General features: G+C 65.1%; 315 protein-coding genes, 4 tRNA genes, 1 other RNA gene, 1 pseudogene and 3 riboswitches. Of the genes and pseudogenes, 171 read left to right on the top strand and 150 right to left on the bottom strand.

The genetic code is table 11. The features are described 5' to 3' along the window. Positions 1-65 precede the first annotated feature (65 nt). The 5 genes from RBR52_RS01605 to RBR52_RS01585 form a co-directional block, all read right to left on the bottom strand. Positions 66-266, bottom strand: a complete 201-nt coding sequence (locus RBR52_RS01605; RefSeq protein WP_320375425.1) for a hypothetical protein — start codon at positions 264-266, stop codon at positions 66-68. Positions 267-346: 80 nt separating this feature from the next. Then, positions 347-958 carry a recombination mediator RecR gene (recR, locus tag RBR52_RS01600; RefSeq protein WP_320375424.1) on the bottom strand — a complete coding sequence of 204 codons (612 nt, stop codon included), beginning with the start codon at positions 956-958 and terminating at the stop codon, positions 347-349. Positions 959-974: 16 nt separating this feature from the next. Beyond that, the gene (locus RBR52_RS01595; RefSeq protein ID WP_320375423.1) at positions 975-1304 is read right to left on the bottom strand and encodes a YbaB/EbfC family nucleoid-associated protein; all 330 of its coding nucleotides are present in this window, start codon (positions 1302-1304) and stop codon (positions 975-977) included. 59 nt (positions 1305-1363) lie between these two features. Then, complete coding sequence (gene dnaX / locus RBR52_RS01590) at positions 1364-3265, bottom strand: DNA polymerase III subunit gamma/tau (protein WP_320375422.1); 1902 nt, start codon at positions 3263-3265, stop codon at positions 1364-1366. Positions 3266-3706: 441 nt separating this feature from the next. After that, complete coding sequence (locus RBR52_RS01585; protein WP_320375421.1) at positions 3707-4246, bottom strand: Uma2 family endonuclease; 540 nt, start codon at positions 4244-4246, stop codon at positions 3707-3709. A gap of 432 nt (positions 4247-4678) precedes the next feature. Between RBR52_RS01585 and RBR52_RS01580 the strand changes: the two genes are divergently transcribed. Together RBR52_RS01580 and RBR52_RS01575 are read left to right on the top strand one after the other, a co-directional pair. After that, positions 4679-5272: a phage virion morphogenesis protein gene (locus RBR52_RS01580; RefSeq protein WP_320375420.1), complete on the top strand. Its 594-nt coding sequence runs from the start codon at positions 4679-4681 to the stop codon at positions 5270-5272. Continuing rightward, positions 5269-6378: a hypothetical protein gene (locus tag RBR52_RS01575; protein ID WP_320375419.1), complete on the top strand. Its 1110-nt coding sequence runs from the start codon at positions 5269-5271 to the stop codon at positions 6376-6378. Before RBR52_RS01580 ends, RBR52_RS01575 begins: the two co-directional genes overlap by 4 nt. Positions 6379-6917: 539 nt before the next feature. On the opposite strand, the gene RBR52_RS01570 is transcribed toward RBR52_RS01575, so the two are convergent. After that, positions 6918-7598, bottom strand: a complete 681-nt coding sequence (locus RBR52_RS01570; protein ID WP_320375418.1) for a 7-cyano-7-deazaguanine/7-aminomethyl-7-deazaguanine transporter — start codon at positions 7596-7598, stop codon at positions 6918-6920. 79 nt (positions 7599-7677) lie between these two features. Next, entirely contained in the window at positions 7678-8286 is a 609-nt protein-coding gene (locus tag RBR52_RS01565) for a hypothetical protein (protein WP_320375417.1), read from the bottom strand. Positions 8287-8319: 33 nt separating this feature from the next. Between RBR52_RS01565 and RBR52_RS01560 the strand changes: the two genes are divergently transcribed. Together RBR52_RS01560 and RBR52_RS01555 are read left to right on the top strand one after the other, a co-directional pair. Further along, a complete protein-coding gene (locus tag RBR52_RS01560; protein WP_320375416.1) occupies positions 8320-8490 on the top strand; it encodes a hypothetical protein in 171 nt (56 codons plus the stop codon). Then, on the top strand, positions 8465-11335 hold the full coding sequence (locus RBR52_RS01555) for a valine--tRNA ligase (RefSeq protein ID WP_320375415.1): 2871 nt from the start codon (positions 8465-8467) through the stop codon (positions 11333-11335). Before RBR52_RS01560 ends, RBR52_RS01555 begins: the two co-directional genes overlap by 26 nt. A gap of 148 nt (positions 11336-11483) precedes the next feature. On the opposite strand, the gene RBR52_RS01550 is transcribed toward RBR52_RS01555, so the two are convergent. Then, a complete protein-coding gene (locus tag RBR52_RS01550) occupies positions 11484-12263 on the bottom strand; it encodes a GntR family transcriptional regulator (protein ID WP_320375414.1) in 780 nt (259 codons plus the stop codon). After that, the gene (locus tag RBR52_RS01545; protein ID WP_320375413.1) at positions 12260-13957 is read right to left on the bottom strand and encodes a sigma 54-interacting transcriptional regulator; all 1698 of its coding nucleotides are present in this window, start codon (positions 13955-13957) and stop codon (positions 12260-12262) included. The genes RBR52_RS01550 and RBR52_RS01545 overlap by 4 nt, the downstream gene beginning before the upstream one ends. Positions 13958-14245: 288 nt before the next feature. Between RBR52_RS01545 and RBR52_RS01540 the strand changes: the two genes are divergently transcribed. The 24 genes from RBR52_RS01540 (at position 14246) to RBR52_RS01425 (ending at position 33767) form a co-directional block, all read left to right on the top strand. Continuing rightward, the gene (locus tag RBR52_RS01540) at positions 14246-14482 is read left to right on the top strand and encodes a phenol hydroxylase subunit (protein WP_320375412.1); all 237 of its coding nucleotides are present in this window, start codon (positions 14246-14248) and stop codon (positions 14480-14482) included. 57 nt (positions 14483-14539) lie between these two features. Then, on the top strand, positions 14540-15535 hold the full coding sequence (locus RBR52_RS01535; protein ID WP_320375411.1) for a phenol hydroxylase: 996 nt from the start codon (positions 14540-14542) through the stop codon (positions 15533-15535). A 17-nt stretch (positions 15536-15552) separates the two neighbouring features. After that, positions 15553-15825: an MmoB/DmpM family protein gene (locus tag RBR52_RS01530; RefSeq protein ID WP_320375410.1), complete on the top strand. Its 273-nt coding sequence runs from the start codon at positions 15553-15555 to the stop codon at positions 15823-15825. 71 nt (positions 15826-15896) lie between these two features. Then, positions 15897-17447, top strand: coding sequence for an aromatic/alkene/methane monooxygenase hydroxylase/oxygenase subunit alpha (locus RBR52_RS01525; RefSeq protein ID WP_320375409.1), 1551 nt, complete (start codon positions 15897-15899; stop codon positions 17445-17447). Positions 17448-17462: 15 nt separating this feature from the next. Further along, positions 17463-17819: a phenol hydroxylase subunit P4 gene (locus RBR52_RS01520; RefSeq protein WP_320375408.1), complete on the top strand. Its 357-nt coding sequence runs from the start codon at positions 17463-17465 to the stop codon at positions 17817-17819. A gap of 19 nt (positions 17820-17838) precedes the next feature. Further along, positions 17839-18903 (top strand): 2Fe-2S iron-sulfur cluster binding domain-containing protein, encoded by a 1065-nt coding sequence (locus RBR52_RS01515; RefSeq protein WP_320375407.1) that lies wholly within the window; start codon positions 17839-17841, stop codon positions 18901-18903. Between the two features lie 28 nt (positions 18904-18931). Continuing rightward, positions 18932-19273 (top strand): 2Fe-2S iron-sulfur cluster-binding protein, encoded by a 342-nt coding sequence (locus RBR52_RS01510; RefSeq protein ID WP_320375406.1) that lies wholly within the window; start codon positions 18932-18934, stop codon positions 19271-19273. A 26-nt stretch (positions 19274-19299) separates the two neighbouring features. After that, complete coding sequence (locus RBR52_RS01505) at positions 19300-20244, top strand: catechol 2,3-dioxygenase (protein WP_320375405.1); 945 nt, start codon at positions 19300-19302, stop codon at positions 20242-20244. A gap of 21 nt (positions 20245-20265) precedes the next feature. Then, positions 20266-20718, top strand: coding sequence for a heme-binding protein (locus RBR52_RS01500; protein WP_320375404.1), 453 nt, complete (start codon positions 20266-20268; stop codon positions 20716-20718). 62 nt (positions 20719-20780) lie between these two features. Then, positions 20781-22292, top strand: a complete 1512-nt coding sequence (locus tag RBR52_RS01495; protein WP_320375403.1) for a 2-hydroxymuconic semialdehyde dehydrogenase — start codon at positions 20781-20783, stop codon at positions 22290-22292. An 11-nt stretch (positions 22293-22303) separates the two neighbouring features. After that, a complete protein-coding gene (locus RBR52_RS01490) occupies positions 22304-23176 on the top strand; it encodes an alpha/beta fold hydrolase (RefSeq protein WP_320375402.1) in 873 nt (290 codons plus the stop codon). A gap of 17 nt (positions 23177-23193) precedes the next feature. Then, positions 23194-23976 carry a 2-oxopent-4-enoate hydratase gene (gene dmpE / locus RBR52_RS01485; protein ID WP_320375401.1) on the top strand — a complete coding sequence of 261 codons (783 nt, stop codon included), beginning with the start codon at positions 23194-23196 and terminating at the stop codon, positions 23974-23976. 19 nt (positions 23977-23995) lie between these two features. Next, complete coding sequence (locus tag RBR52_RS01480) at positions 23996-24790, top strand: SDR family oxidoreductase (RefSeq protein WP_320375400.1); 795 nt, start codon at positions 23996-23998, stop codon at positions 24788-24790. A 38-nt stretch (positions 24791-24828) separates the two neighbouring features. Continuing rightward, a complete protein-coding gene (locus RBR52_RS01475; protein ID WP_320375399.1) occupies positions 24829-25752 on the top strand; it encodes an acetaldehyde dehydrogenase (acetylating) in 924 nt (307 codons plus the stop codon). A 27-nt stretch (positions 25753-25779) separates the two neighbouring features. Next, on the top strand, positions 25780-26832 hold the full coding sequence (gene dmpG / locus RBR52_RS01470) for a 4-hydroxy-2-oxovalerate aldolase (RefSeq protein ID WP_320375398.1): 1053 nt from the start codon (positions 25780-25782) through the stop codon (positions 26830-26832). A 16-nt stretch (positions 26833-26848) separates the two neighbouring features. Continuing rightward, entirely contained in the window at positions 26849-27637 is a 789-nt protein-coding gene (dmpH, locus tag RBR52_RS01465) for a 2-oxo-3-hexenedioate decarboxylase (RefSeq protein WP_320375397.1), read from the top strand. Then, the gene (locus tag RBR52_RS01460) at positions 27585-27857 is read left to right on the top strand and encodes a 2-hydroxymuconate tautomerase (protein WP_320375396.1); all 273 of its coding nucleotides are present in this window, start codon (positions 27585-27587) and stop codon (positions 27855-27857) included. Before dmpH ends, RBR52_RS01460 begins: the two co-directional genes overlap by 53 nt. Before the next feature lie 101 nt (positions 27858-27958). Further along, positions 27959-29458 (top strand): aromatic/alkene/methane monooxygenase hydroxylase/oxygenase subunit alpha, encoded by a 1500-nt coding sequence (locus RBR52_RS01455; RefSeq protein ID WP_320375395.1) that lies wholly within the window; start codon positions 27959-27961, stop codon positions 29456-29458. A 99-nt stretch (positions 29459-29557) separates the two neighbouring features. Further along, entirely contained in the window at positions 29558-29830 is a 273-nt protein-coding gene (locus RBR52_RS01450; RefSeq protein WP_320375394.1) for a toluene-4-monooxygenase system B family protein, read from the top strand. A gap of 17 nt (positions 29831-29847) precedes the next feature. Then, the gene (locus RBR52_RS01445) at positions 29848-30183 is read left to right on the top strand and encodes a Rieske 2Fe-2S domain-containing protein (protein ID WP_320375438.1); all 336 of its coding nucleotides are present in this window, start codon (positions 29848-29850) and stop codon (positions 30181-30183) included. Positions 30184-30216: 33 nt separating this feature from the next. Continuing rightward, positions 30217-30525: an MmoB/DmpM family protein gene (locus RBR52_RS01440; RefSeq protein ID WP_320375393.1), complete on the top strand. Its 309-nt coding sequence runs from the start codon at positions 30217-30219 to the stop codon at positions 30523-30525. 47 nt (positions 30526-30572) lie between these two features. Then, positions 30573-31559 carry an aromatic/alkene monooxygenase hydroxylase subunit beta gene (locus RBR52_RS01435; protein WP_320375392.1) on the top strand — a complete coding sequence of 329 codons (987 nt, stop codon included), beginning with the start codon at positions 30573-30575 and terminating at the stop codon, positions 31557-31559. A gap of 113 nt (positions 31560-31672) precedes the next feature. Next, a complete protein-coding gene (locus RBR52_RS01430; protein ID WP_320375437.1) occupies positions 31673-32683 on the top strand; it encodes a 2Fe-2S iron-sulfur cluster-binding protein in 1011 nt (336 codons plus the stop codon). Positions 32684-32705: 22 nt separating this feature from the next. Then, positions 32706-33767, top strand: coding sequence for an alcohol dehydrogenase (locus RBR52_RS01425; protein WP_320375391.1), 1062 nt, complete (start codon positions 32706-32708; stop codon positions 33765-33767). 112 nt (positions 33768-33879) lie between these two features. Here the strand turns inward: RBR52_RS01425 and RBR52_RS01420 are convergent, their stop codons facing one another. The 8 genes from RBR52_RS01420 to gyrA all read right to left on the bottom strand — a co-directional run bounded on the left by RBR52_RS01420 (position 33880) and on the right by gyrA (position 45016). After that, on the bottom strand, positions 33880-34212 hold the full coding sequence (locus tag RBR52_RS01420) for an integration host factor subunit beta (protein ID WP_320375390.1): 333 nt from the start codon (positions 34210-34212) through the stop codon (positions 33880-33882). 108 nt (positions 34213-34320) lie between these two features. After that, positions 34321-36036 carry a 30S ribosomal protein S1 gene (rpsA, locus tag RBR52_RS01415; RefSeq protein WP_320375389.1) on the bottom strand — a complete coding sequence of 572 codons (1716 nt, stop codon included), beginning with the start codon at positions 36034-36036 and terminating at the stop codon, positions 34321-34323. 73 nt (positions 36037-36109) lie between these two features. Then, a complete protein-coding gene (locus tag RBR52_RS01410) occupies positions 36110-38095 on the bottom strand; it encodes a bifunctional 3-phosphoshikimate 1-carboxyvinyltransferase/cytidylate kinase (protein WP_320375388.1) in 1986 nt (661 codons plus the stop codon). Next, positions 38088-39002, bottom strand: coding sequence for a prephenate dehydrogenase (locus tag RBR52_RS01405; RefSeq protein ID WP_320375387.1), 915 nt, complete (start codon positions 39000-39002; stop codon positions 38088-38090). Before RBR52_RS01405 ends, RBR52_RS01410 begins: the two co-directional genes overlap by 8 nt. A 4-nt stretch (positions 39003-39006) precedes the next feature. Next, positions 39007-40137, bottom strand: a complete 1131-nt coding sequence (gene hisC, locus RBR52_RS01400; protein WP_320375386.1) for a histidinol-phosphate transaminase — start codon at positions 40135-40137, stop codon at positions 39007-39009. Between the two features lie 73 nt (positions 40138-40210). Further along, on the bottom strand, positions 40211-41308 hold the full coding sequence (pheA, locus tag RBR52_RS01395) for a prephenate dehydratase (protein WP_320375385.1): 1098 nt from the start codon (positions 41306-41308) through the stop codon (positions 40211-40213). 6 nt (positions 41309-41314) lie between these two features. Further along, on the bottom strand, positions 41315-42418 hold the full coding sequence (gene serC / locus RBR52_RS01390; RefSeq protein ID WP_320375384.1) for a 3-phosphoserine/phosphohydroxythreonine transaminase: 1104 nt from the start codon (positions 42416-42418) through the stop codon (positions 41315-41317). 6 nt (positions 42419-42424) lie between these two features. Continuing rightward, complete coding sequence (gene gyrA / locus RBR52_RS01385) at positions 42425-45016, bottom strand: DNA gyrase subunit A (protein WP_320375383.1); 2592 nt, start codon at positions 45014-45016, stop codon at positions 42425-42427. Positions 45017-45474: 458 nt separating this feature from the next. Here gyrA and ompA point away from each other — a divergent pair, with 458 nt between their 5' ends. The 3 genes from ompA (at position 45475) to RBR52_RS01370 (ending at position 48849) form a co-directional block, all read left to right on the top strand. After that, a complete protein-coding gene (ompA, locus tag RBR52_RS01380; RefSeq protein ID WP_320375382.1) occupies positions 45475-46155 on the top strand; it encodes an outer membrane protein OmpA in 681 nt (226 codons plus the stop codon). A gap of 159 nt (positions 46156-46314) precedes the next feature. Then, positions 46315-47673: an aspartate aminotransferase family protein gene (locus tag RBR52_RS01375; protein WP_413818276.1), complete on the top strand. Its 1359-nt coding sequence runs from the start codon at positions 46315-46317 to the stop codon at positions 47671-47673. A gap of 303 nt (positions 47674-47976) precedes the next feature. Further along, complete coding sequence (locus RBR52_RS01370; RefSeq protein ID WP_320375381.1) at positions 47977-48849, top strand: cytochrome c oxidase assembly protein; 873 nt, start codon at positions 47977-47979, stop codon at positions 48847-48849. A 25-nt stretch (positions 48850-48874) separates the two neighbouring features. Here RBR52_RS01370 and rnr read toward each other — a convergent pair whose 3' ends face one another. Further along, positions 48875-51193 (bottom strand): ribonuclease R, encoded by a 2319-nt coding sequence (gene rnr, locus RBR52_RS01365; protein WP_320375380.1) that lies wholly within the window; start codon positions 51191-51193, stop codon positions 48875-48877. Positions 51194-51366: 173 nt separating this feature from the next. On the opposite strand from rnr, the gene RBR52_RS01360 reads away from it, so the two are divergent. The 4 genes from RBR52_RS01360 to RBR52_RS01345 all read left to right on the top strand — a co-directional run bounded on the left by RBR52_RS01360 (position 51367) and on the right by RBR52_RS01345 (position 54628). Then, a tRNA-Leu gene (locus RBR52_RS01360) sits at positions 51367-51451 on the top strand. A gap of 374 nt (positions 51452-51825) precedes the next feature. Beyond that, positions 51826-52050 carry a hypothetical protein gene (locus tag RBR52_RS01355; RefSeq protein WP_320375379.1) on the top strand — a complete coding sequence of 75 codons (225 nt, stop codon included), beginning with the start codon at positions 51826-51828 and terminating at the stop codon, positions 52048-52050. A gap of 47 nt (positions 52051-52097) precedes the next feature. Continuing rightward, positions 52098-53633 (top strand): AAA family ATPase, encoded by a 1536-nt coding sequence (locus RBR52_RS01350; protein ID WP_320375378.1) that lies wholly within the window; start codon positions 52098-52100, stop codon positions 53631-53633. Next, on the top strand, positions 53630-54628 hold the full coding sequence (locus RBR52_RS01345) for a hypothetical protein (RefSeq protein ID WP_320375377.1): 999 nt from the start codon (positions 53630-53632) through the stop codon (positions 54626-54628). Before RBR52_RS01350 ends, RBR52_RS01345 begins: the two co-directional genes overlap by 4 nt. A 186-nt stretch (positions 54629-54814) precedes the next feature. Here the strand turns inward: RBR52_RS01345 and RBR52_RS01340 are convergent, their stop codons facing one another. The 5 genes from RBR52_RS01340 to ispD form a co-directional block, all read right to left on the bottom strand. Next, entirely contained in the window at positions 54815-56029 is a 1215-nt protein-coding gene (locus RBR52_RS01340; RefSeq protein ID WP_320375376.1) for a DUF1501 domain-containing protein, read from the bottom strand. Between the two features lie 10 nt (positions 56030-56039). Beyond that, a complete protein-coding gene (locus RBR52_RS01335; protein ID WP_320375375.1) occupies positions 56040-57731 on the bottom strand; it encodes a DUF1800 domain-containing protein in 1692 nt (563 codons plus the stop codon). Positions 57732-57866: 135 nt separating this feature from the next. Then, positions 57867-58331, bottom strand: coding sequence for a DUF192 domain-containing protein (locus tag RBR52_RS01330; RefSeq protein ID WP_320375374.1), 465 nt, complete (start codon positions 58329-58331; stop codon positions 57867-57869). A gap of 77 nt (positions 58332-58408) precedes the next feature. Next, positions 58409-58960 (bottom strand): 2-C-methyl-D-erythritol 2,4-cyclodiphosphate synthase, encoded by a 552-nt coding sequence (gene ispF, locus RBR52_RS01325; RefSeq protein ID WP_320375373.1) that lies wholly within the window; start codon positions 58958-58960, stop codon positions 58409-58411. 2 nt (positions 58961-58962) lie between these two features. After that, a complete protein-coding gene (ispD, locus tag RBR52_RS01320) occupies positions 58963-59646 on the bottom strand; it encodes a 2-C-methyl-D-erythritol 4-phosphate cytidylyltransferase (protein ID WP_320375372.1) in 684 nt (227 codons plus the stop codon). A gap of 91 nt (positions 59647-59737) precedes the next feature. On the opposite strand from ispD, the gene mfd reads away from it, so the two are divergent. Then, a complete protein-coding gene (gene mfd, locus RBR52_RS01315; RefSeq protein ID WP_320375371.1) occupies positions 59738-63235 on the top strand; it encodes a transcription-repair coupling factor in 3498 nt (1165 codons plus the stop codon). A gap of 43 nt (positions 63236-63278) precedes the next feature. Continuing rightward, positions 63279-64145 carry a phosphoserine phosphatase SerB gene (gene serB, locus RBR52_RS01310; RefSeq protein ID WP_320375370.1) on the top strand — a complete coding sequence of 289 codons (867 nt, stop codon included), beginning with the start codon at positions 63279-63281 and terminating at the stop codon, positions 64143-64145. A gap of 18 nt (positions 64146-64163) precedes the next feature. Here the strand turns inward: serB and RBR52_RS01305 are convergent, their stop codons facing one another. Continuing rightward, complete coding sequence (locus tag RBR52_RS01305) at positions 64164-64709, bottom strand: glycine zipper 2TM domain-containing protein (RefSeq protein ID WP_320375369.1); 546 nt, start codon at positions 64707-64709, stop codon at positions 64164-64166. A gap of 154 nt (positions 64710-64863) precedes the next feature. Here RBR52_RS01305 and RBR52_RS15400 point away from each other — a divergent pair. The 7 genes and pseudogenes from RBR52_RS15400 to cas2 form a co-directional block, all read left to right on the top strand. Continuing rightward, positions 64864-65424, top strand: a pseudogene (locus RBR52_RS15400) (CRISPR-associated endonuclease Cas3''); the annotation flags it as partial. A 97-nt stretch (positions 65425-65521) separates the two neighbouring features. Beyond that, a complete protein-coding gene (gene cas7c / locus RBR52_RS01295; RefSeq protein ID WP_320375367.1) occupies positions 65522-66442 on the top strand; it encodes a type I-C CRISPR-associated protein Cas7/Csd2 in 921 nt (306 codons plus the stop codon). 26 nt (positions 66443-66468) lie between these two features. After that, positions 66469-66675, top strand: coding sequence for a hypothetical protein (locus tag RBR52_RS01290; protein WP_320375366.1), 207 nt, complete (start codon positions 66469-66471; stop codon positions 66673-66675). Continuing rightward, complete coding sequence (locus tag RBR52_RS01285; protein WP_320375365.1) at positions 66672-66914, top strand: type II toxin-antitoxin system HicA family toxin; 243 nt, start codon at positions 66672-66674, stop codon at positions 66912-66914. Before RBR52_RS01290 ends, RBR52_RS01285 begins: the two co-directional genes overlap by 4 nt. A gap of 12 nt (positions 66915-66926) precedes the next feature. After that, complete coding sequence (gene cas4, locus RBR52_RS01280) at positions 66927-67550, top strand: CRISPR-associated protein Cas4 (RefSeq protein WP_320375364.1); 624 nt, start codon at positions 66927-66929, stop codon at positions 67548-67550. Continuing rightward, positions 67550-68584: a type I-C CRISPR-associated endonuclease Cas1c gene (cas1c, locus tag RBR52_RS01275; protein ID WP_320375363.1), complete on the top strand. Its 1035-nt coding sequence runs from the start codon at positions 67550-67552 to the stop codon at positions 68582-68584. Before cas4 ends, cas1c begins: the two co-directional genes overlap by 1 nt. Before the next feature lie 15 nt (positions 68585-68599). Continuing rightward, positions 68600-68890 carry a CRISPR-associated endonuclease Cas2 gene (gene cas2 / locus RBR52_RS01270; protein WP_320375362.1) on the top strand — a complete coding sequence of 97 codons (291 nt, stop codon included), beginning with the start codon at positions 68600-68602 and terminating at the stop codon, positions 68888-68890. Positions 68891-69397: 507 nt separating this feature from the next. Here cas2 and RBR52_RS01265 read toward each other — a convergent pair. After that, the gene (locus tag RBR52_RS01265) at positions 69398-70642 is read right to left on the bottom strand and encodes a cystathionine beta-lyase (RefSeq protein WP_320375361.1); all 1245 of its coding nucleotides are present in this window, start codon (positions 70640-70642) and stop codon (positions 69398-69400) included. 326 nt (positions 70643-70968) lie between these two features. Between RBR52_RS01265 and RBR52_RS01260 the strand changes: the two genes are divergently transcribed. The 4 genes from RBR52_RS01260 to RBR52_RS01245 all read left to right on the top strand — a co-directional run bounded on the left by RBR52_RS01260 (position 70969) and on the right by RBR52_RS01245 (position 74889). Then, on the top strand, positions 70969-72306 hold the full coding sequence (locus RBR52_RS01260; protein WP_320375360.1) for a hemolysin family protein: 1338 nt from the start codon (positions 70969-70971) through the stop codon (positions 72304-72306). Between the two features lie 39 nt (positions 72307-72345). Next, on the top strand, positions 72346-73245 hold the full coding sequence (locus tag RBR52_RS01255; protein WP_320375359.1) for an AEC family transporter: 900 nt from the start codon (positions 72346-72348) through the stop codon (positions 73243-73245). Positions 73246-73452: 207 nt separating this feature from the next. After that, entirely contained in the window at positions 73453-73944 is a 492-nt protein-coding gene (locus RBR52_RS01250) for a phosphoglycerate mutase family protein (RefSeq protein ID WP_320375358.1), read from the top strand. Between the two features lie 105 nt (positions 73945-74049). Further along, positions 74050-74889: a GNAT family N-acetyltransferase gene (locus RBR52_RS01245; RefSeq protein ID WP_320375357.1), complete on the top strand. Its 840-nt coding sequence runs from the start codon at positions 74050-74052 to the stop codon at positions 74887-74889. 32 nt (positions 74890-74921) lie between these two features. Here the strand turns inward: RBR52_RS01245 and fumC are convergent, their stop codons facing one another. Then, entirely contained in the window at positions 74922-76355 is a 1434-nt protein-coding gene (gene fumC / locus RBR52_RS01240; protein ID WP_320375356.1) for a class II fumarate hydratase, read from the bottom strand. Between the two features lie 176 nt (positions 76356-76531). Further along, positions 76532-76601, top strand: a riboswitch (Fluoride riboswitch). Between the two features lie 42 nt (positions 76602-76643). Between fumC and RBR52_RS01235 the strand changes: the two genes are divergently transcribed. The 9 genes from RBR52_RS01235 (at position 76644) to RBR52_RS01195 (ending at position 85893) form a co-directional block, all read left to right on the top strand. After that, positions 76644-77588, top strand: coding sequence for a respiratory chain complex I subunit 1 family protein (locus RBR52_RS01235; protein ID WP_320375355.1), 945 nt, complete (start codon positions 76644-76646; stop codon positions 77586-77588). A 10-nt stretch (positions 77589-77598) separates the two neighbouring features. Next, positions 77599-78279: a hydrogenase gene (locus RBR52_RS01230; protein WP_320375354.1), complete on the top strand. Its 681-nt coding sequence runs from the start codon at positions 77599-77601 to the stop codon at positions 78277-78279. Between the two features lie 4 nt (positions 78280-78283). Then, positions 78284-79741 (top strand): proton-conducting transporter membrane subunit, encoded by a 1458-nt coding sequence (locus RBR52_RS01225; RefSeq protein ID WP_320375353.1) that lies wholly within the window; start codon positions 78284-78286, stop codon positions 79739-79741. Positions 79742-79984: 243 nt separating this feature from the next. Then, the gene (locus RBR52_RS01220) at positions 79985-81505 is read left to right on the top strand and encodes an NADH-quinone oxidoreductase subunit C (RefSeq protein WP_320375352.1); all 1521 of its coding nucleotides are present in this window, start codon (positions 79985-79987) and stop codon (positions 81503-81505) included. A gap of 14 nt (positions 81506-81519) precedes the next feature. Further along, positions 81520-82617 (top strand): 4Fe-4S dicluster domain-containing protein, encoded by a 1098-nt coding sequence (locus tag RBR52_RS01215; protein WP_320375351.1) that lies wholly within the window; start codon positions 81520-81522, stop codon positions 82615-82617. Next, entirely contained in the window at positions 82604-84607 is a 2004-nt protein-coding gene (locus RBR52_RS01210; RefSeq protein ID WP_320375350.1) for a proton-conducting transporter membrane subunit, read from the top strand. The genes RBR52_RS01215 and RBR52_RS01210 overlap by 14 nt, the downstream gene beginning before the upstream one ends. Before the next feature lie 90 nt (positions 84608-84697). Next, positions 84698-85081 (top strand): CrcB family protein, encoded by a 384-nt coding sequence (locus RBR52_RS01205; RefSeq protein ID WP_320375349.1) that lies wholly within the window; start codon positions 84698-84700, stop codon positions 85079-85081. Further along, positions 85078-85404 (top strand): DUF190 domain-containing protein, encoded by a 327-nt coding sequence (locus RBR52_RS01200; RefSeq protein ID WP_320375348.1) that lies wholly within the window; start codon positions 85078-85080, stop codon positions 85402-85404. The genes RBR52_RS01205 and RBR52_RS01200 overlap by 4 nt, the downstream gene beginning before the upstream one ends. A gap of 33 nt (positions 85405-85437) precedes the next feature. Continuing rightward, positions 85438-85893, top strand: coding sequence for a zinc ribbon domain-containing protein (locus RBR52_RS01195; RefSeq protein ID WP_320375347.1), 456 nt, complete (start codon positions 85438-85440; stop codon positions 85891-85893). On the opposite strand, the gene RBR52_RS01190 is transcribed toward RBR52_RS01195, so the two are convergent. From RBR52_RS01190 to ppx, 7 genes are all read right to left on the bottom strand, one after another. Then, positions 85860-87374: a MutS-related protein gene (locus RBR52_RS01190; RefSeq protein WP_320375346.1), complete on the bottom strand. Its 1515-nt coding sequence runs from the start codon at positions 87372-87374 to the stop codon at positions 85860-85862. The two genes, RBR52_RS01195 and RBR52_RS01190, sit on opposite strands and share 34 nt — an antisense overlap. After that, positions 87371-88987 (bottom strand): MutS-related protein, encoded by a 1617-nt coding sequence (locus tag RBR52_RS01185; protein WP_320375345.1) that lies wholly within the window; start codon positions 88985-88987, stop codon positions 87371-87373. The genes RBR52_RS01190 and RBR52_RS01185 overlap by 4 nt, the downstream gene beginning before the upstream one ends. 13 nt (positions 88988-89000) lie before the next feature. Next, positions 89001-90371, bottom strand: a complete 1371-nt coding sequence (locus RBR52_RS01180) for a class I SAM-dependent methyltransferase (RefSeq protein ID WP_320375344.1) — start codon at positions 90369-90371, stop codon at positions 89001-89003. Positions 90372-90383: 12 nt separating this feature from the next. After that, positions 90384-90518, bottom strand: a complete 135-nt coding sequence (locus RBR52_RS01175) for a hypothetical protein (RefSeq protein ID WP_320375343.1) — start codon at positions 90516-90518, stop codon at positions 90384-90386. A gap of 53 nt (positions 90519-90571) precedes the next feature. Further along, positions 90572-90651: riboswitch (Fluoride riboswitch) on the bottom strand. Between the two features lie 90 nt (positions 90652-90741). After that, the gene (locus RBR52_RS01170; protein WP_320375342.1) at positions 90742-91122 is read right to left on the bottom strand and encodes an HIT family protein; all 381 of its coding nucleotides are present in this window, start codon (positions 91120-91122) and stop codon (positions 90742-90744) included. After that, positions 91119-91736: a histidine phosphatase family protein gene (locus RBR52_RS01165; protein WP_320375341.1), complete on the bottom strand. Its 618-nt coding sequence runs from the start codon at positions 91734-91736 to the stop codon at positions 91119-91121. Before RBR52_RS01165 ends, RBR52_RS01170 begins: the two co-directional genes overlap by 4 nt. A gap of 52 nt (positions 91737-91788) precedes the next feature. After that, positions 91789-93324, bottom strand: a complete 1536-nt coding sequence (ppx, locus tag RBR52_RS01160; protein WP_320375340.1) for an exopolyphosphatase — start codon at positions 93322-93324, stop codon at positions 91789-91791. Positions 93325-93457: 133 nt separating this feature from the next. Here ppx and ppk1 point away from each other — a divergent pair, with 133 nt between their 5' ends. Continuing rightward, positions 93458-95548, top strand: coding sequence for a polyphosphate kinase 1 (gene ppk1, locus RBR52_RS01155; protein ID WP_320375339.1), 2091 nt, complete (start codon positions 93458-93460; stop codon positions 95546-95548). Positions 95549-95568: 20 nt separating this feature from the next. Here the strand turns inward: ppk1 and phoR are convergent, their stop codons facing one another. From phoR to RBR52_RS01085, 14 genes are all read right to left on the bottom strand, one after another. Beyond that, positions 95569-96927, bottom strand: a complete 1359-nt coding sequence (gene phoR / locus RBR52_RS01150; RefSeq protein WP_320375435.1) for a phosphate regulon sensor histidine kinase PhoR — start codon at positions 96925-96927, stop codon at positions 95569-95571. Between the two features lie 98 nt (positions 96928-97025). After that, positions 97026-97754: a phosphate regulon transcriptional regulator PhoB gene (phoB, locus tag RBR52_RS01145; protein ID WP_320375434.1), complete on the bottom strand. Its 729-nt coding sequence runs from the start codon at positions 97752-97754 to the stop codon at positions 97026-97028. A gap of 64 nt (positions 97755-97818) precedes the next feature. Further along, positions 97819-98526, bottom strand: coding sequence for a phosphate signaling complex protein PhoU (phoU, locus tag RBR52_RS01140; protein ID WP_320375338.1), 708 nt, complete (start codon positions 98524-98526; stop codon positions 97819-97821). A gap of 77 nt (positions 98527-98603) precedes the next feature. Continuing rightward, positions 98604-99386: a phosphate ABC transporter ATP-binding protein PstB gene (gene pstB / locus RBR52_RS01135; RefSeq protein ID WP_320375337.1), complete on the bottom strand. Its 783-nt coding sequence runs from the start codon at positions 99384-99386 to the stop codon at positions 98604-98606. Between the two features lie 10 nt (positions 99387-99396). Then, entirely contained in the window at positions 99397-100275 is an 879-nt protein-coding gene (gene pstA / locus RBR52_RS01130) for a phosphate ABC transporter permease PstA (RefSeq protein ID WP_320375336.1), read from the bottom strand. Continuing rightward, entirely contained in the window at positions 100272-101255 is a 984-nt protein-coding gene (pstC, locus tag RBR52_RS01125; RefSeq protein WP_320375335.1) for a phosphate ABC transporter permease subunit PstC, read from the bottom strand. The genes pstA (RBR52_RS01130) and pstC (RBR52_RS01125) overlap by 4 nt, the downstream gene beginning before the upstream one ends. A gap of 149 nt (positions 101256-101404) precedes the next feature. Next, the gene (gene pstS, locus RBR52_RS01120) at positions 101405-102436 is read right to left on the bottom strand and encodes a phosphate ABC transporter substrate-binding protein PstS (RefSeq protein ID WP_320375334.1); all 1032 of its coding nucleotides are present in this window, start codon (positions 102434-102436) and stop codon (positions 101405-101407) included. 158 nt (positions 102437-102594) lie between these two features. Further along, on the bottom strand, positions 102595-103491 hold the full coding sequence (gene pstA / locus RBR52_RS01115; RefSeq protein ID WP_320375333.1) for a phosphate ABC transporter permease PstA: 897 nt from the start codon (positions 103489-103491) through the stop codon (positions 102595-102597). Beyond that, entirely contained in the window at positions 103442-104398 is a 957-nt protein-coding gene (gene pstC, locus RBR52_RS01110; protein ID WP_320375332.1) for a phosphate ABC transporter permease subunit PstC, read from the bottom strand. The genes pstA (RBR52_RS01115) and pstC (RBR52_RS01110) overlap by 50 nt, the downstream gene beginning before the upstream one ends. 89 nt (positions 104399-104487) lie before the next feature. Then, a complete protein-coding gene (gene pstS, locus RBR52_RS01105; protein ID WP_320375331.1) occupies positions 104488-105564 on the bottom strand; it encodes a phosphate ABC transporter substrate-binding protein PstS in 1077 nt (358 codons plus the stop codon). Positions 105565-105726: 162 nt separating this feature from the next. Next, positions 105727-107052, bottom strand: a complete 1326-nt coding sequence (gene glmM / locus RBR52_RS01100; protein ID WP_320375330.1) for a phosphoglucosamine mutase — start codon at positions 107050-107052, stop codon at positions 105727-105729. Positions 107053-107099: 47 nt separating this feature from the next. Beyond that, positions 107100-107927 carry a dihydropteroate synthase gene (gene folP / locus RBR52_RS01095; RefSeq protein ID WP_320375329.1) on the bottom strand — a complete coding sequence of 276 codons (828 nt, stop codon included), beginning with the start codon at positions 107925-107927 and terminating at the stop codon, positions 107100-107102. 109 nt (positions 107928-108036) lie between these two features. Then, positions 108037-109944 (bottom strand): ATP-dependent zinc metalloprotease FtsH, encoded by a 1908-nt coding sequence (gene ftsH / locus RBR52_RS01090; RefSeq protein WP_320375328.1) that lies wholly within the window; start codon positions 109942-109944, stop codon positions 108037-108039. A 266-nt stretch (positions 109945-110210) separates the two neighbouring features. Next, on the bottom strand, positions 110211-110861 hold the full coding sequence (locus tag RBR52_RS01085) for an RlmE family RNA methyltransferase (protein ID WP_320375327.1): 651 nt from the start codon (positions 110859-110861) through the stop codon (positions 110211-110213). An 88-nt stretch (positions 110862-110949) separates the two neighbouring features. Here RBR52_RS01085 and RBR52_RS01080 point away from each other — a divergent pair, with 88 nt between their 5' ends. Further along, positions 110950-111441, top strand: a complete 492-nt coding sequence (locus tag RBR52_RS01080) for a YhbY family RNA-binding protein (RefSeq protein ID WP_320375326.1) — start codon at positions 110950-110952, stop codon at positions 111439-111441. Positions 111442-111459: 18 nt separating this feature from the next. Here RBR52_RS01080 and RBR52_RS01075 read toward each other — a convergent pair whose 3' ends face one another. From RBR52_RS01075 to carA, 5 genes are all read right to left on the bottom strand, one after another. Then, positions 111460-111885, bottom strand: coding sequence for a DUF4149 domain-containing protein (locus tag RBR52_RS01075; RefSeq protein WP_320375325.1), 426 nt, complete (start codon positions 111883-111885; stop codon positions 111460-111462). A 79-nt stretch (positions 111886-111964) separates the two neighbouring features. Then, positions 111965-112438, bottom strand: a complete 474-nt coding sequence (gene greA / locus RBR52_RS01070; protein WP_320375324.1) for a transcription elongation factor GreA — start codon at positions 112436-112438, stop codon at positions 111965-111967. Positions 112439-112514: 76 nt separating this feature from the next. Next, complete coding sequence (gene carB / locus RBR52_RS01065) at positions 112515-115739, bottom strand: carbamoyl-phosphate synthase large subunit (RefSeq protein WP_320375323.1); 3225 nt, start codon at positions 115737-115739, stop codon at positions 112515-112517. A 48-nt stretch (positions 115740-115787) separates the two neighbouring features. Then, complete coding sequence (leuE, locus tag RBR52_RS01060; RefSeq protein WP_320375322.1) at positions 115788-116471, bottom strand: leucine efflux protein LeuE; 684 nt, start codon at positions 116469-116471, stop codon at positions 115788-115790. Positions 116472-116485: 14 nt separating this feature from the next. Next, positions 116486-117637 carry a glutamine-hydrolyzing carbamoyl-phosphate synthase small subunit gene (gene carA / locus RBR52_RS01055; RefSeq protein ID WP_320375321.1) on the bottom strand — a complete coding sequence of 384 codons (1152 nt, stop codon included), beginning with the start codon at positions 117635-117637 and terminating at the stop codon, positions 116486-116488. A 228-nt stretch (positions 117638-117865) separates the two neighbouring features. Between carA and RBR52_RS01050 the strand changes: the two genes are divergently transcribed. Further along, on the top strand, positions 117866-118672 hold the full coding sequence (locus tag RBR52_RS01050; protein ID WP_320375320.1) for a TonB family protein: 807 nt from the start codon (positions 117866-117868) through the stop codon (positions 118670-118672). A 7-nt stretch (positions 118673-118679) separates the two neighbouring features. Here RBR52_RS01050 and RBR52_RS01045 read toward each other — a convergent pair whose 3' ends face one another. Beyond that, complete coding sequence (locus tag RBR52_RS01045) at positions 118680-120311, bottom strand: isovaleryl-CoA dehydrogenase (protein ID WP_320375319.1); 1632 nt, start codon at positions 120309-120311, stop codon at positions 118680-118682. 132 nt (positions 120312-120443) lie between these two features. Here RBR52_RS01045 and RBR52_RS01040 point away from each other — a divergent pair, with 132 nt between their 5' ends. The 12 genes from RBR52_RS01040 to RBR52_RS00985 all read left to right on the top strand — a co-directional run bounded on the left by RBR52_RS01040 (position 120444) and on the right by RBR52_RS00985 (position 132514). Beyond that, positions 120444-122255 carry a glycosyltransferase family 39 protein gene (locus tag RBR52_RS01040; RefSeq protein WP_320375318.1) on the top strand — a complete coding sequence of 604 codons (1812 nt, stop codon included), beginning with the start codon at positions 120444-120446 and terminating at the stop codon, positions 122253-122255. Then, a complete protein-coding gene (locus tag RBR52_RS01035; protein ID WP_320375317.1) occupies positions 122252-122623 on the top strand; it encodes an SMR family transporter in 372 nt (123 codons plus the stop codon). The genes RBR52_RS01040 and RBR52_RS01035 overlap by 4 nt, the downstream gene beginning before the upstream one ends. A 4-nt stretch (positions 122624-122627) precedes the next feature. Continuing rightward, positions 122628-123770 carry a DegT/DnrJ/EryC1/StrS family aminotransferase gene (locus RBR52_RS01030; RefSeq protein WP_413818277.1) on the top strand — a complete coding sequence of 381 codons (1143 nt, stop codon included), beginning with the start codon at positions 122628-122630 and terminating at the stop codon, positions 123768-123770. After that, positions 123767-124780: a glycosyltransferase gene (locus tag RBR52_RS01025; RefSeq protein WP_320375315.1), complete on the top strand. Its 1014-nt coding sequence runs from the start codon at positions 123767-123769 to the stop codon at positions 124778-124780. The genes RBR52_RS01030 and RBR52_RS01025 overlap by 4 nt, the downstream gene beginning before the upstream one ends. Then, positions 124777-125703 (top strand): formyltransferase, encoded by a 927-nt coding sequence (locus RBR52_RS01020; protein ID WP_320375314.1) that lies wholly within the window; start codon positions 124777-124779, stop codon positions 125701-125703. The genes RBR52_RS01025 and RBR52_RS01020 overlap by 4 nt, the downstream gene beginning before the upstream one ends. Further along, positions 125700-126755 carry a bifunctional UDP-4-keto-pentose/UDP-xylose synthase gene (locus RBR52_RS01015; RefSeq protein ID WP_320375313.1) on the top strand — a complete coding sequence of 352 codons (1056 nt, stop codon included), beginning with the start codon at positions 125700-125702 and terminating at the stop codon, positions 126753-126755. Before RBR52_RS01020 ends, RBR52_RS01015 begins: the two co-directional genes overlap by 4 nt. Positions 126756-126819: 64 nt before the next feature. Beyond that, positions 126820-126918: signal recognition particle sRNA small type (gene ffs / locus RBR52_RS01010), an RNA gene on the top strand. Between the two features lie 152 nt (positions 126919-127070). Next, positions 127071-127400 (top strand): thioredoxin TrxA, encoded by a 330-nt coding sequence (trxA, locus tag RBR52_RS01005; protein WP_320375312.1) that lies wholly within the window; start codon positions 127071-127073, stop codon positions 127398-127400. Positions 127401-127652: 252 nt separating this feature from the next. Then, the gene (gene rho / locus RBR52_RS01000; protein ID WP_320375311.1) at positions 127653-128915 is read left to right on the top strand and encodes a transcription termination factor Rho; all 1263 of its coding nucleotides are present in this window, start codon (positions 127653-127655) and stop codon (positions 128913-128915) included. A gap of 111 nt (positions 128916-129026) precedes the next feature. After that, on the top strand, positions 129027-129287 hold the full coding sequence (locus RBR52_RS00995; RefSeq protein ID WP_320375310.1) for a type B 50S ribosomal protein L31: 261 nt from the start codon (positions 129027-129029) through the stop codon (positions 129285-129287). Positions 129288-129450: 163 nt separating this feature from the next. Beyond that, complete coding sequence (locus RBR52_RS00990; protein ID WP_320375309.1) at positions 129451-131154, top strand: hypothetical protein; 1704 nt, start codon at positions 129451-129453, stop codon at positions 131152-131154. A 7-nt stretch (positions 131155-131161) separates the two neighbouring features. Next, a complete protein-coding gene (locus RBR52_RS00985; RefSeq protein ID WP_320375308.1) occupies positions 131162-132514 on the top strand; it encodes an MATE family efflux transporter in 1353 nt (450 codons plus the stop codon). Between the two features lie 79 nt (positions 132515-132593). Here the strand turns inward: RBR52_RS00985 and RBR52_RS00980 are convergent, their stop codons facing one another. The 7 genes from RBR52_RS00980 to dapC form a co-directional block, all read right to left on the bottom strand. Beyond that, on the bottom strand, positions 132594-132986 hold the full coding sequence (locus RBR52_RS00980) for a DUF6858 family protein (protein ID WP_320375307.1): 393 nt from the start codon (positions 132984-132986) through the stop codon (positions 132594-132596). Positions 132987-133106: 120 nt separating this feature from the next. Then, entirely contained in the window at positions 133107-135056 is a 1950-nt protein-coding gene (locus tag RBR52_RS00975; RefSeq protein ID WP_320375306.1) for an ABC-F family ATP-binding cassette domain-containing protein, read from the bottom strand. Next, positions 135053-135988 (bottom strand): 50S ribosomal protein L3 N(5)-glutamine methyltransferase, encoded by a 936-nt coding sequence (gene prmB / locus RBR52_RS00970; protein WP_320375305.1) that lies wholly within the window; start codon positions 135986-135988, stop codon positions 135053-135055. Before prmB ends, RBR52_RS00975 begins: the two co-directional genes overlap by 4 nt. After that, positions 135985-137133, bottom strand: a complete 1149-nt coding sequence (dapE, locus tag RBR52_RS00965) for a succinyl-diaminopimelate desuccinylase (protein ID WP_320375304.1) — start codon at positions 137131-137133, stop codon at positions 135985-135987. Before dapE ends, prmB begins: the two co-directional genes overlap by 4 nt. A gap of 30 nt (positions 137134-137163) precedes the next feature. Next, positions 137164-138315, bottom strand: a complete 1152-nt coding sequence (locus RBR52_RS00960) for a PilT/PilU family type 4a pilus ATPase (RefSeq protein WP_320375303.1) — start codon at positions 138313-138315, stop codon at positions 137164-137166. Positions 138316-138365: 50 nt separating this feature from the next. Continuing rightward, positions 138366-139187: a 2,3,4,5-tetrahydropyridine-2,6-dicarboxylate N-succinyltransferase gene (dapD, locus tag RBR52_RS00955; protein WP_320375302.1), complete on the bottom strand. Its 822-nt coding sequence runs from the start codon at positions 139185-139187 to the stop codon at positions 138366-138368. Further along, a complete protein-coding gene (gene dapC, locus RBR52_RS00950) occupies positions 139184-140395 on the bottom strand; it encodes a succinyldiaminopimelate transaminase (RefSeq protein WP_320375301.1) in 1212 nt (403 codons plus the stop codon). The genes dapD and dapC overlap by 4 nt, the downstream gene beginning before the upstream one ends. 236 nt (positions 140396-140631) lie before the next feature. Between dapC and RBR52_RS00945 the strand changes: the two genes are divergently transcribed. The 3 genes from RBR52_RS00945 to RBR52_RS00935 are packed head-to-tail and all read left to right on the top strand — an operon-like array spanning position 140632 to position 141920. Further along, on the top strand, positions 140632-141192 hold the full coding sequence (locus RBR52_RS00945; RefSeq protein WP_320375300.1) for an RNA polymerase sigma factor: 561 nt from the start codon (positions 140632-140634) through the stop codon (positions 141190-141192). 22 nt (positions 141193-141214) lie between these two features. Further along, on the top strand, positions 141215-141640 hold the full coding sequence (locus tag RBR52_RS00940; RefSeq protein ID WP_320375299.1) for an anti-sigma factor family protein: 426 nt from the start codon (positions 141215-141217) through the stop codon (positions 141638-141640). Beyond that, entirely contained in the window at positions 141624-141920 is a 297-nt protein-coding gene (locus RBR52_RS00935) for a DUF3106 domain-containing protein (RefSeq protein ID WP_320375298.1), read from the top strand. The genes RBR52_RS00940 and RBR52_RS00935 overlap by 17 nt, the downstream gene beginning before the upstream one ends. A 32-nt stretch (positions 141921-141952) precedes the next feature. Here the strand turns inward: RBR52_RS00935 and RBR52_RS00930 are convergent, their stop codons facing one another. Genes RBR52_RS00930 through guaB form a run of 6 tightly spaced genes read right to left on the bottom strand, consistent with a single transcriptional unit; the run spans position 141953 to position 149386 of the window. Further along, complete coding sequence (locus RBR52_RS00930) at positions 141953-142903, bottom strand: LD-carboxypeptidase (protein ID WP_320375297.1); 951 nt, start codon at positions 142901-142903, stop codon at positions 141953-141955. Positions 142904-142908: 5 nt separating this feature from the next. Further along, positions 142909-143472 (bottom strand): tRNA adenosine(34) deaminase TadA, encoded by a 564-nt coding sequence (gene tadA / locus RBR52_RS00925; RefSeq protein ID WP_320375296.1) that lies wholly within the window; start codon positions 143470-143472, stop codon positions 142909-142911. Positions 143473-143508: 36 nt separating this feature from the next. Beyond that, complete coding sequence (locus tag RBR52_RS00920) at positions 143509-143727, bottom strand: hypothetical protein (RefSeq protein ID WP_320375295.1); 219 nt, start codon at positions 143725-143727, stop codon at positions 143509-143511. A 17-nt stretch (positions 143728-143744) separates the two neighbouring features. After that, a complete protein-coding gene (locus RBR52_RS00915) occupies positions 143745-146216 on the bottom strand; it encodes a DEAD/DEAH box helicase (RefSeq protein ID WP_320375294.1) in 2472 nt (823 codons plus the stop codon). 37 nt (positions 146217-146253) lie between these two features. After that, entirely contained in the window at positions 146254-147870 is a 1617-nt protein-coding gene (guaA, locus tag RBR52_RS00910) for a glutamine-hydrolyzing GMP synthase (RefSeq protein ID WP_320375293.1), read from the bottom strand. Positions 147871-147910: 40 nt separating this feature from the next. Continuing rightward, positions 147911-149386 (bottom strand): IMP dehydrogenase, encoded by a 1476-nt coding sequence (gene guaB, locus RBR52_RS00905; RefSeq protein ID WP_320375292.1) that lies wholly within the window; start codon positions 149384-149386, stop codon positions 147911-147913. 126 nt (positions 149387-149512) lie between these two features. Here guaB and RBR52_RS00900 point away from each other — a divergent pair, with 126 nt between their 5' ends. Further along, positions 149513-150022 carry a DUF4124 domain-containing protein gene (locus RBR52_RS00900; protein WP_320375291.1) on the top strand — a complete coding sequence of 170 codons (510 nt, stop codon included), beginning with the start codon at positions 149513-149515 and terminating at the stop codon, positions 150020-150022. Between the two features lie 31 nt (positions 150023-150053). Here the strand turns inward: RBR52_RS00900 and RBR52_RS00895 are convergent, their stop codons facing one another. The 22 genes from RBR52_RS00895 to RBR52_RS00790 all read right to left on the bottom strand — a co-directional run bounded on the left by RBR52_RS00895 (position 150054) and on the right by RBR52_RS00790 (position 172789). Next, positions 150054-150575, bottom strand: a complete 522-nt coding sequence (locus tag RBR52_RS00895; RefSeq protein ID WP_320375290.1) for a phosphoribosyltransferase — start codon at positions 150573-150575, stop codon at positions 150054-150056. 63 nt (positions 150576-150638) lie between these two features. After that, positions 150639-151961 carry an adenylosuccinate synthase gene (locus RBR52_RS00890; RefSeq protein ID WP_320375289.1) on the bottom strand — a complete coding sequence of 441 codons (1323 nt, stop codon included), beginning with the start codon at positions 151959-151961 and terminating at the stop codon, positions 150639-150641. 59 nt (positions 151962-152020) lie between these two features. Continuing rightward, positions 152021-153172 carry an ATP phosphoribosyltransferase regulatory subunit gene (locus RBR52_RS00885; RefSeq protein WP_320375288.1) on the bottom strand — a complete coding sequence of 384 codons (1152 nt, stop codon included), beginning with the start codon at positions 153170-153172 and terminating at the stop codon, positions 152021-152023. Positions 153173-153221: 49 nt separating this feature from the next. Next, a complete protein-coding gene (locus RBR52_RS00880; RefSeq protein ID WP_413818275.1) occupies positions 153222-153395 on the bottom strand; it encodes a DUF2065 domain-containing protein in 174 nt (57 codons plus the stop codon). Positions 153396-153464: 69 nt separating this feature from the next. Beyond that, positions 153465-154355, bottom strand: coding sequence for a protease modulator HflC (gene hflC, locus RBR52_RS00875; protein ID WP_320375286.1), 891 nt, complete (start codon positions 154353-154355; stop codon positions 153465-153467). Between the two features lie 10 nt (positions 154356-154365). Next, positions 154366-155682 carry an FtsH protease activity modulator HflK gene (gene hflK / locus RBR52_RS00870; protein ID WP_320375433.1) on the bottom strand — a complete coding sequence of 439 codons (1317 nt, stop codon included), beginning with the start codon at positions 155680-155682 and terminating at the stop codon, positions 154366-154368. A 104-nt stretch (positions 155683-155786) separates the two neighbouring features. Then, positions 155787-156980: a GTPase HflX gene (hflX, locus tag RBR52_RS00865; RefSeq protein WP_320375285.1), complete on the bottom strand. Its 1194-nt coding sequence runs from the start codon at positions 156978-156980 to the stop codon at positions 155787-155789. Then, positions 156955-157200, bottom strand: a complete 246-nt coding sequence (gene hfq, locus RBR52_RS00860) for an RNA chaperone Hfq (protein ID WP_013123378.1) — start codon at positions 157198-157200, stop codon at positions 156955-156957. Before hfq ends, hflX begins: the two co-directional genes overlap by 26 nt. A 105-nt stretch (positions 157201-157305) precedes the next feature. Continuing rightward, positions 157306-158700 carry a ribosome biogenesis GTPase Der gene (gene der / locus RBR52_RS00855; protein ID WP_320375284.1) on the bottom strand — a complete coding sequence of 465 codons (1395 nt, stop codon included), beginning with the start codon at positions 158698-158700 and terminating at the stop codon, positions 157306-157308. Positions 158701-158707: 7 nt separating this feature from the next. Then, entirely contained in the window at positions 158708-159877 is a 1170-nt protein-coding gene (bamB, locus tag RBR52_RS00850; protein ID WP_320375283.1) for an outer membrane protein assembly factor BamB, read from the bottom strand. Further along, positions 159874-160512, bottom strand: a complete 639-nt coding sequence (locus RBR52_RS00845; RefSeq protein WP_320375282.1) for a tetratricopeptide repeat protein — start codon at positions 160510-160512, stop codon at positions 159874-159876. The genes bamB and RBR52_RS00845 overlap by 4 nt, the downstream gene beginning before the upstream one ends. 42 nt (positions 160513-160554) lie before the next feature. Next, entirely contained in the window at positions 160555-161910 is a 1356-nt protein-coding gene (gene hisS, locus RBR52_RS00840) for a histidine--tRNA ligase (protein ID WP_320375281.1), read from the bottom strand. A gap of 126 nt (positions 161911-162036) precedes the next feature. Then, complete coding sequence (gene ispG, locus RBR52_RS00835) at positions 162037-163329, bottom strand: flavodoxin-dependent (E)-4-hydroxy-3-methylbut-2-enyl-diphosphate synthase (RefSeq protein WP_320375280.1); 1293 nt, start codon at positions 163327-163329, stop codon at positions 162037-162039. Between the two features lie 13 nt (positions 163330-163342). Further along, entirely contained in the window at positions 163343-164272 is a 930-nt protein-coding gene (locus RBR52_RS00830; RefSeq protein ID WP_320375279.1) for a helix-turn-helix domain-containing protein, read from the bottom strand. 6 nt (positions 164273-164278) lie between these two features. Beyond that, a complete protein-coding gene (pilW, locus tag RBR52_RS00825; RefSeq protein ID WP_320375278.1) occupies positions 164279-165142 on the bottom strand; it encodes a type IV pilus biogenesis/stability protein PilW in 864 nt (287 codons plus the stop codon). Between the two features lie 29 nt (positions 165143-165171). Next, complete coding sequence (gene rlmN / locus RBR52_RS00820) at positions 165172-166314, bottom strand: 23S rRNA (adenine(2503)-C(2))-methyltransferase RlmN (protein ID WP_320375277.1); 1143 nt, start codon at positions 166312-166314, stop codon at positions 165172-165174. 21 nt (positions 166315-166335) lie between these two features. Next, positions 166336-166761, bottom strand: coding sequence for a nucleoside-diphosphate kinase (ndk, locus tag RBR52_RS00815; protein ID WP_320375276.1), 426 nt, complete (start codon positions 166759-166761; stop codon positions 166336-166338). 95 nt (positions 166762-166856) lie between these two features. Then, the gene (rluB, locus tag RBR52_RS00810) at positions 166857-168500 is read right to left on the bottom strand and encodes a 23S rRNA pseudouridine(2605) synthase RluB (protein ID WP_320375275.1); all 1644 of its coding nucleotides are present in this window, start codon (positions 168498-168500) and stop codon (positions 166857-166859) included. Then, positions 168497-169318: an SMC-Scp complex subunit ScpB gene (gene scpB / locus RBR52_RS00805; protein WP_320375274.1), complete on the bottom strand. Its 822-nt coding sequence runs from the start codon at positions 169316-169318 to the stop codon at positions 168497-168499. The genes rluB and scpB overlap by 4 nt, the downstream gene beginning before the upstream one ends. Positions 169319-169467: 149 nt before the next feature. Next, a complete protein-coding gene (locus tag RBR52_RS00800) occupies positions 169468-170529 on the bottom strand; it encodes a 2Fe-2S iron-sulfur cluster-binding protein (protein ID WP_320375273.1) in 1062 nt (353 codons plus the stop codon). Positions 170530-170705: 176 nt separating this feature from the next. Continuing rightward, the gene (locus RBR52_RS00795; RefSeq protein WP_320375272.1) at positions 170706-171044 is read right to left on the bottom strand and encodes a P-II family nitrogen regulator; all 339 of its coding nucleotides are present in this window, start codon (positions 171042-171044) and stop codon (positions 170706-170708) included. Positions 171045-171106: 62 nt separating this feature from the next. Continuing rightward, positions 171107-172789, bottom strand: coding sequence for an NAD+ synthase (locus RBR52_RS00790; protein ID WP_320375271.1), 1683 nt, complete (start codon positions 172787-172789; stop codon positions 171107-171109). Here RBR52_RS00790 and RBR52_RS00785 point away from each other — a divergent pair. Then, positions 172788-173960, top strand: coding sequence for a GNAT family N-acetyltransferase (locus RBR52_RS00785; protein WP_320375270.1), 1173 nt, complete (start codon positions 172788-172790; stop codon positions 173958-173960). The two genes, RBR52_RS00790 and RBR52_RS00785, sit on opposite strands and share 2 nt — an antisense overlap. A gap of 12 nt (positions 173961-173972) precedes the next feature. Here RBR52_RS00785 and RBR52_RS00780 read toward each other — a convergent pair whose 3' ends face one another. Next, entirely contained in the window at positions 173973-174461 is a 489-nt protein-coding gene (locus RBR52_RS00780; protein WP_320375269.1) for a low molecular weight protein-tyrosine-phosphatase, read from the bottom strand. A gap of 174 nt (positions 174462-174635) precedes the next feature. Here RBR52_RS00780 and RBR52_RS00775 point away from each other — a divergent pair, with 174 nt between their 5' ends. From RBR52_RS00775 to RBR52_RS00740, 8 genes are all read left to right on the top strand, one after another. After that, on the top strand, positions 174636-174827 hold the full coding sequence (locus tag RBR52_RS00775) for a hypothetical protein (protein ID WP_320375268.1): 192 nt from the start codon (positions 174636-174638) through the stop codon (positions 174825-174827). Between the two features lie 375 nt (positions 174828-175202). Next, positions 175203-175733: a nucleotide exchange factor GrpE gene (gene grpE / locus RBR52_RS00770; protein WP_320375267.1), complete on the top strand. Its 531-nt coding sequence runs from the start codon at positions 175203-175205 to the stop codon at positions 175731-175733. 98 nt (positions 175734-175831) lie between these two features. After that, on the top strand, positions 175832-177805 hold the full coding sequence (dnaK, locus tag RBR52_RS00765; protein WP_320375432.1) for a molecular chaperone DnaK: 1974 nt from the start codon (positions 175832-175834) through the stop codon (positions 177803-177805). A gap of 95 nt (positions 177806-177900) precedes the next feature. Beyond that, the gene (gene dnaJ / locus RBR52_RS00760; RefSeq protein ID WP_320375266.1) at positions 177901-179046 is read left to right on the top strand and encodes a molecular chaperone DnaJ; all 1146 of its coding nucleotides are present in this window, start codon (positions 177901-177903) and stop codon (positions 179044-179046) included. A gap of 69 nt (positions 179047-179115) precedes the next feature. Then, a protein-coding gene (gene prfB / locus RBR52_RS00755; protein WP_320375265.1) for a peptide chain release factor 2 occupies positions 179116-180220 on the top strand; the annotation gives its coding sequence in 2 pieces (ribosomal slippage) (positions 179116-179196 and positions 179198-180220; 1104 coding nt in all). Positions 180221-180267: 47 nt separating this feature from the next. Continuing rightward, positions 180268-182940 carry an aminopeptidase N gene (gene pepN / locus RBR52_RS00750; protein WP_320375264.1) on the top strand — a complete coding sequence of 891 codons (2673 nt, stop codon included), beginning with the start codon at positions 180268-180270 and terminating at the stop codon, positions 182938-182940. A gap of 32 nt (positions 182941-182972) precedes the next feature. Next, positions 182973-183983, top strand: coding sequence for a class 1 fructose-bisphosphatase (locus RBR52_RS00745; protein WP_320375263.1), 1011 nt, complete (start codon positions 182973-182975; stop codon positions 183981-183983). A gap of 42 nt (positions 183984-184025) precedes the next feature. Continuing rightward, a tRNA-Thr gene (locus tag RBR52_RS00740) sits at positions 184026-184101 on the top strand. A gap of 149 nt (positions 184102-184250) precedes the next feature. Here RBR52_RS00740 and RBR52_RS00735 read toward each other — a convergent pair. From RBR52_RS00735 to RBR52_RS00680, 12 genes are all read right to left on the bottom strand, one after another. Further along, complete coding sequence (locus RBR52_RS00735; RefSeq protein WP_320375262.1) at positions 184251-184583, bottom strand: DUF86 domain-containing protein; 333 nt, start codon at positions 184581-184583, stop codon at positions 184251-184253. A gap of 115 nt (positions 184584-184698) precedes the next feature. Further along, entirely contained in the window at positions 184699-184989 is a 291-nt protein-coding gene (locus tag RBR52_RS00730) for a nucleotidyltransferase family protein (protein WP_320375261.1), read from the bottom strand. Between the two features lie 8 nt (positions 184990-184997). After that, positions 184998-185135 (bottom strand): hypothetical protein, encoded by a 138-nt coding sequence (locus tag RBR52_RS00725; RefSeq protein ID WP_320375259.1) that lies wholly within the window; start codon positions 185133-185135, stop codon positions 184998-185000. Between the two features lie 436 nt (positions 185136-185571). Further along, positions 185572-185985, bottom strand: coding sequence for a hypothetical protein (locus RBR52_RS00720; protein WP_320375258.1), 414 nt, complete (start codon positions 185983-185985; stop codon positions 185572-185574). Beyond that, positions 185972-189082 carry an EAL domain-containing protein gene (locus RBR52_RS00715; protein ID WP_320375257.1) on the bottom strand — a complete coding sequence of 1037 codons (3111 nt, stop codon included), beginning with the start codon at positions 189080-189082 and terminating at the stop codon, positions 185972-185974. The genes RBR52_RS00720 and RBR52_RS00715 overlap by 14 nt, the downstream gene beginning before the upstream one ends. 37 nt (positions 189083-189119) lie before the next feature. After that, entirely contained in the window at positions 189120-189899 is a 780-nt protein-coding gene (locus RBR52_RS00710; protein ID WP_320375256.1) for an MBL fold metallo-hydrolase, read from the bottom strand. Between the two features lie 92 nt (positions 189900-189991). After that, a complete protein-coding gene (locus tag RBR52_RS00705) occupies positions 189992-191623 on the bottom strand; it encodes an STAS domain-containing protein (RefSeq protein ID WP_320375255.1) in 1632 nt (543 codons plus the stop codon). Then, entirely contained in the window at positions 191623-192018 is a 396-nt protein-coding gene (locus RBR52_RS00700) for an FHA domain-containing protein (protein ID WP_320375254.1), read from the bottom strand. The genes RBR52_RS00705 and RBR52_RS00700 overlap by 1 nt, the downstream gene beginning before the upstream one ends. A gap of 3 nt (positions 192019-192021) precedes the next feature. Continuing rightward, positions 192022-192492 carry a pilin gene (locus RBR52_RS00695; RefSeq protein ID WP_413818274.1) on the bottom strand — a complete coding sequence of 157 codons (471 nt, stop codon included), beginning with the start codon at positions 192490-192492 and terminating at the stop codon, positions 192022-192024. Positions 192493-192893: 401 nt separating this feature from the next. Further along, entirely contained in the window at positions 192894-195017 is a 2124-nt protein-coding gene (locus tag RBR52_RS00690; RefSeq protein WP_320375253.1) for a putative bifunctional diguanylate cyclase/phosphodiesterase, read from the bottom strand. Beyond that, positions 195014-195550 carry a CZB domain-containing protein gene (locus RBR52_RS00685; protein WP_320375252.1) on the bottom strand — a complete coding sequence of 179 codons (537 nt, stop codon included), beginning with the start codon at positions 195548-195550 and terminating at the stop codon, positions 195014-195016. Before RBR52_RS00685 ends, RBR52_RS00690 begins: the two co-directional genes overlap by 4 nt. 596 nt (positions 195551-196146) lie before the next feature. Continuing rightward, positions 196147-198417, bottom strand: a complete 2271-nt coding sequence (locus RBR52_RS00680) for a UvrD-helicase domain-containing protein (protein ID WP_320375251.1) — start codon at positions 198415-198417, stop codon at positions 196147-196149. A gap of 34 nt (positions 198418-198451) precedes the next feature. Continuing rightward, positions 198452-198615: riboswitch (FMN riboswitch) on the top strand. A 377-nt stretch (positions 198616-198992) separates the two neighbouring features. Between RBR52_RS00680 and RBR52_RS00675 the strand changes: the two genes are divergently transcribed. Together RBR52_RS00675 and RBR52_RS00670 are read left to right on the top strand one after the other, a co-directional pair. After that, complete coding sequence (locus tag RBR52_RS00675; RefSeq protein ID WP_320375250.1) at positions 198993-199970, top strand: GMP reductase; 978 nt, start codon at positions 198993-198995, stop codon at positions 199968-199970. A 52-nt stretch (positions 199971-200022) separates the two neighbouring features. Continuing rightward, positions 200023-201237 carry a YbfB/YjiJ family MFS transporter gene (locus RBR52_RS00670; RefSeq protein ID WP_320375249.1) on the top strand — a complete coding sequence of 405 codons (1215 nt, stop codon included), beginning with the start codon at positions 200023-200025 and terminating at the stop codon, positions 201235-201237. On the opposite strand, the gene rfaD is transcribed toward RBR52_RS00670, so the two are convergent. From rfaD to RBR52_RS00650, 4 genes are read right to left on the bottom strand one after another with little or no spacing between them, the layout of a single operon-like run. Then, positions 201238-202230, bottom strand: coding sequence for an ADP-glyceromanno-heptose 6-epimerase (gene rfaD / locus RBR52_RS00665; RefSeq protein ID WP_320375248.1), 993 nt, complete (start codon positions 202228-202230; stop codon positions 201238-201240). Then, the gene (rfaE1, locus tag RBR52_RS00660; RefSeq protein WP_320375247.1) at positions 202227-203156 is read right to left on the bottom strand and encodes a D-glycero-beta-D-manno-heptose-7-phosphate kinase; all 930 of its coding nucleotides are present in this window, start codon (positions 203154-203156) and stop codon (positions 202227-202229) included. Before rfaE1 ends, rfaD begins: the two co-directional genes overlap by 4 nt. Further along, positions 203153-204325: a lipopolysaccharide assembly protein LapB gene (lapB, locus tag RBR52_RS00655; RefSeq protein WP_320375246.1), complete on the bottom strand. Its 1173-nt coding sequence runs from the start codon at positions 204323-204325 to the stop codon at positions 203153-203155. Before lapB ends, rfaE1 begins: the two co-directional genes overlap by 4 nt. Then, entirely contained in the window at positions 204315-204635 is a 321-nt protein-coding gene (locus tag RBR52_RS00650; RefSeq protein WP_320375245.1) for a LapA family protein, read from the bottom strand. Before RBR52_RS00650 ends, lapB begins: the two co-directional genes overlap by 11 nt. Before the next feature lie 287 nt (positions 204636-204922). Between RBR52_RS00650 and RBR52_RS00645 the strand changes: the two genes are divergently transcribed. Continuing rightward, the gene (locus tag RBR52_RS00645) at positions 204923-206443 is read left to right on the top strand and encodes an AMP nucleosidase (RefSeq protein ID WP_320375244.1); all 1521 of its coding nucleotides are present in this window, start codon (positions 204923-204925) and stop codon (positions 206441-206443) included. A 5-nt stretch (positions 206444-206448) separates the two neighbouring features. On the opposite strand, the gene purM is transcribed toward RBR52_RS00645, so the two are convergent. Continuing rightward, positions 206449-207492, bottom strand: coding sequence for a phosphoribosylformylglycinamidine cyclo-ligase (purM, locus tag RBR52_RS00640; protein ID WP_320375243.1), 1044 nt, complete (start codon positions 207490-207492; stop codon positions 206449-206451). Between the two features lie 162 nt (positions 207493-207654). On the opposite strand from purM, the gene RBR52_RS00635 reads away from it, so the two are divergent. Genes RBR52_RS00635 through folK form a run of 5 tightly spaced genes read left to right on the top strand, consistent with a single transcriptional unit; the run spans position 207655 to position 212162 of the window. Continuing rightward, complete coding sequence (locus RBR52_RS00635) at positions 207655-208713, top strand: AI-2E family transporter (protein WP_320375242.1); 1059 nt, start codon at positions 207655-207657, stop codon at positions 208711-208713. Positions 208714-208716: 3 nt separating this feature from the next. After that, entirely contained in the window at positions 208717-209469 is a 753-nt protein-coding gene (hda, locus tag RBR52_RS00630; RefSeq protein WP_320375241.1) for a DnaA regulatory inactivator Hda, read from the top strand. A 28-nt stretch (positions 209470-209497) separates the two neighbouring features. Next, a complete protein-coding gene (locus RBR52_RS00625; RefSeq protein WP_320375240.1) occupies positions 209498-210169 on the top strand; it encodes an HAD family hydrolase in 672 nt (223 codons plus the stop codon). A gap of 46 nt (positions 210170-210215) precedes the next feature. Beyond that, positions 210216-211649: a polynucleotide adenylyltransferase PcnB gene (gene pcnB, locus RBR52_RS00620; RefSeq protein ID WP_320375239.1), complete on the top strand. Its 1434-nt coding sequence runs from the start codon at positions 210216-210218 to the stop codon at positions 211647-211649. A gap of 6 nt (positions 211650-211655) precedes the next feature. Next, entirely contained in the window at positions 211656-212162 is a 507-nt protein-coding gene (gene folK / locus RBR52_RS00615) for a 2-amino-4-hydroxy-6-hydroxymethyldihydropteridine diphosphokinase (protein WP_320375238.1), read from the top strand. A 17-nt stretch (positions 212163-212179) separates the two neighbouring features. Here folK and RBR52_RS00610 read toward each other — a convergent pair whose 3' ends face one another. Then, positions 212180-212608, bottom strand: coding sequence for a TM2 domain-containing protein (locus tag RBR52_RS00610; protein WP_320375237.1), 429 nt, complete (start codon positions 212606-212608; stop codon positions 212180-212182). A 7-nt stretch (positions 212609-212615) separates the two neighbouring features. After that, on the bottom strand, positions 212616-213143 hold the full coding sequence (locus tag RBR52_RS00605; protein WP_320375236.1) for an N-acetyltransferase family protein: 528 nt from the start codon (positions 213141-213143) through the stop codon (positions 212616-212618). 277 nt (positions 213144-213420) lie between these two features. Between RBR52_RS00605 and rpsP the strand changes: the two genes are divergently transcribed. The 6 genes from rpsP (at position 213421) to RBR52_RS00575 (ending at position 217455) form a co-directional block, all read left to right on the top strand. Then, the gene (gene rpsP, locus RBR52_RS00600) at positions 213421-213693 is read left to right on the top strand and encodes a 30S ribosomal protein S16 (RefSeq protein WP_320375235.1); all 273 of its coding nucleotides are present in this window, start codon (positions 213421-213423) and stop codon (positions 213691-213693) included. Positions 213694-213784: 91 nt separating this feature from the next. Further along, entirely contained in the window at positions 213785-214327 is a 543-nt protein-coding gene (rimM, locus tag RBR52_RS00595; protein ID WP_320375234.1) for a ribosome maturation factor RimM, read from the top strand. 22 nt (positions 214328-214349) lie between these two features. Continuing rightward, the gene (gene trmD / locus RBR52_RS00590; protein WP_320375430.1) at positions 214350-215114 is read left to right on the top strand and encodes a tRNA (guanosine(37)-N1)-methyltransferase TrmD; all 765 of its coding nucleotides are present in this window, start codon (positions 214350-214352) and stop codon (positions 215112-215114) included. 110 nt (positions 215115-215224) lie between these two features. Further along, positions 215225-215656 carry a 50S ribosomal protein L19 gene (rplS, locus tag RBR52_RS00585; protein ID WP_320375233.1) on the top strand — a complete coding sequence of 144 codons (432 nt, stop codon included), beginning with the start codon at positions 215225-215227 and terminating at the stop codon, positions 215654-215656. Positions 215657-215748: 92 nt separating this feature from the next. Beyond that, positions 215749-216462 (top strand): CoA pyrophosphatase, encoded by a 714-nt coding sequence (locus RBR52_RS00580; RefSeq protein WP_320375232.1) that lies wholly within the window; start codon positions 215749-215751, stop codon positions 216460-216462. 9 nt (positions 216463-216471) lie between these two features. After that, complete coding sequence (locus tag RBR52_RS00575) at positions 216472-217455, top strand: CobD/CbiB family protein (protein WP_320375231.1); 984 nt, start codon at positions 216472-216474, stop codon at positions 217453-217455. 24 nt (positions 217456-217479) lie between these two features. On the opposite strand, the gene htpG is transcribed toward RBR52_RS00575, so the two are convergent. Both htpG and RBR52_RS00565 read right to left on the bottom strand, forming a co-directional pair. Then, positions 217480-219462 (bottom strand): molecular chaperone HtpG, encoded by a 1983-nt coding sequence (gene htpG / locus RBR52_RS00570; protein ID WP_320375230.1) that lies wholly within the window; start codon positions 219460-219462, stop codon positions 217480-217482. Between the two features lie 60 nt (positions 219463-219522). Further along, entirely contained in the window at positions 219523-220431 is a 909-nt protein-coding gene (locus RBR52_RS00565) for a TatD family hydrolase (protein ID WP_413818273.1), read from the bottom strand. Positions 220432-220618: 187 nt separating this feature from the next. Between RBR52_RS00565 and RBR52_RS00560 the strand changes: the two genes are divergently transcribed. The 10 genes from RBR52_RS00560 (at position 220619) to maiA (ending at position 236101) form a co-directional block, all read left to right on the top strand. Then, positions 220619-223537 carry a bifunctional glycoside hydrolase 114/ polysaccharide deacetylase family protein gene (locus RBR52_RS00560; protein ID WP_320375228.1) on the top strand — a complete coding sequence of 973 codons (2919 nt, stop codon included), beginning with the start codon at positions 220619-220621 and terminating at the stop codon, positions 223535-223537. A gap of 31 nt (positions 223538-223568) precedes the next feature. Then, positions 223569-227324 (top strand): tetratricopeptide repeat protein, encoded by a 3756-nt coding sequence (locus tag RBR52_RS00555; RefSeq protein WP_320375227.1) that lies wholly within the window; start codon positions 223569-223571, stop codon positions 227322-227324. A gap of 37 nt (positions 227325-227361) precedes the next feature. Next, entirely contained in the window at positions 227362-227946 is a 585-nt protein-coding gene (locus tag RBR52_RS00550) for a penicillin-binding protein activator LpoB (protein WP_320375226.1), read from the top strand. 22 nt (positions 227947-227968) lie between these two features. Further along, positions 227969-229444 carry a hypothetical protein gene (locus tag RBR52_RS00545; protein WP_320375225.1) on the top strand — a complete coding sequence of 492 codons (1476 nt, stop codon included), beginning with the start codon at positions 227969-227971 and terminating at the stop codon, positions 229442-229444. After that, positions 229441-230589 carry a hypothetical protein gene (locus RBR52_RS00540; protein ID WP_320375224.1) on the top strand — a complete coding sequence of 383 codons (1149 nt, stop codon included), beginning with the start codon at positions 229441-229443 and terminating at the stop codon, positions 230587-230589. Before RBR52_RS00545 ends, RBR52_RS00540 begins: the two co-directional genes overlap by 4 nt. A gap of 17 nt (positions 230590-230606) precedes the next feature. Further along, complete coding sequence (gene pelF / locus RBR52_RS00535; RefSeq protein WP_320375223.1) at positions 230607-232460, top strand: GT4 family glycosyltransferase PelF; 1854 nt, start codon at positions 230607-230609, stop codon at positions 232458-232460. Positions 232461-232462: 2 nt separating this feature from the next. Next, positions 232463-233833: an exopolysaccharide Pel transporter PelG gene (pelG, locus tag RBR52_RS00530; protein WP_320375222.1), complete on the top strand. Its 1371-nt coding sequence runs from the start codon at positions 232463-232465 to the stop codon at positions 233831-233833. Between the two features lie 71 nt (positions 233834-233904). Further along, a complete protein-coding gene (locus RBR52_RS00525; RefSeq protein WP_320375221.1) occupies positions 233905-234450 on the top strand; it encodes a VOC family protein in 546 nt (181 codons plus the stop codon). After that, positions 234447-235460, top strand: a complete 1014-nt coding sequence (locus RBR52_RS00520; protein ID WP_320375220.1) for a fumarylacetoacetate hydrolase family protein — start codon at positions 234447-234449, stop codon at positions 235458-235460. Before RBR52_RS00525 ends, RBR52_RS00520 begins: the two co-directional genes overlap by 4 nt. Continuing rightward, the gene (gene maiA / locus RBR52_RS00515; RefSeq protein ID WP_320375219.1) at positions 235457-236101 is read left to right on the top strand and encodes a maleylacetoacetate isomerase; all 645 of its coding nucleotides are present in this window, start codon (positions 235457-235459) and stop codon (positions 236099-236101) included. Before RBR52_RS00520 ends, maiA begins: the two co-directional genes overlap by 4 nt. Before the next feature lie 31 nt (positions 236102-236132). On the opposite strand, the gene phhA is transcribed toward maiA, so the two are convergent. Together phhA and hppD are read right to left on the bottom strand one after the other, a co-directional pair. Next, positions 236133-236984, bottom strand: coding sequence for a phenylalanine 4-monooxygenase (gene phhA / locus RBR52_RS00510; protein ID WP_320375218.1), 852 nt, complete (start codon positions 236982-236984; stop codon positions 236133-236135). A gap of 15 nt (positions 236985-236999) precedes the next feature. Beyond that, entirely contained in the window at positions 237000-238106 is a 1107-nt protein-coding gene (hppD, locus tag RBR52_RS00505) for a 4-hydroxyphenylpyruvate dioxygenase (RefSeq protein ID WP_320375217.1), read from the bottom strand. Positions 238107-238282: 176 nt separating this feature from the next. Here hppD and kynB point away from each other — a divergent pair, with 176 nt between their 5' ends. The 5 genes from kynB (at position 238283) to RBR52_RS00480 (ending at position 242175) form a co-directional block, all read left to right on the top strand. Continuing rightward, the gene (gene kynB / locus RBR52_RS00500) at positions 238283-238906 is read left to right on the top strand and encodes an arylformamidase (RefSeq protein ID WP_320375216.1); all 624 of its coding nucleotides are present in this window, start codon (positions 238283-238285) and stop codon (positions 238904-238906) included. Positions 238907-238916: 10 nt separating this feature from the next. Further along, on the top strand, positions 238917-240200 hold the full coding sequence (gene kynU, locus RBR52_RS00495) for a kynureninase (RefSeq protein WP_320375215.1): 1284 nt from the start codon (positions 238917-238919) through the stop codon (positions 240198-240200). Further along, positions 240197-241054, top strand: coding sequence for a tryptophan 2,3-dioxygenase (kynA, locus tag RBR52_RS00490; RefSeq protein WP_320375214.1), 858 nt, complete (start codon positions 240197-240199; stop codon positions 241052-241054). The genes kynU and kynA overlap by 4 nt, the downstream gene beginning before the upstream one ends. 11 nt (positions 241055-241065) lie before the next feature. Then, positions 241066-241554 carry an Lrp/AsnC family transcriptional regulator gene (locus tag RBR52_RS00485; protein WP_320375213.1) on the top strand — a complete coding sequence of 163 codons (489 nt, stop codon included), beginning with the start codon at positions 241066-241068 and terminating at the stop codon, positions 241552-241554. A 78-nt stretch (positions 241555-241632) separates the two neighbouring features. Continuing rightward, positions 241633-242175, top strand: a complete 543-nt coding sequence (locus tag RBR52_RS00480; RefSeq protein WP_320375212.1) for an NUDIX hydrolase — start codon at positions 241633-241635, stop codon at positions 242173-242175. Here RBR52_RS00480 and RBR52_RS00475 read toward each other — a convergent pair whose 3' ends face one another. After that, a complete protein-coding gene (locus RBR52_RS00475) occupies positions 242176-242919 on the bottom strand; it encodes a sulfite exporter TauE/SafE family protein (RefSeq protein ID WP_320375211.1) in 744 nt (247 codons plus the stop codon). 58 nt (positions 242920-242977) lie between these two features. Between RBR52_RS00475 and RBR52_RS00470 the strand changes: the two genes are divergently transcribed. Beyond that, positions 242978-243715 carry a helix-turn-helix domain-containing protein gene (locus RBR52_RS00470; protein WP_320375210.1) on the top strand — a complete coding sequence of 246 codons (738 nt, stop codon included), beginning with the start codon at positions 242978-242980 and terminating at the stop codon, positions 243713-243715. A gap of 51 nt (positions 243716-243766) precedes the next feature. Here RBR52_RS00470 and RBR52_RS00465 read toward each other — a convergent pair whose 3' ends face one another. The 9 genes from RBR52_RS00465 to hrpA all read right to left on the bottom strand — a co-directional run bounded on the left by RBR52_RS00465 (position 243767) and on the right by hrpA (position 255973). After that, complete coding sequence (locus RBR52_RS00465) at positions 243767-244246, bottom strand: FixH family protein (protein ID WP_320375209.1); 480 nt, start codon at positions 244244-244246, stop codon at positions 243767-243769. Positions 244247-244269: 23 nt separating this feature from the next. Then, on the bottom strand, positions 244270-245688 hold the full coding sequence (gene ccoG / locus RBR52_RS00460; protein ID WP_320375429.1) for a cytochrome c oxidase accessory protein CcoG: 1419 nt from the start codon (positions 245686-245688) through the stop codon (positions 244270-244272). A gap of 122 nt (positions 245689-245810) precedes the next feature. Further along, entirely contained in the window at positions 245811-246755 is a 945-nt protein-coding gene (gene ccoP / locus RBR52_RS00455; RefSeq protein WP_320375208.1) for a cytochrome-c oxidase, cbb3-type subunit III, read from the bottom strand. Next, positions 246752-246946, bottom strand: a complete 195-nt coding sequence (locus RBR52_RS00450) for a cbb3-type cytochrome c oxidase subunit 3 (protein ID WP_320375207.1) — start codon at positions 246944-246946, stop codon at positions 246752-246754. Before RBR52_RS00450 ends, ccoP begins: the two co-directional genes overlap by 4 nt. A gap of 9 nt (positions 246947-246955) precedes the next feature. Then, entirely contained in the window at positions 246956-247597 is a 642-nt protein-coding gene (ccoO, locus tag RBR52_RS00445) for a cytochrome-c oxidase, cbb3-type subunit II (RefSeq protein ID WP_320375206.1), read from the bottom strand. A 19-nt stretch (positions 247598-247616) separates the two neighbouring features. Further along, on the bottom strand, positions 247617-249059 hold the full coding sequence (gene ccoN / locus RBR52_RS00440) for a cytochrome-c oxidase, cbb3-type subunit I (RefSeq protein ID WP_320375205.1): 1443 nt from the start codon (positions 249057-249059) through the stop codon (positions 247617-247619). Between the two features lie 167 nt (positions 249060-249226). Beyond that, on the bottom strand, positions 249227-249445 hold the full coding sequence (gene ccoS / locus RBR52_RS00435) for a cbb3-type cytochrome oxidase assembly protein CcoS (protein ID WP_320375204.1): 219 nt from the start codon (positions 249443-249445) through the stop codon (positions 249227-249229). Between the two features lies 1 nt (position 249446). Then, positions 249447-251948, bottom strand: coding sequence for a heavy metal translocating P-type ATPase (locus tag RBR52_RS00430; protein WP_320375203.1), 2502 nt, complete (start codon positions 251946-251948; stop codon positions 249447-249449). 83 nt (positions 251949-252031) lie between these two features. Then, entirely contained in the window at positions 252032-255973 is a 3942-nt protein-coding gene (hrpA, locus tag RBR52_RS00425) for an ATP-dependent RNA helicase HrpA (protein WP_320375202.1), read from the bottom strand. 52 nt (positions 255974-256025) lie between these two features. Here hrpA and argA point away from each other — a divergent pair, with 52 nt between their 5' ends. The 3 genes from argA to RBR52_RS00410 all read left to right on the top strand — a co-directional run bounded on the left by argA (position 256026) and on the right by RBR52_RS00410 (position 259327). Beyond that, complete coding sequence (gene argA / locus RBR52_RS00420) at positions 256026-257351, top strand: amino-acid N-acetyltransferase (protein ID WP_320375201.1); 1326 nt, start codon at positions 256026-256028, stop codon at positions 257349-257351. 62 nt (positions 257352-257413) lie between these two features. Further along, the gene (locus tag RBR52_RS00415; RefSeq protein WP_320375200.1) at positions 257414-257686 is read left to right on the top strand and encodes an oxidative damage protection protein; all 273 of its coding nucleotides are present in this window, start codon (positions 257414-257416) and stop codon (positions 257684-257686) included. Positions 257687-258040: 354 nt separating this feature from the next. Beyond that, complete coding sequence (locus tag RBR52_RS00410; protein WP_320375199.1) at positions 258041-259327, top strand: OmpP1/FadL family transporter; 1287 nt, start codon at positions 258041-258043, stop codon at positions 259325-259327. Positions 259328-259455: 128 nt separating this feature from the next. Here RBR52_RS00410 and fdx read toward each other — a convergent pair whose 3' ends face one another. The 7 genes from fdx to iscR form a co-directional block, all read right to left on the bottom strand. Continuing rightward, positions 259456-259794, bottom strand: a complete 339-nt coding sequence (gene fdx / locus RBR52_RS00405) for an ISC system 2Fe-2S type ferredoxin (protein WP_320375198.1) — start codon at positions 259792-259794, stop codon at positions 259456-259458. Positions 259795-259815: 21 nt separating this feature from the next. Next, positions 259816-261711, bottom strand: a complete 1896-nt coding sequence (gene hscA / locus RBR52_RS00400) for a Fe-S protein assembly chaperone HscA (RefSeq protein WP_320375197.1) — start codon at positions 261709-261711, stop codon at positions 259816-259818. 76 nt (positions 261712-261787) lie between these two features. Beyond that, positions 261788-262327, bottom strand: a complete 540-nt coding sequence (gene hscB, locus RBR52_RS00395) for a Fe-S protein assembly co-chaperone HscB (protein WP_320375196.1) — start codon at positions 262325-262327, stop codon at positions 261788-261790. A 93-nt stretch (positions 262328-262420) separates the two neighbouring features. Beyond that, on the bottom strand, positions 262421-262744 hold the full coding sequence (gene iscA / locus RBR52_RS00390; RefSeq protein ID WP_320375195.1) for an iron-sulfur cluster assembly protein IscA: 324 nt from the start codon (positions 262742-262744) through the stop codon (positions 262421-262423). Between the two features lie 21 nt (positions 262745-262765). Beyond that, entirely contained in the window at positions 262766-263194 is a 429-nt protein-coding gene (gene iscU / locus RBR52_RS00385) for a Fe-S cluster assembly scaffold IscU (protein ID WP_320375194.1), read from the bottom strand. Positions 263195-263298: 104 nt separating this feature from the next. Then, a complete protein-coding gene (locus RBR52_RS00380; protein WP_320375193.1) occupies positions 263299-264519 on the bottom strand; it encodes an IscS subfamily cysteine desulfurase in 1221 nt (406 codons plus the stop codon). 97 nt (positions 264520-264616) lie between these two features. Continuing rightward, a complete protein-coding gene (gene iscR, locus RBR52_RS00375; protein ID WP_320375192.1) occupies positions 264617-265153 on the bottom strand; it encodes a Fe-S cluster assembly transcriptional regulator IscR in 537 nt (178 codons plus the stop codon). 278 nt (positions 265154-265431) lie between these two features. Between iscR and RBR52_RS00370 the strand changes: the two genes are divergently transcribed. From RBR52_RS00370 to RBR52_RS00355, 4 genes are all read left to right on the top strand, one after another. Continuing rightward, positions 265432-266325 carry a LysR family transcriptional regulator gene (locus RBR52_RS00370; RefSeq protein WP_320375191.1) on the top strand — a complete coding sequence of 298 codons (894 nt, stop codon included), beginning with the start codon at positions 265432-265434 and terminating at the stop codon, positions 266323-266325. Between the two features lie 18 nt (positions 266326-266343). Continuing rightward, the gene (selD, locus tag RBR52_RS00365) at positions 266344-267411 is read left to right on the top strand and encodes a selenide, water dikinase SelD (RefSeq protein ID WP_320375190.1); all 1068 of its coding nucleotides are present in this window, start codon (positions 266344-266346) and stop codon (positions 267409-267411) included. 323 nt (positions 267412-267734) lie between these two features. Continuing rightward, positions 267735-268334 carry a TRAP transporter small permease subunit gene (locus RBR52_RS00360; protein WP_320375189.1) on the top strand — a complete coding sequence of 200 codons (600 nt, stop codon included), beginning with the start codon at positions 267735-267737 and terminating at the stop codon, positions 268332-268334. After that, on the top strand, positions 268335-270110 hold the full coding sequence (locus tag RBR52_RS00355; RefSeq protein ID WP_320375188.1) for a TRAP transporter large permease subunit: 1776 nt from the start codon (positions 268335-268337) through the stop codon (positions 270108-270110). It begins immediately after the preceding gene. Positions 270111-270129: 19 nt separating this feature from the next. Here the strand turns inward: RBR52_RS00355 and RBR52_RS00350 are convergent, their stop codons facing one another. Then, on the bottom strand, positions 270130-270747 hold the full coding sequence (locus RBR52_RS00350) for an SCO family protein (protein WP_320375187.1): 618 nt from the start codon (positions 270745-270747) through the stop codon (positions 270130-270132). A gap of 150 nt (positions 270748-270897) precedes the next feature. On the opposite strand from RBR52_RS00350, the gene RBR52_RS00345 reads away from it, so the two are divergent. Beyond that, a complete protein-coding gene (locus RBR52_RS00345) occupies positions 270898-271149 on the top strand; it encodes a hypothetical protein (protein WP_320375186.1) in 252 nt (83 codons plus the stop codon). 18 nt (positions 271150-271167) lie between these two features. Here the strand turns inward: RBR52_RS00345 and RBR52_RS00340 are convergent, their stop codons facing one another. Both RBR52_RS00340 and RBR52_RS00335 read right to left on the bottom strand, forming a co-directional pair. After that, entirely contained in the window at positions 271168-271791 is a 624-nt protein-coding gene (locus RBR52_RS00340) for an SCO family protein (protein WP_320375185.1), read from the bottom strand. A 162-nt stretch (positions 271792-271953) separates the two neighbouring features. Then, positions 271954-272181, bottom strand: coding sequence for a hypothetical protein (locus RBR52_RS00335; RefSeq protein ID WP_320375184.1), 228 nt, complete (start codon positions 272179-272181; stop codon positions 271954-271956). 18 nt (positions 272182-272199) lie between these two features. Here RBR52_RS00335 and RBR52_RS00330 point away from each other — a divergent pair, with 18 nt between their 5' ends. Continuing rightward, positions 272200-272994, top strand: coding sequence for a hypothetical protein (locus RBR52_RS00330; protein WP_320375183.1), 795 nt, complete (start codon positions 272200-272202; stop codon positions 272992-272994). 29 nt (positions 272995-273023) lie between these two features. Here the strand turns inward: RBR52_RS00330 and clpB are convergent, their stop codons facing one another. The 3 genes from clpB to RBR52_RS00315 form a co-directional block, all read right to left on the bottom strand. Further along, entirely contained in the window at positions 273024-275606 is a 2583-nt protein-coding gene (gene clpB, locus RBR52_RS00325; protein WP_320375182.1) for an ATP-dependent chaperone ClpB, read from the bottom strand. Between the two features lie 102 nt (positions 275607-275708). After that, a complete protein-coding gene (locus RBR52_RS00320; RefSeq protein WP_320375181.1) occupies positions 275709-278111 on the bottom strand; it encodes a Tex family protein in 2403 nt (800 codons plus the stop codon). 64 nt (positions 278112-278175) lie between these two features. Beyond that, a complete protein-coding gene (locus tag RBR52_RS00315) occupies positions 278176-279042 on the bottom strand; it encodes an MBL fold metallo-hydrolase (protein ID WP_320375180.1) in 867 nt (288 codons plus the stop codon). A 92-nt stretch (positions 279043-279134) separates the two neighbouring features. On the opposite strand from RBR52_RS00315, the gene RBR52_RS00310 reads away from it, so the two are divergent. The 16 genes from RBR52_RS00310 to RBR52_RS00235 all read left to right on the top strand — a co-directional run bounded on the left by RBR52_RS00310 (position 279135) and on the right by RBR52_RS00235 (position 291531). Then, the gene (locus RBR52_RS00310; RefSeq protein WP_320375179.1) at positions 279135-279479 is read left to right on the top strand and encodes a metalloregulator ArsR/SmtB family transcription factor; all 345 of its coding nucleotides are present in this window, start codon (positions 279135-279137) and stop codon (positions 279477-279479) included. A 113-nt stretch (positions 279480-279592) separates the two neighbouring features. Further along, the gene (locus RBR52_RS00305; RefSeq protein WP_320375178.1) at positions 279593-280042 is read left to right on the top strand and encodes a YeeE/YedE family protein; all 450 of its coding nucleotides are present in this window, start codon (positions 279593-279595) and stop codon (positions 280040-280042) included. A 3-nt stretch (positions 280043-280045) separates the two neighbouring features. Continuing rightward, positions 280046-280513, top strand: a complete 468-nt coding sequence (locus RBR52_RS00300; RefSeq protein ID WP_320375177.1) for a DUF6691 family protein — start codon at positions 280046-280048, stop codon at positions 280511-280513. Positions 280514-280665: 152 nt separating this feature from the next. Then, on the top strand, positions 280666-280989 hold the full coding sequence (gene fdxA / locus RBR52_RS00295; RefSeq protein WP_320375176.1) for a ferredoxin FdxA: 324 nt from the start codon (positions 280666-280668) through the stop codon (positions 280987-280989). An 87-nt stretch (positions 280990-281076) separates the two neighbouring features. Further along, positions 281077-282174: an NAD(P)/FAD-dependent oxidoreductase gene (locus tag RBR52_RS00290; protein ID WP_320375175.1), complete on the top strand. Its 1098-nt coding sequence runs from the start codon at positions 281077-281079 to the stop codon at positions 282172-282174. Positions 282175-282246: 72 nt separating this feature from the next. Further along, a tRNA-Asn gene (locus RBR52_RS00285) sits at positions 282247-282322 on the top strand. An 80-nt stretch (positions 282323-282402) separates the two neighbouring features. Continuing rightward, a complete protein-coding gene (locus RBR52_RS00280) occupies positions 282403-283356 on the top strand; it encodes a site-specific integrase (protein WP_320375174.1) in 954 nt (317 codons plus the stop codon). Beyond that, positions 283356-284102: a hypothetical protein gene (locus tag RBR52_RS00275; RefSeq protein ID WP_320375173.1), complete on the top strand. Its 747-nt coding sequence runs from the start codon at positions 283356-283358 to the stop codon at positions 284100-284102. Before RBR52_RS00280 ends, RBR52_RS00275 begins: the two co-directional genes overlap by 1 nt. 93 nt (positions 284103-284195) lie before the next feature. Beyond that, positions 284196-285128: a hypothetical protein gene (locus RBR52_RS00270; protein ID WP_320375172.1), complete on the top strand. Its 933-nt coding sequence runs from the start codon at positions 284196-284198 to the stop codon at positions 285126-285128. A 97-nt stretch (positions 285129-285225) separates the two neighbouring features. Further along, entirely contained in the window at positions 285226-285486 is a 261-nt protein-coding gene (locus RBR52_RS00265) for a hypothetical protein (protein ID WP_320375171.1), read from the top strand. A gap of 26 nt (positions 285487-285512) precedes the next feature. Next, positions 285513-285830, top strand: a complete 318-nt coding sequence (locus tag RBR52_RS00260; RefSeq protein WP_320375170.1) for a hypothetical protein — start codon at positions 285513-285515, stop codon at positions 285828-285830. Beyond that, positions 285817-286653 carry a toprim domain-containing protein gene (locus RBR52_RS00255; RefSeq protein ID WP_320375169.1) on the top strand — a complete coding sequence of 279 codons (837 nt, stop codon included), beginning with the start codon at positions 285817-285819 and terminating at the stop codon, positions 286651-286653. The genes RBR52_RS00260 and RBR52_RS00255 overlap by 14 nt, the downstream gene beginning before the upstream one ends. Further along, positions 286646-288289: a hypothetical protein gene (locus RBR52_RS00250; RefSeq protein WP_320375168.1), complete on the top strand. Its 1644-nt coding sequence runs from the start codon at positions 286646-286648 to the stop codon at positions 288287-288289. The genes RBR52_RS00255 and RBR52_RS00250 overlap by 8 nt, the downstream gene beginning before the upstream one ends. A 201-nt stretch (positions 288290-288490) precedes the next feature. Beyond that, positions 288491-289123 carry a hypothetical protein gene (locus tag RBR52_RS00245; RefSeq protein ID WP_320375167.1) on the top strand — a complete coding sequence of 211 codons (633 nt, stop codon included), beginning with the start codon at positions 288491-288493 and terminating at the stop codon, positions 289121-289123. Continuing rightward, a complete protein-coding gene (locus RBR52_RS00240) occupies positions 289107-289403 on the top strand; it encodes a hypothetical protein (RefSeq protein WP_320375166.1) in 297 nt (98 codons plus the stop codon). The genes RBR52_RS00245 and RBR52_RS00240 overlap by 17 nt, the downstream gene beginning before the upstream one ends. A 247-nt stretch (positions 289404-289650) precedes the next feature. Beyond that, complete coding sequence (locus tag RBR52_RS00235) at positions 289651-291531, top strand: phage major capsid protein (RefSeq protein ID WP_320375165.1); 1881 nt, start codon at positions 289651-289653, stop codon at positions 291529-291531. Positions 291532-292037: 506 nt separating this feature from the next. On the opposite strand, the gene cysE is transcribed toward RBR52_RS00235, so the two are convergent. Both cysE and RBR52_RS00225 read right to left on the bottom strand, forming a co-directional pair. Further along, positions 292038-292805, bottom strand: a complete 768-nt coding sequence (gene cysE / locus RBR52_RS00230) for a serine O-acetyltransferase (protein ID WP_320375164.1) — start codon at positions 292803-292805, stop codon at positions 292038-292040. Positions 292806-292882: 77 nt separating this feature from the next. Next, positions 292883-293665 carry an RNA methyltransferase gene (locus tag RBR52_RS00225; protein WP_320375163.1) on the bottom strand — a complete coding sequence of 261 codons (783 nt, stop codon included), beginning with the start codon at positions 293663-293665 and terminating at the stop codon, positions 292883-292885. A 62-nt stretch (positions 293666-293727) separates the two neighbouring features. On the opposite strand from RBR52_RS00225, the gene RBR52_RS00220 reads away from it, so the two are divergent. Together RBR52_RS00220 and phaP are read left to right on the top strand one after the other, a co-directional pair. Continuing rightward, a complete protein-coding gene (locus tag RBR52_RS00220) occupies positions 293728-294750 on the top strand; it encodes an inositol monophosphatase family protein (protein WP_320375428.1) in 1023 nt (340 codons plus the stop codon). A 248-nt stretch (positions 294751-294998) separates the two neighbouring features. Further along, positions 294999-295571, top strand: coding sequence for a TIGR01841 family phasin (phaP, locus tag RBR52_RS00215; protein WP_320375162.1), 573 nt, complete (start codon positions 294999-295001; stop codon positions 295569-295571). Between the two features lie 254 nt (positions 295572-295825). Here phaP and RBR52_RS00210 read toward each other — a convergent pair whose 3' ends face one another. Then, positions 295826-296830, bottom strand: coding sequence for a 2-dehydropantoate 2-reductase (locus RBR52_RS00210; RefSeq protein WP_320375161.1), 1005 nt, complete (start codon positions 296828-296830; stop codon positions 295826-295828). A gap of 78 nt (positions 296831-296908) precedes the next feature. Between RBR52_RS00210 and RBR52_RS00205 the strand changes: the two genes are divergently transcribed. From RBR52_RS00205 to waaC, 5 genes are all read left to right on the top strand, one after another. Next, positions 296909-299002 (top strand): FUSC family protein, encoded by a 2094-nt coding sequence (locus RBR52_RS00205; protein WP_320375160.1) that lies wholly within the window; start codon positions 296909-296911, stop codon positions 299000-299002. A gap of 70 nt (positions 299003-299072) precedes the next feature. Further along, positions 299073-301217: a methionine--tRNA ligase gene (gene metG / locus RBR52_RS00200; protein WP_320375159.1), complete on the top strand. Its 2145-nt coding sequence runs from the start codon at positions 299073-299075 to the stop codon at positions 301215-301217. Positions 301218-301267: 50 nt separating this feature from the next. Beyond that, positions 301268-301780, top strand: a complete 513-nt coding sequence (locus RBR52_RS00195) for a TIGR00645 family protein (protein ID WP_320375158.1) — start codon at positions 301268-301270, stop codon at positions 301778-301780. Between the two features lie 34 nt (positions 301781-301814). Further along, the gene (locus tag RBR52_RS00190; protein ID WP_320375157.1) at positions 301815-302714 is read left to right on the top strand and encodes a Kdo hydroxylase family protein; all 900 of its coding nucleotides are present in this window, start codon (positions 301815-301817) and stop codon (positions 302712-302714) included. Continuing rightward, positions 302711-303727: a lipopolysaccharide heptosyltransferase I gene (waaC, locus tag RBR52_RS00185; protein WP_320375156.1), complete on the top strand. Its 1017-nt coding sequence runs from the start codon at positions 302711-302713 to the stop codon at positions 303725-303727. Before RBR52_RS00190 ends, waaC begins: the two co-directional genes overlap by 4 nt. Positions 303728-303770: 43 nt before the next feature. Here the strand turns inward: waaC and RBR52_RS00180 are convergent, their stop codons facing one another. Next, entirely contained in the window at positions 303771-304631 is an 861-nt protein-coding gene (locus tag RBR52_RS00180; RefSeq protein WP_413818272.1) for a DMT family transporter, read from the bottom strand. A gap of 77 nt (positions 304632-304708) precedes the next feature. On the opposite strand from RBR52_RS00180, the gene RBR52_RS00175 reads away from it, so the two are divergent. The 10 genes from RBR52_RS00175 (at position 304709) to RBR52_RS00130 (ending at position 314961) form a co-directional block, all read left to right on the top strand. After that, positions 304709-305389, top strand: coding sequence for a winged helix-turn-helix domain-containing protein (locus RBR52_RS00175; RefSeq protein ID WP_320375155.1), 681 nt, complete (start codon positions 304709-304711; stop codon positions 305387-305389). Between the two features lie 153 nt (positions 305390-305542). Further along, positions 305543-307900 (top strand): TonB-dependent receptor, encoded by a 2358-nt coding sequence (locus RBR52_RS00170; RefSeq protein WP_320375154.1) that lies wholly within the window; start codon positions 305543-305545, stop codon positions 307898-307900. A gap of 84 nt (positions 307901-307984) precedes the next feature. Next, complete coding sequence (locus tag RBR52_RS00165) at positions 307985-308701, top strand: MotA/TolQ/ExbB proton channel family protein (RefSeq protein ID WP_320375153.1); 717 nt, start codon at positions 307985-307987, stop codon at positions 308699-308701. A gap of 93 nt (positions 308702-308794) precedes the next feature. After that, complete coding sequence (locus RBR52_RS00160; protein ID WP_320375152.1) at positions 308795-309202, top strand: biopolymer transporter ExbD; 408 nt, start codon at positions 308795-308797, stop codon at positions 309200-309202. Further along, complete coding sequence (locus RBR52_RS00155) at positions 309199-309951, top strand: energy transducer TonB (protein WP_320375151.1); 753 nt, start codon at positions 309199-309201, stop codon at positions 309949-309951. The genes RBR52_RS00160 and RBR52_RS00155 overlap by 4 nt, the downstream gene beginning before the upstream one ends. Beyond that, positions 309951-310982, top strand: a complete 1032-nt coding sequence (locus RBR52_RS00150) for an ABC transporter substrate-binding protein (RefSeq protein ID WP_320375150.1) — start codon at positions 309951-309953, stop codon at positions 310980-310982. The genes RBR52_RS00155 and RBR52_RS00150 overlap by 1 nt, the downstream gene beginning before the upstream one ends. A 277-nt stretch (positions 310983-311259) precedes the next feature. Further along, on the top strand, positions 311260-312972 hold the full coding sequence (locus RBR52_RS00145; RefSeq protein ID WP_320375149.1) for an ABC transporter permease: 1713 nt from the start codon (positions 311260-311262) through the stop codon (positions 312970-312972). Next, positions 312969-314063, top strand: a complete 1095-nt coding sequence (locus tag RBR52_RS00140; RefSeq protein WP_320375148.1) for an ABC transporter ATP-binding protein — start codon at positions 312969-312971, stop codon at positions 314061-314063. The genes RBR52_RS00145 and RBR52_RS00140 overlap by 4 nt, the downstream gene beginning before the upstream one ends. After that, complete coding sequence (locus tag RBR52_RS00135; RefSeq protein ID WP_320375147.1) at positions 314060-314803, top strand: High-affinity Fe2+/Pb2+ permease; 744 nt, start codon at positions 314060-314062, stop codon at positions 314801-314803. Before RBR52_RS00140 ends, RBR52_RS00135 begins: the two co-directional genes overlap by 4 nt. Beyond that, positions 314800-314961, top strand: coding sequence for a hypothetical protein (locus RBR52_RS00130; protein WP_320375146.1), 162 nt, complete (start codon positions 314800-314802; stop codon positions 314959-314961). The genes RBR52_RS00135 and RBR52_RS00130 overlap by 4 nt, the downstream gene beginning before the upstream one ends. Positions 314962-314989: 28 nt before the next feature. On the opposite strand, the gene RBR52_RS00125 is transcribed toward RBR52_RS00130, so the two are convergent. Further along, the gene (locus tag RBR52_RS00125) at positions 314990-315430 is read right to left on the bottom strand and encodes a hypothetical protein (RefSeq protein ID WP_320375145.1); all 441 of its coding nucleotides are present in this window, start codon (positions 315428-315430) and stop codon (positions 314990-314992) included. Positions 315431-315524: 94 nt separating this feature from the next. Here RBR52_RS00125 and RBR52_RS00120 point away from each other — a divergent pair, with 94 nt between their 5' ends. From RBR52_RS00120 to RBR52_RS00110, 3 genes are all read left to right on the top strand, one after another. Next, positions 315525-318212, top strand: coding sequence for a bifunctional YncE family protein/alkaline phosphatase family protein (locus RBR52_RS00120; RefSeq protein ID WP_320375144.1), 2688 nt, complete (start codon positions 315525-315527; stop codon positions 318210-318212). Positions 318213-318363: 151 nt separating this feature from the next. Beyond that, complete coding sequence (locus RBR52_RS00115) at positions 318364-320613, top strand: TonB-dependent receptor (RefSeq protein ID WP_320375143.1); 2250 nt, start codon at positions 318364-318366, stop codon at positions 320611-320613. Then, entirely contained in the window at positions 320613-322025 is a 1413-nt protein-coding gene (locus RBR52_RS00110) for an alkaline phosphatase D family protein (protein ID WP_320375142.1), read from the top strand. Before RBR52_RS00115 ends, RBR52_RS00110 begins: the two co-directional genes overlap by 1 nt. 7 nt (positions 322026-322032) lie before the next feature. On the opposite strand, the gene RBR52_RS00105 is transcribed toward RBR52_RS00110, so the two are convergent. Further along, on the bottom strand, positions 322033-323235 hold the full coding sequence (locus tag RBR52_RS00105; protein ID WP_320375141.1) for an ammonium transporter: 1203 nt from the start codon (positions 323233-323235) through the stop codon (positions 322033-322035). 229 nt (positions 323236-323464) lie between these two features. On the opposite strand from RBR52_RS00105, the gene RBR52_RS00100 reads away from it, so the two are divergent. The 8 genes from RBR52_RS00100 to RBR52_RS00065 all read left to right on the top strand — a co-directional run bounded on the left by RBR52_RS00100 (position 323465) and on the right by RBR52_RS00065 (position 330582). Then, entirely contained in the window at positions 323465-323662 is a 198-nt protein-coding gene (locus RBR52_RS00100; RefSeq protein WP_320375140.1) for a DUF3460 family protein, read from the top strand. A gap of 55 nt (positions 323663-323717) precedes the next feature. Beyond that, positions 323718-324566 (top strand): ScpA family protein, encoded by an 849-nt coding sequence (locus RBR52_RS00095; RefSeq protein ID WP_320375139.1) that lies wholly within the window; start codon positions 323718-323720, stop codon positions 324564-324566. Between the two features lie 77 nt (positions 324567-324643). Beyond that, positions 324644-325504: a 3-methyl-2-oxobutanoate hydroxymethyltransferase gene (panB, locus tag RBR52_RS00090; protein ID WP_320375138.1), complete on the top strand. Its 861-nt coding sequence runs from the start codon at positions 324644-324646 to the stop codon at positions 325502-325504. 17 nt (positions 325505-325521) lie between these two features. Continuing rightward, positions 325522-326367, top strand: a complete 846-nt coding sequence (panC, locus tag RBR52_RS00085) for a pantoate--beta-alanine ligase (RefSeq protein ID WP_320375137.1) — start codon at positions 325522-325524, stop codon at positions 326365-326367. 16 nt (positions 326368-326383) lie between these two features. After that, entirely contained in the window at positions 326384-327952 is a 1569-nt protein-coding gene (gene nadB, locus RBR52_RS00080) for an L-aspartate oxidase (RefSeq protein WP_320375136.1), read from the top strand. 7 nt (positions 327953-327959) lie between these two features. Further along, positions 327960-328796, top strand: coding sequence for an inositol monophosphatase family protein (locus RBR52_RS00075; RefSeq protein WP_320375135.1), 837 nt, complete (start codon positions 327960-327962; stop codon positions 328794-328796). A 248-nt stretch (positions 328797-329044) separates the two neighbouring features. Then, a complete protein-coding gene (locus tag RBR52_RS00070) occupies positions 329045-329677 on the top strand; it encodes a DUF5343 domain-containing protein (RefSeq protein WP_320375134.1) in 633 nt (210 codons plus the stop codon). A 599-nt stretch (positions 329678-330276) separates the two neighbouring features. Further along, on the top strand, positions 330277-330582 hold the full coding sequence (locus RBR52_RS00065; RefSeq protein WP_320375133.1) for a hypothetical protein: 306 nt from the start codon (positions 330277-330279) through the stop codon (positions 330580-330582). 12 nt (positions 330583-330594) lie between these two features. Here RBR52_RS00065 and RBR52_RS00060 read toward each other — a convergent pair whose 3' ends face one another. From RBR52_RS00060 to RBR52_RS00045, 4 genes are read right to left on the bottom strand one after another with little or no spacing between them, the layout of a single operon-like run. Next, positions 330595-331428, bottom strand: a complete 834-nt coding sequence (locus tag RBR52_RS00060) for a DUF4197 domain-containing protein (RefSeq protein WP_320375132.1) — start codon at positions 331426-331428, stop codon at positions 330595-330597. A 19-nt stretch (positions 331429-331447) separates the two neighbouring features. Beyond that, positions 331448-333283, bottom strand: coding sequence for a GspE/PulE family protein (locus tag RBR52_RS00055; RefSeq protein WP_320375131.1), 1836 nt, complete (start codon positions 333281-333283; stop codon positions 331448-331450). A 36-nt stretch (positions 333284-333319) separates the two neighbouring features. Further along, positions 333320-334105, bottom strand: a complete 786-nt coding sequence (locus RBR52_RS00050) for a spermidine synthase (RefSeq protein WP_320375130.1) — start codon at positions 334103-334105, stop codon at positions 333320-333322. Position 334106: 1 nt separating this feature from the next. After that, positions 334107-334646, bottom strand: a complete 540-nt coding sequence (locus RBR52_RS00045; protein WP_320375129.1) for a DNA-deoxyinosine glycosylase — start codon at positions 334644-334646, stop codon at positions 334107-334109. A 59-nt stretch (positions 334647-334705) separates the two neighbouring features. On the opposite strand from RBR52_RS00045, the gene RBR52_RS00040 reads away from it, so the two are divergent. The 3 genes from RBR52_RS00040 (at position 334706) to RBR52_RS00030 (ending at position 336135) form a co-directional block, all read left to right on the top strand. After that, a tRNA-Gly gene (locus tag RBR52_RS00040) sits at positions 334706-334779 on the top strand. 46 nt (positions 334780-334825) lie between these two features. Then, positions 334826-335524, top strand: a complete 699-nt coding sequence (locus RBR52_RS00035; RefSeq protein WP_320375426.1) for a tyrosine-type recombinase/integrase — start codon at positions 334826-334828, stop codon at positions 335522-335524. A gap of 35 nt (positions 335525-335559) precedes the next feature. Then, on the top strand, positions 335560-336135 hold the full coding sequence (locus tag RBR52_RS00030) for a site-specific integrase (RefSeq protein ID WP_320375128.1): 576 nt from the start codon (positions 335560-335562) through the stop codon (positions 336133-336135). A 176-nt stretch (positions 336136-336311) separates the two neighbouring features. Here RBR52_RS00030 and RBR52_RS00025 read toward each other — a convergent pair whose 3' ends face one another. The 5 genes from RBR52_RS00025 to RBR52_RS00005 form a co-directional block, all read right to left on the bottom strand. Then, positions 336312-336671, bottom strand: a complete 360-nt coding sequence (locus tag RBR52_RS00025) for an STIV orfB116 family protein (protein ID WP_320375127.1) — start codon at positions 336669-336671, stop codon at positions 336312-336314. Between the two features lie 118 nt (positions 336672-336789). Continuing rightward, on the bottom strand, positions 336790-337113 hold the full coding sequence (locus RBR52_RS00020; protein ID WP_320375126.1) for a hypothetical protein: 324 nt from the start codon (positions 337111-337113) through the stop codon (positions 336790-336792). A gap of 50 nt (positions 337114-337163) precedes the next feature. Beyond that, positions 337164-337751: a hypothetical protein gene (locus RBR52_RS00015; RefSeq protein ID WP_320375125.1), complete on the bottom strand. Its 588-nt coding sequence runs from the start codon at positions 337749-337751 to the stop codon at positions 337164-337166. A gap of 99 nt (positions 337752-337850) precedes the next feature. After that, a complete protein-coding gene (locus tag RBR52_RS00010; protein WP_320375124.1) occupies positions 337851-338027 on the bottom strand; it encodes a hypothetical protein in 177 nt (58 codons plus the stop codon). A gap of 98 nt (positions 338028-338125) precedes the next feature. Further along, positions 338126-338341: a hypothetical protein gene (locus tag RBR52_RS00005; RefSeq protein WP_320375123.1), complete on the bottom strand. Its 216-nt coding sequence runs from the start codon at positions 338339-338341 to the stop codon at positions 338126-338128. Positions 338342-338509 lie beyond the last annotated feature (168 nt).

The following is a 338509-nucleotide window of genomic DNA, read 5'->3' as shown; positions in this document are numbered from 1 at the left end:
CACCCCCAATCGTCCACGATGACGCTGAAACAGCGTCCACGATCAGACTGAAACGCCGTCCACGATCACGCTGAAATCCCGTCCACGATCAGCCTGAAATGCCGTCCACGATGGGCTGAAATACGCACCGGACCAATGGCGCCTGCGAAAACTTCCAGTGTGCCCGCCGCATTGGGCATGGCGAAGGCGGCATCACCCGTCCATGGAAACAGACCCATGCCCAGCGCCAGGGCACCAGCCGATTGAATGAAATGTCGTCGCTGCATGAGAGTTCAGGGAAAGTGCTCCGCGTCGTTTGTGCGGCTGGATTTCAAGCTTAAGCCAGCAGGCTTTGATATGCAGGCAATCAAGTACCGCGCCGGTCAAGCAGCGCGCGGGCGATCGTGCCCAGATCGACGTATTCGAGCTCGGCCCCGGCAGGCACGCCACGCGCCAGCCGGGTGACACGCAGGCCGCGCGGGCGCAGGGTTTCGGCAATGACGTGCGCCGTGGCCTCGCCCTCGTTGGTGAAGTTGGTCGCCAGAATGACCTCTTCCACCAGACCGTCGAGCGCGCGGGAAATCAAGCGGTCGAGGCCGATTTCCTTCGGCCCCAGCCCGTCGAGCGGACTGATGCGGCCCATGAGCACGAAGTACAGGCCGCGGTAGGTCAGCGTCTGCTCCACCGCGGCGAGGTCGGCGGGACTTTCGACCACGCAGAGCTGGCGGGCATCGCGCCGCGTATCGGCGCAGATGCTGCACACCGCGTCTTCGGTGAGCGTGTTGCAGCGGGCGCAGCGCTGCACCGCGCCCAAGGCCGCGTCGAGCGCGCGGGCGATGTGCTGCGCGGCCTCGCGATCGTGTTCGAGCAGGTGATAGGCCATGCGCGACGCCGACTTCGGGCCGACGCCAGGCAGATGCCGCAAGGCGTCGATCAAGGCATCGAGCGCGGGCACATGGCCGGGCGCGGCCTCATGCATGTCGTGAGATCAGCGATCAGAACGGCAGCTTCATGCCGGGCGGCAGCGGCATGCCCGCCGTCACCGCGCCCATTTTTTCCTGCGAAGTCGCTTCGGCCTTGCGCACCGCATCGTTGAACGCCGCAGCCACGAGGTCTTCGAGCATGTCGCGGTCTTCGGCCACCAGGCTGGGGTCGATGCTCACGCGCTTGACGCCGAACTTGCAGGTCATCGTCACCTTCACCAGGCCCGCGCCCGACTGGCCTTCGACCTCGACGTTCGCGAGCTCGTCCTGCACGCGCTTGAGGTTGTCTTGCATCATCTGCGCCTGTTTCATCAGGCCGGAGAGTTGTCCTTTGTTGAACATGGGGTGTCCTTCGATCAGAAAAGTGAATCGCCGCGCTTGCGGCACCGCCGTATTGTCGGTCAGGCCGAGGCGGGCTGTGCTGAAGGGGGCATGGGTTTGAGGCTGCCGGGCACGATTTGCGCGCCCAGGTCGTGCATAAGCTGCTGCACCAGCGGGTCGCTGCGAATCGCGGCTTCGGCATCGGCCTGCGCCTGCGCCTTGGCCCGGGCTTCGCGCTGCATCACGCTGTCGGTCACTTCGCCGACTTCGGTGCGCAGCACGATGCCTTGCCCCAAGGCCAGACGCACCGCGGCCTGCAGCTTGTCGAGCGCCCCGGCGCGGGTGAGTTGTTCGTTGGGCAGGCGAAGCAGCCAGTGCTCACCCTCTATCGCAGCCAGCTCGCTTTGCTGCGCCAGCGCGCGGGGCAGACCGGCGGGCAGTTCCAGCCGCTGCACCAGCGCGGGCCAGTCGGTGTCGGGGGTGATGTGAAGGGGCGGTTCGAGGACGGCGGGACGGGACGATGCGGCGGGCCGCGGCGCCGGCGTGGATGGGGAGGGGTCGCAGGCCAATGGCGCCATCGATTCAGGCACGGCTTGCGCCGAATACCCCGTCGCAGGTTTTTCTTGGACGGCGGGCATGCGGGCCGCGGATTCCAGCGGGACGCTCAAGGTCGCCGCGGTGCGCGGCATGGCCTTGGCTGAGGTCTGCGCCGTGGGCGCGGGCCTGGCGGCCGATGTGGCGGCTTGCACCACGGGCGGTGCCGCCGTCGCTTGCTCGTCCCGCGCAGCCATCAGGGAAGCAGTAGGCTGCGACCCCTGCGCGTCAGGCGCTGCGCTGGCCGCCCCCGGCAGCGGGAACCCGCCTTGCGGCACGCCGCCCGCCATGACCGGAGCGAAGGCCAGCAGGCGCAGCAGGGTCATGGTGAAGCCGGTGCGGTCGTCCGGGGCGAGTGACAGCTCGTTGCGGCCATGCAGCACGGTGGTGTAGGCCAGTTGCACCAGTTCCGGGCTGAGCTGCCCGGCCAGGGCGGACAGCGCCTCGTGCTGCGGATCGTCGGCTTCGGCGGCCTGCGGCACGAGTTGCAGCAGGGCAATGGTCTGCAGCAGGGCCGCCAGCTCTTCCAGCGCCATGCCAAAAGACAGGCCGCGCGCTTCCAGCGCATCGGCCTGATGGATCATCGCCATGCCATCCTGCGCCGCCAGCGCCTGCAGAATGTGCAACAGATCGCTGCGATCGACCGTGCCCAGCATCTGCTGTACCGCCGCCGTCTCCACCCGCCCGGCGCAGTAGGCCAGCGCCTGATCGGTGAGCGAGAGGGCGTCGCGCATCGAACCGTGCGCCGCGCGGGCGATGAGGCGCAGCGCGGCGTCGTCCGCAGGCACGTTCTCGGCCTGCAGCACCTGCTGCAGATGACCGACGATGGCGCCGGGCATCATCGGCTTGAGGTTGAACTGCAGGCAGCGCGACAACACCGTGACCGGCACTTTCTGCGGGTCGGTGGTGGCGAGCACGAACTTCACATAATCGGGCGGCTCCTCCAGCGTCTTCAGCATGGCGTTGAAGGCGTGGTTGGACAGCATGTGCACTTCGTCGATCATGTAGACCTTGAAGCGGCCGACCGTGGGTTTGTAGACCGCCTGCTCCAGCAGCGTGGTCATGTCTTCGACGCCGCGGTTGGAGGCGGCGTCGAGTTCGATGTAATCGACAAAGCGTCCGGCATCGATTTCGGTGCACGCCGGGCACACGCCGCAGGGCTGACTGGTCACCCCGCCCTGACCATCCGGCCCGGTGCAATTGAGCGCCTTGGCCAGAATGCGCGATACCGTCGTCTTGCCCACCCCGCGCGTGCCGGTGAACAGATAGGCGTGGTGCAGACGGTCGTGGTCGAGCGCATGGGTGAGCGCCCGCACCACGTGGTCTTGCCCCATGAGCGAAGCAAAGGTTTTGGGGCGCCATTTGCGCGCCAGCGCGACGGAAGTCATGGGACGATTCTAGGAGCCTGTCGGGCTTGGGGCGCGGAAAGCGAAAAAGGGCGGTGTGGATACCATGTGGCGGCGGGTTTGCCGCCCCATAGCCGAAGCTATGGGGCAAAAAGACGCTGCCGCAGGACGCCGCACCGCCCTTTTGCAGCCCGCGATCCTCAAGTCCGACAGACTCCTAGGAGCCTGTCGGACTTGGGGCGTCGATAGCGAAAAACGGCTCCGGCGAGGACAGTTTTTGCCGATTTCGCCGGGCAATAGTTCGACTATTGTCCAAGACCAGCCCGCAGGGCGCAGGACGCCACGAAGTGGCGGTCCCGAGCGCAGCGAGGGATGGGCCAGAGGCCCACAAAACGGTGAAAAATGGACCGGCGAAGCCGTTTTGCAGCCGACGTTCCTCAAGTCCGACAGACTCCGCCCGCAAAGCCAAGCCCTGCCGCCCCGCTACAGCCGCACCCAGAGCTGGCTGCAATCGAGTTGCAGGGCGCAGGGGCCCAGATCGATGCGGTGGCGCTCCGCGTGAAAATCGCCCGACTTCACATAGCGCCCCTCGTGCAGGTGATAGGCCTTGACCTTGCGCTGCTGCGGATACAGCAGCAGGTAATGCCCCACCCCTTCCTCGGCATACAGGGCGAACTTGGTGTGCTCGTCGCGCCGGGCGCTCTCGGGCGACACCACCTCGGCGATCAGACTGGGCGCGCGGGTGAGGCGCTCGCCCTGCGGGGCGAAGCAGATCACCAGCACGTCCGGGCGCACCACGGTGTCTTCGCCGAATTCCACATCGGTCTCGAACAGCGCCTGACACTCAGGACAACCGCGCAACTGCTCGCCCAACATCAACGCCAAGGCAAAGCTCACGGACTGGTGAGAAACCGCTGGCGACGGCGCCATCGCCAGCGGCTGGCCGTCGATCAGTTCCCAGTCGCCCTCCCAGCGGCGCCAGTCGGTCAGTGTGTAGCGTTCTGCAGCGGGAATGGAGCTCATGGGGGAATCTCCTGGGACAGAAAGCAAGGACGAGGGGGAAAGCGCCCCAGCGGTAACGTCCGAAACGCTTCGTGGTATGAGCACAACCCGCACTATGCGCGCCTTCGGTTTCAATGATAGAGCCTGCACGCCCGAAAAAGACAACCCAGACAACCGCGCTGCGTTGCCTGCAATTCGAACATATGCTACGAAGCTAGACCTGACCCTACTGACTCACTCTGACTCAGACTCACTCCGGCAGCAGGCGGAGAACGCATCGTTTCCATCTGGGAACTCCGGCCAGGAAAGCGCAATCGCGCGCTCTCGCTCATCTCGGCCTGGATAAAGCTGTGACCCCCCGAGGAGCTTACGTCCGAAACGCCGCCGGGAATACCCCGGAACTCCAATGCTGAGTCACGGGCCAAAGTCTAGCCGAACCCACAAGGCCGCGCCATGATCGAAATCACCCTCGACGACCGCGAAGTGCAGGAGCGCCTGCGCCAGTTGCAGCAGCATCTTGGCAACCTGCGCCCGGCCATGGTGCAGATCGGCGAGGCGCTCAAAATCTCCACGCAGGCGCGCTTTCGCACTTCCACCGCGCCCGACGGCACGCCCTGGGCGGCCAACAGCGAGGTGACGCTGGCGCGCTACCTGAACAAGACCGAGGGCAACCGCAAAAAGGACGGCACGCTCAGCAAGAAGGGGAAAACCCGGCTGGCGTCCAAAAAGCCCCTGATCGGCGAGAGCAAGCGCCTGTCCACCCAGTTCGCGGTGCAGGCGCTCCGTATCATCCAGCCTCGGCAAGCGAATCCATCGATCCCACTCGCCACCGATCAGGAGGCCGACGCCATGCCCGAAGCGATTCTCAATGAAGACTGGGAGAACGAAGAAGTGCTCGACATCGACGATCCGCGCATTCCCAATGCCATTCGTGACTTCGGTGCAGGATTCCGCAATCCCGCCCGCTACGTCATCGATCTGGGCCATGGCGAATACGTCCTGTACGGCGCCGACGGCGAGTTGCTCGATCTGTGTTATCTCAAATGATCGACGCCTGCGGGCTGATCACCATGCAAACGCAAAATTGGGGTGTGGGCAATCGTATCGATCATCCGTCATTCGGCGCAGGCACGATCACCTTTGTCGGCGCAGACTATTTGGGTATTGCATTCGATGATGTCGGCGAGATTTTGATTCGCCGTGAGTCCATCGAAAAGCATGAATCAGCGCATCATGAACGGCAGGAGCCCAGCCGCGAATCGATGGCATGGCCGACATCGACTTTCATCCCTGAAAGCCCGGATTCACGACACTTCTCGGGCTCGCACTGGAGCCCGTTTGTCGAAAAATCGGAGGACTTGCTGCGGCACATGCCTGAGATCGTCCAGCAAGCGCAGTTGCAGGAGGGATACGGTGATTTTCGACCCGCGCCGCGAACAGTCCCGCAGCAATGGCCTGTCGGTTTCCAACTGGTCTGGCCGCAGACGACACAAGGAATAGCGTTGACACTCCGTGTCGAAGAAGCGAGCAATGAGATTGTCAGTCTGTTCCCCTTCTTCACAACAGGCGGCCAGCACGCCCTGATACTGCACAAGGTATCTGTTTGGGAAAACGGACTTGAAGCGCAGATCACCGCGTCCTGGCTTGAGGGCGAAGTCACCTTTTACGATGCGAGATACCCGAGCAATCGGGCCTGGTACGAAACGGGCAAGGCCTACGACTTCATCCTGCTTGGCTTGGCCTACGCAGCAAGCCCGGCCAAAAAACATGAGTGGCAGATCCACCGGCATCCCGATGAGGTGGCGTGGCTGAATCAACGACTGGAAGAAGGCGAGGAACCCTATGAGGCCGATTGCACCGTGCGCATGGATGGCGCCGCCATGCTTCTGCCGGTCAGCGGCTGGGACGAAGATGATTACAGTTTCCACGCGCCGGTGAAATCAGTCACCGAGTTCAAGGATTGGCTGGGTCAGGATGGCTGGCGGGTTCGCGCCACCGTGATACGCAGCGGCGATGAGGATGGCGATCTAGACATTCTGATCACTCGGCGTGTTTGGAATGCCCAGACGCCACCGCAAGTCGGGCAGGACATCGAGGGGCAGTTATGGCTGCAGGGCTACCTCTGGATGCCAAGAATGCGCGAAACAGGCTGAAGCGCAGCCGAGATCAGCACTCCAGGTCGAGGAGCTCGCCGAGGAGCTGGGGTCAGGTCTAGCTTCGCGCCGAGGAGCTGGCGCGAGGAGCTGGGGTCAGGTCTAGCTTCGTAGCATGAAGGCAGCGAGGCGAGACTCTATTCTTTGCGCCAGCCACAGCGAAAACTTCGAGCACGAAGCAGCCGCACCGGTAGCAGTCGATGTGGCCGGGGCTGCTGCTGCCGTCGCCGTGGCGAAAGGTGACGGAGGGCGCTCGAACATGTAGTCCTGCGACTCCTGCGCGGGGTGGAAAGTTCGGAGGCGGCGACGCCGCTCCAGCGGGCGATGAAGTCGGCGGCGCGGGCGTTATCTTGCTGCGGGACGGCGGGAGAAGCGGAGAGGATCGAGGCGGTCATGGCGCGGGCAGTGTTGGCGCGATGGTAGGGCCGAGGCGCGCCCTGCCCTGCGCGCCAAGGTACTCGCCGAAGCTGTGCCCGTATGAGCGCCCCAGGGTCGGCGAGCCGACCCCCCCGGGGGGGGGGGATCATGGGGCGCTTCGTTCAGGCCGCCACGGCCTGCACCGCGCTGCGCGCCAGCCAGCGTTGCAGCCCAGACAGCAGCAACCCGTAAAGGGGCAGCACACCCAGCACGGCCATGATGAGCTTCACCGCGTAATCGACCAGGGCGATCTCCACCCAGTGCGCGGCCATGAAGGGGTCGGTGCTGGCGTAGAAGGCGATGGAGAAGAACAGCACGCTGTCCACCAGATTGCCCAGCACGCTCGAAGCGGCAGGCGCGACCCACCAGTGGCGGCTGCCCGCCAACGTGGCGCGCAGGCGCGAGAACACCAAAATATCGAGCAACTGGCCGACGGCGTAGGCGATGAAGCTGCCCAGCGCGATGCGGAACACGAACAGATTGAAGCCGCCCAGCGCCGCCCAACCGGCGAAAGCGCCGTCGTGAAACAGCACCGAGATGGCGTAGGACAGCACCAGCGCGGGCAGCATCACCCGGCGCACCACGCGCCGCGCGGGCGCCGCGCCGAGCAGCCGCGCGGTGAGATCGGTGGCCACATAGACCAACGGAAAGGTGAACGCCCCCCAGGTGGTGTGCAGACCGAACAGGGTGATGGGCAACTGCACGAAGTAATTGCTGGCGGTGATGATGGCAATGTGCAGCGCGGCCAGCGCGGACACGACGGTGCGCTGGCGAGCAGTGCTCAAGTCGAGGGTGAAGAGCATGGCAGACCTTTTTGGTTGAAAAGGCGGGTAAGGGAACCGCCCAAAGAAACGCAGAATTCTACCGAAAGCGCGTTCAACCTCAGTAAGAGGGTCTGATCGATTGACCAATGCCCTGCAAGGGCCCGAGCGGGTTTCGTGTGGACTCGATTTCCGAAATTTCCGGCTGCCCGCCCCAGAGCTTGAACACCACGCGATCGTCCACCACGACCAGCAGCATGTTGAAGCGCCAGCCGGTGGTGACGGTTTCGCGGCGAAAGTCGAGAAAATCGAGCCAGAAGTTGCCCATCCGCTTGCGATCGATGTGGCGCTGGTCGATTTCGTAGCCACGGCAGGCCGCCTGCGCCCGCAGACAGGCGCGGATGCCGGGATCGAGCGACAGCTCACTGCCCGATGGCGGCAGCAGGCGCCGCATGATGTCGGCGTAATGCAGGATGGTGATATTGGGCGTGGTCGATGGGTCGATGCCCTCGGCCTTGAGCTGCGCCGTCGTGGTGACGAAGGGCTGGATGCGCTCGAACGCCGCGTGCGCTTCGTCGAAACTGGTCCACGGCTTGCTGGTCTGCGATTGGCCGCGGGGCAGCAGCGAGGTGCATCCGCCCAGAAAGAGCATCAGGCCGAGCCCAAGAAACAAGGGAACACGCCTGCAGAGCAGGCGCACAGGCAGACAGCCGATCGCATGGGTCATCATGCAGGCAGTGTAAGGTGCGGCAGTGCCCGCCCGATGAACGCCCGTCAATATCGTGGCCTGATCTTGCCGCGTATTTACAACACGGCGGCGTTCGACCTCACCCGTAAAATCGCCGATTTTGCGCGGACGATTGCAACTGACCGCCGATCCCGCCGATTTGCATTCCCAGACCCCGCCCATGACCGAACTCGCCAAATCGTTTGAGCCGCACGACATCGAAGCCCGCTGGACCCGGCGCTGGGAGGAACTGGGCGTGTTCGCGCCGAGCATGGACGAGAGCCAACCGGCGTTTTGTGTGCAACTGCCGCCGCCCAATGTCACCGGCACGCTGCACATGGGCCATGCCTTCAACCAGACGGTGATGGACGCGCTCACCCGCTACCACCGCATGCGCGGCTTCAACACCCTGTGGGTGCCCGGCGCCGATCATGCGGGCATCGCCACGCAGATCGTGGTGGAGCGGCAGTTGCAGGCGCAGGGGCTCAGCCGCCACGACCTCGGGCGTGAGAAGTTTGTCGAAAAGGTCTGGGAATGGAAGCGGCAGTCGGGCAACACCATCACCGGGCAGATGCGCCGCCTGGGCGACTCGGTGAGCTGGGCGCACGAATACTTCACCATGGACGACAAACTGTCCAAGGCCGTGGTGGAGACCTTTGTGCAGCTCTACGAGCAGGGGCTGATCTACCGCGGCAAGCGGCTGGTGAACTGGGACCCGGTGCTCAAGAGCGCGGTCAGCGACCTGGAGGTGGAAAGCCAAGAGCACGAAGGTTTCATGTGGCACATCCTCTACCCGTTCAGCGACGGGCCGATCAACGGTGTGCGCGGCATGCACATCGCCACCACGCGCCCGGAAACCATGATGGCCGACGGCGCGCTGGCGGTGCACCCGGACGACGAGCGCTATGCCAGGTTCATCGGCAAATACGTCGATCTGCCGCTGTGCAACCGCAGGATTCCCATCATCGCCGACAGTTTCGTCGAGCGCGATTTCGGTTCAGGTTGCGTGAAGATCACCGGAGCGCACGACTTCAACGACTACGCCTGCGCGCTGCGCCACGACATCCCGCTGATCACCATCTTCACCGAAGACGCCCGCATCAACGAAAACGGTCCCAAACCCTATCAGGGGCTGGACCGTTACGAAGCGCGCAAGGCACTGCTCAAAGACCTGCAAGCCGGCGGCTTTCTGGAAAAGGCCGTGCCGCACAAGAACATGGTGCCGGTGTGTGCGCGCACCGGGCAGATCGTCGAACCCATGCTCACCGATCAATGGTTCGTCGCCACCACCCGGCCCGGCCCGGACGGCGGGAGCCTGGCGCAGAAAGCCATCGATGCGGTGGCCTCGGGCGAAGTGAAGTTCATCCCCGAAAACTGGGTCAACACATACGACCAGTGGATGCGCAACATCCAGGACTGGTGCATTTCGCGCCAGCTCTGGTGGGGCCACCAGATCCCGGCGTGGTACGGCGAGAACGGCGAGATCTTCGTCGCCCGCAGCGAGGCCGAGGCGCGCGACAAGGCGTCTGCCGCGGGCTACAACCGCTCGCTCAGGCGCGACCCCGACGTGCTCGACACCTGGTACTCCTCCGCACTGGTGCCTTTCTCCACGCTGGGCTGGCCCGAGCACACCCGCGAACTCGACCTGTTCCTGCCTTCCTCGGTGCTGGTGACGGGGTTCGACATCATTTTCTTCTGGGTGGCGCGGATGATCATGATGACCACGCACTTCACCGGACGGGTGCCCTTCCGCCACGTCTACATCCACGGCCTGGTGCTCGACGCGCATGGCAAGAAGATGAGCAAGAGCGAGGGCAATGTGCTCGACCCGGTCGATCTGATCGACGGCATCGAGCTCGCCCCCTTGCTGGAGAAACGCACCACCGGACTGCGCAGGCCGGAAACCGCACCCGCCGTGCGCAAGGCCACGGAAAAGGAATTCCCCGACGGCATTCCCGCCTACGGCGCCGACGCGCTGCGCTTCACCTTTGCCGCCATGGCCACGCTGGGCCGCAATATCCACTTCGACGCCAAACGCTGCGAGGGCTATCGCAATTTCTGCAACAAGCTGTGGAACGCCACGCGCTTCGTGCTGATGCAGGTGGACGGCTTGAGCGCGTTCGATCGCGGCATGGATCAATGCGGCGGCGACTGCGGCCCCGACGGCTATATGCACTTCAGCGCCGCAGACCGCTGGATCGTCTCGCTGCTGCAGCGCAGCGAGCAGCAGGTCGAACAGGGCTTTGCCGACTATCGCCTCGACTTTGTCGCCCAGGCCATCTATCAATTCGTGTGGGACGAGTATTGCGACTGGTATCTGGAAATCGCCAAGACGCAGATCGCCCACGGCACGCCGCAGCAGCAGCGCGCGGCCCGCCGCACCCTGGTGCGCACGCTGGAGGCCGTGCTGCGCCTGGCCCATCCCATCATGCCCTTCATCACCGAAGAGTTGTGGCAGACCGTGGCGCCGCTGGCAGGACGCAAGGGCGAGAGCATCACCGTGGCGCCCTATCCGAAGGCCCAGTTCGAGAAGATCGACGCGCAGGCCGAGGCGGAAATCGCCGCCTTCAAGCAACTGGTCGACGCCTGCCGCAATCTGCGCGGCGAACTGGGCGTCTCACCGGCGCAGCGCTTGCCCTTGCTGGCCTGCGGCGATGTGGCGCTGATCGAGCGTCACCGCCCTGCCCTGCAGGCCCTGGCCAAGGTGTCGGGGGTCCAGGTGTTCGCCGACGAAGCCGCGTGGAAGGCCGCCACACAATCCGCCCCGACCACCGCGCTGGGCGCCCTGCAGTTCGCCCTGTTCGTCGAGGTGGACGCCGCAGCGGAACGGGCGCGCCTGGGCAAGGAAGTGCAGCGTCTGCAGGCCGAAATCGCCAAGGCGCAGGGCAAGCTCTCCAACGCCAGCTTCGTCGATCGCGCTCCGGCGGCTGTCGTCGCACAGGAGCAGGAACGTCTGCGCGACTTTCAGGCGTTGCTGGCCAAGGTGCAAGAGCAGATCGCGCGTCTGCCCGTCGCGCACGCAACAGATGCATTGGCAAGTGGCGGCGCATGAGAACCGCCTCTTGCCGCGCCCCGGGGCCGTGGGTGCGCGCCGTGCGGGGCGCAGGCTCGAGGTCAAGCGCGTCAGGGCTGTCCAAGGGCATCGGTAGGGCAGGGTCGAACGCGGCATGGGGCAAGTCTGCTGCGGTTGCGCTTTGCTCTTAATTCAGCGGACTGCTCCCCGCCGGCAGCCGCTGCAGCGTCGTCAGCGTCGTGCCGATGTGATTCTCGAGTGCCAGTGCCGCGCGCGCGTCGGCGCGCCGCATCGCGGCTTCGTAGATCTCGGCATGCTCGCGATGGACGTCGGGGCGGCCTTCCTCCAGGCCGATGCACAACCGCCGGTAGCGTTCGCCGTGCTGCCACAGAATGCGCAGCACCAGGATGGTCCAGGGAGAAGCCGCAGCCGAGACCAGCTCCTCGTGAAACCGCCGGTTGCACGCCTCCCACGCCGAGCGTTGTGCGAGCGACACCGGCTGCTCGTAGGCACTCAACTCCTCGTAGGCGCGGCGAACCCGCTGTTCCCAGGCCTGGTCGCCCTGGCGCACCGATTCCCGCATGGCGTGGATTTCGATGTGAATGCGCAGCCGCGTGATGTCGGCCAGATCGGCAAGCGACATCGGCTTGACGCGAAAGCCGCGCTGTCCCTCGGCGATGACCAAGGCGTCGCTGACCAGTCGGGTCAGCGCCTCGCGCAGCGTTCCCGCGCCAACCTGGTAGACGTTCTTGAGGTGTTCGACGCGCAGCTTGGTACCCGGCGGGTAGCGGCCTTCGATGATGTGCTGCCGCAACCGCAGGTAGGCCTGCTCGACGAGGGTGCGCGCTGGCGCGGCGGCTTCGTCCCCCGAATCGGTGCAGAGAAACGCGCCCGGATCGGCCGGTGGCGGGCCGCCGATCTGCTCGAAACCGCCAGGCCCGGGGGAGGTCAGATGCGTACTGCTCATGATTTCCGCTCGTCCATATCCTCGTCTCGGCCCAGCCGATAGCTGAGTTTCGCCCGGCTCAACCCGAGCAGACGTGCTGCCGCAGACAAATTGCCCTTGGTCCTGTTGACAGCCTCGTAAAGCAAGGAGTGTTCCAGCTCTTCGATGCCTACGCCGCAATGCTGCAGCTGCTCGAGCAGCGCGCCGCAATCCATCGCATTGGCGCGATGCCGCGCCAGTTTCCCCCCGACGTCGATCCCGACGCCTGACGGCAGTCCGATCCCCGGAAACAGATCCTGAGCTTCGACCACGGCGCCGGGACGCGAGAGAATGACGGCACGCTCGACCAGATTCTCGAGCTCGCGAACATTGCCGGGCCAATTGTAATTGTGCAGCGCATCATAGGCATGGTCGCTCAGCAGCGGCACCGGTTTGCCGTGCAGCGCGGCGAAACGTTCGAGCATCGCGTGCACCAGTGGCTCGATATCGTCGCGACGCTCGCGCAGCGGTGGAATCGTGATCGGGTAGACGTTGATGCGGTAGAACAAATCGGCGCGAAACTGCCCTTCCTTGACCGCCTGTTCGAGATCGCGGTTGGTCGCCGTGACCAGGCGGACGTCGATCTTGCGACTCTGCGCCGCGCCGAGGCGCTCGACCTCGCCTTCCTGGATCACGCGCAGCAGCTTGGCCTGCGCAGTCAACGGCAGTTCGCCGATTTCGTCGAGAAACAGCGTGCCGCCATCGGCACGTTCAAACCGCCCCGGCCGTGCCGCCTGCGAGCCGGTGTATGCGCCCTTTTCCGCGCCGAACAACTCCGACTCGATCAGCTCGTGCGGAATCGCCGCGCAGTTGATCGCGACGAACGGCTTGTCGGCACGGTTGCTGAGCGCTTGCAGGGCGCGGGCGAAACGCTCCTTGCCGACCCCGGTTTCGCCGTTCAGCAGCACCGTGACCTGCGTGGGCGCGGCAGTCTGCAGCAATGCATACGCCTTGCGGAACGCCTCGGACTGGCCGATGAGCTGCGTCTTGTCCGCATCCCCGGCAATTTCCAGCCGCAGCGATTCGACCTGAGTCTGCAGGTCCTCGAGGGTGCGCAGCATCGACTCGGGGCGAAAATACGATGCCAGATCGTCGGCGTCCTCCCACTGCTCCTGCGGCTTGCCGACGATGCGGCAATGCGCGTGGCCGCAGCCCGCGCACTCGACCTCCTTGTATAGGATGGTCCGTCCCATGAGGGCGCTGGTATAGCCCGAGGCATAGCCGATGAGCATCCAGCACACCGGTCGCTCCTGGATGCCGAAGTCGCGCACGTGCACATCCGCCTCCCACGAATGCGACCAGAGGAATTCCCCGTGGAAGTGCCCGGTCTGCGGGTCGGCATCGAACCGCAGCGGCGTCACCTGGGTCATCCCTTCGAGCATGTGCAGCTGCGGACCGACGGCGAATAGGTCGTAGAACGCCTCCGCGGCACGCACACGCTTGGCCAGCGCGCCGTCGCGCTCGCCCGCATCGAACCCGGCGCGGGTGAAGCAGCGTCGGGTCTGCTCCGCCCCGACGGTTTGCATCAACTCGCGCCTCAGTGCACCGAGCGACGCGGCATGCAGCAGCAGCATGCGCTGGCCGGCGAGCCAGATCCGGCCGTCAACCGCGGAGAAATGGATCAGCCGCCGAAGATCGGCGTCGTCCGGGAAAGACGGGGGTTTGTGCTTGGGCATGACCAATTACTCGACATTTTTCCGATCGCTCGGCGGCGACGGCAAAGATAGAGGAGATTTCATCATTTCGTCAAACAGCGCTTGATCGCCTGCAGAAATGATCAAATTTCATGTTGTATCAAGGAGATATGAGTACCCATCGGCTCGGTCAAAAGTTAGGGTTTCCCCAGGGAATAGTGCGCCACGTTCAGGTGCGGCATCGGTGTTTACCCTAAAATCTCGATAATTTTGCTGTGATGCCCCCACCGCAGGCATGTTTGCTGCTTCTATTGCGCCGAGGAGACAGCGATGCATCAAACAACACCAGCCAGCCACGCAGACACCGGTTTCGATCCGGCACGACGCTTTGTGCGCGTGACCGGCAGCCATGCTCACGGCTTCATCGAATTCGAGTTCTCGATCGGATCGGACGAACTCTGCGTCGAGCTGATGCTGCCGCCCGATGCGTTCGACGAATTCTGCCTGGTGCAGCACGCCGAGCGACTGCCCGCGCAACGATGCTCGCAGGATGCGGCCGACGAGTAGCGACGCCTGTCCCGGGCAGACATCCATCCAATCAATCAAGACGAGGAGCAAAAAACGATGAGCATCGATCTGAAGACAGTTGACATCAAGCCGCTGCGCCACACCTACGCGCACGTCGCGGCCTACGTCGGCGGCGACAAGCCGGTATCGCGGTATCTGGAGGGGACGATGGGCGCGCAGTCCGAAGTCAACTTCCACTATCGCCCCACCTGGGACCCGGACCATGAACTGTACGATCCCTCGCGTACCGCCATCGTGATGCGCGACTGGTACGCGCTGCGGGATCCGCGCCAGTTCTATTACGCCACCTGGACCATGACCCGCGCCCGCCAGCAGAACGCGGTCGAGGCCAGCTTCGCATTCGTCGAATCGCGCGGCATGGTCGACGCCCTCCCGCTGGCGCTGCGCGAGCAGGCCCTGTCGGTGCTCGTCCCGCTGCGCCACGCCGCCTGGGGCGCCAACATGAACAACTCGCAGATCTGCGCTATCGGCTACGGCGCGGCGTTCACCGCACCGGCGATGTTCCACGCGATGGACAACCTCGGCGTCGCGCAATTTCTCACCCGGCTCGCGCTGACCTTGGAAGGGGCGGCTGCGCTCGACGCGGCGAAACTGGCGTGGCTCGAAGCCCTGGAATGGCAGCCGCTGCGGCGCTACGTCGAAGATACGCTGGTGGTGCAGGATCCGGTGGAACTGTTCGTCGCGCAGAACCTGGCACTCGACGGCCTGCTCTACCCGCTGATCTACGACGCCTACGTCGACGATCGCATCGCCCTCGAAGGCGGCAGCGCGATCGCGATGCTGACGGCTTTCATGCCCGAATGGCACGACGAATCCGGGCGCTGGATCGACGCCGTGGTCAAGACCCTGGCCGCCGAGTCCGAGGACAACCGCGCACTGCTCACAAACTGGCTGCGCGACTGGGAAGAGCGCGCCGCCGAAGCATTGCTGCCGGTTGCTGAACTCGCTCTGCGCGATGTCGGTCACTCGGTACTGGAAGAGACGCGCGAGCAGCTGCGCGCCCGCGCCGCGAAATGCAGCATCGTGCTCTGAGCGTTCGAGGAAACGACATGTCCAACAACGTATTCATCGCCTTCCAGTCCACAGACGAATCGCGGCCGGTGATCGAGGCCATCATGGCGGACAACCCCGGAGCGGTGGCGGTCGAATCACCGGGGATGGTGAAGATCGACTCTCCGGACCGTCTGACCATCCGCCGCGACAGCATCGAGGAGCGTACCGGCACACGCTTCGACCTGCAGCAGATCCACCTCAACCTCATCACCCTCTCGGGATACATCGACGAGGACGACGACCAGTTCACGCTGAGCTGGAGAAGCTGACACCCCCGGTCATCGCGACCGCAACCCGCGCCCGCGCGGCATATACGCATACACACACAAGGAGACGACTCATGGACACCCGTACCACCAAATCCCGACTCGGACTGAAGGACCGCTACGCCGCGATGACCCGCGGCCTCGGCTGGCAGACGACCTATCAGCCGATGGACAAGGTGTTTCCCTACGACCGCTACGAGGGCATCAAGATCCACGACTGGGACAAGTGGGAAGATCCGTTCCGGTTGACCATGGATGCCTACTGGAAGTATCAGGGTGAGAAGGAGAAGAAGCTCTACGCGGTGATCGACGCCTTCCAGCAGAACAACGGCTTCCTCGGCATCACGGACGCGCGCTACGTCAACGCGCTCAAGGTCTTCATCGATGGCGTCACGCCGCTGGAGTACAACGCGCACCGCGGCTTTGCCCATGTCGGCCGGCATTTCACCGGGGCCGGCACGCGGGTGGCCTGCCAGATGCAGTCGATCGACGAGCTGCGGCATTACCAGACCGAGACGCACTCCATTTCCACCTACAACAAGTTCTTCAGCGGCATGCACCACGCGAACCACTGGCATGACCGGGTGTGGTATTTGTCGGTGCCCAAGTCCTTTTTCGAGGACGCCATGACCGCCGGGCCGTTCGAGTTCCTCACCGCGATCAGCTACTCGTTCGAGTACCTGCTGACCAACCTGCTGTTCGTGCCCTTCATGTCGGGTGCCGCCTACAACGGCGACATGTCGACGGTGACCTTCGGCTTTTCAGCACAGTCCGACGAATCGCGCCACATGACGCTGGGCATCGAGAGCATCAAGTTCATGCTCGAGCAGGATCCGGGCAACGTACCCATCGTTCAGCGCTGGATGGACAAGTGGTTCTGGCGCGCGTACCGGGTGCTGACCCTGGTGTCGATGATGATGGACTACATGCTGCCCAAGCGGGTGATGAGCTGGAAGGAGGCATGGGAGATCTACGCCGAGCAGAACGGCGGGGCGCTGTTCCGCGACCTCGCGCGCTACGGCATCCGCGAACCCAAGGGCTGGCGCGACGCCTGCGAAGGAAAGAACCATATCAGCCACCAGACGTGGAACGTCTTCTACGGCTACAGCGGCGCCACGGCGCTGCACACCTGGGTACCGAAGGACGACGAGATGGCGTGGCTGTCGGCAAAGTATCCCGAGAGTTTCGATCGGCTATATCGCCCGCGGCTGGAGTACTACCGCGAGCGCCAGCGGCAGGGCAGGCGCTTCTACAACAAGACGCTGCCGATGCTGTGCACTACCTGCCAGATCCCGATGATCTTCACCGAACCGGGCGACCCGACCAAGATCTGCTACCGCGAGTCGGACTACCTCGGCGACAAGTACCACTTCTGCAGCGACCACTGCAAGGAGATCTTCGATCACGAGCCCGAGAAGTATGTGCAGTCGTGGCTGCCGGTGCACCAGATCTACCAGGGCAACTGCTTCCCTCCGGGCACCGACCCGACGCGCCCGGGGTTCGACCCGATGGCTGCAGTGCTCGACTACTACGCACTGGAGGACGGCCGCGACAACCTCGACTTCGAAGGGTCGGAGGACCAGAAGAACTTCGCGACTTGGCGCGGCCTGTCGCAGCGCAACTGAAGGAGGTACCGGATCATGACCGTTGCTGCCGTCAAGCCTTACGCCTTCCCCGCGCGGGACACCGTCGACAAGTTTCCCGCGCCGCTGCTCTACATCGGCTGGGAAGATCACCTGATGTTCGGTGCGCCGCTGTGCCTGCCGCTGCCAGCCTCCATGCCGTTCGGCACCATGGTCGAGAAAGTGCTGCCCGACCTGTTCGGCGAACATCCGGATTTCGCCCGGATCGACTGGAGCAAAGTCGAGTGGTTCAAGTCCGGCCGCCCCCTTCATCCAGACCCGGCCAAGTCGCTGGCGGACAACGGCATCGGACACAAGGACGTCATCCGCTTGCGCACCCCGGGACTGGCCGGCATCGGCGGATCGTGCAGCTGATAGCGCCAGAGCTCAGACCATGAGTCACCAGCTCACCATCGAACCGCTGGGTGCGACCATCGAGGTCGAGGACGGCCAGACCATGCTTGACGCCGCATTGCGCAACGGCATCTACCTGCCGCATGCCTGTGGGCACGGCCTGTGCGGAACCTGCAAGGTGCAGGTGTGCGACGGCGAGATCGACATCGGCGACGCCAATGCGTTCGCACTGATGGATTTCGAACGCGAGGAAGGCAAGGCGCTGGCGTGCTGCGCCACGCTCGCCGCCGACACCGTGATCGAGGCCGACATCGATGCGGAACCGGACGCCGAAGTGATCCCGGTGCGCGACTTCGCCGGCGAGGTCTGCCGCATCGACGACCTCACACCGACTATCCGTGCCGTCCATCTGCGGCTGAACCAGCCGATGCGGTTCCAGGCCGGGCAATACGTGCAGCTCGAGATTCCCGGGTTGAACCAGAGCCGCGCCTTCTCGATCGCCTGCGCGCCCGCGCGCACTGCAGCGACTGGCGAGATCGAACTCAACGTCCGACGGGTGCCGGGCGGCGCCGGTACCGGCTACATCCATGAGCAGCTCAAGCCTGGAGACCGGCTGCGCCTTTCGGGGCCGTACGGGCGATTCTTCGTGCGCAAGTCGGCGCGGATGCCGTTGCTGTTCCTCGCGGGCGGTTCGGGGCTGTCGAGCCCGCGGTCGATGATTCATGACCTGCTCGAATCGGGCTGGGAGCTGCCGATCACGCTGGTCTACGGCCAGCGCGACCGCAGCGAGCTGTATTACGACGCCGAGTTCCGCGAGTTGGCCCGGCGCCACCCCAGTTTCAGCTATGTCCCCGCCGTGTCGGACCCGGCGGGCGATGGTCTGTCGGTGCGGCAGGGCTTCGTGCACGAAGTCGCCAAGGCGCACTTTGACGGCGTCTTCGCCGGCCACCAGGCCTACCTGTGCGGGCCGCCGGCAATGATCGACGCCTGCATCACCACGCTGATGCAGGGCCGCCTGTTTGAGCGCGACATTTTCTACGAACGCTTCATTTCCGCGGCCGATGCGCAGCAGGTGCGCAGCCCGCTGTTCCGCAAGGTGCTGTGACATGGCAAGCCTATCGGAGACTCGACCCATGCTGCATCGCGTGATCATCCGCCAGACCGGGGAGTGCTGCGCCTGTTCGAGCGACGAGTCGCTGCTCGCCGGCCTGGTGCGGCTGGGTCGGCGCGGCATTCCGGCGGGCTGTCTGGGCGGCGGTTGTGGCGTCTGCAAGGTACGTGTGCTGCGCGGCCGGGTGCGCAGGCTCGGGCCGGTCAGCCGCGCCCGCGTCACGCTCGATGAAGAAGCTCGGGGCTACACGCTGGCCTGTCGCGTGGCCCCGTGCAGCGAGCTCGAACTCGAGGTTGCGGGCCGGCTGGAGAAGCCGTTTTTCAAGGGGTTCGCCGCTTCGGCGGGCCGCGTCGTAGGCAAGTAGATCAAGAGATCAACGAGGAGATCGACATGGGTGTGATGCGCATTGGCCACGCCAGCCTGAAAGTGATGGACATGGCGGAGGCCGTCCGGCACTACGAAAAAGTGATCGGCATGAAGACGACCATGCAGGACAAGCAGGGCAACGTCTACCTCAAATGCTGGGACGAATGGGACAAGTATTCACTGGTGCTGACGCCGTCGGACCAGGCGGGGCTCAACCACGTCGCGTACAAGGTGCAGCACGACGCCGATCTCGACGCCCTGCGGCAGCGCATCGAGGCCTACGGCATCTCCACCACGATGCTGCCCGAAGGCACGATGCCCGCCACCGGGCGCATGCTGCAGTTCGACCTGCCCAGCGGCCACGAGATGCGGCTGTACGCCACGAAGGAATTCGTCGGTACCGACGTCGGTTCGGTCAACCCCGACCCCTGGCCCGACGACATCAAGGGCGCGGGCGCGCACTGGCTCGACCACTGCCTGCTGATGTGCGAGCTCGATCCCGAGACCGGCGTCAACAAGGTCGCCGAGAACACGCGCTTCGTCATGGAATGCCTGGATTTCGGCCTGGCCGAGCAGGTCATGGTCGGGCCCGACAGCCGCATCCAGGCGGCGACCTGGCTGTATCGGACCACGACCCCCCACGACATCGCCTTCGTTGGCGGCCCCCGCAGGGGACTGCACCACATTTCGTTTTTCCTCGACAGTTGGCACGACGTGCTCAAGTCCGCCGACATCATGGCCAAGAACAAGGTCAGGATCGACGTCGCGCCGACGCGCCACGGCATCACTCGCGGCGAGACGATCTACTTCTTCGACCCCAGCGGCAACCGCAACGAGACCTTCGCCGGGCTGGGCTATCTGACGCAGCCCGATCGTCCGGTGACGACCTGGACCGAGGATCACATGGGCAGCGGCATTTTCTACCATACCGGTGAGCTCGTGCCGTCGTTCACCGAGGTCTACACCTGATCGAGCGCGGAGGTGCCGGGCATGAATCCCAACAGCGAGGTCGCGTGCAGCGTCGGGATGCGCCTGATCGGCTGGCCTGCGGCCAGCCGGGCGGTGCAGGCCGCCGCGCAGGAAGCCCAGCGCCTGGGCGTGCGCGTCAACGTCGCGGTGGTCGACGCCTCGGGGCTGCCTGCCGCCTTCCTGCGCATGCCGGGCGCGCCGCTGCACTCGATCGACATCGCCACCGACAAGGCCTACACCGCGGCGAGCTTCGGGCTGCCCACCGGGCAGTGGAGCCAGGCGCTGCGGTCGCACTCCGAGGCGGTACGCAGCGGCCTCGTGCTGCGGCCGCGGTTCGTCGCCTTCGGTGGCGGCCTGCCGATCGTCGAGGACGGCGTGTGCATCGGCGGCATCGGTGTGTCCGGCGGCAGCGAGCAGGAGGACACGCAATGCGCCCAAGCCGGACTGGCGGCGCTGGGGCTGGGAGCCTCCTGACCACGCCGCGCACCGATTCCCCCTTTTTCTTTTTTTTCGACAACCCCAACCGACAACGCACCATGCTGATGACCGAACCCCATGCGCCGGCACGCCCGCAGGCGGACTCGTCTGCCGGCGTCAAGCAGATCCGCAACTTCATCGATGGCCGCCACGCCGACGGCAGGCGCTGGTTCGACAAGCGCTCGCCGCTGGATGGATCGCTCATAGCGCGGGTGGCCGAGGCCGGGCGCGAGCAGGTCGAGGCCGCGGTGTGCGCGGCCAGGGCCGCGCTCGCCGGCCCGTGGGCACGCCTGACGGTGGCGCAGCGCGCCGACCTGCTGTATGCGGTGGCCGATGGCATCGAACGCCGCTTCGACGACTTCCTCGCCGCCGAGGTCGAGGACACCGGCAAGCCGATGAGCCTGGCGCGGCACGTCGACATCCCGCGCGGCGCGGCCAACTTCAAGATCTTCGCCGACGTGGTCAAGAACGTGCCGACCGAATTCTTCGAAACGGCCACGCCCGACGGTGCCGGCGCGCTCAACTACGCACTGCGCCGGCCGGTCGGCGTGGTCGGGGTGATCTGCCCGTGGAACCTGCCGCTGCTGCTGATGACCTGGAAGGTCGGCCCGGCGCTGGCCTGCGGCAACACCGTCGTCGTCAAACCCTCGGAAGAAACGCCGCAGACCGCCACACTGCTTGGCGAGGTGATGAATGCGGCAGGCGTTCCCGCCGGCGTGTACAACGTCGTGCACGGTTTCGGGCCGGACTCCGCCGGTGAACTGCTCACCACCCACCGCGGCGTCAACGCCATCACCTTCACCGGCGAGACTCGCACCGGTGCGGCGATCATGAAGGCCGCCGCCGACGGCGCCCGCCCGGTGAGCCTGGAGATGGGGGGAAAGAATGCCGCGATCGTGTTCGCCGACTGCGACTTCGACGCCGCAATCGAAGGCACGCTGCGCTCGTGCTTCGCCAACTGTGGCCAGGTCTGCCTCGGCACCGAGCGCGTCTACGTCGAGCGCCCGATCTTCGACCGCTTCGTTGCCGCGCTCAAACGCGGCGCCGAGGGCATGCAGCTCGGCCGTCCGGAGGATCCGGCCACCGGCATGGGCCCGCTCATCAGCCAGGAGCACCGCGACAAGGTGCTGTCGTACTACCGCAAGGCCGCCGAGCTCGGTGCCACCGTGGTCACCGGCGGCGGCATCCCCGACATGCCGGGCGAGCTGGCTGCAGGCGCCTGGGTACAGCCGACCCTCTGGACCGGTCTCGGCGACGACTCGCCGATCGCCAGGGAGGAGATCTTCGGCCCCTGCGCGCTGATCCTGCCGTTCGATACCGAGGCGGAGGTGGTGCGCCGCGCCAACGACAACGACTACGGCCTGGCCACCGCGATCTGGACGCGCGACCTGGCGCGCGCGCACCGTATGGCCGCCGCCATCGAAGTCGGTCTCGCCTGGGTGAACTCCTGGTTTCTGCGCGACCTGCGCACCCCGTTCGGCGGCGCCAAGCAGTCGGGCATCGGGCGCGAAGGCGGCGTCCATTCGCTGGAGTTCTACACCGAACTCAAGAACGTGTGCATCAAACTGTGAAGACCCCCGCCATGGACCATGCATCCACTGCCGTCGCCAACCCGGAAATCGCCCGCTCCCTCGTCGCCGCCGGCATCCGCACCAACTACCACGACGTCGGCAGCGGCCCGCCGCTGCTGCTGATCCACGGCTCCGGTCCGGGCGTATCGGCCTGGGCCAACTGGCGCCTGGTCATTCCCGCGCTGGCCAGGCAGGCGCGCGTCGTCGCGCCCGACATGGTCGGCTTCGGCTACACCGACCGGCCGCCGGGACAGCGCTACGACATGGACGTCTGGGTCGGCCAGGCGCTCGGGTTGCTCGACGCGCTGGGCATCGAGCGCGCCGACCTCGTCGGCAATTCCTTCGGCGGCGCGCTGGCGCTGGCGCTGGCGATCCGCCAGCCGCAGCGCGTGCGGCGGCTGGTGCTGATGGGCAGCGTGGGGGTGAAGTTTCCGATCACCCCGGGGCTTGACGCCGTGTGGGGCTACACGCCCTCGTTCGAGAACATGCGCCGCCTGCTGGACCTCTTCGCCCATGACCGCAGCCTGGTCAACGACGAACTGGCGCGGCTGCGCTACGAAGCCAGCATCCGCCCCGGCTTCCAGGAGTCGTTCGCGGCGATGTTCCCGGCGCCGCGCCAGCGCTGGGTCGACGCCATGGCCAGCCGCGAGTCCGACATCCGCGCGCTGCCCCACCAGACGCTGGTGATCCACGGCCGCGAGGACCGGATCATCCCGCTGTCGAACTCGCTGACGCTGGCGGATTGGATTCCCCGCGCGCAACTGCACGTCTTCGGCCAGTGCGGCCACTGGACGCAGATCGAACATGCGGCCCGCTTCGTCCGGCTGGTCGGCGACTTCCTGGCCGAGGCCGGCGCCGACGAGCCCGCTCCCCTGACCCGTTGAATCCCCCGACGCCTCCCATGACCCCCGAACTCATCGACAGCCTCGGCGACGCGCTGCATGCCGCGCTGGCGGCGCGCCACACCATCGAGCCGCTGACCAGCCGGCACCCCGACATCACCCTCGACGCGGCCTATCGCGTGCAGCAGCGCATGCTCGCGCGGCGTCTGGACGGCGGCGAAACCGTCATCGGCAAGAAGATCGGCGTGACTTCGAAAGCGGTGATGGACATGCTCGGCGTCTACCAGCCCGACTTCGGCTACCTGCTGTCGGGCATGGTCTACGGCGAAGGCCAGACGATTGCCACCGACACGCTGATCCAGCCCAAGGCCGAGGGCGAGATCGCCTTCGTGCTGAAGAAGGAACTGCTCGGTCCCGGCATCACCAACGCCGCAGTGCTCGCCGCGACCGAATGCGTGATGCCCTGCTTCGAGATCGTCGATTCGCGCATCCGCGACTGGAAGATCAAGATCGAGGACACCGTGGCCGACAACGCCTCATGCGGCGTGTTCGTCCTCGGCGACCGCGCCGTCGCGCCGTCGTGCGTGGACCTGTCCACCTGCGGCATGGTGCTCGAGAAGAACGGCCAAGTCATCGCCACCGGTGCCGGCGCCGCGGCGCTGGGCTCGCCGGTCAACGCCGTGGCCTGGCTGGCCAACACTCTGGGTCGCCTGGGCATCCCGCTCAAGGCAGGCGAGGTGATCCTCTCCGGGGCCCTGGCCGCCATGGCCGTGGTCAAGCCCGGGGACCACTTCCGCATGTCTCTTGGCGGCATCGGCAGTTGTGCGGTGCGTTTTGCCTGATGCGCCCAAGGGGACGACCATGGACTTGCAACTCTCCGGGAAAAAAGCCCTGGTGACCGGATCGACTGCCGGCATCGGCTATGCCATCGCGCGCGCACTCGCGGCCGAAGGCGTGCGCGTCGTGGTCAATGGCCGCAGCATCGACACCACGCAGGCGGCAGTAGCGCGCCTGCGAGCCGAGTTCGGGGCGCAGGCGCCGCTGATGGCCTGCGCCGCCGACCTCGGCACGGCGCAGGGGTGCGCCGCACTGATTGAGTCTCACCCGGATGTGGACATTCTGGTCAACAGCCTGGGCATCTTCGAGCCCAAGGCCTTCGAGTCGATCCCCGACGAAGATTGGCTGCGGTTTTTCGCAGTGAACGTCATGAGTGGCGTGCGGCTGTCGCGTCACTACCTGCCGCGCATGAAGGCGTGCGGCTGGGGGCGCATCGTTTTCATCTCCAGCGAATCGGGCCTGTGTCCGCCGGCCGAGATGGTGCACTACGGCATGACCAAGACCGCGCAGCTGTCGGTGGCGCGCGGCCTGGCCGAAACCACCCAGGGCACCGCGGTGACGGTCAACAGCGTGCTGCCCGGCCCGACCCGGACCGAGGGCGTTGAGCACTTTTTTGCCAAGCTCGCCGCCGCACAGGGACAAAGCCCCGAGCAGTTCGAGCAGGATTTTTTTGCCACGGCGCGGCCCACCTCCATCCTCCGACGCCTCATCGATCCGGCGGAAGTGGCCGCCGTCGTGGCCTTCGTTTGCAGCCCGCGGGCGGCGGCGATCAATGGCGCAGCCGTGCGCGCCGAAGGCGGCGTCGTGCGCTGCATTTAGGGGGATCAACCCCTCGATTCGAACCCAAGGAAACTCCCATGACCCAGAAAATCCGCTGTGCCATCATCGGCCCCGGCAACATCGGCACGGACCTGCTGGCCAAGCTGATGCGCAGCCCGGTGCTCGAACCTGTTTGGATGGTGGGCATCGATCCCGCCTCGGACGGACTCAAGAAAGCGCGCGAGCTCGGCATCAAGACCACCGCAGAGGGCGTCGACGGCCTGTTGCCCCACGTCAAGGCCGACGGCGTGCAGATTGCCTTTGACGCCACCAGCGCTTATGTGCACAAGGCCAACTCCGACAAGCTCACGGCGCTGGGCGTGATGATGATCGACCTCACGCCCGCGGCCATCGGCCCGTACTGCGTGCCGCCGGTCAACCTCAAGGAGCATGTGGGCCAGCGGGAGATGAACGTCAACATGGTCACCTGCGGCGGGCAGGCCACCATCCCGATGGTCGCCGCGGTGTCGCAGGTGCAGCCGGTGGAGTACGCCGAGATCGTCGCCACCGTGGCGTCGCGTTCGGCCGGGCCGGGCACGCGCAAGAACATCGACGAGTTCACCCGCACCACCGGCGCGGCGGTCGCGAAGGTCGGCGGCGCCAGGCAGGGCAAGGCCATCATCATCATCAACCCCGCCGAGCCGCCGCTGATCATGCGCGACACCGTGCACTGCCTGACCACGACGGCGCCGGACGAGGCGCGGATCACCCAGTCGATCCAGGCCATGCTCGCGCAAGTGCAGCAGTACGTCCCCGGCTATCGCATCGTCAACGGCCCGGTGTTCGACGACAACCGCGTGTCGGTCTTCCTCGAGGTCGAGGGCCGGGGCGACTACCTGCCCAAGTACGCCGGCAACCTCGACATCATGACCGCGGCTGCGGCGCGCACCGCCGAGATGTTCGCCGAGGAGCTGCTCGCCGGGCGCATCACGCTCGAGCCGGTCGACTCCGTCTGCGCCTGAACCCGTCCCCCATCGAAGGAACCCACCATGAATCTGCAAGGCAGGAACATCACCCTCCACGACATGACATTGCGCGACGGCATGCACCCCAAACGCCACCGCATCACCCTGGATCAGATGCGCGCCGTCGCCCGCGGCCTCGACGAGGCCGGCATGCCGCTGATCGAGGTCACCCACGGCGACGGACTGGGCGGCGCCTCGGTCAACTACGGCTTTCCGGCGCACTCCGACGCGGAGTACCTCGGCGCCGTGATCCCGCTGCTGCGACGCGCCAAGGTGTCGGCGCTGCTGCTGCCGGGAATCGGCACGGTCGATCACCTGAAGATGGCCTACGACCTGGGTGTGCGCACCATCCGCGTGGCGACCCACTGCACCGAGGCCGACGTCGCCGAGCAGCACATCACCCTGGCGCGCAAGCTGGACATGGACACCGTGGGCTTTCTGATGATGAGCCACATGAACAGCCCCGAGGGTCTGGTCCGCCAGGCGCGGCTGATGGAAGGGTACGGCGCCAACTGCATCTACATCACCGACTCCGCCGGCTACATGCTGCCCGACGACGTGCGCGCCCGGCTGAGGGCGGTGCGCGACGCGCTCAAGCCGGACACCGAACTGGGCTTTCACGGCCACCACAATCTGGCAATGGGCGTGGCCAACTCGATCGCCGCCATCGAGTGCGGCGCCAACCGCATCGACGCCGCGTGCGCCGGCCTGGGCGCAGGGGCCGGCAACACGCCGATGGAGGTGCTGGTCGCCGTGCTCGACCGCATGGGCGTGTCCACCGGCGTCGATGTGTGGAAGATCCAGGACGTGGCCGAGGATCGGGTGGTGCCGATGATGGATTTTCCGATCCGCATCGACCGCGACGCGCTGACCCTGGGCTATGCCGGGGTGTACGGCTCGTTCTTGCTGTTTGCCAAGCGCGCCGAGAAGAAGTACGGGGTGCCGGCACGCGACATCCTGGTCGAACTCGGCCGCCGCGGCATGGTCGGCGGCCAGGAGGACATGATCGAGGACACGGCGCTGAGCCTGGCCAGAGCCCGCGGCCTGCGGCCCGCACGCGTTCTGGCGGCGGCGTGAAGCAAGGGGAGCGACGATGACCCTGGACGACTCCACCCTCGATGGCCTGGCCGAACACCTGGAGACCTGCCAGGTGCAGGCCCGCGACACGCCCAAAATCACCGACGACCACCCCGGCATGGACTGGGAAGACGCCTATGCCATCCAGGATCGCCTCCTGCAGCGCAAGCGGGCGCGCGGCGCCCGCGTCGTCGGCTTCAAATGCGGACTGACCTCGCACGCCAAGATGCGGCAGATGGGCGTGGACGAGCCCGTGTTCGGTTTTCTGGTCGATGATTTCGCGCTGGCCGACGGCGCGGCGCTGCGCATGGCGGAATTGATCCACCCCAAGGTGGAGCCGGAGATCGCCTTCGTGCTCAAGCGGGAGCTGCGAGGCCCGGGCTGCCATGTGGGCGCGGTGCTGGCCGCCACCGACTTCGTGCTGCCAGGCATCGAGGTCATCGACAGCCGCTACCGCGACTTCAAGTTCGACCTCAAGAGCGTGATCGCCGACAACACCTCGGCAGCGCGCTTCGTCGTCGGCGGCAAACCCGCCCCGGTATACGGGCTGGACCTGCGTACCTGCGGCGTGGTGCTGGAGAAGAACGGCGAAGCCGTCGCGCTGGGCGCGGGCGCGGCCGTGCTCGGACACCCGGCGGCCGCGGTGGCGGCACTGGCCAACCACCTCGGACGCCGCGGCCACCACCTTCCCGCAGGCACCCTGATCCTCTCGGGCGGCGTGACCGAGGCCGTGGCGGTGGCGCCGGGCGACCATGTCGCGCTGCGCGTGCAGGGCATGGGACAGGTCGGCCTGCGCTTGGTCTGAGTCCCCCCACATCCCCAGGAGAGATCCCATGCCGTTTGCCCAGATCTACATGCTCGAAGGGCGCACGCCCGAACAGAAAAAAGCCGTGATCGAAAAGGTCACGCAGGCCTTGCACGAGGCCATCGGCGCGCCCAAGGAATCCATTCGCGTCTGGATCCACGACATGCCCAAGGAGAACTGGGGCATCGCCGGCGTATCGGCAAAAGACCTCGGACGATGAGGCCTGCGCCCCGACGAAACGACCCGACGCTTGTTTTTTTTCACCCACCCCGGCGCCCCGGCGCACGGGGTCACATCGCCCCACCTGATAGGAGACACACCATGGCACTGCTCGAAAGAATGGACTGGTACGACCTCGCACGCACCACCAACTGGACGCCAACTTACGTCAAGGAGTCCGAACTCTACCCCCCCGAAATGTCGGGCGACTTCGGCATTCCGATGTCCGAATGGGAGAAATACGATGAACCCTACAAAACGACGTATCCCGAGTACGTCAAGATCCAGCGCGAGAAGGACTCGGGGGCCTATTCCGTCAAGGGAGCGCTTGAGCGCAGCAAGATGCTGGAGAACGCCGATCCCGGCTGGATCAGCGTGATCAAGGCCCACTATGGCGCCCTTGCCCGCCCCGAGTACGCGGCGGCTTCGGCGGAGGCGCGGATGGCCCGCTTTGCCAAGGCACCTGGGCAGCGGAACATGGCCACGATGGGCATGCTCGACGAGATACGGCACGGCCAGATCCAGCTTTTTTTCCCGCACGAGTACGTGTCCAAGGACCGCCAGTTCGACTGGGCATTCAAGGCTTTTGACACCAATGAATGGGCAGCGCTGGCTGCGCGCCACATGTTCGACGACATGATGAGCACGCGCAGCGCTGTCGGCATTGGCCTCATGCTGACCTTCGCCTTCGAAACCGGCTTCACGAACATGCAGTTCCTTGGCCTGGCGGCCGATGCGGCCGAAGCTGGCGACTGGACTTTCGCCAGCATGATCTCCAGCGTGCAGACCGACGAATCGCGCCACGCGCAAATCGGCGGACCGCTGGTGCCGATCCTGATCGCCAACGGCCAGAAAGCCCAGGCGCAGCGGATGATCGACATCGCCTTTTGGCGCTCGTGGCGGCTGTTCTCGGTGCTCACCGGCCCAATGATGGACTACTACACCCCCTTGAAGGATCGCAAGCATTCCTTCAAGGAATTCATGCAGGAGTTCATCGTCAATCAGTTCGAGCGCTCGATTTTGGAACTGGGTCTGGATCGTCCTTGGTATTGGGACCAGTTCCTCGAGGAACTCGACTACATGCACCACGGCATGCACTTGGGCGTGTGGTTCTGGCGACCGACCGTCTGGTGGAATCCGGCGGCGGGGGTGACCCCGGAAGAACGCGCCTGGCTGGAAGAAAAATACCCCGGCTGGAACGACACCTGGGGCAAAGCCTGGGACGTCATCACCGACAACCTACTCCAAGGCAAGCGCGAACTCACCTACCCGGAGACGTTGCCTGTCATTTGCAACATGTGCAACCTGCCGATTGCGGCCACACCGGGCGAACCCTGGAAAGTGCGCGACCATGCACTGGAACACAAGGGCCGCTGGTACCACTTCTGCTCGGAGGGCTGCCAATGGTGTTTCGAACAGGAACCCGAACGCTACGAGGGGCACATGACTCTGGTCGACCGCTTTGTGGCCGGAATGATCCAACCCACGGATCTGAACGGCGCTCTGAAGTATATGGGTCTGGCCCCAGGCGAGATCGGCGATGACGCGCACGGCTATGCGTGGGTGGAGCACTTCCGCCAAAAGCCTAGGGCTGCGGCCTGAGCGTGCGATGCCATGACCCCCATGGCGAATCAACACCTGTCTGATCAGTGGCGGCATTCCGACCACTGATCAGACTTCTCAACCTCTGGAGAAGATTCAATGGCGCAATTTCCACTCGTTTCCAATTTTCAGGGTGACTTCGTCCTGCAGATGCTGCCGGTCGATACCGAGTTCACCATGGACCAGGTCGCCGCGGAGGCCGCCCGCCATTCCGTCGGACGACGGGTCGCGGCGCGCCCCGGCAGCGTCATGCGTGTACGCAGGCAGGGTTCAAACGAACTTTTCTCCCGCGGTCTGACCGTGGCGAAAGCGAACCTGAGGCCAATGGAGTGCATCGAGGTGATCTGGGAGCCAGCGTCCGCTGGCCGTTGATACAACAGGAGGGCGACATAGTGTTCAAGAAAGTATGCACCCTAGATGATGTCTGGGAGGGGGAGATGGATTGCTATGAGGTCGACGGGCAGGAGGTGCTGCTCGTGGGACTCGAAGGCGGCGACATCAGAGCCTACCAAGCTGTCTGTCCACACCAAGATATTCCATTGGCCGAAGGAAGGTTTGATGGCAAAAGGCTGATTTGCCGTGCCCACCAGTGGGTATTCGACGCTTGCACGGGCATTGGCATCAACCCGGGCGACTGTCGCCTCGCCAGCTACCCGATCAAGATCGAAGACGATGCAGTGTACGTCGACACCGCCGACATCAAGCCCTTGTTCGCGCACACTTGATCCGGCCTTATCCAACCGTCAAAGGATTCAACCATGAGCAATGCTGCAGTCATTCATGAAAACAACCACGTCGGCCCCGTCATGCGACAGGGCGAGTTGGCTCAAGCGGTCGCCGAAGCCGCCAAGATCGACAACCCTGATAAAACCGTGTCGGTGTTCGACAAAATCGCGTACCTGCGCATCCAGGCCGATGAAGAGATGGTCATTCGACGCCAAACCATCGAGGAAATGCTCGGACGAACATTCAAGATGAGCGAGATTGAAGTGGACCTATCGTCTTTCGCCGGCCGCATCGAGATGACTCCCGATCAAGTGAGATTCTATTTCGAGCAAAGGTTCTGATGCTGGCTGTTTACATTCCACCATCCCATAATTCGAGGAGACATACCATGAACGAAGCCGAAGTTCTCAAGCCACTCAAGACCTGGAGCCACTTGGTCACGCGACGGCGCAAGCCCAGCGAATATGAGATCGTTTCGGTCGGACTGCACTACACCGACCGCGACGACAACGCGCCTTTCGAGCTCGACCCGAATATGTTCATGGCGCGCTGGTACAAGCAGTTCCGCAACGCTAGTCCACTCAAGCACAGCGACTGGAATGCGTTCCGCGATCCGGATGAATTGGTCTACCGCACCTACAACATGCTCCAGGACGGTCAGGAAACCTATGTCCGTGGGCTGTTCGATCAATTCAACGAGCGTGAAAACGACAAGGCGCTCGAGTCGAACTGGGCCGGCACCTTGGCGCGTCTGTATAGCCCGGGGCGTTACCTCTTTCACACGCTGCAAATGGCTTCCGCCTATGTGATGCAGATAGCTCCGGCCAGCACCATTACCAACTGCGCGGCATTCCAGGCAGCGGACTCGCTGCGTTGGGTCAGCCATGTCGCCTACCGCACCAAGGAGCTCTCCCTAACCTTCCAGGATAAGGGCTTCGGCAACGATGAGCGAAACTACTGGGAAACCGATCCGGTTTGGCAAGGCTATCGGGAACTAATGGAAAAAGTGTTGGTGGTTTGGGACTGGGCCGAGGCCTTCGTCGCCCTGAACCTGGTAGCCAAGCCGGCCATCGAGGAAGCCGTGCTTCGCAAACTCGGCGAGTCGGGTCGCCACAACGGGGACATGCTTCTGGGCATGTTGACCGACGCCGAGTTGCTGGATGCCGAACGCCACCGCCGCTGGGCTTCGGCACTGGTAAAGATGGCGTTGGACACCGAGGGAAATGCACAGGTCCTCAAAGGCTGGGTCTCGAAATGGGAGCCGCTGGCCGATCTTGCCATCGACAAATTCTGCGGCGCCCTGCCGGATGTACCCCAAGCCGCTGTCGACGCGCAGACAGCCACGCGAAGGTTCCGCAACTCGCTAGGCATCTGACGAGGGCCTTGAGGCATCGCGGCAACCGGACTTGATCCGCACATTGCCTGCCGCCGCGCCCCAAGGTTGCGGTGGTCGTGTGCACCCCTTGTGAAGGACTCTCCTTGAATCAAGTGATTCATATCGACGGCAGCCCGACCCGATTCATACAGACTGGGAGCGATACGGTGTTGCGCGCCGCTCTGCGCGCCGGAATCGGATTTCCGTACGAGTGCAATTCGGGCGGTTGTGGCAGTTGCAAGTTTGAAATTGTTGCCGGCGAAGTGCAGGTACTCTGGCCAGAGGCCCCTGGCCTGATGGATCGCGACCGGCGCAAGGGTCGGCATCTGGCGTGCCAATGTGTGGCAACGGGGGAACTGACGATCAAGGTGCGTACCGACGCAGCATATGTGCCGCGCATTCCACCGCGACGGCGCCGTGCGCGGTTGGTCGGCACCACCGACGTGACACACGACATTCGTGAGTTCCGATTCGTCAGCGAAGGCACAGCCGACTTCCTTCCGGGGCAGTATGCAAGCGTGGTGATCGATGGCGTCGGTGCGCCGCGGGCCTACTCCATGTCCAACCTGCCCAATGCCGAAGGCGAGTGGCACTTTCAGATCCGCCGGGTGCACCAAGGTCAGGCGACCACCCGGCTGTTCCATGCCTTGCAGGTCGGCCACGAAGTTGAGATCGACGGGCCTTACGGGCTCGCGTATCTCAGAGAAGACAACACGCGCGACATTGTCTGCGTCGCCGGCGGCTCCGGCCTCGCGCCGATGGTATCAATCGCGAGGGGAGCGGCGACAGCTGGGCTGCTCGGCACCAGGAAGCTGTATTTTTTCTACGGCGGCCGCACGCCGCGTGACCTGTGCGGTGAGGCCCTTCTGCGGGAGCTTCCGGGCTTTGGTGATGCCATTTCGTACCACCCCGTGATCTCCGAAGGGGGCAGCGACAAGGCTGCGGCATGGAGCGGCAACGTGGGATTCATCCACGAATGGCTGCCGCGCGTGCTGGGTGAAGGACTGGCGCAGTACGAGTTCTATTTCGCGGGGCCGCCACCCATGACGCAAGCCATCCAGGAGATGCTGATGGTGACCTACCACGTCCCCTTCCAGCAGATTCACTTCGACCGATTCTTCTGAATCCTTCACAGGGAGATGCCACATGAAGGCTGCCGTCTACTTCGGTCCGGAACAGATCCGGGCGATCGACATTCCCGATGCCGCCTTGCGGCAAGACCATGAAATGCTGGTCAAAGTGACAGCCACCTCGATCTGCGGCTCCGACCTGCACGTGTACCGCGGGGCGCTCGATCCGATCATGGATAAGGGCAAGTCGCAAACCGGCCATGAACTCATCGGCGAAGTCCTGGCCGTCGGCAAGTCGGTTGGCCGCTTCCGCAAGGGTGATCGCGTGAGCATGGCCTATTCCTGCTCCTGCGGCCATTGCTACATGTGCGAAGTGGGACAGACCGCGCATTGTGAAACCACGCGGAAGGCGGTGTACGGGTTCGGCGTTCCCTTCGGCAACTTGAACGGCACTCATGCCGAGGCGATGGTGATCCCGCACGCCGATGGTCACGCAATCCTTGTGCCTAAGGAGATCCCCGATGACGCGGCGCTGACCCTGTCGTGCAACCTGCCATCGGCCATCATCGCCAATAAGCTCGCCGATATCCAGCCTGGGGAATCGGTGGCACTGATAGGCTGCGGTCCGACCGGCCTGATGACGCTGGACATCGCGCTGCAGCGCGGGCCCGGCCGAACGGTGGCGGTCGACAAGGTACCTCATCGGCTTGCCGCAGCGCGCGCGAAAGGCGCAACGGCCATCGATGCATCGCAAGCCGACTGGAAGGACCAGGCCTTCGCTCATTGCAGTGGTCGCGGCTTCGACAAGGTGATCGAGGTGGTTGGCCTCCCCGAAACGCTGCAGATGTGCCTTGACATCGTGCGCCCCGGGGGAACAGTGACGGCCATGGGAGTATTTACCGACAGTACCTTCAACCTCAATCTGGCTGACGTGTTCCTGCGGGATATCACGTTGCACATGAACGGCTTTGCCAATGTCCAGCCATTCATGTGGCAGGGCCTGCGAATGCTGGAACATGGCGTGATCAAGCCGCAAGAGTACTTCTCGCACATCTTCGCTCTGGCCGATGTGGACAAGGCCTATGCCATGTTTCAGCACAAATCCGATGGCGCGATGAAGATGCTCATCCGCCCTTGACGTTTTCTTCCAGCCGTCGTCTCTTCCCGGCCGGGCCGGTGGATGTATGGTGCCAAGCGCGTGCGCCAGAGCCGGCAGCCACAACACGCGCAGGCACCCGTCCCGGATACGCTCAATCAACGACGTTTCCGGACAGGCTGGGCTTGCCCGGCTTGCGCTCCCCGGTCTGATAGTCCACCAATTCGCGCAGGGTCTTGCCCGGCTTGAAATGCGGGATGCGCTTTTCCGGCACGGCCACCTGCTCGCCGGAACGGGGATTGCGCCCGATGCGGGCCGCGCGATGGCTGACGCTGAAGCTGCCAAAGCCGCGGATCTCGACCCGGTGCCCGTCGTCGAGCGCCTGCGTCAGCGCGTCGAGTATGGTCTTGACCGAAAGCTCGGCGTCGCGATGCGCCAGTTGGGGGAACTGGGCTGCCAGGATTTCAACGAGATCAGAGCGAGTCATAGGAAAGGCAGGTGAAAACGGCGGCTTCGGTGAAATCACCCAAGCCGCCGCAGATCAGGACGAAGCCCGCAAGAACGAGTCGATCAACGAAAAGATCAACGCAAAAGATCAGGAGCCTTTGTCCATCTTGGCGCGCAGCAGAGCGCCGAGGTTGGTGGTGCCGGCATCGCGGGTGTCGCCCGCCAGACGGTCCATCGCCTCTTGCTGCTCGGCGGCGTCTTTCGCCTTGATCGACAACTGGATGTTGCGGGTCTTGCGATCGATGTTGACGACCACGGCCGAGACTTGATCGCCTTCCTTGAGCACATTGCGGGCGTCTTCGACGCGCTCGCGTGAAATCTCGGAAGCGCGCAGATAGCCCTCGATGTCGTTGCCCAGATCGATGGTCGCGCCCTTGGGGTCGACCGCCTTCACCGTGCCCTGGACGATCTTGCCCTTGTCGTTCAGCGCGGCAAACGACATGAACGGATCGTCGAGCATCTGCTTGATGCCCAGCGAAATGCGCTCGCGCTCGATGTCGATGGCCAGCACCACGGCCTCGACGTCCTGGCCCTTCTTGTAGTTGCGCACTTCCGACTCGCCGGTGTCGTTCCACGACAGGTCGGACAGGTGGATGAGGCCGTCGATGCCACCGGGCAGGCCAATGAACACGCCGAAGTCGGTGATCGACTTGACCGGGCCGGAGACCTTGTCGCCCCGCTTGTGGTTGGCGGCGAATTCGTCCCAGGGGTTGGGGCGGCACTGCTTCATGCCCAGGCTGATGCGGCGGCGGTCTTCGTCGATTTCCAGCACCTGCACTTCGACCTCGTCGCCGAGTTGCACGACCTTGCTCGGGGCGACGTTCTTGTTGGTCCAATCCATTTCGGAGACGTGAACCAGGCCTTCGATGCCCGGCTCGATCTCGACGAAAGCCCCATACTCGGCGATATTGGTGACCTTGCCGAACAGGCGGGTGCCTGCCGGATAACGGCGCGACACGCCGTGCCACGGGTCATCGCCCATCTGCTTGAGGCCCAGAGACACACGGCCCTTCTCGGCGTCGAACTTGAGCACCTTGGCGGTGACTTCCTGACCCGGGGTGACCACTTCGCTGGGGTGGCGCACACGACGCCAGGCCAGATCGGTGATGTGCAGCAGACCGTCGATGCCGCCCAAATCGACGAAGGCGCCGTAGTCGGTGATGTTCTTGACCACGCCGGTGACCAGCGCGCCTTCCTGCAGGGTTTCGAGCAGCTTGGCGCGCTCTTCACCCTGGCTGGCCTCGACCACGGCGCGACGCGACAGCACCACGTTGTTGCGCTTGCGGTCGAGCTTGATGACCTTGAACTCCATCGTCTTGTTTTCGTAGGGCGTGGTGTCCTTGACCGGGCGGGTGTCGAGCAGCGATCCAGGCAGGAAGGCGCGGATGCCATTGACCATGACGGTCAGGCCGCCCTTGACCTTGCCGGTGGTGGTGCCTTCGACGAATTCGCCGGTTTCGAGCGCCTTTTCCAGCGCCAGCCAGGAGGCCAGGCGCTTGGCCTTGTCGCGCGACAGCACGGTGTCGCCGCGGCCGTTCTCCAGCGCATCGATGGCGACCGAGACGAAGTCGCCGACATGAACGTCGGCTTCACCCTGATCGTTGTAGAACTCTTCGATGGGGATGTAGGCGTCGGACTTCAGCCCGGCGTTGACGACGACAAAATTCTGATCGACGGCGACGACTTCGGCGGTGATGACTTCGCCGGCGCGCATGTCGCGCGATTGCAGGGATTCTTCAAACAGTGCGGCAAACGACTCGTTGGAAGCAGCGGAAGACGCCGCACTTGGGGACACAGAGGACATTGAGTTAAGACCTTCAGACCACGAAAGACCGTGGGGTTGGGGAGAAAAAACTGAAAACGCGCAGGGCGCGCGTTCAGGCCTGTTGACGCCACAACGCCAGCACTGCTTCAACCGTTTGCGAAAGGCTCAGGTCGGTGCTGTCCAGCAGTTTGGCATCCATTGCGGGCTTCAGAGCCGCCACGGCGCGCTGGGCATCCCGTGCGTCGCGCATTTCAAGCTCCGCAAAAACGTCCGAAAGTATAGCGGGAATCCCTTGTGAAATCAATTGTTTATACCGACGCTCGGCGCGGCTGCGGGCGCTGGCGGTGAGGAAGACCTTGAGCTGCGCGTCGGGAAAGACGACGGTGCCCATGTCGCGCCCATCAGCCACGAGTCCCGGCACACGGCGAAAGCTGCGCTGCAGGGCGAACAGCGCGTCGCGCACCGACGGTACGGCGGCGATGGTCGAGGCGGCCTGTCCCACGGCTTCGGTGCGCAGTTGCGCCGCATCGAAGACTTGTCCGTGCAGCACGATGCGGTCTTCGGCAAAGGTGACCGGCAGCTCGGCCGCCAAGCGCGCCAATGCGGCGCCGTCGTCCAGCGGCACGCCCTGTTGCAAGGCTACCCAGGCGGTGAGGCGGTAGAGCACGCCCGAGTCGAGAACATGAAAGCCCAAGGCCTCCGCGACAGCACTGGCGATACTGCCCTTGCCGGAGGCGGTCGGGCCATCGATGGCGATGACCGGCACGGGCCGGGCGATGCGGGCAAAGTCGTCGAAATAGCCGGGGTAGGTCTTGGCCACGCAAGCCGGATGAAGAATGCGGATGTCGGCGTTGCCGAAGCTGGCCAGCGAAAAGCACATCGCCATGCGGTGATCGTCGTAGGTGGCGATGGCGGCGCTGTGCCATTGCGCGGCGGGCAAGGGGTACACGCGCAGCCAGTCCGCCCCGGATTCGACCTGCGCCCCCAGCTTGGCCAACTCGGTGGCCATGGCGTGGATGCGATCCGTCTCTTTCACGCGCCAACTGCCAATGGCGGTCAGCGTGGTCGGCGCATCGGCGAACAGCGCGGTCATCGCCAGGGTCATGGCGGCGTCGGGAATGGCCAGACAGTCGATGTCACCGCCGCGCAGCGCGGTCAACCCGGCTTGCAGGCCGTCGGTTTCGATGAAGTCCTCGCCCCAGCGCACCTGGGCGCCGAGGTCTTCGAGCACGCGCGCAAACGCCACATCACCCTGAATGCTGTCGCGCCCCACGCCTTGCACCCGCACCGGCGCGCCCTTGCCGTGCAACTGACCGAGCACGCCCGCCGCCAGGAAGTAGGAGGCCGACGAGGCATCGCCCTCGACGGCGATGCGTCCGGGGCTGCGCAAGCGGCTGCCCGCGGGAATGACGAACCGCTCCCACCCGCTGCGCTGCACCTGCACGCCAAAACGCCGCAGCAGCTTGAGGGTGATCTCGATATAGGGCCTGGAAATGAGTTCGCCCTGCACGGTGATGGCGATGTCGTGATCGCTCGCCTTGAGCGGCAGCGCCAGCAGCAAGGCGGTGAGGAACTGGCTGGAGACGTCGCCGCGCACGGCCACGTCACCGCTCAGTCGAAAGCTGCCGGCGCCGATGTGCAGCGGCGGATAACCCTCCTGCCCGGCGTAGCGAATTGCACAGCCGAACCGCCGCAGCGCATCGACCAGATCGCCGATCGGGCGTTCGTGCATGCGCGGCACGCCGTGCAGCCGGTAGTCTCCTCCCTGCAGCGCCAGCGCAGCCGTGAGCGGACGGATCGCGGTGCCCGCGTTGCCCATGAACAGATCGGCCTGCGCGGCCGGAAAGCGCCCCGCCCCGCCCTGCACGCGCGCGGTGCTGCCGTCGCGCTGCACGGCAATGCCCAGCGCCTGCAGTGCCGCAAGCATCACGCGGGTATCGTCGGAATCGAGCAGGCCGGTGATCTCGGTCTGCCCCTCGGCCAGCGCGGCGAGCAGCAGCACGCGGTTGGATATGCTCTTGGAACCGGGCAAGACGACTCGTCCACCCGCGCCGATGAGCGGCGGCAAATCCAGAAATTCCGGCAAAACTTCAGGCATCCTCATCGCTCCCCATCGGAGCGTCCCAGCCTTGGCGCACCTGACTGGCGCGGCGAATCAAGGCTTCGACCGCGCTCCAGTTGCCCTGCTGAATCTGCGCCTCGAAGCCCGCCAGCGCCTGTTTGTAGAACTGCAGTTGCCGCAGCACTTCGTCGCGGTTGGCCTGCAGCACATCGCGCCACATCGACGGGTCGCCCCCGGCGATGCGGCTGAAATCGCGGAACCCCGGCCCGGCCAGTTGCAGAAAGGCGCTGCCCTGCGGCTGGCTGGACAGCGCATAGACATAGCTGAAGGCCAGCAGATGCGGCAGGTGGCTGACGGCGGCGAAGGCCGCATCGTGCGCTTCGGGCGACATCACCGACACTACCCCGCCGATGGATTCCCAGGCCTGGGTGGCGATGTCCACCAGGCTGTCGCTGTTGGCCGCAAGCGGCGTGATGACCACGCGCTTGCCGTCGAACAAACCGGCTTCGGCATGCAGCACCCCGCTTTTTTCCTTGCCCGCAATCGGGTGGCAGGGCACGAACTGGCTCTGGCGTGAGCCCAACTGCGATTGCGCCGCCGCCGCCACATTGCCCTTGGTGCTGCCCACGTCCATCACCAGCGCGTGCGGCTCCAGGCCGTGCCGCAACTGCTTGAGCAAGTCGCCGGTCGAGATCACCGGCACCGCCAGCAGCACGAGATCAGCGCCGTGCACGGCGCGCAGGGCCGAGTCGGCCTCTTCGTCGATGACGCCGCGCTCCAGTGCGGTGCGGGTGGTCGTGGGCGACTTGCTGTAACCGACGATGCGCCGAGCGAGCCGGGCGCGGCGCGCCGCCAGGGCGAAGGAGCCGCCCAAGAGCCCGACGCCCAGAATGGCCAGGCGCTCGAACTGCACAGAGGCTTCGTCGCCGATCAAGGTGTCCATGGCCTCAGCTTGCGGCATAGTGAGCACGCAACGCTTCGATGCAGGTGGCGTTCTCCTCCTCGGTGCCGACGGAGATGCGCAACCACTGGGGCAGACCGTAGTTGTCCACCGGGCGGGCAATCACGCCGCGTTGCAACAGCGCCAGATTGACCCGGGCGCCAGCACCGGCGTCTTCGCCCACCTTCACCAGAATGAAATTGCCTTGCGACGGGACGTGGCGCAGGCCCAGCGCATCGAACGCCGCGGCCAATTGCGCCTGCCCAGCGCGGTTGACGGCATAGGCCTGCTCGATGAAACCCTGGTCGTCGAGAGCAGCCAGGGCCGCGGCCTGCCCCAGGGTGCTGGTGTTGAAGGCCGAGCGCACGCGGTTGAGCACGTCGGTCAGCGCAGGCTGCGACACGCCGTAGCCCATGCGCAGGCCGGCCAGGCCATAAGCCTTGGAAAAAGTGCGCGAGACGATGAGATTGGGAAACTCGCGCACCCAGGCCATGCTGTCATAACGCAGATCGGGTTGGATGTATTCCACATAGGCTTCGTCGAGCACCACGGCGACGTGCGGCGGCACCTGGCGCAGAAAGTCGTGCAGCTCGTCCGCGGGCAAAAAGGTGCCGGTCGGATTGTTCGGGTTGGCCACAAAAATCAGCTTGGTCTGCGGCGTGATCGCGGCCAGCATGGCGGGCAGATCGTGTCCGAAATCCCGGTCGGGCACGATCTGGTGCGTCGCTCCCACGCCCTGCACCGCCTGGGTGTAGACGATGAAGCTGTAGCGCGAATACAGGCCGGCATCGGCATCGGTCAGCAAGGCGCGTGCGGCCATTTCCAGCAGGTCGCTCGATCCGTGGCCCAGGGTGATCCATTCGGCGGACACGCCCAGTTTGTGCGCCAGCGCCTGCTTGAGCGCGTAGCCGTCGTTGTCGGGATAGCGCGGGCTGTCGGCCAAGGCTTGGACGATGGCCTGCCGCGCCTTGGGCGACATGCCCAGCGGGTTTTCGTTCGAGGCCAGCTTGACGATGCGCTCGGGCTGCAGACCGAACTGCCTGGCCACTTCGGCGATGGGCTTGCCCCCGATATAGGGCGAAATGGCCTGGACATAGTCGGCGCCCCAGCGGGCTGGCTTGGCTTGGTGTTCTGACATGGTGAAACTTTCAGGGGGGTTCTGCGGTATGGCGGGTCACTGAGGCGGAAAACCGTGCTGCCGTGCGCTGCGATCAGTTCTCGCGCGGTTTTTTGTCGATGGGGTAGGAGCCCAGGCATTTGTACATGGCGCAGACCGACTGCAATTCCCGCAATGCGGCCGCCACCTGCGGCTCATCCTGATGCCCTTCGACGTCGATGTAAAAAGCGTATTCCCATTCCCCCGAGCGGGCAGGGCGCGATTCGAATCGCGTCATGCTGACTCCGTGTTCGGCCAGCGGCTTGAGCAGGTCGTACACTGCGCCGGCGCGGTTGGGCACGGAAAGAATGAGACTGGTGCGGTCGGCGCCGGTCGGTTCGGGCTGCGCCGCGCCGAGCACGACGAAGCGCGTGGTGTTCTGCGCCTCGTCCTGGATGGCGCGGGCGGCGATGTGAAGGCCATACAGCACCGCGGTCGACTCGGCGGCAATCCCGGCGATGCTGGCGTCTTGCGCAGCCAGCCGGGCGCCCTCGGCATTGCTCGATACCGGCCGAATCTCGGCATCGGGCAGATGCGCGCGCAGCCAGCCCGCGCATTGCGCCAGCGCCTGGGGATGCGCGGCAACCGTCTGAATTCCCTGCAGATCGGGCGTGCACCGCAGGAGGAAATGCCGCACCGGCAGGCTCACCTCCCCGCACAGATGCACGGGATGGGCGAGCAGCAGATCCATGCTGCGCGCCACCGCGCCCTCGGTGCTGTTTTCCACCGGCACGATGGCGAATTCGCTTTCGCCGCTGAGGTAGCTGCGGAACACGTCGTCTATGGTGGCACACGGAAAACCCTGGGCGCTCGCACCGAAGAACCGCCGCGCCGCCTGCTCGCTGAACGTGCCGGCCGGGCCGAGATAGGCCACGCGCTGCGGCGCCTCCAGCGCACGGCAGGCGGACATGACTTCACGCCAGATGGCGCTCACGCCGTCATTGCGCAGCGGCCCGGTGTTGTGTTCGTGCAGTCTTTCGATCACCTGGCGTTCGCGCTCGGGACGGAACACCGGCAGGTTCAGCCGCTGCTTGATGTGGCCGATTCTCTGCGCGGCTTCTGCACGCTGATTGAGCAGCGCCAGGATCTGCTTGTCGAGGGCGTCGATCTGGTCGCGCCAGGGGCTCAGCTCATCTCGGGGATCTTGGCTCATCGGATTTCAGCCGTGGCGTTTTTCAAAGTCTTTCAGGTAATCCACCAGCGCCCGCACGCCTTCGAGCGGCATGGCGTTGTAGATCGAAGCCCGCATGCCGCCGACCGACTTGTGCCCCTTGAGCTGCAGCAGCCCGGCGCCTTCCGCGCCTTGCAGGAAGGCGGCATTCAGGGCGGTATCACGCAGATGGAACGGCACGTTCATGCGCGAGCGGCAGTCACGCGCAACCCGGGTCTCGTACAACTCGGAGGCATCGAGCGCGTCATACAGCAGATGCGCCTTGGCGATATTGCGCGACTCCACGGCGGCCAATCCGCTCAGCCCCTCGAAGCGCTGGCGCTTGATCCACTGCAAGACCAACCCGGCGATGTAGATCGCGTAGGTGGGCGGGGTGTTGAACATGGAGTGGTTGGCCGCCACCACGGCGTAATCGAAGGCGCTGGGGCAATGCGGCAGGGCATGACCCAGCAGATCGCGCCGAATGATGACCAGAGTCAGACCGGCCGGGCCGATGTTCTTCTGCGCCCCGCCATAGATACAGGCATAGCGCGACACATCGATTCTGCGCGACAACAGGTGCGAGGACATGTCGGCCACCAGCGGCACGCCGTGGCTGTCGGGCACGAAGTGAAACTCCACGCCGTCGATGGTTTCGTTGGTGCAGACATGCAGGTATTGCGCGTCGGGACGGATGCTCCAGGCGGCGTTGTCGGGAATGCTGCCGTAGCCCTGGTCGTCATGCGCGCTGGCGCTCAGGTGCACGTCGCAATACTTGCGGGCTTCGAGCTGGCTTTTCTGCGACCAGCTTCCCGTGACCACATAGTCGGCCTTGGCCCCGCGCGAAAGATTGAGCGGAATAATGGCGTTTTCCGCAATCGCCCCGCCCTGCATGAACAGCACGGCGTAGTCGTCCGGGATCTGCAGCAATTCACGCAGATCGGCTTCGGCCTGCGCGATGATGGACTCGAACTGCGGGCCGCGATGGCTCATTTCCATCACGCTCATGCCGCTGCCGTGCCAGTCGAGCATCTCGTCGGCCGCCTGCTGCAGCACCTCCTCGGGTATCGCTGCCGGCCCGGCGGAAAAGTTGTAGGGGCGTGGTTTGACCATGCTGATTTACTCCGTTGCTGCGTCGCCGCTACCGTCCGCCGCAGACGGCTCCTCGTCGCCCTCGGCCTCGACCACCGGCTGCACCTGGATGAGATGCGCCTTGGCGTCCAGCGCAATCAGGGTGACGCCCTGCGTGGCGCGGCCCATTTCGCGGATTTCCTCCACCCGGGTGCGCACCAGCACGCCGGTGTCGGTGATGAGCATGATTTCATCGCTGGTTCGCACCAGGCAGGCAGCCACCACCTTGCCGTTGCGTTCCGAAGTCTGGATGGCGATCATGCCCTTGGTGCCGCGGCCATGACGGGTGTATTCGGTGATGGGCGTGCGCTTGCCGTAGCCGTTTTCCGTGGCGGTCAGCACGCTCTGGGTTTCGTCCTCGGCCACCAGCAGGGCGATGACGGCCTGTTCAGGCTCGAGCTGCATGCCGCGGACCCCGCGCGCCTCGCGCCCCATCGGGCGCACATCGGCTTCGTCGAAACGCACCGCCTTGCCCGCATCCGAGAACAGCATGACGTCGTGCTGGCCGTCGGTGATGGCCGCACCGATGAGGTAATCATCGTCATCGAGCGCGACGGCGATGATGCCCGCGGTGCGCCGGTTGGCGAAGGCCGACAGCGGCGTCTTTTTCACCGTGCCGCGCGCCGTCGCCATGAAGACGTAGTGCTGCTCGTCGAAGGCCTTGACCGGCAACACCGTGGTGATTTTCTCGCCCGCCTGCAATGGGAACAGATTGACCAGCGGCTTGCCGCGCGAGCCGCGTCCGCCCATCGGCGCTTCATATACCTTCATCCAGTACACCCGGCCGCGATTGGAAAAACACAGCAGCATGTCGTGGGTGTTGGCCACGAACAATTGCTCGATCCAGTCGTCTTCCTTGGTGCCCGTGGCCAGCTTGCCCCGGCCACCGCGGCGCTGCGCCCGGTATTCCGCCAGAGGCTGGCTCTTGACATAGCCCGAATGCGAGATGGTGACCACGAGGTCCTGCGGGGTGATGAGATCTTCGACATCGATGTCATAGGCATTGACCTCGATGTGCGAGCGGCGCGCATCGGCGAACTCGGCGCGCAGCGCGCCCATTTCGGTGGCGATGATCTCGGTCATGCGCTCGGGTCTGGCCAGGATGTCGAGCAGATCGGCGATCTGCTCCATGACCTCCTTGTATTCGCCGACGATCTTGTCCTGCTCCAGGCCGGTCAGTCGCTGCAACCGCATCTGCAGGATCTCCTGCGCCTGCGTCTCGCTCAAGTGATAGCCGTCGGGTTTTAGGCCGTAGCGCGGGTCGAGATCGTCAGGCTGGAACGGGGTGATGTCGCCCTCGACGCGCGACAGCATGGCGCGCGCCTCGCCCGGCTCCCAGACCTGCGCCAGCAGACGCTCCTTCGCAACAGGTGGCGTGGGCGCGGCCTTGATGAGTTCGATCATGCGGTCGACATTGGCCAGCGCCACCGCGAGGCCTTCGAGCACGTGGCCGCGTTCGCGCGCCTTGCGCAAGTCATACACCGTGCGGCGGGTGATGACTTCGCGGCGGTGCGACAAAAAGGCCGCGAGCATCTGCTGCAGATTGAGCAAGCGCGGCTGGCCGTCCACCAGCGCGACCATGTTGACGCCGAAGGTGTCCTGCAACTGCGTCTGCTTGTACAGGTTGTTGAGCACCACCTCGGGCACTTCGCCGCGCTTGAGCTCGATGACCACGCGCATTCCGGACTTGTCGGATTCGTCCTGAATGTGGCTGATGCCCTCGATCTTCTTTTCCTGCACCAGCTCGGCGATGCGCTCGAGCAGCGTGCGCTTGTTGACCTGGTAGGGCAGCTCGTCGACGATGATGGCCTGACGCTGGCCCTTTTCGAGATCTTCGAAATGGCAGCGCGCCCGCATCACCACCCGGCCGCGCCCGGTGCGATAGGCATCTCGCACCCCGGAAGTGCCGTAGATGATGCCCGCCGTCGGGAAGTCGGGCGCGGGTACGCGCTCCATCAAGTCTTCGATCGTCGCCTCGGGATGGCGCAGCAGGTGCAGACAGGCGTCGAGCACTTCGCCCAGGTTGTGCGGCGGGATGTTGGTGGCCATGCCCACCGCGATGCCCGACGAACCATTGATCAGCAGATTGGGCAGCCGCGCGGGCAGCAGCAGCGGCTCCTGCTCGGAGCCGTCATAATTGGGCCCGAAATCGACCGTTTCCTTGTCGATGTCGGCGAGCATTTCGTGCGCGATCTTCGACAGGCGGATTTCGGTGTAGCGCATCGCCGCTGCGTTGTCGCCGTCCACCGAGCCGAAGTTGCCCTGGCCGTCGACCAGCATGTAGCGCAGCGAGAAATCCTGCGCCATGCGCACGATGGTGTCGTACACCGACTGGTCACCGTGCGGGTGGTACTTACCGATGACGTCACCGACGATACGCGCCGACTTCTTGTAAGGACGGTTCCATGCGTTGCTCAACTCGTGCATCGCATACAGCACGCGCCGATGCACCGGCTTGAGGCCGTCTCGCACATCGGGCAATGCGCGCCCCACGATCACGCTCATCGCGTAATCGAGGTAGGAGCGGCGCATTTCCGTCTCCAGGCTGATCGGCAGGGTTTCTTTGGCAAAAACGGACATGAGTGAGGGCTTTGCAGCGAGAGATCAAAGGTCGCAATGGCGCGGTTCGGCCCGACCATACCGGGCTCCGCCCATGGAACACCCGGATGAATGAAACGAATGATGTTAGCAGCCCCGATTTCGTTGACTGGTTTCAGCGCAAAAGCAGGGATATCGAAAAGACCTGACGGAAAAACCCATGCCGGCGTTGCGAAATAGCAACATCCGTATCCGCCTATGGCGCCAGACTGTAAACGAATCGTTTCTACGTTTGATCGTCACAGACGCTGTGGCAAAATCATTGCGGGTTTACTAGCAGTACTCGTAATGAATGCATGCGCGGGATGTCGGGTTGGGGAGCGCAAGCGAATTCAAGTCGCAATGGCTCTTTTCATAGACCTCCCGCCGCATATCATGGCTTATCATGGCAGCAAGCAGTTCTGGCTGCGATGAACGATCAACGACCGAGAGGAAATAACATGATCCACCCCCAAAAAATCGCAAAAATGTTCGCGGCAGCGGTTATTGCAACGTCTTCCTTGGCCGTTGCCCATGCCGGTGAAGCACGCAGCATCAACAACTGGCAAGACCCGTATGGTCTGACCTGGATGAACGGCGACAACAAGCTGTGCTGGCAGGACGGTTTCTGGACCCCGGCGACCGCCTCGAGCGAAGCTTGTGGCCTGCCCGTCGTAGCGAAGGCTGCACCCGCCCCGGCACCCGCGCCGGCCCCGGCTCCCGCGCCGGCCCCGGCTCCTGCCCCCGTGCCTGTGAGCGAAAAGGTCACCTACAACGCCGATACCTTCTTCCAGTTCGACAAGGCTGTTCTGCTGCCAGCCGGCAAGCAAAAACTCGATGATCTCGCTGGCAAGATCAAGGCCATCAACCTGGAGGTCGTGATCGCCACCGGCTACACCGACAGCTTCGGCACCGTGGCCTACAACCAGAAGCTCTCCGTCCGCCGTGCCGAAGCGGTGAAGGCTTACCTGGTGAGCCAGGGCGTTCCGGCTGACAAGATCTACGTCGAAGGCAAGGGCAAGACCGACTTCCGCGTCGATCCCAAGACCTGCAAGGGCACTTTCAAGCAACGCGTCGAATGCCAGGCCCCCAACCGTCGTACCGTGGTCGAAGTGGTCGGCACTCACATGGTCACCAAGTAAGCCGCGCCTTACTGTCTGACTATTCCACCCCAAAAGCCCCGCCCTGCGGGGCTTTTCTTTTTGGGCATGGCATCGATCCAAGCAGCGCCTTCGCTATATTTGAGGCGCCCATACACCAAAACATCCGGGCCTCACACTGTCCCGTTCACAGGAGAAATCATGGATCAAGCCGAACTTCGGCATTCTGATGGAAACACCGAGCTGCCGTCGATGGACCCGCTCTGGATGCCATTCACCGCCAATCGACAGTTCAAAGCCGCCCCCCGATTGCTCGTCAGCGCGCAAGGGATGTACTACCGCTCACACGATGGCCGCCAGATTCTGGATGGCACTTCAGGGCTGTGGTGCGTCAACGCCGGTCACGGCCGTCCGGAGATCAGCGCAGCCATCGCCCATCAGGCGCAGGAGATGGACTATGCCCCTTCGTTCCAGATGGGCCACCCCCTGCAGTTCGAGGCGGCCCATCTGCTGGCCGAGATCGCCCCTGCCGATCTGAAAAAGGTGTTCTTCACCAATTCCGGCTCCGAGTCCGTGGATACGGCCTTGAAAATCGCGCTGGCCTATCACCGCGCACGTGGCGACGGCACGCGCACGCTGTTCATCGGGCGCGAGCGCGGCTATCACGGCGTGGGCTTCGGCGGCATTTCGGTGGGCGGCATGGTGGCGAACCGCAAGACCTTCCGTGGTTCGCTGCTGCCCAATGTGGACCATCTGCCGCACACTTACGCCCCTGAGCATCAGGCGTTTTCGCGCGGCGTGCCGGAATGGGGCGGGCATCTTGCCGACGATCTCGAACGCCTCGTCGCGCTGCATGATGCAAGCAATATCGCCGCGGTCATCGTCGAGCCGGTGGCCGGCTCGACCGGCGTGCTCGTGCCGCCCAAGGGGTATCTGGAGCGGCTGCGCGCGATATGCGACAAATACGGCATCCTGCTGATTTTCGATGAGGTGATCACCGGTTATGGCCGCCTGGGGACGCCGTTCGCCGCGCAGTATTTCAAGGTCACGCCCGATCTCATCACCACCGCCAAGGCGGTGAACAATGCCGCAGTGCCGCTGGGCGCCGTGTTCGCGCGCAATGGCATTTACGACACCGTGGTGAACGGATCCCCGGACGGCGCCGTCGAATTTTTCCACGGCTACACCTATTCGGGCCATCCTCTGGCGATGGCCGCTGCCGTCGCGGCGCAAAAGATTTACCAGCGCGACGAACTGCTCACCCGCGTGCACGACGAGGGCATTGCGCACTATTGGCAGGAAGCGCTGCACGCCTTGCGCGACGTGCGGCACGTCAAAGACCTGCGCAATATCGGGCTGATCGGCGCCATCGAACTGGAGCCGCGGCCTGGCGCAGCAGGCAAGCGAGCCTATGAGGCGTTCGTCGGCTGCTACACGCGCGGTCTGCTGGTGCGGTACACGGGAGACACGATTGCGCTGTCGCCGCCGCTCATCATCGAACGCGGCCAGATCGATCAGATCATGTCTACCCTGCGCGACGTGCTGCGCACCCTCGATTGATTCCCGCATCGCCCACTCGCTCGACCCGGCCTAGGAGCCTCTCGGACTTGGGGAACGTCGGCTGCAAAACGGCCTCGCCGGTCCATTTTTCACTGCTTTCTTGGGCAATAGTCAAACTATTGCCCGGCGAAATCGGCAAAAACTGTCCTCGGCGGGGCCGCTTTTCGCTATCGACGCCCCAAGCCCGACAGGCTCCTAGCGCCGGGTTTTTCATGTCTTGTCGCCGTCACGTCCTGGAAACCGTCGGCGCGCGTTAAAGTGCGCTCATTGCTGCGAATGACGCTTTCTTTTTCGCTTCCACACATGGACTCCCTGCTGCGCTGGTTCATTCCCTGGGAACCGTCTCCTGCGGCCCTTGCCCTGCTGGCGACCGGGGCGGTTCTCTATCTGCGCGGCTGCCGCAGGCGAAAGGTTTCTGCCTCGCGCCAGATCCGGTTCTGGCTGGGCTGGGTGCTGATGTGGCAGGCATTCCAGACCCGCTGGGACTATTACGCCGAACACCAGTTCTTCGTGCATATCTCGCAGCAGATTTCGCTGCACGATTTCGCTCCCCTGCTCATCATGTGGAGTTATCCGCTCGCTCCTCTGCGGGCCGGCATTCCCGTGGGCGTGCGGGTGCGCTGGCTGAAGCCGTTTCAGCGCAACGCCGTCGTGCGGGGTCTCAAGCTCGTGCTGTTCAACCCCTACTTTGCTGCGTTGCTGTTTGGCGGCATGGCCTTGCTGTGGCTCATTCCGTCTTTCCATCCCTTCGTCATGCTCAATGCGCCGACTTACCGGCTGATGAACTGGAGCATGGCGCTCGATGGCCTTCTGTTCTGGTGGCTGGTGCTCGATACCCGCCCCAATCCGCCTGCCCACCTTTCACCCGGTAAGCGCGTTTTCCTGCCCCTGGTGGCCATGCTGCCGACGATGGTGTGGGGCGCCATCCTGGCGCTGAGCATGACCGACTATTACCCGATCTACGAAATTTGCGGACGCGCGCTGAGCCTCGATCCCTTAACCGATCAGCATCTCGGTGGCCTGATCCTGTGGATTCCTGGCTCCTTCCCCATGATCCTGGCCAGCATGATCGCTCTGCGCAGCTGGATGCGGCTTTCGGAGAGCGGCCGCCTCAAGACACGCTCGAACAAACACGTCGTTGCTGCGGCCTCACCTGCCGTACCTCCCACGGTTTGACCCCGGAAGAGCGGACTTCAAGACTTCAGCGCACCCGTTTGCGCGGGCTGGCCGGATTGGCGGCCTTGCGGCCTGCGGCCGCCTTCCCCTCGGTCGCCTTGCCTTTTGGCCCAGTCGCAGCACTCGCCTTGGTCGCCACCTTGTCTGCGCGACGCTGACCCTTGCTGCCCGCTTTGGCCACCCCATTTGCCGCCGCCCGCGGTTTACGCACTCCCGCCGACATCTGTGGATTCAGCGCAAACACATCCTCGTCGACGCCCTTGATCTCCCCGGACGTGGGCAAGGGTTTGTTCGGCGGGGTGGACTTTGCACCCTCGCGCACCAGACGGAAATCGATCTTGCGGCCGTCGAGATCGACACGACTGACCTGCACGAGCAGGCGTCCACCCAAGGCATAGCGGATGCCGGTACGCTCGCCCCGCAGTTCGCCGCGAGCCTCGTCGTAGCGAAAGTAATCGGCGCCTATCTCCGAAACATGCACCAGGCCTTCGACGAACAGCGCATCGAGCTGCACAAACAGGCCAAAGCTCGTCACAGCGGTGATCGTTCCCGCATATTCCTCCCCCAGCTTGTCGCGCATATACCAGCACTTCAACCAGCTCTCGACATCGCGGCTGGCCTCGTCGGCGCGGCGCTCGTTGGCGGAACAATGCAGGCCCACCGCCTCCCAGACAGGGAGTTCCCTGGCCTGTTGCTTGCTCACCGGCGCGGCCGGCGCCACACTGGCGGCCTGACGCTGTGGCGCGCGGCGCGCGTTTTGATCGCCGCGATTGAGTTCGATGCGCTCGCTGAACTTCGGCGTGTAACGCGTGCCCTGCAGAATGGCCTTGATACCCCGGTGCGTGAGCAGATCGGGATAGCGCCGGATCGGACTGGTGAAGTGGGTATAGGCGGGGTAGGCCAGGCCGAAATGCCCGCTGTTGTACGGCGTGTAAATCGCCTGCTGCATGGATCTGAGCAGGAGCATCTGGATCTGCAAGGCGTCCGGTCTGTCCTCGATGGACTGCGCCAGCGCCTGATAATCGGCCGGTTCCGGCACGCCTTTGCTGCCGCCCAGCGTGAGCCCCAGGTTGCGCAGCAAGGTACGCAAGGCTTCGAGCTTTTCGGGCGTAGGGCCTTCGTGCACGCGATACAGCGCAAGCTGCTTGTTGCGCTCCAGAAAATCGGCAGCACAGACATTGGCCGCCAGCATGCATTCCTCGATCAGCCGGTGCGCGTCGTTGCGATGGCGCGGCACGATGGCCTCGATCTTGCCCGCGGCATTCACCACGATCTGCGTCTCGGGAATATCCAGATCGAGCGCGCCTCGAACCTGACGCGACTTGAGCAAGGCGTGAAACACGCCATGCAGATTGAGCAGATGCGGCACCAGAGGTGCGCGTTCGCGCGCCAGCTTTCCCGCCGTGTTGGACAGGATGTCCGCGACCTCCGTATAGGTCAGCCGCGCCTGCGAACGCATCACCGCCGGGTAGAACTGATAGGCCTTGATCTCGCCCTGCGCGGTGATCAGCACATCGCACACCATGCACAGGCGGTCAACCTGGGGATTGAGCGAACACAGTCCGTTGCTCAACTTTTCCGGCAGCATGGGGATGACCCGCCGCGGAAAATAAACCGAGGTAGCCCGCTCCAGCGCATCCGCGTCGAGCTCCATGCCCTCGCGCACGTAATGCGAGACGTCGGCTATCGCCACCAGCAGACGCCACCCCTTGGCGCGGCCGACCTTCGCAGGCTCGCAATACACCGCATCGTCGAAATCCCGCGCGTCCTCGCCGTCGATGGTCACCAAAGCCAGATCGCGCAGATCGATGCGCCCCGCCGAATCGGCCTCTCGAACCGCATCAGGCAATGCCGCGCTTTCGCCCAGGGCTCCGTCCGAAAATACATGCGGTACGCCATACTTGCGCACCGCGATCTCGATCTCCATTCCAGGATCGTCGAGTTCCCCCAGAACCTCCAGCACCCGCCCCACCGGCTGCACGTTCGGCAGCGGCGGCTGGGTGATCTCGACACTCACCACCTGGCCTGCATGCGCCTTGCCGATGGCATCGGGCGAGATGAGGATGTCCTGCACATAGCGCCTGTCCTCTGGCGCCAGCAGCCACGTCCCGCCCTCCTGCAGCAAGCGCCCGATGATCGGGCGCTTGCTGCGTTCCAGAATGGCGATGATCTGCCCCTCCGTCCGCCCACGTCGATCAGGCTTGCCCACACGCACACGCACCCTGTCCAAATGCAATACGGTGCGCATCTGCTGCGGGGGGAGATACACATCGGGGCCGCCATCATCGGGCGTAACGAACCCATGACCATCGCGATGACCGCGCACGATACCTTCAACAATCACGGAATATCCTTTTTCTGACTGCGGGCCACTGCAAAGTCGCGGCCTTGACGCCGCATGAAGACGAAGCCCAACGCTGTTCTGACTCGCATTATCACCGCGGACCCCGAACAACCTCAAAAACTCAGCCCGGCCTTTACAGGGAACAACTTTATGCTAAGATACCCAGCTTCGTTGCCCAGATGGCGGAATTGGTAGACGCACTAGTTTCAGGTACTAGCGCTGCGAGGCGTGGAGGTTCGAGTCCTCTTCTGGGCACCAAACCGCGGTAATACACAACACCAACACAACACCACCTCATCAAAGCCCTGTGAGCCAAGCACTTACAGGGCTTTTTCTTGTGCGCCCGGCCAGGACGCAGCTGATCCTGGCGCCACTTGGCAATCGCCGCATCGACGCCGTCGAAGCTGAAGGCGTCGAATACCGCGCCGCGCACCTTGGGCTCCAGCGACTCCCACTCACGGATTGATCGTCCGCATCGACGCGAAGGCCGGCGCTGACCGCCAGCTCCAGCCGCTCGCGCACGGCAAGCCGGTACGCGGCGCGATGACTATTTCGCTCCAGAAAGGGTGAGAAACGAGAAGCAATCGGGGTACGTCGATAATGTGATCACGTTTTCCACGCCGGGGGCCACCATGAGCAAGCCCATCCTCTTGATTCAGGTCCGCTCCGATGACGGCCAGCGCCATTTCTGCCATGCCCTCGAAGAGGCGTATACCGACGGCGCGATGGCGGCCGGCTGCGAGGTCCGGCGTAACGGCGTCGCGTCACTGGACATTGCGCTGCTGCACAGCCAGCAGGAATGGGAGCACGGCATGCTGCCCGTCGCTCTGGCGCAATTGCAGGGGGCGATCAAGTGAGCGGGCCGGGCTCAGGCAGCTTGGCTCGCGAGGCGAATGGACCCGCCATGCCCTTGCCGTCAAGCCAGGCCGCCGATGCGCTGATCGATGGTCTGCAGCAGGTGCTGCAGGCGAGCACCGGCCGCCCGGTGCGGTGCGTCCAGACGCATATCTCCTGGGTATTGCTCGACGGCGAACACGCCTGGAAAATCAAGAAGCCCGTCAGGCTCGGCTTCCTCGACTTCAGTGAACTCGCGCTGCGGCGCCAGGCCTGCGAGGACGAGCTGCGGCTCAACCGCCGCCTCGCCCCTGCGCTCTACCTGGACGTGGTGCCGATCCACGGCAGTGCGAGGGCTCCACGCCTGGGCGGCGACGGCGAGCCCATCGAGTATGCGCTGCGCATGAAGCAGTTCGCTGCAGGCGCCCTGTTGAGCGAAAGGCTGGCTGCCGGCACCCTGGACGCGCAATCGATCGACCGGCTGGCCGCGCGGTTGGCCGCATTTCACGCCGCCGCACCCGCGGCCGGCGGCGATACGCCCCACGGCGACCCGGCGGTGATTCTTGCCGCCACATCGCAGGTGCTGGCGGGGCTGGAAGCGCAGGCCGGCGTCCGCGCGGTGGCCGACCTGCGCGACTGGTGCGAGGCGCAGGGTCGGCGTCTGCGCGCACGCTTTGCGGCCCGCAAGCGCCAGGGCTGGGTGCGCGAAGGCCATGGCGATCTGCACCTGGACAACCTGGTCATCCTCGGCGAGGAGGTCACGGCGTTCGACTGCATCGAGTTCGACCCCGGCTTGCGCTGGATCGACGTGCAGAGCGACATCGCCTTCTTCATCATGGACCTGGCGGCGCACGGACGCAGCGACCTGGCGTTCCGCTTCCTCGACCGCTGGCTCGAAGGCTGCGGCGACTACGCCGGCGTCGCCGTGCTGCGCTACTACGCCGTCTATCGCGCGCTGGTGCGGGCGCTGGTTTCGGGACTGCGCCGCGCCGAGGGTCTGGCCGCCGCCGGGCCGGACTACGTCGCTGCGGCGCGGCGGCTGGCGCAGGCGACCGATGCACGCCTGCTCATCACCCACGGCCTGTCGGGATCGGGCAAAAGCCATCTGACGCAGCGGCTGCTGGAGATCGCGGGAGCGATTCGCCTGCGTTCGGACGTCGAGCGCAAGCGGCTTTTCGGCTTGCACCCGCTCGATTCGTCCGCGCCGATGGCGCAAGGCATCTATACCCCGGCAGCGACGCGGCGCACCTACGCGCGCCTGCGTGAATTGGCTGCGGCCGTGCTCGATGCCGGTTACCCGGTGATCGTCGATGCCGCGTTTCTGCGGGCGCGCGAGCGCGCCGCGTTCCGCCGACTGGCGGACAGCAAGGGCGTGCCGTTCACCATCCTGCACTGCCATGCCGAACCCGCTGTGCTGCGCCAGCGCGTGCGCGCGCGCAGCACCCGCCGCGACGATGCCTCGGAAGCCGATCTCGCCGTGCTCGACCGCCAGCTCGCAACCGGCGAGCCCCTCGGCGCCGACGAGCGCGCCGCCTGCATCGACGTCGACACCACGCTGCCGCCCGACATCGGCGCGATCGCGGCCCATTGGCTGGCGCTGCGATGACCGCCCCACAGCCTCCCGCCACGCCGCCGATTCCGCGGCGGATCGATGTCTGCAACGGCGACGCCGACGGACTGTGCGCCGTGGTGCAGTGGCGTCTGGCTACCCCCGCGCAGGCCGAACTCGTGACCGGGCTCAAGCGCGACATCGCCTTGCTCGACCGCGTCCAGGCGGGGCCCGGAGACGAGGTCCTGGTGTGCGATCTGTCGATGCAGCGCAATCGCGCCGCGCTGCTGCGCCTGCTCGCTGCCGGAGCGCGGGTGAGCTACTTCGACCACCACCTGGTGCGCAACGTCCCAAGCCATCCGCATCTGCAGGCGCATCTCGATTTCTCGCATGACGTCTGCACCAGCCTGCTGGTCGACCGTCATCTGGGCGGGCGCTTTCGCGCCTGGGCGCTGGTCGGGGCCTACGGCGACAACCTGCGCGGGGTTGCCGACGCCATTGCCGCCTCGATCGGGCTGGATGCGGCGCAACGCGAGCGCTTGCGCAGGCTCGGCGAGGCGATCAACTACAACGCCTACGGCGACGACGAGCGCGATGTCCATATCGCGCCTGCGCAACTCTACGCGATCATGGCGCGCTACGACAGCCCGCTGTCGTTTCTCGAGCACGAGGCGATCGCCGAGCAAATCGACGCCATGCGCCAGGCCGATCTGGCGCGCGCGCAGGCGATCCGCCCCTACCGGGAGGACGCGCAGGGCCGCGTGTGGCTGCTGCCCGATGCGCCCTGGAGCCGGCGGGTGATCGGCACCTTCGCCAACGCGCTGGCGGCCGCGCAGCCCAGGCGTGCCCACGCTGTGTTGAGGCAGACCATTGCCGGCGATTTTGTCGTGAGCGTGCGCGCACCGCTCGACCAGCCGTTCGGTGCGAACGGTCTGTGCGCCCGCTTCGGCGGCAGCGGCCGCGCCGCCGCGGCTGGCATCGACCGGTTGCCGCAAGCCGCGCTCGGGCGCTTTGTCGATGCTTTCGCCGCCACGCACTGGGGTCAGGCGTAAACCTGAGGAATCTCTGCACGAATCCCCACTTCACGCTTCCTCCCCACACTCGGTCGCCCTCATGCAGTTGCGCTTCGCTTCGCTCGCTGTGATCAACTCACGGGAGAACTTGCACCCACAAGAGTGGAGTGCGCCCTGCCGGGCGCACCCACCAAAAAACCCGCTGAATGCGGGTTTTTTGCGTCCTCAAACCAGCCGCAGATCGACCGGCTTCGCGCCCGGAAAGATCGCCTCGATCTGCGAAGGCCGCAGCCCCCATAGCCGCTGGAACAGCCCGCCGAGCAGGTCGCGGCAGTCGCTCAGCACCGGGTCGTCGCGGTTCTGGTTCAAGGTGGACGGCGACTGCACGATCTGCTCACCCACGATGCGCCCGCCGCGCACCGCACCGCCCAGCACCCAGTACACCGTGCCGTGGCCGTGATCGGTGCCGCGGTTGCCGTTCTCGCGGAAAGTGCGGCCGAACTCGCTGAGCACGACCACGGTGGTCTCGCGCCACGCCGGGCCCATCGCCTGCGCCATGCCGGCCAGCCCCTGGCCGAGTGCGGCGAGCTTGTCGGCGAGCTGGCCTTTGGCGCCGTTGTCGCTGGCTTCGTTCACATGCATGTCCCAGCCGCCGACGTCGATGAAGCCGACGTTGAAGCTGTCGCGCATCAGCCCGCCAATGCGCACCGCTTCGGCGACGAAACCCTTGGGCGCGACCGCGCCGCGGCTGGCCGCCGCCATCTCGGCTTGCCAGCCCGAGGCCTGCATGTCTTGCTTCACGGTCTGGCGCACGGCAAAACCCTCGCGCACCGCGGCGCCCTGGGCCGAGCCCGTCCACATGCTCTCGATCAGCGCCCGCTGGCGATCATCGATGCCCGAATGTCCAGCCTGGGCGATGGCCAGATTGGGCACGCGCTGCGTGCCGCGCAGCGACAGCGGCAACTGCGCGGTGAAGGCCATGGGCCGGGCGCGCGCGCCGATCTGCTGCACCAGGCGGTTGAGAAAACCGTCGTTGAAATCGCGCGTCTGCGTCCCCTGGCCGAGTTCGATGTGATCCTGGGTCTCGAAATGGCTGCGCGTCATGTCGCGCGTGCCGGCGAAGGGCACGAAGGCCAGTTGGCCTGCCTGCCACAGCGGCAGCAGCGACTCGCGCAGCGCCGGATGCAGCGCCCAGTCGGCGTTCAGCGCGATGGCCGCATCGGCGCCCTCGCCCGGCCGCGGCACGGCGATATGCGGGCGCGACGCGTAGTAGAAATCGTTGGCATGGGGCACGAGCAGGTTGGTGGCGTCATACGCGCCGCGCAGGAACACCAGGATGAACTTGGGCTGCCCCTGCGCAGCGGGCGCGGCCCACAGGCGGGTCATGGGAGCAGCCAGCGCAGCGGCTGTGGCGGTTTGCAGAAAATGGCGGCGTTGCATGGTTTTTCCTTCAGGCATTCATGAATTCGGGCGATGAGAGCCACAGCGCGTTCCATTGCACGCGGTTGTCTGCCTGCGCCAGCGCGCGCAGGGTGGCGACGCTGAGCTGATCTTGCTGGGCGAGGTAGACCGGGCTGCGGGCGAGATCGGGCGGCGGGCGGTGGGGCGGCTTGGGTTTGGGCTTGGGGGCGGCTGCCGCCATCGGGCCGGGGTCTTGCCCGGCCACAAGCGGCGCGCTCTGCCGCAGGAAGGCGGGCGGCGGCTCGAACATCGCCGGTGCGCCGCTGCCGATCTGGCGCGCGACTTCGAAGCGCGCGGTGAGCTGGCCCGAGCCGTCCCAGGCGAGCGCGTTCAACGGATAGCCGTCGGGCGTCTGCCGTCCGAACAGCGGCTCGCCCAGGCGGGCCAGCATGCCCAGCACCGGCTGCGGGTTGCGGATCGGCGCGCCGCCCAGGGTGGCGCGCAGCGCCGACAGCACGTAGCGCATCGGGTCCTTGAACTGCGGCTGCCGCAGGCTGGCGGCGAAGGCCGCGCTGGTGAACATCGCCCGCAGCACTTCGGCGATCTGCCCGCCCGTGGCCTGCCAGCGCCGCACCATGATCTCGACCAGATCGGGGGGCGCAGGATCGGCGACGAAATACTGCGCCAGTTGCGTGCCGACGTGCCGCGCCGTGGCGGGATGATCGGCCAGCAGGGTGATGACCTCGTCGATCTCTTCCAGGCCGCGGCCTTGCAGGGTGTGGCCGAGCACGGTCTTGGGATCGGGGTCGTGCCGTGCGGGGTTGAACACCACCAGCCCCCGCCGCCACAGGTCGGCGCGCCAAGCCGGGCGCACCCGCACCGGCTGGTCCAGCAGATCGACGCCCAGGCCGGTGAGGGCACGCGCCAGGTGGGTCACATCCGCCTGGGTGTAGCCGCCGCCCACGCCCAGGGTGTGCAGCTCCATGACCTCGCGCGCATAGTTCTCGTTCACCTGCCCGCGCGCGTTCTGCGCATTATTCAGATAAAGCAGCATCTGCGGCGAAAACATCGTGGCGCGCAGCAGATCGCGGAAGCGGCCCAGCGCATGCGGGGCGATGACGCGCTGGGTGTAATCGCCCATCATCGGGCCGACATGGCCGCCGCGAAACACGTTGAAATGATTCAGCCAGAACCAGCTCAGGCGCTGCTGCAGGGCGTTTTGCGCATACAGACCGAGCCACACCTGCTGCGCCGCGGCTTGCTGGGTCAGCGCGTATTTGTAGCGATTGAGCGCCTTCAGGCGGGCCTCGGTCTCGGCGGCATCGGTTTGGGGATTGTTTTTGCGGGCCAGGCGAATCGCGCGTTCTTCACGAACGATGGGCGGCATCAGCGCTTCGAGCGGCTGATTGACCGGCAAGGCGGCGAGCTGCGCCGCCAGGTCCGTCGGCAGCGCCGGGCCGAGCGGTGCGCGTAATTGCGCGTCCAGATAGGCCGAAGCGCCCATGCGCGACAGCGCCTGCAATTGCTCGGCGCTGGCGCCCCAGCCCACGCGGTCGAGAAAGGCCGCGGGACGAGCGTGCGCGGCGGCATCCAATCCAGCGGGCTCTGCCTCACCTGGGGCCGGCAAGGTCTGCGACCAGGCCGCTGATGCCAGACCGGTCAACCCCAGCCCCGCAACACCCAGACCGCCGAGAAAATGCCGCCGCGATAGCCGTGCCTCGGCCTGCAAACGGTGTTCCATCGTTCAAGCTCCTTTCAGCCACAAACGACCCAACGGCATGGATGCCTGCCGCCATCAAGACCGTCTGGAATCAACGCAAACCCGGCCCGCCCGGTGACAGCAGCGTCGCACGCAGTTGTCACCGCTTGTATCGCTTCAGCGACCTGGAGCGGGCAGTCCCAGCACGCGAGCCCCCGGCTGGATGTCGTGCTGCGCGAACCAGTGCAGCGGCGTTTCCAGCGCGTAGCGCACCTCGGCCTGCGCGCAATGCACGTCTTCGGTCATCGGCTGCATGTCCGCGATGTTGACGATGCGGCCCTGCGCCGTGACGAAGGCCACCGACAGCGGGATGAGGGTGTTTTTCATCCACATGCAGACCGGCTGGGTCTGCGCGAAGACGAACACCATGCCGTGATTCGCGGGCAGGCTGCGGCGGTTCATCAGGCCGGTCTGCTGCTGCTCGGGCGTAGAGGCGACTTCGGCGGTGAGGACGTGGCCGCCCACATGCAGGCGGACCGTCGGCAGGCCGGTGTTCACCTCGGTCTGCGCGGCCCACAGCGGGGCCGTACCGGACAGGCCGAGCGCGAGAACGAGAAAAAGAAGAGGACGAAGCGGCGTCATGGTCAGTCCTGGGAGAGCGCTGAAAAATTCCTCCCCCGCTGGCGGGGGAGGTGAGGAGGGGGAGACCAGCGTTGGATTCACTTCGCTTTCTCCCCACCCCACCCCTCCCCACAAGTGGGGAGGGAGATTGCATCAGCGTTTGCCTGGAGGTCGCGCTGCAACAGGCAGACCGCACTGGCGGCGATGCCCTCGCCGCGGCCGACGAAGCCCAGCCGCTCGGTGGTCTTGCCCTTGACGTTGACCTGTCCCACGTCCACCTCCAGCAGCGCGGCGATGCGCCGGCGGATGGCGTCGCGATAAGGTGCGAGCTTGGGCGCCTGCGCCATCACGGTGCAGTCCACATTGCCTATCGTCCAGCCCTGCGCCAGCACGCTCTGCCGCGCCTGCTGCAGCAATTCCCCCGAATCGGCGCCCCGGTAGCGCGCATCGGTATCGGGAAAATGCTGGCCGATGTCGCCCAGCCCGGCCGCGCCCAGCAGCGCGTCGGTGATGGCGTGCAGCAGCACGTCGGCATCGGAATGGCCGAGCAGTCCGAGGTGGTAGGGAATGGTCACGCCGCCGATGATGAGTTTGCGGCCGGGAACGAGGGCGTGGACGTCATAGCCCTCGCCGATGCGGATTTGCGTCATGTTCATGCTCCAGAGCGCGCGGCGAGCAAGGCCTGCGCGAGTTCGAGGTCCTGCGGATAGGTGATCTTGAAATTCCACGAGGCGCCAGCAACCAGCAGCGGGTGCGCGCCTTGGCGCTCCATCGCGCCGGCTTCGTCCGTGGGTGAGACATGATCGGCAATCGCCGCCCGCAGCGCCTCGCGCAGCGCACCGATGCGAAACATCTGCGGCGTCTGCGCCAGCCAGCGCCCCTCGCGCGGCTCGGTGCGCGCCACCCGACCCGCGGAGTCGGCCGCCTTGAGCGTATCGGGCAGGGGCAGCGCCAGCAGGCCGCCGACCTCATCCTCCAGGCAGGCGTCGATCAGGCGGTCGATCAACTCAGGGGTGATGCAGCAGCGCGCGGCGTCGTGCACCAGCGCCCAGTCGTCGGGCCGCGCGCCTGCTTCGAGCAGAGCCTCCAGGCCGCCGAGCACGCTGTGCGCCCGGGTGGCGCCGCCGCGCGGCACCCGATGCAGCCGCGGATCGGGCCGCAGGCTGAGCGCCGCCCAGTCATCGCCCGCCTGCACCACCACCGAAACCGAGGCGATGCGCGCAGTCTGCAGAAAGGCTCGCACCGTGTGCTGCACCACCGCCTCGCCCAGCAGACGCCGGTATTGCTTGGGCATGTCGCCGGGCAGACGCGATCCGCTGCCGGCGCTCGGGATCAAGGCATGGCAACGAGGGGAGAGGAGGGTCGATTCGGACGGCATTTGCATCAGGACACGAGGCGGCCCGGCACTTTGGGCGAAAATTTGAACAATGTCGTCTATTGTCCATGCCCTGCGCGCCCAAGTGCCCGCGCTCAAGCCCGGCCAGCGCGTGAGCTGGCCGCTACCCACCGGAAGCGCCGATGCCCTGCTGCTGGCCGAGCTGTGTTCTCCGCGCGACGATGCGGCGCCCTGGCTCATCGTCACCGAAAGCGCAGGCGACGCCCAGCGCCTGCTGCTCGAAATCCCGTGGTTCGCCCCGCAGTTGCGCGTCGGTCTGCTGCCCGACTGGGAAACCCTGCCCTATGACAGCTTCTCGCCGCACCAGGACCTGATTTCCGAGCGGCTGGCCACGCTCTGGGCCATCCACAACCGACAGATCGACGTGGTCATCGCCCCGGCCAACACCGCCATCCAGCGGCTGGCCCCGGCGGAATTCCTCGCCGCCTACACCTTCGATTTCCGCCAGGGCGAGGCGCTCAACGAAGCCGCACTGCGCGCCCAGCTCGTGCTCGCCGGCTACAACCCCGTCAGCCAGGTGATGGCCCCGGGCGAATACGCGGTGCGCGGTGGCCTCATCGATCTGCACCCCATGGGCTCGCCCGTGCCCTACCGCGTCGATCTGTTCGGCGACACCATCGACTCCATCCAGGCCTTCGACGCCGACACCCAGCGCAGCCTCTACCCGGTCAAGGAAGTGCGACTGCTCCCGGGCCGCGAATTTCCGCTCGACGAGGCGGCGCGCAAGCGCTTTCGCGCCCGCTGGCGCGAGGTGTTCGAGGGCGACCCCAGCCGCAGCCCGCTCTATAAAGACATGGGAAGCGGCGTGGCCGGCCCCGGCATCGAGTACTACCTGCCGCTGTTCTTCGAGCACACCGCCACCCTGCCCGAGTATCTGGGCGAACACGCCCGCGTGGTGCTGCACGGCGATATACCGTCGGCCATCCACAAGTTCTGGAGCGATACCCAGGAGCGCCACCGCCTGCTGCGGCACGACCCCGAACGCCCCGCCCTCGCCCCCGACCAGCTTTTTCTGAGCGAGGAGGCGTTCTTCAGCCGCATCAAGCCCCTCGCCCAGCTCGCGCTGCGGCCCAAGGCCGATGCGCCGCAGACTGACAAACCAATCAGTGCAGAGTTACCTGACATCAGCGCCGACCGCCGCGCCACCCGCCCGCTGGCGCGCCTGGCGCAATGGTTGGAAGAGGTCCTCCCGCAACAGCGGCGCGTGCTGCTGCTGGCCGAATCCGCCGGACGCCGCGAAACCCTGCGCGAATTGCTGCAGGAGTCCGGCCTGTCCGCCCAGCCCGCCGAGAACTGGGCGGAATTCGCCAGCGGCGCCACCGGCTTCGCCCTGGCCGTCGGGCCGCTGGCGCGCGGCTTCTCGCTGCCGGCCGACCGCCTGGCGGTGCTGACCGAAACCGAACTGTTCGCCCTCAACCCGGCGCAGCGCAGGCGCCGCAAGCAGGAGCAGGCCAGCCACGTCGATGCCCTGATCCACGATCTCGCCGAGCTGCAGCCCGGCGACCCGGTGGTGCATGCCAATCACGGCATCGGCCGCTATCAGGGTCTGGCGGAACTCGATCTGGGCGACGGTCCGGCGGAGTTCCTGCATCTGGTCTATGCGAACGATGCGGTGCTGTATGTGCCGGTGTCGCAACTGCATCTCATCAGTCGCTACAGCGGCGCGTCGCCAGAAGACGCGCCGCTGCACACCCTGGGCTCGGGCCAGTGGGACAAGGCCAGGCGCAAAGCCGCCGAGCAGGTGCGTGATGTCGCCGCAGAGCTGCTCAACATCTACGCCCGCCGCGCCGCGCATCAGGGCCATGCCTTCCGCTACAACGCGCAGGACTACGAGGCCTTCGCCGCCAGTTTCGGCTTCGAGGAAACCCCCGACCAGACCGCGGCCATCCACGCGGTGATCCAGGACATGATCTCCCCCAAGCCGATGGACCGCCTGGTGTGCGGCGACGTCGGCTTCGGCAAGACCGAGGTGGCGCTGCGCGCCGCGTTCGTCGCGGTGATGGGCGGCAGGCAGGTGGCCGTGCTCGCGCCCACCACCCTGCTGGCCGAGCAGCACTGCGAAACCTTTCGCAACCGCTTCGCCGACTGGCCGGTACGCATCGCCGAGCTGTCGCGCTTTCGCTCGACCAAGGAGATCAACGCCACGCTCGATGGCCTGGCCCGCGGCACGGTGGACATCGTCATCGGCACGCACAAGCTGCTGTCGCCCACGGTCAAGTTCGACCGGCTCGGTCTGGTCATCGTCGACGAGGAGCACCGCTTCGGCGTGCGCCACAAGGAGGCGCTCAAGGCGCTGCGCGCCTCGGTCGATCTGCTCACCCTCACCGCCACGCCCATTCCGCGCACCCTGGGCATGGCGCTCGAAGGCCTGCGCGATCTGTCGGTGATCGCCACCGCGCCGCAAAAACGCCTGGCGATCAAGACCTTCGTGCGCAGCGAAAGCGGCGCCGTGATGCGCGAGGCCATCCTGCGCGAAATCAAGCGCGGCGGTCAGGTGTACTTCCTGCACAACGAAGTCGAGACCATCGAAAACCGCAGGCGCCAGCTCGAAGAACTGGTGCCCGAAGCGCGCATCGAAATCGCCCACGGCCAGATGCCCGAGCGCGATCTGGAGCGGGTGATGCGCGACTTCCACGCCCAGCGCTTCAACCTGCTGCTGTGCACCACCATCATCGAGACCGGCATCGACGTGCCCAGCGCCAACACCATCGTCATGGCGCGGGCCGACAAGTTCGGCCTGGCGCAGTTGCACCAGTTGCGCGGCCGCGTCGGGCGTTCGCATCACCAGGCCTACGCCTATCTGCTCGTGCCCGATGTGCAGAGCCTGACCAAGCAGGCAGGCCAGCGGCTCGAAGCCATCCAGCAGATGGAGGAACTGGGCTCGGGCTTCTACCTCGCCATGCACGACCTGGAGATTCGCGGCGCCGGCGAGGTGCTGGGCGAGCAGCAGTCGGGCAATATGCAGGAGATCGGCTTTCAGCTCTACAACGACATGCTGAGCGAAGCCGTCAAGGCACTGCGCGCAGGCCGCGAGCCCGATCTGCTCAACCCGCTGGGCGTGACCACCGAGATCAATCTGCATGTTCCCGCGCTGCTGCCGAACGACTATTGCGGCGACGTGCATGCCCGGCTTTCGCTCTACAAGCGTCTGGCCAGCGCCACCACCCCCGCCCAACTCGACAGCGTGGCCGAGGAAATCGTCGATCGCTTCGGCCGCCTGCCGCCACCGGCGCAGGCGCTGGTGGACACGCACCGGCTGCGGCTGATCGCTCAGGGCTACGGCATCACCCGGATCGACGCGGCCGAGGAAGTGGCCGTTCTGCATTTCCGCAAGGATGCCCCGGTGGATGCCGCGCGCATCATCGACCTCATCCAGAAAAACCGCCACATCAAGCTCACCGGCAACGACCGCCTGCGCATCGAGCGCCCGACGAAAGACGCCGCGCAGCGCGCCCAGCTCATCCGCGACACGCTCAAGCAACTCGGCAGCCCAAGCCCCCAGACGGTGCAGCTTGAGCGCGTGCCGTAAAGTTCGATCGCGCCCTCGCCACTCCCTCATTCATATAAGCACCATGCACCACCTCATCGTTCAGCGCCACGCCACACCGCTAACCCAAGACGACCTCGACTCGCTCAGCCGCATCGCCAACGCGATGGACGCGCAGCCGCTTGAAAACAGCCCTGACCACGCCGCCCGCCTGCGCGATATCCGCAGCACTGGCCCCGGCGTGCGTCGCGCCCTCGACGCCTACTGCCAGGAGCGCCAAATCGACTGGGCCATCGTGCCCGCCGGGCTGAAACTGCGCGACTTCAGGCTGCTGGCGATGGACATGGACTCCACGCTGATCAATATCGAGACCGTCGATGAAATCGGCGCCGCCGTGGGCAAGAAGGACGAGATCGCCGCCATCACCCTGGCTGCCATGCGCGGCGAAATCGCCGACTACGCCACCAGCCTGCGCCAGCGCGTGGCGCTGCTCGCCGGCGTGCCGCTGGCCGCGCTCGACCGGCTCTACACCGACACCCTGCGCCTGAACCCCGGAGCCGAGGCCCTGCTGACTGCGGCCAAGGCGGCTGGGCTGAAAACCCAGCTCGTCACCGGCGGTTTCACCCACTTCACCGACCGGCTGAAACAGCGCCTGGGCTTCGACCGCGTCGCCGCCAATGTGCTGGGCGTGAAAGACGACGCGCTCGACGGCACACTCGTGGGGGACATCATCGACGGCGCGGCCAAGAAAAGAGCCGTGCTCGACTTCTGCAACGACCTGGGCTGCGACCCCGGCGAGGTGCTGGCCATCGGCGACGGCGCCAACGACCTGCCCATGATGCATGCCGTGGGCTTCAGCGTGGCCTTTCACGCCAAGCCCAAGGTACGCGAAGCCGCCACCGCCGCCATCGACTTCGGCGCTCTCGACAGCCTGCTCAACTGGTTCGAGTAAAGGCCCTTTATGGCTTCTTTACGGCTGGCTGGCCGGATACTGCGAACCGATCACCGCCCCCAGGGCCGCACCCGCGGCAGCGGCCGCATCCTTGCCATTGCCGTGGCCGAAGCGTGAACCCACCAGACCGCCGGCCACCCCGCCGATCACCGTGCCCGGCGTGATCTGCGTGGCGTAGGGATTGGCCGCATTCGCCCCCACCACCGCGCCCAGCGCCGCCCCCGTGGCCGCCATGGCCGTGCGCCCATTGCCCGCGCCGAAGCGCGAACCGATCAGCCCACCCGCTACCGCCCCCAGCGCTGCGCCCGGCACAGCCGATTGCGCCACCGGCGCCGGGGCATAACCCGGCTGCGCCGTGTAGGCAGGCGCCTGCACATAGGCGGGTTGCTGCGCATACCCCGGCTGGGCATAAGGCGCATAACCCGGCTGCTGATAAACAGGTTGCGGATAACTCGGCTGCTGCGCACCTCCATACGCCGTCGAATACGACGGCGGCGCCACGGCGCAGCCGCCCAGCACCCCCATCAACAACACTCCCCCGAGCAAACCGGTGTGTCGAATCATGACATTTCTCCTTGGAACGATAGACACTGATCCAACAACGCGCCTCACCCGGACTGTGACGACAGCCGCCAAGGTCGCGCAGCGCGGTTAGCGTGCGCAGATGTAACGGCGGTTGTCGTCCTACTCATTCTTCCGGCATCATCACAATATCAAGATGGCAAGAAGAAAATTTGTTATATCAAATTCAAATACAGTCATGCAAACGCAGCAAGTTCGGCCCATCGCGCACGCGGCGAGGAATTCGGAGGGACAGTGGCGAGAGCCGCATGACTTGCAAACTCACCTTATCGGTGTCGCCTCGTTGTCCGCTCAACATGCGGCGACCTATGGTGCAGACTGGGCGCGTCTTGCCGGACAGTGGCACGATCTCGGCAAATACCGGCCCCGTTTCCAGCACTACATCAGGCAGGCCAGCGGATACGACTTTGAGCCTGATGCCCATATCAAAGGAGAAGCTGGCAAAGCCCCCCATTCGACCGCCGGCGCGCTGCACGCCATCGCCCGTTTCGGCCCCGCAGGGCGCGTGCTGGCCTACCTCATTGCTGGCCATCACGCAGGGCTGGCCGACTGGTTCAGCGGGCTCGACACCCGGCTCGACGATCCGAAAAGCCATGCAGAACTCGCCGAATCGCTCGCCGAAAATCCGCCCGCCGACATTCTGGATGCAGGCGATTTCAAGCCCGATCTCACCGCAATCCCCGGTGGCAAGAACGGCTTTGCCCTCTGGGTACGCATGCTGTTTTCGGCCCTGGTCGATGCCGATTTCCTCGACACCGAGCGCTACATGGACCCGGAAAGGTTCGATAGCCGCAATGGTTGGCCGAGATGTGAAGGACGGCAACCCCAACGGCGACCCGGACGCGGGCAACCTGCCGCGCCTGGATGCCGAAACCGGGCATGGTCTGGTGACGGATGTCTCCCTCAAGCGCAAAGTGCGCAACTTCGTCGGCCTGGTCAAAGGCGATACCCCTCGATTCGACATCTTCGTCAAAGAGAAATCGGTACTGAACCAGCAGATCGAACGAGCCTACGAAAAAAGCCCTGACGTCCAGGCCGCGATGGAAGCCTGGAAGTCGTGGCAAAAAGACAAAAAGAACAATCCGAAACCCAGCCGTCACTATGAAGACATTGCCCGGGACTGGATGTGCGACAACTTTTTCGATGTACGGGCATTTGGTGCGGTGATGAGCACCGGCGATGAAGATTCAGAAAGCAAACTGAAGAAAACCGCCGGGCAGGTTCGCGGCCCTATTCAGCTTACCTTCGCCCGCTCGGTGGACCCGATCGTTGCGCAGGAGCATTCCATCACGCGCATGGCAGTGACCAATGAGAAGGACCTCGAAAAAGAACGAACCATGGGCCGCAAGCACACCGTGCCCTATGGGCTTTATGTCGCGCATGGCTTTGTTTCCAGTTTCTTCGCCAAACAAACCGGCTTTTCGGAGGAGGACCTCGAACTGCTGTGGCAGGCGCTCGCTCAGATGTTCGAACATGACCGTTCCGCCGCACGCGGCGAAATGGCAACACGCGGACTGTACGTGTTCAAACACGACTCTGAGCTAGGCAATGCACCCGCGTATGCCTTGTTCGAGCGACTCCGTATCGAGCGGCGAGAAGGCATCGATGTGCCACGCAGTTTTGGCGATTACGACGTACGCTTTGACAGTCAAGCCATCGAAATCGGCAGTGCGCAAGCCCTTGGTAACGGTGCCACCTTGCAGCGACTGGCCTGATGACCAAACGAAACACAGGGGTTGCCATGACCGAAATTCACTTCATCGTCGAGCAAGCCCCCGAAGGGGGCTATGTTGCCCGTGCCGTCGGGGCAGATATTTTCACCGAAGCCGACAACATCGAATCGCTGCATGCGCAGGTGCGCGACGCGGTGCATTGCCACTTCGAAGCGGCAGATCGCCCCGGCCTCATTCGCCTGCACATCACCCGCGAGGAAATGCTCACCGTATGAGGCTGCCGCGTGATCTGTGCGGGGCGGATCTCGTCAAGCGGCTGGAGCGCCTGGGCTACCAGACCACGCGGCAGACCGGCAGCCACTTGCGGCTGACCAGCACGCTTCGAGGCGAGCACCATGTCACCGTGCCGCGCCACGATCCGTTGCGTATCGGCACGCTGGCTGCCATTCTGGATGCGGTCGGGGCACACCATGGCCTCAGCCGCGATGCCTTGCTTGATCGGCTGTTCAACTGACCGCGCCGCGCCGTGAACCCCGCAGACGACCCCGTCCCGCTCTCAGCCTTGCAGCACTGGGTGTACTGTCCGCGGCAATGCGCGCTCATTCATCTGGAACAAGTCTTCGACGACAACATCCACACCGCGCGCGGCAACGCCGTGCACAGACTGGTGGACACGCCCGGCTACGAAATCCGCTCCGGGGTGCGGGTCGAACGAGCCTTGCCGCTTTGGTCGGATCGTCTGGGGCTGATCGGCAAGGCCGATCTGGTGGAGTTTTATCCCGACGACTCCGTCTTTCCGGTGGAGTTCAAGCACGGTCACAGGCGTCAGAAAACGCACGACGACATTCAACTCGCCGCCCAAGCCATGTGCCTGGAAGACATGCTGGGGCGTCCGGTACCGCGCGGCGCCATTTACCACGCCAGCAGCCACCGGCGGCGCGATGTCGCCATCACGCCCGAACTGCGCGAACTCGTCGTGCAAACCGCAGACGCCATACGCGCGATGCTGAGCGCCGGCACACTGCCCCCGCCGGTGTTCGATGCACGCTGCCGCGAGTGCTCGCTCAAAGACATCTGCCAGCCCGAAGCCCTGACCGCAACCGTCATGCAGCGAGCATTACGGGTCCAATTGTTCAACCCGGAGGACTGATGCTGACGCTGCAAAACACCCTCTATTTGATGACGCCGCAGGCCTATGTGCACATCGACAACGCCACCTTGCGCGTCGATGTCGAGCGCGAAAAGAAGCTCCAGGTCCCCCTGCACCACCTCGGCGGTCTGGTTTGCTTCGGCAACGTCCTGGTGTCGCCCGCGCTCATGCACCGACTGGCCGACGAAGGCAAATCACTCGTGCTCCTCGATGACGCCGGGCGCTTCAAGGCCCGGCTTGAAGGCCCCGTATCCGGCAACATCCTGCTCAGGCAGGCCCAGCACCGGGCTGCGGGAGATGCGACAGTCAGCCTCGAAGTCGCGCGGCAGAGCGTAGGCGGCAAGATCAAGAACAGCCGCAGCATCCTGCAGCGCGGCGCGCGCGAAAGCGCCGAACCCGACGAAGCGGCCGCGCTCACCCGCGCCGCCGACAACCTTGCCGCCTCACTGCGAGCCACGGCCCAAGCTCCCACCTTCGACATTCTGCGAGGCATCGAAGGCGAGGCCGCCCGCGGCTACTTCGATGCGCTCAACTACATCGTCAAACCAGCCCTGCGCGGCGTCTTCCGGTTTGAAGGCCGAACCCGGCGCCCGCCTCTGGATCGCTTCAATGCCCTGCTCTCCTTTCTGTATGCCCTGCTCATGAATGACTGCCGCTCAGCGCTCGAGACAGTGGGTCTTGATCCACAGCTCGGTTTTCTGCACACCGTGCGGCCAGGCCGCGCGGCGCTCGCGCTCGATCTCCAGGAAGAATTTCGTGCCGTTCTGGCTGACCGGCTGGCGCTCACCCTCATCAACCGCGGCCAGATCGCTGCAGAAGACTTCGATCAGCACGAAGGCGGCGCCGTTCTGCTCTCCGACAAGGGGCGTCGCAAAGTCGTGACCGCCTGGCAGGAGCGCAAGCAGGAAGAAGTCACCCACCCCCTGCTCGAGACCAGGATGCCCATCGGCCTGCTGCCCTTCGTCCAGGCCCGGCTACTTGCCCGCAGCATTCGCAGCGAGATGGACGCCTACCTCCCCTATCTGGCGCGGTAGCTAACGCGAACGACCATGCTCATCATCGTGACGTATGACGTCTCCACCGAAACCGCAGCAGGCCGCAAACGATTGCGACGCGTCGCCAAGGCTTGCGAACGTGTTGGGCAGCGGGTGCAGAAATCCGTGTTCGAATGTGAGGTCGATGCAATGCGCTTTGAAGCCCTTGAGCGAGAACTACTCGACGAGATCAACCTCGAGGAAGACAATCTGCGCTTCTATCGCATCACCGAGCCCGCCAACATGCGCGTCAAACAATATGGGGTCTTCCGCTCCACCGATTTCAGTGGCCCCCTTGTGGTGTAAGCCGCGAACCGGAATCACCGCCCGGAACCCTGCAGGTTCGCGCATCGTGCAAGCCCTTGATCTTTCACAATTTGACGGAATTTCCTTTTCGCCGAACCCGGTTTCAACACGCCGAAGCAGCCGGTTCGCGGAAAGGACTTGCAACTCCGTTGCACAACAACACGTTGCCGCAACAGAGTATCGCCCGGATTAAACCCCGGGCGCGGATTGAAACGATCTGGAGGTCACGCACGCCAACGGCATCCGCCGCGTATCGCCCGGATTAAACCCCGGGCGCGGATTGAAACGACGAGAGCGCTGCCTCACCCCGCCACTCACCCGACGTATCGCCCGGATTAAACCCCGGGCGCGGATTGAAACCACAGGAGCACTGATTCGTGGCCATCCCCGCCGTCGAGTATCGCCCGGATTAAACCCCGGGCGCGGATTGAAACTCGGCGCGGAGCAGGATTCCCCTGCAGGCTGTGGCGGTATCGCCCGGATTAAACCCCGGGCGCGGATTGAAATTCAATCTGTGGGAATAAGCCGCTGCATCGCCTGCCTCAAGTCGGCGATCAGATCGTCAGCGTCTTCCAGGCCAATGGCCAGCCGCACCAGGCCGCCTGCGTGCGGCCAATGCGATGGCGGACGCATGAGCTGCACGTCGTAGGGCACGGCCAGGCTGACCGGACCGCCCCAGGAATAGCCGATCTTGAAGAGCTGCAGGGCATCGACGAAGGCGTCGATCTGCGCTGCCGAATGGCACGGCTGAAAAACGACGCTGAACAACCCGCCTGCGGCGCAGCAGTCGCGCTGCCAGTGGGCATGGCCGGGACTGCCGGGCAGTGCGGGATGGAGCACCTGCGCCACGGCGGGCTGGCCCTGCATCCACTGTGCGATGCGCCGCGCGCTGGCATCGTGTGCGTGGTAGCGCAGCGGCAGGGTGTGCAGACCGCGCAGCACGCGGGCGACGTCGTCGCCGCTCACGCCCAGACCGAGGCGCATGTGGGTGAGCAGCAGGCGTTCGTGCAGGGCGTCGTCGCGGGTGGTCACGCTGCCCATGAGCAGGTCGGCGCCGCCGCTCTGGTATTTGGTCAGGGCCTGCATCACCACGTCCACGCCGAGATCGAAGGGCTGCAGGGCGATGCCTGCGGCCCAGGTGGCGTCGATGGCGGTGCGCACGCCGTGCTGCCGCGCTACGGCGATGAGGCCGCGCAGATCGGGCATTTCCATCGTCACCGAACCGGGCGCTTCCAGCCAGAGCAGCCGGGTCTGCGGAGTGATGAGCGCGGCGAGTTCGTCCGGGGTGCAGCGGGCGTCGTAAAGCCGGTGCTCGATGCCCCAGGCAGTGAGCAATCGCTCGGCCAGCTCGCGGCTGGGGCCATACACATTGGAGGGCAGCAGCATGGTGTCGCCCTGTTGCAGCAAGGCCAGATCGACGAGCGCGATGGCCGAAAGCCCCGAGGGACAGAGCACGCAGTGGCGCCCGCCGTCGAGCGCGGCCAGGCGCTCTTCGAGAATGAAAGTGGTGGGGGTGCCGTGCAGTCCGTAGGTGTAGCCCGCCTTGCTGCGCCAGTCGCGCGCGCGCATGGCCGCCACATTGGGAAAAATCACGGTGGAGGCGTGGTGCACGCCGGGTTCCACGGCGTCAAAACCCGCCGGTGGTTGATACGGGTGGTGTTGCAAACGAGTGGACAGACGAGGTGACTGCTGTTGCATTTTGGAAGGCGTCAAGGGTTTTTGGTCTAATTGGGGCTCTTGTTGACTCGACATGGATCGGGCTCCGCGATGTGGGGGTCTTGTTTTGCGGGTTTGCACAAGCGGCTTGTCCGCATGGCAAACCAGCGTGAAGCATAGGCCCAATGTCCGGCCCTTTCCGACACTCCCTCCTTGGATCCTGACCCTGCGTCTTTGTTGCCCGGCTCATCGTTACCCAAACCCTGTGCCGGGTTTGCCACCACCGCCCAGCGCTCTGCGCAGCCCTTGCGCACCGACCACCCTGCCTGCGCGATCCCGCCCTGTGTTTCCGAGCGCTCCGGATGGGCCGCCGCACAGTCGTCTGCCTTGTTCCGTGTTTCGCCCGCCCTGGAGCGCCCGTCATGGAAGTGCTGATTCTGTTTGGCCTGATCCTGCTCAATGGTCTGTTCGCCATGTCGGAGATCGCGCTGGTCACGGCGCGCCGCGCCCGCCTCACCGCGCTGGCCGAAGCGGGCAACGACAACGCCCGCACCGCGCTGCACCTCTCGGAGCAACCCACGCGCCTGCTCTCCACGGTGCAGATCGGCATCACCTCGATCAGCGTGCTCAACGGCATTCTGGGCGAGGCGGCGTTTTCCGAGCCGGTGGCCAACTGGTTGATCTCTCTGGGCCTGTTGCCCAAGTTTGCTGGCGTAACCGCCACTGCGCTGGTGGTGTTGGCCATCACCTACGCCTCCATCGTGATCGGCGAGCTGGTGCCCAAGCGCCTGGGCCAGCTCGCGCCCGAGCGCATCGCCATGGTGATGGCGCGGCCGATGACCTGGCTGGCGCGGGCAGCCTCGCCCTTCGTTAGATTGCTGTCGATTTCGACCGATCTGCTGCTCACCCTGATGCGGGTGCGGCACGACACCATGCCGCAGATGACCGAAGCCGAAATCAACGAGGTCCTCGAAGAAGGATCGGACGCCGGGGTGATCGAGGAGCAGGAGCACGAAATGGTGCGCAATGTGTTCCGCCTCGACGACCGGCAGATCGCCTCGCTGATGACCCCGCGCAACGAAATCGAGTATCTCGACGTCGATCAGCCGCTGTCCGAAAACCTGAACAAGATCGCGCAGTCCACGCATTCGCGCTTTCCGCTGGTGCGGCGCGGGCTGGAAGAAGTGATCGGGCTGGTGTCGACCAAGGAGCTTCTGGGCCGCTTCATCCGCCGCGAGGGCATCGACGATCTGAGCAAGGCCGCCATTCCGGCGACCTTCGTACCCGAAAGCCTGACCGGGTTGGAACTGCTGCAGACCTTCCGCCAGAGCGCCGAGCACACCGCGATGGTGATCGACGAATACGGTCAGACCATGGGCATCGTCACCGTGCAGGATCTGATGGAAGCCATCGCCGGGGAGTTCAAGTCGCATCCGTCCGAGGAACCCTGGGCGATGCAGCGCGAAGACGGCTCGTGGCTGATGGACGGCCTCATCACCGTCGACGATCTCAAGAGTCGCTTGAATCTCGCCCACCTGCCCGACGAGGAAAAGCAGCGCTACAACACGCTCTCGGGCATGCTGATGCTGTTGCTCGCGCGCCTGCCGGCCACCGGCGACATCGTGCATTGGGGCGACTGGACTTTCGAGATCGTCGACATGGACGGCAAGCGCATCGACAAGGTGCTGGTGCAGCGCAAGCCCGCCGAAGCCGCGGACGAGTTCTCCGAGCCGAACGAAGGACGCGATTCGAGGCTCTGAACCTCGGCGCGGCGTGGCTGCGCCCCCTGCCCCCAGCCCATGCTGCACGACGCCCTGCTGCTTCTGCCCGATTTCACCCTGATCGTGCTGGGGCTTTTGCTCGTGCGCTTCACCGCGCTCAACCGTAGCGTCTGGGACGGGGTGGAGCGGCTGGTGTATTTCGTGCTGTTTCCGGCGCTGCTGTTCTCCACCACCAGCCGCGGCCATGCCAGCCTGAGCGATACGCGCGATCTGGTCGTGGCCGCAACCGCCATGTTCCTCATCGGCATCATGCTGGCGTATGGCGCATTCTGGGCGCGCAAGGCCGATCAGCGCTGCGTGGCCAGCGGCGTGCAGACGGCGTTCCGCTTCAACTCGTATATCGCCCTGGCGGTGGCCGACCGCGTCGGCGGGCCACCTGCGGTGTCGCTGGTTGCCGTGCTCATCGCCGTGGGCGTGCCGATCTGCAATGTGGCGGCGGTGTGGGCGCTGGCCCGCCATGCGCAGAGCAATGTCTGGCGAGAGCTGCTGCGCAACCCCCTGCTCATCGCCACCGCGGCCGGGCTGACGGTGCATGGCCTCGGCCTGTCGCTGCCCGAGCCCATCGTGCCCGCGCTGGATCGGCTCGGTCATGCCTCCATCGCACTGGGGCTGATGACCGTGGGCGCCGGGCTGCAATGGCGAGGGCTGCACCGGGAATTGCCCGTGGGCATCTGGTTCCTCACCATCCGCCACCTGCTGCTGCCCCTCGTGGCGATGGCCCTGGCCTGGGCGTTACACCTGCCGCCGCTGCAGGCCTTGGTGCTGGTGCTGTTCGCCGCCATGCCCACCGCGTCGAGCGCCTATGTGCTGGCCGCGCGCATGGGCGGGGACGGACCCTACGTCGCCGGTCTGGTCAGCCTGTCCACGGTGCTCGGCGCCTTCTCCATTCCGGTGTTCCTGGCCGTGATGCAGCACTGATTGATCTCCAATTTTTCGCTTTGTGACGTACCGCATACTGAGCGTTTCAGTGTGGTTTACAGTGAGATGACATTTTTGCCCTGTATCCTTACTGTCTTGAAATGACACTCACCTCCCTGCCCAGGATGAAACGGCCCCCTGACTCGCTCCGTTCGTTCCCCCCCGAGGGGGGCGTCAGTTCCTTCGGAACGGCCGTGCGGAACTGACATGCCGAATTTCCACGTCATTTTCTGGAGACACGCCGAAGCCGAAGACGCCGTGGGCTCGGCGCAGGGCGACGAGATCGATCTGCGCCGCCCTCTCACCAAGCAAGGCCGGCGCGATGCGGCGCTGGTTGCAGCCTGGATCAAGTCGCAGTTGCCCAAACCCTGGACGGTGGTTTCCAGCCCCGCCCAACGTGCGCGACACACCGCGCAACACCTCAACGACTATCCGGTCATCGACCCACGCCTGCGACCGGAATCGTCCCTGGAAGAACTGCTCTCGGTAGTCGCCGAATTTCCACGCGATGGCGGTGCGCTGGTGCTCGTCGGCCATCAGCCCACCCTGGGACGCGCCGGACTCTACTGGATCACCGGCTGCGATCAACAGTTCTCGCTGCGCAAAGGCGGTCTGCTCTGGGCGGTGGAGCGCAACCGCGAAGCGGGCATCCAGCGCAGTCTGCGCGCCTGCGTCAGCGCCGATCTGCTGGGCGATTGATCGCTTTGCTCACAACGCTTGCACTGTCACACCAAATTCACGATTCTTTCACTGAACCGTCACGGCGCATTCTTATCTTCCGCTCAAACCTGTGGAGGAAAGACCATGTTCGACGACGAACACGCGCATCCGATGGAAAAACGCACGGAGCAGCATCCGGCGAGTCTGGGCGCCCAATCGGTTCAGACGCATTCGGTTCAGACGCATTCTGCACCGATCTCGCAGCATCTCAGCGTCGCCTGGGCGCGCCATGCCGATGAAGTGCGTGAGGCGCAGCGCCTGCGCTACAAGGTGTTCGTCGAAGAAATGGGCGCGCAGGTCAAAACGCCCGAACCCGGTCTGGACATCGATCTGTTCGACGCCTACTGCGACCATCTGCTGGTGCGCGACGCCGAAGGGCGGCTGATCGGCACCTACCGCGCCCTGCCCCCGCATCAGGCCAGGCGCGTGGGCACGCTCTACACCGAAACCGAGTTCGATCTCACCCGCCTGTACCACCTCAAGCCGCGCCTGCTGGAAATCGGGCGCTCCTGCGTGCACCGCGACTGCCGCAACGGCGCGGTCATCATGGCCTTGTGGAGCGGCATCGCCACGTATATGCAGCGCCATGGGCTCGATGCCCTGATCGGCTGCGCCAGCATGTCCATGCGCTGCGGCGGGCACACCGTCGCGAGTCTCTGGGCGCAGTTGCAGAAAAGCCATCTGGCCGCCATCGAAGACCGGGTGCATCCACGCCTGCCCCTGCCGGTGCAACACCTGCGGCAAGACCTCGCGGTCGAGCCGCCGCCGCTGCTCAAGGGCTATCTGCGCGTCGGTGCCAAGGTGTGCGGCGCCCCTGCCTGGGATCCGGACTTCGGCGTGGCCGATTTTCCGCTGCTGATGCGATTGAGCCAGGTCAACCGGCGCTACGCGCGGCATTTCCTCGGTCAAGTGAACCTCGCCTGAGCCTCGCCTCGCGCAGGCGCAAGCCTTCGACCTCAGCTCGTCCCCACCATATCCTGCGGCCGCACCCAGCGGTCGAACTCTTCCGCACTCACCAGGCCCGAAGCCAGCGCCGCCTCGCGCAGGGTGCTGCCGCTGTGGTGGGCGGCCTTGGCGATGGCCGCGGCGCGGTCGTAGCCGATGTGCGGCGCTAGCGCGGTGACGAGCATCAGCGAACGCTGCATCAACTCGGTGATGCGCGCGCGGTCGGCCTCGATGCCGCGCGCCAGATGATGATCGAAGCTGGTCATTGCGTCGGTGAGCAAGCGCAGGCTTTGCAGCACGTTGTGCGCGATCAGCGGCTTGAACACATTGAGCTCGAAGTTTCCCGAAGCCCCGCCGATATTGATCGCCACATCGTTGCCGAACACCTGCGCGCACACCATGGTGAGCGCCTCGCACTGCGTGGGGTTGACCTTGCCGGGCATGATGGAGCTGCCCGGCTCGTTCTCGGGAATGCGAATCTCCCCCAGACCGCTGCGCGGCCCCGAGGCCAGCCAGCGCACGTCGTTGGCGATTTTCATCAGCGCCGCCGCCAGCGTTTTGAGCGCACCGTGCAGGAACACCAGCGCTTCGTGCCCGGCCAGCGCGGCGAACTTGTTGTCGGCGCTCACGAATGGCAGCCCGGTCTGCCGTGCCAGTTCGGTGGCCACGCGCACACCGAACGAGGCATGCGTGTTCAGCCCCGTGCCCACCGCCGTGCCGCCCACTGCCAGCGCATACACCGGGCCGAGCGCGGCATCGATGGCCCGGCGCGAAATATCGAGCTGGGCGACATAGCCCGAAAACTCCTGACCCAGGGTCAGCGGGGTGGCGTCCTGCAGATGGGTGCGGCCGATCTTGACGATGTCGGCAAACGCATCGGCCTTGGTCTGCAGGATGGTGCGCAGGGCGATGAGCGCGGGCAGCAGGTATTGCGCCGTCTGCGCAGCCGCGGCCACATGCATGGCCGTGGGGAAAATATCGTTCGACGACTGGCCCATATTGACCTGGTCGTTGGGATGCACGATGCGATCCAGCCCGACTCCGCCGCCCAGCAGCACCGAGGCGCGGTTGGCCAGCACCTCGTTCATATTCATATTGGTCTGCGTGCCCGAGCCGGTCTGCCACACCGACAGCGGAAACTCGTCGGGATAGCGCTCGGCGATCACCTCATCGGCCGCCTCGATGATGGCCTGCGCGATGCGCAGATCGAGCTTGCCCAGCTCGGCGTTCACACCGGCGCAGGCGCGCTTGACCAGAGCCAGCGCCCGGATGAACTCGCGCGGCATCTTCTCGGTGGAAATGGCGAAATGCTGCAGCGAGCGCTGCGTCTGCGCGCCCCACAGATGCGCCTCGGAGACTTCAATGGGGCCGAACGAATCGGTCTCGATGCGCATGCCCTCGCTGGGCTCTTTGGACTGTTGGGCGGTATTGCCGTCTTGGTTCATGGGTATCTCCTGATCGGTTGATGCGTTTGTAGCGCCTGCGCTGCAACATTTCCACTGGCGAGGTTGTGACCGCATCATTCAGTCACCTCGTCGGGATAAAGTCTTGCAACGCGATTTGCGATTGGATACGCATGTCAGCTTGACCCGATTCGGCTTGAGATCCTAGACTGCATCGCAACAACAACGGCGATGGAGTTCGCCAAAACCGCGCGGGGCCGCCCCCAAGCTGATGACTCCTACCTGCCGCAAGCGGCTTTGCCCACTTGCGCTTCACGACAGGGAGGAATCATGCGCGGTGACGTCATCTTGCAGCAAGTGTGTCAGATGCTGACCATTGTGCTGCTCTCTCCCCTGCTGCACGGCTTCATCGTCACGATGGAAGAAAAGGTGCAGCGCGGTCGCGGCCCCAGCCTCTTCCAGCCTTACCGCGATCTCTACAAGCTGTTCCGCAAAGAGATCGTGGTGCCGCAGACGGCTTCGTGGATCTTCTGGGCGGCGCCCATCGTGGCGTTCTCGGCCATGCTCACGGTGCCCATTCTCATCCCGGTGCTGACCGACTACCCGCTGCCGCTGTCGGACATGGGCGACATTCTCGGCGGCGGGCTCATTCTCACCCTGGGCGGCTTCGCCATTTCGCTCGCCGGGCTGGACAGCGGCCATCCCTACGGCGGGCTGGGATCGAGCCGCGAGGCCATGCTGTCGATTCTGGCCGAACCTACGCTGATCATGGTGTTCGTCGGCATCACCCTGCTGGCGCAGGCCATGCTGCCCTTTGTCGTCAACCATCTGCTGGCGGCCAGTCCCGCGGTGTTCTGGAGCCCGGCGCATCTGTTTCTGGTGGCGGCCTTTTTCATTCTGCTCACGGTGGAAACCGAGCGCCTGCCCATCCATTCGAGCATTCACTACGAGATCTACATGATCGGCGAGGCGCGCATTCTCGAATACTCCGGCCCGCTGCTGGCGCTGCTCAAGTGGGCCTCGTGGATGAAGCAGGCCATTCTCTACACCATTTTTCTCAACGTGCTGACGATTCCCTGGGGGCTGTCGATCGAGGGCACGGCGCTCGGACTGCTGGGCGCAACTCTCGCGCTGCTGGCCAAGTGGGCGGCAGTCGCCCTCATCATGGTGTTCGTCGATACCGCGCAGTCGCGGCTGCGTTTCTACCGCTATCAGGAGCCGCTGGCGCTGTCTTTCCTGATGGCGCTGCTGGCCATCGTGGCGCGGCAGGTGTGAGGAGCCCACCATGCTGATCTTTCACCTCGGCGGTGTGCAGGCCTCGTTGTTCAGCCTGCTGACCATCGTCGCGCTCATCCTGGCCTTCGTCATGCTGGGTTCGCACTGGATCAAGAACCACATCCTGGCGTTCGCCGCGGAGTCGTGGGTGATCGCGGCGCTGTCGGCGGCCATCGGCATCACCGGCCACTATCCCGAGCTGGTATTCATCGCCGCGCTGACCGCGCTGTTTCGCGGCACGCTGCTGCCGTACCTGCTGCTGCGCATCGTCAACGACCTCAGGCAGAACCGCGAGTTCACCCCGCTGCTGCAACCGTCATCGAGTGTGGTGCTGGGCGGCTTTCTGGTGCTGTTTTCCTACGCCCTGGCGCACAAGCTGGGGGTGCGCATGAATCTGGTGGACAACATCGCGGTGCTGGCGCTCACCGCCATGTTCGCGCTCAAGCTCATCGGCTTTTTGATGCTGGTGCTGCGGGCGGAGGCGGTGAGTTCCATCCTCGGGCTGCTGGTGATCGAAAACGGCATCTTTCTCGGCTCGCAGATTCTGGTGCCGGGCATGCCCCTGCTGCTGGAAATGGTGATTCTGTTCGACCTGCTGATCATCGTCTCGACCTTCGGCATGCTCATCCGCTTCCTGCACAAGGAAGTGGGCACGACGAGCAGCCGCGAACTCACGCGACTGGTGGGGTGAGGCGATGATCTGGAACGTCCTCTATGCGATCTGGACGGTCACCGGGCTGGCGATGGCGGGGGGATGGGTCTCGCGACGCAGCCGCGTGGCCGAGGCGCTCAATCTGGCTGCGGCCGTCATCGACTTCGTGCTGGTCGTGGTGCTGCTGATCGCCACGCCGGGTCAGCCGATCACGGCGCTGAATCACTACCTGCTGCTCGACGACTTCGGCGTGTGGGTGATGTTCTGTCTGGCCATCGTGTATCTGCTGGCCAGCGTGTATGCGATTGGCTATATGCGCTGGATGCATGGCGAAGCGGCGCGGCTGCATCGCTTTTACTCGCTGTTCGCCGCATTTGCGCTCACCATGTTCCTCGCCCCGGCGCAGAACAACCCCGGCCTGTACTGGATCGCCATCGATCTCACAACAATAGTCAGCGCCTTTCTGGTGGGCTTTCAGCGCGCACCCGAGAGCATCGAGGCGGCGTGGAAATACATCGTCATCGTCTCCGCCGGGCTGGGTCTGGCGCTGCTGGGCACGGTGCTGTTTTACTGGGCCGGCACCTTCATCCTCGGCCCGGTTTACGACATGACCTGGGCCAATCTCGCCTCCATCGCGCCCAAGGCCGAGCCGCTGTTGCTCATGCTCTCCTTCCTGCTGGTGCTGGTGGGCTTTGGCACCAAGGTGGGGCTGGCGCCCATGCACACCTGGCTGCCGGATGCGCACAGCGAAGGCCCGGCGCCGGTGTCGGCCATGCTGTCGGGCGCGCTGCTCAACTGCGCCATGCTGGGCATCTTGCGCTATCTGCACATCCTGCGGAGCACGTCCATCGAAACGATGGCGCGCACCGCGCTGGTCGTGCTGGGCGCCTTCAGCCTGTTGGTGGCGGCGCTGTTCATCAGCCGACAGACCATCATCAAGCGCCTGGCGGCGTATTCGAGCGTGGAGCACATGGGCGTGATCGCGCTGGGATTTGGCTTCGGCGGGCCGCTGGGTGTGATCGGCGCGCTCTATCACATGCTCAACCACTCGCTGACCAAGTCGCTGGTGTTCTTCGGCGCGGGCAACATGATGCACGCCTACGAGAGCAAGGACATCGCCAGGATTCGCCGCGTGCTGCGCTTTTTTCCGCGCAGCGGCGCGATCTGGCTGGCCGGGGCAGTGGCCATCACCGGCGCGCCGCCATTCGGGCTGTTTCTGTCGGAGCTCACCATCCTGCGCGGCGGCATGCAGAGCGCCAACCCCTGGGCGGTGTGGTGGATGGCGGTGCTGCTCATCGTCATTTTCATCGGCTTTCTCAACCACTTCCGCGCCATGTATTTCGGCCCGCGTCCCGACCATGCCCCGCATCTGAAATTGAAATTCGTGCACGTCGCGCCGATGGCCGTGGCGCTGGCCGCCATCCTGCTGCTCGGCCTGTGGTGGCTGCCGCCGATCTGGGCCCATCTGGCGAGCATCGCCACGCAACTCGGAGGGGTTTGAGATGAAACTGCCCCCTGACTCGCTGCGCTCGCATTCCACCTCGCGGCTTGCAAGCCACTCGGATTCGCATGGCATGAGTCAGTCCGCAGGGACTGCCTCATGTCCCGCTCATCCCCCCGAGGGGGGTGTCAGCTCCTTCGGAACGGCCGTGCGGAGCTGAGATGAAACTGCCCCCTGACTCGCTGCGCTCGTTCCCCCCCGAGGGGGGTGTCAGCTCCTTCGGAACGGCCGTGCGGAGCTGACATGCGCCACTGCGACACCGCCCGCCTGAGCCCCGCCGAACTGTTGACGGCGGCCGACAGCCTGCTCACCGAACTGGGCGACGCCCCCAGCGCGCACGGTCGCATGCAAATGGCCTATGCCTGCGGCTGCGCCGACGGCGACATCGAGGTGATCTACGTCCTCAGCCAGGGTGCGAACCAGCCCTACAAGGTCTGGCGCGTGCGACCGGAACATCACACCCTGCCCTCGCTGGCCAACAAGCTGCCGCTGCTGGGCTGGTACGAGCGCGAGATGATGGATCTGTACGGTCTGCACTTCGAGGGCCACCCCGAGCCCAACCCGCTGGTGCTGCACGAAGGCGAGCCGCGCGACCCGGCGCCACTGGCGTCTGGCTTCGACCCCGCGGCCCCGACCAGAGACTATTCGCCGCTGCCGCCCATCGTGCCGCAGGTGCAGGGGCCGGACATCCAGCGCCTGCCCTTCGGTCCGGTGCGGGCCGACATCGTCGAGTCGGCGCAGTTCCTGTTTTTCTACATCGGCGAGGGCATCCTGCACTATCACCCGCGGTTGTTCTACAAGCACCGGGCGATGGAGGCGCGGTTCCAGGGCCAGCCATTCGCCGCAGGGGCCGTGCTGGCCGAGCGCGTCAGCGGCATCGATTCGGCAGCGCACGCGCTGGCCTATGCGCAGGCAGTGGAAGGCGCGATGGGCTGGCGCGCACCGCCGCGCGCGCGCTATCTGCGCGTCATCCTCGCCGAGCTGGAGCGGCTGTACAACCATCTGCACTACCTCGGCCATCTGTCCAAGACCACCACGCTCAAGGTGGGCGAAGCCGAGGGACATCTGCTCGAAGAGCGGGTGAAGCAGATCAATGCCAGGCTCACCGGCAGCCGTTTTCTGCGCGGCCTCATCACCCCCGGCGGCCTGCGGCGCGATGTCGATCTTTCCGGGCTGGACAAGGCGCTCGATGCCATCAACGACGAGATCGAGCGCTATCTGCAGCACCTGGAAAACACCCGCAGCCACCTCGACCGGCTGATGACCACCGGGCGTCTGGCGCGCCAGGTGGCGTTCGATCAGGGCGCCTGCGGCCCGATCGAGCGCGCCAGCGATCTCGACCGCGACCTGCGCCGCGACCACCCCTACGCCCACTATGAGAAGGTGCGCTTTTCCGTGCCGGTGCAGCCGGGCGGCGATGCCCACGCCCGCTCGCTGGTGCGCATGGAGGAAATCCGCGAATCGCTGGCCATCATTCGCCAGACCATCGGTCGAACCAAGCCCGGCGAGGTGCTGCGCTTGGACGTCATGGAAGACGCCGACCCGCAGGGCGAGGGCCTGGGCTGGGTGGAGGCTGCGCGCGGTGGGCTGCTTTACGCGGTGCATCTGAGCGAAGACCGCACCCGGCTGCAGCGCGTGAAAATCAAGGAGCCGTCGTTCTCGAACTGGCGGGTGTTTCCGTTCACTGTGGAGGACAGCAATATGATGGATTACGCCATCAACGAAGCCAGCTTCGGCCTGTCCATCGCCGGCGCCGATCGTTAAAGGGGAGAGCCGCCATGCCTGTATGGACCTGGTTCGGCCTGCAAAAAGGCCGCGCGACCACCTCCTGGCCCGAACACCCCGGCGCCGATGGGCAGGAAGGCGTGCTCGGCCTGCCGCGCTTCGATGCGGCGCGCTGTACTGGAGAGCGCCCCCAAGCCGCTGCTTTGCAGCGGCTGCCCACCGAGAGGGATGAGAAAACTTGGGGCGGCCCTGCGTTTTCTCATGAGCAAGGCGGCTGCAGCGATTGCGTGGCGGCCTGCCCGGCGGCGGCCATCACGCGCAACGAAGCGGGCGCGGTTCAGCTCGACTACGCCCGCTGTGTGGGCTGCCAGATCTGCACCGAAGTCTGCCCGCAAGGCGCGTTCACCGTCAGCCATGACTGGGCTTTCGGCGTGCGCGACAAGGCCGATCTGGTGAACCTAGGCTGCGGACAAGACTCCCCACCCCAACCCTCCCCACCGGGTGGGGAGGGAGAAAAGCGCGCCTCCCCCACCTCGTGGGGGAGGGCGGGAGGGGCATCCGAAAGTGACGCGAAGCGCAGTTCTCACCTCCCCCACTTGTGGGGGAGGGCGGGAGGGGCATCCGAAGAAGACGCGAAGCGCAGTTCTCACCCCCCCCACTTGTGGGGGAGGGCGGGAGGGGGAGAAGCGAACACCGCCGCACTCGAACAGCAACTCAAAGGCTTTGGCCGCAGCCTGCACATCCGCCACGTCGACGCCGGTTCGTGCAACGGCTGCGAAAGCGAGCTGCAAGCCCTGCTCAATCCCTTTTACAACCTGCACCGCCTGGGGATTTTTTTCACGCCCTCGCCGCGTTTTGCCGACCTGCTGCTGGTCACTGGCCCGGTGACCGCAGCGATGCGCGAGCCCCTGCTGCGCACCTATGAGGCCATGCCGCAGCCGCGCTGGGTCATGGCCGCAGGCACTTGCGCCACCGGGGGCGGCACGAATGGCGGCGGCTATGCCTGTCATCATGGGTTGGAGGGCATTCTGCCGGTGGACGTGTGGCTGCCCGGCTGCCCGCCCAACCCGGCGGCCTTGATCGAGGCGCTGCTTCTGCTGCTGCGGCGCAGGCCACAGCGGGTGCATGGAGGCCTTCATGAATCTGCCTGATTCCGTCTCACTCGCTGCATTCGGTCTGGCCGCGCTGGCCTGGGTGCTGGCGCTGCTGGCCGATCTGTTCATCGGCACCGTCCTGCCGCGTCTGCTGCTGGCGGCGGGCTGCGCGTTGGCGGCCCTGGGCGCGCTCTGGGGCCTGCCCGAAGGCGGCGCCAGCCTGACCCTGCTGGTTCTGGGCAATGCTCCCGTCGTCTTCCGGCCCGATGCCGCCGCGCTTTGGCTGATGCTGCCCGCGCTGCTGCCTGCCTTGTTCGCCAGCCTGCTCGGCGGCACGGGGCAAGCCCGTGGCTGGGCCGCGGGCGCGGCGCTGTCGCTGCTCGGCGCGCTGGGCGTGTACGGCTTGCAGGACGGCGCGAGCTTTCTCATCGCCTGGGAGATCATGGGCTTTGGCGGCGCGCTCATGTTGCTGGCCGACCATCGCAGCGTGCAGGCCGGGCGCGACAACCTGTTCATGCTCGCCCTGCTCGAAGTCGGCGGCGTGGCCCTGCTGCTGGCCGTGCTCATGCTGGGCCAGAGTCTGGCCTTCGGCACCTACGCGCTTCAGTGGACGCAGTGGGGCGTGGCTTCGGCCTTCTTCCTCGGTCTGCTGTGGCTGGTGGGGTTTGGCGCCAAGCTGGGACTGCTGCCGTTTTACGAGTGGTACCCCGGCGCCTACGGCAGCGGCAGCGGCGCAAGTGGTGCGCTGATGTCGGGGGTGGTGATGAACGCCGCCTACTTCGCCCTCGGCCGCGCCCTGCTGCAATGGATGGGCGATCCGCCCTGGCTTGCCTCCTTCGGGGTTGTGGTGCTGGCTGCAGGCACGTTCACCGCCATTCTGGCCATACTCCATGCCTTCCAGCAGAGCGACTGGCGACGGCTGCTGGCGTTCTCTTCCGCCGAAAACGCCGGGGTGGCGGTGACCGCCCTGGGCGCGGCGCTGGTCTTCCGCGCGGGCGGGCAAGACACCCTCTCGGCCCTGGCCTGGATCGTCGGCATGCTGCATCTCATGGGCCACAGCCTGGCCAAGGGCACGCTGTTTCTCAGCGCCGACGCGGCCGCCGCATTACAGGGCAACCATCATCTGCGGCAAAGCGCCATCCTGCGCCATGCGCCGCTCACCCTCGGCCTGGGCGCGGTGTTCGGCGCCATGAGTCTGGCGGCCATGCCGCCCACCGCGGGCTTTGTGAGCGAGTGGTATCTGTTCCAAAGTCTGTTCCACGACTTCACCCTGAAGACCGACGGCTCGCGCATCGCCCTGGCGCTGGCCGGCGCCGGCATGGCGCTGACCGCCGCCATTGCGCTGGCGACGATGGTGAAGCTGTTCGGCATCGGCCTGCTGGGGCAGAACGAGGAGCAGGCGGCACACCACCGCAAACACCAGACCACACTCACAGCGTTGCAACGGGGAGCCGTGCTCATCACCGGTCTGGCCGTGCCCGCGTTCGCGGTGAGTCTGGTGTTCTGGCTGCCGCAGATGGCCGCCTCGGCCTGGCCCGCCGCGCAAGCGCCGCAGCAGATGACGCACGACTGGCTGCTGGTGCCGCTGTCGGCCGGGTTCGCCTTCATCTCCCCGGCCATGCTGGTGATCGTCGTGCCCTTGCTCGCCCTCATTCCGCTGGCGCTGGTGTGGGGACGGCGCCGCTACGCCGTGCGCCGCGCGCCACTGTGGTGCGGGGGCGAAGACTACGCCGCGCACGCCGGCGCGACCACCGCGCTGTCGTTCTCCAATGCGCTGCGGGTGTTCTACAACTTCATCTACCGTCCGCAAAACGCGGTGGCGCGGCAGTTCGAGGGCAAGGCCTATTTCCTGAAAGAATTGCAGTTCGATTATTCGCAGGCGCCGCTGTTCGGCCCGCTGCTGTTCAACCCGGCAGTGCATGCGGTGCAATGGTTGGCGCGCAAATTGCGTTTCCTGCAGAACGGACTGATGAACGCCTATCTGGCCTATATCGGCGTGTTGTTGTTGGTGATTTTTGGCTGGGTGCTGGTGTGGACGCCGGGCTGAACAGGGCGTCCTGAGTTTCCTGGGCTGCGTCCTGCGGCGTGGCAGTTCTTTCGTTTCCAACCTGCTTTTTCCAAACTTCGGATGCTTTGAATGACTTACGTTTTCATCGCCCTTTTCGCCATCATCGGCGCCTTTGCCCGCTATGGACAGACGCTCGTCGTTCAAGGCATGCTGGGGCGCTCGTTTCCGTTTGCCACGCTGTCGATCAACGTCCTCGGCTCGTTTCTGATGGGTTTTCTGTTTTTCGAAACGCTGGAGCGCATCAACCTCAGCCCTGAACTGCGCGCCGGCATACTCACCGGCGGTTTGGGGGCCTACACCACGTTCTCGACCTTTTCCCTCGAATCGCTGTCTCTGATCGAGAACGGCGAAATGGTGAAAGCCGGGTTGTATATCGGCGCCTCGGTCGTGCTGTCGGTTGCAGCGGCCATGTTCGGCGCCTTTCTGTCACGCAATATGGGAGTCTCGGCATGAGCACCAAATCCGTCACCCTGGTTCGCGTCTATATCAAGGAGGGCGACAAGGACAGCGATCATCACGACCTGATGCGCTCGATCTTCAAACTGCTGCACGAGCAGCACAAGGTGCACGGTGTCACCGTGTTTCGCGGCGTGGCCGGCTTCGGCAGCAAGGGGGAAGTGCATGCCGACGATCTGCTGCGGCTGAACGTGCATCTGCCGCTGGTGCTGGAATTTTTCGACGAACCGGAAGTGGTCGAAGCCGTGCTGCCGCGCATCCAGGAAATGGTGCCGCCAGGCCACATCGTCTATTGGTCGGCGCAGTGCGGCTGCAATTGATTCGCTGATAGTGCTTTCCAAAGCGAGCGCATCATGGGCGAGCGCAGCGCCTTTCAGTACTGCACGTGGTGCTTTGCCGAAATTCCTTTGGATGCCGAGGTCTGCCCCGACTGCGGCACCGACCTCGACGATTACGCGCGGCACACGCCCTACCCCGACCGCCTGATTCATGCCCTGCACCATCCCTTGAGCGAGACGCGCATGGGCGCCATCATCGCCCTGGGCAAGCAGGCTGACCCGCACACCAGCGGCGCGCTGGCCGATTGCGCGCTGGAGCACGATGGCGATGTGATCGAAGGGCTGGAAATCCTGCACGCCCTGGAGCAAATGCCTGCTGCTGACCCGCTGTTGAGATCGGCGCTGCAAAAGTTGGCCGAGCGGCACCCGGCGCATGCGGTGCGTACCCGCGCCCAGCGCCTGCTTCAAACCCTTTGCAAAGTCGATTTACAACAGGATCACGATTCATCCGACCCGAAGACTTCGGCGTAAAGATCGGCGCCGAAGCTGGTCTGCAAGGCATCGCCCACTTCGAGGCGGAAGCTGCGGCTGCCGTCGTCGCGGCGCTGTGCGCGCAGCATCAGCACCTGCCCGGCGTCCTGGTCCTGCAGCCGCCGGGCGGCATCGAACAGATGCGTGACCAGCGCCACCTTGATGCCGCGCTGACGCAGCGCATCGACGACCTGCAGCAACAGCTCGGAGCCTTCGCGCTCGTTGGTCGAGGCAAAAGATTCGTTCGACAGCCACAGCGCGCCTGGGCGTATCTGGTCGGCAATCGCGCTCATGCGGGCCAGCTCCTCATCGAGCTTGCCGCCCTGCATGCCGGCGTCTTCCTCTCGCTTGTAATGGCTGAACAGACCGGTGGTCAGCCCGCCTTCATATGCCTCGGCGGCGACGAACAGCCCGGCATGCAGCATGAGTTGGGCCAGTCCGAGCGAACGCAGGAAGGTGGACTTGCCGCCCTGGTTCGCCCCGGTCACCGCAATCAGGTTCTTGCCCTTGGCATCGAGCGTATTGCCCACCGGGGCGCGCTGCAGGGTGAGCGCCAGCGCGGGGTCGCGCAGCGCCTGTGCGCGCAGAGGCAAGGCTGCGGCGGGTTGGAAACCGGGCAGGCACACCGGCACTTCCAGCTCGGCCAGTCTGTGCTGCAAGTTGAGGCTGGCCACATAAAACCCCAGTTCGGCGCGCAGCAGCTCGAAAAAATCCAGCACATGATCGGTGGCCTGCGCCATGGCATTGGCCACGTCGTTGATGCCGCGATCGACCAGTTCGGACAGCGCCTGCGCGCCCGCTTCGTCACGCTCGGCCAGGCGGAAGGTGTATTGCGGCGGCGCCTGGTGCAGCAGTCGCGCGAGCCAGCCGGGGCGGTTGCCGTTGCCCGCATGCAGCACATAGCCGCTGCCCGCGTTCCCCGCGCCCAGACCCGCGCTGAGCAGCACCCCATGCCGGAAGCGCAGCGTCTCCAGATGCGCCTGCACGGTGTCGAAATAGTCGTCGCCGATGTCGCGCTGCAGGCTCGCGAACAGCGCGCCGAAGGCTTCGGAATGAAAATGGCTCGCCAGGCTGTCGGCTTGCTGCCGCAGCCGGCGCAGGTATTGCACAAAGGTCTGCAGCAACTCGACCGCGCCGCGCAGATTGAAGCTCGGATAGCGCCCGAACAGCCCCAGACCGAACAGATGCTTCTTGCGGCTGTCGATGGCTTGGACCACCAGGGCATAGAGCGCGCGCACTTCTTCGGGATGATCGAGCGCGTCGCGCAGCGCAGCTTGCCGGTAGGCGATGACGCGGGCGTCACCCGCGCCGCTGGCGGCCATCAGGGTGCGAGCGGCCACGTCGAGCAAAAAGGCGTCGCCCTGCGCCATCACGGCCAGCAGCGTGTCGACCTCCAGATCCTGCGCCAGCTCGGGCCACTGGGGCGGCGGATCGGCCTTGGGGTCGAAGTCGCTGTCGGGAAACAGCAGATGGGCTTTCATGCTGTGATCCGTTCGAGCAACTGCTGCCGCGTGACGCCGAACTTTTTCGCCAGCGCCAGGGCGTAAGACTTGCCGTCGGCGGCGCGGCGCACGACCTTGAAGGTGCGGATCGTCGGGTCTTGCGCATCGACCGTGCCGACCATGCTCACGGTGTGCGCATCGAAGGTCGAAAGCTCGTCGAGAAAGGTGACCAACACGCAGGCCGCGCCGATGGCGGAAAGCCGGGCCATGATGCGCCGCGCCAGCCAGAGCGCGTCACCTGGCGTGGTGGATGAAAAAATCTCGTTCATCAGCACCAGGCTGCGCGGCGTGGCCGCAGCCAGAATGCGGTGCATGCGCACCAGATCGTCCTGCAGCTTGCCGCGCTGATTGCTGATTTCTTCGACCCGCTCGAAGTGGGTGAACATCTGGTCGGGCAGCAGCAGGCTGGCGCTGCGCGCGGCCACGGTCAGTCCCAGCGAGGCAATGTGGTGCAACTGGCCGAAGGTGCGTGCCAGCGTGGTCTTGCCGCCGTGGTTGGGGCCGGTGACCACCATCATGCGCTCCTCGCCCAGCAAGGCCATGTCGTTGCACACCACCGGTTTCTGCGCGTCGAGGCACTGCCGGGCCAGCGCCAGGTCGTAGGCTTCACGGGCGTCGATGCGGCCCTGCTCCAAGGTCAGCGCAGGAAAGCACATCGGCAGGCCGGCGCGCTCGAAGCGCTGGGTGTATTCGATCCACGACAGATACCAGGCCAGTTCGCGATCGAGGCGCTCGATGCGGGCATCGGCAAATCCTTCCTGCTCGCGGCGAAACTGCGCCAGCCGCCCGAAGACTTCGGGGTGGAGCAGGGCGACCCGGTCGAGTATCTGCCCTTCCACATGATTGAGCCGGGAAGCCGGGGTGAACTGCACGCGGTAGTCCTTGACCTCGCCCTGACGGAAGCGCGCGAAGGTCTCTGCGATGGTGGCGCTGTAGTCGGGCTGCTGCGGGTCTTGCAGCACCGTGACCGTGGTGCCGTCGATGCGTACCGCGTAACGTATCTGCGCCATCGCGTCGATCAAAGACCGAGCCTCGGTCATGCGGGCGATGTGCGCAGGTGAAGCGAGCAAGGCGGCGACGTGATCGCGCAAGGATTGCATCGCCTGCGATTGCAACCCGGCGCCGACCAGCGCCAGATGCAATGCTTCGAGGGCATGGCCGTAGATCAGCGCCGCATCCACGAACCAGCGCTGTCCTTCGGCAGCGTAGCCCGCCTGCCTGTCCCGCCGCAGCGCGGCGCGCAAGTCCTGCATGCTGCGCTGGAACGCGCGCATGCCCTTGAGCAGCGGCGCCTGCTGCAGATCACGCAGCGCAGCCTGACGATATTGCACGAGGCTCAAGTCGTGCAGCGGCGTGCCGAACAGCACCTGCAGCACAGCCAGCACCTCGGCGCGATACGGGGCTTCGTCATCCGCATGATCGATCACATAGAGCGATGGCTTTTCACGCGGCGCAAAGCCGGCGTAAGTCGCGGAGAAAATCGCTTCGAGGAACAGATCGTGAAACACATCGCGCAGATCGGGGCGCGACTGCGCGGCCTCCTGCTCTGGCGTCGGATAGACGATGCTGTAAAAACCCGACGCCGTGGTCACGCCGACCCCAGCATCAGACGGTCTGTGCTTCAACCTGAACCGCAACAGCCTGTTGCGGCGCAGCCGCTCCTGCCTTGCCCGTATCCGTCTGGCCGGCACGCGCATACTGATAGCTGCGGTTGAACGGATACTCGCTCTGCCGTGCGCGCAGCATGCTTTCGCAGTCGATGCGATCTTCCACCACCCCATTCGGACGGCTGCCCAGTATCTGGAACAGCGAAATCCACCCCTGCTCGAAACCCATGGCCGATCCGGCGAGGTACAGCCGGTAGGCGCGCAAGGTCTTTTCCGCCTTGTCGCCCAACACGCGTCGGGCTTCGTCGAGACGGCCTTCGAGCGCATCGACCCAGTACCACAGCGTCTTGGCGTAGTGCGGACGCAGGCATTCCATGTCCAGCGGCTCCAGCCCGCCGCGCGACATGGCGTCGGCCATCACGCTGATGTGCACGAGCTGGCCGCCGGGGAAGATGTATTTCTCGATGAAGTCGCCCATGCCGCCGGCGAGCTGGCTGTTGTCCACCCCGCCCGCCGTGATGCCGTGGTTCATCAACAGCCCGCCGGGTTTGAGCAGGCGGCGGATTTTGCTGAAATACAGCGGCAGGTTGGGACGGCCGACGTGCTCGCACATGCCCACCGAGGCCACCTTGTCGAAGGGCTGGGTTTCATCGACGTCACGGTAGTCTTGCAGCAGCATCTTCACCCTGCCCTGCAGTCCCTTTTGTTCGATCAGATTGTTGACGTAGGCGTACTGATTCTTCGACAGGGTGATGCCCGTGGCATTGACGCCATAGTGCTCGGCGGCCCACAGCAGCAGCCCGCCCCAGCCCGCGCCGATGTCGATGAAGCGCTCGCCCGGCTTGAGCATGAGCTTGGTGCAGATGTGATCGAGCTTGGCTTCCTGCGCCTGGGCCAGGGTCATCGATGGCTCGGCGAAATAGGCGCAGGAATAGACGCGGCGCGGATCGAGCCACAGGGCGTAAAAATCGTCGGATATATCGTAATGGCTCTGGATCTGCCTGGCGTCCTGCTTGCGGCTGTGGTGACTGTGTTCCCACAAGGTGCGGCGCAGGCCATGCCAGAGTCGCGCCGTGGCGGCCGACGGCTCGTTGCGCGGATCGTCGTCGAGCAGCACCGGGGCGATGCGCATGAGATCGCGCAGATTGCCCAGAATGTCCACCATTCCCTCGACATAGTCTTCGGCCAGCTTGCCGATCTGCCCGGTGGAGATGTGCCACAGCGCACGCTTGTCGCGCAGCCGCATTTCCACCTGCGCATGGCTAGGCCCCACACGCTGGCCGCCCGGCAGCACCACGCTGCAGGAGAGCGGAAGTTGCGACAGACGTTGATCCACCCGACCGAGAAGAGAAGACGGGATCGAAGACATACTGAACTCCTTTCAGATGTGGGCAGACGCGACGCAAAGCGACTGCGGATACAAGTAGATGGGGAAGTTCTGTCGATGGCAGCCCTGAGCGGGCTCACGGTCCTGCACCTGCGGCAGGATGAAATTGATCTTACTGAATGTGAACATCAACAACCCCCCTGAAGAGGGCCTTCCGTTGCGCAGACAACCGTCGACCATGAACAGGGGTAGGAGTCATCAGCCCAAGAGTGGAAGGCTCTGGCAAGGCATTTGTATGGCGAACTCCAGCGCCTTCGATATATAGAGAATCTAGGCCATGATCCAGGAAGGGTCAATGCCCCAAACCGCTCCAATTGCATCGAAATACAAGCTACCGGCATGACCCACAGGCTCAGTATTTCTGCCGCGCCGGAATCACCCCGCGCACGCCGCCCAGCGGCTCGGCCACGTCGCCGGCAAAGCGTGGAATGAGGTGCAGATGCACATGAAAAATGCTCTGCCCGGCCGCGCGGCCGCAATTCACGCCCAGGTTGAAGCCGTCGGGCCTGCGCTCGCGCAGCAGCAGGTCACGTCCCGTCGCGGCCAGAGCGAGCAGCGCCTGCTGTTCCTGCGGCGTGCAGTCGAACCAATCGGCCACATGACGAAACGGAATGAGCAGCAGATGCCCCGGGTTGACCGGGCTGCGGTCGTACACCGCAAACCCCAGTTCATTGTGCAGCACCCAGGGCATGTCCTGGCAGAACGGGCATTGCGGATCGCCGCCCTCTCTCATGTCAGGCCCCGCAGATGCGTGGTGTCGTTGACGAGTTGCAGCGCCACCTTGCCCTGCGCATCCACGCTGAACAGATTGAGGCAGCAAGGTTTTTGCGTGATGCGCCAGTAGCCGGAAAGCGGCAGATCGAGCGCGTGCAGCAGCAGCGCGCGATTGACGCTGTCGTGCCCCACCAGCACCACCGTGTGGTCGGCATGGCGCTGCATCAAGGTACGAAGGCCGTCTGCGGTGCGCAGCGCCAGATCCTGCAGCGACTCGCCGCCGGGAAAACGCACCCACTGCGGCGCGCTTTTCCACAGGGCATATTCCTGCGGATGCGCCGCCTTCACTTCGTCGTGGGTCTTCCATTGCCACTCGCCATAATCGAGATCGTTCACGCCGTCGAGCACCTGTGCGCTCAGGCCGCAGGCTGCGGCAATCTCTGCGCCGGTTTCGCGGCAGCGCCCCATCGGGCTGGTGTAGACCGCCTGCGGAGCGAACTCGGCGGCGATGCGCTGCGCCACCGCCTGGGCCTGCTGGCGACCGAGCGCGGTCAACGCCAGTTCCATGCGCCCGCGAAAGCGCTCGGGATGAATGCCTTCGACTTGGCCATGTCGCGTCAGGATGATTTGCATCGCATGCTCCTCCTTCAGATCGATCGAACCTTATGCGGCAGACATGACGCCATCAAGAAAGACTGTGTAACGCGACATTCCAGTTCAGCCGCGCCCACTCGGCGGCCTCCTGCCGCAGGCTGTATTCGGTCAGCGGATTGGCCCTGAGCCAGGATTGCGGGGCGATGATGTCGAGCGGCGGACGCAGGCCCGGGAGGCTCACCCCGGCGGGCTGATAGCGCAGGTGCAGACCATCGATATCGACGGCGGTGCGGTTGCGCGCCAGAATGACCGCCAGACGCAGCGCCATGACAGCGTCGAGATCCAGGCTTTCCAGATCGGTGGCGCTGAGTTTTTTCAGCTTGCCGGTGTGCGCCAGCACCAGTTGCGCCAGCGCGGCCTGCTCGCTGCGCGAAAAGCCTGGCATGTCGGCGTTCGCGGCGATATAGGCCGAATGCTTGTGATAGGCGCTGTGCGAGATCGACAAGCCGATTTCATGCAATTGCGCGGCCCAGCGCAGCAGACGCTGCTCCGCATCGCAGGCGTCGGGGCGAAGCTGCGCATACAGCCGCAGCGCCAGTTCGGCAACCCGCTGCGCCTGCTGCGGGTCGGCGCCATAGCGCTGGATGAACTGCAGCGCCGTCACCTCGCGCATGTCGTGCGACTGCTCGCGCCCGAGCAGATCGTAGAGCACACCCAGGCGCAGGGCGGCGTCGGTGACTTCCATGTGCTCGATGCCCAGCTCCTCGAACACGCCGAGCATGATGGCCAGCCCTCCGGCCGCCACCGGCACGCGGTCGGGTTTGAGCCCCTCCAGGCGCAGCTTGTTCAGATTGCCCGCCCGCACGAAGGCTCGGCGCAGTTCGCGCAGTCCTTGCAAGGTGATGTCGCCCGGCTGGTCGGGCGGATTGAAACCATTGGAACCGAGCATGTCGGCCAGCGCGCGTGCCGTGCCGCTCGAACCCACGGCATGGTTCCACCCGCTGCGCCTGAAGTCGGCGGCGATGATCTGAATCTCCTTGCGCGCGGCAATCTCGGCGGCGCGCATCGTGGTTTCGTCCACCTGATTGCCCGGAAAGAAACGCTGGCTCATCGACACGCAGCCGATGTAGAGCGACTCCATCATCCCCGGCTCGTAACCCTGGCCGATGATGAACTCGGTCGAACCGCCGCCGATATCGACCACCAGACGCCTGCCCTGCACCACCGAGACCGAATGCGCCGCGCCGATATAGACGAGCCGGGCCTCTTCCCGCCCGGCGATGACCTCGATCGGAAACCCCAGCGCGGCCTGCGCGCGCTGCAGGAATTGCGGCGCATTCTTCGCCACCCGCACGGTGTTGGTGGCCACAGCGCGCACCCGGTCCGGGTGAAACTGCCGCAGGCGCTCGCCGAAACGATGCAGGGTCTGCAGCGCGATCTGCTGCGCCGCTTCGGAGAGATACTTCTTGTCGTCCAGCCCCGCGGCCAGACGCACGGGCTCGCGCAGCGAATCGATGGCGTAGATCTGCACCCCCGCAGCGCTGTCCTGAGCCCGGCCGATCAGCATGCGAAAACTGTTCGACCCGAGATCGACGGCGGCGAGATGATGATTGAGCAGATTGGGCATACCAGGAATTGAACGTCGGTTTGATGACAGGTTTTTGAAAACTGTCATCAAGATTTCATCGGAAACCGTCATTCTCGCTCGGTTTGTTTCCGGTGCTGGCAAAATGCCGGTTGTTTGTTCACCCGAATTCTTCATGCCCCATCCCAACACTGCGCCACGCCTGCTCAATCGTGAGCTGGGCACCCTCGAATTCAATCGCCGCGTGCTGTTCCAGGCGCTCGACGACACCAATCCCCTGCTCGAACGCCTGCGCTTTCTCAGCATCATGTCGAGCAATATGGACGAGTTTTTCGAGACTCGCGTCGCCACCCTGCAAGACATGCTGGAGGCCGATCCGAACTCGCATACACCCGACGGCATGCGAGTCAGCGACGCCCTGGTCGAGATTTCCGCGCGCGCCCATGCGCTGATCGCCGACCAGTACCGCGTCTTGCAACAGGCCGTGCTGCCCGCGCTGGACAGGCAGGGCATTCGCCTCTACCGCCTGTGCGACTGGACCGACGCGCAGCGCGCTTGGGCGCAGCACTATTTCGAGACCGAAGTCTCGCCGCTGCTCACGCCCATCGGTCTCGACCCGGCGCACCCCTTTCCTCGCGTCATCAACAAGAATCTGGTGTTCGCCGTGCAGCTCGGCGGCACCGACGCCTTCGGCCGCAACATCGAGCTGGGCGTGGTGCAGACGCCGCGCACGCTGCCGCGCATCGTGCCCATGCCTGCAGAACTCTGTGACGTGCGCTATGGCTTCATCCTGCTGTCATCCTGCATGCAGGCGTTTGCCGCGCAGTTGTTTCCGGGGCTCGAAGTGCTCGGGGTGCATCAGTTCCGCGTCACCCGCAACAGCGAGCTGTTCATCGACGACGACGACATCACCAATCTGCGCGCCGCCTTGCAGGGCGAATTGCGCGCCCGCCATTTCGGCGATGCCGTGCGGCTCGAAGTCGCCGCCGACTGCCCGCCCGCGGTCATCGACAGACTGCTGCGCGAAAACAATATCCTGCCGCGCGACTGCTACCGCGTGGACGGCCCGGTGAACCTGGTGCGGCTGCAGGAAATCCTCGATTCCGTCAACGAACCGCAACTGCTGTTCCCGCCCTACCTGCCCGCCCTGCCGCGCGACTGGCCCGGAGTCGATGCCGAGATTTTCGACCGCATCCGCGCGCGCGACATCCTGCTGCATCATCCCTACGACGCCTTCTCTCCGGTGGTCGATCTGGTGAAGACGGCCGCGCGCGATCCTTCGGTCGTTGCCATCAAGCAGACCATCTACCGCACCGGCGGCAACTCCGAGCTGATGGACGCGCTCATCGAAGCCGCGCGCAACGGCAAGGAAGTCACCGTGGTGCTGGAGCTGATGGCCCGGCTGGACGAGGAGACCAATATCAACTGGTCGTCGCGGCTGGAAGATGCGGGCGCGCACGTCGTGTTCGGCGTGGTCGGCTTCAAATGCCACGCCAAGATGCTGCTCATCGTGCGCCGCGAAGCCAGCGAGGGCAACGGCCACAAGGTGCTGCGCATGTATGCGCATCTGGGCACCGGCAACTATCACGCCCGCACCGCCCGACTCTACACCGACTTCGGCCTGATGACCGCCCACCCGGAGATCTGCGAGGACGTGCGCCGCGTGTTCCTGCAGATCACCGGCTCCAGCCAGGCGCAGGAACTCAAACGGCTGTGGCAAGCCCCCTTCACCCTGCATGCCAACGTGCTGGCCGCCATTGCGCGCGAGGCCGACCATGCCCGCAACGGCAAACCGGCGCGCGTCTGGGCACGGGTCAACGCCCTGCTCGAACCCACGGTCATCGAGGCGCTTTACGCCGCCTCGCAGGCCGGAGTCGAAATCCGGCTGCTGGTGCGTGGCGCCTGCATGCTGCGCCCAGGAGTTGAGGGGCTGTCGGACAACATCCGCGTGCGCTCGACCATCGGACGCTTCCTCGAACATTCGCGGGTGTTCTACTTTCACAACGGCGGCGATGCCGAGGTCTATATTTCTTCGGCCGACTGGATGGAGCGCAATCTGCTGCGCCGGGTCGAGATCGCCGTGCCGCTGCTCGACAACAAGATCAAGGCGCAAGTCATCCGCGAAGGTCTGCGCGTGCAGTGGCAACACCCGGGCAATGCCTGGGAGATGGACAGCGACGGCAACTACCACCGCCCGCGCGGCTCACGCAGCCGGCTGAGCTGCCATCAGGTGCTGATGCACTCGCGGCTGGAACGCAGGAATTGACCGCCTGAAACTGCGCCGTTTCAAGCCGCTTTGAGCGCGTTTTCCGCTGCGTTTGCGGCAGACGGCGTTCCTGCGGGCGCCAGTCGTGCCGCCGGGAAGCGCACCACGAAACGACTGCCCTTGCCCGGCGTGCTGTGCACCAGCAACTCGGCCTGGTGGCGCAGCAGCACATGTTTGGCGATCGCCAGCCCCAGACCGGTGCCGCCGGACTCGCGCGAACGTCCGCGATCGACCCGGTAGAAGCGCTCGGTCAGTCGCGGAATGTGCTCGGCGGCGATGCCGATGCCGGTATCGATCACGCTGAATTCGGCCCAGCGCGGTTTGTCGTCGACGAACACGGCGTCCCATTGCAGATGGATGCTTCCCCCGTCCGGCGTATAGCGCACCGCGTTGCTCACCAGATTGGACAGCGCCGAGTGCAGTTCCTGCGGACTGCCACGCACCCACAGATCGGTGCGCACTTCCATCCCGATCCGATGCCGCCCGGAGGACAGCGCCAGCGCCTCGTTCTGATACTGCGTCATCATCGAAGGCATGTCGATCACCACTTCGGCGGGGGGATAGGGGTCGCCTTCCAGTCGCGCCAGCACGAGCAGATCGTCCACCAGATGCCGCATCCGGTCCGACTGCGCCTGCATCATGTCGAGCACCCGCAGGCGCTGCGTATCGTCCAGCGGCATGTCGCGCATGGTCTCGACGAATCCGCCCAGCACGGTCAACGGCGTCTTGATTTCATGCGACACATTGGCCACGAAGTCGCGGCGCATCGCCTCGGTACGCTCGAGCTGGGTGATGTCCTGGGACAGCAGCAGTTTCTGCTGGTCGCCGTAGGGAAAAATCTGCACGCTCAGCGTGAACTGGGCGCGCGAACCTGCACGGTGCATGTGCAAGGGCTCGTGAAAATGCCCCGCCTGCAGATAAGCCACAAATTCCGGATTGCGGATCAGGTGCACCGCATGCTGGCGCAGATCGCGCTGGACATCGAGGCCGAAGTGCTGCGCCGCCGTGGCGTTGCACCAGTCGATCTGGTTGTTCTCATCGAGCAGGATCACCCCGATGGGCGAGACCTGCAGCGCCTCGATGAAGCGGTGCAGCTTCGATTCTTCGTAGCCCACGCGTCCCGTCCACAGGCGCAGTTGACGTGAGGCGCGATAAAACACCTCGGCCCATGCCCCCGAGCCCTTGGGCGTCGGCGTGGCTTCGGGCGCCCTGAGCCAGCGGATCAGTTGCGACAGCGCCAGCGAATCGCGCACCACTACGCCGACGAGCACCAGCAACGCCGCCATGATGGCTCCAGGGTATCCGTCGATCAGAGTACCCACCCCCGCCGCCAGCAGAACCAGAAGCAGGATGAGCGAGATGCGCCAGGCGACAGAGATCATGGAAAAACGCGCGCTTAAGTGTAGGGCTTGTGCCAAACGGCAATGTAAAGCAGATGCAGCCCCATTCGCCAGGCCTGCATCAAGCCCATATCAAGTCAGGCCGCCGACGCCTGCAGCGAGCGCGACTGCGCAGTAAAGCGATAGCCCGCGCCGCGCACCGTTTCCACCATCTCGGCGCACTGCACCTGCGCCAGCGCCTCGCGCAGGCGCTTGATGTGCACGTCGACCGTGCGCTCTTCGATGAACACATGGTCGCCCCACACCTTGTCGAGCAGCGCACTGCGACTGTGCACTCGTTCGGGATGCGCCATCAGGTAGTGCAGCAGCTTGAATTCGGTCGGCCCCAGGCGGATTTCGATCGGCTCGCTGCCCGGTTTTTTATACAACGCGCGGCGGCTCGATGGATCGACTGACAGCCCGCCCATCTGGACCAGCTCATCGGTGAGCTGGGGCGCGCGGCGCCGCAGAACGGCGCGAATGCGAGCCAGCAGTTCCTTGGGTGAGAACGGCTTGGTGATGTAGTCGTCCGCCCCGGCGTCGAGGCCCTGCACCTTGTCGCCCTCTTCGCTGCGGGCGGTGAGCAGGATGATGGGTATGGCCTTGGTCCGGGCATCCGTGCGCAGGGCGCGAGCCAGAGCCACCCCTGACATCCCCGGCAACATCCAGTCGATCAGCAACACATCGGGCAGCACGTCGCGAATCACTCGCAGCGCTTCCTCCGCACTGCCGGCGCGGATCGGGCAATGTCCCGCATGCTGCAGGTTGATCGCCAGCAGTTCGGCGATGGCAGGCTCGTCCTCGACGATCAGAATATTGCTCGACAGGCTCATGGTGGGGTGCTTTTCAGAACAGGACGCGGATCAAGGCACGCAGATCAAGGCGCGCGAATCAGAGCGAGTCGGCCACTTCACGAAAGGCTTGCTTGTTGTGCCGCACGTCGGCGCCGCGCACGATATAGATCACGAACTCGGCAATGTTCTTGGCGTGGTCGCCGATGCGCTCGATGGCCTTGGCCACGAACATCAGATCGAGCATGGTGGAAATGGCGCGCGGGTCTTCCATCACGTAGGTGATGACCTTGCGGGTGAACCCCTCGAACTCGTCGTCGATGCGGAAGTCGGATTCGACGATGTCGACCGCGGCCTTCTCGTCGAGGCGTGCAAAGGCATCGAGCGACTTGCGCAACTGCTCGATGGCCAGATCGGAGCCATGCTGCAGATCGCTGATGCCGATGGACATGGGCACACCCGATGCAACGATGTCGCGGGCCATGCGCGCGATGCGCGCCGCCTCGTCGCCCGCCCGTTCCAGGTTGGCGATGGTCTTGGAAATGGCCACCAGCAGACGCAGGTCGCGCGCCGTGGGCTGGCGCTTGGCGATGATCTGCGTGATCTCGGCGTCGATGTCCACCTCCATCTGATTCACCCGCTTCTCGACCTGCAGCACATTGCGCGCCGCCTCGATGTCGAGATGGCGCAGGGCATAGATGGCCTGCGCCAGTTGCGATTCGACCTGCCCACCCATTTCCAGCACACGAGTGGAGACGGCATTGATTTCAGCGTCGAACTGAGTCGACAGATGGGGTTTGTCGTCCATGGTGCGGTCCAGTAAGTAAAACAATCGGCAAAGGGCTGTGCGAGTCTTAGGGTCGACAGTGGAAGAAGCCAGACCGATCAGCCGAAGCGACCGGTGATGTAGTCCTCGGTCTCCTGCTTCTTTGGCTTGAGGAAGATTTGATTCGTCTCACCAAACTCGATGAGCTCGCCCAGATACATATAGGCGGTGAAATCGGACACCCGCGCGGCCTGCTGCATGTTGTGCGTCACGATGGCCACGGTGTAGTCGCGCTTGAGTTCGATGACCAATTCCTCGATCTTGGCCGTGGAAATGGGGTCGAGTGCGGAGGTCGGCTCGTCGAGCAGCAGCACTTCGGGCTTGATCGCCACGCCGCGCGCAATGCACAGCCGCTGCTGCTGACCGCCCGACAGGCTCATGCCGCTTTGATTGAGGATGTCCTTGACTTCTCCCCACAGCGCGGTCTTGGTCAGCGCCCATTCCACCCGGTCGTCGAGTTCGGACTTCGGCAGCTTTTCATACAGCTTGATGCCGAAGGCGATGTTGTCATAGATCGACATCGGGAAAGGCGTGGGCTTCTGGAACACCATGCCGATCTTGGCCCGCACCAGCGACACGTCCTCCTTGGAGGTGAGGATGTTCTTCCCTTCGAGCAGGATCTCCCCTTCGGCGCGCTGCTCGGGGTAGAGCTCGAACATGCGATTGAATACCCGCAGCAGGGTGGACTTGCCGCATCCGGACGGGCCGATGAAAGCCGTCACCTTGTTCTTGGCAATTTCCATGTTGACGTTCTTGATCGCCTTGAATTTTCCGTAATAGAAATCCAGGTTTTTCACCGTCATGCAGACAGGGGTCTGGAGGGTTTCGGCAACAGCGCTCATCAGGGGTCTCTCAGTATTTTTGACGAAGCAGGAAGCGTGCAGTCATATTGGTGACGAGCACACCAAAGGTAATGATCAACACACCGGCCCAGGCCAGGCTTTGCCAGTTGCTGTACGGACTCATCGCATAGTTGTAGATGGTCACCGGCAGGTTGGCCATCGGCTGCGAAAGACCGACATTGAAGAACTGGTTGTTCAGCGCGGTGAACAGCAGCGGCGCGGTTTCACCGGTGATGCGCGCCACGGCAAGCATGATGCCCGTGAGCACGCCGGCGCGCGCTGCGCGCAGGACCACCGCGGAGATCACCTTCCACTTCGGCGTACCCAGGGCGTAAGCGGCCTCGCGCAGCGAACCCGGCACGAGCTGCAGCATGTCTTCGGTGGTGCGCACCACTACGGGCACGACCAGCAGCGCCAGGGCGATCGACCCCGCCCAACCCGAAAAGGTCTTGGTGTTGGCCACGATCAGTGCATACACGAACAGGCCGATGATGATGGAGGGGGCGGCCAGAAGAATGTCGTTGATGAAACGTGTCACCTTGGCCAGCCAGCCCGTTGTGCCATATTCCGACAGGTAGACCCCGGCCATGATGCCCAGCGGTGTACCGAGCAGGGTGCCGACGAACGTCATGGCCACAGAGCCGTAGATCGCGTTGAGCAGACCGCCCTCGGCCATGGGAGGCGGCGTCATTTGGGTGAAAGTCGCCAGACTCAATCCGCCGACGCCGAGCAGCAGTACCGAATACAAAATCCAGAGCAGCCAGATCATGCCGAACACCATCGCCACCAGCGATAGCGTGAGCACCACGATATTGGTCATCTTGCGGCGACCGAAAAAGCGCTGGCGGAAGTCGGCTTGGGGGGGTTGGCTCAAGGCGGTGGTACTCATGTGCGGCTTCCTTCCCCTTTGGCGAGTTGAACCAGCAGCAGCTTGGACAGCGCCAGCACGACAAAAGTGATGAAAAACAGGACCAGCCCGAGATAGAACAGGGCTGACTGATGCAGGGCCCCTGCTTCGGCGAACTCATTCGCCAGCACCGAGGTGATGGTGTTGGCCGGGGCGAACAGCGACGAGCTGAACGCGCTGGTATTGCCCACGATGAAGGTCACGGCCATGGTCTCGCCCAGGGCGCGCCCCAAGCCGAGCATGATGCCGCCGATGACACCCGCCTTGGTATAGGGCAATACCACATGGCGCACGACTTCCCAGGTGGTGCAGCCGATGCCGTAGGCGGATTCCTTGAGCATGGGCGGCGTGATCTCGAACACGTCCTTCATCACCGAAGCGATGAAGGGGATGATCATGATGGCCAGGATGATGCCCGCCGAAAGCAGGCCGATGCCGACCGGCGCCCCCTGGAACAGAAAGCCGATGCCGGGAATGCCGCCGAACAGGTTCTGTATCGGGGCCTGTACATAATTCGCCAGCAAGGGCGCAAACACCAGCAGACCCCACATGCCGTACACAATCGAAGGGATGGCGGCGAGCAATTCAATGGCAGTGGCCAGAGGACGACGCAGCCAGGTGGGTGAAAGCTCGGTAAGAAACAGGGCGATGCCGAAGCTCACGGGCACCGCGATCAGCAGCGCGATGATCGAGGTGACCAGCGTGCCGTAAATCATGGAGAACCCGCCGTACTGATCGTCCGTCGGGTTCCAGGTGGAACTGGTGAAAAAACCGAGGCCGGTCGCCTGGATCGCTGGCCAGGCGCCGATGAACAGCGACACGATGATGCCCGCCAGGGTCGCCAGGGTGAGGATGGCCGCGCCACGCGCCATGCCGGAAAACAGCAGGTCGCCGAGTGGACTGTGCACGCGCTTCTGGCCTGCACCGGGCTCACCGAGAGCCGCTTGGGTGGTTGCGTTCATGGGGGTTGTGGGATAGCTCACGGCCATGAGGGTAAATCCTTCAATCAAACCGGCCCGGGCGGAGCTCTCCGCTCGGGCCTGTGACATCCCGCGACGATCAACTGATAATGAAGCGGTTGATCATCGCGAGGGATTTGCTGCTCGCAGGATTACTTCCAGACCGGCTGGCCGCTGGCGGATTTCACGACGCCCCATTCCTTGTAGATGGATGCTTTCACCGAATCCGGCATGGGGATGTAGTCGAGTGCCTCGGCGTATTTGTCGCCATTCTTATAGGCCCAATCGAAGAACTTGAACGTGTCGGCGGTCTTTTCCGGCTTGTCGGCGATCTTGTGCACCAGGATATAGGTGGCGTTGGTGATCGGCCAGGAGGCGTCGCCCGGCTGGTCGGTCAGCACCTGGTAGAAAGTCTTGGACCAGTCGGCACCCGCAGCGGCCGACTTGAAGGCGTCAATGGACGGCTTGACCACCTTGCCGGCCTTGTTCACCAGATCGACGACGATGAGCTTGGGGTTCTGCTTGGCATAGGCGTATTCCACGTAGCCGATGGAGTTGGGCAATTGGGAAACGAAGCCCGCAACACCCGGATTGCCCTTGCCGCCCGTGCCGACGGGCCAGTTGACGGTGGTGCCGAACTTGTACTTCTCGGCCCACTCGGGGTTGGTCTTGGACAGGTAATTCGAGAAGATGAAGGTGGTGCCCGAAGCATCGGCACGGCGCACGACGGCGATTTGCGCATCAGGCAGCTTCACGCCGGGGTTGAGCTTGGCGATGGCCGGGTCGTTCCACTTGGTGATCTTGCCCATGTAGATGTCAGCCAGCACAGCGCCGGTGAGCTTCATTTCATCGGACTTCATGCCGGCGATGTTGACCACCGGCACCACGCCGCCCATCACGGTGGGGAACTGGATCAGACCATCCTTGGCGAGTTCCTCGTCGGTCAGCGGCATGTCGGATGCGCCGAAGTCGACCGTCTTGGCCTTGATCTGCTTGATGCCGGCGCCAGAACCCACGCCTTGGTAGTTCACCTTGCCCAGGCCGGCCTTGTTGAACTCGTAGGCCCATTTTTCATAGACGGGCTGGGGAAACGTGGCGCCAGCGCCCGAGATTTCCAGAGCGTTGGCGCTGTAGGCGGCGGCCAGGAGGGTAGAGGCCAGCAGGCTTTTGACGATGATTTTCATTGAATGATCTCCCTGAGGTGGTACCGCAAACGGTACAGAAAGAGTGATGCAAAAGTGGTGAAGCAACGCGCCTCGATGGCGGTTGCAGACACTTTAGGACACGAATATGACATTTTCGTGTCAGTCACAGCGAGACGCCTGCCACCCGCGACAAAGCATCAGACGGTCCGCTTTGAAGTCAGGAAAGCTCTGGCCACCAGATTGATGACCAGCACCATCGCCACGACCAAAAAGGCCGCGGCATACGCCAGTGCGTGTGCCGAGGCAAAGGGTTCGTTGATGAAATTCCAGATCACATAAGTGAGGTAGCCGATCGGCTCCTGCGTGAGATGGCCGTTCCACAAATAGTTGGACCAGCCTGCGGTATAGATCAGCGGCGCCGTCTCGCCCACAGAGAACGCGAGTGCAAACAACACCCCGGTGATCACCCCTGAGCGTGCCGCAGGCAACAGCACGCGCAATACCACCTGATGCTCCTTGCAGCCCAGCGCATAGGCCGACTCGCGCAGGCTGGTGGGATTCTGCCGCATCGCCAATTCGGTGAATCGCGCGATATAGGGCATGACCATGATGGCCAGGGTAATGGCGCCGGCAAGCGCCGAGAACTGCCACCCCATCCCGATGACCAGAGTGACGTAGACGAAATAGCCCAGCACGATGGACGGCACGCCAGCGAGCACGTCCGCCAGAAAGCGCACGGTATTGCCCCAGCGTCCATTGCCATACTCACTCAGGTAGATGCCGGCCAGCACACCCAAGGGCGCACCCAACAAAATCGCGCCGCCGCTGAGCACCAGGGTGCCTTCGATGGCATTGAGCAGCCCGCCGCTGATGCCATTGGTGACTTGCGTGAACAGCACGGGCGAAACCGCCGAACCCCCCTTGACCAGAGTCATCCACAGGATGTCGGCCAGAGGCACGACGACGATGGCGAATGCCAGCACGCAAAGCACCGCGAAAAAGCCGCTGAACAGGCTGCGCCGCCGCTGCAGACGGCGCACACGTTCAGACGCGATGGAGACCGGCGCGGTGGGTGAGGAGACGAGCGATGACATTGACGATGACCGCGATGATGAGCAGTACCAGGGCGATTTCCGCCAGCGAGCGCACAGCCATGCCGCTGGGGTCCTGCAAGGCACTGTCGAGTTGAGAAGCGATGAAAGCCGCCATGCTGGTGATGGGGCTGTAAATCGTGTCGGGCAGGTAGTTGAGTGCGCCGCCGCTGACCATGAGCACGGCCATGGTCTCGCCCAGCGCCCGGCCAAGTGCCAGGATCACGGCGCCGATCAGCGGCACGCGCACGGAGGGCATCACGATCTTGAGCAGCACCTCGGCCCGGGTTGCGCCCAGACCGAAGCTCGATTCGCGCAACTCGCTGGGTACGCGCTTGATCGCCTCGAGCAAGGTGTTGGTGATGACCGGCAACACCATGATGGCGAGCACCAGAGAGGCCGAGAGCAGGCCATAGCCGCTGGTCGCAGCGCCCGAGAAAAAGGGAATGAAGCCCAGCACGCGCTCTAGAAACGGCGCAATATGCGTGAGCACCAGGGGCGCAAGTATTTCCAGGCCCCACAGACCATAGACCACGCTGGGCACCATGGCGAGCAATTCCACGACCTGGGCGAACGTGCCACGCAACTGATGGGGAGCAAAGTCGTTGAGAAACAACGCCACGCCAATACCGACTGGCACGGCCAGCAGCAACGCGATGGCCGAACTCGCCAGCGTGCCGACGATGAACACCCAGATGCCATAGGTGGCACCGATGGGCACTTCAAAACCGTCGCGCCTGACGGGATTGGCGTAGAGATTGCCCAGATTCCAGGTTTCCGTGGTGAGGAAATGCAGGCCGTTGAACTGAATCGCCGGCCACGAATAGCTGGTGAGGAACACCACCACCGCCAGCAGGGCCAGAGGAATCAGGGTCGAGACGGCGAGTAGTCCGGGACGAAAGACGCGCATGGCAAGTCGATTCAGAACATCGTTTGAAAACTTATCCGGCCCGCCCCGTTCAGGGCAGGCCGGATGTCACAGCACAGGGTCGCCAGGGTTTACTGAATCTTGGCGATCTGCGCCTTGCTCAGCTCCTGAATCCGAGCCGGCAAGGGGATGAAGCGCACCTGATCCAGATACTTGGGCGCGTTGCCGCCTTTGCTCTGCACCGCCCAACCGAGGAATTCACGGATGGCCTTGGCCGTCTCGGGATTCGCCTGCTTGGAATTGACGATGGCGTACTCGTAATTGATGATGGGATAGGAGTCCGCACCCTCCGAGAACACCAGGCTCAGGCGCTCATCGGCCGGGGTCTTGGCAATCAGACCGGCAGCAGCCGCACTGACCGTCTTGGCGGTCGGCAGCAGAAAGTGCCCGGCCTTGTTCTTGATCATCGCCGTGCCCAGGCCCGCCTTGGCGATTTCCTTGTGGAAGCTCACGCCGATATAAGCCACGGAATAAGGCGTCTCATGGCAGGCCTGCACCATGCCGGGGTTGCCGTTGGCGCCGACCCCGCCCTGCACTGCGGGCCAGGAAATGGTCGTGCCATAGCCGACGCTGTCATTCCACTTGGGCGTGGAGAACGACAGGTACTGGCTGAAAATGAAGGTGTCGCCGCTGCCGTCGGTACGGTGGATGGGCACGATGGTGTGGTTGGGCAGCTTGACGCCGGGGTTGAGTGCCTTGATCGCCGGATCGTCCCAGTTTTTGATCGAGCCGTCGTAGATGCCGGCCAGCACCGGGCCGTCGAGCTTGAGGTGCGTTTTGTTCAGACCGGGCACGTTGTAGTTGATGGTCTGCGCCGAGATTGCGAGCGGGATGTTGAGGATCGACGGGTTCTGCTTGATCTGCGCGTCGGCCATGTAGGCATCGGAGGCGCCGATCTGCGCCACGCCCGAAATCGCCTCGGCAATGCCGGTGCCGCTGCCCGTGCCCTGGGTCGTGATTTTCACATCGGGATGGGCCTTGGTGTAGTCGGGCACCCAGAGGTTGAACAGCGGGTACAGCAGGGTCGAGCCGGTTTCCAGCAGGGTGATCTGCGCGGCTTGTGCGGGCAGGGCGAACAGGCCAGAGGCCAGAGTGAGGCCAGCGACAGCCAGACCGGCCTTGAGCTGGGTGCGACGAGACAGATTCAAGTTCATATTCCTCTCCGAAGTGGCAATCCCCGCGCTGACGGGCGGGGCTGAACGTCATTCGAAACGCCGAATATGACAACTCCGTGATGCGATATGTCTTGTTACCACTCTCACAAATGGGCTTTTGGAAATCAAGGACTTAACCCGTTTTTAGCGGGTTGTTCACGCTGATTCGAGCAAAGCGGCCTTCAGAGCGGCAGCCACTTGCGCGCCATGCTCCTGCTCGGGGTGCTCGACCATGATGCGCAAGACCGGCTCCGTCCCCGACGGGCGGATCAGCACCCTGCCACTGCCATTCATCCGTGTTTCCGCCTCGGCGCGGGCCTGGGCAAATCCGGCGTGGGTTTTCCAGTCGAGCCCCGGCGGCAGCTTGACGTTGAGCAGGGTCTGCGACAACAGTTGCACCGCCTGCAACTGCTCGCTCAGGCTGCGGCCGGTGCGCACCACGAGTTCGAGCATCTGCAAGGCGGAGACGATGCCGTCTCCCGTCGTATGCCGGTCGAGCAGCAACAGATGCCCGGAGCCCTCGCCCCCGAGCTGCCAGCCTCGGGCCAGCAGCTCTTCGAGCACATAGCGGTCACCAACGGCTGCGCGCACGAACTCCATGCCTTGCTGTCGCAGCGCTTTTTCCACGGCGAGATTGGTCATCAGCGTGCCGACCACCCCTGCCGGACGCCGGTCCATGGCCAGCAGGTAGAGCAACTCGTCACCGTTGAACAGGCGACCGTGACGATCGACGAGTTGCAGCCGGTCGGCGTCGCCATCGAGGGCGATGCCGTAGTCGGCCTGGTGTGTGCGCACCGCGCGGATCAGGGAATCCGGCGCCGTCGCGCCCACGTCCTTGTTGATGTTGAACCCATCGGGCTGAACCCCGATGGAAATCACTTCGGCCCCCAGTTCGTGGAACACCGACGGAGCGATGTGATAGGCCGCACCGTGCGCGCAGTCCACTACCAGACGCAGCCCCTTGAGGGTGAGGTGGTTCGGGAATGTGCTCTTGCAGAATTCGATGTAGCGCCCCGCCGCATCATCGAGGCGCCGCGCCTTGCCAAGCTGCTCGGAGGGCACGCAGCCCTCGGCTTCGGTCAAGGCAGCCTCGACTTCGAGTTCCCAGACATCGGGCAGCTTGCTGCCGCCGGCCGAAAAGAACTTGATGCCGTTGTCGGCGAAGGGGTTGTGCGAAGCGCTGATCACCACCCCCAGATCCAGTCGCAGCGCGCGGGTGAGATAGGCCACCCCAGGCGTGGGCAACGGGCCCACCAGCACCACGTCGCAACCTGCCGCAATGAAACCGCATTCCAGCGCGGCTTCGAGCATATAGCCGGAAATGCGCGTGTCCTTGCCGATCAGCACCGTAGGTCGGCGCAGACCCTGGCTGCGCAGCACCTTCCCCGCAGCATGCCCCAGGCGCAAGCCGAACTCCGGCACGATCGGACTCTTGCCCACAAGACCACGAACACCGTCGGTTCCAAAATACCGTCTGCTCATTCCCTTTTCCCCATGGTTCGTTGCAGTTGCGCACGCAGCCCGCTAGCTCAAGCGCGCATGGCGTTCCACACCTTGATCGCGTCGCATGTCGGGCCGACGTCATGGACGCGCACGATCTGCGCACCGGCCGCCACACAAGCCAGCGCCGCAGCGAGACTGCCTGGCAGTCGGGCAGCCACCTCACGGCCCGTCAGTGCCCCGATCATCGACTTGCGCGAGACCCCCACCAGCAGCGGATAACCCGTTTGCGCCAGCGCCTCCAGATGCTTCGCCAGGCTCAGATTGTGCTGAAGCGTCTTGCCAAAGCCAAACCCCGGATCGAGGGCGATACGCGATCGGTCGATGCCGAGCGCCTCGGCCGCAGCCGCACGATCCAACAAGAACTGCCTGACCTCGCCCAGTACGTCGTCGTAATGCGGCGCCTGCTGCATGGTTTGCGGGTCGCCCTGCATGTGCATCAGACAAACCCCGGCGTTCGAGGCTGCGACGATCTGAAGCGCGCCCGGGCGTTGCAAGGCGTGGATGTCGTTGATGATGTCCACACCCAGTTCCAGCGCGCGGCGCATGGTTTCAGGCTGGTAGGTGTCGACCGATACCGGGACGTTCCAGCGCACAGCCTCCTGCACCACCGGAGCAATGCGCGCCCACTCCTGCGCCTGGGTCAGTTGCGCGGATCCTGGGCGTGACGACTCGCCGCCAATGTCCAGGATGTCGACCCCCTCCTCCAGCAGCGTCTGGGCATGCCGCAGCGCGAGCACCGCATCCGCATGCTGTCCGCCATCCGAAAAGGAATCGGGCGTGACGTTGACGATGCCCATGACCAGAGGCCGATGCAGAGACAGGGCGAAACGGCCTGCGTGCCAATGAGTTGCCATGGAAATGAAACCCAAAAAAATGGCCCGGTCGTGGACCGGGCCGTTGCTGAACTCGTTGTATCGAGGAGGCTTTACCGGTCAAACCGAGCAAAGCCGACGATCACAATAATCAGGCCGCGGTAGCCGACGGCGCATCCGTCGTGGCGCCCGTGGCCGGGGCGGAGGGGGTACGCGGCGCGGAGGTCGGACCGCTGCTGGGAGGCAGTTTGGGTGGCCTCGGCTCGCGCCCGGCCATGATGTCAGCCAACTGGTCGGAGTCGATGGTTTCCCATTCGAGCAGGGCCGCCGCCATCGCGTGCATCTTGTCCTTGTTCTCCTCGATCAGGCGCCTCGCCAGCGCATATTGCTCGTCGATGATGCGACGAATTTCCGCATCGACTTTCTGCATGGTCTGCTCCGACACATGCGTGGTCTTGGTGATCGAGCGGCCGAGGAACACCTCCCCTTCATTTTCCGCATACACCATGGGGCCGAGGGATTCGGTCATGCCATAGCGGGTGACCATGTCGCGCGCCAGTTGGGTGGCCCGCTCGAAGTCGTTCGAGGCCCCGGTGGTCATCTGATTCATGAACACTTCCTCGGCGATGCGGCCGCCGAACAGTACGGAGATCATGTTGAGCATGCGGTCCTTGTCCATGCTGTAGCGGTCGCTCTCGGGCAACTGCATGGTCACGCCCAAGGCGCGGCCGCGGGGAATGATGGTGACCTTGTGCACCGGGTCGGTCTTGGGCAGCATCATCGCCACCAAGGCATGGCCGGATTCGTGATACGCCGTATTGCGCCGCTCTTCCTCGGGCATGACCATGCCCTTGCGCTCGGCGCCCATCATGATCTTGTCCTTGGCGCGCTCGAAATCTTCCATTTCGACCACCCGGGCGTTGCGGCGGGCTGCAAACAACGCCGCCTCGTTGACCAGGTTGGCCAGATCGGCGCCGGAGAAGCCGGGTGTGCCGCGAGCCAGAATGTCGGCACGAATATCGGTGCCAACGGGAATCTTGCGCATATGCACTTGCAGGATCTGCTCACGCCCGCGGATGTCGGGCAGGGTGACGTACACCTGCCGGTCGAAGCGGCCAGGGCGCAGCAGCGCAGGGTCGAGAATATCGGGCCGGTTGGTCGCCGCGATCACGATCACGCCCAGATTGGTCTCGAAACCATCCATCTCGACCAGCATCTGGTTGAGAGTCTGCTCGCGTTCGTCATTGCCGCCGCCCAGACCAGCGCCGCGGTGGCGACCCACCGCGTCGATCTCGTCGACGAAGATGATGCAGGGCGCATGCTTCTTGGCGTTTTCGAACATGTCGCGCACGCGGGCCGCGCCCACGCCGACGAACATTTCCACAAAGTCGGAGCCCGAGATGGTGAAAAACGGCACTTTGGCCTCGCCGGCAATGCTCTTGGCCAGCAGGGTCTTGCCGGTGCCGGGAGGACCGACCAGCAGCACGCCGCGGGGAATTCGGCCACCGAGTTTCTGGAATTTCTGCGGATCCTTGAGGAAGTCGACCAGCTCCTTGACGTCCTCCTTGGCCTCGTCGCACCCGGCGACGTCGGCGAAGGTCACAGTGTTGCTCGACTCATCGAGCAGACGGGCCTTGGATTTGCCGAAGCTGAATGCCCCACCGCGCCCGCCTCCCTGCATCTGTCGCATGAAGTAGACCCAGACGCCGATGAGCAGCAGCATGGGGAACCAGGAAATGAAGATTTGCGTCAGGAAGGATTGTTCCTGCCGCGGCGCGCCGACGACCTCCACGCCATCCTTGACCAGATCGCCCACCATCCACAGATCGCCAGGCGAGGTGAGACTGAAGCGACGCCCCTCCGAGGTCGTGACATCCAGAATGCCGCTCTGGTGCACGATGACTTTTTTGATGCGTCCGGCTTTCGCGTCTTGCATGAACTGGGTGTAGCTCACGGCGTCTGCGGGCTGCTGGGGACGATCGAACTGCTTGAAGACCGTGAACAGCACGAGACCGATCACCAGCCAGATCGCAACTTTGGAAAACCATTGATTATTCAAAATCAACCTCCTGAAACGGGGCAAGCTCTCTCGAGGAGATACCGGGCCACCCCAAGTTTCTGCGACCCCCACGGTGGCAGGCTGGGCACGATCCAGCCCTTGGGGGCACTCAGATGCAAGACATGTAGCGCATTTTAGGCATTTCAAGGGGCGGGGCGAGACGATTGCAGAAAACCGATCCAACAAAATGGGCTATTGAATCTGCCTATCCCATCGAATTTGATGAATGGCAAGTTTGTCGGACTGTCCACATTGGCATTCGGTTTTCATCCGGCGGGTTTTTTCAGCCTGCGCGCCAGAACGAAAGTTTCCGCCGATTTGTCGCGCGACGCTTGCGGCTTGATCGCCTTCACCTGTTGGAAGACCTGCTTGAAAGCCTTCACGATCTGGCTGTAATAGCTACCGTGAAAGGTCTTGATGACGATGACCCCCTGAGGCTGCAGCCAGCGCTGGGCAAAGTCCAGGGCCAATTCACTGAGGTGTTCGATTCTGGCCGCATCGGCCGAAGCAATGCCGGTGAGGTTGGGCGCCATATCGGACAGCACCACGTCGACCTTGCGCCCTTCGAGCAGCGATTCGAGCTGGCTCAACACCGCCTCCTCCCGGAAATCGCCCTGGATGAAGTGCACATCGGGCACCGGCTCCATGGGCAACAGGTCCAGCGCAAGAAGGGTGCCCTGCACCACGCCGCCGCGCATCAGCCGGTTGCGCGCATATTGCGACCATGAGCCCGGCGTGCTGCCCAGATCGACCACGATCTGTCCAGGCCGCAGCAAGCCCTCGGCCTCGTCGATCTCCTTGAGCTTGTAGGCGGCGCGGGCGCGATAACCCTCGCGCTGCGCCAGCTTCACATAGGGATCGTTGAGATGATCCTGCAGCCAGGCTTTGCTGAATTTGTTTTTCTTCGCACTCGACATGGGTTCTTCAAGGACAATAATGCATCGAGATCACACACCACACGCGCCAAAACCGACAGACTCCTCTGTTGCGACGCGCCTGGCAATCATGACCACATTGGAACTCACCCCGCCTTTTCGAAGCAGCCTGCGCGCCCAGGCACACGGGCTCAAGCCCGTCGTGCTGATCGGCGAGCAAGGGCTCAATCCGGCCAATCTGGCGGAAATCGACGTGGCGCTCAAAGCCCACGAACTCATCAAGGTGCGCGTGTTCGGCGACGATGCCGCGGCACGCCTTGCGATGCAGCACACCATTTGCGACACGCTGGGCGCCGCTCCTGTGCAGGCGATCGGCAAATTGCTGGTGTTGTATCGGCCGCGCCCCAAGCTGCCCAAGCACGCTCCACAGGAAGAAACCCCGAGCGCGAAACGCGGCAAATCGCCCCGCACCGTCAAGGTGGTCGTGCCTTCGAGCAGCCCCACGCACCGCGCCAAGGTCAAGCGCCTCACCCTGCTGGGGAATCAGCGCCTCTCGGCCACAGGCAAGGTCAAACGCGCCAAACCGCGGCAGAGCAGCGTGAAAAAGTCGTCTCGTGGCTGAAGCGCTTCTGCATAAATCTCAGGCTGGAGGGCGCCGCGCCGGCAGACGCCAGACATAGACCGCGACACAAAGCGCCTGCAGCACGAACACCGCGCTCGCAATGCCATGCCACATTCCGGCCTGCGGCGAATGACTGTAAGCGGCCTGCAGCAGCCGCGGCACCACGCCGAATTCGCCCAGTACGGCAAAAAAGATGCCGCCAAGCGGCAACAACAGATCTGCCGGCATCGCCGCCTTGGCGGCAAAGCGCTCCAGGGCGGCGATCAGCACGCCGCAGACGATGGCGACGATGGCCATGATGTAGAACATGCGACTGGCCACGGCGGCGGCAAGCAATTTCTCGGGCACGGTGGCAAATGCCGTCGGGGCGCCGATGAAACCCACAGCCACCATGCCGCCCAGCCAGAGCGCGGCAAGAAACCAGCGCGTGCGCAGGCTGCTCATCGGAGAAACTCGCCGGGCCGCGTCCGGGGTCGGCTCGCTGCGGCAAGAACCGTGCAAAGCATCGATTTTCGCGGCGGGTTCATTTGTAATGCACGGCGAGAATTTCGTAGTGCCGCACGCCGCCCGGCGCGGTGACCTGGGCCACATCGCCCGACTCCTTGCCGATCAACGCCCGCGCAATCGGGGAATTGATGGAAATGAGTCCCAGCTTGAGATCGGCTTCGTCGTCGCCCACGATCTGATAGATGATTTCTTCTCCGCTGGATTCATCGCTCAGTTCGACCGTGGCGCCGAACACCACCCGGCCATCGGCCTGCAACTCGCTCGGGTCGATGATCTGCGCGGTGCTGAGCTTGCCCTCGATGTCGGCGATGCGGCCTTCGATGAAACCCTGCCTGTCGCGGGCGGCGTCATATTCGGCATTTTCCGACAGATCGCCTTGCGCGCGCGCCTCGGCGATCGCCTGGATCACCGCGGGTCGTTCGATGGTCTTGAGACGATGCAGCTCTTGCTTGAGTTGTTCCGCGCCTTTGCGCGTCATGGGGGTCGCCATGATCGGGCCTCCGTTAAACCAGGAAAAAAACGAGCACCGCAGGCAACAGTCTGCGGTGCTCGGATGAGCCGGAATTTTACGCCGTTGCGAACGATTGCAAAGGGTAGACCGCGATTTTCTGCAGTTGCTTCATGCCTTCGACTGCGGCGAGGGCGCCGGATATCGTCGTGTAGGTCGTCACGCGCGCGGCCAGCGCCGAAATGCGGATGGCGCGCGAGTCGGCGATGGCGTTGCGGCGTTCCTCCACCGTGTTGATCACCAGCACGATCTCGTTGCTCTTGAGCATGTCGACGATATTCGGGCGCCCCTCGGTGACCTTGTTGATCACCTGCACTTCGACGCCCGCCGCGGCAATGGCCGCCGCGGTGCCGCGGGTGGCCACCATGCCAAAACCCATTTCCACCAGTTGGCGCGCCACTTCGACGGCGTCCGGCTTGTCGCTGGGCTTGACCGACAGGAACACCTTGCCCCCCGCGGCTGGATCGGGAAGGCGGGTGCCGGCGGCGAGCTGCGACTTGACGAAGGCCTCGCCGAAGGTGCGTCCCACCCCCATGACTTCGCCGGTCGATTTCATCTCGGGACCGAGGATGGGGTCGACGCCGGGGAACTTGTTGAAGGGGAACACCGCCTCTTTCACGCAGTAGTAAGGCGGCGTGACTTCCCTCTCGACGCCCTGCTGCGCCAGCGTCTGGCCGACCATGCAGCGCGCGGCGATCTTGGCAAGCTGCAGCCCGGTCGCCTTGGACACATACGGCACGGTGCGCGAGGCCCGCGGGTTCACTTCCAGCAGGAAGATGCGGTCTTCGCCGTCCTGCTGCTGGATGGCGAACTGCACGTTCATCAGTCCGACGACGTTCAGCCCGCGGGCGAGCGCGACGGTCTGCTGCTTGATGCGCGCCACCGTGTCGGCCGAGAGCGAGTACGGCGGCAGCGAGCAGGCCGAGTCGCCGCTGTGCACCCCCGCCTGCTCGATGTGCTCCATCACTCCGGCGACGAACACCGCCGAGCCGTCGCAGATGGCGTCGACGTCGCATTCGATCGCGTCGTTGAGGAAGCGGTCGAGCAGCACCGGCGAATCGTTCGACACCTTGACCGCCTCGCGCATGTAGCGCTCCAGGTCGCGCTGCTCGTGAACGATTTCCATCGCCCGCCCGCCCAGCACATAGCTCGGGCGCACCACCAGCGGATAGCCGATCTCCTCGGCCTTTTCCAGCGCCTCGGCCTCGGAGCGCGCCGTGCGGTTGGGCGGCTGCAGCAGGCCGAGGCGCTCGACCAGTTGCTGGAAGCGCTCGCGGTCCTCGGCCATGTCGATCATGTCGGGGCTGGTGCCGATGATCGGCACGCCGTTGGCTTCGAGGTCGAGCGCGAGCTTGAGCGGGGTCTGCCCGCCGTACTGCACGATCACCCCCTCGGGTCGCTCCTTGTCGACGATCTCGAGCACGTCCTCCAGGGTCAGCGGCTCGAAGTACAGCCGGTCGGAGGTATCGTAGTCGGTCGAGACGGTCTCCGGGTTGCAGTTGACCATGATGGTCTCGAACCCGTCGTCGCGCAGCGCCAGAGCGGCGTGCACGCAGCAGTAGTCGAACTCGATGCCCTGGCCGATGCGATTCGGGCCGCCGCCGAGCACCATGATCTTGCGCCGCGACGTCGGCTCGGCCTCGCATTCCTCATCAAAGGTCGAATAGAGATAGGCGGTCTGGGTGCCGAACTCGGCGGCGCAGGTATCGACCCGCTTGAACACCGGGCGCACCTGCAAAGAGCGGCGCCGGTTGCGCACCGCGGTCTCGGAGGTGTGCAGCAGTTTGGCCAGCCGCCGATCGGAAAAACCCTTCTGCTTGAGCGCATAAAGTTGCTCGCGGTCCAGCTTGTCGATAGCGTGGTTGCGCTCCAGGTCGAGCTCGGTCTGCACGATGTCTTGAATCTGCGCCAGGAACCAGGGGTCGATGCCGGTGAGCTGGTGCACCTCGTCGAGGCGCATGCCCTGCGCGAAGGCGTCGCCCACATACCAGATGCGCTCGGGGCCGGGCTCGCCGAGTTCCTTTTCCAGCACCTCACGGTCCTGCGTCTTTTCGTTCATGCCGTCGACCCCGACCTCTAGGCCGCGCAGCGCCTTCTGGAAGCTCTCCTGGAAGGTGCGGCCGATGGCCATGACCTCGCCGACCGACTTCATCTGCGTCGTCAGCCGCGAATCGGCCTGAGGGAACTTCTCGAACGCGAACCGCGGCACCTTGGTGACGACATAGTCGATGGTCGGCTCGAACGACGCCGGCGTGGCGCCGCCGGTGATGTCGTTGCGCAACTCGTCCAGGGTGTAGCCGACCGCGAGCTTGGCGGCGATCTTGGCAATGGGAAATCCCGTGGCTTTGGATGCCAGCGCCGACGAGCGGCTGACCCGCGGGTTCATTTCGATCACGATCAGCCGGCCGTCCGCCGGGTTGACCGCGAACTGCACGTTGGACCCGCCGGTGTCGACCCCGATTTCGCGCAGTACCGCGATGCTGGCGTCGCGCATGATCTGGTATTCCTTGTCGGTCAGAGTCTGCGCCGGGGCGACGGTGATCGAGTCTCCGGTGTGCACCCCCATCGGATCGAGGTTCTCGATCGAGCAGACGATGATGCAGTTGTCGGCGCTATCGCGCACCACTTCCATCTCGAATTCCTTCCAGCCGATCAGCGATTCCTCGATCAGCAGCTCGCTGGTCGGCGACGCCTCGAGGCCGCGCTTGCAGATGATCTCGAACTCTTCCGGGTTGTAGGCAATGCCGCCGCCGGTTCCGCCCAGGGTGAAACTGGGCCGGATGATGACCGGAAAGCCAATCGAGCGCTGCACGCCCCAAGCTTCTTCGAGGGTATGCGCAATGCCCGAGCGCGCCGAACCCAGGCCGATGCGGGTCATGGCCTGCTTGAACTTCTGGCGGTCCTCGGCCATGTCGATGGACTCGGGCTTGGCGCCGATCAGCTCGACGCCGTATTTCGCCAGCACGCCGTTGTGATGTAGATCGAGCGCGCAGTTCAGCGCGGTCTGCCCCCCCATGGTCGGCAGGATGGCGTCGGGCCGCTCCTTGTCGATGATGGTCTCGATCACTTGCCAGGTGATCGGCTCGATATAGGTGACGTCGGCGGTTTCCGGGTCGGTCATGATGGTCGCCGGGTTGCTGTTGACCAGGACGACCTTGTAGCCCTCCTCGCGCAGCGCCTTGCACGCCTGCGCGCCGGAATAGTCGAACTCGCAGGCCTGGCCGATGACGATGGGGCCGGCGCCGATGATCAGAATGCTTTTTATGTCGCTGCGCTTGGGCATGGGCGAGTCTCTTTATGCAGATGAATGCGTGAAAAATCAGCGAAGAAATCAGTGTGTTCTTGCCGTGGCCGCCAGCGCCAGCTTGACGCCGAAGCCGAAGAATCCCGCGCCGGTCAGCCCCATGGCCGCAGCCGACAGCCGCCGCCTGCGACGAAAGGCGTCGGCCACCCGCGCCCCGCCGAAAATCAGCACCGACAGATAGAGCGCGCTGAAAAACTGCACGATGGCGCCGAGGATCAGAAACGACAGCGCCGGATGCGGGTAATGCGGATCGACGAACTGGATGAAGAACGAGACGAAAAAAAGAATCGCCTTGGGGTTGAGCAGGCTGATGAACAAGGCTTTTTGAAACGGGTTTTCCAGCCGCTTTCCACCCTGCTCGGCGTGGGCATGGGGGTGCGGCGCCTGGGCATGCAGCCCGGTGTCGGGCGTGCGCCAGCGCTTGAAGGCCGCGCGCAGCATATTGATCCCCAGCCAGCCCAGGTACAGCGCGCCGGCAGCCTGCACCAAGTGATAGAGGGCGAGATTGGTTTCCAGCAGCGAGGCGGCCCCGGCGGCGGCCAGCACCATCAGCACCGTGTCGCCCAGAAACACGCCCAGCGCCCCCAGATAACCCTGGCGCACGCCGCGCTGCGCCGCCACGCTGAGCACATAGAGCGAATTCGGCCCCGGCAGCAGGATGATGAAAATCACCCCGAGCACATAGGTCCACAGATTGACGACGCCGAACATCGCTCCCCTCCCGCTCAGGCGCGGTCCATCAGACCGACGAAGCGGTCGAACAGATAGCCGATGTCATGCGGGCCGGGACTGGCCTCGGGGTGGCCCTGGAAGCAGAACGCCGGCCTGTCCTTCCATGCCAGGCCCTGCAGCGTGCCGTCGAACAGCGACACGTGGGTGATGCGCACCGCATCGGACAGGCTGGCCGCATCGACCGCGAAACCGTGGTTCTGGCTGGTGATCGACACCCGGCCGGTGTCGAGATCCTTGACCGGATGGTTGGCGCCGTGGTGGCCGAACTTCATCTTGAAGCTCCTGCCGCCGGCGGCCAGCCCCATGATCTGGTGCCCCAGGCAGATGCCGAAGGTCGGCACGCCGGCGGCGATGATGCTTTGGGTCGCGGCGATGGCGTAGTCGCAGGGCTCGGGGTCGCCGGGGCCGTTGGACAGGAACACGCCATCGGGCCGCAGCGCCAGCACCTCGGCTGCCGGGGTTTGCGCGGGCACCACGGTGACGCGGCAGCCGCGCGCAGCCAGCAGCCGCAGGATGTTGTACTTCACGCCAAAGTCGTAGGCGACGACATGGCACCGCGGCTGCGCCACTTCGCCATAGCCCTGCTCCAGCGACCAGTCGGTCTGCGTCCATTCATAGGGCTGCTGCGTGGTGACGACGCGGGCCAGGTCCATGCCGGACAGTCCGGCAAATCCGCGTGCACCGTCGAGCGCGGCCTGGATCACGGCATCGGCGATTTCCTGCCCCGCCTCCAGGCCGATGATGCAGCCGCTCTGCGCGCCCTGGGTGCGCAAGTGGCGCGTCAGCCTGCGGGTGTCGATCCCGGCGATGGCCACCGTGCCGCTTTGACGCAAATAGGCGTCGAGGGTCTGCTCGCTGCGGAAGCTCGACGGTTGCAGCGGCAGGTCCTTGATGATCAGCCCGGCTGCGTGCACCCTGGCCGCTTCCACGTCCTGTGCATTCGTGCCGACATTGCCGATGTGCGGATAGGTCAGGGTGACGATCTGGCGGCAGTAGCTCGGATCGGTGAGGATTTCCTGATAGCCGGTGATGGCGGTGTTGAACACCACCTCGCCTACCGTCTGCCCGCTCGCGCCGATCGAGAGTCCGCGAAAGATCGAGCCGTCGGCGAGAACCAAGACGGCTTTGGGCAGCATGGGCAGCATGAGAATTCTCCGGTGAGCGCCCGGATGTTGGAAGGGATCACCAGCCTGGCCGGTCGATCTGGAGCGCGACTCGCAGGCGGCCTCACAAGCCGATTTGTCTGTCGGTCACGCCCCTTGGGGGTCGCCGCTGGGCGGCAACGCTTCAGGCGCACAAAATCTATCGGATTATATTCCTGTGGTTTGCCGATGCAGTTTCCACCCGGCGCTCCGGTGCGCTGATTTGCCGTCATGAACACCCCTCCCTCGCCGACGCTCCCGACCAGGCCCATCCCCCTGCTCGCCCTTGCGCTCGGCGTTTTGTTCGCGCACGCCTTGCTGCTGGCCTGGCTGGTGTTCACACCCGCGCCGGCGCCCAGCAAGCCGGAACAGCAGATCGAATGGGTCACTCTGCAGAAGGCGGCGCCGCCTGCACCCAAGCCCCCTGCACCGCCCCAGCCTGCCGCTGCCGCAGCACCCCCAGAAAGCGCGCGCCCCGCCCCCCCGAAAAAGCAAGTCGCCCGGCCTGCTCCAACGCATCTGCCCCCGCAGATCCCACCTGCACCCCGCCACCTGCCGCCGCCCAAGCCCGTCTTGCCACGCACGAACACGCTGCCGACCGAGACGCCCGCTGCGCCCTCGCACCCTCCTGCGCCCGACCTCCCGGCACCAACTGCCGATCTCGGCGCATTGCCTCAGTCCCCCGCACCCAAGGTAGTGCCTGGCACGGCCCAGCCCGCGGCGACCGCTTCCGCCCCGCCTGCGCCGGTCGTGGAAACCGCGGCCTCGTACCAGGCCGAGTATCTCGACAATCCGCCGCCGCCCTACCCCCGGCTGTCGCGCCAACTGGGTGAGGAGGGCACGGCCCTGCTCAAGGTGCAGGTCGGCCCGGATGGACGCCCGCTGCAGATCAAGCTCATCTCGTCCACCGGTTATCCCCGACTGGACGAGGCCGCCGAGCGCACCGTGGCGCAATGGCGCTTCGTCGCCGCCACGCGCAACGGACAGGCGGTCACGTCCTGGGTGCTGGTGCCGATCAAGTTCCGCATCCTGAATTGAGTCCGACTCACGACGTTTGCAGCACCCTGTCGAGCAGCAGGTCGAAATCCGTCGTCCTGGGCAAGGTACCGAAGCCACCGCCCCATTCGCCACCGAGCCGGGATGCGCAGAAGGCCTGAGCGATGGACTCCGGCGCGTGGCGCAGCAGCAAGGCGGACTGCACGGCCAGCACGAGGTCGTGGGTCAGCGCCCGGGCGCGTGAGGGCAGCGCCTGCGCATCGCGCAAGGCCGCCGTGAAACGCTGCAGATGCGCGTCGAAATGCGCGTTGCGCCCCTGCGCCGGTGCGAGTTCGGCCATCAGCGCGTCGGCGGTGCGCGGGTTCTTGCCCAGCGCGCGCAGCACGTCCAGACACATCACATTGCCCGAACCTTCCCAGATGGAATTCACCGGCATCTCGCGGTAGATGCGCGCCTGCACGTCGTCTTCGACATAGCCGTTGCCGCCCAGCACCTCCATCGCCTCGGCGGCGAGTTCGGCGCCGCGTTTGCAGATGCGGAACTTGCCCGCGGGCGTGAGCAGTCGGCGCAGCAGCGACTGCGCCTCGTCGTGCTGCGAGTCGAAGGCCTGCGCCAGACGCAGCGCCAGCGCGATGGCCGCTTCGACCTCCAGTGCCATGTCGGCCAGCACATTGCGCATCAGCGGCTGGTCGATCAGCGCGGCGCCGAAAGCCTGCCGATGTCGCGCGTAGTGCACCGCCTGGCTCAGCGCCTGGCGCATCAAGCCAGTGGTGCCGAGCACGCAATCCAGCCGGGTATAGGTTCCCATTTCCAGAATGGTCGGCACGCCGCGTCCTTCTTCGCCGAGCAGGTGGCCCCACGCGGCCTGGAATTCCACTTCGGACGAGGCGTTGGAGCGATTGCCCAGCTTGTCCTTGAGCCGCTGGATCAGCACCGGGTTCTTGCTGCCGTCGGGCGCCCAGCGGGGCACGAAAAAGCAGCTCAAACCGCCCGGCGCCTGCGCCAGCACCAGATGGGCATCGCATTGCGGCGCGGAAAAAAACCACTTGTGCCCGGTCAGGCGCCAGCCGCCTGCGCCGTCGGGCTCGGCGCGGGTGGTGTTGGTGCGCAGGTCGGAGCCGCCCTGCTTTTCGGTCATGCCCATGCCGATGAGTCCGCCGCGCTTTTGCGCCAACGGCAGGTCGCGCGGATCGTATTCCGGGCGCATCAGCGTGGGCAGCCAGTCGCGCGCCAGCAGGGCGTCGCGCGACATCGCCGGAATCGCGCCATAGGTCATGGTGGTGGGGCACATCGATCCGGCCTCGATCTGCGTCTGCAGGATGAAGCCCGCCGCCCGCGCCACATGCGCGCCCGGCTGCGGCTGCGCCCACGGGCCGGTGTGCAGGCCGCGGCGGGCGATGTCGGTCATCAGCGCGTGCCAGGCCGGATGAAACTCGATCTGGTCGCGGCGAAAGCCCCGCGCATCGAAGGCGTGCAGGATCGGCGTGTTCCGGTTCGCCAGCCGACCCTGCTCGTAACTCGCCGCCGTGCCGATCTCGGCGCCCTGGCGGGTGAGTTGCTGCTGCGCCCATGCGCCCCCCGCCCACGTCAGCGCCTCGCGCAGCGCGGGATCGGCGGTGAACAGGTTGTAATCCTGCAAGGGCGGGGCTTGATTGGTCACATCATGGGTGGGCCAGGTCATGGAAGTCTCCGGTTTGTTTGATCTGAGTGCTCTGCATTGCAGCACCGACCCTCAGTGCCCTGCAAGGAACAGCCCGTTACCATGCTCGGTTACTCGGCTGCTTCCCTGCGCTGCGCAGAACCTGTTTTTTCCATGTCGCCTTCCTCACAAGAACTCTCGAATGCAGACGCCGCTCCCGGCCGCGGCCTGACCTGGGTGCTGTTCGCCGCGCTCGTCGTCCTCTGGCTGGGCACGCTGGGCTGGCGCGATCTGGTGCCGACCGATGAAGGCCGCTACGCCGAAATCCCGCGGGAAATGGTGGTCTCGGGCGACTGGGTCACGCCGCGTCTGGACGGTTTCAAGTATTTCGAAAAACCGCCGCTGCAATACTGGGCCACCGCCGCCGTATATGAGGTGTTCGGCTTCGGCGAATGGCAGGCGCGGCTGTGGACCGGGCTGACCGGTCTGTTGTCGATCCTGTTCACCGGCTGGGCGGGCGCGCGGCTGTTCAACCGGCGCACCGGGATGTTTGCCGCGGGCGTGCTGGCGAGCATGTTCTACTGGAACGCGATGAGCCACATCAACACGCTGGACATGGGCACCGCCGCCACCATGTCCGCGAGCCTGATGGCCTTCCTGCTGGCGCAGCGCCCCGACGCCAGCCGCACGCAGACCCGTTGGTGGATGTGGGCCACCTGGGTCTTCATGGCGCTGGCCATGCTGTCCAAGGGACTGATCGGCATTCTGCTGCCCGGCGCGGCGCTGGTGCTCTACACCCTGATCTACCGCGACTGGAAGTTGTGGACGCGGCTCTACATCGTCAGCGGCCTGCTGATCTTTCTGGCCATCGCCGCTCCCTGGTTCATCTGGGTGCAGGTGCGCAACCCCGAGTTTTTCGACTACTTTTTCATCTACCAGCAGTTCACCCGTTTTCTCACCGACAAGCTCCACCGTCCCGGCGCCTGGTGGTATTTCTTTCCGATCCTGATTCTGGGCGTGCTGCCCTGGCTGGGCAGCCTGGTTCCCGCCCTCTGGCGCGGTGCCTTGCAGCCGGCACAACGCGGCGCGGCCTTTGGCGATGCGCGGGGTCGCACCCTGCACGCGCAAGGCATGCTGGTGATATGGGCGGTGTTCATCTTTGCGTTTTTCAGCATTTCCAAATCGAAGCTGCCGTCTTACATCCTGCCCATCTTCCCGGCGCTGGCGCTGCTCATTGCCGACTATCTCGACCGCGCCCGCAGCGGTGCGCTGCGCTGGCAGTTCGGCCTGCTCGCTTTGCTGGGACTGGCAGGCGTCATCGGTCTGACGCAAATGCACCGCCTGGGCAATGCCACCACGCCCGGCGCGCTGTATCAGCAGTTCGGCTGGTGGCTCGAAGGCACCGCCGCGCTGGCGCTGATCAGCGGCCTGCTGGCCTGGCGTTGGGAAGCGCGGGGGCGCCGCACCGCGGCCGTGATGGGGATCAGCGTGGCGATGACCCTGGGATTCTCGCTGAGCATTCAACAATTCCAGATTCTGGGCCGCACGGCTTCGACCAAAGATGTGGTGAACGCCATCCGCCCCTGGATTCATCCTGGCCAACCGTTTTACGCCGTGGGCACCTACGACCAGACCCTGCCCTTCTATCTCGACCGCACGGTCACCCTGGTGCAATATCAGGGCGAGCTGCATTTCGGCATCACGCAGCAGCCTGATCTCTGGGTGCCCACCTACGCCGACTTCGCCCGGCGCTGGAGTGAGGACAGACAGCCGCTGGCGCTGATGCCGCCCTCCACCCTGCCCGCGCTGCAGGCGCTGCACATGCCGATGACGGTGATTTATCGCGCGCCCCGCTTCGTGGTGATCGCCAAGCCGGGGCAGGACTATGGCGCGGCGGCTCAGGCGGCCGCCGCAAGACTGCCCACCGCGTGGAACGAGGGGCCGTCGCTGACGCCGCCCATCCTTCCTGCTGGAGCGACGCAGTGAGCGCAGTCGCCTTCGCCCTCGTGCTCACCGGCGTGCTGCTCAACGCCGCAGCGCAGTTGCTCATCAAATCGGGTGCGGAAACGGCGGGACATTTCAGCTTCACCGCAGGTCACATCTGGCAGGCGCTGCTGCACTTCGCGCTGCAATGGCAGATCCTGCTGGGGCTGACGTTCTATGCGGTCTCCGTGGTGGTGTGGATACTGGCGCTCACCCGAGTGCAGGTGTCCATCGCCTACCCCATGTTGTCGCTGGGCTATGTGGTGACTGCGTTTGCGGCCTGGTGGCTGTTCGGCGAAGCGCTGACCGCACAGAAACTCCTGGGCATTGCCGTCATCATCGTGGGTGTCATCATCGTCGCCCGAGCCTGATCGCATCCACATGAATTCTCAAGACATTCTTCCCTTCACCCGCCCCGACATCGACGAAGACACCATCGCGGGCGTCGCCGAAGTGCTGCGCTCGGGCTGGATCACCACCGGGCCGTGGTGCGCGAAGTTCGAGCAGGCGCTGTCGGAATACTTCGGCGGGCGTCGGGTGCTCGCCTATTCCTCCGGGACGGTCACGATGGAGGTCGCGCTCAAGCTGCTGGGCATCGGCCCGGGCGACGAGGTCATCACCACGCCGCTGTCCTGGGTGGCGACGAGCAACGTCATCCTGACGGTCGGCGCGACGCCGGTTTTCGTCGACATCGACCCCGTCACCCGCAATATCGATGCGGGTCGCATCGAGGCGGCCATCACCCCGCGCACGCGGGCCATCCTGCCCGTCCATCTGGCCGGCCTGCCCGCCGATCTGGATGCGATCCACGCCCTCGCCGCCCGTCATCGTCTGCGCGTCATCGAAGATGCGGCGCAGGCCATCGGCAGTCTGTGGCAAGGGCGGCTCATCGGCAGCTTCGGCGACTTCGCCTCGTTCAGCTTCCACCCCAACAAAAACATCACCTCCATCGAGGGCGGCTGTCTGGTGCTGCCTGAAGGTGCCGACGTCGACCTCGCCCGCCGCCTGCGTCTGCAGGGCGTGCAGCGCAGCGGTCTGGACGGCATGGACGTCGATGTGGTGGGCGGCAAGTCCAACCTCACCGATGTGGCCGCGCGCGTGGGCTGGGGGCAGTTGCAACGGGTCGACGAATTCAACGCCCGCCGCCGCGTCCTGGCGCAAGCCTATTTCACCGCATTCGACGCCATCGGGCTGGTCGCGCGCGGGGTGCAACTGCCGCCGCGCGACTTCATTCAGAGCAACTGGCATATGTTCCAGATCGTGCCACCGCCGCAGGTGCAGCGCGCCGCACTGATGCAGGCGCTCAAGGATCGCGGCATCATCACCGGGGTGCACTACCCGCCCATCCACCTGTTCAGCCTGTACCGCCAGCGCGGCCTCAAACCCGGCGACTTCCCTCACGCAGAAACCGTGGGCGCATCCATCCTCACCCTGCCACTCTTTCCCAGTATGCGCGACAGCGACGTGACGCGGGTGGCCGCCGCGCTCGATGCGGTGCTGCGACAATTCGGTCTATGACGCTGCATCCTCACCCCGCCGTTTCGGTGGTCGTTCCCGTTTACAACGAAGAGGCTGGTCTCGCTGCGCTGTTCGCCCGCCTCTACCCCGCGCTCGATGCCCTGAACGAACCCTACGAGATCCTGTTCGTCAACGACGGCAGCCGCGACCGCTCCGCCGCGCTGCTGGCCGCGCAGCAGCGCCTGCGCCCGGATGTCACCCGCGTGGTGCTGTTCAACGGCAACTACGGCCAGCACATGGCCATCCTCGCCGGCTTCGAGCACGCGCGCGCGCCCATCGTCGTCACCCTCGATGCCGACCTGCAGAACCCGCCCGAGGAAATCGGCAAGCTCGTCGCCAAGATGCGCGAGGGTTACGACTATGTCGGCACCATCCGCCGCATGCGGCAGGACAGCCGGTTTCGCCGCTATGCCAGCCGGGCGATGAACTGGGTGCGCGAAAAAATCACCAGCGTGCGCATGACCGACCAAGGCTGCATGCTGCGCGCCTATGGCCGCGACGTGGTCGATACCGTCAACCGCTGCACCGAGTCCAACACCTTCGTGCCCGCGCTAGCCTACACCTTCGCGCTCAAACCCACCGAAATCGAGGTGGCGCACGAAGAACGTCAGGCTGGGCAGTCCAAGTATTCGCTGTTCAAGCTCATCCGGCTGAACTTCGATCTGGTCACCGGGTTCTCTCTGGTGCCGCTGCAGCTCATGTCGTACTCGGGCATTGTGCTGTCGCTGGCTTCGGGCGCGCTGTTCCTCTACCTCATGGTGCAGCGCTTTGTCGAAGGCGCGCAGGTGCAGGGGGTGTTCACGCTGTTCGCCATCACTTTTTTCCTGCTCGGCGTGGTGCTGTTCAGCATCGGGCTGCTGGGGGAATACATCGGCCGCATCTACGAGCAGGTGCGCGGCCGTCCGCGCTACCTCGTGCAGGCGGTGTTGCAGGATATGCCGTCCGAGCCCGGCGTGTTCGTGCCGCACACCGCTCCCGCCGCAGCGCAAACCCCCGCGCAGCAATCGTGAATGCCGTCGTCTTCGCCTATCACAACGTCGGCGTGCGCTGCCTCAAGACGCTGCTCGCCCGGGGCATGCAGGTGCAACTGGTCGTCACCCACCCCGACAGCCCGAGCGAAACCCTGTGGTTCGACCGGGTGGCCGATGTCGCTGACGAGGCCGGCATTTCCGTGGCCTATGTGGACGAGGCGGTCGACGAGGCCCTGATCGACCGCGTCGTTGCTGCTGCGCCCGACTATCTGTTCTCTTTCTACTTTCGCCGCATGCTGCCCGCACGGTTGCTCGCCGCCGCGCGCATCGCCGCGCTCAATATGCACGGCTCGCTGCTGCCCAAGTATCGCGGGCGCGTGCCGGTGAACTGGGCCGTGCTGCACGGCGAGACCGAAACCGGCGCCACCCTGCACGTCATGCAAGCCAAGCCCGATGCGGGCGACATCGTCGCGCAACAGGCGGTGCCCATCCTGCCCGACGACACCGCCAAGGACGTTTTCGACAAGGTCAGCGTCGCCGCCGAGATCGCGCTGTGGAGGGTGCTGCCGCAACTGCTGCGCGGCGAGGTTCCGCGCCAGCCCAACGATCTGTCCGCCGGGAGCTATTTCGGCGGCCGCAAACCCGAGGACGGTCGCATCGACTGGGCCCATCCGGCGCAAACGGTTTACAACCTCATCCGCGCCGTGGCTCCGCCCTACCCCGGCGCCTTTTTCGATCACTGCGGTCGCCGTTTCATCGTGGCACGCGCGCGCATCGCGTCTGTAGTGCTCGCCGCTCGAATCGCGGATAAAAGCGCCATCGGTCTGCATCTCATAGATGGGCAACTCCTGGGCCGCGCCGGAGACGGCGGCGCGATCCACATTCTCGAACTCTGGGACGCTGACCAGCCCGGCGTTGCCCTGAGCCCCCGGCAAATTTCGGAACTCGTTACACAACCATGAAAAAAGTCCTCATCCTAGGCGTCAACGGCTTCATCGGCCATCATCTCTCCATGCGCATTCTCGCCACCACCGACTGGCAGGTGTACGGCATGGACATGAACGCCGACCGCGTCGAAGACCTCAGCGCCAACAAGCGCTTCAAATTCTTCGAAGGCGACATCACCATCAACAAGGAGTGGATCGAATACCACGTGCGCAAGTGCGACGTGATCCTGCCGCTGGTGGCCATCGCCACGCCCGCCACTTACGTCAAGGCCCCGCTGCGGGTGTTCGAGCTCGACTTCGAGGCCAATCTGCCCATCGTGCGCGCGGCGGTCAAGCACAAGAAGCATCTGGTGTTCCCGTCCACCTCCGAGGTGTACGGCATGAGTAGCGACGCCGAATTCGACCCGGAGAGCTCGCCGCTGATCTACGGCCCGATCAACAAGCCGCGGTGGATCTACGCCTGCTCCAAGCAGTTGATGGACCGGGTCATCGCCGCCTACGGCCAGCAGGAGGGGCTGAACTACACCCTGTTTCGTCCATTCAACTGGATCGGCGCCGGGCTGGACAATATCTTTTCCGCCAAGGAAGGCAGCTCGCGTGTCGTCACCCAGTTCCTGGGCCATATCGTGCGCGGCGAAACCATCAGCCTGGTCGATGGCGGCCACCAGAAACGCGCCTTTACCGACATCGACGACGGCATCGACGCGCTGATGAAAATCATCGAAAACAGGAACGGCGTGGCCAGCGGCCAGATTTACAACATCGGCAATCCGGCCAACAACCATTCGGTGCGCGAACTCGCCGACATGATGCTGCGACTCGCCGACGACATGCCCGAATACGCCGAACCGGCCAAGAACGTGAAGCTGGTGGAAACCAGCTCGGGCGCGTATTACGGTACGGGGTACCAGGACGTGCAAAACCGCGTGCCCAAGATCGCCAACACCATGCGTGACCTCGACTGGGCGCCCAAGACCGACATGCAGACCGCGCTGCGCAAGATTTTCGACGCCTACCGCGGCCAGATCGCCCAGGCGCGGGCGTTGATGGAAGAAGCGGGCAATTGAATCGACTCGGCAGCCCGCCTGCAGACCGCAGTACGCCGGTGCGATTGCCCTTACAATGCTCAGCGACGGGCCGCCCCGCATCGCGGCGCGGTGAACCTGGTCAGGTCGGGAACGAAGCAGCCACAGCCGTTTACCGAGAGTGCCGGGGGAACGGCTCGTCACCCCAACATCCTTGCCTGCCCGCTGCGTCTGATGCGCACTCGTTCATCGGCAACGCCCAATACATCGTCCCGGATTGCGTACCCATCCGGTACGATCGGCGCCATAACGGCAACTGTGTCAAAATTCCCATCAAATCTTTCCATCGAGGTGACCATGGCTAGCGAACTGATCAAACACACCAATGACGCCGATTTCGAGCAAGACGTGCTGAAGTCCAGCGTTCCCGTTCTCGTGGACTTCTGGGCCGAGTGGTGCGGACCCTGCCGCATGATCGCGCCTACCCTCGATGAGATGGCCAGCGAATACCAGGGCAAGCTCGCCATCATGAAAGTCAATGTGGACGAGAACCGCAGCATCCCCGCCAAGTTCGGCATTCGCGGCATCCCCACCCTGCTGCTGTTCAAGAACGGCGAGCTGGCCGGCAACAAGGTAGGTGCCGCCTCCAAATCCCAATTGACGGCTTTCGTCGACGCCCACCTATAATCCAACGCAATTCGTTGCGCGGTTCGGTTCTCTCATACTTCAGACCGCGCAACACTTGACTTGAGCCGCTACCCTGGCAGCTCAATCGCCGTGGCCACTCAGCCACGGCCCCATTCCCTCACGATTCTTTGCTGCTCGCGCGTGCCGCACTGACGCACGCACCATCCGACGATGGGCCCTTTGAAGCGTCCCATTTGCGGCGTCCCCTTTGCAGCGCCCCATTTGCAGCCTCCCCCTTCCCGAGTTTTCACCATGCATCTTTCCGAACTCAAAGCGACGCACGTCTCCAAGCTGCTTGAAATGGCGCAGTCGCTCGAGATTGAAAACGCCAGCCGCCTGCGCAAACAGGAGCTGATGTTCGCCATCCTCAAGCGCGTGGCCCGCAACGGCGAGCAGGTCTTCGGCGATGGCTGTCTGGAGGTCCTGCCCGACGGCTTCGGCTTTTTGCGCGCGCCCGAGTCGAGCTATATGGCCTCGCCCGACGACATCTACATCTCGCCCAGCCAGATCCGCCGCTTCAACCTGCACACCGGCGATTCCATCGAGGGCGAGGTGCGCGTGCCCAAGGACGGCGAGCGCTATTTCGCCCTGGTGAAGGTCGATCGCGTCAACGGCGTCACGCCCGAGGAAAACAAGAACAAGATCATGTTCGAGAACCTCACGCCGCTGTTCCCCACCGAACACATGCGGTTGGAACGCGACATCAAGGGCGAGGAAAACATCATCGGCCGCGTGATCGACATCATCGCGCCCATCGGCAAGGGACAGCGCGGCCTGCTCGTCGCCCCGCCCAAGAGCGGCAAGACGGTGATGCTGCAGTCGATCGCTCACGCCATCACCGCCAACCATCCCGAAGTCGTGCTCATCGTGCTGCTGATCGACGAGCGCCCGGAAGAAGTGACCGAAATGCAGCGCTCGGTGCGCGGCGAGGTGGTCAGCTCCACCTTCGACGAGCCGGCTGTGCGGCATGTGCAGGTGGCCGAAATGGTGATCGAAAAGGCCAAACGCCTGGTCGAGCTGAAAAAGGACGTGGTCATCCTGCTCGATTCCATCACCCGGCTGGCGCGCGCCTACAACACCGTGGTGCCGACCTCGGGCAAGATCCTCACCGGCGGCGTCGACGCCAATGCGCTGCAACGGCCCAAGCGCTTTTTCGGCGCCGCACGCAATATCGAAGAGGGCGGATCGCTCACCATCATCGGCACTGCGCTGGTCGATACCGGCAGCCGCATGGACGAGGTGATCTACGAAGAATTCAAGGGCACCGGCAATATGGAAATCCACCTGGATCGCCGCCTGTCGGAAAAGCGCGTGTATCCGGCCATCCTCATCAACCGCTCGGGTACGCGCCGCGAGGAACTGCTGCTCAAGCCGGAAATCCTGCAAAAGGCCTGGATTCTGCGCAAGCTGCTCTATCCCATGGACGAAATCCAGGCCATGGAATTCCTGCTCGACAAGATGAAGCAGACCAAGAACAACGCCGAATTCTTCGATCTGATGCGTCGCGGCGGTTGATCCTGCGGAAATCTGCAATAATTGCCCGTTTTGCCAAGTACCGGCCCTGGACAGCGCCCACAGGGTTGGCGGCTAGCGTTTGATCGTCACGATCGTTACCAAGGAACCCCCATGAAATCAGGAATCCACCCCGAATACCGTGAAGTCTGCTTCCTCGACCTGTCCACGGGTTCGAAGATCCTCATCTCTTCCACAGCGCAGACCCGCGAAACCATCAAGCTCGACGATGGCCGTGAAGTGCCCCTGTACAAGGTCGAAACCAGCGCGGAGTCGCACCCCTTCTACACCGGCCAGCAAAAGAGCGTGGATACCCTGGGCGGCCGCGTCGAGAAGTTCCGCCAGAAATTCGCCAAGGCGACGGGCAAGGCTTAAGGCGCTCAGCGAGTTCTTCGCTTTTTTCCGCTTTTCCTCGCTTTTCCTTCTCGCGTTTTTCGTGCGACGGGGTTTTTCCCAACCCCGCATCCCTCAACGGGCAGCCTGGCTGCCCGTTGTCGTTTCCCGCTGATCCATCTCCCTCATTCGCCATCGCCTCGCCATGAGCTCGCCGTTCTCCGACGGACAGACCCGCAGACCGCCGGCGCGCCCGGCGCTGCAGCCGGGCGCCGTAGGCAAGCTGCCGCGGCCACTGCTTCTGCTCCTGTGCGCGGCCTACCTGCTTCCCGGATTCATCGGGCGCGACCCCTGGCGCACTGATGGACTGAGTTTTGCGGTGATGTGGCAGATGGCGCAGGGTCTCACGTCCTGGTTTCATCCCACCTTGTACGGGCAGACGATCACGGGCGGCTGGCTGGCGCACTGGCTGGGGGCGGGATCGATACGGGCCTTCGGCGACTGGCTCGGGCCGGTGCTGGCATCGCGTCTTCCCTTCATGTTGGCGCTGGCCGCCAGCATGGGGCTGACGTGGTACGCCGCCTTCCACTTCGCCCGCCACGACGACGCCCAACCGGTGCGGCCCGCGTTTGGTCCGCCCATCTCCCCGACAGACTATGCCCGCGCCATCGCCGATGGCGTGCTGCTGACCTTGCTGGCCACGCTGGGCCTGCTCGGGCGCGGCCACGAGGCTTCGACGCAGGTCGTACAACTCGCCGCGGTGAGCGGCGTCTTGCTGGGGGTGTCGCTGCTGCCACGCAAACCCTGGAAATCGGCGAGCCTGATCGCCGCGGGTTTACTCAGCCTGGCGCTGACGGCAGCGGGCTGGTTTGCCCTGCTGCTGAGCTTCACTCTCGGCCTCGTGCTCCGGGACAGCTTGCGCCGGGGCAAAGGGAGGCCTATCAATGGAGCGCTCCTGCTGACGCTGGCCATCGGCGTGCTTTCGGGGCTGTGGGCCGAAGGACAAATGGGGTGGTCGCTGCAGGGCGGGTGGCCCGATCTGGACACGCTGGGCAATTTCTTTCGCATCGGTCTGTGGTTCACCTGGCCGGCCTGGCCGCTGGCCGCCTGGGGCTTGTGGCGCTGGCGGGAATCGCTGCAGGCCTGGCATCTGCGGCCCGCGTGGGCGATTGCTGCCCTGGCCTTGCTGAGTGCACTGGCGCAGGGCAACAACGACAAGGTTTTTCTGCTGGCCCTGCCCCCCCTGGCCATTCTGGCGGGATTCGCGCTGCCGGTCTTGCGCCGCGCGGGTCTGGCGGCGATCGACTGGTTCGCCGTGCTGTTCTACAGCCTGCTGGCCCTGCTGGTCTGGGTCATGTGGCTGGCCCTGTTCATCGGCTGGCCGCCCAAGCCTGCGGCCAATATTGCGCGACTGGCGCCGGGCTTTCAATTCACCCTCGATCCCGTCGCCCTGACGCTCTCGCTGCTGGCCACGCTGGCCTGGGGTGCGGTGGTGCTCTGGCGCACCGGCCGTCATCGCCACCCCTTGTGGAAGGGCATGGTGTTGTCAGCCAGCGGCGTCACCCTGGCCTGGGTGCTGGTGGGCAGCTTGTGGATGCCGGTGCTGAACTACGCGAGCACTTACCGCAACGTGGGGCGCGAGGTCGCGCATGCGGTGCACAGCGCCAGCGCGCTGTCGATGCAGGTCGGCACGCCCTGCCTGCAGCCCGAAGGAATCGATCTGACCACGCAGGCGCTGATCGGCTACTGGAGCCGGCTCGATTTCTCGGCCTCGCGCACGGCGCCATGCCCCTACGCGCTGGGCGCACGTGCACCGCAGCCTGCGTCGCAGTGGCGTCTGATCTGGCGTGGCGGCCGCCCCGGGGATCGCGGCGGCATGCTCTCTCTGTATCAACGTCTCGCGCCCTGAGCGCCCCATGCCCCCTCTGCGCCATCTGTTGCGTCTGGCGGCGAGTGTGCTCATCGGCCAGCTTGCCGTCATCGGCTTCGGCGTGGCCGATACCGTGATGCTGGGGCACTTTGCCTCCACGGCCAGCCTGGCCGCTCTGTCCATCGGGCAGGCGATTTACATCACGATGTTCGTCTCGCTATCCGGCGTGACGCAATCGCTCTTACCCACCTTGGGCCGCGGCTTCGGCGCGGGCCAGCCCGACGCCGTGGGGACCGGTTTTCGTCAGGGGCTGTGGCTCGCGGCGGGGCTTTGCCTCCTGGTCATCGGCATCCTGCTCTGGCCGCAACCGCTGCTGGCCTTGACCGGCCAGGCGCGCGATGCCACGGTCGATCGCTATCTGGCGATTCTCGCCCTGGGCCTGCCGGCAGCGCTTGCCTTTCGGGTGCACGCGGCGCTCAGCCAGGCCATCTCGCGCCCCTTGCTGACCGCCACTCTGCAGATCGCGGGACTGGGCCTCAAGCTGTTGCTCAATGCCGTGTTTCTGCTGCCTGAGAAATTCGGACTGCATGGCATGACGCCGCTGGGGGCGCAGGGCTGCGCTGCCGCCACTGTGCTCACGCAATATGCGCTGCTCGCCGTGGCGCTGCTGCAGCACCGTTACAGCCCTGCGCTGCGGCCCTACGCCGCGCTTTCGCGCTGGGACTGGCCGGACTGGAAGGCGCAGGCCCATTTGCTGCGTCTGGGCGCACCGATCGGTCTGAGCCTGCTGGTCGAGGTATCGGCTTTCACCTTCATGGCCTTGTTCATCGCCCGGCTGGGCAACACCGTGCTCGCCGCCCACCAGATCACCGCCAGCCTGGCCACGGTGCTCTACATGCTGCCGCTGTCGATCTCCATCGCCACCGGCTCGGTGGTCGCGCAGCAACTGGGCGCCGGCCACACCCGAGCCGCCCGGCACACGGCCTGGAGCGGCGTCGGCGTTGCCGCGCTGCTCTCCATCGTCATCGGCCTGATCGTCTGGCTGCAGCGCGGGACGATCATCGGCTGGTACACGGCCGACCCGAAGGTGCAGGCCGTGGCCGATCACCTGTTCCTGTTCATCGCGCTCTATCAGGTGTTCGACGCCGTGCAATCCACCAGCGCCTTCATCCTGCGCTCCTACCATATCGCCCTGCTGCCCAGCATTCTGTACGCGCTGTCGCTCTGGGGCGTGGGACTCGGCGGCGGTTATCTGCTGGGATTCAACACCCTGGGCATCACCCCGCGCGCGCTGCAGGGCGCAGCGGGATTCTGGATGGGCAACACGACGGGACTGGCCATCGCCGCAAGCTGCTTTGCCGTGCTGCTCTGGCGCGTGGCCCGCAGGGCTCCGGGGTAGTTTTTCGGCGCACAAAAAAACACCGCGAACTTCGCAGTTGCGCGGTGTGTTGGCCAGGCCGAAACGACCAAAGCCGGTTTCAGTCTTTGGTATGCAGACCCTTGGTCCAGGCTTCCATGGCTTCGTTGGCCGGGGCCATCGGCGCTTCCAGGAAGCTGACGACGAACTTGTCGCCCATGTCGGCAATGCCGATGGAACGGGGACGCACGGCCAGCACCATGGGGTTGGGCAGAGAAATGCCGAAGCAGAAAATCACCTCAGCAGCGGCCTTGATCTCCGGCGCAATGGTGCCGCCGATGTTCTGGGTGTGCTCCAAATGGTCGAACACGGCGATGAATTTCACCTTGGGGTTGGCCGCGATTTTTTCCTTGAAGTAGGCCACGACTTCATCGACCGTGGTGTAGCTGGTTTCCGCCTTGGACACTTCGGCGACGTAAACGGGGTATTTTTCCTGCAGCAGGGTTTGTTTCATGGGGGCTCCGGGGTTGCGCGCCATTGTGGCGCGGTTGAGGTGAGTAAACGGTTGAGTAATTTACTCGGATAGATACGTCTGCATATCGGCATGGATCAAATTTCGCGGCGATGCGCGGATTCATGCCGACTGCAGCGCCTCCAGTCGTTCGCCCAGTTCGAGCCAGCGCTCTTCCAGTGCGCCGATGCGCTCGGCCACGGCATGATGCCGCCTGCCCAGATCCACTCGCTCGGTGCCTGGCGTGTCGGGACGCGCCAGCGCCGCCTCGATGGCGCTGCGCTCGGCTTCGAGTTGATGCAGCTCATGTTCGACGCGCGTGAATTCGGCCTTGACCGGCTTGAGTTGCTGTTCGCGCTGCTGCCGCTGCTCGGCCTGCTGGCGGCGGGCTTGCTTGCGATCGACGACTGCGGGCAAGGGTTCTTCAACCGCTCTGGATGGCTGCGGCTTGTCTTGCGGCGCGCTCTGCCGCTGCGCGGTGCGTGAAAGGGCCCACTGCTGATAGTCGTCGAGGCTGCCGTCGAAATCTTGCACCTGGCCGTCGGCCACCAGCCAGAAGGCGTCGCAGGTGGCGCGCAGCAGGGCGCGGTCGTGCGACACCAGCAGCACCGTGCCGGCGAAATCCTGCAGCGCCACGGCGAGCGCCTCGCGGGTGGGCAGGTCGAGGTGGTTGGTCGGCTCGTCGAGCAGCAACAGATTGGGCTTGCGCCAGATCACCAGCGCCAGCGCCAGCCGCGCCTTCTCGCCACCGGAAAAGCTGCCGCAGGCGCGGGTCATCATGTCACCGTCGAACTGGTAGCGGCCCAACCAGTTGCGCCAGTCCTGCTCCGTCGTGCCGGGGGCGATGTCGCGCGCCAGACGCTGCATGTGCTGCAGCGGCGTTTCGTCCAGGCGCAGCACGTCCACTTCCTGCTGCGCGAAGTAGCCGATCACCAGCCCCTTGCCTTCCCGGCGATGCCCCGCCCGCAAGGGCAGCACCCCGGCCAGCGTTTTCACCAGCGTGGACTTGCCCTGCCCGTTCGCGCCGAGTATGCCGATGCGCTGGCCGCCGGTGATCTCGCGCGCCACCGAGCGCAATACCGGCGGATCGCCGTAGCCGCAATCGGCCTCGCTCAGAGTGAGCAACTGCTGCGGCAGGCTCAGCGGCTGCAGCAGCTCGATGCGCAACCCCCCGCTCAGATAGACCGGCGCCAGCCGCTCCATGCGCTCCAGCGCCTTCATGCGGCTCTGCGCCTGACGCGCCTTGGTCGCCTTGGCGCGGAAGCGCTCGACGAAGCGCGTCAGCCGCGCGATGTCCTGCTGCTGGCGGGCAAACGCCGCCTGCTGCTGCAGGAGTTTCTCGGCGCGCTGCTCTTCGAACAGGCTGTAATTGCCGCCGTAGCGGGTGAGCTTGCCGCCGTCGAGATGCACGGTGACGCGGCACACCGCGTCGAGAAATTCGCGGTCGTGGGAGATGACCAGCAGCAGGCCGGGATAGCGTGCAAGCCATTGCTCCAGCCAGACCAGGGCGTCGAGGTCGAGGTGATTGGTCGGCTCGTCTAGCAGCAGACAGTCGCTGGGCGCAAACAGCGCCTGCGCCAGCGCCAGCCGCATGCGCCAGCCGCCGGAGAACTGACTCACCGGCTTGTGCAGCTCGGCCATGCTGAAACCCAGGCCGAGCAGCAAGGCTTCGGCGCGGGCGCGGGCGGTGTAGCCGCCCGCCAGCTCGAAGGCATGCTGCGCTTCGGCCAGGGCATGTCCTGCGGCCTCGTCGTGTTCTGGCGCCTGCATGGCGGCCTGCAGCGCCTGCTGCGCGACTTGCAGCGCCCCATCGCCTTGCAGCACGAAATCGGTCGCGGTGCCGTCGGAATCGGGCACGTCTTGCGCCACGGTGGCCAGACGCCAATTCGCCGGCTTTTCCAGCTTGCCCGCGTCTTCGTGCAGACCGCCGAGCAAGAGGGCGAACAAGGACGATTTCCCGGCCCCGTTCACGCCGACCAGACCAACCTTGTCGCCGGGGTGCAGGGTCAGGCTGGCCCGGTCGAGCACCACCTGGATGCCGCGGCGCAAGACGATGTCGGTCAGCCGAATCATGCGACGAAGGCTTTGCGCAAATCGTTCGCCAGCAGCACGCAGACGGCTTCGGCATGCAGTTCGGTCTCCAGCCAGATCGCGGGCAGCGACGGGAACGCCGACTCGAAGGCCGCACGCTCGTTGCCGACCTCCAGCACCACGACGCCGTGCGCTGAAAGGTGCGCAGGCGCATCGTGCAGAAAGCGCCGCACCAGTTCCATGCCGTCCGCCCCGCCCGCCAGCGCCATCTCCGGCTCGTGGCGGTATTCCTCGGGCAGGGTCTGCATGCTGGCCGTGGGCACATAGGGTGGGTTGCACAGGATCAGGTCGTAGGTGTGCGCGGCGTCGGCAGCGAGCGCATCCCAGAGATCGGAGGCAATCAGGCGCAGGCGTTGTTCAAGCGCGTAGTTCTCGCGGTTGATCGCGGCGACAGCCAGCGCGCCTGCAGAGAGATCGACGGCGTCCACCTGCGCATCCTCCCAGGTCAGCGCGGCCAGGATGGCCAGACAACCCGAGCCGGTGCACATGTCGAGCACGCGGCACGGCGGCTCGGTCAGCCAGGGATCGAGCGCGCCTTCTGCGAGCAGCTCGGCGATGAACGAACGCGGCACGATGACGCGCGGGTCCACCACAAAGCGCAGCCCCGCAAGCCACGCCTCGCCGAGCAAATAAGCCAAGGGCTGCCGGGTGGCGATGCGTTGCGCGGTCACTTCCTCGATCTGCTGCGCCTGCTGCACGGTCAAGGGATGATCGGCGTGCGCTTCCCAATGCTCTGCTTCGGTCGCGGGCAAACCTGCGACGTGCAACACCAGCCAGGCAGCCTCGTCTTCGGCGCTGGCGCAACCGTGTCCGTAGTCGAGATCGGCGGCACGCCAAGCCCGAACCGCCTTGCCCCAGGCAGCACCCAATGTGGGGGGAACCGAAATCGCCCCCGACTCCTCCTGCGGCGTCATGCCACCAAGGCCTCGAGGGTGCGGCGGTAGATGTTCTTGAGCGGTTCGATCGCGTCCACCTCGACCCATTCGTCGATTTGGTGGATGCTGGCGTTCACCGGTCCGAATTCGACGACCTGCGGGCAGATCCGGGCGATGAAACGGCCATCGGACGTGCCCCCGCTGGTGGACAGCTCGGCCTGCAGACCCGTCTCGGCGCGGATGGCCGCCTGCAGCGCTTCGGATAGCGCGCCGGGCGCGGTGAGGAAAGGCTCGCCGCCCAGGGTCCAGTCGAGGGTGTAGTCGAGCGCATGGCGGTCGAGCACGGCATGCACCTGCTTTTTGAGCTGATCGGGCGTGGACTCGGTGGAAAAGCGGAAGTTGAAATCCACCACCAGTTCGCCCGGAATGACATTGGTCGCCCCGGTGCCGGCGTGGATGTTGGACATCTGCCAGGAGGTCGGCGGAAAAAAGGCGTTGCCCTCATCCCAGCGGATCGCCGCCAGCTCGGCCAAGGCGGGCGCGGCGAGGTGAATGGGGTTTTTCGCCAGATGCGGATAGGCGATATGCCCCTGCACACCGCGCACCGTGAGCCGACCGGAGAACGAACCACGCCGCCCATTCTTGATCGTATCGCCCAGCTTCGCAGTCGACGTGGGCTCGCCCACGATGCACCAGTCCAGGCGCTGGCCGCGCGCCGCCAGCAGCTCGCACACCCTGACCGTGCCGTCGCGCGCCGGGCCTTCCTCGTCGCTGGTGAGCAGGAAGGCGATGGCCTGCCGTGGCTTTGGATGCCGTGCCAGAAACTCCTCCACCGCGACCACCATGGCCGCCAGCGAGGTTTTCATATCGGCGGCACCGCGGCCATACAGCCTGCCGTCGCGCACCGTCGGGGTGAACGGCGGGCTCTGCCATTGATCCAGCGGTCCGGTGGGCACGACGTCGGTGTGGCCGGCAAACACGAGCACCGCGGCATCGGGCTGCGAACCGGGACGCAGCGCCCAGAGATTGGTCACGCGGAATTCGGCCGGGCCGCTTTCCACCGTTTCGCAGACAAAGCCCAGCGCCTCCAGGCGCTCGCGCAGCACTTGCTGGCAGCCCCCGTCGTGCGGGGTGACGGAGGGGCGGGAAATCAGGTCGTGGACCAGGGTGAGTGTGGGAGACATGCGGCAAATGGGCAGCGCCCGGCCTGGCCTTCAGCGCGGCGAGTCCAGGTCGAGGGTGATTTCAGTGAAGGAGGGCGTATCGTCTTCGATCGCCTCGGCGGGCGCGGCCTGCCTGCGCAGGGTGGCGTCGTTTTCCAGACGCCAGAGCAGATTGGTCGGCGAATCGGCGTAGACCAGCGCTTCCTCACGACTGACCACGCCGTCCATCACCATGGTGGCCAGCGCCTGCTCGAAGGTCTGCGAGCCTTCGGCCATCGACTTTTCCATCGCCTCTTTCACGCCGGAGAAATCGCCCTTTTCGATCAACTCGCGCACGAGCTGGGTGTTGAGCATGATTTCCACTGCGGGCGTCAGCCCGCCTGCGCTGGCGCGCAGCAGCCGCTGCGAGACGATCCCCCGAAGGCCGGAGGCCATGTCGTTGAACAGCGCGGCGCGTTGGTCCATGGGATAGAAGCCGACGATGCGGTTGAGCGCCTGATAGCTGTTGTTGGCGTGCAGCGTCGTCAGACAGAGATGACCCGACAGGGCGTATTGCAGCGCCGCGCTCATCGTTGCCTGATCGCGGATCTCGCCGATCATGATGCAGTCGGGCGCCTGGCGCAGCGCGTTTTTCAGGCCGATCGCCAGCGACTCGGTATCGATGCCCACCTCGCGCTGGTTGACGATCGACTTGCGATTGGTGAACAGGTATTCGATGGGTTCTTCCAGCGTGAGAATGTGGCCGGTCTTGTTGGCATTGCGATAGTCGATCATCGCCGCCAGCGTGGTGCTCTTGCCCGCGCCGGTGGCGCCCACCATGAGCAGCAGGCCGTGCTTTTCCATCACCAGATCGGCCAGCACGCCCGGCAGGTTCAGCGATTCCAGCGGCGGGATGTCCTGCGGAATGAAGCGCACCACCATCGCCACACTGCCGCGCTGGCGAAACGCGCTGATGCGAAAACTGCCCAGACCCTGTCGCGGCAGGCCCATATTGAGCTCGCCGGTTCGCGTGACTTCGGCCGCCCGTTCGTGCCCCACGGCTTCGATCAATAGACGGTAGGGCTCGTCGGGGGTGAGCACCTGCCGGTTCACCGCCACCGCGTGGCCATTGATGCGGATGAGGATGGGGGCATGTGGACTGATATAGAGGTCCGAAGCCTTTTTTTCCGCCATCAGCTTGAACAAACGCTCCATTGCCGACATGACTCCCCCTTGGTGTTGGTGACCGTGATCTTGATGCGGTGCGACGGCTTTCAGTCCCGCAGCAGTTCGTTGATGCTGGTCTTGGAGCGCGTCTGCGCGTCCACCCGCTTGACGATCACCGCGCAGTACAGGCTGTATTTGCCGTCGCTGCTCGGCAGGCTGCCGCTGACCACTACCGAACCCTCGGGAATGCGGCCATAGCTCACCTCGCCGGTGGCGCGGTCGTAGATCTTGGTCGATTTTCCGATGTAGACCCCCATCGAAATGACGCAGTTGTCCTCGACGATCACGCCCTCCACCACCTCGGAGCGCGCGCCGATGAAGCAGTTGTCGCCGATGATGGTCGGATTGGCCTGGATCGGCTCCAGCACCCCGCCTATGCCGACGCCGCCGGAGAGATGCACGTTCCTGCCGATCTGCGCGCACGAGCCCACGGTCGCCCAGGTATCGACCATCGTGCCCTCGTCCACATAGGCGCCGATGTTCACATAAGACGGCATCAGCACCACATTGGGCGCGATGTAACACCCATGCCTGGCCACTGCCGGCGGCACCACCCGCACCCCGGTGGCGCGCATCTGGGCTTCGTCGAGGTTGTGAAACTTGGTCTGCACCTTGTCGAAGAAGTGCAGATCGCCCGCCTGCATGGCCACGTTGTCATGCAGGCGGAAACTCAGCAGCACCGCCTTTTTCAGCCATTGATGCGTCACCCACTCGCCGCCCACCCGCTCGGCCACGCGCAGCTTGCCGATGTTGATCTGGTCGATCACATGGCCCACGGCCTCGCGCAATTCGGCCGGCGCGCTGGCCGGGCTGTATTCGGTGCGGTTTTCCCAGGCCTGGTCGATGAGGGTCTGCAGTTGTTGCGTCATGGTGAGGGTCTTGGTGAGTGGATCGGTTCGGAACAATACGCGGCAATGCGGCGGGCGGCTTCGACGCATTCGTCCAGCGGCGCGACCAGGGCCATGCGAATGCGTCCGCGCCCCGGATTGACGCCTCCCTGCTCGCGCGCCAGATAGCTGCCGGGCAAAACGGTGACATTGTATTTTTCGAGCAGACCGCGGGAGAACTGTGCATCGTCTCCCGGCGTGGCCGCCCAGAGGTAGAACCCGGCATCGGGCAATTGCACGTCCATGACCGGCTGCAGCAGGGGCAGCACCGCGGCGAATTTCTCGCGGTACAGCGTGCGGTTGTGCTCGACATGCGCCTCGTCGTTCCAGGCAGCGACGCTCGCGGCCTGCACCGCCGGCCCCATCGCGCTGCCGTGATAAGTGCGATAGCGGGTGAAGGCGGCGATCAGCTCGGCATCGCCGGCGACAAAGCCCGAGCGCAGGCCCGGCACATTCGAACGCTTGGACAGCGAGGTGAAGAACAGCAGCTTGCGAAAATCCGTCCGCCCCAGTTGCCAGGCCGCTTCCAGCCCACCCAGAGGCGGCCCCGCGCCGAACCAGATTTCCGAATAGCACTCGTCGCTGGCGATGACAAAGCCGTGGCGGTCGGAGAGTTCGAACAACAGCTTCCACTCCGCAAGCGGCATCACCGCGCCGGTCGGGTTTCCCGGCGAGCAAACGTACACGAGCTGGGTGCGCTGCCACACGGCCTCGGGCACGGCCGCCCAATCGACGGCGAAATGGCGCTGCGGGTCCACGGCGGCGAAATACGGCTGCGCCCCCGCAAGCAGCGTCGCGCCCTCGTAGATTTGATAGAACGGATTGGGGCAGACCACCGTGGCCCCGGCCCGGCTCGCATCCACCACGGTCTGCGCGATGGCGAACAGCGCCTCGCGCGACCCGTTGACCGGCAGCACCTGGCTCTGCGGGTTCAGGCTCACGCCGTAGCGGCGCCCCGCCCATTGCGCGCAAGCCTCGCGCAGTTCCACCGTGCCGACCGTGGCGGGATAGACCGCCAGTCCGTCGAGATGCTGTGCGAGCGCGTCCCGAATGAACCGTGGTGTGGGATGTCTGGGCTCACCGATCCCCAGGCTGATCGCCGACCACCGCACGGGCGGAGTCACGCCCTGGTGCAATAGGCGCAGTTTTTCAAAGGGATAGGGCTGAAGCAGATCGAGGCGGGGGTTCACGGCAGGCGCAGGGACGGGTGGGGCGTGGCGGCAAAGAGCGCTCCATTCTATGGAGCCCGGCGCAGGCGCGAACCCAGCGGTGTCACGCAAATTTTCAGCCCGGCCAGCGGATTCGCTGTCATCACAGCACCTGGAATGGCGTTACCAAGCCAAAGGCCCTGTTTTCGACCGAAACCTGCCCGCCAGAAACGGCCCACTATGCTATGGATCATGTTTACGCCCTCCCTGCTGTATCCGTGAGTGACGCTGCGCCGCCCACGTCGAGTGCACTGAACCGGTTTTGCGCCGAGGTGCGGGTGCGTGCCACGCGCGTGGCGCTGATCGAATTGCGCGACGCCGCCCTGGCCGCCGACGTGGTGCAGGATAGCCTGCTCAAGCTGGTGAGCCACTACCAGGAACGTCCGTCGGAAGAATGGGCGCCCTTGTTTTACAGCATCCTGCGCAACCGCATCACCGATATGCACCGCAGGCGCAAGGTGGAGAGGATTTTCGATTTTTTCTTCTCCGGCGAGGAAGACGACGATCAGCCGCCAAGCTGGGAATCCGTGGCCGATACCGCCCTGGGGCCCGAAGCCGAGGTCGCCAACGGCCAGCTTGCCGGACGCATCGCCGATGCGATTTCCGCCCTCAGCCCGCGGCAGCGCGAGGCGTTTTTACTCCGCGAAATGGAGGGTCTGTCGATCGTCGATACCGCCATGGCGATGAAAGTCAGCGAGGGCAGCGTCAAAACGCATCACATGCGCGCGCTGACCCGCTTGAGAGAATTGCTTGAATCCGACCATCCCGCTAAAGTTTGAACAGCCTGTATCAGGTGACATCATGACCACCCAGAACCACCTCACCCCAGCTCAGATCGACCACTATCGCAGTGGTCTGGCGACGGCTGAACAGGCCGCGCAAATCGAAGCTCATCTGAAAAATTGCCCGCAGTGCCAGCAAGAGCTGCAGTTCGGCCAGCGCCTGAGCCACCTTCTCGCACCCTTGCCTCAGCTTGCCGCACGCATGCCGCACCGCCATCCGCGCACCGTGCGCTGGCCGCGCGTATTTGCCGCGGGCATGGCAACCGCTTCGCTGGCCCTGGCCGTGTTCATCAGCGTGCCGCATCTCATGCCCCGCAACGAAGCCTATCCGGGTGGACTCAGTCCCCAGATCGCCGACGCGGTACAGAACATCGAGTTCTATCAGTGGCTGTCCAACCACCCGCAAATGCTCCAGCAGGGGCTCCAGAATGGCAACCCGGCCTGATCGCTCGCACCTCGATCGCTTGCACCATCCAGGCGCTACTGTTCGCGCCATACTGGCCATTGCGGTTGCGGCAGTTTTCAGCGCGCTGGCGATGTCGTCCGCGGCCATGGCCGATCCACGCGGCGGTCAGGGGGCTTATCAGCGCTGGGAGCAAATGCCGCCACAGCAGCGCGAGCGCATCCTGCAGGAACAACAGCGCTTCAAGCGCCTGCCGCCCGGCGAGCAGGAACGCCTGCGGCGCGAATATGACCAACAACGCGAGCAACGACGCAGGCCATAAGCCCGGCGGTGGACAATCAATCCCCGCAGGCATCACCGCCCGGCATGCGGGAAAAAGAGAAATACCTCTCCCCCGTCGCGCAGCGCATGCGTGCGCACCCCATGCGGCAGGGTCAGCTTGGTGCGGACATGACCGAAAGGCAGCCCGGTGAGCACGGGAACGCCATGCGGTTTCAGTTGGGAGCGCAGCCAGTTCACGGCGGCGTCCAGGTCATAGCCCGCATCGTGTGCGCTCAACCGATAAGCCGTGAAATGGCCGAGCAGCACGGCCTTCTGTCGCGGCAACACCCCCGCGTGGAGCAACTGGCTGAACATGCGCTCGATGCTGTAGGGATGCTCGTTCACATCCTCGAGAAACAGCACGCCCCCCACGCTCGGCAAATAGGGTGTGCCCACCAGGCTGGCGACCAGGGCGAGGTTGCCGCCCCAGAGTATGCCCTCGACTTCGAATCCGCGCGGCGCGTCGTCGCAGGCAAAACCGACCGCTTCGAGCGTGCCGTCCGCGGCGTCGATGAAACTGTCGCGCATGATGTCGTCCGGGTTCTTCTCGCCAAAATCGTAGGAGGCCATCGGCCCGCTGAACGTCACCGCCCCGTTCCTGGCAAGCAGAGCCAGTTGCAGTGCCGTGAAGTCGCTGTGCCCGACCCACATCTGTTTGCGCGTCTCGATGGCACCTGCCAGCAGGTCGTAATCGATCACCGGCAGCAGACGGCTCAGGCCATAGCCGCCGCGCGTCATCATCACCACGTCGGCCTTGCTGCGCGCGGCGTCGTGCAGGGCGCGCAGGCGCTGCGCATCGCTCCCGGCGAAGCGCTGCTGCCGCGCGAGCACCTGCGTCCCGGCCTGGACGCGAAACCCCAGCGCCCGCAGATGCGCCTTGGCCGTTTCGATGCGTTGCTCATCCTGCACCGCACCTGCGGGAGACACGAGGCGCAGCAGGCCGCGCTTGACTTGTTGTTCTGCTAAAGACTTGGTTGTTGGCATGGGCATCAGACCAAAGGCGGCTCGATATCGAGCTCGGTGACTTCGATGCCGCACAGGCAGGCATCATGCACCGCACTCTGCTGCGCCTTCTGCGCCTGGCGGCGTTCGCGGAAAAATTCCTGGAGCAAGGCGCTGCACGCCGCCTGCTCCACCCCCGCCGTGATGCTGCAGTGAGGGTTCAGGCGCGGGTCGGCGAACAGATCGACCACACTGCCCGCGGCGCCGGTCTTGGGATCGCGCGCACCAAACACCACACGCGCAAACCGCGCATGCAGCAGCGCCATCGCGCACATGGCGCAGGGCTCCAGCGTGACATAAAGGGTGCAGCCGGGAAGGCGGTAGTTGCCCAGCAAATGCGCGGCCTGCCTCAGAGCGACGATCTCGGCATGCGCCGTCGGATCGTTGTCGCCGATGGGTCGGTTGTAGCCGGTGGCAATCACCTTGCCGTCCTTCACGATGACGGCGCCCACCGGCACCTCGCCGAGCAGCCAGGCGTTCTGCGCCTGATCGAGCGCCAGGCGCATGAAGGCGCAGTCGGCCTGCGGATCGTGAACGGTGTCGCTGGGCATCGTGTCAGAGGGTATGAACAAATCCGCCATGCCCTCTCACTCGGGCGCGCTGGCCGGACTGGCTTTCAAGGCCTTGTCGAGCGATTGCCTGAACTGCTTGAGCGCGGCCGACGCCGACTGTCCTTCATCGCCTTGCCGACCCGCCCCGGCCGATGGCGCAGGCGCGCCGACCTGCGTCATGAACTGCGTGCGCACCAGCCAAACGACGATGAGCAAGGTCAACAGCAGACCGATCAAGCCGAACAGCATGCGCATATCGTTCTCCCTTCATTTCAGGATTCCCGCCCTTTGTCCGCTTTTAGTAGAACATTTTCCAGCGCAGCGACGGTATTGGCAAGCTGTCTGAGCACTTCCGGCGGCGGCAGCGGCAGCTTGAGACTGCGCCTGCCACTGGCCGGGTCCCGCTCGATCCACGGATGCGTCGCAGCGGCTGGATCAGCAGCCGACTGCAGCGCGGCAACCAGGCTCGCGCCCGCCTGCACCAAGGCCCGCCAGGCATCGGCACCACCGGGCTGCGGCACTTGCGGTTCGGTCGCGCCGGCGATGTCGTGACCCTGTGTCTGAACATTCTGCACGGGCGAAGATTCCGCCAGCGGCATCGCACCGGCCAGCTCCTCGGTCGGTGTCATGGCCGCGCTCTCGCCGGCGTGGCCGGTCACGTTCTCGACTTCCTTCATGAAGCGGTTCAGGCGCGAGCCGCCGAGCGATATCTCCCCCAAGCCGCCGTCGAGGATTCCCGCAGACAGCGATCGCTTGAAAGCCAGCACCGAGAGCATGCCTTCCTCGATCGTGCCTTTGGCGACGAAATTGACGATCTGCACCGGCCGCTTCTGGCCCATGCGGTGGATGCGGGCGATGCGCTGTTCGAGCAGCGCCGGGTTCCACGGCAGGTCCATGTTCACCAGGGTCGAGGCGTGCTGCAGATTCAGGCCGGTGGCCCCGGCATCGGTGGACAGAAACACCCGGCAATCGGGGTCGTCGCGGAAACGCTCCAGCAGCACCGGACGTTTCTCCGAGGCCACGCCACCGTGAAAGCTGACGTAGCCGATGCCGCGCGCCTCCAGCCGGCGAATCACGATGTCGTGGGTGCGCGTCCACTGGCTGAACACCACGGCCTTGGCGTCTGGCTGCTCGAACAGTTCGTCGAGCAAGGCTGCCAGCTCATCCGCCTTGACGCCGTGGTCGCTCTGTTGATCGAGCAGATAGGTGCTGTTGCACGCCATGCGCATGTTCTGCAGGGCACAGGTCAGGCGCCGCTGGTCCTGGTCGGAAAGGAATTTCATCCTCCTCCAGCGCTGGACGATCCGGGCCACGGTGTCGGCGTTTTCCTTGTGATAGGCCATCTGCGGCTCGGTCATCGGCACCAGCAGGTTCTGGTCGGTGCGCGCGGGCAACTGCGCCAGAACTTGCGCTTTGCGGCGGCGGAGCATGATCGGCGCCAGCGTCTGACCGATGCGCTCCAGCCCGGTGTAGCCGGTGACGCGCCCGCCCTCGTCCTTCACCTGATGCTCGTGCAGCAGCTTCCAGGTCGGCCCCAGCCGGTGCTGGTCGACGAACTGGACGATGGAGATGAGCTCCTCCAGCTTGTTTTCCAGCGGCGTGCCGGTGAGCACCACGGCATAGGGGCTGTCGATGCGCTTCAGGGCGCGGGCGGCAAGAGTGTTCCAGTTCTTGACCCGCTGCGCCTCATCGACGATCACCAGTTCCGGCGCCCAGGCATCGATCAGGTCGAGGTCGGGCTGGAGCTTCTCGAAGTTGGTGATCTTGCAGAAATCATCGAGCCCGTAGTCTTTCTGCCGCTGCGCCCGTCCTCCGGAAATGATGCGCGACTCGCGCCCGCAAAAGCGGGCGATCTCGCTTTGCCACTGGTATTTGAGCGAGGTCGGGCAGATCACCAGCACCCTGGACACACCGAAATGCCGCGCGAGGATCTCGGCGGCAGCGATGGCCTGGATGGTCTTGCCCAGGCCCATTTCGTCACCGATCAGCGCCCTGCCCGCCCTGACGGCAAACAGTGCGCCTTCGGCTTGGTAGGGATAGAGCGGCGCCTTGAGCAGCTTTTTCAGCCGCGGATCGTCGATACCGTGGGGAAAGAGGGCGTCGAGCGTCGCCGCGCGCCTTTGGGCATCGCGTTGGCCGGCGACGAAATCGAGCGCATCGTCATAGGCGCGCAGTTCGTGGCCGCTCCTGGCAGCGAGCGCGATGAAGCGCTCCAATGCGCTGAACCGATCCTGCGGCAGCACCCAGCCACGCTCGGCGTCGAACAAGCGCCCGGCGGCCTTGACGACCGCGGGCGGACAGTCCGTACCGGCGCGGAAGTGGATGGTGCGTCGGCCGTCGTTGCGCAGGTACAGCTCGGAAAATGCCGGGCGATAGCCGCGCGCGAAGGCCGTCTTGGCGCCCCGCTTGCGCTCCATCTGGGCGAGAACGAATTCGATGTGTTTGCAGGTCCCCAGCTCGTTGGTCGCGTAATCCGGGCAGGTGCAGTAGTTGTCGCCCGGCAGTCTGCCGCGCAGCGCGACGCGGTAGGCGCTGTTCGACTCGGAATTGCTGACGCGAAACTCGGAAAAGAACGGTTCCGTGCCGATGTTTTCCAGCCCGAACGCCTGCTCCCGACCGAACTGGCGTCGCAGGGCGCGCTGCCATTCGATGGGAGACATGGCCGCAGGCGCATGCGTGCGCGATAGCCTGGGCTCCTTCGGCAGTTTGGCTTTCTTGGCGCCGCGTGGCTGGGTCGACTTCATTTTCATGCCTGCAATGGGTTTCCGGCCAGACCTCAAATCACTCCCACTCGATCGTCGCGGGCGGCTTGGAACTCACGTCGTAGGTCACGCGGTTGATGCCGCGCACCTCGTTGATGATCCGGCTGGACACCTTTTTGAGCAGGGCGTAGGGCAGCTCGGCCCAGTCGGCGGTCATGAAGTCGGAAGTCTGCACCGCGCGCAGCGCCACCACATAGTCGTAGGTACGGCCATCGCCCATCACGCCCACGCTCTTGACTGGCAGGAACACGGCGAAGGCCTGGCTGGTGAGGTCGTACCAGCTCTGGCCGCTGACGGGGTCGAGGGTGGAACGCAGCTCTTCGATGAAGATGGCGTCTGCCCGGCGCAGCAGGTCGGCGTATTCCTTCTTCACCTCGCCGAGGATGCGCACGCCCAGGCCCGGGCCGGGGAAGGGGTGGCGGTAGACCATGTCGCGCGGCAGGCCCAGCGCCACGCCCAGCTCGCGCACCTCGTCCTTGAACAGCTCGCGCAGCGGTTCCAGCAGCTTGAGGCCCAACTGCTCGGGCAGACCGCCCACGTTGTGGTGGCTCTTGATGGTCACGGCCTTCTTGCTGCCGGTCGAAGATTTGGCGCCGCCGGACTCGATCACGTCCGGGTAGATGGTGCCCTGCGCCAGAAAACTCGCCCCTTTGTGTCCAGCCCCGCCGGCCTTGAGTTTTTCTGCCTCGGCCTTGAACACATCGACGAACAGACCGCCGATGATCTTGCGCTTTTTCTCGGGATCGGCCACGCCCGCCAACTGCCCCAGGAACAGCTCGCCGGCGTCCACGCGGATCACCTTGGCGTGCAGTCTTCCGGCAAACATGTCCATGACCAGGTCGCCCTCGTTCAGCCGCAGCAGGCCGTGATCGACGAACACGCAGGTGAGCTGATCGCCGATGGCGCGGTGGATCAGCGCCGCCGCCACCGAGGAATCGACCCCGCCCGACAGACCCAGGATGACTTCCTCATCGCCCACCTGCTCGCGGATTTTCTGCACCGCCTCGGTGAGGTAGTCGCCCATGATCCAGTCGCCGCGGCAGCCGCAGATGTCGCGCACGAAGCGGGTGAGCATGGCCTTGCCCTGCACCGTGTGGGTGACTTCGGGGTGAAACTGCACGGCGTAGTAGCCACGCGCTTCGTCGGCCATGCCGGCGATGGCGCAGCTCGGTGTGGACGCCATGAGCTTGAATCCCGGCGGCATGTCGGTGACCTTGTCGCCGTGGCTCATCCACACCTTGAGCATGCCGTGACCTTCGGGCGTGCGGAAGTCCTCGATGCCGTCGAACAGCCGGGTATGGCCGCGGGCGCGCACTTCGGCGTAGCCGAACTCGCGACGATCGCTCCACTCCACCTTGCCGCCCAGTTGCGCCGCCATGGTCTGCATGCCGTAGCAGATGCCCAGCACCGGCACGCCCAGTTCCCACACCGCCTGCGGCGCGCGCAGCTCGTGGTCTTCGTAGGTGCTGCCGTGACTGCCCGAGAGGATGATGCCCTTGGGCGCGAACTCGCGCACGAAAGCGTCGCCCACGTCGCAGGGGTGAATCTCGCAGTACACCCGGGCTTCGCGCACCCGCCGGGCGATGAGCTGCGTGACCTGCGAGCCGAAGTCGAGGATGAGGATTTTGTCGTGCATGTTGGTTTCAAGCCGCGCCCGGCGTGGTCGAGCGAATCATTCAGTCGATGTGGTAGTTGGGCGCTTCCTGCGTGATCTGCACGTCGTGGACGTGACTTTCGCGCATGCCTGCGGCGGTGATCTGCACGAACTCGGCCTGCGCGCGCATGGCCTCTATCGTCGCGCAGCCGCAGTAGCCCATCGACGAACGCACGCCGCCGACGAGTTGGTAGATGATGGCCACGAGCGGCCCTTTGTGCGGCACGCGGCCTTCGATGCCCTCGGGCACGAACTTCTCGTTGCCGGGGGCGGATGAGTTCTCGGCGCCTTCCTGGAAATAGCGATCGGCAGACCCCGCCTTCATCGCGCCGATGGAGCCCATGCCACGATACGCCTTGTAGGCGCGGCCCTGATAAAGAATGGCCTCGCCCGGCGCCTCTTCGGTACCGGCGAACATGCTGCCCATCATGACGGTGGACGCCCCTGCGGCGATGGCCTTGGCGATGTCGCCCGAGTAGCGAATGCCGCCATCTGCGATCAACGGCACGCCGCTGCCTTCAAGCGCCTTGGCTACATTGTCGATGGCCGTGATCTGCGGCACGCCTACCCCGGCGACGATGCGGGTGGTGCAGATCGAACCCGGCCCGATGCCGACTTTCACCCCGTCCGCCCCGGCCTCGACCAGGGCCAGCGCCGCGGCTCCGGTGGCGATATTGCCGCCCACGACCTCGATCTGCGGGAAATGGCGTTTCACCCAGCGCACCCGGTCGAGAACGCCTTGGCTGTGGCCGTGAGCGGTGTCCACCACGATCACATCGACGCCCGCATGGGCCAGCGCTTCCACGCGCTCTTCGGTGCCTTCGCCCACGCCCACTGCGGCGCCGACACGCAGCTTGCCCTGAGGGTCGCGTGCGGCATTTGGGCGTTCGGTGGCCTTCTGGATGTCCTTGACCGTGATCAGCCCGCGCAGTTCGAAATCGTCGTCGACCACCAGAACCCGCTCCAGCCGGTGCTGGTGCATCAATGCCTTGGCCTGTTCCAGCGGGACGCCCTCGGGCACCGTCACCAGACGCTCGCGCGGCGTCATGATGTCGCGGATGGGGGTTTCCAGCCGGGTCTCGAAGCGCAGATCGCGGTTGGTCACGATGCCCACCACCTTGCCGTTCTCGATCACCGGAAAACCGGAGATGCCATGCTGCTTCGACAACTGCAGCACGTCTCTCACCTTGACGATGGGCGAAATCGTGATGGGATCACGCAACACGCCCGATTCGAAACGCTTGACCCGTGCCACCTCGGTGGCCTGCGCCTTGGCGCTGAGGTTCTTGTGAATGATGCCGATGCCCCCCTCCTGCGCCATGGCGATGGCCAGCCGCGACTCGGTCACCGTGTCCATGGCCGCGGACACCAGGGGGATGTTGAGGGAAATATTGCGAGTCAGTCGAGTCGCAAGGCTGGTGTCCTTGGGCAACACCTGGGAATACGCGGGGACCAACAACACATCGTCGAAAGTCAACGCTTTTCCTACAAGACGCATAGATGCCTCCGAGCAAAAGGAAATTATAGGGGTGGGCATCACGCGCCGATCCGCAGCGCAGCCGAATCGGCCAGAACATCGCTCAACCGCGTTAAGCTATTGACTGCAGCGACCCTGGACTTTTCTATGCGCACCCTCGCATCCGCTCATCTTTCCCGCATGCTCGGCAGCACCTTGCTTCTGACGGCGAGCCTGCTGCTTGCAACCTCCGCCCAGGCCGCGCAGTGGAAATGGCTCGATGCCAGCGGCGGGGTGCATTACAGCGACCTGCCTCCGCCAGCCACCATTCCCGCGCGCAACATCCTGCAGCGACCCGCCGCAAGCGCTGCCGTCGCGGCCCCCGCAAGTCAACCGACATCGCCGCAACAGGCCACTAGCGAACTGGAGAAGAAAATCGCCGAGCAGAAAAAAGCTGAGCAAGCCGCGCAGGAACAGGCCAAACTGCAGCAGCAACAGGCCCAGGCGCTCGTGAACCAGCAGAACTGCCTGCAGGCGCAAAAACAACTGCAGGTGCTCGACACCGGTCAACGCATGGTGCAGATCGACGCCCAGGGCCAGCGCGTTTTCATGGACGATGCGCAGCGTGCTGCCGAACGTGCGCGGATCGTCAACCTCATTTCGCAATACTGCCGCTGAATGGCAACTGATTGGCCACCGGGCATGCCGCTCAGATTTTCCAGCGCTCGGCCAGACGCGCGGGCCGCAGCACGTCGTACTCTTCGAAGGGCTGGTGTATCCAGGGGCTCGTGGGCAACATGTCCACGTAATATTCTGGCAGGTAGGTCGAAATGCCCTTGACCCAGATGACGGCACTGCGCAGTTCGGCGATCTTTGCGCCACTGCGCAAATGGTTCTCGACCGCCTTCAGGGTCTCGCCCGAATCGGCCAGGTCATCCACCAGCAGCACGCGACCTTCGAGCTCCCCGCGCGGCAGGGTGATGTAGCGCGCGATGTCCAGGCGGCCCTGCACCGTGCCGGCGCTATCGCGGTAGGAACTGGTGGACATGATGGCCAGGGGCTTGTCGAAAATCCGCGACAGAATGTCCCCAGGCCGGACTCCGCCTCGCGCAAGACAGAGAATCTGATCGAACTCCCAACCCGAGGCATGGACCTTGAGGGCCAGTTTTTCGATCAGGGCGTGGTATTCGTCCCAGGAAACATAGAGATGCTTGCCGTCCTCGCTGAGCATGGCCGAACCTAACCTTTGTGAACGTATGGAAAAAGGAGTTTGACTGGCGCGATCAGCGCGCGCTCAGGCCTGAAATGGATGTCGCAGCACGATGGTGTGCTCGCGATCCGGGCCGGTGGACACCATGTCGATCGGCGCGCCGATGAGCTCGCCGACGCGCTGCAGATAGCTGCGCGCCTGAACGGGAAGTTGATCCCAGGCGGTGAGGCCCTTGGTGCTTTGCGTCCAGCCTGGAAAGTCTTCGTAGATCGGCTCGCAGCGTTCGATCTCGTCGGCGTCGAGCGGCAACACGTCGCGCCGCGCGCCATCGAGCGTATAGCCGACGCAGGCGCGAATGGTCGGCAGGCCATCGAGCACATCGAGTTTGGTGATGCACAGCCCCGATACCCCGTTGATGATGACCGCCCGCTTGAGCGCGGCGACATCCAGCCAGCCGCAGCGCCGCGCACGCCCCGTCACCGTGCCGAACTCCTGGCCCACGCTGGAGAGGTGATGCCCCACGCTGCCCGCCTCGGTGGTGGACAGTTCCGTCGGGAAGGGGCCGCTGCCCACTCGGGTGGTGTAGGCCTTGGTGATGCCCAGCACGTAATGCAGCATGCCCGGCCCGACACCCGAACCCGCCGCCGCCGTGCCGGCCACGCAATTGCTCGATGTGACGAAGGGATAAGTGCCGTGGTCGATGTCGAGCAGCGAACCCTGCGCGCCTTCGAACAGCAGGCGGTCTCCGCGCTGATGCGCCTGATGGATCAGATAGCCCACGTCGGCCAGCAGGGGCCGCACCTGCTCGGCGGCCTCGAGCAATTGATCCAGCACCCAGGCCGCGTCCACCGTGTCGGTGTTCAGATAATGCTTCAGCACGAAATTGTGCAGGTCGAGCACTTCGGAAAGTCTGGTCTGAAGCCGTTGCGGATGCTTGAGGTCCTGCAGGCGAATGGCGCGGCGCGCCACCTTGTCTTCGTAGGCCGGACCGATGCCCTTGCCCGTGGTGCCGATCTTGCCGCTGCCCTCGTTTTCACGGCGCACTTCGCGCGCCTTGTCGAGCGCCACATGGGTGGGCAGCACGACCGGGCAGGACTCGCTGATGTGCAGGCGTGAGCGCACGTCCACCCCGGCTGCTTCGAGGCGGCCGATTTCGAGCAGCAGGTGCTGCGGATCGACCACCACGCCGTTGCCAATGTAACAGGCGATGCCCGCACGCATCACGCCGGAAGGAATGAGCTGCAGCGCGGTCTTCTGCCCGTTGATCACCAGCGTGTGGCCCGCGTTGTGACCGCCCTGAAAACGCACCACGCCCTGGGCATGGTCGGTCAGCCAGTCGACGACCTTGCCCTTGCCCTCATCACCCCATTGGGTGCCCACGACGACCACATGACGACCCGTATTCACGCGCGTGTTCTCTCTTTCAAGTCAATCGGTCCATTGCAACGACTACAGCAGCGAGAAAATCAGCCGCAGTCCTCGACCTGCCAGGCGCCGGCCCGCTGCACGAGTTGCCGGCGAAAAGCACCCGCTTCGCGCGCCTGAGCAAGGGGTAATTGCACCACGGTTTCGCCCCGCAGCCGCAAATCGGCGACAGCCTCGGACAAACCGGGCGCGGTCGACCACTCCGCCACGATCACGGCGCGGGTCTGGGGCGCGGCGGAAAAACGTGCCACTTCGCGCAAGTCCATGGAGAATCCGGTCGCCGCGCGCGGTCTGCCAAAACTGGCACCGACTTCGTCGTAGCGCCCGCCGCGCGCCACCGCATTCGCATAGCCTTGCGCATAGACGCTGAAAATCACCCCGCTGTGATAGCGATAACCGCGCATGTCGGCCAGATCGATCTGCACTCGCGCACCGCGCTGCTGATGATGGCGGGCCAGCGCCGCCAGGTCGTCGAGCGCCTGCAGAATGAGCGCGTGTTGCGGCAAGATGCGCCGCGCCTCCTGCAGCACCTGGGCATCGCCGTACAACTCGGGCAGGGCGAGAATGGCCGCGCGTTGAGCCGGGGCGCAGCCTCGCGTGAGCAGGCGCAGCTCACCGGCATCCTTGCTGGCCAGCGCGTCGAGTATGGCTTCCATGTCCTGCGGCCCGAGCAGCAGCCCCGCCAGCGCGCCACGCACGATGCGGTTGTCGGCCAGATCGAGCGCCGCCTGTTCCACCCCCGCCAGTCGCAGGCAGTCCAGCGACAACTGCTGCACTTCGAGGTCTGCCTCCAGACCGGCATGCCCATACAGCTCGGCGCCGAATTGCAGGATTTCGCGGCTGGCATGCACCCCCTCGGGGTGGGTGCGCACCGCGCTGCCGCAATAACAAACGCGGGTCACGCCGTCCTGATTGAGCAGATGCGCGTCGATGCGGGCGGCCTGCGGCGTCATGTCGGCGCGCAGGCCCAGCGCGCGCCCGGAGATCTGATCGACCAGCTTGAAGGTCTGCAGATCGAGATCCTGGCCGGTGCCCGACAGCAGCGAGTCGACGAACTCCAGCAGCGGCGGCATGACCAGGGCGTAGCCATAACGCTGCGCCGCATCGAGGCAGGCGCGACGCAGGTGCTCGATCACCGCCGCCTCGCGCGGCAGCACATCGGAGAAATACTCGGGAAGACGCCAGTTGCTCATGAGACGCGATTGGAAAAGGACGTCATAGGTCCGTGCAAACCGCTTAAGCTTAGTTGAGGAGGGAAAGCAGAAGAAGACCGACCGCCACGGCGACCAGACCGATGAAGCGCAACTGGCCGTCGGTCAGCGCCATGATCTGCCGAAACAGTTCACGCCACTGCCGCGGAAAAAACAAGGGCATCAAGCCCTCGATGACCAACACCATGCCAATCGCAAGGAACAAGACGTTCTGCATCGCAGCCTTCCAAACCGCCAGAGGTCACCCCTGGTTCAAAGCAACCTCGGGGCGACATTACTTGGCCGGTTTGGCCGCAGAACCGCCCGGCTCGCGGAAGAACTGGAAGAACTGGCTGTTCGGATCGAGCACCAGCACATCGGACTTGTTGTTGAAGCTGGCGCGATAAGCCTCCAGACTGCGATAGAACGCGGCGAACTGCGGATTCTGGCCGAAGGACTTGGCGTAGATCGACGAGGCTTCGGCGTCGCCCTGGCCCTTGATGGTCTGCGCCTTGCTGTAGGCCTGTGAAATCACGATTTCCCGCTGCTTGTCGGCTTCGGCGCGAATCTTCTCGGCTTCTGCGTAGCCGGTCGAGCGCAGCTCGTTGGCGACGCGCTGCCGCTCGGCCTCCATGCGGCGATAGACCGACTGGGTGATGGAGGCAACGAAATCCACGCGGGTCAGGCGCATGTCGACGATCTGGATGCCCGTGCCCTTGATGTCCTTCGCAATACCGGTCTGCACGTCGCGCATGACCTGATCGCGCTGGGAAGACAACACCTCGCGCACGGTGCGCCGCGTGATCTGCTCATTCAGCGCCGCCTTGACGATCTGCGACAGCCGGTCGCCTGCGCGCCGCTGATCGCCGCCGTAGCTGCGAATGAATTCGGTCGGGTTGGTGATGCGCCATTTCAGATACCAGTCCACCACCACGTTTTTCTTCTCTGCGGTGATGAAGCGATCGGTCTCGGGGCTCTGCAAGGTCAGGATGCGCTTGTCGAGAAACACCACGTTCTCGAAAGGCGCCGGAATCTTGAAATACAGCCCCGGCTGGCTGATCACCCGTTTGATCTGCCCCAGGCCGAACACCGCAGCAAACTGCCGCTGATCGACCACGAACAGGCTCGATGAGAGCACCAGGATGGCCGCGACGAGCGCGACGAGTGCCAGAATGATCTTGTTCATCGCCCGGCCCTCACTGGAAGTTGCGCTCGCGCAGGGTATCGCGCGAGGTTCTTGAACTTGAAGGCGCGGTGCCGGCAGACCCAGACGCCGTGCTGTCGGGCGACGCGGGGCCAGCGCCCACGGAAGCCGCCGGCAGGGCCGGCACTGTGGCGGGAACGGCGGGCATGGACGATTGGCTCGACCCCGCCTTGCTCGCGGATTGCTGCAGCAATTTATCCAGCGGCAGGTAGAGCAGGTTATTGTTGTTGCGCGAATCCACCAACACCTTGGATACGCTGGAAAGAATGTCTTGCATGGTTTGGAGATACATGCGCTCGCGGGTGACTTGCGGCGCCTTGTCGTATTGCTGCAGGATTTGATCGAAGCGCGAGGTATCGCCCTGCGCCTGCGCCACGACCTGCGCCCTGTAGGCTTCGGCGTCCTGGATCAGACGCGACGCGGTGCCCTGCGCGCGCGGAATGACATTGTTCGCATAGGCCTGCGCCTCGTTCTTCAGCCGTTCACGGTCTTGTCCCGCCTTGATGGCGTCGTCAAACGCGGCCTGCACCTGCTCGGGCGGCTGCACGTTCTGCAGCGTGACCGTGGTGATGATGATGCCGGTCTTGTAGCGATCGAGTATTTTCTGCGTCAACATCTGCACATCGCTGGCAACCTGCTCGCGTCCCTCGTAGAGCACATAGTCGAGCGTCTTGTTGCCCACGACCTCGCGCACTGCCGTTTCGGCCGCCTGCAAGACGGCGTCGTCCGGGCTGCGGTTGTTGTAGAGATAATCCACCACATTGTCGATGCGATATTGCACCGCGAAGCGGACATCGACGATGTTTTCATCTTCGGTCAGCATGGCCGATTCGGGCAGGCCCGTTGCCCTGACCTCGCCGCCGCGCCCGACCTCCACCGACCGGACCTGCGAGACGTTAACGATTTCATCGGCTTCGAACGGGTACGGCAGGCGCCAGTGAAAACCGGCGTCCGTGATGTAGGCGAGCTTGCCGAAACGGGTCACCGCGGCCTGCTGGCCTTCCTGCACGATGAAAAAACCGGAAGACAGCCACCCCAGCACACCGATCACCACCAGAATGACGACGCCCACCCCCATGCCCTTGGCCGATGGGAAGAGATCGGGACGCTGCGGTGGCATGCCGCCGCCGTTGCCGCCGCGTTTCTTGCCGAACAGGCCGTTGAGCCTGCGGTTGAAATCGCGCCAGAGCTCATCGAGATCGGGCGGCCCGCCCGCACCGGGACGACGATTGGGATCCGGGGTGTTGTTGCTCTGCTGCCCGCCCGCGCCGTCGTCCTTGCCCCAGCGCGGATCATTGAGGTTGAACAGGCGCGAAAAGATCGAACCGAACCGCGAACCGGACGATCGTCCGAGCGACCGACCGGGCAAACCAACGCGCGTCCGCCCGAGCGGCAAAGAAAAACGTGAGGGAATCATGCGGAAATGGGAGTAGTGTCCGACATGGCCGAAGCCGGGGACTGAAAGCGTGGATCGGCCAGCACTGCGTCCAGCAATGCCTCTTTGAGCGAGTCGAGACCGGCGCCCGTCAAGGCGCTGACGGCAAACCGCGGCATGCTAGCACGCGCCTGGACGTCATCGGGTGGGGTGTGACCGTTTGTAACCACAAGGTTCACGGGCAACAGATCAGACTTGTTGAAGATCAAGAATTGTGGAATGTCGTCCGCACCGATTTCCTGCAGCACTGCGCTGACCTCGTCCATCTGCTCGCGCAACACCTGAGAACTCGCATCGACCACGTGCAGCAACAGATCGGCCTGCAAGGTGTCTTCCAGCGTCGCCTTGAAGGCCTCGATCAAGGTGTGCGGCAGGTCGCGAATGAAACCCACCGTGTCGGACAGGGTGACGTTGACCTGCGGGGCCAGATACAGCTTGCGCGTCGTCGTGTCGAGCGTGGCGAAGAGCTGGTTGGCTGCGTAGATTTTCGACTTGGTCAGCGCATTGAACAGCGTGCTTTTTCCCGCATTGGTATAGCCCACCAGCGCGACGCGAAACGCCCCGGTGCGCCCACGCGCGCGGCGCTGGGTCATGCGCTGGCGACCCAGTTTGCCCAGACGCACCCGCAGCATCTTGATCTTGTCGTCGAGCATCCGGCGGTCGAGTTCGATCTGCTTTTCACCCGGGCCGCCGCGCAGCCCGATGCCGCCGGTCTGCCGCTCCAGGTGCGTCCAGCCGCGCACCAGGCGTGTGGCCAGGTGTTCCAGCCGGGCGAGTTCGACCTGCATCTTGCCTTCGGCGCTCTGTGCGCGCCGGGCGAAGATTTCGAGGATCAGGCCGGTGCGGTCGATGACGGGCCTGCCCAGCGCCTTTTCCAGATTGCGCTGCTGGATCGGGCTGAGCGCATTGTCGAAAATGATGGTGTCCGCCGAAGTGGTGCTGACCAGTTCGCTCAATTCACCCAGCTTGCCCGAGCCGATGTAAGTGGCCGCATCCGGCCGTGCCCGCACGCAGGACATCTCGCCCGCCAGCGCATAACCGGCCGACGTGCTGAGCTGCTCCAGCTCGGCCAGCGCATCGTTTGCGGAGGGACGCCGCTGCTGCACGCTGACCAATGCGGCGCGCTCAGGGCTCTCGGTCGGCCCTTCAGGCTGCGGGTGCTTCTTGCTCACCGATCTGGAAGGAAACGGGACGTGCCGGAACGACGGTGGAGATGGCGTGTTTGTAGACCATCTGGGTCACGGTATTGCGCAGCAACACCACATATTGATCGAAGGATTCGATATGGCCCTGCAACTTGATGCCATTGACCAAATAGATCGACACCTGGACATGCTCTTTGCGCAGCAGGTTCAGAAAGGGGTCTTGTAGCAACTGCCCTTTGTTACTCATTTTCTTCTCCATAGGGGTGAGGAAAGCTTAAATGGCATTCATGGTCTGGAATGCAAGAGGCTGGAAAATACCATAGTGTCCGCGCAGGCCGCCGTGCTGCGGCCATCAAACGTCGCGCGCATAGGGATTGGTGGTGCTGCGGTATTCCACCCGCAAAGGGGTGCCTGCAAGATCGAATTTTTCACGCAATCGGCCTTCCAGGTAGCGGGTGTAGCTTGCAGGCACCCGGTCGAGGGCGCTGCCATGAATCACGATGATGGGGGGGTTGGTGCCGCCCTGGTGCGCGTAGCGCAGCTTGGGCCGCACCGGGCCGGAACGCGGCGGCTGTTGCTGCGCCACGGCCTCGATGATGGCGCGGGTGAGCTTCGGAGTGGGCAGTTTGCGGTAGGCCGCGGCGTGGGCGGCGATGACCGATTTCATCAGCCCGTTCAGGCCCGCGCCGGTGCGCGCGGAAATGCTGTGGAACTTGGCAAAGCCGACGAAGGGCAGACGCTGGCGGATGGCGGCCATGAGGCGTTCGCGCCCGTAGGTGTCGACTGCGTCCCACTTGTTGGCCGCCAAAACGAGCGCCCTGCCCGCCTCGACGGCGAAGCTGGCGATATGCGCATCCTGGTCTGAAACGCCTTCGGTGGCATCGAGCAGCAGCACGACGACATTGGACTGCTCGATGGCCTGCAGCGTCTTGATGACCGAAAACTTCTCCACCGCCTCGAACACCTTGCCCTTGCGCCGCAGACCCGCGGTGTCGATCAGGATGAACTTGCGGCCGTCGCGCTCGAACGGCACTTCGATCGCGTCGCGCGTCGTGCCCGGCAGGTCGAACGCGATCACCCGCTCCTCGCCGACCAGGGCATTGACCAGGGTGGACTTACCCACATTCGGACGCCCGGCGATGGCCAGACGCAGGCTGTGCACGCGCGGCGGCGCGGCTTCAAGGGCGGGGCCGGCAGCGGCATCGGCGTCGCCGGCAGCGACCACGGATTGCTGCACCTCCTCGGCGGATTCGCGGGGCAGAGTCTGCAGAATGCGCTCCAGCAGATCGGGCACCGAGTCGCCGTGGGCGGCGCTGATGGAGAATGGCTCGCCCAGACCGAGTTCGTGGAATTCGGCCAGCGCCGGGTGGTTGTGGCGTCCTTCCGCCTTGTTCACCGCCAGAAGAATCGGTTTGCCGGTCTTGCGCAATTCGGCGGCGATATGCAGGTCTTGCGGGCTCAAACCCGTGCGCAGATCGACCAGGAACACCACCAGATCGGATTCGGCGATGGCCTGGCGCGTCTGCCGCGCCATCTGGTGCACGATGCCGGTGTCGACCACGGGTTCGAACCCTCCGGTATCGACCACGATGACCGGCCGCTCCGCCATGCGCAGCATGCCGTAGTGGCGGTCGCGGGTGAGGCCGGGCATGTCGGCGACGATGGCGTCGCGCGAGCGCGTCAGGCGATTGAACAGCGTGGATTTGCCGACGTTCGGTCGACCCACCAGTGAAACGATGGGGGTCATGTGCAGATCAGTCGGGCACGAAGGCGTAGATCCCGCCCTTGGCCGTAACGACGATCATGGTCTTGCCCACCACCACCGGAGCCGACTGGATGGCGCTGCCGTCGGTGGCCACGCGGCCGACGATGCTGCCGTCCTTGGCGGAGAGAAAGCTGATGTAGCCCTGGTAATCGCCCACTGCCACGGTGCGTCCGACCAATAGCGGCGCACTGAGCTGGCGATATTTGAGCTGCACATTGGTCCAGCTTGGCACGCCATCGGCCTCCGAATACGCCTGCACATCGCCGTTGGCCTGCGTGCCGACGACTTGCTGATCGTTCATGCTCAGCGCCGTGTAGCCGTTGGCCGTGCGCGTCCACAGAATGCGGCCGGTATCGGCATCCACGCAGCCCACGGCGGATTGATAGGCCCGGGCGCACAGCGTCGAGCCTTGCAGCGCCGGCTGTCCGGTGATGCCCACGACACGCTCGACTTCGGTCACACCCCGAGGACGTGCGAGGGTGGCCTGCCAGCGCGGCAGACCGTTGTCCAGATCGTAGGCATCGATGCGTCCAAGAGCCGTGCCGACCATGACCACGCCGTCGCGCTCCACCATGCCCCCGGCCTGCTGCACCAGCAGGGAGGCAGCGCGGCTGTCGGCCTGCCACAGGCGTTTGCCGGTCGCGGCGTCAAAGGCGAACACGCGCTGGTCTGCCGCCTGCACGACGATGCGCCCGCCGACGACCAAAGGCGGGGTGAGCACCGTGGCCGGCAACTGATAACGCCACAGCAACTGCCCCCTGGGCCCGATGGAAACGAGGCCGTTGCCCTTGTCGACCACGGCGGTAAAGATGCCGTCGCTTCCCGTCCCCGCGCTGATTCCTGCAGCCACTTTGGCCGACCACTCGACCTGCCCGGTGGCGCTGTTCAGGCGCACGACCTGTCCATCCGACGAGGCCACGACCACGGCATCAGGCAGCGTTGCCGTCTGGAACCAGGCCGGCACGGCGCCGATGCGCTGCGTCCAGACCTGTTTGACGGTCAGGATGTTGACCACGGGTGTGAGCGGCGCCGGCTCGGGCGGTTTGGAGCCCGAAGCGCAGGCGCCGAGTTGAGCGGCCAGCAGCAGCGGCAGGGCGAGGCGCGCCAGCCGCATGGCGCGCCGTTGCGAAACCGGGGAAAACCGAGGGGCCGCACTCATGCTGCACCTCCGCCGACCGACTGCAGTTTTTGCTCGATGGCGGCACGTTCGGACGAATCTGCGGGCAGCGCCTTGAGCGCCGCCTCGTAAGCCGTGCGGGCCGCGTCGCGCTGGCCTTGCAACAGCGCCAGATCGCCGCGGCGCACGTCGAACAGCGCGGTGAAAGTCGGCTCGGGGACGTCGGCCAGGGTCTTGTTCGCTTGCGCGTATTGTCTGGCGTCGATCTGCAGGGCCGAGAGATTCAGACGGGCGACCGCCCGCACGCTCGGCCCCGAAGCATGTTCGATGGCCCAGTTGAGCGCGGCGATGGCCTGGTCGTTTTTGCCCGCATCGTGCAGCGACTTGGCCACGGCCAGCGCGGCCATGCCGGCATAGGCGCTGCCCGGCGCCTTGCTCTGCATGACGGCCCAGGCCTGCTCGATCTTGTCGGGGTTGTTGCTCTGGATGGCGGCCTGCACCTGCTCGAACACCACGGCGGCCTTGGCGCCTTCATTGCGCTGCCACCATTGCCAGCCGTAATACCCGGCAAAACCGACCGCGACGGCCAGCAGACCCGCGGAAATCTGGGTGCCCCAGCGCTCCCAGAAATGACGCATCCGGGCGATCTGTTCTTGTTCTTCGAAGTTGTAGCTCATGGGAAGATGCAGGACGAAAAGCCGTTATTTTAGGTAGGTCAGTCAGAGCAAGTCGCAAACCAGCGTCTGGATCGGCTCCAGCGGCACGAGACGCTGCTGCCCGTGCTGCTCATGAGAAAACGCCGGGCCGCCCCAAGTTTTCTCATCCCCCTCGGGGGGCGGCCGCTGCAAAGCGGCGGCCTGGGGGCGCTCTGCGCGCAGATCCTTGAGACCGACCTGGCCCGACTGCATTTCCTGCTCGCCGAACACCAGCGCCCAGCGCGCGCCGCTGGCATCGGCCTTTTTCATTTGCGACTTCATGCTGCCGCCGCCCATATGCAGTTGCACCCGCACCCCGGCTGCGCGCAAGGCCTCGCACAGCGGCATGACGCGCGGCATCAACTCGGGGCTGGTCAGCACGGCGTAGGCGTGCGGTGCGCTCACGGGCACGCTGCGGCCCGCCTCGATCAGCAGTTCGAGCACGCGCTCCACACCCAGCGCCCAGCCGCAGGCGGGAGCGGGCTTGCCGCCGATCTGCTCGATGAGCCCGTCGTAGCGGCCTCCCGCACAGACCGTGGCCTGCGCGCCCAGCCGGTCGGTCACCCACTCGAATACCGTGAGGTTGTAATAGTCCAGCCCGCGCACCAGTCGCGGGTTGATCGTGAACGGCTGCCCTGCTGCACGCAGCAACGCCTGCACGCCCTCGAAATGCGCCAGAGACGCCTCGCCGAGATGGTCGATGAGCCTGGGAGCCGCCTCGACCAGCGCCTGCATGGCCGGATTCTTGGTGTCGAGCACGCGCAGCGGATTGCTGTGCAGCCGACGCCGGGCATCTTCATCGAGCTGGTCGAGGTGTTTTTCGAGATAGGCGATGAGTGCCACGCGATGACGCGCCCGCTCGTCGGCCTGGCCGAGACAGTTGATTTCGAGCCTGACCTGTTCGCTCAGGCCCAGGCGCGCCCAGAGCTGACGCGCCATCAGAATGAGTTCGACATCCGCATCCGGCCCGGCAAAGCCCAGCGCCTCGGCGCCGACCTGATGAAACTGGCGGTAGCGCCCGCGCTGCGGCCGCTCGTGGCGGAACATCGGCCCGCTGTACCACAGCCGCTTGCCGCCGTCGTACAGCAGCGAATGTTCGATGCACGCGCGCACCACCGCTGCCGTGCCTTCAGGTCGCAGCGTCAGCGGCTCGCCATTGAGCGCGTCGGTGAAGCTGTACATCTCCTTCTCGACAATGTCGGTCACTTCGCCGATGCCGCGGACGAACAACGGGGTGTATTCGAGAATCGGCGTGCGCAGATTCTGGTAGCCGTAGCTGGCCATGAGCGCGCGCACCTGCTCCTCGAACCACTCCCAGGCCGCCGATTGGGGCGGCACGATGTCGTTCATGCCTTTGACGGCATTGATTCTGTCTGCCATGTTTGTTTGTTTCAATCCGCGCCAGGACTCGCCGGGCGAAACCGCACAGAAAAATTAGACCCCTGCTGTGCTTGATGATTGCCCTGAATGGGGAGGTCTCCAACCGGAGTTTGTTTTCGATGAAATTCAAGCCGCCTGTTCAGGATGGCCAGGATGGCGATGGGGCGCGCCGTAGCGCTGCTCTACATATTGCTCGACGATGCGCTGGAACTCGGCGGCGATGTTGTCGCCACGCAGGGTCAGGCGCTTTTCGCCGTCGATGAACACCGGCGCGGCCGGGGCTTCGCCCGTTCCGGGCAGGCTGATGCCGATGTCGGCATGCTTGCTCTCGCCGGGGCCGTTGACGATGCAGCCCATGACCGCCACGCGCATCTGCTCCACGCCGGGGTAGCGGCTGCGCCAGACGGGCATCTGCGCGCGCAGAAAGGCGTCGATGCTCTGGGTCAGTTCCTGAAAGAAGGTACTGGTGGTGCGGCCACAGCCGGGGCAGGCGGTGACGCTGGGGGTGAAGGCGCGCAAACCCAGCGCCTGCAGGATTTCCAAAGCCACCACCACTTCCTGGCTGCGCGGCGCATTGGGCTCGGGGGTGAGCGACACGCGGATGGTGTCGCCAATGCCCTCTTGCAGCAGCACCGCCAGCGCTGCGGTCGAGGCCACCGCACCCTTGACGCCCATGCCGGCCTCGGTCAGGCCCAGGTGCAGCGGATAGTCGCAGCGCGCCGCCAGGGCGCGGTACACGGTGATGAGATCCTGCACATTGGAGACCTTGCACGACAGCATGACCTGCGCCGCCTCCATGCCCAGCTCGCAGGCGCGCTGCGCCGATTCCAGCGCCGAGAGCACCAGCGCCTGCGCCATGATCTGCCGCGCCTCGTAAGGCTGGGCACGGCGGGCGTTGGCATCCATCAGGCTGGCCAGCAGCTCCTGATCGAGACTGCCCCAGTTCACGCCGATGCGCACGGGCTTGTCGTGGCGCAGCGCGATGTCGATCATCTGGCTGAACTGCCGGTCTTTTTTCTCGCCCTTGCCGACGTTGCCCGGGTTGATGCGGTACTTGGACAGGGCCTGCGCGCAATCGGGAAACTCGCTCAGCAACCGATGGCCGTTGTAATGAAAGTCGCCGATCAGCGGCACCGAAATGCCCATGCGGTCGAGCTGCTCGCGAATTGCGGGCACGGCGGCCGCGGCCTCGGGCGTGTTCACCGTGATGCGCACCAGTTCCGAACCCGCCGCAGCCAGTTCCTTGACCTGAATGGCGGTGCCAATCGCGTCGGCCGTATCGGTATTGGTCATCGACTGCACGCGCACCGGCGCATCGCCGCCCACGGTCACGACCTGGTCGCCCCAGGCCACGCGCGCCTGAAGCGTGCGGTGGCGCGCGGGCACGGCTTCGGGAATGGGAGGATCTAGAAGTTCCATGAATGATTTTGATTTACTTCAGGGTGAAGCGCGCGACATTCGCTCGCGTAGCCGGCGCAAGATCGACGGGTTTACCCGCGTAGGTCACCGTGGTATGCGGCGCGTTGCCGACCACGACCGACAAAGGCGTGCTCCCCAAGGGTACTTGTACGCTCTGCGACGCACCGGCTGGCAGGAGTTGCGAAAAAATCACCCGGCCATTGCTGGCAGTGACTTGCACCCAGCTTGGCGCACTTGCCGCCAATTGCAGCACATTCCCCGAGTCGGCGCCGCCTGCGGCAAATGCTGCGGACGGTGCGGATGATGCAGATGGCGCAGACGCCATCCGCACGGACGGCGAGGCGGCTGGCGCAGGCGCCGTCTGCAAAGCCAGCGGCGATGAGCCGAGGTGTGCAGGTCCAGACGCGGCCTGCACAGCCGGATGCGATGCGACGGGCGGCACGCTTTGCGCCATGCCCTGTCTGGTTTCTTGAGGTTTCACCGCGCCCGGCATCAGCCCCTCGGTCCAGCCCCGCAAGGCGGGCCAGAAAAACACCAAGGCGGCCAGCGCAATGATCAACACCGCCAGCCAGAGCAGGCCACGCGATCTGGGACCGGCGCCCGCAGCGCGGGGCAAAGGACGCTCCGGCACGCGCTGCGCCAGATCGCCCCCCTGCTCTTCGGCCATCGGGCTATGCAGCACCGGCGCGCCAGGCAGGAGGTCGAGCAAGGGCTGCGCATCGATTTTGAGCGCCTTGCAACAACTGCGCAGCAGCGCGCGCCCGAACGTGTCGTCGGGCAGCGCAGACCAGTCGCCCGCCTCCAGCGCAGAAATCTTTGCCGGGGACACCTTGAGCTGCGCCGCCAGCTCTTCGACATTGCGCCCGGCCGCCATGCGCGCCTCGCGCAGGGCCGCGCCCACCTTGACGCGGCTGGCGATCAGTTCCGGGGCGAGTTCAGTCATGCCGGATCAGTAGTTCAGCAGGGTGGAATCATCGAACCGCCCCTGCTGCGCGGCGATGGCTTCACGCGAATCGGGAAAGCGCTGTTCGAGCTGGTTGGTCCACTGCGCCGCTTCCAGCGGATTGCCCGCCTTGCGCGCAATGAGTATGCCGATCCACAGCGATTGGGCGCTGGCGTACTGACCGCCGTTGACACGGGCGATGTAGAACAACGCCTCCTTGGGCTTGCCCAGGCGATCGAGCACCACCGCCAGATTGGTGGCCAAAGCCGGGCTGCCCGGATCGAGCGCGAAACCCTTTTTGAGCGTGCCCTCCGATGCGGCCCAGTCTCCAGCGCGGTATTGGCACACGCCCAGCGCCAGATAAGTCCGCACCGGATAGCGGTAATTCGGGATGGACAGCGCCTTGTCAAACTGGGCGAACGATTCCGGGTAGCGACGCTGCTGGCAGAGGAACCAGCCGTAGTTGTGCAGCGCATCGGGATTGGTGGGCGCCAGGCGCAGCGCTTCGCGGTAATTGGCCTGCGCCTTGGCGCTGTCGTTCAGCGCCGTGTAGATGAGCGCGCGCATGGTGTAGGCGGGCACGAAATCTGACTTGTCCGCCAGCGCCTTATTCACTTCTTCGAGCGCCACCTGGAATTGACCGCGCTGGTAATAGCCCTCGGCCAGTTCCAGCCGCACCTGCACGCGCTTGAGCACATCGGTCTGCTGCGTGCTCAGGGCCGCACCCGATCCCATCTCCGCCGCGCTCTGCGTCTGCGTCGCGCAACCGCCCAGCAGAGAAGCGCCCGTCATCAGCAGAGCGAGCACGGCGCCGCGCCAGACCGCAACGCGGGACCGCGCCCAGAGATTCAGCAACATGGACGAAGACATGGGCAAAGTCTCCATGGGCAAAGTCCCCCTCAATGATGACCCAGGCCGGCTGCGGTCGGCGTGGCAGCGGCCCGCTGCATGCGGATGACGCGGCGGGTGCGATCCTGCACCTCGCCCGCGAGCTGACCACAAGCCGCGTCGATGTCGTCGCCGCGGGTCTTGCGCACGGTCGTGACCAGACCCGCATCGAGCAGCACCTGGGCGAACGCCGCGACCCGCGCGGTGGAAGACCGCCCAAGCCCGGACTGCGGGAATGGGTTGAACGGAATCAGATTGAACTTGCAGCCGACCTGCGCAGCGCGCACCAGCCGCACCAGTTCCTGCGCCAGCGCCGGGGTGTCGTTCACGCCGTCGAGCATGCAGTATTCGAAGGTGATGAAGTCGCGCGGCGCGAAGTCGAGGTAGCGCTTGCAGGCACAGAGCAATTCGTGCAGCGGATACTTGCGATTGAGCGGCACCAACTCGTCGCGCAGCGCATCATTGGGCGCATGCAGCGAAACCGCCAGCGCCACCGGGCAGTCCTGCGACAGCCGGTCGATCATCGGCACCACGCCCGAGGTGGACACCGTGACACGGCGACGCGACAGGCCGTAGCCGTCGTCATCGAGCATGGCGCGCAGCGCGGGAAGCAGCGCGCCATAATTCTGCAGCGGCTCGCCCATGCCCATCATCACCACATTGGAAATGGCGCGTTCGCCGAAGGGCAGGCCGAGTTCGCGCCGCATGGTGAACTCGGCATGCCAGAGCTGGGCCAGGATTTCCCAGGTCTGAAGGTTGCGGCTGAAGCCTTGGTGACCGGTGGAGCAGAACTTGCAGTTCACCGCGCAACCGGCCTGCGAAGACACGCACAGGGTGTTGCGCTGCGCCTCGGGAATGAACACCGCCTCGACGGCATCGCCCTGCCCCACGTCGAACAGCCATTTCACCGTGCCATCGGCCGAGCGCTGCTCGCTGAGCACGGGCAGCGCCGAAACCTGCGCGTACTCACGCAAGAACTGGCGCAGCGGTTTGGCCAGATCGCTCATGGTCTCGAAATCGGCCACGCCCTTCTGATGCATCCAGCGAAACACCTGCCGTGCGCGAAAGGCGGCATGGCCGTGACGCGCGAACCACTCCACCAGTCCATCGCGATCGAACTGGAGAAGGTTGGCAGAGGTCAGGTCAGCGGACATGGACGCTGTTTCGGCTCAAAATCAACGGGAATGAATCGCCATCGCCGGGAAGAAGAAAGCGATTTCCTGAGCCGCGGTTTCCGCCGCGTCGGAGCCATGCACGGCGTTGGCATCGATGCTGTCGGCAAAATCGGCGCGGATGGTGCCGGGGGCTGCTTTTTTCGGATCGGTCGCGCCCATCAGATCGCGGTTCTTGAGAATGGCGCCTTCGCCTTCGAGCACCTGCACCATCACCGGGCCGGAGATCATGAAATCGACCAGATCCTTGAAAAACGGGCGCTCCCGATGCACCGCATAAAACGCCTCGGCTTCGGCGCGCGACAGGTGCATCATGCGTGCGGCGACGATCTTCAGCCCGGCCGATTCAAAACGGGTGTAGATCTGCCCGATGACGTTCTTGGCGACGGCGTCGGGCTTGATGATGGAGAGCGTGCGCTCGAGGGTCATACCTGGCTCCTGAAATCAAAGGTCAATCCGCGATTGTAGACAGCGCCTGTGACGCGCCGTTTGGCCGAGCGCCGAATGGGGGTTCAGCCGGGGGTTCAGCGCCCGCCGCGATTGCCGCCACCACGCCGACGCCCGCCCCCGCCTGCACGGTGCATCCCAACGTCTTGATGGATATAGCCGAAACTGGTTTTCATCGGATCGGGCTGCGAACCGCCCTGTTTGCCGCCCTGCGCGCCGCCTGATTTGCGCCGAGGTTGGCCAGCGGGCTTGTTCCCTGTCGAGAAGTTGCCTTCGCCTGCCCAGGAACCGCCGCCGCTGCGAACGACCGGGCTCTTGCCGAACAGCGCCTCGACCGTGGTGCGGGCATAGCTGTCCGGCCCGGGCTGCTGCTGGCCCCCGCCCTGCCCCTTGCCGCGTCCGCCGCGGCTGCTGCTGCGACTGTCGTTGCGGCGTCTGCCCTGATCCTGTCCGTTTGCGCGACGCGCCGGGCGATCTCCCGCGTCGGAAGGCGCTTGGCCATTGCGGCCTTGCAGTTGCTGCACGAGCGCCTTGTCGAGTTCGACGAAATCGCCGCGACGCAGCCCTGCGGGCAACATGACACTGGCATAGCGCACCCGGATGAGGCGGCTGACCGTCAGTCCGACGGCCTCGAACATGCGCCGCACTTCGCGGTTGCGGCCCTCGGCGATGACCACGCGCCACCAGCGGTTGGCCCCCTCGCCCCCGGCTTCTTCGAGGCTGAGAAAACGCGCCGGGCCATCGCCCAGTTCCACGCCCTCAAGCAACTTGTCGCGGGTTGCAGCGTCGAGTTCACCCAGCACGCGCACGGCGTATTCGCGTTCCGCCCCATAACTCGGATGCATCAGCCGGTTGGCCAGGTCGCCCGAGGTGGTGAACAGCAGCAGACCTTCGGTATTGATGTCCAGTCTGCCTACCGCCGTCCATTTGGCCCCTTGCAGCCTGGGCAGATGTTGAAACACGGTGGGGCGCCCCTGCGGATCCTTGAACGACACCACTTCGCCCGTCGGCTTGTGATAGGCCAGCACCCGCGACTGCGCAGGCCGCAGGCGGCGCTTGATGATCTTGCCGTTGACGCGAATCTGGTCGGTGGGCAGGATGCGTTGACCCAGATGGGCGGGTTCGCCGTTGACCGAAACCCGTCCGGCCAGAATCAGGTCTTCCATCTCGCGGCGCGAGCCCACGCCGCTTTGCGCCAGCACCTTGTGCAGCTTGGGCGCGTCTTCGGCCGGCGCCAGCACGCGGCGCACGATCTCGGCGCTTTCCGCCGCCTGGTCGTAGGCGCCGGAAATGACGTCCTGAATCTGCACCCCCGCCAGCGGCGGATGCAGGCCAGCCGCTGGCTGCGTTTCGACCGGTTGCGGCGGCTGCGGATCGGTCTGCTTGCTCGCGCCTTTCGGCGCACGCGGCGGACGCTTGGATTCGCGCGCCTGCGGCGGCTGCATCTGTTCCATCTGCGGGCCTGACTCGACGGCGCCGGAACCTTCCGTCACTTCCCCGGCGGGTTCGGTCGGCAGGACGGCCAATGCTTCGGCAGAGGACGGCGCGGACATCGCGTCGATCTGCGGTGCGGCGCCTTCCTCGACGGCGACTGCGGTCTTGCGCGGAGCGCGCCGCGAGGTGGCGCGCGTTTTACGCGCTGGAGGCGTTTCGGCCTTGTCCTGCGCGACCTCGGAGGGGACGTCGAGTTCGGATGAATCAGTCGGGTCGGATGGGCTCATGGCGGGGATCGGTGTGTGAAGTCGTCGTTGGACAGCGCGCCCGCGGGCGCGTCGGGGGATGCACAAGCCGCCAGTTCAGCCTGGGCCGCAATGCCAGACGGGCGGTCGGGTTCGTCGGGTTCGGATCCATCCCGGGAGCGGACTGGGGCCGTGGCACTCGACCCCGTGGCTGGCAAGAAAACCTGGGGCGGCCCGGCGTTTTCCAGAGAGCGGGGCGCTTGGGCGTTCGGATCTTCTTGCGCCTCTGCGGTGCACGCGATTTCCGGCAGCCGTTGCTGCAAGCCGTCGAACTGCGGCAAGGCCTGCGCGCGTTCGCCCAAGGGCGGCAGCGCGTCGAGGGTCTTCAAGCCAAGGTCATCGAGAAACTGCTGCGTGGTGGCGAACAGCGCGGGCCGCCCCGGCGCTTCACGGTGGCCGATGACCTCGATCCAGCCGCGTTCTTCAAGCTGGCGAATGATCTGGGTATTGACCACGATGCCCCGGATTTCTTCGATATCGCCGCGGGTCACGGGTTGACGATAGGCGATGATAGCCAGCGTTTCCAGCACCGCGCGGGAATATTTCTGCGGCTTCTCGGGATAGAGCCGATCGAGGAAAGGCTGCATCTCCGCCCGGCTTTGAAAACGCCAGCCCTGCGCCAGTTGCGTGAGCTCGATGCCGCGATCCTGCCAGTCGCGGCGCAATTCGTCGAGCAGCGCGCGCACGGTCTCTGCGGCGATCGTGTCGTCGAACAGGCGCCGCAGCTCGGCGACGGAAAGGGCTTGAGAAGCACAGATCAGCGCGGTCTCAAGGACGCGCTTGGCCTCTTGCGTGTTCATAGATACCCGGTAAAGGGCGACATCAGCCGGAATGATTCGTCCGCCGTGCCGCAGGCGCCCGAAGGCGGGCGCGAAGTGTCGGTGCGTGGCACCCAATGAGTCGAGCGGCGATTTTAGTACGTCTGTGCAGCGCGCCTGCCGTTCATGCTTCAGGCGGCGCGCGTGATCTCTGCGGGCACGGGCGGATAGAACGCATCGGCATGCAGGTCGCGCTCGGTCAGGCCGCGCTGCAGCAAGGAGGCGCTGATGGCCTCGACCATGGCAGGCGGCCCGGCGAGATAGACCTTGGAGCCCGCAAAATCGGCGACCTGTTCGAGCAGATGCAGCGCCAGCGGGCGATGTACCGCCTGAGGGGGATCACCGGCCTGTGCCTCGTCCAGCGACAGGTGATAGCTGAAGTTGCGGTGGCTGCGGCGCATCTGCTCCATCTGCTCCAGACCATAGACGTCGGCCTGATTGCGAAATCCCGCAAACAGCACCACGGGTTCGAGCTTGCCGTTGTCCAGCGCCGTGCGCACCACGCTGAGCATGGGCGCCAGGCCCGTGCCGCCGCCCACTGCGTACAGCGGCCCCTCGTGTCGCGGGCGAAAGTAGCTCGTGCCCATCGGCCCGCGCACCAGCAACTGCGAGCCGGGCCGTATCACCGTGCCCAACAGACTGCTCAGCGCCCCGGTCGGCGTGCGGCGGATATGGAACTCCAGCATATCGTCATACTCGGCATCCACCGGCGTGCTGGCCATGGAGAAATCGCGCGCGATTTCCTGCCCGTCCACCTCGACCACGAGCTGCGCGTACTGGCCGGCGGAAAAAGTGAAGGGAATGCCGCCCATGTCGGCGAACTCGATGTGCAGCCGCAGCGCGAAGATGTCCTGCGTCAACGGCTCCAGCGCCGCCACGCGGCACAGCAATTTGCGTTCGGGGTGCGCGATCAGATCGTCGCTGTCGATCAGCCGGATGGTGATGTCTTCGCTCAGCAGGGCGCGACAGGCCAGGATGATGCCGCTGTCGCGCTGCGCATCGGGCAGCGCCTTGGGGTCGTATTTTTTCAGCTTGACCCGACCCGACTCCAGCACGCACTTGCAAGACCCGCACTCCCCCGACTTGCAGGAGTAACGAATGGGCACCTGATGCCGCCGCAACAGCTTGAGCAGGTTCTCGTCGGGGTCGGCGAGCAGATCGGTTTCCGAAGGGAGAATGTGGACTCGGGGCATGGAACGGATGCTCAAGAAACTCGCCGGGCCGCTCCAGGAGTTTCCTGGTCCACCTCGCGGCTTGCAAGCCGCTCGGATTCGGCGCCGTCCAAACTGCCGCAGGGCAGCTTGGAGCCGCGGGCCTCATCCCTTGAGGGGAGAACCGAGCCAAGCGAAGGTTTTCGGGGTGGGCTTATTCAGATGGCGACATCGCCCGTTTCGCCGGTGCGGATGCGCATGACCTGCTCGATGTTGGTGACGAAGATCTTGCCGTCGCCGATCTTGCCGGTGCGCGCCGCCTTGACGATGGATTCGACCGCCCGCTCGACCTGGTCATCCATGACCACGGCCTCGACCTTCACCTTGGGCAGAAAGTCCACCACGTATTCGGCGCCGCGGTACAGCTCGGTGTGCCCTTTCTGCCGGCCGAAACCCTTGACCTCGGTGACCGTCAGACCGGTGACCCCGATCTCGGCCAGGGCCTCGCGGACCTCGTCGAGCTTGAACGGCTTGATGATGGCGGTGATGAGTTTCATCCTGGGGCTCCTCGGTGTGATTGAAGACGGAATTTAACTGCCTGCGGGCATTTCGACAGAAATCAGAACGATTCCCGGAATTTCGAGGTGATCGGATAGCGCCAGTCGCGGCCGAATGCGCGGTGCGTGATGCGAATGCCCGGAGGCGCCTGCCGCCGCTTGTATTCGGACAGTTTGAGCAGATGCACCACCCGTTCGACGTCGGCGCGGGAGTAGCCCGCGGCGAGCACGGTTTCCACCCGTTCGTCCTGCTCCATATAGCGCTGCAGAATGCCGTCGAGCACATCATATGGCGGCAGGCTGTCCTGATCGGTCTGGCCGGCACGCAACTCGGCGCTGGGCGCGCGGGTGATGATGCGCTGCGGGATGACCTCGGTCTCGCCCCTCGCGGCCGCATGCGCGTTGCGCCAGCGCGCCAGTTCCCAGACCAGCGTCTTGGTCACATCCTTGATCACGGCAAAACCCCCGGCCATGTCGCCGTACAGCGTGGCGTAACCCATGGCCATTTCGCTCTTGTTGCCGGTGGTCAGCACGATGCGCCCGCTGTTGTTCGACAGGGCCATCAGCAGGGTGCCGCGAATGCGGGCCTGGATGTTCTCCAGCGTGGTGTCACCCTCGCGCGGTTGAAGCAGGGGACCAAGCGTAGTCCGGAAAGCCCCGAACAGCGGGGTGATCGGCAGCACCTCGTACTGCACCCCCAGTCGCCGCGCCATCTCTGCTGCATCCATGAGCGACATCTGCGAGGTGAATTCCGAAGGCATCATCACCGCGCGCACCCTGTCGGCGCCGAGCGCATCGGCGGCGATGGCCAGCACCAGCGCCGAATCCGCCCCGCCCGACAGCCCGATGATCGCCCCCGGAAAGCCGTTCTTGCCCAGATAGTCGCGCACCCCGAGCACCAGCGCGGCGTACACCTCGGCATGGTCGGGCATCAAAGCCGCCACATGCGCCGGAGCCTGCCTGAGCACCTCGCCGCCTGAAATATCGATCCGCAAAACATCCTCGGCGAACTGCGGCGAGCGCGCCACGAGCCCGCCCGCGCGGTCGAGCACGAAAGACGCGCCGTCGAACACGATTTCATCCTGCCCGCCCACCATTTGCGAGGCCACCAGCGCCATGTCGTTTTCCAGGCAGCGCTGGCGCATCACCCGCTCGCGCTCGACGGTCTTGCCACGGTGATAAGGCGAGGCATTGAGCACCAGCAGCACCTGGGCGCCCGCAGCGCGGGCCTGGCGCGGCGCATTCGGCAGCCAGGCGTCTTCGCAGATGTTGATGCCGAAATGCGTGCCCCCGGCCTCGAACACCACCGCCTGGTCGCCCGGGGCGAAATAACGGCGCTCATCGAACACCTGATAGTTGGGCAACTCATGCTTGCAGTAGGTCGCCTCGATCACGCCGCCACGCAGCAGCGAAGCCGCATTGCAGGCCACCGCCTGCTGCGTCGAGGCCAGTCGCGGCGCGTCCGCCCCGGCCAGCGCCAGCGGATGGCCGACGACCAGCGCCAATTCCGGCAGATCCGACAGGTCATGCGCAAGCTGCTTCAATGCGGACGCACTGGCCCGAAGAAAGGCGGGACGGAGCAACAGGTCTTCCGGGGGATAGCCGGTCAGCGCCAGCTCCGGGGTGACGACCAGGCGCGCCCCCTGCCCATGGGCGCGCCGCGTCAGGCGGGCAATCAGCGCGGCATTGCCCGTGAGATCGCCCACGGTGGGGTTGCATTGCAAGACAGCGAGTTGGAGAGTCATGACCGAGGATTTTCGCACCGAGTTGTCGGACGCGGTGAGCGCACTGCCCGCAGCCGACTGGGAGCGCCTGGTCGGGGCCACGCCGGGCACCACGCCGTTCCAGCGCCACGCCTGGCTGAGCGCGCTGGAGCAAAGCGGCTGTGTCGGCGCAGATACCGGCTGGCAGAGCGTGGTCATTGCGCTGCGCGACAAAGGCGGGACGCCGGCCGCTGCCTGCGCGCTGTACGTGAAATCGCACTCCTATGGCGAATACGTTTTCGACTGGGCCTGGGCCCGAGCCTACGCCGAGCACGGCCTGCCCTACTACCCCAAGCTGCTGCTGGCCGTGCCCTTCACGCCCGTGGGCGGCGCCAAACTGCTGGGGCGCGACGCCAGCGCGCGTCAGGCGCTGCTCCGCGAGGTTCTGGCCATCGCCCGGCGCAGCGGGTTCAGTTCGTTTCATGCCCTGTTTCTCGACCCGCTGGAAGCGCGCTGGTGCGCCGAGCTGGGTCTGCTCGAACGCACCACCCTGCAATTCCACTGGCGCAATCCGCCCGCTGATGGCGCCGCGCCCTGGCCCGACTTCGAGGCCTTTCTCGCCAGCCTGCGGCACGACAAGCGAAAAAAGATCAAGCAGGAACAGCGCCAGGTGCGCGACGCCGGCGTCACCTTCCGCGCGCTGCCGGGAGCCGAAATCACGGCATCGCACTGGGACTTTTTCACCCGCTGCTACGACACGACTTACGCCCTGCACGGCTCCGAGCCCTATCTGAACCGCAGATTTTTTCACGCCATCGGCGCGCACATGCCCGAGCATTGCCTGCTGTTCGTCGCGCAGCGGGGTGACCAGCCCGTGGCCAGTTCGCTCGTCGTGCTCGACCCTCAAAGCCGCATCGCGTATGGCCGCTACTGGGGCGCCGTCGCCCACATTCCCGCCCTGCACTTCGACGCCTGTTACTACCAACCCATCGCCTGGTGTCTCGCTCACGGCTACACCACCTTCGAAGGCGGCGCGCAGGGCGAACACAAAATGGCGCGCGGACTGCAGCCCGTCGCCACCCGCTCGGCGCACTGGCTGGCGCAGCCACAGTTTGCCCGGGCGGTGCAAGACTATCTGCAGCGGGAAACAGCGGCGCTTGCGCAGCATCGGAACAACCTCCAGGAGCGCCTGCCGTTCAAGGAGGTGCAGTGAACCAGCGGTGCATCAGGCCCGCTGCGCCAACTGCTTTTCGATGAAGGCGAGCAAACCCGCGCTGGCCTGCTCCACCAGATCGAGCACCCGCTCGAAATCGCGTGCAGTGCCGTAATACGGATCGGGCACCGCCGCCACCGGCGCCTGCGGTGCGAAGCTCAGGAACAGGCGACAGCGCGGGGCAAACTGCGGCGGACACTGCCGTTCCAGCAGCGCGAGGTTGTCCCAGTCCATCGCCAGCAGCAGATCGAATCGGGCGAAGTCCTCCGGTTCCACCACCCGGGCGCGCAGACCCGAGAGGTCGTAGCCGCGCTCGAGCGCATGGCGCTGGCTGCGGCGATCGGGTGGCGAGCCGACATGAAAGGCATGGGTGCCCGCCGAATCGATGCGAACCCGCTTTTCCAGCCCGGCGTCGCGCACCCTGGCGCGAAACACCCCTTCAGCAGTCGGCGAGCGGCAGATATTGCCCATACAGACGAACAGCACGGAAAACTCGGACATGGTTGGACTCACAGGCATGCGGAAATTCGACAGGCGCCCTGCGCATTATCCGGGCGGTGACGCGCCCGAACCACGGGCTTGGCAAAGTGATGTCAACCCATTCACCGGGGCGCGCATTAAGCCCCTGATCCGGCTTGGATCGTTTTCATCCCAAACATTGAAAGGTGTTTCATCATGAAAAAAATTGTTGCCACCCTGTTCGCCTCCCTGTTTGCCACCGTTGCCATGGCGCAAACCCCGGCTCCGGCCGACCCCGCGGTCTCCAAGCCCGGGGTTCACAAGGCAGTGAAAAAAGAGCATCACAAAGTTGAGCACAAGAAAGTCGTGCACAAGGAAATGAAAAAGGAACAAAAGAAAGCCCAGTAAGGCCCGCATCCGGCCAGGGGCGCACTGAAAGCCCGTTCCCGGACTTCGGGCACTCCGGCATGACGGCGAAACCCGCCGCCTTGTCCGCCAAAATCCCCCGCGGCAGCACGCGCGGGGGATTTTTTCGTTCTGCCTCGACCAGCGAGCCGCCACGCCAGGAGACCGTCGGGCTTGGGGTGCGGAAGGCGAAAATGGGCGGTGTGGATGCCATGGGGCAAAAAGCCGCTGCCGCAGGGCGCCGCAACGTCCATTTGCAGCCCGCGATCCTCAAGTCCGACAGGCTCCTGGGAGCAAGTGCTCTTGAAATCCGGCAAGACACCCCCAAGATGAGAAGGTCATTTTTCATTCCTGCGCGCTTTAGTCGCGTTCGTGACCATGCAGACCGATCCCCAGACCCCCCCTTCCGAAGCCCCGCAAGCCTCTGAAAGCACGCATCAGGAGTTGATTCCCGAGCCCGTGCTGAGCGACGAGCTGGCGCAGGCGCAGGAAGAAATCGCCAAGCTCAACGACCAATTGCTGCGCGCCCGCGCCGAGGTGGAAAACATCCGCCGCCGCGCCGAGGAAGAAGCCGCCAAGGCCCGCAAGTTCGCGGTGGAGGGTTTTGCCGAGGCGCTGCTCCCGGTCAAGGACAGCCTGGAGGCGGCCCTGGCCGACACCAGCGGCAAGCCCGACGTGCTCAAGCAAGGCGTGGAACTCACCCTGAGTCAGCTCAAATCGGCCTTCGAGCGCAACCGTCTGCAGGAAATCGCGCCCGCAGCCGGAGAAAAATTCGACCCGACCCTGCACCAGGCCATTTCGGTGCAACCGGCCGAGCAGCCGTCCGGCACGGTGGTTTCGGTGCTGCAAAAAGGCTACCGACTCGCCGAACGCACCCTGCGCCCGGCGCTGATCACGGTCGCGCAATAAACCCTTGCTGGGGCAAGACTTGAATTCGCATGGCTTGAATTCACCACAGACCTCCTCATTTAATTCGTAGTCAAAATCAGCGCCCCGCGGCGCGGCACATTCGGAGAATTTCCATGGCAAAAATCATCGGCATCGACCTGGGCACCACCAATTCCTGCGTGGCGGTCATGGAGGGCAACACCCCCAAGGTCATCGAAAACAGCGAAGGCGCGCGCACCACGCCGTCGATCGTCGCCTATATGGAAGACGGCGAGATCCTGGTGGGCGCCTCGGCCAAGCGCCAGTCGGTCACCAACCCGAAGAACACGCTGTACGCGGTCAAGCGGCTGATCGGCCGCAAGTTCACCGAAAAGGAAGTGCAGAAGGACATTGACCTGATGCCCTACAAGATCGTCGCGGCCGACAACGGCGATGCCTGGGTCGAGGTGCGCGGCAAGAAGCTCGCGCCGCCGCAGATCAGCGCCGAGGTGCTGCGCAAGATGAAAAAGACCGCCGAGGACTATCTCGGTGAAACCGTCACCGAGGCGGTGATCACCGTCCCGGCCTACTTCAACGACAGCCAGCGCCAGGCGACCAAGGACGCCGGGCGCATCGCCGGCCTGGACGTCAAGCGCATCATCAACGAGCCGACGGCCGCGGCGCTGGCCTTCGGCCTGGACAAGCACGGCAAGGGCGACCGCAAGATCGCGGTGTACGACCTGGGCGGCGGCACCTTCGACATCTCGATCATCGAAATCGCCGACGTCGAAGGCGAGAAGCAGTTCGAGGTGCTTTCCACCAATGGCGACACCTTCCTCGGCGGTGAAGACTTCGACCAGCGCATCATCGACTACATCATCGGCGAGTTCAAGAAGGAACAGGGCGTCGACCTGTCAAAGGACGTGCTCGCGCTGCAGCGACTGAAGGACGCGGCCGAGAAGGCCAAGATCGAGCTGTCGAGCTCGACGCAGACCGAGATCAACCTGCCCTACATCACCGCAGACGCCTCGGGTCCGAAGCACCTGAACATCAAGCTCACCCGCGCCAAGCTCGAATCTCTGGTCGAAGACCTGATCGAGCGCACCATCGCCCCCTGCCGCACCGCCATCACCGATGCCGGCGTGAAGGTCGGCGACATCGACGATGTCATCCTGGTCGGCGGCATGACGCGCATGCCCAAGGTACAGGAAAAGGTCAAGGAATTCTTCGGCAAGGAGCCGCGCAAGGACGTCAACCCGGACGAGGCCGTGGCCGTGGGCGCCGCCATCCAGGGTTCGGTGCTGGCAGGCGACCGCAAGGACGTGCTGCTGCTCGACGTCACCCCGCTGTCGCTGGGCATCGAAACCCTGGGCGGGGTGATGACCAAGATGATCCCCAAGAACACCACGGTGCCGACCAAGCACACCCAGGTCTATTCCACCGCCGACGACAACCAGCCGGCGGTGACCATCAAGGTGTTCCAGGGCGAGCGCGAGATGGCCGCCGGCAACAAGCTGCTCGGCGAGTTCAACCTGGAAGGCATTCCACCCGCGCCGCGCGGCGTGCCGCAAATCGAAGTCACCTTCGACATCGACGCCAACGGCATCCTGCACGTCTCCGCCCGCGACAAGGGCACTGGCAAGGAGAACAAGATCACCATCAAGGCCAACTCCGGGCTGAGTGAAGAAGAGGTGCAGCGCATGGTGCGCGACGCCGAGATCAACGCTGCCGAAGACCACAAGAAGCGCGAACTGGTCGATGCCCGCAATCAGGCCGACGCCGCAGTGCACTCGGTGCGCAAGTCGCTGGCTGAATATGGTGACAAGGTCGATGCGGGCGAGAAATCCGCCATCGAAGCCGCGCTCAAGGCCGCTGAAGAGGCGATCAAGTCGGAGGACAAGGCCGAGATCGAGGCCAAGACCAACGCTCTGCTCGCCGCCAGCCAGAAACTGGGCGAGAAGATGTACGCCAGCCAGGCGGGCGAGCAGGCCGCCGGGGGTGCGTCCGGGGGTGCGTCCGGGGGTGCGTCTTCAGCCGGAGCCGGTGCACAGGCCGCGGGCGACGACACCGTGGTCGATGCCGAGTTCAAGGAAGTGAAGGACGGCAAGGCCTGATCGTCACCGTGTTTGACATCCTCTGACGGGAGGGCCGCTGAACTTGCGGCCCTCCCGTTTGTCCATTCTTTCTATCGATCGGCAAGACATAACCCGTGGCAAAACGCGACTATTACGAAGTCCTGGGCGTGAGCAGGAACGCCTCGGAAGACGAGATCAAGAAGGCCTACCGCAAGCTGGCCATGAAGCACCACCCTGACCGCAATCAGGGCAACAAGGACTCCGAAGAGCATTTCAAGGTCATCAAGGAAGCCTACGAGTGCCTGTGCGATGCGCGCAAGCGCGCGGCCTATGACCAATACGGCCATGCCGGGGTCGACCCTTCTGCGGGCGGTTTCGGCGGCGGTTTCGGCAGTGGGGGATTCGGCGCTGGCGCGGGCGGATTTGGCGACTTCGGCAACATCTTCGACGAAATCTTCGGTGGCGGACGCCGTGGCGGCGGGCCGCAGGTCTATCGCGGCAATGATCTGAGCTACTCCCTGGAGATCAGCCTCGAAGACGCGGCCCACGGCGTGAGCAAGAGCCTGCGCATCCCCGGCTGGGAAGAATGCAGTGTCTGCCACGGCAGCGGCGCCAAGCCCGGCACCCAGCCCATCACCTGCACGACCTGTCACGGCAGCGGCCAGGTGGCGCAGCGCATGGGGCCGTTCGCCATGCAGCAGACATGTCCGACCTGCCACGGCACGGGCAAGCTCATCCCCGAACCCTGCCCGGCCTGTCATGGCCGCGGCCGCATCCAGAGGCACAAGACCCTGGAAGTGCAGATCCCGGCAGGCATCGATTCGGGCATGCGCATCCGCTCCACGGGCAATGGCGAACCCGGCGTCAATGGCGGGCCTCCCGGCGACCTCTACGTGGAAATCCACATCAAACCGCATCCGGTCTTCGAGCGCGACGGCGACGACCTGCACTGTCACGTTCCCGTGAGCATGGCCAAGGCGGCGCTGGGCGGGGGCATCGACGTGCCCACACTGGGCGGACGGGTGGAAATCGATCTGCCCGAAGGCACGCAGACCGGCAAGACCTTCCGCCTGCGCGGCAAGGGCATCAAGGGCCTGCGCTCCAGCTATCCGGGCGACCTCTACTGCCACATCACCGTGGAGACGCCGGTCAAGCTCAACGAGGAGCAGAAACGGCTGCTGCGCGAGCTCGACGAGTCGCTGAAGAAAGGCGGCGATCGCCACTCGCCGCAAGCCAAGTCCTGGTTCGACAAGGCCAAGGAATTCTTCAAGCCGCTGTAAGCAACCGGGCAAAGTGCAGCACCATGACAAGGGTGCGAAAATAGCGCCCTTTGTCATTGAAGAAGCCTCATGGACGCAGAACGCCTCAATACCATCAGCAACCGAATCACCGACCTCCAGCAGCGCGTGCAGGCGCTAAGGGGGTATCTTTGACTTCGATGCCAAGTCATCGCGGCTGATGGAAGTGGCGGGGGCGCTCGAAGACCCGCAAGTCTGGAACGACCCCAAACGCGCGCAGGAACTGGGCCGCGAGCGCAAGTCGCTCGAAACCGTGGTGCTCGGTCTGCAGAACCTCACCACCGCGCTGGCCGATCACAGAGAGCTGTTCGAAATGTCGCGCGAGGAAGGCGATGATGCGACCTGCGAGGCCATCGAAGCCGACATCGAGCAATCCGCCGCCGAAGTCGAGAAGCTGGAGTTCCGCCGCATGTTCTCCAACCCGCTCGACCCGAGCAATTGCTTCATCGACATCCAGGCCGGCGCCGGCGGCACCGAGGCGCAGGACTGGGCCAGCATGCTGCTGCGCCAGTACCTGCGCTACTGCGAGCGCAAGGGCTTCAAGGTCGAGGTGATGGAGGAGACCGAAGGCGACGTCGCGGGCATCCGCAGCGCCACCATCAAGGTCGAAGGCGACTACGCCTACGGTCAGTTGCGCACCGAAACCGGGGTGCACCGCCTGGTGCGCAAAAGCCCGTTCGATTCCTCCGGCGGGCGCCACACCAGCTTCGCCAGCGTGTTCGTCTACCCCGAGGTGGACGACTCGATCGAGATCGACATCAACCCCGCCGACGTGCGCACCGACACCTTCCGCGCCAGCGGCGCCGGCGGTCAGCACATCAACAAGACCGACTCCGCGGTACGCCTGACGCACATCCCCACGGGCATCGTGGTGCAGTGCCAGAACGACCGCAGCCAGCATCGCAACCGCGACGAGGCCTGGCAGATGCTGCGCTCGCGCCTGTTTGAGCACGAGATGCGCAAACGCATGGCCGAGCAGCAGAAACTCGAATCGAGCAAGAGCGATGTCGGCTGGGGCCACCAGATCCGCAGCTATGTGCTCGATCAGAGCCGCATCAAGGATCTGCGCACCAACGTCGAAATCTCCAACACCCAGAAGGTGCTCGACGGCGATCTCGACGAATTCATCACCGCCAGCCTGAAATCCGGTCTTTGATCCTCACGGCTCCTGTCCTCTATCGCCCCGCTGAAAACCCGCAAGCCATGACCGTCAAACCCGACACACCCGCCCGCATCACCCGCCTGGCGGACTACACCCCCCCGGCCTACGCCATCGACAGCGTGCACCTGCGCTTCGACCTCGATCCCGCGAAGACGCGCGTGCACAGCCGCATGGCGGTGCGCCGCGTCGAGGGCGCCGCCGACACGTCCCCGCTGGTGCTCGACGGCGAAGACATCACCCTGCTGACGCTGAAGGTGAACGGCGAATTCGTCGCCTTCCGCCAGGACGGCAATACGCTGGTGCTCGACAAACTGCCCGAGACCTTCACGCTGGAAATCGAAACGCTCAACGTCCCGCAGGCCAATACCCAGCTCGCGGGTCTTTACCTGTCGGGCGGCGCGTTCTTCACGCAGTGCGAGGCCGAGGGCTTTCGCCGCATCACCTATTGGCCCGACCGCCCCGATGTGATGAGCCGCTTTCACGTCACGCTGCGCGCCGACAAGGCGCTCTACCCGGTGCTGCTGTCCAACGGCAACCTCGTGTCGCAGACCGATCTGGACGGCGGTCGGCATGAAGCGGTGTGGGACGATCCGTTTCCCAAGCCCTGCTATCTGTTCGCGCTGGTGGCGGGCAATCTGGTGTGCCGCGAACAGACCGTGCGCGCCGCCTCGGGCAAGACGCATCTGCTGCAGGTCTATGTGCGCGCGGGCGATCTCGACAAGACCGAGCACGCGATGCAGTCGCTGATCAAGGCCATCGCCTGGGACGAACAGCGCTTCGGCCTGAGCCTCGATCTGGAGCGCTTCATGATCGTCGCAGTGAGCGACTTCAATATGGGGGCGATGGAAAACAAGGGTCTCAATATCTTCAATACCAAGTACGTGCTGGCCAATCCGGCCACCGCCACCGATGCCGACTATGACGGCATCGAGAGCGTGGTCGGCCACGAGTACTTCCACAACTGGACGGGCAACCGCGTCACCTGCCGCGACTGGTTCCAGCTCAGCCTCAAGGAAGGCCTCACCGTCTTCCGCGACCAGGAATTCAGCCAGGACCTGGCCGCCGCTGCAGGCGGAGAATCGGCACGCGCCGTCAAGCGCATCGAGGACGTGCGGGTGCTGCGTACCGCGCAGTTTTCCGAGGACGCCGGGCCCATGGCGCATCCGGTGCGCCCCGAGCAATACCAGGCCATCGACAATTTCTACACCGCCACCGTCTATGAGAAGGGCGCCGAAGTGGTGCGCATGATGCAGACCCTGGTGGGCCGGGCCGGCTTCCGCAAGGGAATGGATCTGTACTTCCAGCGCTTCGACGGCCAGGCCGTGACCTGCGACGACTTCGCCCAGGCCATGGCCGATGCCAACCCCGAGTCGGCGCTGGCCACGCACCTCGTCGCCTTCAAGCGCTGGTACAGCCAGGCCGGCACGCCGCGGCTGCACGCCAGCGGCGCGCTCGACACCTCCGCCCGCAGCTACACCCTCACGCTGCGCCAGACCCTGCCCGACACCCCCGGCCAAACCGGCAAGCAGCCGCAGGTCATTCCCGTCGCCCTGGGCCTGCTCGATGCCCAGGGCAAGGCCCTGCCGCTGTGGCTGCAAGGCCAGGACAAGGGCAGGTCGACCGTGCTTGTGCTCACTGAAGGCCAGCAGACCTTCGTCTTCGAGCAGATCGACGCCGACACCGTCACCCCTTCGCTGCTGCGCGGCTTCTCCGCCCCGGTGATCCTCGACTACGCCTACACCGATGCCGAGTTGCTGCATCTGCTCGCACACGACGCCGACCCCTTCAACCGCTGGGAAGCGGCGCAGCGGCTGGCGTTGTCCCGGCTGCTCGGGGCGGTCCACGGCGGCGATCTCGCACTCGACTCCGCGTACATCGACGCGCTGCGCGCCGTGCTGCGCGACACCCAGCTCGATCCCGCCTTCAAGGAGCTTTTGCTCACCCCGCCGGGCGAGGCCTACATCGCCGAGCAGCTCGACGAAGTCGATCCTCCCCGCATCCACCGCGCCCGCCAGTCACTGCGCACCGCGCTCGCTCGGCAACTCGCGCCAGACTGGCAAACGCTCTGGGACGAACTCGCGCCCGAAGGCGGTTACCGCCCCGATTTCGCCAGCGCCGGCCGCCGCGCCCTGCGCAATCTGGCCCAGGCACATCTGTGCGAACTCGGGCAGGCGACTTGGCTGGGGCGGGTCTATCAGCGCGTCAAGGATGCCGACAACATGACCGACCGCTTCGCCGCGCTGACGGCCCTGGTGCAGGTCGGCGCCGATCTGGCCAAGCCGGCGCTGGAGCGCTTCGCCGCCCAGTTCGCCCACGAAGCGCTGGTCATGGACAAATGGTTCGCGCTGCAGGCCAGCGCGCCCGACCGCGACGGCCTGCAGCTCGACCGCGTGCGTGCGCTGATGCGGCATCCGGCCTTCTCGCTGCACAACCCCAACCGCGCCCGCAGCGTGCTGTTCGCCTACTGCCAGGCCAACCCCGGCGCGTTCCACCGCGCCGATGGTGCGGGCTATGCCTTCTGGGCCGAGCAGGTGCAGGCGCTCGATGCGCTCAACCCGCAGATCGCCGCCCGCCTGGCGCGCGCCCTCGACCGCTGGCGCAAACTCGCCCCTCCCTACCGCTACACCGCGCAGCAGGCGCTGCGCACCGTGGCCGGCAGCGCCACGCTGTCCCCCGACACCCGCGAAATCGTCGAACGCGCCCTGGGGAACTGAGCCGCACTTCCCCTTTACCGAGATCACCGACCATGACCCCATCCGTCAACCTCACCCGCTACCTCGTCGAGAAGGAACGCGGCCAAGGCGCCATCACCGCCCAACTGCGGCTGCTGATCGAAGTCGTCGCCCGCGCCTGCAAGCGCATCAGCCTGGCGGTGAACAAGGGAGCACTCGGCGATGTGCTCGGCGCCGCCGGGTCGGACAACGTCCAGGGCGAGGCGCAGAAAAAGCTCGACCTCATCGCCAACGACGTGCTGCTCGAAGCCAACGAATGGGGCGGCCACCTCGCCGCCATGGCCTCGGAAGAAATGGATACCGTGTTCCCAGTGTCGGAGCGCTACCCGCGCGGCGAGTACCTGCTGCTCTTCGACCCGCTCGACGGCTCGTCGAACATCGACGTCGACGTCACCATCGGCACCATCTTCTCCGTGCTGCAACTGCCCGAGAATGCAGGTGAAGTCCGCGAGGAACACTTCCTCCAGGCCGGAGCCAGGCAGGTGGCCGCAGGTTACTGCGTATATGGCCCGCAAACCCAGCTCGTGCTCACCGTGGGCCAAGGCGTGGCGGTCTTCACCCTCGATCGCGAACAGGGCAGCTTCGTGCTCACGCAGAACGACCTGCAAATTCCGCCGAGCACCAGCGAGTTCTCCATCAATATGTCTAACCTGCGTCACTGGGCGCCTCCGGTGAAGCGCTACATCGACGAATGCCTGCAAGGCAAGGACGGCCCGCGCGGGCGCGACTTCAATATGCGCTGGGTCGGCAGCATGGTGGCCGACGTGCATCGCATCCTCATGCGCGGCGGCGTGTTCCTGTATCCGTGGGACCAGCGCGAGCCCAACAAACCCGGCAAGCTGCGTCTGCTGTACGAAGCCAACCCCATGAGCTTCCTTGCCGAGCAGGCCGGCGGCGCGGCAACGAATGGCAAGCAGCGCATCCTCGACATCACCCCGACCTCGCTGCACGAGCGTTGCAGCGTGATCCTCGGCTCGCGCGAAGAAGTCGAACTGCTGCAGCGCTACCACGCCGAATCCGCCTGAGCCGAAAACTCAACCCGCCACTGGTATAGAATGGCGGGCTTCGCCGGCATAGCTCAGTTGGTAGAGCAGCGCATTCGTAATGCGAAGGTCGGGGGTTCGACTCCTCTTGCCGGCACCAAGGACCACCGGGCAAATCAGCAAATTGAAGAACAAGCCCGACCCAAATAATCGGGCTTTTTTATGGGCGGCTTTATGCCTGAGTCAGGGTATCGGGGTAGAGAATCCTACTCAATTCCCCCAGACCGCCCCAGAAGGCAGGCCTGGGTTTCATCCGGCGCTTGAGTGCCTGCCGAAACCGACTGCTTGGTCAGGCTGCGCCCGACACCCCTGACAGCCATGTTTCCGTGCCGCGTTCGGCACGGCGTTTCTCACGCGCAGTGTGCGGATCGGTTTTTCCAGCTCTGGCAAGTCGTTTCGGATGGTCTTCCACACCAGCGACAAGTTGAGGGTCATATAGCCGTGAGAGACGCGGTTACGCGTGGCGATCATGGTGCTCCAGGGAATGCCGGGATGCTCGGCGATGAACGCTGGGGAAGCCCTCTCGATGTTGCGGGCCGCTTCGCCGATGATCTCGATGTTGCGAATCACCGCATCCTGCACGAGTCTGTTCTGCAGGAAGCCCCGTCTTCATCCATCCCTGCGGTGTACTGCGCGATGCGCTCGATGGCTTCGAGAATGTGAACGATGTAATCGGGAATGCGCAACTCGGCGCGCCTCATACCGCGCGGGCCTCTGCAAGCACCACGGCGCGGAACTTCTCGGGGAGGTCGCCCGGAGTGAGGACATCCACCGGGACGCCAAGCAAGCGCTCCAATTCGACCTGAATGGCCGAAACGTCCATGAGCGTGGTTTCTTCCGTCGGATCGACCAGCACATCCAGGTCGCTGCGGTCATCGTCCTCGCCTCGCACGACCGAGCCAAACACACGCGCATTGCGGGCGCGATGGGCCAGCACGATGCGGTGAATCTCGGCGCGATGCTCTTGCAGGGCTTGCGAGGGTTTCATGGCGCGCATTATCCCAGCTTCTTCGCCAATTTCTCCGCCTCGATGTGCGTGTAGCGCTTGAGCATTTCACCAGCGCGCAAACGCCGATCACGTGCCCAGGTTTCGGCGTCGGTTTTCAGATCGAATGTGCGGCTGATCGAGAGCATGCCCCGGCGCCGAATCTGCGCTCGCCACCCGGCTTTGCCTTTCCCGCCTCCCTCCCGTGGGGGAGGTCGGGAGGGGCATCCGAAGGAAGCGCGAAGCGCTGTTCTCACCTCCTCCACATGCTGGGGGAGGCCGGGAGGGGGCGCGTCCTTGAGGCGGCTGGGCGGCAAGGGGTGTGCCTTGGCGTGCGAACCCTCACCCCAACCCTCTCCCGGAGGGAGAGGGGGCCGATCTCACTCCTCCACTCGTGGGGGGCGGGAGGGGCATCCGAAGGAAGCGCGAAGCGCTGTTCTCACCTCCCCCACTTGCTGGGGGAGGTCGGGAGGGGCATCCGAAGGTGGCGCGAAGCGCTGTTCTCACCTCCCCCACTTGCTGGGGGAGGTCGGGAGGGGGCGCTCCGCCTCGCCATCTTCCCGTGCCCTGATGAACAATCCGGGATCATTTTTGCGAAATCGCCCCGGGCATGCGTTTGTTGTCGCGCAGCTTGAGCACGTACAGGCCGTCGTCGTCGATGCGCTGGCCTTTGCGGCAGGACAGCACTTCGGCATAAACCGCCTCGGCGCCCTTGGGCTGGGGGCGGCGGATTTCGAGCATCACCGGGTCGCCGACTTCCAGCGGATACTGCGTGAGCACGATGCGGTCGGCTTCCGGCTCGCCGCGGTCCACCCAGAGCGCGGGCCGGGCTTCGGCGCGGTCGTACCAGCCCAGGCGCAGCATCACCGGGCGCTTGGTCACGACGTTGCGCTGGTCGATGTGCAGATGCGCGGTCTTGCGCAGCAGGGCCTGCATTTCCGGCGTGTCCCAGTCGACATCGACCAGGCGCTGGGTGGGATCGAGATCAATCGGCCCCATGGTCGGCTTTCATCAGCAGGGCGAGCAGGTGATCGGCGGCGGCGCGGTAGGGCTGTGCCCGAATGGACTGCTCGCGGGCGAGGGTGTGCAATTGCGCATGCAGGCGGCCGATTTCGCCGCTCTCCAACCCCTTGTCGCGCAGGTAGCGGCCCAGTGCGCAGTGCTGGTGCGCCTGCGCCGGGTCGTCGAGTTTTTCGTCCATGCCGCTGTGCTCCCACAGCCAGTGCGTGGCGGCCGCGCCCAGCGCGGTGCGCGGGCGGGTGGGGTCGATCGACAGGGAAAAGCGCTGCAGCCAGTCGGGCAGCGCATCGGCCTGCATGGGGCGGGCGAAGGCGTAGCCCTGGCCGCAGTCGGCGCCCAGCAGGGCGGCCATTTCGACCAGTTCGTCGGTCTCCAGCCCTTCGACGACCACCTTGAGATCGAGGGCATGCGCCAGGATGATGAGCCCGCCGACGATGCCCAGCGCGCGCCGCGGCTGCTTGCGGGCGCCCTCCAGCAGTTCGCGGTCGATTTTCACCGTCTGGAAAGGCAGGCTGCGCAGGCGCAGCAGGCTGGAGTAGCCCGAGCCGAGATCGTCCATTTCCAGCGAGATGCCCAGTCGGGTCAGCGCCTGCAGGGTCTCGATGCCGGGTGCGCCCGCCGCGCCGGCCTCCAGCTCGGCGGTCTCCAGCAGTTCGAGGTGCAGACGGTCGGGCGTCAACCCGGCGCGGTCGAGCGCCTGCCCGACCCACAGCGCGCAGTCCGGCTGGGACAGCGCCTCGGGCGGCAGGTTGACCGACGCCTGGGTGCGCAAGCCCTGCGCCTCCCACAGTTGCAGGTGCTGCAGCGCCTGATCCAGCCCCAGGGTGAACAGCCGGGTAAGCTCGCTGGCGCCCAGAGAGGGAATGAATTCCTGCGGCGCGATCCACGTGCCGTCGGGCGCGCGCAGACGGGCCAGCGCCTCCACGCGCAGCAGCCGGCCTTGCTGCAGATCGATCACCGGCTGCACCCACATGTGCAGGTTCTGCGGAATCAGCAGGCTGCGCTTCTGAATGCGCTGCGCCTCGGTCAACACAGTCTGCGGGGCGCGGTGAAAACTGTTCACGGCGTGCGAGAGCGACTGCCCGATGAGTTCCAGCGCGTGCCGCATCGCGGGCGCTTCGAACTGGTTGGGATAGGCGCCGTACAGACTGAGTATGCCCGAGAGATGGTCGTGCGCGTCGCGCAGCGGAATCGACACCGCGCTGCGAAACCCCGATTGCTGCGCCGCCTCGCGCCACGGCTGCGCGCGGTCGTCGCGGGCGAAGCTGCCCACGCTCTCGATGCGTTCGTGCCGCCAGGCGCGCACCTGGCTGGCCTGCGACAGCAGGTCGGCCCGTTCGACGCTGGGGTAGTCGGCCAGGCCGTGCCGAAACCGGGCCGCATACTCCTGAAAGCGGGGCGTGGAGAATTCGGCGACGATCACGCCCTGTGCATCGGGGCGGCCATAAGCGGCGGCGGCGACACCGGGCAGACCGACGAGCTGCTCCAGCGCCCAGTGCAGAAAGTCGATGCGGCTGGTGTAACGCCCGGCTTCGCGCCCGAGGGTCTCGGCCATTTCGATGTAGCGCTGGATCACGTCCTGCGCGGCGCCGACCTGCAGGCGCAGCTCGGCCTGGATGCGCGCGGAAACGATGCGCCACAGCAGATGGCGGTCTTCGCGCCGCAGCGCGCTGTAGTACAGCAGGGTGAAAAGCTGCTGGCGGAAAAAGTCGAAAGAGGCGGCGAGCAGCGCCGCGGAGACGCCGGTCAGGGCGTGCACCCGCCCGAGGCGCTCGGCCTGGAGGCGGTGTTCGGCTTCGCTCAGCGCGGGGGAGAACAGTTGCATCAGGTGCGACTGCTGGTTTTGCTTCAGACGCGCCATGTCCTCGTCGCTCAGCGTCTGCAGCACGGCCTGCGCGTCGTCCTGCCGCTGCAGATCGTCGTAGAACTGCCGCACCCAGTCTGCGGCGGCGTAGTCGATCTGCGGGGCGATGAGTTGCAGCGCGGCTTCAGCTTGCGTGCCGTAGGCTCTGGGCTCGGTGGCCGTTGGGCCGATTTCGTCTGATGCCGCAGGCTGAGGGTTCAATACCTCGCTGTGAAACTGCCACCATTGGGTGCGGTCGAGCTTGTGCGACTTGATGGCGTACAGCGCCGTGTCGGCATGGCGCTGCAGGGTGTCGGCCTCTGCGCCGTCGAGCGGGTAGAGCGCCAGGCCCAGGCTCACATTCACCCGTATCGGCGGCGCTTCGGGCAAGGCGATGGGTTGCTGCAGCCCCGCCTCGATGCGCTGCAGGATGGGCAGGGCATCTTCCGGCTGGGCGAGGTCTTCGAAAATCAGCGCGAATTCGTCGCCGCCCAGTCGGGCGACGAAATCGGTCTCGCGCAAGGCTTGCTGCAGGCGCCGCGCCACTTCGCGCAGCAGTGCGTCTCCCGCCGCGTGGCCGAAGCGGTCGTTGAGGGGCTTGAGATCGTCGAGGTCGAGCAGGCCGAGCGCGAGAAACTGGTTTTGCCGCCGCGCGCGGCTGATCGCCCGGCTCAAGGACCATTCGAAGGCGCGGCGGTTGGGGAGCTGGGTGAGGGTGTCGTGCGTGGCACGCTGACGCAGCAGGCGCTCCAACCGCTCGCGCCGCAAGGCGCCGCCGATGAAATCGACGAGGAGATGGATGTTTTCGGTCGTCTGCGCGCCGGGCGGCTGCGCCGGCTGGAACCAGAACAGGCACAGCGCCGCCCGCACCCGCGCGCCGGTGCGCATGGGCAGCAGCCAGGCCGACTCGATGCCGGCCTGCAGCACCACCGGCAGGGCGTCGGGGGACGCGGCGTAATCGGCCAGAAAAATATCGCGCTCCTCGCGCAGCGCCCGGCCCGCCAGACCCGCTTGCGCCGTTTCGCAGTAGGCGTCGACCAGCGGCTGCTGCTCGGGCGACAGACCCCAGACGGCGCGCGCGCGCAGCTTCTTGCTTCCCTCCGCTTCGATGAGCAGCGCGCCGTCGGCGCCGCTGAGTTGCGCCGCAGCCTGCACCGCGCGCTCGAACAGGCGGTCGTAATGCGGCTCCCGGGCGAAGGCGCGCAGCAGGTCCAGGGGCAGCGGCGAAGACATCGACGGATTTGATTCTCGTGCGGGTTTCAAACGGCCTTCAAACGGCGAGATCGGTCGTCGGAATCTGGTACTGGCCCGGCCCCATGAGGTCGATGCCGCAGGGCAGGTTGTCGAGCCAGTCGAGCAACTGGCCGATGGCGGCGCCGGCCAGCGGCGCACCGTGCTGCGGCGCGATCAGCGCGATGTCGAGCTGGCGCACCATGCGCACCCAGAGCTTGAGGATCTTGTTGCTCACCATATAGCGGCGGTGGAAGGCCTCCATGCCGTGCGGCATGGGATCGAGGCTGGTGATCACATGCCCCGCCTGCGCGCCGCTGAGCAGCGACACGCCGAGGTCGCCGGAGAACAGGATCTTGCTCACCGGGTCGTAGAACTGGAAGTTGCCTTCGGCGTGCATGAAGTGCGCCGGAAGCAGCCACAGGTGGGTCTGGCCGAAGCGCAGCCGCCCGCCGGCGTCGGGCACGGCAATGACGCGCCTGTCGGTCTTGCCCAGCTTGCAGAAATGCGGCGCGAACCGCGCCCACAGCGCGGAGATGACCAGCCTGGCCTGCGAGCCCGTCATCCAGCGGTCGAGCGAGGCGATGATGTCGGGGTCGGCATGCGAGGCCAGGATGTAGTCGAGCTTGTTGGGCGCGATGTATTTGCGCATGGTCAGGCTCAGCTCGTTATAGGTCATATTGCCGCCCGGATCGAGGATCACGCCCTCGCCGTGATCGACGATGAGAAACTGATTGGCCTGCACCGCTTCCTCGTCGGGCACGAGATCGGTGAACGTCACGCAGGCATGCTGCGCGTCCTTGTAGAGTTCGATGGACATGATGTGTGTGTTTCCCCCAATGATTCGGCCAAGCCGGTGAGTTAGGCCGCAAGAGCGTGGCTGAAGACGATGCGAAAGGTTACGCCAACAGGTCAGGCCGACAAGTGCAGCCCGACCGATTGCAAGAAAGGCGCAAGCAGCGTGTGCGCCCCGCGAAATTCCACGCTCTTGCCGAGCTGCACCTGCGCCTGCTCCCAGTTGAGCAAAGCCGTCGCCGCCGCAAAATCGACCCGCTGCACCGCGCTCAGATCGACGCTGATGGCATCGCTGCGCCCGGCCTGCAGCCTGAGCTCGCGCAGGAAGGAGGTTCCCGCGGCATCCGACAACTCGCCCTGCAAGCCTACAACGACTGCGGCGAGACCTCCACCGGCCTCGATCGTCGACCTGCCGCGCCGCCCGGTCTGCAAGGTGGCGAGCTGGGTCGTCGCCCGCGCCGCGACTTCGCTCACGCGCTGAAAGCGCGGCGGCGTCCAGTCTACCGGCGAGCAGCCGCTGGCGACCGAGAGTTCCACCGCCAGATCGGTAAATCCCGCCTCGTCACCGGCCAGCCGCAGGACCTGCAGCCGCAGCTCGGCGTCGGTAGCGGCGCTCGCCGCGGCGCTGGCGGAGGCTTCGGGCGCGGCATGCAGCCGGGTTGCCGCCAGCAGCAGGTCCACGCCCAGCAGTTCCAGTTCGACGCGGCGCTCGTTCAGATGGCGCAATGCCTGGGCGAGCGCGGCGTGCTGCGATTCGGGAATGTCGATGAGCGCGCTCCAGTCCAGCGTCAGATGCGTGGCGGGATCGGCGACGAAGCGCTCGAAGGCGCGCAGTTGCAGGATGTCGAAGTGCTCCGCCGCGACGAAGTCGGCGGTCTGCCGGGACCCGGCCCGCGCCGCCTGCAACAGGGGCCGCGGCAGCGGCGTGCGGCCATAGCGCTGCACGTAATCGAGCGCGCGCGCATCGAGCTTGTCCTGCTGCGCCGTGGCCCAGTAGAAATCGAGCAGGGCCTGGAAGATCTGCTGCGCTGCGGGGCTGCGCGCGGGCTCGATCTGCAGCGCGGTGAGCAGTTGCGACTCGACCTGGGCATCGCGCTTTTCGGCGAAGTCGAACGCGGCGAGTTCGACCACGGCGGGCAGCGGCAGCGCCGAGGGCTCGCCCGCGCTCGAAGCCCAGGCCGGAGACGTGGCGACCTCGCGCCCAGGCTGCGCGCGCCTGGGCTGCATCTGCATCAACTGGCTGGCCCCCCAGCGCGGCGTGGCGCGGCGCGGCGAACCAGGGCGCAGGGTCGATGCGGCAAATTGGGTCGTGGCGGGCAGGGTCGGGTCGAACGCGCCGCTGAGCAAGGTCGAGTCGTACTGCCGCGCCTGCTCGCTTTGCATCTGCCGCTCGATGGCGTCGATCTTGTGCAGGGTGTGCTGGCGCGTGGCAGCCTGCAGCGGCGGCGGCTGCGTGGCGGGAATCGACAGCCCTTCGAGCGGCTCGGCCGACTGCGAGCGCCGATTGCGCAGCGCCTGGCGCAGCAGGTCGAACTCGCGGTTGCGCACCAGCACGGCGGCGCGCGCCATGCGCTGCGCTTCGCGGCGCTGCGCCTCCTCGCGAGCCTTGTCGCGCTGCGCATCGGGATCAAAGCGCGTCTGCGACCAGTCGGTCGTGGGGTGGCGCAGAAACCGACCCAGCCGTTCCAGGAAGCTGGCTCCCTGTCTGCTGCCGCCCAGGTCGCGGCGCCTGGCTTCGGCCTTGCCCATCACGCTCCGTGCCGCATCAGATCGGTCGGGCCGAAATCGGCCGGCAGGGTGAGCAGCTCGTGGGAGGCGTCGTCGGAAACCACGCCGCCGCGTTGGGCCGCCTTGTCGTCCGAGAGCAGCAGGCGCAGGGTGCAGCCGCCGATGCGCAGCACGTCGTCGGGCAGCAGGATCGAGGTGTTCACGCGCCGGCCATTGATCCAGGTGCCGTTGGTGCTGCCCAGGTCTTCGATCCACCAGCCGCTGTCGGTGCGCTGCAGCACGGCGTGCACGCCGCTGACGCGGGCATCGGGCAGGACGATGGTGTTGTGCGCATGTCGTCCGATGTGCAGCCGGGGCAGGCGCAACTCAAAGGCATGGCTGACGGCGTTGGGCAGAAAGACGAGAATTTTGCTCATGGTTCAACGGCAGGGAGGAGGGGCATACTTGGAGGGGAGGGTGGGCGTGGCATAGGTGGTGACACCGTCCTTGGTCGTCTGGCCGCCGGAAAAGCACACCCAGCGCAGGCTGCCCGCATCAGGCGCGGGTTGCAGCACCAGGGTGTAGCCGTCGGCCTGATTGGGGTTGAGAAGCTGGTTGTAGGTGATGATGATGGTGCCGTGATAGCCCACGAGCACGCTGATGCTGTAGTTGCCGCTGGGCGGCTCGGCGCCGTAGGCCTGGGTGCAGGCCACCGTGGCGCCGGTGCAGGTCTGATCGGTGCTGGGCCAGTCGGAGATGAAGCTGCCGTGCGTGGCCCAGTATTCGGCCACCGCGGTTTTCACCCCGTCGGCCAGGTTGATGCCCTCGATCACCCGCGCGCGCACCATGTAGTCGCGGTATTGCGGGATGGCCACCGCGGCGAGGATGCCGATGATGGCCACCACGATCATCAGTTCGATCAGGGTGAAGCCGCGCGGGCGGCGCTCGGACAGACGCGCCCGGCCTCGGCGCCGGGTGGCGGGCGTTGGGCCAAGGAAGGACTGAGAAATTCCTCTCCCGCTTGCGGAGGAGGTTAGGAGGGGGTGACGAGAGTTGGATGCATCACGCCCCTCCCCACCCCAACCCGTCCAGAGACTGGCTTTCAAGCCAGCCCCGTTCCGGCGGAGCAAAGCCAAGCAGTTGGCTTTGCCTTTCCCGCCTCCACCCCCACTCGTGGGGAGGGAGCGAACACCTCTTTTCCCCAGCGTGGTGGAGGGAGATTCAATGAACGGCCCCCTGAGCGGATGACTGCACGAATAGACCATGATTTCCCCCCGTAAAACAGGCCTTTGAAGGCGCTTTCAAATCGTTTTCAAGCTGAAGTGCAACCGGGATCGCGCGGCGTGGTATCGCGCAACACCCATTCCCAGAACGCCGCATGCACTTCGGCGCTGCTCAGGCTGAGCGCCAGGTCGGCCTCGGCGTCCTGCCGGTCCAGCGCCGTGCACAGGCGCTGGTGGAATTCGGCATGCGCGGCAAGCAGTCGCTGGTAATTCGGTTCCTCCCCGCAGGACTCGGCCTGCTGCGCCAGCCAGCGGCCCAGATCGCAGTGCTGCGTGGCCTGCGGGTCGCGCAGCGCCTGCATTTCCTCGGCGTCGAGGGTGCGCGACAGCAGCTTGCGCGCGCGCATGCGGTGGGTGACGATGGCCTGCACCGCGCGCTCGGCGCCCTGCATCTGCGGTTGCATCCACTCGCGCAGCCAGGACAGGGCCTCTTCATGGCCGTCGAGCCAGACAACAGCCTGCTCGGCGGGCATGGGGTGGGCGAACAGATAGCCCTGCACATGACGGAACCCCAGCAGGCACAGCGCGCGGCACTGCTGCTTCGTCTCCACGCCCTCGGCGATGGCGCTGATGCCCAGCAGTTGCGCCAGCCGCAGCATGCCGTAGCTCAGGCTCAGGTCGATGCCGTCCTGCAGCAGATCGCGCACGAAGCTGCGGTCGATCTTGATGACCGACACGTCGAACTGCTGCAGATGCGACAGGCTGGCGTTGCCGGTACCGAAGTCGTCCAGGCTGATCGACAGGCCGAGCCGCCGCAGTTCGACGATGGTGGCGTTGACCACGCTGCGGCTCAGCGTGGGGCCGTGCTCGGTGATTTCCAGGCTGAGATCGTGCGGCTGCACATCAGGATGGGCGGCCAGACGCTCGCGCACCGTGCCGACGAAGTCCGGGTGCGAGAAGTGGTGCGGCGAGACATTGATCGCCAGCCGCAGCGCGCGCCCCTGCCGCTTCCACTCGGTCAACTGCTGCAGCGCGGCGTCGAGCACGTAACGGTCGACCTCGATGCCCAGTTGCGGGTCGGCCAGCGCGGTCTCGAACTCCTCGGCGCGGCGCAGCCGTCCCTGCTCATCGAGCAGGCGCAGCAGCACCTCGAATTTGCGCACGAAAACGCCGTGACGCTCGGGTTCCAGGGTGAGGATGGGCTGGTAATGCAGTTGCAGGCGCTGCTGGTCCAGCGCGCCGCGCAGCAGGTCGCGCTGCTGCTGCAGCGCGTCGTGCCGCTGCTGGATGCGCTGCGAATACAGCTTGAAGCGCCCGCGCCCTGCCGCCTTGGCGTCGTACAGGGCGAGGTCGGCGCGCTGGAACAGATCGACGTTCGCCGGGTCCGCGGCCCCGCTCTGCACCGCCAGCCCGATGGAGCAGCCCTGGCGGATTTCGGCACCGTCGATCTGCATCGGCGGCTGCATCGCGCGCAGCAGGCGCTCGGCCATGCGCACCGCCTGCTCCTGTGTGCGGCATTCGGGCATCAGCACGGCGAACTCGTCGCCGCCGATGCGCGCGGGCATGTCGGTCAGGCGCACCACCGCCTTGAGCCGGTTGGCGGTTTCGGCCAGCACGGCGTCGCCCACGGCGTGACCCAGGGTGTCGTTGATGCGCTTGAAGTCGTCGAGATCGAGCAGGGCCAGGGTGTAGCCCTGCTGGCCGAGCGGATGGCGCTGCAGCATCTGCAGCCTGCGGTCGAAGCCGCGCCGGTTGAGCAGGCCGGTCAGCGCGTCGCGTTCGGCGAGGTATTCCAGCCGGCCGCGCTGCTCGTGCACGGCGGTGACATCCTGCAACTGCCACAGGGCGCCCCATACCTGCAAGCCCTCCTGCACCACGCCCTGGTGCACCAAAGGCACGTAATGCCGCAGCACCTGTCGCCCATCCTGCAGCGCGATCACCGCCTCGTCGGGGGTGTCGCGGTGGATCAGCGCCTTGATGCGCGAGCGCTCCAGTTCCGGCTCTTTCAGCCTGGGGGCGATCTGGGCGAAAAAATAGCTCCACCCCTGACCGATCAGCTCCGCCGGATGCAGGCGCAGGCCGAACAGTTGCAGGCACGCGGGGTTGATCTGCGCGATCTGTCCCGCGGCATCGAACACCACCAGGGCGCTGGGCAAGTGACGCAGCACCTCGTCGAGCGGGAGGTCGAGGGTGAAGCGATCGACATCGGTCATGAGCGCGCTCCGGGTTGGTGGAGTTCGCTGAGTTGCAGATGAATCTGGCTCAGCAGCCGGGTGAGGCGATGAGAGCAGCGGTTGTACGGGGCGTCGGTGCGCAGCGCCGCAAGCGCCTGTTCATGCAGCCCCCGGTCGGAAAGGCGCACGACCTCGGCGGCAAGCTGGTGAAACGTGGCGTGCTCCTGCTCCAGGCGCGACAGCAGATCGTCGGGAATGCGCGCATCGCCGTGCTGCGTGGCCAGCCATTTGCCCAGCAAGCAGGCATCGGTGCGGGCCACGACGGCGGCATCGCACGGCTCATCCGATTCGCCGCGGATGACGCTCTTGAAGCGGTTTTTCCAGCGCTGATGCGTGGCGATGGCCGAGTAAAAATCCAGCCCCGCGAGTTCTCCATCGGCCTGGGCGGGTTCGGGCAGGGGCACGCCGGGCCCTTCCACTTCGGCAAGTGAAGCCGCTGCCTGCTCCGCCCCCGCACGCGGTGCCTGCGGCTCTGCCCCGGCCTGCTTGCGCAACCCGTCAAACCATTTCATCTCATCTCCAAAGGGCATTCCCATGTGCCGACATGCCCGTGCGCATCGCAGGCAAAACAGGTCAACCGGGGGAATCGGGAATTCGCACGAAGATTGAAAAATCCGCTTTTCAATGCTTGCGAAGCGGATCGTAAGCAAGCCAGTCGTCGAATGAACGCCGACCCTGGGATGAGGGATTGAAAAACCGGCGATCCGTGCTTTATTTCACGAATTTGGAGGGTGGTGTGGCGAATAGGCAACTCGTTGACGATAACGCATTGGATTGTCCATACTCAAATCGACGTTCGCCTGATGCGGCGACAGGGTGTTTTTATGACATCGGTCAAGGCGCCGGTCTGGTTCTTGGATCACGAATCGCGGCACTCCCCACCCCAGCCCTCCCCACTTGCTGGGGGAGGTCGGGAGGGCGCGTCCTTGAGGCGGCTGGGCGGCATAGGGTGTCCTTGGCGCGCGAACCCTCACCCCAACCCTCTCCCGGAGGGAGAGGGGGCGATCTCACCTCCCCTACTTGCTGGGGAAGGTCGGGAGGGGCATCCGAAGGAGGCGCGAAGCGCTGTTCTCACCTCCCCCACTTGCTGGGGGAGGTTGGGAGGGGGTTACACCGGCGTGAGGCGGGCGATGTTCAGTGCCAGCCACTTGGCGCCGTGGCGCTTGAAACTGACCTGGGCGCGAGCGTCCTCGCCCTCGCCTTCCAGACTGAGCACCACGCCTTCGCCGAACTTGTTGTGAAACACCCCCTGCCCGACCCGCAGGCCGTGCGGGTTCTTATGCTCACGCCTGACCGCGGGCGGTGCGAAGGCGGGAACGGCGGTTTTTGGCGTGTCGCTCCATGCGCCGTGCGCGTCGGCGCCAAAGTGACTGCCCAAGCCCGGCTGTCCGGCGCTGAGCCATTTGAGCGATTCGGCCGGCAGCTCGTCGAAAAACCGGCTGCGCAGGTTGTAGCGCGTCTGGCCGTGGAGCATGCGAGTCTGCGCCAGGCTCAGATACAGCCGCTTGCGCGCGCGGGTGATGGCCACATACATCAAGCGACGCTCTTCTTCCACGCCGTCGGCCTCGTTCAGCGCGTTTTCGTGCGGGAACAGGCCCTCTTCCAGCCCGGTGACGAACACGGCGTCGAATTCCAGCCCCTTGGCGGCATGGATGGTCATCATCTGGATGGCGTCCCGCCCGTTCTGCGCCTGGTTGTCGCCGGCTTCGAGCGCAGCATGGGTGAGAAAGGCGGTCAGCGGCGAGAGGGTTTCGCCGGTGGCGGGGTCGATGCCCCCATCGCCTGCGCCCAGCGCACGCCGCTCTTGCGCAGTGGCTTGCAGACCGAAGCCTTCCTGCATGACGAAGGCGGCAGCGGCGTTGACCAGCTCTTCGAGGTTTTCCAGCCGCTCCTGTCCGTCGCGTTCCTCGCGGTAGTGGGCGCTCAGGCCGCTGGCTTCGAGCACATGGCGCACCAGATCGGGCAGGCTCATCGCGGCGGTCTGAAAACGCATCTGCGCCACGATGTCGAGAAAAGCCTGCAGGCTGGCGGCGCCGCGCCCGCCGAGGGCGTCCACGGCTGCGCACAGCGGCGTGGCGCGCGCGCGGGCGGCGTCCTGCAACTGCTCCAGGGTGCGCGCGCCGATGCCGCGCGCCGGGAAGTTGACCACGCGCAGGAAGGCGGTGTCGTCCTGCGGGTTGTCGAGCAGGCGCAGGTAGGCCAGCGCGTGCTTGACTTCGGCGCGTTCGAAAAACCGCAGACCGCCGTACACGCGGTAAGGCAACCCGGCGTTGAACAGCGCCCCTTCGATCACCCGCGACAGCGCGCCCACGCGATACAGCACGGCAATCTCGCTGTGCGCCAGCCCCTCGCGCAGCAGTTGGCGGATTTGCTCGATCAGCCACTGGGCTTCGGCATGGTCGCTCGACGCCTCGAACACCCGCACCGGCTCGCCCGCGCCCGCTTCGGTGCGCAGGTTCTTGCCCAGGCGGCGCGCGTTGTGGGCGATCAGGGTATTGGCGCTGTCGAGAATGTGGCCATGCGAGCGGTAATTGCGCTCCAGCTTGATGAGGTGGCGCACATGGAACTCGCGCTGGTAGTCGTCCATATTGCCGGCATGCGCGCCGCGAAAGGCGTAGATGCTCTGGTCGTCGTCGCCCACGGCGAACACGCTGCTGCCCTGCGCATCTTCCGGTCCAGCGAGCAGCTTGAGCCACTGGTACTGCAGGCGGTTGGTGTCCTGGAATTCGTCCACCAGAATGTGGCGAAAGCGCTGGCGGTAATGCGCGCGGATGGCGGCGTTGTCGCGCAGAATCTCGTAGGAACGCAGCAACAGCTCGGCAAAATCGGCCGTGCCCTCGCGCGTGCATTGCGCTTCAAAGGCCAGATAGATCTCGGCCAATTGTCGGCTTTGCGGATCGCGCGCCTGCACATCGCCCGGACGCAGCCCCTGCTCCTTGGCGCCGTTGATGAACCATTGCACCTGCTTGGGCGGATGGCGCTCCTCGTCCACGTTCAGCGCCTTGAGCAGTCGCTTGATGCTGGAGAGCTGATCCTGCACGTCCAGAATCTGAAAGGTCTGCGGCAGCCCGGCCTCGCGCCAGTGCGCGCGCAGAAAGCGGTTGCACAGCCCGTGAAAAGTGCCGATCCACATGCCCCGCACCGGGATGGAAATCTGGGCAGACAGGCGCGCCATCATTTCCTTGGCCGCCTTGTTGGTGAAGGTCACCGCCAGAATGCCCGCGGGCGTGACCTGCCCGGTGGAAATCAGCCAGGCGATGCGCGTGGTGAGCACCCGGGTCTTGCCGCTGCCGGCGCCGGCGAGGATCAGGGCATTCTCCGCAGACAGGGTGACGGCGGCGTGCTGCTCGGGGTTGAGGTGGTGCAGAAGGGTGGACATGGAGGGATTTTAAGGAACAGGCCCTAAACTCGCTTCACGTTTTCAGGGCGGGGTGAAACTCCCCACCGGCGGTAAGCGGCACAGCGCAGTGTTTCATACTGCACTTGCTGCGAGCCCGCGAGCGCCCGGTTTCCGGGGTCAGCAGATCTGGTGCGATGCCAGAGCCGACGGTCACAGTCCGGATGAAAGAAGACGAACACGCCATTGCCGCACAGGGGTAAGCCGATGTGCGACGTTGGCGTGCGCCTTGAAACGTTCCCGTCCAACTGCAAAGGAGCGTTTCCATGAAATCCCATTCCACCCAGTTTCCCTCGTCCCATGAGGGCTCATCCTTGCACCAACGTGTCGAGGCGGCCCTGGCCAGCTTGCTCCGCTGGCAGTGGTTTGACAGTCATCTGTGCAAGGCGGCAATCCGGGCCGCGTTGCCGACAGCATCAAATCCTTGAGGTCGCCCCAAGCCCGACAGTCTCTGTCGATGGCGACCATGATGTCTAGAATGAATCACCGGGCTGCAAATATCCTGCTGCCCGGTTTTTTGTGCGCGCGGCAAACACGCGCCCGTTCTGGAGACCGTGATGGACATCTTCGACTACGACAACATTCTGCTGTTGCCGCGCAAATGCCGGGTGGAGAGCCGCAGCCAGTGCGATCCGTCGACCGAGTTCGGCGGGCGGCGCTTTCGCCTGCCGGTGGTGCCGGCCAATATGAAGACCGTGGTGGATGCCCCCATCTGCCGCTGGCTCGCGGCCAACGGCTATTTCTATGTGATGCACCGTTTCGACGTGGATGTCGCCGCCTTCGCCCGGCAGATGCGCGACGCCGATCTGTTCGTCTCCATTTCGCTGGGCGTCAAGGCGGATGACCAGGCGGTCGTCGACCAGCTCGCCGCCGAGGGCACCGGCGCCGACTACATCACCATCGACATCGCCCACGGTCACGCCGAAAGCGTGCAGCGCATGATCGCGCACATCAAGCACAGGCTGCCGCAGGCCTTCGTCGTCGCCGGCAATATCGGCACCCCCGAGGCGGTGATCGACCTCGAAGCCTGGGGCGCCGATGCCACCAAGGTGGGCATCGGCCCGGGCAAGGTGTGCATCACCCGCATGAAAACCGGTTTCGGCACCGGCGGGTGGCAGCTCTCGGCGCTGAAGTGGTGCGCGAGAGTGGCGACCAAGCCCATCATCGCAGACGGCGGCATCCGCGAACATGGCGACATCGCCAAGAGCGTGCGCTTCGGCGCCAGCATGGTGATGATCGGCTCGATGCTGGCCGGGCATGAAGAATCGCCAGGAAAGATCGTGGAAGTCGATGGTCAGTTGTTCAAGGAGTATTACGGCAGCGCCTCCGAGTTCAACAAGGGCGCCTACCGCAATGTCGAGGGCAGGCGCATTCTGGAGCCGCTCAAGGGTCGGCTGGCCGATACCCTGCGCGAAATGGAAGAGGATCTGCAAAGCTCGATTTCCTACGCGGGCGGCGTCAACCTCACCGACATCCGCAAGGTCAACTACATCATCCTCGGCCAGAACAATGCCGGCGAGCATGTGCTGATGTAAGGCGCATGCAGGGGGCTGGGGATAGCATCTGCCACGAGCTCTCCGCGCCTCCATGCCACCCCTCCAATCCCCCCTCCCGACCGCCAGTAATGGTCAACGCCTGCGCGTGCTGTTCGCCGGCATCTGCGCGCTCATCCTCACCGTCGGTCTGGCGCGCTTTGCCTACACCCCCATGCTGCCCATCATGCGCCGCGAGGCCGGGCTCACCGATCTGGCTGCGGGCTGGCTGGCGACCTTCAACTACGCCGGCTACATCACCGGCGCGCTGCTTGCTGCCGCAGTGGGCAGCCTGCGGCAGAAGTTCGTGATGTACCGCATCGGGCTGGTGCTCGCCGTGGCGACGACCGCGGCGCTGGGCCTGACCGACAACGTCGCCGCCTGGGCGGTGCTGCGCTTTCTCTCCGGGCTGTCGAGCACGGCGGGATTGCTGCTGGCCTCGGGTCTGGCGCTGAACTGGCTGATCCGCAACGGCCACCGCCCCGAGCTGGGACTGCATTTCACCGGATTGGGGCTGGGCATCGTGGTCTCCGGGTTGGCCGTGGGCGCCATGATGAACCACCTGAACTGGGCGCAGCAATGGATGGGGCTGGGGCTGCTCGGTCTGGTGTTTTTCGTGCCCGCCTGGTTCTGGCTGCCCGCGCCGGCCAAGCCCGTAGCCCTGGGCGCTGGCGCGGCGCGAACCCATGCCGCCGCCCCGCCCTCGCGCCGCTGGATGGCCTTGCTCGTCGCCGTGTATTTCTGCGCCGGCTTCGGCTATGTGATCAGCGCCACCTTCATCGTCGCCATCCTGGTCAAACTGCCGCTGCTGGCCAGCCTCGGCGGCTGGGTCTGGGTGATCGTCGGTCTGGCCGCGGCGCCGTCGAGCTTTGTCTGGGATCGTCTGGCGCGGCGGCTGGGCGACATCCAGGCGCTGCTGCTGGCGTTCGGGTTGGAGGTCGTGTCCATCGTCCTGCCCGCGATGACCGCCGATGTATCGCTGAATCTGCTCGGCGCGGTGCTGTACGGCGGCACCTTCGTGGGCATCGTCAGCCTGACGCTGACCCTGATCGGCCGCAGCTTTCCCGACAATCCGGCCAAGGCCATGGCCGGGCTGACGCTGAGCTACGGCGTGGCGCAGATCGTCGCCCCGGCGATGGCCGGCGCGATGGCGGCGCACACGGGAAGCTACCGCGGGGCGCTTTTCATCACCGCTGCGGTCATGCTCGCGGGAATGGGTCTGCTCGGGGTGATGCTGCGCGACGCGGCACGACAGGCACCGGCGCGCTGATCAGGCTGCAGCCAGCAGCGCGCGCATGTACTGCGCGGTGCCCTCTTGCACCGTGGCGAAGTGATGCGTGCAGCCCGCCGCGCGCAGATGGCTGAGATCGGCCTGGGTGTGGCATTGGTATTTGCCCACCAGCGCTTCGGGAAAGGGAATGTAGGCGATCTCACCGCTTTGCACCAGTTCCTCCAGACTCAGGGGCTGTCGCCCCGCTTCCAGCCGCAGGGTGTTGACCACGGCCTGCGCCACGTCGTTGAAGGGCTGCGCGCGGCCCGATCCCAGGTTGAAAATGCCGCTCCTGCCCGGATGGTCGAAGAACCAGAGGTTGACGGCGACGACATCGTCGATCCAGACAAAGTCGCGCTGCTGCTGCCCCGGGCCATAGCCGCCGTATTCGCCGAACAACTTCACCTGGCCGTGCTCGCGGTACTGGTTGAAGTGATGAAACGCCACCGAGGCCATGCGTCCCTTATGCTGTTCGCGCGGGCCGTAGACGTTGAAATAGCGAAAGCCCACGATCTGTGTGGCAGCGTGCGGCAGCACGCGCCGCACCACCTGGTCGAACAGCAGCTTGGAATAGCCATAGACGTTGAGCGGGCGCTCGAACTCGGGCGACTCGCGAAACTCGTGGCCTGCGCCATAGGTGGCGGCGCTGGAGGCGTAGAGCAGGCGCACGCCCTGCTTCTGTCCGGCGTCGAGCAGGATCTTGCTCGCCCGGTAGTTGTTGTCGAGCATGTAGCGGCCATCGTGTTCCATGGTGTCGGAGCAGGCGCCCTCGTGAAACACCGCCTCGACCTTGCCGTAATGCCCGCGGGCGAACTGTTCGAAAAACACCGTCTTGTCGATGTAGTCGCAAATCTGCAGGTCCACCAGGTTGCGGAACTTGTCACCGCGGGTGAGGTTGTCCACCGCGATGATGTCGGTGACGCCGCGGGCGTTGAGCCCCTTGACCAGGTTGCTGCCGATGAAACCGGCCGCGCCGGTGACGATGACTCTCATGTCGTTCCCCAGAGTTCCCTCGGCGTCACGCTGGCGGTGCCGAGCTTGCCGACGACGATGCCGGCGGCGCGGTTGGCGGTGCGCACCGCGTCTTCCATCGGAAATCCCGCGCCGAGCATGACGGCCGCGGTGGCGATCACGGTATCGCCGGCGCCAGAGACGTCATACACCTCCTTGGCCTCGGTGGGAATATGCAGTTCACCGGCCTCGGTATAGAGGCTCATGCCTTCTTCCGAGCGGGTGAGCAGCAGCGCCTTGAGGCTGAGTTTCCTGCGCAGGCCCTGCGCCTTGGCGGTCAGTTCCTCTTCGCTGCTCCAGTCGCCCACCACCTGCGCCAGCTCGGCGCGGTTGGGCGTGATCAGGGTGGCGCCGGCGTAGCGGCTGTAGTCGCGTCCCTTGGGATCGACCAGAATGGTCTTGCCGCGGGTGCGCGCCAGATTCATCATCTGTTCGAGGTGTTCCAGCCCGCCCTTGCCGTAGTCGGACAGCAGCACCACGTCGTGGAAATCGAGTTCCTGCTCATAGCGCTCCAGCATCGCGGCGAGCACTTCGTGGTCGGGCTTGTGCTCGAAGTCCAGGCGCAGGAGTTGCTGCTGGCGCGACACCACGCGCAGCTTGACCGTGGTCTTGAGCGTGGGGTCCTGCCGCATGGCGTTGCGAATCGGCGTGTCGACCAGCAGCGTGGCCAGCTTGCGCCCCGGCTCGTCGGCGCCCACGACCGACATCAGCGTGGCCTGCGCGCCGAGCACGGCGGCGTTGAGCGCCACGTTGGCCGCGCCGCCGACGCGGTCTTCGTCGCGCTGCACGCGCACCACGGGCACCGGCGCTTCGGGAGAAATGCGGTCGACGGCGCCGAACCAGTAGCGGTCGAGCATGACGTCACCGACGATGAGCACGCGGGATTGGGCGAGTTGTTCTGCGTTCATGATCCGAGAAGAGAGAGTTCTTCCAGGCGGCGCGGCGGGTAGGTCTCCCAGCCCTGGCAGCCTGGACAGTGCCAGAAATAATGTCGCGCTTCAAACCCGCAGGCCGCGCAGCGGTAGCGCTGGCGGCTGCGCAGGGCATTGTCCACCGCGCCCTGCATCGCAGCCGCCGCTTCGGGCACGGCCGCGCCGGGCGTGGGGTGTTCGAGCACGCGCTTGAGCGCCAGCAGGCTGCGGTGCGACTGCAGATAGTCCTGCGCGTACCGTGCTTGTGAAGCGGGATCGGGATCGAGCAGCAGCACGGCGTCGAGCAGGTCGATGGCCGGCGTCTGCTGCAGGCGCTGACGCAGCCACGCCAGCCCTTCGTCCACCTGCCCGAGCTGCTGGCGCAGTTGCGCGATCTGCGCCGCCGCCAGCGCGACGAATTCGGGCTGCACCAGATCGATGGATTCCAATGTCTTCAAGGCCAGCGCCAGCTCGCCGCGCTGCTGCGCCCATTGCGCGCGCAGCATGCGCGGACGCACGCCCTGCGGCGCGGCCTGCAGCGCGCTATCGAGCGCCTGCTCGGCCTGCTGCGCCCTCCCGGCGGCGTGGTGCTGCAGCGCCAGTTCGCACCAATACTGCGCGATCTGCCGCTGATAGGCGCCTGCCGCGCGCTGCTCCAGTTCGCTGGCGCGGGCGATGGCCCGGTTCCAGTCCTGCGTACGCTCGCTGATCTGCAGCAGCGCCGTCAGCGCCTGCGAGGCGTAGGCGCTGCGGCGCAGGTCTTCGTAGGCGGATTCGGCGCGGTCGAGCAGCCCGGCCTTGAAAAAGTCCTGCGCCAGCGCGAGTTGCGCGCGCTCGCGCGACTCGCGCGGCAGATCGGCGCGCGAAAGCAGGTTCTGGTGCACGCGCACGGCGCGCTCGTATTCGCCGCGGCGGCGAAACAGATTGCCCAGAGCGAAGTGCAGATCGACGGTGTCGGGATCGGCGGTCATGGCTTCGATGAAGGCGTCGATGGCCTTGTCCTGCTGCTCGTTGAGCAGGTGGTTCAGCCCGCGGTAATACGCCTGCGGCGCGTCGCGCCGCAGCGCGCGCTCCTTGCCGATCTGCCGCAGGTCCACGCGCGAGGCCAGCCACCCCAGCGCGAACATCAGGGGCAGGACGAGCAGCAACCAGAGATCAAACTCCATCGATGGGCCTGTCGATCGGATGCTGCGGGAATTCGGCCGGGGCTTTGGCCGTCGCTGCAGGCAGCCCGGACAGGGGCTCATTCTCGCGCGCCGCTCGGCCCTGCCTGCGGTGCCGCATCCACGAGGGCAGCAGCGCCAGCACGCCCAGCACCGCCCCCAGCGCGAACACCACCAGCAGCAGCACGATCATCGGCGCGCGCCACTGGGCGCCGAACAGCAGGTGCAGGGTGACGGGCTCCAGATTGTTCAGCGCCAGGCCGAACAGGAGCAGAAACACGATCAGCCGCAAAAACCAGCTCAGGATGCGCATGGGATGAAAACCGAAACAGGCAATCCGACAAGCATATTGCATTCCCTGCGGCGCACGGCCAGGAGCCTGTCGGGCTTGGGGCGCGGAAGGCGAAAATGGGCGGTGGGGATGCCATGTGGCGGCGGGTTTGCAGCCCCATAGCCGAAGCTATGGGGCAAAAAGACGCTGACGCAGGGCGCCGCACCGTCCATTTGCAGCCCGCGATCCTCAAGTCCGACAGGCTCCTAGACCTTGTGAAAAACTCCGGGTGGACAATAGCCGCCATCTTCAGCCGTCATCCCGCAACCATGCCGCACCGTCCCCACGCCCTGCATTGCCCCGCCCCGACCGCCAGCGCCGTGTTCACCGACCCGCAAGCCGCGCTCGGACAGGTGCAGGCCCTCTACACCGCCGCCATTGCGCACCTGCGCGACAGGCTGGCCGAATTCATCGCCGGAACCTTGCCGCCGGGTCGGGTGCGCGCCTGCTATCCGGTGGTGCGGGTGCGCATCGACAGCGTGGTGCGCCCCGATTCGCGCCTGGCCTATGGCTTCGTCGCCGCCCCCGGCGTGTACGAAACCTCGCTGACCCGGCCCGACCTGTTCGCCGACTACCTGCGCACCCAGTTCCAGTTGCTGCTGGACAACCACGGGGTGGCGCTGGAGATCGGCGTGGGCGAGCAGCCGATTGCGCTGCACTTCGGCTTTGCCGGTCAATCGCATGTGGAAGGCCATCTCGGCCCGGAGCAGCGCAGGCAGTTGCGCGATGTTTTCGATCTGCCCGATCTGGCCGCGATGGACGACGGCATCGCCAACGGCACGCACGAAACCCCGGACGGCCAGCCCCTGCCGCTGGCCCTGTTCACCGCGCCGCGCATCGATTACTCGCTGCACCGCCTGCAACATTACACCGGCACGGCGCCCGAGCATTTCCAGAATTTCGTGCTGTTCACCAATTACCAGTTCTATGTCGATGAGTTCGTGCGCATGGCGCATGCGTTGATGAATCAGCCCGCCGGGACCGTCCCCGAAGACGACGAAGCGCCCTACACCGCCTTCGTCGAACCCGGCAACGTCATCACCCACCGGGCCAGCGCGCAGCGCCCGGCGCACACCACGGGCCAGGCCTCGACCCGCCTGCCGCAGATGCCGGCCTATCACCTCATCCTGCCCGATCGCAGCGGCATCACCCTGGTCAACATCGGCGTCGGCCCGGCCAATGCGAAGAACATCACCGATCACATCGCCGTGCTGCGGCCGCACGCCTGGATCATGCTCGGCCACTGCGCCGGGCTGCGCAACTCGCAGCGTCTGGGCGACTATGTGCTGGCGCACGGCTATGTGCGCGAAGACCATGTGCTCGACGAAGAATTGCCGCTGTGGGTGCCCATACCGCCGCTGGCCGAGGTGCAGCAGGCGCTCGAAGGCGCCGTCGCCGACATCACCCAGTTGCATGGCTACGAGCTCAAGCGCGTGATGCGCACCGGCACCGTGGCCAGCACCGACAACCGCAACTGGGAGCTGCTGCCCTACCCCGGGCCGGACCGGCGCTTCAGCCAGAGCCGGGCGATTGCGCTCGACATGGAAAGCGCCACCGTGGCGGCCAACGGCTTTCGTTTCCGCGTGCCCTACGGCACGCTGCTGTGCGTGAGCGACAAGCCGCTGCACGGCGAGCTCAAGCTGCCGGGCATGGCCGACCGGTTCTATCGCCAGCAGGTGGAGCAGCATCTGCGCATCGGCCTGCGCGCCATCGCGCGGCTGCGTCAGCAGACCATGGGACGGCTGCACAGCCGCAAGCTGCGCAGCTTCGACGAAGTCGCGTTTCAGTAGTCGTTTTAAGCGGTGTAGCGCACCTGATGCGCGTCCGCCTGGGGCCGTGGCTGGATCTCGCCGATGATCCATCCCGTTTCGCCCTCGGCACGCAAGGTGGCGAGCACGGCTTCGGCCTGATCGGCAGCCGCCACCAGCACGAAACCCACGCCGCAATTGAAGGTGCGGCGCATCTCGGCGTCGTCCATGCCGCCTTCGCGCTGCAGCCAAGCAAACAACTCCGTCTGCCCCCAGGCGGAGGGATCGAGCACACACTGCACGCCCTCGGGCAGCACGCGCGGAATGTTCTCGCTCAGCCCCCCGCCGGTGATGTGCGCCATGCCCTTGATGCTGTGCTGCGCCAGCGCCTTGAGCACGGGTTTGCAGTAGATGCGCGTGGGCGCCATCACCGCGCTGCGGAAATCCTGTCCGTCCAGCGTTTGCGGCAACTCACCCGGCGCGGTGCGGGCGATGATCTTGCGCACCAGCGAATAGCCGTTGGAATGCGCGCCGCTCGACGCCAGGCCGATGACACGGTCGCCCGGCTCGATGCTGCGGCCGTCGATGATGCCGCTTTTCTCCACCGCGCCGACGGCGAATCCCGCCAGGTCGTATTCGCCTTGCGGGTACATGCCCGGCATTTCCGCCGTCTCGCCACCGATCAGCGCGCAACCGGCCTGCTCACAGCCGCGCGCCACGCCGCCGATCACCTGCGTGGCGGTCTGCACAGCCAGCTTGCCGCATGCGAAATAGTCGAGAAAGAACAGCGGCTCGGCGCCCTGCACCAGCACGTCGTTGACGCTCATCGCCACCAGATCGATGCCCACGGTGTCGTGCCGGTCCCACTCGAACGCCAGCTTGAGCTTGGTGCCCACGCCATCCGTGCCCGACACCAGCACCGGTTCGCGGTAGCGCCGGGGCAGCTCGAACAGCGCCCCGAAGCCGCCGATGCCCGCGAGCACGCCGTCGCGCAGGGTGCGCCGGGCCAGGGGCTTGATCGCATCGACCAGCGCGTCTCCGGCGTCGATGTCCACACCGGCGTCGCGATAGGTCAGGGGAGTTTTTTGCATGATGGGCAGGCGAGGAGGGAACGGGACGCGCGGGGTGTTCGCAACCCCGTCGCATCGAGCCGGCGGCGCGGCGATACCCGCCCGCATAAAATGACAAGGCGGTGATTTTATCGAGTGTGCATCCGCACCTGCTGCATCGCCCCCGACGCTCCGACCACCCCCATGCTCCTGACCCCTCCCGTCAAGAATGCCCTCGTCTGGCTGGGCATCGGCCTCGTTGCGCTCTGGCTCATCTGGCTGCTCGGCAGCATTCTGATGCCCTTTCTCGTCGGTCTGACGCTGGCCTACGTGCTGCATCCGCTGGTCGAGCGCATGAAGCGGCGCCACATTCCGCGCGCGCTCGGCGCTGCGGTGGCGATCACTCTGGCCGTCGGCCTGTTCGTCGGTCTGTTTCTCTTGCTGGTGCCCGTGGTCACGGAGATCGTGCCGCTGATCCGCGAAAAATTCCCGCTGCTGCTCCAGACCATCATCGATTGGGGCACCCCGCTGCTGGCGCGCTTCGACATTCATGTGAAGTTCGACACCGCCAGCATGCAGCAGACCCTGGCGAAATATCTGTCGGCTCATGGTGAAGACTGGGCCGGGATGCTGCTGCGCTCGGCTGGCACCGGCGGCATGAGCCTGCTGGTGCTGCTGGGCAACCTCACGCTGATCCCCGTCGTGGCCTTCTACCTGCTGCTCGACTGGAAACCCACCCTGGTACGGGTGCGCAGCCTGATCCCGCCGAAACACCGCGACGCCGTGCTGAGCTTCTTTCACGACTGCGACGTCATCCTCGGCCAATACCTGCGCGGGCAGTTGCTGGTCATGCTCATCCTGGCGTTCTATTACTCCGCCGGACTGGTGATCGCCGGGTTCAACCTGGCGCTGCCCGTGGGCATTTTCACCGGGCTGGCGGTGTTCGTTCCCTATGTGGGTTTCGGACTGGGCCTGCTGCTGGCGCTGATCGCCGGGGCGCTGCAGTTTCTGAGCTGGTACGGGGTGATCGCCGTGGCCGTCGTGTACGGCATCGGCCAGTTCATCGAAAGCATGTACATCACGCCCAAGTTCGTCGGCGAGAGCATCGGCCTGCATCCGCTGCTGGTCATTTTCATACTGCTCGCCTTCGGCACCCTGTTCGGCTTCTGGGGCATTCTGCTGGCGCTGCCCGCCGGGTCGGTGCTGCTGGTCGTGGCGCGCCGCCTGCTGGCCTGGTACCGGCAGAGCGCGCTCTTCATCTGACCCATGAGCGAGACAATCGCGCGTCAGCAGATTCTGCCGCTGCAATGGCGGGACGAACGCAGCCTGGAGAATTTCGACCCCGGCGACCTGCCCGGCAACGTCCTGGCGCTGCAGGCCCTGCGCGATCTGTTGCAGCAACGCCGCCACACCGCGCTCTACCTTTGGGGCGAGACCGGCAGCGGCAAAAGCCATCTGCTCTGGGCCGCCTGCGATGCCCTGCGCAAGCAGGAACGCTGGGCCCTGCTGCTCACGCCGCAAACCCCGGCCTCGGCCTGGCCGGATGTCAACGACCTGCTCGCGCAGCAGCCCGGCGGCCTGCTGGCGGTGGACGATGCGCAGCAGCTTGCCGACTGGCAGCAGGACTGGCTGTTCGGGCTGTACAACGCCGCCCGCACTGCCGAGCTTGCCTTTCTCGCCTGCGGCAACGCCGCGCCCGCGGCGCTGCTGCTGCGGGCCGACCTGCGCACCCGCCTGGGCTGGGGGCTGGCGCTGCGTCTGACCGCGCCCGACGATGCCGTGCGCGAGCGCGTGCTGCAGCGCCTGGCACACGAGCGCGGGTACAGCCTCAGCCCCGAATTGCTGCACTACATGCTGACCCATCTCAGCCGTGACCTGTCGCGCCTGGCCGTGCTGATGGCCGCGCTCGACCGCTATGCTCTGTCTGCCCGGCGCCCGGCCACCGTGCCTCTGCTCAAATCGCTGCTGGCCGAACAGCCGCAACTGGCGCGCACGACGCCCGAATCGATTTGCGGCTGAAAGCGTTACCGAACCTGCCCTCTCCCCCATGCGCAAGCTCGCCCTGTTCGATCTCGACAACACCCTGATCCCCTTCGATTCCGACCACGCCTTCGGCCAATACGTCGCCGAACTGGGCTGGGTCGATGCCGAGCAGCACCGGCGGCAGAACGAAGCGTTCTATCGCCAGTACAAGGCGGGCACGCTCGATCTGGCCGCGTATCTGCGCTTCGCCCTGCAGCCCATCGCCGGGCGCGACCCAGGCGAGCTGCACACCGCGCATGCGGGCTTCATGCGCGACGTGGTATTGCCGCAGATGCAGCCCGCCGCGCAGCGGCTGGTCGAGCGCCACAAGGCCGAGGGCGACCTGTGCTGCATCGTCACCGCGACCAACACCTTCGTCACCCGCCCCATCGCCGACGCCTTCGGCGTCGAACACCTCATCGGCGTCGAACTCGAACGCGACGGCCAGGGCCGCTACACCGGCAACTGGGTGGGCACGCCCTCGTTCCGCGAAGGCAAGATCGTGCGCACCGAGCAATGGCTGGCCGCGCAGGGCCTGGGCTGGGGCGACTTCGATCAGATCTGGTTCTACAGCGACTCGATCAACGACCGCCCCCTGCTCGAACATGCCACCCACCCCGTGGTCGTCCATCCCGACCCCCTGCTGGCCGCCGTCGCCCAGGAAAAGGGCTGGCCCACACTCCAGTTGCTAAGATGAAACAGCCTCTTAACTTGCTACGCCCGTTTCCCCCCGAGGGGGATACATGATCCGCAAATTCATCAACCGCCTTTTCACTGCCAACAAGGGCGACGACGCCCCGCAGCGCCGCGGCCAGCGCCGCGACCTGCCGCGCGCCCAGCACCAGATCGACGCCAACCGCATTTCCGCCAACGCCCGCAACACGGTGCAAACGCTGCAGCAGGCCGGTTTCCAGGCCTATATCGTCGGCGGCGCGGTGCGCGACCTGCTGCTGGGCCTGAAGCCCAAGGACTTCGACGTCGCCACCAATGCCACGCCCGAGCAGGTCAAGCCGCTGTTCAAGCGCGCCTTCATCATCGGCCGACGCTTTCGCATCGTGCACGTCATGTATGGCCGCGACATCATCGAAGTCTCCACCTATCGCGCGCTGCACGATGCGCAGGCCGCCGAGTCGGTAGACGGCAACGAACGCACCTCGCGCCGCGCCCTGGCCGACAAGACGCTGGCGGTGGACAGCAGCGGCCGCGTGCTGCGTGACAACGTCTGGGGCACGCTCGACGACGATGCCGAACGCCGCGACTTCACCGTCAACGCCCTGTACTACGACCCGATCCGCGACGTGGTGGTCGACTATCACAGGGGCATGAAAGACCTGAAGGAGCGCCGCCTGCGCATGATCGGCGACCCCGCCGCGCGCTACCGCGAAGACCCGGTGCGCATGCTGCGCATCGCCCGCTTCGCCGCCAAACTGGGCTTCGACATCGACCCTGCCACGCTCGCGCCCATCGCCTCCAGCGCCGATCTGCTGGCCAATGTGCCTGCTGCCCGGCTGTTCGACGAGACCATCAAGCTGCTGCAGACCGGCCACGCCGTCGCCTCGCTGCAGCAACTCCGCCGCCTGGGTCTACACCACGGTCTGCTGCCGTTGCTCGACCCCGTGCTGGAAAAACCCGAGGGCGAGCGCTTCATCATGAATGCGCTGCAAGACACCGACCAGCGCATCGGTGAGGGCAAGACCGCCAGCCCCAGCTTTCTCTTCGCCTGCCTGTTGTGGCACGACGTGGAACAGCGCTGGAACGCCCTGCTGGCCGAAGGCGTCGCCCCCCTCATGGCGCTCGACCAGGCCGCCGACGAGGTGCTGGCGGCGCAGGCCGAGCGCCTGGCCATCCAGCGCCGTATCGCCACCGACATGCGCGAAATCTGGTCGCTGCAATCGCGCTTCGAGCGCCGCACCCCGCGCTATGCCAACAGCCTGATCGCGCACCCCCGGTTTCGCGCCGCCTACGACTTTCTCAGCCTGCGCGCCCGCAGCGGCCTGGCCGAGCCGGAACTGGCGCAATGGTGGGAAGCGTTCCAGTTCGCCGATGCCGAAGGCCGCGCCGAGATGCTCGCCTCGGCGCCGCAATCCAGCGCTGCAGGCAAGCCCCGGCGACGACGGCGGCGCAAAAAGCCGTCTGAAGGCGGCGACGCCGACGCCGTCAGCAACAGCACCGAGTAAATCGGCATGTCCTGCGCCGACGACGTCGAAGCCTTCATCGCCCTTGGCGCCAATCTGGGCGATGGCGCAGCCACCCTGCGCGCCGCAGTGCAGGCCGTCGAGGCCTTGCCGCTGACGCGCATAGCCGCCCGCTCCAGCCTCTACCGCACCGCCCCGCAACACGCCAGCGGCCCCGACTACTGGAACGCCGTCATTCTGGCGCGCACCGCCCTGTCGCCCGAGGCCTTGCTCGACGCCCTGTTGCGCATCGAATCCGACATGGGCCGCCAGCGCCGCAGCGGCGAGATCAACGCCCCGCGCACCCTCGACCTCGACCTCCTGCTCTACGGCAGCCTGAAGCGCCAGAGCGAACGCTTGACCCTGCCCCATCCACGCATGGCCCAACGCGCCTTCGTGCTGGCCCCGCTTGCCGAAATCTGGCCGGCTGGCCGCATCGACGGCGTACCCGTGGCCGATCTGGCCGAACAGCGCATCGCCGAAGGACAGGCAATCGAAAAGCTCGGGCCGCTGTGAGTTGAATCGAGGCCGACTCAACTGCCGCCAAAGAAGCGCTGCAACACATAGGCCAATCCACCCGTCAGCGAACCGACGCCCATGAACAGCGCAAAGATCACGATCAGCACCGGCCCCCAGCCATTCGCGCTTTGACGACCGGCGCCCGCGTTCCAGCGCGCGTCCCAATTCGCATCCGAGGTGAGGCCGATCACCAGGGTCTGCACCACCACGGCGATCACCACGGCGACAAAAACCGCCAGCAAGGTCCAGGTCAGCCGATCACCCAGGCCTTGTGCGACGAAGCGCCACACCCCCAGCAAACCCAGCAAAAACAGCGGGCCATGCAGCCAGGCCCAGGGGTCTTGCAAGCCGCGCAGGTAAAAGCGGTGGCCGCCGAACACGCCGGTCAACAGGGCCAGCAAGGCGGCGGTGAATCTGTTCTTGAACGGGGTCTGAGCAGTCATGGCCGGATCAGACAGGGGCGGTTTCTGCGCCGGCGCCCAGCGCGCGTTGCATGAACACCACGTCGAGCCAGCGATCGAATTTCCAGCCGACCGCGGGCATACGCCCGATTTCCTCAAAGCCGCGTGCCCGGTGCACGCCGATGGAGCCGGCGTTAGCGGAGTCGCCGATCACAGCGAGCATCTGCCGCGCCCCGCTTTGAGTGCAGGCGTCGATCAGGGCATCGAGCAGCCGCCCGCCGACGCCCTGGCGCAAACCGTTCGGGGCGATGTAGATGGAGTCTTCCACCGTGAAGCGAAACGCCTCGCGCGAGCGGAACCAGTTGGCATAGGCATATCCGATGATCTCCTGGCCACGCACGGCGACCAGCCAGGGCAGCCCGCGCGACTGCACTTCCTGCAGACGGCGCCGCATCTCGGCCTCGTCAGGCGCCTGGGTTTCGAAGGTGCCCGTGCCGTGCAGGACATGGTGACGATAGATGCCGGTGATGGCGGGCACATCTGCCGCGACGGCAGCGCGAATCGTGAATTCAGGCATGGGGTGCAATATCCGAAAGGGCCGTGTTTATAATGAGCAGTTTATTCGAGAGCCGCGTTCGCCTTTTTTCAAGGCAATTCCTGTTCGGTGCCTGCCAGTCAGTGACAAGTGAGAGTTCCGGATGGTTCCGGCGCCCGTAACACCGGTATGGGCGACTGGCCCAACCCCCTGAAAAAGGCTTGAGCCCAGTTGATTGCCGGGGCCTGACCCAGGCGACGCCCAAACACTGGGGCCGCGATTGCCTCGCTGGCCCTCATTTTTTTGACAAGGAAGCAAAATGGTTGTGATCCGTCTGACCCGTGCCGGCGCCAAGGCACACCCCTTCTACCACATCGTCGCCACCGATTCGCGCAGCCGTCGTGACGGCCGCTACATCGAGCGCCTGGGTTATTACAACCCGGTCGCCCGCGGCGCCGAAGTGCCTCTGCACATCGCCACCGAGCGTCTGAATCACTGGACGGGCGTGGGTGCGCAGGTTTCGCCCACCGTGCAGCGTCTGGTGAAGACCGCGCAGAAAAACGCCCAGAACGCCGCGCAAGCTGCGGTCTGAGCGCTCAGACTGACCGCCTTGCCCACTGCGGGTCGGCTGAAAGGTCGTCCCGCTTTTTACTTGTGCCTTTTGCTTGCATTCGTCCCCATCCGTGACGGTTCCTGACGATCTCTACCTCGTCGGTCATGTCCTCGACGCCTGGGGCGTGCGCGGCTGGGTGAAGGTCGCCCCGGATGCCCCGCAAGCAACAGCCCTGCTCAAGTCCAGAACCTGGTGGCTCAGCCGCCCGGGTTTTGAACATGAACCCGCGCCCTTTGCAGTGCGCCTGGTGCGGCGTCATGGCAGCGCCCTGGTCGCGCTGTTCGATGGCCTGCAAGACCGCAACGACGCCGAGGCGCTGCGAGGTCGGAGAATTGCCGTACGGCGTGCCGACTTCCCTGCGCCCGACGAGGGCGAGTTCTATTGGGCCGACCTGATCGGCTGCGAAGTGCGCACGCCCGAAGGCGCCGATCTCGGACGCGTGACCGGGTTGATGGAAAGCGCCGCCCATGCGATTTTGCGCGTGCAGATTGCGCAGACCAGCCTGGACGCCAAACCGCGCGAACGACTGATTCCCTTCGTCGATGCCTACATCGCCTCGGTCGATCTGCCTGCGAAGATCATCATCGCCCTGTGGGACGCCAGCTACGACTAAGGTGAAACAGCCCACTGACTCGCTGCGCTTTGACGTCATCAGCCTGTTTCCGGCTTACTTCGAGCCGCTGAAACACCACGGCGTATCGCGCCGCGCCTTCGACTCGGGACAGATGCAATTGCATTGCTGGAACCCGCGCGATTTCACCACCGATGCGCACCGCACCATCGATGACCGGCCCTACGGCGGCGGCCCCGGCATGGTCATGCTGGCCGAACCGCTCGAACGCACGCTCGATGCCATTGCCGACGACCGGCGCCATGCTTCGAGCCCAGAAGCTCCAGTCTGGCTGTTTTCGCCCACCGGGCGGCGCATCGACCAGCGACTCGTCGAAGACCTGGCTCGATCGGACGGCGCCACCCTGATTTGCGCCCGGTATGAAGGAGTGGATCAACGCCTGATCGACCGTCGGGTTCATGCCGAGATCAGCCTGGGCGACTTCGTGCTTTCAGGCGGTGAGATTGCCGCGCTGGCGCTGCTCGACGCCGTCTGCCGATTGCTGCCGGGCGTGCTGGGCAGCGCCGACTCCGCGCAGCAGGACAGTTTTTCCAATGGACTGCTCGACTGCCCGCATTACACCCGGCCCGAAAACTATCAGGGCCTGAGCGTGCCCGCAGCCCTGCTCAGCGGCGACCATGCCCGCATCGCCCGGTGGCGCAGGGAGCAGTCCTTGCGGCTGACGCTGCAGCGCCGCCCCGAGCTGATCGCGCAGATGCGGGCCGGCGGTCTCTTGAGCCAGAACGACCTGCGTTTTCTGCAGACCTTGGGTTATACTTCTTCGGTTTGATCCTCTGCTGGCCCGACCGCCTGGTTTTCTGCTTGAGAAGTGCAGACGTGGTAAATCAGGCAAACCCACCTTTCCAACACCGGCACGGCAAGATCATTGGAGAGCCTCAAATGAATCTGATCGCAACCCTGGAGCAGGAAGAAATCGCCCGCGTCAGTGCCGGCAAAACCCTTCCCCAGTTCAATCCGGGCGACACCGTCGTCGTGTCGGTCAAGGTGGTCGAAGGCAACCGCAAACGCAACCAGGCCTATGAAGGCGTGGTGATCGCCAAGCGCAACCGCGGGCTGAATTCCAGCTTCATCGTGCGCAAGATTTCGGCGGGCGAAGGCGTGGAGCGCACCTTCCAGTTGTATTCGCCGCAGATCGCGTCGATCGAAGTCAAGCGTCGCGGCGATGTGCGCCGCGCCAAGCTGTACTACCTGCGTGATCGCTCCGGCAAATCGGCGCGCATCAAGGAAAAGCTGGTGTTCAAGTCGGCTGCCACGCCTCAGGCCAACGCAACGCAAGCCACCAAAGCCACTGAAGCCACTGCATCCGCCTGATACGCGGGTCACTCGGGCCATACCGGCCCGGCCGCATCACCGCCGAAGCCGACTTGCATCGCACGTCGGCTTTTTTGTTTTCTGCCTCAAACGTGTCCACGCTACGCCTCGCCCCCATCGATCCCGAAAGCGCCGAGCTGATCGGACGCGATGAGGTGCTGCCTGCCGTACCGGCGGCAAGGCTAGCTCCGGATTGGCTGCGAAAACGCTTTGCATCGCCCACCGCATGGACGCCCGAGCTGTTTGAAGACTCGCTGCGGCTGAGCACCCAGGCGGCGCTGCGCGGCGCCGCCGTGCTCATTGCCCTGGTGCCGCGGCCGCAGGGCATGCAGGTGCTGCTGACCCGGCGCAACCTCCACCTGCACGAACATGCCGGGCAGATCAGCTTCCCCGGCGGACGCTGCGACCGCCAGGACATTCACCCCGCCGCCACCGCGCTGCGCGAGGCGCATGAGGAAATCGGTCTGCGCCCGGCTGGCGCCGAGGTGCTCGGCACGCTGCCGCTGTACTGCACCGCCTCGCGCTATGCCGTCACGCCGGTGGTGGCGCTCATTCCCGCGGCTGAGAACCTGCAGCCGCAACCCGGCGAGGTCAGCGAGGTCTTCGAAGTGCCACTGGCGTTTCTGATGGACCCTGGTCATCACGAACATCGGGAGTGGAGGCCGGGCAACGACGTGGCGCTCAATCCCCCTGCCCTGCGCCGCCGCTTTCTGGTCATGCCCTACGTCGCCAATGGGCAGCGCTACGTCATCTGGGGGGCGACGGCTGCGATGCTGCGCAATCTGTACCGCTTGCTGATTGCGTAGGATAGATGCATGGCCTTTCTCTCCGTTCTGATCGCCCTGCTCATCGAGCAACTCAAGCCGTTGGGACGCGGCAGCGCCGTGTACCGGCTGCGCCAGAGTCTGGCCGATGTGGCCGCGCGCAACTTCGATGCCGGACGTCCGCACCACGGCGTCGCCGCCTGGTTCATCGCCGTATTGGCGCCTGCCCTGATCACGCTGGCGATCTACCTCGTCGCCCTGCACTACAGCCTGCTGCTGGCGCTGGCGTGGAACGTGGCCGTGCTGTATTTCACCCTCGGCTTTCGCCAGTTCAGCCACTATTTCACCGACATTCAGGACGCGCTCAATCACAACGACAACGCCGCCGCCCGCAGCCTGCTCAAGCAGTGGAAAGCGCTCGACACCGTGGACATGAGCGCCAGCGACGTCACCCAGCAGACCATCGAACATGCTCTGGTGTCGGTGCAGCGTTATGTGCTGGGCGTGTTCTTCTGGTTCATTCTGCCCATCGGCCCGGCGGGGGCCGTGCTGTATCGCCTGAGCGACTATGTCGCAGGCAAATGGAGTCAAGCCGACAGCGAAGCCAGCCCCGCGCTGCGCAGCTTCGCGCAAAAGGCCTTCGACCTGCTCGACTGGGTGCCCGCCCGCCTGACGGCCATCGGTTATGCCATCGTCGGCAACTTCGAGGATGCCATCGATGTCTGGCGCGGCTACTCGCAGCTCTGGGCCAACCACAACACCGGGGTGATGCTGGCCTCTGCCGCCGGTGCGGTGGGCATACGTCTGGGCGCGACCGCTGCCGCCGCGCCCGCCGCCCCCACCGAGCCGGGCTGGACGCAGGAGAGCGAACGCGGCGAACCGGGGCTGGGGGGCCCGGGTGGACAGACTGCCGCGATGCCCGGCGCCATTCCCCAGCCCGCACATTTGCGCAATGTGGTCGGGCTGGTGTGGCGCTCGGTGCTGCTGTGGATGCTGCTGCTGGCCATGCTCAGCGTGGTGAGCTGGGTGAGTTGACCAACCCGTTGACCAACCCGTCGCTCAACCTGCCAACAGCGCATTCACGCGGCGCACATAGGCTGCCGGATCGTCGAGCTGGCCGCCTTCGGCCAGCAGCGCCTGATCGAACACCACCTGGGCCAGATCGTCGGCATGCGCCTCGTCAGCCGCCACGCGCTTGACCAGCGCATGCAACGGATTGATCTCCAGCACCGGTTGGGCGGCGGGAACCTCATCACGCCCGGCCTGCTTGAGCAGGCGCGCCAGATGCGCGCTCATGCCATCGTCGGTGGCGACCAGACAGGCCGGGGAATCGACCAGCCGCTTGGAAATGCGCACTTCCTTCACCCGCTCGCCCAGCGCCTGCTTGAAGCGGTCGATCAAGGCCTGATGATCGGCTGACTGCGCCTTGTCGTCCTGCGTCTCGTCGGCCTTGTCGTCTGCGCCCTTGATGTCGCTGAGATCGACCGCGCCGCGCGCCACCGATTGCAGCGGCTTGCCGTCGAACTCATGGAGAAAACCGAGCATCCATTCGTCCACCCGGTCGGTGAGCAGCAGCACCTCGATACCCTTCTTGCGGAAGACCTCGAGCTGCGGGCTGGAGCGGGCGATTTTCGGCGTCTCGGCGGTAATGTAGTAGATGGCTTTCTGGCCCTCTTTCATTCGCGCCACATAGTCGGCCAGCGACACGCTCGGCGTATCGTCTTCGTTGTGCGTGGAGGCCGCGCGCAACAGCCTGGCCAGACGCTCGCGGTTGCCCAAATCCTCGCCGAAACCCTCTTTCAGCACCGCGCCGAACTCTCTCCAGAATGCGGCGTATTTGTCGCGCTCGGCCGTGTCTTCGCTGCCCGCCAGGTCTTCGAGCATGGACAGCACGCGCTTGACCGAACCTTCGCGGATGGCGCGCACGTCGCGGCTTTCCTGCAACATTTCGCGCGACACGTTCAGCGGCAGATCGGCGCTGTCGATCACCCCGCGCACGAAGCGCAGATAGGTGGGCATCAGGCTTTCGGCGTCATCGGTGATGAACACGCGCCTGACATACAGCTTGACCCCGGCTTTTTGCTGCCGGTCCCACAAGTCGAACGGCGCCTTGGACGGGATGTAGAGCAACTGGGTGTATTCGCTGCGGCCCTCGACGCGGTTGTGCGTCCAGCGCAGCGGCGGGTTGCCGTCGCCGCTGATCTGCTTGTAGAACTCGATGTACTGTTCCTCGGTGATGTCGGACTTGCTGCGAGTCCACAGCGCGGCGGCGCTGTTGATCTGCTCCCACTCGTCGGTGGCGACGTATTTGCTCTGCTCGGCATCCCACTTTTCCTTGCGCATTTCGATGGGCAGGGAGATGTGGTCGGAGTATTTGCCGATCAGGTCCTTGAGCGTCCACACCCGCAGGTATTTGTCGATCTTGTCTTCGTGCGGCGTGTCCTGCGCATCGGCGCGCAGGTGCACAATGACATCGGTGCCGCGCTTGGCGCGGGTGATGGTTTCCACCGTGAACTCGCCGGTGCCGTCGGACACCCAGCGCACGCCTTCATCCGCCTTCATTCCGGCCTTGCGCGATTCCACGGTGATGCGATCGGCCACCATGAAGCCGGAGTAGAAGCCCACGCCAAACTGGCCGATCAGCGCCGCATCGGGCTTTTGCTGCTCGCCGAGCTTTTGCATGAACTCGCGCGTGCCCGACTTGGCGATGGTGCCCAGGTGTTCGACGGCCTCCTCCAGGCTCATGCCGATGCCGTTGTCGCTGATAGTCAGCGTGCGCTGCTCGGCGTCCACCGCGATGCGGATGCGCAGATCGGCATCCCCCTCCATCAGCGCCGGGTCGTCGATGGCCTGAAAGCGCAGCTTGTCACAGGCGTCGGAGGCGTTGGAAATCAGCTCGCGCAAAAAGATGTCGCGGTTGGAATACAGCGAATGGGTGACCAGATGCAGCAGTTGCCGCACTTCGGCCTGGAAGGCGTGGGTATGCGCGGCGGCGGGGGCGGGGGCGGGGGCGGGGGCGGAATTGGCTTGTTCAGTGCTCATGGTGCGTGCGGAAAAAGAAAACAAAAAACCTGTCGGTAAATACGGCCGGCGCGTTGAAAATCAAGTCCCCTGCAGCGGATCAGGCCCGTCGCCCGCCGTCGCAGCCGCGGCGCGGGTATCGATGCTCAACGCGACAGCCAGGCGCGGCAAGGCGCGCAGGGCATTGGCCGTGGTCTGCCGGGCGGTGTGCTCCAGCGACCAGCCGCGCAGCTCGGCCAGGGTCTGCGCGATGCGCGGCAACTGCTCGGGCGAGTTGGGCACGAGGGGCGCGTCGGTCTGCGTCTCGCGGGGGCGGTAGAGCCAGACGGGCGGCATGTCGGGCGCGTCGGTTTCGAGCACCGGCGCGGTCTCGGGAACCTCGGCTGCCAGACGGCGAATGTTAAGCGCACGCTCGAAAGTCATGGCGCCGCCGAACCCAAGAGCAAAACCCAGATCGACGAAGCCGTGCGCCTGCTGCGGGCTGCCGTTGAAGGCGTGGGCGATGCCCGCAGGCCGCCCCGCTGCGAAACCCGCGCGGCGCAGACCGGCCAGCAAGGCGTCCTGTGACTTGCGGACATGCAGGATCACCGGCAGAGCGAAATCGCGGGCGATGCGCAACTGCGCCTGATAGAAGCGCTGCTGTTTTTCGCGATCGAGTCCGGGGACGAAAAAATCCAGCCCGATCTCACCCAGACCGACAAAGCGCGGGTCGGACATCGCCTCCTCCACGCTGCGGCGCAACGCCTGCAGATCGGCATCCTGCGCCCGGTCGACGTAGAGCGGGTGGATGCCCAGGGCGTAGGCCCAGCCGCAGGCGCGCGCAAGATCGCGCACCGTATCGAAATTCTCGCGCGCCACGGCCGGAATCACCCCGCCCACGACTCCCACCCGGCGTGCCTGTGCCGCCACACGCGGCCCCTGCCCCCCAAACTCGGCGGCATCGAGATGCGCGTGGGTGTCGATCCATTCTGGGGTCTGCACAGTCTGCATGGTCATCATCCCGCCTCTGGGCATAGGCATTCAGTGTAAAAAATCACAATATCGCGCTCCGTGCTGATGACAACCGAAAAAGTGCCGCAAAAATTCACGGAAAATCCCCGATATCACTCGCATCATTCGCGGAAAGGTTCACCCTGATGGTTGCACCGGCCGTCTGCGCCCTTTCCGGAAATTCATCATGCATCGCCGCCAATTCCTCCAATCGCTTGCGCAGAGCCGACTGCTGACCAACCCCTTGGGGCGCACCAGTCTGCTGGGTTTCGGCCTGCTCGGCGCCATGGCCGGCCCGGCCCTGGCGCAGAGCGCCCCCGCAACCTTCGCCTGCACCTGCGGAAATTGTCCCGACTGCCTGCAAGGCGCGGCTGACCCCACCCTGCCGCCCGCCGTCGCTTTTTACTACGGCGCACGCATTCCGGTGGACGATCTGCGCGCTTTCGACTGGGTCGTGCTCGAACCGCAGCATGCTCTGGCGCAAGACAAAAACATGGTCCAGGCGCTCGGCCCGCACACCCTGGCGCTGGCGTATGTCTCGGTCGGCGAGGTCACCCCCGAGCGCCCCTACTTTGCCGACATGCCCAAGGCCTGGCTGCCCGCGTCGAACGCCGCCTGGGGTTCGCGCGTGATCGACCAGACTGCCGCCGGCTGGCCGCCATTCCTGCGCGAGCGCATCGTCAAGCCACTGTGGGACGCCGGTTTCCGCGCCTTTTTTCTCGACACCCTCGACTCCTACCAACTGCTGGCCAAGACCCCGGCCGCGCAACAGCAACAGGCGCAGGCGCTGGCGGAAACGCTGCGCAGTCTGGTCGCCGCGTTTCCCGGCATCCGCCTGATGCTCAACCGCGGCTTCGAACTGGTCGATGCGACGCTGGCGCCAAGCATTCTGGCCGTGACCGCCGAATCGCTGTATCGCGGCTGGAATCAGGGCCAATCCGCCTATGTCGAAGTCAAGGCCAGCGACCGCGAATGGCTGCTCGCCCGCTTTGGCGAAATGCGCAGCCGGTTCAATCTGCCCTGTGTCGCCATCGACTACTGCGCCCCGCAAGACCGAGCTGCCGCCCGACAGACGGCGCAGCAAATCGCCGCGCACGGCCTGATTCCCTGGGTGGCCGACCCCACGCTGGAAAGCCTGGGCGTGGGCACGGTCGAGCTGGTGCCGCGCCGCGTGCTGCTGCTGCATTCCTGCGAGCAGGGCGACAGCCCCGAGTTGCAGGCGCAGAGCGCGCACCTCTATGGCGCCATGCCGCTCGAATATCTCGGCCTCGTGCCCGAATACCGCTATGTCGGCGCCCCTGCCATCACCGAGCCGCTGGCGGGGCGCTACGCCGCCATCGTGCTCTATCCCGATGACGGCAAGGTGCCTGCGGACATCCGCGCCCTGCTCAAGCGTGCAAAGAAGGAAGGCGTTCCCGTGGCCGTGCTGGGCTACGCCGATTTCGACGTGCTGACCGAACTCGGCGCGAAAGTGGGCGACGGGCCGCTGGCGGCGCCCATCCGGGTGCAGCGCCAGCCCGGCACGCCCAATGGCGAAGTCATCCCCCTGGTCAGCCCGGAGGATTCCACGGCCATCGCCGCCGGGTCTGGGGCGCAGGTCTGGCTGCGCGCCACCGGCGCCGACGGACAAGTCATGGACGGCGCGGCCATCACCCCCTGGGGTGGCTACGCGCTGGGGCCGTTCGGCGTGTTCAATCTGCCGGGCAATGCCGGCACGCGCTGGGCCACCCCGCCGATCGAGTTTTTTCGCGCCGCGCTGCGCGTGGGCGCCGACCCCATGCCCGATGTGGCCACCCGCACCGGGCGCCGCGTGTTTTTCGTGCATTTCGACGGCGACGGCTGGCCCAATGCCTGCGACCAGCCCGGTTCGCCGCTGGCCTGCGAGGTGCTGGTGCGCGAGTTTCTCGAAAAATACCAGGTGCCCACGCTCGGCTCGGTCATCATCGGCGAAATCAGCCATGAAGGGCTGTATCCCAAACTGGCCGATCAGTCGCAGAAATGGGCCAGGCGCATGTACGCCCTGCCCTGGGTCGAGGTCGGCAGCCATACCTGGAGCCACCCGTTCAACTGGGTCGAAGCGAGCAAGACCCATAGCCTGGGCAAGCCGAGCAAGGCCTATCCCTACGGCTTTTACCTGCCGCTGCCCAATTACACCTTCAGCACCCGAAGCAATGTGGTGGGCGCCGCCGAATACATCGACCAGAAACTCGCTCCACCTGGCAAAAAGTGCAACATGATTTTGTGGCCGGGCGACTGCAACCCGCCCAATGAAGCCGTGGCCATGGCCTACGAAACCGGTCTGGGCAATATCAACGGCGGCGGCGCGCCGATCAGCAAGTCCCAACCCACGCTGTCGAACATCTGGCCGATGGGCATCCCCAAGGGGCGGTATTTCCAGGTGTATGCGGCGCAGTCGAACGAGGAAGACTTCACGCACAACTGGACCGGCCCGTATTTCGGCTTCGAGCGCGTGATCGAGAGCTACCGGATGACCGACTCTCCGCGCCGCATCAAGCCCATCGACCTCTACTACCACCCCTACATCGTCACCAAGGCGGCGGGCGCCAAGAGTCTGCACACCGTGTACCAGTGGGTGCTCAGGCAGCCCACGCACGCCATCTTCGGCCATCAATACTTCCGCAGCGTCAACGACTGGCGGCAAGCCACGGTGGCGCGGCTGCTGGCCGGCGGCTGGCGCCTGCGCAGCGGGGCGGAAATGCGCCAGTGGACGCAGCCCGTCGGCGCGCCCGCGCCCGCGCTGGAGCGCTGCCGGAACCTCGTCGGCTGGAACGAACACGGGCAGCAGCGCTATCTGCACGCCAGCGCCGGGCAGGCGGTGCTGCGCAGCCAGACGGCCGGCCAGCCCTCTGCGCCATCCCAGCCTCGTCTGATCGAGGCCAATGCCGACGTCACCCGCTGGGCCGTGCAGAACGACCGCAGCGTACAGATCAGCCTGCAAGGGCATCTGCCCGTCGAAGCGCTGTTTGACCTGCCCTCGGGGTGGCGCGTGCAGGCGGCCCAAGGTGCGAGGGTCGAGCAAGCGGCCGCAGGGGTGCGGGTCAGCAGCAGTGGCGCCACCGTCGATCTCACGCTGAAACGAGCCTGAGCGACCGCGCGCTGATCGACAATCTGCCTCGATGCCGGAAAAAACCCGCCCCGCCACCCGTGACCCGCTGCATATCTCTCCCGACGATCCGCAGCGCAGCCGCCTGTTTCCGCGCGGCGTGGTGCTGGGTCTGGGGCTGCTGTGCGTTGGCGCGCTGGCGCTGGTCTATCCGGGGCAGAACCTCATGCGCCTGCTGGCCACCAGCACCGACGACGCGCTGGCCATCGACTATCTGCGCCACCTCGTCGATCTGCGCGGCAGCCACATCGACCTTCGCCTGATGCTCGCGCAACGCTATGTGCACATTGGCAAAACCGAGCAGGCGCTGGATGCGCTGCGCTCGGTGCACACCCCTGCCGCCGACGCTCTGCGGCTGCAAATCTGGAAGGCCCGCTGGTTCGACGCCCGCGCACTGGGTCAGGCCGACAAGGCCGAGCAGGCGCGGCAAGCCCTCACCGCCTTGCTGCAGCGCATCCAGCCTGCCAGCTTCACCGAGTGGCGCGACACCCTGGTGCTGCTGCAAGGGCTGGACGAGCCGCAGGCCGTGCAGCGGCTCGCCGGCCTGGTGACCCGTTTCCTGCCGCTGCCGCCCTCCGCCGCAGAGCAAGCCGCACGCCTGCTCGTGGGCGTGCACGCCGAAAAACTGGCCGCGCAGGTCTTGTTCGCTACCGCCAGGACCCGGGTGACCGAGGCCGAGCGCCAGCAACTCATCCTCCAGGCCGCCCGCGCTCTGCTGGCATCCGGCGATCCGCAACTGGCCTATCGCCAGACCGCTGCGGCGCTCGGCCAAGGCGCGGTGGCGCCGCAGATGGCTTGGTTCATGGTGCGGCTGGCGCTGGGCGCCGATCGGCCCGCCGCGGCCGCCGACTGGCTGCGCAAGGCGATCGACCTCGATCAACCCGCCGCCGCGTTGGGCAAGACCCTTGCCCCGGCGCAACGCGAACTGGCCTGGCAAGTGCTGCTGGGCGGTGGCGATCTGCGCGGCGCGGTGCACATCGCCGATGCGGCGCTCTCGACCGAGCCGACAAGCCGAACCTGGGCCGAGCGCCGCGCGCAGGTGCTGGAATGGAGCGGCCAGCCCGACGCCGCCATGCAGCAGTGGATCGCCCTGCTGCGCGCGCAGTTCAGCCGCCATGCGCTCGACGAGCTGCACCGGCTGGCGCTGGCGCTGTATTCCAGTCACGGCATGGATGTCTACTGGGAGCAGCGCGCCGCGCACACCGAGCTGACCGCCGACGAGTGGCTGCAATACGCGCAGGCGCTCGAAGTGCGCGGCCATCCCGACAAGGCCGTGCGCATTCTGCGCCAGGCGGCGGTGAAACACCCCGAGGTGCTGACATCGCTGGCCTGGTTGCTGGGCAATATGGGCGAGGTGGACGCCTCGCTGGCGACCTACGCCGAGGCGCTGGAGCGCGGCGCGCTCACGCTGCGCGGCAGTATCGACTACGCCATCGCCCTGCTGCAGAACGGGCAGTTCGAGCAGGCCCGGCAGATGCTCGAACAAACGCAGAATCTGAGAAGTCACATTCCCTGTCGCCAGCCGCAGACTGGTGCCGCGATCACCGATGGCAACGCCAAAACCGAGCCCACGCCCTGCGACAGTCCGGCCCTGCTCGCTGCGCACCAGGGGCTGCTCGGCGACATCGCCTGGGACATGGGCGAATCGCGCAGCGCTTACAGCGCCTACGGCAGCATCTGGAACAACCCGAGACTGCGCGACTTGATCAAGCCCTACCAGCTTCAGCGCTTGCTCATCCTGACGCAAAAATCGCAGGGCGACGCCGCCGCGCTGCGTCTGCTGCCGCAGGCCTGGGCACGGGCGCCGTCGCCGGCGCTGGCGCTGCTCTGGCTGCAAGCGCTGGTGCGTCAGCCCAGCGCACCGGGCATCGCCGAGTGGGAGCGCGTGGTACTCGACAGCCAGGAAGGCGCGCCGCTGCGCCGGCAACCCGAGATGTACGCCGCCCGCGCGCAGGTCTGGCGCGCGCTGGGCCGCACCGACTTGGCGCTGGCCGATCTGCACCAGGCGCTGCGCCTTGCGCCCGGCAACACCGACAACCAGATCGCCCTGCTGTGGATGCTGATCGACGCCAACCGGCTGGACGCGCTGCGGCACGACGTGGTGCTCTACAGCCGCAGCCTGCAAGACCTGACCGAAGGCCTGGACGTGCTTGCCGCCGCCGCCCAAACCCTGGGCGACAACGCCGCCGCCGTGCGCTACGCGCAAAAGCTCTACCCCCGCAGAAAGACCGACGCGCTCTGGCTGCTCAACTACGGCGATCTGCTGGCGCAGGCCGGCGACAGCCGCCGCGCGCGCGCGGCCTACGATCAGTCGTGGGCGCTGCTGCAACAATCCGCCGCCCCGCCCCGACAAGCCCCGGGCAAAACCACCGACCAGGAGCTGAATGCGCTGCTGGCCCGCCTGCGATTGAGTCACGACCGGCTCGATGGGGCTGGCCAGCAAGCCTTGCTCGGGTCGTTGCGCGACAGGCTGCGCAGCGGCGATCTGAGCGCCCCGCAAACCCTGCAGGCCAACGCCGCCATCGCCGACTGGCTGCTGCGGCTGGACACGAATTCGGCCGCCCGCTGGTGGCTGGCGCGGCGCGTGCTCACGCCGGCGGCGCGGCAATCCATCGAGCTGCAAATGGCCTTGCGCGATGGAAACCGCGAGGCGGTGCGCCGCCTGCTCGACCAGGGCGCCGCCCGCCACCTGCTGCCGCAGGACCGGCCCGAGGCCGAGCGCATCGCGGGCAAACCGCTGCAAGCGCTGGCCACCGCCGAGCAGGTGCTGGAGACCGCCGCCGAGCGCGGTCAGGACAACCCCGCGCTGCAGGCGCTGGCGCGGCAGACCGCCGAGCAGCAGCTCGCGCTGGCGCACCGCGCCACGGTCACGCTGGAACATCGCCAGATCGACAACGTGATCCGCCAGGGGCCGGTGCTGCGGCTGTCCTTGCAACTCGGAGGCGCATGGCGGCTGCAGGCGCAGGCCAGCCGGCAGGCGATGCACAGCAACGACACCGCGGCGCTCACGGGCGTGCCGTCCACCTGGAACGATGCGCAGATCGGCCTGCAATGGCAGGACGAGCGTTCGCAGATCGACGGTGCGCTGACGCACAACACCGCCGTGGGCACCCTCAACGGCTGGCGCATCGAGGGCAGCACGCAGCTTCCAGGCCAGGTGCGGGCGCAGATCGACGCCGAGCACAACGCCGTGGCCGACGAGTCCGGCCCGCTGCAGATCGCCGGTGGCCGCGACCGGGTGAGGCTGCGCCTGTCGCGCGATTTCGGCCGGGTATGGGCCAATGTGAGCACCGCGGTCATGTCGTATGACACCCGCCGCGGCAACCCGCTGGGGCATGGCGCCAGCACCCAGTTCGAGCTGGGGCTGTGGTTGCGCCGCAGCGAACCCGATCTGAGTGTCAAGCTGCTGGGTTATTCCAACCGCTTCAGCGCCGATGCCGGGCCGCCGCTGCCCGACTATGCCGGGCTGACCCCGGATGGCATTGCGCCCCATGCGGCGTTTTTCATCCCGGCGGGAGACGATGTCTATGGCCTGGGATTCGGATTCAACACGGCGCACAGCGACACCTACACCCGCCGCTGGCTGCCGTATGCCGAGGTCGATGTGCTGCAATCACGCCGCTTGGGGATGACCAACAACCTGTATCTGGGCATCCACGGCCCGCTGTTCGGGCCGGATCAACTGTCCTTGAGCTACCAGCGCCAGCAGAACACCTCGGGGCTGAACCGGCAGTGGAGTCTGCAGTACCGTCTGTGGTTCGGTCGATGACCGCATTCTTTTCACCCCGATGAAGCAGGAGAGTTCCATGTCCCCATCCCCCACTACATACTCATCCACCCGCCGCGCCGCGCTCGGCCTGGCCGCGTCCGCCGTGGTGCTGCTCGCGGGCTGCGCCGTCACCGCCCTGCCGGGGCAGTCGCTTTCCGTGCCGGCCAACGCCCGGTTCGCCGTGCTGCCGCTGAACAATGCCACCGATGTGCCGCGGGTCGAGCGCAGGGCGCAGGCGATCACCGTCTCGCTGCTGCAGCAAAAGGGCTTGCGCGACGTGGTGGTCTATCCGCACAAACCTGCCGACAACCCGCTTCAAGCCGAGTCCGCAGTGACTTCCGCGCAGGCGCTGGCCTGGGCGAAACAGCAAGGCGCGCGCTATGCGCTCAGCGGCACGGTCACCGAGTGGCGCTACAAGACCGGCGTGGACAGCGAGCCCGCGGTGGGCATCACCCTGCAGGTCACCGATGTGCCCACGGGCGAGGTGGTGTGGAGCGCCAGCGGCGGGCGCTCGGGCTGGGGCTATCAGGCGCTGGCTGCGGTGGGGCAGTCGCAGATCGAAGCGCTGCTGCGCGGCATCCGCGTGACCGCAGCGGCCGCCAAGCCCGTCGCCAAGCCCTGATTCGGACGGCGCGGATCACGACATGAAACTGGGCAACCTCTCCACTCGCGTCAGCCGCCGCATGCGCGGGGAGTCGGCGCGCAGGCGCTGGGGGTGGCTGCGCTACTGGCGCCCGAACACTCAGTCGGGCCGGGGGATGGCGCTGTTCGAGGCCGTCCTGCTGCCGGTGCTGGTGCTGTGGCTGGGGTGGAGACTCAGGCCCGACGATCCGCTGGGCATCCATGCCGGTTTTTCCTGGGCCTGGTTCGGCCCCTGGCTCATCGCGGTGCGCTATGGCGCGGGGTACGGGCTGTTCGGCGTGGCGTTCTACGCGACGTTCTGGAAGTTCTCGCCCCTGCTGCTCGCCACCGCGCCTGCCGCGGCATTTCCGGCGGAGTTCTTTCTCGGCGGCATGCTGATGACCCTGATCCTGGGCGAATTCGGCGCGGCCTTCCGCAACCGGCAGGTGCTGCACCGCGAACGGGTCAAGGATCTCACGGCAAGGCTGGAGCGCACCAAGCGCCGCCTGTTCGTCGTCAAGGAGGCGCTTTCCACGCTGGAGCAGGAGCTGACCGACCGCCCCATGACCCTGCGCGACGCCCTGCTCGATCTGCGCCGCACCTTCACCTTGCAGGGCGATCGCCCGGCGCTGCCCGCCCCCGCAGCCACGCCCGGCCTGCCCACGCCCGCCCCGCTGCCGGACCCGCGCGCCTTCCTGCAGTTGCTCAGCCAGTCGTGCCGTCTGGTCGAGGCCGGCATCTTTGTGCGCGAGACCGGCCCGCAGGGCTTGCAATGGCGGCTGGCCGCCTCCCTGGGCCAGAACCTGCCCACGCTCGATCCCGCAGAGGTCTTGATCGACCGCATTCTGGAAACGCATCAGGCGGTGCACATCGCCCAGGCTCATCTGGCCGAAACCGGCGACGATCACCCCTGGGTGTTCGCCGCGCCGCTGCGGCTGGACGAATACGACGAGGTCGATGCCCTGCTGGCGGTGCACACCATGCCCTTCATGTCGTTCGAGGAAAACAATCTGCAGCGCCTGCAGGTGCTGTGCGCCTCCTACCTCGATTTCAGCCAGCTCGAACTCGGCGTGGAAGACATGCGTTCGGCCTGGCCGCAGGCGCCCATCAGCCTGCAACAGGAATGGGCGCAGCTCAGCGAACTGGGGCGGAACTTCAGGCTGCACAGCTATTGCGCCATCTGGAGCGGGCAAGGCCGGGTCAGCGACGACGTGCTGGCCGAGTTCGCCGGCCTGCAGCCGGTGGAGAGCTCCACCTGGACCCTCAAGGGCCGGGGCGGCAAACCTGCGCTGGTGGTGCTGCTGCCGCTGCTGAGTTCCGCCGGCCTGGCGAATTACCGCCGCGACATGGTGAGCCTGCTGGGGCAGATTCTCGACCGCAGCAACCAGCGCCCCGATCAGGCCTTCGATCTGGACTTTGTCGAAGTCTCTGGCGCCCCCGGCTTCCTGGAACTGCGCCGCCTGCTGGGCAGCGCCGCCGCAAGCCCGAGGGAGTCATGAACCCGTTGTTCTACAAGCTCGGCTCGGTCGTCGTCCTGCTGGAGACGGTGGCGGCCTGGCTGCTGGTCAGCCGCAGCGACGTGGATCTGCTGCTGTTCTGGGCGGTGCATGGCACTGCATCCGTGCTCGTCGGGCTGCTGCTGTGGACGCTGCTGCCCACCGATCTGCGCCGCCCAAAACGGTTGTCGCTCAGTCTGTTGACGCTGCTGGCGCTGTTCTTCCCCATCGTGGGCGTATTCGGGCTACTGATCGCGGCGCGGCTGGCGCAATGGCTGCCGATGCGCCATCAGGCCACCGACCACCTGCGCGAGGCGCCGGCGCTGCAGGTGTTCGCCGTCTCGCACATCGACGACGACCGGCGCCGCGACCTGCCCGCGGGCCAGACCGCCCGCATCGCCCGCGACCAGAGCCAGCCGCAGGCGCAGCGCATTCGCGCCGTGCTGGCGCTGCGCGACATGTCGCCGCGCATGGCGCTGCCGGTGCTGCGCAAGCTGCTGTCCGACCCCGACGAGGAAATCCGCCTGCTCGCCTACGGCATCAGCAACACCTGGGAGCAGCGGCTGACCGACAGCCTGCAGGACGCGCTGCGCGAATTCGAGGCGACGCGCCACGCCGCAGACCATGGAGCAGCGCTGGCACGCTCGGCGCAGCGCGTGGCCGAAATGCAGATGGAGTTCATCTATCAGGGCCTGGCGCAGGGCGACCTGCGCGACTTCGCCCTGCAGCAGGCCTTGCACTACTGCACCCTCGCCCGCGACGCGCTGCCGCAGGACACCGGCTTGCAGATGATGTTCCTGCGCCTGTCGCTGGCCGCGGGCAAGACCGAAGCCGCCCGCGGGGTGCTCGAACATCTCGGCGCAGAAGGTGCCAGTCCGACGCTGTGGCGCCCTTACGCCGCCGAGCTGGAGTGGAATCTGCGGCAATTCGGCCAGATCGCCAAGGTGCTGCAGCCGCTGGGCGCGCTGCAGGTCGCGCCCCGGCTGCGCCCGGTGGTGCGGGTGTGGCAGACTGCGGCTGCGCCGCGAAGCGAACCGGTGATTTCCGACGCGCCCGCGGTGCAGCGCCCAGGCAGTGCGCCGCGTCCTGCCGAGCCCGCGCCCATGCCCGCGCCGCTGAGCGATGCCGACCGCCTGCTGTTGGGTTGATTCCCCGAATCTCCACCATGACACAACCCGACTTCACCGACACCCAGCCCGAGGGCCGCGAAGCCCCCGCCGAGATCGACGTCATGCTGCTGCTCGAAGGCACCTACCCCTATGTCTCGGGCGGGGTGTCGAGCTGGGTGCACCAGATCGTCAGCGGTTTTCCGCATCTGCGCTTTCATCTGGTGTTTCTCGGCTCGCGCGAGGAAGACTATGGCAAACCGCGCTATCAGATGCCGCCCAATGTGGTCGGACTCACGCATCACTACCTGTTCAGCGACGCCGTGCTGCCGCCCGCCCGCGAAGAGCGCGGCGACGCCGCGACGGCCGAACTGGTCGAAAACCTGCACGACCTGATCCGCGACGGCAAGGACGCCGCCAGCCGCGCCGAAGTGCTGCGGCAAACCCTGCAAGCCATGCAGCACAAGCTCGATCTGCACTACTTCCTGCACTCGCACCAGTCGTGGGCCTATCTCACCGAGCAATACCAACTGCGCTGCACCGATCCGTCCTTCGTCGATTACTTCTGGACGGTGCGCACCATGCACACCCCCATCTGGACGCTCGCCACCCTGGCCCGCGAGCTGCCGCGCGCCCGGGTCTATCACACCGTCTCCACCGGGTATGCCGGGTATCTGGGCGCGGTGCTCGCACGGCTTCACGACAAGCCGCTGGTGCTGTCGGAGCACGGCATCTACACCAAGGAAAGGCGCATCGACCTGTTCTCGGCCAACTGGATCAGCGACAACACCCCGGTGCTGGAACGCACCGCGGGCGAAGCAGGCTATTTCCGCCAGCTCTGGATCCGGCTGTTCGAATCGCTGGGCCGCATGTGTTACGACGCCGCCGATCCGGTCATCGCGCTGTACGAGGCCAACCGCCAGCGACAGATCGCCGACGGCGCCAACCCCATCACCACCTGCTGCATTGCCAACGGCATCAACGTGCCGCCCTTTGCCTCGACCCGCGCGCTGCGCCCGCCCGAGCCGCCGCAGGTGATGTGCCTCATCGGCCGGGTGGTGCCGATCAAGGACATCAAGACCTTCATCCGCGCCGTGCGCGTGGCCAGCAACCGCCTGCCGGGGCTCGAAGGCTGGATCGCCGGGCCTGAGGACGAAAACCCCGAGTACGCGCGCGAGTGCCGTGAACTCGCCGCCAGCCTGCAACTGGGCGACACGCTGAAATTCCTCGGCTTCCAGAGGCTCACCGAACTGATGCCCAGGATCGGGCTGGTGGTGCTGTCGTCCATCAGCGAGGCGCTGCCGCTGGTGCTGCTCGAAGGCTATGCCGGCGGCGTGCCCGCGGTAACCACCGACGTGGGCTCTTGCCGTCAGCTCATCTATGGCCTGGGAGCGGAAGACGAAGCGCTGGGCGCCTCCGGCGCCGTGGTCGGCATCGCCGACGCGCAGGCGCTGGGCGAAGCCTGCGCCGAACTGCTGGGCGACACCGACCTCTGGCGCGCCGCCAGCGCTGCGGGCATCGCCCGCGTGGAGCGCTACTACACCCAGCCGATGATGTTCGACAACTACCGCGCCGTCTACGACGACGCCCTGCAGCGCAGCGCCGCGCGCGCCGCGGGTCTGATCGATGAGGTCGGCGCGGTTGCCACCTGGCTGCGCGGCGAGCCGCCGCCGGGTGAGCCGCCTCAAGGCGGGCAGCTCCCCCTCCCAACCTCCCCCACGCAGTGGGGGAGGAGCGATCACTCCCTCCCCACGGGTGGGGAGGGCCGGGGTGGGGATGGCCCCCTCGGGGCTGAGTGCCGCGGCTCCAGTCTGGCCTGCGCCAGACTGGACGGCACGAAGGGGCCTTGCTTGGAGCAAGGCCGCGCCCTGCAAGGGCAGAGAGGGCGCAGCCCGAACGTGGGGGCCCCATAACCATGGCCGGCATCGGTTTCGAGCTGCGCAAGCTGCTGCGCTCCGAGTCTTACCTCGGGCTACTGCGCGCCTATACCTACGCCTCGATCATCAGTTCCGGGCCGTGGGTGTTTTCCATCATCGGCCTCATCGCGGTGGGCGTGCTGTCTCTCGGCGTGGTCATCCCCGATACGCTCATCACCCAGTTCCAAGTCACGGTGACCTATCTCATCATGAGTTCGCTCATTCTCACCGGCGGGCTGCAACTCGGGTTCACCCGTTGGGTTGCCGACCGCTTGTTCGAGAAGCGCAAGCAAGACATCGCCCCGGCCTATTTCGGCGTGGTGCTGGCGACCACGGCCGTCAGCGGCGCGCTGGGCTGGCTGGTGGCGCTGCTGGGCTTCGATGGCGTGAGCAATCTGTACCGGGTGCTCATCGTCGCGGGGCTCACCCTGCTGTCGAATCTGTGGATCACCACCGTGTTCCTCTCGGGCCTGAAGCAGTATCGCGCCATCGTCGGCCTTTACGCGCTGGGCTATGGCCTGTCGGTGCTGCTGTCGTATCTCGCCCGCCCGGGAGGGCTCGACGGTCTGCTGCTGGGTTTTCTCGGCGGACAGTTCGTCATGTGGGTGCTGATGCTGTGGCTGGTGCTGCGCAATTTTCCGGTGCAGCGCCCCATCAGCCTGGCCTGCTTTCGTCCGCGGCAGATGTATCTCTCGCTCATTGCCGGCGGCGTGCTCTACAACCTGGGCGTGTGGGCGGACAAGCTCACGTTCTGGTTCACCCCCGGCACGTCCAACGCGGTCATCGGGCCGCTGCGCGCCTCGACCATCTACGACCTGCCGGTGTTTCTCGCCTATCTGTGCGTCATTCCGGGCATGGGCATTTTTCTGGTGAAGTTCGAGACCGATTTCGTCGAGTGGTACGACAAGTTCTACACCGCCGTGCGCGAAGGCGGCGCGCTGCAGGACATCGCCCGCTATCACGACGGCATGCAGGGCGTGGTGCGCGAGGGGCTGTATCAAATCCTCAAGGTCCAGGCGCTCACCCTGCTGGCGGTCTATACCTTCGTGCCAGCGTTGTTTGGCTGGATCGGCATCAGCAGCCTCTACATCCCGCTGTTTCTGGTGCAGGCCGTGGCGGCAAGCTTCCAGGTGATGCTGCTGGCCGTGCTCAACGTGTTCTATTACCTCGACCGCAGACGCGATGTGGTGATCATCACCGCCACGCTGACGGTGCTGAACTTAGCGCTGAGCCTGCTTTCCATCGATCTCGGCCCGGCCTTTTTCGGCTACGGCTTCGGCGTGGCCCTGCTCATCACGCTGATGCTGGGCATGATGTTGCTGCAGCGCCTGTTTCGCAAGCTGGAATATCAGACCTTCATGCTGCAGTGAGTCTGCCGGGTTTGCTGCAAAGCGCCTGTTTTGCGACTAGAGTTTGCTCATCAAAAAACAGGAGACTCATCATGCTGGTCCAAAAGATCCACCACGCCGCCTACCGCTGCAAGGACGCGCTGCAGACTGCACGTTGGTACGAGCAGCATCTGGGCATGAAACTGGTGCTGTGCATCGCCGAAGACACCGTGCCCTCCACGGGCGAGGCCGATCCTTACATGCACATCTTTCTCGATGCGGGCCAGGGCAATATCCTGGCCTTCTTCGAGCTGCCCACCCAGCCCGAAATGGGGCGCGACCCCAACACCCCCGTCTGGACCCAGCACCTCGCGCTGAAGGTCGGCTCGATGGACGAACTCCTCGCCGCCAAGCAGCGCCTGCTGGACGCCGGCATCGACGTCATCGGCCCGACCGACCACGCGCTGTTCCAGTCCATCTACTTCTTCGACCCCAACGGCCACCGTCTGGAACTGGCCTACAACACCGCCAGCCCCAAGATGCTCGCCGCGCTCGACGCCGTGAAGTGGGACATGCTCGAAGAATGGGGCCAGACCCACAAGGCCCCGAAGCACGCCGCCTGGCTGCACGACGGCCGCTACAAGGAGATGTTCCAGTGAGGCTGGCCACGCTCAAAACCTCAACCCCGGACGGCCGACTGGTCGTGGTCAACGACACCCTGACCCAATGCCAGCCCGTGCCCGACATCGCCCCGACCCTGCAGGCCGCGCTCGACGACTGGGCGCGCTGCGCCCCGATGTTGCGCGCCGCCGCACTGGCCCTGCAAGCGGGTACCGCGCGACACGCCCAGCCCTTCGACACCGCCGCCTGCCATTCGCCCCTGCCCCGCGCCTACCAGTGGGCCGACGGTTCGGCCTACCTCAACCACGTCGAGCTGGTGCGCAAGGCGCGCAAGGCCGAAGTGCCCGCCACCTTCTACACCGACCCGCTGATGTACCAGGGCGGCTCCGACAGCTTCATCGGCCCCTGCGACCCCATCGTGGCGAAGGAAAGCTGGGGTATCGACTTCGAGGCCGAGGTGGCCGTCATCACCGGCGAAGTGCCGCTCGGCGCTACGCCCACGCAGGCTGCGCAGGCCATCCGCCTGGTGCTGCTGGTCAACGACGTGTCGCTGCGCCATCTCATTCCCGCGGAACTGGCCAAGGGCTTCGGCTTCTTCCAGAGCAAACCCGCGTCGGCGTTCAGCCCGGTGGCGCTCACGCCCGACGAACTCGGCGCGGCGTGGCGCGACCACAAGCTGCACCGGCCGCTGCGGGTGGAGGTCAATGGCCAACTCTTCGGCCAGCCCAACGCCGGGGTGGACATGACTTTCGATTTCGCCCAGCTCATTGCCCACGCGGCCAAGACCCGCCGCCTGGCGGCGGGCACGATCATCGGCTCGGGCACGGTATCGAACAAGCAAGGCGGACTGTGGGGCTCCAAGGTCGAGCATGGCGGCGTGGGCTATGCCTGCCTCGCCGAGGTGCGCACCTACGAAACCATTGAGCAGGGCGAGGCGGTCACGCCCTTTCTGCGCGATGGCGACGTGGTGGAGATCAGCATGCACGATGAACGGGGTTCGAGCCTGTTCGGCAGCATCCGCAACCGCGTGCAGGCGCTGGCGGAATGAAGCTCTACACCTACTTTCGCAGTTCTGCGGCCTATCGCGTGCGCATCGCCCTGCACCTCAAGGGGCTGGCCTTCGAATCGGTGCCGGTGCATTTGCTGCGCGACGGCGGCCGGCAGCATGATGCGGCTTACGCGGCGCTCAACCCGAATGAAACCGTGCCCACCCTGGACGACGACGGCCAGATCCTGAACCAGTCGCTGGCCATCATCGAGTATCTGGACGAAACCCACCCCAGCCCGCCGCTGCTGCCGGGCACGGCAGCCGACCGCGCGCGCATTCGCGCCATCTCCCAGACCATCGCCTGCGACATTCATCCCATCAACAACCTGCGCGTGCTGCAGCATCTCACCCGCACCCTCGATCTGAGCGAGGCGCAAAAGGCCGCGTGGTATTGCCATTGGGTCGAACGCGGGCTGCAGGCCGTCGAAAAAATGCTGGCGGGCGACCCACGCACCGGCCGGTTCTGCCACGGCGACGCACCCACCCTGGCCGACTGCTGTCTCGTTCCGCAGGTGTTCAACGCCCGGCGCTTCGGCTGCAGTCTGGCGGGTCTGAGTACCGTCCAGCGCATCTGCGCCGAATGCGAAGGGCTGGAGGCTTTTTGGCGCGCTGCCCCCCAGCATCAGCCGGATGCCGAATAGTCCGTTTCAGCTCGTTTCGAAGCCGACCCTTTCAGACCCTTTCATCCCCTTCGCCGGTGAGCAGGGCTCCGGCCTCGATTTCCGGCAGAGCGGCCGCCTGAGCGTAAAGCGGCGTGAAATCCGGCGCGGTGGCCTCGAACAACTGCTGGAAGCTGTCGATGATGAAATACGTCGCCTGATACGAGTCGATGCGATAGCGGCTGCGCAGCAGTCGCAGCAGATCGAAGCGCACCCGTCGCGCCTGCGGGCTGTGCAGGCTGTGCTCCACCTCGCCGCCCGACGACAGAATGCCCGCGCCATAGATCCGCAACCCTTTCGGTGTGCGGATCAGGCCGAACTCCACCGTGTACCAATACAGCCGCGCCAGATATTTCAACGCGCCCAGGCTTTGCGCCTTGAGACCGCCCTGACCATAAGCCTGCATGTAGTCGGCAAAGATCGGCTCGAACAGCAGCGGCACATGGCCGAACAGATCGTGAAACAGATCGGGCTCGACGATGTAGTCGAACTCCTCCGGCTTGCGCAGCCACACCGTCACCGGAAAACGCCGCGCCGCCAGCAGGCTGAAAAACGCCGCTTCCGGAATCAGCCCCGGCACGGCGACGATCTCCCAGCCCGTTGCCGCCGTCAACCGGGAGTTGATGTCGTCGAAGCGGGGAATGCCATCCTGCGCCTGCAGATGCGGCAAGGCCAGAACGAATTCCTCGCAAGCCCGCCCCGGCAACAGTGCCATCTGCCGCGCATAGAGCCGCGCGAACAGTTCGTGCTCCTGCGGGGTGTAGCGCTCCCATTGCTGCGCGCAGGTGTAGTCGGCATGGCAATGCGCGTAGTCACCGCGCGGGGTGATGCTGGCCTCACCGTAAGTCACCGGAACGCTGGACATGATCGCCTCCATTCTTCAGGCGGTTTGCGTTTCCAGCACGCCGCGGCGCATCTGGTCGAGTTCGATGCTCTCGAACAGCGCCTTGAAGTTGCCCTCGCCGAAACCCTGGTCGCCCTTGCGCTGGATGATCTCGAAAAAGATCGGGCCGATGACGGTCTGGGTGAAGATCTGCAGCAGTAACCGTTTTTCAGGCTGGGGCGTGCCGTCGAGCAGGATGCGATTGGCGCGCAGCCGCGCCACATCTTCACCGTGACCGGGCAGGCGCCTGTCGAGCAGTTCGTAATAGGTGTCTGGGGTACCTAGAAACTGCACCCCGGCATGGCGCAGGCCTTCCACGGTGGCGTAGATGTCGTCGGTCGCCAGCGCAATATGCTGGATGCCCTCGCCGTGATAGAGGTCGAGATACTCCTGAATCTGACCGGCCTTTTCCTGCCCTTCCTCGTTGATGGGGATGCGAATCTTGCCGCAGGGGCTGGTCATGGCCTTGCTCTTCACCCCGGTCACCTGCCCTTCGATGTCGAAGTAGCGGATTTCGCGGAAGTTGAACAGCCGGGTGTAGAAATCCGCCCATTCGCTCATGCGGCCGCGGTGCACGTTGTGGGTGAGGTGGTCGATGGTGGTCAGTCCGGCCCCGACGTGTTGGGCACCTGCATCGCCGATGGGCTCGAAGTCCACGTCGTAGATCGAAATATCGCCGATTCCGCCCTTGCTCCCGCCCTTGCCGCGCCAGCGATCGACGAAATAGATCAGACTGTCGCCGATGCCCTTGATCGCGGGGATGTTCAGCTCCATCGGGCCGCTGTGGCTGTCGAAGCCCCAGGCCCCCAGTTCCAGCGCGCGCCTGTAGGCGGCGTTGGCGTCGTGCACTCGAAAGGCAATGGCGCAGATGCTCGGGCCGTGCAGCCGGGCGAAGCGTTGGGCGAACGAATCCGGCTCGGCGTTGACGATGAAGTTGATGCCGCCCTGACGCCACAGCGTCACGTTCTTGTGACGATGGCGGGCCACCGCGCGAAAGCCGAGTTGCGCGAACAGGGCGCCAAGCTTTTCGGGCTCCGGCGCGGCATACTCGACGAACTCGAAGCCGTCGGTGCCCATGGGGTTCGAGGCGGAAAGGGGATTCATGGCGCGGTCTCCTGCTTTTGGAATGCACAGAATGTAGGCCAGCACTCGCGCAGGGTTTCAGCAAAAATCGCGCCATTTCGGAGCATTGCGGGTAAATCCTGCGTGAATCACCCAGTACGATCCGATAAGCTGCATACATCCGCAACGCCCTATCCGATCTGATCGAAGGCCCGCCCGTGAAGCGCCTTTGGGACATTTCCCCAACCGTCTCGCCCTCCTCCCCGGCGTTTCCGGGCGATGTGCCGTTTTCCCTGGAGTGGACGGCGCGGCGCGGCCCAGGCTGCCCGGTCAATCTCAGCGCCGTGCGGCTTTCGCCCCATGTCGGCGCGCATGCGGACGCACCGCTGCACTATGCGAACGAGGGCGCGAGCATCGATGCCGTGGACCTTGCGCCTTACCTCGGGCCGTGCCGGGTGATCCACGCCCTGAATTGCGGCGCCCTGATCGACATCGCCGATCTGCGACATGCCGCGGAAAACCTGCCGCCGCGCGTGCTGGTGCGCACCCGCCACCGCGCGCTGACGTCCTGGTCGGAGGATTTCGCCGCTTTCGCCCCCGCGACGGTGGAGTGGCTGGCCGCGCAGGGCGTGAGGCTCATCGGGCTGGATACGCCATCGGTCGATCCGGCTCCGAGCAAGACGCTGGACAGCCACGCCCAACTCCTGCAGCATGACCTTCGCGTGCTCGAAAACCTCGTGCTCGATGACGTCGCGGAAGGCGACTATGAACTGATCGCCCTGCCGCTGAAACTGCAAGCCGCCTGCGCCTCGCCGGTGCGCGCCGTGCTGCGCGAACTCTGAAACCCAAACCATGACCGACCTTCAACGCCAGGACTGCCTCGCGCTCGACGCCGCCGACCCGCTCGCCCCGCTGCGCGAGCAATTCACCCTGCCGCAAAACGTGATCTACCTCGACGGCAATTCGCTGGGCGCGCTGCCCCGATCAACGGCCGCCCGCGTGCAGCAGGTGCTGACCGAGGAATGGGGCGAGGGCCTGATCCGCAGTTGGAACACCGCGGGCTGGATCGATCTGCCGCGTCGCGTGGGCAACAAAATCGCCCGTCTCGTGGGCGCCGCACCCGACGAACTGGTGGTGACCGACTCCACCTCCATCAATCTGTACAAAGTGCTCAGCGCCGCGCTGGCCATCGCCCGCGCCGATGCGCCGCAGCGCCGCGTCATCGTCTCTGAACGGGAAAATTTCCCGACCGATCTCTACATGGCCGAGTCGCTCGCCGCGCAGCACGGCATGCGACTCGAACGGGTGGAACAGGGTCAGGTCATCAGCCGCCTGCGCGACGATGTGGCCGTGCTGCTGCTCACGCAGGTGAACTACCGCAGCGGCGCCCTGTACGACATGGCCGCGGTCACTGCCGCCGCCCACGCGGCAGGCACGCTGACGATCTGGGATCTGGCGCATTCCGCTGGGGCGGTGCCGGTCGATCTCAACGGCGCGCAGGCCGACTTCGCCATCGGCTGCGGCTACAAATACCTCAACGGCGGCCCGGGCGCCCCGTCCTTCGTCTGGGTGCATGCGCGCCATGTCAACCGGGTGGAGCAGCCGCTTTCAGGTTGGCACGGACATGCGGCGCCCTTCGTCTTCACCCCCGATTACCAGCCCGCCCCGGGCATTGCGCGCTACCTCTGCGGCACGCCCACCCTGCTCTCGCTGGCCGCGCTCGACTGCGGCGTGGACACGCTGCTCGCCGCCGAGCCGCTGGGCGGCATGCAGGCGCTGCGGCGCAAATCGCTGGCGCTGAGCGAAGGATTCATCCGCCTCGTGCATGAACAACTGGGCGCGCACCCGGTCGCCGTGGCCACGCCGCTCGATGCCCGCCAGCGCGGCAGCCAGGTCTCGCTGACCTTCGACGGTGACGGCTACGCCGTGGTGCAGGCTCTGATCGAGCGCGGAGTGATCGGCGATTTCCGCGCCGGCGACAAGGCCCGGGGCGACGCCGATCTGCTGCGCTTCGGCTTCACCCCGCTTTACCTGCGCCATGTCGATGTGTTCGACGCCGTGCAGACCCTGCGCGACGTGCTCGACAGCGGCCTCTGGCGAGAAGCGCGATTCGCTCGCAAAGGAGCAGTGACATGAGCGTCGCACGGTCCGAAGCCAGCGGCGAGGACATCGTGCGCGAAGAAGGCGCGCAACTCGATTTTTCGCAGTCGATGAGCTATGGCGATTACCTGCACCTCGACGAACTGCTCGGTGCGCAGCATCCCCTGTCGCCCGCACACAACGAAATGCTGTTCATCATCCAGCACCAGACCAGCGAACTCTGGATGAAGCTGATGCTGCATGAGTTGCATGCCGCACTCGACAACATCCGCGCCGATGCGCTGCAGCCCGCGTTCAAGATGCTGGCGCGCGTTTCACGCATCATGGAGCAGCTCGTTCACGCCTGGGACGTGCTCGCCACCATGACCCCCAGCGAATACACCGCACTGCGGCCCTACCTGGGTTCTTCCAGCGGCTTTCAGAGCTGGCAGTACCGTTGCATCGAATTCCTGCTGGGCAACAAGAACGCGGCCATGCTGCGCCCGCACGCCCACCGGCCCGAGCGTCTCGCCATGGTGGAAGCCGCCTGGCGCGCGCCCAGCCTTTACGACGAAGCCCTGCGCCTGCTCGCCCGCCGCGGCCTGCCCATTCCCCAAACCCGCCTTGAGCGCGACTGGACGCAGCCCTGCGCCGCCAGCCCGGAGGTGGAACAAGCCTGGCTGACGGTGTACCAGGCGCCCGAAGAGCACTGGGAGCTGTATCAGCTCGGCGAAGAACTGGTCGATCTCGAAGATGCGTTCCGTCTCTGGCGCTTCCGCCACGTCACCACCGTCGAGCGCATCATCGGCTTCAAGCGCGGCACCGGCGGCACCGGCGGCGTGCCCTACCTGCGCAAAATGCTCGACACCGTGCTGTTCCCCGAGTTGTGGACCCTGCGCACCGATCTGTGAGCCCGCCCGTCATGCACAAATCCCCGCCAGAAGCCATCGACCGCATCGACCGCAAGCTGCTTGCCCTGCTGCAGACCGACGCGCGGCTGACGCAGGAAAGGCTGGCCGAGCAGATCGGGCTGTCCGCCTCGGCCGTTCAGCGGCGCATCCGGCGGCTGGAGCAGATCGGCGTCCTCGAAGGCTATCGCGCCATCGTCAGCCCGCGCGCGCTCGGCCTGAGCCTGAGCGCGCTGCTCAACGTGCGCCTGGAAAAACACCGCGCCAGCAACCAACGCTCACCGCAGGAAGTGTTTCGCGCCGCGGTACAAGGCTGGCCCGAAGTGGTCGAATGCCTGGCCATGACCGGCGAGATGGACTACCTGCTGCGCGTGCATGTGCAGGATATGGAGCACTACGCCCATTTCGTGCTCGAAACCCTGCTCAAACACGAAAGCGTCGAAGACGTGAAATCGAGCTTCGTGCTCACCGAGGTCAAACCCTATACCGGCGTCCCGGTGTGAATTCTGCGTGAACCACGCTCGAAGTCGGCGACGTTCGGCCATAATGGTGGCCGTAGGAGCCTGCTGCCTCCTCCCCATATGCACAACCCGCCCATACGCCATTGCACTGCCTGCGGCTCGCCGGTGATTTACCGCATTCCCGAAGGCGACTCCCGCCCGCGCGCGGTTTGTCCGACCTGCGGGCACATCCAGTACGAAAACCCGCGCAACATCGTCGGCGTCATTCCGACCTGGGAGCAGCAGGTTCTGCTGTGCAAGCGGGCGATCGAGCCGCGCCATGGCTTGTGGACCCTGCCTGCGGGTTTCATGGAAATGGGCGAAAGCACCGAGGCGGGCGCCCTGCGTGAGACCCGCGAAGAAGCCGGCGCCGAAGTGGCGTTGAATGGCCTTTATGCCGTCATCAACGTCCTGCCCGCCAACCAGGTTTATTTCTTTTACCGCGGCCAACTCACTCAGCCTCGATGGCAGGCTGGGGAGGAAAGCCTGGATGTCCAGCTTTTTCACGAAGCGGACATCCCCTGGGAGCAAATCGCCTTTCGCTGCGTGGCGCAAACCTTGCGGCGCTACTTCGCCGACCAGCGCGCCGGGCGGTTTCAGATTCACACATTCGATATTGCTTGATTACAGAGCGCAGCCGCCCATCGGCAATTCGCTGCCCGCGTTGAACAGCTTCCAGAAGCCATAGGCGGCAAACAGCAGGAGCACGGACCCGGCGGCCAGATGAAACCCGCGCTGATTGGTACGCTGGCTCACCCAACGCAGGGTGTGACCGGCAAACAGCATATGCGGCAGAGTGCCCAGGCCAAAGGCCAGCATGGCCAGCGCGCCCTCCCAGGCCGTGGCGCTGAGAAAGGCCAGAGACAGCGCGGAATACACCAGACCGCAAGGCAGCAAGCCCCAGAGCAGTCCAGCGCCCAGACGCTTGGGAAAGGTATCGAAAGGCAGCAAGCGTGACAGCAAGGGCTGCGTCAGCCGCGTCAATCCGCGGCCGATCCAGTTGCCGCCCAGCCACTTCTGCTGCCAGGCCAGCCAGCGCGGAGAAAGCACCTGCTGCGAAATCATCCACAGCCCCACGGCCAGGAGCACCAGATTGCCGAGGGTGAACAGGCCCAGTTGCACCGGCCGCGCGCTCGTCGCCCACACCCCGGCGCCGATCAAACCGGCGATTCCCCCCAAAAGGGTATAGGACAACACCCTTGCGCCTTGTAATTGCACCTGATTTCGGAACAACTGGCGCGCCGGCAGCAGCACATGCTCTGTTGACGCTCGTTCAGAGGCCACGACCAGCCCGCCGCACATGGCGGCGCAGTGCAGCCCGCCTGTGAGTCCCATCAACAACAGGGTCAGTGGAATGGTTGTATTCATGGCGTTCTGCTGTATCCTCTAAACATCAATTGAAGTAAATATCGCAAGATATAAATTTATGAAATCGACCCCGACCCCCACCGCCACGCAGATGGACAAGCCTCATCCCTGCGATGTGTGCTTTCAGAGCAAGTTCTGCCTGCCGATTGCGCTTGCTCCGCAGGAAATGGGGCGTATCCGCGATGTGATCCAGGCCACGGTGCGGGTGCACAAGGGTGAAACGCTGTTCAGCACGGGTCAGGCCATGGCCAAGATCTATTCGGTGCATGCGGGGTCGTTCAAATCGTATGTCACCAGCCCGGATGGACGCGAGCAGATCGTGGGTTTCCACATTCCCGGCGAGCTGATGGGGCTGGAAGGTCTGGGGCAGAACACTTATTTCACCGACACGGTGGCGCTGGAAGACAGCGAGGTCTGCGAAATCGATCTGCGCGCGCTGGAAACCACCACCCGCGACCTGCCCGCGCTGCAGCATCAGTTGCATTGCATCGTCGGCAACAAGCTGGTGCGCGCGCAGCAGGACCAGTTTTCGCTGGGCAGCATGCATGCAGACGAGCGGCTGGCGCGCTTTCTGCTCGACCTGTCGGAGCGGTTCAAGGCACGCGGGCTGTCGCCCGATGAATTCGTGTTGCGCATGAGCCGCGAGGAGATCGGCAGCTATCTCGGCCTGAAACTCGAGACCGTCAGCCGCCTGATGTCCAAGTTCCACTCGGCCGGGCTGATTCACGTGGCGCAGCGGCAGATCCGCATCACCGATCGCCGTGCCCTCGCGGAGTTGCTGCAGCCGCAAACCTGATCGTCCCGGCGCTCCGGCAAGACAGCTCTGCGTGAGGAGCCTTCGTTTCGTTCACACCCCCGGCTCAAGGATCTGAGAGGCCCCCGGAGTCCAGACTCCGGCCAGGCGCCAATCCGCCGTTTCCACATGCACACGGTAACGCACGGCTTCCAGCGGCGGGGAGAAGGCGCTGTAAATGCCGGAAGTACCGCGGTGCAGGTCGATCTGCACGTCTTTCTGCTTGGACAAGGGATGGCGCAGCATCAGGTGCAGGGTTTCAGTCGCGACGGGCTGGTTCAGCTTGAGATCGATGCGCCCTGCGGCGATTGAAATCTGCCCCGAAAGATGCAGGGCTTGCGCGTGCCGCTCGCGCTCGATGTCGCCGCCGACCGCCAGCCCCTTTTTGTAGTAGTGGTCCGTCACCAGGCTGTCAGGGGACTTGCTGGCCAGAAAAATGGTGTAGGCGCTGGCCAAAACCGCAATCAGCGGCAGGGCGATCAAAAACCAGGGCCAGGGCTCGCGGTACCAGGGGCGATTGACAGCAGATTGCATGCAAACTCCTGTGATTCTCGGGTTCAGGGGACGATGAAGGTGGTCTGGCTCGATGCGGAAATCGGCTTTTCATCTTCGGACGTGGCGATGATCTCGATTTTGTAGACACCCTTTTTGGCGTTGTCGACCGGAATGGTCACTTCCAGCGGTTCGAGGATATTGGTCGAGGCGGGCAACTCGTAGACATTGCGATCGTGCACCGCAATGCCTTCCAGTCCCTTGGCCTCGACGCGAATCTTGCGCGCCTTTTCCGTGGTGTTCATCAACTGGATCTGATAGACGTTCTCGACCAGACCGCCGGGAATTTCACGCGACAGCACGCCACGATCGCGCATCACGTTTATCTTCAAGGGGTCGCGCGTGGCGAGGCCACCGACGAACAGCCCGACCATGACGAGCAGCAGCGCCGAGTAGATCAGAATGCGCGGCCGCAGCAGATGCGCCCACTGCTGGCGCTTGCTCCACTTGTTCTTCATGGCGTTTTCGCTGGAATAGCGAATCAGCCCGCGCGGATAACCCACCTTGTCCATGACCTGATCGCAGGCATCGACGCAGGCGCCGCAGCCGATGCACATGTATTGCAGCCCATCGCGGATGTCGATGCCCGTCGGACAGACCTGCACGCAGATGCTGCAGTCCACGCAGTCGCCTTTTCCCTGCGAGCGAGGATCGACGTTCTTGCCCCGCTTGCCGCGCGGCTCGCCGCGCTCGGCGTCATAGGTGACGATGAGCGTGTCCTTGTCGATCATCACCGACTGAAAGCGGGCGTAGGGGCACATGTACTTGCACACCTGCTCGCGCATGAAGCCCGCGTTGCCATAGGTGGCGAAGCCGTAGAACAGAATCCAGAAGGTCTGCCAGGGACCCAGGCTTGCGCTGATGACCTGACCGGCCAGCGTGAGTATGGGCGTGAAATAGCCGACGAAGGTGAAGCCCGTCCACAAGGCCAGCGCAATCCACAGGCCATGCTTGAGCACCTTCTTGCCGATCTTGCGCGCATTCCAGTCCTGCGCGTCGAGGCGGATGCGTGCCAGCCGATCACCTTCGATCTTGCGCTCGATCCACATGAAAATTTCGGTATAGACGGTCTGCGGGCAGGCATAGCCGCAGAACAGGCGCCCGGCGATGGCGGTGAACAGGAACAGACCGTAAGCCGAAATGATGAGCAGCAGGGCGAGAAAAATCACGTCCTGCGGCCACAGGATCATGCCGAAAAAGTAGAACTTCCGGGTGGACAGATCGAGCAGCACCGCCTGGCGCCCATCCCACTGCAGCCAGGGCAGACCGTAGAACAGCGCCTGGGTGAACAGCACCAGGGCCACGCGCCAGTTGTTGAACCAGCCCTTGACCGCGCGGGAATAGATTTTTTTGCGCACCTCGTACAGCCACTCTTCGGAGGCTGAAACATCGTCTTCGCTGGGGTCTGGCGCCTTGGCGTTCATCGCACGTTCCGGGCTGAAAAATACGGGGTGGCTCAAGCGGCATCGGGGCGCAAATCGTCTTGCGCCCCGATGCCGGTCAGAAAAGGGTCACTGAAGGAATAAGGAATGACCTGAAGATTGGCTTACTTCGCCGCTTGCGCGCCATGACTGATGCTGTAGACGTAAGCCGCCAGCAGGTGAATCTTCTCGGGCGAGAGAAAATCCTTCTGCGCGGGCATCTGCCCGGCACGGCCCTTCTCGATGGTGTGCGAAATGGTCTCGATGCTCGATCCGAACAGCCACTGACGCTTGGGGTCGGCCAGGTCGGGGGCGCCCAGCGCCTTGTTGCCGGTGCCGTCGGCACCGTGGCAGGCGGCGCAGGCGGTGGCGAACAGCGGCTTGCCTTGCGCCGCCAGTTGCGCGTCATGCTTCATGCCGCTCAAGCTGCGCACATAGTTGGCCACGGCGAGCACGCCGGGTTTGCCGCCGATTGCAGCTTCCATCGGCGGCATCATGCCCAGACGCCCATTGGTGATGGTTTCCACCAGCACATCGGGGCTGTTGCCGTACAGCCAGGCATTGGCGTTGTGGATAGTCAGGTTGGGAAAGCCCTTGGTACCCCCGGCATCCGAGCCGTGACACTGCGAGCAGTAGGTCAGGAACATGCGCTGCCCGGTGGCCATGGCCGTGGGGTTGGCGGCGAGTTCGGGGATCGGTGTTTTCATATAGGCCGCATACAGCGGCTCGATGCGCGCATCGAATGCCGCCGACTCCTGCTGGTACATCTTGTCGCTGGAAAAACCGAGGATGCCCTTGTAGAACGCCAGGCCGCCGTAGAGCGACAGATAGATCACCGCGAAAATCAGCGTCAGGATGAACAGCCCCATCCACCAGCGCGGCAGCGGGTTGTTGAACTCCTGCAGATCGCCATCCCAGACGTGGCCGGTGGTGGCGATGGGATTGCCCGCCTTGTCGCGGAATACGGTCTGCCGCGCCGTACCGCGCAAAAACAGGAACAGACCGATGATCGAAACGATGGTGACGCCGCCGATCCAGAAGGCCCACCCGGGGGAATAGAACTGGTTCATGATTTGCTCTTGTCGGAGGTCTTGGACTCATCGCCCTGGTCGAAAGACTCGGGCGGGTGATTCCTGGAATCGAGGAAAGGGATCATTCCGTCCTTTTCATGGGTCTTCTTGAATCGGGGCGAGAACGCCCACCACACGATGCCGGCGAAAACCACCATGGAAAGCACGAGAATGATCGATCCGAAGGACATGAACTCTCCTCAGTAGTTGATGTAGTTGGCCTTGGACTTGTAATTGCTCAACACCGTGCCCAGGCTCTGCAGATAGGCGATCAGCGCGTCTTCCTTGGTCTTGCCTTTGAGTTCCTCGGGCGCGGCGGCGATTTCGGCGTCGGTGTAGGGCACACCCAGAGTCCGCATGGCGCGCATCTTGGCCTGGATCTGGTCGGCTTCGGCAGGCTGGTGCTGCAGCCAGGTGTAGGCCGGCATGATGCTCTCGGGCACCACATCGCGCGGCTGACGCAGGTGCAGGCGCTGCCACTCGTCGGAATACTTGCCGCCGACGCGGGCCAGATCAGGACCGGTGCGCTTGCTGCCCCACTGGAAGGGATGGTCGTAGACCGACTCGCCCGCCACCGAGTAATGGCCATAGCGCTCCACCTCGGCGCGCAGCGGGCGGATCATCTGCGAGTGGCAGAGATAGCAGCCCTCGGCCAGATACACGTCGCGCCCTTCGAGCTGCAAGGCGGTGTAGGGCTTGACGCCGGGAATGGGCTGGGTCGTGCTCTTGTCGAAAAACAGGGGCACGAGCTGAACCAGCCCGGCAATGCTGACGACGATTGCCACCAGCACGATCATCAGACCGACGTTTTTCTCGATGGTCTCGTGACTGAAAGTTGCCATGAATGTCTCCGAATCGTGATCAGGCGTGGGCCGCGCTCAGCGCGGGCACCGGCGCATCGACAGGCTTGCCCTGGCGGATGGTCCTCCAGGCGTTGTAGACCATCAGGCACATGCCGAAGAGGTAGATCGAGCCGCCAATGGCGCGAATGACGTACAGCGGAATGACGGCCTTGATGCTTTCGATGAAGCTGTAGGTCAGCGAACCGTCGGACTGCATTGCGCGCCACATCAGCCCTTCGGTCACGCCGGCCACCCACAGCGAGGCGATGTACAGCACCACGCCGATGGTCGCCGTCCAGAAGTGGACTTCGATGAGGCGCTTGCTCCACATCTGCGTCTGGCCCCAAAGGCGCGGAATCAGGTAGTACAGGCTGCCCATGGTGATCATGCCCACCCAGCCCATCGCGCCGGAATGCACGTGGCCGATGATCCAGTCGGTGTAGTGGCCCAGCGCGCTCACGGTTTTCACCGACAGCATCGGCCCTTCGAAGGTCGACATGCCGTAGAACGACAGCGCGGTGATCAGGAACTTGAGAATGGGATCCTCGCGCAGCTTGTACCAGGCGCCCGAGAGGGTCATCATGCCGTTGATCATGCCGCCCCAGCTCGGTGCCAGCAGGATGAGCGAGAACACCATGCCCAGCGACTGCGTCCAGTCGGGCAGCGCGGTGTAGAGCAGGTGGTGCGGGCCGGCCCACATATAGGTGAAGATCAGCGCCCAGAAGTGCACGATCGACAGCCGGTACGAGTACACCGGGCGCTCGGCCTGCTTGGGGATGAAGTAATACATCATGCCCAGGAAGGAGGTGGTGAGGAAGAAGCCCACGGCGTTGTGGCCGTACCACCACTGGATCATCGCGTCCTGCGCGCCGCCGTACACCGAGTAGCTCTTCCACGACAGCAGGCTGATGGGCAGCTTGATGTTGTTGACCACATACAGCAGCGCGATGGTGATGATGTAGGCGCCGAAGAACCAGTTGGCCACATAGATGTGCGGGGTCTTGCGCTTGAACACCGTGCCGAAGAACACGATGGCATAAGCCACCCAGGTGACGACGATCAGCAGGCTGATCGGCCATTCCTGCTCGGCGTATTCCTTGCCGCTGGTGATGCCCAGCGGATAGGTGATGGCACACAGCACGATCACCGCGGTCCAGCCCCAGAAGGTGAACTCCGCCAGCTTGGGAGCGAACAGCGGCACCTGGCAGGTGCGCTGCACGACGTAATACGAAGTGGCGAACAATGCCGTACCGCCAAAGCCGAAAATCACCGCATTGGTGTGCAGCGGACGCAGCCGGCCCCAGCTCAGCCATTCCATGCCATAGGTCATGTCGGGCAAGACCAGTTGCACCGCAATGAACACGCCCACCAGCATGCCCACCACGGCCCAGACCAGGGTCATGACCGTGAATTTGCGCACCAGCGCGTAGTTGTATGTCTGTTTCAGCGTCAGATCGCTCATCTGCCCCACCTGTTGGTCAAAAGAAAACGAAACGTAATGTAGAGCATCGTCATTTACTTATAGACACATGAAGTTGACATGTATCAACACATTTCTTTCAGTAAGGGTAAGCACTTACAAGAAACGGATGTAACTGCGTTGTCAATGCGACACAAGGCCGCAACGCATCAAGTCCGCTGTTGCGGCCCTTCCCCGTTGGCGGATTTCTCCGCATCTTTCTCGGGCTTGGGCTCGGGTTTGGGCTTGTCGTCGTCCATCAGGATGGCGTGCGCCGGGCCTTCCAGATCGTCGAACTGACCACTGCGCGCCGCCCACCACAGCACGCCCACGATGAGCAGCACCAGCAGCACGCTGATGGGGATGAGAATGAGCAAAGAGCCTTCCATGTCATCCCCCTTTGGCGGTACGTTCACGCCGCGCCAGGCGGGCCGCGTTGAGCACAACCAGCAGCGAAGAGCTGCTCATGCCAATGGCCGCCCAGACGGGGGTGATGTAACCGGCCACCGCCAGCGGAATCGCCAGCAGGTTGTAGACCACGGCCCAGATCAGGTTCTGCCGCATCACCGCCACGGTGCGGCGTCCGGTGGCGACCAGCCGCGGCAGTGCCCGCATGTCCGGGTGATGCAGGATGACATCGGCCCCGGCGCGGGCGATCGGCGCCGCCCCGGCGAAGCTCACCGACAGATCGGCGGCAGCGAGCACAGGGGCATCGTTCACGCCGTCGCCCACCATCGCCACCACCCGCCCTTGCGCACGCCACCGGCGCACGCGTTCGAGCTTGTCTTCCGGGCTCAGGCCGCCCTCGGCGCGCGTCACGCCGAGCCGCGCGGCCCAGGCGGCAACCGTGCGCTCGGCATCGCCCGACAGCACCGCCACCTCGGCGCCGCCGGCCTGCAGCGCCTGCAGTGCCTCCTGCGCGCCGGGGCGCAGCGTTTCGGCGATGTCGAACACGGCCAATGCGCGCCCGTCGAGGCTCAGCCCGAGCCGGGTCAGCGCAATATCGCTGGCCTCGGGCGGCTGCGCCTGTGCCACGCCCGAGAAGGCCGCATGACCCAGCCGCAGCGCCTGCCCCCGCCACACGCCCTGCATGCCGCCGTGCGGCACGGCGCGCAAATCCTGCACCGATTCAATGGGCTCGTCGGGTGCGGCAGACGCCATGAAGGCCCGCGCAATCGGATGCTGCACGCCCTGTTCCAGCGCGCGCGCCAGCGCCAGCACCTGCTCGCGGCTGAAGGACGGATCGAGCAGGCGCACGTCTGAGACGACGGGCTCTGCCGTGGTCAGCGTGCCGGTCTTGTCGAACAGCCAGAGATCGACCTTCGGCGCGCGATCGAGCGCGTGTCCACGTGCGAGCAGCACGCCGTGGCGCGAGAGTTGCGCGGTGGAGGCAGCCAGCGCCGCGGGCACCGCCAGCGACAGCGCGCAGGGACAGCTCACCACCAGCACCGCCACCAGCGTAGGCACGATGCGCGCCGGATCGAGCCACCACCACAGCAGCACGGTGAGCGCGGCCACCACCAGCAAGCCCAGCGTGAACCATTGCGCGGCGATGTCGGCCAACTGCGCCGAACGCGGCTTGCTCGCCAGCGCATGCTGCATCAGCTCGACCATCTGCGCGATGCGCGTGCCTGCGCCGGTTTGCGTGGCGCGCACGATCAACGGCGATTGCCGGTTCATGCTGCCCGCCAGAATGGCATCTCCCGCCTGCTTGGGCACGGCGCGGCTCTCGCCGGTCAGCAGGGCTTCGTCCACCAGCGAGGCGCCCGAAACGACCACACCATCCACCGCGGCGGCGCTGCCGCTGGGCAGTTCCACCTCATCGCCCGCGCGCACCTGGGTGATGGCCACACTGCGCCAGTCGTCCTGCGCGCTGGCTCGCACCCGCACGGCGGCGGGCAGTTGCTCCATCAGTTCTTCGGCGGCGTTCAGGCTGCGCTGGCGCAGGCCGTCTTCGATCAGCCGCGCGGTGAGCAACAGGGCGAGAAACATCACCACCGAATCGAAATACACATGGCTCTGGCCGTGCAGCACGCTCCACACGCTGGCGGCGAACGCGCTCCACAGACCGAGGGTGACGGGCACGTCCATCCCCAGCCGCCGGTTGCGCACATCGCGCAGCGCGCCCATGAGAAAGGGCCAGCCGGAAAACAGCAAGGCGGGCAGGGTGAGCGCCAGACTGCCCCACTGGAAAATGCCCTGCTCGGCGGCGTTGAGCCCGTCGGCGTCGAGGTAGCCGGGCCAGGCGAACATCATCACCTGCATCATCGCCAGCCAGGCCACGAGGGTGCGCAGAATGGCCATGCGGCGCGCGCGGCGGTGGTTGATCTCGCTCTGGTGACGCGCGTTGGGCAGCGGGCGATACCCCACCTCGGCCAACGCCTGAAACACCTGCGCCAGTTGCACGATGTTGGCATCCCATTGCAGCGCCACGCGGCGGGTGGAGTAATTCACCGTGGCGGCGAGCACCCCCGGAATGGCGCGCAGGCGCTGTTCGATCAGCCACACGCAGGCGCCGCAGTGAATGCCGTCGACCGCGATCTGCGTGCTCCACTTGCCCTCGCCCAGCGGCGTGGCGTAAGCGCAGAGGAACGCCGGGTCGGCCAGCGCCATCCACTGTTGATGGAGTTTGTCGATCTCTTCGCGCGGCAGCGCGGCCAGCGCCCCTTCGCCCGCGGTGCGGCGGTCGTAATAGGCGCACAACCCGCCCTGCACGATGATCTCGGCCGCCGCCGCGCAGCCCTGGCAGCAAAAGCTGCGCCACTGTCCGTCGAGTTCCATGCGCACCGGCGCGTCGCCCAGCGGCAGGCTGCAGTGGTAGCAGCCGGTCGCATCTTCGGCAGACTGCGCCTGGGTGGAGGCGCCGGACAGGGAAAGGATGGAACTTGACATGATCGCCATACTAGAAACGCCAACGGCAAGCGCGGTTGAGATGTATCAAGAAGTTTCTATACATTGACGAGGGTATTCCCGAATCAGTCCTGCCATTGCGCCCACACCTTTTCCAGCCGTTTGAACGACACCGGCATCGGCGTGCGCAGTTCCTGCGCGTACAGCGACACCCGCAATTCTTCGAGCAGCCAGCGCAGGTCTTGCAGGCGCTGCGGCAGGACGCCGCGGTAGGTCGCCGCCTCGCGCTGCCAGCGCGCCAGCCAGGGCGCGAGCTGGCCGCTGAGCTGTGCATCGCGCGCGGGATCGGTGCGGAATTTGTCCAGCCTTCTCCCGATGGCCTGCAGATAGCGCGGGAAGTGCGCGATTTGCTCTGGCGGCGTGTCGGCGATGAAGCGTGGCGGCATCAGGGCCTGCAACTGGGCGCGGATGTCGGCCTGCAGCGTCGGCTGATTCTTGAACGCGGCGAGCTTTTTCTGCACCTGCGCGTACTCGTCCAGAATCTGCCCCGCCAGCCGCGCCATCTCGGTGGCGAGCAGTTGAAAGCGGGGCTTGCCTGCGTTCAGACGTTGGACGAAGGCGGATTTGTCGGCAGGCAAAGGCTGGCCGAGAAAGGCTCGGTCGAGCGCCGCGTCGATGAGTTGCGCCCGCAACGATTCGGCCGTGCCCAGCGCCATGAACTGCATCGCTGCCTGCTGGAATCCGGGCAGATGCTTTTCCGCATGCTTGATCTGATCGCGCAGTTGCAGGGCGAACAGGCGACGCAGGCCGCCGCGATGCAGCCGCGCGGCTTCCTCGGCGGTATCGAACACCTCGACATCGACCGCACTGCCCTTGTCGACCAGGGCGGGAAAGCCGATCAGGGTATGCGCGCCGCGGCGCAGCTCCAGCAGCTCGGGCAGGGCGTCGAAAGTCCAGTTGGTGAGTCCCTGCAGCGCGTCGGCGGTGGCAGCGGCGGGCACACCTGGCGGCTGTTGCCTCCGGGGTTCAGGCGGGGTGTCGGCGTCTTGCTGCGGCGCCAGTTGGGGCCACAGTTTGGCGAGTTCGGCAAAGGCGCTGCGCGAGGCTTGGCCGTGATCGGCGCGCAGTTTGTCGATGTCCCGGCCTGAATCGATACGCCGTCCGTGGGCGTCGATCACCTGCACGTTGAAAAACAGATGCGGCCCCAGGGTTTCGAGTTTGAAATCGCTGCGCTGCAACGCCAGCCCGGTGTGTTCGCGCACCAGTTCGCGCAAGGCGTCGAGCAGGTCGCCGTGGCCGAATCGCTCCGCCGTGGTGAGCTGCGCAGCGAAGGTCTCGGCGGTTTGCGGCAGCGGCACGAGGCGCGAACGCGGGCGTTGCGGCAGGCTTTTGAGCAGCGCCAGAATCTTTTCCTTCAGCAGCCCCGGCACCAGCCATTGCAGGCGCTGCGCCGGAATCTGGTTGAGCGCGGCCAGCGGCGCAATCACCGTGACGCCATCGCGCGCGCCGCCCGGATCGAAGGTGTAGTCGAGTTGAAGTTCGAGCGCACCGAGCTTGAGGCGGTTGGGAAAAGCGTCGGTGGTGATGCCCGACGCTTCGTGGCGCATCAACTCGTCGCGCTGCAGGAACAGCAGCCTGGGGTTGGCGCGCACCGCATCGCGGTACCAGCGATCGAAGCTGGCGCCGCCGTGCACTTCGGCAGGCAGGTGCTGGTCGTAGAAGGCGTAGATGAGTTCCTCGTCCACCAGCACGTCGAGCCGCCGCGCCTTGTGTTCGAGTTTTTCGATGTCGGCAATCAGCGCGCGGTTGTGCTGGAAGAACGGCCAGCGGCAGTCCCACTCGCCCGCCACCAGGGCCTCGCGCAGAAAAATCTCGCGCGCCTGCACGGGGTCGAATCGGCCGAAATCCACCCGCCGCTGGTTGTAGACCACCAGTCCGTACAGCGTGGCGCGCTCGAATGCGGTCACCTGCGCCGGTTTTTTCTCCCAGTGCGGATCGAGCAGGCTGGTCTTGAGCAGATGCGCGCCGACACGCTCCAGCCACTGCGGCTCGATGCGCGCCACGCCGCGGGCGTACAGCCGCGTGGTTTCCACCAGCTCGGCGGCCATGACCCAGCGCCCGGCCTTGCGCCCCAGCGGCGACGACGGATGGATGGCGAAGCGAATGCCTCTCGCGCCCAGATACTGGGCATCGTCTTCGCCCTTGTAGCCCACATTGCCGAGCAAGCCGCTGAGCAGGGCGCAGTGAATCTGCTCATAAGTGGCTTCGGCGGTGTTGAGCCGCCAGCCCTGCTCGGCCACCAGGGTGTGAAGCTGGCTGTGCACGTCATGCCATTCGCGCAGCCGCAGCGGCGACAGATACTGGCTGCGCAGTTCGCTCCACAATTTGCGCTGCGACTTTTTGTGGGCGATGGCCGCGTGGTAATGCGCCCAGAGCTTGAGCCAGCCGAGAAACTCGGAACGCTCGTCGCTGAACTTGCGGTGCGCTTCATCGGCCGCCTGTTGGGCCTCGGCGGGGCGTTCGCGCGGGTCTTGCACCGACAGCGCCGCGGCGATGATCAGCACCTCGTTCAGCGCTTCGCGGTTGCGGGCTTCGAGAATCATGCGGCCGATGCGCGGGTCCAGCGGCAGGCGGGCGAGTTCGCGGCCCAGCGGGGTGAGCGCATTGCGCTCGTCCACCGCGCCCAGCTCGGTGAGCAACTGGTAGCCGTCGGCTATCGCCTTGCCCGGCGGCGGCTCGATGAAGGGAAACTGCTCGATCGCATCCAGCCCCAGCGCCTTCATGCGCAGAATGACGGCGGCCAGCGAAGACCGCTGGATTTCCGGCGTGGTGAACCGCGGCCTCTCGGCGAACCCGGCTTCGTCGTACAGCCGGATGCACACGCCATTGGATACGCGGCCGCAGCGCCCGGCGCGCTGCTGCGCCGCCGCCTGGCTGATGGCCTCGACCTGCAGCATTTCGACCTTGTTGCGATAGCTGTAGCGCTTGACCCGCGCCAGCCCGGAATCGATCACATAACGGATGCCGGGTACGGTCAGCGAGGTCTCGGCCACATTGGTCGCCAGCACGATGCGACGCGCGCCGCCCGGGGCGAACACCCGGTCCTGCTCGGCCTGCGACAGGCGGGCGTACAGCGGCAGGATCTCCACGCCCGTGCGCTGCGTGTCGAGATGGTGTTTGCGCAGCGCCGCTTCGGCTTCGCGGATTTCGCGCTCGCCGGGCAGAAACACCAGAATGTCGCCAGGGCCGATGCGCCAGAGTTCGTCCACCGCATCGCAGATCGCCGCTGGCAGGTCGCGGTCGTCGCCCTTGTCCACGCCGAAGGGCCGCCAGCGCACTTCCACCGGATAGAGCCGCCCGGAGACTTCAATGACAGGAGCACTCACCCCTCCTCCACGCAGTGGGGGAGGTTGGGAGGGGGTGCCGCCCGGCTCGGGGCGGGGTGCGCTTTCGGCGAAATGCTCCGCAAAGCGCTGCGCATCGATGGTCGCCGAGGTCACGACGATTTTCAGATCGGGGCGCCGCGGCAGCAACTGCTTGAGATAGCCCAGCAGCACGTCGATGTTCAGGCTGCGCTCGTGCGCCTCGTCGATGATGAGGGTGTCGTAGGCGCGCAGCAGCGGATCGGTCTGGGTTTCCGCCAGCAGAATGCCGTCGGTCATCAGCTTGATCGACGCCCCGGGCTGCAGCCGATCGTTGAAGCGCACCTTGTATCCGGCGATCGCGCCCAGCTCGCTGCCGAGTTCCTGCGCGATGCGCCTGGCAATGCTGGTTGCCGCCAGACGCCGCGGCTGGGTGTGGCCGATCAGCCCCTTGCCGCCCGCCCCCAGCCCGCGCCCGATCGACAGCGCGATCTTGGGCAACTGCGTGGTCTTGCCCGAGCCGGTTTCGCCGCAGACGATGACCACCTGGTGCTCGCGCAGCGCCCGCGCGATGTCCTCGCGCCGCTGAGAAACCGGCAGGTCCTGCGGGAATCGCACCTCGCCGACCGGCGTGGCAACCACCGCTGCGCGCGAAGCGGCGCGCTGGCGTGGCCGAGGCGGGCGGGAAGCAGTCTGGTCGGACATGGAAAACAAGGAGAAAAAAGAAAACAACCCGCCATTCTCGGATAATCGCGCCATGATCGCCCAGCAGGAACAATTCGTCGATTGGCTGCGTTCCGTCGCGCCTTACATCCACGCCCATCGCGGCAAGACCTTCGTCGTCGCCATCGCCGGCGAACTGATCGCCGCTGGCCGCCTCAACGCGCTGGTGCAGGATGTGGCACTGCTCACCGCGATGGGCATACGCATCGTGCTGGTGCATGGCTTTCGTCCGCAGGTCGAGGCGCAGTTGCGCGAAAAGGGCGTGGGCTCGCGCTATTCGCATGGCATGCGGGTGACCGACGAAGTCGCGCTCGACGCTGCGCAGGAAGCCGCGGGCCAGTTGCGCTTCGAAATCGAAGCGACTTTTTCGCAGGGCCTGCCCAACACGCCGATGGCGGGCGCCACCGTGCGGGTGGTCTCGGGCAATTTCATCATCGCCCGCCCCGTGGGGGTGATCGATGGCCTCGACTTCCAGCACACCGGACTGGTGCGCAAGGTCGATGCGCTGTCCATCCAGCGCGCGCTGGAATACGGCGCCGTGGTGCTCATGTCGCCCTTCGGCTATTCGCCCACGGGCGAAGCCTTCAACCTCAGCATGGAAGATGTGGCCAGCAGCGTGGGCGCGGCCATCAAGGCGGAGAAACTCGTGCTGATCACCGAGGTGGACGGGGTGATCGACGAGGCGCACAACCTCATCCCCGAACTGACCGTGGCGCAGGCCGAAAGCCTGCTGTCGCGCCTGCCCGACCCGCAGCAACCCACCGATACCGCGTTCTACCTGCGCCATGCCGTGCGGGCAGTGCGCGGCGGCGTCTCGCGCGCGCATATCGTGCCGTTTGCCATCGACGGCTCGCTGCTGCTCGAACTCTTCACCCACGACGGCGTGGGCACCATGGTCGCCGATGAACATCTCGAACATCTGCGCCAAGCCACCGCCGACGATGTGGGCGGCATCCTGCAACTCATCGAACCGCTGGAAGAACAGGGCGTGCTGGTCAAGCGCAGCCGCACCGAGATCGAGCGCGACATCAGCAACTACACCGTGCTGGAGCACGACGGCATCATCTTCGGCTGCGCCGCGCTCTACCCCTACCCTGCGCAAAAAACCGGCGAAATGGCCGCGCTCACCGTCCACCCTTCCGCGCAGGGACACGGCGACGGTGAACGCATCCTCAAGCACATCGAGCAGCGCGCCCGCGCACAGGGACTGCAAAGCATTTTCGTGCTCACCACCCGCACCATGCACTGGTTTCTCAAGCGGGGCTTCGTGCTGGTCGAGCGCGAATGGCTGCCGCACGAACGGCGCCTGCGCTACGACGACCAGCGCCGTTCGCGCGTGCTGGTCAAACATCTCAACTGATCTTCTCGCCCGACGCCGCCTGAGGCGAAAAGCGCTTTCAAACCTCGATAAAGGACACTTTCATGGCACGCATGGTTCACTGCATCAAACTCGGCCGCGAGGCCGAAGGCCTCGATTTCGCCCCCTACCCCGGCGAACTCGGCGCGCGCATCTACAACAACGTCTCCAAGGAAGCCTGGGCCGCCTGGCTCAAGCACCAGACCATGCTGGTCAATGAAAACCGCCTCAACCTGGCCGATGCCCGCGCCCGCCAATACCTGGCGCGGCAGATGGAAAAATACTTTTTCGGCGAAGGCGCAGAAATGCCGCAAGGCTACGTGCCGCCCACGGCCTGAGTTGAACTGGGCAGCCCGGCTCCGGGCTCTGCACAGATGTGACACACTCGCCGCGCAAATACTCCGTATAGTATTTTATGCGGTTTTTCCTGATCCCCTACAACAATTCACGCTGTCGCGCAATCAACACTAAACACAATGTGGTGTATGCGCAGTCTCTCCTACCATCGACTCAGCCTCAAGGAAACGCAGGGCCGCCCCAAGTTTCCTTGACCCCCACGGGGGGCGGGGTCGGCTCGCCGACCCTGGGGGCGCTCAATTACTCAAATCAGTATTTCGAGTCATCGCCGTGATGGAGCGGCGCTATCAACCACCGATGGAGGCCGGGTTGTCCGCCCGGAAGGAGACTAAAACATGCATTACAAAAAACTGGCACTCGCGCTGGCCCTGGCCGGCATGACGCTGCCCGCAGCCCATGCGACCAACGGCTATTTCCAGCCTGGATTCAGCGTGAAATCCATGGGCATGGGGGGCGTCGGCATCGCATTTCCCCAGGACGCCATGGCCGCAGCGATCAACCCGGCCGGCATGGTCGATATCGGCAACCGCCTGGACTTCGGCGTGAGCTTCTTCCAGCCCAAGCGCGACGCCCGCCTGAGTTCCGATGCCACGGTCATGACCCCGATGGGCGTCTATCCCATCGGCGGCAGCTATGGCGGCAACGATACCAAGACCTTCACCATTCCGGAGTTCGGCTTCAACTACATGCTCAATCCGACCATGTCGGTCGGCGTGAGCGTTTTCGGCAACGGCGGCCTGAACACGGGTTATTCCCAAATTTTCCCGCCTTTCGCGCCCGGCACCGGAGTGGATCTGCAGCAACTGTTCATTGCGCCGTCGTTTGCGATGAAGATCAATCCGTCGAACTCTATCGGCGTGAGCTTGAACATCGTGCATCAATCGTTCCGCGCGAATGGGTTGACCAACTTGTGCAATGCCCCGGTTCCTGGGGCCCCTCCAGGCACCGCTTTTTCCTCCAACCCCTCGGCCTGTACCGACAACGGCCACGCCGATTCCAACGGCGTCGGCTTGCGCATTGGCTGGATTGGGCAATTGACGCCGACTCTGTCCCTGGGGGCGACCTACCAGTTCAGAACCCATATGAAAGGCTTCGACAAGTACAAAGGCCTGTTTGCCAATGCCGGACAGTTCGACATTCCGGCCAATTACGGCGTGGGTGTGGCGTGGAAGGCCACTCCGTCGCTCACCGTCGCTGCGGACGTGATGCGCATCGAATATGGCAACGTCCCTGCGATTGCCAACGGCATGCTGCCGGGGCAACTCGGCGGCCAGACCAATGGCCCCGGCTTTGGCTGGAAGAGCATCAATGTCTACAAGCTCGGCGTGGCTTACCAGTACAACCAAGCACTGACGCTGCGGGCCGGCTGGAATCACGGCGACAACCCCATCGGCTCGTCCGATATTCTGTTCAACACCCTGGCGCCTGGCGTGATCCAAGATCACCTCACGCTGGGCGCGACCTACGCCGTGGCGAAAAACATGGAGGTGTCGTTCGATTACGTCCACGCTTTCGGCAATTCCGTCTCCGGGCCGCTGCCGGCGAACTTCGGCTTCACCGGCACCGAGACGCTGAGCATGAGCCAGAACGTCCTGGGCGTTTCGCTCGGCTGGAAATACTGAGTAGTTCGCCCGAGCTGTGCAAAAACGCGGCGCAGGCCGCGTTTTTTGCATGCGAATACGCCATGTTCGGCTGATGGACGCCCGGAGCGCGTTTCCCGATCCATCCATCCGGGTCGGGCAGCGCCGTCTCAGCCTTGTTCCTTGGCGTAATTGATGGAGTATTTCGGAATCTCGATGGTCACGTCTTCATCAGACAGGATGGCCTGGCAGGACAGGCGCGAGGTGGGCTCCAGCCCCCAGGCGCGATCGAGCAGATCTTCTTCGCTCTCGTCGAGTTCGCCCAAAGACTCATACCCCTTGCGCACCACCACATGACAGGTGGTGCAGGCGCATTGCATGTCGCAGGCGTGTTCGATCGGCACGCCGTTTTCCAGCAGGGCCTCGCAGATGGACGTGCCGCGCTCGGCGCTGATCTGTTTGCCCTGCGGGCAGTATTCGGAATGTGGCAAAACGGTGATGATGGGCATGGCACGATCGGCATGAAAGTTTCAGGATGGCGTTTTGGGCAGCGTGTCGGCGAGCTGCGCGATCTGCTCGACAGACTGGCCCGCCAGTGCACGCTGGATGCTGCGGTTCATGCGGCGCTGCGCAAATGCATCGGTCTGCCGCGTCAGCGTTTCGGTGGCCTGGCGAATCTGCTCGATGTCTCCGCTCTGTTCGGCCTGCGCCAGCGCGGCCATGTCGGCGTGTATCTGCGCGTCTTCCTCGGCAGTCAACAGGTCGCGGTCGAACTGCATGGCAGCGCGCGTTGCGGCCAAAAGGGCTTGCGCCTCCACCCGCGCCTCCTGCAGCATGCGGGCATCGCGGTCATCTGCAGCGTGCGCCACGCTGTCTTGCAGCATCTGCGCGATCTGCGCGTCGTCCAGGCCGTAAGAGGGTTTGACCTGCACCTGGGCCTGCACCCCCGTGGTCAGTTCCTGCGCGCTGACTTCGAGCAGGCCGTCGGCATCGACGGCAAAGGTCACGCGGATGCGCGCAGCCCCCGCCACCATCGGCGGAATGCCACGAAGCTCGAAGCGCGCCAGTGAACGGCAGTCGCTCACCAGTTCGCGTTCGCCCTGCACCACATGAATGGCCATGGCGGTCTGTCCGTCGCGGAAGGTGGTGAAGTCCTGCGCGCGGGCCTGAGGGATGGTGCTGTTGCGCGGCAGGATGTGCTCGACCAGTCCGCCCATGGTTTCCACCCCGAGCGACAGGGGAATGACGTCAAGCAGCAGCACGTCGTCGGCCCCGGCATTGCCTGCCAGCGCGTTGGCCTGAATGGCGGCGCCCAGCGCCACCACCTGATCGGGATCGAGGTTGGTCAGCGGCGCCTTGCCCATGGCGCGCGCAACCGCCTGGCGGATCATGGGCATGCGCGTGGCGCCGCCCACCAGCACCACGCCCTGCACTTCCGAGGCGCTGACCCGCGCGTCGCTCAAGGCATGGTGGAGCATCCCGAGGGTGCGTTGCACCAGGTCTGCACTGGCCTGCTCGAAATCGGCACGCAGCAAGGCGCCGGTGTGATGCGTGCCATCGGGCAGCGGGACGGTGTACTGGACGGCATCGGTCGTGCTCAGCGACTCCTTGGCCTGGCGCGCGGCCATTCGCCACTGCCGCTGCAAGCTCGTCGACAGATCGGGATTGCCGGTCTGCTGCCGCATCAGCGCCTCGATGCGCTGGTCGAAGTCGTCTCCGCCCAGCGCCGTATCCCCGCGGGTGGCGACGACTTCGAACACCCCCTTGGTCAAGCGCAGGATCGAAAGATCGAAGGTGCCGCCGCCCAGGTCGTAGATCACATACAGCCCCTCGACGCCCTGATCCAGACCGTAAGCCAGGGCGGCCGCCGTGGGCTCGTTGATCAGCCTCAGGACATGCAGTCCAGCGAGTTGCGCGGCATCCTTGGTGGCCTGGCGCTGCGCATCGTCGAAATAGGCGGGCACGGTGATCACCGCGCCGACCAACTCCCCGCCCAGCGTGTCCTCGGCCCGCCAGCGCAGCACCCGCAGGATGTCGGCGGAAGCCTGGACCGGCGTGATTTCGCCCGCCGCCGTCTGGAAACGAACGACGCGCGGGTCGTGGGCGATACGGTAATGCGCAAGCGCCGCCTGCGGCAGATCGCCCGGGCTGCGCCCCATGAAACGCTTGACCGAGACCAGCGTATTGGCAGGATCGATCGCCTGCTCCTCGCGCGCGCGCAGGCCCACTTCGGCACGGCCATCGGCGTGGTAGTGCACAACCGAAGGCAGCAGCACCTGGCCCTGGGTATCGAGCAGGCATTGCGCCGAGCCGTTGCGCACGGCGGCGACGAGGGAATGCGTCGTCCCCAGATCGATGCCCACGGCACGCCGGTGCTGATGCGGGTCGGGCGACTGTCCGGGTTCGGAAATTTGCAACAAGGCCATGGCAAGGGAAACGGAATCGCTCAGCCCGGACGGTGCCGACCACGGACGCCGGAGCAAGACATCAAGAAAGAGTGGACTACCGCGCGGCAGGCTGCGGCAAAGCATCCGCCGTGCGCCGCAATTCTTCGGCAAAGCGGTCGAGAAAAAGCAGGGCGCGTACCTGCTCGGCTGCCACTTCGGGCGCATTCTGCTCGTCGAGCGCCTGGCGTATCGCTTCGAGACGCTCGGCGCGCTGCGTCTGCACTTCAGCCTGCAGCGCCTGGAGCCCGGCTGGATCGGCAGCTTGTCGCAAATCGTCGAGGGTTTCCCGCCATTGCATCTGCTGCAGCAGAAATTCGGCTGGCATGGCGGTATTGTTCTCTGCCTGGATCGGCACGCCGCGCCGCTCGCACAGATAGGACGCGCGCTGCACCGGGTTCTTGAGGGTGAGATAGGCCGCATTGGCCTGCGCCGCCCATTGCATGGCCAGGCGCTTGTCGCGATCGCTGCCGGAAGCGAAACGGTCGGGGTGCACCTGCGACTGCACCGCCAGCCGCGCTCGCTCCAGTCGCGCCACATCGACGGCAAAGGTCTCGGGAAGGCCGAACAAGGCGAAGTAGGACTGGTTGAGATCCATCAGATCAAGCCGACGAAGCGGAGGCAAACAAGCGCAAGCAAACAAGCCGGCCGCAGACAGGCGGGCGGCGGCGATGGGCACGCATCTGCCCGATCAGACGCGGAACGATTCGCCGCAGCCGCAGCGATCTTTCTCGTTGGGGTTGTTGAACTGGAAACCTTCGTTCAATCCCTGACGGATGAAGTCGAGCTCGGTACCGTCCACATAGGCCAGACTCCTGGGATCGACCAGGATTTTGACACCGTGACTCTCGAAGGTCAGATCATCCTCTGCCGCCTGATCGACGAATTCGAGCTTGTAGGCCATGCCGGAGCAACCCGTGGTCTTCACGCCCAGACGCACCCCCATCCCGGCACCGCGTTTGGCGAGATGGCGCTGCACCTGCTGCGCGGCACGCTCGGTCAATGTGACAGACATCTTCTTTCCTCGTTGCGGCAATCAGGCGGGCTGGGCCTGCTCGGCCTGGCGTGATGACGCTGCACCCTTCGGGTCATGGCGCTTCTGATAATCGCTGACCGCCGCCTTGATGGCGTCTTCGGCCAGAATGGAGCAATGGATCTTGACCGGCGGCAGCGCCAGTTCCTCGGCGATCTGGCTGTTGCGGATTTCGAGCGCCTGGTCGAGCGTCTTGCCCTTGACCCATTCGGTGACCAGGGAGGACGAGGCGATGGCCGAGCCGCAGCCGTAGGTCTTGAAGCGGGCATCCTCGATCACGCCCTGATCGTTGACGCGAATCTGCAGCTTCATCACGTCACCGCATGCCGGGGCGCCCACCATGCCGGTGCCGACCTGCGGATCGTCCTTGGCGAAAGAACCCACATTGCGCGGGTTTTCATAGTGATCCACCACTTTGTCACTGTAAGCCATGATCGTGTCCTCCTCGAAGCGCCCGCCGAAAGCGGCGAGCGACACATCCAATAATTCCGATTTCTATTGTCGGCTATTTGTACAACCCTGATGCGGATAGGCGCTTAGTGCGCCGCCCACTGGATGGTGCTTAGGTCGATGCCTTCCTTGTACATATCCCAAAGCGGCGAGAGGTCGCGCAGCTTGGCCACGCTCTCGCGCAACTGGCGCACGGCGGAATCGATTTCCTCCTCCGTGGTGTAGCGGCCGATGGTCATGCGCAGCGAGGAATGCGCCAACTCGTCGCTCCGCCCCAGGGCGCGCAGCACATACGAGGGCTCCAGGCTGGCCGAAGTGCAGGCCGAGCCGCTGGACACCGCAATGCCCTTGATCGCCATGATCAGCGATTCGCCCTCGACGTAGTTGAAGCTGATGTTGAGGTTGTGCGGTACGCGGCGCTCGAGGTCGCCGTTCACATAGACCTCCTCGATGTCCTTGAGTCCGTCGAGCAGGCGCTGCTGCAGCATGCGGGCGCGCTCGATGCTCGCGCCGAGTTCGGCCTTGGCGATGCGAAAAGCCTCGCCCATGCCCACGATCTGATGCGTGGGCAGGGTCCCCGAACGCAGGCCGCGTTCATGTCCGCCGCCATGCATTTGCGGAATCAGCCGCACGCGCGGCTTGCGCCGCACATACAGCGCGCCGATGCCCTTGGGGCCATAGGTCTTGTGCGAGGCCAGGCTCATCAGATCGACCGGCCAGGCCTGCAGATCGATCACCATCTTGCCGGTGGCCTGCGCGGCATCGACGTGGAAAACGATGCCACGTTCGCGACAGATGCGGCCGATTTCCGGAATGTCCTGAATCACGCCGATTTCATTGTTGACCAGCATGACCGAGACCAGAATGGTGTCCGGGCGCAGCGCCGCCTTGAGCACATCGAGATCGAGCAGGCCGTTGGGCTGCACATCGAGATAGGTGGCTTCAAACCCGCGGCGCTCCATTTCGCGCACCGTGTCGAGCACCGCCTTGTGCTCGGTCTTGACGGTGACGATGTGCTTGCCCTTGCCCTGGTAGAACTCCGCCGCACCCTTGATGGCGAGGTTGTTCGACTCGGTCGCGCCCGACGTCCAGATGATTTCCTTGGCGTCGGCGTTGATCAACTCGGCCACCTGCTCACGGGCCTTCTCCACCGCAGCTTCCGCCTCCCAGCCCCAGGCATGGCTGCGCGAGGCCGGGTTGCCGAAATGCTCGCGCAGCCAGGGAATCATGGCATCGACCACGCGCGGGTCCACGGGCGTGGTCGAAGCATAGTCCAGGTAAATGGGGAGATGCGGCGTGATCGACATGGTGGGAATGCTCAGGAAAAAGAATTTGTCATGCGAAGAATCACCCGACGCTCACTGCTGGTCAGAGCCGCCGGGCTTGAAACTCTTGAAACCGACCTCAGCCCAGCGTCTGCGCGAGGTTGAACACCGAATTCGGCGCCTTGACCTTGATCGGCTTGGCCGTCACCGGAAGCGGCGACACGGGTTTGCGGGTCACGGCCACCTCTTCCACCGTGACTCCCCTGGCGAGGTTCTGCTCCACCAACCCTTTGAGGTTGACCGAATCGAGAAACTCCACCATCTTGGCGTTGAGCTGAGCCCATAGGTCGTGCGTCATGCAAGGGCCGCTGTCTTCGCCATTGCAGTTTTCCTTGCCACCGCACTGAGTGGCATCGAGCGGCTCGTCCACGGCGATGATGATGTCGGCAATGCTGATCTCTTCGGCTTTGCGTGAGAGTGTGTAGCCGCCGCCGGGCCCGCGCACGGAGTCGACCAGTTCATGACGGCGCAGCTTGCCGAACAGCTGCTCCAGATAAGAAAGCGAAATATGCTGGCGCTGGCTGATGCCCGCCAGAGTCACGGGGCCCAAGTGTTGACGCATGGCCACGTCGATCATCGCGGTTACGGCAAAACGTCCTTTGGTGGTCAGTCGCATGGCGGCTCTCCTCAACATGAATGATGGCCAGTTGCAACGTCAGGGCGGTTGCCTTGGGGTAGGCTTGCAGCAGACATTACACAGTGCCGGAATGAAAATACCCGACGAAATTTTGGGGCGATCATAAGATTCCCGATGTTTTTCGTCAACTACTCAGACTTTTCTCACCCCCCAAAGTTCCGAGGCAGAAGACAAATTTTTCTATGGCGGGCGCAGGGGCATTCAAGCCCCATGGTTTATGCTGATTGGCGAATCAATCGAACGCATCAATAGAACCCATGCGACTGACCCTGCGGCAGATGGAAGTGCTGGTGGAAATAGCGCATAGCCGCAGCGCCACCGCCGCAGGCGAAGCCCTGTCCATGTCGCAATCCGCCGTCAGCGCGGCTCTGGCCGAACTGGAGGCGCAACTGGGCGAGCGGGTATTCGACCGGGTGGGCAAGCGCCTGGTCTTGAACGATTCCGGTCGGCTGCTTCTGCCCCGGGCCATGGCCATTCTCGACCAGACGCGCGGTATCGAAGCGCTGTTCGGCGCCGGGGCTGCTGCATTGCGCCTTGGCGCGAGCAGCACCGTGGGCAACGCCATCGTGCCGGACATCATGGCGGCCTTCTGCCGCGAGTTTCCCGCCGCCCAGTTCTGTCTGCGCGTGGGCAATACCCAATCCATCGCCGAGGCGGTGGCGCAGTTCGAGGTCGATCTCGGGCTGGTCGAAGGCGCCTGCCACCGAGATGATCTGGCGATCCAACCCTGGCTGCGCGATGATCTGGTCGTGGTCTGCGCCCCCGGCAACCCGCTGGCGGGCCGCGAGGTCGGACTGGACGAGCTGCGCGCTGCCCGATGGCTGCTGCGCGAGGTCGGTTCGGGCACACGCGAGACGGTCGAAACGCTGCTGCTCGACCAATTGCACGGTTTCGACCGCGCCATGGTGCTGGGCAGTTCGGAGGCTATCCGCAGCGCGGCCATCGTCGGCCTGGGGGTGGCCTGCATGCCCCGGCGGTTGGTGCGCGATGCGCTGGAACGCGGCCAGCTCGTCACCGTGCGCAGTCCGCTGGCGCCCATGCACCGCACGCTCTACATCGTGCATCACCAGAAAAAAACCTTCTCCCAGGCGCTGCAACGTTTTCTGCAGTTCTGCCAGACTTGGCAGGACGATGTTTCCACTCCTGACTGATCCACAAAATCCCTTGCCATGAACTCAGATCCTGTCGCCCCCGTCACTCCCCGCCTCACCGCGCTGTCGCATGGTGGCGGCTGTGGCTGCAAGATTGCGCCGGGCGTGCTGTCCGACATCCTGAAAAAAAACGCACCGCTGCTGCCCAGGCCGCAGGCCCTGCTGGTCGGCAACGAATCTTCGGATGATGCTGCGGTTTACCTGCTCAACCCCGAGCAGGCGCTGATTGCCACCACCGATTTTTTCATGCCCATCGTGGACGATCCCTTCGACTTCGGGCGGATCGCCGCGACCAATGCCATTTCCGACATCTACGCCATGGGCGGCACTCCCATCATGGCGCTGGCGCTGGTGGGCATGCCCATCGGCACCATCCCGTTGGAGACCATTGCCGACATTCTGCGCGGCGGCGAAACCATCTGTGCGCAGGCCGGCATTCCCATCGCCGGAGGGCACAGCATCGATTCGGTCGAGGCGATCTACGGACTGGTGGCCATGGGTCTGGCGCACCCCAGCCACATCCGCCGCAACGACAGCGCCCAAATCGGTGACGTGATCGTGCTGGGTAAACCGCTGGGCGTGGGCATTCAGTCGGCTGCGCTCAAAAGCGACGCGCTCGATGCCGCGGGTTACGCGCGCATGATCGCCCACACCACGCAACTCAACACCCCCGGCAAGTCGCTGGCGCAACTGCCCGGCGTGCATGCCCTCACCGACGTCACCGGTTTCGGTCTGCTCGGCCACCTGCTGGAAGTCTGCCGCGGCTCGGGTCTGCGGGCCGAAGTGCATTTCGCCGACGTGCCCCTCATCGAAGGCGTGGCGGAACTGGCCAGCTCGGGCCACACCACGGGCGCGTCGCGCCGCAACTGGGCCGGCTATGGTGCAGAAGTCGCGCTCGCCGCCGATCTGCCGCCGCTGGCGCAAACCCTGCTCACCGATCCGCAGACCTCCGGCGGCCTGCTCGTGGCCTGCTCACCGGAGCAGGTCGGCGAGGTGCTGCGCATCTTCCGCAACGAGGGCTTTGCCCAGGCCGCCGTCATCGGCATATTGAAGCCGGGCACTCCGGGCATCGACGTGCGCGCCTGAGCGGCCCCGCCCGGCCGCCCGAAGGGGGCGTTCAACTCCCTTGGGGAGTCGAGCGTAGCGAGGAGGGTAGTCCAGTGAGCGCTGCCGTCTTTCTTGCCGCTCATTTCCTTGCTCTGTGGCGATTGGCGCCACGGAGTGCAAGGCTTTTCACCCCCCATTGCTGCGGGCAAACCCGAGTCCGAGAAGTTCGGTTCGCGTCTGTTACATCCCTATACTTCGGCCGCGGACTGTTTCATCTCTGTCATGCGATGAATCCATGCCATGACAGTTGACTGAACAAGCAGCCGCCTACGACTCGTTCACAAAAAAATTCGGGAGATGTCTTGAACGCCTTACTTGCCCTGTCCCGCGGGATCGACTGGCTCAACGAGCGCGTGGGCCGCCTCGCCCTCTGGCTCATCCTGGCCTCGGCCATCATCAGCGCGCTCAACGCCGTGGTGCGCAAAGCCTTCGACTACAGCTCGAACGCCTTTCTGGAAATCCAGTGGTACCTGTTCGCCGCGGTGTTTCTGCTGGCCGCCGGCTACACCTTCTTGCACAACGAGCATGTGCGCATCGACGTGATCTCCAGCAAACTTTCTCCACGCGGACGCAACTGGATCGACATTTTCGGCATCGTGTTCTTCCTGTTTCCCTTCGTGGTCGAAACCGTGCGTCTGTCGCTGCCGACCGTGATCAACGCCATCGCCTCGGGCGAAATGTCGAGCAATGCCGGCGGGCTGATCCGCTGGCCGGTCTACATCCTGGTGCCGATCGGTTTTTCGCTGCTGGGGCTGCAGGGCATCTCCGAGCTGATCAAGCGCGTGGCTTTTCTTCGCGGCCTTATCGACGATCCGCTGGTGAAAAAGACGGAAAAAACGGCCGAAGAAGAACTGGCCGAATTCATGCTGGCGCAGAAACAAAAGCAGAAGGAGGCGAAGTAAATGACCGCCTTCCTCGTTGCGAATATCGCGCCCATCATGTTCGGGGCGCTGGTGGTGTTTCTGCTGGTGGGCTTCCCGGTGGCGTTCAGTCTGGCCGCGTGCGGCCTGCTGTTCGGCTTCATCGGCGTGGAACTCGGGCTGATGCCGCAGGCGCTGCTCGAAGCCATTCCGCTGCGCATCATCGGCATCATGCAGAACGACACCCTGCTGGCCATTCCCTTTTTCACTTTCATGGGGCTGATCCTGGAGCGCAGCGGCATGGCCGAGGATCTGCTGGAGACCATCGGGCAGTTGTTCGGCCCGATCCGCGGCGGCCTGGCCTTTGCAGTCATTCTGGTGGGCGCGCTGCTGGCGGCAACCACCGGCGTGGTGGCGGCCTCGGTCATTTCGATGGGCCTGATCTCACTGCCCATCATGCTGCGCTACGGCTACGACCGGCGTCTGGCATCCGGCGTGATCGCCGCTTCGGGCACGCTGGCGCAGATCATTCCACCCTCGCTGGTGCTCATCGTCATGGCCGACCAGCTCGGCCGCAGCGTGGGCGATATGTACAAGGGCGCGTTCATTCCCGGCTTCTTGCTCACCGGGCTGTATCTCGCCTATGTGATTGGCGTCACGCTGGTCAAGCCGCAATGGGCGCCTGCGCTGCCGCCCGAGGCACGCACCCTGCGCGAACCCAATGGCGACAGCGGTCTGCGCTCGTTGGGCATCCTGTTCGGCCTGGTGCTGATTTCCAGCATCGTGCTGGCCGGGAACTACGACGCACTGCTGAGCTGGCGTGCCGGCCACGAAGTCACCGCCGCGCTGGATGAAACCATCGTGGTGGCGATGAGCTTCGGGGTGCTGTTGTCGCTGGTGCTGGCCTTTCTCAATCGCGGTCTCAAACTCAATCTGCTGTCGCGCATGGCCGAGCGCGTGACCTTTGCCCTGGTACCGCCGCTGACGCTGATCTTCCTCGTGCTGGGCACGATTTTCCTTGGCGTGGCCACGCCGACCGAAGGCGGGGCGATGGGCGCCGTGGGCGCACTGATCATGGCGCTCAGCCGCAAGCGGCTCAATGTCGATCTGCTCAAACAGGCGCTCAACGCCACCACCAAACTCTCCACCTTCGTGCTGTTCATCCTCATCGGCTCCACGGTGTTCAACCTGGTGTTCCAGGGGCTCGATGGGCGCGTCTGGGTGGAGCATCTGCTCACCACTCTGCCCGGCGGGGTGCTGGGCTTTCTCATCGTGGTGAATATCCTGGTGTTCGTGCTGGCCTTCTTCCTCGACTTTTTCGAGCTGTCGTTCATCATCATCCCGCTGCTCGGGCCGGTGGCCGAGAAGCTGGGCATCGACCTGATCTGGTTCGGCGTGCTGCTGGCGGTGAACATGCAGACCTCGTTCATGCACCCGCCCTTCGGCTTCGCGCTGTTCTATCTGCGCAGCGTCGCCGCCAAGGATGATTACACCGACAGGGAAACCGGCAAGCGCATCGCTCGCGTCACCACCGGTCAGATCTACTGGGGTGCGGTGCCCTTCGTGATCATCCAGATCATCATGGTCGGCTTGATCATCGCCTTCCCCGGCCTGGTCACCAGCGGCCTGGGTCACCACAAGGAAGTGGACATCGACAAGGTGCAGATCATCGGGCCTTCGGATGACAGCAGCTACGCGCCCATCGTCCCGCCGAGCTTCGGTGGCTCCGAGGCCGCGCCGGCCGCCGAGGAAGAAGATCCCGCCGCAGCGCTGATGCGTTCGCTCCAGCCCGAACCGGCCAGCGCGGCATCCAGGTAAGGCGCAGCAACAACGGGAGTCATGTGGTTTCGTCAGCAATCAATTGCTTGAGGTCATGCACAAAAGCCTCGGGAGGATTGCTGTCGGAACCGAGCAGATGAATGCGCCCGCTGCGGCCGAAGATATACACGCCGGCGCTGTGATCGACCACATAGTTCCCTTGCGCATCGGGCTTTCCATAGCTGAATATCACACGATAACGGCGTGTAATCGCATCGATTTCTTTCATCGTCCCGGTCAGTCCGATCGCGTTCGGGCTGAACGCCTGGGTGTACGCCCTGAGAATGGTGTGGGTGTCCCGCTTGGGATCGACGCTGACGAACAGAATGCGCACATCCTTGCCTTCGGGTCCCAGTTGCTGCACCACGTTGGACATGAGCTGCATGGTGGTCGGACAGACATCGGGGCAATGGGTGTAGCCGAAATAGAGCAGGACGATCTTGCCCTTGTAGTTGTCCGCCGTGACCTTTTGCCCCAGATCGTTGGTGAGATGGAACTCCAGATCGGGCATCACGCCGGTGATATTGCTGAGTTCCCAAGTCTGGTTGTTAGAGTGTCCGCAGCCCGCCAGCGGCAGGGCCAGAGCGCCCAGCAAAACGAGGCGGCGCGACAGAAATGAGGAGGAGGACCACGTCATGGTGAATTCCGCGAAAAACGTCTGTTTTCAAATCAACCCGCATTGTGCCGCGTCTGGATCGGCCAAGCGTCACAACTCTTTACCGGGACAGGCGCAACCAAAAAACCGCTCAGCCACTCCAATGCGCTCTGACTGCATCTGGAGTGCGCCATGTCCAAACCTGCCTTTCTCAAAGCCTTGCTGGCCGGTGGACTCACCACCCTGGCCACTGCGGCGCTCACGGTTCACGCCGCCAGCGCGCCCAAGGCTCCGCTGGTCGCCATCCATGTGTTGCATCTGGCCCCGCTCACTCATCACGCCCTGCCCCTGGTCGCACTATCGCCGGGACAGCGCGTGATGGTGGTGAATGACACCCAGCGTCCCCTGCAGGTCAAGGGCCAGGTACGCGGCAGCAGCGCTTAGTCGCAGCGCTTGGTCGTCTCAAACCAGCTTCTGCCACCAGCTTTTGTGCGCATCGGCGAGGAGCTGGCGCACATCATGGGCGATGCCTTCGGGCGGGGTCAACTCGGTGCCGATGAGTCGTCCTTTGCCATGCGGGCCGAAAACATAGATCGCAGCGCTGTGATTGACCACGTAGTTCCCATGCGCATCGGGTTTGCCATAGGAATAGCTGACGTGATAGCGGCCCGCCAGCGTCCTGGTCTGAGCCACCGTGCCGCTCAGACCGATGGCGCTGGACATGAAGGCATGCACATAGGCGTCGAGCACTTTGGGGGTATCGCGCTTGGGGTCGACCGTGACGAAGATGACCTGCACATCCTTGGCAAGAGGCCCGAGCAACTGCTCGGCGCGGGCCAGATGCGCCATGGTGGTCGGGCAGACGTCCGGGCAGTGCGTGTAGCCGAAATACAGCAGCACGACCTTGCCGGAAAAGTCTTTTGAGGATTCCAACTGGCCGCTGCTCGAAGCCATGTCGGTGAACTGCAGCGGTTGCATGACCTTCGGGCCGATATAGTCCATCGCCCATTTCTGCTGTTCTTCATGCTGCGCACAGCCCGTCAAGGCCAAGGTCAGGGCTAAACCTGCGAATGACAAACGAAACATGGCACTCCTCCCCATCGGTCCTTGGTAAAAGAACGGAGCGGCCCGCCCAGGTTTGGTTCGCGGCGCTTGCGGGTAGTCACAACTTTCACACCTCGTCTTGCCCGCGGATCCTGCCTGCGGAAAACCCCCTGTGCAGCCCCCGCGTTCCTGTGTAGATTGGCGTCAATGGCCCGTCGGACTTGAAGAGTCCAGGCGAATGATCGACGGGCTGTCAATGGTTAATTGATGATCATGCCAGCCGATGTTTTTCCAAATCTTCCAGGGAACTGGTACGGCAGCGCTCGCTTTGCCGGGCTCTGCGCCGTTGTGCTGGCCGGTTTCATCGGGTCTTTCGAAGCCCATGCGGCAACTGGCAAGCAAGCGCCGAACACCCAGCAACAAGCCGTACAACAAACCGTCCTTCTGGGCTTGAATTTCGGCCTTGCCGTCGGCAATCAGCAGGAGCAGTACGTCGCCGCCCAAAAGCTGACCTCGCTGGTGGGCAGCGCCATCCAGCGCAAAGTCATCTGGGAAAGCGGTTTCAATCTGGCCAAACTCCAGACTGCGGGCCGCGATGGCACCCCGCCCTACCGCTTCGCCTTCGTCAAACCGCCCAATCTCACCGCCGTGCTGCTGGCCAAGGGCTGGCATCTGGTGGCCGTGGGGCAGAACACCCTGCACTTTGGCACCGATCTCATCGCCCAGTCCTGCCCGGGGCAGGCAGGCAAGGTATTGCTGGGCGGGAGTTCCCTGAGCATTCTGGGCATGAGCGCCCTGCCGCCGCAGGTCTGCGTGCCCGCCGATCGGGTCTGGCGGTCGCCTTCGGCCATCATGCTGGCGCCGAAACAGGGCAGCCTGGTCGATCTCGTCGCGCAGAAAATCTGGCGCGAGCAGGGCGGCTCGCTGCCCCGCATCTCCCGGGTGAAAACGCAGAACGCGGTGATCGGCCTGATGCGCGACATGCATGTGGCCGCAGTCGGCGTGGTCACCCCGGTGGTGGCCAAGGCCTGGGCCGCGCAGGGCGGTGTGGTGCTGGCGCACCGGCCCATGCCCTTCTGGGCGCTGGTGGCTGCGCCCGACGTGCCCCAGCAACAGGTGCAAGCGGTACGCAGCGCGCTGCTCGGAGCTTCCGCCAGCGAGGTGAACCATGCGCTGCGCATTCCGGGATGGGAAGCCGGCGACCCCCAGCAGTACGCCGACTTCCTGAAGTGGCTCGAAGGCTGAAGGGCTGAAGCCCTCTCGCCCCTTGGACTTCAACCGCGGTCGAACACGATCTCGCCGTTCCTGACATCGACCGGGATCACGTCCTTCGGCCCGAACCGGCCTTCGAGGATCAGCTTGGCCAGCGGGTTCTCGATGCGGCTCTGGATGGCGCGCTTGAGCGGCCGCGCGCCGAACACCGGATCGAATCCGGCACGAGCGATTTCCGCCAGCGCCGCGTCGCTGACGTCCAGTCGCATGTCGAGCTGCGCCAGCCGCTCCTCCAGGCTGCGCATCTGGATGCGGGCGATGTCGGCGATCTGCGCTTCGCCCAAGGCGTGGAACACCACCACCTCGTCAATGCGGTTGAGGAATTCGGGACGGAAATGCTGCTTGACCTCGTCCCACACCGCGTCGCGGATGACCTGATGCGGCTGCCCGGCCATCGCCATGATGTGGTGCGAGCCAAGGTTGGAAGTCATCACGATCACCGTGTTCTTGAAGTCGACGGTGCGCCCCTGGCCGTCGGTCAGGCGGCCGTCGTCGAGCACCTGCAGCAGCACGTTGAACACGTCCGGGTGCGCCTTCTCGACTTCATCGAGCAGGATCACGCTGTACGGCTTGCGCCGCACCGCCTCGGTCAGGTAGCCGCCCTCCTCGTAGCCGACATAGCCGGGCGGCGCGCCGATCAGCCGCGCGACCGAGTGCTTTTCCATGAATTCGCTCATGTCGATTCGCACCATGTGCTCGTCGGTATCGAACAGGAACTCGGCCAGCGCCTTGGTCAGCTCGGTCTTGCCCACACCGGTGGGCCCGAGGAAAAGGAAGGAGCCATACGGCCGGCGCGGATCGGACAGCCCGGCGCGCGAGCGGCGGATGGCGTCGGACACCGCGCGGATGGCCTCATCCTGCCCGACGACGCGGCGGTGCAGGCGCTCTTCCATGTGCACCAGCTTGTCGCGCTCGCCCTGCATCAGCTTGGACACCGGGATGCCGGTCGAGCGCGACACCACCTCGGCGATTTCCTCCGCCCCGACCTGGGTGCGCAGCAGCCGGCGCCCCTGCGTCTGGCCGCCCGCGGTCTCCTTGGCCTGCGCTTCGTGCAGCCGGCGTTCGAGTTCGGGCAGGCGGCCGTACTGCAGCTCGGCGACCTTGTTGAAGTCACCCTTGCGCTTGAGTTCCTCGATCTCGAAGCGGATTTTGTCGATCTCTTCCTTGACCTGCGCCGAGCCCTGCACCGCGGCCTTCTCGGCCTTCCAGATCTCGTCCAGGTCGGCGTATTCGCGGTCGAGCTTGGCGAGTTCCTCGTCGATCAGCGCCAGCCGCTTGCGCGAGGCTTCATCCTTCTCCTTTTCGACTGCGGCCTTTTCGATCTTGAGCTGGATGCGCCGCCGGTCGAGCTTGTCCATCGCCTCGGGCTTGGAGTCGATCTCGATCTTGATCTTGGCCGCGGCCTCGTCGATCAGGTCGATCGCCTTGTCGGGCAGGAAGCGGTCGGTGATGTAGCGGTGGCTCAGCTCGGCCGCGGCGACGATCGCCGGGTCGGTGATCTCGACGCCGTGGTGCACCTCGTATTTTTCCTGCAGGCCGCGCAGGATGGCGATGGTGTCCTCCACGCTGGGCTCGTCGACCATCACTCTCTGGAAGCGGCGCTCCAGCGCGGCGTCCTTCTCGATGTATTTGCGGTATTCGTTGAGCGTGGTGGCGCCGATGCAGTGCAGCTCGCCGCGGGCCAACGCCGGCTTGAGCATGTTTCCCGCGTCCATCGCGCCCTCGGCCTTGCCGGCGCCGACCATGGTGTGGATTTCGTCGATGAACACGATGGTCTGGCCGGCGTCCTGCGCCAATTCCTTGAGCACGTTCTTGAGCCGTTCCTCGAACTCGCCGCGGTACTTGGCGCCGGCGAGCAGCAGCGCCATGTCGAGCACCAGCAGGCGCTTGCCGCGCAGACTGTCGGGAACCTCGTCGTTGACAATGCGCTGCGCCAGCCCCTCGACGATGGCGGTCTTGCCCACGCCGGGCTCGCCGATGAGCACCGGGTTGTTCTTGGTGCGGCGCTGCAGTACCTGGATGGTGCGGCGGATTTCGTCATCGCGGCCGATCACCGGGTCGAGCTTGCCCTGGCGGGCGCGTTCGGTCAGATCCAGTGTGTATTTCTTGAGCGATTCGCGCGCGCCCTCGGCCTCGGCGCTGTCGACGCTCTGCCCGCCGCGCACGGCTTCGATGGCGGATTCGAGCGATTTGCGGGTGAGACCGTGCTCACGCGCGATGCGCCCGGCCTCGCCCTTGTCGTCGGCCACCGCGAGCAAAAACAGCTCGCTGGCAATGAACTGGTCGCCGCGCTTGGTCGCTTCTTTTTCCGTGACATTGAGCAGGCCATTGAGCTCGCGGCTGACCTGCACATGGCCGTCGGTGCCCTCGACCTCCGGCAGACGGTCGATGGCCTGCGCCACGGCGGAGGTCAGCCCCGGCACATTCACGCCCGAGCGTGCAAGTAGCGCCTTGGGTCCATCCTGCCCGAGCAGGGCGTGCAGCAGATGCACCGGCTCGATATAGGCGTTGCTGTGGTTGACCGCAAGCGACTGTGCGTCGGCAAGCGCTTCTTGAAACTGGGTAGTGAGTTTTTCGATCCGCATGGAATCCTCCGTCATGAACTGCCGCATAGATACGGCTTTTCAGGTGGATTTTCAAGCGCGGGTGTGTCGGTTCTGTTGCGCTGTGTTCAGCTCAGATCGATTTCAGCGCTTGAGCTTGGCGAAAGCCGCCGCCATGGCGGTGTTTTGCGATGCGGGTGCGGCGGCTGCGCGGCGGCCATCCGATCGCCCCGCCTCCTGACGGACACGCGGGCGAGTGGCGCCCTGCCCCGCCTGCGCACGCGCGGCATCGCGCGCGGGGTCGGCAGGCCGCATCGACAGCGCGATGCGCTTGCGCGCCACATCGACCTCGACCACGCGCACCTTGACGATGTCGCCGGTCTTGACCACCTCGCGGGCGTCGTTCACGAAGCGCTGCGCCATTTGCGAGACATGCACCAGGCCGTCCTGGTGCACGCCCAGATCGACGAAGGCGCCAAAGGCGGTGACATTGGTGACCGTGCCCTCCATCTGCATGCCGGGCTGGAGCTGGGCGATGTCGTGCACGCCATCGAGCAGCCGGGCCGTGCGGAATTCGGGGCGCGGATCGCGGCCGGGCTTCTCCAGCTCGGCGAGCACGTCGCGCACGGTGAACGCGCCGAAGCGCTCATCCACGAACTGTTCGGGGCGCAGCCGGGAGAGGGCTTCGCGCTGCCCCATCAGCGCCTCGATGGGGCGCCCGGCAGCGGCCAGCAGGCGTTCGACCAGCGGATAGCTCTCGGGGTGCACGCCGGTGCGGTCCAGCGGATTGTCGCCGCCGTTGATGCGCAGAAAACCCGCGGCCTGCTCGAAGGTCTTGTCGCCCAGACCGCGCACCGCCTTGAGCGCCTCGCGGTTGGCAAAGGCGCCGCTCTGGTCGCGGTGCAGCACGATCTGTTCGGCGATGCGCGCGCTCAAACCGGCGACGCGAGCGAGCAATGGCGCCGAGGCGGTGTTCAGATCCACGCCGACGGCGTTCACGCAGTCTTCGACGATGGCGTCGAGCTTGCGCGACAACGCCGTCTGGTTCACGTCGTGTTGATACTGCCCCACGCCGATGCTCTTGGGGTCGATCTTCACCAGCTCGGCCAGCGGGTCCTGCACCCGGCGGGCGATGGACACCGCCCCGCGCAGGCTCACGTCCAGATCGGGAAACTCGCGGCTGGCCAGGCTGCTGGCCGAGTAGACCGAAGCGCCGGCTTCGCTCACCGTGAGCTTGGCCAGGCCGGGCCGGTTCACGCTGCGCAGCAGTTCGGCGGCGAGCAGATCGGTCTCGCGGCTGGCCGTGCCGTTGCCGATGGCGATGAGCTGCACGCCGTGACGTCGCACCAGCGCCGCCAGCGTGGCCAATGCGCCCTGCATGTCGCGCCGCGGCTCGAAGGGATAGACGGTGGCGGTGTCGAGCAGCTTGCCGGTGGCATCGACCACCGCGACCTTCACCCCGGTGCGGATTCCGGGGTCCAGTCCCATCACCACCTTGGGGCCGGCGGGCGCGGCCAGCAGCAGATCGCGCAGATTGGCGCCGAACACGTCGATGGCCACGGCCTCGGCCTGTTCGCGCAGCCGCGACAGCAGCTCGCGTTCCAGGGTGAGGGAGAGTTTGACCTTCCAGGTCCACTGCACCACCCGGCGCAGCCAGTCGTCTGCCGCACGTCCCTGATGGCTCCAGCCCAGCAGCACGGCCAAACGCCCCTCGGCCAGGGCGGTCAGCGTCGGCACGGTCGCCCCCTCCGCCGCGGGCGGCAGGTCGATGCGCGCATCGAGCACTTCTTGCGCGCGCCCGCGCAGCACGGCGAGGGCACGGTGCGAAGGCACTTTGTCCAGCGGCTCGGCGTAGTCGAAATAATCGCGGAACTTGGCGCCTTCCTGCTCTTTTCCGGCGCGCACCTGGCTCAACAGATGGCCGGTCTGCCACAGCCATTCGCGCATCGGCGCCACCACCGCCGGATCTTCGGCCCAGCGCTCACTCAGAATGTCGCGTGCGCCGTCGAGACAGGCCTGGGGCGTGGAGGTATCGGCCGCCTCGGTGCTGACTTGCGGGCGGACAAACCCGGCGGCGGCCTGCAACGGATCGGTCTGCGGCTGCCGCCACAGCAGGTCAGCCAACGGCTCCAGCCCGGCCTCGCGGGCCTTTTGCGCCCGGGTCACACGGCGCGGCTTGTACGGCAGGTAAAGATCTTCGAGCGCCTGCTTTTGCGTTGCCGCATCGATCGCCGCGCGGAGTTCGGGCGTGAGTTTGCCCTGCTCGGCGATGGACTGCAGCACCACGGCGCGCCGGTCTTCCAGTTCGCGCAGGTAAATCAGGCGCTCCTCCAGCATGCGCAGGTGGTCGTCGCTCATGCCGCCCGTCACCTCTTTGCGGTAGCGGGCGATGAAGGGCACGGTGGCGCCACCGTCCATCAACTCGATGGCCGCCTGAATCTGCGGGGCGGGAAGCTGCAGTTCGGCGCTGAGCGCCTGCAGCACCCGTCGCGCAGCGGCCTGGGGTTGGGCAAACGGGTTGGGAGTGGCACAATCGGCAACGGTCATGGCTGATCATCAAGTACGGGCAAAGCCCAGCAGTCTAACCAGCCCGTACCGTCTCCAGCATGGATTACAGCGCGTTCACCGGCAGCTTGAGATAGCTCACGCCATTGGCCTCAGGCTTGGGCATTTCGCCGGCGCGCACATTCACTTGCACCGAGGGCAGGATGAGAGCCGGCATGTTCAGCGTGGCGTCGCGCTTCTTGCGGAAGGCGACGAATTCTTCTTCGGTGGTCTGCGCGTTGAGCTGCACATTGCCCTCGCGCTCGGCCTGCACCGTGGTCTGCCAGATCGGCTCGCGCCCGCCGGGCATGTAGTCGTGGCAGAGGTAGAGCTTGGTCTCGGGCGGCAGGCTGTAGAGCTTCTGCACCGACTGGTAGAGCACATGCGCATCGCCGCCCGGAAAATCGCAGCGCGCCGTGCCGTAGTCGGGCATGAACAAGGTGTCGCCGACAAAGGCGCTGTCGCCGACCAGATAAGTCACGCAAGCCGGGGTGTGGCCGGGGGTGTGCATCACGCGGCCCTGCAGATTGCCGATGGCAAAGGTCTCGCCGTCCTTGAACAGATGGTCGAAGGGCGAGCCGTCGGTGGGTATGGTGCTGTCGTTGAACACCTGGCTGAACACTTTCTGCACGTCCTGTATGTGCTCGCCAATCGCGATTCGGCCGCCGAACAGCTTTTTGAGATAGGGCGCCGCCGAGAGATGATCGGCATGGGCGTGGCTTTCCAGCAGCCAGTCCACCGTCAGCCCCTGTTCGCGCACATAGGCGGCTATTCTGTCGGCAAAGTCGGTCCTGGTGCGGCCAGATGCGTAGTCGAAATCGAGCACGCTGTCGAGAATCGCGCAATGGCGGGTCTGCGGGTCGATGATGCAGTGCGTCGCCGTGAAGGTAGGCGCGTGAAACCAGCTCTGAACGATGGGGGTCTGCGTACTCATACGGGTATCTCCTAGGCGTGATGCGTTGCAGGAACACTATAGAAAAGCATATATTGTTTTTCCATTAGGAGTTACCTGATTGAGCCAAGTCAATGTCCAGCGCGCAAGATTTTGAAATCCCCAGCGTCGAGGTCATGCGCCGCAATTCGGAGCAGGCTGGCGCCTTGTTGAAAACACTCGGCAACCCGGATCGTTTGCTCATTTTGTGCCAGATCAACCGCGGAGAAATCTGCGTCAGCGATCTCGAAGCCGCCTGCGACGTCAGCCAACCCACGCTTTCGCAGCAACTCACCGTGCTGCGCGCCCAAGGGCTGGTGAAAACCCGGCGCGAGGGCAAGCGTGTGTACTACAGCCTGGCCAGCCCGGCGGCGAGCGCCGTGCTGATGACCCTCTACCAGATTTACTGCCGCGGCGAAACCGACCCGCCCGGCGAATGAGTTGTGATCGCGGCGCTCGCATGTCGCCGCGATCCGGCAAGCGGCCTGACCAGATCACTGGCTGGCGTCAATAAAACCAGAGACAAACATGCGATGTCACGAAGGAGAGACAAATGTTCACCATCGATTGGGCGCATTTCACGCCCGGTACGGCCCTGCTCGGCGGAGCGCTGATCGGCGCAGCGGCAGGGGCCATGGCGCTCGGCGGAGGGAAGATCGCCGGGATCAGCGGCATTTTGGGCGGCGCTCTCAACGAAGCCCTGCAGGCCAAACGGCCCACGCCGTGGCGACTGTGGTTTCTCGGCGGGCTGATCGCCGCGTCGTTCATCTGGGTGATGTTCCGCCCGGTGCCCGGTGCGCACTATGGTGAGTCGTGGCCGGTGATCGCCATCGGCGGATTGATCGTGGGCTTCGGCACCCGGCTGGGCTCGGGCTGCGCCAGCGGTCACGGCGTCTGCGGGCTGTCACGGTTCTCGCCGCGTTCGATGGCGGCAGTGGGCACCTTCATCGGCATGGGCATGGCAACCACCTTCGTCATGCGCCACCTGCTGGGAGGAGCCTGAGCCATGAAAACTCTCGCCTTTCTCAGCGGCATCGTGTTCGGAATCGGCCTGCTCGTGTCGGGCATGACCGATCCGGCCAAAGTCATCGCCTTTCTCGACATCGCCGGTACTTGGGACCCCAGCCTGATCCTGGTGATGATCACCGCCGTGGGGGTCGCGCTGGTGCCGATGCAACTGGCGCAAAGACGACCCCGATCGCTCATCGGCGAAAAAATCGCCTTTCCATCGACCCAGGGCATTACCGGCAAGCTCATCCTGGGAAGTGCCATTTTCGGCATCGGCTGGGGCATGACCGGCCTGTGCCCCGGACCGTCTCTGGCATCGCTGGCCGCCTCCACCTGGCAGGAGTCGCTGTTTTTCACCAGCATGGTCGCTGGCATGATCGGCTTCGAGTTGTGGCAGCGCATGGGCCAGCGCGCGCACAATACGTCCACCGTGGCGCCGGCCACCGCGGCCTCGCGCAAAACCTGAACGGCGCCACACAACCACCGCAATCCGCTGCGCCGGATTACGGTGGCTTTTTCCATTCCCCCCCCCTGCAATAACCGGGTTTTGATCCGATACAGAGCCGTCCAGACCGTGCCAGTTAGAATTTTGACTCTTTGATACATCCGGTTCCGCAAATGACTTTCGTCGTCACTGAAAACTGCATCCGTTGCAAATACACCGATTGCGTTGACGTCTGCCCGGTGGACTGCTTCCGCGAAGGCCCCAATTTCCTGGTCATCGATCCCGACGAATGCATCGATTGCGCCGTTTGCGTGGCTGAATGTCCGGCCAATGCCATCTACGCCGAAGAAGACGTGCCGGGCGACCAACAGGCTTTCATCAAGCTCAACGCCGAGCTGGCTCGCCAATGGCCCAGCATCACCAAGCGCAAGGCCCCGCCCGATGACGCGGACGAGTGGAAAGACAAGCCCGACAAGCTGCAATATCTGCAGCGTTGAAACCGCGCGCCTCACGTCTGTCTCGGCGCGGCGTTGTCGGCCGCCCTCTTTTCTTCACGGTTTTCTCACGACTTCTCTCGCATGGTCATGTCTCAAGCCTCCCTCGCAGCAAGCCCCGTTTCAGTCGCTGCCGACATCATCGAGACGGACGCTGTCATCATTGGCGCGGGTCCGGTCGGGCTGTTCCAGGTGTTCGAGCTCGGCCTGCTGGAGATCAAGGCCCACATCATCGACACCCTGGAGCACCCCGGCGGTCAATGTGTCGAGCTTTATCCCGACAAGCCGATTTACGACATTCCCGCCGTGCCGGTGTGCACCGGGCAGGAATTGACTGACAACCTGCTCAAGCAGATCGAGCCCTTCGGCGCGACATTCCACCTCGGGCAGGAAGTCACCACACTGGAACGCCAGACCGATGGTCGCTTCCTCTTGGAAACCACCAAATCCACCCGCCTGCTCGCCAAGACCGTTTTCATCGCCGCCGGAGTAGGTTCTTTTCAGCCCCGCACCCTCAAGGTGGACGGACTGGAAAAATTCGAGGGCAGTCAACTCTTCTACCGAGTACGCAACCCGGCGCAATTCGCCGACAAAAACCTGGTCATCGTAGGCGGCGGCGATTCCGCGCTCGACTGGGCGCTGCACTTCGTCCAGACCACCGAAAACAAACCTGAGAGCGTCACCCTCATCCACCGCCGCGATGGCTTTCGCGCCGCCCCCGCATCGGTCGCGCAAATGCATTCCCTGTGCGAACAGCATGAGATGCAGTTTCTCATCGGCCAGGTCACCGGTTACGAAGAAAAGGCCGACGGCCAGATGCACATGATCAAGGTCACGGGCAACGATGGCATCACCCGCCGCCTGCCGCTCGACGTGCTGCTGGTGTTCTTCGGCCTGTCACCCAAACTGGGCCCCATCGCGGAATGGGGACTGGAGATCGAACGCAAACAGCTCGTCGTCGACACCGAAAAGTTCCAGACCAGCGTCCCCGGCATCTTTGCCGTGGGCGACATCAACACCTATCCCGGCAAGAAAAAGCTCATACTCTCCGGCTTCCACGAAGCCGCCCTCGCCGCATTCGGCGCAGCGCCGTTCGTTTTCCCGGAGAAAAAGATTCACCTGCAATACACCACCACCAGTCCCAAACTGCACAAGGTGCTCGGGGTGGAAACGCCGGTGTTCGACTGAATTTGTTCGCGCACGACCGCAAAGGCCATTGACGACAGATCAATTGACCGATATAGTTATGCGCTTTGCTGTTCCTCGATAGCTCAGTCGGTAGAGCGCCGGACTGTTAATCCGTAGGTCCCTGGTTCGAGCCCAGGTCGAGGAGCCAAAACCTCTTTAGTTTCAAGCCCTTGCCGGGCCTCTGCGAAGTCCGTCGATGAAAATCGGCTCCACTGCAAAGGTACCGACATGAACGCACCGCAAGAAACGGCTGTTGCCGCAGCCGCCCCGACGCTGGCAGACATTGCCCGCCAGTATCTCGCTGCCTACACTGGCCGCGATACCACCCGAGCGCACCGCATTGGCGCCTGGGTTCGCCTTTTGGGCGAGCGCCCGCTGATTGCACTCTCCCCTGATGACATCGATGTCGCCTTGTCCCGACTGGCCGAAGAGCCTGCTCGCGTCTATGGCGGTCTCGACGCAGACGGAAAGCCGATCTTCCGTCGCAAGGCGGCCAAGCGCAGCGGGCCCACTCTCAACCGTTACCTGGTCGCCTTGGCGGCGCTCTACGCCTGGGCGCGGCGCTCACGCCTGGCGCCGCGCGGATTTGAGTCTCCGACCCGGCATGTCGACAAATTCCCCGAGAACCGCGGCCGGGTGCGCTACCTGACCGACGATGAACGCTCCCGCCTGCTCTGGGCCTGCAAAGAGTCGGCCTGGCCGCGTCTGCACCTGCTGGTGTCCATGGCGCTGACCACCGGCGCCCGGCGCGGCGAGCTGCTGGCGTTGCGTTGGTGCGACATCGATCTGGATCGCGCCGAAGCCCTGTTGCATGACACCAAAAATGGCGATCGACGGGTGTTGGTGCTGCTTCCTTCGGTCTGCGAGGAGTTGCAACGCTTCGCCCCCCGTGACGCCACCACCAGCACGGCGCTGGTCTTCCGTTCGCGACTGCGACCGTCTCAGCCCTACGCCATGGAGCAGGCCTTCCGCGATGCCCTGGCCTTGGCTGACATCAAAAACTTCCGGTTCCACGATTGCCGACACACGGCGGCCAGCTATATGGCGCAGCACGGCGCCAGTCTGCTGGAAATTGCCGACACGCTGGGACATCGGCAGTTGCGCATGGTGCAACGCTATGCCCACCTGAACACGGATAGCCGCCGCCGTCTGATGGCGCGGGTTTTTGAGGGGAAACTGTGATGAACCCGAAAACCGTCAGCCTATCGGTCGTCAAGTACAGGCAACTCTTCTGGTGCGACTTGATTTGCGGAACGAAGGAGCAATTGCAATCGCTGGGGATTGGTGTCGGTGTGGCGTTTCCCGGCGAGTTGGGCGCCAACAAGCGCGAAATGACCACTACCGACCGACGCGGCTTTCGCGTGAAGATCAAACGGGACGACGGCGGACGCTATGACGCTTTCGTGAAATTTCCGCGCTGGCCGGAAAGTCCTTCAAATGAAGGCCCTTTGGTCGAGGTTTTTCCTGGTGTTTTGCGTCAGGACTTTTACACCCGAATGGATCGCTACCTCGGCGCAGCCGATGCGTTGGTGACCGCAGGGCTGGTGCCGCAGGGCTGTTTTCCCGGCATGCCGGGAATGCGGAGAAGCAAGGTTTGGGTTTGCGCCGATGGCTCGGTGGCCTCTCATCCCGTAGAAACCCATTTTGGCACGGCGCGAGGACACGGCGCCCGGCTGATCGAGCGGATTTCGCGCAATCGGTATGCCGTGATCTTTTGCGTAGGCGAAGCCGAAAGAGAGCGCCGCCAACGCGCTTTGGATGAAGCATTTTCCGCGTGGGAGGCGGAATGTCTGGCGATGCCGCGCCCGGCACCGTTGATGCCTCTACCTGATTGCGAAATCCCGCCCACGAGCACGCAAAGTGCTGTTACTGAGCGAGCTTCCAACGTGGTCAGCCTGGCCGCGTGGCGTGATCGCAGAGCAAGCTGAATGCGCGACATCCTTCCCGATCTTCACGATTGGATCGTCGAGCATTTGCGGCGCACCGATGGTCCACCGTGGCGCAGCATCGCCGCAGCGCGCTTGCTGCGCGACGATACCAGCGGCATGCGCGACACCTGGCGCTACATCGCCAAGACGAACTCCCATGCGCGGGATCCCGCTCGGCTAATCGGCAACATCGTCTTCGCCACCGACACCGTGCCTGAGCTGGCGATCGATGATGCGAGCGACGCCGAAATCGCCGACGCCATCGGCCTGACCCTGACGGATGTCGGCGGCGATCAGAACGCCTATGAACGGGCGATTCGCAACCAGCGTCCTGAAATCGCCTTGCCGCACGATCTCAGACCTTCGCAGCGCGCACCGCGCGACCGGCAAGCCACTCTGTCGAGACGCCTGCTGAAAAATCTCCGCATCCTGTGGTCTCTCGCACCCCGTGAGAGCCGCGCCGCCAGTCAGCCCTATGTGCGCCTCTACAGCGCCACCATCGAGCGCCTGGCTGCCGCTTTCGATGCGGCGCGCGAGGCGGATCGCCTGCCGTGGGCGACCGACGCCGCTGCAGCACATCTGGTCACGCACCAGCGCTGGTCGCATTTAGGCTGGCGTCAGCATCGGCGCGCAGTTGACAGATTGCGGCCACTGATCGCGCGTGATGCGCGCCTGCTCGCCATCCTTGCGCCGCAGCACATGGGATGGCTGGAGCGCGCCGCCTGTTTGATCGAGGCGCTACCTTCGGCGGCGCAGGAGCATGAAAACTGGATCGAGCTGGCGCCGAAGGCCAGCGCGCTGCTGTGGGCGCGCAGCCTCGACGCGGCGATGTATCACAGTGATGCCCAGCCGCAATGCGCCCCCGGCTATCTGCGATGGGACGACTTCGCCACCCTTGCCGGACTGCTGTTCGGGCCACTGCACGCCGGGCCGAACGCGGCGAAATTGATCAGCGCCGCCGTGGTCGCGCAACGACGCCGCGGCCTTCTCCCGGACGAATTCGCGATCCTCAGAGCGCACGCCTGAAGCGGAAAAATTCAAGAAAACTGGCTTCCGGTTAACGACCGCAGCCGAAAGAATCCTTCCAGCGCCCGGCAAGGCGCTTGAAACTGGAGGATTCACGATGTCTGCTCTCAACGATCAACCGCAACTCCGCGACTTTGTGGACTTGCGCGAAATGCTGGGCCGCGACGATGTGCGCGCGGCATTTCCCACCGAACAATCCCTACGCTGGTTCGTGCGCAATCATCGCAGCGAGCTGGTGCAGGCAGGCGCGCTGATCGCGCTGACCAACCGCCTGAAATTCCATCCCGCGAATTTCCAGCGCGCCGCCGTCGACATCGGCCAGCGCGTGCTGTTGCGCCGCGATGGGCTGGCCGCATGAGCCGCGCACTACCGCCCCCGCCGCGCATGCCGCGGGCGGAGCGTCAGCGCCTGCGGCGCGAACGGGCGGAACGCCTTGAGCGCCTGCGCCGTCGCGCACCGAAGCGGCTGTTACGCACGATCTTTCAGCAACGCGCGGCGCTGCTGGAGAACCGCGCGCGGATTGAAGACCTGCCCGAGTTACGGGCATTGATCCGCGCGGCCCGCGACTCGAATCAAACGAGCATCGAGTTTTCTGGCCTGACTTTTTCGGTCAGGCGCAAGACGATTTTCTCGGCGATCAACACGCCCGGAGGACGCCATATTGCGAGTTTCGCGGGAGGAATTTTTGATGCTGCCATTTAACGCCGCCACCCTGCGCACCGGCGAAAACCGCCTGCCCTGCCCGCAATGCGACCGGGGGCCGAAAGACAAGGCTTTATCCGTGCGGGTCGAGGACGATGGCCGCATGGTCTGGACTTGTCACCGCTGTGGCTGGTCAGGCGCTGCCGGGCGAGAAACACAGCCCGCCGCACCCGCGCGCCCGCCGTCCAAGGCCGCGACCAAGCATCGCGCGGGTCTGGCGCCCTGGGCTGACCGCGAATGGGCTACCGCGCAGCCGATACACGGCGCGGCTCTGGCCTACCTCAAGGCCCGCGCCTGCTGCATACCCCCCGAAGGTTCTCACCTACGCTACAACCCTTCTTTGCACCATCCTAGCGGTTACACCGGGCCCGGCCTTGTGGCGTTGGTCACGGATGCCCGCACCGGGCAGCCGATCAGCCTACATCGCACCTGGGTGCGCGCTGACGGAGAAAAAGCGCCGCTGGAGGCGCCCCGGCTGCTGGCCGCAGGCCACCGCAAAGCCGGTGGAGTGATTCGCCTCTGGCCGCGCCAGAGCGGCCAGCCGCTGGGCATCGCCGAAGGCATCGAAACCGCTCTGAGCCTGGCGCACGCCGATGTTGCTGCGTGGGCGGCCATCGATGCGGGCAATCTGGCCGCGCTGCCAGTTTTGCCGGGTGTGCCTGAACTGCTGATTGCGGTCGATGCCGACCCCGCAGGCGAAGCCGCAGCCGCCGAATGTTCCTCCCGCTGGCTTGCTGCTGGCCGCCGCGTGCGGCTGGTGCGGCCGGATGCGGGTGATAACGACCTTAACGACACCGCTCAGAAATATGCCGGCCATGAGTGACCCGATCCCCGAAAAAATCCGCGCTCTGGTGGAGTCCGCCCAAAGCGCCGAGCCCATGACCGACACGCCGCTCAGCTTCGTCGCTGGCGAGGACAACCTGGCCGAGCAGGTCGATGCCTGTCTGAACGGGCTGGCTGCGCTGAACCCGCCCACAATTTTCCGCCGCAGCACGGAGCTTGTGACGGTCGAGCGCGCTGCCGCAGCCAGTCCACGCTCGCACTACCGCGGCGCTTCAGGCTCTTTGATTGTCCGTCCGCTGGACGTGCCCCGCCTGCAGACCGAGCTGGCGCGGCATTTCAGCTTTGCGCGCCGTCGCAAGGATGGCGGCATGGCCCCCTGCAATCCACCGCCTGGGCTGGCCGCATCGTTGCTGTCGAGTGGAGGTGGCACGCTGCCCGTGCTCACCGGCGTGGTTCCGCACCCTACGCATAACCACGCAGATGGCCGCACGCTGGATCGTCCAGGCTATGACCCGTGCACCGGCCTGCTGTTGGACTTCGGCCGCTTGAAACTGCCGAAGATTCCCGAACGACCCACCCGTGCGCAAGGTCTCGACGGGCTGGAGCAGGCCGCCGAAGTGATCGCCGAATTCCCGTTCGTCAGCGATGTGGACAAGTCGGTCGCGTTGGCCTATGTGCTGACCTTGCTGCAGCGTCGAATGATGGACATGGCTCCGCTGTTCCTGTTCACCGCGACCAGCCCGGCAACCGGCAAGACCCTGCTGGCGACGGCCTGGCCGCGCCTGGTGCTTGGGCACGATCCCGCGATACAGGCTTTCCCGCAGGATGATGGCGAGCTCCGCAAAACGCTTTTTGCGGCCTTGGCTGATGGGCAGTCTGCCCTGCTGCTGGACAACGTGAACGGGCGCTTCAAATCCGATGGACTGTGCATTGCCTCGACCTCAGCCACCATGCGTGAGCGTGTGCTGGGCTTTTCGCGCACGCTGGAGGTTCCGACCACGGCAACGATTGCCATCACCGGCAACAACGCCCAGCCGACCGGCGACGTGGCGCAGCGCGTGCTGCCCTGCAGCCTCGATGCGCGCGTGGAACACCCAGAGAACCGCGCCTTCCTCCGCGACCTGCTGGCCTGGATCGAGCAGGAGCGACCGCGCCTACTGGCTGCGCTGCTGACCCTCCTTCGAGCCTATGCCATCGCCAGCGACAAGCCCACCTTGAAGCCCTGGCGCTTTGCCGAATGGAGTCAGGCAGTGCGCGGCCCCTTGGTGTGGGCAGGCTACCCCGACCCCCTGAACGCCTTGGATGCAACCCGCGAAGACGACCCCGCCCGCGTGGCGCTTGCGGCTCTGCTCTCGGCCTGGCATGCCCATTTCGGCAACCGGCCGCAGGCCCTGCGCGACGTGCTGGGTCGCGCGCTCGACCGAGCTGCTGCTGGCGACTTCGAGCTGCGCGACGCCATCGCAGAAGTGGCGGGCGATCGTGGTGGCGAAATGTCTGCGCAGCGCCTTGGGAAGTACCTCCAGGAGCGCGCTGGGCGCATCGTCGCAGGGCTGGCCTTCAAGCGCGGAACCATGTCAGCAGGAGCGGTGAGGTGGATTGCCGAACCCTGCTCCGATGGTGGGAGTGGTGGGAGTGGTGGAGCATTTTCTAGCCAAGCGCAGGAGAAAACAGAATGAAAAACACACATGGAACGGCTGGAATTTGCTCCACCACTCCCACCACTCCCACCACTCCAACCAAATTCGGCCGGTCTTCTGTGTCTGGTCTGTCTGCGCAAAAGGTACTTCCCGCCCTGCTCCGCTGCGGGTAATTCGACCCTCGGTTTTCCGGCTGTGCGAGCTGACTGGGCTTAGGCAACGCATTAACGGCATGACACTATGAATGACATTGACTCGATAGAAAAAACGAATGGCGCTTTTACCGGGCTGTTCCCCGATGCGCCAGCGCTTGACGCCACACAGGTTCGTTTACGCCCTGCCGACCTGGCTCGTATGTTAAAGGTCAGCCGTCAAGCCGTGTCGCAATGGGTCGCGGGCGGAAAACTACGCCTCGACCCTGACGGACGTGTTAGCGCGGCCAGCGCCATGCGGCAACTGGTCGCCCACCACCCGGAGCGGCTGCGGGCCTCAGCCTTGGCGCCCGTTGTGCGCGAAATGGCCGCGCTGCGCACACGGGTTACGCATCTGGAGCGGGAGCTCGGCCAGGCCCGCGACGATGCCGAGTTTCACGCGGGGTCAGCGGCCGAGCTGATCGAACAGCAGAGTGCTCTGTTGCGGCAGTTGGAGATTTACCGCGACGAGCTGGCACGCCTACCAGCCGCCGATCTGCTCGCCGCCGTGGTGCACTGGCTGCGCGTATTCGCAGACCCGATGTCGCCTGCCTCCCCCGATCAAGTCCGCTTGCTGGGCATCGCTGCCACGCTGCGCGGCACCGACCGGGAGGGTGCGGGCATTTCCCAGCCGGAAACGGCTATCAACCTGGAGAATCACCCTCATGACGACGATCAATGAAGCAACCCCTTGCGTACCGCCAATTCCCGCCCCGGAATTCCTGCAATCCGCGCCGCTCAATGTTTGGCAAAGCTCGGCCGGTATCTGGTTTCTGCGCAGCGAGGTCTTACAGGTGGGAGGCATCCTTCTGCGCGGCGCTGATGGCTACATCTGGCGCATTTACTCACCCTGCGACGGCGATCAGTGGGCGGGAATCCTGCAGGGCCTTGCCGCCGATTTTGAGGCGATCCTGAGCCAAATGACGGCGGCGCTGCCAGCCGCTAACCAAACCCCGGCGTGACCCCTTGCTCCGCCGCGCCTTGCGCGTTAGTATCTCGACCAGTTTCGAGCTTTTGCATGCAGGCTCGCCCTGGAGGTCGACATAGCTTCGCGCTGTCGGCTGACCGGCGAACCTTCGCGAAGGTGGGAGCGTCGCAAGGCGACGACTGGCGGAAACGAAAAGAGGCCCTTGGGCCTGTTTGCGTTTGCGGCTGGCCGTCGCCTTTTTTGTGGCCGCTGCAGTGCGATACCGACTGGAGCATCCCCCTGTGACCCTGCAAACCCGAGAGCTTGCCCTGGGCAAGCCAGACCCGAAAAGCCGAACCGTCCCTGTCACGCTCTCCACCGACACGCCTGTGGATCGGGGCGATTACCTGGAAGTGCTCGACCACTCGCCCGCATCGATTGATCTGTCACGGGCGCCGCTGCCCTTGATCGAATCGCACGATTCGAGCGGCCTGCCGATTGGCGTGGTCGATCAGTTGCGCACCGATGGGCGGAAGCTGCGCGGCGTGGTTCGATTCGGCAACTCGGCGCGTGCGCAGGCGGTGCTGCAGGACGTGCAAGACGGCATTCTGCGCAGCGTGTCCGTCGGTTATGAATACACCGGCAAGCCCGTGCCTCTAGGCGACGGACGAACGCTGCGATTCCCATTCAAGCCGCTGGAGGTGTCCGCCGTTTCCGTACCGGCCGACCCCAACGCGGGATTCTTTCGGAGCTATCCCACCATGAACACCGACAACAACACCCAAACCCTCACCCGTTCACAACGCCGTGCGGTATCAGCCGAGATGGAAGAGCAGCGCTCTGCCGTCGAGCAAGAACGCGCCCGCATCGCCGAAATCGAGGCCGTTTGCGCCCTGCACAAAATTCCCTCCGAGACGCAGCGCCGCATGGTGCAAAGCGGCATGCCGCTCACCGAAGTGCGCGGCGTGGTGCTCGATCATCTGATCAAGCAAGGCGAGCGGCAGCAGCGCCTCGAAACCTATAGCGCCGCCGACATCGGTATCACTTCCAGCCTCTCTGCGTCGGATCGTGGTCGGTATTCCGTAAGCCGCGCCATCCTGGCCGCGGCAGATCGCGACTGGTCACGCGCCGGATTCGAGCGCGAGGTCTCGCGTGAAATCGGGCGGCGCATCGGGCGCGATACGGCGGGGGTCTTCATCACCCCGGATATGCTGGTTCCCCAGCGCCGCGATTACAACACCCTGACCGGCGCAGCCGGGGGTTCCCTGGTCGCCACCAATCTGCAAGCGGGCAGCTTTATCGAGCTGCTTCGGGCGCAAAGCAAGGTGATGCGCCTGGGTGCCACGATCCTGTCGGGCCTGGTCGGCAATGTGGACATCCCGCGCCGCACCGCTGCAGGAGCTGCGCAATGGATCAGCGAAGGGCAAGCGCTGACGGCTGGCGCCGGGGCCTTCGATGCGGTTTCGCTGCGGCCGAAGACTGTGGGCAGCCTCAGCGTGCTGTCTCGCAACCTGCTGATGCAGGGCACGCCCGATGCTGAAATGCTGGTGCGTTCCGACATGGTTGCGCAGATCGCCATCGCCATTGACGCCGCCGCCATTCAAGGCACAGGCGTTCCGGCACAGCCCATGGGCATTCTGAACATGCCCGGCGTGGGCTTGGTTGTGGGCGGCACGGATGGGGCACCGATTACCTTCGACCATCTGATCGACATGAGCACAGCCGTTGCGGCCGCGAATGCCGATTCTGGCGCGCTGGGCTACCTGAGCACGCCCGCCGTGCTGGGGGCGCTCAGCCGCCTGAAGTCCACCACCGGAGAATACCTGTGGGCGGGCCGTGGCGGCCTGAGCAACGAGAACAGCGCCCCGGCCTCGGCGGCGCCAGGCTCAACGACCTCGACGGGCGCCGGATTCGGTGTCCTGGGCTACCGCGCCGAGTTCAGCAACAACGTGCCCGGCAATCTGACCAAGGGCGCATCGACCGCAAAGTGCTCCGCCGTGCTCTTCGGCAACTGGTCGGATTTGATCATCGGCGAGTGGGGTGTGCTGGAAATCCTGCCCAACCCCTACGCCAGCGGTGCATATGAGGCGGGTGCGGTTCAGGTGCGCGCCATGCAGACCATCGATGTGGCGGTGCGCCACGCCGAGAGCTTTGTGGTGATGAAGGACGCGCTCACGTCCTGACCCCATTGTTGCAGTACCTCCGCCGGTGTGGCTTGAACTTCTTGGCCGGCGGAGTGGGGAGGCAGTGCGGGCGCGCTGGCCTCCCTTTTTTTGCCTTGCGTTGCGTATCTTTTGGCGTAATATCGCGCCTTGCAGAGGCTCAAGAAGGCCTGTTAATCCGTAGGTCCCTGGTTCGAGCCCAGGTCGAGGAGCCAACAAATTCAAAGCCCCACAAAAAAACGTGGGGCTTTTTTATTCCAATATGTGCCACCTGTTTTTCTCTTTATGGAGCAAAAGCATTGCGCACAAAGCCTCCTTTACGGTCGAAACAGGATGCCTTCGTCCAGTTCGCCATAGAGGGTAATGCTGGAACGGTGCTCAGTCGACACGCCACTGCGCGTCACTGAAGTTGCGGGCGGCTCCGACGCAGCGCAGGCGCTCAGGCCAAGGCAGGCCAACGATAGCCAAATCAAAATCCGCATCGATCGATTGCATCTCATCGCCCTTACTCCCGTGACCGCTCGTCGTCATTCCACCAGTTTTTCCAGCTTGGCCTTGTCGAAATGCTCGGTTCGCAGCGCCTCGGGGGGACAGGCTTCGGCCGTGCAAACACCGTTGCGCTCGAGCGCCTGCCACAGCAGCGCGACCTGGTGTTCGAGCTGCGCGGCATGGTCGATCAGCCCGAGCACGGCGCGTGATTGCGGGTCGTCGCCGTTCTGGGTGACGGCGTAAGCGGAAAAGCCCATGCGTGCAGCTGCGGCCTCGCGCTGCTGGTCCACGTCCTTCTGAATGATGCGCGCCGGATTGCCCACGGCGGTCGCTCCGGCAGGAACTTCCTTGACGACCACGGCATTCGAACCAATTCGCGCGCCCTCACCCACGGTGAAACCGCCGAGCACTTGCGCTCCAGCGCCGACCACCACGCCCGCTTCAAGCGTCGGGTGCCGTTTGGCGCCTTTGTAGAGCGAAGTGCCGCCCAGGGTCACGCCCTGATAGATGGTGCAGTCGTCGCCGATTTCCGCCGTCTCCCCGATGACCACGCCCATGCCGTGGTCGATGAACACCCGCCGTCCTATGGTTGCGCCGGGATGAATCTCGATGCCGGTGAGCCAGCGCCCCCAATGCGAAATCCAGCGCCCGAGCCAATGCCAGCCACGTCTCCAGCACGCATGCGCCACGCTGTGAAACAGCAAAGCATGCAGGCCCGGGTAACAGGTGACGACCTCCCAGGTCGAACGCGCGGCAGGATCGCGCTCCAGGATGATCTGGATGGTCTCACGCAGTCTTTGCAGCATGGGAATCGGTGGCTTTGCGGCGAATGAAAGGAAAAGGCAGTGTATTGAAGGAGCGCCAAACCTGCTTTACGCCGACATCAGCGCGGCGGCACCTTGCGCAGAATGGCGGTGCATACCCCTCGGAGGATCTGCACCTCCTCGCGCGTGAGTTCCGCCCGCGAGGCCAGGCGCTGCAGCCGGGGCAGAAGCTTGCGCGGCGCGTCGGGATCGAGCACCTCCAGCGCCAGCAAGGCCTGTTCGACGTGAGTCATCATCCCCTGGATCTCGCCTGCCGTCGCCGCGACACTCTCGGCCTGGGCAGGCTGCACAGCGTGCAGGCCGACCGCCTTGCGCCACTCCCAGGCGATGACCTGCACCGCCTGCGCGAGATTGAGCGAGGTGTAGGCCGGGTTTGCCGGAATGCTCAGCAGGGCATCGCAGCGATAAACATCGGCATTGCTGAGCCCGAATCGTTCACTGCCAAAAACAAAAGCCACGCGCCGTCCCTGCTCCGCACTGCGGCGCGCGAGTTGCGGCAACCACTCCGGCGTGTGCAGCGGTGGGCCGAAATCGCGCACCCGGGCCGACAGAGCCACGACCACACCGCAATCGGCCACGGCGTCGGGCAGTTCGCCATGCACACGCGCAGACCTGAGCACATCTTCCGCTCCACTGGCGAAGGCCAGGGTCTCGGGCTGGGTCAGCACATCCGCAAATCGCGGCGCCACCAGGCGCAGCGTGTCGAAGCCCATGTTCTTGAGCGCGCGCGCCGCAGCGCCGACGTTGCCCGGATGACTGGCGCCAACGAGCACGAAGACCGTGGCATCGGGCGACCGGGCGGGCCTGGCCGTATCGGCATCGATAAAATGCGCAGGTTTCATCTGTTCTTTGTCACTTCCCGGATCATTTTTGCGCCATTGTCGCTGTGGCGCTTCAGGACACCATGCACCCCATGCTCAATGTGGCTGTTCGCGCCGCGCGCGAAGCCGGCAAAATCATCAACCGCGCCAGCCTCGACATCGATCTGTTGCGCGTCGCACAAAAAGCGGCCAATGATTTTGTGACCGAAGTCGATCGCGCTGCCGAGCAGGCCATCATCGACGTACTGCTCAAGGCCTTTCCGCAGCATGGCATTCTGGGAGAAGAGACGGGCAGTACCTTTGGTGATGCCGCATCGGAATATCAGTGGATCATCGACCCGCTCGACGGCACCACCAACTTCATTCACGGCATGCCGGTGTACGCCGTATCCATCGCCCTGGCCCATCGCGGCGTGGTGCAGCAGGCCGTGGTGTACGACCCGACCCGCGACGAACTCTTCACCGCCACGCGCGGCGCCGGAGCGTTTCTCAATAGCCGCCGCATCCGCGTATCCAACCGGGTGCGGCTGGAAGACAGCCTCATCGGCACCGGATTTCCGTTCCGCAAGAACGACGATATCGACACCTATCTCGAAATGTTCAAGCTCGTGGCCCAGCGCTGCGTCGGCCTGCGCCGACCGGGCGCTGCAGCCATCGACCTGGCTTATGTGGCCGCCGGACGCTATGACGGCTTTTTTGAAAGCGGTCTCAAACCCTGGGATATCGCCGCAGGCAGCCTGCTCATCACCGAAGCCGGTGGTCTGGTGGGCAATTTTGCCGGGGAAGGCGACTTTCTCTTCACCGGAGAAGTGGTGGCCGCCACACCCCGCGTCTATGGACAGATCGTCGGCCTGCTGCAGCGTTTCTCCAAAGCCTCCCGGTCTGCGGGCGGGCACACCTCCCCCGCCTCGGATCCGAATGTGACCGACGCGCAGATCACTTTGATGAAGGCGGCTTCGGGCAAGAAAATCGGCACTTTGGCCGTTCCAGAGAAAAGAGCAAAAGCTGTGTCGCAGCGCATCAAGGCAAGCGATGTCGCCAAACCCAGGACAGCGGAAAAATCTCTGCCGCCATCCGTCTATAAACCCAGGCGAGACAAGGGTTGAAGATACAACCTATTGAAATCATTGAGATTCCAGTTTTTTTGCTGCAGTGCACAAATTTTTCTTGCAATTCAATTCGACGTCTCTACAATAGCGCTTGTGCACTGCACAAGTGAACCTTGTCAGACTGTCATCTCAGTGACACTGTTGCGGGTTCAGAATGTGTTGGCTGCACCCCTTGGCAACTTACTTTCTCAGCTAACTTTTCGCAGCCAACCGAAAGCCAGCGCCTTCAACCCAGGAGAGACATCATGATGACCCCCGAGCAATTCACCGCAACGCAAAAAGCCCAGTTCGAAGCCTTTTTCGACCTGGCCGCCAAATCCATGGACCACATGGAAAAATTGATCGACCTGAACATGCAGGCCGCCAAGACGACTCTGCAGGAAAACGCCGAGCACACCCTGGCCTTGCTGTCGGTCAAAGATCTGCAAGAACTGTCGGCCCTGCAATCGGGCTGGATGCAACCGATGGCCGAGAAGGCGCTTTCCTACTCCCGCCATGCCTACGAAATCGCCTCCGGCGCCCAGGCTGAACTGGCCAAGACCGCCGAGTCGCAAATTTCTGAAACCCACAAGAAATTCATGGAACTGGCTGAAACCGCCGCCAAGAACGCGCCTGCCGGCTCGGAAACCGCCGTGGCCATGATGAAAAGCGCCATGAATGCCGCCAGCAACGCCTACGACTCGGTGCAGAAAGTGACCAAACAAGCCGCCGAAGCGGTTGAGGCCAATATGAATGCGGTCACCAGTACCGCGATGAAGGCCGCGCAGTCCACCGCGCGCAATTCCGGCAATTCCGCCGCCAAACGCGCCGCAGCCTGAGGGCTGCCGTTTGTCGTTGCGGATCGATATCGTCTACTTTATCCAACGCGCTGCGGAGCCAGTCAACTTTCGCTGCACCGCTGCGTTGATTCGACATGGGCACGGGCGACAAGGGGTAACCCGGCAAGAGGTAACCCAATACGCCGCCTGACCCGATCAGTTGTCTCCTCGGTACCCTCAAGGTACCTTTGAAGCCGGTCTCCGACCGGCTCTTTTTTTGTCCCGCGAGCGTTCGTTGCGCGCAATGGCCGCATTCAATGCCTGCAAACCTGCCTATCGAGCTCGCCCAGCAAGGCACTCAAGATCTGCAGGGTCGGCATGGGATGCCCCGCCAGGCGTGCCATTTCCAGCGGGGCATGGAGCAGCGCGGCGATTTCCAACGCGCGACCGCGTTCCAGATCCTGCAGGGTGGACGGTTTGACCGGCCCGATGCCTCGGGCGATGTCGATGCGTTGCTCGATGCTGACCATCGGGTCGCAGCCATAAGCGCGCGCCAGACCCATGATCTCGGCCATGCCCTCGCGGATGATGGCAACCAGTTCCGGGTTGTCGCAGATCGCATTCATGCGCGATCGCGTGAGCGCGGCCACCGGGTTGAAGGTGGCATTGCCGACGAGCTTCATCCAGATCGCATCGCGTATCCGCTCAGTGATCTCCGGGTCGCATCCCGCCGAGCGCAACAGGTCGGCAAGCGCCTGCACCCGCGTGCTGCGTGCATGCGAGGGCTCGCCGATGACATAGCGATATTGCCCGTTGCCGCGAATCAGGCCGGGGCTGGCCACTTCGGCGCTGGCATGCACCACACACCCCACGAGATGCGCGGGGTCGATCGCATGCAGCAAGCGTCCACCGGGATCGATGCTTTCCAGATGGGTCGTGCGCCCCTGCGCTGTACGGGCCTGCGGGCTGGTATCGGCGTGGAAATACCACCAGGGCACGCCATTGATCGCTGGCAGCACAACCGTATCCGCCTGCAGCAAAGGGCGAAGCTGCGGCAGAACCGATCCGAGCTGATGCGCCTTCAGACCCAGAATCACCAGGTCTTGCGGTGCGAAATCGGCCAGATCGTCACTGGCCCGCACCTCGACGCAAACGCGCTCTTGCGGGTCTTCCAGACACAGCCCACTGCGGCGCATGGCCTGCAGATGCTCGCCGCGCGCCAGCACGCTCACAGCGTGCCCGGCAGCCGCAAGCCGCACGGCCAGCGTACCGCCCACAGCGCCTGCGCCGACGACCAGAATATTCCAGGATGCTGCCATGCTCATGCTCCTCGGTTCAGACTCCATGCTGCGCAAAATACGCCCCGTTGAATCACAATAGCATGCCCAAACGTTCCCATGCTCACGCCCCGACAAGTCCTCATTCTGCTGTACGGACGCTATTTCACCAGCGGTCTGGTGTCGGCCGTGGGCGTGGCCATACTGGGCCTGGCGACTCATGCGCTGGCCGGGCTGGGCCCCGCGATGGCTCTGGGCAGCGGCGCGCTCACGGTGTGTTTCGCCGACAACCCGGCGCCCACCCGCGTCAAGCGCGTGGAGTTGTTGTTCACCAGCATGATGAGCACGGCGGCGTTCGCCCTGGTCGGCGCCAGCCTGTGGTGGCCGCCGGTGCAGATCGTGCTCCTTCCCTTGCTGGGTTTTGTCAGCGGTCTGATCGCAGTCTGGGGCCAGAGGGCGCTGGCGATGAGTTTCAGCGTGCTGTTCATCTCGGTCATCACGCTGGGCTTTCCGCCGATGCCAGGTCCGGTGCATCTGGCTGCGGCCGTGGCGCTGTTTTTCCTGGGCGCATTGCTCTACACGGCTTATGCCCTGCTGCTGGCGCGCTGGCTGCGCCGGCGCACCAAGGAGCAGGCGCTGGCCGAGTTGCTGGCGCAACTGGGTCAGTTTGCGCATTGGCTGGCCAACCACATCGGCGGCCCGCAGGAATCGGACTTGAGTGACGCGGTAGCGCAACTCACCGCGATCAGCAACACCCTGCAGAACACCCGCGACATCGTGCTGCGCGACGTAAGGACCGCGGCCGATCGCGCCCTGGCCGCGCGGCTCATCGTGCTGCTGGAGATCAACGAAGCCCTGCTGGCCAGCCAGACCGACGTCGATCTGATCCTCAAGCAGTTCGACGCCACCCCGGTGCCCGATGCGCTGCGCGACTGGGCGCGGCGCATCGGCGATGCGCTCGATCAGCGCGCCGACGCCCTGTTGCGCGGCACGCGCCCAGACGCCCTGCCCGCTCGCCTGCCCTGTGCCGAAACCATCGAGCACGCGCTCGCCACCCTGCAGCCCAGCCAGCCCAGCGCCGAGTTCGCCCAGGCGCGCATGGCCTTGCGCGCCAGCGCGGACAAGTTTCAGCGCATCACTGACTTGTTGACGGCAACACCACAGACTCACCCGCAGCCCGATACCGATCCGCTCCTGGGCATGGATCTGCAGGCCTTTCTCAGCCCGCTACGCTACGACCCGCAGGCGCTGCGGCAATCGATCCGGTTCGAGTCGCCCATCCTGCGCTACGCCATCCGCCTGGCGCTGGCTTTGTTCGCGGGCGAACTGGTGCTGCGCACTCTGCCCTACCACCCGTACGACTACTGGGTGTTGCTGACCATCGGCGTGATTCTGCGGCCCAATTACAGCGTCACCCGCCAGCGCATCAAAGACCGTGTGCTGGGCACGCTGCTGGGCTGCGCGCTGGTCGCCGCGCTGCTGTCCACCCACCCGTCGCTGGGCGTGATGACAGCGGGCGTATTCATCTCGCTGGCCTTTGCGCGCACCTTCATCACCCTCAACTACCGCTTCACCGCCTTGTTCGCCAGCGTCAACGCCCTGCTGCTCGTGGCCTTGCTGGAGCCGGGCGCGCCGTTCCTGGTCACGCAGCGCCTGCAGGACACGCTGATCGGTGCGGCCCTGGCCTGGGCCTTCAGCTTCGTGCTGCCGCGCTGGGAGGCCAATGATCTGCGCCGCCAGGTCGAGGCCCTGCAGCGCGCCGCGCTGGGCTATGCGCAGGCCGTGCTCGATCCGCAACAGGTCAGCGATCTGAACTACCGCCGCGAGCGCAAGCGCATTCAGGACGCGCTCGCCGCCGTGGGCGGCCTGCACGCCCGCATGCTGGAAGAGCCGCGCCAGCATCAGCGCATGCGGCGCGAACTCGCCGCCTTCATCGCCCATACCGATCTGCTCGGCGCCCACCTCGCCACCTTGCGCGTGCTTCGGGCGCAACGGGGCGATCGGGTGCTGCCTGCCGCCGAGCAGACCCGCCTGCGCCGCAGCCTCGCCCTGCTCCAGGACTGCCTCGGCCTGGAGGGGCAGGCGGCGTGCGCCGAGGCGACGGATGGCGGCGTCATCGACACCCCGATCGAGCGCAGGCTGCGCGAGATCGAAGCCCAAGGACGCACCATCGCCCGGCTGTCGCGCCAGATCCTTGCACCTGCAAGCCCCTAAAATAAGCCGATTGCGCGGCAACGTGCGCACGCCGCGGCGCTCCCAGCCGGGCGCACCCCACCCATTCACCATGACCCCCAAGCGCCGATTCTTCGTCACCACCGCCCTGCCCTACGCCAACGGCCCGTTCCACATCGGCCACATCATGGAATACATCCAGGCCGACACCTGGGTGCGCTTCCAGCGCATGCAGGGCCACGAGGTGCACTTCGTCGGCGCGGACGACGCCCACGGCGCACCCATCATGATCGCCGCCGAAAAAGCCGGCAAGACGCCGCAGCAGTTCGTCGCCGACATCGCCGCAGGGCGGGCGCAATACCTCGACGGCTTTCACATCCGCTTCGACAACTGGCACAACACCGACGCCCCCGAGAACCACCAACTCGCGCAGGACATCTACCGCGCGCTGCGCAAGAACGGCCTGATCGCCGTGCGCGAGATCGAGCAGTTCTTCGATCCGGTCAAGGGCATGTTCCTGCCCGATCGCTACATCAAAGGCCAGTGCCCCAAATGCGGCGCGGCCGATCAGTATGGCGACGCCTGCGAGGTCTGCGGCGCGGTATATGCCCCCACCGAACTCAAGCACCCCTACTCCACGCTCTCCGGCGCCACGCCCGAGTTGCGCAAGAGCGAGCATTATTTCTTTCAGCTTTCCTCCGACCGCTGTGCCGACTTTTTGCGCGAATGGACGCAGGCCAGAAACGCCCACGGCCAGCCGCACCTGCAGACCGAAGTGCTCAACAAGGTGCGCGAGTGGTTCGCCACCGACGAAAGCGGCCACGGCGGCCTGTCCGATTGGGACATTTCGCGCGACGCGCCCTACTTCGGCATCGAGATTCCCGACGCGCCGGGCAAATACTTCTACGTCTGGCTCGACGCCCCCATCGGCTACCTGGCCAGCCTGAAAAACCATTTCGACAAGGGCCAGGCCGCACAGCATTGGCATGCGCCCTCGCGCACCACGCAGAGTTTCGACGCTTTCATGGCCGACCCGGCAGTGGAGCAGGTGCACTTCATCGGCAAGGACATCGTGTATTTCCATACCCTGTTCTGGCCCGCGATGCTGCACTTTTCCGGGCGGAAAACACCCAGCCAGATCCATGTGCACGGCTTCGTCACCGTCGGCGGCGAGAAGATGAGCAAAAGCCGCGGCACGGGCATCTCGCCGCTGAAGTATCTCGACATCGGCCTCAACCCCGAGTGGCTGCGCTACTACCTCGCCGCCAAACTCACCGGGCGGGTGGAAGACGTGGATTTCACGCCGGATGACTTTCTCGCCCGGGTCAACAGCGATCTGATCGGCAAATACGTCAACATCGCCAGCCGCGCCGCCAAATTCATCAGCCAGTACTTCGACGGCAAGCTGGGCTACGCCCACGACACCGCTGAGCTGCGCGATGCGGCCAGGGCGCTGGCCGACGACGTGGCCACCGCCTATGAAGCGCGCGAATATGCCCGGGCGCTGCGCGAAATCATGGCCCATGCCGACCGCATCAACACGGCCTTCGATGCCGCCCAGCCCTGGATTCTGGCGAAGGACGAGGTCCGCCGCGCCGAGTTGCAGGACGCCTGCTCGCGGGCCCTGGCGGGGTTCTGGCTGCTGTCGGTCATGCTCACGCCGGTACTGCCCGCGCTCACCGCCCGCGTGGCACGCGAGCTGTTCGGGCTGGAGCGCGATTTTGCCTGGAGCGACGCCGCCGAGCTGCCACAGCACGTCGCGCCCTATCAGCACCTGATGCACCGCATCGACCCCAAGCGCCTCGACGCCCTGTTCGAGACTGAAACGTCCGCCTCAACGCCCTCCCCGGCCCAGCCCATGACGCCCCCAGCACCGCCTGCCGACGCCACGCCAGACCCCTTCATCACCATCGACGACTTCGCCAGGATCGACCTGCGCATCGCCCGCATCCAGCATGCCGAAGCCGTGGAAGGCTCGACCAAGCTGCTGCGCCTCACCCTCGACGTCGGCGAGACCACGCCGGAAGGCCAGCCGCGCACGCGCAATGTGTTCTCCGGCATCTCCAGCGCCTACAAGCCCGAAGATCTCATTGGCAAGCTCACCGTGCTGGTGGCCAACCTCGCGCCGCGCAAGATGAAGTTCGGCGTGAGCGAAGGCATGGTGCTGGCCGCCAGCAGCGCAGATGAGAAGGCCCAGCCCGGCCTCTACATTCTTGAGCCGCACGCCGGGGCGCAGCCCGGCATGCGCGTGCGGTAACGCAGCCTCGCTACAGTCGACCGCCTTCCCTCCTCATTTCGCAAAGCCCCATGAAACGCATCGAACATGCTCTGGAAGTCCTGATTTTCGGCAGCCGCTGGCTGCTGGCGCCGTTCTATCTCGGTCTGGTGCTGGGCATCGCCCTGCTGCTGGTGAAGTTCGTCAAAACCTTCGTCGGCGCGGTATCGGTGGTATTTTCCGGCAGCGGCGGGGAGGCCATGCTGGCCATCCTGTCGCTGGTGGACATCGCCCTCGTGGCCAATCTGCTCATCATCATCATTTTTGCCGGCTACGAGAACTTCGTCTCCAAGATCGACACCGGCGGCCATGAAGACCGCCCGAGCTGGATGGGCCATGTCACCTTTTCCGACCTCAAGCTCAAGCTGATCGGCTCCATCGTGGCGATTTCGGGGGTCGAACTGCTCAAATACTTCATCAATGTGCGCGAAGCCAGCCGCGACGACATGCTCTGGGCCATCATCATCCATCTGGTGCTGGTGTTCTCGGGCGTGATGTTCGCGCTGATGGATCGCCTGTCGGGGATCAAGGCCGACAATCACTGAGCGCCTTAGTCTGTGTTTTTTTGCAGGAGGCCCTATGGCAGCAATCGACGACACCCTTCGCAACTTTCCCGACACGGCCTGGGACGCCAGCCCTTCCGAGCGCGCCCCCACCACCGGGGTCGAACACCTGCTCGAAGCCGGCCATGTGCTGTGCTTTGAGCAACTGCATTTTGAACTGAGTGCGAGCGAACAGCGCTTTCTCACCCCCGCAATCAGCGACGGCCGGGCGAAGAACATCAGCCTGCGCGACGACGGCAGCATTCGTGGGGCGTCTGGCAGCGCGCAAGACCAGACCGAACTGCGCGACATGATCCAGCGCTTCTCCAACCAGGCCCAAAGCCTGGTCGACCGGCTGTTTCCGCACTACCGTGGCAAGTTGCGTGCGGCCAAGGCCTCGTACCGTCCGATCCAGGTCGAAGGCCGCGAGACGAGCTGGCGCAAGGACGATACCCGGCTGCACGTCGATGCCTTTGCGTCCAACCCGGTACACGGCGCGCGACTGCTGCGCGTGTTCACCAACCTCAACCCCGAAGGGCGGCCCAGGCAGTGGCGGGTAGGCGAGCCTTTCCCCGAATTCCTGCAGCGTTTCGCGCCCCGGCTCACGCCCCCCCTGCCCGGCTCGGCTGCGGTGCTGCGCGCCCTCAAGATCACCAAGTCGCACCGCACCGACTACGACCACTACATGCTGCAGTTGCATGACAAGATGAAGGCCGACCTCGCCTACCAGCACGAATCGCCGCAACGCAGCGTGGACTTTGCTCCGGGCACGACCTGGGTGGTGTTCTCCGATCAGGTGCTGCACGCCGTGATGGGCGGGCAATACATGATGGAGCAGACCTTCTACCTCGAACCCAGGCATCAGCTCTATCCGCACACCGCGCCGCTCAAGCTGCTGGAAGACCTGATGGGCAAGGCCCTGCTGCCTGCCGCATGACGCAGGGGCAGTTTCCGTTGCAGTGGGGGCAAGGCGCCCTGCCAACGGCCCCCCGGCGCATTCTGCTGGTGCAGTTGTCCGCCATGGGCGATCAGGTGCAGACCCTGCCCGCCGTGTCCGACATCGCCGCGCGCTGGCCGGACCTCGAAATCGACTGGGCGGTCGACTCCCGCTTTGCCGACATTCCGCGGCTGCATCCCGCCGTGCGTCACGTCTTTGCCCTGCCGCTCAAGGCGCTGCAGCAGCAACGCCGCCTGGCCGCATGGCGCGAATTGCGCGCCGCGCTGCGCGAACTGCGCGCGCAGCGCTACGACCTGATCTGGGACCCGCACAGCGTGCTCAAAAGCGCCATCGTCTGCCGCCTGGCGCGCGGTGCGCTGCGCGTGGGCTATCGCGCCCAGGACTGCGGCGGCGAGCCGCTCGCCGCCCGCGCCTACCACCTGCACTACGCACGCCCCGTCGGCTTGCACGGCACCCAAGGCCGGAGGGTGTTTGCCCGCGACGTGCTCGACACCGACCTGCGACGCCCTGTGGACTATGCGATCGATCAGCGCTACGCCCACGAGCCAGACGCTGCAGAGAACGATACCGTCTTCCTCGCGCATGGCGCCTCAAAGCCCGAAAAACTCTGGCCGCTCGACCACTGGCAGGCGCTCGCCGCCCGATTGGTGCGCTCCGGCCTGCGGCTGCAATTGACCTGGGGAAACACCGTCGAACACGAACGCGCGCAGCGCATCGTCGCCGACCTGCCCGCAGGCAGCGCGCAAATTCTCGATCGTTTGAGCCTGCTCGACATGCTGCCCATCATCGCGCAGAGCCGGCTGGTGATCGGGGTGGATACCGGCTTCACCCATCTCGCCGCGGCGCTGCGTCGTCCGGTAATCGGCCTGTTCGTCAGCACCGGGCCGGAACTGTTCACCCCCACTTCGTCCAATCTGGCGCGCACCCTCGGAGGCGATGGCGTCACGCCGGACATCGACGCGGTCTGGCAAGCCGTCGAAGCCCTGCGCTGAAGCGGTTGCGCCCGCAGCCCACCTGCCGGACACGATAAAAAACTCAATCCTTCACCCGCATGGCCAGTAGCGCGGCGCCCACGATCAACACCGTCGCCAAGCCAATCCAGATCGTCAGTGTCCGCCCGGTCACGACGATCAGCAACAAGGTCGAAGCCAGCGGCGTGAGGTAGCTCAATACCCCGATGGTGCGCGGATCGCCCAGTTTGAGCGCCCGATCCCACAGCAGAAAGGCGCCGCCCAGCGGCCCCAGCCCCATCACCGCGATCAGCAAGCCGTCACGCAGGCTGATCTGCATCGGCGGCTCCAGCCCGACATGGCACCCCAGCGCGAGCACCCCGGAGATCAGGCCGAACAGCCCGAGCGCCGCCGTGGGAAACCCCCTGCCCGACTGCGCCATGCGGCGGCTGCCGAGCGAAAACGTGGCCCAGATCAGTGCCGAGCCCAGCGCCGGAACATAGCCCCAGGCCCAAGCCGCCTCCACCGAGCGGCCACCCAGAATCGCCAGCCCCGCCCCCAGAAAACCCAGGCCAGCCGCCAGCACATGCGCCGGACGCAGATGCACTCCGGGCAGCAGCAGCGGCGCCAGCACCACGATGAACAAGGGCCAGAGGTAATTCACCAGATTGGCCTGCACCGGCGGTGCATGGCGCAAGGCGATGAACAGCAGAAAGTGAAAGCCGAACAGCCCGTAAACCCCCAGCGCCAACGCCGTGCGCGAAACCTTCTTCCACTGTCGCCAGTGGCTCCAGGTGGGCACGCTGCCGATGATCAGCGCCAGCCCGGTCAGCGCGAAGGCGGGCACATGGGAGAGCGCCACTCCCAGCGTAGCGAGCGAGGCCCACAGCGCGATGGCGCCGAGGGCATATAGATTGGCTTTCGACCCGGTTTGCATCCCGTGCATGGTAGTGGGCCAGTCTGTCACGAATTTGTCAAAGCCGTTGCGCAAACTGAGCGCTCATCTGCCAACCCATTGCCAAGATGGCGCCGGTCAAACATTCCGTTCTGTCGCTGCAGTTCGCCTCCACCGCCTCGCCCTGCCAGGACACGAACAGCCAGCCGGTGGACGCGAATGAAGCGCTGCGGCGATTGAGAACTGGCGATGCCTGGGCAGCGCTGGCCGCGAGCGGCGAAGACGTGCATGCGCTGACCAACTGGCTGATGCGCCTGCGCCATCCTCTCGGAGGGCAGGCATCGCGTGTCATCGTCTTTCTGCCGGACTGCGCCTCCCCCGGCGCGATGGCCGCGCTGAAGGCCGGCGCCGATGCGCTGCTGCCGATCGACAGTCCGCCCGCCCTCATCCGCGCCCAGCTCGCGCGCCTTCGAGAACGCATCACGCTGCATACTGAGGGCCGAATCCGGTTGGAACCGCATCTGGAACTCGACGGACAAACCCGCACCCTTCGCATTCACGATCGCCCTCTCTACCTGCCCACGCAGCAATTTCAGTTGTTGTGGACGCTGGGTGTGCGATCCGGCGACATCCTGAGCCCCCAGGAGCTGCGGCTGGCGATGGACATTCCGGCGCGCGCGCACGCCGACACCGTGCACACCGCCGTCGCCCGTCTGCGCCGGCACCTTCGTCCCCACGATCTGCATCACCGCGTGCAAACCGTTCATGGCGCGGGGTATCGCTGGGCCACGGAGAGGCCGATGCAGTGAAGAGAAGCATTCGCACTGTCAACATTTGTGTACATCTTCGATACCGTCAGACAGCATTCGGACAGGTTCTTGCAACCCCGCAGACATATCTCAGGAATGGAATGACAGCTTTCGTCAACCCACTCCGAGAATCGTCAAAGGAAGCAAGCCGCCATGACTCGCCACCGACCCTCTTTCCAGCAAACCCGGCTCACCCAATCCATCCTGGCCGCACTGCTCGCGCTGCCTTTCGCCGCAGCCCACGCTCAGACCGCTCCAGAGAGCCTGGGTACGGTGCAGGCGGGGGCGCAAGGCGGCAGTGGCCAGACCGCCGCCGAGCGCGAAAAAGCCAGACAGGAAAGCGCGCCGCATCAGGCCCCCACGCAAGGCTCGCTCAAGGCGGCGCAGCCGCAGTCCATCATCAACAAGCATTACATCGAAAACACCCAGGCGCCCACGGCGAATTACTCCGATATCGTCAGCATCGCCCCCAGCGTGGTCGACATCGAACCCAACGGCCCGGGTCTGGGCAACAGCAAGGGCCTGTCGATCCGCGGCTTCACCGATGGTCAATACAACCTGACCTGGGACGGCATTCCGGTGGGTGACGCCAACGACTTCACCCATCACTCGGCCGAATACTTCATGCCTCAGGACATCGGCCAGATCATTGTGGATCGCGGCCCGGGCAATGCGTCGACCATCGGCTACGCCACTTTTGGCGGAACGATCGCATTGCTCACCAAAGAACCCCTGGACAAACCACAAACCACGCTGTACGGCAGTTTCGGCAGCTTCGGCACGGCGATGCTCGGCGCCGAATTCGACACCGGGGTGATGAAGAACTACGGCGACCTGCGCGCCTTCATCGACTACCGCCATCTCAAGAGCGACGGCTACCTGTCCGGCGCGAGCATCCGGCGCAAGAACCTGTTCATCAAGGCAGAAAGACCAGTCGGCGACAACTCGCTGCTGACCTTCGTGTCCATGGTCAACCGCAACAGCGGCGGCAACGCGGCCATTGTGGGATCGACCTCTTCCCCCTATGTGGCGCCCGAAAAACCGCCCTACACCAGCAGCCTGCCGGGGCAAATCCAGAAGTTCGGTCCGAGCTACGACCTGAGCAGCAACCCGCAAAGCCAGGCCTATACCGGCTACAACTACGACGACTTTCAGAGCGATTTCGAATATCTGGGCTTCAAGTCCAGCGTGGGCTCTGTGCAGATCGACAACAAGCTCTACACCTACGCCTACTACCACAGCGGCTGGAACGGCCTCGACCCCAACGGCGGTGGCTGCGATTATGGCCAGGTGAACTGCATCAACCCGGACGGCACCTTCCCCAAAGGCTATGACACGCCCAACGGCACGGTCTATGGCGCCAACAACATTCCGGGGCAGCAGATGTACCTGAACTATCGCAACTGGGGTGACCTGCTGCGCCTGAAGCAGGCGCTCGGCCCGGGTGAACTGCACTATGGCTTGTGGGCCAATTACCAAACCTATCACCGTTATCAGGCAGAGATTGACTTCACCAACAACGGTGCGTTCAACGTCAAGCCGGGCAGCACCTACCCCAACGGCTACAGCAAGGCCATCGACCGTCTGATCAACGGCACGTTCACCGTGGCCCAGCCCTATGTGCAGTACGACTGGAACATCACCTCCCAGTTGCAATTGCGGGGTGGATTGAAGTACGTCTGGTTCCAGCGCCACGACAATGCGCCCGTCGAACAGAAGAGCAAGGTGCCGCTGGACTACACGCAGACCTGGAGCAAAGTGCTTCCTGCGGTGGAACTGCACTACGCTATCGCGCCCAACTGGAGCGCGTATGCCCAGGCCTCCAAGGGCTATCTGGCGCCCAACGAGAACCTCTACTACATCCCCAACCCGTCCTTGGGAACGAGCGGCGTGGAGCCCGAGCAGACCACCAACTATCAGTTGGGATCGACTTGGCGTTCGCAACGCCTGACCCTGTCCGGCGACGTGTATTCGATCGATTTCTCCAATCAGGTGCAGCAGGTCAAAGTCGGCAGCAATACCTTTTTCACCAATATTGGGGGGACGAAATACCGCGGCATCGAAGCCGAGGCGACCTATTACGTGGGCGGCGGTTTCAGCGCCTACGGCAATGCCTCCTACAACCGCGCCCGCCAGAACTCCAACGGCCTGCAACTGGCCAAGGTGCCCGAAAAGACGGCCGCTCTCGGCCTGATCTACAACCGCGGCCCGTGGTTCGCCTCTGTCATGGCCAAATACATCGGCAGCAACTACGGCGCCATCGATACCAAGCACGGCAACACCCCCGTCTTACCGATCCCGGCGTCCACCGTGGCGAACGCTTCGATCAACTACACCGTGCAGGACAGCGGCTTCCTGCCGCACGGCACCAAGGTCGGCGTGCAGGTGTTCAACCTGTTCAACAACACCAAGCTGAGCAAATATGCCGGCTCCACCGGCAACGGCATCCCGCTTTTCTACACCATACCCGGCCGCAGCTTCATGGTGAATTTCTCTGTGCCTTTCCAGTGATGACACGATGAGCCGTGGTTCGTCACGCTGTCACGAACCCCGGCTAAGTTGTTCGCTTTTTCGTTTCAGTCCTGGAGTTTCCCCATGTCTCTCGACACCCTCACCCACCTCGCCCAGACCTCGGGCGGCATTCTTTACCTCATGGCTGTGCTGCTGTTCATCGCGCTGGCGGTCAGCGTCGAGCGCTTCTGGACGATCTCGCGCATGCTGGCCTCGGCCAAGGGCTGGGTGCGCGAGCTCAAGAGCCAGGCCCATATCGACGTCAAGCAGCTCAAGGACAAGGTCGAGGCCGACGTTGCGTCTCCCGCCGCGCAGGTCGTCGCCGTCGCCTTGCAGCACGATATGGCCGATCCGCTCGATCATTTCTCCGACCGTCTGGAGGAGGCGGTGATGGATCAGGCGCCGCGCATCGACCGGGGCCTGTGGATGCTCGACACCATCGTCACCCTGGCGCCGCTGCTGGGATTGCTGGGCACCATCATCGGCATGTTCAACACCTTCTCGGCACTGTCCAATCCGGGGGCGGCCACGCAGGCCGTCACCGGCGGCGTAGGCGAGGCGCTGCTGGCCACGGCCGCTGGACTGTTCATCGCCGTGCTCGGGCTGGTGGCGTTCAACGCCCTGAACCAGCGCGTGCGCCTGGTCATGCATCAGTTGGAGCGCATCAAGCTCATGCTGACCAACCGCATGTATCCGCATTACCGCGAAGGCGGCGTGCGACCGGTGGTGGTAGCGCAGAGTGGACAGGCGGCGCGTGCCGCTGTGCAGCCTTCCGGCGCGCTGCAGCAGAAGATGGCCTGAAACTGATTCCACAACCCCTCCAGGTCGCGTGCGCTGGAGTTCGCACGCTTGCGCTGCGGCGTCATGGCCGCGGCATTTTTGTTTGACCGCCCAATGAAGTACTTCGAAGCCAAGAAAGCCCGCATCGAGATCATTCCGATGATCGACATCATGTTTTTCCTGCTGGTGTTTTTCATCATGGTCACGCTGCACATGATCCCCGACGCCGGCATCGCCTCGCGCCTGCCCACCAGTTCCACCGCGCAGAGCCTACCCAAGCCGCAGATCACCCTGGCGGTGGACAAGGACGGCGCCATTCACTTTGAAGGCAAGGTGCTGTCGCCACAGCAACTCACCGCCTTGCTCAAGAGCAAGCCGGACACCGATGAACTGCAGGTCACCATTGCGGGAGAAGAGGACGTCTCGCTGCAGCAACTCATGACGGTCATGGACGCCTGCCGCGTGGCCGGTGTGACCAGGATCGGACTGGCAGCGCGTCAAGCCGGTGGCAGCGGATCATGAACGCGGTCTTGCATCACGCGCCCGCCCCTTGGCGCGAAGACGAGGACGGCAAACGCTGGCCCGTGGCGGCGCTGGCGGCCCTGCTGCTCGAAGCGGCGCTGATCGGCGCCATCGTTTGGTGGAGCAGTCAGCCCGCACCGCCGCCCCCGCCGCCGCCCATCCAGATCGTGCTCGAAGCGCCCAAACCTGCGCCCAAGACCGTGACCCCGCCCGCGCCCAAGCCGCCTGAGCCGAAACCGCTGCCCAAGCCCATCCCCAAGCCGGTGGTCAAGCCGCAGCCCAAGCCGATCGTGCACAGGGTGCAACCCAAACCGGTGCAGCCTCCGCCGCCTCAACCCACACCCAAGGTGCAAGCGCCGCCTGCGCCCGTGCCCGACACCCAGCCCGCCATGCCCGTGGCCGCGCCCACGCCGCCCGCCCCGCCTCCGCCTCCCGCGCCCCCGGCGCCCGACGTGGCCTCGATCAAGGCAACCTTCGAGGCCGAGCTGCGCAGCGCGATTCAGGCGGCGGTGCGCTATCCGCAGGCCGCGCGCATGATGCAGCTCACCGGCAAGACGCTGGTGGGCTTCGACTTCCGCGACGGCACTGTGAGCCGGGTGCACGTGGTCACCTCCAGCGGCGCCGATCTGCTCGACCATGCCGCGCTCGACGCCGTGCGCAACGCCCCCTATCCCGCCACACCCAAGGAACTGCGGGGCCAGACCCTGGCCTTCACCATCTGGGTGCGGTTTCACCTGAGCGATTCCTGATGTCGACCTCGTTCCGTACCGCTTTCAAAAGCGCTTCGCGCCTGCTGTGCGGCACCGCCCTGTGCTGCGCCGCGCTCTCCACGGCGCACGCCGCCACCCTCACCGTGTACGGCGCGATGGGCTATGACCAGCATGTGGCGCATGCCTTCACCCAGGCCACCGGCATTCCGGTCAACCTCATCCACCTGAGCACCGGCCCGCTGCTGGCGCGGGTGCAGGCCGAGAGCCGCAACCCGCAGTGGGACGTGCTCTGGCTCGACGGCAATCAGGCCATGCAGACCTTCGCCGACGACAAGCTGCTGCAGTGCGGCTGGGCGCCCGACGTGCGCTACACCCCTCTGGGCAAACAGCTCATCCGGCCCAGTCACTGCTGGCAGCCGGTAGGCGTGACCTATGCCGGCGTCATCCTCTACAACCCCAAGGCCATCGCCCCAGCCGACTGGCCCAGGACCTGGGACGATCTCGCCAAGCCCGCGCTGCGCGGCAAGGTCGGCATGGACAATCCGGCCATCTCCGGGCCGACCTACCCGCTGGTCGCCGGCCTGCTGCAACATCTCGGTGAAGCCCCCGGAAAGGCGTATTTCGAGCGCCTCAAGGCCAACGGTCTCAGAGTGTTTCCGACCAACAGCGTGACCCTGCGCGCGCTGCAATACGGCCAGATCGACGCCGCCGTGGTGCAGAGTTCGGCGGCCATCGGCTTTCTGCATGAGATGCCCGGCCTGCGCATCGTCGCACCCGCGCCCTCCACCGTGCTGCCGTCCGACTTGGCCATCGGCAGGCAAGTCTCCGGCCCCCTGCAGCAACAGGCCCGGCGCTTCGTGCAATGGGTGCTGTCTCCAGCAGGGCAGGCCGCGATGCAGCAGGGCGATGCCAACGCCGATTCCAACTATCTGCCCTTGCTCGAAGGCGCCGACGCGCTGCCCAGCCTCAAGCAATTGGGCACGGTGCAGCCGCTGGTGCTCGACCCCGCCGTGTGGGGGCCGAAAGAGCCGCAGGTGATCGACTGGTTCACCGCACACATTGCGCGCTGAACGGCTGATGTCTGCCATGCGAACACGCAGCATCCCCCTCCCGGCCTCCCCCACGAGTGGGGGAGGTGAGATCTGGGCTGCGCCCCAAGCAACGATGCCCCTCCCGGCCTCCCCCACGAGTGGGGGAGGTGAGATCTGGGCTGCGCCCCAAGCAACGATGCCCCTCCCGGCCTCCCCCACGGGTGGGGGAGGTGAGATCTGGGCTGCGCCCGAAGCAACGATGCCCCTCCCGGCCTCCCCCACTCGCGGGGGAGGCGACAACACCGCAGCGCCTGCCTTGCTCCCTCCCCACGCGTGGGGAGGGCCGGGGTGGGGTGGGCCTGGTGCGCTCGCCCTGATCCTGCGTCGCTGGGCGCTGCGTCTGGGGCTGCTGCTGGCAGCCGCCGTGTTCGTTGCCCTGTGGGCCTATCCGCTGCTGGGCTTTCTGCTCTCGGCCTGGGTGCCGCATCTGCTGCAAGGCGACCTGCGGCCCACGCTTGCTCCGCTGAGGCACGCCTTCCAGGGCTACGAACTCCACGCCCTGTTCAATTCGCTGTGGGTGGCGCTCACCGTGGGCCTGCTTGCCCTGCCCTTCGGCCTGTGGCTGGCCTGGCTGCGCGAGCGCACCGATCTGCGCGGGCGCGGCGGCATCGAAGCCGGGGTGTGGCTGCTGCTGATCTTCCCCGACTTCTTTCTCGCCTCAGGCTGGATGCTGTTGGCTGCGCCCATCGGCCCGCTGGCGTCCTGGCCCGCCGCGCTGCACGCCGCGCAACTGCTGCTCGGCCCGGTGGGCATCATCATCACTCTGGTACTCAAGGTCGTGCCCTATGTGTTTCTGGTGGCGCAAGGCAGCCTGCGGCACACCAGCGCGGCGCAGCAGGAGGCGGCGCGGGTGCATGGCCTTTCTCGGCTCTGGCGGCTGCGGCTCGGACTCGTCGCTCTGTTGCCTGCATTGGCTGCGGGATTTGCCATCGCCTACGCCGAATCGCTGCGCAACTTCGCCGTGGTCGCCACACTCGGGGCGAGCAGCGGTTTCACCATGGGGACTTATGCCATCTATCAGGCGGTCAACGGCATGCCGCTGAACTTCCCGCTGGCCGCCTCCGCTTCCTGGCTGCTGCTCGGCCTGGTCATCCCCGCGCTGGTGCTGCAACACCGCGTCGGGCAGCGCGCCAGCCAGCATCAAACCCTGGGCGCCAAACATCGACCGGCAGCGCGGGTGCGGCTGCGGGCCAGCGATCAGTTGATTCATGGCGCGGCGCTGATCGCGCTGGGCGCTTTCGCCCTGGGCCTGCCCAGCTTTGCCGCATTGGGCGTGGCCTGGCCCAAGGCGGGTTGGGAGCAAATCGCCGCCGCGCTGCCGCCGCTGCTGGCCGCAGTGGAGTTTTCGCTGCAACTGGCGCTGGTCGCGGCGAGCCTGACGGTGTGCATCGCCCTGCCCATCGCCTGGCTGATCTCCCGTCCGGGCCGGGTGGGCCGCCTGCTCGACGTGGCCCTGCTGGCGATGATGGCGCTGCCGCTGATCGTGCTCGCAGCCGCCTATCTGCAGGCCTACAACCAGCCTTACGCCCCGCTGTATGGCGGCAGTCTGCTGCTGGGCATGGCGTATGTGGCGCTGGCCGTGCCCGCCACCAGCCGCGTGCTCATGGGCCCGGTGGCGCAGTTGCACCGCTCGCTGGGCGACGCCGCGCGCGTGCACGGACTGTCGCGGCTGCAAACCCTGCGCCACATCCACCTGCCGCTGCTGGCCGGGGCGCTGTTCTATGGCTGGCTGCTGGCGGTACTGTCCATCGCTTTCGAATTGCCCGCCTCGGAACTGCTCTATCCGGCCGGCCATCCACCGCTGGCGGTGGCGCTGCTGCAATACGCCGGCGGCTTCCAGTTGCATCAGCAGGCGCGGCTGCAGGTGCTGGGCATGGCGGTGCTGCTGGCCTTCGCCCTGCTGGCGCGCTGGGCCTATCAACGCTTTACGCCCGCCGCCTGGCGTCACCTTGGGCACGACCGGACATGACCCTGCTGCACATCGACTCCGCTCACAAGCGCTTCGGCGCGACCACCGCGCTGCACGATCTCAGCCTGCAACTCCACGAAGGCGAAATCCTCTGCCTGCTCGGCCCCTCTGGCTCGGGCAAGACCACGCTGCTGCGGCTGGTGGCCGGGCTGGAACGGCTGGATGGCGGCAGCATGCGCCTGGGGCCTACGGTGATCGACGCCGCAGGCGGCCCCTTCCTGCCGCCGGAGCAGCGCCAGCTCGGCATGGTGTTCCAGGACTACGCGCTGTGGCCGCATCTGAGCGCGCAGGACAACGTCGCGCTGCCGCTGCACCGTCTGGGCCGCAGCGCAGCGCGCGAACAGGCGCGCGCCATGCTGTCCGACGTCGGTCTGGCCGATCTGGCCGAGCGCCACCCGCACGCCCTGTCCGGCGGCCAGCAGCAGCGCGTGGCGCTGGCGCGGGCGCTGGCGGTCAAGCCCCGGCTGCTGCTGTGCGACGAGCCGCTGTCCAACCTCGATGCCGGGATGCGTGAAGAACTGCGTGACCTGATCGGCAACGTGGTGCGCGAACACGGCATCAGCGCGCTCTACATCACCCACGATCACCGCGAGGCCCTGGCGCTGGCCGACCGCGTGGGGGTGATGGCGCAGGGCCGTCTGCTGCAACTCAGCAGTCCGCGCGACTTGCTGCGCCAGCCGAAAACCGAGTTCGTCGCCCGCTTCACCGGCGCGCATGGGCCGTGGCCGGTGCGGCTTCACGGCTACAAGCTGCACGCGCCCTGGGGCGAAGTGGCCGCACCCCCTGGCTGCGCAGATCGAGCCGGCGCAACCCACGCCCTGTACCTGCGCAGTTCGGCGCTGCATCTGCCCCACGTCGATGCGGACGCCGCCGCGCCGCACTGGCAGGTGCAAGCGCGCGTGCTGGGTCGACTGACCGTGGGCGAGCACACCGAACTGCGCCTCGACCTGCACGGCGTGATTCTGCGTCTGCCCGTGCCCGACGCACACGCCCCCGCTGCGGGCAGTCCGATCACCCTGCGCATCGCCGCGGCCCAAGCCTTGCTTTACCCCACAGACTCCCTAAAAACCACCGAGGAACTCGCTGCATGAATGCAACCCAATGGGGCGGAATGACCGCCATCTTCCTGGCCTCCGCCGTCGAATGGGTGGAAGCCTTCACCATCGTGCTCGCGGTGGCGCTGACCATCGGCTGGGCGCGCGCCGCCGGGGCCGCGGCCGCCGCGCTGGCGCTGGTGGCCGCGCTCATCGCCGTCACCGGAGTGGGGCTGAATGTGGTGCAGGCCGACATCGACCTCATCCGCGCCGCCATTGGCCTGTTTCTGCTGCTGTTCGGCCTGCGCTGGTATGTCAAGGCCATCCGCCGCTACGCCGGGCGCACCAGGCTGCACGACGAAGCGAAGGAATTTGCCGAAACCCGCGAGAAAATCGACCACGCCGAAGCCCGCGTCGCTTGGGCCGTGGCGTTCAAGGGCGTATTGCTCGAAGGGCTGGAAGTGTGGCTGCTGGTGGTGGCGCTGGGCCGCACCATCAGCTACGGACAGGCCGCGGGCAGCGCCGTGGCCGCGCTGCTCGCGGTCGTCGCCGTGGGCCTGGTGCTGCGCGCCCCGCTGACCAAGGTGCCCGAGAACACCCTCAAGTTCACCGTGGCCTGCGCGCTGCTGGCCTTCGGCACCTTCTGGAGCCTGGGCGGACTGCTCGATGAAGCCAAGGTCTGGCCGCTGGGCGACGCCACATTGCTGTTGCTGTTCGCGGTGTACGCCGTAGCCGGACGGCTGTCGGCCTTCAAGCTGCGCGTGCCACAGCTCGCCGCGCAAGGAGCCCGCGCATGAAAAAAGTCCTGCAACTCATTTTTGGCGATGCGCGCAACGTGGCCTCGGTGGCTGTTGCCGTGGTGCTGGCCTGGGGCGCGGCGCAGTGGCTACCAGCATCGAGCGGCTGGGTGCTGGTGGCCGCGCTCATCGCCGCGGCGTTCTGGCAGGCACGCTGATCGCCTCCATCGCCGCAGCATGCACACCTTACTTCGTCTTTTTCGGCCGCCCGGTCTTGATGGCGGGCACGGCGTCGAGCGCGGCGAGCAGGGCAGCGTCGTTGAGCGTGGTGAGCACGGCGATACCTGCTCGCAGCAATTCGCTTTTTTTCGCCGGGCGAGCGAGCTTGACCAGACGATCCTTGAGCGCGCCGAGCGCCTCGTATTCGGCGCGGGGAATGGTGAAGCTGTCGCGTACCAGCTTGATCTTGGGCGGCTTGACCTCTGCGGCAGGCGCTGCGGAAACAGGGCGGGGAGTTTTTGCCGCCGAGGTCTTGCGCGCAGGCGATTTGGCGGCTGCGGCTTTCACCGCAGCCTTGACCGGAACGGCGGACTTGGTGGTCTTGCGCGGCGCGGGTGCGGCGGTGCGCGCCGGGGCGGTTGCGGCGCTGGTCTTTTTGGTGGCGGGGCCGGGTTTGGCGACTGGCATGTCTTACTCCTCGAAAGAATGAGATAAACAGTTTATACCGTATTTTCATTTTTGCGAATCTGCAACGCACAGCCTTCCCTCTTCACGAATGCACATGTCACACTCAAACCCTCTCGCTCTCGCCCTGCTCTGCACCATCGCCTGCGCCTCGGCTGCCCAGGCGGCAGCCGCGCAAACCGCCGTGCTCCCCAGCGGCCGCCTGCTCACGCCCGTCGGGCAACTGGCGCAGACACCCAACTTTCCGACGCAACTCGCCATCAGCGCGGGCCGCGTGGCCGTGCTCGCCAGCGGCGCCAGCAAGCTGCAAGGCATCCAGATGGTTTCCGCCGACGATCTGCAGGCGCAAGGCGGCGTGCTGACGCTGTTTGCCAAAGACAAAAGACACGCCGCGCCCGGCGCCACCGTGGCGCAGGGCAAGCAAGGCAAGGGCGGCGCGCAGCATGACGAAAGCGTGATCCACGACCAAAGCCTGTTCCAGGGCCTGGCATCCGGGCCAGACGGCACGCTCTACGCCACCGGCGGCAACAGCGACGATCTGCTCGCTCTCGGCGCTTCCGCCGGTGGAACGCTGCAAGTGCTGCGCCGCTATCCCCTGACCTGGCAGCCCTTTCCGCGCACGCAGTATCCCTACCAGTACGCCGGCGACTGGCAGCAGACCCGGCACTTCTACCCCGACAGCGTGGTCATCGGCCCGAGCGGGCGGCATGCCTATGTCGCGGGCATGCTGGCCAACAGTCTGGCACGCATCGACTTGCACACCGGCGCGACCGACTACCTGAACGTGGGCAGTTATCCCTTCGCCGTCACCCTGGCCGACGACGCCAGGCGGCTGGTGGTGAGCAACTGGGGCGGCAACGGCGTCACGGTCATCGATCGCGCAGCCTGGAGGGTGCTCGCCGCCGTGCCCACCGGCCCGGTACTCGGCCCCGGCAGCGGCGCGGCAGGCGCGCACCCCACCGCGCTGGCCGCACAGCCGGGCACGCCGCTGGTGTGGGTGGCCGACGCCAACCTCGACCGCATCGTCGCGGTGGATACGCACACCCTCAAGGCCATGCGCGTGATCGACGACAACCCCTACCCCGGCGCGCCTCCCGGCTCCTACCCCGACGCGCTGGCCGTGTCGCAGGGCAGGCTGTTCGTCGCCAACGCCGGCAATGACGATGTCGCGGTGTACGACCTCGCCACCGGACGGCGCATCGCCCTCATCCCCACCGCCTGGTATCCCACCGCGCTGGCGGTGCAAGGCGATTCCCTGTTCGTCGCCAGCGCCAAAGGCATGGGCAGCGGGCCGAACCTCCATCACCAGTGGGTCGGCAACAGTATGAAGGGCGTGCTGCAACGCATCGACCTGCGCGAACTGCCCACGCACGCCGCAGCGTGGACGCAAGCCGCTCTGTCGAACAATGGTTTCAGCGTGGCGCAGCGTCGGCAACTGGCCGCGGAAAACGCCCAGGCCGCACATTGGCTGCGCCGCCACATCCGTCACGTCGTGTTCATCCTGCGCGAGAACAAGACCTTCGATGAAGACCTCGGCCGGTACGCCGCGGCAGGCCATTGGGCCGACCCCGCGCTCGATCTCTACGGCCCGCGCGAACTGCCCAACCTCTATCGCATGGCCGACCGGGGCGCGCTGTTCGTCGACTTCTACGCCGATGGCGAAGTGACCTCACAGGGCCACCAATGGACCACCGCGGGTTCCGATTCCGACTTCGTGCAGCGCACCTGGCCGCTGTATTACTCCGACCGCGGCTTCGTCGCCAACTCGGGCTGGACGCAGTCGCTCGCCCCCGGCGCCAGCGGCGCGCGCAACCCCTACGCGATCTACCAAAACCTCTCGGCGCTTGGGCACTGGAGCAATCCGTGGATCACCTATCCGGCGCGGCTGTTCCTGTTCAACGATCTGCTGGCGCACCGGGTGAGTTTCGAAGACTTCGGCGAGTTTGCCTCGCGCAGCAAGATCGGCGACATTTCCCCCGCGCTGCGCAGCCATCTGGCGGTGGATTACCCGGCCTGGGATCGCCTGATCCTCGACACCGACCGCGCCCAGGTGGTGGACGACTGGCTGCGCCATCACCCCTTGCCGCGCGTGCTCTACATCTGGCTGCCCGACGACCACACCGCAGGCCGTCACCCCTGCCTACCCAGCCCGGACAGCTATGTGGCCAACAACGATCTGGCGACCGCGCAGGTCATTCACAGCCTTTCCAAACTGCCCGGCTGGAAGCACACCCTGGTGCTGCTGACCGAGGACGACGCCCAGTCCGGCGCCGACCATATCGACGCCCACCGCACCTTCGCGGTGGCCGCCGGGCCGTGGGTCAAGCCCGGCGTGCTGGTCACGCAGCATCTCTCGCAGGTCGATCTGCTGCGCACCATCGAGGCCGTGGCCGACATTCCGCCGATGTCGCAGTGGGACGCGGGCGCGCACGTGCTCTCGGGCATCTGGCGCGACCAGCCCGACGCTGCCCCCTTCCCCGTGCTGCCGCTGCAAGCGAGCATGCAGCGCAACCCCGGCGTGTGCGCTGCCGACTCCTCGTTCAAGGACTGGCCCATCGCCCGCCCGCCCGGGGCCAGCCCGTCAGCGCAGAAGACAGTAGCCGCCACGCACAGCTACACCCCCACGGCCCTGCTCAAGGTCTCCGGCCCCGAGCAAATGCGGCAGGAGTGGCTGGCCAGCAAGGGCGCTGCCGCCTACGCCGAGATGCTCGCGCATGTGCAGACCCTGGCCCGCGCGCAGCACCGTCCGGCGTCCAGTCTGATCGCCGGTCAGGACGGCGACTGATCCTGCCCCCTCCAACCCGGCGCCTGATGTCGCGCGAAACAAACGTCACCAAAATTTCACGACTGTTTCAAATCCTTTTCACGGGCGTTTCCAAGAATGTCAGGCTTGTGTTCATCACAAGCCATCGAACCCCATTCCTGGAGACCCTGCCGTGCCCACCCCCGTCATCACCTCACGTTTTCGTCCCCGCCACATCGCCCTCGCCGCCGCGCTGGTTTGCACCCCGACCGCCTGGGCGCAGACCCCAACAGAACTCGGCGAAGTCAGCGCCCAGGGCCAAGCCGCCGGCGCCACGGGCAGCAATGGCCTGTTCCTCTCCGCGCCCGCGGGCACTGTCGATTCCATCCCGCAAAAGCAGCTCGACAACGTGCAGTTGTTCAACCCCGAGGCCACGCAGTCGCAAACCGAAATCACCGCGGGTCAGTATCAGTCGATGGACCCAACCGAGTCGTTCACCAGCTCCCTCAAGGTGCTGCCCAATGTGGTCGTGACCAGCGACGGCGACAGCATGAACGGTGACGACGTTTACATCAACGGTTTCGCGAAAAACCTCATCAACTGGACGCTCGACGGCATACCGCTCAACGACAACGACAGCTACGCCTTCTACACCAACGAGTTCATCCCCACGCGGCTGATCTCGGGCACGCGCTACTTTCCAGGCGCCGCATCGGCAGCCATTCCGGGACTTGCGGCCTTTGGCGGCTCGGTCGAGACCTACTCGCTCAACCCCGGCCCGACCCCTTCGGTCAGCCTGATGGGGGGCGCGGGTTCCTGGGGCAAATACCGCTACGGTCTGCTCGCCAACTCGGGGCTGATCGGCGCCAACACCGGCGCGCCGACAGCCCTGTGGTTCTATGCCAACAAAAACCACACCGATGGCTATTACGACAACACCCCCAGCGACCAGAAGCAGTACCTGTTCAAGAGCGTCACGCAACTCGGCCCCGGCGCGCTGACCCTGTTCTACACGCAGAACAACCAGAAGTTCAACTACTACGGCGGCTGCACCGCGGCCAACCAGGCCAAGTTCGGCGACACCTGCAATGTCTACTCATCCAGTCCGATCGTCAACGGCAAGCCCAATGGCCTCTACAGCGGCTACAACTACAACCAGTACCAGAATTGGCTGACCTACGCCAAGTATGAGGCGACGTTCGGCAAGACCACGGTCTCCAACCAGATTTATTACTACCGCGGCAACGGCTACAGCGGCGGCGCCTACACCAACTCGACCTACAACCTGCTCCAGCCGACTGGGGTTTACGGCAAGGTCAGCGCCCCCAGCGGCGGGCTGTTCCTGTCGCACTCGATCAACTCCACCCGCCGCATCGGCAATATTTTCCGCCTGGCCACGCCGATCACCGATGCCCTGGGGCTGGAGGCCGGTCTGTGGCTGAACAAGAACGACACCACCCACGACCAGCAATTCGTCAGCAGCACCACCGGGCAGTATCTCGGCTCGGTCTATCTGGAGCCGGTGTCGACCAAGCTCTATGAGCCCTATGTCAACCTGACCTTCAAGCCCACTCCCCGGCTGACCCTGCAAGGCGGGGTGAAGTATCTGCACGTCAGCCGCGACTTCGTCAACGACGCGGCGCTGGCGCAGGGCAAGCCCGGCAAGTTCAGCAACGACTTTTCCACCACCATGCCGTCATTGGGGGTCAACTACCTAGTCGCCAAGGGCATCAACGTCTACGCCAACGTCACCAAGAACACCAATCCGCCACAGTACAACCAGTACTACACCGGCACCTACAACCCCGACCTCGCGCCGCAGAAAGCCACGACTTATGACGCTGGCGTGGTCTACGACTTCGGCATGTGGAGCGGTGCGCTGGATCTCTTCCGCGTCAACTTCGACGATTACATTCAGAGCTTCCAATACACCCCGCCCGGCTCGACCGGGTCCATCTCCATGCTGGCCAACGTCGGCAAGGCGGTCAACGAAGGCCTGGCCTGGCAGAACAACTTCATCCTGAACAACAACTGGTCGGCCTACGTCAACCTGGGTCTGCTCAACGCGCAATTCACCTCGGCCAAGGTGCCCATGCCGTATGCGCCGCACTCCACCGTGGCCACCGGCGTGACCTACAAGACCGGCCCGTGGCGCGCCAAGTTCGGCGTGCGCCACACCAGCGAGGCTTACTGGACCGATTTCAAATCGCCCATCGATGCGCACACCACCGCCGATGCCTCGCTGCGCTACACCTGGAAAGCCGGCGACACCGCGCGCGGTCTGGGCCTGAAAAAGGTCAGCGTCAGCCTGAACGTGAACAATCTGTTCGACGAGCAGCACGTCTACAAATACAAGACCGGCTTCCCGTTCAGCGCCAAGGACCCCGGCCTGTACATCAGCCGGCCGCGCAGTTGGTATCTCGGCCTGGAGGCGACTTTCTGATGGGCGCCGCACCGAAGACTGAGCTGATTGCGCCGACCCGGCGCGCCTTTCTGCGCGGCGGTCTGGCCACCTCCGCGCTGCTGGCTACCGGGCAGTGGGGCTTTCCATCAGCCTGGGCGCAGCCCGCCGACCCCGGCACGCTGTTTGCCGGGCCGATGCAGGGCTATCTGGCGGCGCGCTCCGCCGTCGTCTGGCTGCAGACCCCCGGCGCGGCCGAGGTCGCGCTGGAATACGCGCCGGAGGATCGCCCCGACGACAAGAAGCGCACCGCCGTGCGGCGCACCGATGCATCAGGGCAGTTCTGCGCGCATCTGGTGATGGACGACCTCGCCCCCGGAACGCGCTACCGCACAGTCGCGCTGGTCAACGGCAAGGCGGCGGCGGATCGCGCCATCGTGGTTCGCACCCAGCCGATCTGGCTGTTTCGCGGCCCGCCGCCAGACGTGACCGTCCTCACCGGTTCCTGCGCCTATGTGAACGATCCCGCTTTCGACCGCCCCGGCAAGCCCTACGGCGGCGGCTACGACATCTACGGCCCGATGACGCAGGAGCGCGCCGACCTGATGGTCTGGCTCGGCGACAACCTGTATTACCGCGAAGTCGATTGCCAGAGCCCGCAGGGCATGGCGCTGCGCTACCGCCAGCAGCGCGGTTTCGCTCCTCTCGATGCGTTTTTGCGCTCCACCCCGCAGGTGGCGATCTGGGACGACCATGACTACGGCCCGAACGACAGCGATGCGAGTTTCGAGTTCAAGAACGCCTCGCTCGACCTGTTCAAGACCTACTGGGCCAACCCGACCTACGGCGTGGGCGACGTCGCCGGGGTGTTCACCAAGACCAGCCTCGCCGATGCCGATATTTTTCTGCTCGACGACCGCTGGTGGCGCAGCGCCGACGCCACCAGCCCGGGCGAGCGCGGCAAGGTGATGTTCGGCCCGGCGCAGATGCGCTGGCTGAAGAATGCCCTGTTGCATTCGCGCGCGCGGTTCAAGATCGTCGCCGCCGGAGGCCAGTTGTTCAACGACGACGATGCCTACGAGGGCTGGAACCAGTTCCCGCTGGAGCGCGCCGATTTCATGGGCTGGCTGCAGCAATACCGCATCCCCGGGCTGGTGTTTCTCAGCGGCGACCGCCACATCAGCGAACTGATCCGCTATCCGCGACCCATCTATGGCGGCAAGCGCGACTATCCGCTGTGCGAATTCACCTGTTCACCGCTGAATTCGGGCCCGGCCAAGGGCGACGGCGACCCCAACCGCGTGGCCGGCACCCTGGTGACCGAGCGCAATTACGGCGTGCTCAAACTCAGTGGCGAAGGCAAGAATCGCACCCTGGCGCTGATGACCAAGAGCGTTGATGGCAAGGTGCTGTGGTCGCACACCCTGGGCCTGGCCGATCTGGGCTGGGACTGAACCCGATTCACCACGACGCCTCACGCTCCGGCGTGGCGCTGATGTGGTGAATCGACAGGTCGGCGCCGTTGAACTCTTCTTCGGCGTCGAGGCGGATGCCCAGCGCCTTTTTCAACACGCCATAGACCACGAATCCCCCGACCAGCGCCACGGCGATGCCCAGCAGCGTGCCGACGATCTGCGAAGCCAGCGACACCCCGCCCAGACCGCCGAGCGCCTTCATGCCGAAGAGGCCCGCCGCAATCCCGCCCCAGGTGCCGCACAGTCCATGCAGCGGCCAGACGCCGAGCACGTCGTCGATCCTCCAGCGGTTTTGCGTCAGGGTGAACATCCAGACGAACAGCGCCCCGGCCACCGCGCCGACGACCAGCGCGCCCAGCGGGTGCATCACATCCGATCCCGCGCACACCGCCACCAGCCCGGCCAGCGGCCCGTTGTGCAAAAAGCCGGGATCGTTCCTGCCTGCGGCCAGCGCCGCCAGCGTGCCGCCCACCATCGCCATCAGCGAGTTCACCGCGACCAGGCCGCTGATGTGGTCGAGCCTCTGCGCGCTCATCACATTGAAGCCGAACCAGCCGACGATCAATATCCACGAACCCAGCGCCAGAAAGGGAATCGACGACGGTGGATGCGCCGACATCTGTCCGTTGGCGTGGTAGCGCCCGCGCCGGGCGCCGAGCAGCAGCACGGCGGGAAGCGCGATCCAGCCGCCCATCGCATGCACCACCACCGACCCGGCAAAGTCATGAAACGGCGCGCCGAAAGCGGATTGCAGCCACGCCTGGACCCCCAGATTACCGTTCCACATCAGCCCCTCGAAAAACGGGTAAACGAAGGCGACGAGGGTGAAGGTGGCGATGAGTTGCGGCCAAAATTTGGCGCGCTCGGCGATGCCGCCCGAAATGATCGCCGGTATCGCCGCGGCAAAGGTCAGTAAAAAGAAGAATCGGGTGAGTTCGTAGCCGTGTTCACGGGTGAGCACGTCGTCGCCCACGAGAAAATGATGACCGTAGGCGATGCCATAGCCGATCAGAAAGTAGGCGATTGCCGAGATGGAAAAATCGGTGATGATTTTCGACAGCGCATTGACCTGATTCTTCCTGCGCACCGTGCCCAATTCGAGAAAGGCAAACCCGGCGTGCATGGCGAGCACCAAAATGGCGCCCAGGAGGATGAACAGCACATTGCCGCTGGAGGCATCTTGCACCATAGGAGTTCCCGATAAAGATCAAATGCACAAAAATAGCAAGCTTCGTGCCCGAAAATTGCGCAAATCGCCTTCATGCTGCTCACAATTCATCACAAGGTGTGCGTTCATGGTGCGCAGTGAAATGCTAGCCGCTCCAAAATAATGCAGTGCGCACCATATTGGGGCTCTCTGGTCAGAGCTGCCGCTTGCATAGAATGGCCCTGCCCTTTTCCATGTCGAGAGAGAGTCCATGCCCTTCAAAGTCAAACCCTATGTGTCCGAAGTGACCCGCTTCATCCAGGACCTGAAGCAAAGCGATCCTCAACTCGAAGTCAAGCAAAAGCAGGGCCGCGCGCTGCTTTGGGACAGGCCACAGAATCCCGAATTGGCCAAGGCCTTCGATGAAGCCCGCGTGCCGCAAAAGGCCTATGTCTACGGCAGCCATTGAGACTGCCGACCGGATCTTTGGCCTGGTCTTTGGCTAAGTCTGGCCGCGCTGACGCATGACTGCCGGTTCCGTCGAAACCAGCCTGCTGTCCCCCGCGGTCGACAGCACGCCCGCCACGGTCGATGGCATGGCGGTCGCGCGGCTGTATGGCGAGCCGCTGTTCGAGCTGCCGCAAGACCTCTACATCCCGCCCGACGCACTGGAGGTTTTTCTCGAAGCGTTCGAAGGGCCGATGGATCTGCTGCTCTACCTCATCCGCAAGCAGAACTTCAACATCCTCGACATTCCGCTGGCGCAGGTCACGGCCCAGTATCTGAGCTATGTCGAGCAGATCCGGCAGCACAACCTGGAGCTGGCCGCCGAATATCTGCTGATGGCGGCCATGCTCATCGAGATCAAGTCGCGCATGTTGCTGCCGCGCCCGCCCGCTGAACCCGGCGCCGAACCCGAAGACCCGCGCGCCGAACTCGTGCGTCGGCTTCTGGAATATGAGCGCTACAAACTCGCCGCACAGCAACTCGACGCCCTGCCCGTGCTCGGCCGCGACTTCTGGCGGGCGCAGGTACTGTTCGACCGCGACGCCGCGCCGCGTCTGCCCGATGTGACTGCCGAGGATCTGCAGCAGGCCTGGAGCGACATCCTCAAACGCGCCAAGCTGCATACGCACCACAAGATCACCCGCGAACAGCTCTCGGTGCGCGACTACATGAGCCGCGTGCTGCGCCAGTTGCAAGGCGCGCGCTTCCTCGAATTTCACGATCTGTTCGATCCCGCGCAGGGCGTGCCCGTCGCCGTGGTCACGCTGGTGGCGCTGCTCGAACTCACGCGCGAGGCGCTGGTCGAGATCACGCAGGCCGAGGCCTTCGCTCCGCTCTACGTGAGGCTGGCCTACACACCGAGTTGATCCACAGATTCGAACGCTCGTTCGCATGGACGGTCCTCGCGCGGGCATAATGCGCCGGTTTCCACGCGAGCTTTGCCATGTCTGCCGAACCCTCTTCCCCTTACGGCGCGCCGCCCCACAGCGAGAGCGCTCTGCGCAAACCGCTGACGTTGCACCGCCTGCGCGCCATGCGTGAAGCGGGCGAAAAAATCGCCATGCTCACCGCCTATGACGCCGCCAGCGCCAGCCTGCTCGATGCCGCCGGGGTCGATTGCCTGCTGGTGGGCGACTCGCTGGGCATGGTGATGCAGGGCCACGCCTCCACCCTGCCCGTCACCCTGGAGCAGATGGTCTATCACACGCAATGTGTGGCCCGCGGCAACCGCAGCGCCTGGCTCATCGCCGATCTGCCCTTCGGCAGCTACCAGGGCAGCACCCAGCAGGCCGTGGCCAGCAGCGTGGCATTGATGCAGGCCGGCGCGCAGATGGTCAAGCTCGAAGGCGGCGGCTGGACTGCGCCCCTCATCGCCGCGCTGGCGGATCGCGGCATCCCGGTGTGCGCCCACCTCGGCCTCACACCGCAGAGCGTGCACGCGCTGGGTGGCTACCGCATCCAGGGCCGCGATGCGCAATCGGCCGACACCCTGCGCCGCCATGCGGCCGAGGTCGGCGCCGCTGGAGCGGCCCTGCTGGTGCTCGAACTCGTGCCCTCCGATCTGGCGGCGCAGATCAGCGCGGACTATCCCGGTATCACCATCGGCATCGGCGCAGGCGCGCGCACCCACGGCCAGGTGCTTGTGCTGCACGACATGCTCGACATCACCCGCGGCCCCAAGCCGCGCTTCGTGCGCAACTTCATGCAGGGCGCGCCCAGCCTGCTCGATGCCGTGAGCAGCTATGTGCAGGCGGTCAAGACCGGCGCGTTTCCCGACGAGGCCGTCCACGGCTACACCGCCTGACCTCTGCGGCAATCCCCATGCAGACCGTCCATACCCTCTCCGACCTGCGCGCTGCGCTGCGCCAGCACCCAGACTGGGTGCTGGTGCCGACGATGGGCAATCTCCACGCCGGGCATCTGGGGCTGATCGCCCGCGCCCGGCAAGAGAATGTCCCGGTGGTGGCGAGCATTTTCGTCAACCGCCTGCAGTTCGGCCCCAACGAAGACTTCGACCGCTATCCGCGCACCCTGCCGCGCGACGCGGCGCTGCTGGCCGAGGCCGGCTGCGACCTGCTGTTCGCCCCGGACGAAGCCGAGATGTACCCGCAGCCGCAGACCTTCCGCGTCCTGCCCGACCCGGCGCTGGCGGGCATACTCGACGGCGCCGCCCGCCCCGGCCACTTCGAGGGCGTGTGCACCGTGGTGATGAAGTTGTTCCAGATGGTGCGGCCGCGCCACGCCGTGTTCGGCAAGAAGGACTATCAGCAACTGCTCATCGTCGGTCGCATGGTCGAGCAGTTCGCTCTGCCCATCGACATCATCGGCCTGGACACGGTGCGTGCCGAAGACGGCCTGGCGCTGTCTTCGCGCAACGGTTATCTCACCTCCGAAGAGCGCGCGCAGGCGCCGCAGCTCCAAGCCGCGCTGCGCGCCCTGGCCATGGATGCCCGCAGCGCCACCGCACCCGAGCAGATTCTCAAGCTCGAACGACAGGCCATGTCCCGCCTCGACCAACTCGGCTGGGCGCCCGACTACCTCACCCTGCGCCGCCGCGTCGATCTGCAGCCGCCCACGGCGCAAGACCTGCACCGGGGCACGCCCTGCGTGGCGCTGGGCGCAGCGCGTCTGGGCCGCACCCGGCTGATCGACAACCTGGAGTGCTGAAAAGGGATAAATCCTCATGCATCAAAGCGACGTGCTGATTCTCGGCGCCGGCCTGGCCGGCCTATCCACCGCGCTGCATCTGGCCGAGCGCTTCGATGTCACCGTGCTGGTCAAGCGCACGCTCGACGTCTCGTCCAGCCAATGGGCACAGGGCGGCATTGCCGCGGTGCTGGCCGAGGGCGACAGTTTCGATGAGCATGTGCACGACACCCTGGTGGCCGGCGCCATGCTCAACGACCTGCCCGCCACCCGCTTTGTCATCGAGCACGGGCCCGACGCCATCGCCTGGCTGCGCGAACAGGGCGTGCCGTTCGACACCGAGCATGGCGCGCTGCATCTCACCCGCGAAGGCGGACACAGCCAGCGCCGCATCGCGCACGTGGTCGACGCCACCGGCGCGGCCATCCAGACCACCCTGCTCGCCCGCGCCCGTGCGCATCCGCGCATCACCCTGCTGGAGAACCACGTCGCCGTCGATCTCATCACCGAGCGTCATGTGGGTGACGGCAAGGCCGACCGCCGCTGCTGGGGCGCCTACGCGCTCGACACGGCACGGGGGCGGGTGGAAACCTTCGCTAGCTCACACACCGTGCTCGCCACCGGTGGCGCCGGCAAGGTGTACCGCTACACCACCAACCCCGACACCGCCAGCGGCGACGGCTTGGCGATGGCCTGGCGCGCGGGCTGCCGCGTGGCGAATATGGAGTTCATCCAGTTCCACCCCACCTGCCTTTATCACCCCAAGGCCAAGAGCTTCCTCATCAGCGAAGCGGTGCGCGGTGAAGGCGGCAAGCTGCTGCTGCCCGACGGCACACGCTTCATGCCCGCGCACGACCCCCGCGCCGAACTCGCCCCGCGCGACGTGGTCGCCCGTGCCATCGACTTCGAGATGAAAAAACACGGGCTGGACTGCGTCTATCTCGACATCACCCACCAGGGCGAAGCCTTCATCCGCCAGCACTTCCCCACCATCCACGCCCGGCTGCTGGAGCTGGGCATCGACATGGCGCGCGAGCCCATTCCGGTGGTGCCCGCAGTGCACTTCACCTGCGGCGGCGTGCTCACCGACCTGGCGGGCCGCACCGACCTGCCCGGCCTCTACGCCGCGGGCGAAGTGGCCTACACCGGACTGCACGGCGCCAACCGGCTGGCGAGCAACTCGCTGCTGGAATGCGCCGTGTTCGGCAAGGCCGCAGCGCAGGCCATACTCGACGCCGATCAGCCCGCGCTGCCGGCCCCACGGCGTTGGGATGAAAGCCGCGTGAGCGACGCCGACGAACTCGTGGTCATCAGCCACAACTGGGACGAGCTGCGCCGCCTGATGTGGAATTATGTGGGCATCGTGCGCACCGACAAGCGGCTGGAGCGCGCCGCCCACCGCATCGCCCTGCTGCAGGCCGAGGTGGACGAGTTCTACGCCAACTTCCGCGTCACCCGCGACCTGCTGGAGCTGCGCAACCTGCTGCAGGTCGCCGCCCTCATCGTGCGCTCAGCCCAATTGCGCCACGAAAGCCGCGGCCTGCATTACAGCCTCGATTGGCCCCAGACCGCCGCGCCCGCCGCGCCCACCATCCTCGTGCCCTGAACCCGCCATGCCCTCCCCGCACGCCGTTCCAGAGCTCGCCCTCGTCAGCGCCTTGCTGCGCAACGCCGCACGCGGCGAAATCCTGCCGCGCGCGCAATCGCCCGATCCGCGCCTGAAAGCCGACGGCACCTGGATCACCGACGCCGATCTGTCCATGCAGACCCGCGTGCAGCGCGAACTCGCCGCCCTCTGGCCGCACATTCCCCTGTTGGGCGAAGAGATGACGCCCGAGGTGCAACAACGCCTCATGGCCCAGGAAGCCGCCGCACCGCAAGGCCCCGGCCTCTGGGTGCTCGACCCGCTCGACGGCACCAGCAACTTCTCCGCCGGCCTGCCGATATTCGGCCCCTCGCTGGCGTGGATACAAGGCGGCAAAGTGCGCCTGGGCGTGGTGGTCGATGTGATGCGCGACGAAGTGTTCAGCGCCGCCCTGGGCGCCGGCGCGTTGCTCAACGGCCAGACACTGCGCGTCCCCGCCTCCACCCCGCCGCTGGCCAAGACCATCGCCTGCATCGACTTCAAGCGCCTGCCCGCGCCGCTGGCCGCGCAACTGGCGGTGCATCCGCCCTACGCCTCGCAACGCTCCATCGGCTCGGTCGCGCTCGACTGGTGCTGGGTCGCCGCAGGCCGCTTCCACCTCTACCTGCACGGCAGCCAGGGCCTGTGGGACTACGCCGCAGGCAGCCTCATCCTCAGCGAGGCGGGTGGCCATGGCCAGACCTTGGCAGGCGAAGCCGTGTTCAACAACACCCTGGAAAAACGCTCGGCAGTCTGCGCGGGCGATGCGGGGTTGTTTGCGCAGTGGGTGCGGTGGCTGGCTGCGCACGAAGCTGCACCTCGTTGAACTCGCCAGAAACCACACACGATACTTGCAATAATGCTCGGCCGTGCGAGAAAAGCCATTGCCGGGTTTGGCCGCGATTTATTCGTTTGCAGAACTGCGGAAAGCCAGAACAAACCGTTGTCGTGATTGACATTTTTTGCGGATGGCATGGGCAAAATATCCCGCAACGCCCAGCTTATCCGGCATAATCTGCGGGATATATTGCGTTAGATTTCACTACATCGTCTGCATCAAGGGGAGAGGTAGCTATGGGAGAGTTCGCTTATACAACTGTGCCGGGGAAGATTAAGCCTCTTCTAGAGAAAATCCGGCACGTCGGTGTGCCCCCCAAAGCCACAGTGCAGTGGTTAAAGACCATCGGCTTCACGTCAAGCAACGACGCTTCATTGCTTGGTGTGCTTAAAGCGGTTGCGCTAGTTGACGCCACCGGTGTGCCTACAAGTGCATGGACAAGTTACAGGGGAGCCCACCATAAGAAGGTGCTCGGCGACGCAGTTCGCCAAGGTTACGCTGAGCTATTCGCTGTCTACCCTGACGCATGGCAGAGATCAACAACTGACTTGGAGCACGTATTTAGCACTAGCTCCAGTGCAGGGAAGCAGGTGATTGCGAAAACAGTCAGCACCTTCAAGGCTGTCTGTGAACTTGCCGAGTTCGGCGCGCCAGATGAGCAACCCTCTCCAACTGTTCATACCGGCCCTATGCATTCACCGGTCGCTGCTACGCCTAGCGCTCATGCTGTGGCACCCCCAAATGGGTGCAAAGTCCCATCTGTTCACATTGACATTCAGATTCATATCTCACCGGAAGCAACGACAGATCAGATCGACCAGATATTTAAAAGCATGTCGAAGCATCTCTACGGCTCGCAGGGAGCCTAATGTCCTCTTCAGCGCGGAATACATTCAGTGCCGCCAAGGCCATAGATCTGGATGTCCGCCGAGAGCTTGGTCCGCCGGACGAAGGCTTGCTGGCTGCTACGCAGCAAGTCCTGCCGCGCTCGCTCTGCCGAGGAACACGGGGATACATCGAAAAGGTGGTAAATCAGGCTAATGGTTGCTACGAGAAAGGATGGTACGACGCCTGCGCGGTGATGGTTCGCCGCCTGATAGAGACGCTTATCATCGAAGCATTTGAGAAACACGGACTATCATATAAGATTAAAAATGTAGATGGCGACTTTTTGTACCTGCGCGACCTCATTAGGTGTTGTTTGTCGGAGTCCACTTGGAATCTTTCTCGGAACTGCAAGCAGGCGCTCCCTAGGCTCAAGGATATCGGCGACAAATCAGCCCATAGCCGCCGGTATGTAGCCCAACGCGGGGATGTGGACCCACTCCTGAGCGATATCCGGCTCGTCGTGCAAGAGCTAGTTTACTTGGCGGGTCTAAAGTGAAATCTAACCATTGCATGCAGCCGACGTATTTGCCTTCTCTTCGCTGCGGCGAATCCGCAGCTGATGCTTGGCGTTAGCCCTCTTATGACATCCGCCACCATCAAACTTTTTCTCCCGCACGGCGACGCAAAGCGGTTGCGCGTTGGTGAAGTCTCGAACTGGACGGACAAGGCCCTGGCTGCTCCGAGAACGGAACTCGATGACCTGCTTCTCCGTGAAGAAGCAGAGAGTGCAGGAATCTACTTCCTCTTCGGCTCCGACCCAGAGAGTGGAGATGCATTGACCTACATAGGCGAAGCCGAAGTAATCCGCGACCGATTGAAACAGCAACCGAACGGGGTCAAACAAGCGAACGGGGTCAGGTCTAGCTTCATAGCATCCGCGCAATGACTCACCCGATCTTCACCGCCCCAGCGCCGCACCGAAGACTTTGCCCAGCAGCTTGCTGCCGGTGCCCACCGGGTCGGTGCGAATGGCTTTTTCCTGTTCGCCGATGGCCTGATACAGCCGGTTGAGCGCTTCGTGCGTGACGTACTGCTGGATGTTGGCCTGATCTGCCTTGACGAGGCCGAACTGCGCAGCCTGTCCGGCGAAGCGGTTGTAGGTCTGCGCCAGGCCGACCTTGTCGGTGGCCTGAGTGACGATGGGCAGGAATTTCTGCGTCAGGGGCGCTTCGGTCTTGCGTTTGAAGTAATCGGTCGCGGCTTCGTTGCCGCCGGTGAGAATGCCCTTGGCGTCTTGCAGCGTCATGCTTTTCACCGCCCCGACCAGCAAGGTCTTGGCCTGCGGCACAGCGGCTTCGGCGGCGCGGTTGATGGCCAGTTCGAGTTGGTCGGCCTGCGCGCCCAGGCCGGCCATGCGCATCAGGCTGCTGGCTTTTTCGAGGGCGGGCGGTAAGGGAATGCGCCATTTGGCGTTGCCGTAAAAGCCGTTTTCGCGGCCAAGTTCCTTCACCGCGATGTCGGCCCCGCGGGTGAGCGCGGTCTTCAAGGCCTGATCGACTTCGCCGTTGCTCAAGTCCGCGACTGCGGCATTCACCGCGCCCGAGGACGCCGCGCCGCCTTGCCCAGTGGAATTCGCGGCTGAGTTCGGTTGCGGGGCCTGCTGCGCGGGGGTCTGCGCAGCGTTCAGCGCGCCGCTGAGTTGGTTGCTCAGGTTGTCGAGATCGAAAGCCAAGGCGGGAAGCGGCATGGCGGTAGCCAGCACGGCGGCCAGAACAAGCGGACGAGTTTTCATCAGAGCATCCTTCAGGGGTTCAACGTTGCGGATCGGGCGTGGCGCGCAGCACTTCGTCTAGCGTGGTCACGCCTTCGGCCACCTTGATCGCTCCGGCCAGCCGCAACGGTCGCATGCCATCCTTGAGCGCCTGCGCGCGCAGCGGGCCCAGTTCGGGGCTGCGCACCAGCAGCGCCTTGAGCGCCTCGCTGCAACTGAGCAATTCGTACAGGCCGACGCGGCCGAGATAGCCGGTGTTGCGGCATTCCACGCAGCCCACGGGTTTGTAGGGGCGCACTTCGGACTGCGTTTTCCACGGCGCCACGGCGGCGCGAAAGGCCTCTTGATCGAAGGCATCGTCGGGCTGTTTGCAATGCGGGCAGAGGGTGCGCACCAGACGCTGCGCGAGCACGCCCAGCAGGGTGGCGCTGGCGAGGTAGGACGGCACGCCGAGTTCGAGCAGGCGGGTGATGCTCGATGGCGCGTCGTTGGTGTGCAGGGTGGAGAGCACCAGATGGCCGGTGAGCGCAGCCTGCACGGCCATGTCGGCGGTCTCGCGGTCGCGGATTTCGCCGACCATGATGATGTCGGGATCTTGCCGCATCAGCGCGCGCAGCCCTTCGGCGAAACTGAGGTCGATGGCGGGCTGCACCTGCATCTGGTTGAACGCGGGCTCGACCATCTCGATCGGGTCTTCCACGGTGCAGACGTTCACCTCCTCGGTGGCCAGGCGCTTGAGGGTGGAATACAGCGTGGTGGTCTTGCCGCTGCCGGTGGGCCCGGTGACGAGCAGGATGCCATTGGGGTGGCCCGTGAGCCGCTGCCACTCGCGCATCTCGTGCAGCGGAAAGCCGAGCGCGGGCATGTCGCGCACCACTACGTCGGGGTCGAAGATGCGCATCACCAGCTTTTCACCGAATGCCGTGGGCATGGTGGCCAGGCGCAGTTCCACTTCGTCGCCCGAAGGTCGGCGCGTCTTGATGCGGCCATCCTGCGGACGACGCTTTTCCACCACGTCCATGCGGCCGAGCAACTTCACCCGGCTGGTCATCGCGCCCATGACCGAACCGGGCACCTGATAGACGGTATGCAGCACGCCGTCGATGCGAAAGCGGATCACCCCCATGTCGCGCCGCGGCTCCAGGTGGATGTCGGAGGCACGCTGCTCGAAGGCGTATTGCCACAGCCAGTCGACCACCTGCACCACGCCGGCGTCGTTGGCGTCGAGCGCGCGGCCGCTGCGGCCCAGCTCCACCAGTTGCTCGAACTGGTTGACCCCGCCGGTGCTGCCGTTTTTCTGCGCATGCCTGACCGAGCGTGCGAGGTTGAAGAACTCCACCGTGTAGCGGCTGATGTCGGCCGGGCTGGCGACCACCAGTTCGATGGGTCGGCGCAGCATGCGCTCCATCTCGGGCACCCAGCCACGGTCGAAAGGCTCGCAGGTGGCAATGGTCACGCCGTCAGGCCCGGCCGCCACGGGCAGGATGCGGTGGCGCTCGGCGTAGCTGGTCGACATGAGGTCGCCGATCTTGCTGATCTCGACCTTCAGCGGATCGACACGCAGATACGGCAACCCGGCCCGCTGTGCCAGCCATTCGGTCAGCACATCCAGATCGAGGGTGCGACCATCGCTCAGCCGCTTGAGCCCGGCCAGCGCCACGCGCTGCAGCGCGTGCAGCTTGCCGCTGGCGTGGGCGCAGCGCTCCCAGCCGTAGCGTCCAGACGCCGCGTCGATCAGCCCGTCGGCCTCCAGCCATTGCAGCAGTTCACGCCAATCGAGCCGACCTTGCGCCGCAGGCGGCGCGCCCGGCGCGTTGCGCGGCTTGGGCGGGGAGGAGGGGTCGGCGGAGCGGGTGGGCATGCGGGGAGCGTCCATGGCGCCGAGTGTAGGACAGCCCCTTGCGAAACCGAGTCAACGTGGCGGATGCAGGCGCCTGAGCAAACGCGCCCAGCGCCGCGCGGGCAGGCCGCCGGTGCGCTGCGCCACCGCGTCGGCGCGTTCGAGCAATTGTGCGCGCGTGGGCAGCGGCGCCTGCGTGGCGTCGCGCAGGGCGATGGCAATGAGGTTGCCGTCGCGGTTGGGCGGCAGTTGCCACACGCTGTCTCCCGGCTGATCGAACGCCGCGACGATGCGCTGCAGATTGCGCTCGAGCACGCGCACATGCCCCGGCCCGCTGAACAGATTGACCACCATCGCGCCCTGCTCGGCGAGCAGTTGGCGGCAATCGGCATAGAACTCGGCAGACTCCAGCGCGGGGGCCGCGGCTTGCTCGTCGTACATATCCACATGCAAGACCGCCGCACTGCCCGCATGCGCCGGATCGGCCGCATACGCTCCCGCATCCGCACACAACACCTGCAGCTTGCCGCCCGGCTCGGGCAGCGCGAACCAGCGATGCGCGGCCAGAATGACGCCGGGATTCAATTCCACCGCCACGCACGGCATCCGCAGCCGCTTGAGCATGAACTTGGTGATCGCCGCCGCGCCCAGGCCGAGCTGCACCGCCGATCCGCCGCGCCTGGCCTTGTCGGGCAGCAGCAGCATCCACGCCATCATGCGCTGCACATATTCCAGTTCGAGATCGTTGGGACGCGCGATGCGCATGCTGCCCTGGATCCAGGGCGTGCCCAGATGCAGATGACGCACGCCATCTTCTTCGGAAAGCGTGGGTTCGGGAAAGGAGGGTTTACGAGCCATATCAAATGAGATTTGCGGCGATGAAAGCCTCGCGCCACGCGGCGCGCTTGCGCTCCAGGCTCCAGCTCGCATGGGCCGGGCTGGTGGACGGCAGACGGCGCACCTCGGCGCCGAGGCTGCGGGTAATGCGCATGGCGCGGGCGGCTTCGCCACCGTTGTGCGCAATGACTTGCAGCAAGGGCAGGCGCGCCACGAGAGCGGGCAAATCGTTGGGCAAGGCTTCGGTAATGGCGCTGTCCAGACTGCCCTCGCGGCGGCAGTGGGCATACACATCCCAGATGCCCAACCCGCGCTCGCACACCGCCTCGATACGCTGGGCGTAGGGCTGGCGCATCAGATCCAGTCCGAACAGATCGCCCACGATGCGCCAGAACTGGTTGCGCGGGTGCGCGTAATACTGCTGCGCCCGCAAGGAAGCAATGCTGGGAAAGCTGCCCAGCACCAGCAGGCGACAATCGCCCCTCACTGCGGGCGGCAGTCCCTGCAGCATCGGCGCCGACAGCGCAAGAGGAGCAAGGGCGGAACCGGAAGAACGAGCCATGCCGTCATTGTCGCCGCTGCCGCCATACGCCTGCCTATAATCGCCTGCTTTGTCGCACCGCGGGTGTAGTTCAATGGCAGAACGGCAGCTTCCCAAGCTGCATACGAGGGTTCGATTCCCTTCACCCGCTCCAGAATTCTTTCCGCAGTCTTCCACATCTGTTCACAATCTCCTAAGAAATCAACAATTTAGAGGTTTTTTTCTTCAGCATCTGTCCGCAGCCTTCCGCATTCTTCCGGCCTCGGTCTAGGGTATCCTCGCAGGGTATTTCGCTAACCCACCAAACCGATACCCCCATACTCTCCGACACGAAGATTCGCACGCTCAAGCCCAAGGACAAACCCTACCGCCTCTACGACGAACGCGGCCTATACATGCAGGTCTCCACGTCCGGCGCTCGGCTGTGGCGCTTCAAATACAAATTCGACGACAAGGAAAAGCTGCTGGCCCTGGGCCAGTACCCCGACGTACCCCTGTCGCTGGCCCGGGAGCGACGCGACGAGGCCCGGCAGTTGCTGGCTCGCGGCATCGATCCGTCCGCCCAGAAAAAGACCCTCAAGAGCGCGAGCGAAGGCACCTTCGAAGCAGTCTTCCAAGAATGGTGGCAGAGCCGACTGGAAGCCGTCAGCCCCAGCACATCGGCGCAGATCAGGCAACGGGCGCAAACCTACGTCTTGCCCTACATCGGCCAGCGCCCCATCGCGGAACTCAAGGCAGCGGACATTCTCGCCGTGGCTCGCAGAACCGAAGCACGCGGCCTGATTGAGACCACCCATAGCGCCGTGCAGTTGATCGGCCAGGTCATGCGCTACGCCGTCGCCACAGGCCGCGCCGAGATCGACCCCAGCCTTCGCTGCGCGGCGCGCTCAAACCCGTAAAGGTTCGCCATCGCGCGGCCATCCTCGACAAAACCGTGCTGGCGGCCTTCCTGCGCGCGGTGGATGCCTACCCCGCCTCGCCCATCGTTCGCGCCGCCCTACAGCTTCAGGTGCTGCTGTTCCTGCGTCCGGGGGAGTTGCGACAGTTGCAGTGGGAGCATCTGGACACGGCCCGCGCCATGCTGAAAGTGCCGGGCGAGATCATGAAGATGAAAGAGGCGCACCTGGTGCCGCTGGCGCGGCAAAGCCTGCGCATCATCGAAGACCTGCAGCCCCTCACCGGCTGCAGCCGCTACATCCTGCCCTCGCCCCGCGCCATCGGCGGCGCGTCCGACCGACCCATGAGCGAGAACGGCGTGCTGGTGGCCCTGCGCGCGATGGGCTACGACAAGGAGACCGTCACCGGCCACGGCTTTCGCGCCACGGCGCGCACCTTTCTGGACGAAGAGTTGCGCATCCGGCCCGAAGTCATCGAGGCGCAGCTTGCCCACGCGGTGCGCGACCCACAGGGCCGGGCCTACAACCGCACCAAGCACATCGAGGAACGCACGGAGATGATGCAGACTTGGGCGGACTGGCTGGATGGGGTGAAGGCTTCGGCGCAGCCGTAAGTAAACGAAGAGGCCACTTGAATGCTCCCTTACAAAGAGGATCGACACTGGGCGCCATGGTGATTTCACATGGCAACCGTCGTCATGCGCGGTCTAGGTGTAGTCCTGTGGCGCACCATCGGCGAAAACTTCTCCCCTTTGCCGACCTGCCTCACAACACAGCGTAGCTCGCCCCATCAGGCCGAACGCCCCGGCGCTGCATGTCCTTCTCTTGCCTGCCCAGCGAAATGCAGCCACCCGAGCTCATAGGGCAGCACTTCGATCTGCCGTTCGTCGAGCACCATGCCCTCAGGCAGGCGTTCCAGCAGGCGCAGCACCAGAGCGCTGTCGCCCAGGCGCAAGCGAACCGCCACGCGCCTGACCTCCACGGGACGCGCGAGCAGTCGTGTCAGCAGCGCAGCGCTGGCGGCATGACCGACGGCCGAGACCACCTCCTGCCCATGAAGGCGCTTGCGCGCCGTCTGCAGACTCAGCGGCCCGGAAAAACGCCAGTCGCCATAGCCGGTCAGCACGGGAGAATTGAACAGGTAGATCATGGCTTGCAGGAAAGTAGAAATTAGGAGAGAAACGAAATCTGATGCCGGGGCGAATCGCCTACGTGTATCGGCAGTCAGACAGCCAGACCGACGACGCAGCAACGGCGCAAACCGTGACCTACTTCGCCTCCTTCAGAAGCCAAAGCCGTTTGTCGGTGAAGGTGCAGACGACACCGGCCTTGTTGAACTGCACCGGACGATTGGTGTCGCAATAGGTGGCGATGACGATCAAGGGCAGTTGTTCATTGCCCCATCCATCGGGTGAAAAAAAGGCCAGTTCGCCCGACTTGCATTTTTTCGCTTGCGCATCGGTGCTGAAAACGCACATCCTGGATTGATCAGTTCCGGCTTGCGCGCCGCCGCAGGCGCTGAGCAGCAGCGGGGCGAGCAAGGCCAGAGACAAGGTGACACGCCGCCAAACTGGCGATGCGATTCGGGTCATGGCATTTCCTCAAAAAAAGAACAAGGGATAGGCGAGTTGGACGCTGGCGATCAAAAAGCCTTCGACTGGCTCTGCGCCTGCTGCTTCTGGCGCGCGGCCTCGTCGGCTCTCATCTGCGCGTGCATCTTGCGATCGTTGGCGACATCCGTAAGGTCGAGGTAGGTGGTGGTGTCTGGCCAGCCGCGGGTGACGAGCACCTGCATGCCCTGCGGTTGGCGCCACTTGGCCGTCACGCCGCCAAGTCCGTAATTGCCTGACAGCGAGGTGGGGCGCCCGTACTTGACCTGCACCATGTCGATGACGCGCTTGACCAGCCCCGTGTCCATGAACGCCGGGAAGGTGTACTCGGCGGATGCGAAGGTGTTGTCGTCTTCGGTGTAGCACACGGTGAGCTGGGTCGCACCCTTGAGCTTGCCGCTGACGTCGTACTGGTCGCAGAAGTAGTTGTTGTCCACGCGGGTCGGGGTAAGCCCCGCCTTGAGCAAGGCCGCGCGCAAGGTGTCGCGGCTCGCTCCTTTGAGCGGCGCGCCAAACAGGCTCAGCGGCGCCTGGGCGCGAGCGCTGTGCACCGCAAAGGCGGTGACGATGGCCAGCACGGCGGCGATGACGAAAGGACGGAAGGCGAAAGAGGTTTTCATATAAAGCTCCCTGAGTTATCAAAGTGATATGGAGTGAATTGTCTGGGCGTAAAAGTCGTTTTATTCCGTTCGCAATCTTGCAGGCCAGCGGCGCCGTAATTACCCAACGTCTCGGTGTTTGCTGCGCCCCATGCGTTGATCGCGCAGGCGGTTGCGATGCGGCTGGGTGCATCGGCGCTTGCCGTACAGATGCGGCGGCAGGCCCACAAGGCGCACCCAGGCGCTGCGCTTGTTCTGAACCGCTTGTTCTTTGGTATATCGAGTGGGCTGGGTCATGGCGTGCTTGTCGAAAAAAAGAAAAACAAGCCTGAATTCTTAGCCGCGCACTGGGCAGCGCAGACTCATGCAAACTTGCACTGCGTCGCCAGCGCGGTTCAACCGTTTTTGAACACCGTGTTGACCCCTTTGGGCTTGTCCACACACCAGAACACCCGACGCATGCCGCGCGTCACGCCCACATAGGCCAGCCGCGCCGCCTCGTCCTGGCAGGCCTGGTCATAGCTCTGCGAAAAAATCCCGGCCCGGGCATAGACGGCATTGCGCAAATCATGCTGCGCCTCATACACGCAGTCGCCGCACAGCACGGCCACCTCGCCCTGCAGTCCTTTGGCGCCATGAAAGGTGTGAAACGTGTCCCGGCCCCGATTTTTCTGGACACGAATTTGGGGTTCAATCGTGTCTGAAGAAGGAGTCGTGAAATGCTGAATGAGTCGAAGGTGGGAGGGGTTGCGCCGGGCTCGCTGGAAGGAGCGCGTAGC

This window comes from Thiomonas sp. (assembly GCF_034007205.1).
Taxonomy (GTDB): domain Bacteria; phylum Pseudomonadota; class Gammaproteobacteria; order Burkholderiales; family Burkholderiaceae_C; genus Thiomonas.
The sequence above is the reverse complement of the archived record's forward strand: the minus strand, read 5'-3'. Positions and strand labels throughout refer to the sequence as shown.

What these genes read in the sequence shown, in the direction of transcription:
- pelG (WP_320375222.1), top strand. Translation starts at nt 232,463, where the DNA reads ATGGCCGGCATCGGTTTCGAGCTGCGCAAGCTGCTGCGCTCCGAGTCT.
- RBR52_RS00275 (WP_320375173.1), top strand. Translation starts at nt 283,356, where the DNA reads ATGAACCCGAAAACCGTCAGCCTATCGGTCGTCAAGTACAGGCAACTC.
- mfd (WP_320375371.1), top strand. Translation starts at nt 59,738, where the DNA reads ATGTCGTCTATTGTCCATGCCCTGCGCGCCCAAGTGCCCGCGCTCAAG.
- tadA (WP_320375296.1), bottom strand. Translation starts at nt 143,472, where the DNA reads ATGCCCAGCGACACCGTTCACGATCCGCAGGCCGACTGCGCCTTCATG.
- ppx (WP_320375340.1), bottom strand. Translation starts at nt 93,324, where the DNA reads ATGCCCAATCTGCTCAATCATCATCTCGCCGCCGTCGATCTCGGGTCG.
- grpE (WP_320375267.1), top strand. Translation starts at nt 175,203, where the DNA reads ATGCAGACCGATCCCCAGACCCCCCCTTCCGAAGCCCCGCAAGCCTCT.
- RBR52_RS00480 (WP_320375212.1), top strand. Translation starts at nt 241,633, where the DNA reads ATGCACAACCCGCCCATACGCCATTGCACTGCCTGCGGCTCGCCGGTG.
- RBR52_RS00790 (WP_320375271.1), bottom strand. Translation starts at nt 172,789, where the DNA reads ATGACTCTCCAACTCGCTGTCTTGCAATGCAACCCCACCGTGGGCGAT.
- RBR52_RS01435 (WP_320375392.1), top strand. Translation starts at nt 30,573, where the DNA reads ATGAACGAAGCCGAAGTTCTCAAGCCACTCAAGACCTGGAGCCACTTG.
- cas2 (WP_320375362.1), top strand. Translation starts at nt 68,600, where the DNA reads ATGCTCATCATCGTGACGTATGACGTCTCCACCGAAACCGCAGCAGGC.
- dapD (WP_320375302.1), bottom strand. Translation starts at nt 139,187, where the DNA reads ATGACGCAACAACTGCAGACCCTCATCGACCAGGCCTGGGAAAACCGC.
- RBR52_RS01230 (WP_320375354.1), top strand. Translation starts at nt 77,599, where the DNA reads ATGCTGATCTTTCACCTCGGCGGTGTGCAGGCCTCGTTGTTCAGCCTG.
- RBR52_RS01550 (WP_320375414.1), bottom strand. Translation starts at nt 12,263, where the DNA reads ATGAGCAGTACGCATCTGACCTCCCCCGGGCCTGGCGGTTTCGAGCAG.
- RBR52_RS00565 (WP_413818273.1), bottom strand. Translation starts at nt 220,431, where the DNA reads ATGCAGACTGTGCAGACCCCAGAATGGATCGACACCCACGCGCATCTC.
- pstA (WP_320375336.1), bottom strand. Translation starts at nt 100,275, where the DNA reads ATGAGTACCACCGCCTTGAGCCAACCCCCCCAAGCCGACTTCCGCCAG.
- RBR52_RS00685 (WP_320375252.1), bottom strand. Translation starts at nt 195,550, where the DNA reads ATGAAATGGTTTGACGGGTTGCGCAAGCAGGCCGGGGCAGAGCCGCAG.
- hda (WP_320375241.1), top strand. Translation starts at nt 208,717, where the DNA reads ATGAGCGAGACAATCGCGCGTCAGCAGATTCTGCCGCTGCAATGGCGG.
- hfq (WP_013123378.1), bottom strand. Translation starts at nt 157,200, where the DNA reads ATGAGTAACAAAGGGCAGTTGCTACAAGACCCCTTTCTGAACCTGCTG.
- RBR52_RS00775 (WP_320375268.1), top strand. Translation starts at nt 174,636, where the DNA reads ATGAAAAAAATTGTTGCCACCCTGTTCGCCTCCCTGTTTGCCACCGTT.
- RBR52_RS00155 (WP_320375151.1), top strand. Translation starts at nt 309,199, where the DNA reads ATGAACGCGGTCTTGCATCACGCGCCCGCCCCTTGGCGCGAAGACGAG.
- ispF (WP_320375373.1), bottom strand. Translation starts at nt 58,960, where the DNA reads ATGACGCAAATCCGCATCGGCGAGGGCTATGACGTCCACGCCCTCGTT.
- RBR52_RS01025 (WP_320375315.1), top strand. Translation starts at nt 123,767, where the DNA reads ATGACGCTGCATCCTCACCCCGCCGTTTCGGTGGTCGTTCCCGTTTAC.
- RBR52_RS00025 (WP_320375127.1), bottom strand. Translation starts at nt 336,671, where the DNA reads ATGATCTACCTGTTCAATTCTCCCGTGCTGACCGGCTATGGCGACTGG.
- RBR52_RS01330 (WP_320375374.1), bottom strand. Translation starts at nt 58,331, where the DNA reads ATGACGCCGCTTCGTCCTCTTCTTTTTCTCGTTCTCGCGCTCGGCCTG.
- RBR52_RS00125 (WP_320375145.1), bottom strand. Translation starts at nt 315,430, where the DNA reads ATGCCAGTCGCCAAACCCGGCCCCGCCACCAAAAAGACCAGCGCCGCA.
- RBR52_RS01500 (WP_320375404.1), top strand. Translation starts at nt 20,266, where the DNA reads ATGAATCCCAACAGCGAGGTCGCGTGCAGCGTCGGGATGCGCCTGATC.
- rfaD (WP_320375248.1), bottom strand. Translation starts at nt 202,230, where the DNA reads ATGAGAGTCATCGTCACCGGCGCGGCCGGTTTCATCGGCAGCAACCTG.
- RBR52_RS01520 (WP_320375408.1), top strand. Translation starts at nt 17,463, where the DNA reads ATGACCGTTGCTGCCGTCAAGCCTTACGCCTTCCCCGCGCGGGACACC.
- RBR52_RS00265 (WP_320375171.1), top strand. Translation starts at nt 285,226, where the DNA reads ATGTCTGCTCTCAACGATCAACCGCAACTCCGCGACTTTGTGGACTTG.
- RBR52_RS00690 (WP_320375253.1), bottom strand. Translation starts at nt 195,017, where the DNA reads ATGACCGATGTCGATCGCTTCACCCTCGACCTCCCGCTCGACGAGGTG.
- RBR52_RS00830 (WP_320375279.1), bottom strand. Translation starts at nt 164,272, where the DNA reads ATGACTGAACTCGCCCCGGAACTGATCGCCAGCCGCGTCAAGGTGGGC.
- RBR52_RS00980 (WP_320375307.1), bottom strand. Translation starts at nt 132,986, where the DNA reads ATGAAACAAACCCTGCTGCAGGAAAAATACCCCGTTTACGTCGCCGAA.
- RBR52_RS00545 (WP_320375225.1), top strand. Translation starts at nt 227,969, where the DNA reads ATGAAACTGGGCAACCTCTCCACTCGCGTCAGCCGCCGCATGCGCGGG.
- RBR52_RS01305 (WP_320375369.1), bottom strand. Translation starts at nt 64,709, where the DNA reads ATGATTCGACACACCGGTTTGCTCGGGGGAGTGTTGTTGATGGGGGTG.
- pheA (WP_320375385.1), bottom strand. Translation starts at nt 41,308, where the DNA reads ATGAGCCAAGATCCCCGAGATGAGCTGAGCCCCTGGCGCGACCAGATC.
- dmpG (WP_320375398.1), top strand. Translation starts at nt 25,780, where the DNA reads ATGAATCTGCAAGGCAGGAACATCACCCTCCACGACATGACATTGCGC.
- RBR52_RS00240 (WP_320375166.1), top strand. Translation starts at nt 289,107, where the DNA reads ATGACGACGATCAATGAAGCAACCCCTTGCGTACCGCCAATTCCCGCC.
- RBR52_RS00845 (WP_320375282.1), bottom strand. Translation starts at nt 160,512, where the DNA reads ATGAGCTACAACTTCGAAGAACAAGAACAGATCGCCCGGATGCGTCAT.
- RBR52_RS01405 (WP_320375387.1), bottom strand. Translation starts at nt 39,002, where the DNA reads ATGGACACCTTGATCGGCGACGAAGCCTCTGTGCAGTTCGAGCGCCTG.
- RBR52_RS00715 (WP_320375257.1), bottom strand. Translation starts at nt 189,082, where the DNA reads ATGTCTTCGCCGCTGCCCCTGGACCTGCTGCGCGCCTTCGCCCGGGAG.
- RBR52_RS00985 (WP_320375308.1), top strand. Translation starts at nt 131,162, where the DNA reads ATGCCCCCTCTGCGCCATCTGTTGCGTCTGGCGGCGAGTGTGCTCATC.
- RBR52_RS01245 (WP_320375357.1), top strand. Translation starts at nt 74,050, where the DNA reads ATGTTCGACGACGAACACGCGCATCCGATGGAAAAACGCACGGAGCAG.
- RBR52_RS01260 (WP_320375360.1), top strand. Translation starts at nt 70,969, where the DNA reads ATGGAAGTGCTGATTCTGTTTGGCCTGATCCTGCTCAATGGTCTGTTC.
- RBR52_RS00370 (WP_320375191.1), top strand. Translation starts at nt 265,432, where the DNA reads ATGCGACTGACCCTGCGGCAGATGGAAGTGCTGGTGGAAATAGCGCAT.
- iscA (WP_320375195.1), bottom strand. Translation starts at nt 262,744, where the DNA reads ATGTCTGTCACATTGACCGAGCGTGCCGCGCAGCAGGTGCAGCGCCAT.
- RBR52_RS00605 (WP_320375236.1), bottom strand. Translation starts at nt 213,143, where the DNA reads ATGCCTGAATTCACGATTCGCGCTGCCGTCGCGGCAGATGTGCCCGCC.
- RBR52_RS00050 (WP_320375130.1), bottom strand. Translation starts at nt 334,105, where the DNA reads ATGGCTCGTAAACCCTCCTTTCCCGAACCCACGCTTTCCGAAGAAGAT.
- metG (WP_320375159.1), top strand. Translation starts at nt 299,073, where the DNA reads ATGACCCCCAAGCGCCGATTCTTCGTCACCACCGCCCTGCCCTACGCC.
- phaP (WP_320375162.1), top strand. Translation starts at nt 294,999, where the DNA reads ATGATGACCCCCGAGCAATTCACCGCAACGCAAAAAGCCCAGTTCGAA.
- RBR52_RS01605 (WP_320375425.1), bottom strand. Translation starts at nt 266, where the DNA reads ATGCAGCGACGACATTTCATTCAATCGGCTGGTGCCCTGGCGCTGGGC.
- RBR52_RS01585 (WP_320375421.1), bottom strand. Translation starts at nt 4,246, where the DNA reads ATGAGCTCCATTCCCGCTGCAGAACGCTACACACTGACCGACTGGCGC.
- RBR52_RS01180 (WP_320375344.1), bottom strand. Translation starts at nt 90,371, where the DNA reads ATGTCTTCGATCCCGTCTTCTCTTCTCGGTCGGGTGGATCAACGTCTG.
- RBR52_RS01475 (WP_320375399.1), top strand. Translation starts at nt 24,829, where the DNA reads ATGACCCAGAAAATCCGCTGTGCCATCATCGGCCCCGGCAACATCGGC.
- RBR52_RS01425 (WP_320375391.1), top strand. Translation starts at nt 32,706, where the DNA reads ATGAAGGCTGCCGTCTACTTCGGTCCGGAACAGATCCGGGCGATCGAC.
- RBR52_RS00990 (WP_320375309.1), top strand. Translation starts at nt 129,451, where the DNA reads ATGAGCTCGCCGTTCTCCGACGGACAGACCCGCAGACCGCCGGCGCGC.
- RBR52_RS00305 (WP_320375178.1), top strand. Translation starts at nt 279,593, where the DNA reads ATGTTCACCATCGATTGGGCGCATTTCACGCCCGGTACGGCCCTGCTC.
- RBR52_RS00075 (WP_320375135.1), top strand. Translation starts at nt 327,960, where the DNA reads ATGCCCTCCCCGCACGCCGTTCCAGAGCTCGCCCTCGTCAGCGCCTTG.
- RBR52_RS01570 (WP_320375418.1), bottom strand. Translation starts at nt 7,598, where the DNA reads ATGCTCTTCACCCTCGACTTGAGCACTGCTCGCCAGCGCACCGTCGTG.
- folP (WP_320375329.1), bottom strand. Translation starts at nt 107,927, where the DNA reads ATGGCAACTCATTGGCACGCAGGCCGTTTCGCCCTGTCTCTGCATCGG.
- RBR52_RS00975 (WP_320375306.1), bottom strand. Translation starts at nt 135,056, where the DNA reads ATGATTCGGCTGACCGACATCGTCTTGCGCCGCGGCATCCAGGTGGTG.
- RBR52_RS01595 (WP_320375423.1), bottom strand. Translation starts at nt 1,304, where the DNA reads ATGTTCAACAAAGGACAACTCTCCGGCCTGATGAAACAGGCGCAGATG.
- serC (WP_320375384.1), bottom strand. Translation starts at nt 42,418, where the DNA reads ATGGTCAAACCACGCCCCTACAACTTTTCCGCCGGGCCGGCAGCGATA.
- ppk1 (WP_320375339.1), top strand. Translation starts at nt 93,458, where the DNA reads ATGCCCCATCCCAACACTGCGCCACGCCTGCTCAATCGTGAGCTGGGC.
- dnaX (WP_320375422.1), bottom strand. Translation starts at nt 3,265, where the DNA reads ATGACTTCCGTCGCGCTGGCGCGCAAATGGCGCCCCAAAACCTTTGCT.
- RBR52_RS01515 (WP_320375407.1), top strand. Translation starts at nt 17,839, where the DNA reads ATGAGTCACCAGCTCACCATCGAACCGCTGGGTGCGACCATCGAGGTC.
- ccoG (WP_320375429.1), bottom strand. Translation starts at nt 245,688, where the DNA reads ATGAACGCCAAGGCGCCAGACCCCAGCGAAGACGATGTTTCAGCCTCC.
- waaC (WP_320375156.1), top strand. Translation starts at nt 302,711, where the DNA reads ATGACGCAGGGGCAGTTTCCGTTGCAGTGGGGGCAAGGCGCCCTGCCA.
- selD (WP_320375190.1), top strand. Translation starts at nt 266,344, where the DNA reads ATGAACTCAGATCCTGTCGCCCCCGTCACTCCCCGCCTCACCGCGCTG.
- RBR52_RS01540 (WP_320375412.1), top strand. Translation starts at nt 14,246, where the DNA reads ATGCATCAAACAACACCAGCCAGCCACGCAGACACCGGTTTCGATCCG.
- RBR52_RS01225 (WP_320375353.1), top strand. Translation starts at nt 78,284, where the DNA reads ATGATCTGGAACGTCCTCTATGCGATCTGGACGGTCACCGGGCTGGCG.
- RBR52_RS01420 (WP_320375390.1), bottom strand. Translation starts at nt 34,212, where the DNA reads ATGACTCGCTCTGATCTCGTTGAAATCCTGGCAGCCCAGTTCCCCCAA.
- pstC (WP_320375332.1), bottom strand. Translation starts at nt 104,398, where the DNA reads ATGCGCGTCTTTCGTCCCGGACTACTCGCCGTCTCGACCCTGATTCCT.
- hppD (WP_320375217.1), bottom strand. Translation starts at nt 238,106, where the DNA reads ATGAATCCCCTTTCCGCCTCGAACCCCATGGGCACCGACGGCTTCGAG.
- RBR52_RS01545 (WP_320375413.1), bottom strand. Translation starts at nt 13,957, where the DNA reads ATGCCCAAGCACAAACCCCCGTCTTTCCCGGACGACGCCGATCTTCGG.
- RBR52_RS00700 (WP_320375254.1), bottom strand. Translation starts at nt 192,018, where the DNA reads ATGAGCAAAATTCTCGTCTTTCTGCCCAACGCCGTCAGCCATGCCTTT.
- htpG (WP_320375230.1), bottom strand. Translation starts at nt 219,462, where the DNA reads ATGAGCACTGAACAAGCCAATTCCGCCCCCGCCCCCGCCCCCGCCCCC.
- RBR52_RS00020 (WP_320375126.1), bottom strand. Translation starts at nt 337,113, where the DNA reads ATGACCCGAATCGCATCGCCAGTTTGGCGGCGTGTCACCTTGTCTCTG.
- RBR52_RS00485 (WP_320375213.1), top strand. Translation starts at nt 241,066, where the DNA reads ATGCACAAATCCCCGCCAGAAGCCATCGACCGCATCGACCGCAAGCTG.
- RBR52_RS00065 (WP_320375133.1), top strand. Translation starts at nt 330,277, where the DNA reads ATGACATCCGCCACCATCAAACTTTTTCTCCCGCACGGCGACGCAAAG.
- RBR52_RS00465 (WP_320375209.1), bottom strand. Translation starts at nt 244,246, where the DNA reads ATGCAATCTGCTGTCAATCGCCCCTGGTACCGCGAGCCCTGGCCCTGG.
- RBR52_RS00175 (WP_320375155.1), top strand. Translation starts at nt 304,709, where the DNA reads ATGGCGCCGGTCAAACATTCCGTTCTGTCGCTGCAGTTCGCCTCCACC.
- ccoS (WP_320375204.1), bottom strand. Translation starts at nt 249,445, where the DNA reads ATGGAAGGCTCTTTGCTCATTCTCATCCCCATCAGCGTGCTGCTGGTG.
- RBR52_RS00895 (WP_320375290.1), bottom strand. Translation starts at nt 150,575, where the DNA reads ATGCTCAGCGAGGACGGCAAGCATCTCTATGTTTCCTGGGACGAATAC.
- RBR52_RS00130 (WP_320375146.1), top strand. Translation starts at nt 314,800, where the DNA reads ATGAAAAAAGTCCTGCAACTCATTTTTGGCGATGCGCGCAACGTGGCC.
- RBR52_RS01450 (WP_320375394.1), top strand. Translation starts at nt 29,558, where the DNA reads ATGGCGCAATTTCCACTCGTTTCCAATTTTCAGGGTGACTTCGTCCTG.
- RBR52_RS01040 (WP_320375318.1), top strand. Translation starts at nt 120,444, where the DNA reads ATGTCGCCTTCCTCACAAGAACTCTCGAATGCAGACGCCGCTCCCGGC.
- dapE (WP_320375304.1), bottom strand. Translation starts at nt 137,133, where the DNA reads ATGTCTCCCACACTCACCCTGGTCCACGACCTGATTTCCCGCCCCTCC.
- RBR52_RS00045 (WP_320375129.1), bottom strand. Translation starts at nt 334,646, where the DNA reads ATGGCTCGTTCTTCCGGTTCCGCCCTTGCTCCTCTTGCGCTGTCGGCG.
- RBR52_RS00060 (WP_320375132.1), bottom strand. Translation starts at nt 331,428, where the DNA reads ATGAAAACTCGTCCGCTTGTTCTGGCCGCCGTGCTGGCTACCGCCATG.
- RBR52_RS00795 (WP_320375272.1), bottom strand. Translation starts at nt 171,044, where the DNA reads ATGAAACTCATCACCGCCATCATCAAGCCGTTCAAGCTCGACGAGGTC.
- RBR52_RS00670 (WP_320375249.1), top strand. Translation starts at nt 200,023, where the DNA reads ATGCCACCCCTCCAATCCCCCCTCCCGACCGCCAGTAATGGTCAACGC.
- RBR52_RS00210 (WP_320375161.1), bottom strand. Translation starts at nt 296,830, where the DNA reads ATGGCAGCATCCTGGAATATTCTGGTCGTCGGCGCAGGCGCTGTGGGC.
- carA (WP_320375321.1), bottom strand. Translation starts at nt 117,637, where the DNA reads ATGCTGCCCATGCTGCCCAAAGCCGTCTTGGTTCTCGCCGACGGCTCG.
- RBR52_RS01375 (WP_413818276.1), top strand. Translation starts at nt 46,315, where the DNA reads ATGGATCAAGCCGAACTTCGGCATTCTGATGGAAACACCGAGCTGCCG.
- RBR52_RS00940 (WP_320375299.1), top strand. Translation starts at nt 141,215, where the DNA reads ATGACCACCCAGAACCACCTCACCCCAGCTCAGATCGACCACTATCGC.
- RBR52_RS00430 (WP_320375203.1), bottom strand. Translation starts at nt 251,948, where the DNA reads ATGTCAAGTTCCATCCTTTCCCTGTCCGGCGCCTCCACCCAGGCGCAG.
- pstA (WP_320375333.1), bottom strand. Translation starts at nt 103,491, where the DNA reads ATGTCATCGCTCGTCTCCTCACCCACCGCGCCGGTCTCCATCGCGTCT.
- hscB (WP_320375196.1), bottom strand. Translation starts at nt 262,327, where the DNA reads ATGGATCTCAACCAGTCCTACTTCGCCTTGTTCGGCCTTCCCGAGACC.
- RBR52_RS00475 (WP_320375211.1), bottom strand. Translation starts at nt 242,919, where the DNA reads ATGAATACAACCATTCCACTGACCCTGTTGTTGATGGGACTCACAGGC.
- phhA (WP_320375218.1), bottom strand. Translation starts at nt 236,984, where the DNA reads ATGTCCAGCGTTCCGGTGACTTACGGTGAGGCCAGCATCACCCCGCGC.
- fdx (WP_320375198.1), bottom strand. Translation starts at nt 259,794, where the DNA reads ATGCCCATCATCACCGTTTTGCCACATTCCGAATACTGCCCGCAGGGC.
- RBR52_RS00720 (WP_320375258.1), bottom strand. Translation starts at nt 185,985, where the DNA reads ATGGGGCCGATTGATCTCGATCCCACCCAGCGCCTGGTCGATGTCGAC.
- hflC (WP_320375286.1), bottom strand. Translation starts at nt 154,355, where the DNA reads ATGAACAAGATCATTCTGGCACTCGTCGCGCTCGTCGCGGCCATCCTG.
- RBR52_RS00205 (WP_320375160.1), top strand. Translation starts at nt 296,909, where the DNA reads ATGCTCACGCCCCGACAAGTCCTCATTCTGCTGTACGGACGCTATTTC.
- RBR52_RS00015 (WP_320375125.1), bottom strand. Translation starts at nt 337,751, where the DNA reads ATGAAAACCTCTTTCGCCTTCCGTCCTTTCGTCATCGCCGCCGTGCTG.
- RBR52_RS00410 (WP_320375199.1), top strand. Translation starts at nt 258,041, where the DNA reads ATGCATTACAAAAAACTGGCACTCGCGCTGGCCCTGGCCGGCATGACG.
- pcnB (WP_320375239.1), top strand. Translation starts at nt 210,216, where the DNA reads ATGATCCGCAAATTCATCAACCGCCTTTTCACTGCCAACAAGGGCGAC.
- carB (WP_320375323.1), bottom strand. Translation starts at nt 115,739, where the DNA reads ATGCCCAAGCGCAGCGACATAAAAAGCATTCTGATCATCGGCGCCGGC.
- rplS (WP_320375233.1), top strand. Translation starts at nt 215,225, where the DNA reads ATGAATCTGATCGCAACCCTGGAGCAGGAAGAAATCGCCCGCGTCAGT.
- RBR52_RS00280 (WP_320375174.1), top strand. Translation starts at nt 282,403, where the DNA reads ATGAACGCACCGCAAGAAACGGCTGTTGCCGCAGCCGCCCCGACGCTG.
- pelF (WP_320375223.1), top strand. Translation starts at nt 230,607, where the DNA reads ATGACACAACCCGACTTCACCGACACCCAGCCCGAGGGCCGCGAAGCC.
- RBR52_RS01510 (WP_320375406.1), top strand. Translation starts at nt 18,932, where the DNA reads ATGCTGCATCGCGTGATCATCCGCCAGACCGGGGAGTGCTGCGCCTGT.
- hisS (WP_320375281.1), bottom strand. Translation starts at nt 161,910, where the DNA reads ATGGCAGACAGAATCAATGCCGTCAAAGGCATGAACGACATCGTGCCG.
- RBR52_RS00710 (WP_320375256.1), bottom strand. Translation starts at nt 189,899, where the DNA reads ATGTCCATCGAACTCTACAAGGACGCGCAGCATGCCTGCGTGACGTTC.
- iscR (WP_320375192.1), bottom strand. Translation starts at nt 265,153, where the DNA reads ATGCGACTGACCACCAAAGGACGTTTTGCCGTAACCGCGATGATCGAC.
- RBR52_RS00225 (WP_320375163.1), bottom strand. Translation starts at nt 293,665, where the DNA reads ATGAAACCTGCGCATTTTATCGATGCCGATACGGCCAGGCCCGCCCGG.
- RBR52_RS01480 (WP_320375400.1), top strand. Translation starts at nt 23,996, where the DNA reads ATGGACTTGCAACTCTCCGGGAAAAAAGCCCTGGTGACCGGATCGACT.
- RBR52_RS01205 (WP_320375349.1), top strand. Translation starts at nt 84,698, where the DNA reads ATGACTTACGTTTTCATCGCCCTTTTCGCCATCATCGGCGCCTTTGCC.
- RBR52_RS01355 (WP_320375379.1), top strand. Translation starts at nt 51,826, where the DNA reads ATGAGCAAGCCCATCCTCTTGATTCAGGTCCGCTCCGATGACGGCCAG.
- RBR52_RS00470 (WP_320375210.1), top strand. Translation starts at nt 242,978, where the DNA reads ATGAAATCGACCCCGACCCCCACCGCCACGCAGATGGACAAGCCTCAT.
- ndk (WP_320375276.1), bottom strand. Translation starts at nt 166,761, where the DNA reads ATGACCCTCGAGCGCACGCTCTCCATCATCAAGCCCGACGCCGTCGCC.
- RBR52_RS01075 (WP_320375325.1), bottom strand. Translation starts at nt 111,885, where the DNA reads ATGAGCAGCCTGCGCACGCGCTGGTTTCTTGCCGCGCTCTGGCTGGGC.
- argA (WP_320375201.1), top strand. Translation starts at nt 256,026, where the DNA reads ATGATCGCCCAGCAGGAACAATTCGTCGATTGGCTGCGTTCCGTCGCG.
- RBR52_RS00800 (WP_320375273.1), bottom strand. Translation starts at nt 170,529, where the DNA reads ATGCCCCGAGTCCACATTCTCCCTTCGGAAACCGATCTGCTCGCCGAC.
- RBR52_RS00610 (WP_320375237.1), bottom strand. Translation starts at nt 212,608, where the DNA reads ATGACTGCTCAGACCCCGTTCAAGAACAGATTCACCGCCGCCTTGCTG.
- ccoP (WP_320375208.1), bottom strand. Translation starts at nt 246,755, where the DNA reads ATGAACCAGTTCTATTCCCCCGGGTGGGCCTTCTGGATCGGCGGCGTC.
- RBR52_RS00105 (WP_320375141.1), bottom strand. Translation starts at nt 323,235, where the DNA reads ATGGTGCAAGATGCCTCCAGCGGCAATGTGCTGTTCATCCTCCTGGGC.
- clpB (WP_320375182.1), bottom strand. Translation starts at nt 275,606, where the DNA reads ATGCGGATCGAAAAACTCACTACCCAGTTTCAAGAAGCGCTTGCCGAC.
- RBR52_RS00300 (WP_320375177.1), top strand. Translation starts at nt 280,046, where the DNA reads ATGAAAACTCTCGCCTTTCTCAGCGGCATCGTGTTCGGAATCGGCCTG.
- fdxA (WP_320375176.1), top strand. Translation starts at nt 280,666, where the DNA reads ATGACTTTCGTCGTCACTGAAAACTGCATCCGTTGCAAATACACCGAT.
- ispG (WP_320375280.1), bottom strand. Translation starts at nt 163,329, where the DNA reads ATGGAACTTCTAGATCCTCCCATTCCCGAAGCCGTGCCCGCGCGCCAC.
- RBR52_RS00745 (WP_320375263.1), top strand. Translation starts at nt 182,973, where the DNA reads ATGACCCCATCCGTCAACCTCACCCGCTACCTCGTCGAGAAGGAACGC.
- RBR52_RS00320 (WP_320375181.1), bottom strand. Translation starts at nt 278,111, where the DNA reads ATGACCGTTGCCGATTGTGCCACTCCCAACCCGTTTGCCCAACCCCAG.
- rlmN (WP_320375277.1), bottom strand. Translation starts at nt 166,314, where the DNA reads ATGTCCGCTGACCTGACCTCTGCCAACCTTCTCCAGTTCGATCGCGAT.
- ccoO (WP_320375206.1), bottom strand. Translation starts at nt 247,597, where the DNA reads ATGGCAACTTTCAGTCACGAGACCATCGAGAAAAACGTCGGTCTGATG.
- RBR52_RS01340 (WP_320375376.1), bottom strand. Translation starts at nt 56,029, where the DNA reads ATGCAACGCCGCCATTTTCTGCAAACCGCCACAGCCGCTGCGCTGGCT.
- RBR52_RS01530 (WP_320375410.1), top strand. Translation starts at nt 15,553, where the DNA reads ATGTCCAACAACGTATTCATCGCCTTCCAGTCCACAGACGAATCGCGG.
- RBR52_RS00055 (WP_320375131.1), bottom strand. Translation starts at nt 333,283, where the DNA reads ATGGACGCTCCCCGCATGCCCACCCGCTCCGCCGACCCCTCCTCCCCG.
- RBR52_RS01490 (WP_320375402.1), top strand. Translation starts at nt 22,304, where the DNA reads ATGGACCATGCATCCACTGCCGTCGCCAACCCGGAAATCGCCCGCTCC.
- RBR52_RS00645 (WP_320375244.1), top strand. Translation starts at nt 204,923, where the DNA reads ATGCCGCACCGTCCCCACGCCCTGCATTGCCCCGCCCCGACCGCCAGC.
- der (WP_320375284.1), bottom strand. Translation starts at nt 158,700, where the DNA reads ATGACCCCCATCGTTTCACTGGTGGGTCGACCGAACGTCGGCAAATCC.
- RBR52_RS01555 (WP_320375415.1), top strand. Translation starts at nt 8,465, where the DNA reads ATGACCGAACTCGCCAAATCGTTTGAGCCGCACGACATCGAAGCCCGC.
- RBR52_RS00310 (WP_320375179.1), top strand. Translation starts at nt 279,135, where the DNA reads ATGTCCAGCGCGCAAGATTTTGAAATCCCCAGCGTCGAGGTCATGCGC.
- glmM (WP_320375330.1), bottom strand. Translation starts at nt 107,052, where the DNA reads ATGAGCAGACGGTATTTTGGAACCGACGGTGTTCGTGGTCTTGTGGGC.
- RBR52_RS00315 (WP_320375180.1), bottom strand. Translation starts at nt 279,042, where the DNA reads ATGAGTACGCAGACCCCCATCGTTCAGAGCTGGTTTCACGCGCCTACC.
- ompA (WP_320375382.1), top strand. Translation starts at nt 45,475, where the DNA reads ATGATCCACCCCCAAAAAATCGCAAAAATGTTCGCGGCAGCGGTTATT.
- cas7c (WP_320375367.1), top strand. Translation starts at nt 65,522, where the DNA reads ATGGTTGGCCGAGATGTGAAGGACGGCAACCCCAACGGCGACCCGGAC.
- scpB (WP_320375274.1), bottom strand. Translation starts at nt 169,318, where the DNA reads ATGAACACGCAAGAGGCCAAGCGCGTCCTTGAGACCGCGCTGATCTGT.
- RBR52_RS01410 (WP_320375388.1), bottom strand. Translation starts at nt 38,095, where the DNA reads ATGCCTGAAGTTTTGCCGGAATTTCTGGATTTGCCGCCGCTCATCGGC.
- RBR52_RS00120 (WP_320375144.1), top strand. Translation starts at nt 315,525, where the DNA reads ATGTCACACTCAAACCCTCTCGCTCTCGCCCTGCTCTGCACCATCGCC.
- nadB (WP_320375136.1), top strand. Translation starts at nt 326,384, where the DNA reads ATGCATCAAAGCGACGTGCTGATTCTCGGCGCCGGCCTGGCCGGCCTA.
- panC (WP_320375137.1), top strand. Translation starts at nt 325,522, where the DNA reads ATGCAGACCGTCCATACCCTCTCCGACCTGCGCGCTGCGCTGCGCCAG.
- RBR52_RS00345 (WP_320375186.1), top strand. Translation starts at nt 270,898, where the DNA reads ATGTCCAAACCTGCCTTTCTCAAAGCCTTGCTGGCCGGTGGACTCACC.
- RBR52_RS00135 (WP_320375147.1), top strand. Translation starts at nt 314,060, where the DNA reads ATGAATGCAACCCAATGGGGCGGAATGACCGCCATCTTCCTGGCCTCC.
- RBR52_RS01455 (WP_320375395.1), top strand. Translation starts at nt 27,959, where the DNA reads ATGGCACTGCTCGAAAGAATGGACTGGTACGACCTCGCACGCACCACC.
- RBR52_RS00725 (WP_320375259.1), bottom strand. Translation starts at nt 185,135, where the DNA reads ATGCTCTCGATCAGCCGCACATTCGATCTGAAAACCGACGCCGAAACC.
- RBR52_RS00450 (WP_320375207.1), bottom strand. Translation starts at nt 246,946, where the DNA reads ATGTCCTTCGGATCGATCATTCTCGTGCTTTCCATGGTGGTTTTCGCC.
- RBR52_RS01335 (WP_320375375.1), bottom strand. Translation starts at nt 57,731, where the DNA reads ATGGAACACCGTTTGCAGGCCGAGGCACGGCTATCGCGGCGGCATTTT.
- dmpE (WP_320375401.1), top strand. Translation starts at nt 23,194, where the DNA reads ATGACCCCCGAACTCATCGACAGCCTCGGCGACGCGCTGCATGCCGCG.
- lapB (WP_320375246.1), bottom strand. Translation starts at nt 204,325, where the DNA reads ATGGAGTTTGATCTCTGGTTGCTGCTCGTCCTGCCCCTGATGTTCGCG.
- RBR52_RS01080 (WP_320375326.1), top strand. Translation starts at nt 110,950, where the DNA reads ATGACCACATTGGAACTCACCCCGCCTTTTCGAAGCAGCCTGCGCGCC.
- RBR52_RS01370 (WP_320375381.1), top strand. Translation starts at nt 47,977, where the DNA reads ATGGACTCCCTGCTGCGCTGGTTCATTCCCTGGGAACCGTCTCCTGCG.
- RBR52_RS01345 (WP_320375377.1), top strand. Translation starts at nt 53,630, where the DNA reads ATGACCGCCCCACAGCCTCCCGCCACGCCGCCGATTCCGCGGCGGATC.
- RBR52_RS00675 (WP_320375250.1), top strand. Translation starts at nt 198,993, where the DNA reads ATGGACATCTTCGACTACGACAACATTCTGCTGTTGCCGCGCAAATGC.
- RBR52_RS01565 (WP_320375417.1), bottom strand. Translation starts at nt 8,286, where the DNA reads ATGATGACCCATGCGATCGGCTGTCTGCCTGTGCGCCTGCTCTGCAGG.
- RBR52_RS00180 (WP_413818272.1), bottom strand. Translation starts at nt 304,631, where the DNA reads ATGCACGGGATGCAAACCGGGTCGAAAGCCAATCTATATGCCCTCGGC.
- trxA (WP_320375312.1), top strand. Translation starts at nt 127,071, where the DNA reads ATGGCTAGCGAACTGATCAAACACACCAATGACGCCGATTTCGAGCAA.
- RBR52_RS00160 (WP_320375152.1), top strand. Translation starts at nt 308,795, where the DNA reads ATGAAGTACTTCGAAGCCAAGAAAGCCCGCATCGAGATCATTCCGATG.
- RBR52_RS00070 (WP_320375134.1), top strand. Translation starts at nt 329,045, where the DNA reads ATGGGAGAGTTCGCTTATACAACTGTGCCGGGGAAGATTAAGCCTCTT.
- RBR52_RS00780 (WP_320375269.1), bottom strand. Translation starts at nt 174,461, where the DNA reads ATGTCCGAGTTTTCCGTGCTGTTCGTCTGTATGGGCAATATCTGCCGC.
- RBR52_RS00415 (WP_320375200.1), top strand. Translation starts at nt 257,414, where the DNA reads ATGGCACGCATGGTTCACTGCATCAAACTCGGCCGCGAGGCCGAAGGC.
- RBR52_RS01255 (WP_320375359.1), top strand. Translation starts at nt 72,346, where the DNA reads ATGCTGCACGACGCCCTGCTGCTTCTGCCCGATTTCACCCTGATCGTG.
- RBR52_RS00560 (WP_320375228.1), top strand. Translation starts at nt 220,619, where the DNA reads ATGCATCGCCGCCAATTCCTCCAATCGCTTGCGCAGAGCCGACTGCTG.
- kynU (WP_320375215.1), top strand. Translation starts at nt 238,917, where the DNA reads ATGACCGACCTTCAACGCCAGGACTGCCTCGCGCTCGACGCCGCCGAC.
- pstB (WP_320375337.1), bottom strand. Translation starts at nt 99,386, where the DNA reads ATGAGCGCTGTTGCCGAAACCCTCCAGACCCCTGTCTGCATGACGGTG.
- RBR52_RS00930 (WP_320375297.1), bottom strand. Translation starts at nt 142,903, where the DNA reads ATGCCAACAACCAAGTCTTTAGCAGAACAACAAGTCAAGCGCGGCCTG.
- RBR52_RS00785 (WP_320375270.1), top strand. Translation starts at nt 172,788, where the DNA reads ATGACCGAGGATTTTCGCACCGAGTTGTCGGACGCGGTGAGCGCACTG.
- RBR52_RS00960 (WP_320375303.1), bottom strand. Translation starts at nt 138,315, where the DNA reads ATGTCGGCAATGGAGCGTTTGTTCAAGCTGATGGCGGAAAAAAAGGCT.
- RBR52_RS01085 (WP_320375327.1), bottom strand. Translation starts at nt 110,861, where the DNA reads ATGTCGAGTGCGAAGAAAAACAAATTCAGCAAAGCCTGGCTGCAGGAT.
- RBR52_RS00730 (WP_320375261.1), bottom strand. Translation starts at nt 184,989, where the DNA reads ATGAAACCCTCGCAAGCCCTGCAAGAGCATCGCGCCGAGATTCACCGC.
- RBR52_RS01215 (WP_320375351.1), top strand. Translation starts at nt 81,520, where the DNA reads ATGCCTGTATGGACCTGGTTCGGCCTGCAAAAAGGCCGCGCGACCACC.
- gyrA (WP_320375383.1), bottom strand. Translation starts at nt 45,016, where the DNA reads ATGTCCGTTTTTGCCAAAGAAACCCTGCCGATCAGCCTGGAGACGGAA.
- purM (WP_320375243.1), bottom strand. Translation starts at nt 207,492, where the DNA reads ATGCAAAAAACTCCCCTGACCTATCGCGACGCCGGTGTGGACATCGAC.
- RBR52_RS01560 (WP_320375416.1), top strand. Translation starts at nt 8,320, where the DNA reads ATGAACGCCCGTCAATATCGTGGCCTGATCTTGCCGCGTATTTACAAC.
- RBR52_RS01440 (WP_320375393.1), top strand. Translation starts at nt 30,217, where the DNA reads ATGAGCAATGCTGCAGTCATTCATGAAAACAACCACGTCGGCCCCGTC.
- RBR52_RS01220 (WP_320375352.1), top strand. Translation starts at nt 79,985, where the DNA reads ATGCGCCACTGCGACACCGCCCGCCTGAGCCCCGCCGAACTGTTGACG.
- RBR52_RS01525 (WP_320375409.1), top strand. Translation starts at nt 15,897, where the DNA reads ATGGACACCCGTACCACCAAATCCCGACTCGGACTGAAGGACCGCTAC.
- RBR52_RS00340 (WP_320375185.1), bottom strand. Translation starts at nt 271,791, where the DNA reads ATGTTTCGTTTGTCATTCGCAGGTTTAGCCCTGACCTTGGCCTTGACG.
- RBR52_RS00110 (WP_320375142.1), top strand. Translation starts at nt 320,613, where the DNA reads ATGGGCGCCGCACCGAAGACTGAGCTGATTGCGCCGACCCGGCGCGCC.
- RBR52_RS00935 (WP_320375298.1), top strand. Translation starts at nt 141,624, where the DNA reads ATGGCAACCCGGCCTGATCGCTCGCACCTCGATCGCTTGCACCATCCA.
- RBR52_RS00680 (WP_320375251.1), bottom strand. Translation starts at nt 198,417, where the DNA reads ATGTCCACCCTTCTGCACCACCTCAACCCCGAGCAGCACGCCGCCGTC.
- RBR52_RS00885 (WP_320375288.1), bottom strand. Translation starts at nt 153,172, where the DNA reads ATGAGCAACTGGCGTCTTCCCGAGTATTTCTCCGATGTGCTGCCGCGC.
- RBR52_RS00355 (WP_320375188.1), top strand. Translation starts at nt 268,335, where the DNA reads ATGACCGCCTTCCTCGTTGCGAATATCGCGCCCATCATGTTCGGGGCG.
- cas1c (WP_320375363.1), top strand. Translation starts at nt 67,550, where the DNA reads ATGCTGACGCTGCAAAACACCCTCTATTTGATGACGCCGCAGGCCTAT.
- pilW (WP_320375278.1), bottom strand. Translation starts at nt 165,142, where the DNA reads ATGTCTTCGTCCATGTTGCTGAATCTCTGGGCGCGGTCCCGCGTTGCG.
- RBR52_RS01265 (WP_320375361.1), bottom strand. Translation starts at nt 70,642, where the DNA reads ATGTCGAGTCAACAAGAGCCCCAATTAGACCAAAAACCCTTGACGCCT.
- RBR52_RS01460 (WP_320375396.1), top strand. Translation starts at nt 27,585, where the DNA reads ATGTCGCGCTGCGCGTGCAGGGCATGGGACAGGTCGGCCTGCGCTTGG.
- pstC (WP_320375335.1), bottom strand. Translation starts at nt 101,255, where the DNA reads ATGAACGCAACCACCCAAGCGGCTCTCGGTGAGCCCGGTGCAGGCCAG.
- fumC (WP_320375356.1), bottom strand. Translation starts at nt 76,355, where the DNA reads ATGAACCAAGACGGCAATACCGCCCAACAGTCCAAAGAGCCCAGCGAG.
- RBR52_RS00575 (WP_320375231.1), top strand. Translation starts at nt 216,472, where the DNA reads ATGGCCTTTCTCTCCGTTCTGATCGCCCTGCTCATCGAGCAACTCAAG.
- pstS (WP_320375334.1), bottom strand. Translation starts at nt 102,436, where the DNA reads ATGAAAATCATCGTCAAAAGCCTGCTGGCCTCTACCCTCCTGGCCGCC.
- kynA (WP_320375214.1), top strand. Translation starts at nt 240,197, where the DNA reads ATGAGCGTCGCACGGTCCGAAGCCAGCGGCGAGGACATCGTGCGCGAA.
- RBR52_RS01535 (WP_320375411.1), top strand. Translation starts at nt 14,540, where the DNA reads ATGAGCATCGATCTGAAGACAGTTGACATCAAGCCGCTGCGCCACACC.
- guaB (WP_320375292.1), bottom strand. Translation starts at nt 149,386, where the DNA reads ATGCGTCTTGTAGGAAAAGCGTTGACTTTCGACGATGTGTTGTTGGTC.
- RBR52_RS01050 (WP_320375320.1), top strand. Translation starts at nt 117,866, where the DNA reads ATGAACACCCCTCCCTCGCCGACGCTCCCGACCAGGCCCATCCCCCTG.
- RBR52_RS00380 (WP_320375193.1), bottom strand. Translation starts at nt 264,519, where the DNA reads ATGTCGATCACGCCGCATCTCCCCATTTACCTGGACTATGCTTCGACC.
- RBR52_RS01285 (WP_320375365.1), top strand. Translation starts at nt 66,672, where the DNA reads ATGAGGCTGCCGCGTGATCTGTGCGGGGCGGATCTCGTCAAGCGGCTG.
- RBR52_RS01495 (WP_320375403.1), top strand. Translation starts at nt 20,781, where the DNA reads ATGCTGATGACCGAACCCCATGCGCCGGCACGCCCGCAGGCGGACTCG.
- RBR52_RS00650 (WP_320375245.1), bottom strand. Translation starts at nt 204,635, where the DNA reads ATGCGCATCCTGAGCTGGTTTTTGCGGCTGATCGTGTTTCTGCTCCTG.
- RBR52_RS00190 (WP_320375157.1), top strand. Translation starts at nt 301,815, where the DNA reads ATGGCAGCAATCGACGACACCCTTCGCAACTTTCCCGACACGGCCTGG.
- dmpH (WP_320375397.1), top strand. Translation starts at nt 26,849, where the DNA reads ATGACCCTGGACGACTCCACCCTCGATGGCCTGGCCGAACACCTGGAG.
- RBR52_RS01195 (WP_320375347.1), top strand. Translation starts at nt 85,438, where the DNA reads ATGGGCGAGCGCAGCGCCTTTCAGTACTGCACGTGGTGCTTTGCCGAA.
- RBR52_RS00525 (WP_320375221.1), top strand. Translation starts at nt 233,905, where the DNA reads ATGCTGGTCCAAAAGATCCACCACGCCGCCTACCGCTGCAAGGACGCG.
- rpsA (WP_320375389.1), bottom strand. Translation starts at nt 36,036, where the DNA reads ATGTCCTCTGTGTCCCCAAGTGCGGCGTCTTCCGCTGCTTCCAACGAG.
- RBR52_RS00540 (WP_320375224.1), top strand. Translation starts at nt 229,441, where the DNA reads ATGAACCCGTTGTTCTACAAGCTCGGCTCGGTCGTCGTCCTGCTGGAG.
- leuE (WP_320375322.1), bottom strand. Translation starts at nt 116,471, where the DNA reads ATGTTCGGCGTCGTCAATCTGTGGACCTATGTGCTCGGGGTGATTTTC.
- RBR52_RS00260 (WP_320375170.1), top strand. Translation starts at nt 285,513, where the DNA reads ATGCCGCGGGCGGAGCGTCAGCGCCTGCGGCGCGAACGGGCGGAACGC.
- cysE (WP_320375164.1), bottom strand. Translation starts at nt 292,805, where the DNA reads ATGCTGCAAAGACTGCGTGAGACCATCCAGATCATCCTGGAGCGCGAT.
- RBR52_RS00290 (WP_320375175.1), top strand. Translation starts at nt 281,077, where the DNA reads ATGTCTCAAGCCTCCCTCGCAGCAAGCCCCGTTTCAGTCGCTGCCGAC.
- RBR52_RS01580 (WP_320375420.1), top strand. Translation starts at nt 4,679, where the DNA reads ATGATCGAAATCACCCTCGACGACCGCGAAGTGCAGGAGCGCCTGCGC.
- greA (WP_320375324.1), bottom strand. Translation starts at nt 112,438, where the DNA reads ATGGCGACCCCCATGACGCGCAAAGGCGCGGAACAACTCAAGCAAGAG.
- RBR52_RS00915 (WP_320375294.1), bottom strand. Translation starts at nt 146,216, where the DNA reads ATGAAGTCGACCCAGCCACGCGGCGCCAAGAAAGCCAAACTGCCGAAG.
- RBR52_RS01045 (WP_320375319.1), bottom strand. Translation starts at nt 120,311, where the DNA reads ATGACCTGGCCCACCCATGATGTGACCAATCAAGCCCCGCCCTTGCAG.
- RBR52_RS01290 (WP_320375366.1), top strand. Translation starts at nt 66,469, where the DNA reads ATGACCGAAATTCACTTCATCGTCGAGCAAGCCCCCGAAGGGGGCTAT.
- bamB (WP_320375283.1), bottom strand. Translation starts at nt 159,877, where the DNA reads ATGAGTGCGGCCCCTCGGTTTTCCCCGGTTTCGCAACGGCGCGCCATG.
- RBR52_RS00170 (WP_320375154.1), top strand. Translation starts at nt 305,543, where the DNA reads ATGACTCGCCACCGACCCTCTTTCCAGCAAACCCGGCTCACCCAATCC.
- RBR52_RS00635 (WP_320375242.1), top strand. Translation starts at nt 207,655, where the DNA reads ATGCTCCTGACCCCTCCCGTCAAGAATGCCCTCGTCTGGCTGGGCATC.
- rfaE1 (WP_320375247.1), bottom strand. Translation starts at nt 203,156, where the DNA reads ATGAACGCAGAACAACTCGCCCAATCCCGCGTGCTCATCGTCGGTGAC.
- RBR52_RS00550 (WP_320375226.1), top strand. Translation starts at nt 227,362, where the DNA reads ATGTCCCCATCCCCCACTACATACTCATCCACCCGCCGCGCCGCGCTC.
- folK (WP_320375238.1), top strand. Translation starts at nt 211,656, where the DNA reads ATGTCCTGCGCCGACGACGTCGAAGCCTTCATCGCCCTTGGCGCCAAT.
- RBR52_RS01575 (WP_320375419.1), top strand. Translation starts at nt 5,269, where the DNA reads ATGATCGACGCCTGCGGGCTGATCACCATGCAAACGCAAAATTGGGGT.
- RBR52_RS00695 (WP_413818274.1), bottom strand. Translation starts at nt 192,492, where the DNA reads ATGATCGTGGTGGCCATCATCGGCATCCTCGCCGCGGTGGCCATCCCG.
- rho (WP_320375311.1), top strand. Translation starts at nt 127,653, where the DNA reads ATGCATCTTTCCGAACTCAAAGCGACGCACGTCTCCAAGCTGCTTGAA.
- RBR52_RS01350 (WP_320375378.1), top strand. Translation starts at nt 52,098, where the DNA reads ATGCCCTTGCCGTCAAGCCAGGCCGCCGATGCGCTGATCGATGGTCTG.
- panB (WP_320375138.1), top strand. Translation starts at nt 324,644, where the DNA reads ATGTCTGCCGAACCCTCTTCCCCTTACGGCGCGCCGCCCCACAGCGAG.
- iscU (WP_320375194.1), bottom strand. Translation starts at nt 263,194, where the DNA reads ATGGCTTACAGTGACAAAGTGGTGGATCACTATGAAAACCCGCGCAAT.
- RBR52_RS00195 (WP_320375158.1), top strand. Translation starts at nt 301,268, where the DNA reads ATGAAACGCATCGAACATGCTCTGGAAGTCCTGATTTTCGGCAGCCGC.
- ccoN (WP_320375205.1), bottom strand. Translation starts at nt 249,059, where the DNA reads ATGAGCGATCTGACGCTGAAACAGACATACAACTACGCGCTGGTGCGC.
- RBR52_RS00100 (WP_320375140.1), top strand. Translation starts at nt 323,465, where the DNA reads ATGCCCTTCAAAGTCAAACCCTATGTGTCCGAAGTGACCCGCTTCATC.
- RBR52_RS01210 (WP_320375350.1), top strand. Translation starts at nt 82,604, where the DNA reads ATGAATCTGCCTGATTCCGTCTCACTCGCTGCATTCGGTCTGGCCGCG.
- pepN (WP_320375264.1), top strand. Translation starts at nt 180,268, where the DNA reads ATGACCGTCAAACCCGACACACCCGCCCGCATCACCCGCCTGGCGGAC.
- RBR52_RS00095 (WP_320375139.1), top strand. Translation starts at nt 323,718, where the DNA reads ATGACTGCCGGTTCCGTCGAAACCAGCCTGCTGTCCCCCGCGGTCGAC.
- RBR52_RS01505 (WP_320375405.1), top strand. Translation starts at nt 19,300, where the DNA reads ATGGGTGTGATGCGCATTGGCCACGCCAGCCTGAAAGTGATGGACATG.
- RBR52_RS01015 (WP_320375313.1), top strand. Translation starts at nt 125,700, where the DNA reads ATGAAAAAAGTCCTCATCCTAGGCGTCAACGGCTTCATCGGCCATCAT.
- phoU (WP_320375338.1), bottom strand. Translation starts at nt 98,526, where the DNA reads ATGGACGACAAACCCCATCTGTCGACTCAGTTCGACGCTGAAATCAAT.
- RBR52_RS01200 (WP_320375348.1), top strand. Translation starts at nt 85,078, where the DNA reads ATGAGCACCAAATCCGTCACCCTGGTTCGCGTCTATATCAAGGAGGGC.
- RBR52_RS00250 (WP_320375168.1), top strand. Translation starts at nt 286,646, where the DNA reads ATGAGTGACCCGATCCCCGAAAAAATCCGCGCTCTGGTGGAGTCCGCC.
- RBR52_RS00705 (WP_320375255.1), bottom strand. Translation starts at nt 191,623, where the DNA reads ATGGGCAAGGCCGAAGCCAGGCGCCGCGACCTGGGCGGCAGCAGACAG.
- hisC (WP_320375386.1), bottom strand. Translation starts at nt 40,137, where the DNA reads ATGTCAGAACACCAAGCCAAGCCAGCCCGCTGGGGCGCCGACTATGTC.
- RBR52_RS00165 (WP_320375153.1), top strand. Translation starts at nt 307,985, where the DNA reads ATGTCTCTCGACACCCTCACCCACCTCGCCCAGACCTCGGGCGGCATT.
- RBR52_RS00350 (WP_320375187.1), bottom strand. Translation starts at nt 270,747, where the DNA reads ATGACGTGGTCCTCCTCCTCATTTCTGTCGCGCCGCCTCGTTTTGCTG.
- RBR52_RS00220 (WP_320375428.1), top strand. Translation starts at nt 293,728, where the DNA reads ATGCACCCCATGCTCAATGTGGCTGTTCGCGCCGCGCGCGAAGCCGGC.
- RBR52_RS00010 (WP_320375124.1), bottom strand. Translation starts at nt 338,027, where the DNA reads ATGACCCAGCCCACTCGATATACCAAAGAACAAGCGGTTCAGAACAAG.
- serB (WP_320375370.1), top strand. Translation starts at nt 63,279, where the DNA reads ATGCACCACCTCATCGTTCAGCGCCACGCCACACCGCTAACCCAAGAC.
- RBR52_RS00900 (WP_320375291.1), top strand. Translation starts at nt 149,513, where the DNA reads ATGCGCACCCTCGCATCCGCTCATCTTTCCCGCATGCTCGGCAGCACC.
- RBR52_RS00255 (WP_320375169.1), top strand. Translation starts at nt 285,817, where the DNA reads ATGCTGCCATTTAACGCCGCCACCCTGCGCACCGGCGAAAACCGCCTG.
- RBR52_RS01170 (WP_320375342.1), bottom strand. Translation starts at nt 91,122, where the DNA reads ATGAGAGAGGGCGGCGATCCGCAATGCCCGTTCTGCCAGGACATGCCC.
- RBR52_RS00150 (WP_320375150.1), top strand. Translation starts at nt 309,951, where the DNA reads ATGTCGACCTCGTTCCGTACCGCTTTCAAAAGCGCTTCGCGCCTGCTG.
- hscA (WP_320375197.1), bottom strand. Translation starts at nt 261,711, where the DNA reads ATGGCCTTGTTGCAAATTTCCGAACCCGGACAGTCGCCCGACCCGCAT.
- RBR52_RS01165 (WP_320375341.1), bottom strand. Translation starts at nt 91,736, where the DNA reads ATGCAAATCATCCTGACGCGACATGGCCAAGTCGAAGGCATTCATCCC.
- guaA (WP_320375293.1), bottom strand. Translation starts at nt 147,870, where the DNA reads ATGCACGACAAAATCCTCATCCTCGACTTCGGCTCGCAGGTCACGCAG.
- RBR52_RS00625 (WP_320375240.1), top strand. Translation starts at nt 209,498, where the DNA reads ATGCGCAAGCTCGCCCTGTTCGATCTCGACAACACCCTGATCCCCTTC.
- RBR52_RS00995 (WP_320375310.1), top strand. Translation starts at nt 129,027, where the DNA reads ATGAAATCAGGAATCCACCCCGAATACCGTGAAGTCTGCTTCCTCGAC.
- maiA (WP_320375219.1), top strand. Translation starts at nt 235,457, where the DNA reads ATGAAGCTCTACACCTACTTTCGCAGTTCTGCGGCCTATCGCGTGCGC.
- RBR52_RS00245 (WP_320375167.1), top strand. Translation starts at nt 288,491, where the DNA reads ATGAATGACATTGACTCGATAGAAAAAACGAATGGCGCTTTTACCGGG.
- RBR52_RS01235 (WP_320375355.1), top strand. Translation starts at nt 76,644, where the DNA reads ATGCGCGGTGACGTCATCTTGCAGCAAGTGTGTCAGATGCTGACCATT.
- RBR52_RS00555 (WP_320375227.1), top strand. Translation starts at nt 223,569, where the DNA reads ATGCCGGAAAAAACCCGCCCCGCCACCCGTGACCCGCTGCATATCTCT.
- hrpA (WP_320375202.1), bottom strand. Translation starts at nt 255,973, where the DNA reads ATGTCCGACCAGACTGCTTCCCGCCCGCCTCGGCCACGCCAGCGCGCC.
- rluB (WP_320375275.1), bottom strand. Translation starts at nt 168,500, where the DNA reads ATGAGCCCATCCGACCCGACTGATTCATCCGAACTCGACGTCCCCTCC.
- RBR52_RS00140 (WP_320375148.1), top strand. Translation starts at nt 312,969, where the DNA reads ATGACCCTGCTGCACATCGACTCCGCTCACAAGCGCTTCGGCGCGACC.
- RBR52_RS01190 (WP_320375346.1), bottom strand. Translation starts at nt 87,374, where the DNA reads ATGAAAGCCCATCTGCTGTTTCCCGACAGCGACTTCGACCCCAAGGCC.
- RBR52_RS01175 (WP_320375343.1), bottom strand. Translation starts at nt 90,518, where the DNA reads ATGTTCACATTCAGTAAGATCAATTTCATCCTGCCGCAGGTGCAGGAC.
- prmB (WP_320375305.1), bottom strand. Translation starts at nt 135,988, where the DNA reads ATGACGCCGCAGGAGGAGTCGGGGGCGATTTCGGTTCCCCCCACATTG.
- RBR52_RS01250 (WP_320375358.1), top strand. Translation starts at nt 73,453, where the DNA reads ATGCCGAATTTCCACGTCATTTTCTGGAGACACGCCGAAGCCGAAGAC.
- rpsP (WP_320375235.1), top strand. Translation starts at nt 213,421, where the DNA reads ATGGTTGTGATCCGTCTGACCCGTGCCGGCGCCAAGGCACACCCCTTC.
- RBR52_RS00920 (WP_320375295.1), bottom strand. Translation starts at nt 143,727, where the DNA reads ATGCGCATGCTGTTCGGCTTGATCGGTCTGCTGTTGACCTTGCTCATC.
- recR (WP_320375424.1), bottom strand. Translation starts at nt 958, where the DNA reads ATGCATGAGGCCGCGCCCGGCCATGTGCCCGCGCTCGATGCCTTGATC.